This is a genomic window from Cedecea neteri, from assembly GCF_000758305.1.
GTDB lineage: Bacteria > Pseudomonadota > Gammaproteobacteria > Enterobacterales > Enterobacteriaceae > Cedecea > Cedecea neteri_C.
Map to the genome: position 1 here is coordinate 285,578 of NZ_CP009458.1, position 461,373 is coordinate 746,950.

Genomic DNA, 461,373 nt, shown 5'->3' on the forward strand with positions numbered 1-461,373 from the left:
CCAAGCTGTTCTTCATGCTCAGGACTAAGCCCGGCATTCAGCATCACCTGCACCCGCTCGCCGCTTTTTAACGCCGCGGGCTGTTCCACATCATCTTCCGCCAGGCGACTAAGTTCGTTCTCCTCGGTCACCAGGCGCTGGTATTCCTGCAGCAGAACCGGCTCAGGATCCACCAGCAACTCACCGCGATAGCCGTCCACGATCAGCATACGGCGATGCAGCGCCGATGGCTGAATATCGGCCCCCATGACGGTTGGGATACCCAGTGCGCGGACCATAATGGCAGCATGAGAGTTTGCCGCACCATCGCGTACGACAACGCCCGCCAGACGGTTTTGCGGCAGTTCGGCAAGCGTGGTGGCTGAAAGCTCGTCGGCCACCAGCACAAAGCGTTCAGGCCAGGTATTCGGGCTTTGAATCGTGTCGTCGAGGTGGAACAACAGACGTTGCCCCAGCGCCCTGAGGTCGCCCGCCCGCTCTTTCAGGTAGCTGTCTGAAAGGCTGGCAAATTGTTCAGCGAATTTCTCCACCACCGTTTTCACCGCCCACTCCGCCACAAGGCCTTTATCCACTTCGGCAAAAAGCTCGCGGCGAAGGCGTGCGTCGGTCAGCAGGTGAGAATATAAATCGAAGATTGCCGCAGTCTCTTTCTGAGCCCCGGCGGCAAAACGCTTGCTGTAGCGGCGGAACTCCCCGGAAGCCTCTTCGAGCGCGGCGGTCAAACGCTCGCGCTCAAGTGCAGTATCGAGAGTCGACGCCTCAAACACTTGCTCCATCAGCGGGACGGTAGTGTCCATCCAGCCTTCGGCAATGGCCACCCCAGGTGATGCAGGCAGCGCGCGAATACGCGTCTGACGATATTGCCCAAACAGAGCCGCTAGCTGAGACTGGGATAATATCCCGGCCATCTGCGTTGCCAGCGTAACGAGGAAAGACTCTTCGCTCTCATCGTACTGCCGGTGCTCTCTTTGCTGGACAACCAACACCCCCAGAAGCTGACGGCGCTGGATAATAGGCACCCCGAGGAAAGCGCGAAAACGCTCCTCTTTTACCGCGGGCACATATTTAAAGCTGGGGTGTTTTTGCGCATCGGCAAGGTTAATCGGCTCCGCGAGCCGCCCAACCAGGCCAACAATACCTTCGTCAAAGGCAAGCGTGACGGTTCGGCCGCGAGGTTTCTTTAATCCACGCGTCGCCATAAGGTAAAAACAGCGGCGCTCGTGATCGGCGAGATAAACCGAGCAAACCTCGGTATCCATCGCAAGGCAGATGTCAGTCACCAAAATGTCCAGCGCCTCATTGAGACGCGGGGCACTAGCGACTTTTTCGACTATTTCTCGCAGACGGGTGAGCATTTTTCGCGTGACTTAACCTCTTTTACGTCGCCATGCAGGCGAGTTATTGCGTGGTGGCGTAACTTCCTGCAGTGGCATCACCACGCTGGCAAACTCTTTCATCACGCGGCGATAGACATCGCGCTTGAATGAAACAACCTGACGGACCGGATACCAATAACTGACCCAGCGCCAGCCATCAAATTCCGGCGTGCTGCTGGTTTGCATGTTGATCTCACCGTCGCTGCTCAGCAACTGCAAAAGAAACCATTTTTGTTTTTGGCCGATACAAACCGGCTTTGTGTCCCAACGCACCAAACGTTTAGGTAATTTGTAACGCAACCAGTTTCGGGTCGAGGCAAGAATGCGAACATCTTTTCTTTGTAGGCCGACTTCTTCGAAAAGCTCCCGGTACATTGCCTGTTCAGCGGACTCGCCAGGATTAATGCCCCCCTGAGGAAATTGCCAGGAATGTTGACCAAAGCGTCGCGCCCACATCACCTGTCCCTGCCGATTACATATTACGATCCCAACGTTGGGGCGGTAGCCATCATCATCGATCACCGGACTACCTCAAAACAAACTTAGATTGCATCGATTGTTTCATACAAGTGTCAGGCGGTAAACCACTCTCTCGGCGGCGTTTGCATGGAATAACATTTGAATAACTCACAAAAGATAGCCGGGTTATAAACAGGGGACGGTCAAAACCGGCGGTTTTATTCACTTTTTCTGTGGATATAACTGTGAAGAACTACCGAATTACATCGGGACAACTCGGGACAAGTAAAATCAGGAGCAATCCTAACACACATTAAAGTCTTTATATTTCATAATTATAATACTATAAAAATGACACATGAATTTCATAATGTGATGATCGTCACATATGAAGATCGCCTACTGATGAAAGATCGAGCAATGTCGTTTTTATCCACAGATTGTGCCAACAAGTTAGTCACAAATCGGTGATAAATTGTATTTTAGCGCCCCGTCAAGGCTGTAAATGGAACCAGTAGTCATGCTTTTTCCCAGTTATCCCACTTTTCTGTGGATAACATGGTGTAAGATCCTGTTCATTGTCAGTGACCAGATTTGGAAAAGCCTTATTAATGTTGCTGCAACGAAACGGCTGCCTTTAAAAACTCATTATAAATCAGAATATTGTTAATCTTATCCTCAGACGACTAAACTAAGCTTTCGCTGTGCACAAAGTGCGTTCATTTTTTAACCAAAAAACATCAATAGGTTATGCAACCAATACGTCCGCTCATCACGCCCCCACGCAGTGAAGCCGAGCTGCTCCAGCAGGCGCAAAGCGTCGCAGGTTACACCCTCGGCGAACTGGCGGCTTGCGCCGGCATAAAGACGCCGAAAGACCTGAAGAGAGATAAAGGCTGGATTGGCGTGCTGCTGGAGCTGTGGCTGGGTGCCAGCGCGGGCAGTAAACCCGAACAAGACTTTGCCGCTCTCGGGATCGAACTAAAAACGATCCCGGTGGATAGCCTTGGCCGCCCGCTGGAAACCACATTCGTCTGCGTCGCGCCGTTAACCGGTAATAGCGGCGTCATTTGGGAAACCAGCCATGTACGGCATAAGCTCAAGCGCGTACTGTGGATCCCGGTTGAGGGAGAAAGGCAGATCCCGCTTGCCGAGCGGCACGTCGGTTCTCCATTGTTATGGAGTCCTTCAGAAGAAGAAGAGCAGCAGCTGCGCCTGGACTGGGAAGAACTGATGGATCTGATTGTGCTGGGCCAGGTCGAACGCATTACCGCCCGTCACGGCGAAGTGCTGCAGCTGCGGCCAAAAGCCGCCAACAGTCGGGCGTTAACAGAGGCCATTGGTGCTGACGGCTCACCTATTCTCACGCTACCTCGCGGCTTCTACTTAAAGAAGAACTTCACTGCAGCCCTGCTCACACGGCACTTTACGCTCTGATAACCGCCGTAGGGAATGGAATCCAGGTTTCTGTCAGCAAGTGCCGGAGAATGTTACATTTCCCTTAGCCTATTAAGAATTTGCTGCTTTCCTTCCCCTGTTCATCAGGTTATTACTAGACTTATTAACGAGATCCCTTCCTGACGAGGAACCTAACGATGACTAAATGGGCAGTAGCAATCTCCGCCATTGGTCTTGCCTTTGCCGTTTCAGGCTGCAGCAGTGACTACGTAATGGCCACCAAAGATGGACGAATGATTTTGACCGAAGGCAAGCCGAAGGTCGATGAAGATACCGGCCTGGTAAGCTACCGTGACCAGCAAGGTAATGAAATGCAGATCAACCGCAACGATGTCTCCCAGATTATTGAGCGCTAATCTCCCAGGGTCAGCCCCTCGGCTGGCCTGATGATTTTTCTTCTTTTCCCCTCTTCCGCTTTGCTCCGGCCTCTGCCATGTTTATAGACCTTTTGTCGGGTAACGATGCCTGACGAGTCAAAAGAACAACAGGAAGCCGGCTATGCACTATCACCGTATCCCCCACAGTTCACTTGAAGTCAGCACGCTGGGGCTGGGAACCATGACCTTTGGTGAACAAAACAGCGAGGCCGATGCCCACCAACAGCTCGATTACGCAGTCAGTCAGGGCGTGAATCTGATTGATGTCGCGGAAATGTACCCGGTACCGCCGCGCCCGGAAACTCAGGGCCTAACCGAGAGCTATGTCGGCAGTTGGCTTAAAGCTCGCGGTAATCGCGAAAAGTTGGTTGTGGCTTCCAAAGTCACTGGCCCAACCCGCAACAACGACGCGGGCATCCGCCCAAACCAGATCCTCGACCGGAAAAACATCCGCGAAGCGTTGGATGCCAGCCTCAAGCGCCTGCAAACCGATTACCTCGACCTCTACCAGGTTCACTGGCCGCAGCGCCAGACCAACATGTTTGGCAAACTTGGCTACACCTGGAGCGACACGACCTCGCTGCCGGTAACGCTGCTGGAAACCCTTGAAGCGCTGACAGAGTGCCAGCGTGCCGGGAAAATTCGCTATATCGGCGTCTCGAACGAAACGCCGTGGGGCGTAATGCGCTATCTGCAGCTTGCGGAAAAACACGATCTGCCGCGCATTGTGACCATTCAAAACCCCTACAGTCTGCTAAACCGCAGCTTTGAAGTGGGCCTGTCTGAAATCAGCCAGCACGAAGGCGTTGAGCTGCTGGCTTATTCCTGCCTCGCCTTCGGCGTACTGTCGGGTAAATACCTTAACGGGGCCAAACCAGCGGGCGCTCGCAACACGCTGTTTAGCCGCTTTACGCGCTACAGCGGCGAGCAGTCGCAAAAAGCCGTGGCGGCCTACGTGGAGATAGCTAAACGCCATAATCTCGACCCGGCGCAAATGGCGCTGGCCTTCGTTCGCCGCCAGCCGTTTGTGGCCAGCACGCTGCTCGGTGCCACGACGCTTGACCAGCTGAAAACCAACCTTGAAAGCCTGCATTTGACGCTAAGCGAAGAGGTGATTGAGGAGATTGAAGCGGTGCATCGCATCTATACTTACCCTGCACCGTAAAAAATTAAGGCCCTCCAAAAGAGGGCCTTTTTGTTATTTCTGTTTGATTTGCCACAGCCAGAGCGCGCTAATCGCCAGCGCGAACACCGCCCCAAATCCAATACCAATGCCAACGATGGACGCCCCGGTTTTCACCGCCAGTGAGAACAGGCCCAGCATCAAAAGCATGGCCGTGTTTTCACCCAGGTTTTGCACAGCAATGGCGTTACCGGCCCCGACCGTGTGCTTGCCGCGCTCCTGCAGCAGCGCGTTGAGCGGCACCACGAAGAAACCACCCAACAGGCCAATCAACACCAGCAAAGCGTAAGAAGGCAGCAGAGAATGCTGGAGAGCAAAAATCAGTACGCCAACGCCAATTAAAATCCCGGCAGGCATGCAGCGGGCGACGGTTTCCAGCGTCACCAGTTTCGCGGCTGCCCCGGCCCCTACCACAATCCCAACGGCAACCATCGCGTTAAGGTAAGTCGGCGTCGCGTTATCCGTGATCCCTAACGCCACCGGCACCCACAGCACCAGCAGGAAGCGCAGCGTCACGCCCGCTCCCCAGAACAGGCTTGTGCCTACCAGCGAGAAGCGCGTTTCTCCGCTGCGCCAAAGGCTGCGGCAGGCGGAAAAGAAGCTGTGCGTCATCGGCTTGAAACGCCATGACTGACCGGGGCGCGCGGCGGCAAGTTTAGGAATAAAGACGTTGGCAACCACCGCCCCACCGTATACCAGCGCACAGACAACCAGCGCCGCCGTCAGGTTCCAGTCTGCCAGCACGCCGCCGGCAACGGATCCCAGCAGGATCGCCGCAATGGTAGAGGACTCCATCAGGCCGTTGGCCTTCACCAACCGATCGCCCGTGGTCAGCTCGCCAAGAATGCCGTATTTAGCCGGTGAATAGGCCGCCGCGCCGATGCCCACCAGCGTATAGCCGACAAACGGATTTAGCCCCAGCGCGATAACCGCCGCACCAACAAGCTTCATACTGTTCGCCAGCATCATCACTCGCCCTTTGGCGAAGCTGTCGGCTACCTGCCCTACAAACGGCGCAAAGAGGATATATGCACCGACAAACACCATTTGCAGCACCGGCTGGCTCCAGTCCGGGTAGAACTGCTGCTTGAGCACCGCGAGCGTGGCGAACAGCAGCGCGTTATCACCAAAAGCCGATAAAAACTGCGCCGCGGTCACCGCCATCATGCCGCGAGACCACAAAGAACCGCTATTGCCAGCCTGTTCAGCCATGGGCTTTCTCCGCTTCATCAACCTGTGCTTTCAGGGTGACAAAATCTGGTTTTCCGCTGCCTAACACCGGCAGTTGCTTGAGGAAGCGAATATCGCGCGGCACCGCCAGCTCAGGCACACCGTGCTCACGCGCATAATGCAGAAGTTTTTCGCGGTTAAGCTCGCTGTCGGTGGTAAACATCACCAAGGCTTCGCCTTTGGCGGCGTCGTGCTTCACCACCGTGGCATGCAGCTTGTCAGGCGAAATGCCGATAGCCATCTGCTCAACCATCTCAAGCGACACCATCTCCCCGGCGATTTTGGCAAAACGCTTCGCACGCCCCTGGATCACGCAATAGCCCTGCTCGTCAAAGGTCACGATATCGCCGGTGTCGTACCAGCCGGGTTCCATTTCGCCGAGGCCGTTTTCAGCTTCAGGCTTCTCCAGCACGCCCGGATTTTCCACACGCAGATAGCCGTTCATGATGTTTGGCCCTTTCAGCTGCAGCCTTCCGCCCTGCTCAATACCTGGCACCGCCAGCAGGCGAGCATCCATTGCCGGGAGAATACGGCCCACTGTGCCCGGCTTAGCCGCCATCGGCACGTTGATAGACACCACCGGCGCGCACTCGGTCACGCCGTAGCCTTCCAGAATGCGCAGGCCAAATTTGTCCTGCCACAGCTGCTTAGTGCTTTCCTGCAGCTTTTCTGCCCCGGCAACCACATAGCGCAGGCGGAAGAAATCATACGGATTAGCAAAACGGGCATAGTTGCCGAGGAACGTCGAAGTACCAAACACCACCGTACAATTGCGGTCGTAAATGAGCTCCGGTACCACACGGTAATGCAGCGGACTTGGATAAAGGAACACTTCCGCCCCGGTCAGCAAAGGCGTGAACAGCCCCACCGTCAGACCAAAAGAGTGGAAGAGCGGCAGCGCGGACATAAACCGGTCATCGGCGGTGAAATCCGCGATAGTGCGAATCTGCTCTACGTTGGCCAGCAGGCTTTTATGGCTGTGCACCACGCCTTTTGGGTTGCCTTCCGAGCCGGAGGTAAACAGCACCATCGCCGCGTCTTCCGGCTGCTGCTTCACCTGGGCCAGGCGAGGCGCAAGCAGATGAGCAAAGATCCACACTTTATCCTGCAGAGTGATGGTCGATCTTAAATCTTCCAGATAAACCCACCGCACCTGCGTCAGCTGTTCCGGCAGGTGCCACAGCTTGCCCTTTTCCAGGAACTGTCGGGAGGTAAAGACCGTCTTGATTTGCGCCGCAGTAATCGCGCTGGTCAGCCCTTTTACGCCGGCCGTGTAGTTCATCATCGCCGGAATGCGGCCGCGTGAAGAAGCGCCAAAAATTACCGCCGCGCTGATCGCTGCGTTCGGCAGCATCAAACCAATGGTTTCACCCTGTTTGCTGTATTTATCGAGAATTCGGCCTACAAATAGCGTTTTTTTCAGCAGCGAGCTGTAGGTATCTGGCTTGAAGTTAATGTCTTCAATACAGTTTTTACGCGAACCGTAACGATCCTTCGCCGCCAGCAGCGCCTCAAAAAGTGTCTCACGCGGGCGCACGGCCATACGCGCTTCCATCATGATTTGGTGCAGCATCTCGCCGGCCATTTTACGACGATCCCGGGCCCGTGGGGCTTCCGGCATTGCAATGGAGGTTGGAGGTAAAAGATGCAGACTAATGCGTGGGAAAGCCCGGCGTTTTACCAGTCCTTTCAGGCGGCTAAAGAAAGTCAGCTCCGCGCCGTCGATGCGCAAAGGCACAACCGTGGCCTGTGCTTTAGCTGCCACAAACCCGGCGCCATCATAGATTTTCATCAACGACCCGGTCACGCTGATGCGCCCTTCCGGGAAAATCACCACCGGACGCCCCTGCTCCACCAGACGTACCAGATGCTTGATAGACATCGGCTTGGTCGGGTCCAGCGGGACAAAATCAATCAGCGGCTTAAGCCAGCGCATAAACCACTGCTGGCTAATTGAGGAGTAGACCGCGAATACCGGGCGCACCGGCAAGAAGAGTGCAACCAGGATCCCATCCAGAAACGAGACGTGGTTCGGCACAATCAGCACCCGCTGTCCTTGAAGCACCTGCGGATCGCCGGAAAGCGTTACCCGGAACAGAATGCGAAATAGCGCGCGGAAAAAAGCAAAAAGCATAGCGACTCTCTTTGTCGTCTGTCGGTCAGCATTAAGTGTAGAGTCGCAGAGTACACCAGTTGCGTTAAGTGCGGGAGGGGGCTCAAAAAATGGCAAAAAAAAACCTGCGCATCTGCGCAGGTTGGTGCAAAAGAATTGTACTCAGCAGAGTACCAGGAATTCTCACCAATCAATACCTCTGGGATCTGAATTGTCTCGTGCCGCCAGCGGCGAAACCAGCGGCAAAAAGCAAAGGAATGAGCCCAAGTGCAACCAGGTGTTTAAATTCTCGATTCTTGTTACAGGCGGCGGGATTCAGGCAAAAAAAAACCTGCGCATCCGCGCAGGTTGGTGTAATTCATAGGATCAGCAAATAATCGCTGACTTCACCTATCAATACCTCTGGGACCACAAATGTAGCAGCGGCGTCTTCTATTAAGCTACGCTGAAATCGCAACAGCCGACTGCAAAATGTAAGCAAAGATTTGAGCGGAAACGTTTAAAAATCCGCGACATGCACTAAAAAGAGGCAACTGAGTGAGGCAAGTGTAACCGTTACACGCTTTCGCCTTGATTTTGTTCTACTTTGCGATACACCCATCAGTTGTTGCCTTGCAGTCATCAGGGATTTCCGTAAAACTAAACGCAGTGTAAACGATTACCCCTAACAGGAAGGCTTTTCATGGCGACAATTAAGGATGTGGCTCGGCTGGCTGGTGTGTCTGTCGCCACAGTTTCGCGCGTCATCAACCACTCCCCAAAAGCCAGCGATGCCTCAAAGCAGGCGGTGAATAGCGCTATGGAAGCGCTGAACTATCATCCCAACGCTAATGCACGAGCGCTTGCCCAACAGGCCACTGAAACCATTGGTCTGATCGTGGGCGACGTTTCCGACCCCTTCTTTGGCGCAATGGTCAAAGCCGTGGAGCAGGTTGCCTACCGCACCGGCAACTTCTTACTTATCGGCAACGGCTACCACAGCGAACAAAAAGAGCGCCAGGCCATCGAACAGCTTATTCGCCACCGCAGCGCTGCGCTGGTCGTTCACGCCAAAAAGCTTCCTGACGACGAGCTGATTTCGCTGATGAAGCAAATCCCCGGCATGGTGCTCATCAACCGCATTGTGCCAGGGTTTGAGCAGCGCTGCGTTGCGCTGGATGACCGCTACGGCGCCTGGCTCGCTACGCGCCATTTGATCCAGCAGGGGCACACCCGTATCGGCTACATCTGTTCCAACCACCAGATATCGGACGCAGAAGACCGCCTCCAGGGTTACTACGACGCACTCCGCGAGCACAATATTCCCATCAACGAGCGCCTGGTCACCTTTGGTGAACCCGATGAAAGCGGCGGCGAGCAGGCTCTGACGGAGCTTCTGGGGCGCGGCAAAAACTTCACCGCAGTAGCCTGCTACAACGACTCAATGGCCGCCGGGGCGATGGGCGTGCTGAACGACAACGGCATTGATGTTCCCGGTGAGATTTCGCTGATTGGCTTTGATGACGTGTTAATTTCACGCTACGTGCGGCCAAAGCTGACCACGGTTCGCTATCCGATTGTGACTATGGCGACTCAGGCAGCAGAGCTCGCACTGGCGCTGGCCGAAAACCTGCCGCTGCCGGAAATCACCCATATGTTCAGCCCGACGCTGGTTCGCCGCCACTCGGTGGCTTCTCCAGGCGACAACAGTTAAAGCGTGAGTTGATAAAGATGTACGGGCTGGTCGGGGTAATCCAGCCCATCGCCAATGTAGCGCCAGCCAAACCGCTCATAATAGGCCTTACAGGCCGAATAGAGATACAAAGACTCAAAACCCAACCCACGGGCATATTCTACGACGTGCCGCTGCAAAAGCTCGCCCAGCCCCTTTCCTCGCTGGCTTTCATCAATATACAGCGCCGCCAGCCAGGGCCAGAGATCCTGCCGACTGATCAAATCGCAGCGCCACAGTCCCACGGTCCCCACCATCTTTTCTCCCTCCAGCGCAATAAACGTCAGGGGCATTTCGCCTTCCCGTTGGCTGGTGGCAACAATAGAGGCAAAAAAGTCTCGGCTTTCCTGACTGCCAAACGCCTGCCAAAGCCACTCCGTCACTTGTTCTGCATGCTGAGGGGCCTGGTACAACGGGACAATTTTCACAACGATATACTCCTAAAAAACCACACCAAATTCTGAAAGCGTGATCTGGTACGACAATTTGCACGGCGAAACGGCAAGGCCGCTTGTGAGCGAAACTCCTGTGATAAACTGCTGGAAAATCGCGACAGCGTCCAGATCGGGAAGGAAACAATGGTAACAATGTTAGATGTCTCGTTACGCGCAGGGGTTTCCAAAGCGACGGTATCTCGCGTGTTAAACGGCACCGGACAGGTTAAAGCAAGCACCCGCGAACAGGTGTTTAAGGCCATGGAAGAACTGGGCTATAAGCCTAATTTTCTGGCACGATCGCTGGCAAACCGCAGCAGCAACAGCATCGGGCTGGTTGTCTCCACCTTTGATGGTTTCTACTTCGGTCGTCTGCTGCAGCAGGCTTCACGCCGCACGGAATTCTACGGTAAACAGCTGATCGTCACCGACGGGCATGACACGCCGGAAAAAGAGCTGGACGCTGTCCAAATGCTGGCGGATCGGCACTGTGATGCCATTGTGCTGTACACGCGTTTTATGAGCGAGCGGGCGTTAATGTCGTTGATGGATGCCATTCAGGTACCGCTGGTCGTCATTAACCGGGACGTTCCCCAGGCCCGAGAACGTTGCGTCTTTTTCGAACAGCAGGATGCCGCCTTTCAGGCTACCGAATACCTGATCCAGCAAGGTCACCGGGAAATTGCCTGCATTACCGTGCCTATTACCACACCAACCGGCAAGGCGCGCCTGATGGGTTACCGGAAAGCACTGCAAAAACATGGCATTGCGTGGGATGAGAACCGGGTGAAATACGGAGATTCCAGTATGACTGAAGGGCACCATCTGTGCCAGGAGCTGCTGACCAGCGGCGTGACCTTCAGCGCGCTGTTTTCCTGCAACGATGATATGGCGCTGGGTGCCTCGAAAGCGCTGCACCAGGCCGGGATCCGTATTCCACAGGATATTTCGCTGTTCGGCTTTGACGACGCGCCGAGTGCCCAGTGGCTGGAGCCAGCGCTGTCATCCGTCTATTTGCCCATCGACAACATGATCATTACCGCCATCGATCAGGCCATTAAGCTGGCGAGCGGCGAACCGTTAGCTCCAATCCCGCCATTTGTGGGGACGCTGGTACTGAGGGATTCCGTTGCGCCCGGCCCCTTTTTCGAAGCCGGACGCAAAGTCTCAAAGTAGCTCGAGCGCCAGCAACTCCTGAATCGTCTGGCGGCGGCGAATCAGGCGCGCGCTGCCGTTATCAAACAGCACTTCCGGCAGCAGCGGGCGGCTATTGTAGTTAGATGACATCGAAGCCCCGTATGCGCCGGTATCGTGTAAGACCAGGTAATCACCCGGTTTTACCGGAGGCAGCAGGCGGGTTTCTACCTTGCCGCCTTCCTGCTGGGTAAATACATCCCCGGACTCACACAGCGGCCCCGCCACAACCGTTTCTTTCGGCTGCAGAGCGGACAAATCCCGCCCGTCGCCCGCCAGCGCAGAAATATGGTGATAGCTGCCGTACATAGACGGACGCATCAGATCGTTAAAACCGGCGTCGATCAGCACAAAGTGACGGGATCCCATATCTTTCACCGCACGCACCTGCGAAACCAGTACCCCTGCTTCCGCCACCAGGAAACGCCCCGGTTCGATCTCCAGCTTCACCGGATGCCCCAGATGAGCGGCAATTTTTTCACGCGCGGTATTCCACAGCCCGTAATAATGATCGGTATTGATCGTTTCCTCCCCTTCGCGGTAAGGAATAGACAGCCCGCCACCGGCCGAAATCGCCTCAAGATCCTGGCCGAAATCGATCACCTGCTGCACCATCGCGCCACAAACCTGCTCCAGATGGCCATAATCCACGCCGGAACCAATGTGCATATGAATACCGACCAGATGGATCCCGTAACGCTGCATAGCTTCCAGCGCTTTTGGCATATCGCTCAGCCAAATGCCGTGCTTGCTGTTCTCACCGCCGGTGTTGGTTTTCTGGCTATGCCCGTGCCCAAAGCCCGGGTTAATACGCAGCCAGACACGGTGCTCCGGCGAGACTTCGCCGAGCTGGTGCAGCATATCCACAGACCCGATGTTGACCGGAATTTTCTGCTCGGCCACCAGCGCCAGCGTGGCGTTATCAATTACGTCGGCGGTAAAGACGATATCATCCGGGTTTTCCAGCGGCTTGTAGCCTGCCGCCAGCGCGCGCTCGATTTCACCCTGCGACACAGAATCCACCTTCACGCCCTGCTCACGCATCAGTTTCAGGATGTGGATATTCGAGCACGCCTTTTGGGCAAAACGAATCACATCGAACTGGCGCAGCTGGGAAATTTGCTGGCGAATGATCTCCGCGTCATATACCCAAACCGGACAGCCAAATTCGGCGGGCAGGGTCAGCAAGTTTTGCGCGTTCAGCGCGGTGGTGGTGTCGTGCAGCGAGCGTGGCATGGTGAACTCCGGGTAAACGTCATTTTCTTTATTACGCCACAGAGAGTGAGGGATAAAAAATATCGTTTTCTAGCGAGTCTATTCAAATATGATATGGTTTAGAGAATACCCCTCACCCTAACCCTCTCCCCAGAGGGTTAGGGTGAGGGGACAGTAAATAGTCCCGAAGCAATTTCTGTTTCTTCCTCGCCCTTCCAGGGAGAGAGCCAGAATGAAAGAGATCACTCCCGGCCTCGAGCAAACTAGTTTTTCCCCCTCGCCCTTCCAGGAAGAGAGAGTGATCGCACCCGGCTTCAGGCAAACTAGTTTTTCCCCCTCGCCCTTCCAGGGAGAGGGCCGGGGTGAGGGTAAACAACTTCAGCGGAACAAAACCATGCCAGCCATCAACCTGCGCCACATCGAAATCTTCCACGCCGTGATGACTGCCGGCAACCTCACCGAAGCCGCAGGCCTGCTGCACACCTCCCAGCCTACGGTCAGCCGGGAACTGGCGCGCTTTGAAAAGCTCATCGGCCTGCAGCTGTTCGAGCGCAGCCGGGGCCGCCTTTACCCCACCGTTCAGGGGCTGCGGCTGTTTGAAGAGGTTCAACGCTCCTGGTACGGGCTGGATCGTATTATTAATGCCGCCGAAAGCCTGCGTGAGTTCCGCCAGGGCGAACTTTCCATCGCCTGCCTGCCGGTATTTTCCCAGTCCTTTTTACCGCGCCTGATGCAGCCGTTTCTGGCCCGCTACCCGGATCTCAGCCTGAATATCGTGCCGCAAGAATCCCCGCTGCTGGAAGAATGGCTGTCAGCCCAGCGCCATGACCTTGGCCTGACGGAAAACGTCACCACGCCCGCCGGAACGGAGCGCCAGACCTTACTCACGCTGAATGAGGTTTGCGTACTGCCCGCCGGGCACAAGCTCGCCGCAAAAGCAGAACTTACGCCGCAGGATTTTGCCGGGGAGAATTACATCAGCCTGTCGCGGACCGACAACTATCGCCAGCTGCTGGACTCGCTGTTTCAGGAACATGACGTCAAGCGAAGAATGGTGGTGGAAACCCACAGCGCGGCGTCCGTTTGCGCGATGGTTCAGGCGGGAGCTGGCGTGTCTATCGTCAACCCGCTAACCGCGCTGGATTACCACGAGCGAGGTGTTGTCGTACGTCGGTTCAGCGTGGCGGTGCCTTTTACCGTCAGCCTGATTCGCCCCCTGCACCGCCCGGCATCAGCGCTGGTCAGCGCGTTCAGCGACCACCTACAGCACAACATGCATCTGTATAGCGACCCGCTCAACGCGCTGCTCAACCGATAGCTTACTGTCCGGTCACCGGCTGCTGATGCCCCGTGCCGTTACTAAAGTTAATCAGGCAAAGTATCAGGCCAACCACTGCCAGCGCGGCAGCGGCGACCGGCACCGCCGTCAGGCCGAAGCCACGGTCAATGACCGTGCCGCCGACCCAGGCACCGAGCGCATTGCCCACGTTAAAGGCCGCAATATTCAGCGTGGACACCAGATTAGGCGCTTCCTTGCCGTGCAGCACCACGTTGATTTGCAGCGCCGGTACGGTAGCAAACGCCGCCATAGCCCACAGGAACAGCGTAATTTCCGCCAGCCATGCGGCGTGGCTGGTCCAGCTGAACAGTAACGAGAAGACGGCAATCAGGCTAAAGCTAAGGATCAGGCTGAACGAGACCCGCCAGTCCGCCAGCCGTCCGCCCAGAATATTCCCCACCGTCAGCCCTGCGCCAATCAGGAACAGCGTCCAGCTCACGCCCTCTGGCGTAATGCCCGTCACCTGCAACAGCATCGGCGCCACATAGCTGAACAGCGCGAACATCGCCGCAGAGAAGAACACCGTCATGCTGAGGGACAACCACAACTTGCCGTGCGCCAGCGCTTTGATTTCGCTTTTTAAGTCAGTGGCCTCTTCATCTTTTTGCGACGGCAGACTAACCACCAGCGCGAGAAAGGCAATCACCCCGATAACGGCCACGCCCCAGAAAGTGGCTCGCCAGCCGTAAAGCTGCCCGAACCAGGTGCCAATCGGCACGCCCAGCACGTTAGCCAGCGTCAAGCCGGTAAACATCAGCGCCACCGCCGAAGCTTTGCGCCCGGCAGGTACAAGGCTTGCCGCTACGACAGCACCAATCCCGAAGAACGCGCCATGGCACAGCGCCGTAATCACGCGCGCCAGCATCAGGAAGTTGTAGCTCAGCGCGAGAGCGCACAGCAGATTGCCAACAATGAAAATCACCATCAGCAAAATTAACGACAGCTTGCGCGGCAGTCGGGCGGTCAGCAGCGCCATGATGGGCGCGCCAATGGCAACCCCCAGCGCGTAGCCGCTGATAAGCCAGCCGGCGACGGGAATGGAGACATGGAGATCCCCTGCCACTTCGGGCAGCAGTCCCATAATCACGAACTCCGTCGTGCCGATGGCGAACGCACTCATCGCCAGCGCCAGTAAGGAAACAGGCATTGTATAACTCCCGGTTACGAACATGATGAAAGGCCATTACGAAATGCAACGGTCTGCAAAGTGAGGATTTCAGAGGAGCAGCTTTTTGGAATAATGTGCGCTACATAACAAATTTATAACACATTAGCGGCCGGGCATGACCCGGCTCGTCGTGGGGGAAAAACGGTGCTTTCAATTATTTAATTGATATAGAAGGATAAACTCTTACTCTTCACCGCACATAAAGCGAACTGCATCGGCGGCGTGGATCGCGGCGGTATCAAATACCGGCAGTGGGCAGTCCTGCTGGCTGAGCAGCAAGCCAATTTCGGTACAGCCGAAAATAACCCCTTCCGCCCCCTGCGCCTGCAGCGCCTGAATCACCTGCTGGTAATAGCGTTTCGACTCAGGGTTGATCACCCCGAGGCACAGCTCATCGAAGATTATCTGGTTGATACACTGGCGCTGAGAGTCATCAGGAATAATCGAGCGGATCCCGAACTGCGCCTGCAGGCGGCCACGATAGAAATCCTGCTCCATGGTGTAGCGCGTGCCCAGCAAGGCCACCTGGCTTACGCCGTGCGCCGCAATCACCCGCCCGGTAGCGTCAGCGATATGCAGAAACGGCAGCGAGCAGCGGGATTCAATATGCTCCGCGACTTTGTGCATGGTGTTCGTACACAGCACAATGCCTTCAGCCCCGGCCTTTTGCAGTCCCAGCGCTGCGTCGGCCAGCATCTCACCGGCCTTGTCCCACTCCCCCGCAGACTGGCAGGCCTCAATCTCGTGAAAATCGACGCTGTGCAGCACAATTTTGGCCGAATGCAGCCCGCCCAGACGTTGCTTGATCCCTTCGTTAATTAACCGGTAGTAAGGAATGGTGGATTCCCAGCTCATGCCGCCCAGCAGCCCAATCGTTTTCATTCTTATCCCCTGTTTGCTATTTCCCTCCGGTTATAACCCTTATTCCGGCAAGAAAAAAGCCTCAGAAGAGAGAGGCTGAAAACGATTGAGGGGGCTAAACAACACCCGAATTTTTCTTATGATCCGACACAATATTGCGCAATAACACGAAGCCGCTGCCGCCTATAAAGCCCACTAGCGTAGCCAAAACGACAATAAGAGTTTTACCTGGCCCCTCTTTCCTCAGCGGTAGAGAAGGAGCCATTTGGTAACGAAAAGGCTGGAAGTGTACGTCGCTAAATTCGACCTTCGCCAGCTTAGTCAAATAGTGCTCACGGTTTTGAACGCTGGCATTAAGCTCTGCCGCATCTTTAAGCGATGACTCGATTTTCAATTTTTCAGCCAGACCGTCAGCGCCCAGGGCAACCGAATAGTCAGGATCGTCCTTAACCGCCTGCCCATGACTGTATACCGGTTTTTTAATACCGGCAGCGTTGGCCACTTCCAAAGAGTAACCCAACCGCTGGATATTCACTTTATGCTGATTCGCAAGATTTATCTTATCCAGTTGCAGCCTGTCTTTCTCTACTGCATTTTTCAACTCAACGGCATAACGTAAATTTTGAAGCGTATCCTGATTGACACGCCGGGTAATAAAATCAATGTAGCCGCTAAGCACATTCCGGGATTCTTCAGCATTCGGTCCGGTGAAGCTTAACGTCCATGAAGAATACGATGTCGCATTTGCGAGCTTAGGATCTGCATTATTTACTGCTTTAAATTTAACAGCAGCCCCCTGAATGACGCGATGTAATTTAGCTTTATCATTCGCATTTTGTGTATCGACAAGCTGTTTGACATAATTAGAGTTAGCTAAATACTCTTCACGCAATGCCAGGGAATCAAAATCTTTCAGGAAATTTTGATAAATATGCTCAGCACCATTATTGACAGCAACGTCCAGTACGGTCAGTTGGACCGTTGCACGCTGAAGTTCAATCAGCTGTGACGCTTCTGGTGGAGTAATCACGGCCTGACTCGACCATTTCTGGGGCATCAGAAAGCTGCCGCATAAACCAGCCAGCACGGCAGACAAGGTGATAGACATAATCGTCTTTTTGGCCGCGTATAGCATCCCCAGTAGCTCGATAAGATCGATTTCCTGGTGTGACTCAGCCTCCAGAGGAAATAGACGGGGATCATCCCTGGTAGTACCTTTCAATCTAAGTTCAGACATGTAAACCAACTCATATATAAGTGCCAGACAAAAAGCTCTGGCTAGAAAACACAATTTTAAAAAAGGACAATTACAACAATTTAAGCACTTAAATTTAACATTGAATTTATCACCCTGAGTAAATCGATGTCACCGCAAATGAAAAAGGAGTAATTATAAATTTCCTCCGTGGAAACATCATTAATATCAATATATAAGGCGATATAATTCTGAAAGCGAATTGATTAAAAAACAAAAACCTCTGATTCGCCGAAAAATAAATAAACCAGAGGCGTAGCGTAGAGGTATTAGATATTTATTGAAACACACCGGGGGGGTGATAAGTCTTTTCCTACAAGCTACAAAGCAGCTGCTTACGACAATACCAGCTCTTCTTCCCCCCAGAACCGGGCAATTTCGGCCTGAACCCAGTCGCTAAAATAACCGACACGCGGCAGCTCCCGCTTGCCCTGGGGGACCTCCAGCCAGTAGCCGTTCCCGCTTTCAAGCTCCAGCTCCGCCAGCGGCACCAATAACCCGCCACGTAGCTCATTGCGAATCATCATCCTGTCTAGCACTGCGTAACCCGCCCCGGTCACGCAGGCGTTGATCACCTGATCCTCGGTGCTGAACTCAAGCCCGCCGGAAAGCAGGCTGTCGTTTTCTCCCGTCGCCTCCAGCCAGCGCGACCAGTTATCCAGCCGAATCTCGCCATTCAGAATATGCAGCTGCGGCTGTGAGGCCAGCGGTGGGAAAACCCCGTCGATCATCAGCAATGGGCTGGCAACCAGCAGCAGCTTTTCATGGCACAGCCACTGTCCCCGTCCTTCGCTTTCCTGGCGGGTGCCAAAACGGATAGCGCAGTCAAAATCACTGTATTTCTGCCGGGTTTCACTGATAAGGGCAATTTGTAGCTGCCCGTTACGCTGGCGAAGTGCCACCAGCCGCGGAGCCAGCCAGCGCGTGGCAAAAGTCGGGGCAACCTGGAGACGCAGGTGCTGCAGTGGGTTGCGTAGCTGAACGTGGCACACGCCCTCTTCAAGAATATCCAGCGACTGACGCACCACCGGCAGCAGCAGCATCGCGTCCTGGGTCAACTCCAGCCCGCTGTGGGTACGCACGAAGAGCAGTTTGCCCAGAAACGCTTCGAGCTGTTTGATTTGCCGACTGGCCGCGCTCTGGGTAATGCACAAGGCCTGCGCCGCTTTGCTAAAGCTAAGCGTCCGGCAAGTCTCTTCAAAGACCCTTAACATACTGAGTGACGGGAGTTTTCTCATTATTGTCATTATCCGCGGGCAAGCGCCAGTCATGTTAATAATATGTTTCTAACCTGCCCTGAAACACCATCCCCCACCGCACCTATTTCTGCAAAACAGGAGGAGGATCACATGCGTTTTTTGCCTGGGGGTATGACTAAAACGCACTCGCCTGCTGAGGCGCTTTGCTGCCACATTGTTAACGTACTTGAAACATAAAAAATACAAATACCCTACAAAACCACCTCACAGGAGGAGGCATCATGTCCCACCTGACACAACAGTACACCCGTATGGATGACGTGCCGTTAAACCGTTTCCATATCAAAATCGCCGGCCTGACCTTCGGCGCACACTTTACCGACGGCTACGTGCTCGGCGTCATCGGCTTCGCGCTGGCCCAGATCAAACCTCAAATGGGGTTAACCCCCTTCTGGGAAGGGATGCTCGGCAGCTCGGCGTTGATCGGCCTGTTTCTCGGCAGCCTGGTGTTGGGCTGGATCTCCGATTACGTTGGCCGCCAGAAGATCTTCTGCTTCAGCTTCGTGGTGATCACGCTCGCTTCGGCGCTGCAGTTTTTCGCCACAACGCCAGAACAGTTGTTCTTTTTGCGGGTAATGGTCGGCATCGGCCTCGGCGGCGACTTCTCCGTCGGCCACACCATGCTGGCGGAGTTTTCCCCCCGTAAACACCGCGGAGTGCTGCTCGGTTCATTCAGTGTGATCTGGACCTTTGGCTACGTGGCCGCAGGCTTTGCCGGACACTTCTTAACGGCGCTTGGCCCGGACGCCTGGCGCTGGCTGCTCTCTTCTTCCGCCCTACCCGCGCTGATTATCCTGCTGATGCGCATCGGCACGCCGGAATCCCCACGCTGGCTGATGGGCAAGGGGCGACGAGAACAAGCAATGGCGATTGTCCATAAACACTTCGGCCCTAACGTGCTGCTGGTGGATGAAGCCCCCGTCGCCTCAAAACAGCGCTTTATGTCTCTGTTCGGGCCGAAATACCGCCGCCGCACCGCCTTCAACAGTCTGTTTTTTGTCTGCCTGGTGATCCCGTATTTCGCCATCTACACCTTCCTGCCGTCGATTCTGCAGGTGATGGGCCTGAACAATAACTTCACCACCGACCTGCTGCTGAACGCCCTGCTGATCGTCGGCGCCCTCGTGGGGATCCTGTTGACCGTCGTTTGCTCACGTCGTGGCTTCCTGATCGGTTCATTTGTCTTCCTCGCCGCCTGCCTGGTGATGCTCAGCATCATTCCGGTCAGCCAGTCAGGCTGGCTAATTCTGTTCTTTGCCGCATTCACTTTGGTGATGTCAGCGGTCAGCAATCTGGTGGGCGTCTTCCCGGCAGAAAGCTTCCCAACGGAAGTGCGCTCGATGGGCGTCGGTTTTGCCACCTCAATGAGCCGCCTCGGCTCTGCCATCGGTACCGGTTTACTGCCGCTGGCCATTCTGAATTACGGCATGCAGGCCACCACCGCCATGCTGGCGCTGATCCTCATCATCGGTGCCGTTGTCTCTCTCGCCTGGGCGCCTGAAACCAAAGGGTTAACCCTGGTGGATGCCGCTCACGATCCGGCCCAGCGCCACGGCAATGCCGCCGCTGAACCGGCTAAATAACGCTCACGCTTAACAGGAGAAGTCTCGTGGAAATGTATATCGGAGAAGGGTTTGAAGGTAACGGCGTTAACGCCTCGCACATCAACATCATGATTGGCCCACGCAGCGGCGTGGTTGGCCAGGCGTTTTCCAGCAGCCTCGCTTCGCCAAGTCAGGGTCACTGCCCGTTTATGGTGGTGATCAAGCCTAACGTTCCGGCCAAACCGATGACGCTGTACGTCAACAAAGCGGAAATCAGCGGCGAGCTGCACGGCAACGCTACCTGGGGGGCTTCTCAGGCCGCCATTGCCAAAGCGGTCACCGAAGCGCTGCTGGACGGCACGCTGCCGCCGGAAGCGGAAGACAACTGGTGCATCGTCACCGCCAACTGGGTGAACCCCGGTTGCAACGATATCGATGAGGTGTACCACAACAACTACCGCGCCTGCCGTCAGGCCATCCGCGCGGCGATGGGCAAATTGCCGCAGCGCAGCCAGATTGCTGACGCCCTGCCGCAGCTCGGCAACCCTTTCTACACCCCTAAAGCCTGAGGAGGCGAAATGGAATACGTCAATCTGGGCCACAGCGGCCTGAAAGTCTCTCGCCTGTGCCTCGGCACCATGAACATGGGAAGCAAACAGTGGAAACCGTGGATTTTTGATGAGTCGCAAAGCGAGCCGCTGATCCGCCACGCGCTGGAGTCCGGCATTAACTTTATCGACCTCGCGGACTTCTACTCCAGCGGCGCGGGGGAGGAAGTGGTTGGCAACGTGTTAAAACGCATTGCCCGCCGCGATGACCTGGTCCTCACCACCAAAGTCGGCTACCCGATCGGCACCGGCTTTAACAACCAGGGCCATTCACGCAAGCACATCATGGAAAGCATCGACGGCAGCCTGAAGCGCCTCGGCACCGACTACGTCGATATCTACATGCTGCACTACTTCGATGTGAATACGCCTGTCGAAGAGACCTGGGCGGCGATGAACGATATCGTGCGCAGCGGCAAAGCGCGTTACGTCGGCGTTTCCACCATGTACACCTGGCAGTTGGCGAAAATCCTTTGGTGCTGCGAGCGCTACGGCTACGCGAAACCCATCAACATGCAGCTGCAGCTGAACTGCGCCTACCGCGAAGAAGAGCGGGAAATGATCCCCTTCTGCCGCGACCAGGGGTTAGGCGTGTCAGTCTTTAGCCCTCTCGCTCGCGGCCTGCTGAGCTGCGACTTTACCTCCGTGCGCAACCAGACCGACTTCTTCACCCAGGAGATGTATGCGGACATCACCTCCCGCAACGTCGCGCAATCCGTCAGCCATGTAGCTCAGCTGCGCGGCCTGCCTCCGGCGCAAATTGCTCAGGCGTGGGTCCTGAACCATCCGGGCGTGGACTGTATGCTGGTTGGCGCGGATTCCGTCCAGCAAATTGACAGCGCAGTTGCCGCGCTCGGTACACCGCTGGATGAAGATGAGCGTTATGAACTGGAGCGCAACTACACGCCGTGCGACGTCATCAACGACTACACCGCAGGCAAACGTATTGCGCGTGAGAGCCGCGCCGCTCGCGGCCTGTTTATCGACAACGTAACCACAAGGAATATCGCATGAGCAGCTTTGACGCACTGGTTCGTACCGGCTGGTACTGCAACGGTGAATGGCGGGACGCCGACGAGCGCTATGCCGTATTAAACCCGGCAACCGATGAAGTGGTGGCTCAGGTAGCCAACGCCGGAGCAAAAGAAACCGAGGCGGCGATTGCCGCAGCCCATTCCGCCCTACCCGCCTGGCGAGCATTAACCGCCAAAGCCCGTTCACAGATCCTCCAGCGCTGGTTCGCGCTAATCATGGAGCATCAGGCCGAACTGGCGGAACTGATGGTCACCGAACAGGGCAAAGTGCTGGCGGAAGCCAAAGGCGAAGTGGCCTACGCCGCCAGCTTTATCGAATGGTTTGCCGAGGAAGCCAAACGCGCCAACGGCAAAACCATTCCTTCCACAAAAGCGGGTAACCAAATCCTCACCTTCAAGGAGCCGGTTGGCGTGGTCGCGGCTATCACCCCATGGAACTTCCCGCTGGCGATGCTGACCCGCAAACTCGGCCCTGCGCTGGCGGCGGGCTGCACCGCCGTGATTAAACCGGCGAACGAAACGCCGCTTTCGGCCTTCGCGCTTATCGTGCTCGCCGAACAGGCAGGCGTCCCGGCGGGCGTGATTAACGCCGTCACCGGTGACACCGTGGCAATCGGCAGCACGCTGATGGCAAGCCCAACGGTACGTAAAATCTCCTTCACCGGCTCCACGCCAACCGGCAAGCTGCTGATGCGCCAGGCGGCGGATACCGTGAAAAAACTGTCGCTGGAGCTGGGCGGTAACGCGCCGTTTATCGTCTTTGACGATGCGGACATTGACGCCGCCGTGGAGGGCGCGATGGCCGCCAAATTCCGCAACAGCGGGCAGACCTGCGTGTGCGTTAACCGTTTCTACATCCAGGCCGGCGTGTATGAGCAGTTTGTGGAGAAGCTCGCCGCCGCCGCTCGTGCGCTGAAAGTTGCCCCTGGCCTGACGCCGGGTGCTCAGCAAGGGCCGCTGATTCACCAGAAAGCGGTTGAGAAAGTGGAAGCCCACGTGAAGGACGCCCTTGAGCACGGCGCACGCCTTCTGTGCGGCGGCGAACGTCACGCCCTCGGCGCATCGTTCTACCAGCCTACCGTGCTGGCCGACGCTACCGAAGCCATGCTGCTGGCCCGCGAGGAGACCTTCGGCCCGCTGGCAGCCTGCTTCCGCTTCAGCGGTGAACTGGAGGCGATTGAGCGCGCCAACGCCACACCGTTTGGCCTGGCCGCCTATCTCTACACCCGCGATCTGGCTCGCGCCTTCCGCGTCACCCAGCAGTTGGAAAGCGGCATGGTTGGCGTTAACGAAGGCATAATTTCCACGGAAGTCGCACCTTTCGGCGGCGTGAAGGAGTCCGGTCTCGGCCGCGAAGGCTCCGATTGCGGGCTGGAAGAGTACCTGGAGACCAAATATGTGAATCTGGGGGGATTACTGTAGCAGCGAATACGGTTTGTGTTGGCTCGCTTATGGTGCCGTTCACCGGGAAAGCCCCTCACCCCGGCCCTCTCCCCAGAGGGGAGAGGGGGAAAACAACAGAGTAGTATTCTATTTATCCCCTCTCCCTTTCAGGGAGAGGGTTAGGGTGAGGGTCATCCCTGTACCAATAGCATTACCCTGGCCGATATCCCCGCCCCACGAGCACCACACCCACGGCGCAAACCACCAGCGTCATCCCCAACTGCTGAACCCAGCCGGACACCATCAGGCCCATGCCGATCGGTAAATAGTAAGCAAAACCGAAAAGCGCCCCGGCCGTTCCCCGGCAATCGGCATAGGCACTAAGCGCAGTGCCGAGCACCACCGGAATCGCCATTGAGAACGCGATCATCACCAGAAACATTGGTGCCAAAAACCAGAGGTTGTGCATCAATCCCCAGACGCTAAGACTTCCCACCAGCCCGATGCCACTCGCTAAATTCAGCAACGCTTTGGCGTTTAAATTTCGTTTCATCAGCAGATGATTAAGCTGCGCTCCCGTCAAAGATCCCAGCGCCAGCACGCTCCCGGTCAGGCCAAAAGCCCTGGGGCCAAAACCTAAGGATTGAAACAGGAAAGGGGCCTGGCTGTAGTAGCTGAACAGACTGATATTGAACAGCGCCACCAGCCCGGTTGCCCGCCAGATCTGCCTGTCCCGCAGCAGACGCCACATCACCGCTATAACCCCTTGCCGGGCATGTTTTGGCGGCCTCGTTTCTTCAAGCTGCCACGTACTCCAGACAAGCAGAGCAATCGCCAAACCAGCCAGCAGGTAAAAGACGCCTTCAAAACCTGCGGCAGAAACGATCATCCCACCCAGCCAAAGTCCCAGCGCCGGGCTCACCGCCAGCGCGATGCCCATAAAGGAAAAGATCCGCGCCAGTTCGCTGCCGCTAAAACGATCTCGCAGCACCGTTTGAGTCACGACCGATCCTGTTGCTGCTCCAAAAGCTGCCAGCATCCGGGCCACCAACAGCAGCATAAAATGCGACGTCATCAGTGCAGCAACCGCACCTGCCGCATAGCAAAGCAGCCCCAGCAGCAGCGCCGGTTTACGGCCCAGGAGATCGCAGATCCTCCCCCAAAAAAGCACACCGGCGGCAAAGCCAAAAAAGTACAGCGAGAGCGTCCAGCCCGCGTCCACGGCAGTAACAGAAAAATGCCGGGCGATATCGGTCAGCGCCGGACTATAAAGCGTTTCCACCACTTGCGGAAACATCAGCAGCGCCGTTAAAAGCGCCATGCCACGAGGTATGTTCACCCTGCGTCCTCCTTAAAAAGAGGCGCTATTGTAGGCAAGCGGCAAATGCACCATTATAAACATCATGACATTTAATATCGGAAATCAGACATCATGAGTTGGCTAAGTGCGGATGCAGACTTTAACCCTGATGCGCTCAATAACAGCGTGATTGGCGTGCAGGCTGAACTTGGGGATCATGATTCCGGGCTGCATCGGCACCGGATGGGCCAGTTGCTGTTTACCCGCGAAGGCTGCGTGAAGCTCACGCTGGATGAAGGCCGGGTGCTCTCTTTGCTGCCACCGGGTAAAGTCGCCTGGCTCCCCGGCGGCGTTAGCCATCGGGCCGAAATGAAAAGTAGCGTGGCCTACCGCTCAATCTGGTTCGACACAAAACGCTATCCCACGCTGCCCGCCAATGCGCAGGTGCTGAACGTCACGCCGTTGCTCAATGAACTGCTGGAGAGGATTTCGGCCAGCCCCTGGGAAACTGACTGGGAACAAGGCACCTCGATGCACCTGGCCGCTCTGTGCGTGGCGGAACTGCATGCCGCAAGGGAAGAACCAATGACGCTGCGCTTCCCGCAGGATAAACGGCTGCGTCATCTGACGGGCGACACGCTGCCGCCGCAGCTCAACGAACTGGCCGCCGTGACCGGCGCAAGTGAACGCACGATTGGCCGTATTTTCCTCCGGGAAACCGGCCTCTCCTACCAGCCATGGCGGCAGCAGTGGCGCTTAATGAAGGCGGTGGAAATGCTGGCCAGCCACGCGCGGGTTACCGTTGTAGCCGGAGAACTCGGTTTTTCCAGCGACAGCGCCTTCATCTATTTTTACCGCAGTATGACCGGCCAGACCCCGGGCATGCTGACGGCGAAACAGGCTTAACGCCGACTGATGGCCAGCTTCGCGGCAAACAGCAGGAACACGCAGCCGGTAACGCGATCCATCCACTTTACGACCCCGGGCTTTCGCAGCACGCCGGAAGCGTAACGCGTGGCAAGGATCAGCGTCAGGGACCACAGTGTGCCGAGCACCGCATGAATAGAAACCAGCAGGAAAGTCCAGAGGATCGGGGAGTGGCCGGAGGGGATAAACTGCGGCAGGAAAGAGACGTAGAACACACCCATTTTCGGGTTAAGCACGTTGCCAAGCATGCCGCGTAAAAACCAGTTATTGGCGCGGGTTGATTCCGCTGAAGCGAGGCTGAAACTCTGGCGAGGGCGCAACAGCAGCTGAATACCCAGCCAGCATAAATACGCGGCACCGCACCACTTCAGCAAAGAGTAGGCAAATTCAGACACCGCCAGCAGAGCGCCAAGCCCGAAGGCAACCAGCGCCCCCCAGACAAAACAACCTACATCGATGCCCAGCGCGGCATGAAAAGCTTTTTTGCCCCCTTCGGCGGCGGCGGTTCTCAGGATAAGCGCGGTATCAAGACCGGGGGTAAGCGTGAGCAGCGTGGCGGCTAGCGTGAAAGCAAGAAGCGCATCGGTGACGGACATTTTTCTAACTCCGAAAACGATAAATCTACTGAAATTCCGCTCAGCCGACAATGCCCTGAAACCGTTATTTTTTGCCGTAAACGGTTCCCTTCATCGCCGCGATAACGCCCGTTGTTCCTCTGTCGATCAGGTCAAGAAAGACGGTGGCAGCAGCGGCGTTACTCAGCGTCTGGCTAAACGTCCGGTGAGCCTGAATCAGCGCCGCGCTCCACGTGGCCAGCACCAGGCCCGCCGCCAGCTGAGTGTGCGGGTCACTTTTTTCAAGACCGGCTCCGGCGGCCAGTTCATGCGCCAGCGCCTGGGTAAATTCATCCCGAATCTCCCGGGCTCTCGCTTTCAGCACCGGGCTGTTATCAATCGTCGAGACAAATCCCTGCCCCGCCACCGAGAAAGCCACCACCGGGCTATTGTGCGCAATCAGCTGGTGAGCAAATCGGCGCAGCGCTTCCAGCGGCCCCGTGTTTTTATCCCGCTGACTCAGCGCATCGCGCAGCATCACCAGCCCCTCTTCTTCGCGGTCGAAGAACATCTCTTCTTTGCGCGGGAAGTGATTGAACACCGTCATTCTCCCCACCCCTGCCGCCGTGGCGATTTCATCAATCGTCACCTGCTCAAAGCCCTTCTCCAGGAACAGCCGGGTGGCAACGTTAGAAATTTTCTGGCGGGTGGCGAGTCGGTTAAGGGTTCGGCGATCGACGGACATTGACAGGATCCTGCGGAATAGATAATTATGTACTGAGTATATATTGGTACTTAGTACAGGTAAACATGAACAAAGCGCTGGTTGTCATTTTCTCCACCATTTGCCTGGATGCCGTCGGCATCGGCCTGATCTTTCCGATTCTGCCGCGCCTGCTGGAAGAGGTGACGCACACCCCGGATATCGCCCACTGGATCGGCATCATGACCGCGCTGTATGCCCTGATGCAGTTTGTTTTCGCCCCGTTGCTGGGGGCGCTGAGCGACAATTATGGCCGCCGTCCCGTGCTGCTCGTTTCCCTTATCGGAGCCGCCGTGAACTACCTGATCATGGCCTTCGCGCCGCACCTGTGGATGCTGCTGCTGGGCCGCGCCATTGCCGGGTTGACCAGCGCTAACGTCTCGGTGGCGATGGCTTATATCACCGACGTCACTCCGGCGGATAAACGCGCCCGTCGCTTCGGGCTGTTTAACGCCATGTTTGGCGCCGGATTTATCATCGGCCCGGTGCTTGGCGGCCTGTTGGGGGATGCCTGGGTGCGGCTGCCGTTTATTGCCGCTGCCGTGCTCAACACCGTTAACCTGCTGATGGCGCTGCTTATGCTGCCGGAATCACGCGAGCCTGCCCGCCAGCGGTTCAGTTTTGCCGTACTCAATCCCCTGCAGCCTTTGCGCCGTATTTTTACCCTGAAAGGGCTTATCCCAATTGCGATGGTCTTTTTCATTCTGAGCGCAACCGGCGAAGTGTACGGTACCTGCTGGGCGCTTTGGGGGACAGATACTTTCGGTTGGAACGGGCTGTGGATTGGGCTTTCTCTCGGCGCTTATGGCATTTGCCAGACGCTCACGCAGGCGCTGCTTCCCGGCCCGATAACCCGCTGGCTGGGGGAGCGAGGCGCGGTTCTGTTTGGCATTGCGAGTTCGTGTCTTGCGCTGACAATGCTGGCCTTTGTACAAGCAGGCTGGCAGGTATTTCTGATTATGCCGCTGTTCGGGCTGGGCGGCGTTGGCACCCCGGCCCTGCAGGCGTTAGCGACTCGCCGGGTGGATGAAGCCAGCCAGGGACAGCTGCAGGGAATTCTGGCCTCGGCGGTCAGCCTCGCGTCTATCATTGCCCCGCTGGGTTTCTCAAGCTTCTATTTTGTGGTGCAGGACTCGTGGCCCGGCGCTATCTGGCTGTCGGTGATTGTGGTGTACGCCATTGCCGTGCCGCTGGTGTTATTCAGCACCCGCGGCAGACAAGCAGCGCAAGATCCAGCCTAGCTCCGGCGATCGGCACAGGCCACGATATCCGGCTTAGTCAGGATGGTTTTATCCACGCCAAAACGCGTGATATTCAGCATGGCGTTGCCGATATCGATAATCGATAAAAAGCGCTTCCCGGTGGTGGCGCTGATAAGACGCATGATTGGGGCAATCACGGTATATAACAGCCGGTAAGCCGGGGTTCGGGACTGCACTTCCGGCGTCGGCAAAATAAACGCCGGGCGGAAGATAGCGGCCTTACCCGGGAACAGCGCCAGCAGTGCGTTTTCCACTTCGCCACGCACGCGAGCCCACATCTGCGAGCTTTTCCCGCTGCTGTCTGCCCCCGCGCCAGAGACATAGACAAACTTCATCTGCGGGCTGCGGGCTTTGAGCTGTTCCGCCACCCGCAGCGTCATGTCATAAGTTATCTGCCGATACTTAGCTTCACTGACGCCGGATGAGCTGATCCCGGCGCAAAAGAAACAGGCATCTACATCGCTGAATAGCGGATCGGCCGCGTCAAACGCCAGCAAATCACCGTTCACCACGTAACGAATCCGGGGATCGTGCTCGCCCTCAGGCTGTTTTCTGACGGGTAAAATAATATCGGCCACGTCTTTTGCCGCCAGGTTCGCCAGCAGGACGCCCTGCCCGACCATGCCGCCGGAACCTACAATCACAATTTTCATGAGAATTTCCTGTGAGTTAAGCCGCAAGCGCATTCCACATCATGCGAAAACCTAGCTGCAGCAACTTCTCTTTGTCCGCCGGATGCCTGACGATTTGCTCGCTGGTGGCATCAGAAATATTTTGAATAATGGCGTAGATAAACGTTTTGCTGTCGGTGACAAACAGAGACTGTTTAATGGCCTCATCAAACATCTTATCCGCCTGATTCAGCGCCTCCGGCGTGCTGGAGAGCGTTTCCGGGGTCAGCAGATCCGACACTGTCAGCAGCCTGAGAACCTGCTTTCCTTCAGGATTCTTTAGCGCCCATTCCGTGTAGCCGCGCCAGATATGCAGGATCTGCGTGCGAAAGTCGGCCTCCTTTGGATAACCGGCCACCAGCAGATCGGACATATCCTGCTTCAGCTTTAAATAGACCTCGTTTAGTAACTGATCTTTCGTCGGGAAGTAGGTAAACAGCGTGCCTACCGCCACCTCCGCTCGTTTCGCAATGCTGGCCGTGGTGGCCGACAAGCCGCTTTCCGCAATAATTGCCACCGCGGCATCCAGAAGTGCCGCCTGTTTTTGCGGGCTTAGGGGTCTTGCCATTCCAGCGTCTCCGGGGTCAATAAAATATCCGGATAGTGTAATAGATTTAGCCACCGGGGTTGGAGCTTTGCTCCCGCGAGCGGCGGGAGCGCACATTACTCGGGAATAAACCCGGTTTTACCTTCGATCGCCACCGAGGCGGACAGCGCTTTTTGATCTTCCAGCGACTGAAGGTTCTTCTCATAGCTGCCCTTGAGGATCTGGAATGCATCCGCACCCAGCGCGGTTCTGAGCGGCGGCTCCGCCTGCTGGCTCAGGCTATAAATGACGTCGGCCATTTTCTGCGGATCACCGGCATTGCTCTCTTCGCCGTGCTCGGCAATCCAGCGGCGCAGCTGCCCCACGGTGCCGTTTTTGTAGGCTTCAGATTCTTCCGTCCAGCGCACATTCGCCTGGAAGTTAGTTTTAATCGAACCCGGCTCGATGATTTGCACTTTAATGCCGAACTCCGCCACTTCCTGCGCGGTGCTTTCCGCAAACCCTTCCAGGCCATACTTCGCTGCGTGGTAGAACGCCCCGCCCGGGAACGCGACGCGGCCACCCATGCTGGTGATGTAAATCAGGCGACCTTGTTTTTTGGCGCGGAAAGCGGGCAAGAATGCGCGAGTGATGTGCACCGGAGAAAGCAGATTCAGGGCCAGCTGATGCTCAATTTCCTGTTCGGTGAACTCTTCCATCGCGCCGATGATCGCCCCCCCGGCGTTATTGACGACGACATCGCTATCGCCGTGCTTTTTGGCGACAGCCGGCAGGCTGGCAAAGTCGGTCACATCCAGCTTTTCAACGATAAGCTGCGCGGCATACTGCTGCTGCAGTTCGGCCAAAGCGGCAGGGTTCCGCACCGCAGCCACAACGGTATTGCCCGCCTCCAGCACGCGACGGGTCAGCGCCAGGCCCAGGCCACCGGAAGCCCCGGTGATAAACCACTTTTCAGTTTTAGACGTCATCTTTGTATCCTCAGTTGATAAGCGCGGCGCGTGGCCTGACGGCTGTTGATGGTAAGTATTGCGGCCAACCATTAAATGACTGACCACTCACTCAATTATAAAACTGGCGATTTAATTTGCAATATGCGGGAATGAAATTTATTCCCTGGTCAGACGGGAATGAGAAGAAAAGACAGATTTATCAATTCGCTGGGGTCGGATTTTTTTGAGAAGAAGGGGCAATCTTTTGCCCCAAATCTAAAAGCACTATGCGCGGTGCAGCGTAAAGGCACGAATACTGTTAATCAGCATCCCGGATTGCTCCTTCAGGGAACCGCTGGCCGCGGAGGACTGCTCAACCAGAGAGGCGTTTTGCTGAGTGGTGGTATCAATCTGCCCCATCGCAGCATTAATTTGCGCGATGCCGTCGCTTTGCTCATGACTCGCGCGGGCAATTTCATCCACCAGTTGCTGCACACGGGCAACGTTTTCAACAATTTCCTGCATACCCTCATCCGCTTCCGTGACCAGCTTACGGCCATCGGTGATTTTGTTCACCGACGCGCTAATGATGTCACGAATCTCTTTCGCGGAGGCTGAACTTCTTTGCGCCAACGTTCTCACTTCCCCGGCCACCACGGCAAAACCGCGCCCCTGCTCTCCGGCTCTGGCAGCCTCAACAGCGGCGTTTAATGCCAGGATATTCGTCTGGAAAGCAATCCCTTCAATGGCCGTGATGATATCGGTCATCCTGCCTGCATCAGCATGGATTTCGCCCATGGCATCGGCCACCACGTGCATACGCTCGCTGTTGGCCTTAACCATTTCCCCGGACTCATTAAACAGCGTATTTACCCGGTGGGCATGACTGGCGGTGCTCTTGATCGTCGATGTTAACTGCTCTAGCGTGGCGGCAGTTTGCTCGACGCTCGCCGCCTGCTCCTCTGTACGTGAGGCGAGATCCTGGTTACCAGCATCAATTTCATCCGCAGCCAGGGCAATACTTTCCGCCCCGGTGCTGACGTTCCTCACCGTACTCCCAAGTGAAGTAATCATTCCCTTCAATGAGTGCATGAGCTGCCCCAGCTCGTCCCGGGAATGCACATGAACGTCTGCGGTGAGATCCCCCTGCGCCACCCTACCGGCAACGTTAACTGCCTGCTGCAGCGGATGCGTAATACTGCGCGTTATGTACCAGGCCGTTGCCGCCCCTAACGCCACACCAAGCGCCACTAGCAACAACATGAGCATCTCATTATTACGCGAGTTTTTCTGAATGCTGGCATGCGTGTTGTCGATAAGTTGTTTTTGGAAATCCAGCAGAGCCTGCAGCCCCTGGCGGTATTCTTCGCTTATCGGGATAAAACGTTCCGAGATATAGGTATCCATGCCCTCATGTTCACTTCGCTCAGACCGGGCCAACCCTTCGGAACGCACCTGCAAATACTTTTCCCGCACGGGGACAAGGTTAGCCAACAGATGCTTGCCGGTTTCCAGCGCAATTAAAGACGTGAGCTGGGACTGGACTCGGGTGGTTATCGCCGAATTCTGAGCAATGCTGGCGAGCAGTTTTTTACGCAGCATCGCATTTTCAGTTCCCATTGCCGCGATAGCATTCCCGCTGCTCTTGTCGACCTGCGCCAGCCATTCCTCGACCAGCCTTTCCTTCAGCAAATGCTGGTTAATCATCTCATCGACGGCATGAACATTGTTCCGACTGAACAGGCTGGCGCCGATCCCCATCAAAATCATCAAAAATAACAGCAGGAAAAAACCGCCGCTCAGCCTGACGCCTACACGCAAATTACTTAGTTTCATTCTCGTTCCTTAGAAAACCACATCCCAGAGTGCCCCCGACGCCTGGCGTGAGGGAATGGCGTGTTTTGTAACCACGTTGTTAATCGATATCGGAGGTCAGGCTTATTTCTGCAGGCAAAAACCAGGGGGGAACGGTCGATAAATCAGCATTTTGACCCGAAGCAATGCTTTAATGTGATCCGCGTCACAATGAAAATATCAGTGAAAAATAAAAGGCCCCGACGTATTCATGCGAAGGGGCCTTTTATTATTTGCTCTAAAGTTAAACATTAAAACGCCTGCCAGTGTTCCTCTTCTCTTTTTAACGCCCTGCGCGGAGCAAGCTGAGGCGACAATATTACGCTCGCCTCATCGCTTTCACCCAGGTGCAGGCTGCTGGTTCTTTTTTCCAGCTCGAACACTTGTTTATTCAGCACTTCTGAAGATCCGGCTAGCTCTTCCACCACCGCCACGTTCCCCTGGGTGACTTTCTCCAGCTCGGAGAGCGCCGTGGTAATTTGCTGAATACCTTTTTCCTGTTCATTGGTGGAGATAAAAATATGCCCCATCAGCGCGTCGATATTTTCTGAACCGGAAACAATATCCTTCATATTTCTTTCCGCTTCGGAGACCAGGCTCGCGCCCTGCAGGACATTTTGGTTGGTGATATCAATCAAAGACTTAATGTTCTTGGCCGACTCGGAGCTTTTGTGCGCCAGGTTCCTGACTTCACCGGCCACCACCGCAAAGCCTTTGCCGTGTTCCCCGGCACGAGCGGCTTCCACCGCGGCGTTCAGCGCCAGGATATTGGTCTGGAACGCAATGCTGTCGATGATGGTGATAATTTCCGTCATCTTATTGGCACAATCGGTTATCGAAGTCATGTTGCTGGTTAGCTTCTGCATCAGGTCGCTGCCGTGGTTGGCTGAACGATGCGCGCCGCTGGTGATGTCGCTCAGCTCGCGAGTGCTGTCGGCATTGTTTTTTGTCCCGGCGGAAATCTGTTCCATGCTCGATGCCGTCTGAATGAGCATCGCCGACTGCTGCTCGGTTTTCACCGACAGCGTGGCGCTTTGGTGCGCCAGGCTTTCCGAAAGCGCTTTGGCCGACTGGGACGACTTGCGAATATCCATTACCAGGGTAGTAATTTCGGCGGAAAGCGTATTTATGCCCGGGATCAATCGTCCGGCGCAATTATTACCAAACTCAGGAATATGGACCGATAAATTTCCGGAATTTATTTCATCAATACTGCGTTTAACGTTATTAATGGGCCGTACAAGATATATCGTCATATACGTCCACAGAGAGAATAGTAAGACAACCCAGGCAATATTAAGCATGGCTAAAATAAGCACACTGGCTGATAAAGTAAATGCTAAGAAATCTATAACTAAAAAGGATATTGCCAAAAAATAGACAATAACGCTTCGAACGCTGGCATTCTTAAGCATAGATAATCCTGTGCGAGACTTGGGCGGGTATATTATTTATTACCTGGATTTATGGAAAAGCCATCTTATAAAATAAATCAGCGTTTAATCCCGACATAAGCCAACTGAAAAGATTTTAAATCCGCACTTTTCGTTTAAGAACGACGCCTTTCTGAATATATCCGTGACGTTACGACAAAGTCACTTTATTCCATGCCTCAGCAAGTTACTTGCATTTTGAAAGTCACTATGCCAATTTGTCGCCAGACGCTAACCCGTAATCGGATCGATCCATGAAAAACGAACCTCTGTGCAGCGCTCCCTGCCCCATTGCCCGAAGCCTCGGCCGTATCGGCGACAGCTGGAGCATCATGATCCTGCGGGATGCCCTGGCCGGTTTTACCCGCTTCGATGAGTTTCAGAAGAGCAGCAACGTGGCGCCCAATATTCTTTCGCGCCGCCTGAAAGAGCTGGTTGATGACGGCTTACTGGAGAAGGTTTGCTACAGCAGCTCGCCGCCGCGCTACGAATATCACCTCACCCAAAGCGGGCGTGATTTCCGGATGGTGATTCTGGCGCTGGCGGAATGGGGCAACCGCCACTTCGCACCCGAAGGGCGGCAGATGCAGCTGGTCGAGCGCGAAACCCAGCGCCCGGTAGAGCCGATTCTCACCGATAAAGAAACCGGTGAGCCGATTGAGCCCGGAAAATACGCCATGGTGCCGGGCCCGGCAGCCTCACCGATGATGAAATATCGCCACGACTACCTGCAGCGAAAGCATGCCGGCGACGCCGGGCTTAAATTCCAGCCAGAACCGTACAGAGAACCCCTGTGATGAACGCCGCCCATAAGAAAAAATTGATTACGCTGACCGTGCTTGGTGCAGCCGTGCTGGCGGCCGCAGGCTATGGCGCATGGTGGTGGCACAGCGGGCGTTTTATTCAGTCTACCGACGACGCCTACATCGGCGGGGATATCAGCGCTATTTCAACCAAAGTCTCCGGCTACATTCAGCAAATTGCGGTGCAGGACAACACGGCGGTGAAAAAAGGCGATCTGCTGATCCGCATTGACGATCGTGATTACCAGGCTGCGCTGGCGAAAGCCCTCGGCGAAGTTGCCGCCCAGCAGGCTGCCCTCGCAGACATCGCCGCGACGCGCCAGCTACAGCAGGCGACGATTGAAGGTTCAACGGCTTCCTTAGCGGCAGCGGCGGCGGCAACGGACAAAACGGCCAACGACAACCGCCGCTATAACGCCCTGGAAGCCTCAAGCGCCATTTCAGCCCAGATACGCGACAACGCTTCGGCGGATTATCGCCGGGCGCGAGCGGAACAAAGCAAAGCCCTGGCCGACAAAGCCGTGGCCCAGCGCCAGCTCGCGGTGCTTGATGCCCGTGAAAAACAAACCCAGGCCGCGCTGGAACAGGCGCAGGCTAACCTGGCGATGGCGAAGCTGAATCTCAGCTATACCGAAATTCGCGCCCCGTTCGACGGTGTGATCGGCAACCGCCGCGCGTGGACGGGTTCCTTTGTGGCTAGCGGCACACAATTGCTCTCGCTGGTACCTTCTCAGGGGCTTTGGGTCGATGCCAACTTCAAGGAAAACCAGCTGGCACACATGCGGGCCGGTTTGCCGGTGACCGTGGTGGCCGACGTGCTGCCGAACCACACCTTTAAAGGCCACATTGCCAGCGTCTCTCCGGCGACCGGCTCCCGGTTCAGCATTCTTCCGGCGGAAAACGCCACGGGAAACTTCACCAAAATCGTTCAGCGGGTTCCGGTGCGGATCGCGCTGGAAGGTGACGGCGCAAAACTGGATGTACTTCGCCCTGGCCTGTCGGTCATCGTCACCGTCGATCAAAAGAGCACGCGATGAGCACCGCCCAGGCCGCACCGATGCCGCAGGGCATCTCTATGCCAATGGCAAAAAAGATCTTCGCCTTTGCCAGCATGTGCGTCGGGATGTTTATTGCGCTGATTGATATCCAAATCGTCTCCGCGTCGCTGCGGGATATCGGCGGCGGCCTTTCGGCGGGGGATGATGAAACCGTCTGGGTACAGACCAGCTACCTGATCGCCGAGATCATTATCATTCCGCTGTCCGGCTGGCTGGCGCGGGTGATGTCCACGCGCTGGCTGTTTGCCGCCTCGGCGGCAGGCTTCACCCTGATGAGCCTGCTTTGCGGCTGGGCGTGGAATATTCAAAGCATGATTGCCTTCCGTGCCCTGCAGGGGCTGGCGGGCGGCTCGATGATCCCGCTGGTGTTTACCACCGCCTTCGCTTTTTTCCAGGGCAAACAGCGCGTTATTGCCGCCGCGACCATCGGCGGCCTGGCCTCGCTGGCTCCGACGCTTGGCCCCACCGTCGGCGGCTGGATCACCGAGAACTTCAACTGGCACTGGCTGTTCTTTATCAACGTCATCCCAGGAATTTACATCGCCGTTGCCGTGCCGCTGCTGGTGAAGGTGGATAGCCCTGATTTCTCGCTGCTGCGCGGCGCGGACTATTTCAGTATTTTGCTGCTGGCAGCCTCGCTCGGCTGCCTGGAATATACGCTGGAAGAAGGCCCGCGCTGGGGCTGGTTTGACGACAACACCATCGCCACAACCGGCTGGATAGCGCTGATATGCGGCATCGCCTTTATTATTCGAACGCTGCGCCACGCCCAGCCGGTAATGGATCTCCGGGCGCTCAAGGACAGAACCTTTAGCCTCGGCTGCTATTTTTCGTTTATGGCCGGGGTGGGCATTTTCGCCACGATCTATTTAACGCCGCTGTATCTCGGCACCGTTCGCGGTTTTAGCGCGCTGGAAATCGGTCTGGCGGTGTTTTCCACCGGCCTGTTCCAGGTGATGTCGATTCCCTTTTATTCCTGGCTGGCAAACCGCGTGGATCTCCGCTGGCTGCTGATGGCCGGGCTGGTCGGCTTTGCTATTTCGATGTACAGCTTCGTGCCGATCACCCACGACTGGGGCGCGGACCAACTGCTGCTGCCGCAGGCGTTTCGTGGTCTTGCACAGCAGTTTGCCGTTGCGCCAACGGTGACGTTAACGCTGGGTAGCCTGCCGCCCGCGCGGCTTAAGCTTGCCTCCGGCCTGTTCAATTTAATGCGTAACCTCGGCGGCGCTATCGGTATTGCGCTGTGCGGCACGGTGTTGAATGACAGAACCAACCTGCACTACAGCCGCCTGGCCGACCATCTCAATACCGCTAATCTCGCGATGACGGATTTTGTCCAGCGCAGCGCCGCCAGCCTGACCGCGCAGGGGTTATCCCCGGATGCCGCCACCAGCGGGGCGTTAAAAAATTTGTCTGCCCTGGCGTTGCGTGAGGCACGAACTCAGGCGTTTTCGGATGCTTTTTACCTGATCATGATAGGTTTTTTGATTGCTGCGATGCTGGTTCCGTTAATGAAAAAGCCGCAGCCACACTGATATTTCAGGAGAATAATGATGGGCGTTTCAGCGAAAAGGATTGTAGTCACGGGCATGGGTATCGTCAGCCCGCTGGGCTGTGGCGTGCAGCATGTCTGGCAGTCGCTGCTGGCGGGAAAATCCGGCATCTCGGCACTGGACGAGAAAATCGTAGAGGATATTCCCTGCAAAGTGGCCGGCCAGGTGCCGTCCGTTGAACAGGATCCTGAGCACGGCTTTGATCCGCTGGCGACGATCCCCGCCAAAGAGCGTAAAAAGATGGATCGGTTCATTGAGTTTGCGCTGGTTGCCGCCCATGAAGCGCTGGCACAAGCTGACTGGTCTCCGGCTTCGCAGGAAGAGAAAGATCGTACCGCGACGGTGATTGCCACCGGGATCGGCGGCTTCGGCGAAATCGCCAACGCCGTGCACACCACGGACGAACGCGGGCCGCGCCGCCTGTCACCGTTTACTATTCCTTCTTTTCTCGCCAACCTCGCCGCCGGGCATGTGTCCATCGCACACGGATTTCGCGGGCCGATTGGTGCCCCGGTCACCGCCTGCGCCGCCGGAGCCCAGGCGATTGGCGATGCCGCCCGCCTGATCCGCAGCGGCGAGGCCGATATTGCCCTTTGCGGCGGTGCAGAAGCGGCCATTCACCGCGTCAGCCTGGCCGGATTTGCCGCCGCTCGCGCGCTGTCTACGGCCTCCAACGACACCCCTGAAGCCGCCTCACGGCCGTTCGACCGCGACCGGGACGGCTTTGTGATGGGCGAAGGCGCCGGGCTTATCGTGATCGAATCCCTGGAACACGCGCTGGCTCGTGGCGCAACGCCGCTGGCTGAGCTGGTCGGCTACGGTACCAGCGCCGATGCCTGGCATTTGACCGCCGGACCGGAAGACGGCAACGGCGCAAGGCGAGCAATGGAGGCGGCCTTTCGCCAGGCCGGTATTACAGCCACCGATATTGACCATATCAATGCGCACGCAACATCGACGCAGGTCGGCGACAAAGGAGAGCTGGCGGCAATTAAAGCGCTTTTCGGTACGCATCCGGTAGCGGTGACGTCGACAAAATCCGCCACTGGTCACCTGCTGGGCGCGGCGGGCGGCATCGAGGCTATCTTTACCATTCAGGCATTGCGTGACCAGGTTGTGCCGCCGACGCTGAATTTGCATCACCCCGATGAAGAGGCGGCCGGGCTGGATTTGGTGGCGCTTACTGCCCGGCCACAGGCGCTGCGTTATGCGCTGTCGAACGGGTTTGGTTTTGGCGGTGTAAATGCGAGCCTGCTGTTGAAACGCTGGGAATCAGGAGAATAACAGGACCCTCACCCCGGCCCTCTCCCTGGAAGGGAGAGGGGGAAAACCTAAGGGAAATCTATGCTCGATCCAGTCCCCCTCGCCCCTCCGGGGAGAGGGCGAAAACCGAAGGGAAATGTCTGCTCGATCCAGTCCCTCTCATCCCTCCGGGGAGAGAGGGAAAACTGACGGGAAATGTCTGCTCGATCCAGTCCCCTCGCCCCTCCGGGGAGAGGGCGAAAACCAAAAGTGCATTTATGCTCGATCCAGTCCCCTCGCCCCTTTGGGGAGAGGGTTAGGGTGAGGGGCTATCGCAACTCATCAGCCTCAAACGCCTGCTTCAGCCACGCCCTGACCTGCCCCACATCCTCTCTCCGTGCCTTTTCGTGGCTGGTCACAAAATAGTAGTTCGCCCCAGGCAGCGCGCCCGGCAGCGCAATATGCAACAAGCCCTGCTGCAGAGCCCGGCGAATCAGCAGCTCGCTTGCCAGCAGGATCCCCTGCCCGGCGATTGCCGCCTGAATCGCATGGGTTTCGTCGTCAAAATGAATACCGCCCTGCACATCCAAATCTTCAGGCCCAAAGACCGATTTCCAGTGCTGCCAGCTCGGTTCGGGGCTGGGCACATGCCGGTTATCAATATGAAAAAGCGTCATCCCCGGCAGATCCTTCACGCTCCTGAGCTTTAGCTGCGGGCTTGCCACCAGCACAAAGCTGTCGCTATGCAGCAGCGTGCTGTCGAGAGATTCGTCGGCCTGCATGCTGTAACGCACGGCGCAGTCCGCCATTTTGCCGTGGAGATCGGCCAGCGCTACGCCGCTGTGAAAGCGCAGCTCCAGCGAGGGATGCTGCTGATGTAAAGACGGTAAACGCGGCACCAGCCAGTTGGTCAGAAAATTCGAGGTAGTACTGAGCGTGAGCGTGCCGGGGTGAGAGATCGTGGCGATAGACTCAACGGCCTCGCGCAGCATGGTGAACATGTTCCCGGAGGCGCGGAACAAGATCTCCCCTGCGGCAGTCAGCGCTACGCCACGAGCAGAGCGGGTGAATAACCGCTGCTCCAGCGAATCTTCCAGCAGGCGTATTTGGTGGCTGATGGCGGTGGGCGTCACGCCAATTTCTTCCGCAGCCGCTTTAAAGCTAGAGTGGCGGGCCACGGCATCAAAGGCACGAATGGCCGTGAGTGGCGGGAGTCGGCGACTTTTCATGAATGAATTTAACTCATCCTTTGCTGAATAATATGATTTTGATTGCACCATAAATAAAGGCGTAGCCTGTTATTCAGGCTCATCAAATGATGAAAATGATTCATCACAGAGAAAATAGCAGGAAACGTCGATGACACAAACATATGCGATACCCACCGCCGGGCAATTTCGCGCTTTATTCGCCCCTGGTATTGCGCAGGCGCTGATCGCGCTGGACTACGCGATTGTCTACGTCGCGCTCCCCACGCTGGCGCAGGATCTGAATCTTTCCCTCGGCGAGATGCAGTGGGTCGTTTCCCTGTATGGCCTGACGTTTGCCGCCCTCTTGCTGGCGGGCGGTAGCCTTTGCGACCGGTTGGGAGCACGCCGGATGTTCAGCCTCGGCATGGCGCTGTTTTTGCTTTCATCGGTAGCTGGCGGACTGGCTCAGAGCGGCGCGCTGCTGCTTATCGCCCGCGGCGGGCAAGGGATGGCGGCGGCGTTGTTGCAGCCTGCGGTGCTGGCGCTGATGGCACAGCGGTTTCATGGCGAGGCGCACCGGCGGGCGCTGGCGATATGGAGCGCCATCGGCGCGCTGGGTCTGGTTGCAGGCGTGATGCTGGGCGGCGTCCTGGCCGCGCTGGACTGGCGAACCATTTTCTTTATTAACATTCCGCCGGGGTTGCTTGCACTGTGGCTGGTTCGCCGGGATTATCTCCCGCTCAGCACACAGGGCGAAAAACAGCGGACGGGCATCGGGTCACTGGTCGGCTGCTTCGCCGCCGGGACGCTGGTCTGGGCGCTGATGCGCTATGGCGAAACCGGGCAGCCTGACTATGTTGCCAACCGCTTCGCCGTTGCCATGGGGCTCCTGTTCCTTCTGCACGAACGCTACGCCTCTCAGCCTTTACTGACCCGCTCGCTTCGCGCTCTGCCGGGCCTGCAAACGGGCTGGCTCAGCAGCGCCTGCTATATGGCAAGCGTGGGGAGCCAGTTTTATGCCATGACCCTGCTCTGGCAGCAGACGCTGCAGCAGGATGCCGTTACCACCGGGCTGATGTTCACGCCGCTCGCGCTGTTGATTGTGGCCGGCAATACGCTGTTCACCCGCCTGACTGCCCGGTACGCCAGCGCCACAGTTTTGGCCGTCGGGTTTGCCTGTTCGGCGCTGGGGTTGTGGCTGCTGTCCGCTGGGTTAACATCGCCGCTTTCTGCGGTCTTTATCAGCGGTATCGCCTTAAGCGGGCTTGGCCACGGGCTCATCTTCCCGGCGATGTTCGCCGTGGGGCTGTCATCCACTCCGCTGGCCCAACAGGGGCGCGCCAGCGCGTTGATGGCCACCAGCCAGTATATGGCCGGGGCCATGATGCTGGCGGTGCTGTCTGTCGTACTTGGGCAGGCTCCCGATATAACGCAGTGGGCAACGGCCTTCCGGCTGCTGGGCGCTGCCGCTTTGGCAGGTATGCTGATTGCGGCATGCCAGAAAGCGAGTTAACCAAGGAGAACCTGCGCGGGGAAAGGAGAGAGATTCGGACCGGATGAATGCTACATTTATACTAACTGTTTAATTCTTCTCCCTTATCATCAAATTTTCCCGCGTTAAGGATCCCGTTATGACCGAGCAAGCTGAACAGGCTGACGCTAAAAACTATCTTGTGCGCCTGATTGCGGTCGTGCTTACCGGCATTCTTGCCGGTATCGCGGGGATGCTTCTCGCGCTGATTTTACACGCCATTCAGCACCTCGCATTTGGCTACAGTATTGACCAACTGGTTGGAAGCGAGACGTTCCTTGAGGGCGTGACGGACGCTTCGCATTTACGCCGGATAGCCGCGATTCTTGGCGGCGGGGCCGTCGCCGGGTTTGGCTGGTGGCTGCTCGCGCGCTACGGCAAGAAAAGAGTGTCTATCGCTTCAGCCGTGGCAAATCCTGCCGTGCCGATGCCAACAGGCACCACCACTATTCATGCTTTGCTACAAATCATTACCGTTGCGCTTGGCTCCCCGCTCGGGCGTGAAGTTGCCCCTCGGGAAATGGGCGCGCTGGCGGCGGGACTCCTTGCCCGGAAATTCAGCCTGCAACCGGATGAAACCCGTACGCTGATTGCCTGCGGCGCAGGTGCGGGCCTGGCGGCGGTGTATAACGTCCCCCTCGCCGGAGCACTGTTCACGCTGGAAGTGTTGCTGATCTCGTTTAGCTGGGAGAAAGCGCTGGCGGCGGTGATCACTTCGGCAGTAGCGGCCTGGGTAGCTACGCTAGGCCTGGGAGATGAATCGCAGTATCACTTCGCCTCTTTTGCGCTTCCCCACGCATTTATCGGCTGGGCCATTGTCGCCAGCCCGCTGCTGGGCTACGCCGCCTGGCTGTTCCGCAAGGCAACAACCCGCGTGAGAACGCAGGTCAAAACTAACTGGCAGATGCCGGTATTTTGTCTGCTGGCCTTTGCGCTGCTGGCCGCACTTAGCCTGTGGTTCCCGCAACTGCCGGGCAACGGCAAAGGCCCGATGCAGCTTGCCATCAGCAACGGTCTGAGCTTTAACTTCGCGGCGATTTTGCTGGCGCTGAAAATGCTGGTGATCCTCGCCGTCCTGCGCGGCGGCGCTGAGGGCGGATTGCTGACGCCGGGCTTAACGGTGGGGGCTTTGCTGAGCCTGCTGCTGGCGGTGGTCTGGCAGTTTGTCTTCCCAGGCGGGGACGTGGGCAGCTTTGCGCTGGTCGGTGGCGCGGCGTTTTTAGCCGCTTCGATGCAGATGCCGATCACCGCCGTGGCGTTGGTGATGGAGTTTACCCATATGGATCACAGCTATTTTGCCCCTGCGCTGCTGTGTGCCGCCGGGGCTTATACCACCTGCCGGATCCTGGATAAGAAGTCCCGGTACTAACCTCTTCAGTGGGAAGAGATAAATGCCGACCCTGCGAGCGGGGCCGGCATGGAGAAATGCTGCCGCATACGCGCAACCTCATTGAGCGGTGTGAGCCCAAAAAGGCGCTTAAATTCGCGGCTAAACTGCGAAACACTTTCGTAGCCCACGCGGGCACTGGCCGCCGAAGCGGTCAGATCGTTTCTCAGCATCAACAACCTCGCCTGATGCAACCTTGTGGATTTGAGATATTGCATGGGGGAAGTGTTGGTCACCGTTTTGAAGTGACTGTGGAAAGTGGGCACGCTCATGCCCGCTTCTTTTGCCAGAGCATTCACATCCAGATGCCCATCAAATTCGGCATGAAGCTTGCGCAGCGCTTTCGCCACTTTGCCAAACTGCCCCTGCATAGCCAGCGCACTGCGTAACGTGTGCCCCTGTGCGCCCGTCAGTACCCGGTAATAAATCTCCCGCATCATAGCCGGCCCTAACATCTCGGCATCCAGCGGCGTAGACATCACCTGCAGGAAACGCAGTACGGAAGCACTCATCGCTTCATCCATCGGGCTGGACATCATGCTTCGCGGCTCGACGGCCAGCTCAGCGCCTCGCCCATCCAGCGCCAGCATAACTTCAGCCGCCAGCGTGAAGTCTAACCTCATGTAGATAGCCAGCATGGGTTCTTCGGCGCTGGCCTCCGTTTCCATGGTAAACGGCACGGGGACGGAAACCATCAGGTAGTGCTGCGCATCATATAAATAGACATTCTCGCCTAAAAACCCTCGCTTACGCCCCTGTACCACAATCACAATACCGGGTTCATAAAGAACGGGGGTTCGCATCAGCGGACGATTAGAGCGTAAGAAACGCACCTCGTTTAGCACCGTAAGATTGTAGCCTTCATGCGGGGTTAGCCGATCCAGAAGCTCTACCATTTGTTTGCTGGCCTGCAGGCTGGCATTTGTCATAAGGGGTCATCTGGCAAAGGAAGATGTGGCCAGAGTCTGGCAGTGAAATTTCCCCTCGTCCATACGCCTCATAGGAATAGGCAAACATCAGAGAGGATCCTGGCTACGCATTCGGCCCTCCCGGCTCTACGCTTTACCTCCCACTTACGGAGGAAATGATAATGAGCCAATCGAAGTTATTTTTGATTACCGGGGTCAGCAGCGGCTTTGGCCGTTCACTGGCAGAAGAGGCGCTGAAAGCCGGGCACCGCGTGGTTGGCACCGTGCGCAATCAGCAGGCAAAGGAAGCTTTTGAGGCGCTGGCCCCCGGCAAATGTTTTGCCCGAATTCTGGACGTCACCGATTTTGATGCCGCTGCGCCGCTGGCGGCTTCTATAGAACAGGAGATTGGCACCATTGATGTGCTGGTCAACAACGCAGGCTACGGGCACGAAGGGGTGATGGAAGAATCCCCGATGAGCGAGCTAATTCAGCAGTTCAACGTCAACGTGTTTGGTGCCGTCGCGATGATAAAAGCCTGTTTGGCGGGATTCCGCACTCGTCGTGCGGGCCATATTATTAATATCACTTCGATGGGCGGCTTTATCACTCTGCCCGGCATCAGCTACTACTGCGGCAGTAAATTCGCCCTGCAGGGGATCTCCGAAACGCTGAGCAAAGAGCTCAAACCTTTTAATATCGCGGTGACCGCCGTGCAGCCCGGCTCCTTCAGAACAGACTGGGCCGGACGTTCCATGGTGCGAACCCCGCGCAGCATCAGCGATTATGACCAGAGTTTCGGCCCGATTCGCGACGCGCGCCAGAAGCGTAGCGGGCAGCAGCCGGGCGATCCGGTCAAAGCCGCCAAAGCAATATTGGCGCTTATCGGCAGCCCTAATCCGCCGGCAGCGCTATTGCTGGGCAGCGACGCGGTCACCTTCGTCAAAGAGAAGCTGGTGCAAATGGAGGCGGATATTAAAGCCTGGGAAACGGTAAGCCGCTCAACTGATGGGCAATAACGGCCCACGAAATAAAAAAGCCCGGTAACCCCTTAAAGGCTACCGGGCCGGGCGCTTAAAAACCGTTATTTGGCTTCGTTGGCGTCCGCGTTTCTGAGCATATTTCTGACCGGAATAATCAGCGCGGCCAGCACTACGGCGCAGATAACCAGGGCGATAGACACGTGGGAGAACAGCTCCGGCATTGAGCTAAGCTGATCTTTTTTGATGTGCCCGCCCATAATCCCTGCCGCCAGGTTACCCAGCGCGCTGGCGCAGAACCACAGCCCCATCACCTGGCCGCGCATTTTCTGCGGTGCCAGCAGCGTCATGGTCGCAAGGCCAATCGGGCTAAGGCACAGCTCGCCGAGGGTCAGCAGCAGAATGCTCCCTACCAGCCAGAACGGAGAAACGCCGCTCTGCGTCGCCAGCACCTGGTTTGCCGCCGCCATCATCACCGCAAAACCTGCCGCCGCAAACAGAATGCCGATAACGAATTTCGTCATGCTGCTCGGGTTCAAATTACGCTTAGCCAGCGATGGCCAGAACCAGCTAAATACCGGTGCCAGCAGGATAATAAACAGCGCGTTGATCGACTGGAACCAGATCGTCGGGATTTCAAAGCTGCCCATCTGGCGGTCGGTGTAATCGCGCGCAAAGATGTTGAAGGAGGTCGGTTTCTGTTCAAAGGCAGACCAGAAAAACGCCGCCGCAATCAGCAGGATCAGGCAGGCCAGCAGGCGAGAGCGTTCGCTGCTGGTTAAGCCCGCGAAGAAGAACATAAACAGGAAGTAGAGACCCACACAGGTAGAAATGATGTATGCGGAGCTTTTAGCAATTACCGTCGGGTTGAACGGAATTGTACCGTTGGAAATAAGCACCACCAGCCCGGCAAGCAGCGCCATCGCAAGCGTCACCCATTTACCGACGTTTTTACGCTCGGTCGTCGGGCGGTTCCAGGTGGAATCCAGGCCGACTTCTTTGTCATAGCGGCGCATTTGCGGAATGGCGTAGAAGCGGAAGATGAACAGCGCAACCAGCATCCCTAAGCCACCCAGGCCAAAGCCCATGTGCCAGCCATACTTTTCATGCAGCGGGCCGATAATCAGCGGGGCAATAAACGAGCCCATGTTGATGCCCATGTAAAACAGCGAGAAGCCCCCGTCGCGGCGGGTATCTTCTTTTTTATACAGCGTGCCGACCATAACGGTAATACAGGTTTTGAACAGCCCGGTACCCAGGACGATCAGCAGCAGGCCGACAAAGAAGAAGGTGTTGCCCACGAATGCCGACAAGGCAATCGAGAGGTGGCCGAGTGCGATAATCAGCGAGCCATACCAGACGGCGCGGCGCTGCCCGAGCCAGTTATCGGCCAGCCAGCCGCCGGGTAAAGAAGTGATATACACGCCGCCGGCGAAGATCCCGACAATGGCGGACGCCTGCTCAATCGGCAGCCCCATCCCGCCCTGAAGCAGCGCAGCGCTCATAAACAGAATGAGCAGCGGGCGAACCCCGTAGAAAGAAAAACGTTCCCACATTTCGGTGAGGAAGAGCGAACTTAACGGGTACGGATGCCCGAAAAAGGTTTTTGTTTTCGTCGCAGAGTGACTCATCTGTGAACTCCCATAGGTTATCTCTTTTGATGCGGTGTTGATAAAACGCCGGTCCCGGCGTTCAGTTGCTGATTTTTAATCATAGGCTGGTCGTTAGCCAGCGGCGGCTACTTTAGCGTAGATCGTTGAAAAATCACCAAGGCGAAGAGAAACTTTAGTGCTTAATAGAGGGTTTTTAGATTAAAAATCGACTTAACTCTCAATTTTCATGATAAAAATCTCATTAAATGCGCTTTTGTCTTGACAAGAAAATCTCTAACAATAAAAAATAAAAACCATTAAAAACAATTAATTAAATAAAAATAACATACTTTCACGAAACACCCATCATTAACCTACAATTCATCCGGGTTTGTCCTGTTACCTAAGCCAAAAAACACATTAACCGCCCACCGACGTATCACTGCGGAATAAAAAATCGGCACGGCTTTGGCGCGCATCCCGGAAACGTCACCTTACTGACACGCAGCGTTCATCTTCATCTTCTACCGTCAGGCGCAGAACGGTAAGAGGAGCGAATATGTTTAGTCTCGATAACGTACTTGACGACCTTTGGCCCCAGGCAAATCCTGCGCCCTGGCAAAAAAACCTGTTAAGACGCCTGCTGCACGAGGAAGAATTTCAGGCCTTTGCCGAAGATCACCCGCACCTGCGCGGGCTGGATATGATCGAACAAGTCCTGGAACACCTGCATATCCGCTGCAACATCTCTCCCCGCGAATTAGAAAATATCCCTGAACACGGCCCCGTGGTGATGATGTCCAACCACCCCACCGGCACCCTTGACGGGCTGGCGCTACTGTACGCCGTTTCCCGCGTTCGCCGTGATGTTAAAGTGGTGACTAACCGCCTGCTGAATCACCTCGAACCGCTGAGTTCGCTGTTTATTCCGGTCGACAATATCAATGGGCGTACGCCTAAATCGTCTCTTGTGCAGATGGAACAGCAGCTGCAAAACGGCGGCGTGCTGATTTTCTTCCCGGCGGGCGAGGTGTCTCGTCTCTCCCGCGAAGGGATTGCCGACGGGCACTGGCACACCGGCTTTATTAAACTTGCCGCGAAGTATCGGGTGCCGCTGCTACCGGCCTTTATCCACGCGCGTAACAGCGCGCTTTTTTATGCCAGCGCAATGGTCTCCCCTGTGCTGCCGATGGTACTGCTGATGCAGCAGATGTTCCGCCGTCGCAATTCCACCCTGCCGGTGACCCTGGGCCAGCGCATCCCGTGGGAAAGCTGGCATAGCCCGCAGCAGGTTCCGCGTGAACTGGCTAAGAAGTGCCGCCAGCACGTTCAACTGTTGGGCAAAGGGCTTTCGGGCAAATTCACAACGGAAAGCGCGATTGCCCGGGCGGAAGACAGGGCCACGCTGCGTAGGGAACTGGCAAAAGCGGAGTGCCTGGGCCGCACCGCCGACGATAAAGTGATTTACCTTTGGCAACGCAGCGACTCAAAAGAAGAGGCTCCACTGCTGCGCGAGCTGGGGCGGCTGCGTGAGATCGCCTTCCGTGCCGTCGGTGAAGGCAGCGGTAAACGCCGGGATCTCGATCGCTATGATGACGATTACCTGCATTTGATCCTCTGGGACGAGCAGGATCTGGAGATTGTCGGCGCGTACCGCTTCATGCCTACCGCGCAGCAAATTGAAAAACGTGGCGTGACCGGCCTGTACAGCTACAGCCTGTTCCACTATGACGAGAAAATGGACGATGTACTGCAGCACGGCATCGAACTGGGACGCAGCTTTATTCAACCCCGCTACTGGGGCCGCCGTGGCCTGGACTATTTATGGTCGGGGATTGGCGCTTATCTCGCCCGTTACCCGCAGTATCGCTACCTGTTCGGCCCGGTCTCTATTTCCGGAGGCCTGCCGCCGGACGCGCGCGATCTTCTCGTCGCCTTTTACCGGCTGTGGTTCCCGGCGAGCCATCCGCTGGCCTCGTCCCGCAGCCCTTATCCGGCAAGCCTCCCTGACGTGCTGGCGCAGTTCAAAGGTGAGGATTACGGCGAAGATCTCACGCGTTTAAAATCCCTGCTCAGTAATATGGGCTGCGGCATTCCGACCCTGTACAAGCAGTATTCGGAACTCTGCGAACCGGGTGGCGTACAGTTTATAGATTTCGGCAGCGACCCGGCCTTCAACAACTGCGTCGACGGGCTGGTGCTGGTCGATTTAACGTTCCTGAAAAAGAGCCGCTATGAGCGGTACGTCGGCATGCATTTGTCGGGGCAGGAATAACCCGTAACCAGGGCGGGAGAAACAGTCTCCCGCCATTACCCATACTTTTAGTGGTATAATCCTCGCTGTTTTCCTTCTTTCCACCGACAGACCATGACAACCACCCAATTTAAACGCCCGAAGCTTACGCTGCCGGACGGTGCAAACAAGCTGCTGCTGCATACCTGCTGCGCGCCCTGCTCTTCTGAAGTCATCGAAGCTTTGCTTGCCTCGGACATCGACTTTACGATTTTTTTCTACAACCCCAATATCCACCCGCAAAAGGAGTATCTCATCCGTAAGGAGGAAAATAAGCGGTTTGCTGAACAACACGGCGTGTCCTTTATTGATGCGGATTATGACGCCGACAACTGGTTTGCACGGGTGAAAGGCATGGAGTGGGAACCCGAGCGCGGCGCACGCTGTACGGTCTGTTTTGATATGCGCCTGGAGCGCACCGCGCTTTATGCCGCGGAGCATGGTTTCGGTGCAATTTGCAGTTCGCTGGGGATTTCACGCTGGAAGAATTTTCAGCAGGTGTGCGACTGCGGCCAGCGAGCGGCGGCGCGCCATCCGGGAATGGTTTACTGGACACACAACTGGCGCAAACAAGGTGGTTCCGCGCGCACGGTGGAAATTTGTAAACGCGAGCAGTTTTATCAGCAGGAGTATTGCGGCTGCGCTTATTCTTTGCGGGATGCTAACGCTTATCGAGCATCGCAGGGTAAAGCGTTAATTAAGCCGGGTAAATTTACACTTCGATGAAAGAAAAGGTTAACAGGCCTGATAAGCCTGTTAACCTGCATACAAAAGATCAACAGTAAGACTGATGCCTGTAGCTTTTCTTCACATCTGTAGCCTCTAGTTTTTTAGGTACCAATAGCTGAGGCCGGAGGAATAAGGAAAGCACAGTATCAATATGGTTATCCGTATTCGAAGAAAATACGTATGATTGCCCATCTGGCGTCAAATTTTTAACTGAATCAATAATTCTCAAAGCCATCCCCTCCCTGAAATCGGCGTTGGTAAATATTGTTTCAGAAGCCTTAGCGGCCATATTTTCATTACGAAGAAAATTAACATCCTTAGAATCAAAGTATCGATAAAGCCTGCGTTCATTGGTCTGTCTAAAATCAAATTTCAATGTATCATTGATTGCAACATGCGAGCGTTTGAAATATTTATAATTTTCCACGCTCGCTGCATTTACGTCATACCGCTGATGCCCAAATCGACTAACTTGCTTCCCTTCTGCATTACCCACTTTTAGTGAAAAGAATGAAAAATCATCTGTACCGACAAAATTAATATCAGTATCAGTTGTGTTCCCCTGTTCGAAAATCATTCTTCTGTCAAGAAGGTTTCGTCTGGATCTAAAAACAGCCTTGCCATCATTAATTAAGTCAACATCTGAGTAATGAATCAAATTAAAATTTAATTTTTTAAAGCTCTCAACAAAGTCATATGATTCCTTAGTTAACGGATAATTCTTCCCCCTAAGATTTTCAATATTCCTATCACTGAGTGCTGAAACTGATTTAAAACTTGTAATTTCACCTTTCCAATGAGTTCCTTTACTCATTTGTTGATAACTTTTATTCACTCGTCTTTCCGTTCTTTTTTCTCTGAACCACTGAATAAACCTGCGCGTGAACAGGCCGGAATCATCAGTGCTATTAACAGGATTATTCCTGCACATCCGGAACAGGTTCAACCCGTCCACCGTACCAGCCGGGTCTGCACTCAGCCAGCGGCCCGCCCATGGCTGGTAATACCGGTAGCCGTAGTAATACAGCCCCGTCGCATCCCGCTCTTTGCCCGAGTAGCGTGCCGTTTTGTAGTTTGCTTCCGTCTGGCTTCGCGCCGCCCATACCGCCGTGCCGCCGTACGGGTAGTACTCTTCCTGGCTGATAACGTTGCCGCTGCCGTCCAGCTCCAGCTGGCTGCCGCCCGTCAGGTTGTCGTAACTGTAGCGCAGTCCGTCATTGCCGATGTCCGCCGGTTTGCCTGCCGCCCAGTGCAGCACCCGCACCTGCGCCCGGCCCGCTTCACCTACCGTGATGACCTGCAGGCTCTCCGTTTCCGAGCTGCCGGTTTTTGTGGTCCGTAGCTCCAGCCCAGGCAGGTAGAGCGCCCGCTGCGTCTGCGTGCTGTTCCCCGTTTGCTGCGTGCTCACCTTCAGGATTCTCTGGCTGCCGCCGTCGTAGCGGTAGCTTTCGCTGTCGTTCACGCCACCGTCACGCGCTACCGGGCTGACTTTCAGCAGCTCGTTGCGCAGCGTCCAGGTAAGATTTTGCCCCGGCTGTAGCTGCTTTTGCTGCCCGCCCGGCGTGAACAGCCCGTCCACATCCGACGGATTTTTTGCCAGCGTGCTCAGCACGCCCCGGTTGCTGCGGTCGCTTATCGTGATATCCGTGGTGTAGCGGTGGTTGGTGGCCGCCGCGTTGTGGCGAATCTGCGTCAGGTTGCCGCCGTTATCGTAGGCGTAAGTGCGGGTGTAGCTGGTGAAGGCTGCACTGTCTGTGGGAAGAGGAACGGTGGCGGAAGGTAACTGACTGCTCTGCTGCCCGGCACTGGCCATTTCACGCCCGGTGGCGCTGACCAGCTGGTACAGGCTGTCGTAGCTGTACGTGTTCTCCGGCACCACTTTCTGATTCCGCCAGAAGCGAGTCTCTTCCGCGTCGTTGCGGATTGTCAGCACGTTACCCACCGGGTCGTACTCGTAGCGAATATCCTGCAGGACCTTCGCACCAGACACATGCCCGGCCGGACGTTCGGTTTTTATCCCCGTCAGGCGCTGTGTCTCAGGTTCATACGCGTAGGTCGTCACCACGCCGTTGCCGTGCTCTTCCCGCAGCTTCTGCCCGGCGGCAGACCAGGTCAGGGCTTTCACGATGGCCTGCTCTTTGCCGCCTTTCAGCGTCAGCCAGCTCCCGGACAGCAGGCCCGCCACGTCATACGTCACGCGCTGTACGTTGCCTTTTGCATCCGTGATGGTCAGGGGGGTTCCCGTCGAATCCGCCGTATTCTGCGTGGTCAGCGTCTCTGCCGCCAGCAGGTCGTTCCAGGCGGAGGCATCCTGGCCCTGCCAGTCGGCCACGACAGCCGGGTTGTCGGCGTCCTTCAGCAGGCGGCGGGTGACGGACAGCGGCGCGCCGGTCAGGGCTATCGCGTCAGTCTGCTCCAGCCCCGCCGGGTCGTAGTGGCTGATGCAGGCCCCGGCGAGGTTCCGGGCCTTTTCTGCCGCGCTGTTGCCCGCATAGACGAAGCGCTCAGTCACGCGGGCTGCGCCTCCGGCGGTACTTTCGGTCACGCTCAGCGGTCTGCCGGGGAGCGTCGCCGCTTCATACTGCCAGCGGCGGATCACAGCCTGACTTTTGTCTCCGGCAGCGTCGATATTATCGCCCCCCACCACTGGCCGCCCGGCGACGTCGTTCAGGGTCACGGTGGTGCCGTTGTCCACGCCCTGGGCGCGCAGCACGTTGCCGGCCAGATCAGTGATGTACGTGAAGTTTGCCAGCCCGGCCTTGTCGAGACGCGGATCGGCGCTGCGGGTCAGAAACCCGCCTGGATTATACCGCTGCCGGGTGATGCGTTCGTCGGTGGTGGTTGGGGTGTCAGGATGGCGGTGATATTCGATATTGCGGATGCTCAGGCCACGGTTGTCGAGAACCGTGACCGAAGGGGTTTTGCTAAACAGTGATTGATTCATTATATTCTCCGAAAAAACAGGTCCTGGATTGCCTTAAACCATGCAGGTTTTAGTCTTTCTGTCATTTTCAGCAAAACTGAACCTGCTTCTTCCAGGCTATATTTTATTAATTACTCATCCAGGTATGTGCGTTTCCAGCCGTAACTTTCATTCTTAACGGGAACGATGTTCTTTCAAAGGTCCTGACTTCATTTTCGATCTTATCTATTTTTGAATCATCGATCTCGCCATTATTAAGTTTTAATTTGTTATTATAATAACTTTTTAACTTACCTTTATTTGCATTGATGACTTTGGTAAACAAAATATTACCGCTACTTTCAAGCACCTCATTAGTTGTCACATCGGCCCCTTTCACCAGGCGATTATAGTACCCTCCAGGTTTCTTTGAATAACCTGCACTTGCCGTATCTAATACTTTGGCAAGGACTTTTGATCCTGGCTGCACGGCAAAATGTGATAATGAGTAACCATAACTTAGCTGACTCTCATCTGATGTGGGCATTCTGTAAAGTCCACTCAACCCAATGCCTTCACTGGAAAGGTGAATATCCCCAAAGGAACTCTCTACCGTATCATCATGGTCCAGATAAACACCGCCGCGCTCTTTGAGCCAATAATATCTTAAAATATCAGCACCGGCTGCGGCATATCCCGAACTAACAGCATCATGGTATTGCTTATAATTTTTACTATCCGTGAGTCTTTTTCCTTCCTCTGTTTCCATGATATCAAGTAGCTTAATATTCCCTAATGTACCCTGCTGTAATACTCCTGCCCAAGGTTCACCGTCCCAGAACGTACTATCAGTTAATATGGTTGTCGTGTAATCAGGGTTTTTATTAGCGTTTCTTTTTAGTCTTTCAATATCTGCATCTTTTAATGCATTAGGCCCAATCCATATATGCCAGATATTTTTAGGTACTGGCCTTGCAGGCGCGCACCCATCACTGTCTTTGAAGGTTACAGGGCTATTCCTGCACATTCTGAACAAATTCAGGCCATCAATCGTGCCTGCCGGGTCCGCGCTCAGCCAGCGGCCCGCCCATGGCTGGTAATACCGGTAGCCGTAGTAATACAGCCCCGTCGCATCCCGCTCTTTGCCCGAGTAGCGCACCGTTTTGTAGTTTGCTTCCGTCTGGCTTCGCGCCGCCCATACCGCCGTGCCGCCGTACGGGTAATACTCTTCCTGGCTGATAACGTTGCCGCTGCCGTCCAGCTCCAGCTGGCTGCCGCCGGTCAGGTTGTCGTAGCTGTAGCGCAGTCCGTCATTGCCGATGTCCGCCGGTTTGCCTGCCGCCCAGTGCAGCACGCGCACCTGCGCCCGGCCTGCGTCACCCACGGTAATCACCTGCAGGCTTTCCGTCTCCGAGCTGCCGGTTTTTGTGGTCCGTAGCTCCAGCCCAGGCAGGTAGAGCGCCCGCTGCGTCTGCGTGCTGTTCCCCGTTTGCTGCGTGCTCACCTTCAGCACGCGCTGGCTGCCACTGGCATAGCGGTAGCTTTCGCTGTCGCTCGCCTTACCCTCCCGCTGCACCGGGCTGACTTGCTGCAGTTCGTTGCGTGGCGTCCAGGTAAGATTTTGCCCCGGCTGTAGCTGTTTCTGTTGCCCGCCTGCCGTGAACAACGCTTCCACCTCCGACGAACTACTTGCCAGCGTTCTCAGCAGGCCCCGGTTGCTGCTGTTGCTTATCGTTATATCAGTGGTGTAGCCGCTGCCGGTCGCCGGGGTATGCCGTATTCGGGTCAGATTGCCGCTTTGATCATAGGTGTAGGTACGGGTGTAATTTGTCATTGCGGCGTTGTCGGTGGGCACCGGAATGGCCGGAGAAGGCAGGCTGCTGGTCTGCTGGCCTGCCCCGGCCATTTCACGCCCGGTAGCACTGACCAGCTGGTACAGGCTGTCGTAAACGTAGGTATTCTCCGGCACCACTTTCTGATTCCGCCAGAAGCGCGTCTCTTCCGCGTCGTTGCGGATTGTCAGCACGTTGCCCACCGGGTCGTACTCGTAGCGCAGGTCCTGCAGGACTTTCGCGCCCGAGGCGTGTCCCGCCGGACGTTCGGTTTTTATCCCCGCCAGGCGCTGTGTCTCAGGTTCATAGGCGTAGGTCGTCACCACGCCGTTGCCGTGCTCTTCCCGCAGCTTCTGCCCGGCGGCAGACCAGGTCAGGGCTTTCACGATGGCCTGCTCTTTGCCGCCTTTCAGCGTCAGCCAGCTCCCGGAGAGCAGGCCCGCCACGTCATACGCCACGCGCTGTACGTTACCTCTGGCATCCGTGGTGGTGAGAACGGTTCCGGTGGCATCACTGATGCTCAGCGTGGTCAGCGTCTCTGCGCCCAGCAGGTCGTTCCAGGCGGAGGCGTCGTTGCCCTGCCAGTCGGCCACCACAGCCGGGTTATCAGCGTCCTTCAGCAGGCGGCGGGTGACGGACAGCGGCGTGCCGGTCAGGGCTATCGCGTCAGTCTGCTCCAGCCCCGCCGGGTCGTAGTGGCTGACGCAGGCTCCGGCGAGGTTCCGGGCCTTTTCTGCCGCGCTGTTGCCCGCATAGACGAAGCGCTCAGTCACGCGGGCTGCGCCTCCGGTGGGACTGTCGGTCACGCTCAGCGGTCTGCCGGGCAGCGTCGCCGCCTCATAGACCCAGCGCCGGGTGATAGCCTCACTCATATCACTCGGGGCCCGGGCATTGGTGATGGACAGAACAGGACGTCCGGCGGCATCACTGAGGTTAAGGGTCAGCCCGGCGTCGAGGCTGGAAACGCGCAGGGCGTTTCCGGTCAGGTCGCTCAGGTACTCGAAGTTTGCCATTCTAGCGGCCTGGAAACGTGGGTCAGAGGCCCGGGTCAGGGATCCCCGGTGATTATATCGCTGGCAACTCAGGCGTTCGTCGGTGGTGGCTGGCGTGTCAGGATGGCGGTGATATTCGATATTGCGGATGCTCAGGCCCCGGTTGTCGAGAACCGTGACCGAAGGGGTGTGGCTGAACAGAGTGAAGCCCATTCCGCTCTCCTTTGTTATCAATCGTTATTTTCCCCTGTATCTCAGAAGTGAGATCCAGGGGGAAGGATGGCTAAATACTCGGATTATCAACGTGGCTACGAGGCGGTGTCGTTCTCGTCCTCAGCAACCGTAAACCACGGCGTAAACAGAGTTCGCCTGAAGTCTCCTTTGGCGGTTTTAACCTGATATTCCCGGCCTATTGCATCGAAGTAGTGAGTGTCGGCATACAGATCGTGTCGGGCACTGTCGTCGCTGATATAGAGCCAGCTGTTTAAGAAAAATGGCTGGTAGCGGCGAATTAACTGCCCTTTCCCGTCGTACTCGCCCCGCCCGGAAACCGCCCAACGGGTATTTGTGTTGGCAACAGCGGGTTTTCCATCGCTCCCGGTCACAAGACTGCCATCGCTCTTGCGTTGCCAGGCCTCACCGGGTTCGAATCGAATGGCGGTCTGCAGCTCACGGCCAAAACCATCGCTGAACGCGATCGTCTGCCGCCGCTGTTGCTGCTTATCGGTATCGTAGCGATCCGTGGTGATAGTCAACGTGTGAGGCGGCATCCTTGAGGATTTACCCTCCATCCAGCTGTTGTCGCAATAAACCAGACACTGCGCCACGGGAATTGCCGTCGTAATAGCCAGCGCCTCTTCTACCGTTGCCGGGATGGTGAAAGGCACCTTTTCTGCAGAAGGCTGTGTATATCCCCGCGCCACGCCGTTTTCAGTTCCCCAGAAACGCGAGCTAATCAGCCGTCCCCACGCGTCCAGGGTGACTAATTGATGGTTATCGTTAGGATCGGTGAGGTGATTGGGCGTCAGGAAACGATAGTCATAATCCGCATGGGTTTTGGCTCCTGCGGCATCCTGGATATCCGTCACCGCACAGTAATGAGTATCCCAGGTGATGGAGGTTTTTCCTGTCAGCCTGGTGTCCCGCTGCTTAAGAGGACGATAGAACTGGCTGGCAGAGCCATAATCCGTAAACCCTTTGAGGGCACACATCACCGTTGATTCAGAAGTTAACTGTAGAGGCGGTACAACGGTAACATATCCAGCCAGATTCAGCTGTAAGGCCAGCTCAGTTTTCGTCATGATGCCATCGAATACGGCCAGTTCAGTGTTACTCAATATGGCCTGTTCCGTGAGGTCAAGCAGCAGGGGCCAGCTCGGTTTGGTATTCTCACCTTTCCAGTAGAACTGCTGATGCCCAAGGTACTGAGCGCTGCCTGTGAGTAATCCCCCTGTTATCAGCGACTCCAGCGTGATGCCGCCTGAAGGGACTTTTTCTGCGCTGTGTTCCCATGAGTCATCACGCACAACCAGCGGGATACCCGGCAGGAAGTGAGCTTCATCCTGCGTCCAGTTATACCAGGTTTGGCGCTGGCGGGTTAAACGCAGGACCTGCTGTTGCTCGTCGTAGCTGCTGGCAAACAGCGTGTCCGGCAGAGTAGTCGGATAGGGAGAAGTGGCCGGTTTGGTCCTGCGGGGATAGGCCACGCTTACGCTGTCAACGGCGTTACCCCATTCATCGCTCGCCAGGGTAATTGTCTGGTGGCGCTGCGGATCGCTGGCGACGCGCTCATAGCTGTAGTCCCGGCTTTCCAGCGTGCTGGCCCAGGCCCCCCCTCCGACCATGTTGCTTAACTGGCGAACCTGAACGCGGTATTCACTCACGGCGTAAGGCACGGCCGCCGCCGCAGTACCATCTTCCCCGTACACTTCTGTTCGCAGCAGATGCCCTTTCATGGCACGGTACATTTCATCCTGGTTTTCATCGGTCAGCGCCACGTCCACATCTTTCAGCTGCTTAGCATCATATTGGCTAAAGCGAGGTATAAAATGCGGCCAGGCCTGAGAATCACCGGACCAAAATTCAGCGGGCAGTGACTCATCAACGGCACGCACGCCGGTGGAGAACCAGCTCACCTGCCGGGAAGGAACGGCAATATTATCTGAGCCCGTGGCCTGCGCCAGCGTGTCGGTATCTTTGACAGAAACGCGGGCAAAGCCTCTGAACTCGCGCTCTTTGCCATCCCATACGCCGCGCGCATAAGTCTGAACGGAAGAGAGTTTGTTTCCCGTTATCTCGTCGAGCACTTCCCGACGCCTGACAAGCTGCATTGCAAAAGGCAGGTGGCAGGCAAGCTCTTTCCCTACATCCCTGGCCTGCTGTTTTTCATCCAGCCAAAACTGCGCCGAACTGCGGTATTTGAGCGTTGTTTTTGTTCCCCGGTGGTTATCGATGCTTTGCAGCAAGAGCGGGGTGTTGCCCTCCAGCTCCAGATGCCAGTGGACGGGCGACATATGCGGCACGGTCAGAATAATACTCGGCGCACCCAGCCCCTGAGTATCAGCAATATGTAACTGGCAAGTACGATCAAAAGTGACCTTATCAGGTAAGGAAACGGTTTGAGGGAAAGTAAAGCGGTTGCCGGACTCATTGATATACAGCGACAGAGAAGTCCGGTGCGCATAAATAATATCCATCGCACCGGAACCGTCGGTATCCGCCAGCCACACTTGTTCAGGGTTGAATTCGGCATCCGGGACGCTGAACCCAGGCAGGGTTATCGGTGAACCGAATTTGCCATGCCCCAGATTAGGCCAGCAGCGAACGCCGGACGAGGTAATTTCGACCAAATGCTGCTGGCCCGAGCCTAATATATCGGCGAAAGCCACCAGGGCTCGTTCATTGTTCCCGGCCAGCGGCAGGCGAATGCCGTCCTTTTGAGCAACATTTTCCGCGGCCTGCCAGCCGGTTCGCTGGTTGGCATACAGCCGCACGCTGTTCGGCCCGATCATTGCGAGGTCAGGCAAGCCCGCACCCGAGAGATCCGCCAGTTGCGCCTGCGGGTGGAAATACTCGACAGGCAATGCCGAGACGGGGACAAAGGGTGACCACTGCCCGTCTGACGACAAGGAATGGAAGCCATTCACGCCCGCCGACGTGACCAGCCAGTCCAGCTTGCCGTCGCCATTGATGTCGATAAGCATGCCCGCATCCTGCAGGGAGGGCATTGCCGGTAAAGGTGTCAAGGCGTCATAGGTAATGGATTCGCCCGGCCCCCGCTGTGGCGCGCGATACCACCAGGCTCCCGGTGCATCCTGGTACAAAATCCCAGGGATGCCTTCGCCATAAAGATCAACGAATTGATAAGGCTGCAGTAAATTGTATTTTTGCAGAACATCCATTTTCTGCCAGCCGGACCAGCCGCCCTCTTCCGCAGGCTGGTAGGTGAACGATAACGGCGGCATGGTCTGCACTGCCCCCGCCTCGTCATAAGCCACGGCCTGAATGCTACTCAGGGTTGCCGCATCGGCATTCAACGCATAGGTGTATAGCTGCCGGGCAATCAATGCCGGTTTTTCATTGGCCACCGTGCGCCCCGCCAGCGCCTCAAGGCGATGGAACATCAGCACCTGGCGACATAAACGCCGGGTACGCACTTCAAAACCGTAGTCAAACCGGGAGAAGATATCAGACCGCAGCAACCAGCCATCGGGCTGCGACGCCGCGTAGGCCGGAGGCTGGTTCAGCGTCACGCCGCGCTCACCGTAGTCCAGCACCAGATGGAACAGCCATTGATTTTCAGCGGGCGGAGTTTTATCCAGCGCAAATAAACTGGCCTGTGGTTTGATGTTGCCGTAATTGATCTGGGCCAGATAGCGCTGAGCGCTGGACAGTGGATGCTGTGTTTTTTCGTCCGCATCGCACTGCGCATCATTTTCTGCCCGGTACTGATAAGCAATGTGCTCGCCGGTGGGCGTAACGCTCTCCTCCAGGCACCACTCTGCTATCTGGCTTTTATCCGTCGGGTTGGCGATCCGTGCAAGGTCGGTTTTCCCCCAAATGGAAACCTCACCGGTGGGGGAAAAGACCACCCAAAACGGCAGGTCGGTATTGCCGGTATCGGGCTGCCAGTATTCAAAGCGGCTGAAGTCCTGCACGATACGAGGCTGATAGCGGGTGACGCGCCAGCTTGCCGGCAACGTGACCCCCTGCAAACTCCGTGTGACGCGGATATCCTCTTTCCCTTGCGCATTAAGGGCGATACGTAATATCTCGCCGTCAGGGCTTAAAAAGGTGTCTTCTTTGGCGTAGCGGGGCACGCCGTGTGAAGTCCGAAGGCGAATAGACGATATCTGTGCCTGCCAGCCACGGCCAAACAGGCCCGCGCCGCTGAGGCTCGAATAGCTCAGCGCCAGCTGAGGGGCATATCCTCGGCCTGAGGTAACAGGGAAAGGAATGGTCAGCGTCGAGGCCCCCATTGGCCCGCCCATGGTTAACGTTTCGCCCATCCCCTGCATGCTACCGCCTCCTTTAGGCAGAGACGGAGGAAGAACGGTTAACGTTTTTTCGTTTTGCATGATAAATACCTCACAGGCCTCTGATGAGGCCTGGTTTAAGGTGATGGATTAAGCGCGAATGGTGTAACGAATATGCAGAATGATATCGTTCAGGCTTGCGAGCAGGTCTTTCTGGCCTTTTTTCGCATCCGGGAAACTCAGCGTCAGTGACCCGGCGTCATCCACTGGAATCCCCTCAAACGGCAGGTACCGCGTGTCGTTGAAGTCCAGTACAAACTGGCCGCTGTCGTTCATCCCGTGCGAGATAGCAATGGCGCTACAGCCGCGCGGCATCACCACGCTCCCGCCATAGTTCAGCACAGCCCGCACGTCCTCATAAGGCCCCACCAGCGCAGGCAACGTGACGCTGACCTGTTTGATCAACCGCTGTTTACCCAGACTTTGATTGTAATCCCCGGTGATATTGAGGCCCTTCAGCGAAATGGACGCCTCAAGCTCGCCGTTAGCATTGAGCTTCACTTCGTTGCCGTTCGAGCCGAACGGCTTCGTACCGGTACCAATCAACGAGGTGACCGCCGCCTTCAGGTCAAACTTGTTCGAAGACAGGCCAGTGTAGACCTGCGCCAGTGAAACAGTGCGGGTCACTTCCAGCGCGCGGACGTCGCGTTCAAACCACGCTTTTTCCATCTCGGCCAGATTAAGCTGCAGCGTCTCCCCGGCCATCAGGCCTGCAGAGTTACCGTTCCAGGCGCTGCCCCGGATAAAGGTTATCCCCTCGTCGTTCAGCTCACGGCGCAAAGCTTCCTGCGCCATCAGGCAGAAGGACTGGGTAATATCAAAGAACTGATAATAGATGGCGCTCAGTTTCCCTCGCATCCAGCTCTGCAGCACCCGGCTGGTGAACTTACGTTGCATAAATTCAAGCTGAGCCTGGGTATGCACCTGCTGTGTTTCAAGGTATTCGACCTGAAGTGAAGCCGCTTCCCGGCGAATATCCAGGGCAAGCAGTTGCGTGTCTATCTGGTCAACGCTGTTTTGCTCGTTGTCGCGCTGAATGCCCCATTCTTCGCGGCGACGGCGGTACATTTCGGAGCGGCCCACTTTATCTGCATTAATCTGCATCGCCGTGGATTGCAGGGCCATTACGTTAGACGCCGCATGGGCAACAGCCCCCCAGCGAGAGCCCCCACAGGCAAAGCCAAACACATTCGGTGCCATATCCACCGCGCCGCCCACAATGCTCATGGCCTGGCTGGCCACCGCAAGGCCACCAGCGGTGTTAGCCAGGTTCATGGCCTGCCGTTCACCAGCAGAGACGTCTGCATCGTAGAGCTGCGAGTATTTATTCAGCCGCATCTGAGCACCCTGTCGGGTAACCTTCAGCGCCTCAATATCGGCCTCAGTTTCTGCTAGCGCGCGCTCCTGGAGATGAACGCTCTGCGCCATCAGATCCATACCCTGCTGCAACAGCAGGGTATTAAACTCATCCGCATCGCTGCTTTCCGCCAGCCTCATCAACGCCGAGCCAAACTGCTCCAGCTGGCTGGTCAGATTACGCGCACGCTCTAACATCACCGGGAAGCGATACAGCGAGAGCGTACCGGTTGGCAGGGCTCGACCGTTTTCTGATGCCATGACCTGGCTTGCCTGCAGGGCTTTAGGGTCCGTTGGCTCAGCGTAAATAGACAGAGACAGCGGCTGCCCGTCAATACTGAGGTTGTGGCGCAGGTTATACAGGCGCAGGCGCAGAGTGGCCCAGCATTCCGTCAGCGCAGGGTTATATTCCGGCAGGAACAGGCCCGCCAGCGAATTCGCCGTACGTTCATTCGGTGACACCTCCTCGCCAGCGCGAATATGGTTGAGGAGTCTCTGGTGAGTTATCCGCCCGGTTTCACTGGCGGCATTTTTGAGCGATGGGTTATGCCATTCCTCTTTCCCTAAGTCTGTCGGCTCCTCGCCCATCACTTCCAGCGCGAAGACGTACCACATTTTGGCTTCATTGAGCGAGTCGCGGGTTAACGCCCGGTAGGCCATGTCCCCGCGGGTGATAATCAGCTCGATAAAGCGCATGAAAGTGGCGACTTTATAGTGGGTCGGGTCGTTCTGGGCGATGGCATCGGGGTCGATGGCGTCCAGCGGGTTGGCGTTCCAGGAGGTGGTTTCCTCCAGCGGCCGGCAGTTCCACGCCCACGGCGCGATTATCCCGTTGACGATGTAGCCCTGCGGGTTCCAGACGTAGTTCATCCACTTCCGCGCCAGCTCAAACTGCTTTTCCTGCAGCATGCGCTGGAAGCACATCATCGGCACGTAGTAGAACAGTTCCCAGTAGTAGAGGGCGCAGGCGCTGTTAAAGTCCAGCGGCGTCGTTTGCGTCTGCAGCACGCTAATGGCGGGGTCTCTGTTAGCGTTGTAGTTTGCCGATGGGGTGAAGCTGGTTAACGACAGATCTTCCGCCGAAATATTTTTGAAGGCCCCCACGTTCTGCCATATGTGGTTGTGGTTGTACTGCACCTTAAGGTCTAACCCTTTATTTCGGTCAGCAGGGAACTGTACCGGGTCGCCATAACTCGTTTGAGAGGTCGGCACAAACAGAGTGATCTGTTGAGACACGTCGGTTAACTGCCCGCTCCAGAAAAGGGAGTCCTGGTTGACGGTCCCTGCCTCGCAAAGGTAAAGATTGACCGTTCTGGATGAACCGTGTAGCGCGGCATTATAGGCAGGGAAATTCACGGTGATAAACCCCCCCTTACCGAGCTTAGGCTCCGGCAACTGCTGGGTTGCCATCGACAGAATGGCGCCGATACCGACGTTTGCCCGGGTGACCAGCGTAGGGGCAAGCAGGGTGTTAAGGCGAATGCGGTAGACGCCGTACTGCATATACTGCACGTCAGTGTCGGTTTCATACAGATGGAGAATGGTATTCGGGCTATAGTTGACGCGCGTTACCCTCAGGCTACCTTTTACACTCCCCATGGAAATTCCATTCCGGGTATAAGCCTGACAGGTGATATCAACCGAGGCCTGATTGCCCTTGAAGGTAAGCGTGCTACCGTCAACCAACAGCTCGTTGAACGAGTACCTCATCTCATCGAAGTTGCCTGCTGGCTTGTTGCTCACGTACTGCTGGGCGGTATAGGTTGATTTTACGTCGCCCACAGTGACCGCAACAGCGACCCTGGACAGGTCAAGTGTGGTGTCTATGGAGAGCCAGTCTGTAACTTTATTATATGATATTTGTCCTTTGGGATACGGCTCACCGTTTGCATTCATTATATACACTGCACCACTCAGAGCATTCCCAAGCCTTGCTGAATAAATCATGTTGAGTTCATGTGGAATGATTAGGCCATTAAAAAAAGCGTTCCTCCCCGCGTTATTCGCTATAAAAAATCCCTTTCCGGGGTCTGTTTTGGTCAGACTAAAGTATCGGTCAGTATACGAGCTATCTGTTGTGGACATGAACACCAGATATTCTTTGCTCTTGTTGTAAGCTGTATAAACTAAATTTTTGTTGGGAGAAGTAGACGTCCAAATTTCCAGAGTTTTGCAGGGAATAATAAACTCACTACCCCATTGGGATTTTCCATCCAGCCCTGGCAGCTTCATCGCATCGATCGTCCGACGCTGTAAGTCCGTCTCCTGGGTATAACGAACGGCAAAACTCAGCTCGGATAACGTAATATTTATGATATTAGATGAATACTTGAAGCCGATCCTGTTTATCTTCGTATCAGGGACATAGGCCACGTTATTATCGCCATATGATCCTGAAGAAAGCGTCAGCGAGGTGGGGATATCGTAGTCAATGGCAAAGCGATAGTTCGCCTTGCGGATAACCTTCAGATTAGTATTGATAGCGTCCAGCGTGGCGCCCAGTAATGAATATCGAGAAAGCTGGGTAGCTTCCATTTTGTTCAGGGTACCGTCAGCATATATCGACATCCCCCGGATAGAGTCCGTACTGCTAAAGTTATAATTGGCCTTAATCTTATAGACAAACACCATGAGGGTGTCTTCGCCATAATAGGCCGAGGCACACAGCCCCAGTGGCCCTGTTTTCAGGTCATTTCCAACCACGTCATTAACCTGAGTGGTAACGTCATAAACCCACGGCGCACTCCAGTTGCCGTCCTGGCGCAAAAATGCCAGCTTCAGCGTATAGCGCCAGGAGGCCGTGAATGTAGAGCTGCCGTTGCTTGCAACCTCATCCCGCTCCAGCCAGGTGATATACAGCCGGTCACGAAACACCACAGGGCGGATGGTGTCGTTCCAGACGTTCATCGGTGCATCAATTTTGACCCATTCGCTCCAGGCGTTGGCCGCCAGCTTGCCCTCGCTGAACCGGGACATATCCATACTGCGGAAATAGTATTCCGGGATCCCTTCGCTGGTGCGGCCGACAAACCAGGTTTTGCCGCTGTCGCTGTTGACGTTATCGTGATAGGCGCTGATGACTTTTAAATCCGCCACGCTTTCAAACCGCGCAAGGTAGGTTTTGAACGCATCCTCTACGGTGTCTTCACTCAGCTGGCTCTGGTTGATGTACTGCAGCATCTCATCCATCATCTTCGTCTGCCCCACGCGCATCAGCGGGTCAACGTAGTTTTCCGGGTAGTACACCAGGCGGGAAATCCCCCCCCACGTGGCGTAGCGGCTGTTAATCTCCCAGTCGGTAAAGAACTGCCGGGTAGAGACGTCCGGGCGCATGTTAGGTTCAATACGGTTCAGCGCCCGGTTGATGTGCAGCTGCACGCTGGCGATGGCCTCGGCAATGCGGGTGGTTTTGACCTCGGGTGAGACCTGGTTATCAATCAGGAAGTAGCTGTAGAGCTGCTCACGGTTTTGCACCGCCACGCCGTCAACTTCAACGTTACTGATAAACCATTGTGAAAGGATGTCACTCAGCCGCCCGGCGCCGTAGCCTGCCAGCAACTGGGCCTCTCTGGCCGTCAACGCCGCCTCCAGCTTGCGGGCCAGGGATGACCACTTCGCCCAGTCTGAAGCGTTTGCGCCGCTGGCCGAAAGCCGGATATCGGTCAGTTCTTTAATCACCACCGGCATAGTGTTCAGCGCCCCGGCAACGTTCACCCACTGCAGCATCGGGTAAATCGTCTGCCAGCCCCCGGCAATTTTGGCGCTGTTTTTTCCCGTCACGCAGAACAAAGCCTGGGTCAGCATCGCTTCCCCCAGCCCCATTGCAGAAGCCAGCTGCGCAACGTCAACGCTGCCCGTATTCAGCGTAGCCAGAATACTGCTACTTTCACGCCCGAGGCCGTTTATCCAGCTGTGGAAATGGTACAGAGACAGCAGCCGGTTAACGGCATCGCGGCCAGCAACCACGGAGGCAAACAGCCGCCGCCGTTTACCCGTATCTGCCGCCAGCGCGGCCACCTCTGCGGCACTCAGGCGCAGCGCATCAACCGTCAGGGCGTATTGCCCCAATACATGCAGGTAACCCGCCAGAATGTCTTCGCTTTTCCCGGCGCCAGGCTCCAGCTTTTCACTAACCAGTAAGGTGAGGAACGGTTTGAGCTTGAAATTCGCGTCGGTATCGCACCAAAGCAGCAGGGACACGGCCAGGTCCGGGGAAGAGAGATTCAGGGCACCGGCAATATACGGCGCGACAAGGCGACAGCGGGCTTGATCATCAGTAGCGGCCGTGAGGTCGGCTTCCGTGACCCGGCCCTGAAGGCTGCCGCGGAGGTTGATCATTTCCGGGGTCAGGGTTATCGGGTGGTCCGGAGTCGTCAGGTACCACAGCTGCTCTGCCGTGAGTTTGGCCTCCTCTGTCCAGGTGACCAGCGTGTCAATGTAGCGGACAAACTCCGGGCCTTCGGTAGAGAGGCTCCCGGAAGCCAGGAACAAAAGATACAGCTCGTTCACCGTCAGCGCGCTGACCCGGGCAACCAGCGCGAGGCGATATAGCGCGGTAATGTTTTGCAGGCTGAGGGCAAACTTATCGGTCGAATTTTTCAGTAAACCAGCCATCAGGGCAAGCTGATAAAGCTCTTCCTGAGTGACCCCCAGGCCGTTCAGCAGCGCATCGTGGGCGTGAGAAGTATCATCCACGGTAATGCTGGTTGTGTCAGAAACCTTAAACCATTCCCCGGCCAGCGGCGGCGTGTTAAACAGTTGGTCAAACTCGCTGACCTGGTTGTCCAGGCTGTATTGGGAGAGAGTCCCGCCGCTTAAAATCAACGAATCGGACGCGCTGGTGCCATAGCGCCTGCGGAAGAACAGAGTGTAGAACACCATATTCAGCACTTTATCGTTAATAAGCTGGTAGCCGTTAGCCGCCAGGACAATACTTTCCAGTTCATCAGGAGTAAGTCCGGTGGCAATACACAAGCGAATAGCTTTATTAAGCTTCAGCATGAAGGCATGCTGCTCAAGTGTTTGAATATCGAAGGTATATACTCTTGCAGTATAACCCGACGGATGATTTCTTCTAATCTGAATAGGGACAGATTTTATAAGCTCTCCTTCGGTCAGCGTTATCTCGCGAGAATAATGCTGGCCTGCCTGAGGAATAAAATTCTTATCCTCAAATAATATCTTGTTACCTATCCTGATTTGGAAAAGAGGAAAATTTGTGTACGTCTGTTTTGTACAAAAGCGTACGGCAAAGCGATTCCCTTCCACAGGTATCAGTTCAACATAGTAGAACTGATCGGCTTGATCGTTAGTACGCTTGATGGAATAGGTCTTGAGGGTTTGATTGGCACCCTGAATCGTGACGGTCAGCCTGTCGTTGGTATAAAGTTCGCCTGCATGTTCAGTGACTACACTGTATCCCCCGACAAACTCGCTAGCGTAATCAGCGGTGACATCATAATAATTGGCAATACTTTCAGCGTTGGAGAAGTTTTCAACAGGCTGCGAAAAGTTTTTTTCATATAAACTTTTGTAATTGCTCTCGGTTATTTCTTCCGTCAGGATGGCATACAGCTCCGGCGAGATATTGGCCAACAGCGCCAGCAGCGCGTTCTGGTCGGCTTTCGCTATCACGGCGGGGCTGTCGGACAGCTCTTTTAGCAGCGGGTCGAGGGTCAGAATCGACTGGCGCAACGACTCATAAGGGCGGTGATAAGGCAAAGAGCCCGCCTGCCGTGCCGAGGCGAAATACTGCAGTAACTCATCGCCGGTTTTTCCCGTCTCTTTTTCCACATGTGCCAGCAGAATCTCATTCGACAGCGTTAACGTGGAAATCTCGTCGTCCATATTGGCCTGATTCAGCACAAGCTCTGCCAGATCCGGGCGGCGGACCTGAAGGTTGAAGGCTGAATTTTCGACAAAGAGATCCTTCGCCTCCCGATACAGCTCGGTCAGGTAGCCTGCCGGAGAAAACATCGAGGCGACGGAGCCGGGCAACACAAAAGAGGACGAGCGTGAGCCGAACATCTCGTCATAGCTTTGGGATTCTATATTGCTGGCAATACCGGCGCGAATAGCGTCAGGAAGCTGAGGGTTCGCCCGGGTAAAAACGCGGGCTTCAAGCAGGGTGTTCGCTTTTTTTGCTTCCTGGGCTTCATCAAAGATGTGCTTTGCCTGGGAATGCGTTATTACATCGCTATATTTATCTTGAATTTCGCCGAAGGATAAATGCTGTAAGGAGGCTAATAATACTTCTTCATCGTTATTATTACCCTCATTTATTTTAGATAACAGCTCGCCGGTATTTAACATACTTTTCACCGCTCTTATTAAGGATTAACACTCCGGGCACAATGTCCGAAATGATTAATTTAGCGTAGCAGCAGCGTTCTTTTGAAATCAATGAAGCAAAGCGAATCGGCATGATGTAAATCAATTAATTTCGCAAACCTTTAAAATACATCAGAACAATCCCATTAGTTATCACGCATAAATTCACACCACAATAAATGGGCCTTTGTGATTATTTCCTCTCGCAATAAAACCATTAATTAACTAACAATTCATCCAGTCACCTTTCACATTGCAGCTGCTATTAACCCACTGTTTATTAAATAGTTAATATAATAAAATCAGCCAGATTCATTATATTAATCACTCGTTAATAAAGCTGGAGCACAAAAAAAAATAGACCAGGTTTCAGCCACTCACACCTACCTTATTTAGTAGGCATAATGATTGAAATTATCCGGTCGGAATGGTTATTTAAAAGTATTTATATTTCATTCTGTTCAAAACACTTAACAATACACAGAAACAAATCCAGTGCTGAACACACCACCATCGCATTTGTTTGTTAACAATATGATAAATTCATAGAAGCATCATAAAAATTAAAGTATGGGCGTTATTTTTTAAAGCGTTGTGAGTCAAGATCCAGCTTTGGGGGTAAATATGTAAAGGCAGGAAAGGCACGAGAAAATTCCGACACTCATGCTTCTGACGCAAAGCTTCCACGAAGCTAACGGCAAGAGCCACGCCGGGCATATCAGGCACGTACGGCAAGGGAGCAACCTTCAAGAGGCTTACAAATGATGTAAGGGTCAGGATTCAGAACAATGTGTGGAGAAGATGCCAGGAAAGGATTGGAGCGGGCGAAGGGAATCGAACCCTCGTATAGAGCTTGGGAAGCTCTCGTTCTACCATTGAACTACGCCCGCTTTAAGGTGCGTGAGGCATTATAGACTTTCAGCACTCGCTGGCAAGTGCCTTTATGTCCAGGTGATGGTTTTTCAAGCACTTTTTAGATTAACACGAAGGTTTGAGATAGCGCTGAGGGTCGATCGCGGTAGCTCGATAGCGAATCTGGAAGTGCAAACGCACCGAATCCGCCCCCGTGTTGCCCATCGTGGCAATCTTCTGCCCGGCCTTCACTTTCTCACCCGTATTCACCAGCATCGTGTCGTTATGGGCATAAGCGGTGATGTACTCTTCGCTGTGTTTGATCATCACCAGATTGCCATAGCCGCGCAGTTGGTTACCGACGTAAACTACCGTTCCCGCGCCGGAAGCATAGATTGGCTGCCCCCGAGAGCCCGAGACATCAATGCCTTTGTTGCCGCCGTCGCTGCTGGAGAACGGTTCAACGATGTTGCCCTTTGTCGGCCACAGCCAGCAACGAGCTCCCACCGGCGGCGGTGCTACTTTGGCAATAGACGTATTTTGTGAGCGAGAAGGCGCAGTGGTGTTTTTTGCCGTGGCGGTATTTTTCGGCCGGCTTGCAGAGCCTGAGCCTTTGATCCGAATACGCTGGCCCACCTGGATGGTGTAAGGCGCAGGTATCCCGTTCAGCCGGGCGAGATCGCCCACGCTGCTGCCGGTCATTCTGGAGATTTTAGAAAGTGTGTCACCGCGTTTAACGGTGTAAACCGCGCCGCTGAAGGTGCCTTCATTGCGGGTGCTTTTGGCTGATTTTGAGGAGGAGCAGGCCGTCAGCATCAGGCTCGTCATGATAATGAAAGCGGTGATGTGCCAGCGTTTAAAAATGCTTTCCTTGCGCAAACCAGGCCCCGGAAATGTTGATCAACTTGAGGGAAATCCCCCTCCTTGCGGAGAGGGATGAGGGTGTTACTTAGTCGGACGCAGAGCCGGGAACAGGATAACGTCGCGGATGGTGTGGCTGTTGGTGAACAGCATAACCATGCGGTCGATACCGATACCCAGACCCGCCGTTGGCGGCAGGCCGTGCTCCAGCGCGGTGACGTAGTCTTCGTCGAAGAACATGGCTTCGTCGTCGCCTGCCGCTTTCGCATCAACCTGGTCCTGGAAGCGCTGAGCCTGGTCTTCCGCATCGTTCAGTTCGGAGAAGCCGTTCCCGATTTCGCGGCCGCCAATGAAGAACTCGAAGCGGTCGGTGATTTCAGGGTTTTCGTCGTTGCGGCGCGCCAGCGGGGAGACTTCTGCCGGGTATTCAGTAATGAAGGTCGGCTGAATCAGGTGGCTTTCCGCAACCTCTTCGAAGATCTCGGTTACTACGCGACCCAGACCCCAGCTTTTCTCGATTTTGATACCGATGCTTTCCGCGATGGCTTTCGCAGAGTCGAAGTTATCAAGATCGGCCAGGTTGGTTTCTGGACGGTGTTTTTTGATCGCCTCACGCATGGTGAGCTTTTCAAACGGCTTGCCGAAGTCGAAGGTCTCTTCGCCATACTGCACTTCGGTGGTGCCCAGCACATCCTGAGCCAGAGTACGGAACAGGGATTCAGTCAGCTCAATCAGATCTTTGTAATCCGCGTATGCCATATAGAGTTCCATCATGGTGAACTCAGGGTTATGGCGCGGAGAGATGCCTTCGTTACGGAAATTACGGTTGATCTCAAAGACGCGGTCGAAACCACCTACCACCAGGCGCTTCAGGTACAGCTCTGGCGCGATACGCAGGTACATGTCGATGTCCAGCGCGTTGTGGTGCGTGATGAACGGACGAGCTGAAGCGCCGCCAGGGATCACCTGCATCATTGGGGTTTCAACTTCCATAAAGTCGCGGCCAACCATGAACTGGCGAATACCGGCCATGATTTTAGAACGCACTTTAAAGGTGTTGCGGGATTCGTCGTTAGCGATCAGATCCAGGTAACGCTGGCGGTAGCGGGTTTCCTGATCGGCCAGGCCGTGGAATTTGTCCGGCAGCGGGCGCAGCGCTTTGGTCAGCAGACGCAGTTCGGTACAGTGAATGGACAGCTCGCCGGTTTTCGTTTTGAACAGCTTGCCGCGCGCGCCCAGGATATCGCCCAGGTCCCACTTTTTGAATTGCTCGTTGTAGATACCTTCCGCCAGGTCATCACGGGAGACATACAGCTGAATACGGCCGCCAACGTCTTGTAAGGTCACGAAGGACGCTTTGCCCATGATACGACGGGTCATCATACGGCCAGCCACGCTCACCTCAACGCCCAGATCTTCCAGCTCTTCGTTCTCTTTCGCATCGAAGTCAGCGTGCAGTTGGTCTGAGGTGTGATCGCGGCGGAAATCGTTCGGGAATGGGATACCCTGCTCACGCAGAGCCACCAGCTTCTCACGGCGCGCTTTCAGTTCATTGTTAAGATCGGCTGCGTCAACGCCCTGTGCTTGTTGTTCAGACATGTTGGTTCCTCATAACCCTGCTTTCAAACTTGCTTCGATAAATTTGTCCAGATCGCCGTCCAGCACCGCCTGCGTGTTACGGGTTTCAACCCCGGTACGCAGATCTTTAATGCGGGAGTCGTCGAGGACGTAAGAACGAATCTGGCTGCCCCAGCCGATATCCGATTTGTTGTCTTCCAGCGCCTGCTTCTCAGCATTCTTTTTCTGCATTTCCAGCTCGTACAGCTTAGCCTTCATCTGCTTCATTGCCTGGTCTTTGTTCTTGTGCTGAGAACGGTCATTCTGGCACTGAGTTACGGTGCCGGTTGGAATGTGGGTAATACGTACCGCAGATTCTGTACGGTTAACGTGCTGGCCACCCGCGCCGGATGCACGATAAACGTCAATGCGCAGGTCCGCCGGGTTGATGTCGATATCAATGTTGTCGTCCACCTCCGGGTAAACAAACGCGGAGCTGAACGAGGTATGACGGCGGCCACCGGAGTCAAACGGACTCTTACGCACCAGACGGTGAACGCCGGTTTCGGTACGTAACCAGCCAAAGGCATAGTCGCCTTGAATACGAATGGTCACGGACTTAATGCCCGCCACGTCGCCTTCGGACTCTTCAATAATTTCGGTTTTGAAACCGCGAGCTTCTGCCCAGCGCAAGTACATGCGCTCCAGCATGCTCGCCCAGTCCTGCGCTTCTGTACCGCCTGAGCCTGCCTGGATGTCGATATAGCAATCGGCGCTGTCGTACTCACCAGAGAACATACGGCGGAATTCAAGCTGCGCCAGTTTGGCATCCAGCACGTCCAGCTCGGCAACGGCCTCGTTAAAGGTCTCTTCGTCGTCGGCTTCTACCGCCAGCTCAAGCAGGCCGGAAACATCTTCCAGGCCCTGGGCCATCTGATCTAACGTGTCGACAATGGCTTCCAGTGAGGAACGTTCTTTCCCCAGCGCCTGTGCACGTTCAGGTTCGTTCCAGACATCGGGCTGTTCCAGCTCGGCGTTTACTTCTTCGAGGCGCTCTTTCTTGGCATCGTAGTCAAAGATACCCCCTAAGAACGTCGCTGCGCTCTGTGAGGTCCTGGATGCGGCTTTTTACCGGATTAATTTCAAACATGCGTAATTTCTTATGTTGATTTCAGAAGACGAAATGCGGTCGTAAACCGGAAAGTTTACCGGATTTACGCCGCATTTTGTAGCATTCTCCCTGACATATAGCCAAGTAATTAACGCTGCAGCAGCGTTGAGAATGCGGGCTATATCGGCCAGAGATGATCAATCAAAAGCTGCACGCTTCGGTTGCCGCGAAACTCGTTCACGTCCAGCTTGTAGGCCAGCTCAACTTCGCGCACGCCGTTGTCCGGCCAGCGGGTGGTATCCACGTTAAAAGCGATACCGTCCAGCAGCGGGCCACCACCGACAGGCTCCACCATCACCTTCAGATGGCGCTCGCCCACCAGGCGTTGCTGGAGAATGCGAAACTTGCCGTCAAACAGTGGCTCAGGGAACATTTGCCCCCACGGCCCGGCGTCTCTGAGCATCTCCGCTACTTCCAGCGTCATCTCCTGGGCAGACAGCGGGCCATCGGACCAGATTTCCCCCTGCAACAATGCCGGATCCAGCCACTCGCCAACCAAATCGCCAAAGCGCTGACGGAACTCTTCAAAGCGAGCCTCTTCCAGCGACAAACCTGCGGCCATGGCGTGACCACCGAACTTCAGCATCATGCCGGGGTAAAGCGTGTCCAGACGTTCTAAGGCATCACGCATATGCAGCCCCTGAACCGAGCGGCCGGAACCTTTAAGCGTGCCGTCTCCAGCAGGCGCAAACGCGATGACCGGGCGGTGGAAACGCTCTTTGATGCGTGAGGCCAGAATGCCGACCACGCCCTGGTGCCATTCAGGGTGATACATCGCCAACCCATAAGGCAGTTGTTCGCTACTGCGCTCCAGCTGTTCGCAAAGGGTTAGCGCTTCGACCTGCATGCCTTGTTCAATTTCTTTCCGCGTTTGGTTCAGGGCGTCCAGCTCGTTAGCCAGCATGCGTGCTTCACCAATATTTTCGCTTAGCAGCAGCGCCACGCCAACCGACATATCATCCAGTCGGCCTGCAGCATTCAGACGCGGCCCCAGCGCAAAGCCCAGATCGCTGGCGGCGATCTTTTGCGGCTCACGATTGGCCACTTCAAGCAGCGCTCGAATACCGGGACGGCATTTACCCGCGCGAATACGGCTTAGCCCTTGCCAGGTCAGAATGCGGTTGTTGGCATCCAGCGGCACCACGTCTGCCACAGTGCCAAGCGCGACTAAATCGAGCAGTTCAGCCAGGTTCGGAATGGCCAACCCACGCTGTTCGAACCAGCCGTTATCACGCAAATGTGTCCGCAGCGCCAGCATCAAATAAAACGCGACGCCGACGCCGGCCAGGGATTTAGATGGAAATGCGCAGTCGGCGAGATTCGGGTTGATGATAGCTTCGGCAGCGGGAAGTGTTTCCCCAGGCAGGTGGTGATCGGTCACCAGCACGGGGATCCCCAGCGCATGAGCGCGCTCAACGCCCGCATGGGATGAGATACCATTGTCGACGGTCACTATCACCTGCGCGCCGCGGGCGTGCGCCTGATCGACCACTTCCGGGCTAAGCCCATAGCCATCTTCAAAGCGATTAGGCACCAGGTAGCCAATATTCTCAGCCCCCATGCTGCGCAGGGCCAGAACGCTTAGCGCGGTACTGGTTGCCCCATCGGCATCAAAATCGCCGACAACGATGATGCGCAAGCCTTCGCGAAAGGCGTTATAAAGCATGACGACGGCTCGATCGATGCCGCTGAGCTGCTGCCACGGCAGCATCCCTTTTACACCGCGCTCCAGCTCTTGTTCGCCACGCACGCCACGGCTGGCATACAGCCGCTGCAGTAAAGGAGGCAACGTAGCAGGAAGCGCCACCGAGCTGTCAACGACCCGGCGGCGGAGTTGCGTTTGCTGTTTCACCCGAAATTAACCACCCGCTTTCATTAACTGCTTGTGGGCATCCAGCATTTGCTTCATCTCTTTAGGCCCCTGATAACCGGGGATCATGCTGCCGTTGCTCAGGACGATCGCTGGCGTCCCCTGCACGCCAAACTGCACGCCCAGGTTGTAGTGGTTAGCCAGGTTAATGTCGCAGCTTGCCGGAGCCACATCTCCGCCCTTCATTGCTGCATCGAACGCTTTATTGCGATCTTTCGCGCACCAGATGGACTTCATGTCGCTCTCAGCCTGGCTTTGCAGCCCCTGGCGAGGGAATGCCAGATAACGCACGGTGATCCCCAGTGCGTTGTAGTCGCTCATCTCTTCGTGCAGCTTGTGGCAGTAGCCGCAGGTGATGTCGGTGAACACCGTAATCACATGCTGCTCCTTCGGAGCTTTGTAGATAATCATCTCTTTTTCCAGCGCGTTCAGCTTGCCGATGAGCAACTGGTTAGTCACGTTCACCGGCTGAGCGCCGCTTACATCATAAAGCGGCCCCTGGATAACATGTTTGCCGTCTTCGGTCACGTAGAGGACGCCGCTGTCGGTCAGCACGGTTTTCATCCCGGCAACCGGCGCAGCCTGAATCTCCGCGCCCTGCACGCCCAGCTTCGCCAACGATTGTTTAATGGCGGCGTCATCCGCGTGAGCAAAACCGGAAACAGAAGCGGCCAGCAGCGAAAGCAGCCAAAAACCTTTTTTCATGAGGATTCCTTTATCTCTTGTGGCACTCACGCTCGAGGGTGGTGCTGTTGATGCAGCTGACGTAAACGCGCCGTCGCTACATGTGTATAAATTTGTGTGGTGGACAAATCACTATGGCCCAGCAGCATCTGTACGACACGGAGATCCGCGCCATGGTTCAGCAAGTGCGTGGCAAAAGCATGGCGCAACACATGCGGCGACAGTTTTTCGCTGTCGATGCCCGCCAGCACGGCATAATGCTTAATACGGTGCCAAAAGGTTTGCCGCGTCATTTGCTGCGCGCGGTTGCTGGGGAAGAGCACATCCAGAGACTGCCCGTTTAACAACTCCGGGCGGGCATACTTCAGGTATTCTTCGATCCAGTAAACAGCCTCTTCTCCGAGTGGCACCAGGCGCTCTTTGTTACCTTTACCAATCACCCGCACGACGCCCTGCCGTAGGCTAATATCGCTCATTGTCAGCCCGACCAGCTCCGACACACGCAGCCCGGTTGCGTACAAGACTTCCAGCATGGCTTTATCGCGCAGCTCAATAGGCTGATCGACACACGGAGATTGCAACAGCCGTTCAACCTGAGCCTCGCTTAAATCCTTCGGCAAACGCTGGGGCAGCTTGGGGGACGAAAGCAACGCACTAGGGTCGTCTTCCCGCATTTTTTCGCGGTACAGGTACTGGAATAACCGCCGCATAGCGCTAAGCAACCGCGCTGAACTGGTGGCTTTATAACCGCCCTCAACGCGCTCGGCAAGCAGCGACTGGAGATCCGAAGCCTGAACCGTTAAAAAACTGAGTTGCTGACGCCGCAGCCACTCGGCCACCATAGTGAGATCGCGGCGATAAGAGTTGAGCGTATTTTCAGCCAGATTTCTCTCCAGCCACAGCGCATCCAGAAACTGTTCTATACGGATCTTATCCTGCTCCACGCTCCACTCCTGATTTGGCGAATTGTGTCCATTATGCATGATGGCGAACGGGATCTGGTACACTTGGCCATCTGCACGCGATTAAAATGAGTTGTTATTGCTATGAACATTGGTCTTTTTTACGGCTCCAGCACTTGCTACACCGAAATGGCCGCCGAAAAAATTCGCGACATCATTGGCCCGGAACTGGTGACGCTTCACAACCTGAAAGACGACGCCCCGGCCATGATGGAGCAGTATGACGTTCTGATCCTTGGCATTCCAACCTGGGATTTTGGTGAACTACAGGAAGACTGGGAAACCGTCTGGCCACAGTTGGATGAACTGAACCTGGAAGGCAAACTCGTGGCGCTTTACGGTATGGGCGACCAGCTAGGCTACGGTGAATGGTTCCTGGATGCGTTAGGCATGCTGCACGACAAACTGGCACCGCGCGGGGCACAGTTCATCGGCTACTGGCCAACAGAAGGCTACGAATTTACTAGCCCAAAACCAGTGATTGCTGACGGGCAGCTATTTGTTGGCCTGGCGCTTGATGAAACCAATCAGTACGACCTGAGCGACGAACGCATTGAAGCCTGGTGCGAGCAAATTCTGGGCGAAATGGCCGAGCGTTTCGCTTAAATCTGCCCGCTTCCGCTCGCCTGTTGCTGCATCAGCAGGCGGCGTAGATCTCGCCATTCACCGATGTCCATGCTGTCAGCAGCCAGCCACAGATGCTGACAGCGATGTTTTCCGGCACGACGCAGTCTTAGCATCACCCCACTGTCAATCATCCACGGATTTCCGACGATATCCCAGTCACGCCCCTGCCAACGCAGACGAAAGTCCGTCAGCAGTTTAATTTCGCCCTGGCGCGCGTGAATGCGGCGCTGGCTGCGCACGCTGTCGAAAACCACAAGGGAAAGCAGCAACATCCAGACGAGCGTATAGCTCATTGGCCACGGCATTAGCAGCACGAACAGCGCCACCAGGCCGTGGAGAAGCAATGACATCCATTGCGCGCGCCATGAAACCCGCAGATCAGATTGCCACAGGACCACGTTCTTTATTCCGTGTCTGAATCAGGGCAACCATACGCTGAAGCTCGGCATCTGCTGGTTTACCGTGATTCATCAACCAGTTAAACAGGTCTGGATCGTCAGATTCCAGCAGGCGAACAAACAGCTGCTTATCGCTGTCGCTGAGCGTTTCATATTCATGTTCGAAGAACGGCATAATCGAAATATCGAGCTCGCGCATTCCACGGCGGCATGCCCAGTGAATTCGGGCTTTATTATTGATATCCATGTGCACTTTCCTGCTTAGCCATCAAGTTGGGTACGGAGTTAGTGTAACGTGTTTTTGTCACCGGGATTACCTGAATGTTCCATTGTGCGCGCTTTCCCCACACAAACCCGTGTAACAGCACCGATTGCACAAGATTCCCCCGAGGCAACACGCAAACGCACGAATGGCGTTATCAAACTGCTTGCATTGCCCTCAGGCTCTTTTACCATTGAGAAATTAAACCGTTGGATAACCCGGGATCCTTGTTATGGCTTTTAATCCGTTTCCTCCTCGCCAGCCTAGTGCCGCCGCCCGTCTCCCGCTGACGTTAATGACGCTTGATGACTGGGCTCTCGTGACTGCCGTTGGTGCAGACTCTGAGAAATATCTTCAAGGTCAGGTGACTGCCGACGTCGCTAAACTTGGCGCGGGCCAGCATCTGCTCTGCGCCCATTGCGATGCCAAAGGGAAGATTTGGAGCAACCTGCGCCTGTTCCATCGTGGTGAAGGCTTTGCGTTTATTGAGCGCCGTAACCTGCGTGACGCTCAACTCACGGAACTGAAGAAATATTCCGTTTTCTCTAAAGTCACCTTTAATGCGGATGATGCCAGTGTCCTGTTAGGGCTAGCAGGGTTCCAGGCGCGTGCTGCGCTTGCAGCCGTTTTCGATACGCTGCCGGATGAAGAGACTCAGGTTGTTCAGCACGGCGCAACGACACTGTTGTGGCTGAACCTGCCGGCGGAACGCTTCCTGATTGTCACTGACGAAGAAACGGCTCAGACGTTAACCGAAAAACTCAGTGAAGAAGCCCAGCGTAATGATAGCCAGCAGTGGCTGGCGCTGGATATCGAAGGTGGATTGCCGGTCATTGATAGCGTAAACAGCGCGCAGTTCATTCCACAGGCAACGAACCTTCAGGCGCTGGGCGGTATCAGCTTTAAAAAAGGCTGCTACACTGGCCAGGAAATGGTTGCCCGAGCCAAGTTCCGCGGGGCAAATAAACGCGCACTCTGGCTGCTGGCCGGGAGCGCAAGCCGTGTGCCTGAAGCAGGCGAAGATCTTGAATTGCAGATGGGTGAAAACTGGCGTCGTACCGGCACCGTGCTGGCCGCTTCGCGATTAGAAGATGGCCGTCTTGTTGTACAAGCTGTGATGAACAACGATCTTGAGCCGGACAGTGTTTTACGTGTACGTGACGATGCAAACAGCAAGCTCGCACTTGAGCCACTTCCCTATTCTCTGGAAGAAAATTAATCGAACGCTGAGCCCCGAAACCGGGGCTCAATATTTTGATTCTGGCGAGCCAGGCGCGTTAACGAATATAGAGATAAATCGCGAGGAAATGGCAGACGCTGCCGCCCAGCACAAATCCATGCCAGATGGCATGATTGTACGGAATACGTTTGCAGACGTAGAAAATCACCCCGAGTGAATAAACGATACCGCCAATCGCCAGCAGCGTAACGCTGCCCGGTGCCAGTTTGACGACCATTTGGTAGATGACGACCAGCGACAGCCAGCCCATCAGCAGATAGGTCACCAGCGACAGCACCTTAAACCGGTGGGCAATGGTGAGCTTAAACAGGATCCCCGCCAGCGCCAGGCTCCAGATAACAATCATCAGCCCTTTTGACAGCGGCGAGTTGAGCCCCACCAGCAAAAAAGGGGTATACGTGCCGGCAATCAGCAGATAAATGGCGCAATGGTCGAACTTTTTAAGCCACCGCTTGGCCCGCTCGTGCGGAATGGCGTGGTAAAGCGTTGAGGCGAGAAACAGCAGGATCATGCTGCCGCCGTACAGGCTGTAACTGGTGATTGCCGTTGCGCTGGCATTGGCATCGACCGCCTGCACCAGCAACAGCACCAGGCCAACAATACCGAACACCAACCCAATGCCGTGGCTGATGCTGTTGGCTACTTCCTCAGCCAGAGAATATCCATGCGCGACAAGTGGTTTCCGAGCCATCTGGCTCCTCCCGAGATAAAGAAGAATAACGCAGCGATACTAGCCTAACTGAGAATGATTCCAGTGAACACATGTAAGCTAAAATAAATATGTGAACGCCTGTGACGACGCACTTCGTCAGTGTGGAGAATTTCTTTTACAATCAAACGACAACAAATAACGAAGGAAAACACGATGCAACAGGCATTTGGCGAAATGAGCGCGGTCATCCATTTTCTGATGGAGATTGATAAGCTAAAACTGGTTCAACGCCGCACCAAAATCATTGGCCATGAACGGCATGAAAACTCTGCCGAGCACAGCTGGCACTTCGCCGTGGCGGCAATGAGCCTGGCCCCCTGGGCCGAAAAAGAAGTCGATATACAGCGCGTGATCCAAATGGCACTGCTGCACGACATCGTGGAAATCGATGTGGGCGATGTACTGGTTTATGACATTGCGGCTCGAGAAGCCATCGCCGAAAAAGAAGCGGCAGCAGCACAACGTCTGTTTGGTTTATTACCCGCACCGCAGGGGCCACAATTTCTGGCTTTGTGGCAAGAATATGAGGCAGGTACCACACCCGACGCCCGCTTTGCCGGGGCGCTGGATCGTATTTTGCCTATTCTGCTTAACCTGCATAACGAAGGGCAGAGCTGGCGAGAGAATAATATTTCCCTGCAGCAGGTATTAACCCGCAATGCACAGGTGGGAGAAAGCTGGCCGGAATTATGGCAACATGTCGAGCGTCAATTATATCAGGCGCACGAGAAAGGCTGGCTACGGTAGTCTTAGCCACCAATAAGTGTCGTACTAGCAGGAAGAAAAAGTATGTTTACCCATGCGGCAATCGCCACCCTGAACGGCCTCGAAATGATGGTGTACAACTTTGTCATTAAAAACAAAGACAAAGTCATGTATATGACCATCCGTGAGCTGGCGGATGCCGCAGGTGTCTCTACCACTACCGTGCTGCGTTTTTGCCGCAAGCTCAACTGTGAGGGGTATTCCGAGTTTCGCGTCCGCTTTAAATTATATCTGGAGCAAACAGAAACTCAGCCCGCTAATTTCGGCAGCAGCGAAATCATCAGCTTTTTTAAAAGTACAAACAATGAAGAGTTCGATAATTTAATCGACCACGCTGTAGATATTATTTGCTCCTCCGAGCGTATTATTTTTGTTGGGGCTGGAACGTCTGGTGCTTTAGCTAAATATGGTGCGCGCTTTTTCTCTAACGTGGGTAAATTTAGCAATCATATTGATGACCCTTATTTCCCAGTCACCAATGATATGGCACGTAACGCGCTGGCAATTGTACTTTCCGTATCTGGCGAAACCGAAGAAATCCTGCGCTTTGCCAGCCAGTTCAGCCTGCACCACTGTAAAGTGATGTCCATCACCAGCCATGAAAACTCATCTCTGGCGAAATTAGCTGACTTTAATATTTCCTGGCATATTCCACCGGTGCGTATCGCTGGTGTGTATGACATCACTACACAAATCCCCGTTATTTATATTCTTGAAACCATTGGCCGCCGTCTGGCAAAAAGAATGCTATAAAAAAACACCTTGTTTTTTATTTGTGACAAATCACAAATCGCGATATTTGTTATATCGTGACAATCCGTTTTCATTTGTTAGACTCCAAAGCAGAAATAATACTTTCAGCGCGACGATGTGAACCTACGCACATTATTTTCTGCGCTAACAATGAGATGAAAGAATATGAAACAACTTAAGTTACCGAAGGACTTTTTATGGGGCGGCGCGGTTGCCGCTCACCAGGTGGAAGGCGGCTGGAACAAAGACGGTAAAGGCCCAAGCATTTGTGACGTACTGACGGGCGGAGCCCACGGCGTCCCGCGCGAGATAACCCTGCAGGTAGAACCCGGTAAATACTACCCGAACCACGAAGCGATTGATTTTCATGGCCGCTACAAAGAAGACATTAAGCTGTTCGCCGAGATGGGCTTCAAGTGCTTCCGCACCTCCATTGCCTGGACCCGCATCTTCCCTAACGGCGACGAGCAGCAGCCTAACGAAGCTGGCCTTAAGTTCTACGACGATATGTTCGATGAGCTGCTGAAATACAATATCGAGCCGGTCATCACCCTCTCCCACTTCGAAATGCCGCACCATCTGGTCACCGAATACGGCGGCTGGACCAACCGCAAAGTGGTCGATTTCTTTGTTCGTTTCGCCGAAGTCGTGTTCGAGCGTTACAAGAGCAAAGTGAAGTACTGGATGACCTTTAACGAAATCAATAACCAGCGTAACTGGCGCGCGCCGCTGTTCGGCTATTGCTGCTCCGGTGTGGTTTATACCGAGCACGACAACCCGGAAGAGGTGATGTACCAGGTACTGCACCACCAGTTTGTAGCCAGCGCAATGGCGGTGAAGATCGGCCACCGCATCAATCCGGAAATGAAAATTGGCTGCATGCTGGCGATGGTGCCGCTTTATGCCTTCTCCTGTAAGCCAGAAGATCAGATGTACGCTCAGGAGTCGATGCGTGAACGTTACGTGTTTACCGACGTTCAGCTGCGCGGCTATTACCCGTCTTATGTACTGAACGAATGGGAACGCCGCGAGTTCAACATCAAAATGGAAGCCGGTGACGAACAGATCCTGCGTGAAGGCGTCTGTGATTACCTCGGTTTCAGCTACTACATGACGAACGCCGTTCAGGCCGAAGGCGGCACCGGCGATGCGCTCTCAGGCTTCCAGGGCAGCGTGCCGAACCCGCACGTTAAAGCCTCCGACTGGGGCTGGCAGATTGACCCGGTTGGCCTGCGCTATGCGTTGTGTGAACTGTATGAACGTTACCAGAAACCGCTGTTCATCGTGGAAAACGGCTTTGGCGCCTACGACAAAGTAGAGGCTGACGGCGCCATCAACGATGACTACCGCATTGATTACCTGCGTGCTCACGTTGAAGAATTGAAAAAAGCCGTAACTTACGACGGCGTGGATCTGATGGGCTATACGCCGTGGGGCTGCATCGACTGTGTGTCTTTTACCACCGGCCAGTACAGCAAGCGCTACGGCTTTATCTACGTCAACAAGCACGACGACGGCACCGGCGATATGTCGCGCTCGCGCAAGAAAAGCTTCAACTGGTACAAAGAAGTGATTGCCAGCAACGGCGAGAATCTCTAAAGCAAAAGGCGCCTTCACGGCGCCTTTCTTATTTAAACGGGTAAGCCAAACCGGAAGCAGGCCCCGCGTTTTGGCTGGTCCACCAGCGAAATATCGCTGCCGTGCAGTTGCAGCATCTGGCGCACAATCATCAACCCAAGCCCGCCAACCCTGAGCCGGGATTGATTCACAATCGAAGGTCGCACAAATAGCCCTTCTTTTAGCTCCTGCGGAATGCCTGGCCCGCTGTCACTGACCTGCACCATGACTTTATCCAGCTCTTTCCACAGCCGGACTGAAATCACGCCTTTATCCGGCGTATGGCGAATCGCGTTGTCCAACAGATTGGTCAGCACACGCTCGATCATGCTGACGTCAGCTTCAATCAGCGGCAATCCAGGCTGGATGTCGGCTAAAAGTTCAAGTTGGCGAGTTTGCGCCGGTAGCTCAAATTTCTGGAACACATCCTGCAGTAGTTCGCTGATAGAGAAGCTCTCCTTGTGCGGCTTGACCACCCCGTATTCCAGTCTCGCCAGTTCGAACAGCGACTGCGCCAGCGCTCCAACCTTCTGACTCTGGGCCAGCGCAATATCCAGATAGCGCTTTTTCTCCGCCTCGCTCAGCGTAGCCGACATGACCGACAGGCTTTCCAGGTAACCATGCAGCGACGTTAGCGGCGTTCGCAGGTCATGGGAGATATTGGCAATAAATTCACGGCGCAGCTGATCTTGCTGGGTCAGGCTATGCCACTGTTCGGAGATTCTCCCGGCCATAGCAATAACCCCATGCCTCAGTTGAGCAAGCTCATCCCCGTCTCCACCTGAATTTTGCGGCAGAGCTGCCATGGCTTGCATTTCAGCCATTCCGCCTGATTCCAGCGCCTTCACATGCTGCGAAAGTTCGCGAAGCGGGCGTGTGATCCAGCGAAACGCCAGGCCGCCCACCACCAACCCCAGCACGCATATAAGGCTGAGCAGAAACAGGCTTAGCTTTAAAACGGCATCAAACTGAGCACTGTTGGCGAGCTGATTATAAGTTTCGCCCAGCAACACCACGTACAAATAGCCTTCCAGCTTGCCGTCCCGCATCATCGGCGCCACGCTAAACACCTTCTGCCCGTCCAGGCTGCGCGGGTCATCGCCATAAAGCGGGAATTTGCCGCCGTTCAGCGCGGCCCGTAGCGGAGCGAGATCGACCTGATGGCGCTTAATATGCCCATCCGGCGCGGCATCACCAATAATATTGCCTTGTTTATCCAGCAGATAAACTTCCACGCTGGGGTTAACGGCCATCAGATGATCAAACAGCGTGCGGACCGAGTCTTTGTTCAGCCCGTCCTGCCCGAGCAGCGGGTAGCTCTGGTTGATGTGCTGCGCCAGGTCACCGGAAAGTTGCTGAATAACGGCCTGGCTGTACTGCGTGCTGGTACGTACTTGCAGCCAGCCCAAAAAGGCACAGGCGGTCAGCAGCAGAACGGCAAAAACCAGCGTCAGGCGGCGGGAAAGCGTAAGAATTCGCATAGGGTTACTCACGTATCTGGGCGGTAAACTTGTAGCCTTTACCCCACACGGTGCGGATAAAATTCGGCTCCGCCGGGTTATCTTCAATCTTGATGCGCAACCGGTTGATGTGGGTGTTTACGGTGTGCTCATAGCCTTCGTGCTGGTAGCCCCAAACCTGGTTGAGCAGGTGCAGACGCGAAAACACTTTGTCCGGGTTGCGGGCAAAGAAGTAGAGCAAATCAAACTCTCGCGGGGTGAGCTCCACGGGCATCTGATTCAGCCGAACATCTCGGGCCAGCGGATCAATTGTCAGCGGGCCAAACGTCAGCGTGCCTGCGTCTATCTTGAGGTTTTGGCTCATGGCCTCCTGACGGCGGAACAGTGCCTTCACGCGGGCGACCAGTTCGAGCATCGAAAAAGGTTTTGCCAGGTAGTCGTCCGCGCCCAGCTCAAGCCCCAGCACGCGGTGCGTTTCGCTGGAGCGAGCGCTGATCATAATAATCGGCGTGTAGCGCGTCATGCTTCTGGCAAAGCGGCAAATCTCCAGGCCATCGACACCGGGCAGCATCAGATCGAGAATCAGCGCATCCCAGCCACCCTGCCTGAGCTTTTCCAGGCCGACATTGCCGTCGGCGGCATGCACAATCTCAAAGCCTTCTTCCCGCAAATGCAGTTGCAAAAGCTCGGCGATATTTTCGTCGTCTTCTACGATCAGTATTTTTTTTGCCTGATTCACTTTGTCTGTCCCCACACGCTGGCATAGCCAAAGTTTACACAACTCGCGTCGGTTAAGTTGTCACATTTAATTTAACTTTGCGTGAGGCAATGGGGAACAAATCTGGCCAATACTCGCTGCATCAAATCACGAGGAAGCCGGACGATGGAAAGCTCAACGCTGCATACCGCCCCAACGCTCATTCACCCGCTATGGCTGAGGCTCTGCCACTGGCTGAATGCGCTGGCGATCCTGATTATGGTCACCAGCGGCTGGCGCATTTATAACGCCTCTCCGCTGTTTCATTTCCAGTTTGCCAACGAATTGACGCTCGGTGGCTGGCTGGGCGGCGCGCTGCAGTGGCACTTTGCCGGGATGTGGCTGTTTGCGGTCAACGGCGTGATTTACCTGCTGTGCAATCTCTTCAGCGGCCGCTTTAAGCAGAAATACTGGCCCTTATCGCCTCGTGAGTTCTTCCAGGATGCCTTCGCGGCGCTGCGGGGGAAATTAGCCCACGCCGACCTGAGCCATTACAACATGGTGCAAAAGGCGGCCTATCTGTTTGTTATCGTCGACAGCCTGCTGCTGGTTATTTCCGGCCTCGTCGTGTGGAAATCCGTGCAGTTTGCTCTGCTACGAGAGTTGCTTGGCGGCTACGACACGGTGAGGTTTATCCACTTTTATGCCATGTCCGCACTGGTCGGCTTCGTGGTGATTCATCTGCTGATGGTGGCGCTGGTGCCCCGCACGCTGCTCGCCATGCTCCGTGGCCGCTAAGGAAGAAACATGAGCGATAAAAACGAAATCATTAAAGAAGCAACGCAGCTGATTAATAAGCAGCTCACGCAGGAAGGCCGCCGTCGTTTTTTAAAGCAGGGCTTAACGCTCGGCGGTATCGCGATGCTCACCGGCTGCGATATCAGCGATAACGCCACGGTTGAAAGTTCGCTCAGCAAGATTTCGAGTTTTAACGACCGCATCCAGGCCTGGCTGTTTAACGGCAGCCAGCTGGCACCGGTTTACCCGGAAAGCATGATCGACGCTAACTTCCCGTTTAACGCCTTTTACGGCGAGGACGAAGCGCCGGACATCAACGGCGACAGCTACCGCCTGGAGCTTGCCGGGCTGATTACCGACAAGCGCCCGTGGACGCTGGCACAACTTCACCAGATGGCGCAGGTCAGCCAGGTGACTCGCCATATCTGCGTCGAAGGCTGGAGCGCTATCGGCAAATGGGGCGGCGTCCCTTTTGCCCTGTTCCTGAAAGGGATTGGTGCCGACCTGCGAGCCAAATACGTCAGCTTTAAATGCGCGGATGACTACTACACCAGCATCGATATGGCCACCGCGCTGCATCCGCAAACGCTGATTGCTTTAACCTGGGATGGCAAAGTCCTGCCGCGTAAATATGGCTACCCGATGAAACTGCGTATCCCGACCAAACTCGGCTACAAGAACCCGAAGCATATTCAGGTCATTGAAGTCACCAATCGCTACCCCGGCGGCTACTGGGAAGACCAGGGCTATAACTGGTTCGGTGGTAGTTAATTCTCTGTCTCACAGATAAATCAAGGAAATACATCATGAAAAAGATCTACGCTGCCCTGCTGTGCTCCACCATGCTGTTCGGTATCGCCGGGGCTAACGCTGCGGATTCGATGAGCAAAGATTCCATGGCCAAAGACGGCATGGGCAAAATGACCCACACCTGTAAAGACGGCATGAACAAGGACGGCATGAAGAAAGATTGCATGTCCAAAGACGGTATGAAGAAAGACAGAATGAGCAAAGACCATATGGGCAAAGACAGCATGGCCAAAGACGGTATGGCGAAAGACAGCATGAGCAAGCAATAAGCCTTACGCTACGCCAGTCTCACCCTCTTCTGGCGTAGCGAACTTATTTCCCTCCGGCCGCATCACTCCCACTAAAGAAATTGCCACTGCTCCCAAAAACAAGAAAGGGCACCGAAGTGCCCTTGATTCAATCTGTAAAAACTATTCGTACTCGCTCATCGGCACGCAGGAGCAGAACAGATTGCGGTCGCCGTAAACGTCGTCAAGACGCTTCACGGTTGGCCAGTATTTATTGCCGTGACCAGCCGGGAAGACCGCCAGTTCGCGGGTGTACGGGTGCGCCCACTCGGAAACGATTTCGTCCTGAGTGTGCGGCGCGTTCACCAGCGGGTTGTCTTCCAGCGGCCATTCGCCTGCAACGACGCGGTCGATTTCGCTGCGAATGGAGAGCATCGCATTAATAAAGCGATCCAGTTCCACTTTGCTTTCGGATTCGGTTGGCTCAACCATCAGCGTGCCCGCTACCGGGAACGACATGGTTGGCGCATGGAAGCCGAAGTCGATCAGGCGCTTGGCGATATCCAGCTCGCTGATGCCGGTTTCTTCTTTCAGCGGACGAATATCCAGAATACATTCGTGAGCCACGCGGCCGTTCGTGCCGGTGTACAGCACCGGATACGCGGATTTCAGGCGGGTCGCGATGTAGTTGGCGTTCAGAATCGCTACGGAGCTGGCTTTCTTCAGGCCGTCCGCGCCCATCATGCGGATGTACATCCAGCTGATAGGCAGAATAGAGGCGCTGCCAAACGGGGCGGCGGAAACCGCGCCTTGCTGGGTCAGCATCTCTTCAATCTGAACCACGCTGTGGCCCGGTACAAACGGCGCCAGGTGCGCTTTAACGCCGATTGGGCCCATGCCCGGGCCGCCGCCGCCGTGCGGAATGCAGAAGGTTTTGTGCAGGTTGAGGTGCGACACGTCCGCGCCGATATAGCCCGGCGTGGTGATCCCGACCTGAGCGTTCATGTTGGCGCCGTCCAGGTAAACCTGGCCGCCAAACTGATGCACGATCTGACACACTTCGCGGATCGTTTCTTCGTACACGCCGTGGGTGGACGGGTAAGTCACCATGATGCAGGAGAGCGCTTCGCCAGCCTGTTCGGCTTTAACTCGCAGATCCTGCAGATCGATGTTGCCTTGTTTATCACAGGCCACGACGATCACTTCCATACCCGCCATTTGTGCCGAAGCCGGGTTGGTGCCGTGCGCAGAGCTTGGGATCAGGCAGATGTTGCGGCTACCTTCGTTGCGGCTTTCGTGGTAGCGGCGGATAGCCAGCAGGCCAGCGTATTCGCCCTGGGCGCCGGAGTTCGGCTGCATGCACAGCGCGTCGTAGCCGGTCAGTTTCACCAGCCAGTCGGACAGCTGGGCGATCATCTGGTGATAGCCTTCGGCCTGGTTTGCCGGGCAGAACGGATGCAGCTCAGCAAATTCCGGCCAGGTGATTGGGATCATTTCGGCCGCGGCGTTCAGCTTCATTGTGCAGGAGCCAAGCGGGATCATCGCCTGGTTGAGCGCCAGATCTTTACGCTCCAGAGAGTGCATGTAGCGCATCATCTCTGTTTCGCTGTGGTAGCGATTAAAGACCGGGTGGGTCATGATCTCGTCGTCGCGCAGCATCGGGGCCGGAATGGACTGGCTGTCGTTGGCAACGTCGCGATCCAGCTTGTCGATATCCAGACCGTGAGCATCGCCCAGCAGCACGTCGAACAGAGCAACAACATCTTCACGGGTGGTGGCTTCATCAAGGGTGATGCCTACCGCGTTCAGGATGTCGCTGCGCAGGTTAATTTCACGCGCTTCGGCGCGCGCCAGCACGGCGGCTTTGTCAGCCACTTCAACACAAAGGGTGTCGAACCAGTGTTTGTGGCGCAGAACCAGGCCTTTCTGCTGCAGGCCAGCGGCCAGAATGTCGGTCAGGCGGTGGATGCGGCCTGCAATACGTTTCAGGCCAGCCGGGCCGTGGAAGACCGCATACAGGCTGGCAATGTTCGCCAGCAGCACCTGGGAAGTACAGATGTTGGAGTTCGCTTTCTCGCGGCGGATGTGCTGTTCGCGAGTTTGCATCGCCATGCGCAGCGCGGTGCGGCCAGCGGCATCGCGGGAAACGCCGATAATACGGCCTGGCATGGAGCGTTTAAATTCATCGCGAGCGCCGAAGAACGCCGCGTGTGGGCCGCCGTAGCCCATTGGGACACCGAAGCGCTGGGCAGAGCCGAAGACTATATCTGCGCCCTGTTTGCCCGGCGCGGTCAGCATCACCAGCGTCATGAAATCTGCGGCTACGCTAACCACAACTTTGCGCTGCTTCAGCTCGGCAATCAGTGCCGTGTAATCATGCACTTCGCCGGTGGTGCCCACCTGCTGAAGCAGCACGCCAAATACATCCTGATGATCCAGCACTTTCGCTGCATCGTCGACAATGACGTCAAAGCCGAAGGTTTCCGCGCGGGTACGCACCACGTCCAGCGTTTGTGGGTGAACGTCAGAGGCCACAAAGAAACGGTTAGCGTTTTTCAGCTTGCTGACGCGTTTGGCCATCGCCATCGCTTCGGCTGCCGCGGTGGCTTCATCAAGCAGAGAAGCGGAAGCGATATCCATGCCGGTCAGGTCGAGCGTGACCTGCTGGAAATTCAGCAGCGCTTCAAGACGGCCCTGGGAAACTTCTGGCTGGTAAGGCGTGTAGGCGGTGTACCAGCCTGGGTTTTCCAGCATGTTACGCAGAATCACCGGCGGCGTTTGTACCGCGGTATAACCCATGCCAATGTAAGTTTTGAAGCGTTTATTGCGGCTGGCGATGGCTTTTAACTCGGCCAGCGCGGCAAACTCGGTCGCCGCGGAGCCAATCTGAGGCGGCTCAGCAAGCTGAATGTCCTGCGGAACGATGCTGGCGATCAGGTCAGGGAGCGTCTTCGCACCGACGGTCTCCAGCATTTCTTGCTGCTGCTGTGCGTCCGGGCCAATGTGACGATCGATAAACGCTTCGTGATTCTCTAACTGACTTAAAGACTGGGTCATGAGCGGTGATTCCTGAAATGGTTTCCCCTCCCCACCAGGGAGAGGGGTTTAAAAATTACTCGTCTTCTAACAGCGCTTCATAGGCAGAAGCATCCAGCAGCGCGGCAACCTGTGCTTCGTCGCTGGCTTTAATTTTGAAGATCCAGCCTTCGCCGTAAGGCTCGCTGTTGACCAGCTCCGGGCTGTCGCTTAGTGCATCGTTGACCGCAACGATTTCACCGCTGATTGGGGCGTAAATGTCAGAAGCCGCTTTCACGGATTCAGCAACGGCACAATCATCACCGGCAGAAACGGTGGCGCCCACTTCAGGCAGGTCAACAAATACCATGTCGCCCAGCAGTTCCTGCGCGTGTTCGGTGATGCCCACGGTGTAGCTACCGTCAGCTTCTTTACGCAGCCATTCGTGCTCTTTGCTGTATTTCAGTTCGTTCGGCACATTGCTCATTGTTTTCTCCTGATACCTGATTTCAAAATTTAAAGCGCAACCGGCTTACCGGCGCGAACAAAAATAGGTTTGGTGACTTTGACCGGCATTTCGCGGTTACGAATCTGCACAATCGCCGTTTCGCCGATGCCCGCCGGGACGCGAGCCAGCGCAATGCTGTAGCCGAGCGTTGGCGAGAAAGTGCCGCTGGTAATTGCCCCTTCGTGCGTATTGCCCTGCGCGTCGGTAAACCGTACCGGCAGCTCATTACGTAATACGCCTTTTTCGGTCATGATCAAGCCAACCAGCTCTTCGGTGCCGTTCGCGCGCTGTGCTTCCAGCGCTTCACGGCCGATAAACGCTCGATCTTCCGGCTGCCACGCGATGGTCCAGCCCATGTTCGCGGCTAGCGGAGAAACACCTTCGTCCATGTCCTGCCCGTAAAGGTTCATGCCCGCTTCCAGGCGCAGCGTGTCGCGAGCGCCCAGGCCGCAAGGCTTAACGCCCGCTTCAACCAGCTGTGCCCAGAATCCTGCAGCTTTGTCGTTCGGCATTGCAATTTCATAGCCCGCTTCGCCGGTGTAGCCGGTGGTGGCAATGAACAGATCGCCGGACTGCACGCCAAAGAATGGCTTCATGCCTTCAACGGCCTTACGCTGCGCTTCGCTAAACAGCGTGGCGGCTTTGGCCTTCGCATTCGGCCCCTGAACGGCAATCAGCGCCAGGTCGTCACGCACGGTGACGGACACGCCAAACGGTTCAGCGTGCTGGTTAATCCAGGCAAGGTCTTTTTCACGAGTGGCGGAGTTAACAACGAGGCGGAAATAGTCTTCGGTGAGGAAATAGATGATCAGGTCGTCAATCACGCCACCGGAAGCATTAAGCATGGCGGTGTAAAGGGCTTTGCCCGGCTGGGTGAGTTTGGCGACGTCGTTGGCGACTAAGTAACGCAGAAACTCGCGGGTACGGCTGCCGTGCAGGTCGACGATGGTCATGTGCGACACGTCGAACATACCGGCGTCGGTGCGTACGGCGTGATGCTCATCAATTTGCGATCCGTAGTGCAGCGGCATCATCCAGCCGTGGAAATCAACCATGCGGGCACCGCAGAGCGTGTGCTGTTCAAATAAGGGGGTCTGTTGAGTCATCTTTTCCTCTTTAACCATCTGGTTGCAAAGCGGATTTGGCTTTGCCAACCGTCAGACGAAACCCGGCATCGCCACCGTTCCCCGATAGCGACGCAAACGTTACCTTTGACCTGAACTTACCACCGAACGGGGGCGTAAACCATAAGCGAAAAACGGTCATTGCATTAGCTTATGACCAAAATGGGAGAGGAAGTGTGCAGAGTTATTCACTGTAAAAATGCGATTCACTCCACATTAACAGCAGGTATTTAGTGTCGAATTTAGCACTGGCTAACATTTACGACCATTTCAGAAACAAATTGACTACATCGCATAATTTGTAAGATTAGAAAATGTAATCCGAGATTTGTCCTGAGATTAGAATATTTCAAACGAGGGAGCAGATACCCTTCCCGATCATCGGGAAGGGAAATGTGACGGAGTTATCACTATGGATTCCATCGAGTGGGTTAGTCCTGCTAACCCTCTGTAGCTCGAAGTATGACGAGTATTTATTGCAGCCATGGAAGCTGAATCAGAGAGCGACTCTAATACTCTAAATAATTCCAGTTACAGGTAGGCAGCAAGGGAGCTTATCCCCAGGAGCTTACATAAAGTAAGTGAGTGCCGCTAACACCCCTGTAGCTCGAAGTATGACGAGTATTTATTGCAGCCATGGAAGCTGAATCAGAGAGCGACTCTAATACTCTAAATAATTCGAGTTACAGGTAGGCAGCAAGGGAGCTTATCCCCAGGAGCTTACATAAAGTAAGTGACTGGGGTAAGTGAGTGCCGCTAACACCCCTGTAGCTCGAAGTATGACGAGTATTTAGCGCAGCCAGGACGGCAGATCTTGCAACCCCATCGCCTGACGAACTAGCTGCGGTTTAACCCCCGGCAGCGTATCGGCAAGCTTCAGGCCAATGTCTCTGAAGAGTTTTTTTGCCGGGTTGCTGCCGGCAAACAGATCCCGGAAACCTTGCATACTGGCCAGCATCACCGCCGCGCTGTGCTTGCGGCTGCGCTCATAGCGACGCAGGTAGAGATGCTGCCCAAAATCTTTGCCTTCGCGATGCAGGCGGCGAATTTCCGCAATCAATTCAGCGGCATCCATAAAGCCGAGGTTGACGCCCTGCCCGGCCAGCGGGTGAATGGTATGGGCGGCGTCGCCCACCAGTGCCAGACGGTGGCCGGCAAAGCTGCGGGCGTAGCGGCCCGTCAGCGGGAAGGTGCGGCGCTCACTTTCAACAGAACACAACCCGAGACGCATGTTAAACGCGACGGAGAGCGCCTGGTTAAACGCTTCATCGTCGGCCTGCTGCATACGCACCGCATCTTCCGGCGGCAGCGACCAGACAATAGAGCAAAGATGCGGGTCAGAAAGCGGCAGAAACGCCAGAATGCCTTCCCCGTGGAACACCTGACGCGCGACGGCCTGATGCGGCTCGGCGGTGCGAATAGTCGCCACCAGCGCATGGTGGTTATAGTCCCAGAACGTCAGAGGGATATCGGCTTTGTCCCGCAGCCAGGAATTGGCACCATCTGCCCCCACCACCAGCCTTGCGGTTAGCATTGTGCCGTCCTTAAGGGTCAGGAACGCTTCGTTTTCACCCCAGGCGACCTGGTTGATGTCCACGGGTGCCATCAGGCTGATGTCGCTGCATTGCTCCGCCCGTTGCCAAAGCGCCTGGTGGATCACCGAGTTTTCGATGATGTGCCCCAGGTGGCTAAAACCGAAGCTCTTATCATCAAAAGCGATTTGCCCAAAGCTGTCCCGTTCCCAGACTTCCATCCCGTGATAGCTGCTGGCTCGCTCGCTGATTTTTGGCCACGCGCCCAGATGCGTCAGCAGCTTTTCACTCGCCGCATTGATCGCCGAAACACGCAGTTCTGGCGCAGCTTCAGGCCCCAGAGGCTGTGGAAGGTGGCTTTCAATGACCGCAACGCGCAGGCCGCTGCCCTGAAGCCCGCAGGCCACCGCCAGCCCCACCATGCCGCCGCCGACAATCGCCACATCTACGCTTTGCAAATTGACTCTCCTTTAACGCGCCACCCAACCCAGGGTGCGCTGAGCCAGCACATCTCGTGCCGGAGTAAAATGTTCCATCGCCATCAGGCCAAGGTTACGGCCCGCCACCAGCGGTGCCCAACGGTTAGCAAACAGCTGAACCAGCCCGTCAGTAACGCCGATGGTTGCCGCTTTGTCTGCGGCACGGCGCTGCTGATAAGCAGCCAGAACCGGGAAACTGCCGACATCCGTGCCTGCCGCGTGGGCCTCTGCCAGCCCTTCAGCCAGCGACATAACGTCGCGCAGGCCAAGGTTGAACCCCTGCCCGGCTATCGGATGCAGCGTTTGCGCGGCATTGCCCACCAGCGCCAGGCGATGAGATACGGTCTGCGAAGCCTGTTGTAACGCCAATGGATAATGATGGCGAATGCCTGCATGAGTAATTTGCCCCAGCCGCCAGCCAAAGGCACGCTGAAGCTGCTGGCAAAACTCTGCTTCGCTCCAGCTTTCAACTTCCTCACGAGCTTCCAGCGCATGGCACCAGACCAGCGAGCAGCGCCCGTCGGACATCGGCAGCATGGCAATCGGCCCGTGCTCGGTAAACCGCTCAAATGCCCGGCCATGATGGGGTTCTGAGGTGGTGACGTTGGCAATCACGGCGATTTGCTGGTAGCTCTGCGGCTGCCAGGTGATGCCGCACTGCGCCGCCAGCTTAGAACGTGTGCCATCCGCAGCAACCAGAATATTGCCCTGTAGTTCAACGCCGTTATCCAGCACAACCTGCACGCTATGCTCGTGCCGGGTAAACGACGCAACGCGCTGCGGGCAGTGCAGCGTTACGCCTGGCGCTTTGCGCAGCAGGCTAAAAAGACGCAGCCCGACATCGTGAAGCTCCACAACCTGCCCAAGCGCATCAATCTGGTAATCTTCAGCCTCAAGGGTAACGAAGCCAGCATGGCCTCTGTCGCTGACGTGCACGGTTTTAATTGCCGTGGCACAGTCGGCGAGCGCAGGCCATACGCCAATGCGGGCCAGCTGCTGCCGGGTGCCCTGGGCGAGTGCGATGGCTCGGGCATCAAACCCCGGATGAGCGGCTGAGTCCGGGGCAATCGCTTCGATGAGGTGCACCGGCAATTTCCCCTGGGTGAGGGTCGAGATGGCTAACGCCAGCGTTGCCCCCGCCATCCCGCCGCCAACAATGATGACACTCATAGCTGACGCGCCGCCGCCATCAACGCTTCGATATCGTCTGCGGATTTCACCACGCTGGCGGTCAGGTTCTCGTTGCCGTCTTTGGTGATCACAATGTCGTCTTCAATGCGGATGCCAATGCCACGGTATTGCGCGGGCACGTCCGCATCCGGCGCAATATAAAGCCCGGGTTCTACGGTGATGACCATCCCCGGCTCCAGTAAGCGCGACCTGTCCTGCCCGTAAGCCCCTACGTCATGCACATCCAGCCCCAGCCAGTGGCTTAGGCCATGCATGAAGAACGCGCGATGGGCGTTATTGGCTATCAGATGATCGACATCGCCTTTCAGAATACCGAGCTTCACCAGCCCTTTTACCATGATGCGTACTACTTCCGTCGTCACTTCCTGCATGGAGGTGCCCGGCCGGTAGAGTTTTAGCGAGGTTTCGAGCGATTCCAGCACGATGTCGTAAATTTCACGCTGCGCCGGGCTGAATTTACCGTTAACAGGGAAAGTACGCGTGATGTCTCCGGCGTAGCTTTGGTATTCACATCCGGCGTCTATCAGCACCAGGTCGCCGTCGCGCAGTTCACTTTCGTTTTCGGTGTAATGCAGAATGCAGCCGTTCTCACCGCCGCCCACAATGGTGGTGTACGAAGGATAACGCGCGCCGTGGCGGGTGAACTCGTGGTGAATTTCACCCTCAAGCTGATATTCAAACATTCCCGGGCGGCAGGCCTGCATGGCACGAGTATGCGCCAGCGCGGAGATCTCCCCGGCGCGGCGCATAACGGCAATCTCCTCTTCGGATTTGAAGAGACGCAGTTCGTGTACCGTTGGACGCCAGTCGGTCAACGTTGCTGGCGCAGCGAGGTTTTGACGCGATCCACGACGCAACTTATCCAGCGCGGCAAAAACGATGTTATCCGCATATTCGTACTCGCCCTGAGCGTGGTAAACCACATCCAGGCCGTTTAGCAGGAGATGTAATTGCTCGCCGATTTCGCTGAAGGCCAGCGCGCGATCCACCCCTAATTTCTGCGGGGCTGCGTCCTGGCCAAGCCTGCGGCCAAACCAGATTTCTGCGCTTTTGTCCCGCACGCGGTTGAAGAGCACGCTGTGATTGTGCGACTCATCGCTTTTAATGAGCACCAGCACGGCTTCCGGCTCATTAAAGCCGGTGAAGTACCAAAAATCGCTGCTCTGCCGATAAGGGTATTCGCTATCGGCATTGCGGATCGCTTCCGGGGCCGCGAAAATTAACGCAGCGCTGCCGGGTACCATTTTTGCCAGTAGCGCCTGGCGGCGGCGAAGAAATTCCTGCTGGGTCATCACATCTCCTGACTTTTTGATCGTTAGTGGAGCGTAGGTTTGCGTACCTCTGGCGCGGTCGGTGCCGCGTGAGTAAAGGTGTCGTGGCACAGCAGCGCGGCAACACGCACGTACTCAATAATCTCTTCGAGCGACATCTCCAGCTCTTCCTGGTCTTCGTCCTCGTCGTAACCCAACTGAGCAATATTACGCAGATCGTCAATGGCCTCGCCGGTTTCACCGGTGACTTTGTCGAGCTTGCTCTGCATAACGCCGAGGCCCAGCAGGAAGTGGTTTACCCAGCCCGAAAGCGCATCGGCGCGATCGAAAACGGAGACATCATCCCCGTCCGGCAGGTAAAGCTGGAACAGGAAGCCTTCGTCTTCCAGCGCGTCGCCAATAGCGCCGTGCATCTGGCGCAGCGGATCCGCGAGGTTCTGGCTAAAGGCCAGGCCTTCGTTAGTCAGGTCATGCAGCAGCGTTTGCCAGCTGGTATCTTTGTTACCGCCGCACAGCATGCCGCTGATCAAGCCGTGCATTTCTGCAGGCGTCAGACCCACACCCTGTTGGTTCAAAAGTTGGCCGACTAAGTCGTAGTCCGGCATTGCGTTCTGTATTGACATGCGCATTCGTCATCGTTGGCAGGAATAGTGTGTGTTATGCTACCACCAGGACCCCCGCAGATACCAGAAAAGGGCTTGTATCTTGATATCGGGATAGCTATAGTGGCGCCCCTTCCGCTACCGGGGCCGGTAGCGTAAAGGCAGGCGAGTAAACAGCAGGAAGGTGGCATGTCTGCACAACCAGTCGATATTCAAATTTTCGGTCGTTCATTGCGCGTGAATTGTCCGCCTGAACAACAGGATGCGCTGAATCAGGCTGCGGAAGAGCTGAATCAGCGGTTGCAAGATTTAAAAGTTCGCACTAGAGTCACAAATACCGAGCAGCTAGTCTTCATCGCAGCACTTAACATTTGCTACGAACTGGCTCAGGAAAAGTCGAAAACCCGTGACTACGCCGCCAATATGGAAGAGCGTATTCGGATGCTACAGCAGACCATCGAACAAGCATTGCTTGAGCAAGGTCGCATAGCTGACCGACAGGGTCCAAAGTTTGAATAACACTTCGCAGTTGACTGTGGTAGAGTAACTTCGAAGACAAAATTTCTCTGAGATGTTTGCAAGCGGGCCAGTCCCCTGAGCCGATATTTCATACCACAAGAGTGTGGCGCTCCGCGGTTGGTGAGCATGCTCGGTCCGTCCGAGAAGCCTTAAAACCATGACGACACACTCACCTTGAACCAAGGGTTCAAGGGTTACAGCCTGCGGCGGCATCTCGGAGATTCCCTCTTTACTACCCGGCCATCATGACGTATATCCCGTTAACCTCAACGCTTCGTCAGGACATTCGCCAAACGATACGGCAACGACGCCGGTCGCTCACTCCCGCTGAACAACAAACCTTCGCCCTACAGGCTGCTGAACGCATGCTGGCGTTTGAGCCGGTTATTCGTGCTCAGACCGTGGCGTTGTTTCTCTCGTTCGACGGGGAACTGAATACCACGCCGCTGATTGAAGCTTTATGGCTGGCGGGCAAAAACGTTTATCTCCCTGTGCTTCATCCTTTCAGCCCCGGTAACTTGCTGTTTTTACGCTACACGCCGCAAAGCAATCTGGTCACCAGTCGCCTGAAAATTCTTGAGCCTAAGCTGGATGTGCGCGACGTGCTGCCGCTAAATAAGCTGGATGTGCTGGTCACGCCGCTGGTTGCCTTCGATGAAACAGGCCAGCGTCTGGGGATGGGCGGTGGGTTTTACGACAGAACGCTGCAGAACTGGCAGCAGCACGGCTTTTACCCGGTTGGCCTGGCACATGATTGCCAGCAGGTGGAAACGTTGCCGGTAGAACAGTGGGATATTCCTTTGCCTGCCGTGGTGACGCCATCGCGCCTTTGGCAGTGGTGATGCCCCTTCCCCCTTAGAGGAAGAGGCCATTCGTCAGATCAGTACAGCAGACGGGCGCGAATGGTGCCCGGAATCGCTTTCATTGACTTCAGCGCCTTCTCAGCCACATCTTCCGACGCATCAATATCAATTACCACGTAACCCATGTGCGGCGTAGTCTGCAGGAACTGAGCGGCAATGTTGATACCCTGATCGGCAAAGATCTGGTTCAGCGCGGTCAGGATCCCTGGGCGGTTTTCATGAATATGCAGCAGACGGCTGGTTGTGCCCCCGTGCAGCGGCAGCGAAACTTCCGGGAAGTTAACCGCAGACAGCGTTGAGCCGTTATCGGAGTATTTCGCCAGCTTGCCCGCCACTTCCAGGCCGATGTTTTCCTGCGCTTCCTGAGTTGAACCGCCGATGTGCGGGGTCAGGATCACGTTGTCAAACTCGCACAGCGGGGAGTTGAACGGATCGCTGTTGGTAGCTGGCTCAGTCGGGAATACGTCAATCGCCGCACCAGACAGATGCTTGCTGGAAAGCGCACCACATAGAGCAGGAATATCTACCACCGTACCACGGGAGGCGTTGATCAGCAGTGAGCCCGGCTTCATCAGCGCCAGTTCGTTCGCGCCAATCATGTTTTTGGTAGAAGCGTTTTCCGGCACGTGCAGACTCACCACATCGCTCATGTTCAGCAGGTCGGAAAGATGCTGAACCTGAGTGGCATTGCCCAGCGGCAGCTTGTTTTCGATGTCGTAGAAGTAAACGTGCATCCCCAGAGATTCCGCCAGAATCCCCAGCTGTGTACCGATGTGGCCATAACCAATGATGCCCAGCTTTTTACCACGGGCCTCAAAAGAGCCTACCGCCAGCTTGTTCCACACGCCACGGTGCGCTTTGGCGTTAGCTTCAGGAATGCCGCGCAGCAGCAGCAGCAATTCACCAATCACCAGTTCAGCAACGGAACGGGTGTTAGAGAACGGGGCGTTGAACACAGGGATACCGCGCTTCGCCGCCGCATCCAGATCAACCTGGTTGGTGCCGATGCAGAAACAGCCCACGGCGACCAGTTTTTCAGCCGCGGCAAAGATCTCTTCGGTCAAATGGGTGCGGGAACGCAGGCCAATGAAGTGAGCATCACGGATCGACTCTTTGAGCGCTTCGGAATCCAGCGCGCCTTTATGGAATTCAATGTTGGTGTATCCCGCTGCACGGAGGCTGTCTACCGCCTTCTGGTGCACGCCTTCCACAAGCAGGAATTTAATTCTGTCTTTATCCAGTGATACTTTTGCCATTTCCCGACCCTATTTTCAGTGCTGTTGTGTTCGTTTTTAGGCGGTGATGCGCCACCGCCTATAAGTTACCCTTCTGTCAAAATATCAAAATCTACGTTTGGGGCAATATGAACGATTGCGTCGCCGTATCGTCAGGCGGGAATAAGGCGGCGGGAGTCAGAATAAAATGCTGAGCGGGAGAGTGAACCAGGCATGAATCACAGCACTGTTACCGAAATGTGATATATGTCACCAAATATGCGGTTAAAATAATTTGTCATTTTTTATACGGTTTTTTGGGGCGCAGAACGCGCCCCGGTCAGATCATTTCACGATGGTTTTTACGCCGTCAGCGGTGCCGATCAGCGCCACATCCGCGCCACGGTTCGCAAACAGGCCGACGGTAACAACGCCAGGCATACCGTTGATGATGTTTTCCAGCTTCATCGGCTCCATGATGCTCAAACCGTGCACATCCAGAATGATGTTACCGTTGTCCGTGACCACGCCCTGACGGTACTCCGGGCGACCGCCCAGTTTTACCAGTTCACGCGCAACGGCGCTGCGCGCCATAGGAATCACTTCCACTGGCAGCGGGAAGTTACCGAGAATATCAACCTGCTTGGAGGCATCCGCGATGCAAACAAACTTGTCGGCAACGGAAGCAATGATTTTCTCGCGGGTCAGCGCGGCACCACCGCCTTTTATCATCTGCATCTGGTGGTTGATCTCATCGGCACCATCAACGTAAACGCCTAATGAATCTACCTCGTTGAGATCGAAAACGGGGATCCCAAGGCTTTTCAGTTTCGCGGTGGAAGCGTCGGAGCTGGAAACAGCACCTTCAATCTGGTGTTTGATGGTGCCCAAAGCATCAATAAAATGCGCGGCGGTTGAGCCCGTCCCCACGCCCACAATGGTGCCCGGCTGCACGTACTGGAGTGCTGCCCATCCGACTGCTTTTTTCAGTTCATCCTGCGTCATAATTTTATGCCTGTGATGTGGAAACTGACGCGCATTATAAAGCATGCGTCGGAAAAATGTCCCCGGCTTTGCCGCAATGCCGACCCCATCACGTTCAAACACAATGTCAGCTTGCTGATTTGGTCTGAATCAGCGGCAAATTTATGTCATAGTGGCTGCACGACGAAATCAGGAGCAGATGAACAACAATGAAACGCCCGGACTACAGAACGCTGCAGGCGCTGGATGCGGTAATTCGTGAACGAGGATTTGAGCGTGCGGCGCAGAAGCTGTGCATTACTCAGTCGGCGGTGTCACAACGTATTAAGCAACTGGAAACGATGTTCGGCCAGCCATTGTTGGTGCGTACCGTGCCGCCCCGCCCTACCGAGCAGGGCCAAAAACTGCTGGCGCTTTTACGTCAGGTGGAACTGCTGGAGGAAGAGTGGTTGGGTGATGAGCAAACCGGCTCGACGCCGCTGCTGCTTTCGCTGGCCGTTAACGCCGACAGTCTGGCCACCTGGCTGCTGCCGGCCCTTGCACCGGTTCTGGCCGACTCTCCGATTCGCCTGAATCTTCAGGTTGAAGATGAAACCCGCACTCAGGAGCGCCTGCGTCGTGGGGAAGTGGTTGGCGCGGTGTCCATTCAGCCTCAGCCGCTGCCGAGCTGCCTTGTAGATCGCCTTGGCGCGCTGGACTACCTGTTTGTGGGTTCAAAAGATTTTGCCGAGCGTTATTTCCCGAATGGCGTCACGCGCTCTGCGCTGCTTAAAGCCCCCGCTGTTGCGTTCGACCATCTCGACGATATGCATCAGGCATTTTTACAGCAGAACTTTGACCTTTCTCCCGGCAGCGTACCGTGCCATATCGTCAACTCTTCAGAGGCCTTTGTGCAGCTGGCGCGTCAGGGCACAACATGCTGCATGATCCCGCACCTGCAAATTGAGCGCGAGTTAAATAGCGGGGAATTAATCGACCTGACGCCGGGCCTGCTGCAGCGTCGTATGCTTTACTGGCACCGCTTTGCGCCGGAAAGCCGCATGATGCGCAACGTGACGGATGCCTTGCTGGAGTACGGGCATAAGGTCTTGAGGCAGGACACGGAATAACGCTTTGATTAACCCTCGCCCGCTGCGGCGAGGGTTAAGGTGAAGATCACATCTTACTGAGCAGGGGCCGCCGGGGTTTGTGCGCCCTGCAGTTCAAATACCACGTCGACCTGATCGTCAAACTGAATAGTCTGCTGATCGTAGGTATCCTGAGCGGAAACCGGTGCAGCTGCATCCGCTTTCATCATGCGAACCATCGGTGCTGGCTGGTAGTTAGAAACGTGGTAACGCACGCTGTAAACCGGGCCCAGCTTGTTGTTAAAGCCTTCGGCCAGCAGCTTCGCCTGACGGGTTGCGTCGTTAATCGCCTCTTTACGTGCTTTGTCTTTGTACTCTTCCGGATGCGCAACGCCCAGCGACACGGAACGAATTTCGTTCAGGCCAGATTTCAGCGCGCCATCCAGCAACTCGTTCATTTTATCCAGCTGACGCAGGGTGACTTCCACCTGGCGTACCGCACGGTAGCCTTTCAACTGAGTTTTACCGTCTTTCAGGTAGTCATATTCTGGCTGTGTGCGCAGGTTAGCGGCATTGATATCCTTCTTCTCTACGCCATTTTTCTGCAGGAAAGTCAGGTATTGTGCCACGCGATCGTCGGCCTGTTTTTTGGCAGAAGCGGCGTCCTTAGCGGACACGTTGACTTCGATAGCGAGCGTGGCGATATCAGGTACGGCATCGACGCTGGCTGTCCCGGAGGTGACCACGTGCGGCCCGTTTGGCAACTCGCCTGCCTGTACAGAAACAGAACCTAATCCCATTAACGCGGCTAATGCTAAAATTTTAAACTTCACTGTAACTCCTCCGTGCTACGTTCCACTGTGATTACGCCGTTCAACAAACTCCCGGCGTCTGCCAGCAAGCTTAGCCTGTAATGGTAACTTGTCTATCAGATTATGGCGAATTAGCCCATGAGCGCCGCGATGTGCTGCACCCCATCCCGGGCGAGTTGAGCGGCAATAAACCACATCACAATCCCAACCACGCCGTTGATAATGCGCTGTGCTTTTGCGGTTCGCAGCCGAGGAGCCAGCCAGGCGGCAAGAATAGCCAGGCCGTAAAACCAGAGAATAGAGGCACTAATGGTTCCCAGTGCAAACCAGCGTTTTGCATCATCCGCAAGCTGTCCGCCCAGGCTGCCAAGTACCACAAAGGTGTCCAGATAGACGTGCGGGTTGAGCCAGGTCACCGCCAGCATGGTGACCACGATTTTCCAGCGCCCCTGCTTTAACACTTCAGCCGAAGCCAGCTCCAGGTTGCTGCTCAGCGCCGTGCGCAGCGCGCCCCAGCCATACCACAGCAGAAATGCTACGCCGCCCCAGGTGACCAGCGCCAGCAGCCACGGAGACTGCATCAGAATAGCGCTGCCGCCAAAAATCCCGCCACAAATCAGAATGATGTCGCTCAGCGCGCACAGGGAAGCAATCATCAGATGGTACTGCCGACGAATGCCCTGGTTCATCACGAAGGCATTTTGCGGCCCCAGCGGCAGAATTAACGCGGCTCCCAATGCAATACCCTGAAAATAATAAGATAACACGCGACACACCCTTTAAATGTTCATCATTGGGCGTGAGTGTAATGCGCAAAAATTATTAGAGGAAATTGATAGTTTTAATCGCTGATAAGAACAGCTAATTATTGCAGGGAAAAATAAGGCCAGCGAAAGCTGGCCTCGAGGGTTATGCGTTATCAGAGTCTTTAATCTGGCGAACGTGAACGTCCATCTGCGGATAAGGAATGCCGATGCCGTTGGCATCAAGGGCTTTCTTGATGCGTTCCAGCACGTCCCAGTAAACGTTTTGCAGGTCACCGCTTTTGCTCCATGCCCGCACCACAAAGTTGACGGATGAAGGGCCAAGCTCGTTCAGGCGCACGGTGATGTCGCGATCCTTCAGCACGCGCTCGTCGCTGGTGATGATGTCAGTCAGGATCTGCTTAACTTGATCGATGTCCGCATCGTAGGCCACGCCGATGATGAATTCGTTGCGGCGGGCAGGTTCGCGGGAAAAGTTAATGATATTGCCGGCAATAATTTTCCCGTTCGGTACAACCACGATTTTGCCATCCACGGTACGCAGCGTGGTGGAGAAGATTTGCACGTTCAGCACGGTGCCCGCGATGCCGCCGAGATCGACATATTCCCCGGTACGGAATGGGCGGAAGGTGACCAACAGTACGCCTGCGGCCAGGTTGGACAGAGAACCCTGCAGCGCCAGACCAACGGCCAGACCTGCGGCACCCAGCACGGCGATCACCGAAGCGGTCTGCACCCCGACGCGGCTCAGGGCCGCAATCAGCGTGAAGGCAATAATCCCATAGCGCACCAGCGCAGAAAGGAAATCAGCGACGGTGCTGTCGATGCTGCGAGCCAGCATCAGGCGATTAACGGCCCCAGAGACCAGACGGGCAACGATCATCCCGGCGATCAAAATGGCCACGGCGGCGACGATGTTTACCGCATAGCTCAGGAGAAGCTCCTGATTGCGCACCAGCCAGCCTCCCGCATTATGAATACTGTCTACTACGTTGAGATCTTCCATTTACTGTTCCTTGTCTGAAAAGTTTCTCCGCCCGGTAAGGCAGTTCAAACCGTAAAGGGTAAACAAAAACGCATGAATGTGCCAAGTACGTCACAAAATTGATCTCAAATTGAGTACTAATGCGGCAAAAGAAGGGGAAAACCCGGACGAATGTCCGGGGTTGAAGTGGGCTTACAGCGTTTGCGTGAAGGTTCGGGAAATAACATCCTGCTGCTGTTCGCGGGTCAGCGCGTTGAAACGCACCGCATAGCCTGAAACACGAATGGTCAGCGTCGGATAATTTTCAGGATGCGCGATAGCATCCATCAGCATTTCGCGGTTCAACACGTTAACGTTCAGATGCTGGCCACCTTCCGTTTTAACATCGTGATGGAAGTAGCCATCAAGCAATCCGACCAGATTCAGGCGGCGAACGGAATCATCTTTCCCCAGCGCCGCAGGCACGATGGAAAACGTATAAGAGATACCGTCTTTTGCATAGCTGAACGGCAGCTTAGCCACGGAGGTTAACGAGGCCACGGCGCCTTTGGTGTCTCGCCCATGCATCGGGTTCGCACCCGGCGCAAACGGCGTTCCTCCCCTGCGGCCATCCGGCGTGTTCCCCGTTTTTTGCCCGTAAACCACATTCGACGTAATGGTCAGAATAGACTGCGTCGGCACGGCATCACGATAAGTTGGCAGCGCCTGAATTTTCTTCATAAAACGCTCAACCAGATCGCAGGCGATGGCGTCCACGCGGTCGTCATTATTCCCATACTGCGGATAGTCTCCCTCAATCACGAAATCCACCGCCAGCCCGGTGTGGTCACGAACCGGCTTAACCACAGCGTGTTTGATGGCAGAAAGTGAATCCACCGCCACCGAAAGCCCGGCAATGCCGCAGGCCATAGTGCGGTAAACATCCCGGTCATGCAGCGCCATCAGCGAAGCTTCGTAGCTGTATTTATCGTGCATGTAGTGGATCAGGTTCAGGGCCGTCACGTACTGCACCGCCAGCCAATCCATAAAGCTGTCGAGGCTGGTCATCACCTTGTCGTAGTCCAGCACGTCGTCGAGCAACATTGGCGTTTTCGGCCCGACCTGGATCTTCAGCTTTTCATCCATGCCGCCGTTGATACAGTACAGCAGCGTTTTTGCCAGGTTGGCACGAGCGCCAAAGAACTGCATCTGCTTGCCAATCACCATCGGGCTAACGCAGCAGGCAATCGCGTAGTCGTCGCTGGCGAAATCGCTGCGCATCAGGTCATCGTTTTCATACTGCAACGACGAGGTTTCAATCGATACCCTGGCGGCATAAACCTTGAACGCCTTCGGCAGCGCCTCAGACCAAAGAATGGTCAAATTAGGCTCCGGCGCAGGCCCCATGGTGTAAAGCGTATTCAAATAGCGGAAGGTGCTTTTGGTCACCAGAGTACGGCCATCCTGCCCCATTCCGCCTAAAACTTCCGTTGCCCAAATAGGATCCCCGGAGAACAACGAATCAAACTCCGGCGTGCGCAGGAAGCGCACCATGCGGATTTTCATAATGAAGTGGTCAATCAGCTCCTGCGCCTGCTGCTCATTGAGCAGGCCAGAGCGAATATCGCGCTCGATATAAATATCAATAAAGGTTGCGGTGCGCCCTAGCGACATCGCCCCGCCGTTTTGCGACTTCACCGCCGCCAGATAGGCGAAATAAAGCCATTGAATCGCCTCCTGCGCGTTGCTCGCCGGCCTCGAGATATCGAAACCATATCCGGCGGCCATGTCCTGAATTTGCAGCAGCGCGTGGCGATGCTCCGCCAGCTCTTCACGCAGACGAATCGTCGCTTCAAGATCTTCCCCGCGCTCAAGCTTCTGCTGCAGGTCGGCAAACTGCAGCTCGCGCTCGCGAACCAGATAAGCGATGCCGTACAGCGCCACGCGGCGGTAATCGCCGATGATTCGGCCACGCCCGTAACCATCCGGCAGACCCGTCAATACGCCGGACTTGCGGCAGCGCAGAATATCCGGCGAATAAACGTCAAACACGCCCTGATTGTGCGTTTTCCGCAGCTCGGTAAACTGATACTCAAACTCAGGGTCCATTTTGCGGCCATAGGCTTCAAACGAACTTTTGATCATATTGATGCCGCCGAAAGGATGCAGCGCGCGCTTTAGCGGCTGGTCCGTCTGAAGGCCAACAATTTTCTCATGCTGCTGAATAATGTAACCAGGGGCATGGGCGGTAATGGACGTGGCCACGTTAGTGTCAAAATCGACCGGGGCATGAGTGGCATTTTCAACGCGAATACCCTCCATCACCTTTTCCCATAGCGCCGTCGTCCCTGATGTTGCCCCCACCAGAAACGCATCATCACCCTCATACGGCGTGTAGTTTTGCTGGATAAAATCCCGAACATTAATTTCATGCTGCCAGCACTCCCCGCGGAACGGCTGCCAGGCCTGAGCATAATCCTCATGGGAAATATCAATATCCATTTTCATGCATTCAATCCTCTGTACCGCAAATAAGATTAAGCGAATTCCGCAAGCTGCGATGCCTTGCCTAATTCCCGGGCATCAATAGCAATCATTTTTTCTTCGTTAGTCGGAATAACCGCGCACAGTACCGCTGAGTTTTTCGTTGAAATAACACGCTCGCCGTCAGAATTAGGCCGCATATTTTTTTCTTCATCCAGGTCGAAACCGAATACCCGCAAATGTTGAATAACCAGACGGCGAATTAGCGCTGAGTTTTCACCAATGCCGCCGGTAAAAATTAGCCCATCGAAACTTGGTAGCGAAGTTGCGTGCCCGCCGATGGTTTTGGCAATGCGGTGCACAAACGCGTTGATAGCCAACTCCGCACGGGTATCTCCCTGCTGCCAGGCTTTTTCCAGCGTCCTTAAGTCAGAAGATATTCCTGAAAGCCCCAGCAGTCCTGACTCGGTGTTTGCTACCTGCTCAAGATCGTCCAGCGATTGCCCGGTCTGCCTTGCCAGCCACACCATCGCGCCAAAGTCGACATCGCCGCAGCGTGTCCCCATGATTAGCCCTTCCAGCGGCGTCATCCCCATCGAGGTATCAACGCTTTGCCCGTCAACAACCGCGCACACTGAAGCTCCGTTACCCAGATGAGCAATCACCAGCCCCGATGAACGCCCTTTCAGTTCAGGTTGCTCGCTTGCCTGCATGGAAACATAGCGGTGAGAGGTCCCATGGAACCCATACCGCCTGACGCCATGCTCTTTGAAATAGCGGTAAGGCAGGCCGTAGAGATAGGCTTCCGGGCGCATCGTCTGATGAAAGCTGGTATCAAATACGGCAACCTGCGGCACACCGGGGAAGCGCTGCATGGCCGAAGCCACTCCACTGAGGTTGGCATAGTTGTGCAGCGGTGCGAGAGGCGAGACCGCGCGGATTTGCTCCACGACGTCGTCCGTGAGCAATACCGACTCGCCAAAAATAGCCCCGCCGTGCGCAATGCGGTGGCCTATATAGGCCACGCTTTCGGTCAGATTACGTTTTTCTAGCTCGAGGGCGATTGCCGCCAGCGCATCCTCATAATCAGAATGCGCCAACTTCAACGGCTCGCCGCTATTAACGATAAGCCTTGCGGCTTCGGTATTTATGCCTTCGCAAATACCCGTTAAAAGTGGCTCCAGGGTTAATTCATCCAGCACGGAAAATTTAACCGAAGATGAACCGCAATTTATGGTTAATATTACCGGATATTCATTCATATTAACGTTCACTCATCCTGAGCCAATGACGATTAATTAAATAATTTTGTATACGATATTGAGGATCGTCAGTAAGCCGATCACGGTAACAAAGATATTTTCGCTTCTGCCTTTGTATTTGCTCAACGCCGGCACTTTGCGAATTGCGTACATCGGCAGCAGGCAAAGCAGAGAGGCAATAATCGGGGCGCCCATCGCTTCAATCAGGTCAAGAATATTAGGGTTGGCGTAGGCCACAACCCAGGTTGACCCCATGATAAACACCATGCTGATCAGATTAAGTTTGCCCTCGGAAATCTTCGTTTTGTCACTCTTATAGCCAAACTTCAGCACCAGACCATTCAGCCCTTCCAGGGTACCGAGATAGTGGCCGAAGAAGGATTTGAAAATGGCGACCAGGGCAATAATCGACGCGCCATATTCCAGCACCGTGGCAAAAGTAGACTTAGAACCAGACAGTGAAGAGAAGTGGTTCGCAAGATAGGAGAGCACAGGAATGTTCTGCGCTTTTGCTTCAGCCATATTCTGTGGCGACAGCGTGAACAGGCAGCTAAAGGCGAAGAACATCACCACGCCAACCATCAACATGCTGGCACGGGAGATGATTTTTGAGCACTTGTCTTCGGTATAGGCTTTGCCGAAATCCGCTTCATACTCTTCGCGCTTCGACACCACAAACGAAGAGACAATCGGCGAGAAGTTAAAGGAGAACACCATGATAGATATCCCGAGCCACACGGTCACCAGGATGCCGTCATGGCCGGTGAGTGCGATTTCACTCAGGTTCACCTGATCGACAACCGCTGAATTCCAGTAGGGAATAAGCGACAGGGAAATAATGACCAGGCTGGCGATAAACGGGAACACGAGCCAGCTCATCACCTTCACCATCAAATCCTTGCCAAAGAAGATGACAAAGGCCATCAGCATCAGCAGGAACAGGGCCACCAGCCCACGATTCAACGGCATCAGCTGGAGCTGGTTTTCCCAGAAGGTCATGAAGGTATTAGTAATGGTAACGCCGTAAATCCACAGCAGCGGGCAAATCGCAAAGAAGTAAAGGAAGGTGATAACAACTCCACCCGTTTTACCAAAATGCTCCTCGACAACTTCGGTGATATTACCCGAAGGATTGCTGCCGGAAAGACACAGTCGCGCCAGCGCACGGTGGCAGAAAAAGGCGATGGGATAGGCTAAAACCAACATAATCAGGATAGGTATCAGGCCACCATAGCCCGCGCGAATCGGGAAAAACAGCACTCCCGCACCAATGGCGGTACCGAACAGACCTAAAGTCCAGGTGGTGTCGGACTTACGCCACAGGGAGGATTCTTTTTGACCAACAAGCGTTGTTTCTACATTACTCATAATGAAGATCCTTATTTAGACCAGGCAGGCTTCCGCTGCACCAGTAATCTCAGAGACGCGAGACAAATCAATATTTCCGCCAGAAATAATACTTACGGTCTTCCGACCCTTGATGTACTGGTCTAGCTTGCCGCTTAATAATGCGGCAGACGCAAGTGCCCCGGCGCCCTCAGTGACAATTTTGTTTCTCTGAATCAGCGCGACCATACTATTTCTGATCTCTTCTTCACTAACCAAAATAATATCGGTGACTAATTTCTTAACGATTTCGAAGGTTAGCTTCCCTGGGCGAGCGACGTCACAGCCGTCAGCCAGCGTGCTGCTTGCTCGATACGCGGTAATTTCGCCAGTACGGAAAGACGAAGCCATGCCGTGGACGTTTTCTGCCTGTACGCCAATAATATTAATCGTCGGATTAATGGATTTAATAGCCACCGCAATGCCGGCAATCAGACCGCCGCCGCCAATAGGCACAATCACGTTATCGACGTCGTAAAGATCCTCAAGAATTTCCAGGCCGATAGTTCCCTGCCCGGCAATGACTTTTTCATCGTCATAAGGCGGGATAAAAATGCGTCCTTCCGTCTCAACAATTTCGCTGACCTTAGCGATGGTTTCGTTAAAATTATCGCCGTGGATAATCACTTGAGCGGAATAGTCAGTCGTGGCGGCGACTTTTGATTTAGGTGCACCTTTAGGCATCACCACTTTACCGTTAATGCCGAGCAGCGCGCACGACAGCGAAACCCCCTGGGCGTGGTTACCCGCGGAGCATGCCACCACGCCCCGGGCTCTTTCTTCTTCACTCAGCGAGCTTAGTTTATTGAACGCGCCGCGCATTTTAAACGAACCGGTACGCTGCATGTTTTCAAATTTTAAATAGATGTCGCCCTTACAGCATTCGCTAAGATAATTAGAGCGAGGCATCCCGGTTTTATACACAAATCCAGATATTCTTTTTTTCGCTTCAAGAACATCATTAATAGTAACCGGAAGTTCATTGTCGATATGCATATTAACCTCTGCATGAAAAAACGATAAGCGATATTAGAGATGGCAAATATATTTAATTTGCCGCCCTGGTTTAATTAATCATAAAAATCGAGTTGGTAAGTTTTGCTAAGCTACCACCGTTAATTTATTAAATTCATATTTGTTACGCACTGAATGCACTTTGGCTAATTCGACGAGCGTCGCCGCCGATTTTTTTATTCGGCAATTTTTTGACCATACTGCGGCATAGCGCGCGACAGGTAATTCATCCGTTAAAGGAATCTGAATAAATTCCTGAGAACCAAAGGGCGCTATCATTTCGCGGGGAATAATCGTCAGAAAACCGGCGGTCAGCACCATGTTATAGATGGTGACGACGGAGTCGGTTTTAATGATTTTTTCGCTGGTGATGTGGTTCTTTTGCAGGATAGTCAGGAGTTCGCTGTAGTAGCCCATTTCGGTTTGAGGCAACACCCACTGCTCATGGCTTAATGAGCGAAGCGCCATCGCGCCTCCGCGCGTTCGTGTTCGGCTGGCAACCAGAATAAACTCTGATTCGAACAGCGGCTCAATGTGTAAATCCTGAAGCAGCATCTCATCGCTGAGGGTACCGATGGCAAAGTCCAGTCTGCCATCTCGTATTGCCGGTAAGAAAGAACAAAGCTGCGCCTCAAACATCGAGACTTCGGCATGAGGGTACAGTTCTTTGAAGGCTTTCATCATGCCCGGCAGGAAAGTAAAGCCGATAAGCGAGGGATAACCAAACGAAACATCTACCGCTTCACTACCGATCAGGCTGCTCATTTCGTTGCACATGTTGCGCATTTCGCGGGTAATCGACTCGGCGTAACCGAGCAGCACTTTTCCTGCAACGGTGAGCTGAACACCGGTATTTTTACGAATGATAAGCTCCAGTCCGAACAGGGCTTCCATGTCGCTGATGATTTTACTGACCGCAGGTTGAGTCAAACTCAGTTGCTTCGCCGCAGAGCCAAATGAACCACTTCTTACCACTTCCTGAAATACAATCAGGTGTTGTGTTTTAGGTAATGTCGTATTATCCATAAAGCGCCATGCCTAATAAGTTGCCGATGGCGGCGATCTTACGGATTCCCCGTGAAAGGTTATGTGCGGCGACTCACAACTGCTCAACCATGATTTGTTCAATAAGCGCACTAATCCAATAAAATACAATAATAACAATGAGTTGGTATTTTACGATCTGCTATTTATATGATTAAGGTCAACCTAAATATGCTGAATAAAATAAAGTTATGGTGATAATAAATTCATATAAATGTCAGTAAGCTGTTATCAGGAGTGAAGATTCATCAATATTGGCGTTAATTCATCCAGCGCGTTCAAAATATAACGTGATATTAAAAACACCTGCAAATATTACACTTTTATTTGAATATAAAAAAACCCGCCGAAGCGGGTTTTTAGCGAAGCGAGTATTCGCTCAAATTACAGAACGTCTACCGCGTTCAGCTCTTTGAATGCCTGCTCCAGGCGAACGATCATAGAAGTCTGTGCTGCGCGCAGCCAGACGCGTGGATCGTAGTATTTTTTGTTCGGCTGGTCAGCGCCTTTCGGGTTACCCAGCTGACCCTGCAGGTAAGCTTCGTTTTCTTTGTAGTAGTTCAGGATGCCGTCCCAGGTTGCCCACTGGGTATCGGTATCGATGTTCATTTTGATTACGCCGTAGCTTACGGAGTCTTTGATTTCCTGAGCAGAAGAACCGGAACCGCCGTGGAAGACGAAGTTCAGGCTGTTGTGCGGCAGGTTATGTTTCTTAGAAACATATTCCTGAGAATCGCGCAGGATGGTTGGGGTCAGAACCACGTTACCTGGTTTGTACACGCCGTGTACGTTACCGAAGGAAGCTGCGATGGTGAAACGTGGGCTGATTTTGCTCAGTTCGGTGTAAGCGTAATCAACGTCTTCTGGCTGGGTGTACAGAGCAGAAGCGTCCATGTGGCTGTTGTCCACGCCGTCTTCTTCACCGCCGGTGCAGCCCAGTTCGATTTCCAGGGTCATGCCCAGTTTGGACATGCGAGCCAGGTATTTGGAGCTGATTTCGATGTTTTCTTCCAGAGACTCTTCGGACAGGTCAATCATGTGGGAAGAGAACAGTGGTTTACCGGTAGCGGCGAAGTGTTTTTCACCCGCGTCCAGCAGGCCATCGATCCACGGCAGCAGTTTCTTAGCACAGTGGTCAGTGTGCAGGATAACCGGCACGCCATAGTGTTCAGCCATCTGGTGTACGTGGTGTGCGCCAGAGATTGCGCCCAGGATAGCAGCACCCTGTGGAACATCAGTTTTCACGCCTTTACCAGCGATGAACGCAGCACCGCCGTTAGAGAACTGAACGATAACCGGAGATTTTACTTTCGCAGCGGTTTCCAGAACGGCGTTAATGGAGTCGGTACCGACGCAGTTAACGGCTGGCAGAGCAAAGTTGTTCTCTTTTGCTACCTGGAAGATTTTCTGTACGTCGTCGCCAGTTACAACACCTGGTTTTACGAAATCAAAAATTTTAGACATGTTGATGTGTCCTGTAGGCCTTGGAAAAATCGAATCACCGTCCTGAATCTTGCCGGGCGGCAATAAATCAACGGGCAGGTTACCCTGCCCGTAGGAATTACTTCTTAGCGCGCTCTTCGAGCATCGCTACAGCTGGCAGTACTTTGCCTTCCACGAACTCGAGGAATGCGCCGCCGCCGGTAGAGATGTAGGAAATTTTGTCTGCGATACCGAACAGGTCGATAGCGGCCAGAGTGTCGCCGCCGCCTGCGATAGAGAAGGCTTCGCTGTCTGCGATAGCACGAGCAACGATTTCGGTCCCTTTACGGAAGTTAGGGAATTCGAATACGCCAACCGGGCCGTTCCACAGAATGGTTTTCGCGTTTTTCAGGATCACAGCCAGTTTCTCAGCGGAAACGTCGCCCATGTCCAGAATCTGCTCTTCGTCTTTGATGTCGTTTACAGACTTCAGGGTTGCGGTCGCAGTTTCGGAGAACTCGGTAGCAACACGCACGTCAGTTGGTACAGGGATATCGCAACGGGTCAGCAGATCTTTAGCGGTATCAACCAGGTCAGCTTCGTACAGGGATTTACCTACGTTGTGGCCCTGGGCTGCAACGAAGGTGTTCGCGATGCCGCCACCAACAATCAGCTGGTCAGCGATTTTAGACAGGGAGTCCAGTACGGTCAGTTTGGTAGAAACTTTAGAACCACCAACGATAGCCACCATTGGGCGAGCTGGCTCTTTCAGAGCTTTGCCCAGCGCTTCCAGTTCGTCAGCCAGCAGCGGGCCTGCACAAGCCACGTCAGCAAATTTAGCGATGCCGTAGGTAGAAGCCTGAGCACGGTGAGCAGTACCGAACGCATCCATCACGAACACGTCACACAGTGCAGCGTATTTTTTGGACAGCGCTTCGTCGTCTTTTTTCTCGCCTTTGTTGAAGCGAACGTTTTCCAGAACAACCAGCTCACCGGCAGCAACTTCTACACCATCAAGGTAATCTTTTACCAGACGAACCGGGTTAGACAGTTTGTCTTTCAGGTAGTTAACTACTGGCAGCAGAGAGAATTCTTCGTTGTACTCGCCTTCGGTCGGACGACCCAGGTGAGAAGTCACCATGACTTTAGCACCCTGTTTCAGCGCCAGTTCAATGGTCGGCAGAGAAGCACGAATACGCGCATCGCTGGTCACTTTCCCGTCTTTAACCGGCACGTTCAGATCGGCACGGATGAAGACGCGTTTGCCCGCCAGATCCAGATCGGTCATCTTAATTACAGACATGGTGAATCCTCTCGTTGATTCTTAAAGTTTTGCAGACGCAACGTGCGCCTTACCTGAAATCCATTGAGCCATAACCAACGTGGTGTCGAGCATCCTGTTGGCAAAGCCCCATTCGTTATCACACCAGACTAGAGTTTTAATCAGATGTTGCCCACTGACCCGCGTTTGCGTGCCGTCGACGATTGCACTGTGCGGATCGTGGTTAAAATCAGTAGAGACCAACGGTAATTCCGTATAGTCAACTATACCATGAAATGCTTCCTGTGCCGCTTTTTGCAGCAAGTGGTTGACTTCACATGCATTTACTGAATTTCTGACCGTCACGCTTAAATCAATGGCCGTTACGTTTATCGTGGGCACGCGTACCGCGATCGCCTCAAAACGGTCATTAAATTGTGGGAAAATACGCGTGATCCCGGCCGCAAGACGCGTATCCACCGGAATGATCGACTGACTCGCCGCGCGGGTGCGTCGCAAATCAGGGTGGTAAGCGTCAATCACCTGCTGATCGTGCATGGCCGAGTGGATGGTAGTGACCGTCCCGGACTCAATGCCAAACGCTTCATCCAGCAGTTTAATGATTGGAATAATACAGTTTGTAGTGCAGGAGGCATTGGAAACGATACGGTGGCTGTCTTCGACCAGCTCATGGTTCACGCCGTAGACGACGGTCGCATCGAGGTCGTTACCGCCGGGGTGCGAGAACAAGACTTTCTTCGCCCCTGCCGCGAGGTGAGCTTCACCGTCAGCGCGGGAGCCGAACACGCCGGTGCAGTCCAGCACGATATCAACGCCCAGTTCGGCCCATGGCAACGCCTCAATGGTCGGTTCGTGCAGTAGGCGGATGCTGTCATCGCCCACAAACAGGACATCACGCTCCTGACGAACATCCCAGGCAAAGCGGCCGTGGCTGGTATCGTACTTCAACAGATGCGCGATACCCGCAGCGTCTGCCAGTTCGTTGATTGCTACCACGGTAATTTCCGCACGGCGACCAGATTCGTACAAAGCACGTACCACGTTGCGCCCAATGCGACCGAAGCCATTAATAGCGATGCGTACGGTCATATCTCTCCTGCCAGAATCCCTGGGATTTAGTGGCTGACAGAGTAATCCAGCAACCGCCTGAGGGGAATCCTCGCACTCATGAAACTGCACTTGTTTGCTTAATTGTCGAACATTTATTCGACTGAAACGCTTCAGCTATGTTAAGCGAAAGCGGGAATAAAAGGAACGATACCCCAACATGCTCCGCTCAACTTCTGACGTACATCACAGTTTTGGTGGAATAACTGCAACTGAGCGCCGCAGTGGTGGAATAAAGAACAGGGTAGAAGTGGAATAATCGGCATAAAAAAGGGCCGCCGAAGCGACCCTGATAATTAGCGAGGCGGATTACAGAATCGCTTTAGCCTGTTTCACCACGTTTTCTACGGTGAAGCCAAACTCTTCGAACAGCAGTTCCGCTGGCGCAGACTCACCGAAGGTGGTCATGCCGACGATAGCGCCGTTCAGGCCAACGTATTTGTACCAGTAGTCTGCGATGCCAGCTTCGACAGCCACGCGAGCAGAAACGGCTTTCGGCAGCACGGATTCACGGTAAGCCGCATCCTGCTTGTCGAACGCGTCGGTAGACGGCATGGACACTACGCGCGCTTTCACGCCTTCGGCAGTCAGTTTGTCCCATGCGGCAACCGCCAGCTCAACTTCAGAGCCGGTAGCGATGAAGATAAGCTCTGGCTGACCGGCGCAATCCTTCAGCACGTAGCCACCGCGAGCGATGTCTTTCAGCTGCTGCTCGGTACGATCCTGCTGAGCCAGGTTCTGGCGGGAAAGGATCAGCGCGGTCGGGCCGTCGTGACGCTCAACGCCGTACTTCCACGCTACTGCAGACTCAACCTGGTCACATGGGCGCCAGGTGCTCATGTTCGGGGTTACGCGCAGGGAAGCAACCTGCTCAACCGGCTGGTGAGTTGGGCCATCTTCGCCCAGGCCGATGGAGTCGTGGGTGTATACCATCACCTGACGCTGTTTCATCAGCGCAGCCATACGCACCGCGTTGCGGGCATATTCTACGAACATCAGGAAGGTAGAGGTGTACGGCAGGAAGCCACCGTGCAGGGAGATACCGTTGGCGATAGCGGTCATACCGAATTCGCGCACGCCGTAGTGGATGTAGTTCCCGGCGGTATCTTCGTTGATCGCTTTAGAACCGGACCACAGGGTCAGGTTAGAAGGCGCCAGGTCAGCGGAGCCGCCCAGGAATTCCGGCAGCAGCGGGCCAAACGCTTCGATAGCGTTCTGGGATGCTTTACGGCTGGCGATCTTGGATGGGTTAGCCTGCAGCTTAGCGATGAATTCGTTCGCTTTCGCGTCGAAGTCAGAAGGCATTTCGCCTTTCACGCGGCGAGTAAACTCCGCGGCTTCCTGCGGGAAGGCTTTCGCGTAAGCAGCGAACTTCTCGTTCCATGCGGCTTCTTTAGCCTGACCAGCTTCTTTCGCATCCCACTGAGCGTAGATATCAGAAGGGATTTCGAACGGCGCGTGGTTCCAGCCCAGCGCTTCGCGGGTCAGTGCGATTTCTGCATCACCCAGCGGTGCGCCATGAGAATCGTGGGTACCGGCTTTGTTAGGGGAACCGAAACCGATGATGGTTTTGCACATCAGCAGGGATGGTTTGTCGGTTACCGCACGCGCTTCTTCTACTGCACGTTTGATAGCCGCTGCATCGTGGCCGTCTACGCCGCGCACTACGTGCCAGCCGTAGGCTTCAAAGCGTTTTGCGGTATCGTCGGTGAACCAGCCTTCAACGTGACCGTCGATGGAGATGCCGTTGTCGTCATAGAACGCAACCAGTTTACCCAGTTTCAGGGTACCAGCCAGAGAGCAAACCTCGTGAGAGATGCCTTCCATCATGCAGCCGTCACCCATGAATGCATAGGTGAAGTGGTCCACGATGTCGTGGCCAGGACGGTTAAACTGCGCCGCCAGCGTTTTCTCTGCGATAGCCATACCGACTGCGTTCGCAATACCCTGCCCCAGTGGGCCAGTCGTGGTTTCAACACCGGCGGTGTAGCCCACTTCCGGGTGGCCCGGAGTCTGAGAGTGCAGCTGACGGAAGTTTTTCAGCTGTTCAATCGGCAGATCATAACCGCTGAGGTGCAGCAGGCTGTAAATCAGCATAGAACCGTGGCCGTTGGACAGCACGAAGCGGTCGCGGTCAGCCCAGGACGGGTTCTGTGGGTTATGGTTCAGGAAATCACGCCACAGGACTTCGGCAATGTCGGCCATGCCCATAGGGGCACCCGGGTGACCGGATTTGGCTTTTTGTACTGCGTCCATGCTGAGCGCACGAATAGCATTGGCAAGCTCTTTACGAGAGGACATTTTGACTCCAGATCGGATGGTTGAAGGTCGCGCCTTGACTACGATGCGTTATGGGCTACGCCCGAAAATGTGACAACAATGTACACCAGGGGAATGGTCATGTACATGCGGCGTGCCGTTGACAGGGTAAGAAATCTCTGGATAACGCTCGCAAGTTGCGCAACCTGATGCGCAGGCCATTTATTCTTCTTTATACTGAGTCTGGAGCCGCCTCGCCTGCGGTAAATCCGATTCTGTTTTTACCTATTATAAAGAAAGGAAAATGGCCATGAAGATGCGCCCAATATTGTTGAGTCTGAGCGTCGCAGCCCTGCTGAGCGGCTGCCAGGGAATGGATTCCAACGGGCTATTGACCTCTGGAGCCGAAGCTTTTCAGGCCTACACTTTAAGCGACGCGCAGGTGAAAACCCTGAGCGATGACGCCTGTAAGCAACAGGACAGCAAAGCCACGATAGCCCCGGCAGACAGCCCTTACACTCAGCGGCTGAACAAAATTGCCTCCGCGCTGGGCGATAACATCAACGGCCTGCCGGTCAATTACAAAGTTTATGTGACCAAAGACGTCAACGCTTTCGCCATGGCGAACGGCTGTATCCGCGTTTACAGCGGCCTGATGGACATGATGGACGACAACGAAGTTGAAGCGGTGATTGGCCATGAAATGGGGCACGTCGCGCTGGGCCACGTGAAAAAAGGCATGCAGGTCGCGCTCGGGGCTAACGCCGCCCGCGTTGCAGCGGCATCCGCAGGCGGCGTGATTGGCAATCTGTCGCAGTCTCAGCTTGGGGATTTAGGCGAAAAGCTGGTGAACGCTCAGTTCTCCCAGCGCCAGGAATCCGAAGCGGACGACTACTCTTACGATCTGTTGCGCAAACGCGGCATCAACCCGACCGGCCTTGCCACCAGCTTCGAGAAACTGGCTAAGCTCGACGAAGGCCGTCAAAGCTCCATGCTGGACGACCACCCGGCGTCTGCAGCGCGTGCCCAGCACATCCGCGACCGCATGGCGGCGGACGGGATTAAGTAATTATCAAAAAATTTGCGCACCCCATGGTGCGCAAAACTTAGTCCACCAGCGACTTCACGATATCCATCAAGCGAACCACATCTTCCGGCCTGGTGTTGCCCGTCTGCGGGTCAATAATTGACGTGTAAACGTGCGGCATAACACGCAACATTCCGGCTTCCAGACAGGTTTGCAAAATAATGCCAAAGTTATCCAGATCAATACCGCCAGTCGGTTCAATCAGCGTCATACCGTTGCGCGCCGCCGCCTCTGCCAGGGCATAGAGTTCAGGCAACGATTTCTCACCTCCCATCGGGAAGAACTTCGCGGCATGCGCGCCGGCATCCAGCATCATGCGTACGGCAGCATCACTGGAAACGCGAGCTGGCGTGCCTTGACTGCTGCTAACGCCGGTAGAGATAAGCACCTCGCCTGCTATTCCGGTTGGGCTGACCAAAGCGTTAATGTGCGTTTTTTCCCCGCACGTTGCCGCCAGCGCACCCGCTGCAAACCCACACCCGGTGAAGGTCTGGTTGACGTGAGCAGGATGCACTTTAGAGGCAATCATCGCTGCTTTATAAAATTGCGCCGGGTCACCGGCCCCCAGTCCAACAGAAATTGACGGCACCTCGGCCATCCAGCGCTGAATCTCATTGATCCCATCCTCAACGGAATCAAACTGGGCGGAAAGCACGCCAATGACCGCATGGCCTTCGGCGGCCTCGTAGATTTCCCGGGCATTGGCGATATCTTTCGCCAGCACGTTAATCGCCACACGCTGACGATAAAAATTAATCTGCTGCATGGTCTGCAATCTCCTGTAGTCGCGCGACGATGAGCGCCATTTCCCCTTCAGCCACCGTTCTGGGATCAAGACTAAAAACCCCCTGATGCAGGTTATAGCGGCGGGCATAAATAGCGATATCGCCCTCGCGCAGCCGGGATTCAACCTCCCGCGCATCTAGCCCCAGTTCCTGGGCATTCACCCGGATACGTACACGCCAGATGGCGCGTCCAGCCTCGTCCTGTTCTATATCAGCGCTCAGCCCGCGAATGGCGGAAATAGCCTCAACCGTCGGCTGCAGCTGCTCCGCGGTGACAATGGCCTGCCCCTGGTGATAGTTCTCCAGGGCATACACCAGCCCGACCATATTCTCTTTGCCAATTTTCATCGCCCTGGCAATACCGTGATGCTGCGCCTTACAGGCGGTAATCCACTGTTTTTTGCCGGTGATAAAACCAGAGGTCGGCGCATTAAAAGCTTTTGCCCCACTGTAAATAACCATATCCGCGCCGCTTGCCACCCAGGCCTGTAAATCTTCCTCGGCAGCGGCATCAACAATCAGTGGCAGGTTGTGGCGCTGCGCCACCTGTACGAAATCCTCAATGCTCAGCATTCCTTTCTGCACGCAGTGATGTGACTTTACGTACAGCAGCGCAGCGCTGTTTTCAGTCACCGCACTCTCAAGCTGCCAGCAAGCGGCCAGATTACTGGAGCCAACCTCCACCACTCGCCCACCGCCCAGGCGAATCGCACTGGTGACTGGCGCGCCATAGTCGACGTTATGCCCACGCAGCATTATCACCTCATTGGCCATGCCCGAACTCTCTGGCATTAACGTCACACACGCCGGGTCACCACGGGTAATCGCTGCGGCCACGGCAATCGCAATTCCTGCCGAAGCACAGGATGTAGCGTAGCTGTCTTCCGCGCCGGTATAGCGGGAGATAAGTTCTCCCGTTCTGTCCACTAGCCGGTCAATCTCCACAAAAGCCGAGGCCGCCTTCGCCGTGGCTTGCATCACGTCGGGGGAAACGCTGGAAACCCCCAGAATCGTCATTTTCCCACAGGCGTTTATCACCTGTTTTAAACCCAGCTGTTGATAGATGTTCTGTGTCATGGCTTACAACACTCCCAACAGCGAACAGACCACGCTCAACGCCACAATCGACAGCAGAATAGTGGTATAACGCGGGCCTTTCTTCACCAGGTAGAAGTAGATCGCAAACACCGCGGCCAGCGGCAACAGGCCGGGAGCAATAGAATCCAGGATCTGCTGCACCACCACTTCAGACCCTTTCAGCGCGCTGATTTTGAGCGGTGTGGTTATCTTGACGTAGCTTGCCGAGAGCGCCCCCATCATGATCAGGCCCAGCACGTTAGCGCCGTAGATAAGCTCTTTGATACGCCCCCCTTGTAACAGGCCGATGATCGAGTCACGCCCCAGGGTGTAGCCTTTGTGGACCATGCCGTAGCTGATCGCCAGCGTAATTGCCGGGTAGAGGATCAGCGGAATAATGCCGCCCATTGCGCTGCCGTTGGCGGCAAACGGGATAAAGATAGCGATCAGCAGCGGCATCACTGCCGCCCAAATAATGGAGTCCCCCATCCCGGCCAGCGGCCCCATCAGACCGGTTTTAATCCCGGTGATCGACGCATCACTTATCGGCTCCCCGCGCGTTTTTTGTTCCTCCATGGCGATCGAGATCCCCTGGATAACCGCGCCAAAAGTCTGCTCTGAGTTGAAGAAGTTCAGATGGCGTTTTAACGCTTCCACCTGCTCTTCTTTTTGCGGATAGAGCTTTTTGATAATCGGCGTCATCGAGGCGCAAAAGATCAGGCTCTGCAGGCGCTCATACGAGCTGGACACTTCGGCGCCAAGCCAGTAGATAAACCACGCTTTGGTGATATCGGCTTTGGTCAGTGCGCCGCTTTCGCGCGCGCGTTCAACCAGCTCATGCTGCATTACATCAGTGCTCATCATGCTGCTCCTTCATTTTTTGCCAGGCCTTTAATCAGGAAGGCCACACAGGTGCCGAAGATTGCCATCGCCATAATGTCCACCTTGAGATACAGCACCGCGAAGAATCCGCCGATAAACCACGGCAGCAGGCTCTTTTTACCAATCACCATAATGGTGATGGCGAAGCCCAGCGCAGGCAGGATCCCGCCCATAATTTCAAAGGAGTGGGTTAACCAGTGCGGCATCAGCTTAAGGAAGCTTTCCACCACGTTCTGACCAAAGTAGTTAGCGGCAAACACCACCGGGAAGCGCAGCACCAGCCCGAGTAACGCCGGGTAAAGGAAAGCACAGCGCATAATGCCTGCCATATTGGCCGTTTCAGCGTGCTTGTCGGCCATGTGTACCCACGCGGCGTTGAGCGTGCGGCGTAGCTGATCGAGGAACACGCCAATCACGCCGAAGGGGATCGCCAACGCAATGGCCAGGTTTGGGTCCATGCCCGCTTTAACGGCAATCGGAATGGAAATACAGGCTGCCAGGGCAGGATCTGACGGAACGTTACCCCCGGGTGTCGACGTCACGCCAAGATAGACGAGCTGCATACCGGCGCCGATGATCATCGCCGTTTGCATATTACCGAGCAGCAAACCGACAAAGACGGCAATCACTACGGGCTGGAGCAACATGGCGGAGAAGGTGTAGCCAAGGCGTAAACGGGCAAACCAGTAATACAACCCCATCAGGCTTGCAAAGACTAATGTATCCATAATTATTTACCCTATTATCAAAGGATTAGAATTTTTTCAGGATATCGTCCAGCGACTGCGGCTTATCTTCCGGGATGGTCTGGAAAATGGCCTTAATCCCACGATTTTTCAGATCGTTAAGAATGCCGACGTCCTTCTCATCAAGCGTGATGTTCTGGAAAACCGCTTTACGATTTGGCCCACCACCCAGCCCGCCAACCTGAATATCCGTCACGTCAAAACCTTGCTCCACCGCGTCCTGAATCGCCGCCAGTGACGGGAACAGCACCAGCACGTTGCCCTCCCCCAGTTGGTTTTCTTTCCACGATGCGGCAAAACTTTGGTTGCTGTAGCAGTCCACTTTGATGCTTGGCGGCGCGGCCATCAGGTAGATATTTTTCATAAACGGATCCGCATCCAGCTCATCGCTGACCACCGCAATCCTGTTGGCCTGAGACTGGCCCACCCATTTCGTCACCACCTGTCCATGAATAAGGCGACTATCGATGCGACATAAAACGATCTTTGCCATGATATTTTTCCTTTATTTTGTTTGTTGTAACTGACGAACGTGGGCCACGACATCGAGACAGCTGCTGCGACCGGCCTCGACCACCTCGGCCACGCAGGCGGTGAGTAAACCGTGCTCGCGCCGGTCCAGAGCTTCCAGCAATAAAGAGGCGTTCAGGCCAGAAATCACCGCTATCGGATAATCAGCACTCAGGCGTGCCGCCACGTTAGAGGTTGTGCCGCCGACAAAATCGGTAAGGATTAGCGAGCCTTCAGGCAACGTTTTCACCACCGCTTCAACGCGTTGATAAAAATCACCCAGCGTGTCGACTGGCATCAGCGCGATTTCTGTCACGCCTTCAATTTCGCCCATCACCATGCGCAGGCTGTTGCAAAGCTGCTGCCCCCAACCGCCGTGCGTTAACAGCAGGATCTGGGGCAAGGATTCAGTGGTAGTCAAAGTGGCCTCCTGGCTCGATTACGTTTACGTACGTAGAGAGAGCAAAGGATGTGCCAGAGTTTGTGTCACGCGGGGAGTAAGAAAGGCCTGGCGGAGCGCAGTGCCCCGCCAGTTGTGGGATTAGCTATAAAGCAGTTCGTAAATATAAATATATTCTGCATCCGATAAGCGGATGCCGTAAGCCTCTTCTATTGGCTGGAACACAGATTTGATGACACTAAACGCGCGAACGTCCAGATCTGGCCTGTTTTCCAGCGCCATCTGTAACGGTTTACGGTTAATCACGATACGCTCGACCATGCAGCAGCAGTGGATCAGAAAGCGCAGTGTCACCTGGCGACTCGGTTTGAGCGAAAGCGCCGAGGTCAGATGGTTAAGTACACCCTCCATCTCTTTGAGAATGCGCTGTGGATTAAGCACTGAAATGTGGTTAATGATACTTTCCATGGTCAAAGCGCTGATAAAACGCATGGCACTACGTTCCATTTCCAGACGCCGTTCGCTGCTGGAGAGATCCGGCGTCAGCAAGCTTAACACCAGCTCCGGCCCCTGTTCGGAAAACAACTCCTCCAGCGAAATAAACGGAATATCCGGGAGGCCAGGCTGGAAAGTCCCGACGATCCCCGCTAGCCGCTCGCCAACGCCCAGTGCCTGCTGCACGCGCTCCAGACTGCGAACTTCGTTGTAATCGAGGATAACCATTCGCGTGTCCTGCGACATCAGCTCACCAAAGCTCTCCTCCAGCACTTTTTTGATTTTTTCCGCCGTCCCCATACCGGTAATGCAGGACACCACCAGCACTTTGCCCCCACTTTCCTGTTGCGGCGTACAGAGCTGACAGGGAATGTTTTTGCTTTGCATCAGCGCAGCCAGCTGCGGTAAATCACTGGTTTCATAGTTTAAATCCAGCCCTACCTCCAACAAACTGGTAAGCGTAATATTCGGCATCAGTAGAACATCTATCTGGAATAACTTGCTGATGGTGCTGCCAAAATGTACCAGCGAGCCAATGTCTACCATCAGGATCAGCCGCCGATAGCGCCGGGTCTGAATCATCAGGGTTAACGTTTCCAGGGTGTCATGTACCGACTGCTCAAAAGGCATATCAATGGCGCTGAACAGATCGCGCTCTAATACGCGATTGACGTATTGCGCCATACTGGTGGCGGTGGTCGCCCCGTGGGCAATCAAAATGACCCCGCAGTCGGGGCTGGCATCAATGCGCTGGCGATAATGCCGGCACTCTTTCAGGAACAGGCACAGCCAGACAACTTCCGTCGCCGGGCACTGAATGTGCAGCAGTTCGTTAATTTTCCGGCACAGCTGCGTGGCGTTTTCGTACTCGTCTTTGCAGCGGTCCAGGATCAGGCTTGAGGAATAAAGCTGTGGGATCAGGCCGCGCTGCACGTAGCCAATCAGCGCCAGAAAATGTTTACGCAGCGGGTTAACCAAATTTTCAGGCAGTGAAAATCCAAGCACCTGCTCCACGCAGCCGATAAGCAGCGTCACGCGTTCTTCCACCTGGCCGCCATATCGCGGAGGATGAACCACGCTGTCCCGGCTGTAGAGACCATATTCAAAAATCGAACTCAGCTTATTTTTCAGGATCGCCAGCGTTTCCGCCGGGGGGACATTGCTGTTGCGCAGGTTAACGTATTCGCGGGTCAGGAAGCTGTAAAAGAGATCGCTCTCTTCTATTTCACTCCCGGTGGCCAGGGAGCTTTTTAGCGCCGGCAGCGTACGCGCATCAACGTTTAAACGCTCTTTGCCATCAAACAGCGTATCAACCAGCAGCCGCTGTTCTGGCGTGGCATTAAACGGCATTTCTGCCAGCCGTTTATCCAGCTGCAGCGTGTCCTGATGCTCAGTCATGCCCGACGCCCATGCCTGAGCGCACAAGAACTGAATATCGCTTTTGAGCTGGCCGATATTGCCCTCCAGCGGCTTATTGAGCAGCCAGAGCAGCAGGGTTTTATCAAGGCTGACCGTGCGCTCTATTTTGCGGCTTTCACGCTGCAAGAACCCAATAATCAACTCAATTTGCTCTTCAACAGAACGCTGGCGAATACCCGGCAAATCAATACACACCTGAATACGCCGCTGGAAAGTACGCAGCAGCGCGGAATTGACCGGCTCGGTGGTGGCACAAATCAGGCGGACTGAAATAGGGCGAGCCACGGCGCTGGATCCCAGCGGCCGGTATTCCCCTTTGTCGAGAATAGAAAAGAGTTTCTCCTGCCCTTCATACGGCAAGCGATGTACTTCATCCAGCAGCAGGTAGCCGCCGTCTGCCTGCTCCACAAGGCCGGGTTTATTTTCATTCGCCCCGGTAAACGCCCCCTGGCGGTGGCCGAACAGGTGCGAAGAAAGTAGCTCCGGGTTATGGGCATATTCCGCGCAGTTAAAATAGACCAGCGGCGGTGTGCCGCCAGAAGCGTGCTCACAGGCAAAACGGTGCATTAACTCGGCGAAAAAGGTTTTACCGACGCCGGAAGGCCCGGTTAGCAGCACGTGTAATCCGTGGGGGTAAAGTACCGCGGCACGGCCTTTGTCTACCGCATCGCGCAGGCTGCGATCGTAGCCAATCAGACCGCTAAAAGGATCGTCCCCGCTGAGCTTTTCCTGGCATGGGAGCAGATCGGCCACCGATCGCACTTCACGCTCGGCGTCATCCAGCTTGCGTCCAAGAACGGCTTCCAGCGCATGACGGTGCAAAAAGAAAACCGGGCGACCCCGGCTTTTGATGGCCAGGCCATCGTTCCATAACTGGTTGAGATCTTTACTGACCGAGTTTCTAGCCAGCCCGAGGTTAAAGCCAATAGCTTCTGCCGTGAATGCCGTTTCCTTTGCTAAATCAGTAAGATCCACTCCCTGTGTCAGCCGTTCCAGCTCCCCCAAAATAATCTCAATCCGTCTCATCTCTTTACCGCTTAAAAAGTGAATGATCGTTCAGAACATACACTATTCTTTTATGCAAGAAAGAGACGCGCCGGGAAGAATCCGGCTTGTTGGATGAGAAATGCTGCTGCACAGGCCCTGCGCAGCAGCAATCAGCGCGTAGGGCTTATTCGCCTTTCTTGGCTGCCTGGATATACAGCATTTCCAGCGCCAGTGTCGCCGCAGCCAGGGCGGTGATTTCAGACTGGTCGTAGGCCGGAGCCACTTCCACCACGTCCATCCCCACGATGTTCAGATCTTTCAGGCCACGAACCAGCTTGATAGCACGGTCAGAGGTCAGGCCGCCAATCACCGGCGTACCAGTACCTGGTGCAAAAGCAGGATCCAGGCAGTCAATGTCGAAGGTCAGGTAAACCGGCATGTCACCGACGATCTGCTTAACCTGGGCAATGATATCGTCTACGCCGCGATCGTTAACCTGGCAGGCATCCAGCACGGTGAAGCCGTTATCTTTGTCGAACTCAGTACGAATACCGATCTGCACGGAGTGGTTCGGATCGATCAGGCCTTCGTTTGGCGCGGTGTAGAACATCGTGCCGTGGTCAAACTCGCAGCCGTTCGCGTAGGTGTCGGTATGGGCATCAAAGTGAACCAGCGCCATTTTACCGAAGTGCTTAGCGTGAGCACGCAGCAGCGGCAGAGTCACGAAGTGGTCACCGCCGAAGGAAAGCATACGCTTGCCGGCAGCCAGCAGACGCTCGGCGTGTGCCTGGAGATTTTCACTCATCTCACGGGCATCGCCGAAGGCATAAACCAGGTCGCCGCAGTCAACAACGTTCAGACGCTCGCGCATGTCGAAATTCCACGGGAAGCGGTTTCCTTCCCATGCCAGGTTGGTGGATACCTGACGAATCGCTGCCGGGCCGTGACGGCCACCGGCACGACCTGACGTTGCTGCATCGAACGGAACGCCGGTGATCACCCAGTCTGCATCGCTATCGTATGGCTGGAAGTTCAGCGGGAAACGTAAAAAACCAAAGGCATTAGATACCAGGGAGTTATCGTATTTGTGGCCTAAGGTGCTCATTGTCTGACCTCTCGGTTGGGGTTAAAAAACGCCTAAAAAAAATCCCCTCCGCGTCGTTAAACCCGACGAGGAAGGGATTGGATTGGGGGACTGCTATTTATTGAGCGGATTATCGCCGCTAATTCATACGGGTTCAAGAGAGTATAGGCTATTGCGCTCTCTTTGCCCTCTCCCCACGGAGGAGAGGGAAAGTAATGGCTTACTCGTCTTCCAGATACGTGTAACCGTACAGGCCCGCTTCGAACTCTTCGAGGAACTGCTGCTGCAGCGCATCGTCAAGGCCGGTGTTTTTCACCTGGTCGCGGAACTGGGTCAGCAGCTTGTTCGGGTCGAGCTGCACGTACTGCAGCATGTCCGCGACGGTATCGCCTTCATCAGACAGCTCAACTTCCACGGAGCCGTCAGGGAAGACGAAGACGTCCACCGCTTCGGTGTCGCCGAACAGGTTATGCATGTTGCCGAGAATTTCCTGGTACGCGCCCACCATGAAGAAGCCCAGCATCGGCGGGTTTTCCGGATCGTATTCCGGCATCGGCATCGTTGTGGCAATGCCGTCGCCATCAATATAGTGGTCAATCGCCCCGTCGGAGTCGCAGGTAATGTCCAGCAGCACTGCGCGGCGTTCAGGCGCGTGATTCAACCCTTCCAGCGGCAGCACCGGGAACAGCTGATCGATCCCCCATGCGTCCGGCATCGACTGGAACAGCGAGAAGTTGACGTACATTTTGTCCGCCATGCGCTCCTGCAGTTCGTCGATAATTGGACGGTGCGCGCGGTTGCTTGGATCAAGCTGCTTCTGAACGTCGTGGCACATGTTCAGGTAAAGCTGTTCTGCCCAGGCACGTTCCTGCAGGCTATACGCCCCGGAGGAGTAGCCGACGTGGATATCGTGCAGGTCCATCTGGCTGTCGTGCAGCCATTCACGCAGCGAGCGGCGAGTCCCCGGCTGATGCATCTCTTCCCAGGTTTCCCACATGCTTTGCAGCGCGCGAGGAGCGTCATCCTCAGGCGGAGTCGCTTCGGTATATTCGTTACGCTCAACGCCGATAATATTGGAAACCAGCACCGTGTGGTGCGCGGTCACGGCGCGGCCAGACTCGGTGATCACCGTCGGGTGCGGCAGGCCATTTTCTTCACAGGCATCGCCAATCGCCCAAATGATGTTGTTCGCGTATTCATTCAAGCCGTAGTTAACGGAGCAGTCGGACTGGGAACGCGTCCCTTCGTAGTCCACGCCCAGGCCACCGCCCACGTCGAAGCACTGGATGTTCACGCCCAGCTTATGCAGCTCAACGTAGAAGCGCGCGGACTCACGAACGCCTGTGGCGATATCGCGAATGTTCGCCATCTGCGACCCCAGGTGGAAGTGCAGAAGCTGAATGCTGTCCAGGCGGCCGCGTTCACGCAGAATTTCGACCAGTTGCAGAACCTGGTTTGCCGCCAGGCCGAACTTGGATTTCTCACCGCCGGAGGACTGCCATTTGCCAGAACCCTGAGAGGCCAGACGGGCGCGAACGCCCAGGCGAGGAATCACGTTCAGTCGTTCGGCTTCTTCCAGCACGATGCCGATCTCGGACATCTTCTCAATAACGAGGTAGACCTTATGGCCCATCTTCTCGCCGATCAGCGCCAGGCGGATGTATTCGCGGTCTTTATAGCCGTTACAGACGATAACAGACCGGGTCATGCCCGCGTGCGCCAGCACGGCCATCAGCTCGGCTTTAGAGCCTGCTTCCAGGCCCAGCGGTTCACCGGAATGAATCAGCGACTCAATCACGCGGCGGTGCTGGTTAACTTTGATCGGGTAAACCAGGAAATAGTCGCCGTTGTAGCCGTAGGATTCGCGCGCACGCTTAAAGGCGGCGTTAATAGAACGCAGGCGATGCTGCAGGATCTGCGGGAAGCAGAACAGCGCAGGCAGGCGCTGGCCCTGAGCTTCGCGCGCTTTCACCAGCTCGGCGAGATCCACGCGAGCTTCCGGAACGTCCGGATCCGGGCAAACGCTGATATGGCCCAGTTCGTTGACGTCGTAATAGTTATTACCCCACCAGGCAATATTGTATGTACGCAGCATCTTGCTGGCTTCCTCGGAGCTCATGGCAACCTCCTGAATGGAACGATGTACATCCTGCTCGCCCACTGACGAACCCGAAACAGAAGTGATTTTGTCAGTCATGGCGAACCTCAAATTTTGTCGATTGTGCAAAACAGTTGACTACTATCGCAGGGGCATCCTGCAATAACAACCCATTAACAGCGCGTATTGGCAGCAGAAGACGCTGACAGCAAGGCTGTGCGACCGGTTTCATTTTCATATCATTGTAAAACACGTATCCGAACCCTGTATGACAGGACGGCGAAACCACGAGAAAACTCTTGTAATACAAGAGCGCCCTTGTTCAGTTACCACGGCGGATTACAGACCGGCCCGGGGATCCTGAGAAGCGCCGAGATGGGTAAAACATCGGCAAGTTTGAAAACATGAGATGCAGGCTGCGAGGAGCATATGCGCGCCAGAACGGCGTGCTGGGTTATATGAATGACGGCGGTTCATTACTTGTATCACCTCCACGCATACGTTGAATATGTATGCGACAAGCCAAAGCTGCGAACACTGTACCTGACAGGCTCTAAATAATTGCTCAACCCGGCTGGAAGTGGGCAACACGAATCGTGTGCTTTTGATTAAGCCGCGCGCGCCGCTTTATACCGATATAAGGGGTAAAAAGCAAAACAAAATGTGTAAATTGCCAGCAGTGTCAGCTCCACTTTCCACTAAAGATTTATCACATGTTGCCGTTACCCTAAAAAATTCTGGCTATCTGCCGATTGTCTAATCTAAAATGGCCGTCCAGATGTTAATCCATCTATACTGATTAACTGTTAGACTGCCTGTTTTTCAATCTGTGGCAATAAGTTCCCGGGTTGGTCTATCTCGCCACCACTGTGGCGTAGAGCAGCAGCCTGAACTAAATAAATCCTCTTAGGGTGAAGAAAATATGGCTAAACACCTTTTTACGTCCGAGTCTGTATCTGAAGGGCATCCTGATAAAATCGCTGACCAAATCTCCGACGCCGTCCTTGACGCCATCCTCGAGCAGGATCCGAAAGCGCGCGTAGCCTGTGAGACTTACGTCAAAACCGGTATGGTTCTGGTTGGCGGCGAAATCACCACCAGCGCGTGGGTTGATATCGAAGAAATCACCCGCAAAACCGTGCGTGAAATCGGCTATGTGCATTCAGATATGGGCTTTGATGCCAACTCCTGCGCTGTTCTGAGCGCGATTGGTAAACAGTCCCCGGATATCAATCAGGGCGTTGACCGTACCGATCCGCTGGAACAGGGTGCGGGCGATCAGGGCCTGATGTTTGGCTACGCCACTAACGAAACCGACGTGCTGATGCCAGCGCCAATCACCTACGCACACCGTCTGGTGCAGCGTCAGGCTGAAGTGCGCAAAAACGGCACCCTGCCGTGGCTGCGTCCGGACGCGAAAAGCCAGATCACCTTCCAGTACGACGACGGTAAAATCGTTGGTATCGATGCGGTTGTGCTGTCCACTCAGCACTCTGAAGACATCGCGCTGAAAGACCTGCAGGAAGCGGTGATGGAAGAGATCATCAAACCTGTTCTGCCTGGCGAATGGCTGAATGCCTCCACCAAATACCACATCAACCCGACCGGCCGTTTCGTTATCGGTGGCCCAATGGGTGACTGCGGTCTGACCGGGCGTAAAATCATCGTTGATACCTACGGCGGCATGGCTCGCCACGGTGGCGGCGCATTCTCCGGTAAAGATCCGTCTAAAGTTGACCGTTCTGCTGCCTATGCCGCGCGTTATGTCGCGAAAAACATCGTGGCTGCAGGCCTGGCTGACCGCTGTGAAATTCAGGTTTCTTACGCTATCGGCGTGGCAGAACCTACTTCCATCATGGTGGAAACCTTCGGTACCGAGAAAATCTCTACCGAGCAGTTGACCCTGCTGGTGCGCGAGTTCTTCGACCTGCGTCCATACGGCCTGATTCAGATGCTGGATCTGCTGCACCCAATCTACAAAGAAACCGCCGCATACGGTCACTTTGGTCGCGAACATTTCCCATGGGAAAAAACCGACAAAGCCGCACTGCTGCGTGAAGCCGCTGGCCTGAAATAATCCGCCACCGCTTTGTGCTTTAAAGGCCAGCCTATGCTGGCCTTTTGCTTTTTGGTTCTGTGCCACCAGAACTCGCTCCAACCCGTTCCCCGCTATCGCCAGCAACATTTTGAAACCGATTACACTCATAAGAAATCGCCTTCATCGCTATTTTTCTTTGAATGCATGCTCGAGCACATCATTTGTTACATAACGCTTCATGCAGTACCGAAATTTAACCACGAAAGAGACTTTTCTCGTGGTTAACGCCCTGTTTTATCAGCACTCAGTTTCTTCTCAATTTATACCCATGGTGTAAACGATTACATCACTGTGATTATCATCACACACTTCCGCCGTTTACTGCCCTACCCTTAAAAACGTCAAATCCGAATAATTCACGTGGAGGGCGATATGCCTGACAATAAAAAAACCGGGCGCTCAAACAAAAGCATGACCTTTTTTGTCTGCTTCCTCGCCGCGCTCGCTGGCCTGCTGTTTGGCCTGGACATTGGCGTGATTGCCGGTGCGCTGCCGTTTATCGCCAAAGACTTCGCCATCACCTCCCATACCCAGGAATGGGTGGTGAGTTCAATGATGTTCGGGGCAGCCGTCGGAGCCATCGGTAGCGGCTGGCTCTCTTTCAAACTGGGGAGAAAATACAGCCTGATGATTGGTGCCGTGCTGTTTGTGCTCGGTTCCCTGTTCTCAGCCTTTGCGCCCAACGTTGAAGTGTTGATCGTTTCTCGTGTCCTGCTGGGTCTCGCCGTCGGCGTCGCGTCCTACACCGCCCCGCTCTACCTGTCAGAAATTGCACCGGAGAAAATCCGCGGCAGCATGATCTCCATGTACCAGCTGATGATCACCATCGGTATTCTGGGTGCCTATCTCTCCGATACCGCCTTCAGCTACACCGAATCCTGGCGCTGGATGCTGGGCGTGATCACCCTTCCCGCTCTGCTGCTGCTGGTTGGTGTGTTCTTCCTGCCGGACAGCCCGCGCTGGTTTGCTGCTAAGCGCCGCTTCAATGATGCTGAACGCGTCCTGCTGCGCCTGCGCGATACCAGTGCGGAAGCGAAACGTGAGCTGGAAGAAATCCGCGAAAGCCTGAAGGTGAAACAGAGCGGCTGGGCGCTGTTTAAGGACAACTCGAACTTCCGCCGGGCGGTCTTTCTTGGCGTGCTGCTGCAGGTGATGCAGCAGTTCACCGGCATGAACGTCATCATGTACTACGCGCCAAAAATCTTCGAAATTGCCGGATTCGCGAATACCACGCAGCAAATGTGGGGCACCGTGATCGTCGGTCTGATTAACGTACTGGCTACCTTCATTGCTATCGGCCTGGTCGACCGCTGGGGGCGCAAGCCAACCCTGGTGCTCGGCTTCCTGGTCATGGCCGTTGGCATGGGCGTGCTTGGCACCATGCTACACGTTGGCATTCATTCCCAGGGCGCGCAGTACTTCGCGGTTGCCATGTTGCTGATGTTTATCGTTGGCTTTGCCATGAGCGCTGGCCCGCTGATTTGGGTGCTGTGTTCCGAAATCCAGCCGCTCAAAGGGCGCGATTTCGGCATCACCTGCTCCACCGCCACCAACTGGATTGCCAATATGATCGTCGGTGCCACCTTCCTGACCATGCTGAACACGCTGGGCAACGCCAACACCTTCTGGGTTTATGCGGCGCTGAACCTGTTCTTCATCATCCTGACGCTGTGGCTTATTCCTGAGACTAAACATGTCTCGCTGGAACATATCGAACGTAACCTGATGAAAGGCCGTAAATTACGCGAAATCGGCGCACACAACTAAGTCCTGACGACCCCCTCCCAATAACGGGAGGGGCTTGCACCACGCTTCCCGCCCCATTATTCTCTGCCGTTATGAAAGCCCCCCGACTCCCCATCGCTCTCCAGCAAGCCGTTATGCGCTGCCTGCGTGAAAAACTTCAGCAGGCCAACGCGCATTTAGGCACCCATTATCCTGAACCCAAAATGGTCTATCAGCAGCGCGGTACCGCCGCCGGAACGGCCTGGCTGGAAAGCAACGAAATTCGCCTTAATCCCGTCTTATTGATGGAAAATCAGCAGGCTTTTGTCGATGAAGTCGTCCCCCATGAGCTGGCTCACCTGCTGGTCTGGAAGCATTTTGGCCACGTCGCCCCTCACGGCAAAGAATGGAAATGGATGATGGAAACCGTGCTCAACGTCCCGGCCCGCCGCACGCATAAATTTGAAGTCGATTCGGTACGCAAAAATACCTTCCCCTACCGCTGCCCTTGTCAGCAGCACCAGCTCACCGTTCGCCGTCACAACCGGGTGCTGCGCGGCGAAGCCGAATATCGCTGCACCCATTGCGGCCAGTTATTAAAACCCGACGTTACAACCTCATGTAATTAATCATTTATTTCTGGAATTTTTACGCACCCTCTGATTGAAACTGGATATTCGATCAGGTAGGGTGCGGGCACGTTTTAGTAAGGATTCTGGAAATGTCTCGCAAAATTTCTTGGGCTGTTGCATTCGTTGCAGCCTTCAGTTCGCTTCCCGCCTTCAGCAACGGTATCAATAGCTTTGCACAAGCCAAAACCGCAGGCGTCAAGATCAACGCCGATGCTCCGGGCGACTTCTACTGCGGCTGTAAAATCAGCTGGCAGGGTAAAAAAGGTATCCCGGACCTGGAGTCATGCGGCTATAAAGTGCGGAAGAACGAAAATCGCGCCACCCGCATTGAATGGGAGCACGTCATGCCTGCCTGGCAGTTCGGCCACCTGCTGCAGTGCTGGCAGGACGGCGGGCGTAAAAATTGCGCCAAAGATCCGGTCTACCGCAAAATAGAAAGCGATATGCACAACCTGCAGCCTGCCGTGGGCGAGGTTAACGCCGACAGAAATAACTTCATGTACAGCCAGTGGAACGGCGGCGAAGGCCAATACGGCCAGTGCGCAATGAAAATTGATTTTAAAGATAAAGTGGCCGAGCCACCGGAACGAGCAAGAGGCGCGATTGCACGCACTTATTTCTACATGCGCGACCAATACCAGCTGTCGCTTTCTCGCCAGCAGACACAGCTCTTCCAGGCATGGGATAAACGCTACCCGGTCAACAACTGGGAGTGTGAACGGGATGAACGCATTGCGAAAGTCCAGGGCAATCATAATCCATATGTGCTGCGGGCTTGCCAGGCGCGAAACAGCTAACCTACACTAGCGGCAATTCTTTTTTTGCTGTGACGAATATCGCCCTCGACCTACAGAACAAGGGGGCGAAATCCCCTCTCCCTCTTTGGGATAGAGTCAGGATAAGAGCCCATTCCTGCAGCGCAACTAACCGGAACTCACTTCATGCGTATACCCCGCATTCACCATCCTGAAAATCTTTCCGTTGGCCAGAACGTTGCCCTGAGCGAAGATGCGGCTAACCATGTTGGACGCGTGCTGCGTATGGGCGCAGGCCAGGCCATTCAGCTGTTCGACGGCAGTAATCAGGTATTCGACGCGGAAATCGTGCAGGCGGATAAAAAAAGCGTGCGCGTTAAAATCCTGGCGGGCAACGAGGATGACCGTGAGTCACCGCTCTGGCTGCATCTCGGCCAGGTCATGTCGCGCGGTGAAAAAATGGAATTCACTATTCAGAAGGCCGTGGAACTGGGTGTGAACGAGATCACCCCATTGTTTTCCGAGCGCTGCGGGGTAAAACTGGATGCGGAAAGGCTGAACAAGAAACTCCAGCAGTGGCAAAAGATTGCGATTGCCGCCTGCGAACAATGCGGCCGCAACCGGGTGCCAGACATTCGCCCGGCGATGGATCTGGCCGCCTGGTGCGCCGAGCAGGATGACGCCCTTAAGCTCAATCTGCATCCGAGAGCCAGCGCCAGCATCAACACGCTGCCGCAGCCGGTCGAGCGCGTCCGCCTGCTGATTGGCCCGGAAGGTGGCCTGTCTGCGGATGAGATTGCCATGACCGCTGAGCACCAATTTACTGATATTCTGTTGGGACCGCGCGTTCTGCGTACTGAGACCACCGCGCTCACCGCCATCACCGCATTACAGGTGCGCTTTGGCGACCTGGGCTAAAGGAGAACAACAATGATCAAGCTCGGCATCGTGATGGACCCCATCGCGCACATCAACATTAAAAAAGACTCCAGCTTTGCCATGCTGCTGGAAGCGCAGCGTCGTGGTTACGAACTGCACTACATGGAAATGGCTGACCTGTACCTGAACAACGGCGAAGCCCGCGCCCGCACACGTCTACTCAGTGTCGAGCAGAACTACGACAAGTGGTATGAGTTTGGTACCGAGCAGGATATCGCCCTGGCCGATCTGAACGTGGTCCTGATGCGCAAAGACCCGCCGTTCGACACTGAATTTATTTACGCGACCTATACTCTTGAGCGCGCAGAAGAGAAAGGCACTCTGATCGTTAACAAACCGCAGAGCCTGCGCGATTGTAACGAAAAGCTGTTTACCGCCTGGTTTGCCGACTTAACGCCGGAAACGCTGGTCACCCGTAACAAAGCGCAGCTGAAAGCCTTCTGGCAGCAGCACGGCGACATCATTATGAAGCCGCTGGACGGCATGGGTGGTGCGTCTATTTTCCGCGTGAAACAGGATGACCCAAACATCGGCGTTATCGCCGAAACACTGACCGAACTGGGTACCCGCTACTGCATGGCGCAGAACTACCTGCCAGCTATCAAAGATGGCGACAAACGCGTGTTGGTGGTAGACGGTGAACCTGTTCCTTACTGCCTGGCGCGTATTCCGCAGGGCGGCGAGACTCGCGGCAACCTGGCGGCTGGTGGCCGTGGCGAGCCACGTCCACTGACCGAAAGCGACTGGGAAATCGCCCGCCGCGTTGGGCCTACGCTGAAGGCAAAAGGGCTGATTTTTGTTGGTCTGGATATTATCGGCGATCGTCTGACCGAGATTAACGTCACCAGCCCAACCTGCATCCGCGAAATCGAAGCCGAATTCCCTGTGTCTATCACCGGTATGCTGTTCGACGCCATCGAAAAACGCCTCGCTCACTAAGCGCATCTGGCGGGTAGCTGTTACCCGCCTTTCCCCTTCGAAGGCACGATTCACGGCGGGTAGCCCGCCTTCCTTCATTAGTGGTAAGCTGGCCACACTTCGCGCAGCCAATGCCGCTTTTATCAACCGGGATCAGAACCTCTGACAATGAATTTACAGCATCACTTTCTTATTGCCATGCCGGCTCTCCAGGACCCTTTATTTAAGCGCTCCGTAGTCTATATCTGTGAATACAACGATGAAGGCGCGATGGGGATTATCATCAATAAACCGCTGGAAAACCTGCAGGTTGATGGCGTTCTCGAAAAGCTAAAAATAGAACCAGACCCGCGCGACACAACCATTCGCCTGGATAAGCCCGTTTTCATCGGCGGCCCGCTGGCGGAAGATCGAGGCTTTATTCTTCACTCGCCGCCGGACAACTTTGGCTCAAGTATTCGTATCTCCGACGACACGGTGATTACAACTTCTCGTGATGTGCTGGAAACGTTAGGCACGGCCAAACAGCCGAAAGAGGTGATTGTTGCCCTCGGCTACGCTTCCTGGGAAAAGGGGCAGCTTGAGCAGGAAATAATGGAAAACTCATGGCTGACAGCACCCGCCTCGCCTGAGATCCTGTTCCATACACCCATTTCAGAGCGCTGGCGTGAAGCTGCCCGTCTGATTGGTATTGATATCCACACCATGCCAAGCGAAGCGGGGCACGCCTGATGAGCAGCGGAACTTTAATGGCTTTTGACTTCGGCACCAAAAGCATCGGCGTCGCTATCGGCCAGCGCATTACCGGCACTGCGCGCCCGTTAACGGCGCTTAAGGCACAGGACGGCACGCCGGACTGGAACGCGGTAGAAAAAATCCTGAAAGAGTGGCAGCCGGAAGAAGTGGTTGTCGGCCTGCCGCTGAATATGGATGGGACCGAACAGCCCCTGACGGCGAGAGCCCGCAAGTTTGCTAACCGCCTGCATGGCCGTTTCGGTGTGAAAGTTTCTCTGCAGGACGAGCGGCTGAGTACCGTCGAAGCCCGAGCCGGATTATTCGAACATGGCGGTTTTCGTGCTCTGAACAAAGGCAGCATCGACTCCGCCTCTGCGGTGATTATTCTTGAAAGCTGGTTCGAGTACCACCCGTGAAGAGCTTAACTGCCGGGCGTGTCATTCCCTGCGTTCAGCAGTTCATGCCTTGCGGCAATCGCCAGAAAATGGCTGCGGTCCCGGTAGCCTGAAGAAGGCTGTTTAACACGGGAATCAATACGCCGCAGCAGCGCGTCCGGCAGCATGATGTTTAGCCGCTGCTGCTTTCCTTCCAGCGCGGATAGATCCACATCAACCAGCAGCCATTGCTGGCAGTAGCTGTAGTCCGGGTCTGCGGCATAAACAAAAGGCCCGGCATCACACAGCTGAGTAATGTCTTTGCCGCCCTCCACCATTAAATCCACAATCGACAGCACCGCGTCCTGCACCATCGGGGCGATATCCGCCTGACTGTCTGCGGCTGATACGCAGCCAAATTCATCATTGCATAACGCGGGGACGACCAGGCCAAACGCTTCGTTTTCAGTTGCGGGTAATTCCACACCAACGGAAAAAAACATCATCAACCTCCGGCAGCGACAGGCTAAATGCCTGCCATTTTACGAATGGATTTGACAGTACCGACGGGCAAATTCTTTTTAGGATGCGGAACAGGGAACGTTCTTCCGGTTGTGGGTGACCACCAGATCCAGTGGCTCCCCCCAGAACGCCTGACGGGTTCGCACCCCGTGGCCCTCAATGCCTTTATCAGCTCAGCAGAGGTCATCATGCTCTCCCTGAATGATGTTTAATATACACACCAATACACACAGAAGCAATAAAAGTGTTCATGATGTCGCCTCCCATGGTCTACCGGCGACTCTCTCGTTCTTAAAAATGCTGCCTTCATGCAGCCGTTGCGCCTCGCTCTGGGCAAAGCTTTGCATACCATGCTGCTGGCCGGTTTGCAGCACACCGGGAAGTTGATGCGTCTTCCCTTCACGAATCAAATTTGCCACAGCCGGGGTATTGACCAACAGTTCGTACAGCGCCACCCGGCCACCGTCAGTCGCAGGTACCAGCTTTTGTGCCAGCACGGCTTTCAGGCTCCCGGCCAGCTGAGTTTGAATCAGGCTTTTCTCCTGGGCAGGGAATACATCCACCAGCCGTTCTATCGCCTGAGCAGCACCGCGGGTATGTAATGTCGCCAGAACCAAATGCCCTGTTTCTGCCGCGGTCAGCGCCAGGCCAATCGTCTCGCTGTCCCTAAGCTCGCCCAGCAGGATGACGTCCGGATCTTCCCTTAAAGCGGCTTTTAGCGCGGAAGCATAGCTGTCACAATGCAGGCCTGGCTCCCGCTGTTGAATCAGACAGCGGCCAGAGGCGTGAATAATTTCGATGGGGTCTTCCAGCGTTAAGACATGGCCATCAAGATGTTGGTTGAGATGCTGGATCATCGCAGCAAGGGTTGTAGACTTTCCGCTCCCGGTGGCACCCGTCACCAGTATCAGCCCTTCGCTTTCTTGTAAAAGTGCCTTCAGTTGGGGCGGAGCGCCAAGCGTATGCAGATCCGGGCAAGAAGACGCCAGTAATCTAAGCGCCAGCGAATAACCTTCCAGGTGGCGAAAAGCGTTGCCACGAAGCCTAATGCCGTTCGCAAGCGTAAGTGAAAAATCGAGCTGTCCGCCGTGGCTAAGCTGCAGCTTTTGCTCCTCACTTAACCATCCGTTGAGCACTTCTTCGACTTCCGGCACCTGCTCCGGGCACGCTTCCAGTCTGCCACACTTTCGCCAGCGTGCCGCCTGGCGCGCGCACAGGTGTAGATCGGACACATTATGCTTTACACTAAGGGCCACAATTTCTTCGATATCCATATCACTTCCAACGATCATGAATGAGATAGCGCACAATCTGGCACAGGTACATGGGAAAATCTCAGCCGCTGCAGCACGTTGCGGCAGAAGCCCCGAAGAAGTGACTCTGCTTGCGGTCAGCAAAACTAAACCTGCGAGCGCCCTCGCAGAAGCGATTGCTGCCGGGCAACGCGCCTTTGGCGAAAACTATGTGCAGGAAGGCGTGGATAAGATTCACCACTTTGCTGAACAAGGTGTAACAGGGCTGGAATGGCACTTTATCGGGCCCCTGCAGTCGAACAAAAGCCGCCTTGTGGCGGAAAATTTTGACTGGTGCCATACCGTCGATCGGCTGAAGATTGCCAGCAGACTCAGCGAACAACGCCCGTCGACGTTGTCGCCGCTAAACGTGCTGATTCAAATTAATATCAGCGACGAAAACAGTAAGTCCGGCATCGCGTTGAGTGAGCTGGAGCAGTTAGCTGCCGAAGTGGCGGCCTTACCGGGACTGACACTGCGGGGCTTGATGGCCATCCCGGCACCAGAACCGGATTACGAGCGCCAGCTTGCCGTTTGCCGCAAGATGGCAGAGGCCTGCAATGCACTCAAAGACCGCTTTACCACGGTCGATACATTATCTCTCGGCATGACCGATGACATGGAAGCCGCGATTGCCGCAGGCAGCACCATGGTGCGCATTGGAACCGCTATTTTCGGCGCGCGGGATTACCCCGCTCGTTAATCACCATCATTTTTGAGGAAAACCATGCTAACGTTGACTTTCCTGGTCAAAACCCTGATTGAGCTTTACGTAATGGTGCTGCTTATCCGCATCTGGATGCAGTGGGCGCGCTGTGATTTCTACAACCCGTTCGCCCAGTTCATCGTTAAAGTTACCCAGCCGGTTGTCGGACCGCTTCGCCGCGTACTGCCGTCTCTGGGCCCAATTGACACCTCATCCCTGCTGGTGGCGTTTATCCTCACCACGCTGAAATTCCCTATTCTGCTGCTGATCCAGTCCGGCGGGCTGTCGCTCGATCCGTTAAACTTGCTCATCGGCGTACTGTCGCTGCTGAAATCAGCCGGCACCCTGGTGTTCTGGGTGATCATCGTGCGTTCCCTGATGAGCTGGATAAGCCAGGGCCGCAGCCCTATTGAATACGTGCTGATGCAAATGACCGAGCCAATGATGTCGCCGATTCGCCGCATCTTGCCTGCTATGGGCGGCATTGATTTCTCCGCCATGGTGGTCATTCTGATCCTTTATGCGCTGAACTACCTCGGTATGGACCTGTTCCCTGGCCTCTGGTACGCCATTTGAGTGCTGTGATTCAGCAGCCTGACGGGCTGGTTCTGCGGTTGTATATCCAGCCAAAGGCCAGCCGCGATAGCCTGATCGGTATGCATGGCGACGAGTTAAAAGTCGCCATCACCGCACCGCCGGTAGATGGGCAGGCTAACGCTCACCTGGTAAAATATCTGGCCAAACAGTTCCGGGTAGCGAAAGGTCAGGTCGTGATAGAGAAAGGCGAACTTGGTCGCCATAAACAAGTTAAAATTATCGGCCCGCAGCAGATCCCGACGGAAGTCGCGGCATTGATTGCCCCCCTCGAATAACACAGGACTGACTATGCAAAAAGTCGTATTAGCTACCGGTAACGCCGGTAAAGTGCGTGAACTCGCCGATCTGCTGGCGGATTTTGGCCTCGATGTGGTCGCGCAAACCGAGCTGAACGCGGAGTCTGTCGAAGAGACCGGCCTGACCTTTATTGAGAATGCGATTCTCAAGGCTCGCCATGCGGCTAAAGTGACCGGGCTTCCGGCGCTGGCTGACGACTCTGGCCTGGCGGTGGATGCTCTGGGCGGCGCGCCGGGCATCTATTCCGCACGCTACGCGGGTGAAGATGCCAGCGATCGGCAGAACCTCGACAAGCTTCTGGAAGCGCTGAAAGACGTACCCGACGATAAACGCCAGGCTCAGTTCCACTGCGTGCTGGTCTATATGCGTCACGCGGAAGACCCAACGCCGCTGGTGTTTCACGGCAGCTGGCCGGGCGTGATTACCCACGCGCCTGCCGGGCAAGGCGGCTTTGGCTACGACCCTATTTTCTATGTTCCGTCCGAGGGGAAAACCGCGGCGGAGCTAACCCGCGATGAAAAGAGCGCGATTTCCCACCGTGGGCAAGCGCTAAAACTGTTACTGGAAGCAATGCGTAATGGCTAATTTGCCACCTCTTAGTCTCTACATTCACATCCCATGGTGCGTACAGAAGTGCCCGTACTGTGACTTCAACTCCCACGCGCTTAAAGGCGACGTGCCGCACGACGAATACGTGAGTCATCTGCTGCGCGATCTTGACCGCGACGTAGCGCTTGCTCAGGGACGTGAGGTAAAGACTATTTTTATCGGGGGCGGTACCCCAAGCCTGCTCTCCAGCGAAGCAATGCAAACGCTGCTGGACGGCGTACGCTCACGCCTCAAGCTGGCAGACGACGCAGAAATCACCATGGAAGCCAACCCCGGCACGGTCGAAGCCGACCGCTTTGTTGGCTACCAGAAAGCAGGCGTGAACCGTATTTCTATCGGCGTACAGAGCTTTAGCGAACCCAAATTAAAGCGCCTGGGCCGTATTCATGATGCGGGTGAAGCCAAACGTGCCGCAAACCTGGCAAGCGGCCTGGGGCTGCGCAGCTTTAACCTTGACCTGATGCACGGCCTGCCGGACCAGTCGCTCGAAGAGGCGCTGGACGACCTGCGCCAGGCCATTGCCCTGAATCCCCCACATCTTTCCTGGTATCAACTGACTATCGAGCCGAACACGCTGTTTGGATCGCGTCCGCCGAAGCTACCGGACGACGACGCGCTGTGGGACATCTTCGAACAAGGCGATAAGCTGCTGACCGCCGCGGGCTACCAGCAATACGAAACCTCCGCCTACGCTAAGCCCGGTTATCAGTGCCAGCACAACCTTAACTACTGGCGCTTTGGCGACTATCTGGGGATTGGCTGCGGCGCGCACGGCAAAATCACCTTCCCGGACGGGCGCATTACGCGCACGGCGAAAACGCGCCATCCGCGCGGATACATGGAAGGAAAGTACCTCGACCGCCAGCATGACGTTGAACAAGCAGATAAACCGTTCGAATTCTTTATGAACCGCTTCCGCCTGCTGGAAGCCGCGCCGCGCAGTGAATTCACGCTTTATACTGGTTTAGATGAAGCGATAATTCGCCCGCAACTGGATGCAGCGCTGGCGAAAAACTATATGACTGAGACGGATGAGTACTGGCAGATAACCGAGCACGGGAAGCTGTTTTTAAACTCCCTGCTGGAGCTGTTTTTAGCCGACGACGCGTAAGTTTTTACCCTCACCCCGGCCCTCTCCCAAAGGGAGAGGGGGATACAGTCTGCAGAGAATTTTTTATTCCCTCTCCCCTGAGGGGAGAGGGTTAGGGTGAGGGGAAAATTACTTCAGCGAACCCACAAGCCCTTTACGCTGATTTTCCAGCGACACCACCCGGTTACACACCTCGTGGCCGAACTGTTCAAAATCAGCCTGCTGATTGTTCCACTCGTTCTGAACCGCCGTTTGCAGGCCGCCCAGGTTGCCCAGCACATTCTGCAGCGGGTTGCCGCCACCTTTCAGCACCGCCTGCGCGCCCATCTCATTAATGCTGTCCTGAAGAATGCCGCCCATCGCCTGGTTCACCAACTGCTGGCCATCAGCTCTCACCTGATCGACCGCTTTATAGTGGAACGTCAGCCCATCCTGGCGGCGTTCAATAATTCGGTTCATCTGCTCTTTTAGCTGGGCATCCAGTTTGGTCAGGCGATTGCGCATACTGCTGCTTTCCCCGACCTGTTTAGCAATAATGCCGTCCAGCGCGACGCGGCTTTTCTCTACTCGAGAGCGAGCCCCGTTATCAATCCACGGTAAATCCGTGCGCAGGGCTTTCTGGTAGTTCAGCGCCTGCTGGCGCTGCGCGGCGGTCAGCGTTTTCTGAACACCGTTGTATTTCACGCTGCCGTCAGGCGCGATGACCAGATTGCCGTTCTCACCCACCACCTGCACGGACTGCGGGTTAATGACCACGTCATCGCGTGGATTGGCGCTGCACTGGTAGTCCGCGTGTGCTGAAGCGGCGGTAACCAGCAGCGCGCCTAAAAGAACTTTACGGATCATATTTTCTCCTGAAAAATCAGCTCCTGAAAAAAAGGCCGGTTAATTAACCAGCCTGTTTTTTGCTAAAGCTTAGTCCCACCAGACGTCGAACAGATCGCTGATGCGAACATCTTCGAGCTTGCGGTCTTCTAACCATTTACGCACCAGCGCCTGATGCTCTTCGGTGCATTTACCAATCTCTTCCATGCACACCAGACCTTCCCAGACCAGGTAACCGCTGCCGTCAAACGCCAGCTTGTTCGGCGCAATCACTTCGGCGATCAGCTCGTCCACGGTTTTATCAATTTGCTCTTCGGAAGTGCCCTCCGGGAAGCGCCAGGCAATCGAGAACCCCAGCTCCTGGAACTCTTCGATGTGCATTTTCTTACGCAGACGACGGCTACGATTCTTTGCCATTATTTCACCCTCTCGAACATTAAGTCCCATACGCCGTGACCAAGACGATGGCCACGTTGTTCAAATTTGGTTACCGGACGTGAATCCGGACGCGGTACGTAGTCGTGACTCTCCGACTGGTTTTTATACCCTTCGATAGAGGACATCACTTCGAGCATATGTTCAGCATAAGGTTCCCAGTCGGTGGCCATATGGAACACGCCACCCAGCTTCAGCTTACGTTTTACCAGGTCAGCAAACGGTACCTGAACGATACGGCGTTTATTATGACGTGCTTTATGCCATGGATCAGGGAAAAACAGCTGAACCATGTTCAAAGAATTGTCAGGAATCATGTTTTCCAGCACTTCCACGGCGTCGTGGCACATCACGCGGAGGTTCTCTACGCCCGCCTCATGAGCGGTGCTCAGGCAAGCGCCCACGCCCGGCGAATGCACTTCAATACCGAGGTAGTTATGCTGCGGATTGGTTTCCGCCATGGTCACCAGCGAAGTGCCCATACCAAAACCGATTTCCAGCGTGACCGGCGCTTCGCGGCCAAAAATCTCGCTAAAGTCGGCAGGCTCGGCCTGGAACTCAACGCCCATCACCGGCCAGTAGTTATCCAGCGCGTGCTGCTGGCCTTTTGTCAGCCGCCCCTGGCGACGGACAAAGCTGCGGATTCGGCGCAGCACACGGCCTTCTTCATTAAATTCCGGTGAAATGACGTCATTCTTCATGGTTTTCTTAACGCTTCGCTTAGTGTTCGGGAAACGGGCATTATCCAAAGTTAAGGATGAGAAGCAAGTGGCAGAAAGTTCCGGTTTACAGCTTTACGCCGCTGTGCTGGAATCGGCTCCTTTATTACACCTTTGCCGGATATCCCGCGTTGACCATGCAAGCTCCTCAATTCGCCCAACAAGTCCTCGACTGGTACCACAAGTATGGGCGTAAAACCCTGCCGTGGCAGCAGGAGAAAACGCCTTATAAAGTATGGCTCTCTGAGGTGATGTTGCAACAAACCCAGGTCGCGACGGTCATCCCTTATTTTGAGCGCTTTATGGCACGTTTCCCCACCGTGACCGACCTGGCAAACGCCCCGCTGGATGAAGTGCTGCATCTGTGGACAGGGCTGGGCTATTACGCCCGCGCGCGCAATCTGCATAAAGCCGCTAAGCAGGTTGCCGATAAACACGGTGGCGTTTTCCCTCAAACCTATGACGAAGTGGCCGACCTGCCTGGCGTCGGACGCTCAACCGCAGGCGCGATTCTGTCTCTTTCGTTGGGTAAACACTTCCCGATTCTCGACGGCAACGTAAAGCGCGTGCTCGCCCGTTGCTATGCCGTTTCCGGCTGGCCGGGTAAAAAAGAGGTCGAAAATCGTCTCTGGGAAATCAGCGAGCGCGTAACCCCGGCACAGGGCGTTAGCCAGTTTAATCAGGCGATGATGGACCTCGGTGCCATGGTCTGCACCCGCTCAAAGCCCAAATGCGAACTTTGCCCGCTGAGCAATGGCTGCGTGGCTTATGCCAACCACAGCTGGGCAAACTATCCGGGCAAGAAGCCTAAAGTGACGCTGCCAGAGCGCACCGGCTATATGCTGATGATGCAACATGGCGATGAAGTGTTCCTGGCACAGCGCCCGGCAGTGGGGCTATGGGGAGGCTTATTCTGCTTCCCACAGTTCGCGGAAGAACAAGAATTACATCGCTGGCTGGAGCAGCGAGGTATTCCGGCGGATAATCTCACGCAGTTAACAGCTTTCCGCCACACTTTCAGCCATTTCCATTTGGACATTGTGCCGATGTGGCTTCCGGTGTCGTCCATGGACGGCTGCATGGATGAAGGCCCCGCTCTCTGGTATAACTTAGGCCAGCCACCATCTGTCGGGCTGGCGGCTCCCGTGGAGCGCCTGCTACAACAATTACGAGCCGAACCGGTTGCCTTAGCGCCCGTTCGCGCCGAAGAAGAGGAATAATCATGAGCAGAACGATTTTTTGTACTTACCTGCAGCGCGATGCTGAAGGCCAGGATTTCCAGCTGTACCCGGGCGAACTCGGTAAGAGGATCTACAACGAAATCTCCAAAGAGGCCTGGGCGCAGTGGCAGTCCAAGCAGACCATGCTGATCAATGAAAGAAAGATGAGCATGATGAACCCGGAACACCGTAAAGAGCTGGAAAACGAGATGGTCAATTTCCTGTTTGAAGGGAAAGAAGTCCATATCGAAGGCTTTACCCCGCCAGAAAAACAGTAATCGTCGGCACCTTTTTGCAAACACAACACGCATACACGGAATGATGAAAAAACTTCTCGCGCTGGCTCTCGTGGCCCCGTTGCTGATCTCCTGCTCCAGTAAAAAAGGCGATGACGCTTTTAACGAAGCCTACGTAAAGGACACCAACGGGTTTGATATTTTGATGGGGCAGTTTGCCAACAACATCGAAAATATCTGGGGTATGAAAGAGGTCCTGATCGCAGGCCCGAAGGATTACGTCAAATATACCGACCAATATCTGACGCGTAGCCACATCAACTTCGACGAAGGTACCATTACCGTTGAGACCATCGCGGGCACCGATCCTGCCGCGCACCTGCGCCAGGCCATCATTACCACCCTGCTGATGGGGGACGATCCTGGCTCGATCGATCTTTATTCTGACGCCAACGACGTCCAGATTTCCAAAGAGCCGTTCCTTTATGGGCAGGTGGTGGATAACACCGGCCAGCCTATTCGCTGGGAAGGCCGGGCGACAAAGTTTGCCGACTATCTGCTGCAAACGCGCCTGCAAAAGCGCAGTACCGGGCTGAAAATCGTCTATAGCGTGACCATCAATCTTGTGCCTAACCACCTCGACAAGCGTGCCCATAAATACATCGGCATGGTGCGTAAAGCGTCGAAGAAATACGGCGTGGACGAGTCGCTGATTCTGGCAATCATGCAGACGGAATCCAGCTTCAACCCGTATGCGGTAAGCCACGCAGACGCACTGGGCCTGATGCAGGTTGTTCAGCACAGCGCCGGGGTTGACGTGTTTAAGGCGCAGGGGAAATGGGGCAAACCAAGCCGCAGCTTCCTGTTTGACCCGGAAAGCAATATCGATACCGGCACGGCTTATCTGGCGATTTTGCAGAATAGTTATCTGGGGCAAATTGATAACCCAACGTCACGTCGCTATGCGGTGATTACGGCCTATAACGGCGGAGCGGGCAGCGTGCTGCGGGTGTTCTCTAACGATAAGATGCAGGCGTTTAGCCTGATTAACAGCATGGCGCCGGGCGATGTCTATCAAACGTTGACCACGCGCCATCCGTCCGCAGAGTCTCGTCGTTATCTGTACAAAGTGAATAACGCCCAGAAGAGTTATCGTCGGCGGTAATTAACCCTCTCCCTAAAAGGGAGAGGGGACTTTTGGGATTCTATTTCTTCAACCTGCTTTGCTCCCTCGCCCCCTTGGGGAGAGGGCTGGGGTGAGGGGCTATTCCCTCTTATTTCAACATGTAGCCATACAGCCGCTTAATGCCGTCCGAATCCGTCTCGCTGTAAACGCCCTGCAGCTCAGGCGAGAAGCCCGGCAGCATATTCACGCCCTCTTCCAGCGCCAGGAAGTAACGCAGCGCCGCTCCGCCCCAAACCTCACCCGGCACCACGCAAAGCACGCCCGGGGGATAAGGCAACGCACCTTCCGCCGCGATACGCCCTTCAGCTTCGCTCAGGCGCACCAGATCCACGTTGCCGCGAATAAACTCGATGTTGGCGTCCTGCGGGTTCATCACCACGGCAGGCAGGCTCTCCTTGCGGAACATCGCCTTCTGCAGCTCTTTAACCTCGAAGCTCACGTATAGATCGTGCATCTCCTGGCAAAGCTGGCGCAGCGTGTAGCCCTTGTAGCGCACCGGGTATTTCTGATAAATCGTGGGCAGCACATCCGCCAGCGGCGTGTCGTCCTCAATATGTTGTTCAAACTGCGCCAGCATGGCCACCAGCTGAGCCAGTTTCTCGTGGCTTTCCGCCGGGGTAAGCAGGAACAGGATCGAGTTAAGATCCGACTTCTCCGGCACAATGCCGTTTTCACGCAGATAGTTAGCAAGGATCGCCGCAGGCACGCCAAACTCGGTGTAGCGGCCAGTTTCTGGATCAATGCCCGGCGTGGTTAGCAGCAGCTTGCAGGGATCGACAAAATATTCGTCCTTCGCATAACCTTCAAAACCGTGCCAGCGCTCACCGGGTTCAAAGCTGAAGAAGCGGCGCTCCTGAGCGATCTTCTCCGTGGGGTGATCCTGCCACGGGCGCCCAGCCACTTCCGGCGGAATAAACGGTTTGATCATCTTACAGTTGGCGATAATCGCTTTGCGCGCTTCAATGCCCAGCGCCACACATTCTGCCCACAAGCGACGGCCGCTTTCGCCCTCGTGGATCTTGGCATTCACATCCAGCGCAGCAAACAGCGGGTAAAACGGGCTGGTTGAAGCATGGAGCATGAAAGCATTGTTCAACCGCTTGTGCGGGCAGAAGCGGGCCTGGCCGCGAAGATGGTTATCTTTCTTATGAATCTGCGAGGTCTGGGAGAACCCGGCCTGCTGCTTGTGAACCGACTGAGTAACAAAGATCCCCGGATCGTTCTCGTTCAGCTCCAGCAGCAGCGGCGAACAGTCCGCCATCATCGGAATAAACTGCTCGTAGCCCACCCACGCCGAATCAAAGAGGATGTAATCGCACAGATGACCGATGTTATCCACCACCTGGCGGGCGTTATAAATCGTGCCGTCATAGGTGCCAAGCTGGATAACAGCCAGGCGGAAAGGCCTGGCCTCCTGAGCACGTTCTGGTGCCACTTCCGCAATCAGCTCTCGCAGGTATTTCTCATCAAAGCAGTGCGCGTCAATGCCGCCGATAAAACCAAAGGGATTGCGCGAGGCTTCCAGATAAACTGGCGTCGCACCGGCCTGGATGAGTGCGCCGTGGTGGTTTGATTTATGGTTGTTTCGGTCAAATAGCACCAGGTCACCACGCGTCAGCAGCGCATTGGTCACCACTTTGTTCGCCGCAGAGGTGCCGTTAAGCACGAAATAGGTTTTATCGGCGTGGAAAACTTTCGCGGCAAACTTCTGCGCATGCTTGGCGGAGCCTTCGTGAATCAGCAGATCGCCCAACTTAACGTCCGCGTTGCACATATCAGCTCGAAACACGTTCTCGCCAAAGAAATCATAAAACTGCCGCCCGGCTGGGTGTTTCTTGAAGAATTTACCGTGCTGGTGACCCGGGCAGGCAAAAGTGCTGTTGTCCATCGCCACGTACTTGGTCAGCGTGTTGAAAAACGGCGGCAACAGTTCTTCTTCGTAGTCGCTGGCCGCGGTTTCAAGTTCCAGATAATCCTGCGCTTTCCCGCTAATCACGCCGGTTACCGCAGGCAAACCGTCAACGACGGCCTCACTGAAAATAAATACCGGTAAATTAAAACCCGTGCGTTTAAGCAGGGCCAGGATGCCGCTGCGGCTGTCCGCAACGGAGATGACAACTGCCGCCACATCGGTGAAGTCGGTCTCGTCGAGCGTGACCACTTCACGATGCGTTGAGAGTAATGCAGCCACGTCGTGGCTGGCGGCAATTTTCAGTGATTTCATAAGCACAAATCCCCGTCTGCAAGGATGAGTGAGTGCCAACCGGCACGGCAAAGGGAAAACTCCCCAACGAAGGCGTTCTGAAGGTCTTAGGTGTGAATCCACTTCGACCGCCAGACATCAGTAAAACCAGGCGACTCCTGATTTTACTGATGTCCTGCAGCGAGCAAGCATTGCCCTCACCGCATGGTGAGCAAGGGACTTCGGAAGGTAATAGCAGCACGGACGAGCGCCATCCCGAAAGATGCATGGGAATTGAGAGTGAACATCAAGGCACCCCGTAGTGGATAAGAAAACTGGCGCAATCATGGCACCTTCTGCCAGGGGGTTCAACATGAAGTCTGTAACAGCCCGCACATAAATCAGGCAAACGCACCGTGGTGTGCAACAAAGCCATTGACGCGGAATGGGGTTTACGGTTTAATGCGCCCCGTTGCCCGGATAGCTCAGTCGGTAGAGCAGGGGATTGAAAATCCCCGTGTCCTTGGTTCGATTCCGAGTCCGGGCACCACTATTTAGAAAAACCAGCCTTAGGGCTGGTTTTTTGCTTTCTGAAATAGTGAATGACTTTCAATCAGATCCGATTCAAATTCGTCAAATATTACATTTTGCAGCTTCACTCCCACAAGGCCTATACAGGAAATTCCGGCAGCGTACCCCATTCGGATTAATCATCATCTATCATCTTCATCAATAGCAGCATATCCTCCCCAACGCTTAATTAAAGCATTAAGATGCTTTACAGATTCCCTGCCCGGTTTAAAGTGCCCCGACTCATTGTTTGCGAAGATTTCAAAATTACCTCGAAAATTTGTCGCGGCGGATATTCTTCCTGCTGCAATGATCTCTTCAGAATCACTATATCCGAGAGCATTGAATATTGCGGCATGAGTAACATAGTCCTGACCAAAACGAAGAAACTCACCAAGTAAAAGAGTTCTCTGTTTGGTGATGATGAATTTCAGATTATACTCTGACAATCCATCCGTTCCTTTTATATTCAAGTATGTTTTTAGCTCCATCAAACTTTTTATTTCTGCAATTTTTGGCTTAAGCCTATTGATGGCTTTCACTTCCCTTTCCAATCTATTTGGCATAAGGTTTTTATAACGTGTCGAATCGTTATAAAATAAATCTAAAGGAGATGATATATCTTTCTTAGATATACCTTTTTGCCCAAAACAGCCATTCGGAAACTTCATTATTATAAACCTCCAAATTATACAAAGCAGTTCCACACCAACGGATATCAGAACTGCTGGTTTATTAAAAAAGCCAATAACTATAACCAACGAAAGGATGGTAAAAACAACCGCATTTGCATACTTAACAAAAATACTGTCATTAAATCTCAAACATCAGAATCAGGGTGCCCCCAAAGTTTAGGCACAAAAACATTTATGTTGCTCTGAGTGTACCGGGTATCTTTGAAATCTTTAATAGCATTGCCCTGAACAGCCTTTGTCTTACCTAACGTAAGACTTGAGTATAAAAACCCCAAAGCCCGGAGCCAATAAAATAACTTCCACGAATATCCCCCCAACTTGAACAAGATAAATATGAAATTTATTCCACATTTAAAAAAACATCTTCTGAATGTAAATAAACCAATCACTCTCGCCAATATCACAAGAAAAACTTAATAACACCAACTTCTTTTCGATAATTATTCAGCTCAACAAAAAATCATATGCAATAGAAATAATTATGTATATCCCTCTCACTTCACTCAACCAAAATCATCTTAATAAATATTAAATTTTTTTGTTAAAATCTTAATATACATTAATGTGTTAATGTAATAAATTCATTAGTTGTTTGTACTTACAATGCTTCTCACTAAGACATTCAATTAATAAATAACCCGCCACAAAAAATAGAGTTCACTTCAAAAAGGCGGGTTATTTTGATATCTACAACCCTATTTTATCGTCCACGCATCACTAAACTGTTCGCTACTGAACAACTCAGACAGGCCGCTGATCTGCTTTAAGCGCAGCACTTCGTCAGCGTCCATCCCCAATTCTGCTCCAATTTTCAAATCATCCCAGCCCAGACGGGAAAGATCGCGCACAATATCGGACATCGCCGTTATCTGATGTTTGCCGCGCGCCCTGTTATGACGCACCGTCGCGGCAATACATTCGGCTTCGCCACTGGATTCAAGGTTAACCACCGTGATCGGAAGAAAACCATTAATTCTCTTTTTTGCCACCGGTGATGTTTTTCCCACCAGATGCCGGTGGAACCCATCCACGACCTGAAACTTATCTTTTAGCGGTGTCACCACAATAGGCTGAGTGAAACCATCTGTCTCAATTGAAAGCTGTAACAAGCTTCGTTCAACGGGTGCCATGACATTAGGGTTATAATCATTGGCGACAATCTCTCCCTCACGAACCCAAAGGACACAATCAACAGGCTCTTTTTTAAAAGGGCTGTGCTGATGCATGACTTTTTTGACCTCATTGATTGCGGCCACTTTTGACTCATCAGACTCAACGGAAGAAAGATAATTATCCAGTTGTTTTAATAGTGCATTAAGCATCAGAGGATCCCCCACATTTGTCGTTTCTTTTTTATCCTTTCAAGGTACCGGCTGTAGTGCTGTGGTTTATTAGGGCTAAATGAAAGCGTCCGGCACCAAAAATCATTCTTCAATAGCGTTTTACATATCCGTCGCCATGAAGGTATATCCCTCGACCCTGAATCTTTATCCTGTTCATCAGGAATGTTTTCTGGAAACTCTCGCTCTTTGTACCATTTCAAATAAATGGCAATTTTATTCCTGTAGTGCTCAGCTGTTTTTTCCGGCATCGATGCAAGTAAAAACATGGCGTACTCTTGCCAGGTTAAATGGCTCGGTTTGGTGATGACTGTATTTCGGGCATAGAAGGAACCGCTTTGATGCGCATAAATAGCGCCGCTGTTGGCACCAGCCACGCGCATGCAGACCCGAGACCAGGTTTCAGGCTCGAGAACATGGTAAAGCCATAGTCCACGCCGCGCCTCCGGGCCAAAGGGTTCACACACCCTCATCGCTTTCATAGGGACACCGGCGCGGTACATGAGGTCATAAAGCGGGTTTCCGGCAGCTTTGTATTTACCGTTAAAAATCCAGATGTCCTGTACCTTCCAGTCGTACAAAGGATAAGCGACGCAGTAATTACCTTCCCTGCTGGCCGTAGTCCAGGGCTTATCATCGGCATAGCGGGTTTTGGTTTGTGAAGCCAGCGCTAAAAAACGGTTGAGGGATTCGTCGGCCCGGATGCCGGTTAACGTGGCCAGACCTTTATCTCCGGAAAGCCAGCGAGAGAACGCAGGCATAAAATCTTCAAAGGTCATGCCATAACGATAGAAAGGGAAAAATTCCGGATCGGTAATGGCGTCTTCGGGCGGCTGGCGAACCCATTCGACGCCTGTTTCCCAGCTAATCCATTCAGGATGACTCTGTGAAACACCGTTCACCGTGGTCAGCGGCAAAGCCACCCAGTAAAAACGCCGGACAATATCGCTATATTGCTGCTTGAGCCGCGAAACATGGTCAATGGTATGTTGAAACTGAACCTCCCAGTCCATAAACAGCACGTCAAACTGGCGCTTTCGACGGCGCGCGATTTCAGCTACAAGGTGAAAAAGCACGCTGGAATCCTTCCCTCCGGAAAAAGAGACACAAACCTGATCGAAGGTATCGAATATCCAGTCGATTCTCTTCTTAGATGCGTTGAGAACATTATCATCAAGAATAATTTTTTTATTTTTTCTCACAAAAACTCCCTTTTATTGTCGCCTCAACATTACTGCCGACGGCGAAATCCTGGTATTACACTAAATCCATCCCGGATGTCTCAACACGTCAACCTGGCAATATCCTTCATCAAGAAAACTACACTCCGCGGATAAAAACATTCATGTAAATTATCAATCGCATAATTTAAATAAATGCCATCAATACCCTAATGTAATTATGTTATATCCAGCCTTAACCCCAGACAAGAAAAATTTAAAATAATCAAAAAAACATCTGCAACCAATTGAATTCAATGACCTTTTAAAATAAAAAATAAAACAAAAGAAACATCAATAAAAAAAATCAAAAAAGCACACCACCCCAAATAGAGACTGGATTTCACTTCATTAAAATAGTGGTGAATTAATAAAATGGATAATCACGAAAAAAATAAGAAAAAGCGCTGACAATGACGAGAAATAATACATGAATCTCCGTGGTATAAACGGGCAACTTGCCCGGAACGAAACGACATCCGGGCAATCAATTCGTCCTTAGCCACGCTAAACCGCTATCTATCTTTCACCACAATCAGCGGCTCAATATCGCTCTCTTTTTTAATCACCAGCGAATCATCCCCACGCAGGCAAGTGCCGCCGTAGCTGCCACCCACGGTAAAAGTGCAGACCTGGATGTATTTACCATCCACCTTCGGCAGGCACCACAACTGCTGATAGATGTTCTTGCGGGCAACGAACTTACCGTCGGTTTTATCCAACAGCTCATCATGATGGCTGACCAAATCGATATTGCTGCCGCAGCGCCCGGCAATCGGCTTCACCGCATAGCCGGTTTTTGCCAACAGCTCGTTCACCTCAAAATCCGTATCCAGCAGATAACGGTGGTTCGGGAACAGCTGCCAGAGCACCGGCAGAATGGCTTTGTTGCCGGGGATAACCGTCCACAGCGGCTCAAACACCAGCACTTCCGGGCGAAGTAAAACGTCAATCAAGCGCACCTCTCCCTGAGGATGACCGGTACGAATTGGCACGGCGGCATACTCAGTCTCGCTGACCTCACGAATTTGCTCAATCGCCGTTTCCCACGCCCAGGTTTTCCAGACGCAGTTCACCGCCCGGCCGTCATTATCAATAAGCTGCCCGGCGCTGTCCCAGCTTAGCTCGCCCAGGCCGTGCAATATTTTGGTGTCAAACCCGGCCTGCATCAGTGAACGCTGCATGAACAGCGCGTGGTAATCCTCTTCGGCGTCATTGTCCTGCATGATGTGGACAAACGGGCGAGCGCTGCTGTGCTTCCAGGCTCCGGTAAGCTCTTCCAGTAATCCTTCGGCCGGATTATGTCCGGTACCCCGGTATCCCGTTTTAACCCACTCCTCAAGAATCAGCCCGCTCTCGGTATGGCAGGAGGCAGAATCGGCGTTGTATTCGTACACCTTCAGCCCGCGCTCATCCATACAAAAATCCATGCGACCACTGACCATCTGGTGGCGACGCCACTGCCAGGAAAGCCGCAGGCGAGGCCAGAGGATTTTGGGGATATCAAAAAGTGCCAGAAGATTGTCATCTTTCAGCACTTTATCCGTGGCATGCAGGTACATCAGATGCAGCTCGTTGGTGGCCTTGATCAGTTCCTGCTCGGCGCTTTCAGTAATGGTGAAATACTGGCAGGGATCTTTATTGATAACGTGGCCGTTAGCCTGGACATAGGCCCGCTGAAGCTCATCTTTTTCATTCAGCCATTTGCCGTCAAACTGGCGCTTATTCTTCAGGCGAGCCCCGCCAATTTTTAGCGTTTCACCGCCGATATCTGGCTGTGGCTCGCTGTCGGTCGTATCCTCAGTCTGAATCATCCAGCCAAGAATCGACGTGTCAGCAAACGTATCCTGCAGCGTGTAGCGACCTTCGCGCTCAACCAGGGTTAGCTCACGCGTCCACTGCTGCCCGGCGGGTAACGGTGCATGAATTACGTTCTGCTCGGCAATGCGCACTTTATTGTCAATAAGCTGAGTGATCACGGCGACATGGCCGGTTTCATGAAACTCGCCGCCCTTCTGCCAGATAAGCAGCGCGCCAGCCTCTGGCGCCCGTTTTGAGCCATTCGCAAAGGCCTGCAGCGGCAGAATATTGTCGTTCACCACCTGACGTAAAAAGCGCAGCGAGAAAATTTCCCACGCCATGTGTACGTCGGTAAAGACAAAGCCGTAGTTTAAGAAGAGGAAGCGGCGCGCAAACTCTACGCACTGCCATTTGTGGCCCATGTATTCGTTGCCGATATAGCTGCGAAACTCAGCATCTTCGGGGTAATTTTTCGGGTCGAGGCTGCCGTAATTAGAGGAGTAAATCGCTACGCCACCCGGCGCATAGCCCAGAAGTGTACCAAAGGGCGAATCGTTGTCTGGTGTTCCTGTATGCATGTGTCCAACCTAGATCAGGCAGGCGGCAAAGGTCACGCGGATTGTCGTCTGCACGTTAAAATTAACCTGACAGAGAAGCCGTTATCATACACCTCTGCCAATGGTTTTGTGCAGTTGCGCTTCGTTTAAACAGAGCATTTTCCAACAGGCTGTGCCCCAAAGAAAAAGGCTGCCTCATCGGGCAGCCTTTGTTAAAAAGTGACTCAGTCGGTTTATTTGTTCCCGTACTCGCTGCCGTTAACCCAGGCGTGATCTTTTTCCCAGGTAAACATCCACTTGCGCACCGGCCCCGCCATCACGTTCAGGTAATAGCTGTCGTACCCGGCCATCGTCGCCACCGGGTGGTAACCTTTCGGCACTTTCACCACGTCTTTGTCGTATACCGCCATGCACTCATCGAGCGCGCGGTCATCGGTATAAACGCGCTGCAGACAGAATCCCTGTGGTGGGTTGAGGCGGTGATAATAGGTCTCTTCCAGATAGGTTTCGTTGGGCGGATTATCGGTATCGTGCTTGTGGCTCGGGTACGAACTGGTGCAGCCCTCGTTGGTGTACACCTCCACCACCAGCAGACTGTCGGCTGGCTTATCCTCCGGCAGAATATTGTGGACATAGCGCTGGTTGTGGCCTTTGCCGCGCGCCTCGGCATCAATATCCTGTGGGGCAATCAGTCGCGTGGCATAAGTCCCTTTCCCCGGCGCGGAACAAACGGCCAGCTCGAGTGCGGTAAGCGCCTGAACCTTAACCTCCTCGCCGGACGTCACATACACAGCCCAGGGTTTACGGCGTTCAAATGGGCTCATGCGGTCGCCTATTTCAGGGAAGCGAGCAAGCGGCGTGTCCACCGTCGCGCGTCCTGCAACCAGCACCAGGCAGCGCTCTTCCTCCACCGCGGGCAGTTCCAGAACCTGCCCTTCCTGAAGCTGATAAACGGCAAACCCCACGTAGCCCCAGCCCGCGTTTTCCGGCGTGACGTGCTGCGTCTGCCCCTTCGCGTCTGGCTGCTGCCAACGGGAAAGTAATTCGGCCATGCTCCCTCCTTAAATCAGCCCGGCTTCGCGAGCAAAACGGTTCAGGTTAGCGTAGCCCATCCGCGCGTAGGTCATCGGGTGTGCCACCGCCGGATCCTGCTCGGCCTCAACCACCAGCCAGCCCTGATAGCCGTGTTTTTTTAGCAACGCCATGATCGGCGGATAGTTCACGCAGCCGTCGCCCGGCACGGTAAACACGCCGCTCAGCACCGCATCCAGGAAACTGGTTTTGCGGTTTTTCACGTCCGCCAGTACGCCAGCACGCACGTCTTTGCAATGCACATGGTTAATGCGCGAGATCCAACGCTCGGCTACCGCCAGCGGATCGGCCCCTGCAAAAGTCAGGTGCCCGGTGTCCAGCAGCAGCCCGACTTCCGGCCCGGTGTGAACCATCAAATTATTCACATCATCCGCACTCTCAATCACCGTCCCCATATGGTGATGATAGGCAATTTGCACGCCCTGCTGCTGGGTGTAACGGGCAAACGCGGTAAGCTTTTCGCCGTATTCCTGCCAGCGTTCGGCCGGGAATCTGGGCCGTAAATGCACTGGGGTTTGCTGCTCCCCGTGAATGCAGTGGGTGACTTCGGCAAACACCAGCACCTTCGCGCCCAGCTCACGCAGCAGCGTCAGGTGCGGCTGCACGGCCTCGATTTCCTGCTCAACGGAGCGTTCAAGCAAGCGGCCGGAATACCAGCCGGAGACCAGCTTCAAATCATGCTTATCGAGAATCGGCCCCAGCACGCCGGCCTCTCGCGGGAACTTATTCCCCAGCTCAAAACCTTCAAACCCTGCCTCTTTCCCTTCGCTCAGACAAGTGTCCAGCGGCGTGTCGGCGCCCAAAGAAGGCAGATCGTCATTGGTCCAGGTCAGCGGGTTAATGCCTAAATGCACGGTCATAATGCTCTCCTTATTGTTTATGCTGGCCGCGCTCGCGCCACAGGGCGATCAGCCGCAGGTAATTGTCACGGATGCGCGCCACCAGCTGCGCATCGTCGATATCGCGTTTTAACCAGGCCTGCGAGGCTTCGCCAAACAGCGTGCGCCCTACCGCAAAGCCTTTCACAATCGGGTAATCAGCAGCTGCGTTGAAGCCTTCACGCAGCACATCGACCGGTGCATCCAAGCCGAGGATCACCACGCCACGGCAGTGAGGATCCCGTTTTTCCACCAGCTCGCTCAGGGCCGCCCAGCCAGCGCTGCTCAGCGGCGGCAGCTTCCACCAGTCCGGGTAGATACCGAGGTTGTAAAAGCGGGAAACGGCTCTGAGATAAAGCTCGTCGCTGCGCGGCATATCCGCAGGCAGGATCACTTCCAGCAGCAGTTCGTGCCCCGACTGACAGCAGGCGCGATACACTTCCGCAACTTTCTGCTCCTGCTCCAGGCGCAGCGCGTGGGCATCTTCCGGGTGGAAAAAGACCAGGCACTTGACGATATGCTCCTGCGGCCAGCTAATCAGCTGCGAGCCGATGTTGCCGTGTTCCATTTCCAGCGGGCGTGATCCCGGCAGCTCAATCGGGCGGCCAATCCACCAGCCTTCACCGGTGATGGAATTCAGCGCGTCCTGGCCGAAGGTACCGTCGCACAGCAGCCCGGCCTTGCCCTCCAGCTCGGCACGCTGAGCGGCTTCGCGACTGGCCTGCAAAATCAACTGTTTCAACACCGGAATACGGCGTAAATCCGCGCCGCTTTTCAGCGCCATCTCTTCCAGTTGGCTGCGGTGATCGAACGCCATCACGCAGAGTTCCGGCCACTGCCGACGGCGGGTGGTGACGCGGTGCAGGTGGTTCAGGCGGGCGTCGAGATCCGGGCGAGGTACCTGATGCTCACGCGAAAGGTAATCGTCCAGCTCGATTTTGCTCGGCATCGCCGGGGCGCAGCCGTGGCGTGAAACCACCAGCGCGCCGCAGGCATTGGCATAGCGGCAGGCCTGCTCCCAGCCTTCGTCATTGAGATAACCGCGCAGCAACCCAGACATGAACGCATCCCCCGCGCCCAGTACATTGAGCACTTCCACGCGCACGCCGCTGACGTTGATCCCGCCGTCCAGCGAGTCAGGAATCAGTCCGAGGAACACGGAACAACCCTGCGCCCCACGCTTACAGACCAGCGTCGCTTCGGTGTTCTGCCGCACTTTTTTCAGCGCCGCCAGCGTGTCGGTTGATCCGCCGGCAATGTGAAATTCTTCTTCGGTGCCGACAATCACGTCAAAAAGATGCAGGACAGATTGCAGCTGGGTTGTGACCTGTTCGGCTTCAACAAAACGCGTCTCGCCGTCGCCAAGGGAAGTCAGCCCCCACAGCACCGGGCGGTAATCAATATCCAGCACGGTGCGCACATCATTCCGGCGGGCATAGCTCAGCGCGGTCAGCACCGCCTCACGGGTACGGGGGTTTGAGAGGTGCGTGCCGGTAATCGCCAGGCAGCGGGCGGAGGCAATGTACTCTTCGCTGAAATCGTCCGCCGTAATCGCCATATCCGCGCAGTTGTCACGGTAAAAAATCAGCGGGAAAGTGTCGCGATCTTTGATGCCCAGCAGCACCAGCGCCGTCAGCCGATCTTTGTCGGTGATTAAATGGCTGGTGTCGCAGCCAACCTGGCTAAGTTCTTCGCGCAGAAAGCGCCCCATGTGCTCGTCGCCAACGCGCGCCAGCATGGAAGATTTCAGCCCCTGGCGAGCGGTGCCGTAGGCTACATTGCCTGACGAGCCGCCAAGATAACGGGCGAAGCTGCTGGCATCTTCCAGCCGCGCGCCAATCTGCTGGCTGTAGAGATCTACCGCGACCCGCCCCATGCAAATCAGATCCAACTGCTTTTCTTTCATGCTTCGTCCTCAGACAATGTCAGATACGTTGACCCAGCGCCCCTGCTGGTGTGACAGGGCGATCGCGTCGAGAATGCGAGACACCTTCCAGCCTTCTTCAAAATCCGGCCACAGCGGGGCATCGGCGGCAATGCCGTCGATCAGATCGCGTACTTCCACCGTTTTTTGATCGTTAAAGCCAATGCCGTGTCCCGCGCCCATGCAGAACGAGCCGTAATCCGGGTGAGCCGGGCCAACCAGCAGCGTGCGGAACCCCTGGCGGCCTTCGGGATCGCTTTGCAGATAAAGTTTCAGCTCCGCCATGCGTTCCTGGGTAAAACTCAGCGCCCCTTTCGTGCCGGTGATCGTCCAGGTCAGCCCCATTTTTCTGCCGCTGGCGACGCGTGATGTTTCAATCACGCCCTGAGCACCACCTTCAAAGCGCACCATCGCGTGGGCCTGATCTTCATTTTCCACAGCGATCATCTCGCTGCTACCAGCCGAAGCCGGGCGCTGCGGCACCACGATTTTCAGGTCGCCGCAGACTTCGCGGATATCGCCCACCAGGTACTGAGCCATATTGACGATGTGCGCCGCCAGATCCCCCAGCGCACCAAGCCCGGCGGTTTCCTTGAAGCAGTGCCAGTGGATCGGCGAAAGCGGATCGGCCATGTAGTCTTCGTTGTGGGTGCCGTAGAAGTGGATCACTTCCCCGATCTCACCGCGCGCAATAATCTGCTTTGCCAGCTGCGCCGTTGGGTTCTTCATGTAGTTGAAGCCCACCAACGTTTTAACACCGGCCAGATCGGCAGCATCCACCATCAGGCGTGCGTCGCGGGCGTTCAGCGCCAGCGGCTTTTCCGAATAGACGTGCTTGCCGTGGCGAATCGCCTCCAGCGCCATCTCCTTATGCAGGTGGTTTGGGGAACAAATGTCCACCACGTCGATATTCGGGTCCGCCACCAGTTCGCGCCAGTCGCCGGTGGAGCGATTAAACCCAAACGCGGCGGCGCGCTTCGCCGCCAGCTCCGGCGTGACTTCCGCTACCATTTCACGCACCAGTTCGCCCTGCAGGTCAAAGACCGTCGGCGCCTGCGCGTAGGCGATGGCGTGGGCTTTGCCGATGTAGCCGGTACCGATTAAACCAATTCTGACTTTTTTCATGTGTTGTTCCTGAAGTCGTGACCAGCCTTTGTACCCTCACCCCAGCCCTCTCCCTGAGAGGGAGAGGGGGGAAAAGCGGCTTTCTTTTTGAAACGGGGTCATTCCCACTTTTACCCTCACCCCGGCCCTCTCCCTCAAAGGGAGAGGGGGAAAAACGGCTTTCTTTTTGAAACGGGGTCATTCCCACTTTTACCCTCACCCCGGCCCTCCCCTCAAAGGGAGAGGGGGAGATAGATGCTGCTCTTAAAATGTCCCCTCTCCCCTCTGGGGAGAGGGTTAGGGTGAGGGGCAATCCCTACAGCGCGCCGCGGCGATTCTTGGCGTAGGTATCAAACGCCACCGCCAGCACGATAATCAGCCCGGTAATGATCTGCTGGTAGTAAGCCGACACGTTCATCAGCACCAGGCCATTAATCAGGATCCCCATGATGATGGCGCCGATGATCGTGCCACTGATCCGCCCGTAGCCGCCCATCAGCGATGTCCCGCCGATCACCACCGAGGCGATCACGCGCAACTCAAAGGAGATCCCCGCCACCGCTTCGGCGCTGCCCAATCTGGCGCTGAGCACAAAGCCCGCCAGCCCGGCAAGACAGCCAATCACCACGTACACGCTAACCAGCACGCGCTTCACGTTAACCCCGGCGAGACGAGCCGCTTCCGGGTTGCCGCCGATGGCATACACAAAGCGCCCCCAGCGAGTTTTGTGCAGTGCCAGATAACCCAGAATCGAGACAATGGCGAAGATCCAGATAGGAATAGAGATGCCGAGCATTTCGCCGCGTCCCCACCAGCGGTAGCCCGCGTCAAACCCGGCGATGGGCGCACCGTCGTTGATCACCAGCGTCAGGCCGCGCCAGATGGTCATCCCGCCCAGCGTGACGATGAACGGCGGCAGACGCAGACGAGTGACGCCCAGGCCGTGCAGGAAGCCTATCAGCGTGCCGAGCGCCAGGCAGATCCCCAGCCCCAGCAGCCAGCTAAAACCGCCCCAGGCGTTCGGATCGACGGTGGTAAAGTTATCGCCCTTGATCACGTAGGCTGCGGTCATCGCACACACGGCCAGGATCGACCCCACCGACAGATCGATACCCGCCGTAAGAATGACAAAGGTCATGCCCACCGCGATGATCCCGTAGATTGAAACCTCGGTCAGGATGTTGAAAATATTGCGTTCGGACAGGAAGTTGCTGTTCTGTGACTGGAAGAAGATCAGCAACAAGAACATGAAGATCAGCACCCCGAAGCGCTCGAAGAAAGCGATCGGATCGAAGCGCGAGGCGCTTTTTGCCGGAGTCTGGGTTTTGGTAATCATCTGCGTCATGGGCTCCCCCGTTATGCGGCGCTTAAGGCGCTATGGTTGATGGCCATCAGAGTCATCAGCCGTTCTTCATTGGCTTCATCGCCGTGTAGTTCGCCGGTCACTCGCCCTTCGCTGAGGGTAATGATCCGATCCGACACCGCGAGAATCTCCGGCAGGTCGGAAGAAATCACGATCACCGCCACGCCTCGCTTAGCCATATCAAACAGCACCTGATGCACTTCCGATTTAGTCCCTACGTCAATGCCGCGAGTCGGCTCGTCGACGATCAGCACCCTTGGATTCAGCGCCATACAGCGCGCCAGGATCACTTTTTGCTGGTTCCCGCCGGAGAGCTTGCGTACCTCCTGCTCGGCATTAACCATTTTGATTTGCAGCGCCTGCCGGTAGGACTCAATCAGCGCATCTTCTTTGCGCGGGCTGACGAAATAGCGCCAGGTGAGCAGCGACGAAAGGCTGGAGAGCGAAAGGTTGTCGCGGATCGACAGGCCCAGCACCGCCCCTTCTTTTTTACGATCTTCCGGCACCAGCGCGATCCCCTGGTCCAGGGCATGCATCGGGTTTTGCGGTCGGTAAGGTTTGCCGTCCAGCTCGAAGCTGCCGGTGGTGAATTTGTCTGCGCCAAACAGACAGCGAGCAACCTCGGTACGCCCGGCGCCTACCAGCCCGGCGATGCCCAACACTTCTCCGGCGTGGACGTGAAAACTGATGTCTTTCAACGCAATGCCGTGTGGATCAAGCGGCGGTTTTTCACGGCTCAGCCCCTTCACCGCCAGGCGGATGGGCTTGTCTGCATGGTGCGTAAGGCTGGCATCGCGGCGGTTAAACACCACGTCGCGGCCGACCATCAGGCGGATAATTTGCTCCACGTTGGTGCCCGCCACGTCGCCGGAGCCGGTATAGCGGCCATCCTGGAACACGGTGAAACGGTCACAAAGCTGGAAGACTTCATGCAGGCGATGGGTCACATAAATAATGCTGACGCCGCGGCCTTTCAGCTCGCGCACCACGCGGTGCAGGCTCTCAACTTCACTGTCGCTCAGGGCTGCGGAAGGCTCATCCATAATGATCAGCCGGGCATTCAGCGTCAGCGCTCTGGCAATCTCCACCATTTGCTGCTGGGCAACGCTGAGTCGAGCCACGGCAGTTGTTGGCGCAACGTTGAGCTGCAAATAATCCAGAATGACCTGCGCTTCCTGGTTCACCGCTTTGCTGTCGACAATCAGGTTGCGGCGGCGCGGCTCGCGGCCAAGAAACATGTTTTCCGCCACCGTCATATTGGGCAGCAGGTTAAATTCCTGATAAATCGTGATAATGCCTTTGTTCTGGCGCGCTACCGGCGAGTCATCCGCCGAAAGCGTTTCACCGTTAAACCAGATCTCACCGCGCGTTTGCGGCTGCGCCCCGGCCAGCGCCTTCAGCAGCGTGGATTTTCCCGCGCCGTTTTCCCCCAGCAGGGCATGAATTTCGCCCTGCCCAACGCTGAGCTGCGCGCTGCTTAACGCCCAGACGCCGGAAAAACTCTTCGCCAGGTCGGTCACTTTCAGTAAAGGTTGCGACATCAGACTGCTCCTCTGTTGCGCCCGCCCACAGGCGGACGGGCACGTTCAGATTTATTTGCCGGCTTCGCCGATACGCTCTGCTTGATCGAGGTTATCTTTGGTGATCATCGTGGGCGCGTAATCTGCCCCGGTGATCGCCTTCTTCTCACGAATGTTGGCCACCAACTGGCTCATCGCCGTTTTCACCGCAAAACCAGGGCGCTGATCGGCAGTTGCCGCCATCCAGCCGTCACGCACGCGAGCCAGCGCTTCCGGTACTGCGTCAAAGCCGGTCACCAGCACTTCACCCGGCTTCATGCCCTGGCCCTGCAGCGCTTCAATCGCACCCAGCGCCATATCGTCGTTAGCGGAGAGGATCACCTGAGGCTTTTTCGGCAGTGATGGCAGGACGCTTTCAACGATGCGCATACCTTCAGAACGCATCCAGTTCCCGGTTTGATCGGCGACGATCTTATATTTGTCGCCCCCGGCTTTCAGGCCGTCGCGGATCCCTTTGGTACGTTCGATATTGGAGGAGGAGCCAGGCTGCCCGGTCAGCAGCACAATGTCCGCGCCGTCAGGGAATTTGGCTTTCACAAAATCAGCTACGGCCTGGCCACCTTTGTAGTTGTTGGCACCAAAGTGCGGTACCGGCTTGTCGCTGGCAACCGAGCGGTCGAGCGTTACCACCGGCAGTTTGGCATCCTGAATTTCCCCTACCGCACTCGACACGGCGTTAACGTCGTTTGGCGAAACGATAAACCCCTGAGCGCCACGCGTGATGGCGTTTTCCAGGTCTGCGACCTGCTTAGGCGAGCTGCCCTGGCTGTCGAGAACCTGTAGCTTGACGCCCATCTCTTTGGCGGCCTGCACGGCGGTGCGCTGCATATGCACTTCAAACGGCATCGCAAGGTTTGGGGTGCTAAAAACAATCTGTTCGTTTTCGGCCAGCGCCGGAGCCGTGGTCAGGGCGATGAGTGCGGCGAGGATCAGCTTTTTCATTGTTATCTCTCTTCTATGTGTAGGGGCTTCGGAGGTTACAAAGCAACTTCGCGCTGGCTACGCAGTGACTCCAGCGCCTTGTCGGCCAGGTACAGGGCGCGTTCACCGTCATCGCCGCTGCACTCGGGTTTGGCCTCGCCGCGCAGGACGGCAACAAAGTGCTGCCATTCGGCGGCATAGGCATCTTTGTAGCGCTGGAGGAAGAAGTGTTCTGGTAACGCGCTGGTGTTCCCGCCGTCGCCAAAGAATTGAACCTGGTTTTCCAGGATATTGCCGGCAGTCAGCAGGCCCTTAGCGCCATGCAGCTCCAGGCGCTGGTCGTAGCCATAGGCCGAGCGGCGGCTGTTGACGATGGTCGCCAGCGCTCCGGAGGCATATTTCAGGACGATAAAAGCGGTATCGATGTCACCCGCTTCGCCAATCGCCGGATCCACCAGGTTGCTGCCCTGGGCATACACGGCCACTGGCTCTTCACCCATGATGAAGCGAGCCATATCAAAGTCGTGGATGGTCATGTCGCGGAACATGCCGCCGGAGACACGCACATATTCAGCCGGCGGCGGCGATGGATCGCGGGAGATAATCACCAGCGATTCCGGCGTGCCGATGCGCCCCTGCAGCGCTTCGTTTTTCAGTTTGCGGAACTGCGGATCAAAGCGGCGGTTAAAGCCGATAAACAGCGGCACATTATGTGCTTTCACCACTTTCAGGCAATCGCGCACACGGGCCAGATCCAAATGCACCGGCTTTTCGCAGAAGATTGCTTTGCCATGCTTGGCGGCAAGCTCAATCAGGTCAGCGTGAGTGTCGGTCGCCGAGGCGATCAGCACCGCATGAACCTCCGGGTCGCTCATCGCCTGGGCAACGCTCTGCTGGCGCGCCTGGTATTTTTCGGCAATGCGCGCGGCGTTTTCTGCATTAGGATCGACAACGGACCAGAGGGTGGAATGGGGATGGGCGGCAATATTGGCGGCGTGGATTTGGCCGATACGGCCCGCGCCCAGTAAAGCAATGTTAAACATGGCGGCTCCCGAAAGTGGTGTTGCAGTAGGGTCATGAGCCGGGTCTTCCGGCTTTCACATGCAGCTGAATAACGACGCCTTAAATAAAACATTTATTTCATTTTAATGCAGAGTGAAAGTTTCATTTTTGCACAGAGGTTAACATTTTGATAATTTATCGGCTGTATTTTGTTAGCAAAATCACAACGCCGAATGAATTAAAACCTGCACAGAGAAGGGATTTGAGAGGGAGAGCGCACCCATGCTGCAGTGCAAGAGGAAAAGAAAGTAAAAATGAAATAAACATTCCGCCAGATAGCCCAGCGGAATGCTAAAAGGTCAGTACTGACGAGCGTTTTTGATCTTAGCCGCGGTTTGTTCAGCGGCATCGGCTACCGCGTTCGAGCGCGAAACCTGAGCATCTCCGGTGCGCCACCAGGCCTCATAGTCGTGAGTCATGGTTTTGGGCAACACTTTGATATCAAGCAGCGTTGGCCCCGGCTCCTGACGAGATGCCTCCAGCGCGGCAAGCAGCTCCGCCTCGCTATTGACCCGCCAGGCTTTGCAGCCGTAGCTTTCGGCATTTTGGGCAAAATCGACCTTCACCAGTGGGCCATCCAGCCTGCCGCTGTGCGGGTTTCGGTGGCGATTTTCGGTACCAAAACTCCCCATTCCGTGGCCCATCTGCAGGTTATTGATGCAGCCGAACCCGGCGTTATCGAACAGCAGAATGGTGATTTTGATCCCTTCCTGCACGGCAGTTTGCAGCTCAGAATGCAGCATCAGGTAAGAACCGTCCCCCACCATCGCGTATACCGGCTGCTGCGGCTTCGCGAGCTTTGCCCCCACCGCCGCGGCTATCTCGTAGCCCATACACGAATAGCCGTATTCCAGGTGATAGCTGTCCGGCGTTTTTACCTGCCACAGGCGCTGTAAATCCCCCGGCAGCGAACCCGCCGCGCCCACCACGATAGCGTCATCTTCAATATGCTGATTCACCAGGCCCAGCACCCGGGTTTGCGTTAATGAGGTGCCTAGCTCTCGGCTGTATTCCTGCAACGTTTCATCCAGATGACCCGCCACTTCCGGCGCTTCTCCCGCCTGCCATTGCCGCGTCCACAGCCGTTGGCACTCCTCGTGCCAGGCGGCTTTCGCGTTCGTGGTCTCGTTTTGCCAGGCCGCCTGATAGCCTGTCTGATGCAGGCCAACCGTCAGATGCTCAAGCCCAATCCGGGCATCGGCCACCAGCGGTGTGGCGTCCAGCTTCAGGGCGTCGAATTCGGCCACGTTCAGCAGCAGGTAGTCAGCCTCGGGTGAAAACAGTGATTTCGAGCCGGTGGTAAAATCTGTCAGCCGGGTCCCCACGCCGATGATTAAATCCGCCTGCGGGGCCAGCAGGTTAGCCGCCAGACCGCCCGTCACACCGAGGCCTCCCAGATTAAGTGAGTGCTCGCTTACAATCGCACCTTTCCCGGCCTGGGTTTCGGCAAACGGCAGCCCGAAACGCTCCACAAAATCCTGAAATGCCCGGTGCGCGCCGGAATAGCGAACCCCGCCGCCGCAAATAACCAGCGGACGACGCTTGCTGGCAATGAGCTTTAGCGCGGCCTGCAGCCGGTTTTCATCCGGCGGACGCCGCTCGATATGGTGCACCCGCCGGGCAAAGAAGCCTGGCGGGTAATCCCAGGCTTCACCCTGCACATCCTGCGGCAGGCAAATCGTTACCGCACCGGTATCAGCGGGGTTAGTAAGTACTCGCATGGCGCTAATCATGGCGCTCATCAGCTGTTCAGGGCGGTTGATTCTGTCCCAGTAGCGCGACACCGGCCGGAAGCAGTCGTTGGTGCTAATGCTCAGGTCATGAAACTGCTCGATTTGCTGGAGCACCGGGTCCGGCTGCCGGCTGGCGTAAATGTCGCCGGGCAAGAGCAACAGCGGAATGCGGTTGGCAGTAGCCGTTGCGGCGGCAGTCACCATATTGGCAGCTCCCGGCCCCACGGAGGAGGTCACGGCATAAATCTTCTGCCGCTTGTGCTGCTTAGCGAAGCCTGTGGCGATATGCGCCATGCCCTGTTCATTACAGCCCTGATGTACCTTCAGGTGTCCAGGGTCTTCCTCCAGCGCCTGCCCAAGGCCGAGCACGTTGCCGTGCCCGAAAATGGTCATTACGCCTTCTATGAACGGCTGCTCCTGCCCGTCAATTTCTACGTACTGCTGGTTTAAAAACCTGACCAGCGCCTGCGCCATGGTCATGCGTTGTGTGGTCATCTTTCCTCCCCTTAGCCCAGCGTCGGCATTGAGAATGCAGATCCTTGCTGATGGCTGGTTTCCGGCCAGCGAGCGGTGACGGTTTTCATCCGCGTGTAGAAACGCACGCCGTCGCTGCCGTGCACGTTCAGCGGCCCGAAGATAGAACGCTTCCAGCCGCCAAAGCTGTGGAAAGCCATCGGCACCGGGATAGGCACGTTTACCCCAACCATCCCCACCAGGACTTCTTCAGTAAAACGCCTGGCCGTGCCGCCGTCACGGGTAAAAATCGCCGTGCCGTTGCCGTATTCGTGTTTGTTGATCAGATCCAACGCGCTAGCGTAATCCGGCACACGCACCACGCTCAGTACCGGGCCGAAGATCTCTTCTTTATAAATGGTCATCTCAGGCGTGACATGATCAAACAGCGTTGGGCCAACAAAATAGCCGCCTTCGTGGCCTGCCAGCCTGAGGCCACGGCCGTCCACGCGCAGCGTCGCGCCCTGCTGCTCTCCGCTATCAATATAGCCCAGCACTTTGGCCCGGTGCGGCGCGGAAATGAGCGGCCCCATTTCGTTTTCCGGCTCCTGCCCAAGGCCCGGCCCCACGCGCAGTGTAGCAAGCTGTTTTTCCAGCCCAGCGCACAGCGCATCTGCAGTTTCATCCCCCACGGCGACCACTACCGAAAGCGCCATGCAGCGTTCCCCGGCGGCGCCAAAAGCCGCCCCCATAATGGCGTTGGTCGCCATATCCAGATCGGCATCCGGCATCAAAATGCAGTGGTTTTTCGCTCCGCCCAGCGCCTGGCAGCGCTTACCGTGGGCAGAAGCGGTCTGGTAAATGTATTCGGCAATCGGCGTCGAGCCGACAAAGCTGACGGCCTGAACTCTCGGGTCGGTCAGCAGTACGTCCACGGCTTCTTTATCGCCCTGCACTACGTTAAACACGCCGTCCGGCAGCCCGGCTTCCTTCAGCAACTGAGCCAGCCGCAGCGACAGCGACGGATCTTTTTCCGACGGCTTGAGCACGAAGGTATTCCCGGTTGCCAGCGCGATGGGGAACATCCACATTGGCACCATCGCCGGGAAGTTAAACGGCGTGATCCCCGCGCAAACGCCAAGCGGCTGCATCAGAGAATGGCTGTCCACGCCCGTTCCTACGTTGGCCGAATGCTCACCTTTTTGCAGATGCGGAATACCGCAGGCGAACTCTACTACTTCAAGGCCACGGGTCAGCTCGCCCACCGCGTCAGAATAAACCTTGCCGTGCTCTTCGCTGATGAGCTTCGCCAGGCCGTCCATGTGTTCCTCAAGCAGAGTTTTAAAGCGGAACATCACGCGGGCGCGCTTGAGCGGAGACTGGCGAGCCCAGCCTGGAAACGCCTGCTGGGCCGCGGCAATGGCCTGCTCCGTCTGCCTGGCCGTGCTCATGGCGACCTGGCGGATCTGCGCGCCGGTCGCCGGGTTAAAGATCGCCTGTACCCGCTGGCCTTCGCCCGCGACGCATTCACCGTGGATAAAATTCGCTACCGTCTCCATCTCTGGCCTCTTGCTGTTAGGGTTGTCTCCCGAACACTGTATATGAAACAAACATTCCATTTTAAGTTGAAATAAAATAAATGTTGATTATTGTGATCAACACTTCGTTTTTATGTTAACCAGCAGAATGAGGTGCAAAGACTGAGACTTCGGCGGCGTTTCAGCCCCCGCCAGTTTTGGTGCATCTGTTTCATTTTTGCCGGGACTACGCTTAAATACGTTTCAGCGAATACTTTTGAGGATGGCAAATTGACCACGGCGACAACCCTGAGCGAACTCCAGCAGCAGATCCGCGACCGCTATGACAGCCTGAGCAAAAGGCTGCAGCAGGTTTCCCGTTACGTGCTGGATAACACCAATAGCGTGGCATTTGATACCGTGGCCGCCATTGCCGAGCGGGCAGAGGTGCCGCCTTCTACGCTTATCCGCTTTGCCAATGCCTTTGATTTCAGCGGGTTCAACGAAATGAAACAACTGTTTCGCATGAATCTGGTGGAAGAGACGGCCAGCTATACCGATCGAGCCAGGCTGTTCCGCGAGCTGGGCAGAGAAGCCGTGCCGGAAACGCCGCTGGATATTTTGCAGGAGTTTGCCCGCTCAAATGCTCAGGCCCTGCAGCAGCTGGCCGCCCGTACCGAACCGGAAATGCTGCAGCGTGCAGTGGAATTGCTTGCCGAAGCAGACACGATCTACGTTGTCGGCCTGCGTCGCTCCTTTAGCGTGGCGGCCTATCTGACCTATGCCCTGAGCCACCTGGATTGCCGTGCCGTGTTGCTGGACGGGCTTGGTGGCATGCTGCGCGAGCAGGTCAACCGGGTGAAAGCGAAAGATATTGTGGTGTCGATAAGCTTCTCCCCGTATGCCGAAGAGACACTGATGGTCAGCGAAATTGCCGCCCAGGCGGGGGCTCGCCAGATAGTGATCACCGACAGCCAGATTAGCCCGTTCGCCACGTTTAGCGATCTCTGTTTTGTGGTGAAAGAGGCGCAGGTAGACGCTTTCCGTTCGCAGTCCGCCACGCTTTGCCTGGTGCAGTCGCTGATGGTGGCGCTCGCGTATTACCAGGGCACGCCGCACAGCGCGCTGTCGCCGGAGGCCTGATTTTCGGATTGCCGAATGTCTCCGCAGGGTTAAGATGGAAACAACGTTTCAAAAATAACTCTTACCCTAAGGAGACACCATGCCCTACGAAGCCAGCCCGTCGCGTTATCAATCCATGCAGTATCGCTTCTGCGGTCAGAGTGGCCTGCAGCTGCCCGCGCTTTCTCTCGGTTTGTGGCACAGTTTTGGCGGCGTAAGCCCGCTGGAGTCCCAGCGCGATCTGCTGCGCACCGCGTTCGATCTTGGCATTACGCATTTCGATCTGGCGAATAACTACGGGCCGCCTCCGGGCTCGGCGGAAGAAAACTTTGGTCGCCTGCTGAAGCAGGATTTTAGCGGCTATCGCGATGAGCTGATTATTGCCACCAAAGCGGGATATGACATGTGGCCAGGCCCTTATGGTTCCGGTGGCTCACGTAAGTACCTGCTGGCGAGTTTGGATCAGAGCCTGAAGCGTATGGGACTGGAGTACGTCGATATCTTCTATTCCCACCGCGTGGATGAGAGAACGCCGATGGAAGAAACGGCCAGTGCACTGGCACATGCGGTACAAAGCGGCAAAGCGCTTTATGTCGGGATCTCCTCTTACTCCTCCGAAAGAACACAGAAAATGGCCGATCTGCTGCGAGAATGGAAAATTCCGCTGCTTATCCACCAACCCTCCTACAACCTGTTAAACCGCTGGGTCGATAAAAGCGGCCTGCTGGACACGCTGCAGCGCAACGGCAGCGGCTGCATCGCCTTTACCCCGTTAGCCCAGGGCCTGCTGACCGGTAAATACCTGAACGGCATCCCGGAAGGTTCAAGGATGCAGGTGGAAGGCAATAAAATTCGCGGACTGAATGAAAAGATGCTGACCGAGGCTAATCTCAGCAGCCTGCGCTTGCTCAACGAGATGGCGCTGGAGCGCGGCCAGACGATGGCACAGATGGCGCTGAGCTGGCTGCTGAAAGATGAACGCGTCACCTCAGTGTTGATCGGTGCCAGCCGGGCAGAACAGCTAAAAGAGAATGTGAAAGCGCTGGAGAATCTCAACTTTACGGCAGAGGAGCTCGAGCGAATTGACCGCCACGTCGCCGATGGCGAGCTAAATCTGTGGCAGGCATCGTCCGACAAATAAAAGCAAAAGCCCCTGTTTAACAGGGGCTTAATATTTAATACTTGGCGCTGCGGGAGAGCTTGTCGAGATAACCCATCACAAACGCCGACAGCACAAACGTCAGGTGAATGATCACATACCACATCAGTTTGTTGTCCGGCACGTTTTTAGCGTCCATAAAAATACGCAGCAGATGGATGGACGAGATCGCTACTATCGATGCCGCAACTTTATTTTTCAGCGAACCGGAGTCCATTTTCCCCAGCCAGCTCAGTTTCTCTTTGCCTTCGTAAATATCCAGCGTCGAGACAAAGTTCTCATAGCCAGAAAACATCACCATCACCAACAGGCCGCCAACCAGCGCCATATCCACCAGCGAAAGCAGCGTCAGAATTAAATCAGCTTCCGCAATCGAGAAGATATTCGGGAGAACGTGAATGATCTCCTGGAAAAACTTCACCGTCAGCGCAAGCAGGGCCAGAGATAACCCGAAGTAAACCGGAGCCAGAAGCCAGCGCGAGGCGTACATCGCATTCTCAATAAAACGTTCCATAATGTCCTGTCTGGGAATATCAAAAGGGCGTCATTATAGCGAATTCCAGTGTTTAAGAGTGACCTGCATTGCAGGCCTTAAACACTTTTCAGGTCGATATCAGGGCGCTGGTACTGCGGCCACACCAGCGCCACCAGCTCCGGGTAAGCTTCCCGGCTAAACTCGTTAAAACACTGACGCAAGTTCAGTACTTCAATATCCGACAATGGCACCTGCTCACCTTCGGCACAGCGTTTTTTAATGTTGTCATAATATTTATATACCGCCGAATTTAAATCACTGCAGCGGCGCTGGGCGCTAAATAAAACCGGCTGAGACGTCAGCTCATCAATACGCATTTTTTTAATGGTGGCGTGAGTGAAGTCGATATACTCACTGTTAATACGCCAATAATAGCTGGGTGTAATTTTAGACATCAGCATGCCAAAATAATCTTCCCGCTCTTCGCTGGAGGTAATGGGTTGTATCTCACCCGCAGCGCGATTTTTTTTATTATTTGAGGTGCTAAATTCTTTGCGCATAACCAGCACGGCGCATAACAAAATCAAAATGGTGACAATAGAATAAAATATGCTGTGCATAAGAAACTCCTGTTTTTTTTATTTTTGAATTGAGGCATCATATCGCGAATCTCTGAACCTGAATATTGAACCGATATCAAAGGATCACATTCGATGCTGCCTGAACACTTCTTACCACGGCGCTATCCCGCTGTTGCACCGTCAACGCTCCCCGCAGAAGCTGAAAATAGTACCACGCCGGAAGTCGTTCAGGATAAGATTTTAACGCTGGAAAAAAACATCCTGAGCGGCAGTCATTATGCCGGGCAGGCCAAAAACCGCCTGCTTGAAGAAACCGATCGTCATATTAAAGAGAGGCTGCTGTGTGCCGTTCGGATAGAGGCGTTACACGCCCTGATTGGCGAACTGGTTGAAAAAGAACTTATTAGTGCAGCCGATTTGCAGATGCTTATCGAAGACAAAACCGCCTGGGTGAGTAGCAAGGAACAGGAAATTTGGGTTAATCAAATGACCCAAGAAAGACCCTGGCCATTATGCTATTCAATTGAGGAGTAGTGCTATGGCAGAACCTATAAAAAAACAGCCAGTGTTAATTAGCGCCGATGAAAATAAAGACCATGAATTTACGTTAAGTAAAAATATAGCGATTCTGGTTCGCCTTAAAAATGAAAATATCACCCGCAATACACAGGAAGTCACGGATATTACTTCGGCGCTTATCGACCTGAAGTGGATGAACCGCCGTGAAATCTTCCCGTGGCGTGCCAAAGAAGAGGTGTATGGGGCGGTACTGGAAGAGATCCTTAGCCATCATCCAAAACTTAAAGAGCAGATTATTAAGCGGCTGGAAGGGCATTATCAGCGCCTGAAAGAGCAGGAAGCGCAGACGCTGTCGATGACCCGTGGTCTGGCTGAGAAGACGTGGAAGAGTTCGACGCTGTGATTTAATCCCTGGCAGTGCAAATGCTCTTTGCTGTGCTGGGTGAATGTTCCGTTCACTCGTAGATCTGTTTCCCCTCACCCCGGCCCTCTCCCCAAAGGGGCGAGGGAGTAAACAGGTGCGGGAACGGCCCTCTCCCCAAAGGGGCGAGGGAAGAAACAGGTACAGGAACGGCCCTCTCCCCAAAGGGGCGAGGGAGTAAACAGGTACAGGGACGGCCCTCTCCCCAAGGGGGCGAGGGAGGAAACAGGTACAGGGACGGCCCTCTCCCCAAAGGTGCGAGGGAGGAAACAGGTACAGGGACGGCCCTCTCCCCAAGGGGGAGAGGGAGAAAGCAGGTGTGGGGAACATGGTTTATTCCCTCTCCCTCTGGGAGAGGGTTAGGGTGAGGGTCACTACCGCTTACTTCGCTTTCGTGACTTCCTGGCCGACCAGGCCAATCTTCAGATACCCTGCCTGGTGCAGCGTATCCATCACGTCCATCAGCGTTTCGTAGTCCACCGTTTTGTCCGCACGGAAGAAAATGGTGGTGTCTTTTTTCCCTTCGGTCGCGGCAATCAGCGCGTTGACCATCGACTCTTTGGTTATCGGGTCATTACCGATAAACATCGAATGATCGGCTTTTACCGACAGGTAAACCGGCTTCTCAGGGCGTGGCTGTGGTTCACTGCTGGAGGCCGGAAGGTTAACCTTCACGTCCACCGTTGCCAGCGGCGCCGCCACCATGAAGATGATCAGCAGCACCAACATAACGTCGATAAACGGCGTAACGTTGATTTCGTGCATTTCACCATTGTCATCGAGGTTTTCGTTCAGACGCATTGCCATGGGGCATTAACCTACTCGCAGTTGCTGGGTATTACGCACCGGACGCGGCTGAGCGGTACCATCCAGATCCAGATCGCGGCTTTGCAGCAGCAGAACCTGAGCGGCAACGTCGCTGAGGGTCGCTTTGTAGCTGCCGATCATACGCGCGAAGATGTTATAGATGACGACCGCCGGGATAGCAGCGACCAGGCCGATGGCCGTCGCCAGCAACGCCTCTGCGATGCCCGGGGCAACTACCGCCAGGTTAGTGGTCTGAGACTGGGCAATACCGATAAAGCTGTTCATGATGCCCCAAACGGTACCGAACAGGCCGACGAACGGCGAAATCGCACCAATGGTGGCAAGGAAACCGTTGCCGCGCCCCATGTGACGCCCAACGGCGGCCACGCGGCGCTCAAGGCGGAAACCGGTACGATCTTTAATGCCTTCGTTATCTTCCACGCCGGCTGAAAGTTCCAGTTCATTCTGGGCTTCGTTGATTAACAGCGTGCTCAGGCTTTTACTGTCAAACGCTTCGGCCGCGCTGCTCGCTTCATTGAGGGAGCGCACGTTAGCCAGCAGCTGCTGCTCTCGCTTGAGGCGACGTTTCTGGGTAATCAGCTCCACACTCTTACTGAAAAAGATGGCCCAGGTGACAACTGAGGCCAGAATCAGGCCAATCATCACGATCTTCACTACGATGTCAGCATGTTGATACATGCCCCAAACGGACAGATCCGTCTGCATCAGATTACTCGTCACGTCTTACGCTCCAGCGAGAAATAAATGTCAAAACTGAGACTAATATATCAAAAAACTATCGAATTGATAGTCGTTCTCATTAGTATTTACAGACTGCCGGAAATTATTGAAGCATTCCTTGCGCTTACGCAGGAAAAGCGCCCACCTGGTGAAATGATGGCTTTTTTCGCCAACCTGAAAAAACGCCATGATGCCCTTTGCGCATTTTGTGTTAATTTACGTCCAGACATCCAGATGGTTAGACGGGGAAGTGTAAATGGCGGAAAAACACATCGAAACGGCGCTGGTCAACGCCGGGCGCAGCAAGAAATTTACTCAGGGTTCGGTTAACAGCGTTATTCAGCGCGCCTCTTCCCTCGTCTTTGAAAGCGTTGAGGCCAAAAAGCAGGCCACTGCCAACCGCGCTAAGGGCGAGCTGTTCTATGGGCGCCGCGGCACGCTGACCCATTTCTCGTTGCAGGAAGCGATGTGTGAACTGGAAGGCGGCGCGGGCTGTGCCCTCTTCCCCTGCGGCGCCGCTGCGGTGGCCAATACGATTCTGGCCTTTGTCGAACAGGGCGACCACGTCCTGGTGACCGAAACCGCCTACGAGCCAACGCAGGACTTCTGTACCAAAATTCTCTCGAAGCTCGGGGTCAGCACCAGCTGGTTCGCACCGGAGATTGGTGCCAATATTGCCGACCTGATTCAGCCGAACACCAAAGTCGTTTTTCTGGAATCTCCCGGTTCCATTACAATGGAAATCCATGATATTCCAGCGATTGTCGCAGCGGTAAGGCGCGTTGCTCCTGAGGCTATCATCATGATCGACAACACCTGGGCGGCTGGCGTGCTGTTTAAAGCGCTGGAGTTCGGCATCGATATCTCCATTCAGGCGGGCACCAAATATTTAATTGGCCATTCGGATGCGATGGTTGGCACCGCGGTATCCAATGCCCGATGTTGGGATCAGTTGCGCGAGAATGCCTATCTGATGGGGCAAATGCTGGATGCAGACACCGCGTATATGACCAGCCGCGGCATTCGCACGCTGGGTGTGCGCCTGCGCCAGCATCATGAAAGCAGCCTGAAAGTAGCCGAATGGCTGGCACAGCATCCGCAGGTTGAGCGCGTGAATCATCCGGCGCTGCCGGGCAGTAAAGGGCACGAGTTATGGAAACGTGACTTTACGGGCAGCAGCGGGCTGTTCTCATTTGTGTTGAAAAAGCGGCTGAATGATGAAGAGTATGAACAGTACCTCAATCATTTCGAGTATTTCAGCATGGCCTATTCCTGGGGTGGCTATGAATCGCTTATTCTCGCTAATCAGCCTGAAGAGCTGGCGGAGATCCGCCCGGCTGGCGGCGTCGACTTTAGCGGCACCCTGGTTCGCCTTCACATTGGGCTGGAAAACGTGGACGATCTGATTGCCGATCTGGAAGCGGGTTTCCAGCGTATTGCCTAAAAATTCCGTTTATCGGTAACCGTGGAACAGTTTTTTGCCATCATCGGCGTTTTGTTGAGCCTGGGATCAAGGTGTCGCGAAGATTTTAGCAGTACAATGTGTAGAAATTAAGGTGAGCCTAAGTTGCGGGTGCAATACTCAGGGCGAACTCAATAAGCGGTTCCACAGGAATACCTATGGCTGTTATACAAAATATTGTCGAGGCGCTTTGGCATCACGATTTTGCCGCGCTGGCCGACCCCCATGTGATTGGCATTGTCTATTGCGTTATGTTTGCGACGCTGTTCCTGGAAAATGGGCTGCTTCCTGCTTCATTTTTGCCGGGCGATAGCCTGTTGCTGCTCGCGGGGGCGCTTATCGCCAAAGGCGTGATGGGCTTTGTGCCGACGCTGGTGATTTTAACCATCGCAGCCAGTCTGGGCTGCTGGCTTAGCTATTTACAAGGGCGCTGGCTCGGCAATACCCGCACGGTTAAAGGCTGGCTGAAACAGCTGCCAACCCAGTACCACCAGCGCGCCACGCAGATGTTTGACCGCCACGGTTTACTGGCGCTGCTTGCGGGCCGCTTCCTGGCCTTTGTTCGTACTCTGCTGCCTACCATGGCGGGGATTTCCGGCCTCAGCAACCGCCGTTTCCAGTTCTTTAACTGGCTAAGTGGCCTGTTGTGGGTCGGCGTTGTAATTAGCCTTGGCTACGCGCTCAGCATGATCCCCTTTGTTAAGCGCCATGAAGATCAGGTGATGACCTTCCTGATGATTTTGCCGGTTGCTCTGCTGATTATGGGCCTGGTCGGCACGGTGTTTGTGGTGCTGAAAAAAAAGGTTAGCGCCGCGTAACCACACTTAATAAAGAAAGAGCGGATAGGCCCGGCTTATTCGCTCTTCACTTTTGCCTCATCAAATAACCCGCATCCGCGCCATATCTTCCCCCGGCGTCACGCCAAAATAGCGCTTAAACTCCCGGCTAAACTGAGATGCGCTCTCGTAGCCGACGCGGATAGCCGCCGCGCTTGCCTTCATACCGTCATGCAGCATTAACATTCTTGCCTTATGCAGTCGGTAGGTTTTCAGGTATTGCAGCGGAGACGTACTGGTCACCGACTTAAAATTATGATGGAAAGCCGAAACGCTCATGTTGGCCTCGGCTGCCAGCTGGTCCACGGACAGGTTTTCGGTGTACTGATTTTCAATCCGCCGCAGCACGCGGCTGATCAGGCTAAAATGCGTCTGACGGCTTACCAGCGCCAGCAGCGCCCCGCCGCTTGGGCCAGTCAAAACGTGATAAAGGATCTCGCGGATAATCTGCTTGCCCAGGACTCGGGCATCAAGAGGACGATCCAATACGTCCAGCAACCGCTCCGCAGCGCAAAGTATTTCTTCCGACAGCTCGGCGGAGTTTATCCCGTCGATGCATGACTGCGGGTGGAAGAGATCGTCTTCGCCAATGTCCATCAGCAAATCCTGCAGTTGCTGAATATCGACGTTAATTCTCATCCCGGCGAGCGGCACGTCCGCGGTCGCAAAGGTTTCGCACTCAAACGGCAAAGGCACCGTCAGCAACAGATATTCATTGGCGTCATAGCGAAATACACGATCGTTCACATAACCTGTTTTATGGCCAGAAAAGAGAAAAATGATTCCTGGCTCGTACATAACCGGGGTGCGCGCCAGTGGTTTAGTGCCGTACACCAGTCGTACGCCATCGAAAAAATTCTCTTTTTTTTCCTTTAAAATTAGCTGATTGATTTTTTCAGTCAGTTGCTGGCAGATAGCCTGGCTGCTCATTTATTACGTCTCCACGGCGCGTTTTATCCGGCTTACAGTGTGCGATGAATTCTGCAATTTCTCCAGCCGTTTGGAGAAACAGGCAAGATAAAGGCAGAAATATGCATTGAGAGAGGCAAGGTGGCGGACCACAATAAGCGCCATCAGATTTAGCAATGTGACTCATCTAACGAACGGGAAACCCATCATGAATAACTTCAATCTTCATACCCCAACCCGCATCCTGTTTGGTAAAGGCTCCCTGGCAGAACTGCGTGACCAGATCCCTGCGGACGCTCGCGTACTGATTACCTACGGCGGCGGTAGCGTGATTAAAACTGGCGTACTGGGCCAGGTTAAAGATGCGCTGAAAGGCCTCGACGTGCTGGAGTTTGGCGGCATCGAACCTAACCCGTCTTACGAAACGCTGATGAAAGCCGTAGAGATTGCGCGTAAAGAAAACGTGACTTTCCTGCTGGCAGTCGGAGGTGGCTCCGTGCTCGACGGCACTAAATTCATCGCCGCAGCAGCGCACTATCCGCAGGATATCGATCCGTGGAACATTCTGCTGACGCGCGGTAACGACGTGAAAAGCGCGATCCCAATGGGTTCCGTGCTGACGTTGCCAGCAACCGGCTCCGAATCCAACAAAGGCGCGGTAGTTTCCCGCCGCTCTACTGGCGACAAACAAGCGTTCATGTCTGACTTCGTTCAGCCTGTCTTTGCGGTTCTGGATCCGGTTTACACCTACACCCTGCCACCTAAACAGGTTGCTAACGGCGTGGTGGATGCCTTTGTGCACACCATCGAGCAGTACCTGACTTACCCGGTCAACGCCAAAGTTCAGGATCGTTTCGCAGAAGGCATTCTGCTGACGCTGATCGAAGACGGCCCGAAAGCGCTGAAAGATCCGGAAAACTATGATGTGCGTGCGAACGTGATGTGGGCTGCAACAATGGCGCTGAATGGCCTGATCGGGGCAGGCGTGCCGCAGGACTGGGCGACCCATATGCTGGGCCACGAACTGACCGCAATGCACGGTCTGGATCACGCTCAAACGCTGGCGGTGGTTCTGCCTTCTCTGATGAATGAAAAGCGTAACGAGAAGCACGCCAAACTGCTGCAATATGCAGAACGCGTCTGGAACATCACCTCCGGCAGCGAAGAAGAGCGTATTGATGCGGCTATCGAAGCGACCCGCAATTTCTTCGAGAAAATGGGCACCGCGACTCGCCTGTCCGCCTACGGCCTGGACGGCAGCTCCATCCCTGCTCTGCTGGTGAAACTGGAAGAAAAAGGCATGACTAAGCTGGGCGAACATCAGGACATTACGCTGGACGTTAGCCGCCGCATTTACGAAGCCGCGCGCTAAGAGAATCCAGGTTAGCGCTTTGACTGCCTGAGTTTCGACTAGACTTAATACCAAACTTACACCGGGCTTGCCCGGTGTTTTTCGCACTATTAAGGAGGTACGCATGACTCATCCAACCTTAATCAAGCTCCAGGATGGCAACGTAATGCCGCAGCTTGGGCTCGGTGTCTGGCAGGCCAGCAACGACCAGGTCAGGACAGCCATTGAGAAAGCCCTGGAAGTGGGATACCGCTCCATTGATACCGCCGCCGCCTACAAAAACGAGGACGGCGTAGGCACCGCACTGAAAAGCGCAGGCATTGCGCGTGACGACCTGTTTATTACCACCAAGCTCTGGAACAGCGACCAGCAGCGGCCTCGCCAGGCGCTGGAAGACAGCCTTGAAAAACTGCAGCTTGATTATGTCGATCTCTATCTGCTGCACTGGCCGGTGCCGAGTAAAGATCACTATCTCGAAGCCTGGAAAGGGCTGATTGAGCTGCAAAAAGAGGGGCTGGTGAAGAGTATCGGGGTGTGTAACTTCAATCTTAATCATCTCCAGCGGCTGATCGACGAAACCGGCGTTAGCCCGGTGATCAACCAGATTGAGCTGCACCCTCTGCTGCAACAGCGCCAGCTTCACGCCTGGAACGCGACTCACAAAATCCAGACGGAGTCCTGGAGCCCGCTGGCCCAGGGCGGCGAAGGCGTGTTTGATCAGAAAATCATTCGTGATTTAGCGGACAAATACGGCAAAACACCGGCTCAGGTGGTGATTCGCTGGCACCTCGATAGCGGACTGGTGGTTATCCCTAAATCGGTCACACCGGCCCGTATTGCTGAAAACTTTGACGTGTTCGACTTCCGCCTGGACAAAGAAGAGCTGGCTGAAATTGCGAAGCTCGACAGCGGTAAACGCCTTGGGCCAGACCCGGACGTATTTGTCGGCTAAATCCGGCTTCTCTTTTCTCTCCCAAACCACCTTAGCCTTAACCAGCCGGGTGGTTTTTTATTTCCTGCACACTCCCTGCCCCAGCGCTTTCTACGTGTAACACATCCGTTTGATCGTCGCGTGAATTTTCACGGCGTTCATTATTTGTTCTTTTAGCCGTAATCAAAAAGTCACACAACACCACGATAAATAGGGCCAGCTTCGCTAACTCATTTGGAATGGTTATGAACAGATCCCTTGCCGTAGTTACCAACTCTGACCTGGAGTCGCTGCCGCAGTTTGCGCCCGCGCCGGGGCGTAAAGTCCTGAGCGTTAAGAGCCTGAGTAAGGCCTATAACGCACACCAGACCGTGCTGCACGACATTAACTTTGACCTGCATGCCGGTGAACTGGTGGGCGTGATTGGCCGCTCAGGCGCGGGGAAATCTACGCTGCTGCATATTCTGAACGGTACGCATTCTGCCACGTCGGGCGAGATCCTCAGCTTTCCGGAAGTCGGGATGCCGCACGATGTGTCTAAACTCAGCGGTCGCGCCCTGAACCAGTGGCGCACCGAATGCGGCATGATCTTCCAGGACTTCTGCCTGGTGCCAAGACTGGATGTGCTGACCAACGTCCTGCTGGGCCGCCTGAGCCAGACCTCCACGCTGAAATCCCTGTTTAAAGTATTCCCTGAGGCAGACCGCGCCCGTGCGATTTCGCTTCTGGAGTGGATGAACATGCTGCCCCACGCCCTGCAACGCGCCGAGAACCTTTCCGGCGGCCAGATGCAGCGCGTCGCCATTTGCCGAGCGCTGATGCAAAACCCAAGCATTTTGCTGGCCGATGAGCCGGTAGCTTCGCTCGACCCGAAAAATACCCAACGCATCATGAAAGTGCTGCGTGAAGTGTGTGAGCAAGGCATCAGCGTGATGGTGAACCTGCATTCCATCGAGCTGGTGAAAGAGTACTGCACCCGCGTTATCGGGGTTGCAAAAGGAAATATCGTGTTTGACGGTCATCCGTCGATGTTAACGGACGACGTGCTGCATCTCTTGTACGGCGATGAAATCAATCAAGTGCATTAATTCTCTCTCCAATTGATACAACACAGGCAATGATAATGAAAAAGCAACTGACTGGCGCATTACGTTTATCCGCAGTGATTACTGGCCTTGTGATTGCAGGCCACGCTATGGCTGCTGACCAGCCGCGCGAACTGAACCTCGGGATCCTCGGCGGGCAGAATGCGACCCAGCAAATTGGTGATAACCAGTGTGTGAAGCAGTTCATGGATAAAGAACTGAATGTCGACACGAAACTGCGTAACTCTTCTGACTACTCTGGCGTTATTCAGGGCCTGATCGGCGGTAAAGTCGACCTGGTGCTGAGCATGTCCCCTTCTTCCTACGCTTCGGTATACATGAACGACCCGAAAGCGGTGGATATCGTTGGCATCGCGGTTGACGATAAAGACCAGTCTCGCGGCTACCACTCTGTGGTGATCGTGAAAGCCGACAGCCCGTACAAAACCATCGAAGATCTGAAGGGCAAATCCTTCGGCTTCGCGGATCCGGACTCCACCTCTGGCTACCTGATCCCGAACCACGAGTTCAAACAGAAACTCGGCGGCACCGCGGACAACAAATACAACAACTTCTTCTCCAGCGTCACCTTCTCCGGCGGCCACGAGCAGGACATCCTGGGCGTGCTGAACGGCCAGTTTGCTGGCGCGGTGACCTGGGCTTCCATGGTTGGCGACTATAACGACGGCTACACCGCCGGGGCGTTTAACCGCCTGATCCGTATGGATCACCCGGACCTGATGAAGCAGATCCGCATCATCTGGACTTCGCCACTGATCCCGAACGGCCCGATCCTGGTCAGCAACAAGCTGCCGGCTGACTTCAAGGCCAAAGTGGTGGATGCGGTGAAAAAACTGGATAAAGAAGATCACGGCTGCTTCGTGAAGGCGATGGGCGGCACCCAGCACATCGGCCCGGCATCAGTGGCTGACTTCCAGCAGATCATCGACATGAAGCGTGAGCTGGTTAGCGCTCGCTAATTGACGCCCACCGCATAAAAATCGCACCCCGGCGACCTGCCAGGGTGCTTTTTTATCAGGACGGGGCAACCCGTCACCGGAAACAAACCGGATAATAAGTGATGATGTTGAATACGGAATTTGAGCGTTACTATCACCAGGTCAGAATGCGCCAGAAGCGCGACACGCTGATTTGGTCCCTGCTGCTGGTAGGCCTGTATCTTACCGCCGGTCATGTCGCTGAGTTCAGCCTGACCACCATCTGGCAATCGCTGCCAAACTTCCTCGACTACATGTTCGAAACCCTGCCGACGCTGCACCTTTCGGTTCTGCTGGCCGACGTCCACACCAAAGGCTCGCTGGCCTATTGGGGATACCGCCTGCCTATTCAGCTGCCGCTGATTTGGGAAACGCTGCAGTTGGCGCTGGCTTCAACGCTGATTTCGACCTGTATTGCTGCCGTGCTGGCATTTTTGGCCGCCGGTAATACATGGACGCCACCCGCCGTACGCTTCGGCGTTCGGGCATCGGTGGCGTTTCTGAGAACCATGCCGGAACTGGCATGGGCGGTAATGTTCGTGATGGCCTTTGGCATCGGCGCTATTCCGGGGTTTCTGGCGCTGGCCCTGCACACCATTGGCAGCCTGACCAAGCTGTTTTATGAAGCCATCGAAAGCGCGTCCGACAAACCTGTACGTGGCCTGGTGGCCTGCGGTGCTACGCCACTTCAGCGCGTACGCTTCGCCCTGTGGCCGCAGGTGAAGCCGATCTTCTTGTCCTACAGCTTTATGCGCTTCGAGATTAACTTCCGCTCCTCCACCATTCTCGGCCTCGTTGGCGCGGGCGGGATCGGCCAGGAGCTGATGACCAACATTAAACTCGACCGTTACGATCAGGTCAGCATCACGCTGCTGCTGATTATCGTGGTGGTTTCCATCCTCGATGTCCTATCCGGCAGGCTACGCCGCTGGGTTCTGGAGGGGAAAAAATGAGCATTTCACAGGCAACACCGGATCTCGCTAAAAGCCGCGAGCAGCACCGTGAACTTTACCGGATGCAGGGGCGCTATCTGCGCCACATCGGGCTACTGGCCGCCGCTATCCTCGGCTACTACGTCTGGTTTTTCTTCACTTTCGGCATCGACTCCGGGCAAATCCTGACCGGCATCGCTCAGCTCGGGCGCTACTTCCTGCGCATGTTTGTCTGGCATGACTTTGTTAACTGGCCGTTCGCCTATTACTTCTCGCAAATCGCCATTACGCTCGCCATTGTTTTTGCCGGGACGCTGACCGCCACAGTGCTGGCGCTGCTGCTGTCGTTCTTTGCCGCACGCAATATCATGCAGGGCCCGGTAGCACGCATAGTCGCGCTGCTGGTTCGCCGCCTGTTTGACCTGCTGCGTGGCGTGGATATGGCGATTTGGGGGCTAATATTTGTGCGTGCCGTGGGGCTTGGGCCTCTGGCAGGCGTACTGGCAATTATCATGCAGGATACCGGCTTACTGGGCAGGCTTTATGCCGAGGGGCACGAAGCGGTAGAGCGCTCTCCGAGCCGGGGATTAACCGCCGTGGGAGCTGCGGGTATTCAGAAGCACCGCTTCGGAATCTTCACCCAGTCGTTCCCGGCATTTCTCTCCCTCAGCCTGTATCAGATTGAGTCCAACACCCGTTCAGCGGCGGTGCTGGGCTTTGTCGGCGCGGGCGGTGTCGGCCTGGTTTACGCCGAGAACATGCGGCTGTGGAACTGGGACGTGGTGATGTTTATCACCCTGATTCTGGTCTGCGTGGTAATGGCGATGGATGCTATTTCGGCCTGGCTGCGCCGCCGTTATATCACCGGGAAGCCGGTGCCGCTGTATTCTCCGCAATAACATCTAAACGGGGCACGGTTTTCGCCATGCCCCGGTTTCGCTACAAAGACCAGTTCAGCGTTTGCCAGCCGTAACGTGCGCCCTGCGCGGCAAGTTTCTGGCAAGGATTTACCATCAGCACTTTATCGGCCTCAAGGCACAGCGGTAAGTCGTTGATAGAGTCGGTATAAAACGTCAGTTCGCCGCTGTATTCCGGGTTCACCGCCAGCCACTCCTTCAGACGGGTAATTTTGCCAGCCTGATAGCTCGGCACGCCGCTTATCACGCTGGTGTAGGCATTATTGCCGGTCACCAGGTCGATACCGATGGCGTGTTCAATGCCCAGCCGCGGCGCAATGGCCTTTACCAGCAGGCTGACCGACGCAGAGATGATCATCATCTGCTGACCCTGGGCGTGCAGTTGCTCAATCAGGCGCTTGGCTTCCGGGTAAACCAGCGGCAAAACATCGGTTTCTACACAGCGGGCCACCAGCGTATCGACGTCGGCAATTGTCATACCGGTCAGCGGGGCCAGCGTGACGCCAACGTATTCGTGAATGTTCATTTCGCCGCGCTGGTAGTCGAGCATCAGCTTGTGCTCTTTGGCCAGATAATCAGGATCTTTTATCAGCCCTTCGCGGGAAAGGAAGCGGCTCCAGAGGGTGCTGCAATCGGCGTCAATCAGGGTATGGTCGAGGTCAAAAACGTACAGCGGGTTAGACATGTTCATTTCTCATTTCAGCAAAGAGGCCGCCGGGCAGCTTAGCACCAGACCCGACGGACAGGGATTCCCACTTCTCTTTGTCGCAGAAAAAAATGACAGCGGCATGAAAGCACGCCGTTACTTCACATGCGGCTTCCTTTTTCCTGCTGCTGCCGGGCGGCGCTGGTGCGCAAGCGGGGTGTGCTTCGTCAGCGCCGGCCGGGCGTGACGAGCATTCCTGCGGGCTTCTCGCATCTCCTCCAGGGTTGGGGCAGGCACCAGGCATTCACGTCTGCCGCCAATCAGATGCTTTTTACCCATCGCCTCCAGCGCCTCGCGAATCAGCGCCCAGTTAGCCGGGTCGTGATAGCGCAACAGGGCTTTATGGAGGCGGCGTTGACGATCGCCGCGCGGCACGACGATATCCTCGCTTTTGTAGCTCACCTTGCTCAGCGGATTTTTACCCGTGTAATACATGGTGGTGGAGTTAGCCAGCGGCGATGGATAGAAGTTCTGAACCTGATCGAGGCGGAACCGGTGCTGCTTCAGCCACAGCGCGAGATTCACCATGTCCTCATCACGCGTCCCCGGGTGCGCGGAGATAAAGTATGGGATCAGATACTGCTCTTTGCCAGCCTGCTTCGAATAGGTATCGAATAGCTCTTTAAAGCGATGATAGCTGCCCATCCCCGGCTTCATCATCTTCGATAGCGGCCCTTCTTCGGTATGTTCTGGGGCAATTTTCAGGTAACCGCCTACGTGATGAGTAGCCAGCTCTTTGATATAGCGCGGGTCGGCTACCGCCAGATCGTAGCGTACGCCGGAAGCGATTAAGATCTTTTTCACCCCCTTAAGATCGCGGGCGCGGCGGTAGAGATCGATGGTCGGCTGATGGTTGGTGTCCATATGCTGGCAAATTTCCGGATAAACGCACGACAGGCGGCGGCAGGTTTGCTCCGCACGCGGCGACTTGCAGCGCAGCATATACATATTGGCGGTTGGGCCACCGAGATCGGACACCACGCCGGTAAAGCCCGGCACGCTGTCGCGCATGGCTTCGATTTCGCTGATGATGGAATCTTCGGATCGGCTCTGGATAATGCGACCTTCGTGCTCGGTGATGGAGCAGAAAGAGCAGCCTCCGAAGCAGCCACGCATAATGTTCACCGAGAAGCGGATCATCTCATAGGCCGGAATGCGAGCCTTGCCGTAGGAAGGATGAGGCACACGCTGGTAAGGAAGCGCGAACACGCTGTCCATCTCTTCGGTCGAAAGTGGAATAGCCGGTGGGTTGATCCAGATATAGCGATCGCCGTGCTTTTGCATCATCGCTCGGGCGCAGCCAGGGTTGGTTTCATGATGCAGGATCCGCGAAGCGTGGGCATACATCACCTTATCGGCCTTCACCTTCTCAAAGGACGGCAGCAGAACATAGGTCTTTTCCCAAGGCTTTGGTCGCGGCGGCTGCACGGTTACAGCTTTGGCTTCATCCGCTTTCGTATCCTTCGGTTTATTACCGTCGGCACAGGGGAGATCGTCCCCGTAAGGGTGCGGAATGGGGTCGATTTTTCCTGGCGTATCAAGGCGGGTGGAGTCGACGCCTGCCCAGCCGGGCATCGCTTCTTTGCGCATGATGGCGGTATTACGCACGTCGCAAATGTCAGCGATCCCTTCGCCGTTGGCCAGACGATGCGCCACTTCCACCAGCGGCCGTTCACCGTTGCCGAAGATCAGCATATCGGCTTTAGCATCCACCAAAATCGAGCGGCGCACGGTATCAGACCAGTAGTCATAGTGCGCGGTACGGCGCAGGCTCGCTTCGATGCCGCCCAGGATCACCGGCACATCACGCCACGCTTCTTTACAGCGCTGGGTGTAGACCAAAGAAGCGCGATCGGGACGCTTGCCTGCCACGTTATCCGGCGTGTAAGCATCGTCATGCCGCAGCTTACGATCTGCCGTGTAGCGGTTAATCATCGAATCCATGTTCCCGGCGGTCACGCCAAAGAACAGATTCGGCTTGCCGAGGCGCATAAAGTCTTGCTTAGAAGACCAGTCCGGTTGGGAAATAATCCCTACGCGGAAGCCCTGAGCCTCTAACATACGGCCACAAATGGCCATCCCGAAGCTGGGGTGATCCACATAGGCGTCGCCGGTGACCAGAATGATGTCGCAGCTGTCCCAGCCGAGTTCGTCCATCTCCGCGCGGGACATGGGTAAAAACGGTGCCGGACCAAAACAAGCAGCCCAATATTGAGGCCATGAAAAGAGTTCGCGATCCGGCTGGATCAGGCTTTTGACGCTCATAGGATTTCCGAAGAGGTGATGTAGAAATGAACAAAAGGGCGGCGATTATACGCCTATTAGGACTATTTTTTGAAGGGTTATTCTGGGTTTTCTGCCCCTCACCCCGCCCCTCTCCCAAAGGGGCGAGGGAGAAAAACTCAGAGCAAAGTACCATGCTGCCCCCTCTCCCTTCCTGGGAGAGGGTTAGGGAGAGGGTAAAACTACGGCGCGGGCTGAACCAATAACTGACCGATGGAACCGCGATCGGCAAGCTCCAGCGTCTGGCTGGAATAGAGGAACGGGAAATGCTCCCAGGACGGCTGCCCAAAGTAGACCAGCAGCTCAACCTGCCCGTCAATCCACACGGTATCCTTCCAGCCGCGATCTTCCCCGAACGGAGAAGCCCCGTTCACGTTGCGCACCAGGAAACTGACGCCCTCAATGTGGAAAGACTGCGGCGTATCGGCGCGTACCGTCCAGCGTTCCCAGGTGCCCTGCTGAGTCTGAATATCTATCCGCTTCATATCCCACAGCTGGCCGTTAATGCCCGGATCGTCACCGAGGGTGATTTCACGGCTGCGCGTTGGGTTACCGCCAATAATCTCTTCCGGCAGAAGGCGCATTGGCAGCGTGTCGGTCACCAGCGGCAGCAGGCCGGTAGGACGCAGCGTTAACACCAGCGTGGAAATCAAAATGCTCGACGGCTCAAAGAAACCACGAATGCGATCCATGATTCCCGCAGCTTCACCGGCGGTAATCGAGACCTCTTTGCCTTCGGTCATGTCGATAAGAATTTCTCGCCGCTCTCCCGGCGCCAGCGACAGCTGCTTGACCGAAACGGGTGCCGGCAGGAACCCCTGATCGCTGGAAATCACTGCGATGGAGCGACCATCACTCATTTGCAACTGATAGCGGCGCGAGTTTGAGGCGTTCAATAAACGCAGGCGCACCCAACCACGGGACACTTCCACATACGGACTTTGCACCCCGTTCACCAACAGCGTATCGCCAACAAAACCGCCGCTGCCCGGCTCCTGATACTCCGGCGCACCGAAGTTATCGAGCCGCTTGTCCTGGATGATGATCGGGAAGTCGTCCACGCCGTAATGGTTAGGGATTGGCAGAGATTTGCTGACTTCATCCTCAATTAACCACATCCCCGCGAGGCCGCTGTAAACCTGTCTTGCGGTGCGATTCGGCGTGTTGGCGTGATACCACAGCGTGGCGGCTCGCTGGCGAATAGGTAAAACGGGCGCCCAGTCTACGTTTGGCGACATCATACGTGCGGCCCCGCCAATCAGCGGACCCGGCACCTGCAGGCCAGCAATCGTCATCGCAACATTTTCCTGCAGACGGTTGCTGTAAATCATCTTCACGTCATCCCCGCTCCAGACGCGAATGGTTGGCCCCATATAGCGCCCGTTAAAACCCCAAACGGGTGCCTTCGCGCCGCCGGTAAATGACCAGTGAGCGCGCTGCAGCGTCAGGAATAAGGGCTGGCCGCGACGAGATTCAAGCAGAGGGGGGACAGGTAAAGGCTGCTGCTGCCCTGCCGCGTTTGCCCTCAGCGGCACCGAGCCGGCACAAAGCGCAACTCCGGATGCCTGAATAAACTGACGCCGACTGAGTGACATAATTGCTCCATGTAAAACTGAATAACGAAAGGCGATACAAACCGTACCGCCAAAGGCGGCATTTAACTCGCCTGATTCTTTTCAACTTTGCCGGCTGCTTCACGCGCGGCAACTTCTTGATTGAGTTCGTCGATTTTGGCCATCATCAGTTCACGACAGTCAGTGGCCAGCTTACGGACCTGATCTTTCCCATAAGCGCTGGTATCAATTGGCGGCAGCATTTCGACGATGACCAAACCGTTGTTCCAACGATTTAGCTTAATTTTATTACTGGTATTGGAAACGCACACCGGAATAATCGGCACGCCCGCAGCAATCGCGGCATGAAACGCCCCGGTTTTAAACGGCAGCAGGCCGCGGCCACGGCTGCGGGTCCCTTCCGGGAACATCCAGATAGAAACATTACGCTTGCGAATCTGATCTACAACCTGGGAGATAGTGCCATGGGCTTTTGCCCGGTTATCCCTGTCGATCAACAGGTTGCCCGTCAGCCAGTAAAGCTGGCCAAAAAATGGGATCCACACCAGGCTTTTTTTCCCAACCGTCACCGTCGGCGGCTGCACGATGCTCGAGGCCGTCACCATATCGTAGTTGTTCTGATGGTTACCGATGTAAATCGCGGTGGGGTGGTTTTCTGCCCCGGCAGGTAAGCGGGTTTCAACCTTGAGACCAAATACTGGCGCCAGACGTCCGAAAAGGTGCCCAAAAGTTGCCACATGGCGCGGATTGCGCGGGCTAAACAGACAATAAATTGAACCAAAGATGCATACCAGGATGCAGTAAATAACGACAATAATAAAACGTACAATCGCTAGCATAACTACCTCATGAGCCGAAGCCGTTGATAAGTATATCGGCTTTAGCGTAAAACACACCGGACGGCGGCAACGTTGCCACCGTACCCCGGATTATTCTTCGCTGTCTCCAGCTCCAGCCCGCACAGGGGAATCGACGTCTACACGGTCGATACGCTGCAGACCACGCATCAACGTCCCGCGACGGCCTCGCTCACCGGTAATTTTCTGCAACTCTTCAGGGCGAAGCTTAATTTTACGCTTCCCGACATGCAGCGTCAGCGTGCTTTGCGGCGGTAGGATAAACAGATGTGCCAGCTTATCTTCACCCTTCGCCGCTTCGGCTGCCGGGATAGAGATAATTTTGTTGCCCTTCCCTTTCGACAATTCCGGCAAATCACTCACCGGGAACATCAGCATGCGCCCGGCAGCGGTGATAGCCAGCAGCATGTCGTCTGCACTGTGAATTTCCAGCGGAGGGAGAACACGGGCGTTATCAGGAAGGGAAATCAACGTTTTACCTGCGCGGTTGCGTGATACAACGTCGTTAAAGGTACAGACGAAGCCATAGCCCGCATCAGACGCCATCAGCAGCTTCTGATCGTCTGCGGCCATCAGCACATAGTCCACCGTCGCACCTGGCGGTGGCGTCAGCTTACCGGTCAGAGGCTCACCCTGACCTCGCGCTGACGGCAGCGTGATCGGATCCAGCGCGTAGCTTCGCCCGGTGGAGTCAATGAACGCCACGGGTTGATTACTTTTGCCTTTGGCAGAGCCAAGGTAGCTGTCACCGGCTTTGTAGCTCAGGCCCGGCGCGTCAATATCGTGGCCTTTGGCGCTGCGCACCCAGCCCATTTGCGACAGCACAATAGTCACCGGTTCAGACGGCACCATGTCATGCTCGCTCATCGCCTTCGCTTCACCGCGCTCGTGCAGTGGAGAGCGACGGTCATCACCGTAGGTATCGGCATCCGACTGCAGTTCTTTCTTCAACAGCGTGTTCATTTTACGCTCGGAAGCGAGAATACCCTGCAGCTGATCGCGTTCTTTTTCCAACTCGTTCTGCTCGCCGCGGATCTTCATCTCTTCCAGTTTGGCGAGGTGGCGCAGCTTCAGCTCAAGGATCGCTTCGGCCTGCGTTTCGCTGATATCAAAGCGCGACATCAGCACCGGCTTCGGCTCATCCTCGGTACGAATGATATGGATCACTTCGTCGATATTGAGGAACGCCACCAGCAAGCCTTCGAGGATATGCAGGCGTTTAAGGACTTTTTCCAGACGGTAGTTCAGGCGGCGGCGCACCGTGTCACGACGGTAGACCAGCCATTCGCTGAGGATCTCCAGCAGGTTTTTCACCGCCGGACGGCCGTCCAGGCCAATCATATTCAGGTTAACGCGGTAGCTTTTTTCCAGATCGGTGGTCGCGAACAGATGGTTCATGACCTGCTCAACGTCTACACGATTAGAACGAGGCACAATCACCAGTCGGGTCGGGTTTTCATGATCCGACTCATCGCGCAGGTCTTCAACCATTGGCAGCTTTTTCGCCCGCATCTGGCTGGCAATCTGTTCCAGCACGCGAGCGCCCGATACCTGGTGTGGCAGCGCGGTAATCACCACGTCACCGTCTTCTTTGCGCCATACCGCACGCATGCGAACTGAACCGCGCCCGTTCTGGTAGATTTTGCGAATATCTTCACGCGGCGTAATGATTTCCGCTTCGGTCGGATAATCCGGACCGTGGACGATATCCAGCAGGCTGTCCAGCGTCGTTTTTGGCTGGTCAATCAACGTTATGGCGGCCTGGGCAACCTCACGCAAGTTATGTGGAGGAATGTCCGTTGCCATCCCTACCGCAATGCCGGTTGTGCCGTTAAGCAGAATGTTAGGTAAACGTGCAGGCAGCATTTTTGGCTCCTGCAGCGTTCCGTCAAAGTTCGGGATGTAATCTACCGTTCCCTGTCCAAGTTCGCTGAGCAGCAGCTCCGCGTACTTCGACAGGCGAGATTCGGTATAACGCATTGCAGCAAAGGACTTGGGATCATCCGGCGCGCCCCAGTTCCCCTGCCCGTCAACCAAGGGGTAGCGGTAAGAGAACGGCTGCGCCATCAGCACCATCGCTTCATAACAGGCGCTGTCGCCGTGCGGATGGTATTTACCCAGCACATCACCCACGGTACGGGCAGACTTTTTGAATTTTGCGCTGGCGTTTAGCCCCAGCTCAGACATCGCATATACGATTCGACGCTGAACCGGCTTGAGCCCGTCGCCAATAAACGGCAGGGCGCGGTCCATGATGACGTACATGGAATAGTTGAGATACGCATTTTCCGTGAATTCGTGCAGCGCAAGACGCTCAGCACCATCATGAGTCAAATCACTCATTGCTCATTCATCCTCAAACTGACGAACCGATTGTGGCCACAATCGGCGTAATTGCCGCCGATAGTACCTTATCTGGCCTGTTGAGTCATAGCGATGAATAGCTTTATACGAAGCGGCAGCCCAGAAGGGCAAACCGCATTTCAAGCGTTACTTCAGTTTGTTAATTTGCTTTACGTCGATTTCAATCGAATTCCAGTCTTTATCCACTTTACCCTGAATTTCCACTGTATCCTGTGGGGTGACCACTTGGCCGTTCCAACGCTTATGATCAATATCTACGTTGATGCTGTCGGTTGCATCGCGGAAAATGTAATCATCGCCACCAATGCGCTGTTCTATTTTGCCGGTCAGCGTCACCCAAGTGTCATCAGATAACGTTTTGGCCTGTTTTACCGTGGTTTTACTCCCCGTTGGGCCCACAAAGCCGCCCTGCTGTATAGGCTGAGTTTGTACCGAGGCATTAGGGTCAACAAACCCACCGGTCTGAGCAGCAAAGAGAGGGGCTGAAGTTAAAGCAATAATGGCAAACAAAGCTGCTGTCTTTTTCATAATCTAATTCTCCTTTCGTTTCTTAGCCCCCATTAAATCGCTTAAATCTTAGCGGGATCTTAATCCCGAGAGTGGAAACTATTTTTTATTGTGTATTTGCGGCCTTGACCGAAGGAGTAGGCTTTTCTGCTGTACACGTAAGGGATTCGGGTATTTACTGCACGCCATAACGGCAGCCACAAGGAGTGCGCCATGCGCCTGTTACTTATTGAGGATGACCCACTGATTGGTGACGGCATTAAAGCCGGATTAATCAAAATGGGGTTTGCGGTTGACTGGTTTAACGATGGGCTTCAGGGGCAAGCCGCACTTGGCCTCGCCCCCTACGATGCCGTAGTGCTGGATCTCAGCCTGCCCGGTATGGATGGTCTGGATATCCTCCGTGCCTGGCGAAAAGAAGGCCACAACGAACCGGTGCTGATTTTAACGGCCAGGGACTCGCTGGACGAGCGGATAGAAGGATTACAGCTGGGGGCGGACGACTACCTTTGTAAACCTTTCGCACTCACAGAAGTCGCGGTTCGGCTGCAAGTGCTCATCCGCCGGGCGCACGGCCACGCGCAGCCGGAACTAACCTACGGAAATGTTGTGCTTTCCCCGGCAAACTATACGGTATCTCTCAACGGCGAGCCCTTGCAGCTGAAGCCCAAGGAGTTCGCCTTACTCGAGTTGCTTATGCGAAACGCCGGGCGCGTGCTACCGCGCACGTTAATCGAGGAAAAAATCTATAACTGGGACGATGAAGTCTCACGTAACGCCCTTGAAGTTCATATTCACCATCTTCGCAAAAAACTGGGCAGCAGTTTTATTCGCACCGTACACGGCATCGGCTATACGTTGGGTGACACATGCTGAACACCCTGACCAAAAGCTTACGCACGCGTCTGACAGTAGGCTTTATCGTACTTACCTTTGCAGCCGCAGCCATTGCCAGTACCACCGCGTGGTATGAAGCCCGCAAATCGCTCAACAAGCTCTTTGATACGCAGCAACTGCTTTTTGCTAAGCGGCTAAGCGTGTTGGATTTCAACACTGCAAACAATACCGATTCACAGCTTCCTCGCAGTAAAAACATACTGAAAAAACATCGAGGTAAACTTGATGATGACACATTAGCCTTCGCCATTTTTACCGTAGACGGCAGGCTTGTGCTCAATGACGGCGACAGCGGTAAAGGGCTGACTTATTCATGGCATAGAGATGGATTTGCTGACGGACGACTCAAAGATGATGACGATCAATGGCGTCTGGTCTGGCTGACAACGCCTGATGGGCATTATCGCATCGTGGTCGGCCAGGAGTGGGATTACAGGAACGATATGGCCCTGGATGTGGTTTCCGCTCAGCTCATGCCCTGGCTAATCGTGTTGCCGCTGATGCTGGCCCTGCTGATTTGGTTAGTCAGTTCAGAACTGGCACCGCTGCGTAAGCTAACGCAAAAACTACAGCACCGTCCTCCGGCCGACAACAGCAGACTGGCGACGCAGGCGCTTCCGCTGGAAGTCAGGCCACTGGTGGAAGCATTAAATCAGCTTTTTGAGCGTACAGAGGCGTTTATGCAGCGTGAAAGGCGCTTCACGTCCGATGCTGCGCACGAACTCCGTACCCCGCTTGCCGCCATGAAGGTACAGGCAGAGGTGGCTCAACTAGCTGAGGATGATACTCAGGTCAGAGCTCAAGCACTAAACCAGCTTCACCACGGCATCGATCGCGCTTCTCGTCTTGTTGAACAGCTCCTTACGCTTTCCCGACTGGACTCCCTGGCTGAACTTAACGATGTGCAAGACGTGTCGCTGCAGACGCTGCTTCAGGAAAACGTGATGGAAGCCTGGCATGGGGCCCAGCGAGAACACATTGATATTCGCCTGCAGATGTTGGAGCAACCGGTGACTCGCCGTGGCCAGCCACTTTTACTCGGGTTGATGCTACGCAATATCCTCGATAACGCCATCCGCTACAGTCCCGCAGGCAGCATTGTGAACGTCGTGCTAAACGAACATAACCTTGAGATTATCGACAATGGACCAGGTGTGAACCCTGAATATCTTGCCTCTTTGGGCGAACGCTTCTTCCGCCCGCCTGGGCAGCTAAAAACAGGCAGCGGGCTGGGGTTGTCAATCGTAAGTCGAATTGCGGCGTTGCACGGTATGCAGGCAACTTTCGGCAATGCAGAAAGCGGCGGCTTTAGGGTTCACATCAGTTGGAACTGAGAGGTTTCAGTCTGATTATTGCTTGTACAGCAAAAGTCTTTGCACATTTTGGTCATTTTTAGACAGCAAGGCGCTCATTATAATGATTGGCAAACGTAATTATTTAAGGGCTAACGATGAGCAACATCCTGATTATTAACGGCGGTAAAAAATTCGGTCATTCTAACGGCCAGCTTAATGACACCATGACTGAAGTCGCGGAAAGCTATTTGCGCGACCTCGGGCATGATGTTCAGGTCACTCGCGCAGACAGCGAATATGACGTTAAAGCGGAAGTCGAGAAATTCCTTTGGGCAGACAGCATCATCTGGCAGATGCCGGGCTGGTGGATGGGCGCCCCGTGGACGGTCAAAAAGTACATTGACGATGTGTTCACCGAAGGTCACGGTTCGCTGTATGCCAGCGACGGTCGTACTCGTTCAGACGCTTCTAAAAAATATGGCTCTGGTGGCCTGATTCAGGGCAAAACCTACATGATATCCCTGACGTGGAACGCACCTTTAGAAGCTTTCACCGAAAAAGATCAGTTTTTCCATGGCGTTGGCGTGGATGGCGTTTATCTTCCGTTCCACAAAGCGAACCAATTCCTGGGTATGGAAGGACTGCCAACCTTTATCGCTAATGACGTCATCAAAGCACCTGACGTGCCACATTATGTAGCAGAATATCGCAAGCATCTGGCTGGTATTTTTGCTTAACTGTTGGCCGGATAACATAAGGAGTTAGTCATGCTGACAGTGATTGCAGAAATTCGCACGCGTCCTGGTTCACACCACCGCCAGGCGGTAATTGCAGCGTTTGAGAAAATTATTCCAACCGTGCTGAAGGAAGATGGCTGCCACGGCTACGCGCCGCTGGTCGATCATAACGCCCAGGTAGCGTTCCAGACTACCGCCCCGGATTCCATCTTCATGCTGGAAAAATGGGAAAGCGTCGCGCACCTGGAAGCGCATCTTCAGACCACACACATGAAAGAGCATAGCGCCCGCGTGAAAGACGACGTGCTGGAAGTGCATATCCGCATTCTCGAAGAAGCCGTGAAGTAACTGGGCATTAGAATGCAAAAAGGGATGGCCTGAGCCATCCCTTTTACGTTTTGGAGAAAAACGATTAGCCCTCAATATCGGCCATATCACCTTTCTCTTGCAGCCAGTTGCGGCGATCTTCCGAACGTTTCTTGGCTAACAGCATATCCATCGTCGCCAGCGTGCGCTGGTCATCTTCATCGCTGATGGTCAGTTGAACTAAACGGCGCGTATTCGGATCAAGCGTGGTCTCACGCAGCTGAAGCGGGTTCATCTCGCCCAACCCTTTAAACCGCTGCACGTTTGGCTTGCCTTTTTTGCGCTTAAGCTGTTCCAGTACGCCGGCTTTTTCTTCTTCATCCAACGCGTAATAAACCTCTTTACCCAGATCGATGCGGTAGAGCGGCGGCATCGCCACGTAAACGTGACCACCTTTTACCAGTGCCCGGAAGTGGCGCACAAAGAGCGCACACAGCAGCGTGGCAATGTGCAGGCCATCGGAGTCCGCATCCGCAAGGATACAGACCTTGCCATAGCGCAACTGGCTCAGATCTTCACTGTCCGGATCAATACCGATCGCCACAGAAATATCATGCACTTCCTGCGAGGCCAGCACTTCGTCAGAAGAAACTTCCCATGTATTCAGGATTTTCCCTTTCAACGGCATGATCGCCTGATATTCGCGATCGCGAGCCTGCTTCGCGGAGCCGCCCGCCGAGTCCCCTTCCACCAGGAAAAGTTCGGTCCGGCTTAAATCCTGCGCGGTACAGTCCGCCAGCTTACCCGGCAGCGCCGGCCCGCTGGTCAGCTTTTTACGCACAACCTTCTTCGCGGCGCGCATACGGCGCTGGGCGCTGGAAATGGCCAGCTCGGCCAGCTGTTCTGCCGCCTGCACGTTCTGGTTCAGCCACAGGCTGAAAGCATCCTTCACTACACCTGAAACAAAGGCAGCACACTGGCGCGAAGAGAGACGCTCTTTCGTCTGGCCAGCAAACTGAGGATCCTGCATTTTGACCGACAGCACATAGGCACACCGCTCCCAAATATCTTCCGCAGAGAGCTTCACGCCACGCGGCAGAATATTGCGGTATTCGCAGAACTCACGCATTGCGTCGAGCAGCCCCTGACGAAGGCCGTTTACATGAGTACCGCCCTGCATGGTTGGGATCAGGTTGACGTAGCTTTCCGTCAGCAGCTCGCCACCTTCCGGCAGCCAGAGCAGCGCCCAGTCAACGGCTTCGGTATCACCCGAAAAATTGCCGATAAACGGCGCTTCCGGCAGAGTAATCAGGCCATTAACGGCTTCGCACAGATAGTCGTTCAGGCCGTCCTGGTAGCACCAGCGCTGCTCGGTATTATTCACCTTATCGGTAAAGGTAATCTCTACCCCTGGGCATAATACAGCTTTTGCTTTCAGCAGATGGCTGAGCCGCGAAACCGAAAAACGAGGGCTGTCGAAGAAGCTTTCATCCGGCCAAAAATGCACGCTGGTCCCGGTATTACGCTTCCCGCAGGTGCCAATCACCTCCAGATCCTGCACCTTCTCGCCGTTTTCAAAAGCGATGCTGTATACCTGAGCGTCGCGGCGGACGGTCACTTCAACGCGTTTGGAAAGGGCGTTAACCACAGAGATCCCTACGCCGTGGAGGCCGCCGGAGAATTGGTAGTTTTTATTCGAGAACTTACCGCCCGCATGCAGACGGCAAAGGATCAGCTCAATGGCCGGGACCTTCTCTTCGGAATGGATATCAACAGGCATCCCGCGACCGTCATCAATGACTTCCAGCGACTGGTCGGCGTGCAGGATGACATCCACGCGCTTGGCGTGACCTGCCAGCGCCTCATCCACGCTGTTATCAATGACCTCCTGCCCTAAATGATTAGGACGAGTGGTGTCTGTGTACATCCCCGGGCGGCGGCGAACAGGCTCAAGCCCGGTGAGTACCTCTATATCATCGGCATTATAGGATTGCGTCATGGTTTATTCATTCAGATAGCGAAACAGGAAATCGGCCGTCAGGCCTCAGCGCAAGCCGAGGAAGTCGACAATCTGTGTGAAATAATCTTCGAAGCCCGTGAAGGCATGATTGCCACCGGGTTTCACCGTCTGGCGGCAGAGCGCGTAGTAGGCTACGGCCTGGCGGTAATCAAGCACCTCATCGCCCGTTTGTTGCAGCAGCCAAATCAAGTCTGGCGCGTCCAACGGGTCAATCTGCATGACTTTCAGATCGTAAATATGGCGTGACTCTAGCACATATTGCTGCCCGGTGTAGGGGTTCTCGTTTTTACCAAGATAGCCCACCAGCAGCTCAAAAGGACGAACAGCCGGGTTAACCACCACCGCAGGCAGAGTAAAGCATTGCGAAAGCCAGGTCGCGTAATAGCCGCCGAGGGAAGATCCCACGATACCAAGAGGCTCTCCTCCGCGCTCAAGCACAAGCGATTCCAGCAGTTCGGAGGCCTCTGCCGGGTACGGCGGTAACTGAGGCACAATCATCTCAATTTCAGGATGATGCTGAGCCAGCCATGCCTTAAAACGGGTCGCTTTTGCGGAGGCCGGAGAGCTATTAAACCCGTGCAGATACAGTAACGCAGGCATCAATAACCCTCAGAAGCCGTGTCAGGACTGAATTTACCGCTTTGCAAACGGCAAACTTCCGTCGTCAGGCTGCCGTCAGGGTAAAGATCGAGCCAGCGCCAACCCGGCTCAATGGTGTCGAGCGTGAAATTGGCACAGTGGGGTTTGAACTGGACGCATGTCGAAGGCGTGGCCAGCATTCTGCGGCCGTTCCAGTCGAGATCCAGTTCCTGATGAATGTGCCCACAAAGCAGCGTTTTCACCTGCGGCCACGGCTTAAGCACGGCATCCAGTGCGGCAGCATTGCGCAGGCTGTGCTGATCCAGCCAGCTACAGCCAGCAGGAAGAGGATGGTGATGAAGCAGAAGTAACGTGTGACGCTCTGGAGCCGCAGCTAGCTGACGCTCAAGCCACTCCAGCTGGAAATCGCTCAGTTCACCGTGAGGAACCCCAAAAACCTGGCTGTCCAGCAGCAAGATTTGCCAGTGGTCACCGATGTAAACGCGCTTGGCCGGGGAAATACCGGCCTCCTGTAGGGCGTTAAACATCGCAGGCTGAAAATCGTGGTTACCCGGTAGCCAAACGCAAGGCGCAGAAATGCGGGAGATCCCTTCAGCAAAGTGCTGATAAGCCTCCACGCTGTGATCCTGGGCCAAATCCCCGGTTGCCACCAGTAAGTCGCAGGCACGCTGTTCGGCGAGAATGGCGGTCAGCACCGCCTGATAGCTCTTCCAGGTATTAATCCCGAGCAGCGTTTCGTTCTTTCCCGCGAACAAGTGGGTATCGGTTATTTGCAATATCCTGATTCGGCCTCCATCGGCCACAGGAAGGGTTAACAGGCTTTCCAAATGGTGTCCTTAGGTTTCACGCACACTTACTACCCACCACACTTAAGCTGCTGATATCCAGGCGGCAGCTCGATTCATTCAGGGTATCAATATCATCCATTTATTCAGGGCGTTGTGCCGTTAGCCGTCCTGATCCCTAAAAAACTAGGTATACACGGGCACGACCATTGCTCCATGCGCTAAACAGTAGCGCAGCCAGTCAGCAAGAAACTGGTTAATTTGATGCTTTTCGTCGCGTTGATGCAACTTTTTATTCGGATAATCATATCGCGCTTTGAAGCGAAAGATCTGCTGGCTTGAACACACTTCCGCGACCATCGCATCGTGATACAGCCTGACCGACATTGACGGCAGGCTCCAGTAGCTCACCGCGGGCTGCGTTTGTTCAATTTCCACCAGCGTTGTATAACGCGTTGATTCTGAGATAGTTAAGCGATATCTGGCGCTATTAACCTGATAGGTTACCGTTTCACCCACTGCATCATTTTTTGGCAACAGGCGGCGCAGCTGCGCGAAGTTGGTTTCGCACAAACGCATCATTTCGGGGAAGTCAGGGGTATAGCGCTTCATAATCAGTGGTTCCACTCTTTTCTTAGTTGCTCATAATGCAGCTGCAGCCATTGCAAAGCGATGACCGATGCCGCGTTGTCGATGCTCCCCTCTTCGACACACTGGTAAGCCTGCTCCCGGCTGACCACATGAACACGAATATCTTCGTTTTCTTCCACCAGGCCATGAATACCTTTGGCCTGAGTGGCATCCACTTCGCCGACTAAAATAGACAGCCGTTCGCTGGTACCGCCAGGACTGGCTAAATAACTTAGAACCGGTTTGGTCCGGCCCACAGCAAGGCCTGCTTCTTCTACGGCTTCACGGCGCGCAACATCTTCTACGCTTTCACCTTCTTCAATCATGCCGGCGATCATTTCCAACAGCCATGGGGTTTCACTGGTGTCCCAGGCGGCAATACGAATCTGCTCTATTAGCACGACTTCATCGCGCACAGGGTCATAGGGTAGCAGCACCGCAGCGTGACCGCGCTCAAAAATTTCGCGCTTCACTTCGCCACTCATTTCGCCGTTGAATAAACGATGGCGAAAACGATAAAGATCGAGTGAAAAAAAGCCACGATAAAGCGTTTCCCGTGCAATAATTTCTACATCCTTTTTGGCGAAAGTAGCCGCAAGCTTTTCTGACTTATTCATAAATGATGTCCTGATGGCAAATGGGCGCTGGCCGGGCGATTTCAACCCTGCTTAACTGCCCTTTCAATTTTGATGTGGTAGATTGGTGAAAATTAAGGTAGATGGCACTTTACGCCAACCTGCCCGGCTGACGGAATCTGTAGAATCGGCGATCATCTTTGACTCCTGTCGGCGTTAAACAAAATAATTCTGCTTCACAACAAGGAATGCAAATGAAGAAACTGCTCCCCATTCTTATCGGTCTGAGCCTAACGGGTTTCAGCGCCATGAGCCAGGCAGAAAACCTGCTGCAGGTTTATCAACAGGCCCGCACCAGCAACCCGGACCTGCGTAAATCCGCTGCTGACCGTGACGCCGCATTCGAAAAAATTAATGAAGCTCGCAGCCCGTTATTGCCACAGCTGGGTCTGGGTGCAGATTACACCTACGGCAACGGTTTTCGCGACTCTAATGGCATTAACTCCAACACGACCAGTGCAACATTACAACTGACGCAAACCATTTTTGATATGTCGAAATGGCGCGCACTGAGCCTGCAGGAAAAAACCGCAGGGATTCAGGACGTCAGCTTCCAGACCGATCAACAGTCTCTGATTCTGAACACGGCCACAGCCTATTTTAACGTGCTGAGCGCCATTGACGCGCTTTCTTATACTGAAGCGCAGAAACAGGCCATCTACCGTCAGTTGGATCAAACCACTCAGCGCTTTAACGTAGGCCTGGTTGCTATCACTGACGTGCAGAACGCCCGCGCGCAGTACGACACCGTACTGGCGAACGAAGTTACCGCCCGTAATAATCTGGACAACGCGGTGGAATCACTGCGTCAGGTCACCGGGAACGACTACCTGAGCCTGGCGTCCCTGAATGTGGACGGTTTCAAAACCACCAAGCCAGATGCAGTCAACAACCTGCTCAAAGACGCTGAGAAACGCAACCTTAGCCTGCTTCAGGCTCGCCTGAGCCAGGATCTTGCACGCGAACAAATTCGTCTGGCTGAAGACGGCCACCTGCCGACCCTGAGCCTGAACGCGTCCAGCGGCGTCACTAACAGCAGCTACAATGGTTCTAAAACCGGGAGTAACTCGGCGTATGACAACAGCTACAAAGGGCAGAACCAGGTTGGCCTGAGCTTCTCCCTGCCGCTGTACCAGGGTGGCCAGGTTAACTCTCAGGTTAAACAGGCTCAGTACAACTTTGTGGGTGCCAGCGAGCAGTTGGAAAGCGCGCACCGCAGCGTCGTCCAGACCGTGCGTTCTTCCTTTAATAACGTGAACGCCTCTATCAGCACCATCAACGCTTACAAACAGGCCGTTGTGTCTGCGCAAAGCTCCCTGGATGCGATGGAAGCCGGTTACTCGGTCGGTACCCGTACTATCGTTGACGTGCTGGATGCGACCACTACGCTGTATAACGCCAAGCAGCAACTCTCCAGCGCGCGTTATAACTACCTGATTAACCAGCTGAATATCAAATCAGCGCTGGGTACGTTGAACGAGCAGGATCTGATTGCGCTGAACAACACGCTGGGCAAACCGGTTTCAACCTCTGCGGACAGCGTTGCGCCGGAAACCCCAGAGCAGGATGCCCGTGCAGATGGCTACAACACTACGCCAGCAGCCACATCCACTAAAGCGGCCCATGCCACTCCGGCAGCGGCCACCAGCGGGAAAAAAGCGAACCCATTCGCTAATTAATCGCCGGAATGCCAACGAAAGGGGCGTATTTTTACGCCCCTTTTTTTCTGCCTCGCGTTTGAACGTAAGGCAACGTAAAGATCTCCTGCCAACAGGCCTACATCGCTTCATTTTCAACCGCTCATCCCCTATCCTTAGCACCAAACCTACTGGGCTCAGGACTGATTAAATGAAACGGACAAAAAATATAAATCATTCATCGTTCCGCAAAAGCTGGAACGCACGCCATTTAACGCCGGTGGCGTTGGCTGTCACCGCCGTCTTTATGCTGGCCGGCTGTGAACAAAGCGACGAAACCGTCTCTATGTACCAAAACGCGGACGACTGCTCGCAGGCAAACCCGAGCAAAAGCGCGGAATGTACCACCGCCTATAATAACGCTCTGAAAGAAGCCGAGCGCACTGCACCGAAGTACGCTTCCCGTGAAGCCTGCGTTGCCGAGTTTGGCGAAGGCCAGTGCCAGCCAGCGCCTGCTCAGGCAAGCCTTGCCGGTGAAAGCCAGGCTCAGGCTCAACCGCAGCAAAGCGGCAGCTTCTGGATGCCGCTGATGGCGGGCTACATGATGGGCCGTCTGATGGGCGGCGGCGCGGGCTTTGCTCAGCAGCCGCTGTTTACCTCAAAAAACCCGGCCAGCCCGGCTTACGGCAAGTACGCCGATGCCAGCGGTAAAAGCTACGGCGCGGCCACCCCTGGCCGGACGACAACCGTCCCGAAAAGCGCGATGGCACCAAAACCTGCTACAACCTCAACGGTGACTCGCGGCGGTTTTGGTGAGTCAGTGGCCAAGCAATCCACCATGCAGCGCAGCAGCGCCACCTCCGGCAGCAGCCGTTCGATGGGCGGCTGATAAATCATGGAAAGAGTTTCTATCGTTGAGCGCCCGGACTGGCGCGAAAAAGCCACGGAATACGGCTTCAATTTCCACACCATGTACGGGGAGCCGTACTGGTGTGAAGACGCTTATTACAAACTCACTCTGGCTCAGGTTGAACGCCTGGAAGAGGTGACCGCCGAGCTGCATCAAATGTGCCTGCAGGTTGTGGAAAAAGTGGTGGCCAGCGATGAGCTGATGGCCCGTTTCCGCATTCCAAAACACACCTGGGAATTTGTTCGCCAGTCATGGCGTAGCCAGCAGCCCTCCCTTTATTCCCGCCTGGATCTGGCGTGGGACGGCGTCGGTGAACCCAAGCTGCTGGAAAACAATGCCGATACGCCAACGTCGCTGTACGAAGCGGCCTTCTTCCAGTGGATCTGGCTCGAAGATCAGGTGGCTGCGGGCAACCTGCCCGCAGGCGCAGACCAGTTCAACAGCCTGCAGGAAAAGCTGATTGAGCGTTTCGCCGAACTGAAGCAGCAGCATGGCTTCAATCTGCTGCACTTTGCCTGCTGCCAGGACACAGTCGAAGATCGCGGCACCGTGCAGTATCTGCAGGACTGCGCTGCCGAATCTGACGTCGCCAGCGAGTTCCTCTTTATCGAGGAAATTGGCCTCGGGGAGAAAGGTCAGTTTACCGATCTGCAGGATCAGGTTATCAGCAACCTGTTCAAGCTCTACCCGTGGGAATTCATGCTCCGTGAGATGTTCTCTACCAAGCTGGAAGATGCGGGCGTGCGCTGGTTAGAGCCAGCCTGGAAAAGCATTATCTCCAACAAAGCCCTGCTGCCGATGCTGTGGGAGATGTTCCCTGGCCACCCTAACCTGTTGCCAGCCTATTTCGCCGAAGATAACTTCCCGCCGATGGAAAAATACGTCGTGAAGCCGATCTTCTCTCGCGAAGGCGCCAACGTGAAGATCATCGAGAATGGCCAGGAGATCGCGCGCGTTGACGGGCCATATGGCGAAGAAGGCATGATCGTCCAGCAGTTCTATCAGCTACCAAAATTCGGCGACAGCTATACGCTGATTGGCAGCTGGTTGATTAACGATCAACCTGCCGGGATCGGGATTCGTGAGGATCGCGAGCTTATTACGCAGGATCTTTCCCGTTTCTATCCGCATATTTTTGTTGAATAAACGTTGAAAAAGGCGCCGAAAGGCGCCTTTTCTTTATCCCACCACAACCGACAGCATACTCAGCGATCCCATCTCTATACCGTCGACCGGGATCGTGATCGGCTCTTTGCCGTCCCACGCGCCCAGCACATAAAGCAGCGGCAGGAAATGCTCCGCCGTCGGGTTAGACAATGAGCCGCCTTCATGACTGAGATAGTTCACCAGTGGATGCTGTTCCGCAGGCCCCTGCCAGGTCAGGTTCGCTTTAACATAGTCGTTAAACGACTCGGCCCATGGGTAAGGCGTATTTTCACCGTGCCAGCGTGCCGTGCGCAGGTTATGCACCACGTTACCGCTCGCCACCAGCATAATGCCCTTGTCACGTAGCGTGGCCAGTTTACGGCCAATCTCCAGATGCCAGGCTGTTGGCTTCGTGCTGTCGATACTCAGCTGCACCATCGGGATATCCGCATTCGGGTACATCTTAATCAGCACGCCCCAAGAGCCATGGTCAAAGCCCCATGCCTCTTTATCTAACGCAACCGGCGTTGGCGCCAGCAGATCAACCAGCTGCTGAGCCAGCTCAGGTGAACCGGGTGCCGGGTAATGCGTGTCATACAGCGCCTGCGGAAAACCGCCAAAGTCGTGGATCGTTTTCGGCGCTTCCATCGCAGTCACGCCCGTTCCACGGGTGAACCAGTGGGCCGACACCACCACAATCGCTTTTGGCCGCGGCAGCGTTTCGCCAAGCTGGGCCCAGGTGCGGGTATAGCGGTTATCTTCCAGCACGTTCATCGGGCTACCGTGGCCAAGGAACAGCGCGGGCATACGTGGGCTTGTCATGATGGTGTCCTTAAATGGCTAAGATTTAATACACACAGATTACGCCCAATTTTTGTGGGAAGAACTCAGATAAGCATGATGATGATCATCAGAAATTTTGAACAGGTCAGAAAAGACGAAAACAGCCAGGCAGGAATGAAAAGCAAAAGCCCGATCGTGCTGACCGGGCTTTATTTTTTTAGCTAGCTTTACGCGCTTGCGCCTGGCGATATTCCACCAGATCTTCGATGGTCACAACCGCCATATTGTGTTTACGGGCGAACTCGATGCACTCCGGCGCGCGCGCCATGGTGCCGTCGTCGTTGGTCAGTTCACACAGCACACCCGCAGGTTTGAAACCAGCCAGAGAAACCAGGTCGATAGTGGCTTCAGTGTGGCCGCCACGAGTTAACACGCCGCCCGGCTGCGCACGCAGTGGGAAAACGTGACCAGGGCGGTGCAGGTCGCTCGGCTTAGCGCCATCGGCAATCGCCGCACGAACTGTGGTCAGGCGGTCGGCCGCAGAAACGCCGGTTGTCACGCCGTGCGCCGCTTCGATGGTCACGGTAAACCCGGTGCCAAACGCGCTGGTGTTATTTTCAACCATCATCGGCAGGTCGAGCTGTTTACGGCGTTCGTCGGTCAGGCACAGGCAGACAATGCCGCTCCCGTGGCGAATGGTCAGCGCCATTTGCTCAACGGTCATGGTTTCAGCCGGGAAGATCATATCGCCTTCGTTCTCACGATTTTCGTCGTCGAGAACCATGGCGCCACGGCCTTCGCGAAGCGCATCAAGAGCACGCTCAACGCGCTCAGTCGGGGTGCCAAATGCAGAAAGTAGCGTCTGATTCATGGTAATAAAAACCTCATTAATATTATGGTTACCAGAATCAGGGCAGTCTTAGGAGCTAAAAAAATAACGCGGGCAGGCCAGGGCCTGACGTGATCGTTACTCTCTCCCATCCGGACTTTAACCGTCGGCCCCGGAATTACACCGGATCTGCTGACCTTCAGGCAAAGCCTGAAGCGCTCGCGGGCTTTCAGCGTTCGCTGATTTACCGCCGGTGGGGAGTTTCGCCCCGCCCTGAGAATAAGCAGGTTCACTATAGCGCTAATCATTTTTGTGGGCAACGATTACACAGGCAACATTTCCAGTTTATCCCCTGGCAATCAGGCATTACAATTAGCCCTATTACTCGCCAGATAATGGAAGCCGCTATGATTGACCCGAAAAAAATTGAACAAATCGCCCGCCAGGTCCATGAGTCTATGCCGAAAGGGATTCGTGAGTTCGGGGATGATGTGGAGAAGAAAGTACGCCAGATCCTTCAGTCTCAGTTAACCCGTCTTGACCTTGTGAGCCGCGAAGAGTTTGACGTGCAAACTCAGGTGCTGCTGCGCACCCGCGAGAAACTGGCTCTGCTGGAGCAGCGTCTGACCGAACTGGAAAACCGCGAAGTCCCGAAAGACGCCGAGTAATCCCCATCCCCCTGGCGCTCCCGCAAAGGAAAGCGCCTGGGGGAAAGGCTCAGCGCAAAAATGCCTCGCTCAACCGGACCCAATATGTTGCGCCTACCGAAATACAAGCGTCGTTAAACTGATACAGCGGATGATGTACCGAGTAGTCGTCTTTCCCCGTCGCCGTTCCCAGCCAGATATAACAACCAGGCACCTCTTCCAGCATAAAAGAGAAATCCTCACTGCCCATCATACTCTTAACCTCCTGAGGGTCAGCGACTTTATCTGGGCCGAATGTATCCCGGGCAACCTGAAGCGCAAAGGCCGTTTGCGCTTCGTTATTTATCGTCACTGGATAGCCAAAATCCACTTCAATACTGGCCTTCACGCCAAAACTTTCCGCCTGAGCGTGGACGAGAGTCTCAACCCTTTGTTTGAGCGCCTCACGCACCTCTTTTTTAAAGGCACGCATGTTCAGTTTCAGCACGGCGCTATGAGGAATAATGTTGTGCGTTGTGCCGCTCTGCAGGCTGCCCACGGTAACCACAGCTGAATCCTGAGGATCGATATTGCGAGAGACGATAGTCTGCAGCGCCATCACAATAGATGCCCCAGCTATGGTAGGATCGATACAGTGCTCCGGCATCGAACCATGCCCGCCTTTGCCTTCCAGGGTGATCGTCAGACTGTCAGAAGATGCCATCAGCGCCCTTGGTTTTGTCACAAATTGACCGGCGGGGATCAGGGGGAAATTATGCAGGCCAAACACCGCATCACACGGAAATAACCTGAACAGGCCATCGTCGATCATGCGCTTAGCACCACCGATCTTTTCTTCAGAAGGCTGGAAGATCAGGTGTAATGTCCCATTAAAAGGCTTCTTCTCCGCCAGATAGCAGGCCGCCGAAAGCAAAATGGCACAGTGTCCGTCATGCCCACATGCATGCATTTTACCTTCGACCTGGCTTGCCCACGGCAGCCCTGTTTGCTCCTGCATCGGCAGCGCATCCATATCGGCGCGGATCCCCAATCTTTTACCGCCGCTACCCACTTTTAACGTCCCAACTACCCCGGTGCCTCCTAACCCGCGATGTACCTCGTAACCCCAGCCCATCAGCAGCTCAGCAATACGATCGCTGGTGCGAAACTCTTCAAAACCCAGTTCCGGGTGCTGGTGGAAATCACGCCGAATGGCGATCATCTCTTCTTCACGATCCAGAATCTCTTTAATCAACATAGATAGCTCCTTGTATTAAGCATCGGGTAGCGTTTTCCGTTCCCGCCAGGCAAACAGCGCCGCCAGCGAAACGAAAGAGCAAAAAATCAGATACCATGCCGGCGTCATCGGCTGCCCCGTCACTTTAAGTAACCAGGTCACGTTAAATTGTGCAAAGCCGCCAAACAGCGTTACGCCAACGGCATAAACGATACCGATCCCCGAGGCCCGAACCGTTTGCGGAAATGCTTCGAGCAGCAGCAAAAACAGCACCACAGTGCAAACATTAGCGAGCACCTGATCGACAGCAATTAACGCGATAGTGATAAACAGCGGCATGCCGTTAAGGATCGACGCGAAGATCGGCCAAATCAGCACTAGCGACACGGAAAAACAAATAGTCATGATCGGTTTACGTCGGGGCAGACGGTCCGCCAGCTTTCCGGCAAAAAAGGGGATCAGGAGTGTCATAAGCGCTGCCGTCAGGCTGATCCAGTAGGAGGTTGCCGCCGGCATATGCAGCGTGTTCACCATATAGGCAGGCATGTAATAAATAATAATGTAAAACGTTGTTGTGCCTTTCATTATCAGCAAAATGCCGAGCAACAGCGCACGGCGATGTTCCCGCCAGAGAGTTTTTGCCGAATTCTCCTTCTGGGGAGTTGATTCAGTATGATGGGTTTCCGGCAGGTGACGTCGGATGTACATGCCAATGGGCATGATCGCCAGGCCCAGAATAAAGGGTACGCGCCAGCCCCAATCGTACAAGGCTTCTTCACTGAGATAATGGCTCAATCCCGCGCCCATGGCCGCACCAAAAAGCGCCGCTCCCCCCTGGCTGGTCATCTGCCAGCTCACGCGTTGCCCGCGGCGGGATTTATCCCCGGCCTCCATCAGCCAGCTGGTCGCCGCGCCGATTTCTCCTCCGGCAGAAAATCCCTGGAGCAAACGCCCGGCTATCAGCACCATTGGCCCCACAATCCCGGCCTGGCTGTAAGTCGGCGCAAACGCCACCAGCATGACACCAAGTGCCATCAGCCCGAGGATCAGCGTCATTCCTGAACGGCGGCCATGTTTGTCTGCATAATTGCCCAACACCAGACTCCCCAAAGGGCGCATGACAAAACCGACGCCAAAAGTCGCGACCGCCAGCAGCAGAGAAACATAATCATTACTGGAGGGGAAAAAGAGGTGACCAATGATGACCGAAAAGAAGCTGTACACCGCGAAATCATAGATTTCTAATCCGTTTCCCAATGTCACAGCCACCAGCGACTTAGCGCTGGTTCGCTCTTCCACTGGGCGGCTCAGAGGCGGCACCGCGGCTATCAACCCACTGGCTGTGGAGGCAGAACTGGCAGATGATTTCATGCTCACTTCCTTCTAATTATTTTTTGCATGTTGTGTTGTTACTCCGGGGAGTGATTCGACTATCTGCATAAAAAAAGAACATCGCAAACATAAAAATTAGTTATGCCTTTGGTTATATTCTTCCTATCCTGAAAGCACATTTTTTGCACTATGGCGGTGACACAAGGCGGGGTAACAAATGAAAATCAAACTAAATCAGTTAGATGTATTGCTAGAGGTTGCCGCACAAGGCAGCATTGGTAAGGCAGCCCGGGCGCTGCATCTCACTCAACCCGCCATTTCCAAGACCATTCAGGAGATGGAAACTGAAATCGGCATGCCAATTTTGCAACGCTCATCACGGGGCGTGACGTTGAATGAGTACGGGCAAGTGCTGTTGCGCCATGCCAGAGATATTGATCGATCGTTACATCAGGCAAGAGATGAAATAGATAATCTGCTCGGGAAAGCTATGCGCCAGTTGCGCGTTGGATTTACCTCCGCCGCCTCTTACGGCCCCTTCTGTACCACAATGAGTCAGTATCAGACACGATACCCAGGCGTGAAGCTAACCGCGATGGAAGGCAGGCCGCACCAGATCCTGGATGCCCTGGCGAATCAGAGATTGGATATGGCGGTAATGACCAGCGCGAGCGGAACGCCCATCGGTACGTTTTATCACGAGACACTCTACGCACTGAGCAATACCATTATTGCCGGCGAACATCACCCCGTTACCCACACCACGACGCTGAAAAGTCTGATGCAATTTCCCTGGCTGGACTGGGATGAACCAGGGGAACACTCTATTCTGGGCCAGGTTTTTCGCCGCTATAACCTGCCGCTACCACCGACGATTGTTCACTGTTCTTCCCCGTGGATTATGGCGCGCATGATGGAGCAGGCACCCATTGTCAGCATGTGGACATCGGTCAGGCTGCGCTTCCCAGGTTATGAAAAAAACCTTCGTCCACTCACGCTCAAAGAAGTGTTGCCGGCAACCAGCGTGAATATCGTTTGCCCCAGCCTTGGACGACTTTCCACTGCGGGAACAACTTTTATGGAAATGCTGAGGATCAATTCGCGCGATTGGCTCCAGGACAGCGACGCACTGGAGATGGTGGCGAGAATATAAAAAAGGCGGATAAGCCTGAGCTATCCGCCTTGTTTCACTGAAAATCACCGAATCAGAAGGTTTCCCAATTGTCGTCAGACGCTGCGGCTACGGCTTTACGCGGTGCAGGCGTCGTCGCGACAACCTTTGGCGCAGCGGCCTGGGCTTTGGCCTGGCGCTCCTGAGCGATACGGAACACGGAAACGGACTGCGTCAACCGGCTAGCCTGCTCTTCCAGCGCAGCGGCTGCGGCGGCAGACTCCTCAACCAGGGCGGCGTTTTGCTGGGTCACACGATCCATTTCTGCCACCGCCAATCCAACCTGATCGATCCCGCGGCTTTGCTCGTCAGAAGCAGAGGCAATCTCGCCCATGATATCGGTCACGCGGGTCACCGCATTCACGATTTCCCCCATGGTTTCCCCGGCGCTTTCAACCAGCGTTGAGCCGGTATCCACCTTGCTGACCGAGTCCTCAATCAGGGTTTTGATCTCTTTCGCGGCCTGCGCGCTACGCTGCGCCAGGTTACGGACTTCTCCGGCTACCACGGCAAAACCACGGCCCTGCTCGCCCGCACGGGCAGCTTCAACGGCGGCGTTAAGAGCCAGGATATTGGTCTGGAAGGCGATTCCATCAATGACGCTAATAATGTCGGCAATTTTCTGCGAACTGCCGGCAATTTCACTCATGGTATGCACCACATTGTCCACGACTTTGCCGCCGCGCTGCGCGGTTTCAGACGCACTCAACGCCAGCTGGCTAGCCTGGCGGGCGTTCTCGGCATTCTGTTTCACCGTGGCAGTCAGCTGCTCCATGCTCGCAGCCGTTTCCTCAAGCGAAGCCGCCTGCTGTTCGGTACGAGAAGAGAGGTCGTTATTGCCGATGGAAATCTCGCTGGCGCCGCTATAAATAGCATTCGCGCCGTTGCGGACCTCGCCCACGGTAATCACCAGCTCGTTTTGCATATGCCGCAGGTTCTCGGCCAACTGGCCCATCTCGTTGGTGCCTTCCACGTCGATTTTGCGCACCAGATCGCCGCTGGCGATGTGGCGAATGCTTTCGATCAGGCGATTCAGCGGAGAGATAAGCGTGGTGCGGATCCCCTGCCAGACCACAAGGATCACTACCAGTACCACAATCAGGACGCCAATCAGGATCCAAATCGCCATGCTGTAGGAGCTATTGCTGCTGTCGACCGCTTCCTGATAAAGGTGATCGTTTTGCTGCAGATAGTTAACGTATTGCTTCTCAAAGCCGTCCTGATACCCCTGGGTTGGCTGATCGAAGAATTCATTAATTTTCCCCGCACCGAGCAGTTGAATCAGCTCCGCCAGCGCGCCGTGATAAATATCGTAGTTGCGCTTAATTTCTTGTGCGGCCGTGTCGCTTTGACGTGGGTCGCGCGGTAAAGCTTCATAAGCCGCCCACTCAACCTCAGCCTGTTTCAGCGAAGTGCTGGCGATCGCCATCAATTCTTCAACGGTTGCACCGCTGCCAATTTTATTGGCATCCATCATGTAACGAATACCGGCGCGGTTCAGAGTGTTACGGGTCTGCAGCAGCGCGACCCAACTGCCGTTCAGCGTTGACTGCTGCTGACGAATGGTTTGTAGAACGGTGAAATTTTCTTTGTCCTGCTTCAGCGCGTTGAAGAACAACCCACCGGAAGCTATCTGCAAAATGCCAAACAGCCCCAGGACGACCAGTAAGCTTGTAACGATTTTGATACGGTTTAACATTGCTTCTCATTCCCTGTAAGACAAGTCTTAATCATCGGCGTAACAGCAGAAAACTTTACCCAAAGCGTTTTTTTGCCGTTTTTTCTGCTACTCCCAGGAAATGGCCTGGCAATAATTCATCCTCCACGCCTGCGGGGTTAAGTCGTAACACATTCATAACCCGAGTTTTTTTCACTATCATTTTTTTAATAGTCAACCAGCCCGGAGGAAGGCATGCTCACCGTTGCTATCTGTGAAAGAAATAGCCATTTTGCCAATGGCATTAAAATTATTATCCAGCAGCTCTGTCATCAGTTTAGCGAGACTTATCATTTCCTACCGTTGGCGCACCAGGATGTCGCGGATCTGGTTTTTTTCGCACTCGATGACAACTGGTCAACGGCCAACTGCTACAAAATACCGCAGACGACGCGCCATCAGAGGGTGATCCTCATCTGCAAAAAGCAGGATCAGGAGAACCTGATGTTTCGCCCCTGCCTGTATATGCTGCCGTCTATTTACCGTGAGGATGAGGTCGAAGATGTCAGGCTCAAGCTGGCCCCCTGGATAGATCCCGAACGGCGTAAAAAAAACACGCTGCCGGTGCCTACATCTATTTGCCACTACTGCACAACGCGGCATTTCAACATGCAGGAGCGCGAGCTGTTGAAGCTAATGGCCTGTGGTTACTCGCTGATTGATGCGGCTTTTATTATGCATATCGATGAAAATGCAGCGCGAGATAAACGACTGTCGATTATGAAAAAACTTAATATCAAGAGCCAATATAAACTCATGAATTATATCAAGCTCAATTTGCCTTTCTTGCTGGATTGAATCCATTGATTAAGTACTTTCTTATTATGCCAGGGAATTACTCTTAATTATTAAAAAAACACTCCCTTCACACTTCAGGGTTGCGAATTTTCGCAACCTGGAATAAGCCATCCCTGCTATTCACCCTTTCGTAGCGCTGAGAGAATACGCTCAGAATAATCTCCAAATTTGCTGAAAGTGCACGACCTCTTTCTCTCAGGTCATTGATCGAACAGCAACTCCGTAATAATTGTCACAATTAGCGACAAAATAATGATAAATATTTCTAGCGATAACATTTTATTATCTGTTAACCAGCATATATCCGGCCTCCGCCTGGAGCCGATTGTTAATTTATTCAGCGGACACGTTATTCATTACGAAGTACTCAGTCAGCTAACGCCGTCGCGCGATCCTGACGCTTTTTTTGCAAATCTGCCGGCTTCCGACAGCGTGGCACTTTTTTGCCAGCAAACCGAACTGCTGAAGTCCCGACAAAAACCCGGCAGATACTGCCTTAACCTTCCTCTTATGGCGTTGATTGACGATCGGCTATTCACACACCTGCTTGATGTTTGCGAATCATGGATAACAATTGAGATACAGGATGCTCCACTTTTCGGTCTGTGCTCCACGCAGCATCAGCTTTGCCTGTGTGAGCGAATTAAGCTGTTACAGCAACAAAGGATATCGGTCTGGCTTGATGACCTTACCGACGGCTGTATTGAAAGCTTCCACCGCTACGCCATTGATGTCGGCGGAGTAAAAATTGATAAACACGCATTCTGGACGCTCAGCAAAAACCGCCGGGCACTTAGGCAATTGGTTGCACAGTGCGCAGATATATCACCTCAGGTTGTCATTGAAGGTATCGAAGACACGCAACATCTCGAACTTGCTCGCCAGTCAGGTGCCAATCTTGGGCAGGGCTATTTATGGCCGCATAAACGTTGGCTGCTCTCTGATACATTGTCATTGTGAGGAGGCTTATGTGCGCAGCCATGAGGCGAAATAAACACCGTCGTAGTCGGACTGATTATTTTCTAAACCCCGCCAACTACACAGCGCCACTTTTTTTTGATCGACTCGAATATCTTCAGCAGCAATTGATTGGGGGACAAAAACCAAAGAAGCCCGACGCCATCCTGATTTCTGCCGACAGCTTTCTCAGCCACGCAATCACCGGCAATCTTTTTCAACACCTTAACATTCCGGTTTCCTCTTCACTGGATGACGTCATCGCGCATCAAACACTCTCCTCTGTACCCCGTCTGATCATCGACCTCGACAGCCTGGAGACACCGACGTTTGAAATTCTGCAGACCATTCGCCAACAGATAATCGCCACGCCGCAGTCCCAAATCATCTTGCTTAGCGCGTTACGAAAACCTGAAGTTACGCGATTTATTCTGCTGGCCGTGGACTGCCAACTCGTAGAGCGTCGTCTGCCGCCGGACAAACTGAAACAGGCGCTAAGTTGTTACGACACCGATTTGACCACGCGGTACGACACCCCCGGTTTTTCCATTAGAGAATGGGCTATTTTACTGGCGCTAGGCCGCGGAGAGTCATTGAAATCTATCGCCCTTTTACTGGATAAACCCTATCATTACGTCGTTTACCGCTTCAACGTTTTGCTGGCCCGACTGGGCCTCGATAAACGCAGTAAAATGCTGCATCTGCTTCATGAAATTTCTGTTGCAAATAACGCACATTGGCGATCGGACTAACCTACTGAGTGATAAGATATTTTAAGAATTTACTTAATTTCTATGTTCAACTTGAGTTAAAAACCAACAAAATAATAACAATTACAACTATTCCTGGAAGCAATTCTTCCGCCCTGCCGCCATTCAGCACTTTTTGATCCAAAACAAATTAACAACAATCAGAACTAAATGTCATTTTTTCTGCAATAAAAAGTCTTTCAAACCAACCTAACTTAAAATTAAGGTGAGTTAATTCAATTTAGAAAAAGGCCAATTAACTACACAGCATTTCGTATTGACTCAGATGCCCCCCAGGAACATCAGACTTTTCCCACAAAAACTGCGCTGTATAATCACTCCATCACATATTTATATTTGCCAGGGCATTTATAACGTTTAAATGTGAAGTTATTTAGGCAGTCGTTCTCCGCTACGAATAACGAATTTAAAAAAGGGATAAGTTTTAAAGCAAACAAGGAGGTTCCCGCATAAAGACCGGCAACCGCCAACTCACTGTTTATCACTTTCGCTGCCATTGACGCTGTGTCAAAGCGATGTTTTTATCAAACAATCGAGGCAAAAAAAATGAAACCGGCATCCGTAATCATTATGGACGAACACCCTATTGTCAGAATGTCGATAGAAGTCCTGCTCCAGAGAAATAAAGATATTAATGTTGTTTTAAAAACAGATGATGGTCGGGAAGTTATCGACTATATGCGAGCGAATCCGGTCGATCTGGTGATTCTTGATATTGAACTCCCTAACACCGACGGTTTCACATTGCTTAAGAGAATCAAAGGAATACAGGAAAATACCAAGATCCTTTTCCTGTCATCAAAATCAGAGTCTTTTTACGCCGGACGCGCGATTCAGGCTGGTGCCAACGGTTTTGTGAGCAAACGTAAGGAACAGGAAGATATATTTAACGCGGTTGAAATGTTGCTGTCTGGCTACTCCTTTTTCCCTTCTGAGACGCTGCACTTTATCAGTAGCCATAAATCTCGTCGGGGAACAATGGACGATATGCCGTTATCCAATCGCGAAGTTACCGTCTTACGCTATTTGGCAAACGGGTTGTCGAATAAAGAGATTGCCGAACAGCTATTGCTTAGCAATAAAACCATTAGCGCACATAAAGCTAATATATTCTCTAAACTCGGACTCACTTCCATTGTCGAGCTGATTGACTATGCCAAGGTGCACGAACTGCTATAAGGGACCTTCACGCACTGGAAGCGGAAATACCGGGAACCTTCTCCCGGTTATTTTCTGGAATCATTAAAACGCATTTAGTTATAATTAATCAGAAACGTCGCATCCGCATTGGCCAGCCCGGCATCCGCATTGTCTGCCGTGGCAATGTAGTTGGCCCAAAACTTCAGCGTCACATCACCGTTCGCATCAACCTGCATCGTTTTACTGGCATTATTCAGCAACAATCGGGACTTATCCTCATTCAGTAGCTCAATGGCCACGTTCTTCGCCGTACTGGCCGCGTTGAGCGCCAGCAGACCTGTCCCGGTACTTTTTCCATTGAAGGTGATGGATGCCGTGCCGCTCGGCGGACAGCCCGTTAGTTTCAGGTTGAACGGCATTGCCTGCGTCGTGCTTCCGGCAGTGCGCAGCTGTTTGGTCGGCCACGAGCCCAGCTTCACGGTCTTGTTATCACTTCCCGTCTCTACAACGCAGGTGTAATCCACGATATTGCCACGCAGCTCAACGTTGATCTCACCCAGCGGAGTGGCCGCTTTCGCAGAGGGCATGAGCACTAGCAAGGCCAGCGCGCTCAGGAAAAATTTGTTCATCCTGCCCCCTTAATCGAAATCAACACGCAGATAGCCACGGGCCGTGAACGGCCCTTCCTTCGGCTTAACGCCCGTCACGCTGACCGGCCAGGCGCGAATTCCCACTCTTGCCGACGCGGCGTCATCCAGCTGGAAATTAATCTTGCTGCCAAGGTTGTTTGGCGTCAGGGGAGTCCCGCTGGCGTTTGCCACGATAAAGCCCAAATCGCTGTTATCGGAGATCATCATATTGCCGCTGCTTTTCTCTGCCTCAAGGCGCAGCGTGAGGTAAGCCTGGGCATCGATATTGGTGCATTTGATGCCGACCGTTTTACTTTGCGGGGTCACGCTTTGCGGGCGGTTACCGGCCCCGGCCTGGCTGAATAACGATGCCCCGATGCTGCCAAAATCAAACTCCACTACCTGCCCGGCGTTGATTTCGCATGTCTGCGGGACTTCAACTTTGCCGCTGTAGCTGATGGTGTAAACCGGCGTACTTAAAGGATCTGAGCCACGTGTCGTCACATAGACGCGGAACATGGTCTGTTTCGGGATAGGCACCATGTTAATAAACCGGCGCGTCACCTTCAGACGGAACACCAGCTTCGAATCCTGCACACCAAAAGGCTGCTGCTTAGAGACGTTGGGGTGGCTCCCCATTTGAATGTAATTGCGCGGCGGGTAGAACGTACCGGCATAGCTGTCGGTGATCTGCATCGCCCCGTTAAGATAATCATTAATCTTCAGGTACTGATAACTGCCCACAACTTCCTGAACGGGCAAATCCGTCACGTAGCTTCGCATCGTCGTGTTACCGCTCGTGCCGGCCGGGCAGGTGGCATTCACCCCGACCCACTGCGTTTTTTCCGCCAGGGTAATCACTTGCCCAACGTTGTTATTGCTGCTGTTAAATTTGTCCGACAGATCGTAGGAGACGTCGGTGACGGTGCCGCTTGAGTTGTAGCAAACCGTCGCAGCAGCAGGGCCTGCGCAGGCCAGCAGCAAGCCACCCGCAATAACATTGTTCAGTTTCATTTTCATCTTCCTGACTCTCTCCGCACGCTATGAACAGGTGGCGGTTGCCATGACGACAGCCTGCTTCAGGCTCTCTTCCGGCAGGGAATAGTTGGCGCGACACTGGGAACCCTTCCCGTCGCCCCATTGGATCAACAGCTTGCCCTTCAGCGGTAGACCGCTGAGGTAAATCTGCCCGTCGTCACCGGCCATGCTGGTCACGCCGCTTTGCTCTTCCCGCACCACGGAACCAAACGGCACCGGGCGGTCACCGCGTTTAACGGTGAGGATCGCCCGCACGCCAATTCGGGCGTCGAAGGTGGCACGAACCAGCGCGCCCTCCGTCGGCACTACGCTGCTAACGTTGTTTTCGATGTCGGTGTGGTTGTCCATTGTGTTGGTGTCCAGCGCTACGCGGTTGTAGCGGTAAACCGTGGCATACGGCATGACGGCATAGCCGCGCCAGTCTGTTTTCACCCCGGTCTGGTTTTCAATGCTGACTCCGGAAGCGCCTGGCGCTTTAATCAATACGTTGGTATCTCCCAGCGGCTGGCTGAAAGTCACCCCGTCCGCATGGCCGACCACGCCGCCGGAAGCCTGCCAGTTGAAGTCATGCTGATTGCGGTCATAGTTGTAGCCCAGGCCAAGCGTACCGTACGTTGCCTGCCAGTTGGCGGTGGCGCTGCCGGAATAGCCGTTATTGCTGGTATGCCCCTGGCTGACGCTGTAGTTCAGGTTACGGCCTTCCAACAGCGTGCCGCCGACCCCGGTTTGCCAGCTGTTTTTGCCGTCAGAGCTGCGGCTTGTGGCCATCGTGGCATAGGCACGATCCAACGCCGTATCGCGCGAATAACCGTGCCCAAGCAGCGTGCTAAACGGAATCGAAATATTGAAGGCGACAATCCGGTTGGTGTCTGCCAGGCCGAGCGACTTACTCCACGACCAGGAAAGCGAGTAGCTGATCCCGCGCCAACCGCTGGAGTACCCCAGCTGGTACCAGGTATTGTCCTGATCGGTTCCCCAGTAAGTTTGCTGGCTACCGGAAACGTAGACCGAGCCGTAATCGCCCAGCGACTGGGAGATGTTGACCTGAAATCGGCCCTTTTTGTTGTAGCGGAGGTTGTGATAGCTGGTCGCCACCAGCTCCTGGCGATTGCTGTCGTTGTTTTGCCACTCGTACTGGTAGCCTTCCATATTCCGGTAAGCCACATCATCCAGAGTGTAAAAACCGCGCGTGGAATAGCGATAGCCCAGCAGTTGGAAGTTGGTTCCGTAACCGCTCAGGGATTTGGCATACAGGAAGCGCAGCGACTGCCCCTGATGCTCACTGTCATCCGCCAGCTTGCTGCGTGCATGGGTAAGATCGAGCGAAATCGCCCCCCAGTCACCAAGGTTTTTACCGGCACCTAACGCGACGGCGGTATAGCGTTCTGCCAGCTGTGTCCCGCCATAGGCGGTGTAGCCATTCGGCAGACCGGCAATCAGCGTACCCTGAGTAAAGAACGGCTTATCCTGCTGATTATTCCCGCTGCGGAAATCCCCCATCACCACGTCATATTTAAACCGACCTTCACGCTGCAGCATCGGCACGGTGGAATAAGGCACGGTGTACTTCTGCACAGAACCATCTTTCTCTTCTACCGTAACTTCTAAGTCACCGCTTGAAGACGTCGGGTTAAGATCGCTGATGGCGAACGCGCCCGGAGAAACGTAGCTCTGATAAATCACGTAGCCATTCTGGCGGACAACAATTTTGGCGTTGGTACGCGCAATTCCGCGCACGGTTGGCGCGTAGCCCTGCAGGCTGTCCGGGTACATGCTGTCGGAAGAATAGAGGCGTGCCCCACGAAACCCGAGGCTGTCGAACACATCGCTGCCGGTGTTGCTGTCGCCCATGACCAGCTCGCCCTTGAGCGGAATAATCGTGCGCTGCAGCGTGGTGCTGATGTTCTGCCATTGATTCTGGTGGTGGCCATCGCCGCTGGTGTAGTTCCATGCGCCGTTATTGCGCAGACGCCACGGGCCCAGGTTCAGGCCGCTTTGCAGGTTCAGATAATAGCTGTCGTTGTAAGTGCCACGGTTGCCGGTGAAGGTGTAGTTCAGCAGCGCCGCGGGGATCCCTTCATCCCACTGATCGGGCGGAATGTAGCCACGGGCGCTGTTGATTAAAGAGGCCTGAGGCAGGCTAATATCAAGCCGCAGGCGCGAAAAGTCATAGCTCACTTCAGCGCCGGGTACCGCCGTCGTCACGGGAACGCACTCGCCGGATTTATATTTTGCCAGCTCAGGATACGCCAGCATATTCAGCCCAAGACGCTTGAGCCAGTCAACGTCGAGACAGGCCGTCAGCCCGCCGGACTTCACGGCTTCAGAAGCAGGGACTTTCGATTCTGTCGCGGTAAAATGCACGTCTTCGGTGGCAACAAATTCATCGTTGCGCCAGATGTCTACGCGATAAACGCCCGGCGGCTGACTGCTGCCTTTTTCGAAACGAGACAGATCCGCCACCGTCGCGGTATCGTCCGACAAAAATGCCGGGTTGAAATAGCTCTCGGCGGCAGCGAACGCGGGCCAGAGTGAGGCCACAATGGTCGCCGCCAGCGGCGCTAGCGTAAACACCTTACGCGAGACTGATCTCTTCATGATTTACCTGCTTCCCTTTGCCAGCCTGGCGTTACTGCATGACACCCGCTTGTGCTTTGGTCACCGCGCCGTAGTCGTTAACGGTCTGGAAGCTCACTGCCCCCTGAACGCCGGACGGCACAGCAACCTGCACGCTATTTTTTGGCGCCACCATGGTGTTAGGCAGTTTTTCACTCCCCATCTTCAGGTTGACCAGCGAAACGTAGTAAGGCGAAGGGTTGCTGATCTTCAGGTACTGGCCGCTGCGCGCGAAGCGAATCTCTTTCAGCGCATCTTCCGGCTGCATCTGCAGATTTTTAGGGCGCACGAACAGCTTGATGCGGGAAAGCACCGCCAGTTGAAGGACGTTTTTGCCCTCAACGCTGTTTTTATCCACGGAAGGGATGGCCTTCACGTTCATCCAGAAAATGGATTCGCGATCCGTCGGCAGCGCAGGTCCGGCGTAGATAATACGCAGCGTGTTTTCACTTTTTGGCTCGCTGACAAACAGCGGCGGCGTGACCACAAAACTTTTCTCTTTCTGCCCCAGATCGTTATCGATCCATGAGTTCACCAGGAAGCGTTCTTTCGGATCGCTGTTGGTGATAGCCAGCGAAGTTTGTTTCGCATCGGCCGGGTAAATTACGCGCGTGGCGCCCAGGGCAATACCGCCTGCTGCCTGCGCATTAAAAGCAACCATCATTAAAGAGAGCATCAGTGCCGAAACGGCTTTATATAATTTGTTCATCACGACAGGTACCATCAAAATAGCCAGAATGGAGAAGCAGAGGTTCAGGGATAAACCAGCGTGAACCAGACGTCAGAGCGAATATTTCCGGGCGACATATGCTTTGAAACCGCACGATAACGGGCAGTAAAATGAAAACTCATTTCCTGCGTGGTTATTTCCGAATAAGACGCCGGTTCGCTATTGGGAATAATCAACTGCTGCTGTGGGTCAAATAACGCCAGGCCAATGCCGCTGCTGGCATCATTGCCACTTACGCTGGACGTGGCCAGAAAGACCAGCGGATCTTCCGCCGGAGTAGACCCCTGAAACGCGATGCCCACATGGTCATAAACCTCCGGGCGACAGTCCGTCAGCCGAAGGGTAAAAGGGATGCTGGGCGGCGCGTAGCTGCCAACATCTTTAAATACGTTGCTCGGGTACTGGCCCATTTGCACCGTCATTTCCTGACTTTCAGGCGCGACGGCGCAGGCGCCGTTAACCAGCTCACCCTGCATATGCACTTCCCCACCGTGGATAACCACGATGCGCTTTGCCTGAACGGGATTCACCGCAGCCAGCATCGCCAGGAGCAGGATTTTCCTTATCATCATCGTCCTCTCTGGACTCGCGTCGGACAAGCCTCATCCGTGAGGCTGAATCATCCCTGTGCTCTCAGCCGTGGCTGATTATTCGTATTTCATAACGAAAGTTGCGTCCGCGTTCGCAGCACCGGCAGTGGCGGTCGCCGCAGTTGCTTTATAGCGAGCGGTGAACGGAATGGTGTTCTCACCGTCGTTCAGAGTCTGAGCGGTAGAGAAGGTAGAACCGTTCGGAGACAGGGTCTTAGAGGTACGATCCAGGATCTCGATACCTACGCCTTTCGCGGTGGTTGCGTTACCGCCAGAGTTTACCGCCAGCAGCGTTGGGTCGGTCGCATCAGTCTGGCCGGTGAATGCCACAGAAGCGGTGGCCGCAACGGTGCTATCGCAGTCGGTCAGAACGATGTTGAATGGGATCTGGGAAGAGGTATCGCCAACTTTGGTGAAAGCTGCGGTACGGTACTGGCCCAGTTTAACGATCTGGCCGTCGGACTGCGTGCTCACTGCGCAAGCGGCGTTAACCAGCTCGCCCTGGAAGTGTACGGTCCCGCCATTAACGGTAACAGGATCTGCTGCGTTAGCGGCACCGCTCACCAGAGCAACGGTGGCGATCAGAGAAGAGGCGATTTTGCTTAATTTCATGGGTATTCCTTCATATATAAAACGCACATCGGAGTTATGCATCCTTCATGACTCCGTTTGAATCATCATCGGTCTTAAATGACCGCATAACGCATTCCCCACATCCTGTGGGAATTCCTTAGAATGCTTAGTGGTTTCATTAGAATTAAAGACAAACGTTTCCCCAGCGCATTATTTAATGTGCCGAACGACGTTATCTTTAATAATTCAAGATGAAATTTTTATATATTCGTGATGGGTTACGAAGTGTGGCTAAATTAAGCCAAATTTGAATTAAGTAACAGATGCCAATTCTTTATGTTATATAAGCGCGGTCTTAATAAGACCTAAGAAATCACCAGGGAAACATTTCGGGAAAACGGGCAGAAAGGGATAAAAGGCTCGTTAATTTAGGGGGTTATATTGTTCTCTTAGCACCAGAATATTGTTCATTTTTTGTTAAATTTGTATGTTTTTTGTTTCATTCAAGAAAGAGGGTTTTGAACACCTAATGCGCAATACTGAGTGAAGTTGCCAAAAGGTTAAAGACGTTGCGCAAGCGATGATACACTGGAAGGCTTGCCCCGCACTTTGACCCAGGACTTCAGGATGAATGAAACAGCCCCCCATGCCATTCCGGCAAACTCAATAACCCGCCCCAACTGGTCGGCGGTCTTTGCCATCGCGTTTTGCGTGGCCTGTCTGATTACCGTTGAGTTTTTGCCGGTTAGCCTGCTGACGCCGATGGCGCAGGAACTGAATATCTCCGAAGGCCTTGCCGGGCAATCGGTCACGGTCACCGCCTTTGTGGCGATGTTTGCCAGCCTGTTTATCACCAACCTGATTGGGTCGACCGATCGCCGCCGCGTGGTGCTGCTTTTTGCTGTTTTGCTCACCGCCTCCTGCCTGCTGGTTTCGTTCGCGGGTAATTTTTCTCTGTTACTGCTTGGTCGAGCCTGCCTTGGGCTGGCGCTGGGCGGCTTCTGGGCCATGTCGGCCTCGCTGACCATGCGCCTTGTTCCCGCACGCACGGTGCCTAAGGCACTGTCCGTTATCTTCGGTGCCGTATCGATTGCCTTAGTGATTGCCGCCCCGCTGGGCAGCTTCCTTGGAGGGATCATCGGCTGGCGTAACGTCTTTAACGCCGCAGCCCTGATGGGTGTCGCCTGTATTATCTGGGTCTGGAAAGCGCTGCCTTCTCTGCCGGGCGAAGCCGCACACCAGAAGCAAAATATGTTTGGCCTGCTCAAACGTCCGGGCGTGCTGGCGGGTATGCTGGCTATTTTCATGGCGTTCGCCGGGCAATTCTCGTTCTTTACCTATATCCGCCCGGTGTATATGACCCTGTCAGGCTTTGACGTTGACGGCCTGACGCTGGTGCTGCTGAGCTTTGGTATCGCCAGCTTCGTCGGCACCTCACTTTCCGCCCCGATCCTGAAACGCTCGCTCAAGCTGGCCCTGGCCTGTGCGCCGCTGATCCTTGCCATCAGCGCCGCGGTACTGGTGCTTTGGGGAGCAAACAAAGCCGTGGCATCGGTAATTGCCATTGTCTGGGGGCTGGCCTTTGCCCTGGTGCCGGTCGGCTGGTCAACGTGGATCACCCGCTCTCTGGCGGATCAGGCGGAAAAAGCCGGGTCGATTCAGGTGGCCGTGATCCAGTTGGCCAACACCTGCGGGGCGGCAATAGGCGGTCTGGCGCTGGATAACCTCGGCCTGCTGGCCCCGCTTATCCTGTCCGGCAGCCTGATGCTGCTCACGGCGGTGCTGGTTGCGGTGAAAGTTCGGGCTTAAAAACAACTAAAAATAGCGCCTTGAATTAGGCGCTATTTTTTTATCAACCGCGCCAGAAAGGCTTATCCCCGAGGATTGTCGCGCGGTGCATAATACGGCGGGCCGGGAGGTAATCGGCGTTGGCGTAATGCTGCGTCACGCGGTTGTCCCAGATGGCAATATCATTTTGCTGCCAGCGCCAGCGCACCTGGAATTCAGGCTTGGTGATGTGGGCAAACAGGAAGCCCAGCAGCGTCTCGCTCTCTTTCTCCGTCAGATTAACAATGCGCGTGGTGAAGCCTTCATTGACGAACAGCGCCTGCTTGCCGCTGATCGGATGCGTGCGAATCACCGGATGGCGCAGCGGCGGGTTCTTCGCCACGGCTTCGCGCCAGCGCTGGTGTTCGACTTCGCTGTGGGCGTACTTGTACTCCTGGAACGATTTACGGAAATCGTGCTCCGCCTCCAGCCCGGACAACAGCTTTTTAAACGGTTCCGACAGCGCCTCATAAGCGGCAATCCCGCTGGTCCACAGCGTATCGCCACCGGTTTCCGGCAACTGCTTCGCCGCCAGAATCGCCCCGGCAGGCGGCGTCTCAATAAAGGTCACGTCGGTGTGCCAGTTGTCGTTATCCGGCGGATTATCGTTGTGGGTATCCAGCACGATAATTTCTTCCACACCTTCGGCATGTGGGTAAACCGGGTGAATATGCAGGTCACCGAAGCGCAGAGCCAGCGCGCGCTGTTGTGCGGGCGTGATTTCCTGTTCACGGAAGAACAGTACCTGGTGGCGGATCAGCGCGTGGTAAATCTGCTCGAACTGGTTGTCGCTCAGGCCGCGCGTTAAATCCACGCCGTCGACCTGCGCCCCGATATACGGCCCCAACGGCTTAATGTTCACTTTTTCACTCATTGCCCTTCTCCATGCCACGGGGTCAGGCGGCGCTGTAGCGCCCGCAGCCCCAGTTCTAAACAAAATGCGATGACGGCAATGACGCCGATCCCGGCCAGCACCACGTCGGTCGCGAGAAACTCACCGGCGGACTGCACCATAAAGCCCAGCCCGCGCGTGGCGGCGATAAGCTCTGCGGCCACCAACGTGGACCAGCCCACGCCCAGCCCAATGCGGAACCCGGTCAGAATTTCCGGCAGCGCGCCCGGCAAAATCACGTGCCAGATAACCTGCCAGCGAGATGCCCCGAGCGCCTGAGCGGCACGAATGCGTACCTGCTTCGCGCTGCGCACGCCCGCCATGGTGGACATGGCCACCGGCGCAAAAATCGCGAGATAAATCAGCAGGATTTTGGATGTTTCGCCGATGCCGAACCAAATCACCATCAGCGGCAAATAGGCCAGCGGCGGCACCGGGCGATAAAGCTCGATCAGCGGATCAAGAATGCCGCGCACGGTGGGACTCAACCCCATCGCAATGCCCACCGGAATACCAATCAGTACCGCAGCGGCGAGCGCGGTAAGAATGCGCCCCAGGCTCGCGGCCAGGTGCTGCCACAGCGTGGCGTCCATAAAGCCCTGCGGCCCGGCGATAGTGATAAGCTTCGCCAGCACCTGCCCCGGCGGCGGCAGAAACAGCGGGCTTATCCAGTGCTGCGCCGCTACCCACCACCACAGCAGCACCAACACCACCAGCGTGGTTGCGCTCAGGGTAAGCTGGCGCGAAAACGGCCAGCGCCACGCAAATTTGCGGCGCACGGGTTTGTCCTGAATAACGACGCTCATAAGAAGCCCTCCCGCTGATCGAACACGCGGCTCAGCACGTATTCACGTTTGGCGATAAATTCCGGGTCAGATTTGATGCTGCGGCACGGCTCCCCGGCGGCAAAGCGGCGGCCAAAATCAAGCGGGAGCCGCTCCAGGACGCGGCCAGGGCCAGGCGATAGCAAGACCAGCTCCGTCGCCAGAAATACCGCTTCTTCAATGTCGTGGGTGATCAGCAGCACCTGCCGACGGCTTTCGTGCCACAGCTTCAGCAGCAGGGTTTGCATCTGCTCGCGGGTAAAGGCATCCAGCGCGCCAAAGGGCTCGTCCAGCAGCAAAAGCTGGGGCTTCGTCGCCAGCGCCCGGGCAATGCCTACCCGTTGCCGCTGCCCGCCGGAAAGCTGCCAGATGGCGTTTTTTGCCTTATCTTCCAGCCCTACTTTGCGCAGCATGTCGAGCGCAATCTCTTCCCGCTCGGGCTTAGCCTGCCCGGTAAGCTGCAGCCCGAAGGCCACGTTATGCAGCACCGAGCGCCAGGGCAGCAGTCCTTCATTCTGAAAAACAACCCCGCGCTCGGCGCCGGGGCCTGCAACCGTTTTGCCCTGCAGCGTAATGCTGCCGGAATGATAGGGAACGAAACCGGCGATCAGGTTAAGCAGCGTGGTCTTACCGCAGCCGGAAGGGCCGAGCACCACCAGCAGTTCGCCCTCGTCCACCGTCAGATTAATGTCGTCGAGTACCGGCTTGCCGCCGTACTCCGCGCTGAGATGCGAAACCTGTAGCATCGCCGTGTCTCCTGTTTACTGCGCCAGCGGCTTCACGAAGCGGTCGGTCACAAACTGGCTATAATCGGTGGCGACCGCCGGCACTTTGCCCTGCTCTTTCAGGAAGTGCGCGGTGTCCACGATGGCTTTGTTCACTGGGCCGCTAAGCTGCTCAACCTGCTGCTTCGCCGTCAGGTAGGTATTGCCTTTCACCAGCCCCGGGACGTCGCTTTCCGGCACGCCGCTCAGGCGCGAAAGCTTGCTCAGGTTGTCCGGTTGTTTAAGCCAGCCGTCCGGGTTGGTGAGATAGCTTTGCTGAGCAGCAACGGCGCTGCGGGCAAAAGCGGTGACCACATCGGGGTGTTTTTCGGCAAAGTCTTTACGCACAACCCAGACATCGAGCGTTGGGGAGCCCCATTGGCCCACCTGCGCCGAATCCGTCAGCACGTTGCCGTCTTTTTCCAGCTCGTTCACTGCCGGAGCCCAAACGTAAGCGGCGTCGATGTCCCCGCGCTGCCAGGCGGCGATGATTGCCGGAGGCTGAAGGTTAAGGATTTGCACCTGATCCGGCTTGATGCCCCAATGTTTGAGGGAAGCCAGCAGGCTGTAATGGGTGGTGGAGATAAACGGCACGGCAATGCGTTTGCCGATCAAGTCCTGCGGCGATTTGATGCTTTTTTTGACCACCAGCGCTTCGGAGTTACCGAGCTGGGAGGCCAGCAGGAAGACTTCAATCGGCACATTCTGGCTGGCGGCAACGGCCAGCGGGCTGGAGCCGATATTGCCGATTTGCACATCGCCCGAGGCCAGCGCCCGCACCACGCTCGCGCCGCTGTCGAACTTACGCCATTCCACTTTCGCCCCGCTGTCTTTGGCAAAAGCATCATCGGCTTGCGCAACTTTGGCGGGTTCGGCGGAGGTTTGATACGCCACGGTGACGTCCACTGCGTGGGCCTGCGCTGCGATTAAGGCCAGTGCAACCAGCCAGAGTGAGTGTCGTTTTGCTGCCATGATCCTGCTCCTGTCTCGGGGGAGAGAGCAGTATTTCCAACGGCAACGATTCCATAAAAGAATAAAAAATTATCGCTAATGCCTTTCCGTCCTTAGAAAAAAAGTGGGCAAGGTTAGCTGCTGAGCGGGAATAACGCCGCCCGCAGATCGCGAGCGGGCAGAATTATATTAACTTAAGTCAAATCAACGTTCTTGCTGCCAAAGCACCAGGTCATGATGAACCCGGCGATATAGGCGATAACAATCCCGGCAACGTAAACCGCCATCCCGGCGAAGATCCCCTGATGAGAAGTCATCAACGGAATCGACACCAAACCTGACGGCCCAAACACCGTATTCAGCCCGACGGGCAGCCCCAGCCAGGCCACCAGCCCAATGAAGAACCCGCCGATCCCGCCGCCGATACAGGCGGTGATAAACGGCTTCAGGCGCGGCAGCGTCACACCGTAAATCAGCGGCTCGCCAATACCCAACAGGCCGGGAATAATCGCCCCTTTGATTTGAGTACGCAGGACCGAGCCTTTCGGCGAACGGGCAAACAGCGCCAGTGCCGCGCCCACCTGCCCCGCGCCGGCCATCGCCAGAATCGGGAACAGCGAGTTAAAGCCCTGGGCGTCCATCAGTGCGAAGTAGACCGGCACAAATCCCTGGTGAATACCAAACACCACGGCGATCAGGAACAGCCCGGCCAGAATCGCCGTGCCGAACGGGTTGCCGTTCAGGTGCATAAACAGCCACGACATGCCTTTGAACAGCTCGCCGCCGATGGGCATGATCGCCACAAAGGTGATCGCCCCGGTGATCAATAAAGTGATCGTCGAAGTGAGGATCATATCCAGATTATCCGGGATCATCCGCCGAACCTGACGTTCGATCCACGCCCCAAGCATACAGGCCAGCAGCACGCCAATAATGTTGCCACGCGGGTCGATAGCCAGCCCGAAGAAGGTATCCATCCCGGCGTAATAGCCCACTTTGCCTTCCGGCACGTAGCGCAGAATAAACAGCGAGGCGATGATCGCCCCGTTTACGCCGGTGCCGCCGAAAGCTTTCTGGGTGTTGAAGCCAATCAGAATACTCAGGAAGGTAAACAGCCCGATGCTGAACACCTTCATATAGGCGATAAGCTGGGTCAGCCAGGCCGCAGGCGTTGTGCCTTCAACGACCAGTGTTTGCTGCAGCAGCGTGGCAATCCCCAGCAGCAGCCCGGCGGCGATAAAGCCCGGGATCAGCGGCGTGAAGATAGTGGCAAACTTAGTGAGGAAGTTATGCACCGCGCTGTTCTGCTTCGCCTTCATCTGCTGTTTGTTCTGGCTGGCGAGAGCGGCCAAATCCGCGCTTTCGCCATGCTCCGGCTCGCTCAAGCCCTCCTGCTTAAGCATCGAATTCATCAGCTCGCTGGCGGTTTGTGCTTTGCCCGGACCGAGAATAATTTGCAGCTGGTCGTCGCCGTTGACCACGCCCATCACGCCGGGAATTTTCTTCAGGTCGTCGTGCTGAACGAGATCTCTGTTTTTGAGCGTCAGCCTGAGGCGCGTCATGCAGTTGCCGCAGACAAGGATATTGCCGCTGCCGCCCGTCAGGCGCAGGATGTCTTCTATCATCGAGCCGGTGATTTTCGCCATAGCTACCCGTTTAACCCCCGCAATGCTTCACGTATAAAGCCTTGTTTTTTCGCCAGCAGATCGCTTGCCTCTTCGGCTGACAGGCCGCTAAGCAGCATGAAGATCGCCGTTTTACAGTGGCGGCGGCAGGCGCTAAGCGCCGCCTCGGCCTGCTCCGGGCTGCATTCGGTCGCCGCCACCACAATATTGACCTGCCGCTGGATCAGCTTGGCATTGGTGGCTTCCACATCCACCATCAGGTTGCCGTAGACTTTGCCACTGCGAATCATCGACCCGGTGGTGATCATATTCAGGATAAGCTTTTGCGCTGTCCCGGCCTTCATGCGCGAAGAGCCGGTGACGATTTCCGGGCCGACGACCGGTTCAATGGCGATATCCGCCGCCAGACTCATTTCGCTGCCCGGATTACAGGAAATCGCGGCCACGGTGGCACCCACGCTTTTTGCATAGGCCATGGCGCCCAGAACGTAAGGCGTGCGCCCGCTGGCGGCAATCCCCACCAGCACGTCACGCGCGCTGAAATTCAGGTTACGCAGATCCTGCTCGCCCATTTCGCGGTTGTCTTCGGCGTTTTCCACCGCCTGCAGAATGGCCGGATGCCCACCGGCAATCAGCCCGACGACCTGCTCACGCGGCGTGCCGAAAGTTGGCGGGCACTCACTTGCATCCAGGATGCCCAGCCGACCGGACGTCCCCGCACCGCTGTAAATCAGCCTGCCGCCCTGGGCGAAAGCCGCCACCACTTTATCGACAACCTGAGCGACCTGCGGCAGCGTGGCCTCCACCGCCAGCGGTACCTGCTTGTCTTCGTTATTGATAACTTTAAGCATCTCTAAGGTTGGCAGCGTGTCGATTTCCGCGCTGGCCGGATTGCGGCCTTCGGTGACCAGTTTGGTTAAGTTAATTTTCATCGGGACATCCGTTATGTGTGTTCTGTTGTGCATAGTATGGAATATTTTATTCCATGTGCGTGAACACAATCACGAATATTTTATTCCATCGAACAGGGAATAGCAGAATAATTCAGGCGAGAAAGCCGCCCTTCCGAGCGGCAAAAGAGGGGATCAGGCGATGCGGGCGAAACCGGCTTCCAGGTCAGCAATCAGTTCTTCAACGTTTTCCAGGCCAACGTGCACGCGCACCAGCGTGCCGCTGAAGTCCACCTTGCCTGCCGGGCGAATCTGGTTCAGCTCTTCCGGCTGGTTGGCCAGGATCAGCGACTCAAACCCGCCCCAGGAATACGCCATATGGAACAGCGTGAAGTTGTCGAGATAGCCCGCAAGCTGCTCGTCTGTGAGGCGCTTTTTCAGCACGAAGGAGAACAGGCCGGAGCTGCCGGAAAAATCGCGTTCGAAAAACGCATGCCCCGGACATTCGGCCAGCGCAGGATGGTTAACCCGTTCCACCAGCGGATGAGCTGACAGCCAGCGGGCAATCGCGAGGCTGCTTTCTTCATGCTGCTTCAGCCTGACCCCCAGCGTGCGCAGGCCACGGGCAGCCATATACGCCGTATCGGCATCCAGCGTCTGGCCCATCAGGTACGAGTTTTCGCGCAGGCGATCCCAGCAGCGCTCGTTGGCAACCGCCGTTCCCAACATGCCGTCCGAATGGCCGATGGTGTATTTGGTCCCGGCCTGAATCGAGATATCTACACCATAATCCAGCGCGCGGAATAGCACCCCGGCGGCCCAGGTGTTGTCCAGCATGACAACAATTTCCGGGTTAACGGCGCGAATCGCCTTAATCATGCCGGGAACATCCTGAACCTCCATGGTAATTGAGCCCGGAGACTCAAGGAAAACGACGCGGGTATTGGGCTGGATAAGCTCAGCGATCCCGGCACCAATCAGCGGATCGTAATACGTCGTTGAGACATTGAATTTGTTCAGGATCTTATTGCAGAAATCCTGCGTGGGCTCGTAGGCCGCGCCGGTCATCAGGATATGATCCCCGCCGCTGACAAAAGCCAGGATCGCATTGGTAACCGCCGCCGCACCGCACGGATAAAGCGAGCACCCGGCACCACCCTCTAACTCCGTCATCGCCTTCTGGAAGGAAAAATGCGTCAGGGTGCCTCTGCGGCCATAGAACAGTTCGCCGTTTGCCCGGTTGGCAGTGGCAAATTTTTTGTCTTTTACGCTATCAAAAACCAGCGAGGAAGCGCGCTGAATCACCGTATTGACCGCGCCCTGGGTGTAGCGTTTTTCCCGCCCGGCGGTGACCAGTTGAGTTTCAAGATGATTTTTCTGTTTCATAAAATTCTCCTGTTATTGCCTGATTCATTCCATTCAAAGGGCTTAGCCAGCGATACTGTTTGCGGCCAGCGGGGCGCTTGCCTGCGGCTCATGGCGCTTCTTTCCGGCGAAGCGTTCAACGATTTGTGCCGCATTAAGATCGTGGATCACGTTGATAAGCGTGGCCGGTGCATCGGTAATAGTGCCAAGCACCACCAGCAGAGGGATGGCTTCCATTGGCAGCCCCAACGTCGTAACGATAAAGATTTCCCCGAGGAACGCACCGCCCGGCACGCCGCCAACGATAATGGCCGACAGCACGGCAATCAGCATCGCGAGGAAAAAGGTTTCGCTTGTAAACGGCAGGCCGAGAACGGAATAGATAAAGACGATTTTCAGCGCGGCAATCATCGCGACGCCGCCTTTATTGAGGTTCACCAGCAGCGGAATAGAGACATCGACAATTTCAGGGTTGATGCCCATAGCCTTGCCCGCACGCAGCGTGACCGGCAGAGTACCGAGCGAAGAGCAGGTGCCCAGCGCGGTGGCTGAAGGTTCAATGGCGTGCCGCCAGAACGCTTTCACCGCCGGAAGCCCGCCGCCAATCCACGAATAGAAAATGGAGCCAAGCACGTAATAGATAAGCGTTGCCGCCATAAATAACCCGATGGCCCTGGCAAAGGTCATCAGCAACGCGGCATCCTGGCTCGCCATGGTTGCGGCGAAATAACAGCCCAGCCCGACAGGTGCCACCTTCATGATAATAGAGACAATTTTCATGATAACGGTGTTGGCGTCCTGCAACAGAGCGGCGATGCGTTTGCCTGCATCCGCCGACTGGCCAATCGCCACACCGGCGATGATCGCGATGACGATCAGCGCCAGAATATTCGACTTGGAAAACAGGCCGACGAAGTCGCTGGTGGTCACCATACTGACAAAATCCATTTCCCCCGAGCCGCCTTTCACCGAATGGGAAAGATCGATGGTCACGCCCTGAGCCGGGTTGTACCAAAGCGCCAGCAGCACAATGCCTGCGGCGGGAATCAGCGCCATAGCGATGGAAACAATAAAAATAACCACCATGATGCGGCCTAACCTTTTAAGGTCAGTCATGCCGGCAATAGAAGACATCACGCTGACGCCAACCAGCGGCACAATAATCATAAACAACAGGTTGAGGAATATTTGCCCGACAGGTTGTAATTTAATGGCGTAAGTCGGGGCATAAATACCCAGCAGGCCGCCGATAATAAGAGCAAATAAAAGAACAAATGATGATTTGTAGGGTTCGAGGCGTGTCCACATAAAGGATACCTTCTCAATAAAAGTAATAATAACTGGGACGAAAATCACAATTACCAACTGCTGTAATTAAATCCCCGGGCTTTTGTGATGCAAATCACTAATAGTGTATAAAATTCATTTTCTGACTTCTTTATTTACTACAGAGCAATAGTTACACTTTTAAAATTGGATTGGTATGGGGAATTAATACCGTTTCCGCAAATCACTTGTGAATAAAAGGAAAAAATGAGCGCGCCAATTTCACTCAAGCATCTCGAGGTATTCGTCAAAATTATCGATTGCGGCGGGCTGTCTGAAGCGGCGGCGCAGCTCAGCGTGTCGCCTTCGGCGGTGAGCAAGAGTCTGGCGGCACTGGAGGATTTACTGGGCACAACGCTTATCAAAAGAACGACCCGCAGCATCACGCTGACCGATGCCGGGCAATATTTGTTTAACCGCGCTAATAAGTTAATTAAAGAATTCGACGATACGCTAAATACCACTTCAAGCTATTACAACAATCCACAGGGTGAATTGCGCATCACCTGTTCTATTGCGTTTGGCTACGCCAGGCTGGTCAACCTTGTTGATAAATACCGGGCGAACTTCCCCGATGTGAATCTTTATATTGATCTCAACGATAACTTTATTAATCTTAATGAATCCGACTTCGATATCGCCCTGCGAATATCCACCTCTCCACCGCAAAATTACGCCATGCGCAAACTGGCTCCCGTACGCTGGGCTTACTGCGCCACCGCAGATTATCTCAGCAAGAAAGGGATGCCGGGCAAACGCACGGATCTGGTCACACACGACTGCCTGGTTTACCCTGGATTAACGCCGCTGATAAAAACTACCGATGAGCACGAACGGCAGCACCTGCTAAAAATGCGCACGCCGATCCAGGCCAACAGCAGCCTGGTGCTGCTTAAATCCGTCCTGGAAAATCAGGGCGTTGCCTACCTGCCTACCTACCTGATTGGCGACCATATTCAAAAAGATGAGCTAACCCCGCTGCTGCTGGACGGCATCATCACTTACGAAACCCATGCGCTGTACGCCCTCTATTTCCCGAGCAAATACAGCAACCCGAAGGTCCGGTCGTTTATTGATTTCCTGGTTGAGCAACTTGCGCCGCAGCCTGCCTGGGATAGCTGGATCCCTTAACTATTCCCCTTTAGTTTTTATGTGTTATTATCCGCCAGTTTCCTCAACCGAAGTCACTCAGAGGCCTGATGCTGGAGAATGTAATCATCAGATAATCAGCTCCCCGCCCCCCAAAGGACGGACTGATTATCACTGCGCTTAACCCGGATGCGAACACACGCGTTGTGTTGGCACGTTTTGCACATGATGATGAAAAGGTTTTTCAGCATGAATTTATCCCGTCAGGAACAGCGTACCCTCCACGTTTTAGCGAAAGGGGGACGCATCGTTCACACCCGCGACTTGTCCGGCCGCGTCACCGCCGTTGAATGTTACTCCCGCGAAGGGTTGCTGCTTAGCGACTGCACGCTGGCCGTGTTCAAAAAGCTCAGAACCAAGAAGCTGATTAAATCCAGCAATGGGCAGCCATACCGGATCAACACCACCGGGCTGAACAACGTTCGCGCCCAGCCGGATAACCGATAATTGACGAGAGCCTGGATGAAACAGACGTTTTGAAGGGCAGAAACAGATAACGGGCCACCTGGCCCGTCGAGACTGATGACAAACCTCATGCGGATAAAATTCTGCAATCTGTCACCAGAAAAATAAACTGGAAAATCAATTCATTGATTTTCGGCTGCTCGCCACAAAGAAGGAAAAACCCCGCTTTTTCCTTCTTTGTCAGCAACTTTAACGGGCCACCTGGCCCGTTATTTCAGTGCTCGAGCTCGGCGGCCCGGGATTCTTCTTCGCAATACTGGTTAAAACGTTCGCAGAACCACGTTTTTTGCTCGCGGCTCATGTTGCCGGTCACGGCCTGGAGATTCACCTGCTGCCCCAAAGCCTGCATATGCGCGAAACTGCGCGCCAGAAAATCAAAATTCTTTACTGCCTGTAGGTCTCTGTTCATCAGCATATCCCTCTGTGAGTTAACTTTTGGGTAAGTCATATGCTTCTGTTTTCAGTATCGACCCGCTGGCGATTGTTTTTTGAACAATGAATGCGCTTTTTGGCAAAAGAATCGGGGGCGTCCGTTATCAACGCCCGGCGCCAGAGCGCTGACGTAACCCCTGCCACAGTAAAACAATCGCTGACACAGCCAGCCACGGCAGAAGCAGTTCGTTAAGCCTTTCCCAGCCAAGCCACTCAAGTAATGCCCCGGCGCTTAAAGAGCAGCTCAGGCCAACAATAAAGATAGTCATATCGTTAACCGCCTGCGCCACGCCCTTTTCCGCCGCAGAAAACGTGGTGGTTAGCAGGGCAGTCCCGCCGATATAAAGGAAGTTCCACCCCAGCCCCACGAAGATCAGCGCACTGGCAAACGAGGTGAAGCTAGTCCCCGTCAACGCCAGTAGAATATGGCAGCCGAATAGTGCCACGCCGGTCAGCATCACCCGGATACTGCCAAAGCGAGCAATCAGTTTGCCGGTAATGAAAGAAGGGAGAAACATCGCCAAAACATGCAGTTGAATAACGCTGGAGGTTTGCGCCAGCGAGTGGTGGTGGTGCGACATCGCCAGTGGCGTGGCCGTCATCGCCAGAATCATGATGCCGTAACCTGTTGCCGCGCTAAAAAGCGCCGTCAGATAAGCAGGCTGCCTGATAACGACTTTCCAGGGCCTCGCCGGGGCATGATTAGCAACGATTTCCCGGCTCTCAGGAGTGGAAAGGCGGGAAAGCAAAAACACCGCTACAACCGAGATCCCCGCCAGAATCATGAAGGATCCCAAATAGTGTGGAGTCATGAGATCGCTGCCGAACCGGGCAAGTAATGGCCCCGCCAGCGCCGCCACAATCCCACCGGTCATCACCAGTGAAATGGCCTTTGGCCGGAAGGCATCGTTCGCCACTTCGCTGGCGGCAAAACGATAGAACTGAGCAAAAGACTGATACATCCCCACCAGCAACGTCCCGGCACAAAGCAGCAGAAACGATCCAGACACAATCCCCAAACCGGCTATCACACCGCCAACGACTCCCGCAGCAGCTCCGGTCATAAACCCGGTTTTTCGCCCCACTCTGGCCATCCACAGCGAAGCGGGAAATGTCGTCAGCGCAGTGCCGAGGAACATGGCGGCAATAGGCGCCGTAGCAAGCCCAGGTGAAGGCGCAAGCCGACCACCTGCCAGGCCACCAATCGTCATCACCAGTACTGAGACGGTCTGAAAAATGGCCTGGGCGCCCACCAAAAGGAGCACCTGGCGGTACATGTTTTTATATGACATCGGATTTATCCCGTATAACATTGAGCTGGTCGCTGACGAAAAACCTTTCTCTGCAGGTGGGATTTTTCGTCATATTGCGCTATCATTTAAACATTCAATTGAATGATTGAATGTTGCTGTTAACGGGATGAAGAGTCAATGAGTCAGCCGGAAAAATTTTTGTATTCGCACCTCGGCGAGCTGGCGAGGTTGCTGGGCAATGGCGCGAGAATTGAAATTCTGGAGCATCTTGCCGGAGGAGAACTGTCCGTTGAAATGCTGTCCGGGCTGACGGGCATGTCCACGGCCAGCACCTCACAGCACCTGCAAAACCTTCGAAAAGGCAACTTTGTGGCCTCCCGGCGCGACGGCAAACACATCATCTATCGGCTGGCTGACGGCCCGGTCAGAAGCGTGATTGCCAGCCTTCGCTGTTTTGCCGAATACAACAACGAGGCAATTCGCAGCATTGCTGCCGACTACCAGAACGCCAGCGAGAGGCTGGAACCGGTGGGCCGCGAGGAGTTGTTAAGTCGCCTGGAAGCCGGTGCCGTGACGCTGCTGGACGTCAGGCCAGAGGACGAATTTGGCGATGGCCATCTTCCGGGGGCCCTGAATATTCCACTCACAGAGCTGGAAGCGCGCCTGGCTGAACTGCCCAAAGACAGAGAAATTGTCGCCTATTGCCGGGGTGCGCACTGCATTCTTTCCGTCGAAGCCGTCGAATATCTTCGTCGCAAAGGCTACAAGATCCGCCGCTTTGATGCCGGCTACCCGGAATGGGTGGCCGCAGGTCTGGAGACAGAAGCTTAGCGCTGCCGGATCGGCCTTGTGAGCTGAAGCGCCTCCAGCGTTAACTTTGCGGCGGTAAACCTGTCGCTGCGCACGCCAAGGACCTCCTTTTCCCAAAGTGGATTCAGCGGCACGTGATAGCCCGCGTTCTTGGCCTGCAGCACAAGCTCAGCCAGATCATCTTTGTTTTCAATGATGCACAAAGGCTCGAAGCGCCCTATTTTATGCGGCAGCGCGAATGTGGCCGGGTAGTTGCTCTCCGGATCGGTCACCGGATTAGCGCTGTCCATCGCGTGATGCACCACTTTCTCCCCATCCCCCACCAGCGCCTGGTTCAGTACGCCAATCATCCGGCGGGCGCGTTCGCTCGCGTTGCCGATTTCATCATCACTCTTGCGGTAGAAGCTTGCCGGGTTGTCATAGTCCCCGCGCAACGCCTGGTGCTCAGGCAGCGTGCGGTAATTTTCCAGCCGCTGGCGAAAGACCTGATGGGAGACATCCGGCACCTGCAAATTATCCTCAGGCCCTAGATCGCTGACGTGCGGGGCGATGACCAGCAGATCGTAATCTGCGGTGAAGGGAAGAGCTTCGGCGTGTGGGGCCAGCACTTGCAGGGGCTCACCGTGATGAGAAATTTGATACCGCGCTTCTCCGCTGCCCGGCAGACGCCGGGCCTCAAACGCATAATGCTCGCCGCCTGGACCGCTGGCCCGGAGATGGCTCACGCCCCCGGCGTTCTCCGGCGACAGCTTGTCGATAAGCCCTTGCTCAAACAAGTCATGCAGGCGGCTTTGGGAAACTTCCAGCGGCACGGCGGCCGCATGCCCTTCGGCAATACAGGCCTGCGTTTGCAGGTTAAACTTCGCGATTCGTTCTGACGAGGCGTTCTCCAGCTTGCTGAACCGCTGCTCCACGCAGATAAACCCCGCCTGCGGCCCCCACGAGGCGCTTTTCCCCTTAATGTGAAAACCTTTGGTGGGATGCCCGGCCTCAATCAGCGCCGTCGCCAGCTTGTCCACCGGGCGAACACCAATGATGCAGTTGTGTTCCGAGGCGACTTTTTGAAGCGGGATAAGATGCGCAGGCACGATGCCGGTTTTGTCTTTGATGTGCGAGACAAGCTGCGGGAGATCCGTGTCGGGCGTTTTACTCGCTACAGGCAGGTGAAGTTCTAAGGGGCTATACGCCGCAGGGGTGGATTCAACTTTCATTTTACGGCCAGGCTCCCGGCGATAAACAACAAGCCATTGAGGCTGCGGCCGGGAAAAGGCGACCGGGGCAGCATCACGCGAAAACATCACCCAGGTGAATGCTCACGGATTGCCCCGCCGCCCTGGTTCCGGTTAAGTCTTGTCTTTCACCGTTTCAGTTCCACCGTTATTTTTCACCGAGGCAATGCCTTTATCCCGGGACTGCTCCGTGGCGTACATCTGGCTGGTGCCAATCACCTGATGATTCCCGGCCTTGAGGTTGAAGTAGAACTTCCCGTTGCTGGCGACCTTCTTGTCGTAGCGCTCCTCCAGCGGGCTGTTGGTGCGCACGGAGGCGATGCCGTTATCCGCCGAGGCGCGGGTTTTATACAGCTCGCTGGTGAGCACCACTTCGCCATTGCCCGCCTTGAGCACGAATTTAAATTGCCCGTCGCTGCTTTTGCTTAATTCGAACCAACCAGACATGTTAACTCCTTGATTAAAATCATAAACAGTTAATAGATTGGATGAACATCAAAAACAGTATGTACGAAAAACAAACAGATCGCCCACTCCGCCAGCGCATCGGCGGGACAAATGTCCCGGCGACGATACGGATTTCAGATCCCGCTGGCAGTTTTCACGCTAATCTGTGGGCAACGCGGGACGGGCGTCCTGTCCTTATTTGACGGGAAATTTTATAGTGAACAGCATGAAAAACGAGAGCAGACCCGGCGACTGGCTGAATGTCATTGAACGAGTGACCGGCGACCCGGTGCTGTATGAGCTGCTGAAGTATTGCCCGCTGGATATTCTGCGCAGCTGGCAGCTAAAACATTACCCACGTAGCTCGCTGATTTTTCGCCAGGGAGAAATTTGCGATGAATTTCACCTGATCGTCAAAGGAGAAATCGACGTTTTCACCACCGCCGACGACGGGCGAAAATATTCCCAGGCGCGCTATAAAAAAGGCGACATTCTGGGAGAACTGGAAATCTTCGAGCGGCGGCAATACATCTGCTCGGTAGAAGCGGTTAGCGACGCGGCGCTTTTAGTGCTGACGCGGGAAGAGTTTATTCGCTGGCTGGGGTTAGACAATTACTTTAATCAAAAAATATTACAGGCCGTGAGCGATCAATATTATCAGCTCTCCAAAAAGGCCGGGGAAGACATTCTTTATTCGTTACATCAACGTATTTGCCTGGCGCTGTGGCAGAAATACCAGTCAATACCAGGCAGTATCCCGCTTAATAAGCAGCAATTAAGCGAGCAGTTTGCGGTAGCCCCGCGCAGTATTAACCGCATTTTATCCGAACTGCGGGAAGACAATATTATTGCGATTCACGGCGAGCAGATTCAGGTTCTCGACCCTCAGCGCCTGCGCCAATACGCCGAACATTAAATAACAGCAGCCAATTCTGAGCCATGCCAAATGGCTCGTTTAACGCCAGGTAACTATCATGACCCAACTTCAGCCCCATATCCGGCTCAGCCGGGAGATGACGCACGCCCGTTATGCGCTCCTGCCGGGCGATCCGAAACGCGTGGAACACGTCGCGCAGTTTCTGGACAACGTGGAAGACTTCGGTAGCAACCGGGAATATCGCGCCCTGCGCGGCTGGTTCCGCGGCGTGGAAGTGCTGGTGATGTCCACCGGCATGGGCGGGCCTTCGACCGCCATCGCCGTGGAAGAGCTGCGCCAGATTGGCGTCACCAATCTCATCCGCATCGGCAGCTGCGGGGCGATGCAAAACCACATTCGCCTCGGTGACCTGGTGATCGCCACCGCCGCCGTGCGGGACGAAGGCACCAGCCAGATGTACATCGACAAAGGCTACCCGGCCTGCGCGGACATCGGCCTGGTTCACCATTTGACTCAGCAGGCCAAACGCCTGGGCTACGCCAGCCACTGCGGCTACGTGCGCAGCCACGACAGCTTCTACACCGAACGCGAAGACGAGATTAACCAGTTCTGGTCCGGCAAGGGCATTCTTGCTGCGGATATGGAAACGGCGCCGCTGATGGTCGTCGGCGCATTACGTGGCCTGCGCATCGCCTCCGTGCTTAACGTGGTGGTCGAGCACAGCGGCAATCTGGAAGAAGGCATTAACAACTACCAGCAGCAGGAACACTCCTGCCTGCAGGGTGAATCCCGCGAGATTTTACTCGCCCTCGAAGCGCTCTACCTTGACAGCCAGGAGCAGTAATCATGGATTTCTTTAGCATTAAGAATGTGATGGTCACCATTCCGCTCGGCGAAGGCGGCTACGCGCTGTCGTGGATCGAGGCCATCGGCACCGTCTTCGGCCTGCTCTGCATCTGGTTCGCCAGCAAAGAGAAAATCATCAACTACCTGTTCGGCCTGATTAACGTCACGCTGTTTGCGGCGATCTTCTTCCAGATCCAGCTTTACGCCAGCCTGCTGCTGCAGGTGTTCTTCTTCGCCGCCAACCTGTACGGCTGGTACGCGTGGAGCCGCCAGAACGAGGCCAACGAGGCCGCGCTGAAAATCCGCTGGCTGCCGCGCGGCAAGGCGTTCACGCTGGCGGCGGTTTGCCTGGTCGCCATCGCACTGATGACCTTCTTCATCGACCCGGTCTTCGCCGTGCTGACCCACATTGCGGTAGGCATTATGCAAAGCCTCGGCGTGGCGGTTGAGATGCCGCATCTGCAGCCGGATGCCTTCCCGCTGTGGGATTCCGCGATGCTGATCCTGTCGATTGCCGCGATGGTGCTGATGACGCGTAAATACGTCGAGAACTGGCTGCTTTGGGTGGTTATCGACGTGATTAGCGTGGTGATTTATGCCATTCAGGGCGTGTATGCCATGTCGCTGGAGTACATCCTGCTGACCGCGATTGCGGTGATGGGATCTCTGGCGTGGATAAAGAGCGCCCGAATGATTGGCTCCCGGCCACTCGCTTAAATCGTTTTATTGACTTCAAGGGCCGCTTAGCGGCCTTTTTGCTATTCGGATATATCTTATTTATCAAGCCACATGAAAATTAAGGGTTTTTTAAATAATCTCAAGATTTTCAGCGACCACTTTCAACCCGCTCAGCGTATTCATCTACACTTTATTTCAGGCACAGCAGTGACATAATTTTTAACGATCGTTAGCAGGTCGTTTTCACTCTCTCTTTTTACCGTCTTTTCCGTTTCTATTTTCATTCAGGCCTCTCCCTTTAATTGTTCCCGACCACTGGATAACCTCATGAAAATATTGTTTTTAAAAATCTTCACGCTGAATTTCAACCCACAATTTTACCTATCAGAGCAATCAAACACGCCGCAAAACAGTTTGTTATAACCAGCTTACTGCCGCGCATAAGCCCGCAGCACAAAATTTTGCGACATCTGTTGCTTTGCAACTTCTAATAAAAGTACGGGGTTAAACGATGAATAAGTTAAAAACACTAAAACTGACGCTGTGTATTACCGCCCTCGCCTGCACCGGGCTGACGCAGGCCGCCACTGTCGCCATGAATACCGTGGACGCCAACGGTACCTCCACCCCGGCGGGCACCATTGAATACCACGCCACCCAGTACGGCGTGGTCTTTACGCCAAACCTGAAAGGCCTGCCGCCGGGGATTCACGGCTTCCACGTTCACACTAATCCGAACTGCGGCCCCGCCATGCAGGACGGCAAAATGGTGGCTGGCCTGGCGGCTGGCGGCCACTTAGATCCGGCCCACACCGGCAAGCATGAAGGCCCGTGGGGCAACGGCCACTTGGGCGACCTGCCTGCGCTGTACGTCGACAGCGACGGCACCGCGACCTACCCGGTGCTGGCTCCTCGCCTGCGCATGTCTGACCTAAAAGGCCACTCGCTGATGATCCACGCCGGTGGTGACAACCATTCTGACCACCCGGCAATGCTCGGCGGCGGCGGCGCGCGTATGGTTTGTGGAGTGACGTCATGAGCAAGCGCGTCTTAACAGTTGCGTGCTTCACGCTGATGATGAACGGGCTTCCGGCCCTGGCGAACGCGGCAGAGACTTCTATCGACGCGCCAAAAGGTGAGCACTTGCAAACCGAGCTTTATGCCCGAGGCGTGCAAATCTACCGCTGCGCGGCGGCGGGCGCCGAAGCGAAAACCGGGAGCTGGGTATTCCAGGCCCCGGAAGCTGACCTGTTCAGCGACAAAGGCCTGAAGCACCTCGTCGGCAAACACTTTGACGGCCCGCACTGGCAGGCCACGGACGGCAGCGTGGTGGCCGGTACGCTAAGCGCCACTCGCCCATCGAAAGATAAAGGCTCGATTCCGTGGCTGCTGCTGACCGGTACATCCGAAGCGCAGCCAGGCCTGTTCGCCAACGTGAGCAGCATCCAGCGCGTGGACACTCGTGGCGGCGTAACCGGCCCCACGGTTTGCGACCCGACGACGTTTGGCGCAACGCTGAAAGTGCCTTATACGGCGACTTATAAGTTTTATACGAAGTAGCGGCATGAAAGCCCTGGCTGAAAGGCCGGGGCTTTGTGCTGATGGAGTTGTTTTCAGGGGAACAGGCGTTTACTGATATTTGGTTTTTACCATATCGCCATTTTTATTTATGTAATACTCACCGTCATTAACATCAAAAGATACCTTTCCATACCTGTCCATCCATACCGTAAAGGCTTTGTCTTTTTCAATGCAATTTATCGGTGGTGCCATATCTTCAAAGCATAGCCTATCGTACTTATCCTCTTCTTTGTAACCGTCGCCAAAATACCAAAATATCACTTCAAAAAAACCATCATCCCTTGGTTTTGGGATCTGATATTTTTCTTTAAGTATATCTTTATTTTTAAGCCACCAGTCTATTTTACCTTTATCCGTATAAGGAAAATTTTTGACCAAAATTAAGCTATGATTCCCTTTCTCATGAACAGCAACAATATTAACAGGACGTAGAGATAGCCAGATCCAGACGAAAAACAATACGCCCCCTGTAAAAATAAGCGTAAGCATGACTTTTTTATTTTTTTTCATCACGTTTACCAATAATCTCAACTGTGGTCTCTATCTTTACCATAAAGGGATTTAACTAATATAGTTTATAACCATAAAGAAAAAACCACCATTAAATAATAATCATGATTCACTATTGTGATAACTTGCTTCTGAGGAAGCCGGTACAATTCATAGTTAACAAGTCAGCATAGAAATTATCGTTAGTATTTTTCTTTTATCATCTCACCATTTTTATTTATGTAATACTCGCCGTCATTAACACCAAAGGATATATTGCCATGATTATCTCCCCTCACCGTAAAGGCTCTATCTTTCTCAATACAGTTCAATGGTGGGGCCATATCTTCAAAGCATAGCCTATCGTACTTGCCTTCTTCTTTGTAACCGTCGCCAAAATACCAAAAAGCAATGGCATAACTACCTGAAAATGATGATTTTGGGATGTCATACTTTACTTTTAATATATCTTTGTTTTCTAACCACCAATTTATTTTACCTTTATCTGTAAATGGGTAATTATTTACCAGGACATCACTAAAACTATTTCTTTGATGGATCGCGATGACTTCAACAGGACGAATTGAAAACCAAAGAAAATATATAATTAACATTGATAAAACCAGAACCGTAAATGCTAGCACATACTTATTTCTTAATTTCATTTTTACCTCCCATAATCACAACAGTAGCTTCCATATTAGTCATAAAGGGCTTAAAAGCAAACTGTCTATAGCGCTGAAGAACAAACCAGATACCAAAAAAACGAAAATATTTAAATTTAAACTTTGAAATATCATCATCATCCAACCCAAAGTGATCCTGAACTTTATAGTGAACGACAGCATGATATCGCTCGTTATCAATCGATAGAGACTTAATTGTGATATGTGTTGCCCAGGTATCATGCACGGTAATACCCAAACCGTTAAAGCTATCCTGAAATCGATCAAATTTTGGCAATTTACCCCATATAATCTCATCCCTTAATGTATTCTTTTCGTTTGCAGGATAATATTTACTTTCCCAATTTATTTTTTTGCTCAGCGCCTTTTGTAAAATTAAATACGTACTATTCTCTGTCACATCATTAACAATATGTTCCTTCAACGCACTATCCAACAGTGGATGCCTGAACGGCTTGCCGTTACCTTTTTGCATATGCGTGATCATCAGCTCGATTAGCAGGTTGTACGGCCGGTGCAGCGCAAACGGTAGGGACAAGAGCCGGAGCTCATCAAAAAGAATATCTGCGCACTCACACGGGCTCAGTTTTTCACCCTCTCCCCGGGAGCCGTGGAACATCGACTGCGGCTGGCTGAATGGGCTGATTTTTATCATCTTGTAAGGATCCACCCTTGTAGAAACGTCCACCAAATGAAACCGTGCCTTCAGGTCGATATCAGACAGATCGCCACAGCGCATATCTTTAGCTGTGTAATCATCCATCTTTTTCTGGGTTTCAAATATCTTACAGGGAAATTGCAATGCCGACATAAATCACGTCCTTGTATATTGTTGTCTCTACCATCCCGGTAGCCAAGCATGATAAGCAGTCTTTAGCCGTTGTGTAAATGTTGTACATTATTAAGAGTCTGAATTCAGGTTTCTTAATTGAGATTTTATTCACATCAGGAATGTTGATTTATATCGCCACCAATGGCTCTAAGATAAATTGGGATCATAAAAGCCCATGAGTTATGCTCAATAAAATTCATTCTATTCAGCGGGGCAGACCACCATGAAAATACTAAAAAGCGGTATCCGCGACGTAATTGCCAGCGACGATATTACCGTTGTGGAGCCGGTCAACCTCTACGAATGCACGCTGCAGAGCGGCGTATTCGTCGGGCCTTTCGTCGAGATCCAGCGCCACTGCGTGATTGGCTCCGGCACCCGCATCCAGTCCCACTCATTCCTGTGCGAAAACGTCACCACCGGCAAAAACTGCTTTATCGGCCACGGCGTCACCTTCGCCAACGACCTGTTCCGCAGCGGCAGGCCAGACCCCAACCCGGAGAACTGGACTGCTATCACCCTCGGCGATAACGTCACCGTAGGCAGCGGCAGCACCATTCTGACGGAGCATATTTGCAGCGGCGCGGTGATTGGCGCAGGCAGCGTGGTGACTAAAGATATCTTAGTGGCCGGGGTTTATGTTGGCAGCCCAGCGAGACTGGTGCGGGAATTTTGATTACGTTGAACTAGCTTTAACTTGCACTAACAGCTTTGCTTTATCTTCATCAGAAAGCTTAATCCAGCTCAGTGTTAATTCCGCCAGACCATCATCAACCATATAGAAGTATGCCAGCGGCACTTCAAGAGCGTTAGCCAACTGTTGGGCAACGTCAATGCTGGCCTGGTGAACGCCCTTTTCATAGCGGTTTATACGAGTGCTTGCGACAAATTCATCGATTCCGGCAAGAATGCCCAGGCCCTTTTGCGAAAGACCTTTTGCTAAGCGAGCGGTTTTTAAACGCTGGCAGAAAACGGCTGAGTAATTGATTTGAGTATTCATGGCTACGATAGTCGTAGCTTTAAGACTCAACTACTACTACGAGTAACGTAGTTCATTACAAATCTGAGTCTGCACGCAGTCCTACAACCTAAGGCCAAAATAAACTCTTTTCATTTTTGAGATACGGATCGACCAAAGGCGAGGATCAACTCTGCAAGTTGATCGTCATCAGCATAAAAGTAGGCCAGCGGAACATTCAATACAGTAGCCAGGTGCTGGGCAGTTTGAACATCAACCTCATGAATCCCTCGCTCATACCGATTGATACGTGCACTTGCTGCAAACTCATCTATACCCGCCAACATACCCAGCTTTTTCTGCGACAGACTGCTGGCAAGGCGTGATGCCCTGAGCCTTTTGCAGAAAATTTCACGGTAGTTTGGAGTGGTTCGCATAACTACGATATTCGTAGTTTTTGTTTGGACACGATACTACGAATAACGTAGCATTCGTTTGTAGCACATCCACTTACAGGTAACAGTCAGGAGGGAATCATGACTAAAGGTTGGCATTCGGCGGACATCATCGCCGGTTTACGCAAGAAAGGAACATCGTTGGCGGCACTTTCACGAGAATCAGGTCTGGCCTCTTCAACGCTGGCAAATGCGTTAACGCGTCCGTGGCCAAAAGGTGAGTTTTTGATTGCTAAGGCGCTTGAAGTTCATCCGAGTGAGATATGGCCCGAGCGGTATGTTGGGGAAGATGGGGAGATTGTTGATCGGGAGAGATCTATGAGACGGAATCGGGAGTCGGTGCGTTCCTCCTCATAACCAGTTCGTAGTGAATTACTTTGGAGCAGGCCGCTTAATCCAAGAGTGCTGAAACACGCCAGAAGATAATCCTTGGTGCTAAAGTAGCTAAAGCTGTGGACTGTAAAGTAGAAGAGCTGGATAAATAATTAATATTAGGACTGATATTACAATCATCGAATATTAGTATTGAAGATAAAGCAAGATTAAAATTACGAGAAAAAAATTGAAGAGTTGATTTACTGGATGCTATAACTATTTATAGCATCTATATATTAAATGATGTTCAATTAACCAATTGCATCTTGAATACTTAATCATGTCACGCTGAATATTTTGTTACAATTTGAATGCTGTCTAATTATAGCGTTAGTAATAAAAAATCATGTTTTATTAGATTGTACTTAGTAGCCCATCAAGGATTAACTCGGCCATAATATTTCATTTAAAAATAACTTGAAATACCTATGTTACATAGGTAACATAGGTATGAATGCACTTAAGAGATATATATATGGCTATTGGAAGATCTGGAAGGATTGTTTTACAAGTAGACCCTGAGTTAAAAAAGAAGCTTTACTCTATCCTAGCTATGGAGTCTATAACCCTTAAAGACTGGTTTACTTTAAAAGCGAAAGAGCAAATTGAAAATAAGAATAAAGAGAATGCGAAATGAAATTTAAAGCAGATCAGACAGCTCAAAAACTACGTGGCGGTTATTATACACCACAAAACATCGCTGACTTTACAACAAAATGGGTCCTAAATAATAATCCTAAAAGTATTCTAGAACCTAGTTGCGGTGATGGTGTATTCTTTCAGTCTTTATACAATAATAAATTTGACAAAAACATTAAAGTACAAGGTTATGAACTTTTCGATATAGAAGCTAAAAAATCTATTGAGTTGTGCAAATCCTTAGGTTTTTCAGACGTTGATATCACAGAAGGTGATTTTCTGGAATGGGCAAGGATTGCAATTCAGAGAAAAAAAACTTCTTTTGATGCCATTATTGGCAACCCTCCCTTTATACGTTATCAATTCTTAGAAAAAAATTTCCAAGAAAATACTGAAGCAATTTTCAAATTGCTTGACTTGAAATTTACTAAACATACAAATGCATGGGTGCCTTTTATTTTGTCTGGCGTTTCGCTCCTCAACCCCGGAGGACGTCTTGGCATGGTAATTCCATCAGAAATTATAAATGTAATGCATGCACAATCCTTGAGGACATTCTTAGGTGAGCATTGCTCTAAAATTGTAATTATTGATCCAAAAGAAATATGGTTCACTGAAACCTTACAAGGAGCAGTCATTTTATTAGTTGAAAAGAAAATTAATATGGATTGTGCATCACAAGGTGTCGGAATTAAAGGGGTCAGTGGCTTCGATTTTTTACAAAAAAATCCAGAAGACATATTCAATGAGACAAATACAATCAGTAGTGATACCGTAAAAGGTAAGTGGACAAAAGCCGTACTTGATAAAAATGAAATTAATCTTCTTAATGAAATTATTAAACACCCAAACGTACACTCATTTGATTCTATAGCAAATGTTGAAGTGGGAATTGTCACAGGTGCCAATGAGTTTTTTCTTGTAAATAAAGATGTAGTTGATACATTTGAATTAAGTGAATTCACCCATCCAATGTTTGGAAGAAGTCAACATTGTCAAGGTGTTATATATGATGAGGCTCAACATTTATCTAATATAGAGAATAATCTTCCAGTTTATTTTTTATATTTGGATAAAGAATTTCATGAACTACCTAAAAAAACGCAAGAATACATTTTCAATGGCGAATTACAGGGTTTTCACAAGCGATATAAGTGCAGGATTCGGAAACCTTGGTATAAGGTTCCCTCTGTATTTAGCACAAAACTAGCTATGCTTAAACGCTCTCATGACGCTCCAAGGTTAATTTATAATCAATATCAAGCTTATACAACCGATACAGCCTATAGAATAAAACCTAAATCTAATATCAATGAGGAAAAATTATCCTATTGCTTCCTCAACCCTTTAACTGCGATATTTGCAGAGCTGGAGGGGCGTTCTTATGGTGGTGGGGTAATGGAACTTGTACCTTCTGAAATAAGGAAGCTGTTTATCCCTCTACCGGAAAAAATTGACTTCAATCTATCTGAGTTAAATAACTCTATGATGAACAGATCCATGGAGAAAAATATTGCAGAACAAGGGAAGAAAATATTTTCTCATATGGGATATGATGACGAGGTAGTTGAAAAATTAATCCAGATTTGGAATAAGTTAAAAAATAGAAGACAGAGAAATTAGGAATTCTAAAAAGTGGCCCTATCATTAAATTAAAATTGATAAGGCCTCATTTTTACTCAATAGAAATTTGATATCTATTAGGACCAATATGATAAAGAATCATTGTTTTTCTAAGCAACTCCTCTCTTGAAATATAATTTTTAGCCTCTCCCCAATGGATCTGAGTAACACTATTATTTTGTTTATATGTTTTACTATCGATCCTGCTGTCATGTGTCAGCTTTAATTTAAAATCACCATAACAAACCCCATTGACTATTATTTCAAAAATGGCCTCCGCTCTTTCTAAATGTTTTTTATTAGGATTGACATCTATAACCCATGTTAGATCACCAAATAAATCATTTCTGAAATAATGTCGCTGGTCAATATTGCTGAACAATCCTTTTTTGAAAAACATTGAGCCTGTTGGGTTTGTTTTTATAGCTGTCGGTATATTTAAATCCCTTCTGGTTAAAGGTTTACTTTTCCATATTTCACCCACATAATTTTCATTATGTGATATGTGTCGAGTAATGCTGGTTAATTTTTTTGTTGCAATAACCTTTGGGAATTCAGGGACAAATTTAGGTTTTTTACTTTTTGTTTTACTTAGTATTAATGCTGAATTTTTAATATCTTCATCTTCTAAAAAACCATCTTCATGTAAAATATTTAACTCTTCATTACTATTAATTCTTCTTACATTATTAGGATGTTTTTTTTTCAAAAAATCGAAACTTGACTTAATTTTATCTGTTAAAACATCATAATCTGATGATCCCTTTTGTAAAAAAACATGCGTACTAATTTCTATATTTTCATTAAGCCCAGAGTATGTTAGATTTGCACTACCAGTAATGATATGTATTCCTTCCTTCTGAAAAGCAAGATATATTTTAGGGTGGAATATTCTCGATACTGTTCCCATATTTATTAAATATGGAGAAATACCACATTTAATAATTTCCTCTACCGCTTGCTTTGAGGTTACACCATTAGCAATACCAACGAATAGTTCAACTTTATCTTTGAACTTGGAGAGCGTCTCTTTGAGCAGATGCACTCCATTTTTTCTTGCAAATGCCACGCTAATGATAATCTTATTATTCTTTTCATCTGATAACACATTCTTTATTGAATGAATATGTTCATCTCCTGAAACCAAACCCTGTAGTAGTATATTTTTTAAAATCATCTGCATTAATTCTATTTTAGAACACTTATCTTGTTCAACAGGGAAGAACTATAGAATTCTCCCTGAAAACTTTAAGCGTCAATGTATTGAAATTAAAAAATCGAAGTTTTCATCGATGGCCTTGTATAGTTCAAGGTCACAACCGACTAAATCACGACGCTGAATAAAATATTTGGCATCATCCCAGTGCAGTCCCGTTGTATAATTATTCTGACCGGCTTCCCATGAAGGTTTATGACTTAACTTAAGCTTAAACGTACCTACCGATGTACCTTTTATTTGTATATGAAAGGTTGCCTGAGCCATTTCCTTTCCATCAATTTTATACCATAGCAATCCAGAGAATAACTGATATCGGAAATATTCCGTTTGATCAATAACTTTACCATTGTGAGTATAGCCAGCCTGTGTAAGGCGTAACACGCCAGAAGCATGTCCTTGGACCAGTAGTTGCAGGTCCCCGTCTGGGAGGTTTGGTTTTCTCCAGCCTAAGATGAATGCCATTGTACGTATCTCCATGTAGTGTAGTCTACATATTTATATTAAAATCCCCTCAGTTGCACAAGGTTTATTACATTTTTATCATTATTTTTCTATAAATAACTTTCGTTATTATCTATTCGTGAACTATGTATATTCGCAACATTAATATACTAGCGTGCAAGATTAAAATATGTTTAGCACATCAAGCCTTCGTATCATTAAAAGGAGCCAAATATTTTCATCACAATAACAGGCATCAAAAAAAATGAATCATTGGCACTGATAAAAAGCAACATTTAAAAGAGGGCATTCTCAGCCGAATGCTGGTCACTAAAAAAATCAGGTCCAAAAATACGAGTTTCTTAATAAGAAAAATAAGGATTATCCCCGATCCCTTCATTTTACTTCTAAGCATTATTATGAATTTATATCCTTTAAAATTCTTAAGTGATTGGCATTACCTTCTCAGCCATATTTTTTATAACGAACTGTCAGTTTTTAAAATCGTATGGCCGTAATATCCCTTCCCGATTCGCATCCAGAAAATCAGCCCACCATTGCAGCATCAGTTTGCGCTCATCAAGATGCTCAGCTTTATGAATATATGCCGCACGCACTGAGTTCCGCTCCATATGGCTCATTTGCCGTTCCACTGCATCCCTCGACCACAATCCAGACTCAATCAATGAACTACAGGCCATTGTCCTGAAACCATGCCCACAAACCTCAACCTTCGTGTCATAACCCATAACACGCAGCGCCTTGTTCACCGTGTTTTCACTCATCGGTTTGCGATGGTCGTGATCGCCAATGAAAACAAAATCGCGATCGCCACTAAGTTTGTGTACCTGTTTAAGGATTGCTAACGCCTGACGAGATAATGGCACCAAATGAGGTGTACGCATTTTTGAGCCACGCTGGGAGTGCTTCACCCCTTCAATAGCTTCTCGCTCTGCTGGTATCGTCCACATAGATGTTTCAAAATCGATCTCTGACCAACGAGCAAAACGCAGTTCACTGGAACGAATGAAGACAAGGAGGGTTAGTTCAACGGCAAGACGAGTCAAAGGCCTACCGGTATAACTGTCAATGCGTTGAAGGAGTTCAGGAGTACGCCTCAACTCCAATGCTGGTCGATGCTGCCGGTTACTTGAAGCAACGGCACCAACCATCTCCTGCGCGGGATTGTAGTCGAGCAAACCGCTCTGTACTGCATAACGCATAATTGCCGTAGTACGTTGTTGTAGCCGTGAAGCTACCTCAAGACGTCCAGACATCTCTACGGCTTTGATTGGCACTAACAGATCTCTCGTTTTAAGTTCAGCAATGTTACGTTTGCCTATGGCAGGAAAGAGGTTGTCCTCCAGACTTTTCAGCACCCGCCGACTATGTTCTTCCGACCACTTTTTATTTGTGGCATGCCACTCAACGGCGAGCTGTTCAAAAGTGCGTGCTTCTTCCAGCTCAACTTTGTCATTTTTCTTTTTGTCTCCCGGATCAATGCTGTTTGCCAAAAGCTTACGCGCTTCATCACGACGAGCTCTGGCATCTGCAAGGGACACTTCAGGATATACACCCAAAGCCAGCATCTTTTGTTTCCCCCCAAAGCGGTACTGCAGACGCCAATACCTTGAACCATTTGGATGGACGAGAAGATGCATACCGTTGCCATCAGTAAGCTTGTATTGCTTATCCATTGGCTTGGCTGTTCTGACTTTGATATCTGTTAGAGCCATGCTTATCCCCTCCCTGTTGGTACAAGCATTATCGAACCGGAAATACCATCACCTGTACCAACATCTGTTGGTAGATGTACATTGAAGTCGGTTGACCTTGAGAGAGTTAATATAGCGGGAATGATGGGTAAATACTGGATTTTAGGCACAAAAAAAGACGTCCGTTGACGTCTATTGATATTCCGATGGTGCCGAAGGCCGGACTCGAACCGGCACGTATTTCTACGGTTGATTTTGAATCAACTGCGTCTACCGATTTCGCCACTTCGGCACTGAAGGGGTATGCGGAAACGTTGTGGATTATACCTGTCGCTGGCGGCCTTGCAAGCGGCGCTGTACGTAAGTGGCGTTAAGTGCTGAATTTTTCATCGTTCCCCTTTGCTCTGACCTGCCCGCCTGATAAGCCCTCCCTCACCTCACACATTCAGCAAATCTATCGTTCTACGGTTTACATCAGCTTTCATTTGTTATGTGATCCTGTTACGGGTTTTAGTACCCACCTCCCTTTGCACTAGCAAACCGTAACCAGGAAAACGTATGCGTTTTTACCAGGTCGATCCTGCGCTGGAAAACTACTGGCGGGGCGTGATCCTCTTTGGGAACAACTTCGCCACCTACAAGTTTGCGCTGGCCCATGCGCTGTACGATGTCGAGCGCAATAACACGCTGGTGATGCTGGAAGATTTAGCTGTGCCCTTCAGCAAACATATCTGTGAGCATCTGAAGCTGGCGCCAAAACAGACGCTCAATATGAGCAAACAGGGGCCATTTTTAACCGCAGCCGTGCAGTACAGCAACGGTGAAATTTCCCATGGACAGCTGATTCAGGCGACGGTAAAACACGGCTTTAAGGTGGTGCTGGATGCCTTCCATAACGTCAGCGGCAGCCAAATTGATAAGCAGTTTTTTATCAACGAGGTACGGAGCAGCCAGGGCATCCGCCTGACGGATGACTTTTATCGGCTGATGGAAGCCCCGCAGTTTCACAACCTGATTCATGAAACAGATGCCCGCTGGCGTCTGGTCGAGAAAGCCTGGGAGATGAACCTGCCTCCGCAACTGCTGGACGTGCATTTCGATCCGCAGCAGGAAACGTTATTTACCCAGCTAGCCAACAGCCGCATCACGCTAACCAACTGCCGTAACAGCCTGAATGGCTATCAGAAAGGCCATTGTTTTTACTGCCACGCCCCTGTCAGCCTCGAAACCGGTCACCCTCTGCTGGCGGATGTCGATCATTTCCTGCCGCTGGTTGCTCAGCATGGCATGCCTGGGACTAACCTCAACGGCGTCTGGAACCTGGTTCTTGCTTGCCAAAGCTGCAATCGGGGTGAGCAAGGCAAGTTTGCCAGAGTGCCACACATCGATCTGCTTTACCGGCTTCACGCCCGCAATGAATACTTCATTAACAGCCGCCTGCCGCTGCATGAGGCAATCATCAACCAGACGGGCAATAATGAGGCTAAACGCAGAGCATTTTTAAACGACAGGTGGAATGAGGCACATGCTTGCCGCCTGCAAACCTGGCAACCGATTATGCAGAAGGAACTGATTCTCTGATGAACTCCAGTTATTACCAGATTCATGCCCAAACTTTTTTCGACGGCACGGTGAACGTGGATATGTCCTCGCTACATGAGACGTTTACCAGTCGCCTGCCTGCCCATGCAAAAGTGCTGGATGCAGGGTGTGGTTCCGGGCGGGACGCTTTTGCCTTTACGCAGATGGGCTATCAGGTAGAGGCTTTCGATGCCTCTCCTGAGCTGGTTACGCTCGCACGCGAGCATACCTGCCTGCCGGTGGAACAGATGACTTTTGCTGAGGTAGATGCAAAGGACGTGTACGACGGTATCTGGTGCTGTGCCTCCTTGCTTCACGTCCCTTTTGTACAGTTGCCGGGCGTAATGCAGAAACTGGCGGCAGCTTTAAAGCGGAAGGGCGTCTGGTACTTCTCATTTAAGTATGGCGATAGCGAGCGTGAGAAGGATGGCCGCAGCTTTACCGATATCAATGAGGAAAGACTGGCTACTCTTTTACAGGATCTGTCCGATCTGGAGATCGCAGAACAATGGATCACTCAGGATGTTCGCCCCGATCGCGATGAGATGTGGCTGAACGTTATTCTTATTCGCCGCTAACCAACCCGAGGAGCCCCCATGTCCAACCCCAACCCCACATCCCCCATACGAGTCGCCATCATCGGGCCGGGGCAGATCGCCGAGAACGTGCACGCAGCTTACTATACTACTAATCCTTCTCTGGCTTTGGTGGCGGCCTGCGGGCGCGATCTGGCGCGGACTCGAGCGTTTGCAGATAAGTTAAACATTCCGGCGGTGTATGACGATGTCGGGCAGATGCTGCGTGAGGCGAAGCCGGAGATCGTCAGCGTTTGTTCGCCCAATATTCTGCACTATGAGCACGTGATACAGGCGCTGGAGGCGGGTTGCCATGTGCTTTGCGAGAAGCCTCCGGCGATGACGGTGGCGCAGGCCGACGAGATGCGGCGGGCGGCGGAAAAGGCCAATCGGGTGCTGGCCTATAATTTCCACCATCGCTTTGCGCTGGACAGCGCCCTGCTGCGCGAGCAGGTTCAGGCTGGGGCGCTGGGGGATGTCTATGTCACCACGGCCAAAGCGCTGCGCCGCAGCGGCGTGCCGTCGTGGGGGAATTTTATCAGTAAGGAGTCGCAGGGCGGCGGCCCGCTGATCGATCTAGGCATTCATATGCTCGACGCCGCGCTTTACGTGCTCGGCTTCCCAAAAGTAACGCGGGTGATGGCCCACAGCTTCCGCAGGCTGGGCAACACGAAAAACAGCGGCCAGTATGGCGAGTGGGATCCGGCGCTTTATACGGTGGAAGACGCGTTGTTCGGCGTCGTCGAGTTTGAAGGCGGCGGCATTCTACGTTTGGACACCTCTTTTATTCTCAACGTGGAAGAAACCTCGCAAATGAACGTCGAGTTCTGCGGCGAGCGAGCCGGTGCCACGCTGTTCCCGGTCCATATTTATCATGACCGCGACGGCAAGCTGGAAACGCTCCAGCACCGGGAGACCGCCGACGATCGCCGCCATTTCCGTGCCATGGAAAGCTTTGTGCGCCACGTTCAGGGCGAGGCAGCCATGGTGGCCGATGCAGAACAGGGTTATGTCGTGCAGCAGATCGTCGCCGCGCTCTACGCTTCGGCGGAACAGGGCGGCGGCTGGGTAACGCTTTAACACTACCAGGCACATTCCACCAGGTCGCTCCTCCATCCAATGTTCTACACTGGTTGCAGAGCCAATATGGAGGAAGAGCGATGTCTGTTATCAAAAGTTATGCCGCGCCAAAGGCCGGTGCGGAGCTGGCGCTTCAGGATTTCGACGCGGGCGATCTGCTGCCGGAAGATGTCGAGGTTAAAGTCGAGTACTGCGGCATCTGCCATTCGGATTTGTCGATGATCGACAACGAATGGGGTTTCTCGCAGTATCCGCTGGTCGCCGGGCATGAGGTGATTGGCCGCGTGCACGCGCTGGGATCGGCGGCACAAAACAAAGGGCTCAAAGTCGGCCAACGCGTGGGCATCGGCTGGACGGCGAGAAGCTGCGGCCACTGCGATGCGTGTATCAGCGGCAGCCAGATAAACTGCCAGGAAGGCAGCGTGCCGACCATCGTGAACCGTGGCGGCTTCGCCGATAAAATTCGCGTGGACTGGCAATGGGCGATCCCGCTGCCGGACTCCATTGACATAGAATCCGCCGGGCCGCTGCTGTGCGGCGGCATCACGGTGTTTAAACCGCTGCTGATGCACCACATAACCGCCACCAGCCGCGTGGGCGTGATCGGCATCGGCGGCCTTGGGCATATCGCCATCAAGCTGCTGCATGCTATGGGCTGCGAGGTGACGGCGTTCAGTTCTAACCCATCCAAAAAAGAAGAAGTGCTGGCGATGGGCGCGGATAAAGTGGTGAACAGCCGCGATCCGGCCGCGTTAACCGCGCTGGCAGGTCAGTTTGATCTGATCATCAATACCGTCAGCGTTGACCTCGAGTGGCAGCCCTATTTCGAAGCGCTGGCCTACAGCGGCACGTTCCACACCGTGGGCGCGGTGATGAAACCGTTCCAGATCCGCTCCGGCACGCTGATCGGCGGCGACCGCAGCCTTTCCGGGTCGGCAACCGGCTCTCCGCACGAGCTGCGTTCGTTGATGAAGCTGGTTAGCCGGGCGAAGGTTCAGCCGCAGATCGAGCTGTACCCGATGTCGAAAATCAACGAAGCCATCCAGCATGTGCGTGACGGCAAAGCCCGCTACCGCGTGGTATTAAAGGCGGATTTCTGATGTAAGAAAGGCTCCCGAGGGAGCCTTTTTAATTACTTCACCAGCCCGGCAAACACCGCAGCGACGGCAACAGCTCCGGGATCTTTCACCCCATCGAGGTTGTCGCTGTTCACATAGGACGAGCGCCCGGCGTTGGCTTTTTGCATCTTCGCCGTGTCATCCGCGCCCTTCTCTGCGGCCTTCGCGGCGGCGTTCAGGTCTTTATCCCTCAGCGCTTCCAGCGCCGGCTGCAGGGCGTCGATTAACGTTCTGTCGCCCAAATCCGCCCCGCCATAGCGCTTCATCTGTGCCAGGCCAAACAGCAGGGACTCCGCCAGCGGCTGCTTCTCACTGACTTTTTGCCCGGCGGCGGTGAAGAAGATCGACATCAGCACGCCGCTGGAGCCGCCCATCACCGTTGCCAGCCGCTCGCCCACCAACCCCAGCAGCGAGGCGGCGTCGTTCAGCGGCAGCTTGCCTTTGTCGTTCAGGTTGGCGATGTCGCGCGCACCTTCGGCAAAGGTTGAGCCGGTATCGCCGTCGCCCACTTTGGCGTCCAGCGCGTTGAGGTGGTTCTCCTGGGCGATCAGCGTTTGGGTCACGCTTGCGACCAGCGCTTTCACCTCATCGTTGGCAGACGGTTTTACCGCGTGGTCTTCACGGATAACCGCCTGCTTCTGCTCCGGCATCTTGTGGTATTTCACCATCGGCTGCCAGCCTGCGGTTTCCACCTCGGATTCCAGCGCCTGAATAAAGTCCGGGTTCAACTTGATGGCAGAGAGCGAGAAGCCTTTCATGTCCAGGGCGCTGACCAGCGGCGCGGGGCCAATCAGATACTTGATCTGTGAACCGAGATCCGAATGCATCAGCTCTTTGGTCAGCAGCGCCATCTCTAGCGAGGAAACGCCGCCGAGGTTGTTGATCAGCACCGCCAGGTCGCTCTCTTTGCCTGTCGCTTCACGCAGGTGCTTCACCAGCGTGGCAATCACTTCTTTGCTGTTTTGTGTGTCCACCGTGCTGGCACCCGGCTCGCCGTGAATACCCAGCCCAAGCTCGACGTGTCCGCCCTTAATGCGCCCTTCTTCTTCTTCGCTGCCCGGCAGGTTGCAGGTTTGCATCGCCACGCCCATGCTGGCAATGCTGTCGCAGGCTTTCTGCGCGATGTCCCGCACGTCGCAGAGAGATTTGCCCTGCTCTGCGGCATGGCCCGCAATTTTATGGACTAATGCCGTGCCGGCAATACCGCGCGGCTGTTTGTTGTCCGGCAGCGAGATGTCGTCGCCGACGATCACCATCTCGACCTTCAGGCCGTGCTTTTTGGCTTTCTCGGCGGCAAGACCAAAGTTCAGCCTGTCGCCGGTGTAGTTTTTGACGATCAGCAGGCAGCCGCGATCCCCGGTCACGCCGACGATCGCATTCAGCACCGCATCGACGCTCGGGGAGGCAAACAGGTCGCCACACACCGCCGCGGTCAGCATCCCTTTGCCGACAAAGCCCACGTGCGCAGGTTCATGGCCGGAACCGCCGCCGGAAATGATCGCCACTTTGCTTTTGTCCCAGTCGCTGCGGGTCACCACGCGGATGGCCGGGTCGATATCCAGCCGCACAAGGTTGCGGTAGCGGGAACTGACAATGACGCCTTCGATGGCATCGTTAACCAACTGCTTGCGATCGTTATAAAAGAATCTGGACATAGCTTTCCCAGGTTGTGTAAGAGATCTGCCAAGCATAGACCTTCGCCGGGCCGAGGGGGTAAACATGGGAAGATCCTGATGCTCAATTCGTGCGGAAGGCTATGCTTTAGACAAATGTTGCCACAGGGAAACGCTCATGACTGAACCACTGCTGATTGCCAGAACTAAAGAGACTGAACTGCATATTCTGCCCAACATGGCGAACCGCCACGGGTTAATCACCGGCGCAACCGGGACGGGCAAAACCGTGACGCTGCAGAAGCTGGCTGAGTCCTTCTCAGAGATTGGCGTGCCGGTGTTTATGGCCGACGTGAAGGGAGATTTAACCGGCGTGGCCGAAGAAGGTGCCGAGTCTGAGAAGCTGCTCGCCAGGCTTGCTAATATCGGCGTGACGGACTGGTCGCCACACGGCAACCCGGTAGTGCTGTGGGATATATTCGGCGAGAAAGGCCATCCGGTGCGCGCCACCGTCTGCGATCTCGGGCCTTTGCTGCTGGCGCGGCTGTTGAACCTGAACGACGTGCAAAGCGGCGTGCTGCAAATCATTTTCCGCATTTCAGACGACCAGGGCCTGCCGCTGCTGGACTTTAAAGACCTGCGCGCCCTGACTCAATACATCGGCGATAACGCCAAAGCTTTCCAGACGCAGTACGGCAATATCAGCAGCGCTTCCGTCGGCGCCATCCAGCGCGGGCTGCTTTCTCTTGAGCAGCAGGGCGCGGAGTATTTCTTCGGCGAGCCGATGCTAGACATCAAAGACTGGATGCGCACCGATTCAAACGGCAAAGGGATCATCAATATTCTGTCGGCGGAAAAGCTCTACCAGATGCCGAAGCTGTACGCCGCCAGCCTGCTGTGGATGCTGTCCGAGCTTTACGAACAGCTGCCGGAAGCGGGCGATCTCGACAAGCCGAAGCTGGTGTTTTTCTTTGACGAAGCGCACCTGCTGTTTAACGACGCCCCGCAGGTTCTGCTGGATAAAATCGAGCAGGTGATCCGCCTGATCCGCTCCAAAGGCGTCGGCGTGTACTTCGTGACGCAAAACCCTGCCGATGTGCCGGACATTGTGCTTGGCCAACTGGGTAACCGCGTCCAGCACGCCCTGCGCGCGTTTACGCCCAAAGACCAGAAGGCGGTGAAGGCAGCGGCGCAAACCATGCGAGCGAATCCGGCTTTTGATACCGAAAAGGCGATACAGGAGCTGGGCACCGGTGAGGCGCTAATCTCCTTCCTCGACGCCAAAGGCAGCCCGACGATGGTTGAGCGCGCGATGGTGATCGCCCCCTGTTCGCGCATGGGGCCGGTGACGGACGACGAGCGTAACGGCCTGCTGAATCACTCGCCGCTGTACGGCAAGTATGACGAAGTGATTGACCGGGAATCGGCCTACGAAATACTGCAAAAAGGCGTGCAGTCTGCGGGAGAGCAGCAGGATGCGCCGCCAGCCAAAGGCCAGAGCGTGGCGGTGGACGACGGTATTCTCGGCGGGTTGAAGGATATTCTGTTCGGCAGCACCGGGCCACGAGGCGGCAAGCGCGATGGCGTGGTGCAGACGATGGCGAAGAGCGCGGCGCGGCAGGTGACGAACCAGATTATTCGCGGCGTGCTGGGCAGTATTATGGGGGGGCGTAAGCGCTAGGTTCTGCGATTTCCCCCTCACCCTAACCCTCTCCCTCAAGGGAGAGGGGACATTTCTTTTTCTGCTTTACCGTTTGCGCCTATCCATGTGAGAGCGGGGATTTTTCTTTCCGCTCTGCCCCCTGGCACTTCTTCACTTTCCCCCTCTCTCTTCCAGGAAGAGGGGACATTTCTTTTTCTGCTTTACCGTCTGCGCCTATCCATGTGAGAGCGGGGATTTTTCTTTCCGCTCTGCCCCCTGGCACTTCTTCACTTTCCCCCTCTCCCTTCCAGAAAGAGGGGACATTTCTTTTTCTGCTTTACCGTCTGTGTCTATCCATGTGAGAGCGGGGATTTTTCTTTCCGCTCTGCCCCATGGCGCTTCTTCACTTTCCCCCTCTCCCTTCCAGGGAGAGGGCCGGGGTGAGGGTAATAATCCCTGCAATAACAGCCACATGACTCACCAGGTCTGTTTTGTGCTAGATTACGCCGGTTTTTGGAACTCAGTCAGAAGAAAAGATTAAATAATGCGCAAATTCTGGACAAAAGAAGAAACTTTGTGGAGTTTCGCCTTATATGGTACTGCCGTTGGCGCAGGAACCCTTTTTCTCCCCATTCAGCTCGGCTCCGCCGGGGCCATCGTTCTCCTTCTCACGGCCTTGATTGCCTACCCGCTGACCTACTGGCCGCACCGGGCATTGTGTCAGTTTATCCTGTCAGCAAAGACCTCTGGCAGCGGCGGTATCACCAGCGCCGTGACCCACTACTACGGCAAAACGATCGGCAACCTGATCACCGGGCTCTACTTCGTCGCATTCTTCGTGGTGATCCTGATTTATGCCGTCGCCATTACCAACTCGCTTATCGAACAGCTGGCCAAGCATGGGCCGATTACGACCACAATCAGAGTGCTGGTGAGCCTCGGCGTGGTTGCGGCACTGAACCTGATCTTCCTGATGGGGCGGCAGGTGACCATCAAAGTGATGGGGTTCCTGGTTTTCCCGCTGATTGCCTACTTCCTGTTTTTATCCCTCTATTTGACCAGCAGCTGGCAGACGTCTTTGCTGACCGAGGGCTTAGTCCTCGACCGCCACGCACTAGGTGAGATCTGGATGTCGATTCCGGTGATGGTTTTCGCCTTCAGCCACACGCCGATTATCTCTACTTTTGCCGTCGCACAACGCGAAAGCCACGGCGAAGGCGCGATGAATAACAGCAAGAAAATCATGCGGGTCGCTTACTTTGTGATTTGCTGTAGCGTGTTGTTCTTCGTGTTTAGCTGCTTCCTGTCGATTCCGGCTCAGGATATTACCGCCGCGAAGGCTCAGGGCCTGACGATTCTGTCCGCGCTGTCGATGGTGCCGGGCACGCCCGCCTGGCTGGGCATTTCAGGCTTTGTCGTCGCGATTGTGGCGATGTCTAAGTCCTTCCTCGGCACCTATTTCGGGGTGATTGAAGGGGCGACGGCGATAGTTAAGTCCTCGCTGGGTGCGGCGGGTATGAGCCGAAGCCGGGCTTTCTGCCGGGCGCTGTCTATTACCCTGATTTCACTGCTGACCTTCGTGGTGTGTTACATCAACCCAAATGCGCTGGCGATGATTTACGCCATCAGCGGGCCGCTTATCGCCCTGATCCTCTTTATTATGCCAACGCTGTCGACCTACCTGGTGCCCGCGCTTAAGCCGTGGCGTTCTCTGGCTAATCTGCTGACGCTAATTATCGGGATTTTGTGTGTGTCGGTGATGTTTATTCACTGAGTTCCCTCTTCGAGAGGGAAAGAGGCAAAAGGCAAGAAAAGCAGAAGAGTATCAGTCAGATCCCCTCTCCCTTATAGGGAGAGGGTTAGAGTGAGGGTTAACTTATCCCGCTCTTTTCGTCAGCATCCAGAGGCTGATCAGCAGGAAGGTCACGCTAGGCAGCAGCGCCCCCAGAATCGGCGGAATGTTGTACACCAGTGTGAGCGGGCCAAACACCTGGTCCAGCACGTAGAAGATAAAACCAAAGCTTATCCCCGTCACCACTCGCACGCCCATCGGCACGCTTCGCAGCGGGCCAAAGATGAACGACAGCGCCATCAGCATCATTACCGCCACCGAGACCGGGGCGAAAATCTTGCTCCACATATTTAGCTGGTAGCGCCGGGAATCCTGGCCGCTGGTTTTCAGGTACTTGATGTAACCATAAAGCCCACTGATCGACAGCGAGTCAGGATCAAGCGCAACCACACCAAGCTTGTCAGGCGTCAGGTTGGTTTTCCATTCCCCGCTCACGGTTTGCGACCCAGTGATCTGCTTTGGATCGGAGAGATTTGATTCGTCAACCTGCGACAGACGCCAGACTTTATGCTCGGCGTCATACTTCGCCGCCGCGGCATTGCGAACAGAAAGCAGGCGGCGCTCACCGTTGAAATGGTAAATCATGATGCCAGCAATTTCTGTTTCGCTGTTGACGTGATCGATATAGACGAAGTCATGGCCGTCTTTCGCCCAAATGGCGTTGGTGGTGGACAGCAATGAGCCGCCAAGCAGCATTTGCGCACGGTAGTTACGCGCCATTTGCTCCCCCTGAGGGGCAACCCACTCGCCGATTGCCATCGTCAATAGAACCAGCGGAATCGCGGTTTTCATCACCGAAGAGGCGATTTGCATCCGGGTGTAACCGGACGCCTGCATCACCACCAGCTCGCTGCGCTGAGCCAGCATCCCCAACCCCAGCAGCGCGCCTAATAACGCGGCCATCGGGAAGAAGATCTGAACATCTTTTGGCACGCTGAGCAGGGTGTACATCCCCGCGCCCAACGCGGAGTAAGAGCCCTGACCCGTTTTCTTCAACTGGTCAACGAACTTAATGATCCCCGACAGCGACACCAGCATAAACAGCGTCATCATGATGGTGTTTAAGATGGTTTTACCGATATAACGGTCAAGTACGCCAAACATTTAAGCCGCTCCTTTGTAGCTAAAGCGGGCACGCACTTTGCGCATAGGTACCGTATCCCACAGGTTCAGGACAACGGCCAGCGCCAGATACGCCAGGTTGACCGCCCACATCCAAATCATCGGATCCAGCTTTTCCTTTGCCCCGCTGGAGCGCAAAGAGCTTTGCAGCAGGAAGAAGACCAGATAGAGCAGCATCGCTGGAAGCATCGACAGCACGCGCCCCTGACGCGGGTTCACCACGCTCAGCGGCACCACCATCAGCGCCATAATCACCACCGACATGATGAGCGTCAGGCGCCAGTGCAGCTCGGCGCGCGCGGAGGGCTCAGGATTCTTCCACAGTTCGGTCATGCTCATCTGGCTGATATCGGAGGGATCGAGCATCACCGCCTGATGCCCCACCACGGCCTGATAATCTTTAAAATCTGTAATGCGGAAATCGCGCAGCGCCGAGGTGCCTTCAAAACGGGTACCAGTGTTCAACTTCACGATCTGCGTGCCGTCCGGGCGCTGGAAGATTTGGCCAGAGTCCGCGACCACAACGGAAGGGCGAGTACTGCCCTTCGGACGTACCTGAGCGAGGAAGACATCTTTAAACTCTTTCCCCTGTACGCTTTCGATAAACAACACCGCGCTGCCGTTAGTCGCGACCTGGAACTGCCCTTGCGCCAGGGCTGCCATGCCAGGGTTAGCTCTGGCTTCAGCCAGCACTTCGTCCTGATGACGAGCGGACCACGGGTTCAGCCACATCACGTTTACGGTGGCCACAATACCGGTGAAGAGTGCGAGAACCATCGCGGCTTTGACCAGTACTGCTTTACTCAGACCGCAGGCATGCATTACCGTGATTTCACTCTCGGTGTACAAGCGGCCGAGCGTCATCAGTAAGCCGAGGAAAAGGCTCAGGGGAAGGATTAGCTGCGCCATCTCTGGCACACCTAAACCCAGCAAAGATAACACCAGATTTGTCGGAATTTCGCCGTCGGCAGCAGCACCGAGGATCCTGACCAGCTTCTGAGCAAAGAAAATCAGCAGCAAGATGAAAAGGATCGCCAGCTGGCTCTTAAGCGTCTCCCGAACCAGATACTTTATGATAATCACATTAAATACACCTGTAGAAACGAGTCTTTTTGCAGGAAAATCGCTTGTTTCATCGCTTATACGTCATTTATTCTCTTTAATCGTCGAAAACATCGCTAAGATTACATAGCCCGGCGAACTCGCATTACGGGACGATGTTCAGACACAAGAGAAAACGTAAATCCATTCGTTAAGATTAACACGAAGTCATCGCAACAGCGGAGATGAGTTACTCAAGCTTGCAATTTTAGCCTGTAGCCCCCGCCGTTGTCTTTAAGATTCAGGAGCGTAGTGCATGGAGTTCAGTGTAAAAAGCGGTAGCCCCGAGAAACAGCGTAGTGCCTGCATCGTTGTGGGAGTCTTTGAACCGCGTCGCCTGTCCCCGATCGCAGAACAACTCGATAAAATCAGCGATGGCTACATCAGCGCGCTTCTGCGCCGTGGTGAGCTGGAAGGAAAACCAGGGCAAACCTTATTGCTTCACCACGTACCGAACGTGCTGTCTGAACGCATTCTGCTGATTGGCTGCGGCAAAGAGCGCGAGCTTGATGAGCGCCAGTACAAGCAGGTGATTCAGAAAACAATCAACACGCTCAACGACACCGGCTCAATGGAAGCGGTTTGCTTCCTGACCGAACTGCACGTCAAAGGCCGCAACACCTACTGGAAAGTGCGCCAGGCAGTTGAGACAGCTAAAGAGACGCTGTACAGCTTCGATCAGCTGAAAACCAACAAAACCGAACCACGCCGCCCGCTGCGTAAAATGGTGTTCAACGTGCCAACTCGTCGTGAGTTGACCAGCGGTGAGCGCGCCATTCAGCACGGCCTGGCTATCGCTTCCGGCATCAAAGCCGCGAAGGATCTCGGCAACATGCCGCCAAACATCTGTAACGCCGCCTACCTGGCCTCTCAGGCTCGTCAACTGGCGGACTCGTTCAGCAAAAACGTGGTCACCCGCGTGATTGGCGAACAGCAGATGAAAGAGCTGGGCATGCATTCCTACCTCGCGGTAGGTGAAGGCTCGCAGAACGAATCACTGATGTCGGTGATTGAATATAAAGGCAATGCCTCCCCGGATGCTCGTCCTATTGTGCTGGTTGGCAAAGGCTTAACCTTCGACTCCGGCGGTATCTCCATCAAGCCTGCCGAAGGCATGGATGAGATGAAGTACGACATGTGCGGCGCGGCTTCCGTGTACGGCGTGATGCGCATGGTTGCTGAGCTGAACCTGCCGGTGAACGTGATTGGCGTACTCGCTGGCTGTGAAAACATGCCTGGCGGGCGCGCTTACCGTCCGGGTGACGTGCTGACCACGATGTCAGGGCAGACCGTTGAAGTGCTCAATACCGATGCCGAAGGCCGTCTGGTCCTGTGTGACGTGCTGACCTACGTTGAGCGCTTCGAGCCAGAAGTGGTTATCGACGTCGCAACGCTGACCGGCGCCTGCGTGATCGCCCTTGGCCATCACATCACCGGCCTGATGTCGAATCACAATCCGCTGGCGCACGAGCTTATCAGCGCCTCTGAGCAAGCCGGTGACCGCGCATGGCGCCTGCCACTGGGTGACGAGTATCAGGAACAGCTGGAGTCCAACTTTGCCGATATGGCAAACATTGGCGGTCGTCCTGGCGGGGCTATCACTGCGGCGTGCTTCCTGTCGCGCTTTACCCGCAAGTACAACTGGGCTCACCTGGACATCGCCGGTACCGCATGGCGTTCCGGCAAGGCAAAAGGCGCAACTGGCCGCCCAGTCGCCCTGCTGTCTCAGTTCCTGTTGAACCGTTCCGGGTTTAACGGCGAAGAGTAAGCGTAAAGCTTTACCCTCACCCAGAACGGGCATAAAACGCCGTTTGCTTCCCTCGCCCTTCTGGGAGAGGGTTAGGGTGAGGGGCAACAACATTCAACTTAACAAGCTGGTCTCATGAAAAACGCAACGTTTTACCTGCTGGATAACGACACCCATGCCGAAGGGCTGAGTGCCGTGGAACAGCTGGTGTGCGAGCTGGCTGCGGATGGATTCCGTGCAGGCAAGCGGGTGCTGGTCGCCTGCGAAAACGAACAGCAGGCGATTCGCCTCGACGAAGCGCTCTGGCAGCGAGATGCTCAGGCATTCGTCCCGCACAATCTGGCTGGGGAAGGCCCGCGCTACGGCGCACCGGTTGAACTGGCATGGCCCCAGCGCCGCGGCAGCGCGCCTCGAGATTTGCTGATTAGCCTGCTGCCACAGTTCGCAGATTTTGCCACCGCTTTCCTGGAAGTGATAGACTTCGTACCTTACGAAGAATCCCAGAAACAACTGGCTCGTGAACGCTACAAAGCGTACCGCGTTGCCGGTTTCCACTTGACTACGGCGACCTATACCCCGCCGGGAACGACATAGCAGACAATGGAAAAGACATATAACCCGCAAGATATCGAACAGCCGCTTTACGAGCACTGGGAACAGCAGGGCTACTTCAAACCGAATGGCGACACCAGCCAGGAAAGCTTCTGCATCATGATCCCACCGCCGAACGTCACCGGCAGTTTGCATATGGGTCACGCCTTCCAGCAAACCATCATGGATACCATGATCCGTTACCAGCGCATGCAGGGCAAAAACACCCTGTGGCAGGCGGGCACCGACCACGCCGGTATCGCAACGCAGATGGTTGTAGAACGTAAAATCGCCGCCGAAGAAGGTAAAACCCGTCACGATTACGGCCGCGACGCGTTTATCGACAAAATCTGGCAGTGGAAGGCAGAATCCGGCGGTACCATTACCCGTCAGATGCGTCGTCTCGGTAACTCCGTAGACTGGGAGCGCGAGCGCTTCACCATGGACGAAGGCCTGTCCAACGCGGTGAAAGAAGTGTTCGTCCGTCTCTATAAAGAAGACCTGATTTACCGCGGCAAGCGCCTGGTCAACTGGGACCCGAAACTGCGTACCGCGATTTCCGATCTCGAAGTTGAAAACCGCGAGTCCAAAGGCTCCATGTGGCACCTGCGTTACCCGCTGGCCGATGGCGCTAAAACGGCAGACGGTAAAGATTACCTGATCGTCGCCACCACCCGCCCGGAAACCGTTCTCGGTGATACCGGCGTGGCCGTTAACCCGGAAGATCCACGTTATAAAGACCTGATTGGTAAATTCGTGGTACTGCCGCTGGTTAACCGCCGCATTCCTATCGTGGGCGACGAGCACGCGGACATGGAAAAAGGCACCGGCTGCGTGAAAATCACCCCGGCGCACGACTTTAACGACTACGAAGTTGGCCGCCGCCATCAGCTGCCAATGATCAACATTCTGACCTTCGACGGGGATATCCGTGAAGCCGCAGAAGTGTTCGATACCAACGGCGAAGAGTCCACCGTTTACGCCTCCGATATCCCGGCTGAATTCCAGAAACTGGAGCGCTTTGCGGCACGTAAAGCCGTGGTCGCGAAGTTCGACGAAATGGGCCTGCTGGATGAAATCAAACCTCACGACCTGACCGTGCCTTACGGCGACCGTGGCGGCGTGGTTATTGAGCCAATGCTGACCGACCAGTGGTACGTGCGTACCGCCCCGCTGGCAAAAGTGGCGGTAGAAGCCGTTGAGCAGGGCGACATCCAGTTCGTGCCTAAGCAGTATGAAAACATGTACTTCTCCTGGATGCGCGATATTCAGGACTGGTGTATTTCCCGTCAGCTGTGGTGGGGTCACCGTATCCCGGCCTGGTACGACGCGGAAGGCAACGTGTACGTTGGCCGCAACGAAGCGGAAGTTCGCGCCGAAAACAACCTGGGTGCCGACGTGGCGTTGAACCAGGACGAAGACGTGCTGGATACCTGGTTCTCCTCTGGCCTGTGGACCTTCTCTACCCTGGGCTGGCCGGAAAACACTGAAGCGCTGCGCACCTTCCACCCGACCAGCGTGATGGTCAGTGGCTTCGACATCATCTTCTTCTGGATTGCCCGCATGATCATGCTGACCATGCACTTCATCAAAGATGAAGATGGCAAGCCGCAGGTGCCGTTTAAGACCGTCTACATGACCGGCCTTATTCGCGATGACGAAGGCCAGAAGATGTCCAAATCCAAAGGCAACGTTATCGACCCGCTGGACATGGTGGACGGCATCTCTCTGGAAGATCTTCTGGAGAAACGTACCGGCAACATGATGCAGCCGCAGCTGGCGGAGAAAATCCGCAAGCGCACCGAGAAACAGTTCCCGAACGGCATCGAGCCGCACGGCACCGACGCCCTGCGCTTCACCCTGGCGGCGCTGGCCTCTACCGGCCGCGACATCAACTGGGACATGAAGCGCCTGGAAGGCTACCGTAACTTCTGTAACAAACTTTGGAACGCCAGCCGCTTCGTGCTGATGAACACCGAAGAGCAGGATTGCGGCTTCAACGGCGGCGAAATGGTGCTGTCTCTGGCCGATCGCTGGATCCTGGCCGAGTTTAACCGCACCGTGAAAGCGTACCGTGAAGCGCTGGACAGCTACCGCTTCGACATCGCCGCCAACATCCTGTACGAGTTCACCTGGAACCAGTTCTGTGACTGGTATCTGGAACTGACCAAGCCGGTTATGAACGGCGGTTCTGAAGCGGAACTGCGCGGCACCCGCAATACGCTGGTGAACGTGCTGGAAGGTCTGCTGCGCCTGGCGCACCCGATCATTCCATTCATCACCGAAACCATCTGGCAGCGCGTGAAAGTGCTGAAAGGGATTACCGCAGACACTATCATGCTGCAGTCATTCCCGGCCTACGATGCGTCTCAGGTTGATGAAGCAGCGTTCGCAGACACCGAATGGCTGAAGGACGTGATCACCGCGGTGCGTAACATTCGCGCCGAGATGAACATCGCCCCAAGCAAACGTCTGGATGTGTTGCTCCGCGGCTGCAGTGAAGAAGCGATTCGTCGCGTGAGCGAAAACCGCACCTTCCTGCAGAACCTGGCTCGCCTGGAAAGCATCACCATCCTGCCAGTCGATGACAAAGGTCCGGTTTCCGTGACCAAAATTATCGACGGCGCAGAGCTGCTGATCCCGATGGCCGGTCTGGTAGATAAAGCCGCGGAGATCGAGCGTCTGGCGAAAGAAGTGGCGAAGATCGAAATCGAAATCGGCAAGATCGAAGGCAAACTGTCCAACGAAGGCTTTGTCGCTCGCGCGCCGGCTGACGTTGTCGCCAAAGAACGTGAGCGTCTCGAAGGCTTTGCCGACGCCAAAGCGAAGCTGATTGAGCAGCAGGCCGTTATCGCCGCTCTGTAATCAGCCCCTGGCATAATTCGCCCCGCACTTCGGTGTGGGGCGTTTTTTATCCAGCTTGCGCCCTCCGTAATGAAGTGCTATTAACTGCTTTTATCCTTCCCTAAGCCTATGAGTCACATGATGAACACCACAGCCCCGGTCGATGTGAAGCTCCAGCTGCGCCGGATTGCTGCCGAAGATAATTCGGCTATCGCCCGGGTTATTCGCCAGGTGTCCGCCGAATACGGCCTGACCGCCGATAAAGGCTACACCGTTGCCGACCCGAATCTTGACGAGCTTTATCAGCTCTACAGCCAGCCAGGCCATGCGTACTGGGTGGTAGAAATCAACGGCGAAGTGGTGGGAGGCGGCGGCGTGGCGCCGTTATCGTGTAGCGAGCCAGATATTTGTGAGCTGCAGAAAATGTATTTCCTGCCGGTGGTTCGCGGCAAAGGGTTAGCCAAGAAACTGGCGCTGCAGGCGCTGGATCACGCCCGGGCTCAGGGCTTCAAGCGTTGTTACCTGGAAACTACCGCGTTTCTGAAAGAAGCCGTTGGCCTGTACGAACATTTAGGTTTTGAGCATATTCCTGCCCCACTCGGCTGCACCGGACACGTGGATTGCGAAGTCACCATGCTCAAAACGCTGTAATCTTCTGCGAAATGGCGGGCATCAGTTCAGCCAGTGCACGCCATCTTCAGGCTGGAAGTAGCCGTTGTAGCGCATCTGAAAAGCGGTGATCTCCGACTTCTCTGGCTCCATTTCTCGTAAAAACCCCAGCGCCAGGCGAACCTGAGCGTCGGTTATCGGCGTGGCAAGCCGCACCTTTTGCAGCCGCCGGTACCATTGCTGGAGATTTTGATCGCTGCCGTCGACAATCACCATCTGCCAAATCAGCAAAACCTGCGCCGCATTTTGCAAATGGGACTCATCCGGGCGGTGCAAATACTGTAAAAACGCGTCGCCCTGCGCTTTCCCCATCTGATCGATCATCGATTCTACCGGCACCACGTCGATCCCCAGGCGCTCACTCAGCCGGCGAATGGCCCGCCGTGAATCCGACGTTAACACCCGAAAGCCGACAATAAACACCACGCAAAGCGTGGCTAACATAATCCAAATCATGAAGTTAAACACCCGGCAGCTGAACGACAATTTGCTATCAATGAATGCCAGGCAGTATAGCGCAATCACTTTTCCTGGTAATGCCTCACGCTGGCGTTATTCGCGGGCATAAAAAAGCCCGGCGTTATGCCGGGCTGGAACAGTTCAAAATGCGCTTAAGCGATCTTCAATTGCTGAATTTTTTTCTCGCGGCGAATTTTTCGCTCTTCAAATACGGCGACGATGGCCATCAGCACGATACAGCCGATTGCGGCGGCGTCCAGGGCAGCAAAGGTGCCAGCCCAGCCGGTGAGGCCGAAAATTGGCGTCCCGTCAGCAATCATCCCCAGACCCAGCTTGGCGAAGCTGTCGCCGATCAGGTAAGCGAAGGTGCCTTTGATACCGTCCGCCGCGCCGATAGCTTTCTTAGGCACGAAGCCAACGGCCGCCACGCCAATCAGCAGTTGCGGGCCAAAGACCAGGAAGCCAAGAGCAAACAGCGAAGCCAGGTAAACGTACTGGTTGCTCGCATGCTGGTACACGCCCAGCGTAGCGATGATTAATGCCAGCGCCACGCAGGCCACCAAAGCGCGGCGGCCGTTGGCAAGATCGGACAGCCAGCCCCACAGCAGCGTGCCAACCAGCGCGCCCACTTCAAACAGGGTGAAGCCCTGAATTGCCACTTCTTTGGAGAGTTTCAGCTCCTGGAAAGCGTAGACGGTGGACCACTGGTCGATGCCGATACGCACCACGTACAGGAAGATGTTGGAGAAGCACAGCAGCCAGATCACTTTGTTTTTCAGCACGTACTCAACAAAGATCTGCCATTTGGTCATCGAATTGTCTTCGGCTTCTTTGTCTTCTTCGCTGACCTCTTCGCCAAACAGCTCTTCGGCGGTGCCGAGGCCGTAGGATTCAGGGGAATCGCTGCCGTAGCGCAGGGCAATAAAACCGACAATCAGGGCGATAACGGACGGGAAGATAAACATCCCGATAACGTGGCCGTTAAACAGGTAGTTAGCGCCAAACAGGGCCACACCGGCCGCGCCAGCACCGCCCAGGTTGTGGGAGATGTTCCACATGCCCAGATAGCTGCCGCGCTTGCGGCGTGGCGTCCATTTGGTGATGGTCGAGTAGCTGCACGACCCGCCGGTGCTCTGGAAGAAACCGCTCAGGGCGTAGAAGGCAATCATCAGGAACAGGCTAACCGAGCCTGCGCCCATGCTGGCGCTGAAGCCGAGCATACAGATGGCGGAAAGGATCAGCATAAACGGCAGGAACTGCTTAGTGTTTTTGCCGTCCGCGTAATAGGAAACCAGGGTCTTGCCCACGCCGTAGGTAATGGAGAAACCGAGGCCGATCATCCCCAGCTGCGTCATGCTCAACCCGTAGGTGGAAATCATGTCGTTCTGGGCGATGTTAAAGTTTTTGCGGATCAGGTACATCGTCAGGTAGCCAATAAACACCACCAGATACGACTGCATAAACGGTTTGAACCACATTTTTCGCCGCACTTCGAGCGGCAGATCCAGGGTGGGCTTACGCACCTGGTTTAGAAAGGCCAGCATGGATGACTCCTGATTTGAATACCTGCTTAATGGCAGGCATTGTAAAAATCAGCGAGTAAACTGGCCTGAGACAGCGTCCAGGCCGAACCGGGAAAATTTCCTAGTTTTGCCCTTTATGGCGCAAAAGGGTGAGGAGTATCACGCTTCGTTAGCCTCGCGCGGGGCCTGAGCGTTCAAGAACGGTAGCAGCAGCAAAGCTGATATCCCGGCGGCAATCGCGATCACGGCGAAAAAGCCGCTCCAGTGCCAGATGTCGATCACCCGCGCCAGCGGCCAGCCGGAAAGCGATGCGCCAAGGTAGGCAAACAGCCCGACAAATCCCGTCGCCGCGCCCGCAGCCTCTTTGTGCGAGCATTCTGCCGCCGCCATGCCAATCAGCATCTGCGGCCCAAACACGAAGAAACCGGTGGTAAAGAAACAGGCCGCCTGCATCACGTAGCTGGCAAAGGGCATCAGCCACAGCGAGCCCACGGAAAGCAAAATACCTGCCGCGAAGATCAGGTTCATCGGGCCACGGTTACCGTTGAACAGTTTGTCCGAGCCCCAGCCCGCTACCAGTGCGCCGATAAATCCGCCCAGCTCAAACATGGTCACCGCTGAGTTGGCGGTAACCAGCCCGACGCCGAGCGTTTCGGACATATAAAGATTGCCCCAGTCATTAATCGCCGCCCGCACCACATACACCAGCACGTAGCACAGCGAGAGCAGCCAGATGTAAGGGTTAACCAGCACGTACTTGTAGAGGATTTCTTTGCGCGTCAGCCCCGCGCCTTCCTGCTGCTGGGCGATCTCCAGGGCGTCATGCTGCCAGTCCCCCACCGCAGGCAAGCCCACGGTTTGCGGCCTGTCGCGCAGCCGCCAGCAGAGGAATAACCCGGCGATGATAGCCAGGCCTCCGGCAATCATCATCCCGACACGCCAGCCGTACTGCAGCGCCGCGGCCCCCATGATGATCGGGATTAGCGCCCCGCCTACGTTGTGCGCTGTGTTCCAGACGGCCCACCAGCCGCCGCGCTCGCTGCGGGAATACCACGCCGTCAGCAGCCGGGCACAAACCGGCGATCCCCAGCCCTGGAAAAAGGCGTTCAGCGCCCACAGCAGCGCAAACGCCCACAGCGAGGTCGAGAAGCCAAACAGGATATTCACAACGCCGGTGGCTATCAGCCCGATGCCCATAAAGTAGCGGGCATTGGAAAAGTCGCTGACAATCCCGGAGAAGAACTTCGACAGGCCATAAGTGATGTAAAACAGCGTCGCCAGCAGGCCGATATCGGTTCGCTCCATCACGCCGGTGGCGAGGATTTCCGGCGCGGCGGCGTTAAAGCTTTTGCGGGTGAAATAAAACAGCGCGTAGCCGAGCCAGATAGTGATCAGGATATGACGACGCCAGTAGCGGTAGCGGGCATCAATCTCACTTTTGTTGCTAAGCGGCGCGACGCTTGCCGGGACCTTTAAAAAACTGAACATGCTCGTCCCTCAAACATAACGTAATGGCAGACTAACGCTGACGCGTGTGCCGTGAGTGCAGGAAATAGCGAACGTCCCGCCCAACGCTGTCACGCGTTCGCGCATGCCGGTTAGCCCAAAACCCTGCTGCCCGGAACCCGGCGGCAAACCGCTGCCATCGTCTTCAATGACCAGCATCAGCCGCTCGTCCTGTTGCCAGCCCTGGAGCGTTACCGCGCTGGCACTGGCGTGCTTCACGATATTATTGAGCCCTTCCTGGCAAACGCGGAACAGCGTCACGCGCTGCCCCTCGCTAAGCAGAGGTTCATCGATTTGCCAGTTGATATGGCCGACGATACCGCGACTTTCCAGCTCCATCTCGCGCATCAGGGAACGAATCGCCTGTTCGAGCGATAAATCATCCAGCTGGCGCGGGCGTAAGCGCCCCAGCAGACGGCGAACCGAGTCATATACGCCCAGAGAAAGCTGTTCGATATGCGCCCCGCTGCGCTTAACGCCTTCACTTTCTGGCGCCAGCCGCTGCACAATCCCGGCCTGGGTGCGGATCGCCGTGATGGTCTGCCCAATGTCGTCATGCAGTTCGCGCGCCACTTCCCGCCGCACGCTTTCTTCGGTTTCCAGCAGGCGTTCGGCCAGGCGGCGATTTCGCGCCAGCTCCGTTTGCAAAGACTGGTTCAGTTCACGCAGGCGCTGAATCCCCGCCCCCAGCAGCAAGCCAGTCAGGCTTTGAGCCAGCAGCGACAGCAGAAGGTCTACCGGATGATCGTGCCAGGTCTGGCTGGCGATCAGCGCGATGGCGTTCATCAGGGTGGCAATCAGCGCCCCCTGCCAGCCGTAGTGCCAGGCCAGGGCGATAATCGGCAGCGCCAGGCAGAACGGCGTAAAACGGGAGAGTTCGGCAGGTAAACCCAGCTGCAGCCAGAGGCTGACGGCAAACAGCAGTAAATACCAAATCAGATGCCGCCCCCGCCAGTTGACCGGCTGTGAAACCAGCGCCGGGCCAAGAGGTTGCCAGACAGTGCTGGTCAGATAGTGCCAGAGCACCAGGCAGGTCGGCGCCAGGGTTAACCCGCCGGTCAGGGTCAGCAGCAGCGCATTCAGGGCATCGCTGCCCTGGTTCAGCCACGGCAGCGACTGAAGCAAAGCGGCCGCGATAAGCGCCGCTCCCTGCCGCAGCAGAGTCCGCCAGTCACGCTGATGCCGATAGCGGGAAATCAGCGCCACCGGCAGGACGGTGAACACGCCGCCCACCATTAACAGCGGCAGATGCTCCAGCGCCACTTCCTGCGCGAGCCAGAAAAGCATTAGCCACTCCGCCCCCAGCAGAACCGGCCAGTAGCCGCGCGGGCATTGCAGCATCAGCCCTAAGCGCAATCCAAAAGGAAACAGCAGTACCGCCAGCTCAGGCCGTTCCACCAGATGCAGGCTAATGCTCCACAGGCAAAACCAGCCGGCGGAAAAGATAAAGAAACTGGCGATAACGGCGATCAGCCGCGAGAAGAAAGGCCGCATTACCAGCCGTCAAACAGGCGTCGCGCCAGCGCCACATCGTTGCTGACGTCGAGCTTTTCCATCAGGTTGGCGCGGTGCACGTGCACCGTCTTTGGCGATAGCCCCAGTTCGGTAGCAATCTCTTTTACCGCCATGCCCTGCGCCAGTTTTTCCGCCACCTGCCGCTCGCGCTTCGTCAGCGGATCCTGCCGCCCGGCAGCCAGCTTCATGGCGATGTCCGGCGTCAGGTAGCAACCACCCGTTGCTACCGTACGCACGGCGGCAATCAGTTCGTCGGGGCTGCAGCGTTTGGATAAAAAGCCGCGCGCGCCAGCGTTCAGCGCCTGCTCCACCAGCGCCGGGCTGTCGTGCACCGACAGCATGATGATCGCCATCCCTTTCGGCAACTGGCTTAGCAGCTCCAGCCCGGAAATGTCCGGCATCGAGATATCGCAAATGCACACCTGCACGCCCTGCCCCGGCAGCCCCGCCAGCGCCTCGCGCCCGGAACCAAACTCGGCCACGACCTGAAAATCCGCCTCCAGCCCAAGAAGTTGGGCAAAACCAGAGCGGACGATAAGGTGGTCGTCGATAAGGGCAATAGCGGTCATGATGCTTTCCAGGAAGGTAAAAAAACGCGCTTACCTTAGCGGCAAGCGCGTGACTGTTCAAGTCTTAAGCGATTCTGATGCTCTGGCTGCGGATTATTCCTGCGCAACCGACAGGCGAATGATCCCGGCCGCGCGGGCCGGAGGCAGCTGTAGCACGTTGCGCCACAGTTCCTGAACCTGGTTGCAGACCAGCCCCTCTTTGCCGACCCCGTTATGCGGGTTCGACATTAGCTGGAGATCGCTCCCGTAGCGCCGGGTCAATTGCTGCACGATGGGCTGAATGTCTTTTCGAGCCTGCTCGCGTTCGGCATCGGTCACGCTGTGTTTGTCCTCGCCGTAGGCGGAGCGCATCATCGCCGCATCCACCTGCATACGGCGCATCGTCACATCCTTAGGCAGAATTTTCGTGGAGTTGATGCCGCCTTTCACGTCCGGAAACAGGAAGCGGAAACAGGCGTCATCGCTGGATTTTTGCACCATAGCCGTTTGCTGCATGTTCACCTGCATAAACGCCACGACGTTGTCATCCGTCGCGCTTTGCAGGCGCTTCGTCTCCACGGCGAGGATCTGCGGCTGGATGGTGTCGATCACTTCCTGCTCGGTTTTCCCCTGCTGGTGCATCTCTACCGCCTGCTGGCGAATGGACATCCACAGCGCGGGCTCCTGCTCTTTCAGCACCTGGTAAACCGGCATCTGGGCCATAGCATCATCCAGCCCCGCCAGTTCCTGCCCGGCCCGCTCGCGAGGGAGAAGGTATTTTACGTCAAAGATGTTCCACGCCATGATCGCAACCAGCGCAATGACCACCGCGCCCGCTTTACCGACCCAGCCCTTCTTGCGAAAAACCGCGACCACCGCGGCGATCGCAGCCCCGATATAGCCTGCAATAATGACGTGGGTCCAGTTCATGGTACATCCTTCTACTCTGCTGCGGGTACGCCGCTGTGGAAACGAAACTCGTCGTCATGACTTTGAATAAGCCCGGCCTCAAGCTTGCCAAAGAAACGAACGCGTTCACTGATATCGCCCCCGGCAATCTGCTCCGCCAGGGTTAAATAATCCTGATAATGACGCGCCTCAGAACGCAGCAGCGACAGGTAAAAACGCTGTAGTTCATCATCCAGGTGCGGCGCCAGCGCGGCAAATCGTTCACAGGATCGCGCTTCAATGTAGGCCCCGCAAATAAGCTTATCGACCAGCATCAGCGGTTCATGAGTGCGAGTTTCACTCAGTAAACCTTTAGCGTAGCGGCTGGCGGTAATTTTGGCGTACGGGATGTTACGGGCAATCATAATTTCCCGCACCTGCCAAAAATGGTGCAGCTCTTCTTTGATAAGCAACACCATGCTGTCGATAAGCTGCTGCCCCCAGCCGTTTGCCGTTTTCGGCATGATGCTTTTGCTCAGCCCTTTGTGGAGCGAGAGAAAGTCCGGTTCCTCGCCATCACGGAAGGTAAAGGCTTCATAAGGCTGCAGCCAGGCCAGCAGCGCCTGCGAACTGTCTTTATCGGCAACGTATTTGCGGATCAGCAGCATCGCGGTTTGCGCGGCTTTCAGCTCGCACACCATGTGGTCGGTTAACAGCAGCGGCAGATTTTCCGGGCGGCGGGCTTTATGAATCCATGCTTCGGGCGTTGGGCACTGCAGGAATTGGGTAATCGGGGAGAGGAGTTGCTGGTAGTCCATGGGGTATCCTGAAGCGCAGCGGCTGAACGCCGCTGCACCGCTGACTTTTAGTGACGAACGCCGTCGTCGTCTTCGTCCTGATATTCGTCGTCTTCGTCGCCTTCCTCACCCTCTTCGCCGTTCGGGTCTTCGAAGTAGGTGCCCCAGCCGTCGTATTCCACGCCGAATTTCTCTGCCAGATTCAGCAGTTGTTCAACCTGGGCGCCGATCAGTTCAGCATTCAGCGCGCATTCGCTCAGAATGTCGCAGCAAATAACGGTATCGCCTTCTTCTACTTCCAGCTCTTCCGGGTCGGTCACTTCATAACCCAGCTTGAACGCTTCAACGGCGGCTTTCTCCAGCGTTTCAAAATCATCCGCAGAAAGGTGGTGTTCAATGGTGTACAACGCGTCAGGATCGCTCCCGTCGTCCAGCAGTTCTTCAATGATTAAACGTGTTTCTTCGCGCTGTTCTTCCAGCTGTTCTGGATTTGCCATGGCCCTTTCCTCAAATGTGTCGGCAGATACTCTCATTTTCACACACGCCGGGGTTTGCCTCCACCTTTCACCGCAAAGTTTTAAAACATGGGGTTGCAATTGAATATTCATACATATAAATTGAATTTTAATTCAATTAAGGCTTGCGCCACGCGAGGAAAAAATGAGTCACTTCTATCAGAAAAACTTTCTTAAGCTGCTCGATTTTACCCCTGCCCAACTGAACGAATTGCTGGCTCTGTCCGCCAAGCTGAAAAGCGACAAGAAAAAAGGAACAGAAATTCAGCGCCTTACTGGTAAAAATATTGCGCTCATCTTCGAAAAAGATTCGACTCGTACTCGTTGCTCTTTCGAAGTTGCCGCTTACGACCAGGGTGCACGCGTCACTTATCTCGGCCCAAGCGGCAGCCAGATTGGGCATAAAGAATCAATTAAAGATACCGCACGCGTACTCGGGCGGATTTATGACGGCATCCAGTACCGTGGCTATGGCCAGGATATCGTCGAAACCCTGGCCAGCTATGCGGGCGTGCCGGTGTGGAACGGGCTGACCAACGAATACCACCCGACCCAACTTCTCGCGGATTTACTCACCATGCAAGAACACTTGCCGGGTAAAAGCCTGAATGAGATGACGCTGGTTTACGCCGGGGACGCACGCAACAACATGGGTAACTCCATGCTGGAAGCCGCAGCTCTGACTGGACTGGATTTGCGCCTGGTGGCACCTAAAGCCTGCTGGCCGGATGAAAAGCTGGTCGCCGAATGCAAAGCCATGGCCGAAAAGACGGGCGGGAAAATCACGTTAACCGAAGATGTTGCCGAGGGCGTTAAAGGGGCGGATTTCATCTATACCGACGTTTGGGTGTCGATGGGCGAGGCCAAAGAGAAGTGGGCCGAACGTATCGCCCTGCTGCGCCCTTATCAGGTCAACAGCGCCATGCTGGCGTTAACCGGTAACCCGCAGGTTAAATTCCTGCACTGCCTGCCGGCGTTTCACGACGATCAAACCACGCTGGGTAAGCAAATGGCGCAGGAGTTCGATCTGCACGGCGGCATGGAAGTCACCGACGAAGTTTTTGAATCCTCCCACAGCGTGGTGTTCGACCAGGCTGAGAACCGGATGCACACCATTAAAGCCGTGATGGTCGCCACGCTGGCAAACTAGTTTCTTCGCTCCCAGGGCTTCTCCTGGCCCCTCGTCGGTTATCCGTCCGAGGGGTTTTCTTTTCTCTCGCCTGGTTATTACTAAAAATGTTGCACATTTGATGCACCACCAGCATTTTTTATGCACTAAAAGGACATAACCTCATCTCCCTCTCTTTTTATGCCCCATACAACAGTCTGTTTTCATTGAAATAAAAAGAATAAATTCGCTGCGCTCACAGTTTGCATGCACGGCATTAGTAGCAAAATAAAAATAACTATTTCTCCCTGCGTTTCCCTTCACGGCATTAAACAGATTTCATAATGAATAATCATGCAAATAGAAAACGTAAAACAATTTAAATCAATGAGTTATGACATTCATCATTAGGAATAAACTCACATATTTTTAACACTCAAAAATAATTAAAAACGGTTCTTCGTATAATTATGCATTCGTCATGATCGGTGAAATTACCGTTCTCTGACACCCATCAATTAATAACAAAACAAATAAAAACCACCTTGAGCACGTGATAAATCTCACATTAAATGGTTGTGAAGAAATTAATATACGCCACGAAGACAACTTAACAGGTTATTAAAATCGCGACGCAATACTCATTGCGTCACAGGCACTTTTATTTCCTAATAAATGCAAAGGAATAGTCATGGACAAACATTATGTCGGTTCCGAAATAGGTCAATTACGCAGCGTGATGCTGCATCGGCCAAACCTCAGCCTGAAAAGACTTACTCCTTCAAACTGTCAGGAATTGTTATTTGACGATGTGCTTTCCGTTGAGCGTGCCGGTGAAGAGCACGACGTTTTTGCCAATACGCTGCGCGGCCAGGGCGTAGAAGTCCTGCTGCTCACCGACCTGCTGACCCAGACGCTGGATGTCAGCGATGCCAAGGCCTGGCTGCTGAATACTCAGATTTCAGACTATCGGCTCGGGCCCGCATTCGCCTCGGACGTTCGCGGCTGGCTGGCCGATATGCCGCATCGCGAACTCGCCCGTCGCCTTTCCGGCGGGCTGACCTATGGGGAAATTCCGACGCACATTAAAAATATGGTCGTGGATATTCACGCCACAACAGATTTTATTATGAAGCCGCTCCCTAATCATTTATTCACCCGTGATACGTCCTGCTGGATTTATAACGGCGTTTCTATTAACCCAATGGCAAAAGCGGCTCGCCAGCGCGAAACAAATAACTTAAGGGCCATTTATCGCTGGCACCCAGCATTCACTGACGGAAAATTCATTAAGTATTACGGCGACGAAAATATTAATTATGACCACGCCACGCTGGAAGGCGGTGACGTATTAGTGATTGGACGAGGCGCTGTATTAATTGGCATGTCCGAACGAACCACGCCTCAAGGCATAGAATTCCTCGCTGAATCATTATTCAGGCATCAACAGGCAACGCGCGTGATTGCCGTTGAACTGCCGAAGCACCGCTCCTGTATGCACCTCGATACCGTCATGACCCATCTCGATCTCGACACCTTCTCCGTTTACCCGGAAGTCGTCCGCAAGGACGTGCAGTGCTGGACGTTAACCCCTGACGGCCACGGCGGCATCAAGCGCCACCAGGAAACCAGCCTGGTGAACGCCATCGAAAAAGCGCTGGGTATCGATCAGGTCAAGCTCATCACCACCGGCGGCGATGCCTTTGAGGCCGAGCGCGAACAGTGGAACGACGCCAACAACGTGCTGACCGTTCGCCCCGGCGTGGTCATCGGCTACGAACGCAATATCTGGACCAACGAGAAATACGACAAAGCCGGGATCACCGTCCTGCCTATTCCGGGCGATGAACTGGGCCGCGGGCGCGGCGGCGCGCGCTGCATGAGCTGCCCGTTGGAACGCGACGGAATTTAAGGGAGGAAAGCATATGCAACAGAAACCCACTCTCGTAGTCGCGCTCGGCGGAAATGCCCTGCTGAAGCGCGGTGAGCCGCTGGAAGCCGACCTGCAGCGTAAAAACATTGAGCTGGCGGCAAAAACTATCGCCCAGCTCACCCACGCCTGGCGCGTGGTGCTGGTGCACGGCAACGGTCCGCAGGTCGGCCTGCTGGCCCTGCAAAACAGCGCCTACCAAAACGTAAGTCCTTATCCGCTCGATGTTCTCGGCGCTGAGAGCCAGGGAATGATCGGCTACATGCTGCAGCAGGCGCTGAAAAATAACCTGCCTGACCGCGAAGTCAGCGTGCTGCTGACTCAGGTTGAAGTGGACTCGCAGGATCCGGCGTTTAGCAATCCGACCAAGTACATCGGCCCGGTGTACAGCAAGGAGCAGGCGGATGCGCTGGTGCGTGACAAAGGCTGGTCGGTAAAAGCTGATGGCCAGTACTTCCGCCGCGTGGTGCCGTCCCCGCAGCCTAAACGCATCGTCGAAAGCGATGCCATTACGGCGCTTATCCAGCGTGACCATCTGGTCATTTGCAACGGCGGCGGCGGCGTGCCGGTGGTGGAAAAAGCCGACGGCTACCACGGGATTGAAGCCGTCATTGATAAGGATCTTTCCGCCGCATTACTGGCCCGCCAGATAGAGGCCGACGCCCTGCTGATCCTCACCGACGCCGACGCCGTTTATCTCAACTGGGGCACGCCGGCGCAGCGCCCGCTCACCAGCGTGACGCCGGCAGAGCTTGAAAGCATGAGCTTCGATGCAGGCTCGATGGGGCCAAAAGTGTCCGCCTGCAGTCGCTTCGTCGCCAGTTGCCACGGTATCGCCGGGATCGGTGCGCTGGAGGATGGCCCGGCAATTCTGACTGGGGAGAAAGGCACGTTAATTCGGGAGCCGTGAAAGCCCCCTCACCCTAACCCTCTCCCCAAGGGGGAGAGGGGATAAAAAATGTATCGCACTTACCCCTCACCCTAACCCTCTCCCCCAAGGGGATAGGGGACAAAAAGGCATCGCACTTCCCCCTCTCCCTTCCAGGGAGAGGGCCGGGGTGAGGGTAAAAAAATCTTCTCATTCAAAGGATAACAAAAATGACTATCAACCTAAAAAACCGCAATTTCCTGAAACTCCTCGACTTCAAACCGGCAGAAATTCAGTACCTCATCGACCTGGCCCGTGAACTGAAGGCCGCCAAACAGGCCGGAACGGAGAAAAAAACGCTATGCGGTAAAAACATCGCGCTGATCTTCGAGAAAACCTCCACCCGCACCCGCTGCGCCTTTGAAGTTGGCGCGTTTGACCAGGGCGCACTGGTGACGTATTTGGGGCCAAGCGGCTCGCAAATCGGCCATAAAGAATCCATGAAAGATACCGCCCGTGTGCTAGGGCGGATGTACGACGGGATTGAATACCGCGGCTATGGCCAGGAGATTGTCGAAGAACTGGGGGAATACGCTGGCGTGCCAGTGTGGAACGGGCTGACCAATGAATTTCACCCGACCCAGATCCTCGCCGACCTGATGACCATGCTGGAGCACGCCCCGGGTAAAAAACTGCAGGATCTCTCCTTCGCTTATCTCGGCGATGCCCGTAACAACATGGGCAATTCCCTTATGGTGGGCGCAGCCAAAATGGGCATGGATATTCGCCTTGTTGCGCCCAAAGCCTTCTGGCCTGAAGCGGCGCTGGTCGAGCAATGCCGAGCCATCGCCAAAGAAACCGGCGGCCGCATCATGCTGACGGACAGCGTTGCAGAAGGCGTTGCGGACGTGGATTTCCTCTACACCGACGTTTGGGTTTCGATGGGCGAGCCTAAAGAAGCCTGGGCCGAACGCGTAAGCATCATGACGCCTTACCAAATTAACCAGAACGTCCTAAACGCGACCGGCAACCCAAACGTCAAGTTCATGCATTGCCTGCCGGCCTTCCACAACGAACACACCAAAGTCGGCAAAGAGATCGAAGAAACCTACGGTCTGAAGGGGCTGGAAGTGACCGAGGAAGTCTTTGAGTCAAAACACTCCATCGTCTTCGACGAAGCCGAAAACCGCATGCACACCATTAAAGCCGTGATGGTCGCCACGCTCGGCGAGTAACACAGTCGGGCGGTGGGAACTCCTCGCTGCCCGTATTGCCCTTGTGCTGCTTCACGCAGCGGGAGAAAAGGAAATGGCCGATGTTACCCATGAAGGTGCCGCAGACACCTCCACAAGCAGTGAAAGAAAACTCGGACTCAGCGCGCTGGTGGCGCTGGTTATAGGCTCGATGATTGGCGGGGGCGTTTTCAGCCTGCCGCAAAACTTTGCTTCAGTAGCTTCACCCGGCGCATTGCTGATCGGCTGGGCTATCACCGGCGTCGGTATGCTTTGCCTGGCGTTTATTTATCAGAATCTCAGCGCGCGTTGCCCGGATCTTGACGGCGGCGTTTACAGCTATGCCCGGGCCGGGTTTGGCGACTTTATTGGCTTCCAGTCCGCCTGGGGCTACTGGTTCTCCGCCTGGCTCGGGAACGTCTCTTACGCGGTATTGCTGTTCAGCGCCATGAGCTTTTTCATTCCGGTTTTTGGCGACGGGAATAACCTGCCTTCCATTATCGGCGCCTCCGTTGTGCTGTGGCTGGTGCATGCTCTGGTACTTCGCGGAGTACGCGAAGCCGCCTACATCAACACCATCCTCACCGTGGTAAAGGTCATCATCCTGCTGGTCTTTATTGTCGCGGTGCTGATTGCCTTCCGGATTGGCGTGTTCACAGCAGATTTCTGGGGCCGCATGATGCTGGTCGAAGGCTCACGTCCAGAAATTTTCGACCAGGTTAAAAACACCATGCTGGTCACCACCTGGGTGTTTATCGGCATCGAAGGCGCGACCGTCGTTTCCGCCCGAGCCGCAAAACGTGAGGATATCGGTAAGGCGACGGTCATTGGTCTGCTGGGCGCGCTGGCGATTTATGTGCTGGTCAGCGTGCTGTCGATGGGGATCCTCGATCAGGCCACTCTGGCCGGGCTGAAGAATCCGTCAATGGCGGGCGTGCTGGAAAGCGTGGTCGGGCCGTGGGGAGCGAAGTTCGTTGCCGGAGGCGTGATTCTGTCCGTAGCCGGCGCGCTGCTGGCCTGGACGCTGTTTGCCGCTGAATTACCCCGTGTCGCGGCGATTGACGGCATTTTCCCTAAAATTTTCGCCAAAGAGAACGCCCGCCATTCACCCTCGTTTTCGCTGTGGATCACCAATGGCTTAATTCAGCTCTTCCTGATCCTCACCTTGTTCTACGCCGCTGGCTACCAGGCGCTGTTCTCCATCGCCACGGCAGCCATTTTACCTCCGTACCTGTTCAGCGCGGCCTACGGATTAAAGCTGGCCTGGACCGGGGAGCGTTATGGGCAAGGGGAATCACGAACCGGCGGCATCCTGCTTGGCCTGATTGCAACGGCTTACGGCTTCTGGCTTTGCTACGCCGCGGGCGATTCGATGTTGCTTAGCTCGCTGTTATTCACGCCGGGCATTCTGGTGTTCCTGTGGCAGAAAAAAACCCAGGGTCAGCCGCTGCTGAAAAGCTATGAACTGGCGATCGCCGTAGCCATTCTTGCTTTGGCCGCATGGACATTAAAACTGGTGATAACCGGAAATTTACAGATAGCCTGACGCCATTAACGCCACGATTGTGGCGTTAAACTCTTCACTTCAATCCATTGACGACATTTTTAAGGGATAAAATTAATAAAAATCATTTCTATCAATAAATTACGTTCATCAACCGTGCAATGAAAACGCACCGGTCATCACAGGAGTGTATAGAGACCATGAGGACATCCCGCCTCTCGTTCGAGAAAGAGCAGCGCCAGCTTGAACTGTGCCAACAGCTCATCAGCCACAAGAGTTATCACTCCCAGGAGCAACTACGCCATGACCTGAAACAGCACGGCTTCGAAGCCATCAGTCAGTCCACTGTCTCCCGCCTGCTCAAGCTACTGGGCGTCATAAAGTTGCGCAATGCCAAAGGGCAAAAAATTTATGCTCTTAGCCCTCAAACTTTACCTCAGCCCAACGCGGCGCGTTCGGTGGCTGAAATGGTGCTAAGCGTTGAGCACAACAGTGAATTTGTCATGGTGCACACGGTGTCAGGCTACGGCAAAGCGATAGCAAAAATTCTCGATCATCACGCCATCGCCGAGATTTTGGGCGTGGTCGCCGGCAGCAGCGTGGTCTGGATTGCGCCGCGTGAAGTGCAAAAAACGCCGCTGTTGCATCGCCGCATCATGCGTATGCTGGGCCAGGCGTAAATGCACCGCAACCGATTGCAGCGCCCCTGAAAAAGTGTGATTTTAGCGCTTGCAGAGAACACCCACGCGCGTATAATGCGCCACAATTTGCCGGGAGGAAGCATGGTTTACTGTGTTCAAAAAAATGTCGTAGCTCGACGTCTGAAAGCAGACGCGGCAGGGCGTTTTTCTTCCCGTTGCACCGTCGAATTTCTAAATTCCCAAATTGCTAAGGCCCCTCGTTGAGGGGCCTTTTTTTTGCCCGTCGGCCCGAGAACAGGAGAGAAGCATGACTAACCCGCTCTATAAAAAACACATCATTTCCATCAATGATCTCAGTCGTGAAGAACTTGAACTGGTGCTGGCGACCGCGGCAAAGCTAAAAGCGAACCCCCAGCCGGAGTTGCTGAAGCACAAAGTTATCGCCAGCTGCTTCTTTGAAGCGTCGACCCGAACTCGCCTCTCGTTTGAAACCTCCATTCACCGCCTGGGCGCTTCGGTCGTCGGATTCTCCGACAGCAGCAACACTTCGCTGGGCAAGAAAGGCGAGACGCTGGCGGATACCATCTCCGTCATCAGTACCTACGTGGACGCCATCGTGATGCGCCACCCGCAGGAAGGCGCGGCTCGCCTCGCCACCGAGTTTTCCGGTGAGATCCCGGTGCTGAACGCCGGTGACGGCGCTAACCAGCACCCGACCCAAACCCTGCTGGACCTGTTCACCATTCAGGAAACTCAGGGCCGCCTCGAGAACCTGAATATCGCTATGGTCGGTGACCTGAAATATGGCCGCACCGTGCATTCGCTGGCCCAGGCGCTAGCGAAGTTCAACGGCAACCGCTTCTACTTCATCGCGCCACCCGCGCTGGCGATGCCGCAGTACATTCTCGACATGCTGGATGAAAAAGGCATTGCCTGGAGCCGCCATGAGTCCATCGACGAAGTGGTAGGCGAGCTGGACATTCTGTACATGACCCGCGTGCAGAAAGAGCGTCTGGACCCGTCTGAATACGCCAACGTTAAAGCACAGTTTATCCTGCGCGCCGCCGACCTGACCGGCGCACGCGGCAACATGAAGGTGCTGCACCCGCTGCCGCGCGTGGATGAGATCACCACCGATGTAGACAGCACGCCGCATGCCTGGTATTTCCAGCAGGCCGGTAACGGTATTTTTGCTCGCCAGGCGCTGCTGGCGCTGGTGTTGAATCGCGAACTGGTTTAAGTGAGAGGACAAGAAGATGACGCACGATAATAAATTACAGGTTGAAGCCATCAAGCGCGGCACCGTTATTGACCACATTCCGGCTCAGGTTGGCTTTAAGCTCCTGACCCTGTTCCAGCTGACCGAAACCGACCAGCGCATTACTATCGGCCTGAATTTGCCATCCCGCGAGCTGGGCCGCAAAGATCTGATCAAAATTGAAAATACCTTCCTGACCGACGAGCAGGTGAACCAGTTGGCGCTGTACGCCCCGCACGCCACGGTGAACCGCATAGACGAGTACGAAGTCGTCGGCAAAAGCACCCCAAGCCTGCCGGATCGCATCGAGAAAGTGCTGCTGTGCCCGAACACCAACTGCATCAGCCACAACGAGCCGGTGGCTTCTTCGTTCGCCGTGAAACAGCGCGCCGACGATATCAGCCTGAAGTGCAAGTATTGCGAGAAAGAGTTCGCTCGCCACGTGGTTCTGGTAGATTAACGACCACTAATGACAAGCCACTCCCCGTCTCTATAATGGGCGGGAGTTTAAATCCAATACTAAGGAGAAAGTATGTCACGTACGCTTAGCACGGAAAATGCACCGGCCGCTATCGGTCCTTATGTTCAGGGTGTCGATCTCGGGAGCATGATCATCACTTCCGGGCAGATCCCGGTGAACCCAAAAACCGGTGAAGTGCCGGAAGATGTAGCCGCTCAGGCTCGTCAGTCCCTGGAAAACGTGAAGGCTATCGTTGAGTCCGCGGGCCTGAAAGTGGGCGACATCGTGAAAACCACCGTGTTTGTGAAAGATCTGAACGATTTCGCGACCGTGAACGCCACCTACGAAGCCTTCTTCAACGAACATAACGCGACCTTCCCGGCTCGCTCCTGCGTTGAAGTGGCTCGTCTGCCGAAAGACGTAAAAATCGAAATCGAAGCTATCGCCGTTCGCCGCTAGTTCGCCGCCGCGCTTTGCTTCTGGCCCCGCTTTCACGGGGCCATTTCTTTGCTTACTTCACCACAGCCCGCAGCAGTTTTTCCAGCGGATACACCGCCGCAATCACCACTTCATCACGAGTCTGCGCCGCAGCATCCAGCTGAGCCTGAATGGCTTTCAGCTCGTCATCGCTGAGCGAACCTTGCTTCGCTACCAAATCCGTCAGCCTTAAGCCAAGACCGGCGAGCTTGTCCACGTCCTCGGCAACCGGCTTGAGCGGTTTTAGCACGTAGTTGCCGTCGATCAGCGCCAGCACGTCCGGGGTGTTGTTCTGCCAGCGGGTGAAGATATGGCGCAGCGCTTCCGCACTGTTCCCGTCTTCCCTGTCGGCAATCAGTTTATCTACCCAACCGTTAATCGCCCTGACCTGCCCGCTTTCTGCCCCAAGCGCATCGGCAAAGCGGTTCAGCGGCTCAAAGTGGTTGTAATTCCCGGCCTGGAATTTCAGGTGCTGGCGCGTGTAGTACTGCGCCGGCTCGACGGCCTGGGCGAGGATTTGCAGCGGCATGATCTCCGGCGTACCGGCCAGGCGCGTGAGCTGCGTAACGGATTCGGTATGCTGACGCAGGCCAACGGACACCGTGGACCAGGCATCAATGGCCTGCATACGCTGGTACATATTGTCCACGTCGGTGACGTCTTTAGCCGACCAAAGCCGTTCGGCCACGGCAAAAGTCCGCGGCCAGAGTTTGATATCCAGCAGCGGGGAGATCACATTTTCCGCCCACAGCGCCGCTTCGCCGCCGAGGATATTGCTCATCTGCGCGTCGGTTGGCACCACAGGCTGTTTGCCGTCCGGGATGCCTTCGAGCTTCTGTCCGGTCGCCGGATAGCGCACGTTGCCCACCAGGAAGTAGCCGTTAAGCTTGTCGTTTTCCAGCGTCACCACCGGGCGCGTTTCCCCCATCCAGGTATCTACCGTAAATGTCACCTGGGTAGGGTTCAGCCATTTTACGTCGTGAACTGCGCGGCGGGATTTGCCCTTGAAGTCGATAAATCCGCGCCAGCCGCCGTCACTTTTCACCAGCGTAAAGCTGCCTTCTACCGCGCTGCCTTTCAGGCGAGGCATGCTGAAGAACCAGCTCTGTGCGCTGTCGGCCTCGCAGATGTGATCCACATTGTTTAGCCCAACCGGCAGGACCTCATTGCGGTAGTGGTAGGCGGTAGACTGCGGCTGGTCGAGGTAAAAGCCCGTGGACAGAATGCCTTTGTAGCCGTGGGCGGCGATTGCCCCCAGCGAATCCTGCCCCTGCCAGGACTGGATCAAAATGTTCTTCGGTAGATCCGGGTGATAAATCTCGTCCCAGCCCATCATCTGGCGCTTATGCTTCTCGAGGATCTTTTCCAGCCGCTGGTTGAAGTACGTTTGCAGCGCGTGGGAATCCGCCAGGTTGTGCTGCTTCATAAATTGCTGGATGGCGGCGTTTTCTTTCCACTGGGTGTCATCCACCTCATCGCCGCCGATATGCAGATAATTATCCGGGAAAATAGCGGTAACTTCGCCAATCAGCGTATCGACAAATTTGTAGGCCGCTTCGTTAGCCGGGTTCAGCAGCGGCTTCAGAACGCCCCAGTTGCGCTCCATCTGGTATGGGCCCGGCGCGCTCATCAGCTCCGGGTAAGCGACAGCCAGCGCTGAGCCGTGGCCTGGCAGGTCAATTTCCGGCACAACGCGAATGCCCAGCGAGGTGGCATAGCGTACCACCTGCTTCATTTGCGCCTGGGTGTAGAACTGCCCGTCGCTCGCCAGTTGCTGGAGCTTAGGATAATGGGTCGACGCAAAGCGCCAGCCCTGATCGTCCGTCAAGTGCCAGTGGAAGACATTCAGCTTGGCGGCTGCCATCCCGTCCAACTGGCGGAGAATGTCGTTCACCGGCATAAAGTGGCGAGCCGAATCAAGCAGCAGCCCGCGCCACGGGAACCGCGGCACATCTTTGATTTCGACATAAGGAATCGACGTATTTTGCGGACCATTTTGAATCAGCTGCAGCAAGGTCTCCATGCCGCGCATCGCGCCAAAGCGCGTGTTAGCGGTGAGCTTCACGCCGTCCGCCGTCACGCTTAAGGCATAGCTTTCGTCGCTGTCTGCTTTAGGTAGAGGATCAACGACCTGTTTAATTTGAATAGCAATCGTGGGTTTTGCAGGCTGTGCAGCCGCTGGCTGAAGCTGCCACCCGGTTTGCAGGCTGATACGCTGCCGCCAGCGATCAACGGCGCCGTCGAGCTTGTCGCCGCTAATGGCGATAGACACGGCGTTAGTCAGCGGCAGGCTGCCCTGCGTGGCCGGGAGTTCGACCTGCTGCGGCCAGGGCATTAACGGGAGATCCCCTGCGGGAGCGGCCTGCGCCTGGCAGGCAACGGCGATACCTGCAGCCAGCAGGCTAAAACGAAGCGATTTGAACATGGATAATCCTTTCACGTGACGGGCCAGAAAATAGCAAAAACAATCTGTTATCACGTGAAGGATTTTTCAGCAAGGCGGCGGCGAGATGTGGATCACATCTCGCCATTTTTTGGATTACTGCCAGCCGTAGCGGCGGCTATAGAAACCTTTTACTGCCTGAGTCAGCATCATGTAGCCTGCCAGGATGATCACCAGCAGCGGGAAGTAGCTCAGCGGCAGCGCCTGCAGGTGGAGATATTCCGCCAGCGGGGAGAACGGCAGCGCAATCCCGAGCGCCATCACCAGCAGCGTCATGACCATCAGCGGCCAGGCCGGACGGCTTTGCAGGAACGGAATGCGGCGGGTACGGATCATGTGCACAATCAGCGTCTGCGACAGCAGGCCTTCCACGAACCAGCCGGACTGGAACAGCGTTTGCGCTTCCGGGGAGTTGGCTTTGAAAATCCACCACATCACGCCGAAGGTCACGATATCGAAGATGGAGCTGAGCGGCCCGAAGAACACCATAAAGCGGCCCAGGTCGGCCGGGTTCCAGCGCTGTGGCTGCTTGATTTGCTCATCGTCGACGTTATCAAACGGGATCGCGACCTGCGAGATATCGTACATCAGGTTCTGAATCAGTAAGTGGATCGGCAGCATCGGCAGGAACGGCAGGAAGGCGCTGGCCACCAGCACGCTGAAGACGTTGCCGAAGTTGGAGCTGGCGGTCATTTTGATGTACTTGAGCATGTTGGCGAAGGTACGACGGCCTTCAATCACGCCCTCTTCCAGCACCATCAGGCTTTTTTCCAGCAGGATAATGTCGGCAGCCTCACGGGCGATATCCACCGCACCATCAACTGAAATACCGATATCCGCCGCACGTAACGCTGGAGCATCGTTGATGCCGTCGCCCATAAAGCCCACGACATGGCCTTCACCGCGCAGCAGGCGAACGATACGCTCTTTGTGCATCGGCGTCAGGCGGGCAAACAGCGTGGTTTGCAGCGCCACGCGCGCCAGTTCGTCATCGCTCATCTCTTCGATGTCGCTGCCGATAATCAGGTCGCCTACCTCCAGGCCGACTTCACGGCATACTTTCGCCGCGACCAGTTCGCTGTCGCCGGTCAGGATTTTCACCGCGATGCCGCTGGCTTTCAGCGCTTTTAACGCCGGAGCGGTGGTTTCTTTCGGCGGATCGAGGAAGGCAATGTAGCCTTCGAGGATCAGGTCTGACTCATCCACGCGGCTGTAGTCTGCGCTGCGAGCAGGCAGGAATTTGGTGGCAACGGCAACCACACGCAGGCCCTGGCTGTTTAGCGAGTCGGTTACGCTGCGAATGCGCGTCAGCATCCCTTCGCTGAGCGGCACAATTTCGTCCCCGTGGCGTACATGGGTACAGACGTTGAGGATCTCCTGCAGCGCGCCTTTGCAGATAAGCTGATGCACGTCGGCCTGCTCGGAGACCACAACCGACATGCGGCGGCGATCAAAATCAAAAGGAATTTCATCTATTTTGTGCCAGCGGGCAACCGCCGTACGAGCATGGTCAGCATCGACGCCTTCCAGTACCGCCACGTCGAGCAGGTTTTTCAGGCCGGTTTGGTAGTGGCTGTTCAGCCAGGCGGTATGCAGCACGCGATCGCTTTGCTCACCGAAGATATCGGTGTGGGTTTCCAGCACGATGCGGTCCTGTGTCAGGGTGCCGGTTTTATCGGTACACAGGATGTCCATCGCGCCAAAGTTCTGGATAGCATCCAGGTGTTTCACAATGACTTTTTGCTTCGACAGTTTGACCGCCCCGCGCGCCAGCGTGGAGGTCACGATCATGGGCAGCATTTCCGGCGTCAGGCCGACGGCAACGGAGAGCGAGAACAGCGCCGCTTCCCACCAGTCGCCCTTGGTGAAGCCGTTAATCAGCAGCACCACCGGCACCATCACCAGCATAAAGCGGATCAGCAGCCAGCTTACGCGGCTGATCCCGCGCTGGAAGGCGTTAGGTTCACTTTCCTGCTGGGTGACACGCCCGGCAAGCTGGCCGAACCAGGTGTTGCCGCCGGTGGCGATAATCATCGCCAGAGCGGTGCCGCTCACCACGTTGGTGCCCATAAAGCAGAGGTTGTCGCACTCCAGCGGGTTGTGCTGGTCGTGCTGACGGCTGACGGCGACTTTCTCAACCGGCAGCGATTCCCCGGTCAGCGATGCCTGGCCAACAAACAGGTCACGCGCCTGCATCACGCGCAGGTCGGCTGGGATCATGTCGCCCGCAGCAAGCTTAACAATGTCACCAGGTACCAGCTGGTCCAGCGGAACTTCGACGTAGGCATATTCGCCCTGGTCGTTGATCACGCGCAGCACGGTTGCGGTGTTGCTCACCATCGCCTTCAGCGCATCCGCCGCGCGGGTGGAGCGGGTTTCCTGGATGAAGTTCAGCAGCGTGGAAATCACCACCATCAGCGCGATGACGCTGGCGCCGAACAGATCATCTTCCGTGGCGTAGGAGAAAATCCCCAGCGCCGTCAGCAGCAGGTTGAACGGGTTGCGGTAACAAACCCAGAGATGCACAAACCACGGTGCGGGTTTCTGCGCCGGGATCTGGTTCAGGCCGTGGGTTTCGCGCGCCTTTTCGACTTCGCGAGCGTCCAGCCCTTCCGGATGGCTGCCAAATTCAACGTAGAGCTGCTCTTCGCTGGCGGCGGCATATTTCAGGCAGGCCTGGGTCAGCGTCGCCGGAATATCGGCGGCCTTCGCCACCACTTTCCCGTCAGGCATAGGATCGCGCTGCACCAGGCGGCGCGGCAGGTGGCGGCTCAGTTGGGACATCAGCTGGCGTGTGAGGTTTTTGAATTGCATAAACGTCCTTAGCACCGTCTTGAGCGGTACCTAAGTTTCCTGTAGGCGCAACAAAGCTGCACCAGGCAGGAGAGCATCAACAAGCAGGGACGTAAAAGAGAGTGGTCGTCACTGCCTTACAAAACCGGTAAGGCAGCGGGCGTTAACCTGTGGCTTACCGGAAAATTCCTGTTACTTCAGGGTGAGGACTGGGATCGGGTTCCATGTCATCTCCGGTAGCGTTGAAAGAAAAATAGCATTACGCCTTCTGGCATAATGAGAATGCCAGGTATACTACGCCCGTAAAACTAAACCGTCTGTAAACCAGATTTTGCCCATATCGGGAACGGGATAGAGCGTTAATATTTTAATCCTGGTAAGTATATTCTAAATAATCCGGATTACAGGTTGGTGGCAAACGAGTGACAATCACTGCATTCGTGTCCCAAAGGAAAAAGGGCTAGCCGCCATTGTCTAACCAGCCAATTTGCACCGTGACCGCCAGGGAAAAGAACAACCATGCAAAGTCGCCTTACCATCAAAGATATTGCCCGCCTGAGCGGCGTGGGGAAATCTACCGTTTCGCGCGTATTGAACAATGAAAGCGGCGTCAGCGCCCGCACGCGGGAACGGGTTGAAGCGGTAATGCAGCAGCATGAGTTCTCTCCCTCCCGCTCGGCGCGCGCGATGCGCGGGCAAAGCGACAAAGTCGTCGCCATTATCGTGACCCGCCTGGACTCCCTGTCGGAAAATCTGGCGGTGCAAACCATGCTGCCTTGCCTTTACGAGCAGGGCTACGACCCGATCATGATGGAAAGCCAGTTCTCACCAGAGATGGTTGAGGAGCATCTCGGCATGCTGCGCCGCCGCAATATCGACGGCGTGATTTTGTTCGGCTTCACGGGTATCAACGAGAAAGTGCTGCAGCCCTGGCGCTCCACGCTGGTGCTGATGGCGCGAGACGCCAACGGTTTCGCTTCGGTGTGTTATGACGATGAAGGCTCCATTCACATCCTGATGTCTACGCTTTATCAGCAGGGCCACCGGGATATCAGCTTCCTGGGCGTACCGCACGGCGACGTCACCACCGGTTACCGTCGTCACCAGGCGTATCTCGCGTTTTGTCGTGACCACGATATTGTTCCGAATGCCGCCCTGCCCGGCCTGGCTATGAAGCAAGGCTACGAGCATGTGGTTGAAGTCCTGACCCCAAAAACCACCGCCCTGCTGTGCGCCACCGACACCCTGGCGCTGGGCGCAAGCAAATATCTCCAGCAGCAAAACCGCAGCGATATTCAACTGGCGAGCGTGGGGAACACGCCGCTGATGAAATTCTTGCATCCTGAAATCATCACCGTTGACCCAGGCTACGCCGAAGCCGGTCGCGCCGCGGCTTTGCAGCTGATCGGGCAGATTTCTCAGGGCCAACAGCTGCGGCAGATCGTCATCCCTAGTCACCTGCAATAAAACCTCTCCTGAACGGGATTTTGTGATCTTCGCCCGGTTTCGGGAACGTTCCCATTTTCGCAATATAGAAACCTGGCTACCCTTACAACAGGTCATTACCTCCTACCCAGGGTGTTACTTATGAGCAAAGTAAAACAACAAGACATCGACAAACTGATCGAACTGGTTGGCGGACGCGAGAATATTGCGACCGTCAGCCACTGCATTACCCGACTGCGTTTTGTGCTGAACCATCCCGAAAATGCCCATCCTAAAGAGATCGAAAACCTCCCGATGGTGAAAGGCTGCTTTACCAATGCCGGTCAGTTCCAGGTGGTTATCGGTACCGACGTGGATGATTATTACAAAGCGCTGATCGCCACGACCGGACTGGACTCCGCCGACAAGGAACAGGCCAAGACGGCGGCCCGTCAAAACATGAAATGGCACGAGCAGCTGATCTCCCACTTCGCAGAGATCTTCTTCCCGCTGCTGCCGGCGCTGATCAGCGGGGGTTTGATCCTCGGTTTCCGTAACGTCATTGGCGACCTGCCGATGAGCAACGGGGAAACTCTTGCCCAAATGTACCCGGCGCTGAAAACCGTGTATGACTTCCTGTGGCTGATTGGTGAAGCAATCTTCTTCTATCTGCCGGTGGGCATTTGCTGGTCTGCGGTGAAGAAAATGGGCGGCACGCCAATCCTCGGCATCGTGCTGGGCGTTACGCTGGTGTCACCACAGCTGATGAACGCCTACGAGCTGGGCACCAAGATCCCGGAAGTGTGGAACTTCGGCTGGTTCACTATTGAGAAAGTCGGTTACCAGGCACAGGTTATTCCTGCGCTGCTGGCCGGTCTGGCGCTCGGCTTCATCGAAACTCGTATGAAACGTATCGTGCCGGATTATCTTTATCTGGTTATCGTGCCGGTTTGCTCGCTGATCCTGGCCGTCTTCCTGGCGCACACCGTGATCGGGCCATTTGGCCGTATGATCGGTGATGGCGTGGCGTTCGCAGTTCGCCACCTGATGACCGGCAGCTTCGCCCCTATCGGTGCCGCGCTGTTTGGCTTCCTGTATGCGCCGCTGGTAATTACCGGTGTTCACCAGACCACGCTCGCCATCGATATGCAGATGATCCAGAGCCTGGGCGGGACACCGGTTTGGCCACTGATTGCGCTGTCCAACATCGCACAGGCATCTGCGGTTGTCGGCATCATTATCTGTAGCCGCAAGCAGAACGAACGTGAAATCTCCGTCCCGGCGGCTATCTCTGCCTACCTCGGCGTGACCGAACCGGCCATGTACGGGATCAACCTGAAGTACCACTTCCCGATGCTGTGCGCGATGGTCGGTTCCGGCCTGGCTGGCCTGCTGTGCGGCCTGAACGGCGTGATGGCGAACGGGATTGGCGTCGGCGGTCTGCCGGGCATTCTGTCCATCCAGCCTAAGTTCTGGGGCGTCTACGCCATTGCGATTGTTATCGCGGTGATTGTGCCGATTATCCTGACCTCCATCGTCTACAAGCGTAAATTCCGCCAGGGCACGCTGCTGGTGGTGTAGTGAGATTGACCGGGGGCAGAAATGCCCCCTTTTCGTCAGAGCAAAGTGACTTTTTCTCGCTTTGTGGGTTATCAGCTGAAAATCAGCCCATTGATTTTCCTTGTTTATTTTTGATGGCACTGAAGGTTCTTTCTACTACCAGAAGCTTGTCATCAGTTTGTGGGGCAATTCCGCCCCTTCAGCTAGCAGGAACTCGCTATGAATATCACTCCTCCGTGGTGGCAAAACGGCGTCATCTACCAGATTTACCCGAAGAGTTTCCAGGACACGACCGGCAGCGGGACCGGCGATCTGAAGGGCGTGATTAAGCGTCTGGATTACCTTAAGACGCTGGGCGTTGATGCCATTTGGCTCACACCGTTTTATGTCTCGCCTCAGATAGATAACGGCTACGACGTCGCTAACTACTGCGCGATAGATCCAACCTACGGCACGCTGGAAGATTTTGATTTGCTGGTAGCCGAAGCCCACCAACGCGGTATTCGCCTGGTGCTGGATATGGTGTTTAACCACACTTCCACGGAGCACGACTGGTTCAAACAGGCGCAGGATAAACACAGTCCGTACCGCGAGTTCTATATCTGGCGCGACGGCAACCCGGACATTCTGCCGAACAACTGGCGCTCGAAGTTCGGCGGCAATGCCTGGCAGTGGCAGGCGGAAACGGGCCAATACTACCTGCACCTTTTCGCGCCTGAGCAGGCCGATCTCAACTGGGAAAACCCAACGGTTCGCGCCGAGCTGAAGAAGGTTTGCGAGTTCTGGGCCAACCGCGGCGTGGACGGCCTGCGTCTCGACGTGATTAACCTGGTATCAAAAGATCAGACGTTCCCGAATGACGTGAACGGCGGTGACGGGCGTCGTTTTTACACCGATGGTCCACGAGTTCATGAGTACCTGCAGGAATTCAGCCGCGATGCTTTTAAGCCGCTCGGCCTGATGACCGTCGGCGAGATGTCCTCCACTTCACTGGATAACTGCCAGAAATATGGCGCCCTCGATGGCAGCGAGCTGTCGATGACCTTTAACTTCCATCACCTGAAAGTGGATTATCCCGGCGGCGAGAAATGGACGCTGGCAAAACCTGACTACGTGGAGCTGAAGTCCATTTTCAACCACTGGCAGCAGGGGATGCACAACGTGGCGTGGAACGCGTTGTTCTGGTGTAACCACGACCAGCCGCGCATCGTGTCCCGCTTTGGCCACGAAGGCGAACTGCGAACCACCTCCGCGAAGATGCTGGCCATGGTGCTGCACGGCATGCAAGGCACGCCGTACATCTATCAGGGGGAAGAGATTGGGATGACTAATCCGCATTTCTCCAACATCGATCAGTACCGCGACGTGGAAAGCCTCAATATGTTTGCCGAGCTGCGAACCCTTGGGCGCGACAGCGACACGCTGATGGCTATTCTTGCCAGCAAGTCACGCGACAACAGCCGCACGCCGATGCAATGGGATGCCGGCAGCAACGCTGGCTTTAGCGAAGGCACGCCGTGGATTGGCCTGTGCGATAACTACCAGACAGTCAACGCCGCAGCGGCGCTGGAGGACAAAGAGTCGGTGTTCTATACCTACCAGCAATTGATCAAGCTGCGTAAGGCGGAGCCGGTGCTGACCTGGGGGAATTATCAGGATCTGCTGCCGGAGCACCCGCTGGTGTGGAGTTACAGCCGCCAACACGAGGGCCAGACGCTGGTGGTTGCCGCGAACCTTAGCGCGGAAGCGCAATGGCTGCAGCTGGAAGGGCATGAAGGCGAATGGGAAGTGTTGATGAGCAACTATGCTGATGCCGCACCGAAGCCTGCGGAGATGAGCCTGAGGCCGTTTGAGGCAGTGTACTGGGTTAAGCGTTAGTCTGGAAAAACGCCCCTCAATGTCGCTTCTGACCCTCACCCTCTCCCTGGAAGGGAGAGGGAATAGATTGCGAACTGTTTTGCCCTGTTGTTTGCCCCCTCGCCCCTTTGGGGAGAGGGCCGGGGTGAGGGGAAAAATTACCCCTTCAGCGCCTGAACCCGACTCAGCCAGCCGTTAACACCCTCATCGATCAGCGCTTCCGTAATCGTATTTGCCCCCTGAATAAGCGCAGGCGCCTGCCAAATCATGCCTGTTTTATTCGCCATCGCATGGAACGGCAGCAGCAGCTCTTCCACCGTATAGCGGTTAGCCCCTTCGGCACGATAGGCGTCCGTCGATCCGCCGGTTGAGGTCATCACCATCAGCTTTTTGCCGTGCAGCGCGGTGCCGTTAGTCCCGTAGGCAAAGCCGAAGGTCAGCACCTGATCCTGCCAGTCCTTGAGGATCGCCGGAGAGCTGTACCACCAGAACGGGAACATCAGCACAATCGCGTCATGTTCCACCAGCAGCGCTTGTTCACGTTCAACGTCAATCTGGTGATCCGGGTACGCACGCTTAAGCTCGTGCACGGTGACGCCTTCGATGCTTTTCAGGGCCGTAACGCCAGCTCGGTTAATACGGGATTCTTCAGGGGCGCGATGTGCTGCCAGGACTAATATTTTTTTCATCTTTCAGACCTCATTTTTTGGGATGAGGCTATCTTTTCAGATGACAGGGCTTACCTGTAGTCCATAACATGGCACATCTGTTTCAACCAAAGGTTACAAGCATGATGCTTTCCGCAGACGTTCATCGGCTCATTCCCGCTTTTCTGGCGGCGGCCGACTGCCAGAGTTTTTCCGAGGCCGCCCGTCAGTTGGGTATTACGCCTGCGGCGGTGAGCAAAAGCATACGCCAGCTTGAACAGCGGCTGGGCATCGTACTCTTTGTGCGCAATACGCATTTTGTGGTGCTGACCGAAGAAGGCACTGCGTTACGCGATGAGGTCGCGCCGCTGTGGCAGGCGCTGAACCAAGCTCTGGTTAACCCGGGGACGGAACCTTCGGGGCTGCTGCGCGTCAGCGTGATCCCCGGCTTTGGCCGTCACTGCCTGATGCCAATTCTGGCCGAATTCCAGCGGCGCTATCCGCTGATTCGCTTCGAGTTGTCCATGGAAGCCCGCAGCGTGAATTTAATTGCTGAACGCATAGACGTGGCCATCGGCCACCGCACGGTAAGAGATAACCGCGTGGTCGCTCGCGAACTGTATACTTCAAAAATGATTACGGCAGCGTCACCGGCCTATTTAGCCCAGCACGGAACGCCACAAACGCCGGAAGATCTCGCACAGCATCGCTGCCTTATTCACCGCAACTCCGGCACCGGGCGCCTTCAGCAGTGGATGAATAACGAAACGCTGTTTGACGAACCCTCAGCCTGGTTTATCACTACCTCACCGGATTCGCTGGTGGACGCGGCGCTGTCCGGCATGGGGATCGTTTATCTCGCCGACTGGTATCTCACCAAACCAATTGCCGAAGGAAAATTGCAGGCAATTTTGCAGGGTTCGGCCACCGAGGCGCAGCAACTCTGGGTAAAGTATGCAGGAGGTAAAGTCCCGCCAAAGACTCGGGTTTTTGTCGAGTATTTATCCGAAAAACTCATCAGATAATTCTTGGCATTTTTAGCAATGCCCACCGCTTCTGCTGCCCCCGATTTACTTTGTTCTACGTCAATAAAATCGCAAACATGTTTGATGCAAATCACTATATATAGAACTTAAAATGCACCCCGGCCCTACATGTTGTATTCATCAACTATTATAACAACAACTTCCACAGGATAAGTTTGGGGATTATCTGTGGATAAAAAGGGCCGATTTTCGGGAAGTTTTGACAGGACAAACGGCTACGTGCTCCCGGATGCGCCCCTACCTTTGTGGATAACCTAAAAATAAACGGAGAAATCATGACACCGCATGTGATGAAAAGAGACGGGTGCAAGGTACCTTTCACTTCAGAGCGCATCAGAGAAGCCATTCTGCGTGCAGCTAAAGCAGCGGGAGTCGATGACGCGGACTATTGCGCCACCGTCGCAGATATCGTCAGTCAGCAGATGGCCGGCCGCAGCCAGGTCGATATCGGCGAGATCCAGGTCGCCGTGGAAAACCAGCTTATGGCCGGAAACTACAAGCAGCTGGCGCGCGCCTATATTGAGTATCGCCATGACCGCGATATTGAGCGCGAGAAGCGTGGCCGCCTGAACCAGGAAATTCGCGGCCTGGTTGAGCAGACCAACTCCGCCCTGCTGAATGAAAACGCCAACAAGGACAGCAAGGTCATCCCTACCCAGCGCGACCTGCTGGCCGGGATTGTCGCCAAGCACTACGCCAAGCAGCACCTGCTGCCGCGCGATGTGGTACTCGCGCACGAACGTGGTGATATTCACTATCACGATCTCGACTATTCTCCGTTTTTCCCAATGTTTAACTGCATGCTTATCGATCTCAAAGGCATGCTGACCCATGGCTTTAAAATGGGTAACGCCGAGATCGAGCCGCCAAAATCCATTTCTACCGCAACGGCGGTTACGGCACAGATTATCGCCCAGGTTGCCAGCCATATTTACGGTGGAACAACCATTAACCGCATCGACGAAGTGCTGGCCCCGTTTGTGACCGAAAGCTTTAACAAGCACCGTAAAATTGCCGAAGAGTGGCAGATCCCCAATGCCGAGGAGTACGCACACTCCCGCACCGAGAAAGAGTGCTACGACGCCTTCCAATCCCTTGAATATGAAGTGAATACCCTGCATACCGCCAACGGGCAGACGCCGTTTGTCACCTTTGGTTTTGGCCTCGGTACCAGTTGGGAATCCCGCCTGATCCAAACCTCGATTCTGCGCAACCGCATCGCCGGCTTGGGTAAAAATCGCAAGACCGCGGTGTTCCCAAAACTGGTCTTTGCTATCAAGGACGGCCTGAACCATAAGTTCGGCGACGCTAACTACGACATTAAGCAGCTGGCACTGGAATGCGCGTCCAAACGCATGTACCCGGACATTCTTAACTACGATCAGGTAGTGAAAGTCACAGGTTCATTTAAAACCCCAATGGGTTGCCGCAGCTTCCTCGGCGTATACGAAGAAAACGGGGAGCAGATCCACGACGGACGTAACAACCTCGGCGTGATCAGCCTGAACCTGCCGCGCATTGCGCTGGAAGCCAAAGGCGATGAAACCACCTTCTGGAAACTGCTGGACGAGCGCTTACTGCTGGCGCGTAAAGCCCTGATGACCCGCATTGCCCGCCTGGAAGGTGTCAAAGCCCGCGTGGCCCCGATCCTCTATATGGAAGGTGCCTGCGGCGTGCGCCTGAAAGCCGACGACGACGTGTCTGAGATCTTTAAAAATGGCCGGGCGTCTATTTCCCTTGGCTACATCGGCATTCATGAAACGGTGAATGCCCTGTTCGGTAACCAGCATGTTTACGACAGCGAAGCCCTGCGCGAGAAAGCCGTTGCCATCGTTTCCCGCCTGCGCGAAGCCACAGACAGCTGGAAAGAAGAAACCGGCTACGGTTTTAGCCTGTACAGTACGCCAAGTGAGAATCTGTGTGACCGTTTCTGCCGCCTGGATACCGCCGAGTTTGGCGTTGTGCCTGGCGTGACGGATAAAGGCTACTACACCAACAGCTTCCACCTCGACGTCGAGAAAAAGGTGAATCCTTACGACAAAATCGACTTCGAAGCGCCTTACCCACCGCTGGCTAACGGCGGCTTCATTTGCTACGGCGAGTATCCGAACATTCAGCACAACCTGCGGGCGCTGGAAGACGTGTGGGATTACAGCTACAAGCATGTGCCTTACTACGGCACCAATACGCCAATCGATGAATGCTACGAGTGCGGCTACACCGGCGAGTTCGAATGCACCAGCAAGGGCTTCACTTGCCCGAAATGCGGTAACCACGATGCAGCGCGCGTGTCCGTTACCCGCCGGGTTTGCGGCTATCTCGGTAGCCCGGACGCACGCCCGTTTAACGCCGGCAAGCAGGAAGAAGTTAAGCGTCGCGTTAAGCATCTGGGGAATGGGCAGATCGGTTAAGCCATAAAGCGAATTCCCCTCACCCTAACCCTCTCCCCTAAGGGGAGAGGGAACTGTCTGTGTAAATACTTAGGCCGTGCGCTGGTTTTCTCCCTTTCCCCTTAGGGGAGAGGGGACTGTCTATATAAATACTTACGCCGCGCGCTGGTTTTCTCCCTCTCCCCTTAGGGGAGAGGGGACTGTCTATATAAATACTTACGCCGCGCGCTGGTTTTCTCCCTCTCCTGTGGGAGAGGGCCGGGGTGAGGGCAATCAGGTCAGGCTTATGAATTATCATCAATACTACCCCGTCGACATCGTCAATGGCCCCGGCACTCGCTGCACGCTGTTTGTCTCAGGCTGCGTGCACGAATGCCCCGGCTGCTACAACAAAAGCACCTGGCGCGTGAACTCGGGCATGCTGTTTACCGCAGAAATGGCTGACCGTATTATTGCCGACCTGAACGACACCCGCGTTAAGCGCCAGGGGATCTCGCTTTCGGGCGGCGATCCTCTGCATCCGCAGAACGTGCCGGAGATTCTGAAGCTGGTGAAGCGCGTGCGTGCCGAATGTCCGGGCAAGGACATCTGGGTGTGGACGGGGTATAAGCTTGATGAGCTGAGCGCCGCGCAGCAGGAAGTAGTGGCATTAATCAACGTCCTGGTGGACGGCAAGTTTGTTCAGGATTTAAAAGACCCGGCGCTGATCTGGCGCGGCAGCAGCAACCAGGTTGTGCATCACCTGCGTTAAAACAGGCTTCCCGCCAGCCAGCGGGAAGCTTTACTTCAGCACATCATGGCGATGCACGTTTCCCCATTCGCACATCATATCCAGCACTGGGATCAGCGACTTACCGCGATCTGAGAGGCTGTACTCCACCTTGGGGGGAATTTGCGGGTATTCGTCCCGGATAATCAACCCGTCATTTTCCAGCTCTTTCAGCGTCAGGCTCAGGGTTCTGAAAGAGATAGTCTCAATGCAGCGTTTGAGTTCGTTGAAGCGAATCACCGGCTTATGCTCCGCCAGCGCATAGAGAATGATCATTTTGTATTTTCCATTCACCAGCGACAGCGTGTAGGCAAAGCCCGTGTCGCCCATAAATGCACAGGAATCTGGCGCAGCCTTTTCGCTCATTACACTATCCTTTGGTATAGTACATATCAACAATGACAGTATTGTACTTTAATTTAAAGCCTCCTATGATGCAAACATCAAATAAATGCCGATGAACAGTCATCTCAAGAGGAATTAATCATGAAGACGTTAATTGTTGTTATTCACCCGAATATTAATGAGTCTAAAATTAATAAACGCTGGGTAGCCGAATTAGAAAAGCAGCCAGAGTCATATACCATCCATAATCTTTATCAGACTTATCCAGATGGCGTTATTGATGTGGAGCGCGAGCAAAAACTGATTGAACAACACGATAAAATTATTCTGCAATTTCCGCTGTACTGGTTTAACAGTCCTCCGTTGTTAAAGCAGTGGCTGGATGAAGTCTTTACCTATGGCTGGGCCTACGGCTCTACCAGCGGGCATAAGCTCAGAGGCCGTAAGTTCGCGCTGGCGGTGAGTGCCGGCATCAAAGAGGAGGACTTTTCACCTGATGGGCGTTATCAGCATTCGTTACAGGAAATACTTCTGCCGTTTGAAATGACCGCGAAATATGTCGAAGCGGATTACCAGCCTTTCTACACATTTTATGGTGCCGAATATGAAGTTTCCGAACAACAGCTGGAAAGCAGTGCTAAAGGATATATTGATTACCTGCAGTCCTTTTAATATTCAGCCTCTGACAATTATCGTCTCAATTTTTATTGAGCGGTATAGCTTTGCTATTAAGAAGCCACGTAACTACGTGGCTTTTATTTTATCAGTGACAGGGAAATGCTGTTAAATAAGCGCCAGGCTACCCACAATAATGCCGCTTAGCGCCACCAGCCCGCCGGTGAGCCACAAGGCTTTAGCCGGGAAAGCTTTGTGCAGCATGATCAGCGACGGCAGACTGACCGCCGGAAGCGTAATCAACAGCGCCAGCGCAGGCGCCGTGCCCATCCCTGCCAGCATCATGGTTTGCACGATAGGAATTTCTGCTGCAGTCGGGATCACGAACAGGCAGCCGACAACCGCCATGGCAATAACCCAGAACAGCGTGTCGCTTACGACGCCATCAGCGTGAGGGAACAGCCAGACGCGTGCGGCGCCAAGCACCAGCACGGCAAGGATATAGACAGGGATTGTGCTCCAGAAGAGCTGCCACAGCGCTTTTCCCCAGCGAATAAGGAAAGCACCGTCTTCTGTCGAACGGCTAACGGCAGGGACTGGTTCAATGATTTGCGGCTTATCTTTTACCCAGCGCTGTACCAGCAAAGCCACACCGAGAACCGTCGCCAGGCCCGCTACTAACCGTACCAAAGCAAACTGCCAGCCCAGCACAAACCCCATAAAGACCAGCGTCGCGGGGTTCAGTAACGGGTTCCCCATCCAAAAGGCCAGTGCTCCGCCCATGGAAACGGACTGGCGACGCATGCCCGCCGTCACCGGCGCCGCGCAGCAGGTGCACATCATGCCGGGGAGTGAAAACAACGTACCGAAGAACGTTCCACGCAGACGCTGTTGCCCCAGGGTACGCAGCAGCCAGTCGCGGGGAATAAGTACCTGTATTAACGATCCCAGGATGACGCCCAGCACCGCCGCTTTCCAGACAGCCAGAAAATAGACCATCGCATAATCCAGCGCGGCTTTAAACGGGTTCGCGTCCGCCTGGGCGAGGATGGATTTACCGATGCTGTGAGTGTCTGCGGCGGTAAAGGCTTTGCCGTAATACGGCTGCCATTTTACGTACCAAAGCCCGACGATCAGTACCAGGAAAAACAGCGCTGGCTTCCACCAGGGGAACGGACGGGCTTCGGGTGCGGATGAAGAAGAAAGTGGCATAGCCGTTTTCCTGAAATTGATTAGCAAGAGAAGTGTTTATCGCGCCATATTAAGCGCGGCGGGCGCGATGGGAAAGATTAAACCCCGGAAGATTGCACGGCCAATTCACGCAGTTGGCCTGAGTTGAGGATCGTCACGCCTTCCCGAGCGGGGTTGAACGCCTCGAAAAGCAGGGCTTTTGCCACATCCAGCGACTCAATAGCCTTGAGATTGCCGGGCAGCATTTTAAAAATCGGCAGCATGACGACTTCGTTTAAGCGTCGGGTTTGGCGATGGCCCAGCAGCATTGATGGGCGAGCAAGAATCAGACGAGGCCAGGCCTGCGCTATCAGCGCGTCCTCCATTTCACCCTTCACGCGGTTGTAGAAGAACGGCGAGCGGCTGTTCGCCCCCACCGCGCTGACCACCAGCATCTGTTTTGCCCCAAGCCGCTGGCCCGTAAGAGCGGTGTCAACGACAAGTGTGTAATCGACGAGGATAAAAGCTTCTTTGCTGCCCGCCTCACGAAGCGTTGTCCCCAGGCAGCAAAAGACCATATCAACCGGCTCCGTGACCTGCGCGAGGGCGTCTGAAAGCTGCGGATCGTGGGGATTAACAACCTTGTTCAGCGCTACCGGCAGCGGGCGGCGGGTCGGTGCCACGATAGAGCTTATGCGCGAGTCCTGACTAAGTAGTCGGAGTAAATGGCCCCCCACAAGCCCCGTGGCGCCGACGATCAGAACACGACTCATACTGCCTCCTGAGAATTAATTTATTCGTCACGTAGCCAGTGTAGCTTTTTCCCGAAGCCGAGCGTGTTGTCCGTCATTTTTAGCTCATCAAGCCGAATTTCCCACATCGGGGCTGACATGACTTTGGCTATCGGGAAACGTTTCAGGTAGCGGATTCGAAAATCAGCCGCCTCTTCTGCCGTCAGCAGCCGAATTTCTCCCCGGAATTGCACGCCACGGATCAGCGCCACGGTTTTGGGCTGACCGTTTATCGTCCCGGCGACCGGGGCTTGCTCGCCAATCAGCTCGCCGTGGCGGGATGAGGCATCGCTCAACAGATAGAAAGCGATGCGTTCCGGATCGAAAATGTAAAACGCGTTCGCGCACCAAAGCGAGTGCCCACTGCCCACGCAGTAGCTGAGAACATGCTGTTTTGTCAGCCAGCGGCTGATAGCATTGAGTGATTCCATCGTCATCCTGAACAGTGATACTCTGCGACAAATGTTAATTATGCGCCCGCCCTATGACTCCCTGGTATCTCTATTTAATTCGCTGCCCCGATAACCGCCTTTATACCGGCATCACCACCGACGTAGCTCGCCGCTTTGCTCAGCATCAGTCAGGGAAAGGTGCCAAGGCGCTGCGCGGCAGGGGGGTGCTGGATTTAGTATTTAGTCAGGTGGTGGGAAACCGGTCGCTGGCGCTGCGGGCCGAATACCGAATTAAACAGTTGAGCAAGGCCGAGAAAGAGCGGCTGGTGGCGGGCAAAGTAGCCCTTGAAGACCTGCTGATAAGCCTTCAAGGGGAAACTCGCTAAACGTTATTGAAGTGGTCAGAATACTCCACCAGGCCACTGACGCCGGTCAGGGCATCATCCGCCAGCGGATGAACCTGGAATGCCGTTTCGGTGCCGGGCCAGCGGCAGCGCAGACCGTAACGGGCCGCAGGCTGGAAGCCAAGGTGACCGTACATCTCCGGCGAGCCGAGCGTGACCACGGCGGCATAGCCAAACTCATTCAGAGAATCCAGCCCTTCGTATACCAGCTGTTTGGCAATACCCTGCCCGCGAACCGACTCATCTACCGCCAGCGGCGCAAGCCCCACCCACTGCAACTCTTCGCCTTCTACAGCAACCGGGCTGAAGGCTACATAGCCAATCACCTGCCCTTCATCATCGGTGGCGACAAGACCCAGCGTTAACAGCCCGTCTTCCCGAAGTGCTTTCACCAGCTCAGCTTCGCCATCGCCTTCAAAGGAACGGCGCAGCAGCGCGTCGATGCCGGGTGCATCAATGGGAATTTCTACACGAATTAACATGGCTCACCTATCGAATTACCTTCAGGGGCGGCGTTATGTTTCAAACCCGCCTCAACAAAATCAGCCAGCTGTAATAGCAGGATGCGTAGCGGTTTAGGCATGGCATCCAGCTCAATGGCATCCATTAGATTCTTCACATATAACCCAAGTTCCGTGTCGCCTTCAATGACCAGACGACGCTGGAAAAACAGGGTGTCAGGATCCTGCTTGCGAGCGGCTATCAGCAACAGATCGTTGGCCTCAGCGCTAAAGCTCACATCTGCAGGTGCATCGTCGCACACCAGCAGCTTATTGTCCTCAACGGAAGTAAACCACTTCAGGCCCAGATCGCGTACTTCAATACTTAGCCAGCGGCCTGCCAGAAAGTCCAGCTCGCCATCCTGCAGCGCCTGGCGGAACTGCCAGCCCAGCACTTGCTCCAGTACCTGACGCTTAACGGCAAAGGGGGTTAACTTGACTGGAACCCGCAGCAAAGAAGGACCAGCCTGAACCAGGCGAGAACGCAGTTTATCGAACACGGGTTTAACTCCTTTAAAAGATTTGTCGCTATTTTGCCATAACGACAATTCCCGATGGCGCGCCAAATCAACAATTCCGCAGGTTGCTGCGGGGCCGAATTGGCGGCGGCGACACTAAGCAATACGCCTTTCTCTGCCCCAAATCAAAAATTGTCGCCGACAGGTTAACTAAAATCCCGGTTCGTTAACAATTATGCTGCCCGTCCCTGTGCAGCGCGGGCATGTATTCATGCCTCCTATGATTCAGGATAAAATATGGAGTTGCTTTGCCCGGCCGGAAACCTTCCGGCGTTGAAAGCGGCCATCGATAACGGTGCAGATGCGGTGTACATCGGCCTGAAAGATGATACTAATGCGCGTCATTTTGCCGGTCTTAATTTCACCGAGAAAAAGCTGCAGGAAGCCGTCAGCTACGTGCATCTTCGCGGCCGCAAGCTGCATATTGCCATCAATACTTTCGCCCACCCGGACGGTTACTCACGCTGGCAGCGGGCAGTTGATATGGCAGCCCAGTTGGGTGCCGATGCGCTGATCCTGGCGGATTTAGCCATGCTGGAATATGCTGCTGAGCGCTATCCGCATATCGAGCGCCATGTATCGGTGCAGGCTTCGGCCACCAACGAAGAGGCAATTCGCTTCTATCATCGCCACTTCGATGTTGCCCGTGTGGTGCTGCCGCGCGTGCTCTCCATTCATCAGGTCAAACAGCTCGCTCGCGTCACGCCAGTGTCGCTGGAAGTCTTCGCTTTTGGCAGCCTGTGCATTATGGCGGAAGGGCGCTGCTATCTTTCGTCTTACCTTACCGGTGAGTCGCCAAATACCGTGGGTGCCTGCTCCCCAGCCCGCTTTGTGCGCTGGCAGCAAACGTCACAAGGGCTGGAATCCCGTCTCAACGATGTGCTGATTGACCGCTATCAAGACGGCGAAAATGCGGGCTATCCCACCCTCTGCAAAGGGCGTTACCTGGTTGACGACAGGCCTTACCACGCGCTGGAGGAACCCACCAGCCTTAACACGCTCGAGCTGCTGCCAGAGTTGCTGGCAGCCAATATTGCGTCAGTGAAAATCGAGGGCCGCCAGCGCAGCCCGGCTTATGTCACTCAGGTGGCAAAAGTCTGGCGGCAAGCTATCGATCGCTGCATGGCCGATCCTAAAAACTACCAGGCCCAGCCCGCCTGGATGGACACGCTGGGCTCTATGGCCGAAGGCACGCAAACCACGCTCGGTGCCTATCACCGCAAATGGCAGTAGGAAAAAGCATGAAATATTCATTAGGGCCGGTGCTTTACTATTGGCCGAAAGAGACGCTGGAAAAGTTTTATCAGGCCGCGGCGAAAAGCCGGGCCGATGTTATTTACCTCGGCGAAGCGGTGTGCAGCAAGCGCCGGGCAACCAAAGTCGGCGACTGGCTGGATATGGCCAAAATGCTCGCAGGCCAGGGCAAACAGGTGGTGCTTTCTACATTAGCACTGGTGCAGGCTCCGTCAGAATTGGGTGAACTGAAGCGCTATGTAGAAAACGGCGACTTTCTGATTGAAGCCAATGATATCGGCAGCGTGAATATGGCCGCCGAACGCAAACTTCCGTTCGTCGCCGGACATGCACTCAACTGCTATAACGCCGTGACACTGCGCCTGTTATTAAAACAGGGCATGATGCGCTGGTGTATGCCGGTCGAGCTTTCCCGCGACTGGTTAGCCAATATGCTCAACCAGTGTGATGAGCTCGGCATTCGTGACAAATTCGAAGTGGAGGTGCTGAGTTACGGCCATCTGCCGCTGGCTTATTCCGCCCGCTGCTTCACCGCACGCTCCGAAGACCGCGCCAAGGATGAATGCGAAACTTGCTGCATTAAGTACCCAAATGGCCGGGATATGCGCTCTCAGGAGCAACAGCAAGTCTTTGTGCTGAACGGCATTCAGACCATGAGCGGCTATGTCTATAACCTCGGCAATGAGCTGACGTCGATGAAAGGGCTGGTGGATATTGTTCGCCTGTCGCCAATGGGCTTAGGGACGCTGGACATTTTGAACGCCTTCCGTGCCAATGAAAACGGCAGCGCCCCGCTGCCGCTGGCTAACCGCAGCGACTGTAACGGCTACTGGCGACGCGTTGCCGGGCTGGAGCTTCGGGCCTGACAATAGCTCACTTTGTTAACAAATGTGGTCATCGTTTAATGCACTATTAAAAGTGCAGCTTTTCTGGCCGGCGCGGTATTCCTGCGCCAGGCTGGAAGAAGACCTTCAATCTGATGACTACGCTGTAACAAAAGTGAGCGGTTATGACTGACAAAAATGTTGCTTTCTCGGTGCTGGATTTAGCGCCGATCCCTCAAGGCTCCTCGGCGCAGGAGGCTTTTTCCCACTCTCTGGATCTCGCCCGACTGGCTGAAAAGCGCGGCTACCACCGCTACTGGCTGGCGGAGCACCACAATATGGTCGGCATTGCCAGCGCGGCAACGTCGGTGCTGATTGGCTATCTGGCCGCGAATACCACCACGCTGCATTTAGGTTCCGGCGGCGTGATGCTGCCGAACCATTCCCCGCTGGTGATTGCCGAGCAGTTCGGTACCCTGAATGCGCTCTATCCTGGGAGAATCGATCTCGGGCTTGGCCGTGCGCCGGGCAGCGATCAGCCGACGATGAGGGCGCTGCGACGCCATATGAGCGGCGACGTGGATAACTTCCCCCGGGACGTTGCAGAGCTGGTGGACTGGTTTGACGCCCGCGATCCGAATCCGCACGTACGCCCCGTGCCGGGTTACGGTGAAAAGGTGCCGGTCTGGCTGTTAGGCTCCAGCCTGTATGGCGCTCAACTGGCGGCACAGCTGGGCTTGCCGTTTGCTTTTGCTTCGCACTTTGCGCCTGACATGCTGTTCCGGGCGCTGCAGCTCTACCGTGAGAACTTCAAGCCGTCCGAGCGGCTGGCAAAACCTTACGCGATGGTGTGCATCAATATCGTGGCAGCAGACAGCACCCGCGATGCCGAATTCCTGTTTACTTCCATGCAGCAGGCATTTGTTCGCCTTCGTCGCGGTGAAACCGGCCAGCTTCCACCGCCGGTAGAGAATATGCATCAGCTCTGGTCTGCCTCTGAGCAATATGGGGTTCAGCAGGCCCTGAGCATGTCTCTGGTGGGGGATAAAGCAAAAGTGCGCCACGGCCTGGAGTCCGTTTTGCGCGAAACTGAAGCGGATGAAATTATGGTTAACGGCCAGATTTTCGATCATCAGGCGCGTTTGCATTCGTTCGATTTGGCGATGCAGGTGAAAGAAGAGCTTTTAGGTTAGTGATGTATTGGGCCCTCTCAGCTCGGAGGGCCCGTTAATCTTTACTTATAGACCGGCAGAACATCGAAGGTAGACAGAATGTGTACCAGCGCGTTGCCCACGCCAAAGACCAGAATCAGGGCAATCATCGGTTTACCGCCCCAGACGCGGAATTTCGGGCTGCCGAAGCGTTTACGTGATTTTCTCGCCAGCAGCGCGGGGACAATGGCCGCCCAGATCGTCGCCGCCAATCCAGCATAGCCAATCGCATACAGAAAACCGTTCGGCCACAGCAGGCCACCGACAATCGGCGGCACAAAGGTCAGCAGCGCCGTTTTCAAACGCCCCATAGCGGAATCATCAAACCCAAACAGATCCGCCAGGTAATCGAACAGCCCCAGAGTGACGCCGAGGAATGAACTCGCTACCGCAAAGTTCGAGAACACCACCAGTAACAGATCCAGGCTTCGGCTGTTGAGCACGCCGCTCAGTGCCTGCACCAGTACGTCAATGTTACCGCCCTTCTCCGCGATGCCAATAAACTCAGGGCGTGGAATATTCCCCATCGTTCCCAGCAGCCAGATGGTATACAGCCCCAGCGCCATCAGCGTGCCGTAAACCAGGCAGCGAATAATGGTGCGAGGATCTTTGCCGTAATACTTCATCAGGCTAGGCACATTGCCGTGATAGCCGAAAGAGGCCAGGCAGAACGGCAGCGTCATTAATAAATAGGGCGTGTAGGAGGCATGGCTCTCTGCGACGTTAAATAGCGTGGTTGGTGTGACGTGCCCAAGCAGGCTGCCGAAGGTCAGGAAGAAAGTAATGACTTTTGCGCCAAGCACAATGGCCGTCATGCGGCTAACCGCTTTGGTACTCAGCCAGACGATAAACGCCACAGCCAGCGCAAAGACCAGCCCCGCCAGACGAGCCGGCACGTCCAGCGACATCTCCGAAAACGTATGGTGCAGGATGGAGCCGCTGGCCGAAATATAGGCGTAGGTCAGGATATAAAGCACAAACGCAATCGACAAGCCGTTGATCGCGTTCCAGCCGCGCCCCAGAAGATCTTTTGTGATGGTGTCAAAGCTGGAGCCGATGCGGTAGTTCAGGTTCGCCTCCAGGATCATCAACCCGGAATGCAGCATACAGAACCAGGTGAAGACCAGCGCAGCCAGCGACCAGAAGAACCAGGCCCCGGACATCACCACCGGGAGCGAAAACATCCCTGCACCAATGATTGTTCCACCGATGATCATCACCCCGCCAATTAACGAAGGCTTTGTGCCGGGGGCGGTTAACGTTGTCATATCGAATCCCTGAAAAACTGAGCACGACGAAATTGTCTTATGCGGCTCATTGTACCAGTACATGAGTACAAAAGGGATAAAAAAAACCCCGATTGCAATAACCGGGGCTTTTATCACTGCCGTTTAAAAATAATACGGCAGATTATAGGTCAATTATGCATCACCGAAGCGACGACGAGCGGTTGCAGCTCCGTCTTCACGACGCGGGCCACGGCCACCGTCACGGCGTTCACCGCTGAAGCTACGGCCAGCACCTGCCCCAGCGCCTTCACGACGTGGACCACGACCGCCTTCACGACGCTCGCCGCCGAAGCCACGACCACCGTCACGACCGCCACGGCGTTCGCCGCTGCGCTCTGGACGAGGCTGTGCGTCACCCAACAGCTGCATATTCATCGGCTTGTTCAGAATACGAGTACGGGTAAAGTGCTGCAGTACTTCACCTGGCATGCCTTTCGGCAGCTCGATGGTGGAGTGAGTCCCGAACAGCTTGATGTTACCGATGTAACGGCTGCTGATGTCGCCTTCGTTAGCGATAGCGCCAACGATGTGACGAACTTCAACGCCATCATCACGGCCCACTTCGATGCGGTACAGTTCCATATCGCCAGCGTCACGACGCTCACGACGTGGACGATCTTCACCACCACGCTCTGGACGGTCGCCACGTGGGCCACGGTCATTACGGTCGCCGCGACGTTCGAAACGATCGTCACGCTCTTTGAATTCGCGACGTGGGCGCATCGGTGCATCTGGTGGCAGGATCAGAGGACGCTCACCCTGAGCCATTTTCAGCAGGGCTGCAGCCAGCGTTTCGATGTCCAGCTCTTCTTCAGCAGAAGGCTGAATTTTAGCCAGCAGGCCACGGTACAGGTCCAGATCGCTGCTTTCCAGCTGCTGCTGAACTTTAGCGGCGAATTTAGCCAGACGACGCTCACCCAGCAGATCTGCGTTTGGCAGCTCTACTTCTGGAATAGTCAGCTTCATGGTGCGTTCGATGTTGCGCAGCAGGCGGCGTTCACGGTTCTCAACGAACAGCAGCGCGCGGCCAGCACGACCAGCACGACCGGTACGGCCGATACGGTGAACGTAAGACTCGGAGTCCATCGGGATGTCGTAGTTAACAACCAGGCTGATACGCTCCACGTCCAGGCCACGGGCCGCAACGTCGGTGGCGATCAGGATGTCCAGACGACCATCTTTCAGGCGCTCCAGGGTCTGCTCACGCAGCGCCTGGTTCATGTCACCGTTCAGCGCGGCGCTGTTGTAACCGCTACGCTCCAGCGCTTCAGCCACTTCCAGGGTCGCGTTTTTGGTACGAACGAAGATGATCGCCGCATCAAAGTCTTCTGCTTCCAGGAAACGAACCAGTGCTTCGTTTTTACGCATGCCATAAACAGACCAGAAGCTCTGGCTGATGTCCGGGCGAGTAGTTACGCTGGACTGAATACGCACTTCCTGAGGATCTTTCATGAAGCGACGGGTAATGCGACGAATCGCTTCCGGCATGGTGGCAGAGAACAGCGCGGTCTGATGTTCGGCCGGGATCTGCGCCATGATGGTTTCAACGTCTTCGATGAAGCCCATACGCAGCATTTCATCCGCTTCATCCAGCACCAGACCTTTCAGGCCGGACAGGTTCAGGGTACCGCGTTTCAGGTGGTCAAGCAGACGCCCTGGGGTACCCACAACAATCTGTGGTCCCTGACGCAGGGCGCGCAGCTGTACGTCATAACGCTGGCCGCCGTAAAGGGCCACAACGTTCACGCCGTGCATATGTTTAGAGAAATCCGTCATGGCTTCAGCAACCTGAACCGCCAGTTCGCGGGTCGGGGCCAGCACCAGAATTTGTGGTGCTTTCAGCTCAGGATCGAGGTTGTTCAGCAGCGGCAGGGAAAACGCTGCAGTTTTACCGCTACCAGTCTGGGCCATACCCAGAACGTCACGGCCATTCAGCAGGTGTGGGATACACTCAGCCTGAATTGGTGATGGCTTTTCGTAGCCCAGATCGTTCAGGGCCTGAATGATAGAGGCATGCAGCCCCAGATCAGAAAAAGTAGTTTCGATGATATCAGTCATGTAGTACATGTGCCTCGTTGATGGCGGCCAGTCTACGTAACTCATCGTGAAATTGATCTGCAATTTTCATTGAAAAGTGTGAACCGGCTCAAATTTGATTGATTAACGAACAAAAACGCCCTCACCCGTGAAGGTGATGACTTTAGTTAAAAAGTTTATGGGACGATCGTTGTTCGTCAGCTATTGCTGGTCCGATTCTGCCAGGTCGTCATGCTCCTGGCCCAAGAGCGCTAATTCCAACAATGCATAACGATGCTCAACGTAGTTGTGTACGTTGTTAGCAACCGCTAACTTGAACAGTGCCTTGGCGCTGTCCTTATCCCCCAGACTTAGGTAGTACTTACCTAAATAGAAGTTGGTTTCACTGAGATGCTCAGCGAGCGAGGTGTTATCCGTTGCGTCCGCCTTGAGGCGTTCCATTAGCTCTTTTTCGCTAATGTTGCCCAGGTAGAACTCGACAATATTCCATCCCCATTGCTCTCTATCCGATTTCTCGAGACGCTGTTGTAGCGCCACTTTGGCCTGTTTTTCGTCTAAATTGCGTTCAGCAATATAGAGCCACAGGCTACGGAAAGGATCGTTGGGATCGTCTTGATAAAACGCCAGCAGATCATCTTGCGCTAAACGATAACGACCACCGTAATAGAGGGCGATACCGCGATTTAAGTGCGCGTAGTTGTAAGTTGGATCAAGCTCAAGTACAGAATCAAACGCTTCATAGGCAGCATCAAAATTGCCTGCCTGCGTTAAATAAATGCCTAAGTAATTGAATACTTCAGGCATATCGGGACGGATGGCCAGCGCTTGTGAAAAATCATTCCGCGCCAGAGCCCTCAGACCGAGGCTATCATACAACACTCCGCGCTCATATAAAAGCTGTGCGCGTTCGTCATCGGTTAAAGCCCGACTGGCAAGTATTTGTTCCATGCGTGCCAGAATCACTTCCTGCTGCAGCGTAGGCTGCAATGGCACCGCTAATACTTCGTTCTTACGCCAGGCAGAGTTGCTGCATCCGGCCAGCGTGATAGCTGTCGCAACGAAACACCAGCGCAAAAAAGGCTTCATTTCCTACTCCCGAAGACAACAAATGGATGAACGTCCTGTCCCCCGGCTGCAAACGAGACATCCTGTCCCGTAACAAACAGCTCTCCATGTCACCATGGAGAGCTTAATTGGCAAACCTTACTCAGCTTCTGGCGCGGCTGGTGCTGCACCTTCTGCCGGAGACTGCTCGGTTGCTTCTTTAATGCTTAAACGGACGCGGCCCTGACGGTCAACTTCCAGTACTTTCACCGGAACTTCCTGACCCATCTGCAGATAGTCAGTCACTTTCTCTACGCGCTTATCAGCGATTTGAGAGATGTGAACCAGACCTTCTTTACCGCCGCCGATAGCAACAAACGCACCGAAATCAACGATACGAGTGACTTTACCGTTATAGATACGGCCCACTTCGATTTCCGCGGTGATCTCTTCGATACGACGGATAGCGTGTTTCGCTTTGTCACCGTCGGTCGCTGCGATTTTAACGGTACCGTCATCTTCGATTTCGATGGTGGTGCCGGTTTCTTCGGTCAGCGCACGAATCACAGCCCCACCCTTACCGATCACGTCTTTGATCTTGTCTGGGTTGATTTTGATGGTGTGAATACGTGGTGCGAACTCAGAGATATCGCCACGAGGTGCGTCGATAGCCTGTTCCATCACGCCCAGAATGTGCAGACGCGCACCCTTAGCCTGGTTCAGAGCCACCTGCATGATTTCGCGGGTGATACCTTCGATTTTGATATCCATCTGCAGCGCAGAGATACCTTCACGGCTACCGGCTACTTTGAAGTCCATGTCGCCCAGGTGATCTTCGTCACCCAGAATGTCGGACAGAACTACGAAGTTGTCGCCTTCTTTCACCAGGCCCATTGCGATACCCGCAACGGCGGCTTTGATTGGCACACCTGCATCCATCAGTGCCAGAGAAGCACCACACACGGAGGCCATGGAAGAAGAACCGTTAGATTCGGTGATTTCAGAAACCACACGAACGGTGTACGGGAATTTATCAGCTTCTGGCATAACGGCCAGAACGCCACGCTTCGCCAGACGGCCGTGACCAATTTCACGACGCTTAGGCGAACCTACCATCCCGGTCTCACCTACGGAGTACGGAGGGAAGTTGTAGTGGAACAGGAAGCTGTCAGTGCGCTCGCCCATCAGCTCGTCCAGCGTCTGTGCGTCACGTGCGGTACCCAGCGTTGCGGTAACCAGCGCCTGAGTTTCACCACGGGTGAACAGTGCAGAACCGTGAGTACGCGGCAGAACGCCAGTACGAACGTCCAGGCCACGAATCATGTCTTTCTCACGGCCATCGATGCGCAGCTCGCCTGCCAGAATACGGCTACGAACAACGTTTTTCTCGATAGCGTGCAGAATGTCAGACAGCTCGCCAGCATCCAGAGATTCGTCTTCTGCGGTCAGCGTCGCGATAACGTCAGCTTTGATGACGTCAACCTGGGCATAACGCTCTTGCTTCTCAGTGATACGGTAAGCATCGCTTAGGCGGGATTCAGCCAGTGCGGCAACGCGCGCATTCAGCGCTACGTTCACAGCTTCTGGCTGCCAGTCCCAACGTGGTTTACCGGCTTCGGCAACCAGCGCGTTGATTTCTTTGATGACAATCTGCTGTTGATCGTGGCCGAAGACAACGGCACCCAGCATCTGGTCTTCGCTCAACAGTTCAGCTTCGGATTCAACCATCAGCACTGCGCTTTCGGTACCGGCAACAACCAGATCCAGCTTGCTGGTTTTCAGCTCTTCAGCGGTCGGGTTCAGCACGTACTGGTCATTGATGTAACCAACGCGAGCGGCACCGATTGGGCCGTTAAACGGAATACCGGACAGGCTCAGCGCTGCAGAAGCACCAATCATGGCAACGATATCAGGGTGAACCTGTGGGTTTACGGAAACAACGGTGGCGATAACCTGCACTTCGTTGACGAAACCTTCAGGGAACAGCGGGCGAACCGGGCGGTCAATCAGACGCGCGATCAGGGTTTCGCCTTCGCTTGGACGGCCTTCACGACGGAAGAAGCTACCTGGGATACGACCAGCAGCGTAGGTACGCTCCTGATAGTTAACGGTCAGCGGGAAGAAGTCCTGGCCTGGCTTGGCTTTTTTCTGGCCAACAACGGTAACGAATACCGCGGTGTCATCCATGCTTACCATTACAGCAGCGGTAGCCTGGCGAGCCATCATGCCGGTTTCAAGCGTGACCGTATGCTGGCCATACTGGAATTTACGAACGATCGGATTCAGCAAAATAAGATCCTTTAAAATGACGGGCAGCACGTGGCTTCACGCGCCGCCGTTGGTACCCGACCTTCATCGCATCCTCGCGACTAATGACAATCCTAACCCGTTCTGACGGGTAAAGCCTCTCATTAGCCGCGCGAACCTCTGCAATAAAGATCACACTCAGCAACAATACATTAGTTTCCATAGAATTGCTGCCGTCTGGTTGAAAAAAGGGGCCCTTACAGGCCCCTTTTTCTGAAACTCGCAAGAACTAGCGACGCAGACCCAGGCGCTCGATCAGGCCAGTGTAACGTGCTACATCTTTACGTTTCAGGTAGTCGAGCAGTTTACGACGCTGAGAAACCATACGCAGCAGACCACGACGGCTGTGGTGATCTTTTTTGTGCTCTGCAAAGTGACCCTGCAGGTGGTTAATCTGTGCAGTCAGCAGTGCAACCTGAACTTCGGTAGAACCGCTGTCGTTAGTACCACGACCAAACTCGGAAACGATTTTAGCTTTAGCTTCAACGCTTAGAGACATTTTCAACTCCAACATTATAGATAAATAAACAGGGTGCCGATCTCTAATTCAGCAACCCCAGTGCACGTCTGAACCAGTTGTTAAACAATGGGCCAGCCGTTAAGCCGCGCTATTTTACCTGTAGCGCCCTTTTACCGCAAGGTAGCGACAAAAGTCAGACGGGATATTCGACGACCAGGCGACGCGGAGCAACCCGGCCCTCACCATCGATTTCACCCATGCCGATAAACTTCTTCTCTTCGCCTTCAGTGACGCGCACCAGCCCTTCGGCCTGAACGCCAGCCACCCGAACTGGATTACCGTTTTTAAAGTAGACGGCTACTTCAGGCAGCAAATTCACCAGCGGGAAATCTGAGGCAGGGCTATCCATCGGCATCAGCAGCGGATCCAGCATCTCCGCAGGCTCGCGCTCCTGTCGATGCGCCTGTTCGACCAGCTCGTTGAGCTGATCCAGAGTGACCATGCGCTCAATCGGATATTTACTTACAGCCAGGCGACGCAGGAAAATAACATGCGCTCCGCAGCCAAGTTTTTCACCGAGATCGTCAACGATCGTACGAATGTACGTTCCCTTAGAGCAGTGAACTTCCAGCTCCAGCTCATCCCCTTCATGGCGAATAAACAGCAGCTCATACACCGTGATTGGGCGAGCTTCACGTTCAACTTCAATACCCGCGCGCGCATATTCGTACAGGGGCTTACCCTGATGCTTAAGCGCAGAGTACATCGATGGAACCTGCTCGGTATCCCCGCGAAAGCTCTCCAACGCAGCAGCAAGCTGCTCGGCGCTAAAGCTAATTGGGCGCTCCTGGACCACAATGCCGTCGGCATCAGATGTGTCCGTGCGCTGCCCAAGTTTGGCAATCACGCGATAACGTTTGTCGGAATCCAGCAGATACTGGGAGAACTTCGTCGCTTCACCAAGACAAATCGGCAGCATGCCGGTCGCCAGAGGATCCAACGCCCCGGTATGACCCGCGCGGTTTGCGTTATAAAGGCGTTTTACTTTTTGTAATGCGTCGTTGGACGAAAGGCCCTGAGGCTTATCGAGCAACAGTACACCATGAATATCACGACCACGACGACGAGGACGACTCATCAATCCTCCTTGCTGTCGTCCGTATTCACGCGACGCTCGTCATCATGACGGATGACATTGGAAACCAGGTTAGACATGCGCATCCCTTCAACCAGCGAGTTATCGTAGAAGAAGGTCAGTTCCGGCACGATACGCAGACGCATAGCCTTACCCACCAGGGTGCGGATATAGCCCGATGCATCCTGCAGAACTTTGATGCCTTCTTTGATGGCATCTTCGTCTTTGTCGTTCAGGAAGGTCACAAATACTTTGGCATATGCCAGGTCACGGGACACTTCGACCCCAGAAACGGTGGTCATCATGCCCAGACGCGGATCTTTAATTTCGCGCTGCAGGATAATGGCAATTTCTTTCTGCAATTCCTGAGAAACGCGCTGCGGGCGACCAAATTCTTTCGCCATAATAATTTCTCCAGACAAAACGGGGGGCACACGGCCCCCCTAAGATAATTGATGCGGTACGGCTATCAGGAGATGGTACGCTTGATCTCGATAATTTCGAAGACTTCGATCATATCGCCCACGCGCACGTCGTTGTAGTTCTTAACGCCGATACCACATTCCATGCCGTTACGGACTTCGCTTGCGTCATCTTTGAAGCGGCGCAGGGATTCCAGCTCGCCTTCATAGATAACCACGTTGTCGCGCAGTACGCGGATTGGGTTGTGACGTTTAACCACACCTTCGGTAACCATACAGCCAGCAATCGCGCCAAACTTCGGTGATTTGAAGACATCACGAACTTCAGCCAGGCCGATGATCTGCTGTTTCAGCTCTGGAGACAGCATACCGCTCATCGCCGCTTTCACTTCGTCAATCAGGTTATAGATGACGGAGTAGTAGCGCAGATCCAGGCTTTCAGCTTCAATCACGCGGCGTGCAGAAGCGTCGGCACGGACGTTGAAGCCAACCAGAATAGCGTTGGATGCTGCAGCCAGCGTTGCGTCAGTTTCGGTGATCCCACCCACGCCGGAGCCGATGATTTTAACTTTAACTTCATCGGTAGACAGTTTCAGCAGGGAGTCGCTGATCGCTTCCACAGAACCCTGAACGTCGGCTTTCAGCACGATATTCACTTCGGACACTTCGCCTTCGGTCATGTTGGCGAACATGTTTTCCAGTTTGGATTTCTGCTGACGAGCCAGTTTAACTTCACGGAATTTACCCTGACGATACAGAGCAACTTCACGGGCTTTCTTCTCGTCACGAACAACGGTCACTTCGTCACCCGCAGCAGGTACGCCGGACAGGCCGAGGATCTCAACAGGAATAGAAGGACCCGCTTCGGTCACTTCACGGCCCATTTCGTCACGCATCGCACGCACGCGGCCATATTCGAAGCCACACAGAACGATATCGCCTTTGTTCAGGGTACCTTCACGCACCAGAACGGTAGCAACCGGACCACGACCTTTATCCAGGAAGGATTCGATGACCACGCCGCTTGCCATACCTTTACGGACAGCTTTCAGTTCCAAAACTTCGGCCTGCAGCAGGATGGCATCCAGCAGGTCGTCGATGCCGGTACCGGCTTTCGCAGAAACGTGAATGAACTGGCTTTCGCCGCCCCACTCTTCCGGCATGATGCCGTACTGGGACAGTTCGTTTTTAACGCGATCCGGATCCGCTTCTGGCTTATCGATTTTGTTCACCGCGACGACTACCGGTACCTGCGCCGCTTTTGCGTGCTGGATAGCTTCGATAGTCTGTGGCATCACGCCATCGTCAGCGGCAACAACCAGAACAACGATATCCGTTGCCTGAGCACCACGAGCACGCATAGAGGTAAACGCTGCGTGACCTGGGGTATCCAGGAAGGTAACCATGCCGTTGTCGGTTTCTACGTGGTAAGCACCGATGTGCTGGGTAATACCCCCCGCTTCGCCGGAAGCAACTTTAGTAGAACGAATGTAGTCGAGCAGAGAGGTTTTACCGTGGTCAACGTGACCCATGATGGTCACAACCGGTGCACGGGTCTCTGCCGCAGCGCCGGTATCACGGTCGCTCATTACCGCTTCTTCCAGCTCGTTCTCACGACGCAGGATAACTTTGTGGCCCATCTCCTCAGCAACCAGCTGAGCAGTTTCCTGATCGATAACCTGGTTGATGGTCGCCATTGCGCCCAGCTTCATCATCGCTTTGATGACCTGGGAGCCTTTAACTGCCATTTTGTTAGCCAATTCAGCAACGCTGATGGTTTCACCAATCACAACGTCACGGTTAACGGCCTGCGCTGGCTTGGTGAAGCTCTGCTGCAGGCTGCTTGGCTTACGCTTACCTTTGCCACCGCGAACGGCTGCGCGAGCTTCTTCGCGATCAGCTTTAGACTCGCCGTGCTTACCGCCAGCTTTTTTCTGACGTGGTGCTTTCGCTGCAGTACGGCCACGACCACGGCCGCCTTCAACTTCACGATCGTTTTCGTCTTCCGCCTGGCGAGCGTGCTGGGAAGTAGTGACGTGATAGTCAGACTTATCGTCTTCTACCTTCTCCTGCTCTTCCCAAACGCCAGCGTTAGCTTCAGCCATTTTACGGGCTTCTTCCGCCACACGACGGGCGTCTTCTTCAAGTTTGCGACGGGCTTCTTCTTCAGCTTTGCGCTTCAGTTCAGCAGCTTCCGCTTCACGGCGAGCCTTCTCGGCGTGGGCGGCTTTCGTCATTTCATCAGTTTGTTGATTGCTCACTTTGTCTTTTTCCGCAGCTTCACGTTTCGCTTTATCAGCGGCTTCGCGCTTAGCTTGTTCTTCAGCTTCACGCTTAGCTTTTTCTTGTGCCGCACGTTTGGCAACTTCCTCTGCCTCACGCTGGGCTTGCTCTTCCGCTTCACGCTGCGCCTGTTCTTCCGCTGCAAGGCGCTCTGCCTCTTGCGGATCACGTTTCACAAAGGTGCGCTTCTTGCGGACTTCGATTTGTACCGATTTACTTTTCCCACCGGTACCTGGAATGTTTAAAGTACTGCGCGTTTTGCGCTGTAAAGTCAACTTGTCTGGACCTGAACCATGCTCATGATTCAGGTGTGCCAGGAGCGTTTGTTTCTCTTGCGCCGAAACGGAGTCGTCAGCAGACTTCGGGATCCCTGCATCAGCAAATTGCTGTACCAGGCGGTCCACGGAGGTCTGAATCTCTGCGGCCAGCGCTTTTACGGTTACATCTGTCATGCTGTTCCTTCCTGCTACAGTTTATTACGCTTCGCCGCCAAACCAGCAAATGTTACGCGCTGCCATGATCAATTCGCCGGCTTTCTCGTCCGTTAAGCCTTCGATATCAGACAGATCGTCAACACCTTGCTCGGCAAGGTCTTCCAGCGAGCTAACACCACGAGCAGCCAGTTTAAAGGCCAGCGGGCGATCCATACCGTCGAGGTTCAGCAAGTCCTCGGTAGGTTTTTTATCGCCAAGACTCTCTTCTTGCGCCAGAGCCAGTGTGGTGAGCGCGTTTTTAGCGCGATCGCGTAATGCTTCCACGGTGTCTTCATCAAGGCCGTCGATTTCCAGCAGCTCGTTCATTGGCACATAGGCCAGTTCTTCAAGCGTGGAGAAACCTTCTTCGACCAACACGGTGGCGAAATCCTCGTCAATGTCGAGGTATTTGGTAAAGGTATCAATAGCCGCATGCGCTTCAGCCTGATGTTTAGCCTGCAGGTCATCAACGGTCATGACGTTGAGTTCCCAGCCGCTCAGCTGTGATGCCAGGCGAACGTTCTGACCGTTACGGCCAATGGCCTGGGCCAGGTTGCCTGCCTCTACCGCGATATCCATCGTATGTTTGTCTTCATCGACAACAATGGATGCTACGTCAGCCGGTGCCATTGCGTTGATAACAAACTGTGCCGGGTTGTCGTCCCACAGTACGATATCAATACGCTCACCGCCTAACTCAGTAGAAACCGCCTGAACGCGCGCACCACGCATACCAACGCATGCACCGACCGGGTCGATACGCTTGTCGTTTGTTTTCACGGCGATTTTGGCACGAGAGCCAGGATCGCGTGCAGCGGCTTTAATTTCGATAACTTCTTCACCGATTTCCGGCACTTCAATGCGGAACAGTTCGATCAGCATTTCAGGTTTAGAGCGGCTAACGAACAGCTGCGCACCGCGAGCTTCAGGACGCACTGCGTACAGCACGCCGCGAATACGGTCACCCGGACGGAAGTTTTCGCGTGGCAGCATATCTTCACGCAGAATCACGGCTTCAGCGTTGCTGCCGAGATCCAGAGAGATGTTGTCACGGTTAACTTTTTTCACCACGCCAGTGATGATCTCACCTTCATGCTCGCGGAACTGATCGACTACCATCGCGCGTTCTGCTTCGCGAACTTTCTGCACGATAACCTGTTTAGCGGTCTGGGTAGTGATACGGTCAAAGGTTACGGATTCAATCTGATCTTCAACGTATTCACCCACGGTGAACGCTGGATCTTCAAACTGAGCCGCTTCAAGAGTGATTTCACGCGTAGGTTGAGTGACTTCTTCAACGATAACCCAACGACGGAAGGTATCGAAATCACCGCTTTTGCGGTCGATTTCAACGCGAACGTCAATCTCTTGCTCGTATTTTTTCTTGGTCGCCGTTGCCAGCGCACTTTCCAGCGCTTCGAAAATCTTCTCACGCGGCAGCGCTTTTTCGTTGGAAACTGCTTCAACAACAGCCAAAATTTCTTTGTTCATCCTGGGTTTTCACCTCAATCCAAACTATTAAAAGTGGGGTACCAGGTTCGCTTTCTGGATGTTGCTCAGCGCGAACACTTCGTCTTTTCCTTCGACCGTTACCGTGATCATCTCACCGTCTACGGCTTTAATAATACCCTGCCATTTGCGGCGGTTTTGCACAGCCATACGCAATACAATGCTCACTTCTTCGCCGGTAAAACGAACGTAGTGTTCTGCAGTGAACATTGGGCGATCGAGGCCAGGTGAGGACACTTCCAGGTTATAGGCCACGGTGATGGGATCTTCGACATCCAGTACGGCACTGACCTGGTGACTGACATCAGCACAATCATCAACATTGATGCCATCTTCACTATCAATATAGATGCGCAGCGTAGACGTGCGGCCCCGAACGAATTCGATGCCCACAAGTTCATAGCCCAGTGCTTCGACCGGTGCTGAAATCATCTCTGTTAATTTTTGCTCTAATGTGGACAAGCCCACCCCCAAGACATAAAAAAAGGGCATATAGCCCAGTTATTCTAAAGTCAGATAACAAAAAACCCCGATAAATCGGGGCTTTATATAACTGAACCCTGTATGCCGCAACTGCGGCCCGGACACCGTCCAGGAGAATTTTTTTCTAAATTCTTCGCGAAGGCACCGAAACTGGTGTTCACAGTATATTTGAAAAAGAACTCTCAGGGAAAGTGGTTGCGGGGGCCGGATTTGAACCGACGACCTTCGGGTTATGAGCCCGACGAGCTACCAGGCTGCTCCACCCCGCGTCCGAAAACGTGGCAAATACTACGCCAGAATTGCATTAAATGCAAGAATTGCTAGGATTTGGTACCGAGGACGGGACTTGAACCCGTAAGCCCAATCGGGCACTACCACCTCAAGGTAGCGTGTCTACCAATTCCACCACCTCGGCACTCTTTGAACACGGCAACCTTCATGTTACCGCATTGAAGCTGACAAACTTACTGTGGGATATCGCTGCTCGGCTTGGTAGGTGCCGCTGGCGCAGTCTGCTCAGTTTGTGCTGGCTGACTCAAATTTTCCCACTCACTTCCTTTACTGGTTTTATTGGTGCTGAGGTTGCCCAGAACCAGGCTCAGGATAAAGAACAACGTTGCGAGCACACCGGTCATGCGGGTCATGAAGTTACCAGAACCACTTGAACCGAATAACGTAGCGGAAGCGCCTGCTCCGAAGGAGGCTCCCATATCAGCGCCTTTACCTTGCTGCAGCATGATGAGACCTACAAGGCCTAACGCTACAATAAGGAAAACAACTAAAAGAGCTTCGTACATAATCAACCTGTTCCTTGCGGGATTACCGCACGCCAATTGCTTCAAACCAGTTAAGCGGATACGTTTGTCATTACCCACTGAAGCGGGTGAGAATACTAACCAAAGCCAGACAGGTGCGCAAGGGCAATTTATTCACAATGCACTGACTGCGGAAAAAAACAGCAAACGAGTCACTTTCCCTGAAGAAACAGGCGGCAACTGCCGCCTTTTCAATCAGTTTGCGATAACCAATGTATTAAACGGCTTTTACTGCATCTGCGATTTGATGAGCAAAAGCAGTCACCTGAGCTTCATCCTCACCCTCAACCATCACGCGAATGAGTGGCTCCGTCCCGGATTTACGCAGCAACACCCGACCACGGTTGCCCAATGCAGCTTCCACTTCAGCCGTGACGCGTTTGACCTCTTCGTTTTCAAGAGGATCGCCGCTGCCTGCGGTAAAGCGAACGTTAACCAGAATCTGCGGGAAGAGCTTCATCCCGCTACACAGATCGTGCAGGCTCATGTGGTTACGAACCATTGCGGTGAGCACTTGTAACCCTGCGATGATACCGTCGCCAGTCGTCGTTTGATCAAGAAGAATAACGTGCCCTGAGTTTTCAGCCCCAATCCGCCAGCCTTTCTCCTGCAGTTTTTCCAGCACATAGCGGTCGCCAACTTTCGCGCGAGCAAATGGAATGCCCAACTGCTTCAGCGCTACTTCAAGCCCCATATTGCTCATTAGCGTACCCACGGCACCGCCGCGTAGTTGCCCCTGACGCAATCCTTCCCGGGCAATAATATAAAGGATCTGATCGCCATCGACTTTATGCCCCAGGTTATCCACCATGATCACCCGGTCACCGTCACCGTCAAACGCAATGCCGAGATCGGCTTTTTCCGCCAGCACGCGTTCTTGCAGCATACGCACATCCGTCGCACCGCATTTTTCATTAATGTTCACCCCATCTGGCTCACAGCCGATGGCAATGACTTTTGCGCCTAGCTCACGCAATACATTAGGTGCGATGTGATAAGTCGCGCCGTTGGCGCAGTCTACGACGATTTTGAGGCCATTCAGGCTCAGTTCATTCGGGAACGTGCCTTTACAGAATTCAATATAGCGACCTGCTGCATCAACAATTCGGCTGGCTTTACCCAACTCTGCCGAATCCACACAGGTGATTTCTTTTTCCATCTCAGCTTCAATAGCTTCTTCGACTTCATCCGGCAGTTTAGTCCCGTCGATGGAGAAGAATTTGATGCCGTTGTCATAGAATGGATTGTGTGAAGCGGAGATAACAATGCCGGCTTCCGCGCGGAATGTACGGGTTAAGTAAGCAACCGCAGGCGTAGGCATTGGCCCGGTGAAAGACGCGGACAATCCGGCTGCTGCCAGACCCGCTTCCAGCGCAGACTCCAGCATGTAGCCGGAAATTCGCGTGTCCTTACCAATAATAATTTTACGCGAACCGTGACGCGCGAGGACTTTGCCCGCAGCCCAGCCCAGTTTCAGAACGAAATCAGGGGTTATAGGCGCATCGCCCACGCGACCACGAATACCATCGGTGCCAAAATATTTACGGTTACTCATAGTATTTGTTTTCCTTCACTGAAAGCGTAGCTTCGACCACGCGCATAGCTTCAACAGTCTCTTTTACGTCATGGACGCGAAGAATTTGAGCCCCCTGCATCGCAGCAATCACCGCACAGGCCAGGCTACCGCTCAGGCGTTGATCCGGGCCAACATTCAGCAGTTGCCCGACCATCGATTTACGGGACATTCCTACCAGCAGCGGCATACCATAGTGATGAAATTCAGAAAGGCGAGCCAATAACTGATAATTGTGGGTGAGATTCTTACCGAAACCAAAGCCCGGGTCGAGCAGCAATTTATCTTTTGAGATCCCTGCGGCCTCACAGCGAGCAATGTGCTCCACAAAGAAGCGATTCACATCGGCAAATACGTCATCGTACTGTGGCGCCTGTTGCATCGTTTTCGGTTCACCCTGCATATGCATCAGGCAAACGGGGAGCCCCGTTTCCGCAGCAGCAGCTAGCGCACCAGGTTCCGTTAAGGAACGAATATCGTTGATAAGATGTGCCCCCACTCGTGCAGATTCGCGAATAACTTCGGCTTTTGATGTATCCACCGAAACCCAGACCTCAAAACGTTGAGCGATCGCTTCGACCACCGGAATAACGCGCTCAAGTTCTTCTTCTGTGCTCACCTCTGCCGCACCAGGCCGGGTTGACTCTCCGCCAACATCAATGATTGTGGCTCCGGCATTGATCATCGCGTTTGCATGCTTGAGGGCTTCAACCAGAGAATTGTGCTGCCCGCCGTCGGAAAAAGAGTCCGGCGTGACGTTTAAAATCCCCATGACGTGAGGATGCGAGAGATCCAGCGTGGAGCCTTGCGCGGTGAGTTTCATTCTTCTTCCTTTGCGTTCGTCTTAGGCTGTACAAAAACAAAAACCCCGGGGCAAGCCCGGGGTTCATAGATTACTGCAAAAACATCAGTCGTGAGCGTCTTATTTGTCGCCCAGTTGCTCTGACATCGTGTTACCTGGATTTGGCGTGCGCGGTTCATCAACCGGGCGTGGCGCATTCGGGGTACCGTTGTTGTCAGAGTTATTGCTGTTTTTGCTCGCATCTTCCCAACCTGCTGGCGGACGCACTTCGCGGCGCGCCATCAGGTCGTCAATCTGCGGGGCATCGATGGTTTCATACTTCATCAATGCGTCTTTCATGGTGTGCAGAATATCCATGTTCTCATTCAGCAACTGGCGAGCACGAGCATAGTTGCGTTCAATCAGGGATTTAACTTCCTGATCGATGATACGCGCGGTCTCATCAGACATATGCTTCGCTTTTGCCACTGAACGGCCCAGGAATACTTCACCATCTTCTTCCGCATACAGCAGCGGACCAAGTTTGTCAGAGAAGCCCCACTGGGTCACCATGTTACGCGCCAGGTTAGTCGCCACTTTAATGTCGTTCGACGCACCGGTAGAAACATGTTCTGGCCCGTAGATAATCTCTTCAGCCAGACGACCGCCATACAGCGTGGAGATCTGACTTTCCAGTTTCTGACGGCTGGCGCTGATTGCGTCGCCTTCAGGCAGGAAGAAAGTCACACCCAGCGCACGGCCGCGAGGGATAATCGTCACTTTGTGTACCGGATCGTGTTCCGGTACCAGGCGACCGATAATCGCATGGCCAGCTTCGTGATAAGCGGTTGATTCTTTCTGCGCTTCCGTCATCACCATGGAGCGGCGTTCTGCCCCCATCATGATTTTGTCTTTCGCTTTCTCGAATTCAACCATCGAAACCACGCGCTTGTTACCGCGAGCAGCAAACAGCGCTGCTTCGTTTACCAGGTTAGCCAAATCGGCACCGGAGAAGCCAGGCGTACCACGAGCGATAATTGCAGCGTCGATGTCCGGAGCAAGCGGTACGCGGCGCATATGCACTTTCAGGATCTGCTCACGACCACGAACATCCGGCAGACCGACAACAACCTGACGGTCGAAACGGCCTGGACGCAGCAACGCAGGGTCAAGCACGTCAGGGCGGTTAGTTGCCGCAATAACGATGATCCCTTCATTGCCTTCAAAGCCATCCATCTCAACCAGCATCTGGTTCAAGGTTTGCTCACGTTCGTCGTGACCGCCACCCAGACCAGCACCACGCTGACGACCGACGGCATCGATTTCATCGATAAAGATAATGCAAGGTGCCGCTTTTTTGGCCTGTTCGAACATGTCACGCACACGGGATGCACCAACACCAACGAACATTTCAACAAAGTCAGAACCGGAAATTGTGAAGAACGGTACTTTCGCTTCACCAGCAATCGCTTTTGCCAGCAGCGTTTTACCCGTACCCGGAGGGCCGACCATCAGCACGCCTTTCGGGATTTTACCGCCCAGTTTCTGGAAGCGGCTTGGCTCACGGAGGTATTCAACCAGCTCACCCACCTCTTCTTTCGCTTCATCACAGCCAGCGACGTCAGCAAAGGTAGTTTTGATTTGGTCTTCCGTTAACATGCGCGCCTTGCTCTTACCGAACGACATGGCACCTTTGCCACCGCCGCCCTGCATTTGGCGCATAAAGAAGATCCAGACCCCAATCAGCAGCAGCATTGGGAACCAGGAAATGAAGATAGTTGCCAGCAGACTCTGCTCTTCAGGCGGCTCGCCCACAACTTTCACATTCTTGGTAATCAGATTATCAAGCAGCTTGGGATCATTAACGGGGATGTAAGTCGTGTATCGGTTACTATCTTTCTTGGTAACGTTGATTTCACGTCCGTTGATGCGCGCTTCGCGAACCTGGTCCTGATTAACTTCAGACAGGAAAGTGGAGTAATCCACCCTACGGCCATTTGACTCGCTGGGCCCAAAGCTCTGGAATACCGACATTAGCACAACGGCAATGACCAGCCAGAGTATTAGGTTTTTCGCCATGTCACTCAAGGGATTAACCTCATATTACAACTGTGTTAACAAACAGCGTCAGGGTACTATAGTTTGCGCCCGGTCGCTACAATGTACACTTCACGTGAGCGGGCACGAGAAGAGTCCGGCTTACGAACTTTAACCGTCGTAAACAGGGAGCGAATTTCTCGCAGGTATTCATCGAAACCTTCGCCCTGAAACACTTTCACTACAAAACTACCGCCCGGCGCCAGTACGTCCCGACACATTTCCAGTGCCAGTTCAACCAAGTACATAGCGCGGGGAATATCGACTGCCGGTGTCCCGCTCATGTTTGGCGCCATATCTGACATGACAACCTGCACTTTACTGTCACCAACACGTTCCAGCAGGGCCTTGACGACTAATTCATCACGAAAATCGCCCTGAAGGAAGTCCACACCAACGATAGGATCCATTGGTAAAAGATCGCAAGCGATGATTCGCCCCTGATTCCCGATTTGCGTCACGACATATTGTGACCACCCGCCGGGTGCAGCACCAAGATCAACAATAGTCATTCCTGGCTTAAAAAGTTTGTCACTTTGCTGTATTTCATCAAGTTTAAACCAGGCACGGGACCGCAACCCCTTTTTCTGTGCCTGTTGAACATATTTATCGCTAAAGTGTTCCTGCAGCCAGCGACTGGAGCTGGCAGAACGCTTCTTACCTGTCATCTCAATATCCAACTTTGTTCATCGTGAATAGCAGGCTAACTAACAATCAGCACAGCCGATTTGGCGATACACTGGAGATGGCGGTAGAATGAACCGTTTTCAATCCCAACGTAAGCAAAAAATACGATGAATCTGAGTACTAAACAAAAACAGCACCTAAAAGGTCTGGCCCATCCGCTCAAGCCGGTGGTTATGCTTGGCAATAATGGTTTGACCGAAGGGGTACTGGCCGAGATTGAACAAGCGCTTGAGCACCATGAATTAATCAAGGTGAAGATCGCAACGGAAGATCGCGAAAACAAAACCTTAATTGTGGATGCCATCGTGCGGGAAACCGGCGCCTGTAACGTACAGGTCATCGGTAAAACGCTGGTGCTCTATCGCCCTTCTAAAGAGCGTAAGATTTCTCTGCCGAAATAAGCAGAGGTGTGCAAAATGCCACGCTATGTTCGTTGATAAAAGGCCGCTATGCGGCCTTTTTCTTTTCTTTACAATACGCCAACCCTTTAGTGGGCGTAGTAAAAATTACAGATATTCTACCTTTAAGATTTCAAATTCGACATCGCCACCCGGCGTGCGAATTACGACAACATCGTCGCATTCTTTACCCACAAGACCGCGAGCAATAGGCGAATTTACAGAGATAAGATTCTTTTTAAAATCAGCCTCATCGTCGCCAACGATGCGATAAGTAAGCTCTTCGTCATTGTCCAGGTTCAGTACTGTTACGGTAGTACCAAAAATCACACGGCCATTATTTGGCATTCTTGTGACATCGATCACCTGAGCATTAGAAAGCTTAGCTTCGATATCCTGGATGCGGCCTTCACAAAAACCCTGCTGCTCACGCGCGGCATGATATTCAGCATTTTCTTTCAGATCGCCATGTTCACGAGCTTCGGCAATGGCAGCAATGATTTCAGGACGGCGAACGGATTTCAGGAAATCCAGTTCTTCGCGAAGTTGTTCAGCGCCACGTAAGGTCATCGGAATAGGTTGCATTTGTTATACCTCTTAAAATCAGTCCTCTGCAGCAGGGCAAAACACCGCGCTGGCTTAAGAGCATGGCCGGTAACGTGCGTCTCTCCGGCAACAAATAAAAGAAAACCGACCCGGGGTGATAACTCCAGGTCAGTAACAGTTTTCAAATTGACCGGTATTTTACCCTGGAGTTCCCTAAGGGTCATCGTTTACTTTGCACCATAATGCACCGTAGTATGGCGGTCACGTTTCCAGGCCGTTACCGCGAGATTATGCGATTTTTGAGATTTGTCATTGGGTTGACCGCTGCCGTAGCTATGAATGTTCAGGCTGCGAACGTTGAAGAGTACACCTCCCAGTTGCCTGACGGGGCGAACCTGGCACTGATGGTGCAAAAAGTCGGTGCCACGAGCCCGTTCATCGATTATCACAGCCAGCAAATGGCTCTGCCTGCCAGTACTCAGAAAGTGATTACGGCGCTAGCGGCCCTCCTTCAACTGGGCCCGGATTTTCGCTTTACCACAACGCTAGAAAGTCGTGCTCAAATCGATAATGGCGTACTTAACGGCGATCTTATCGCCCGCTTCGGCGGCGATCCTACGCTAAAGCGTCAGGATATTCGCAACATGGTTGCCGAATTAAAAAAAGCAGGCGTCCAACAGATTAAGGGCAACGTGCTGGTCGACACATCTATTTTTGCCAGCCACGATAAAGCCCCCGGCTGGCCGTGGAACGACATGACGCAGTGCTTCAGCGCACCGCCAGCCGCCGCCATAGTAGACCGAAACTGCTTCTCTATTTCCTTATACAGCGCCCCGAAAGCTGATGATTTAGCCTATATTCGCATTGCTTCTTACTATCCAGTGGTGATGTTTAGTCAGGTCAGAACGCTGGCCAAAGGCTCTCCCGACGCCCAATACTGTGAACTGGATGTTGTCCCAGGCGATCTCAACCGCTATACGCTTACAGGCTGCCTTACACAGCGTGCCGATCCGCTGCCATTAGCCTTCGCCATTCAGGATGGGGCCAGCTATGCAGGCGCAATCATCAAAGATGAATTGAAGCAGGCAGGGATCAGCTACAGCGGAACACTGCTGCGCCAGACGCAACCTAATGAGCCGGGAACGGTTATCGCCAGCAAGCAATCAGCACCGCTTCATGACCTGCTTAAAATCATGCTCAAGAAATCCGATAACATGATTGCCGATACCGTATTCAGGACCATTGGACATAACCGGTTGGGTGTTCCTGGCACCTGGCGGGCAGGTGCTGATGCTGTACGCCAGATATTGCGCCAAAAAGCAGGCGTAGATTTGGGGAACAGTATTGTCGTCGATGGCTCAGGCCTTTCGCGCCATAACCTGATTTCACCGGCCACAATGATGCAGGTGCTGCAATACATCGCACAGAACGATAATCAGCTAAACTTTATCTCCATGCTTCCACTCGCTGGTTATGATGGCTCCCTGCAGTATCGCGCAGGCCTGCATCAAGCGGGCGTCGACGGCAAAGTGTCGGCGAAAACAGGCTCGTTGCAAGGGGTTTATAATCTGGCTGGCTTCATTACAACGGCAAGCGGGCAACGTATGGCTTTCGTGCAGTATCTCTCCGGCTATGCCGTTGAACCTGCAGACCAGCGTAATCGCCGCATTCCGCTAGTGCGCTTCGAAAGCAGACTTTACAAGGATATTTACCAAAATAATTAGCTATGAAACTGCTTATTGTTGAAGACGATTTACTGCTACAGGAAGGTCTTTCACTGGCATTAGACGGTGAAGGCTATGCGTTGGACTGCGCCGCCACGGCAGCGGAGGCCGATGCTCTGCTGCAAAGCGGTGAATACAGCCTGATCATTCTCGACCTGGGCCTCCCTGACAAAGACGGTGCGACACTGCTAAGCCAGTGGCGTCGTCGCGGGATAAAAAATCCTGTGCTTATCCTGACCGCTCGTGATGCACTTGAAGACAGGGTAAACGGTCTGGACTCCGGTGCTGATGATTATCTGGTTAAACCTTTTGCGCTGGCAGAGCTTCAGGCGCGTGCAAGGGCATTGATCCGCCGCTATCAGGGCCACAGCGACAACCTGCTTCAGGAAGACGATTTAACTCTCAATTTGCAGACTCAGCAGGTGCTGCTCGCCAACCAGGCTGTAGAAATTACGCCCAAAGAATTCGCGCTTCTGACCCGCCTGATGATGCGCATCGGCCAGACGGTCCATCGCGAAACACTGCAGCAGGATATTTACAGCTGGCAGGACGATCCGAGCTCCAATACCCTTGAAGTGCACATTCATAATCTACGTCGAAAATTAGGCAAAGACAGAATCAAAACCGTGCGTGGCGTTGGCTACCGGCTGGAAACTCGTTCATGAGCAGCATGCGCCGGCGCCTGATGATCCTGCTGGCGCTGATTCTTCTTTTCTTCCAGCTGATTAGCGTTGTCTGGCTTTGGCATGAAAGTCGCGAACAGATTGGCTTTTTGGTGAGTGAAACGCTCTCCGCAAAAGCCCGAAACCAGCAGGTCGAGAAAGAGATTCGTGAAGCGATTGCCTCTCTGCTAGTCCCTTCTCTGGTTATGGTTGCCTTTACGCTGTTTTTCTCTTTCTGGGCAATTACCTGGATAACCCGTCCGCTAAACCAATTGCGTTCAAGCCTGGCTAACCGTTCAGCCGACAACCTCACTCCCCTACCCATGTTTTCCGACATGGACGAAATGGTGGCAGTGACCAATTCCCTCAACCAGTTGCTTGGCCGTCTGGACCATACCATTCAACAGGAGCGCTTATTCACTGCAGATGCGGCCCATGAACTGAGAACACCACTTGCAGGCCTCAGGTTACATCTGGAATTAATGGTAAAAAATGGGGTAACACAGGCCCCGATGCTGCTAACACGTATCGATCAGCTCATGCATACCATTGAACAGCTCCTGATGCTTTCCCGCGCCGGACAAGCTCTTGCCAGCGGGCATTACAATACTCTGACCTGGAGCAGCGACATCGTTGCGCCGCTGAAGATGGAAATGGAAGAATTGGCTGCGCCTCGCGGGCAAAAGCTCATCTGGCCTGCGGATTTATCTCTGACCGTGCAGGGTGATGCCGTGCTGCTGCGTTTAATGCTGCGTAACCTGCTGGAAAATGCCTCCCGCTATAGCCCAGAAAAAGGCGTGATTCATGTGATGCTGGCAGAGAAAGAGGGAGGAACTCTGTTGAGCGTTGCCGACAGCGGGCCGGGCATTAAAGCTGAGTATCTTCAACAGATAACGGAACCTTTCAGGCGTATGGACCAGCGTTACGGCGGTAGCGGGCTAGGCCTGAACATTGTGCTACGTATTGTGCAGCTCCATCATGGCCGCCTTGAACTGGATAACCGCGCTGAAGGCGGCTTGCAGGCTGACTGCTGGCTTCCAAACAGCATCCAATAAAAAAGGCCGGGAGCACCGGCCTTCTTCGTTGAGACTTACTTCTGGTAGATAATTTCGACGCCTTCGTCGTCTTCATCGTCCCAGTCGTCATCCCAGTCTTCTTCTGCTTCAGCTTCCATTTCGTCGAGCTGCTGGCGATGGTAATCATCCCACATAAACTCGACTTTCTCAGGCTGCTTAGCGACTTCAGCCGCCGTAATTGGGTTTTCGATGATAAACGTCATCACATCCCAGCAGAGGTCTTTCACGCCCATCTGGCTTGCCGCAGAGATAAGGTAGAATTTATCTTCCCAGCCGAGTGCTTCGGCAATCGCCTTCGCCTTCTCTTCAGCCTGCGCTTTGTCCATCAGGTCGATTTTGTTAAATACAAGCCAGCGAGGTTTAGATGCCAGGCTTTCGCTGTATTTTTCCAGCTCGCCAACGATGATACGGGCGTTTTCAACCGGATCGGAACCATCGATAGGCTCAATGTCAATGAGATGCAGCAGCACGCGACAGCGCTCAAGGTGCTTAAGGAAGCGAATACCGAGGCCAGCACCGTCGGCAGCACCTTCAATCAGTCCTGGAATATCCGCGACAACAAAGCTCTTCTCGTTATCCATACGGACAACGCCAAGGCTTGGCACCAACGTGGTAAACGGATAATCAGCCACTTTTGGCTTCGCAGCAGATACCGCACGGATAAAGGTGGACTTACCCGCATTTGGCATACCCAGCATACCCACATCAGCCAGCAGCATCAGTTCTAGCTGCAGGTCGCGTTTTTCACCTGGCGTCCCCATCGTTTTCTGGCGTGGAGTACGGTTAACCGAGGATTTAAAACGGGTATTACCCAGACCATGCCAGCCGCCTTTAGCAACCATCAGCTTCTGACCGTGCTGAGTCATATCGCCCATGGTTTCGCCGGTGCCCTGATCGATAACTCGGGTACCGACTGGCACCTTCACGGTGACGTCATGTCCACGCTTACCGGTACAGTCACGGCTTTGGCCGTTCTGGCCACGCTCGGCGCGGAAGGCTTTTTCAAAACGATAATCGATGAGTGTGTTCAGGTTCTCGTCAGCTTCAAGCCACACATCACCACCATCACCACCATCACCGCCATCCGGGCCGCCTCTCGGGATATATTTTTCACGGCGGAAGCTAACGCAGCCGTTACCACCATCACCTGCTACGACCAGGATCGTTGCTTCATCAACAAACTTCATCTTACTTCTCCGTAAATCATTCGCCCGAACGCTGCACTGGTGTGGCCGTTTCGGTTTTATGCCAGCGCCCCCAAAGGCGATGGCCAATCGCGGAATACATCGCACCAGCCACAACCACAAGTGCCCCGATATAACCCACGAGGTTAAGCATCGGTATGGCGAAATACTCGGGCCAGGCCTGAGACAGCAGGTCTGAGAACAACAACGTAAATAACGGGGTTAGCGTAATGATGGCGCTAACCTGGGAGGCCTGCCAGCGCGCCATCGCCTCAGCGAGCGCGCCATATCCTACCAGCGTATTCAGACCGCAAAAAACCAGACATGCCAGTTGCCAGCCACTAAGCTGGAAAATCACACCTGGTTTTGCCAGCGGCAAAAGTGCAATAGTACATAAAGTGTACAACAAAAAGAGAATCTGCTGTGAGGCTAACCGGCGTAATAACACCTTCTGCGCCACACCATAGCTGACCCAAACCGTTGCCGCCAGCACGCCGAAGATGACACCAAGGGTGTAATCCGTCAGGCGAGTAAAAATCTCTACAAGACTGGTGTTGAAGAACATCACCAGACCACACAAGAGCATAATGGCACCAATAATCTGTGTGCCACGCATTCTCTCTTTCAGCACTACTACGCTCGCCACCATCATTCCTACAGGGGAAAGCTGGCCAATAACCTGAGACGCAGTAGGACTCAAATACTGCAGGGAAGAACTAAAGAGCAGAAAGTTGCCAAACAATCCGCCTGTGGCGATCGCTAACAGCACTAGCCACCGGGGCTTGCGGAACATTCTGAGCGGCGGCAATTTTCCCCGAATCGCAAGGAAAATACCCAGACCAATACTGGCCATCAAAAATCGATAAAAGACCACAGTCGGCGGTGCCATGACCGGAAGCACCTGCTTCATCGCTATAGGTAAAGCACCCCAGCACATCGCCGTGGTTAACGCTAAAAGAATACCGATTCCCGCCTGCTGCCCCATGCCCATTCCCTGTTTTAATTTACCAGGCGTACAATGTAAAAAGCCCCGCAACACGTTGCGGGGCTTTCATCCGTTACCGGACCGAAAAACTTACTCAGCAACGATGCTGATGTATTTACGATTGTTCGGGCCTTTAACTTCGAATTTTACTTTACCGTCTGCTTTAGCAAACAGGGTGTGGTCACGACCACAACCTACATTGTTGCCAGCGTGGAATTTGGTGCCACGTTGACGAACGATGATGCTACCAGCCAGTACAGTTTCACCACCAAAGCGTTTTACACCCAGGCGTTTTGCTTCTGAATCGCGACCGTTACGAGTTGAGCCGCCAGCCTTTTTATGTGCCATTTAATCTACTCCTCAGGTCTTAGGCGCTGATGCCAGTGATTTTCACATCAGTGAACCACTGACGATGGCCCGCTTGCTTACGATAGTGCTTACGGCGACGGAACTTAACGATCTTAACTTTCTCGCCACGACCGTGAGCAACAACCTCAGCCTTAATAACGCCACCATCAACGAAAGGAACGCCGATTTTGACTTCTTCACCGTTTGCGATCATCAGAACTTCAGCGAACTCAACAGTTTCGCCAGTTGCGATGTCCAGCTTTTCCAGGCGAACGGTCTGACCTTCGCTTACTCGGTGTTGTTTACCACCACTTTGGAAAACCGCGTACATATAAAACTCCGCTTTCCGCGCTTGCCTTTCATTGGATTCAGGTAGCGCTATAAATATTCACAATAGGGCGCGAATATTACGCAAATCGTGAGGGTTTGACAAGCCCGATCGTCAATTACCGTAGAAAAAAAACGCAACAGCACACACACCGTTTATCTGCCTCGTTTTTTCAGTACAATCTGTACTACAGTATCGAACCTCAACCCTCTCGTTATGCCATATGGATGTGGAATAAACAGGACGAAAGCCAGACTTTTGCGATGAATTTAGAAAAAATTAATGAGTTAACCGCGCAAGATATGGCGGGTGTCAATGCGACAATCCTTGAGCAATTGAATTCCGATGTCCAACTGATCAACCAGTTGGGTTACTACATTGTCAGCGGGGGCGGTAAACGCATCCGTCCAATGATTGCCGTGCTCGCTGCACGGGCGCTTTCCTATGAAGGGCAGGCCCATGTCAGAATTGCAGCGCTGATCGAATTCATACATACCGCTACTCTGCTTCACGATGACGTCGTGGACGAATCAGATATGCGTCGGGGTAAAGCTACCGCCAATGCGGCTTTCGGCAACGCAGCAAGCGTCCTGGTCGGTGATTTCATCTATACACGAGCATTTCAGATGATGACCAGCCTCGGTTCTTTGAAGGTGCTGGAGGTGATGTCAGAGGCTGTGAATGTTATAGCCGAAGGCGAAGTGTTGCAGCTGATGAACTGTAATGATCCTGACATCACTGAAGAAAGCTACATGCGGGTCATCTACAGCAAAACGGCTCGCTTGTTTGAAGCCGCTGCTCAATGCTCCGGAATTCTGGCGGGTGCTACGGAAGTTCAGGAAAAAGCCCTGCAGGATTATGGGCGTTACCTGGGCACAGCCTTCCAGCTTATAGATGACCTGTTGGATTACAGCTCAGACGGACAAACGTTGGGTAAAAACGTAGGCGACGATTTGAACGAAGGCAAACCGACGCTGCCGCTGTTGCACGCGATGCGCAATGGCTCACCAGAGCAAGCGCAGATGATCCGTGAAGCGATCGAACAAGGAAATGGGCGTCACCTGCTAGAACCCGTATTAAAAGCCATGTCGGATTGCGGTTCCCTGGAATGGACTCGCCAGCGTGCCGAAGAGGAAGCGGATAAAGCGATCGATGCTCTCTCTGTCCTCCCTGATAGCCCACATCGAGAAGCTCTGATCTCTCTGGCCCACATGTCCGTACAGCGCGATCGTTAGCCTGGACTTTAGCGCGCCGAAAAGGCGCGCTAAAGTTTCCAATAAATCATTCCCCTCACCTTTCCCTTCTTTTCCTTTTCTAATCATTTTCATTAGCTTTCATCATATTTGCGGATGGAAACACAGAATTTATTATTCCTTGCACTTACTGGAATCATTTGGAAATTTTTATGTTATAAATTTCCAGTGTTATTGCTCAGTTCAGAGCAGGACTTGTAAGATTACAGGGAGAGATTATGGAAAATCAGTATGTGGACTGGCATCCGGCAGACATCATTGCCGGCCTGAGAAAAAAGAGAACGTCGCTTGCCGCCTTATCACGTCAGTCAGGTTTAAGCTCTTCAACGCTCGCAAACGCGTTATCGCGCCCATGGCCTAAAGGGGAGTTTATTATCGCTCGGGCTTTAGGCGTAGCCCCTCAGATCATCTGGCCCTCGCGTTACCACGATCCGGTAACCCATGAATTTATCGACAGAACCAGAAAGATTCGGCAGCAATAAAAAAGCCGGGGCATGCCCCGGCTTTTTGTCACGATAAAAAAGTCGCTTACTCGCTACCCTTCACGCGTTCAATCTTAGCGCCCAGCGCCTGAAGTTTATCTTCAATGCGCTCGTAGCCGCGATCGATATGATAAATACGATCCACTATCGTTGTTCCTTCAGCGATACAGCCCGCCAGAACAAGACTTGCAGAAGCACGAAGATCGGTAGCCATTACCTGAGCGCCGGAAAGCTTTTCAACCCCGTGGCAGATAACCGTATTGCTTTCGATCTCAGCATGCGCGCCCATACGGATTAATTCAGGCACATGCATGAAGCGGTTTTCGAAGATAGTTTCGGTAATCACGCCAGTCCCTTCCGCCACCAGGTTTAGCAGCGTGAATTGCGCCTGCATATCGGTAGGGAAGCCTGGGTGCGGAGCAGTACGCACCGTCACGCCTTTTGGACGCTGACCATGCATATCAAGGCTGATCCAGTCTTCACCCGTTTCAACCTCCGCGCCAGCTTCACGCAGCTTCGCCAACACGGCATCCAGAGTATCGGGCTGTGCGTTACGGCAAAGAATTTTACCGCCAGAGATTGCAGCGGCCACCAGGAAGGTCCCGGTTTCAATGCGGTCAGGCAGCACGCGATAAACGCCCCCGCCCAAACGAGCAACACCTTCGATCGTGATACGATCGGTGCCTGCGCCGCTGATCTTCGCACCCAGGGTGTTGAGGAAGTTCGCGGTATCAACGATCTCCGGTTCACGCGCGGCGTTTTCAATGATCGTTTTACCTTCCGCAAGCGTAGCTGCACTCATGATAGTCACGGTCGCGCCGACGCTCACCTTATCCATCACAATGTGGGCCCCTTTAAGGCGGCCATTCACCGACGCCTTAACGTAACCTTCTTCCAGCTTAATTTCCGCGCCAAGCTGCTCCAGGCCGGTGATGTGCAGATCTACCGGGCGAGCGCCGATGGCACAGCCACCAGGCAGAGAAACCTGCCCCTGGCCAAAGCGAGCAACCAGAGGCCCCAGCGCCCAAATAGATGCACGCATGGTTTTCACCAGGTCATAAGGCGCACAGAAGATATTCACACCGCTGGCGTCAATGTAGACGGAACCATTGCGCTCAACTTTGGTACCCAGCTGGCTCAGCAGCTTCATTGTGGTATCAATATCTTTCAGTTTTGGAACGTTCTGAATCTCTACCGGCTCTTCTGCCAGAAGGGCTGCGAAGAGGATCGGCAGCGCGGCGTTTTTAGCCCCTGAGATTGTGACTTCCCCACTCAGGCGGGTAGGCCCCTGCACACGAAATTTATCCATTGAAACTGTTCTCTTTTAAATTCAAAACGTTATCACCAGCCTGAGCCGATGATTCAAAAACCATTTAGTTTGCGGTCGCGCGCCCACTCTTCCGGCGTATAGGTCTTAATAGAAACAGCATGCATGCGGTTGTCAGCGATGAACTCCATCAGCGGGGCATACACCGTTTGCTGCTTTTTGACGCGACTTAACTCGGCGAATAACTCACCCACCGCTATCACCTGAAAGTGGCTGCCATCGCCAGAGACGTGGACTTCCTGGAGGGGCAGTGCGTTCATCAGCACTGTCTGAATTTCATGATTTTCCATGGGGTATCTATTCGTCGATTAATGAATGATGAGATAAGCCACACATCTTAGAGGAAAGTGGCGTCAGCTTAAATAAGCAAAAAGCCCCGGAACTTAACAGTTCGAGGGCTTTGAAAGTAACGTGCTGAAATCATTAGCCTGCCAGATGCGGCAACAATGCCTCTGGCAAATTGTAGAGTTGCGCCAGCGTGCGCAAATTATCAGTGGCGCCCCTAAGCTCGATCTTGTTTCCCTGGCGAGCCACGATGGCTGTCAGGTGAATAAGCAACGCCAGCCCGGCGGTATCAACGCGAGTTAAGCCACTTAGCTCAAAAAGATTGATACCCGCGACCACTTTCTCACGCTGCTGCCAAAGCGAATTAACGGTGCCGCCATCCAGCTCTCCGAAGAAATGCAGCGTTGTACCGTCCAGCTTCCAGCTTAGTTCTTCCGCCATTACTTTTTACTGTCCAGGGTAATTGGCTGTTTCGAAATCGACTGCAGCTGCGCAGTCAAACCATCAATGCCTTTGGTACGCAACAGATCGCTCCACTCATTTTGTTTGGTGGTGATCATGCTGATCCCTTCGGCGATCATATCGTAAGCCTGCCAGTTCCCAGTTTGGCTATTCTTACGCCACTGGAAGTCAAGGCGCACCGGCGGGCGACCGTTTGGATCGATAATCGTCACGCGGATCGCCACGATATCAGCATTACCCAGCGGTTGCTCGGGAGCAATTTGGTAAGTCTGACCATGGTACAGCGCCAGCGCCTGCCCATAAGCCTGCTTAAGGTACTCTTCAAAAGCCTTGAAGTAGGCATCTCGCTGCGCAGGTGTTGCATCTTTGTAGTAACGCCCTAATACCAGCGCACCCGCGTATTTTACCTGCACGTATGGCAGTAATTCCTGGCCAACGATCTCCCGCAGATAATTCGGGTTCTGTCGAATTTGAGGCTGCTCATTTTTCAGACGATCAAAGGTCTTCTGCGCCGCCTCGTTCATTAATTTGTAAGGGTTAGTCTGGTCTGCCGCCATCGCAAATGGGGCGATTACCAGCATGGCTACCATAATAAGACGCTTAAACATCACTCGTTCCTCTTAAATTAATTCGTAGTACCTGACTGCGGTGCGGCATCAGTATGGCCTGCAGAATGGGCTTCGGCATCGCCAGAATTCTTATTATCTCCGTTGCCGCTCTTATAAAGGAACTGGCCTATCAGATCCTCAAGCACCAAAGCAGACTTTGTGTCCTGAATGGTACTGCCATCTTTCAGCATAGATGACCCCAGCTCGGGATCATCAAAACCGAGGTTAAGAGCAATATATTGCTCGCCCAGCAGGCCAGAGGTACGAATCGCCAGAGAGCTTGTATCCGGAATCTGGTTGTAGCGCTGCTCAATGTCCAGCGTTACGCGAGGCAGATAGGTTTTCGGGTCCAGAGCAATACCATCAACACGACCAATAACAACACCACCGAGGCGAACCGGGGAACTCATTTTCAGGCCACCGATGTTGTCGAAAGTGGCGTATACCCGATACGTCGGCTCGCTGCGCAGTGAAGTAACATTCGCCACCTTCAGGCAGAGAAAAATAATGGCGACCAGCGCAACCAGCAGAAAAGCACCAACCCAAACTTCAAATTTCTTTGTTTGCATGAACTCAATTCCCAAACATCAGTGCTGTCAGCACAAAATCGAGGCCCAAAACGGCCAGAGAAGCGTGCACAACGGTGCGCGTGGTTGCCCGGCTAATCCCGGCAGAAGTCGGAATAGCATCGTACCCGTTGAATAACGCGATCCATGTTACGGTAATGGCGAAGACTACGCTTTTAATCACGCAGTTAACCAAATCCAGCCGCCATGAGACCGCATTTTGCATTGCTGACCAGAAGAAACCGGCATCAATACCTTTCCAGTTAACGCCCACAAGTGCGCCGCCCCAAACGCCCACGGCAACAAAGATAAGCGTCAGAAGCGGCAGCGAGATCACCCCAGCCCAAAATCGCGGTGACACGACGCGGCGCAGCGGATCGACCGCCATCATCTCCATGCTGGACAGTTGCTCTGTCGCGCGCATCAGGCCAATTTCAGCGGTTAATGCGGAACCCGCTCGCCCGGCAAACAGCAGCGCGGCAACAACCGGACCCAGCTCACGGAGCAGTGAAAGGGCTACCAGCATGCCGAGGCTCGATTCGGCGCTGTACGTCGTCAGCACCAGGTATCCCTGCAAACCAAGCACCATCCCGATGAACAGGCCGGAAACCATAATAATCAGCATCGACAACACGCCGACGTTATAAAGCTGACGAACCAGCAACGGCGCATGCTTGCGAAACTCCGGCTTCCCTACCAGCGCGTTGAATAACATCAGTCCGGCACGTCCAAACGAGGCGCAGGTTTTTATCCCGCGTCGCCCGATAGATGCCAGTGCATTTAGCAGCATGAGCAGTTTAGCTCCTCGTTCCAGGTAATAAATCTTGTCGATAATCCCCGGCGGGATAACGGAATGGCACCGGGCCGTCCGCGATCCCATCAAGGAACTGTCTAACGCGTGGATCGTGGTTTTCACATAACTCCGCGGGACTACCTTGCGCCACAATGTGCTGATCGGCAGCAATATAAGCGTAATCCGCGATGCTTAAGACTTCTGGTACATCGTGTGATACCACAATGCAGGTGACGCCAAGAGCGCTGTTAAGTTCTGAAATAAGCTTAACCAACACGCCCATGGTAATAGGATCCTGCCCGACGAAAGGTTCATCAAACATAATCAGGTCTGGCTCAAGTGCAATAGCGCGGGCAAGCGCGGCGCGGCGTGCCATCCCGCCAGATAATTCAGAAGGCATCAGATTCGCTGCCCCGCGAAGCCCGACAGCTTCCAGCTTCATCATCACCGTACTGTGTAATAAAGGTTCTGGTAACTGAAGATGTTCACGCAGCGGATAAGCCACGTTTTCAAACACGTTAAGATCGGTAAACAAGGCGCCGGATTGAAACAGCATGCTCATGCGTTTGCGTACGGTAAACAGCCGCGAGCGCGACATCGCCGGTACATTTTCGCCATCAAACAGAATTTCCCCTCTGTCCGGCTGGATCTGCCCACCGATAAGCTTCAAAAGCGTTGTCTTACCGATCCCCGATGGCCCCATGATCGCCGTCACTTTGCCGCGTGGTACGGTCAGCGAAATGTTCTCGAAGATCTGCCGCTCTCCGCGGGAGAAACTCATCCCACGGATCTCAACCAGATTCGCTTCTGTCTGACTCATCGCCCTTCCTTTTTTATGTTTGCCGGCAAGCATGGCCTCAAAGGGATGCTAAAACCCAACATTTTTACAGAATATTACCTGCGCAGGTTAGCTAAAGCTGGCATTTGTTTTACTTTTTCGCCGCATAAAGTCAGAATTACGACTTATCGCCAGGCTCAGGCTGCACTTCGTTTTGCCCGACCCTTCAGGCCCTCAGGATCGGCGATTATACCCTAATAAAGGATTTTTCATGCTGTTAGCTACGGCGCTATTAATTATTGGTTTACTTCTGGTGGTCTATGGCGCCGACCGTTTAGTTTTCGCCGCAGCAATCCTTTGCCGCAGTATTGGGATCCCACCGCTGATTATCGGCATGACGGTGGTCAGCATCGGCACCTCGCTTCCTGAAATCATCATCGCCAGTACTTCTGCGCTGCACGGCCAGTTGGATTTGGCCGTAGGAACAGCGATTGGTTCAAATATCACCAATATTATGCTGATTCTGGGGCTGGCCGCCCTGCTGCACCCATTTACCGTTAATTCCGATATTCTACGCCGTGAGTTGCCTCTAATGTTGGCGGTGAGTGCCGCCGCAGGTCTGTTTCTCTATGACGGGGAGCTGACGCAGGCAGAAGGTGTCATGCTGCTGACAATCGCGGTGTTATATCTACTCTTTATCATTAGAATAGGCCGCCTTGCGGAACGGCAAGGTGTCGATAGTCTGACGCGGGAACAACTGGCCGAACTCCCTCAAGAAGGCAGCCTTTCCGTCGCATTTTTATGGCTAGGCGTTGCGTTAGTTATCATGCCAATGGCAACGCGGATGGTCATCGATAATGCCTCGGTGCTTGCCCATTATTTTGGCGTAAGCGAACTGGTTATCGGTTTGACGATCATTGCGATTGGCACCAGCCTGCCAGAATTAGCGACCGCCATAGCCGGAGCGCGCAAGGGCGAAGATGACATTGCGATTGGTAATATCATCGGCTCGAACATTTTTAACGTGGTGTTTGTGCTTGGCATTCCTGCACTGCTGGCGCCGGGCCACCTGAACCCGTTGGCTTTTGCCCGGGATTATTGGCTGATGTTAGCGGTAAGTGCTGTTTTTGCGCTGCTCTGCTGGCGTAAACCTCGCCAAATCGGCAAGCTCGCGGGCGCTCTGTTAACATGTGGGTTCATCATATGGATCGTGGTGCTGTGGTTCGTTGCGCCACCTGTCGTCGGATAAAGTGGGAACGGGAATTATGTCTCATATAGATTTAGCACCGGGTTTTGACTTTCAACAAGCGGGCAAAGACGTGCTCAATATTGAACGTGAAGGCCTGGCTCAGCTCGACCAGTACATTAACGACGATTTCTCACGGGCCTGTGAGAAGATATTCTACTGTCCCGGCAAAGTTGTTGTCATGGGGATGGGGAAATCGGGTCATATTGGGAAAAAAATAGCGGCAACCTTTGCCAGCACCGGCACGCCAGCTTTTTTTGTGCACCCAGGGGAAGCCAGCCACGGTGATTTAGGCATGGTCACAGCACAGGATATAGTTCTGGCGATTTCTAATTCCGGTGAGTCGAACGAAATTCTGGCGCTCATCCCGGTCTTAAAGCGTCTTCAGGTTCCTCTGATTTGCATGACCGCCCGCCCGGAAAGTTCAATGGGACGCGCAGCGGATATCCATCTGTGCATCAAAGTGCCTCAGGAAGCTTGCCCTCTCGGCCTCGCGCCAACGTCCAGCACAACGGCGACGCTGGTTATGGGCGATGCGCTAGCCGTGGCGTTACTGAAAGCCCGTGGTTTTACCGCTGAAGATTTTGCGCTGTCTCATCCTGGGGGCGCTCTGGGTCGTAAGCTGTTACTCCGCGTAAACGATATCATGCACACTGGTGATGATATCCCTCACGTGAGCAAAGAGGCTTCTTTGCGCGATGCGCTGTTGGAGATTACCCGTAAAAATATGGGAATGACGGTCATCTGCAATGACCTGATGAAAATTGAAGGTATCTTTACCGATGGCGATTTGCGTCGCGTGTTCGATATGGGCGTCGATTTACATACCTTACGTATTGCGGATGTCATGACAACAGGCGGCATTCGCGTACGTCCAGGAACATTGGCTGTTGATGCATTAAACCTGATGCAGTCACGCCATATTACTTCGGTTCTGGTCGCAGATGGCGACCAGTTGCTGGGTGTGGTACATATGCATGACATGCTACGCGCAGGCGTAGTTTAAAAAAGGATTAGCCTTAATGAGTAACCGTGATGCGCTGCTCAATACCTGTTATGGACCGGTAAGCGCGCAGGTCATAGCGCGGGCGAAAGAGATTCGTCTGCTGATTCTGGACGTCGACGGCGTGATGTCTGACGGCCTTATTTACATGGGCAACAGCGGTGAAGAGCTTAAGGCCTTCAACGTGCGTGATGGCTATGGTATTCGCTGTGCCCTGACCTCAGGAATAGAAGTCGCTATTATTACTGGAAGGAAAGCAAAGCTGCTGGAAGATCGCTGCACAACGTTGGGCATTACCCATCTCTATCAAGGTCAATCAGATAAGCTTGTGGCGTTTCAGGATTTGCTGTCAAAGGTTGCGCTGTCTCCCGATCAGGTGGCCTATATTGGCGATGACTTGATCGACTGGCCGGTCATGGAACGAGTCGGTTTAAGCGTTGCCGTTGCTGATGCTCACCCATTATTGACGCCAAAAGCGGATTATGTGACCAGAATTAGCGGTGGGCGAGGTGCAGTGCGGGAAATCTGCGATCTTCTGTTGATGGCGCAAGGCAAGCTTGATGAGGCTAAAGGGCAATCCATATGAGCAAGACCAAACGTTGGATTATTTTCCTGCTCGCCATTGCGGCATTAGTGCTTATCGGCCTGAATCTGACGGAGAAGGACGAACCTAGCGTAACCGTTAACAACGACACGCCGACTTACCAAAGCGAATTCTCCACAACGGTCGTATACAACCCGCAGGGCGCGTTGAACTATAAGCTTATTGCTCAACACGTTGAATACTTTTCCGATACTGGCATTTCATGGTTCACTAAGCCGGTCATGACTCAGTACGATGAAAATAAAATCGCCACATGGGAAATTCACGCGGATCGCGCCAAACTTACCGATGATAAAATGCTTTATTTGTACGGCAACGTCATCGTCACAGCGCTAACGCCTGATTCTCAGTTACGGAAAATCACGACGGATAATGCGCAGGTGAATTTAATCACTCAGGATGTCGCTTCTGACGATCTTGTTACCCTGTACGGCACCACATTTAACTCCAGTGGCCTGAAAATGCGTGGCAATTTACGCAGCCAAACTGCACAGCTGATTGAAAAGGTTAAGACCTCTTATGAAATCCAAAATAAACAAACTCAGCCTTAAACTTGTTCTGCTTGGTTCGCTCTTTGCCGCACCTTTGTCTGCCTGGGCACTGACGGGTGATACCGACCAACCTATTCATATCGAATCCGACCAGCAGTCTCTCGATATGCAGGGCAACGTCGTCACCTTCACCGGCAATGTGGTTGTGACCCAGGGCACTATCAAAATCAACGCCGATAAAGTCGTTGTGACCCGCCCAGGCGGTGAACAAGGCAAAGAGGTGATTGATGGCTATGGTAACCCTGCTACTTTCTATCAAATGCAGGACAACGGTAAGCCGGTAAAAGGCCACGCCTCAACCATGCATTATGAATTGGCTAAAGACTTCGTTGTGCTGACCGGCAACGCTTACCTTGAACAGCTGGACAGCAACATCACCGGCGACAAAATCACCTACCTGGTGAAAGAGCAAAAAATGCAGGCGTTTAGCGAGAAAGGCAAACGCGTGACCACCGTACTGGTACCGTCTCAGTTGCAAAACAAAAACGGCCAGCAACCGGCACCGAAAAAGAGTAACTGATTCGTTATGGCAACTTTAATTGCGAAAAACCTGGCCAAAGCCTACAAAGGCCGCCGCGTAGTCGAAGACGTCAGCCTGACCGTTAAATCAGGTGAAATTGTGGGGTTACTCGGGCCGAACGGTGCCGGTAAAACCACGACGTTTTACATGGTGGTGGGGATCGTGCCACGCGATGCGGGCAACATCATTATTGATGAAGAAGACATCAGCTTGCTGCCACTACATGCTCGCGCGCGTCGCGGCATCGGTTATTTGCCGCAGGAAGCGTCCATTTTCCGTCGCCTGAGCGTATTTGATAACCTGATGGCGGTACTGCAGATTCGTGACGATCTTACGTCAGAGCAGCGTGACGATCGCGCTAACGAGCTGATGGAAGAGTTCCACATTTCGCACCTGCGCAACAACCTTGGGCAGTCGCTCTCCGGCGGTGAACGTCGCCGCGTTGAAATCGCCCGCGCGCTAGCGGCCAACCCGAAATTCATTTTGCTGGATGAACCCTTTGCCGGGGTTGACCCTATTTCCGTTATTGATATCAAACGCATCATCGAGCACCTGCGTGACAGCGGCCTCGGCGTGTTGATTACCGATCATAACGTCCGCGAGACGCTGGCCGTCTGCGAACGCGCTTACATCGTTAGTCAGGGGCATCTGATTGCCCACGGAACACCGGAAGAAATCCTTGAAGACGAGCAAGTTAAGCGAGTCTATCTGGGCGAAGAGTTCAGACTCTGATAGGGTGGGAAGTCTTACACGACTTATTTGAGGAAGTTTGCTCTGAACATGAAGCAAGGTTTGCAATTACGGCTTAGCCAACAACTTGCTATGACGCCCCAGCTGCAGCAGGCCATTCGTCTGCTACAGCTCTCAACGTTAGAGCTTCAGCAAGAACTCCAGCAGGCACTGGACAGTAATCCATTGCTTGAGCAAACCGACCTGCATGATGAGATCGATACTCAGGAAATGCCTGAGAGCGAAGCAATGGATACCCGTGAAGCCCTCGAGCAGAAAGAAATGCCCGATGAGCTGCCTCTGGATGCCAGCTGGGATGAGATTTACACCGCCGGTACCCCTTCAGGGACAGGAACGGACTATCTGGACGATGAGCTACCGATCTACCAGGGTGAAACGACCCAGTCACTCCAGGATTACCTGATGTGGCAGGTCGATCTGACACCATTTTCCGATACGGATGCCGCTATTGCGACTTCTATTGTCGATGCGGTGGATGAAACCGGGTATCTCACTGTTCCACTGGAAGACATTCTCGAGAGCCTGGGCCACGACGATGTCAGCCTTGACGAAGTAGAAGCCGTCCTCAAACGTATCCAACGTTTTGATCCCGTCGGCGTTGCCGCGCGGGATTTACGCGATTGCCTGCTGATTCAGCTTTCTCAATACGCCAAAGAGACCCCATGGCTAGCGGAAGCCCGGCTTATCGTTAGCGATCATTTAGATCTGCTGGCAAATCATGACTTCCGGACGTTGATGCGCGTCACGCGTATCAAAGAGGACGCGCTTAAAGAGGCCATGTGCCTGATTCAGTCTCTTGATCCCCGCCCTGGCCAGTCGATCCAAACGGGTGAACCTGAGTACGTTATCCCTGATGTACTGGTGCGCAAACACCTGGCGCGCTGGGTTGTAGAGCTTAACGCAGACAGCATCCCGCGTCTCAAAATCAACCAGCAATATGCAGCCATGAGCGGCAATACGCGCAATGACAGCGACTCGCAGTTCATCCGCAGTAACCTGCAGGAAGCGAAATGGTTGATCAAAAGCCTGGAAAGCCGCAATGATACGCTATTGCGCGTGAGCCGCTGCATTGTTGAACAGCAGCAGGCCTTCTTTGAGCACGGTGAAGAGCACATGAAGCCGATGGTGCTGGCCGATATTGCTCAGGCGGTGGACATGCATGAGTCGACAATCTCCAGGGTGACCACTCAGAAATATTTGCATAGCCCACGCGGCATCTTTGAATTGAAATATTTCTTCTCCAGCCACGTCAATACCGAAGGCGGCGGTGAAGCCTCCTCCACGGCAATTCGGGCGCTGGTGAAGAAGTTAATAGCTGCGGAAAACCCCGCCAAACCGCTGAGCGACAGTAAGTTAACCTCAATGCTGTCAGATCAAGGTATCATGGTGGCGCGCCGCACAGTTGCGAAGTACCGAGAGTCTTTATCCATTCCACCGTCAAACCAGCGTAAACAGCTGGTGTGACTTCACCGATAAGGAAGACACTATGCAGCTCAACATTACGGGACAAAACGTCGAGATCACTGAGGCACTACGTGAATTTCTGAACTCGAAATTTGCCAAACTGGAGCAGTACTTCGAAAGAATCAACCAGGTCTATATTGTATTAAAGGTGGAAAAAGTCACCCATACAGCGGATGCTACGCTGCATGTGAACGGTGGAGAACTGCATGCCAGTGCCGAAGGCCAGGACATGTATGCGGCGATTGACGGCCTGATTGATAAACTGGCCCGACAGTTAACGAAACACAAAGATAAACTAAAACAACACTGATAATCCGGGCATCCGATGTGCATATGGCCGGCCCGCTGCTTAAGTAGCGGGCCGTTTGCACAAAAGTGCTTAGGTGAACTTATGATGAACAACGATTCCGCTCTACAACTGAGCAATGTCCTTAACCAGGAATGTACTCGCAGTGGCGTCCACTGCCAGAGTAAAAAACGTGCGCTGGAAATCATCAGCGAACTGGCAGCCAAGCAGCTTGGTCTTCCACCACAGGTCGTTTTCGAAGCCGTACTGACCCGTGAACGTATGGGCAGTACCGGCATTGGCAACGGCATCGCTATTCCTCACGGTAAACTGGAGGAAGATACGCTCCGCGCCGTTGGCGTCTTTATTCAACTGGAAACGCCAATCGCTTTTGATGCCATCGACAATCAACCGGTTGACCTGTTATTTGCGCTGCTGGTACCGGCTGACCAGACAAAAACTCACCTGCACACGCTTTCCCTGGTGGCCAAGCGTCTGGCGGATAAAACTATTTGTCGCAGACTGCGCTCAGCCAGCAGTGACGAAGAGCTTTACCAGATAATTACTGAAACAGAAGTCGATCACGACGGCGAAAACGAATAATCGGCGCGTTTGATGTCTCAGACAGATAAATCGGGGGAATGATTACATGGTGCTGATGATTGTCAGCGGCCGCTCAGGTTCAGGGAAGTCTGTAGCCTTGCGCGCACTGGAAGATATGGGATTCTATTGCGTGGATAACCTGCCGGTTGTCCTGTTGCCAGAGCTGGCAAAAACGCTTGCCGATCGGCAAATCTCTGCTGCGGTCAGCATTGACGTGCGCAACATGCCGGAGTCGCCGGAGATCTTCGAGCACGCGATGGACAGCCTGCCAGACGCTTTTTCTCCGCAGTTACTGTTCCTTGATGCCGATCGTAATACGCTGATTCGCCGCTACAGCGACACACGCCGTCTGCATCCGCTTTCCAGCAAAAATCTCTCTTTGGAAAGTGCGATTGATGAAGAAAGCGATCTCCTCGAACCGCTAAAATCCCGAGCGGACCTGATTATCGACACCTCAGAAATGTCGGTGCATGAACTGGCAGAGATGCTGCGTACTCGCCTGCTGGGTAAACGTGAACGCGAACTCACCATGGTGTTCGAGTCTTTCGGCTTTAAGCATGGCATACCAATTGACGCCGATTATGTGTTCGACGTACGTTTTCTGCCGAACCCGCACTGGGATCCAAAACTTCGCCCAATGACCGGCCTCGACCGCCCGGTCGCCGCCTTCCTCGACAGGCACACAGAAGTACACAATTTTATCTACCAGACCCGCAGCTATCTTGAGTTATGGTTACCGATGCTGGAAACCAACAACCGTAGCTACCTGACCGTGGCGATTGGCTGTACCGGTGGTAAACACCGCTCGGTTTATATTGCAGAGCAACTGGCCGACTACTTCCGTTCACGCGGGAAGAACGTCCAGTCCCGTCACCGCACGCTGGAAAAACGTAAAACATGAGCGTAAAGCAGACCGTTGAAATCACCAACAAGCTGGGCATGCACGCGCGCCCGGCGATGAAACTGTTTGAGCTGGTACAAAGTTTTGATGCAGAAGTGATGCTGAGAAATGAAGCGGGGACCGAGGCCGAAGCCAGCAGCGTGATTGCCCTCCTTATGCTGGATTCAGCCAAAGGAGGCCATATCGAAATAGAAGTCACTGGCCCGGAAGAAGAGCAAGCCCTGGCTGCCGTGATTGCTCTGTTCAATGCCGGATTTGACGAAGACTAACCGCTGTGCGCGGATCTAACCGCGCCCTATTTTCCATACTGCGGCAACGTTTCGCGCCGTCACGTTAATATTCTCGCCCGCCCTTTCCAACGCCTCCGGCAGTGTCTGTACCCGGTTAAGCACCGAGAAAACGGCGTCGAGACCGTGCTGATGGACTACGCCGTAATCAGTCGTCATCCCACCCGCCAGCGCAATAACCGGTACCTGAAAACGCTTAGCTACCCTCGCCACGCCAATCGGCGTTTTGCCGTAAATGGTCTGACTGTCTATACGTCCTTCTCCGGTAATAACCAGGTCTGCTCCCTGAACGGCGTCGGCAAGCCGCAAAGCGTCCGTGACAATTTCCACTCCGGGCTGCAGGCGAGCATGAAGTAAACCAAACAAAGATGCCCCCATGCCTCCTGCTGCCCCGGCACCTGCTACGGTAATCACAGCCTTGCCGCTGCTGTGCTCCAACTGTTCGCCATAATGCCTGAGAGCAGTATCAAGCTGCGTAACCTGTTCGGGCGTAGCGCCTTTCTGCGGCCCAAAAACCGCCGACGCACCGCGTTCACCGCACAGTGGATTATCAACATCGCAGGCAACCAGAATGTCGCACTGCGCCAGGCGAGCATCCAGTTGGCTAACATCTATCTCTGAAAGCCCGGCCAGGGCAGCACCGCCGGCACAAAGCTCATTGCCTTGCTCATCACGAAGCCTGACGCCCAGCGCCTGCATCATACCGGCCCCGCCGTCATTGGTCGCACTGCCGCCGATACCAATAATGATTTTGCGAGCACCGCGATCCAGCGCCGCCAGAATAAGCTCCCCGGTGCCAAAAGTACCGGTCAGCAGCGGATTTCGTTTTTCGGGCAGCACCAAATGCAGCCCTGATGCGGCCGCCATTTCAATGATGGCGGTTTCACCGTCGCCCGTTATGCCAAAGAAAGCCTCAACAGGCAGCCCCAGCGGGCCGGTCACCGTTACAGGGATGATTTGCCCGTGCGTCGCGGCAACCATAGATTCAACGGTGCCTTCTCCTCCGTCGGCCATCGGCAGCTTGATATACTCTGCGTTCGGGTAAATCTCGCGAAAACCTTGCTCAATGGCCTCAGCGACCTGCATCGCGCTCAGGCTCTCTTTGAAAGAATCGGGGGCAATAACAATTTTCATGGCAACCTCATTAACCCGCTAAATTAAACACGCCAAACATCAGGGTTGAAACAAAAGCGATGGCCAAACCAACGGCGGTTTCATAGGGAAGCAGTTTTAAGCGTTCGTGAACCTGCATATTCACGCTCCCCCCAGTGGCATGGAAAAAGCTGCCGTGCGGCATATGGTCAAGCACCGTTGCCCCGGCATGGATCATTGCCGCCCCGGCGAGTGCAGAAATGCCCATATCGACAAGCGTTGAACTAAACACGGCAGAAGCCACCGCCGTCCCGGCCGTTGTTGATGCCGTAGCCATTGACATCAGCGCACCGGAAAAAGGAGCCAGAAGGTAGGACGGCATGCCGGAGGCAGTTAAACCGCTAATCAGTACATCCTTCAACCCGGAGTTGGCGATGATCCCGGCCAGCGTTCCGGTCCCCAGCAGCATAATCGCTACCGGAGACATACGCGCCAGCCCCGACACCATAAAATGATTTGTCTGCCGCCACTGCCCCATCACTATAGCCCCAATCAGGCCGCCTATCGGCAACGCAACCAGCGGATCAATCGCAATGCCGGCAATCGGGCGAAGTGCAAGCAGGCAGATAGCCACCAGCGGAGCCGCTATTGCCGCACCAAACGCGGGCAAGGCCTTCTCTTTTTCCCCGGCAATAAGCTCGTTACTGGAAACTTTGGAGCCCCGATGCTGCAACCGCTTCGCCAGGAAATAGGCCAGCACCAGACCAAACAGACCCGGCACGATGCCCGCCATCATTAAGTCGGTGAGGGGAACATGGAAAGCGTCGGCCGCCGAAATCGTATTAGGGTTGGGCGACATAACGTTGCCAGCCTTCCCGCCGCCAATCATTGCCAGCAGAATAGCCATTTTCGAAATATCGGCCCGGTGAGCAATCGCGAGTGCAATAGGTGAAACGGTAATCACGGCGACATCGATAAATACGCCGACGGCGGTCAGCAACATGGTCGCCACTGCCAGAGCAAATAGCGCCCTTTTCTCGCCAACCTTACGGACAATAGTTTCGGCAATTGTGTTGGCGGCCCCGGACTCAATCAGCACCCCCGCCAGTATGCCTGCCCCGAGGATGCGCAGTACCGCATTGGTAATCCCCTGCGCCCCGGTAATCATTAGCGAAAGCGTCTGCACTAAATCGGCGCCGCCGACTAATCCGCCAGCAAGAGCACCGGCAATCATGCCGTAGGCCGGGGGAACCTTGCGTAAAATAAGAACAATAGAAACAACCAGCGCCACCAGGGCGCCCAGAGCCGAAACCGTGGTCATAACTCACTCCTGTTTTGATTTTTTTAGGGAGATCGAAAGGTACGGCGGGACATTACCCTGAGCAGGCAGCGAATAGCTTGAGAGGAAACACCAGAAAATGGACGGCGTAAGAAACGCTTTTTTGTAGATTGCTACAAATCAGTCGCTAAGCTGCATACCAATAAACAGCTGAAGTACTGAATCTAACTTATTAATATTTAAAGCCGTTATTGACTCTATCTTGCTGAGCCGATAGCGCAGTGTATTGACGTGAATATGCAGCAATTTTGTCGTTTGAGACAGATCACAATTCTGTTCAAAATAGCAGCGCAACGTGCGGCGAAGCACACCTTTCGAATCAGCCTTACAGAGAGTTTGCCACGCTCGCCCCATTTCATCGGCCTGCCAGCTGCCGGAAAGTCCGTTGAGCAGCACAGGCAATAAAAGATCCTGATAGTACAAAATCGACCGGCCAACTTTTTGCCTTGCAGACATCTCATGTAGCGCTACGGCACTAAGCCAGGAACGCCGTAACCCATCGTCACCGTCGAAGAATCCTCCAACTGACAGGGTGACCTCAAAATGCGCCAGCAGCTGAGAATGAAGTTTCCGCAGCGTTTTTTTCAACAAAACCAGCGGCTCCTCAGCTCGTCCGCCGCCCAGGGGTAACAGCATGGCGATTTGTTCAAAGCCGACGGGCGTCACTAACGCCTGGCTGTCGTAACCGCCGAGTCGCTCGAGCAGCTCCCGCTGGCGCAAAACATCCCGAGAGGGAAAATCAATCATCAGCGCAATCCGTGGCAGCTCAAGATCTACGCCAAGACCGCTGGCCATAGGGCGCAGCTCCGCCAGACTTTGTTGCCCGGAAATAATTTGCGCTGTGAGTTGCTCCCGGTAGCGCTTTTCCCACTGATTTTGCTCAAGCATTTCCGCCTGTTCAAGGATCAACTCGGCCGCCATTTTGACCAGTTCAGCGTAAGCCTGCACTTTCTCTGGCTCGCCAGAAATCCCCACCACGCCAACAATTTTCTGGCGAAAGACGATAGGCAAATTAATGCCGGGTTTAACCCCTTTCAGCCGCCGGGCAGAAGCTTCATCAATAATCACGGTTCGGTTTTCTGTCAGGGCCAGGACAGCACCTTCATGACGCTGATGCAGACGACGCGGATCGCCAGAGGCAATAATCACGCCCTGTTCGCTCATCACATTCACCGAGTGATCGATAATGCTCATGGTGCGCTGGACAATTTGCCGGGCGGTATCTTCTTTAAGGCAGGAGGTCATCATAGCGTTTACCTTGTCGGGGAGGCGGTGCGAGTGCGCCATGTGCGGGTTATTTTAAATTATGTTGCTCAAGGAATGACTCCCCGCCCAGCTGGCGCATCTGCCGCAAAATCCACTGCTGGCGCTGGCGAATATAGCCTGAAGGCGCATTAGCCTTAAAACGAATCGGATTAGGCAGGACGGCGGCAAGCAGCGCGGCTTCGGCGGGCGTCAGCCGGCTGGCTGGCTTGTTGAAGTAGCGACGAGAGGCTTCCTCCACGCCAAAAACGCCTTCACCAAATTCGGCAATATTCAGATACACCGTCAGAATACGTCGCTTGCTCCACGCGGTTTCAAGCCCCACCGTGAGGCCGGCTTCCAACCCTTTACGGAGCCAGCTCCGCCCATCCCACAAAAACAAATTCTTTGCAGTTTGCTGGGAAATCGTCGACGCGCCTCGTACCCTTTTTTCGTTACGCTCGTTGTGAGACAGGGCCTTTTCTATGGCATCGGTATCAAAGCCCCAGTGCTCGGGAAACTTTTGGTCCTCAGAGGCGATCACCGCTAGCCCCATCCACGGCGAAATATCATCCATGGAAACCCAGTCAGAATGGGCAACGTAACCGAAGTTGCCGCTGAACCACGCGCTGAACTGCCGCTCCACCATCACTGCGGAAAACGGCACCGGGAGGAAGCGGAAAACCAGGATGCCCATGAACCAGACCGCCAAAACCGCCAGAACAACTTTCAGTAGCCAGCGTTTAACCCACTGCCACGGCGCGAAACGCCCTTTACTCATGCGCTAAGTTCCAGCACGCGGGCAACCAGCTTGTCGATCCCGGCAGCGGCCTCAGCGATATTTTGCGCGAGCATGTAAGCAGGAGTGGTGACGACCTTCTGTTCTTCGTCCACCACGATATCATCTACCGGACAAGGAACATGCTCAGCGCCCATTGCTTCAAGCACTTCAGCGGTATCGATATCCGTGCCAATGGTGAGACGCACAGGCATATCCAGAATCTTTGGCAACATCGCCGGGGCAATACACATAAAACCGAGCGGTTTGCCCTGCTCGTGACATTCCCTCGCCAGGCGGCGTAAATCTGCATCAACCTCACAATCAGCGCCCTGCGAAGCAAAGGTGCTTAGATTTTTAGCCGCGCCAAAACCACCCGGCACAATCAATGCGTCAAGGTTTTCAGACAAAGCTTCACGCAACGGCTGAATATTGCCGCGAGTGATACGGGCAGCTTCTACCAGCACGTCGCGAGTTTCTGCTGCAGCTTCGCCTGTTAAATGATCGATCACGTCAGACTGAGGTTTATCCGGCGCGAAGCAAACTGCTTCAGCACCAGCACGAGAAATGGCCAACAGCGTTAATACGGCCTCATGAATCTCACTACCGTCATAAACCCCACAGCCGCTTAGCACTACGCCTATTTTTTTCATCCGCCCGCTCCTTTTTGTTCCAGGTGAATCAGTATCAGCCACGTTAATTTGATCGCTATGCTTCACATATTTTACTGATTCACGTAACAAATATTTTAAGGTTTGCTATCTTATATGGCTGACAGCCCGCGAATTGCTGGTTGTGCCGTTCGATAATTCAACGCTAAAAAAGGCGCAACCCTGTTTTCCCTGGTGTTGGCGCAGTATTCGCGCACCCCGGCCTGGCCGGGGTCATTTTTTTCCAGCGTCCGCAACCCACGCTCTTAATACGCTAACGTCATGTTGCCACTCTTGTTTCAGCTCTTCGATCCATTCCCCGACATTATCAGACCACGCAGGTAAATCTGGGGACTGAATTTGCTGGGCAACCTGCTGTAAATGCCGCAAACCAACAGAACCTGCCGCACCTTTAATTTTATGCCCCTCTTCCACCACGCCCTTGTTATCCCGCGCGGTCATATTGGAATCGAGCACCTCTAAATAACCCGGCATCATTTTTTCAAACATCGCCAGGCCATCGGTAATCAGTTTCGGCCCCACCAGCTCGATATATTGTTCGAGCATCGGAATATCGAGTAACGCTTGCTGTTTTTCACTATCGACTTTTGTCACCACAGGCTCCTTCTCCGTTATCTGCTTATCCCAGAATTTTTGGATCATCGACATCAAGGCAGGCACGGCGAGCGGCTTACTCAGCACATCATCCATCCCGGCCTCAAGATACTCAGTTTTGTTTTTCAGCACGTTAGCCGTTAGCGCCACCAGCGGCGGCAGCTCGTCTTTGCTAAAGCGTTTATTCAGCTCGCGGGAGATATCCAGCCCGGTCATATCCGGCAACTGGATATCCAACAGCACCAGGTCGTATTCGCCCGGTATAAACATCTCCAGTGCGTCTTTCCCGGTCATTGCTACGTCAACGCTGTTGCCAAGCTTCTCGAGCACAGAACGCGCCACGATAACGTTAAGCTCAATATCCTCCACCAGCAGCACATGCAGGGCAGGCAGCGGCATATCGTCATCTTCCAGCGTGTCTTCCACTTCCTCGGCCACGCTCGGCGCCTGAACGGTCAGCGTGAACAGGGAACCTTCACCCGGCTTGCTGGTGACGGTAATATCCCCGCCCATACTTTTCGCCAGACGGCGAGAAACCGCCAGCCCAATCCCCGTTCCGGTCGCAGGCTTGCCGCCGTGGCTGTCTTTAACCTGATAGTACATAGCAAAGATTTTGTCCTGCTCATCCACCGGAATACCTATCCCGGAGTCCTGAACCTCAAAGCGCAGGCAGCTCTCTTCTTCATAGCGAACTCGTACCGTGACTAATCCCCCTTTTGGCGTGAACTTCACGGCATTGCTGATCAGGTTCCAGAGGATCTGACGCAGACGCGTTCCGTCTGTCACCACCTTGTGCGGCAGCGGTAACGTCGGGTCCATCACAAACGACAGCCCTTTCTGCTGAGCCTGCAGCCCAGAGAGGTTTTCCAAATCAGCAAGGAAGCTGGTGAAATCTACCGGCTGGTTATCGAGCTGCACTTTGCGGCGCTCGAGCTTGTCCATATCGATGATATCGTTGAAAATATTGCCCAACGTAATGGCAGAAACATGAATCGTTTTCAGATAGTTGGTCTGCTCGGCGGTGAGATCGGTATCCAGCAGAATACGGCTCAGGCCGACAATGCCATTCAGCGGCGTACGCAGCTCGTGGCTGATGGTGGAGATAAAGGTGGTCTTGTCCCGGCTCGCACGCTCCAGCGCGTCCTGATAGCGCTTACGCTCGGTAATATCGCGGCCAAAGCCCATCAGCCCGTGGCGTTTACCGACGCGGTCGTAATAAGGCACTTTACGAATTTCAAAGCAGGCTTTACGGCCATCCGGGTAGTCCAGCCATTGCTCATAGGTCAGAGACACGTTGTGGCGGAACACTTTTTCGTCTGTTTCCAGCACCTTCTCAGCGGCTTCGGCAGAGTACACATCCTGCGGCTTGAGGTGGATAAGCTGTTTCTCGCTCTTGCCGGTCAGCAACTCCATCGCCCGGTTGCAGCCTGAAAACTCCCGGTCTTCGTTGCGATAGAAGACCAGATCGGGCGAAGCATCAAGGAAAGAGCGCAGGAAAGAGGACTGCTGCTCGAGCCGGATTTGCGTCTCCTCACGCTCCTGCATTTCAACTTTAAGCTGCTCCAGCATGGTCTGGCGCTCGGCTTCCGCTTTTACACGGTCGGCGATTTCCTGGTTAAGCTGGGCGATATTGTCCTTAAGCTGCACGTTAAGAATGAGGTCGCGCTCACGCATCTCCTCCAGCTTTTCCACCAGCTTCGATAGCCGCTGCCTGGACTCCTCAAGCTGTTCAACTACAACCGACAGGAAGTAAACCGCCCAGGGCGTAATCAACAACCCAAAGAAGATAGAGCGGACAACGTCGATACTTTCAACCTGGCCGCTCAGCAGCATGGTGACGGCCATTTGCACCACCATCGCCAACACGACCAGCGCCGAAGCCAGCAGCAGGGAGAAGCGCACCAGCCCCAGCTTCACCATAAGATCAACGTAATACTGCGCCAATAACCGAATTTGCTTCATGGAACGATTCCTTCGCCTTGGATGCGCTAAATATACCGCAAAAAGGAACCGGGCTCAGGATTTACGAAAGAACTGAGAGATCCCACGGCGTGCCCAGCGCTGAACCCTGCGCCCCGTGCGCCAGCAAATACTTGTCGATATCCACCATCGCGGCCCAGCGGTTCTCACACCATAAAGGGGCAAGCAAGGTTGGACGCCGGGCATTAGCCGAAATGCGATGGAACACGACATCAAGCGGAGTATGGCGAATCATTTCTCCCGCGGTGACGACATACTCATCCAGCGCGATCCCCTCAAGGCGACCTGCTCGCCAGCTTTTGGCCATAATGCTTCCGTCAACGATATGCAGAGGGTGTAGCTTCAGGCCGTCTACACCGGTTTCAACCACTTGCTCCAGCGAGTTCATACATTGCGACTGGCCTTCACCCGGTAAACCGACAATCAGATGGCTGCAAACCTTTAACCCCCTCGCTCGGGCCCGGCGGGTAGTTTCCTGATAACAGGCAAAATCGTGCCCACGGTTGATGCGATGCAGCGTTTTGTCATTCGCCGTCTGTAACCCCAGCTCCAGCCACACTTCATAGCCCTGAGCGTGATAATCGCTTAGCAAATCCAGCACGCTGTCGGGCACGCAGTCAGGCCGGGTACCCACGCACAGCCCCACGATGCTGGTCTGGCTGACCGCCTGCTGGTACATCGATCGCAACACCTGCACTTCAGCCCAGGTGCTGGTATAGGCCTGGAAATAAGCCAGATAGCGCTGAGCACGATTCACACGGCTGGCCTGGTGTGCGAGCTGCTCGGCAATGGAATTGTGCTGCTGGGTTTCATCAGCGAAAGAGGCCACGTTGCAAAAAGTACAGCCGCCTCGCCCGATCGTACCGTCGCGATTGGGGCAACTGAAACCGCCATGCAGCGTGAGTTTATGGACTTTTTGCCCGTAGCGACGAGAGAGATCGCCGCCAAACATATTGACTAATTTCTGTAACTGCATAATCTGATGGGCCGTCCCGAAAAAGGGGACTAGCCTGCCATTTTCTTCTCGCACCGGCGATGACCTGGATCAATCGCTTCGGCGCAGCCTTATCTATTGCATATAAACTCAAAATAAGTGCAACTCTATTCACATAAGGCTTGATTACTTTTCCTTATGATGCGGCCCTTTATTTAAAGAATATGACGAACGGTGAAAAACAGTGTCATGCTGCACTTCACGGGGGTTAAGCAGCATATCATGCTGGCAATATCATTCATGCCAGCATGGTCTGGAGTTTCACGGCCTTTCGGATAGTGAGGACGATCACATAACACTCGGCGTTCGTCGTCGTTTCCCCACAGTCAAAAAAGAACAAAAAACCATTAAATTCATAATATTAAGTCACTCTTAGCACAGTTTTGTATAAATAAGAATGCCATTTGACCTGTGTGCTCTTTCCCGATAAGTTGGAAATCCGCTGGAAGCTTTCTGGATGGGTTCTGTGCCCATCATATTTATGCAGTAATTGAGATTCCCTCTAAAGCAAGTCCTCAACACTTGTGACACCGGATGCGTTGGACATTAAGAGGGCGACACGCGAGGCAAGCGTATGATGCGCAAACCCCGTCGCCATGCCCTTGCTGCGTCCACGCGCAAACGGTTGGGAGTAACGTAGAGCCTGGGGAGGTTCACTGATATGTTGTACGATAAATCCCTTGAGAAGGATAACTGTGGTTTCGGCCTGATCGCCCACATAGAAGGCGAACCTAGCCACAAGGTAGTGCGTACCGCTATTCACGCGCTAGCCCGTATGCAGCACCGTGGTGCCATCCTTGCCGACGGTAAAACCGGCGACGGTTGTGGTCTGCTGCTGCAAAAACCCGATCGTTTCTTCCGCATTGTTGCAGAAGAGCGCCAATGGCGTTTGGCCAAGAACTATGCCGTTGGCATGATTTTCTTGAACCAGGATGACGCGCTTGCCCGCGCCAGCCGCCGCATTGTTGAAGAAGAGCTGCAAAACGAAACTCTGTCTATTGTTGGCTGGCGTGAAGTACCGGTGAACAAAGACGTGCTCGGTGAAATCGCCCTCTCCTCTCTGCCACGTATTGAACAAATTTTCGTTAACGCCCCGGCGGGCTGGCGCCCTCGTGATATGGAACGCCGCCTGTTTATCGCCCGTCGCCGCATCGAAAAACGCATCCAGGAAGATAAAGACTTCTATATCTGCAGCCTGTCTAACCTGGTGAACATTTATAAAGGTCTGTGTATGCCGGCTGACCTGCCGCGCTTCTACCTGGACCTGGCGGACCTGCGCCTGGAATCGGCCATTTGCCTGTTCCACCAGCGTTTTTCCACCAACACCGTGCCACGCTGGCCGCTGGCTCAACCGTTCCGCTATCTGGCGCACAACGGTGAAATCAACACCATCACCGGTAACCGCCAGTGGGCGCGCGCCCGTACCTATAAATTCCAGACGCCGCTGATCCCCGATCTGCACGATGCCGCTCCGTTCGTGAACGAAACCGGCTCCGACTCCAGCTCCATGGATAACATGCTTGAGCTGCTGCTGGCGGGCGGGATGGATATCGTGCGCGCCATGCGTTTGCTGGTTCCGCCTGCATGGCAGAACAACCCGAACATGGATCCTGAGCTGCGTGCCTTCTTCGACTTTAACTCCATGCATATGGAGCCGTGGGACGGCCCGGCCGGTATAGTTATGTCGGACGGGCGTTTCGCCGCCTGTAACCTAGACCGTAACGGCCTGCGTCCGGCACGTTATGTGATCACCAAGGACAAGCTCATCACCTGCGCCTCTGAGGTCGGGATCTGGGACTACCAGCCGGATGAAGTGGTTGAGAAAGGCCGCGTTGGCCCGGGCGAGCTGATGGTTATCGACACCCGTGTTGGGCGCATTCTGCATTCCGCTGAAACCGATGCCGAGCTGAAAAGCCGCCATCCGTATAAAGAGTGGATGGAGAACAACGTTCGCCGCCTGGTGCCGTTTGAAGACCTGCCGGACGAAAAAGTGGGCGCACGGGAGCTCGACGACGACACGCTCGCCAGCTACCAGAAACAGTTTAACTACAGCAGCGAAGAGCTGGATTCAGTGATCCGTGTGCTGGGCGAAAATGGCCAGGAAGCCGTGGGTTCAATGGGCGATGACACCCCATTTGCCGTACTTTCCAGCCAACCACGCATTATTTACGACTACTTCCGCCAGCAGTTTGCGCAGGTGACCAACCCGCCAATCGATCCGCTGCGTGAAGCCCACGTCATGTCCCTGGCCACCAGCATTGGTCGCGAAATGAACGTCTTCTGTGAAGCAGAAGGCCAGGCACACCGCCTGAGCTTCAAATCGCCGATTCTGCTGTGGTCCGATTTCCAGCAGCTCACCACGCTGGAAGAGGAACACTATCGCGCCGATACGCTCGACATCACCTATGACGTGACCGAGAAGTCGCTGCACGAAACGGTGATGGCGTTGTGCGACGAAGCGGAACGCATGGTTCGCAACGGCACTGTCTTGCTGGTGCTGTCCGACCGTAATATTGCCAAAAATCGCCTGCCGGTTCCGGCTCCAATGGCCGTGGGCGCCATCCAGACTCGCCTCGTTGAGAAGAGCCTGCGCTGTGATGCCAACATCATTGTTGAAACCGCCAGCGCCCGCGATCCGCATCACTTCGCCGTGCTGCTGGGCTTCGGCGCGACCGCAATCTACCCGTACCTCGCCTATGAAACCCTGGCGAAGCTGGTCGACAACGGCGCTATCGACAAAAACTACCGCACCGTGATGCAGAACTACCGCAACGGCATCAACAAAGGGCTGTACAAGATCATGTCCAAAATGGGCATCTCGACTATCGCCTCTTACCGTTGCTCTAAGCTGTTCGAAGCGGTGGGTCTGCATAAAGAAGTGTCCGAGCTTTGCTTCCAGGGCGCGGTCAGCCGCATCGGTGGTGCAGGCTTTGGCGACTTCCAGCAGGATCTGTTGAACCTGTCCAAACGTGCCTGGCTGGTACGTAAGCCGTTGGATCAGGGCGGCCAGCTGAAATTCGTTCACGGCGGGGAATACCACGCCTATAACCCGGACGTGGTGCAAACGCTGCAAAAAGCGGTGCAGAGCGGCGAATACAGCGACTATCAGCAATACGCGAAGCTGGTTAACGAGCGTCCTGTCGCCACGCTGCGCGATATGCTTGCGCTGAATCCGCAGGACGAGTCCGTCAAAATTGAAGACGTTGAGCCAGCAACCGAGCTGTTCAAACGCTTTGATACCGCGGCTATGTCTATCGGCGCCCTGAGCCCGGAAGCACACGAATCCCTGGCTGAGGCGATGAACAGCATCGGCGGGAACTCTAACTCCGGCGAAGGCGGTGAAGATCCAGCGCGCTACGGCACCAATAAAGTGTCCCGCATCAAGCAGGTGGCTTCCGGCCGCTTTGGCGTGACACCTGCTTACCTGGTCAACGCCGACGTTATCCAGATTAAAGTTGCACAAGGCGCAAAACCGGGCGAAGGCGGTCAGCTGCCGGGCGATAAAGTGACACCTTACATCGCCAAGCTGCGCTATTCCGTGCCGGGCGTGACGCTGATTTCACCTCCGCCTCACCACGATATTTACTCTATCGAGGATTTGGCTCAGCTGATTTTCGACCTGAAGCAGGTTAACCCGAAGGCGATGATTTCCGTGAAGCTGGTTTCTGAACCGGGCGTCGGCACCATCGCGACGGGCGTAGCCAAAGCCTATGCTGACCTGATTACTATTGCCGGCTACGACGGCGGCACCGGCGCAAGCCCGCTATCGTCCGTGAAATACGCGGGCTGCCCGTGGGAACTTGGCCTGGTGGAAACTCAGCAGGCGCTGGTGGCTAACGGCCTGCGCCATAAGATTCGCCTGCAGGTGGACGGCGGCCTGAAAACCGGCCTCGATATCATCAAGGCAGCAATTCTTGGCGCCGAAAGCTTCGGCTTCGGTACCGGGCCAATGGTTGCTCTGGGCTGTAAATACCTGCGAATTTGCCACCTGAACAACTGCGCTACCGGCGTTGCAACTCAGGATGACAAACTGCGTAAAAACCATTACCACGGCCTGCCGTTCAAAGTGACCAACTACTTTGAATTCATCGCTCGCGAAACCCGCGAACTGATGGCGCTGCTGGGCGTGAAACGTCTGGTTGATTTGATTGGCCGTACCGACCTGCTGAAAGAGCTGGACGGGTTTACCGCCAAACAGCAGAAGCTGGATTTGTCTGCCCTGCTGAAAACGGCTGAGCCGATGCCGGGCAAAGCAGTGTACTGCACCGAGCATAACCCGCCGTTCGATAAGGGCGACCTTAACGCACAGCTGCTGAACCAGGCACAGGCGTATGTAGACGACAAGCAGAGCAAAACGTTCTGGTTTGATATCCGCAACACCGACCGTTCGATTGGGGCTTCGCTCTCCGGCTACATTGCCCAGCAGCACGGCGATCAAGGCCTGGCGTCTGATCCAATCAAGGCGCACTTTAACGGCACCGCAGGCCAGAGCTTCGGCGTCTGGAACGCAGGTGGCGTTGAGCTGCACCTGACCGGTGATGCCAACGACTATGTCGGCAAAGGCATGGCTGGCGGGCTGATTTCTCTGCGTCCACCGGTGGGCTCAGCCTTCCGCAGCCACGAAGCGACCATTATCGGCAACACCTGCCTGTATGGCGCGACTGGCGGGAAGATGTATGCCGCAGGCCGTGCCGGTGAACGTTTCGCGGTGCGTAACTCAGGTGCGATCACCGTGGTTGAAGGCATCGGCGATAACGGCTGTGAATACATGACCGGCGGTATCGTCTGTATTCTGGGCAAAACGGGGGTTAACTTCGGGGCTGGTATGACGGGCGGTTTCGCCTATGTACTGGACGAAGACGGTGAATTCCGCAAACGCGTGAACCCGGAACTGGTTGAATTACTGAATGTAGAAGAACTGGCGATTCATGAAGAGCACCTGCGCGGCATGATCACCGAACACGTTCAACTGACCGGCTCCCAGCGCGGCGAAGAGATCCTGGCCAACTGGCCGGCATTCGCCTCGAAATTCACCCTGGTTAAACCGAAGTCCAGTGATGTCAAAGCATTGTTGGGTCACCGCAGTCGTTCCGCAGCTGAGCTGCGGGTGCAGGCGCAGTAAGAGGTCACGATGAGTCAAAACGTTTATCAATTTATCGACTTGCAGCGCGTTGATCCGCCGAAGAAGCCGCTGAAGATCCGCAAAATTGAATTTGTGGAAATCTACGAGCCGTTCTCTGAGGGGCAGGCCAAGGCGCAGGCTGACCGCTGCCTCTCCTGCGGCAACCCGTACTGCGAGTGGAAGTGCCCGGTTCATAACTACATTCCAAACTGGCTGAAGCTGGCCAACGAGGGGCGCATTATTGAGGCAGCCGAGCTGTCTCACCAAACCAACAGCCTGCCGGAAGTCTGCGGCCGCGTCTGCCCGCAGGACCGTCTTTGCGAAGGCTCCTGCACGCTGAACGACGAGTTCGGGGCGGTGACCATCGGCAATATCGAGCGCTATATCAACGATAAAGCGATTGAGATGGGCTGGAAGCCGGACCTGACCGGCGTGAAGCAAACCGGTAAGCGCGTGGCTATCATCGGTGCAGGCCCTGCCGGGCTTGCCTGTGCGGACGTTCTGGCACGTAACGGCGTGAAGGCAGTGGTTTATGACCGACACCCTGAAATCGGCGGTCTGCTGACCTTCGGCATTCCAGCCTTTAAGCTGGAAAAAGAGGTAATGACCAAGCGTCGCGAAATCTTCAGCGGGATGGGGATTGAATTCAAACTCAATACCGAAGTAGGCCGCGACGTGCAAATGGACGAACTGCTGAGCGAATACGACTCCGTGTTCCTGGGCGTCGGCACCTATCAGTCCATGCGCGGTGGCCTCGAAAATGAAGACGCGCCAGGCGTGTATGACGCCCTGCCGTTCCTCATCGCCAATACCAAACAGATCATGGGCTTCAGCGAAACAGCCGAAGAACCGTATGTCAGCATGGAAGGCAAGCGAGTTGTCGTGCTGGGCGGCGGGGATACCGCTATGGACTGCGTGCGTACTTCAGTGCGCCAGGGTGCAACCCACGTGACCTGTGCCTACCGTCGTGACGAAGAAAACATGCCGGGCTCTAAGCGCGAAGTGAAAAACGCGCGTGAAGAAGGCGTAGAGTTCCAGTTCAATCTGCAGCCGCTGGGCGTGGAAATTAACGCTAATGGCCGGGTGTGCGGTGTGAAAGTGGCTCGTACCGAGCTGGGTGTGCCGGATGCTAATGGTCGTCGTCGCCCTGAGATCGTCGCCGGCTCCGAGCATGTACTGCCTGCCGATGCGGTGGTAATGGCCTTCGGTTTCCGCCCTCACAGCATGACGTGGCTGGAGCAGCACAGCGTTGAGCTGGACAGCCAGGGGCGCATTCTCGCGCCAGAAGCTAGCGAGAATGCTTTCCAGACCAGCAACCCGAAAATCTTCGCCGGTGGCGATGCGGTTCGCGGTTCCGATCTGGTGGTAACGGCTATTGCTGAAGGGCGCAAAGCTGCTGACGGGATCCTGAACTTCCTCGAAGTATAAGCGTTAAAATCTGGCGGCTTCGGCTGCCAGCTTTAGTCGCTATCGCACCATAAAAAAAGCCAGTCTTTCGACTGGCTTTTTGTTATTTCACCACGCGCAGTGCGGGGCGACCACCGCGAGGCGGCGGCGGATCGTCATTCGGGTTATTGTCATCATCGCCGTGATCCGGGCGATCGCCGTCAATAACCTGCATCACTGTTTCAGTCTCACCAATGACTGGCTGGTCATCGTTGTGGCTTTCAGCGTCTTCATCATAGCCCGCTTCCGGCTCAAACATAGTGCCCGCGCCATTTTCACGTGCATAAATAGCCAGCACGGCAGCCATAGGCACGTTAACCTGGCGAGGTACGCCGCCGAAACGCGCGTTAAAGCGCACTTCGTCGTTGGCCAGCTCCAGATTCCCTACGGCACGAGGTGCGATGTTCAGCACAATTTGCCCGTCACGCGCATACTCCATCGGAACCTGTACGCCCGGCAGCGTGATATCTACCACCAGATGCGGCGTGAGCTGGTTATCCAACAGCCACTCATAAAAGGCCCGCAGCAGATAAGGACGGCGCGGCGACAGCTGCGACATATCCATCAATTAGCCTCGGGTCTGCAGACGCATTTCGCGCTCAGGTTCGGTCAAAGAGGCCAGGAAGGAGTCACGCTCGAAGACGCGGGTCATGTACCCTTTCATCTCTTTGGAGCCAGCACCTGTCAGCTCAATGCCCATCTGCGGCAAGCGCCACAGCAGCGGAGCCAGATAGCAGTCGACCAGGCTGAACTCGTCGCTCAGGAAGAAAGGCTTCTGGGTAAAGACCGGGGCAATGCTCAGCAGCTCTTCACGCAGCTGCTTACGAGCGGCTTCCGCTTCCTGCGCTGAGCCATTCATCACCACATTCATCAGCGAATACCAATCTTTCTCAATACGGTGCATGTACAGACGGCTTTCACCACGCGCAACCGGATAAACCGGCATCAAAGGTGGGTGCGGGAAACGCTCATCAAGGTATTCCATGATGATGCGGGATTCCCACAGCGTCAGCTCGCGGTCAACCAGGGTCGGTACGCTGTGATTGGGGTTGAGGTCAATCAGATCCTGAGGCAGGTTATCCGTTTCCACATGCTCAATTTCAACGCTAACACCTTTCTCAGCCAGGACGATACGTACCTGGTGACTGTAGATGTCAGTAGGACCGGAAAACAGCGTCATCACCGAACGTTTGTTGGCAGCGACAGCCATGAAAACCTCCAAGTTTATCCAGAAAATTACTGCTAATAGCCGCAAGCGGCGACTAACCTGACCGTTTATTACCCAATGCTTCGCCAAAACATCGCTGACGCCCTTTAAGGGGCGAAAACAACCGGATGCCGACATTTGGGCAGAAAATTGGATGATAGTTTACCAGATTTTACTGGTTTTGTGGTGGTCGTATATTGAATTTGCCTGAAAGGCAAATCATTTCAAAATGTTAGACGCAATAATATAAATTACAGGCATAAAAAAACCCGGTACCAGGACCGGGCTTTTTGCCAACTGTCTTGCTGCCTGGAAAGGCAGAGAACAATTAACGTTTGGAGAACTGAGGACGACGACGTGCTTTACGCAGACCGACTTTCTTACGTTCAACCTGACGAGCATCACGGGTAACGAAGCCAGCTTTACGCAGCTCGGAACGCAGGGACTCATCGTACTCCATCAGAGCGCGGGTGATACCGTGACGGATCGCACCAGCCTGACCAGAGATACCACCACCTTTAACGGTGATGTACAGATCCAGTTTCTCAACCATGTCGACCAGTTCCAGCGGCTGACGAACTACCATGCGGGCAGTTTCACGACCGAAGTACTGTTCCAGAGAACGTTGGTTGATAACGATTTTGCCGTTGCCCGGTTTGATAAACACGCGAGCTGCGGAACTTTTGCGGCGACCAGTGCCGTAGTATTGATTTTCAGCCATTGCCTATAATCCCGATTAAATGTCCAGAACTTGCGGTTGCTGTGCCGCGTGGTTGTGCTCGGTGCCCGCGTAAACTTTCAGTTTACGGAACATTGCACGACCCAGCGGGCCCTTTGGCAGCATGCCTTTAACCGCGATTTCAATCACACGCTCAGGACGGCGGGCAATCATCTCTTCAAAGGTCGCTTGTTTGATACCACCGATGTGGCCGGTGTGGTGGTAGTACACTTTGTCAGTACGCTTGTTGCCGGTTACAGCAACTTTGTCAGCGTTCAGAACGATGATGTAATCACCAGTATCAACGTGCGGAGTGTATTCCGCTTTGTGCTTACCGCGCAGACGGCGAGCCAGTTCAGTAGCCAGACGACCTAAGGTCTTACCTTCAGCATCAACGACATACCAGTCGCGCTGTACAGTTTCTGGTTTAGCTGTAAAAGTTTTCATTAAAAGCTTACCCAATATATAGTTACACGTTGGTGAACACCCAAACGTTTAAAATCAGTCGAGGTTCACGCGACATTGTCCAGCAAACCTACCCCTTCGAATAGCCTATGCCGGCACGACAAAAGTTTTGGGAAAAAAACTTTGGTTGTAACGTGGGGTCGCAAGATTATAGAGAAGTCGACCTCAAAGATCGACCACAATTTGTCGTTGATATCACATATTCATCGTCACGGCAGATGAGGACGACGCAAATACTCTTCGCTTTGCATTTCCTGCAGCCTGGAAAGACAGCGCTGGAACTCAAACTTAAGCCTTTCCCCTTGATAAATATTGAATAGCTCGGCCTCAGCGGACACAACCAGCTTGACGTGGCGCTCATAGAATTCGTCCACCAGCGCGATAAAACGGCGTGCCTCACTTTCCATCAGCGTTGTCATCACCGTTACATTAAACAGCAGGACGGTGTGGAACTGGCGCGAAAGCGCGATGTAATCATGTTGGCTGCGGGCATCCACACATAGCGTACTGAAGTCGATAGCCAGCGTCTGGTTTGCGGCCCCCATCGTCACCATTGGCCGGTGGTTGATTTCCAGCACCGGCGCACCTTCGCGCTTTGCCCCGGCCAGAGCAACATAAAGCTTTTCCATTTGTACGGCGGTGTCTGCATTCAGCGGTGACAGCCAAAGGTGCGCCTGAGTCAGCGTTCTCAGGCGATAATCAATCCCGGCATCCACGTTCATCACGTCGCAATAGCGTTTGATTGCTTCGATGGCGGGTAAGAATCGCGCGCGCTGCAGCCCATTGCGGTACAAATCATCGGGCGGGATGTTCGACGTGGCCACCAGCGTAATGCCTCGCGCAAAAAGCGCTTTCATTAATGTGCCCAGCAGCATGGCATCGGTGATATCAGAGACAAAAAATTCGTCGAAGCACAGCACATCTGCTTCGGCCTTAAAGCCGTCAGCAATGATTTCTAAAGGATCGGTGTGGCCCTGCTGCTGCGCCAGCTCTTCGTGAACTCGAAGCATAAAACGGTGAAAGTGCAGCCTGAGTTTGCGCTCTCCCGGCAAACTCTGGAAAAACATATCCATCAGCCAGGTTTTACCTCGCCCCACGCCTCCCCACATATATAAACCCCGGGCGGGTTCCTGCCCGGCCTGAACCTCTTTTTTACCGAACAGCTTGCCGAACTTAGTCAGCAACCCACCGGCAGGCGCAGGCGTTGGTGCAACGGACAATGCTTGCCAGATCGCGTCCAGGCGCATAATCGCCTCGTGCTGTACGTCATCAGGTTGAAAACTGCCTTCTGCCAGGGCCTGCTGGTAGCGCGATGCAGGAGAGAGATTTTGCATGGTATTATTATCTTCCCTTTATAATCGGATAGCCGTTCACTGCCATTTTCGAACCGGTTGTCCAAAAAAAGGCCGTTCTACCCTAAGCGATGCAGCGTCAGGATTCCACTTCTCTTAGGTTAACGGTTATAGTGGCTACATTACCCTACGAAATCACAAGATAACGGGAGAAGTTCATGACTTGGGAATATGCGCTTATTGGGTTAGTGGTGGGCCTTATTATCGGCGCCGTAGCCATGCGTTTCGGCAACCGTAAGCTGCGCCAGCAGCAAGCTCTGCAGTATGAGCTGGAAAAAAACAAAGCGGAGCTTGAAGAGTACCGCGAAGAGTTAGTCAGCCACTTTGCCCGCAGCGCCGAGCTGCTGGACAACATGGCGCACGATTATCGCCAGCTGTATCAGCATATGGCAAAAAGCTCCAGCAGCCTGCTGCCAGAGATGACAGCGGAAGCCAATCCGTTCCGTAACCGCCTTGCCGAATCTGAAGCCGGGAACGATCAGGCGCCGGTTCAGATGCCGCGTGATTATTCAGACGGTGCTTCCGGCCTGCTTCGCGCCGGTGCAAAACGCGATTAATCCCTGTTTTAGCTTTTCCGGGGCACAGTTCAGGTGCCCCATCCTTTCCTGACCCAGCTATCATTTAATTGTCTTGTGCTTTCTTATTACGCCATTGTGAGTCGATTGATATTTCAATAACATCCATTGCGTGAGTGGGCATTCCTTTTTCCAGGTGACGAGAGCCAGCATCCAATGAAGAAACAAACACGGCTGTTGAGTGCATTAGCGTTAAGCGTCGGCCTGACGCTCGGCGTATCCCCTCTGGCAAGCGCGTCACTGCCTTCCCAGGTTCCAGGCCAGCCGGCTTTGCCAAGCCTTGCGCCGATGCTGGAAAAAGTCTTGCCGGCGGTCGTCAGCGTGCAGGTTGAAGGCACCGCCTCGGCTTCCAGCCAGAAAGTGCCGGAAGAGTTCAAAAAGTTCTACGGCGATGATGCCCCCTCCGACGCGCCGCAGCAGTTTGAAGGTTTAGGCTCCGGCGTCATCATCAACGCCGCGAAAGGCTATGTCCTGACCAACAATCATGTGATTAATCAGGCACAGAAAATCAGCGTGCAGCTGAATGACGGGCGTGAATTTGATGCCAAACTGATTGGCGGAGACGATCAAAGCGACATCGCACTGCTTCAGTTGCAAAACGCGACCGGGCTTACCGAAATCAAAGTGGCCGACTCTGACAAGCTTAAAGTAGGTGATTTTGCGGTTGCGGTGGGTAACCCCTTTGGCCTCGGTCAAACAGCGACCTCCGGCATCGTTTCCGCACTGGGCCGCAGCGGCCTGAACCTTGAAGGCCTGGAGAACTTTATTCAGACCGATGCTTCAATCAACCGCGGCAACTCCGGCGGCGCGCTGCTCAACCTGAACGGCGAGCTGATCGGCATCAACACAGCGATTCTTGCTCCCGCCGGCGGCAGCGTAGGGATTGGTTTTGCTATCCCGAGCAATATGGCCCAAACCCTCGCCAAACAGCTGATGGAATTTGGTGAAATCAAGCGTGGGCTATTGGGTATTAAAGGCATGGAGATGAACGCCGACATCGCCAAAGCGTTTAACCTTTCCACCCAGCGCGGCGCCTTTGTCAGTGAGGTCCTGCCTCAGTCAGGCTCGGCAAAAGCGGGCGTTAAAGCCGGGGATATCATCACCAGCCTGAACGGTAACCCGCTGAGCAGTTTCGCCGAGCTACGAGCGAAAATCGCCACAACCGAGCCAGGCACCGTGGTGAAACTGGGCTTGCTGCGCGACGGTAAACCACTGGAAGTCAGCGTGACGCTGGACAAGAGCACCGCCTCTTCCGCCAGCGCGGAAATGATCCTGCCAGCGCTGCAGGGTGCCACGCTAAGCGATGGGCAACTGAAGGACGGCGGCAAAGGTATTCGTCTGGATAACGTGGATAAAGGCACGCCTGCGGCTCAGGTCGGCCTGCACAAAGACGATATTATCGTCGGCATTAACCGCGAGCGAATTCATACCATCGCCGAAATGCGCAAAGTGCTGGAAACCAAGCCTGCGGTTATCGCGCTGCATGTTGTTCGCGGTGAACAGAGCCTCTATTTGCTGTTGCGTTAACGGAAGCAGAGAAACGGACATCGTCTGTACGATGTCCGTTCAACTCATGCTATTCTGCGGTCGATTTCTCACTCATTAACTCAAACTCATGTTTCTAAAGATCTTACGTTCGATTGTCATTGGGCTAATTGTTGCGGGGCTTCTGCTGCTCGCGATGCCGTCGTTGCGCAAAGCCGTTGGCCCACTTGCGCCTGCGCAATATGACAGCACAGACGAAACGCCGATGAGCTTTAATCCGGCGGTGCGCCGCGCTGCCCCGGCGGTAGTGAATGTGTACAACCGCAGCGTAGGCAATAACGGCCAAAACCAGCTTCAAATCAAGACGCTCGGCTCCGGCGTTATCATGGACGGACGTGGCTACATCATCACCAACAAGCACGTGATCAACGATGCCGAGCAGATCATCGTCGCGCTCCAGGACGGGCGGGTGTTTGAAGCCCTGCTTATTGGCTCCGATAGCCTGACCGACCTCGCAGTATTGAAAATCAACGCCACTAACCTGCCGATCATTCCTATTAACGGCAAGCGCCAGCCCCATATTGGCGACGTGGTCATGGCCATCGGTAACCCTTACAACCTGGGGCAGACGGTCACGCAGGGCATTATCAGCGCGACCGGGCGCATCGGCCTGAGCCCTTCGGGCCGACAGTCGTTCCTGCAAACTGACGCTTCGATTAACCGTGGCAACTCCGGCGGGGCGCTGGTGAACTCACTCGGGGAACTGATGGGCATCAACACCCTGTCGTTTGACAAGAGTAATGACGGCGAAACGCCGGAAGGGATTGGTTTTGCGATACCGACCCAGTTGGCGACCAAGATAATGGATAAGCTCATCCGCGATGGGCGGGTTATTCGTGGCTACATCGGCATTGGCGGCAGAGAAATCACTCCGCTACATGGCCCCTCCACCGGCATCGATCAGCTGCAAGGCATCATCGTTAATGCTGTATCCCCGGACGGCCCGGCCGCTCAGGCAGGTATTCAGGTTAACGACGTGATTATCTCGGTGAACCACAAACCAGCCATCTCGGCGCTGGAAACCATGGACCAGGTGGCAGAAATTCGCCCGGGCTCGGTGATTCCGGTCGAAGTCATGCGTGAAGATAAGAAACTCACGCTGCAGGTCACCGTGCAGGAATATCCCGCCGGAAGCTAAACGGCAGACATAAAAAAACCGGAACCTGAGTTCCGGTTTTTTTTTATCCAGGCGTCGATTACTTAACGAATTCTTCGCCCAACTGGATATCTTTCTTCAGGGTATCCAGCATGCCTTCCATCGCGTTTTTCTCGAACGCGCTGAGGGTGCCGATAGCTTTACGCTCAACGATACCGTTTTTACCCAGCAGCAGCGGCTGAGAGAAGAAACGGGCGTGCTCACCGTCACCTTCAACGTAGGCGCATTCCACAACGTTGCTTTCGCCTTTCAGAGCGCGAACCAGAGACAGACCAAAACGAGCTGCAGCCTGGCCCATAGACAGCGTTGCAGACCCGCCACCGGCTTTCGCTTCAACCACTTCAGTACCTGCATTCTGGATACGTTTGGTCAGGTCAGCGACTTCCTGCTCGGTGAAGCTCACGCCAGGGATCTGGGACAGAAGAGGCAGAATGGTCACGCCAGAGTGGCCGCCAATCACCGGAACTTCGATATCCGTTGGCTGCTTGCCTTTCAGCTCAGCAACAAAGGTGTTAGAACGGATGATATCCAGCGTGGTCACGCCGAACAGTTTGTTCTTATCGTAAACACCCGCTTTTTTCAGCACTTCTGCGGCAATCGCCACGGTGGTGTTCACCGGGTTGGTAATAATACCGATGCAGGCTTTAGGGGCGGTTTTCGCCACTTGCTCGATCAGGTTTTTCACGATGCCAGCGTTCACGTTGAACAGGTCGGAACGATCCATACCTGGTTTACGTGCTACACCTGCGGAGATCAGCACCACATCAGCACCCACCAGCGCAGGAGTAGCATCTTCGCCGGAGAAACCTTTGATTTTCACGTCAGTCGGGATATGACTCAGATCCACCGCAACCCCTGGGGTTACTGGCGCAATGTCATACAGAGAGAGTTCTGAGCCTGAAGGCAGTTGGGTCTTAAGTAGAAGGGCAAGCGCCTGGCCGATACCGCCAGCTGCGCCGAGGACTGCAACTTTCATCCTAAACTCCTTATTATGGTTAGCAAAATCGTGCCGTAACTCCATGCGGTGGCGACCATAATCCAGAGAGGAGATAATTACAATCTTCCCGCCGCCAGATTGCGATATAAAGCAATCACCGACCGCGTTGCTGCTGCATTTACTCGCCGGGAGGAACGACGCCATAGCGCCCGGTCACGACCTGATGTGGTTACATCAACGGCGGTTACATTACCCCTCCGCGCACACCAAAACAACATCATTTTGATAACATTTAATTTACTTTGAAGCTTATTTGCGAGTCGTGACACAGGCATGTTCGCCGATAACGAAATTTGATAAAATCGCCCGCTTTCATAACATTATTTCAGGCTGCTCTCCGCCGGATGATTCTCCCACTCTATTCAGGCCGCCGTAAAATCTGGCACCTGAAGGAAGATGAACAATTTGCATAAAAATTCATTTAAATGCATAATAATGTTATCTCTTTTACCCAGGATAGGTTATTTATGCGTAACTCCTCAAAACAAGAAGAATTAGTAAAGGCTTTCAAAGCATTACTTAAAGAAGAGAAATTCAGCTCACAGGGCGAGATAGTTCAGGCGTTACAAAACGACGGCTTCGAAAACATCAACCAATCCAAAGTCTCCCGCATGCTGACCAAATTTGGCGCGGTGAGAACACGCAATGCAAAGATGGAAATGGTCTACTGCCTGCCTGCCGAGCTGGGCGTCCCGACGACCTCCAGCCCGCTAAAAAACCTGGTTCTGGATATCGACTATAACGACGCCGTCGTAGTGATCCATACCAGCCCTGGGGCTGCACAGCTCATTGCTCGCCTGCTGGATTCACTGGGAAAAGCGGAAGGCATTCTGGGCACCATTGCCGGGGACGACACTATTTTCACCACACCGGCCAACAATTTCACGGTGAAAGAGCTGTACGAAGCCATTCTGGTGCTGTTCGAACAAGAGCTGTAATCACTCCCCCTCTTCTCAGCCCGCCGTCATGACGCGGCGGGCTTCTCATTCGGTAATCTTCCGTAAATAAACCTCAATCCAGCGTATGGAATTGCTTCAATACTATTCCTCAGGGCATTGTTCTGCGTATTACCGCACAAATGGTTAAATTCACCCATATCTATGATTTTACTTATATTTAACAAAAATGGCGTGATAAAAACGTCTTTTTAATAACTATCAGGAATAAAAAATCATTTCGTTAATTTAAAGTTGCATAGGCAACAATTAGCAGGGTATTAATTTTTTCCGTAACTAGTGTATACTTAATTTCGTGATGAGGGTCACAGAACGATGGCCCAACCAAAAGAATACGACGAGGAAAAAAACCATGAACATGAAAGCCACTTTAGTTACCGCCAGCCTGCTCTCCGCTCTGTCATTCGGCGTTTTCGCCGCTGACTCTATCAACGCTCAGCAAGCGCAGAATCGCCAGTCACTGGGTACCGTTTCCGTCGATGACATCGGCAGTTCTCCGATGGATATGCACGAAATGCTGAACCAGAAAGCTGAGCAAAACGGCGCTTCCGCTTACCGCGTGATCGAAGCCCGCACCGGTGGACACTGGCACGCAACGGCAGAACTGTACAAATAAGCGTTCTTAGCCATAAGCCAGTTGAATAGAGTTGAGTAGAAACGTTAAGCCTCGGCGGCCCCAAGTAGAAAAATCGCGATTAAGCCCTTCCGGCCGCCACGTTAAACCTTCAGGAGTAAAGACTATGAAAACCAAATTAACTATCGCCGCACTGAGCCTGCTGTCCGTTATCTCTTTAGGCGCTAACGCAGCCGCACACCAGATCAACAGCGAACAAGCTCAAGGCCTGCAATCCATGGGTTCCATTTCTGTAAGCCAGGTAGGCAGTGCGCCAATGGATATGCGTCAGGAATTGTCCCAGAAAGCCACAGAACAAGGTGCCTCTGCTTATCGTATTACCGAAGCCCGTAGCGGCGATAACTGGCACGCGACCGCAGAGCTGTACAAATAAACCCTCGTCGTACTTGTCCTACGACTTTGCCCCCGCTCGCCGGGGGCTTTTTTATGGCCGCTAATCATACGTTAGCCGTGAATGTTAAAACGGAGCTGGCCTTCCAGTTCTTCTTCTGCCTCGTCAAAGAGCAAAATGAGCGCCCCGAACCTGCGCCGCTTGCTTTCCGGCAGATGCGCAAACTCGATCTCCACGGGCAGCGGTAACATGGACGCCGTGACCACGTCCCACAGGCTATCCAGATCGTGAACCTGCTCCTTGCGTAGCGCGAGTTGCTCCGCAAACTGGCGATAGAAAGCCAGGTTGTCGTCGATGTGGTTAAAATCAAAAGTAAATTTTTTCATCGCTGCCGTCCTGACTCTTTTAAGCAAGCGCTGAGCTAAAGCCCGCCGATATGTAGCGTTTTCACTTCCAGGAACTCATCCAGCCCCAGCACGGAGCCTTCACGCCCTAACCCCGACTCTTTCACACCGCCGAAAGGCCCGAGTTCCGTGGAAACAGCGCATTCGTTAATTCCAACCATGCCGCTTTCCAGAGCCTGGGAGACGCGGAAAACGCGCTGTAAATTCTGGGTATAGAAATAGGCTGCCAGCCCAAATGGCGTATTGTTGGCTCTTTCGATGACCTCTTCTTCCGTTTCAAAGCGGAAGCAGGCCGCAAGAGGGCCAAACGTCTCTTCCCTGGCTAGTTTCATATCATCGTTAGCGTTGATGATAACGGTGGGTTGCCAGAAATTGCCGCCCAACACATGGGGCTTGCCGCCGACAAGCGCTTTCCCGCCTTTCGCCAGCGCATCATCAACATGCTCGCGCACTTTATCGACCGCAGATTGCTCAATCAGAGGCCCGACAATCACGCCCTCTTCCAGGCCGTTGCCCACCTTCAGCTTTTCGACCTCTGCAGCAAGCTTATTCACAAAACTGTCGTACACATTTTGCTGGATGAAAAAGCGGTTAACGCTGACGCAGACCTGGCCGGCATTGCGGAATTTGTTAGCAATGGCACCTTTTACTGCCGCATCGATATCCGCGTCATCAAACACGATATAAGGCGCATTGCCCCCCAGCTCCATCGACACTTTCTTCATTGTTTCCGCAGCGTTACGCATCAGCGTTTTACCCACCGCCGTCGAACCCGTGAAGGAGATTTTGCGCACCTGATGGCTGGCCATAATGGCATCGCTGATTTCCTGGGTTTTCCCGGCCACGGCGTTCAATACGCCGTCCGGCACGCCAGCCTGCTTCGCCAGCTCCAGCAAAGCGAAAGCGGAAAGCGGAGTGTTATTCGCGGGCTTTATCACCCCGGTACAGCCAGCGGCCAGTGCGGGCCCGAGTTTGCGGGTCAGCATCGCCATGGGGAAATTCCACGGCGTGATTGCCGCGACTACGCCGACGGGTTCACGCGTGGCCAGAATGCGAGAGCCGGGCTTAACCGGAGGAATGATCTCGCCGTTGGCGCGTTTGGCCTGTTCAGCGAACCACTGAATGAAACTCGCGGCGTAATCCACTTCACCCTCAGCCTCTTTGAGCGGCTTCCCCTGCTCAAGGGTCATTAAACGGGCGAGCCAGCTTTTGTTAGCCAGCATCAGTTCAAACCAACGGTAGAGAATTTCAGATCGCTGTTTAGCGGTTTTCGCCCGCCAGGCGGGGAAAGCTTTGCTGGCGGCCTCAATCGCGGCTTCGGTTTCTCGTTTACCCGCTCTTGCCACTTTAGCCACTCTTTCTCCCGTCGCAGGATTCAGCACATCAAAAGTGTCTTCAAGCGGATGCCACTTACCTGCGACCAGATAACCGGTTTTAAAGAGCTCACTTTGCTGGAGTGTCTGATTCGTCATAATTGCTCCTGTTCCTAAGTGTTCATCCCAGTAACCGCAGTTAAGTATAGATAGAAAAAAGCCGACGCAGGCGTCGGCTCTTCAAGCTAAGGTTGGGCTCAGGCGTTAATCAACGTGTGCCGGTAGCGGTGTAAAATGTCCGCCAGCCGCTTCACCGGCTCTGTTACCTGCCGCGGCGCTTCCCACAGGCGAAGCTTCTCCTGGTAGATTTCAAGCTCGCCTAAAAGCCTTTCGTAATAGCGCTCTCGCTTATCATCGCTGCTGGCAGAAATCACCTTATCCGCCGTTTTGCGCAATTGCCGGTGGAAGGCGGAGAGATCGTCATTCACCGGGATAGGTGCATCGCGCAGGCGCTGATGCGCGATGATAAGCGTCAGCGCAAGGCGATAACGATCTATGTCGCCTGGGAACATGTTGAGCAGTAAAAACAGCTGCTGGTACAGCGCCGGAAGGTGGTTCTCTTTACGCCGAGCGTTATTGGTCGTTAGCGCCGATACCGCAGCCGATACAAACTGGTTCAGCAGCGTGCGGCCCGTGCGCTCTTTCGAATTATCACGGATCAGCAGGATCACCATCATGGCCAGGAAACAGCCAACGATCTGCCCCAGCGCGCTGTCGAGGAAGCTGCTGAAATGGAAAGTCATCGGGTTATCCAGCACGATGATGTTTATCGTCCCGGCCAGCGCCCCCATAGAACCCAGCCGCCGCTTCTGTACCTCAATGCCCATAAAGAAGCCCAGCAGGGCAAGGCTGATACACAGCAACAGCATACTCTGCTGCGTGGACGGCAGCACCACAAGGAAGTAGAACGCGCCCAGCGGCAGCGCTACCAACATGCCATACAGGAAGTCGAGCGAAACCATGCGCGGGTTAGGCAGGCGCATCGCCAGCGCTGTCACCACCGCAATCATCACCATTGCTCCGCTACCGGATGTCCAGCCGGTCCACAGCCAGAACAGGCTTCCAAGCACGCAGGAAATCGTCGTGCGCCAGAAGTTAATCATCGCGTGGTGGCCTTCGGCGGATTCCACCTTAACCACCGCTTCGCCGTTCAATACCTCTTCTTCAACCGCGCTCACGCGGCTATTACTGATAAAACCGCGCTTCAACAACAGATAGCGGGTAGAGGCGGAAACCCAGGAGCCGATGGTTACCGGCGTGGCCTTTTCACCCATCACGGAAATCGCCCTGCGCAGCACTTTCATCCGTTTATAAACGTCGTCGGCGGTTTCCACTTCGGCGGCAAAAAGCTGGCGGAATTCTGGCGTGACGTACTCAGGCCGGGTGTTTTGAATCAGGAATGTTTCGCAGGCCTGAGTGATCAGCGTCAGCGAAAGTGTGTTGATCGCTTTCAGGCGGCGGTTGGCTTTCGCCCAGCGGGCGGATTCCATATTCAGGTTGGCGCGCATACCGTTCAGCGCGGTGACTTTACGTACCAGCCCGCTCCAGGCTTTATCCACCTCTTCTTTATCACCGTGGGCGATGCAAAGCTGCATCAGGCGGTATTGGTCCACCAGCAGGTTATCCAGTTCCCGGTCAATCTCCTGCTTGATGGAACGCGGAGAAAACAGCAGGTCGGCGACGATGGCACACACAATCCCGATAACGATTTCGCTACAGCGTTCAACGGCAAACTGCGGCGTAGTCAGCGGAGCCACCTGAATAGTGACCACGATAATCAGCGCGGTGTAGCCCGCAAGGCCCCAGGCGTAGGAGTTTTCGACGCGAACAAGTGACGAGATCCAGGTACAGAATCCGGCCCAGATACAACACACCAGCAGCATCACAACCGGGGCACGGATCAGCGTGATAATGATTACCAGCGCGGCCGCACAGCCGATAAACGTCCCGATAATACGCAGCATTCCGCGATAGCGTATGGCCCCGGAATAAGGCTCCCCACCAGCGGCAAAGGCAGGCCCGGCGGCCACAATCGCGGCGGTCAGCACCGCCCAGCGCGGCGTTTCCAGCTCAAAGTGAAAACCGACAAACACCGCCAGCACAATGGCGAAAGCGAGCTTTATCGCAAAGCGAACATGCAGCCTGGAAATGTTATACATAGCGGCCTGCTTAACCGAACTCGCGCAGACGATGCATCAGCTTGATAAACGCCGAGTCATTTTCCGCTTTACGGTCTTTTTCACCGGTGACCACAACGGTCGCGGTAGTCCCGGCGGGATACAAATTGCCCATCTGTTCATCAAGGTGAATTCTGACCGGCACGCGCTGAGCAAGACGCACCCACTCAAGGTTGGAGTCGACCGTTGCCATACCTTTTGAATCGCTGGTGCTGCTGGCGTTTGTCACCCCGGCAGAGATGCTGTCGACGCTGCCGCGCAGCACGCGGTTGCTGCCGAGCGGCGTGATCTGTACGCGATAGCCTGGGCGAATGCCCTCGAGTTTAGTCTCTTCCATGTAGGCCAGAATGTAGAACGAATTCTGTTTTACCAACGCTACGGAGGTCGCACCGCGGTTAATAAATTCCCCGGTATGCACGTTAAGGTTGGTTACCCAGCCGTCCGCTGGGGCACGAATGACCGTGCGCTGCAGGTCGAGTTTGGCCAGATCGCGCGTCGCCTGGGCTTTATCTAACTGATGAAGTACGGTTTGCAGCGAGTTGTTGGACTGATCAATCTCTTCGCGCGACATGGCCTGAATGCCAAGGGAGTTACGCCGCCCGGCTTCACGACGCTTTTCAGAGGACAGCGCCTGGTAATAAGCCACGTCTGCTTCGGCCTGTTCGAGCGCTTTCTGGTAGCGCGGCTGGTCGATGGTGAACAGGACCTGGTCTTTCTTCACCAGCTGGTTGTCCTGAACGTTCACGCTGGTGATAAGCCCCGACACATCCGGCGCAATGGCAACAACGTCGGCGGTGAAACGCGCGTCTCGTGTCCACGGGGATTCGGTGTAAAACACCCACGCACGAAAGATAGCGATGAAGGCCAGCAGCACCAGCAAAAGCGTGATAGCGGTACGGGTTATGTTTCTTGTTAGTATTTTCACATCAACCTCAAACGAACAAACGCGAAATCAGATAAAAAAGGCAGCAATAGAGCGCTGTATTGAATAATGCAGGGTGCCAGACAAAATCATAGATGCCGGTTGGGGTCAGCAACCGACGCGCCAGCCAGAACGCGGCGAGCGACAGAATTAATTCGAAGAATATCGGCGGAAACGAAAGACCGAATATTACGATAACCGGAAATAGACTCATTTTGACCTTGATAAGATAATGCAGGCGATACATAACTCGACGGTAAACCGCGACGGAGAGGCCAGAAATGGCGGGCGAGCGTGCGGTATGAGTTATGTTAATAATAATATATTAACGTAACTGTTACCCTGTTATCTATAATGTGTGATCTAAATCACTTTTCACTCAGAGTGAACAATGGAACGACTGAAACGTATGTCGGTGTTTGCCAAAGTCGTTGAACTTGGCTCCTACACCGCTGCCGCAAGGCAGCTACAAATGAGCGTCTCTTCCATCAGCCAGATCGTGTCCAAACTGGAAGATGAGCTTCAGGTTAAGCTGCTCAACCGCAGCACCCGCAGCATTGGCCTGACCGAAGCCGGCAAAATTTATTATCAGGGCTGCCGAAAAATGCTGCACGAAGCGCAGGAAGTCCACGAGCAGCTTTACGCCTTTAACAACACGCCTATCGGCACGCTGCGCATCGGCAGCTCTTCAACTATGGCACAGAATGTTCTCGCCGACATGACCGCCGAAATGCTGCGTGAACATCCCGGCCTGACCGTCAACCTGGTCACCGGCATACCGGCACCGGACCTGATTGCCGATGGGCTTGATTTGGTCATTCGCGTCGGCGCTTTGCAGGATTCGAGCCTGTTTTCCCGCAGGCTGGGGTCAATGCCAATGGTGGTTTGTGCCGCCAAAAGCTATCTGCAAATTCACGGCTCGCCGGAAAAACCGGCTGATTTGGCTAACCATTCGTGGCTGGAATACAGCATCAGGCCGGATAACGAATTTGAGCTGATTGCGCCCGAAGGGATTTCGACCCGCCTGCTGCCGCAAGGGCGTTTTGTGACCAACGATCCGATGACGCTCAGCCGCTGGCTGAAAGCCGGGGCGGGTATTGGCTATGCGCCGCTGATGTGGGTGATCGACGAGATCAATAGCGGGCAACTGGAGATCCTGTTCCCGCGCTATCAGTCCGATCCCCGTCCGGTGTACGCGCTGTACACCGAAAAAGACAAACTGCCGCTGAAGGTGCAGGTCTGCATTAACTATCTGACGAACTATTTTGTGAAGGTAGCGGAGCTTTATCAGGGCGTGCAGGGCAGGAACGGGAAGGCAAAACAAACGGGCCGGAACTAGTCCGGCCTCATCATCGTCACTCAGGCAGTACCGCCCACGGTCAGGTTATCGACCTTCAGGGTTGGCTGGCCGACGCCAACCGGCAGGCTTTGGCCTTCTTTACCGCAGACGCCAACGCCGTTATCCAGCGCCAGATCATTCCCGACCATCGAAATTTGCTGCATGGTTTCGATGCCGGACCCAATCAGCGTGGCGCCTTTCACCGCCTTGGTCACCTTCCCTTTTTCAATCAGGTAAGCTTCTGAGGTGGAGAACACAAACTTGCCGGAGGTAATGTCTACCTGACCGCCGCCGAAGTTTGGCGCGAAAATACCGTAATCCACGGACTCGATAATCTCCTGCGGCGTGGATTTCCCGGCCAGCATGTAGGTGTTGGTCATACGCGGCATCGGCAGATGCGCGTAGGATTCGCGGCGACCGTTGCCGGTAGGCGCCACGCCCATCAGACGAGCATTGAGCTTGTCCTGCATATAGCCTTTAAGAATACCGTTTTCGATCAGCACGTTGTACTGACCCGGCACACCTTCGTCATCAATAGAGACGGAACCACGGCGGTTAGCCATCGTGCCATCATCCACCACGGTACAGAGTTCGGAGGCCACCAGTTGGCCCATCTGGCCGCTAAAGACCGAAGTACCGCGACGGTTAAAGTCGCCTTCCAGACCGTGACCGACAGCTTCGTGCAGCAGCACGCCTGGCCAGCCTGCGCCTAATACTACAGGCAGCATGCCTGCAGGGGCCGCAACGGCGGACAAATTCACCATCGCCATGCGCACGGCTTCTTTCGCCCAGGCATCCGCCCGCACTTCGCCGTTCACGCTTTCCAGGAAATACTCGTAGCCAAAACGACCGCCGCCGCCGCTTGCACCGCGCTCGCGCTTACCGTCTTCCTCAACCTGAACGCTAACCGACAGGCGCACCAGAGGACGAACATCTGCTGCCAGCGTCCCGTCCGTGGCCGCAACCAGGATTAATTCATACACGCCGGTCAGGCTGGCGCTAACTTCCTGCACGCGGGCATCCGCGGCGCGGGCAACACTGTCCACACGTCTCAGGATGTCGAGCTTCTCTTCACGCGTCATACTTGTCAGCGGATCGGCGCTGGTATAAAGCGCGCTGTGCGGAACGTTACCCAGCGTACGTGCGCGCCCGTCGCCCTGCTCACGAACGATGCTGCGAGCCGCATGAGCGCTTTGCTCCAGCGCCTGCAAAGTAATTTGATCGGCATAGGCAAACCCGGTTTTCTCACCGCTAACCGCACGAACGCCAACGCCCTGATCGATATTCCATGAACCGTCTTTAATAATGCGGTCTTCCAGCACCCAGGATTCATGATAGCTGGACTGGAAATAGAGATCGCCGTAGTCAAGACGGCGCTCGGACAACTGCCCGAGGATGGAAAACAGATCTTGATGGGTTAAGCCATTCGCAGACAGCAACTGCTCACTTACCAGGTTAAGACTCATCGTTTCGCTACTCTTATTGCTTATCGCCCGTTTGGCGAGGAATGGTTTATTTATGGAGCTTGCGGCAATTAACCGCTAACGTCAAATCAGTGAGCTTCGCTGGTGCGTGGCTGCCGCAGCACTTCATCAATTTTTGGTTTATCTACCGGGCCGGTAATGCTGTAGCGCAGCACCGAGATTTTACTCCACAGTGGGCCAAGCACTTTACTGGCGGCAAACACCGCGGCACCGATTATCGGGTTAACCGCAAAAGCAGTAGCCACGCCCACCGTCGCGGAGATTTCAGGGGCAACAACCGCCTCCATATTTAGCTCGCGGCGGACTAAGTCCACCGAGCCTTTCATCGCGATATCCGCTTCCAGTCCATCAACCAGCGTGTCGTCGGTATGCAATACGCCGTCTTTTATCCAGGCGGTGCTGCGAATTGAGTCGTAGTAGAAACCGCTGCCAAAGGTATCGCTAAAATCGAAACGGAGTTTACGGAGCAGCGCGTCAAAGCTGACCAGACGCAGAAGCTGGCCCGCATGGCCCGTGCTGACGTCGGTAATTTGCCCTTTCCCCAGCCTGGTATGCAGAATGCCATTCAGAGAAGCTTCATCCGGCTTCCAGGGCACCGCTCGCCAGTGCAGGTCATAATCAACGTCGAAAGAAGAACCCTGCAGCGGCGTTTTCACCCCAAAGAAGTTCGCGGCCGCATCGAGCTTCTCGCCCTTCAGCTTGCCTTTAAGGGAAGTACGTTCGCTACCAGGCTTATTCACCCATTCACCGTCGGCGGTAAGGCGAGCAAAGCCGGTATCAATCAGCCCATTGGCCAGTTGCAGCGTGTCGCCATTGATTGTCACATCCCCATCGATACGGCCATATTTCTGCCCCCACAGCCAGCACTCCGCGCAGCGCAACTGCACATTTGGCCAGCCACGGAAGCTAAGCGTATCGCTGTTTTCCGGGACCTGCAGCGTCTCCGTTCCGTTTGCACCACTCGGGAGAACGCTCCAGTTCGGGTTGAAATAAAGATACTTAACGTTGGCCTGCCAGGGCGCGTTGTTCTTCATGCTAAGCGAGGCATTAATTTCACGCCCCTGGGCCTCAACCTGCGTGCCATTCAGCACCGGGCGAGAAACCAGGCTCAGGTTATGCCATTGCTGGCCCGCCAGCGTTAATGCCGGTGTCCGCAGTGTTACTGCTGACGGGAAGACGGCAGATCCCCCCACGCTATCCGCTGCACCTTCGCTGAAAAGCGCCAGCCATTGGGCGCCGTCCATTGCAGGGAGATCGAGCTCCACGCCTGGTTGCTCTGGCAGAGGTGGGACGGTTTTGCTGTCAGTCGCCCAAATAGCCCGGTCGAGGGTAAGTTTCTTATTCAGCAGCCAGCGGCTGGAGAAGTGATTGAGCGCGCCCGCATTTCCGGTAAGATCGAAGCTCTTTAAATCGCCCTTAACGGCAATATTCAGCGGCAGCGCTGCCCCGGATTTTTTGTCCACCGGCGCAGGTAAGTGACTGCTCACATTCTTCAGATCGCCTGCCAGATCGACCTTGTAGCTGGCGCTGCCGTGATAAGGCAGTGTGATACCCACGTCGCCTTTCCACGCGATGTTCCCGCTGACCGCATCGTTGACCTGCTTCGGTAGCACACCGGTTTTATTGGGCTGCCAGTCGCCGCTCAGGTTGACGCCAATCTGATAGTCTTTATCGCCAGTTTTGGTGTTGAAGTTCAGGCTCACCGGCTGATTAAACCAGTTCGCGCTCATCGCTTCACTTTGCAAATCACCGTTGGTAAAACTGAATTTACCGCTCAGGTTATGCAGCGTGCTGTTCAGCGGTTTGATCAGCAGCGCGTTGTTGTTCAGCCGCACATCGCCTTTGGCCGTCGTCATTTCGCCGGTCAGCGGAATATCCAGATGTAAGCGGGCATTCACATCGCCGCCAATCTGGAGTTCATCCAGCGCGGCGGCCAGGGAATCATCCAGCGGCGTATCTTTGAAATAAGGCCCTACCGCATTGCCCGGGCCATTGATGTCGGCATCTATCAGCAGCTTTTCTTTGGCATAATCGGGAATGTTCGCCGTCAGATTACTGGCCGTCACACCGCCCAGCTTGACCGACTTGCTGTTCATCCACAGCCCGTTATTGATGAAATCGAGCGTGATATCGAGATTTTCCAGCGCAGGCCAGTCCGGCTGGAAAGCAAATTTAGCGTTACGAAGCGGGACGTAAACTTCAAACTGACCTTCGTTGTGCTCGTAGGGGAAAAGATGCGGGTTGCCGCCGTACACCAGCGTGGCATTATCGGCCTGGCCACCCTGAATCGCCGAGCTGAGATAATCCGTCAGCTCTTTGCCCATCAGGTTTTCCGGGAAGTAGCGCCAGGCGTCAGCGCCGTTATCGGTGCTAATGCCTGCCAAAATGCCCAGCCACGGATCGCCGCTGGCAGGCTGGAAGTAACGGAAATCACCCCGCGCCCAAACGGAACGGGCCTTAACATCAATGTTCTTGCCGTCTAACTGGAAACCGTCTGCGTTTTTCTGCCAGGCAAGCGTCGCTACGCCTTTCTCAATCTCAAGCGGCGCACGGAAGACGGTTTCATAGGGCATTTTTGCGTCGGTCATTTCGGCATTAAGCTGCCCGTTTGCGACGCTGCCGGTCACCGATCCGGAGAAATGTTCCGCACCCGGCAACAGTTTCCACTGTTTCCAGCTCACGTCTTTCCACCGGGCCTGCATACGAGTCAGGTCGGTTTGTTGGAGCGGAATGTCCAACGCCAGTACGTCAATGTGGCCCTGAGGCTGCAGAGAAGTCCAGATATCCCCCAGTTGAGGCGATATTTTGGCAGCAATAGGCAACAGGCCATTAAACCGATCCAGTTCCATATTGCTGGCGCGCACGCGCAGTTCATCGCTGCGCTGACTTTGTTTTCCACTAACATCCTGCGGCGCTATCCAGGCCACGGAGAGCGAGCCTTTCGGCCAGGTTTGGTTATCCAGCGTGATATTGGTGGAAGGGATAGAGAGTTGCCAGTTGGATTTCTCCCGGCTGACCTGCGCCATCAGATTATCGACCGAAAGCGAGTGCGTCACGCTATCGGTACCCGGCCAGCTTGCCCCGCCTTTTTTTAGCCAGATGCTGCCGCCGCTGATATCGCCTTCCTTCACGTCCATCCAGGCTTCAAGGCTAAAACGGGCGCTTTTCAGGTCGACATTGTCTTCCATCCAGCGTCCCAGCCAGGGCTTCACGTCAACGTCATCTGCCTGCAGCCAGACCTTGCCGTTATTCAGAATGCCGTTCTCATCCCGCAGATCCATACGGACGTTGGCCACGCCGTGCTGGCCGTTAAAGCTGGACAGGCTGACCTGGCCTTCCGCACGGTGGCGGTTTTTACCGTTGAGCCAGGTAAGCTGAGGAATAGAAAGTTCGGCCCGCTGGCCGGAGAGCGTCAGGAAGCTAAGGGAACTGTCGCGAAGATCGAAGTGATCGAACTGGCGGAGGAATAGATCGCTGATTCTATCCGCTTCCAGCGTACTATCGCCGCCATTCTGGCTGAGCGGTGTGTTGGTACGCATTTGCAGCTGATAAAAGGTCAAATCGCGAAACTGCCAGCGCGCGTGAAGCAGGCTTTGCCAGACATCCAGCGCCAGCGTAACGCGTTTAATACTCAGCGTGCCGCCGTCTTTGAGGCCGGCCTTAACGTCGCGAACATCAAGCGTGGGGCCAAAATTCTCCCAGCTTGCCTGTAAATTACTGGCTTCCACCGGCACGCCGGTGGCGGCTTCAATCTTATCCAGCAGCGCAGGCCGCCAGGCATCCAGGTGCGGCAAAACGAGCCGCAGGCCACTCACCAGTAGCGCGACGATAACAACCAACGTTACGCCTGTGAGCAGCAGAATGCCGGGCAGTCGCCTCACCTTTCTCTCCTTGTCAGCCTTACGGGCAAAATGCGCATCCGCGCATTTGAGGTTGCTGACAAAGAGGGAAAAAGCGTGGTTTTTCCCTCTTTGTGGTTATCAGCCGAAAATCAATGAATTGATTTTCCTGTTTTTTTTGACTAATCATCTGGTATTTCTTCTATCACCAGAGGTTTGTCAGCCGTCTGCAATGCGCATCCGCGCATTTACATCATCACGACGTCGAACTGCTCCTGATTGTAGAGCGGTTCAATCTGAACCTTGACCTGCTTACCCACAAAGATTTCTACTTCAGCCAGCGCGTGAGACTCTTCGCTTTTCAACGCTTCGCCCACCGCAGGAGAAGCATAGACCAGGAAACGGTCGGAATCGTAGGCATGATGCACACGAACGATTTCACGCATAATTTCGTAGCAGACCGTTTCTACCGTCTTTACAGTGCCGCGGCCGTGGCAGGTCGGGCATTCGTTGCACAGCACATGCTCTACGCTTTCACGCGTGCGCTTACGGGTCATCTCGACCAGGCCGAGCTGGGAGAAGCCGTTAATGCTTGTTTTCACGCGATCTTTACTCAGCGCCTGCTCGAGAGAATGCAGCACGCGGCGGCGGTGATCTTCATTACTCATATCGATAAAGTCGATGATGATAATGCCGCCCAGATTACGTAACCGAAGCTGGCGCGCGATAGCCTGAGTCGCTTCGATATTTGTATTAAAAATTGTGTCGTCGAGGTTGCGGTGCCCCACGAATGCGCCGGTATTAATATCTACCGTGGTCATCGCTTCGGTCTGGTCGATAACCAGATAGCCACCGGACTTCAGCTCCACCTTACGCTCCAGCGCGCGCTGAATTTCATTCTCGACGTCGTAGAGATCGAAAATTGGCTGTCGGCCGCTGTAATGCTCAATTTTGCTGGTCATCTCCGGCATGTACTCGGCGGTAAACTCCAGCAGCATTTCGTAAGTCAGGCGGGAATCAACACGAATTCTGTCCAGCGCCGCGTCGGCAAAATCACGCAATACGCGCTGGGCCAGCGCCAGTTCACCGTACATCTGGTAGCGGGTTTGATTACGTTTTTTACGCTCGCTGACCTTGGTCCATACGCGCTTCAGGTAAGCCGCATCAGAGGCTAAATCTTCTTCACACACGCCTTCCGCGGCGGTACGAATAATAAAGCCCCCATGTTCATCGCAATACTCATTCACGATGCGCTTCAGGCGGTCGCGCTCGGCTTCACTTTCAATACGTTGAGAAACACCAACGTGCGAAGCACCAGGCATGAAGACGAGGTAACGGGAAGGAAGCGTGATGTCGGTGGTCAGGCGCGCGCCTTTGGTGCCCAGCGGATCTTTGACCACCTGCACCATTAAATCCTGCCCCTGGCGGACCAGCTCGGCGATGTCGCGCACGCTAAAGTTCTTTTGCTCCTCACCGGCAACGCACTCGGTGTGCGGCATAATGTCAGAAGCATGAAGGAATGCCGCCTTGTCCAGGCCAATATCTACAAACGCCGCCTGCATTCCAGGCAACACCCGGCTAACGCGACCTTTGTAGATATTCCCTACTATTCCGCGGCGCGCTTCGCGCTCAATATGAATTTCTTGCAGTATGCCACCGTCAATATAGGCCACCCGCGTCTCTGATGGGGTAACGTTGACTAATAGTTCAGCCGTCATCTTTTCCTCGTCCGTCACGCAGCGCGTGAAAATTGCTCAGCAACTCACCAGTTTCCACCAGCGGTAATCCCACCACTGCATGATAACTGCCATTAATCCTTTTAACGAAACAGCCACCAAGCCCCTGAATGCCGTAAGCTCCGGCTTTGTCCATAGGTTCACCGCTGGCAATATAGTCGGCAATATCCTGTTCGGATAAGCGGCGGAAGGTCACGTCGGTCACCACCAACGCTTCCAGCACCTGACTGGCGTCGGCGACAGCAACGGCAGTCATCACCTGATGCTGATTGCCGGAGAGCAAACGCAGCATCTGTGCGGCATGCTCAGTATCCCGTGGTTTTTCCAACACTTCGCCGTTAAAGATAACGATTGTATCCGCACCCAGTACAGGCAAATCTTCGGCAGCCATCGCCACCCCGGCCTGCGCTTTTTCGCGCGCCAGACGGCGAACATACTGCTCCGCGCTTTCGTGCGGCTGCCGCTGTTCTTCAATGCCAGGCACGAGACGTTCAAAAGAAACGCCCAGCAGGGTCAGAAGTTCCTGACGGCGAGGCGAACCGGATGCCAGATACAACGTAGTCATGTTTACCTTTTACTGCACAGCGAATTGCTGGCGAACTTTGCGCATTAACAGGAAAATCCAGGGCCACAGGATACCGTTAACTACACTACTCCAGAACACTTCCGGTCTGAAAGAGACGTTGATCACTAAAAATTCTGACCAGAAAACAATGATGTCTGTGACCAGCGAGAGCAGCATGACAACCAGCGCCTGCTGCCAAAGGGCGAGGTTACGGAAAAGCTGGTATTTCAGCGCCACGAGGTAAGCCACAATACTTAATGATAGAGCGCGTACGCCAAGCGTGGAGCCGCTAATCAAATCAAGTATGGCGCCTACGATTAAACCCGTCCCGACATTCACGCGGTGCGGCAGGGCTAAAATCCAGTAAAGCAGAATCAACAATACCCAATCTGGCCGGTAAAACTTGAGGTCATCCGGCCAGGGCATCACCTGCAGCAGCAGGGCAATCAAAAATGAAAGCCAGATAACCCAACGGCCCTGGCTACGATAACTTCCCACTACTGTGCTCCCGTAGCAGGCTGTGTGATACCGGTTGCTGGCGCAGGGACCGGCGCAGGAGGGCCCATTGAACCTGGCGGCGGCAGAACCTGAGGCATCATCTGCATCAGGCGTTCATTGGCCACGCGGTGGACTTCCTCAGGCGGCATTGGTGACGAACCGTTTTTATCCGCACCCCAAAGCAACAACAGGTAGCGCAAGCGCTGCAGACCGGCGGTAGGACGAGCCTGAATCACGGTATAGGCGCGCTGAGTATCCAGCTTAACGGATGACACAACGCCAACCGGGTAGCCTTCAGGGAAGCGGCCGCCAAGACCAGAAGTTACCAGCACATCGCCGACACGAATGTCGGTATTGGCCGGAAGATGCTCCAGCTGTAGATCGTCCGTGCAGCCGTTGCCGGCTGCGATCACGCGGATATCGTTACGCAATACCTGAATCGGCAGCGCGTGGGTGGCATCGCAAATCAGCAGCACTCGGCTGGTCAGCTTCGCGACTGCGACAACCTGGCCGACAACGCCTTTATCACTGATGACCGGCTGGCCTTCGTACACGCCGTTCACGCTGCCCTTGTCGATCACCACCTGATCGCTGTACGGATCGTTAACGGTGGAGATGACCTGGGTCACCATTTTTTGCTCATCCTGACGCAGCGGGGAACCGAGCAGCTCGCGCAGACGCGCGTTTTCCTGCCGGTATTGACCCAGCATCAACAATTCACTGTTTTTCAGGATTAACTCCTGACGCAGAACCCGATTTTCAAGTTCAAGCTGGTCGCGCGAGGCCAGCGTTTGAGACACGCTGTCGAGTAATTCACGGGGACCATTAGAGACAAAATAGAAAGGACTGACGGCTGTATCCATGTATGTTCGGATCTGGCTGAACATACCGAGGCGGCTGTCGGCGATAATGACACCAAGCGCCACCAGCACCGCCAGGATAAGGCGAATCTGTAGCGACGGGCCACGGCTAAAAATTGGCTTCATAGGCTATGCGTATTCCCAAACCAGCAAGCAGGGGCAGCGAAAGCTCCCCCTGGCCTGTGGCTGTTACTCTTCGCTAAACAAGTCGCCGCCGTGCATGTCGATCATTTCCAGTGCCTTGCCGCCGCCGCGGGCAACACAGGTCAGTGGATCTTCTGCAACTACTACCGGGATACCCGTCTCTTCCATCAGCAGGCGATCGAGGTTACGCAGCAATGCGCCACCACCGGTCAGAACCATACCACGCTCGGAGATATCGGATGCCAGCTCTGGCGGGCACTGTTCCAGCGCAACCATCACCGCGCTAACAATACCGGTCAGCGGCTCCTGCAGTGCTTCGAGGATTTCGTTAGAGTTCAGGGTGAAGCCGCGTGGCACACCTTCAGCCAGGTTACGGCCGCGAACTTCGATCTCACGCACTTCATCGCCCGGGTAGGCAGAACCGATTTCGTGTTTGATACGTTCCGCGGTCGCTTCACCAATCAGTGAACCGTAGTTACGGCGCACATAGTTAATGATAGCTTCATCAAAGCGGTCACCGCCGATACGAACGGAAGAGGAGTAAACCACGCCGTTCAGGGAGATAACGGCCACTTCGGTAGTACCACCACCGATATCCACAACCATGGAGCCGGTAGCTTCAGAAACCGGCAGGCCTGCGCCAATTGCCGCAGCCATAGGTTCTTCAATCAGGAACACTTCACGAGCGCCTGCACCCTGTGCGGACTCACGAATTGCACGACGTTCAACCTGGGTAGCACCCACTGGCACACAAACCAGCACGCGCGGGCTTGGGCGCATGAAGCTGTTGCTGTGAACCTGTTTGATAAAGTGCTGCAGCATTTTCTCGGTCACGAAGAAGTCAGCGATAACGCCGTCTTTCATCGGACGAATAGCCGCGATGTTGCCCGGGGTACGGCCCAGCATCTGTTTAGCATCATGGCCTACGGCCGCAACGCTTTTTGGCGAGCCGGCGCGGTCCTGGCGAATGGCCACAACGGAGGGCTCATTCAGTACGATGCCTTGTCCTTTCACATAAATCAGGGTATTCGCAGTACCCAGGTCAATGGACAGGTCATTGGAAAACATGCCACGAAATTTTTTCAACATACTAAGGGATAATCCTGAAAGCTGGGGCGGATACAAAATCCGCTTACTTTACCAACCACACGCTACAGCGACAAGGCGCAAAAATGTTCTGCAACGGTGAAAAATAGTGCAGTTCACTACGGCTGTAACACTTTTGAAACGTCTTTCTACATGGCGTTCAGAAATGCGGCAAACGCGGTAGAATAAACGAACAGCTAACAGCAGCAAACCGGTTCATAACGGCTGCGACAATCTGGCCGGCAGGCTGACTAGCCCCCTTGAGATGCAGCGCGCGTTATTCTACGTGAAATAATGGCAAACGGCAGGTTAAACCGAGTATCTTTGTGAATATTTTTTCACATTACTGTCAAGCGGCTGAGATGCGGCGATAAAATCGCCCTGCGCCCCCTCAACCCCGTTATCAATCAGCGTCTGCCACTCGCCGCGGGTCCTCACTCCTGTGGCAAAAACATGGATTCGCGTCCCATTACAGGCTTCAACCAGGCTCTTCACAAAAAGCTGGTTTTCAGTACGCTTGCCGATGTTTCTGACCAGACCCGGATGCAGCTTAATTAACTCCACATCCAGCTCTTTTATATAAGTTGTGCTGACGACCGTTAATCCTGCCTGGATAATCACAACCCTTGCCCCTAACGCAGTGATTAACCTTACAACATGTTGTAATCGGCTGATGTGTTGACAGACATCTGCCTCAGCAAGTTCAAAAATAATCCGTGCTCGCTTCGATTTTTCGCACTGCATCAGTGAATCACGCAGCCAACGCTGGAAAGGCACGCGGATCAGCGAGTCGACGGTGATTTGAATAGCAAGGGTTTCTTCCGGCCAGAAGTTTAGCAGCGGCAGCAGCCGGGACACGATCTGCCGGTCATATTGTTCGGATAAACCAAACTGCCTGACCATCGGCATGTATTCAGCCGACAAGACTTCTTGCTCGCCGTCGAAGATACGGCACATGATTTCACGGTGGTGAACCACTCCATGCTTATCAACCGCGGGTTTCTGATAAAAACGCGGGCCGCCCTGCTTAAGTACCTGCTCAAGCAAAGTGCGCCATTTCACGTTGCCCCGGCCCTGTTCCGGGAGCTTGTCGTCGTAGACGGACCAGCTGTTGGCCCCCTGGAAAGCGGCATTGCGGGTCGCGATTTCCGCGTGCTCCATGACCTGCTCTTTTGTTTGCCCGCTGCGCCATGCGCAAATGCCGATATGCAGCATATCGCTGCGATCAACCATGCGGGTTGACGGAAGCGCATCCACGGCATTCAGCAGTTGGCTGGCGATACCGTCCGCTTCTTTCAGCGTTCGGTGCGGCAGCAATACCGCAAAATCACTGCGGAAATAACGGGCCAATAAGGCACCAGGATAGCGCATCACAAAGGTCGAGAGCAGGTTAACCAAAGTGAATAAGTATTCTTCAACCGGGCCATTGCCCCAGGTCTCTTTTAATAGCTCGAAATCAGGCAGGCGAATCATCATCACCACGCCGTGAGCGCCGACCTGCTCCTGGCCTTCCAGCAGCGTGGCCAGTTGGTTATCAAAGAACAAACGGTTATTAAGGCCGGTTTTAATGTCCTGGGCGGCAAATGCCCTGATCAGGGTATCCACTCGGCTTCGCTGCTCGCTAGCGCTTTGCAGATCGGAAAGTAGGGTATCCATGGCGCTGCTCACCAGCGGCGGCCATTCATGCACCGAACCACGCACTTCCGCCCCTCGCTCCCCGCTAATGATTTTTCCAGCTCTGATTTCGAGCAGCTCTTGCCCGGAAAGCTGACGCCTCAGCCAGCGCCCGGCCAGGAAGAGCACCACCAGCATAAAAGCGACCGCCGCAGTTAATGGCGTCGTGGTAAACATGGCGTGATAGTAGACGGCGATCGGGTCGAGATAAGTCAGCCGCAGCGTCATGCCAGGGTGCTTCATCAACGCGACGTTAATGGTGCGGTAGGTATATTGCGTCCCCACCGGGCGATAGCCTTCGGGTAAAACGTGCTGGAAGAGATAGGTTTTATCCGCCATCAGGCGAATTTCGGTGATGTCCACCGGTATCATCAGCTCGCTAAAGTGATCCACAAGATCCTGGGGCGAGCGTGAGACAAGCTGATTATCAATGATCGTGACAACAGCCATAATGCGCTGCTGAGTTTTGTCGTGAACAGAGTTATAGAAACTTAGCAGGCACCCAAAGAGCGTAACGAAAATCGCAAGCCCGGTTAAGAGGGTAATAAAGGCTGAAAGTTTCGTCGTTAATCGCATCCCTGTGCTAACTCCGGTTAGTGAAAATTAACCACACTCATCATGGGCCCCAAACGAGGAAGCATTAAATAGCAAAGGTCGACCCCAGGCAAACGAAACCCCTCGGGAATTTCTGAGCATTTATTGCGTCAGGTCGGCTCTTCACATCAGTATCGGAGTATAGTCTGCTAAGATTTTTTTCCCATTGCTACCGACCGAGGAACGCCCATGCAGGCATTAATCCTGGAACAGTCCGAAGGCCAAACCCTGGCCACGGTAAAAACACTCGACCACGACGCGCTGCCAGAAGGCAACGTCACCGTGGAGATTGATTACTCCAGCCTGAATTACAAAGACGCCCTGGCCATCACCGGCAAAGGCAAAATTATCCGTAATTTTCCGATGGTGCCGGGCATCGACTTTGCGGGCAAAGTGCTCACCAGTGAAGACGATCGATTTCAGCCAGGCCAGGCGGTGCTGCTCACCGGCTGGGGCGTCGGAGAAAGCCATTGGGGCGGCCTGGCCGAAGCCGCGAGGGTGAAAGGTGACTGGCTGGTTGCCATGCCCGAAGGTTTAGACGCACGCAAGGCGATGATTATCGGCACGGCCGGCTTTACCGCGATGCTCTGCGTGATGGCGCTTGAAGATGCAGGCGTGACGCCAGATAGCGGGGAAATCGTGGTGACCGGCGCAAGCGGCGGCGTGGGCAGCACGGCCATTTCGCTGCTGCACAAACTGGGCTATAAAGTGGCCGCCGTATCCGGTCGCGAAAGTACGCATGATTACCTTCGCAGCCTCGGTGCTGACCGCATTCTTGGCCGCGATGAGTTCGCCGAAACCCGCCCGCTGGAAAAACAGCTCTGGGCCGGTGCCATTGATACCGTAGGCGATAAAGTGCTGGCGAAAGTTCTGGCGCAAATGAACTATGGCGGCTGCGTGGCGGCCTGTGGCTTAGCCGGTGGCTTCGCGCTGCCAACCACCGTGATGCCATTTATTCTGCGCAACGTCCGTCTGCAGGGTGTGGATTCAGTGATGACGCCACCGGAGCGTCGCGCCGCCGCCTGGGCACGTCTGGTAAAAGACTTACCGGACGATTTCTACCAGCAAGCGACCACCGAAATCGGTCTGGCAGAAGCGCCAAAGTACGCCAGCGACATCATTAATAATGCCGCTCAGGGCAGAACCCTGGTAAAAGTGCGTTAAACCTTGCCCGAGGAGCGACATCCTGCCGCTCCTCAAATTTCAATTTTTCGTGACATATTCGCCGGAACGCTTTCTCTCGGTCATGCTTAGGCTATCGCTACGAGGAGAACGTCATGAAAAAGGTCACCCGGCTCACCGAAGCCGACGTTACGCCAGAATCCGTGTTTATGATGAAACGCCGCCAGGTACTGAAGGCTCTGGGCATCAGCGCGGCTGCGCTGTCACTCCCTCAGACCGCCAACGCCGATATTCTTTCCTGGTTCAAAGGTAACGATCGCCCACCGGCTCCTGCTGGCAAACCGCTGACGTTCACTAAGCCAGAAGAGTACCAGGCCAAACTGGCTCTGACCCCGGAAGACAGAGTCACGGGCTACAACAACTTCTATGAGTTTGGTCTGGATAAAGCCGATCCTGCCGCTAACGCCGGTGGGCTAAAAACCGACCCCTGGCAGATTAAAATCAGCGGCGAAGTGGCTAAACCCATGACGCTCGATCACGATGACCTGTATAAGCGTTTCCCGCTGGAAGAGCGCATTTATCGCATGCGCTGCGTCGAGGCATGGTCGATGGCCGTACCGTGGATTGGCTTCCCGCTCAATAAGCTGCTCGCCCTGGTTGAACCCACCAGCAATGCAAAATACGTTGCCTTTGAAACACTTTATGACCCGGAGCAGATGCCGGGCCAGAAGGACCGATTCATCGGTGGTGGCCTTCAATATCCTTATGTCGAAGGATTGCGGCTGGATGAAGCGATGCATCCACTCACACTGTTAACCGTGGGCGTTTATGGTAAAGCTTTGCCGCCGCAAAACGGCGCGCCGATTCGCCTCACGGTGCCGTGGAAATATGGCTTTAAAGGCATTAAATCTATCGTCAGCATCAAGCTGGTGCGCGAACTGCCGCCTACGACATGGAACCTTGCCGCGCCTAATGAATATGGTTTCTACGCCAACGTAAACCCGCACGTTGATCACCCTCGCTGGTCGCAGGCTTCAGAGCGCTTTATTGGCTCGGGCGGCGTACTGGACGTTAAGCGCCAGCCTACTTTGCTGTTTAATGGCTACGCAGACCAGGTTGCCTCGCTGTATCGCGGCCTGAATTTGAAGGAGAACTTCTGAGTGCGCCTGACGGTAAAACAGATTACCTGGCTGAAAGTGGGGCTTCATCTGGCCGCTTTTCTGCCCTTCGTCTGGCTGTTTTATGCGGCAAGCCAGGGACTTTTCAGCGCCGATCCGGCAAAAGACATTCAGCATTTTACCGGCAGAATGGCGCTCAAACTGCTGCTGGCGACGTTACTTGTCACGCCTCTCGCGCGTTACGCTAAACAACCGCTCTTGATTCGCACCCGCCGCCTGCTGGGGGTATGGTGCTTCGTCTGGGCAACGCTGCACCTCACCAGCTATTCCCTGCTGGAACTTGGGATCAGCAATCTTGGCCTGCTTGGCCAGGAGTTAGTGAGTCGCCCTTATCTGACGCTGGGCATCATTTGCTGGATTATCCTGCTGGCATTGGCCGTAACGTCTACCCAGCGAGCACAGCGTTTTTTGGGGGCTCGCTGGCAGAAACTGCATAACTTCGTCTATCTGGTCGCGATCCTCGCGCCAATTCATTTCCTCTGGTCGGTTAAGATTTTGTCCCCTCAACCCTTGCTTTATGCTCTGGGCGCTATCATTCTTCTTGCACTTCGCTACAAGAAGTTTCGCCAGTGGTGGCGCTAACCGCAAAGCGTGTGCTTCTCCGCAGAATAAACATCAATCGGTATCTACAACTGGATATCGGTTGATCATCTTCCCTGATAAGACCAGTATTTAGCTGCCAAATGCTACGAAATCGTTATAATGTGCGACTTCGGTTTTTTCGGACGACCATTTTCGGCTCGAAAAGGTGACAACCGGAAAACTTAGGTATATTTTGTAAATTGCCTACTAATCGCAGGAGATGGCAGCACGATGTCGGGTGAATTTCACATTTTGCTTTTGAATGGCCCTAATCTGAACATGCTGGGCACCCGGGAGCCGGATAAGTACGGCCACCAGACGTTAGCAGAAATTGTTAACACGCTTGAGGCAGAAGCAACAAGCCTTGGCGTGACGCTCAGCCACCTGCAATCTAACGCCGAATATGCGTTGATTGACCGAATTCATCAGGCCAAAGACACTGTCGACTTTATCCTGATTAATCCGGCCGCGTTCACGCATACCAGCGTCGCGCTGCGCGATGCGTTACTGGCGGTGGATATCCCGTTTATCGAGATTCACCTCAGCAATGTGCACGCGCGTGAACCGTTCCGCCATCATTCCTATCTATCAGATAAGGCCGTCGGCGTGATCTGCGGATTAGGCGCTGACGGCTATTCATATGCTTTACAGACGGCGGTAAAACGCCTGTCAAAATCCATCTAAACAAAGAGTACGGAACCCACTCATGGATATTCGTAAGATTAAAAAACTGATCGAGCTGGTTGAAGAATCAGGCATCGCTGAACTGGAAATTTCTGAAGGCGAAGAGTCTGTACGCATCAGCCGCTCCCCGGCAAACGCTGGTTTCCCAATGATGCAACAGGCTTACGCTGCACCAATGTACCAGCCGCAGCCACAGCCGGGTCTGGCTCAGGCCGTTGCACCAGCCGCAACCCCAGCAATGGAAGCCCCTGCAGCTGCTGAAGTCAGTGGTCACATCGTACGTTCCCCAATGGTCGGTACCTTCTACCGTACCCCTAGCCCGGACGCCAAAGCGTTTGTGGAAGTGGGCCAGAAAGTTAACGTTGGCGACACTCTGTGCATCGTTGAAGCAATGAAAATGATGAACCAGATCGAATCAGATAAAGCCGGTGTGGTAAAAGCAATTCTGATTGAGAATGGTCAGCCGGTAGAATTTGACGAGCCGCTGGTCGTCATCGAGTAACGAGGCGAACATGCTGGATAAAATTGTCATCGCCAACCGCGGCGAGATTGCACTGCGTATTCTTCGTGCCTGTAAAGAACTGGGCATCAAGACTGTCGCCGTGCACTCAAGCGCGGACCGCGATCTGAAACACGTATTACTGGCGGATGAAACGGTCTGTATCGGCCCGGCTCCGTCCGTAAAAAGCTACCTGAACATCCCGGCAATCATCTCTGCGGCGGAAATTACCGGCGCGGTCGCGATTCACCCGGGTTACGGCTTCCTGTCTGAAAACGCCAACTTTGCCGAGCAGGTTGAGCGCTCCGGCTTTATCTTCATCGGCCCGAAAGCTGAAACTATCCGCCTGATGGGCGACAAAGTTTCCGCGATCACCGCGATGAAAAAAGCGGGCGTACCGACGGTACCAGGCTCTGACGGCCCACTGGACGGCGACATGGATAAAAACCGTGCCCATGCAAAACGCATCGGCTACCCGGTAATTATCAAAGCCTCCGGCGGCGGCGGCGGTCGCGGTATGCGCGTAGTGCGCAGCGACGCGGAACTCGAGCAATCCATCAACATGACGCGTGCGGAAGCCAAAGCGGCTTTCAACAACGACATGGTTTACATGGAGAAATACCTCGAGAACCCACGCCATATCGAGATTCAGGTTCTGGCCGACGGCCAGGGGCACGCTATCTATCTGGCTGAACGTGACTGCTCCATGCAGCGCCGCCACCAGAAAGTCGTTGAAGAAGCACCAGCCCCGGGCATCACGCCTGAGCTGCGTAAATTCATCGGCGACCGCTGCGCCAAAGCCTGTATCGACATTAACTATCGCGGCGCAGGTACTTTTGAGTTCCTGTTCGAAAACGGCGAGTTCTATTTCATCGAGATGAACACCCGTATTCAGGTAGAACACCCGGTTACCGAAATGATCACCGGTGTTGACCTGATCAAAGAGCAGCTGCGTATCGCAGCCGGTCAGCCGCTGTCCATCAAACAGGAAGACGTTCACGTTACCGGCCACGCGGTGGAATGCCGTATCAACGCCGAAGACCCGAACACCTTCCTGCCAAGCCCGGGCAAAATCACGCGCTTCCACGCGCCTGGTGGTTTTGGCGTGCGTTGGGAATCGCATATCTACGCCGGTTACACTGTACCGCCGTACTACGATTCAATGATTGGGAAGCTCATCTGCTACGGCGAAACGCGTGAAGTGGCTATTGCCCGCATGAAAAACGCCCTGGCAGAACTGATCATCGATGGCATCAAAACCAACATCGATCTGCAGACCAAAATCATGAACGACGAAAACTTCCAGCACGGTGGAACAAACATCCACTACCTGGAGAAGAAACTCGGTCTTCAGCACTAAGTTTCCGTTGAACATGTCGACAAAAGGCCGGATTTCCGGCCTTTTTCTTTTTTTATCCTCCAACAGGATGGATGCGTTACAATCCCCGCTTTCTGCGAACTCAAGGGACAAAAATGGACAACCGTTTTGTTCAGGCCCATAAAGAAGCGCGCTGGGCGCTCTGGCTGACCTTGCTCTATCTTGTCGCATGGTTAGTGGCTGCTTACTTACCTGACAATACGCAGGGGATCACCGGCTTGCCGCACTGGTTCGAGATGGCCTGTCTGCTGGTACCGCTGCTGTTTATCCTGCTTTGCTGGCTGATGGTGAAATACTTATTCCGCGACATTCCTCTGGGGGATGATCATGCAAAATGAAGTGATTGCCGTGCTGGTTATCTACCTGATCGCGGTCTTTGGCCTTTCCGTTTACGCCATGCGCCAACGCACCTCCGGCACCTTTCTGAGTGAATATTTCCTCGGCAGCCGTTCGATGGGCGGCTTCGTGCTGGCCATGACGCTGACCACCACCTACATCAGCGCCAGTTCGTTTATAGGCGGCCCGGGCGCCGCCTATAAGTTCGGCCTGGGCTGGGTGTTGTTGGCCATGATTCAGATCCCGACGATCTGGCTTTCGCTGGGGATCCTTGGGAAAAAATTTGCTATCCTGGCGCGCCGCTATAACGCCATCACGTTGAATGACATGCTCCAGGCTCGCTACCAGAATCGGGCCGTCGTCTGGATTGCCAGTATCAGCCTGCTGGTTGCGTTTGTCGGTGCGATTGCCGTCCAGTTCATCGGTGGCGCTCGGCTGCTGGAAACCGCCGCAGGTATAAAGTATGAAACTGGCCTGCTGATTTTCGGGATCACTATCGCGCTCTATACTTCTTTCGGCGGCTTCCGCGCCAGCGTACTCAACGACACCATGCAGGGCATGGTGATGCTGATAGGCACCATCGTGCTGCTGGTCGGCGTAGTTCATGCCGCAGGCGGGCTGGGCAACGCGGTACAAACGTTAGAACATATCGACCCGAAACTGGTCAGCCCTCAGGGTGCGGGCGATATTCTGACACCAACGTTTATGGCCTCCTTCTGGGTACTGGTCTGTTTTGGTGTGATCGGCCTGCCCCACACGGCGGTACGCTGCATCTCTTATAAAGACAGTAAAGCCGTCCACCGAGGCATTATCATCGGCACCATTGTGGTCGCGATTCTGATGTTAGGCATGCACCTTGCTGGCGCGCTAGGTAGAGCAGTTCTCCCGGGCCTGACGGTGCCGGATCTGGTGATCCCTACGCTGATGATGAAGGTTCTGCCACCGTGGGCCGCTGGGTTATTCCTGGCCGCGCCAATGGCCGCCATTATGTCCAACGTTAACGCACACTTGCTGCAGGCCTCCGCGACAATCGTGAAAGACCTGTGGCTTAGCGCAAGTCCGGCTAAAATTCATCAGGAGCGCCGCCTGAAGCGCATTTCGACCACCACTACGCTGGTGTTGGGCATTCTGATGATGCTGGCCGCCTGGCGACCGCCAGAGATGATTATCTGGCTAAATCTGCTGGCCTTCGGAGGCCTGGAGGCCGTTTTCCTGTGGCCACTGGTGCTGGGCCTCTATTGGGAGAAAGCGAACGCGGCAGGCGCGCTGAGCGGCATGATTGTCGGCGGCGTGCTGTACGCGGCGCTCGCCAGTTTCGGCCTGCAGCTCCTGGGCTTCCACCCGATTGTGCCTTCGCTCCTGTTCAGCTTGCTGGCGTTCCTGATCGGTAACCGTTTTGGTCGTGCCGTCCCGGAGCCCCTTCTTGTTTCCACTACTGATAAATAAAGAGTTTCGCCATGCCATGGATCCAACTGAAAATTAACACCACCGGCGGCAACGCTGAAAGCTTAGGCGATGCGCTGATTGAAAGCGGGGCGGTTTCCGTCACCTTCCAGGACACCCACGACACACCGGTCTTTGAACCGCTGCCGGGTGAAACTCGCCTTTGGGGCGATACCGACGTTATCGGCCTGTATGACGCGGAAACAGACATGGTAGAAGTGGTCGCTATCCTTGAGAACTGCCCTTTGTTAGGCCAGGGCTTCCACTACAAAGTGGAACAGCTGGAAGACAAAGACTGGGAGCGCGAATGGATGGATAACTTCCACCCAATGCGCTTCGGCAACCGCCTGTGGATCTGCCCAAGCTGGCGCGATGTGCCGGATGAAACTGCCGTGAACGTGATGCTCGACCCGGGCTTGGCATTTGGCACCGGTACCCACCCAACCACCTCGCTGTGCCTCGAATGGCTCGACGGCCTGGATCTGGCAGACAAAACCGTGATCGACTTCGGCTGCGGCTCCGGGATCCTGGCAATTGCGGCCCTCAAACTGGGAGCCGCAAAAGCTATCGGCATCGATATCGATCCGCAGGCGATTCAGGCGAGCCGCGATAACGCCGAACGTAACGGTGTTTCCGACCGACTCGAGCTTTACCTGCCGAAAGACCAGCCAGAAGTCATGAGCGCCGATGTGGTGGTCGCTAACATCCTGGCTGGCCCTCTGCGTGAGCTAGCGCCGCTAATCAGCGTGCTGCCGGTTGAGGGCGGTTTCCTTGGCCTTTCCGGCGTTCTGGCAAGCCAGGCCGAAGGCGTTTGCGAAGCTTATGCCGATAAATTCACGCTTGATCCGGTTGCGGAAAAAGAAGAGTGGTGCCGTATCACCGGCCGCAAGCACGGCTGATGAAAATAACGGCATACGGACGTCGAGTCGTGTGCCGTTTCTAGCCAGTTTTAGTGAGTAAGCCGCATGTAAAAATGAGAGCTTGTTCGCATAAAAAACCCAAAACTGGCCACAAAAACAGCGGTTTATCTGGTAAAAATAGCCTGTTGGACAGCATATTTCTGCTAACTTTCAGGAAAATTTAAAACAGCATGAAATAAACGAAAAATCCTAACTCGCTGATTAATTGAATGAATTACGTATTCTGGCCGCGTTTGTTGCCGCTTCATTGATCTGTGACAGAGGATTGTTCAAAGTTTGGCCTTTCATCTCGTGCGAAAAATGCGTAATATACGCCGCCTTGCAGGCACAGTATGGTCATTTCTTAACTCATGCGCATCGGACACCACCAGCTCAGAAATCGCCTGATCGCAGCACCTATGGCTGGCATCACTGACAGACCATTCAGGACGCTGTGCTACGAGATGGGAGCCGGGTTAACCGTTTCCGAGATGATGTCCTCTAACCCGGAAGTTTGGGCGAGCGACAAATCCCGTTTACGCATGGTTCATGTGGATGAACCGGGTATTCGCACCGTGCAAATTGCCGGCAGCGTACCGGAAGAGATGGCAGAAGCCGCGCGAATTAACGTGGCTAATGGCGCCCAGATTATTGATATCAATATGGGTTGTCCGGCAAAAAAGGTGAATCGTAAGCTCGCAGGTTCAGCCCTTCTGCAGTACCCGAGTCTGGTAAAGGACATCGTGACGACGGTAGTGAAAGCAGTGGATGTTCCTGTGACGTTGAAAATTCGTACCGGCTGGGAGCCCGCGCACCGTAACTGTGTAGAGATTGCCCAACTGGCTGAAGACTGTGGGATTCAGGCTCTGACAATTCATGGACGCACACGCGCCTGTTTATTCCAGGGCGATGCTGAATACGACAGCATTCGGGCAGTTAAGCAGAAAGTTTCCATTCCGATTATCGCGAATGGTGACATTACTGACCCGCTTAAAGCCAGAGCTGTACTTGACTATACGGGGGCTGATGCCCTGATGATAGGCCGTGCGGCTCAGGGAAGACCCTGGATCTTTCGGGAAATCCAGCATTATCTGGACACTGGAGAGCTGCTGCCCCCCTTGCCTCTGGCAGAGGTAAAGCGCTTACTTTGCTCGCACGTTCGGGAACTGCATAGCTTTTATGGCCATGTAAAAGGTTACCGAATTGCGCGTAAACACGTCTCCTGGTATCTCCAGGAGCACGCTCCAAATGACCAGTTTCGGCGCACATTCAACGCCATTGAGGATGCCAGCGAACAGCTGGAGGCGTTGGAGGCATACTTCGAAAATTTTGCGTAAACAGAAATAAAGAGCTGACAGAACTATGTTCGAACAACGCGTAAATTCTGACGTACTGACCGTTTCTACCGTTAACTCTCAGGATCAGGTAACCCAAAAACCCCTGCGTGATTCCGTGAAACAGGCACTGAAGAACTATTTTGCTCAACTGAACGGTCAGGATGTGAATGACCTGTATGAGCTGGTACTGGCTGAAGTAGAGCAGCCATTGTTGGACATGGTGATGCAATACACCCGTGGCAACCAAACCCGCGCTGCCCTGATGATGGGCATCAACCGCGGTACGCTGCGTAAGAAACTGAAAAAATACGGCATGAACTGATACTAATCAGTTAGTGTTGTGAAAAGGCGCGACTCGGCATGGGAAAGCGCCTTTTCTCTTTTCTGCCCCCGAATCTGACGTTTTTCCTCATCATTCATCGCTGCATCGCCCTTTCCTTCACTTTGTTTACACTTCACACGCTTTGCAATTATTCCCCGATCCTGTGGTCTGAGTCGCAGTGGTAAAATAGCCACATTCACACCGGTGCAGCATCCGTGAAAGCTTCGTACCTTTATGGGCACCTACGAGAGCAATCCCTGTTCCGGCGTTTGGTAAAACCGAGGTTCAAAATGACTAAATTCATCGCCGTCGCATTGCTCACTACTTTTCTGGCTGGCTGCGCGACCGATTCTCCTTGCGTACCGGTCTACGACGACCAGGGGCGCCTGGTGCACACCAATACCTGTATGAAAGGCACCACCCAGGATAACTGGGAGACCGCTGGCGCGATTGCCGCCGGTACAGCTGCCGTGGCAGGCGTAGCCCTGGGTATCGTGGCACTCACCAAATAAGTCCCCCTCTACTAAAGCGCGAGGCTCTCGCGCTTTTTTGTTTCTTCCTCCTGCAACACCTGAATCATTTTGCTCTGAAATGCGCCGTTTGTTGCAGGCCTGCACTATTTCGGCGCATTTTTTTTGCCCATATCTTCACTGCTGTCTGCCTTCTTCTTCATAAGACGCCCCCGCAAAAACCTGGCATCCCCTTTGCTTTAAAGACTATGACTCGGGCATTTGCCACGAATACGGATCTGGCTCCTCCCTGGGCCACTTCGCCAATAACGATAATTTTGCCACTCAGGATGCATTTATGAAGAAGATGATGATCGCCACTCTGGTTGCTACCGGCACGCTGTTTGCGATGGTTAATCAGGCTCACGCAGGCACTACACTGGACGCCGTCAAAAAGAAGGGCTTCGTGCAATGTGGGATCAGCGATGGTCTGCCGGGCTTTTCTTACGCTGACGGCAGCGGCAAGTTTACCGGTATCGACGTGGATGTTTGCCGTGGTGTTGCAGCGGCTGTCTTCGGCGATGCTTCCAAAGTCAAATACACTCCGCTGACCGCAAAAGAGCGCTTCACGGCGCTGCAGTCCGGCGAGGTAGATATCCTTTCCCGTAACACCACCTGGACTTCCTCCCGCGATGCGGGCATGGGGATGGTGTTCACCGGCGTGACTTATTACGACGGCATCGGCTTCCTTACCCACAATAAAGCGGGCCTGAAAAGCGCTAAAGAGCTCGACGGTGCCACAGTTTGTATTCAGGCAGGGACCGACACCGAGCTGAACGTCGCCGACTACTTCAAAGCCAACAAGATGAAGTACACGCCGGTCACCTTTGACCGCTCAGATGAATCAGCCAAAGCGCTGGAGTCTGGACGCTGCGATACCCTGGCCTCAGATCAGTCTCAGCTCTACGCCCTGCGCATCAAGCTTAGCAACCCGGCCGAGTGGCTCGTGCTGCCAGAAGTCATCTCTAAAGAACCCCTGGGGCCTGTTGTACGCCGTGGGGACGATGACTGGTTCTCCATAGTGCGCTGGACGCTGTTCGCCATGCTGAATGCTGAAGAGATGGGCATTAACTCTAAAAACGTCGACCAGATGGCTGCCAACCCAACCACGCCGGATATGGCGCACCTGTTAGGGAAAGAAGGTGATTTCGGCAAAGACTTGAAGCTGGATAACAAGTGGGCCTACAACATCGTTAAGCAGGTCGGCAACTACGCTGAGATTTTCGAGAGCAACGTCGGCGCCCAAAGCCCGCTGAAAATCAAACGCGGCCAGAATAACCTGTGGAACAACGGCGGGATCCAGTACGCCCCACCAGTTCGCTAAGCGAAAGACCAGAACAGGGCACTGCCCATTGCGGTGCCCCAGATTTATGTTCCTGTTACTGAGGTTTGCTTATGCGTCATCACCGCCCAGCCGTGAAGGCCGACTTATCTTTTTCTAATCCCTCGGTTCGCGCCTGGCTGTATCAAATCGTCGCCATCGCCTTTGTTATTGGTGTGGCGGTTTATTTGATTCACAACACCATTACCAACCTGGACAGCCGCGGTATTACCTCCGGTTTTGCCTTTCTCGATCGCGCCGCCGGGTTTGGCATCGTCCAGCATCTGATTGATTACGATCAGGGAGATACCTACGGCAAAGTCTTTGTTGTTGGGCTGCTAAATACCCTGCTGGTGTCTGTCTTGTGCATTGTATTCGCTACGTTTATCGGCTTCTTTGTCGGCCTGGCACGACTCTCTGATAACTGGCTGGTGCGTAAACTCTCTACCTTTTATATAGAGACGTTTCGCAACATCCCCCCACTGCTGCAAATTTTCTTCTGGTACTTTGCCGTCCTCCGTAATCTGCCGGGCCCACGCCAGGCTTTGGATGCCTTCGGCCTGATGTATTTGAGTAATCGTGGCCTGTCTCTTCCGGCTCCGATTATGGGGGAAGGCCTGCTGGCATTTGCGGTTGCCATTCTGTGTGCGCTGGTCGTCTCTGCGGGCCTGTATCGCTATAACAAAATGCACCAAATGAGAACCGGGCAGATTCGTCGTACCTGGCCCGCGACGATCGTCTTGATCGTTGCACTCCCGCTGCTGGCGCATTTGATCTTCGGGGCAGCCCTTCATTGGGATATCCCGGCTCTGCACGGTTTCAACTTCAGCGGCGGGATTGTACTTATTCCTGAGCTGGCGGCTTTAACGCTGGCGTTGTCTGTTTACACCTCGGTGTTCATCGCGGAAATCATTCGTTCAGGTATTCAGTCCGTCCCCTTTGGCCAGCACGAGGCGGCTTTGTCCCTGGGTCTGCCTAAGCAGGTCACGCTGCGCCAGGTGATTGTGCCCCAGGCGCTGAGAGTCATCATTCCGCCTTTGACCAGCCAGTACCTGAACATCGTCAAAAACTCTTCCCTGGCAGCGGCCATAGGTTATCCGGATATGGTGTCTTTGTTTGCCGGCAGCGTGCTGAATCAGACGGGCCAGGCAATAGAAACCATCGCTATCACGATGTCCGTTTATTTGCTTATCAGCCTGGTTATTTCGCTGCTGATGAACGTCTATAACCGCCGCATTGCCCTGGTCGAGCGTTAAGGAATGTCGATGACTAAAGTTTTAACGGCGCACAGCGCCCGCCCGGCAGGTAGCCACCCGGAGCGAATCTGGCGCTGGATGCGTAAAAATCTCTTCTCCAGCTGGCTGAATACCCTGCTCACACTGTTTTGTCTTGGGCTGATATGGACACTTATCCCTCCGCTTCTCGACTGGGCTGTTTTTCAGGCGAACTGGGTAGGTGAGACAAGAGCCGACTGTACTCGGGGAGGGGCATGTTGGGTCTTTATCCACGACCGCTTCGGGCAGTTTATGTATGGACTTTACCCTCACGAATTGCGCTGGCGAATCAACCTTGCACTGATCATTGGGCTACTTTCCGTAGCCGCAATGTTCTGGAAGTCGCTTCCTCACCGTGGTCGCTATATCGCCGTCTGGGCCGTGACCTATCCGATTCTTGTTTGGGTGTTGATGTACGGTGGTTTCCTGGGACTGGAACGTGTGGAGACTCGTCTCTGGGGCGGATTAACGCTCACGCTGATCATTGCTTCTGTCGGCATCGCAGGCGCCCTACCGCTGGGTATTGTGTTGGCACTGGGCAGGCGCTCACGCATGCCGGTAGTGCGAATCCTCTCGATAATGTTTATCGAATTTTGGCGTGGCGTACCGCTTATCACGGTGCTGTTCATGTCTTCCGTGATGCTGCCGCTGTTTCTGCCGGAGGGCACCACCATCGATAAACTGATTCGGGCATTAGTTGGGGTGATTTTGTTCCAGTCAGCCTATGTGGCTGAGGTGGTTCGTGGCGGGCTGCAGGCTCTGCCCAAAGGGCAATATGAGGCCGCAGAGTCATTGGCGCTTGGCTACTGGAAAACGCAAGGGTTGGTGATTTTACCTCAGGCCCTGAAGTTGGTGATCCCAGGCCTGGTGAACACGATTATTGCGCTGTTTAAAGATACCAGTCTGGTGATCATCATCGGCCTGTTCGATCTGTTCAGTAGCGTTCAGCAAGCCACTGTCGATCCGGCCTGGCTGGGGATGTCGACAGAAGGCTATGTCTTTGCCGCTATCGTCTATTGGATTTTCTGTTTCAGTATGTCGCGCTACAGCCAGCACCTGGAAAAGCGCTTCCACACCGGCCGTACGCCGCACTAAGGATTATCATGAGTAAAATGACATTGCAGGCTGCCGATACGATGATCACGTTGGAAAATGTGAACAAATGGTACGGACAATTCCATGTTTTAAAAGATATTAATCTTAATGTGAAGCAAGGCGAGCGTATCGTACTGTGTGGGCCATCAGGCTCCGGGAAATCAACAACTATTCGCTGTATTAACCATCTTGAAGAGCATCAGCAGGGGCGTATTGTCGTTGACGGCACAGAGTTGAATGACGATCTCCGCAATATAGAAAAAGTACGTACCGAAGTCGGCATGGTCTTCCAGCACTTTAACCTGTTCCCACATTTAACGGTCCTGCAGAACTGCACCCTGGCTCCGATTTGGGTGCGTAAGATGCCCAAGAAAGAAGCCGAAACACTGGCGATGCATTATCTCGAACGAGTGCGAATCGCTGAACATGCGCATAAATTTCCGGGGCAAATATCCGGTGGCCAGCAGCAGCGTGTGGCCATTGCCCGCTCGCTATGCATGAAGCCTAAAATCATGCTCTTCGATGAACCAACGTCTGCGCTTGACCCAGAAATGGTGAAGGAAGTGCTGGATACCATGATTGGCCTGGCTGAATCCGGGATGACAATGCTGTGCGTGACTCACGAAATGGGGTTTGCGCGTACTGTTGCCGACAGGGTTATCTTTATGGATCGCGGAGAGATCGTAGAACAGGCACCGCCTGAGGAGTTTTTTGCCCATCCGAAATCGGAAAGAACGCGAGCTTTCTTGTCTCAGGTTATCCATTAAACGACAAAGGCCGCTCCAGCGGCCTTTTCATGCTGTTTTGCACATCTCAGAAAGCAAAAAACCCCGGCCTTTCGGTCGGGGTTATTGCTAATTTGATGCCTGACAGTTCCCTACTCTCGCATGGGGAGACCCCACACTACCATCGGCGCTACGGCGTTTCACTTCTGAGTTCGGCATGGGGTCAGGTGGGACCACCGCGCTACAGCCGTCAGGCAAATTCTTTTCTACGTGCCGAACTTTAACCTAAAAAGTGGTGCTGATACCCAGAGTCGAACTGGGGACCTCACCCTTACCAAGGGTGCGCTCTACCAACTGAGCCATATCAGCACGCTTAATTTGATGCCTGGCAGTTCCCTACTCTCGCATGGGGAGACCCCACACTACCATCGGCGCTACGGCGTTTCACTTCTGAGTTCGGCATGGGGTCAGGTGGGACCACCGCGCTACGGCCGCCAGGCAAATTCTGTTTATTGACCGTTATATTTTTATATAACCATCAACTAAATCCTGAACTAAGCTGAAAATTTACTTCTCTCTAAAACACCTTCGGTGTTGTAAGGTTAAGCCTCACGGATCATTAGTACTGGTTAGCTCAACGTATCGCTACGCTTACACACCCAGCCTATCAACGTCGTAGTCTTCAACGTTCCTTCAGGACTCTCAAGGAGTCAGGGAGAACTCATCTCGGGGCAAGTTTCGCGCTTAGATGCTTTCAGCGCTTATCTCTTCCGCATTTAGCTACCGGGCAATGCCATTGGCATGACAACCCGAACACCAGTGATGCGTCCACTCCGGTCCTCTCGTACTAGGAGCAGCCCCCCTCAATTCTCCAGCGCCCACGGCAGATAGGGACCGAACTGTCTCACGACGTTCTAAACCCAGCTCGCGTACCACTTTAAATGGCGAACAGCCATACCCTTGGGACCTACTTCAGCCCCAGGATGTGATGAGCCGACATCGAGGTGCCAAACACCGCCGTCGATATGAACTCTTGGGCGGTATCAGCCTGTTATCCCCGGAGTACCTTTTATCCGTTGAGCGATGGCCCTTCCATTCAGAACCACCGGATCACTAAGACCTGCTTTCGCACCTGCTCGAGCCGTCACTCTCGCAGTCAAGCTAGCTTATGCCTTTGCACTAACCTCACGATGTCCGACCGTGATTAGCTAACCTTCGTGCTCCTCCGTTACGCTTTAGGAGGAGACCGCCCCAGTCAAACTACCCACCAGACACTGTCCGCAACCCGGATCACGGGTCTACGTTAGAACATCAAACATTAAAGGGTGGTATTTCAAGGTTGGCTCCACGCAGACTGGCGTCCACGCTTCAAAGCCTCCCACCTATCCTACACATCAAGGCTCAATGTTCAGTGTCAAGCTATAGTAAAGGTTCACGGGGTCTTTCCGTCTTGCCGCGGGTACACTGCATCTTCACAGCGATTTCAATTTCACTGAGTCTCGGGTGGAGACAGCCTGGCCATCATTACGCCATTCGTGCAGGTCGGAACTTACCCGACAAGGAATTTCGCTACCTTAGGACCGTTATAGTTACGGCCGCCGTTTACCGGGGCTTCGATCAAGAGCTTCTCCTTGCGGATAACCCCATCAATTAACCTTCCGGCACCGGGCAGGCGTCACACCGTATACGTCCACTTTCGTGTTTGCACAGTGCTGTGTTTTTAATAAACAGTTGCAGCCAGCTGGTATCTTCGACTGCCTTCAGCTCCACCCGCGAGGGGTTTCACCTAACGACAGCGTGCCTTCTCCCGAAGTTACGGCACCATTTTGCCTAGTTCCTTCACCCGAGTTCTCTCAAGCGCCTTGGTATTCTCTACCTGACCACCTGTGTCGGTTTGGGGTACGATTCAATGTTACCTGATGCTTAGAGGCTTTTCCTGGAAGCAGGGCATTTGTTACTTCAGCACCGTAGTGCCTCGTCATCACACCTCAGCGTTAATAAGAGTCCGGATTTACCTAAACTCTCCGCCTACATGCTTAAACCGGGACAACCGTCGCCCGGCTAACATAGCCTTCTCCGTCCCCCCTTCGCAGTAACACCGAGTACAGGAATATTAACCTGTTTCCCATCGACTACGCCTTTCGGCCTCGCCTTAGGGGTCGACTCACCCTGCCCCGATTAACGTTGGACAGGAACCCTTGGTCTTCCGGCGAGCGGGCTTTTCACCCGCTTTATCGTTACTTATGTCAGCATTCGCACTTCTGATACCTCCAGCAAACCTCACAGTTCACCTTCAACGGCTTACAGAACGCTCCCCTACCCAACAACACATAGTGTCGCTGCCGCAGCTTCGGTGCATGGTTTAGCCCCGTTACATCTTCCGCGCAGGCCGACTCGACCAGTGAGCTATTACGCTTTCTTTAAATGATGGCTGCTTCTAAGCCAACATCCTGGCTGTCTGTGCCTTCCCACATCGTTTCCCACTTAACCATGACTTTGGGACCTTAGCTGGCGGTCTGGGTTGTTTCCCTCTTCACGACGGACGTTAGCACCCGCCGTGTGTCTCCCGTGATAACATTCTTCGGTATTCGTAGTTTGCATCGGGTTGGTAAGCCGGGATGGCCCCCTAGCCGAAACAGTGCTCTACCCCCGAAGATGAGTTCACGAGGCGCTACCTAAATAGCTTTCGGGGAGAACCAGCTATCTCCCGGTTTGATTGGCCTTTCACCCCCAGCCACAAGTCATCCGCTAATTTTTCAACATTAGTCGGTTCGGTCCTCCAGTTAGTGTTACCCAACCTTCAACCTGCCCATGGCTAGATCACCGGGTTTCGGGTCTATACCCTGCAACTTAACGCCCAGTTAAGACTCGGTTTCCCTGCGGCTCCCCTATACGGTTAACCTTGCTACAGAATATAAGTCGCTGACCCATTATACAAAAGGTACGCAGTCACCCCATAAAGAGGCTCCCACTGCTTGTACGTACACGGTTTCAGGTTCTTTTTCACTCCCCTCGCCGGGGTTCTTTTCGCCTTTCCCTCACGGTACTGGTTCACTATCGGTCAGTCAGGAGTATTTAGCCTTGGAGGATGGTCCCCCCATATTCAGACAGGATACCACGTGTCCCGCCCTACTCTTCGAACTCACAGCCTGTGCATTTTAGTGTACGGGAGTATCACCCTGTACCCTGCGACTTTCCAGACGCTTCCACTAACACACAAACTGATTCAGGTTCTGGGCTGCTCCCCGTTCGCTCGCCGCTACTGGGGGAATCTCGGTTGATTTCTTTTCCTCGGGGTACTTAGATGTTTCAGTTCCCCCGGTTCGCTTCATTACGCTATGTATTCACGTAATGATAGTGTGTCGAAACACACTGGGTTTCCCCATTCGGAAATCGCCGGCTATAACGGTTCATATCACCTTACCGACGCTTATCGCAGATTAGCACGTCCTTCATCGCCTCTGACTGCCAGGGCATCCACCGTGTACGCTTAGTCGCTTAACCTCACAACCCGAAGATGTTTCGCTTCAGATTATGAAAATTTGAGAGACTCGAACATGTCTTAACCTCATTCTTTATTACGGAAGAATGAGACGACATGTCGTTTCAATTTTCAGCTTGTTCCGGATTGTTAAAGAGCAAATACTTCGCAGCACACCGTCACTGGTACACTCTGAAGTAGATTTTTGTGCATGAAATGATGGTGGAGCTAAGCGGGATCGAACCGCTGACCTCCTGCGTGCAAGGCAGGCGCTCTCCCAGCTGAGCTATAGCCCCATCGATTTCGTAAAACCTTTGATTACCATGAATTTTCATCTGGTCAAGGCGCAACTTAGCGACGCATACTGAGGTATGCGAGTCTGAGGTGCAACGCAGAACAGGGGAAAATTTGGTAGGCCTGAGTGGACTTGAACCACCGACCTCACCCTTATCAGGGGTGCGCTCTAACCACCTGAGCTACAAGCCTATAAGGTTTTACTGCTCGTTTTCTATCAGACAATCTGTGTGAGCACTACGCGGGTTGTATCTATTAGGTAAGGAGGTGATCCAACCGCAGGTTCCCCTACGGTTACCTTGTTACGACTTCACCCCAGTCATGAATCACAAAGTGGTAAGCGCCCTCCCGAAGGTTAAGCTACCTACTTCTTTTGCAACCCACTCCCATGGTGTGACGGGCGGTGTGTACAAGGCCCGGGAACGTATTCACCGTAGCATTCTGATCTACGATTACTAGCGATTCCGACTTCATGGAGTCGAGTTGCAGACTCCAATCCGGACTACGACGCACTTTATGAGGTCCGCTTGCTCTCGCGAGGTCGCTTCTCTTTGTATGCGCCATTGTAGCACGTGTGTAGCCCTACTCGTAAGGGCCATGATGACTTGACGTCATCCCCACCTTCCTCCAGTTTATCACTGGCAGTCTCCTTTGAGTTCCCGGCCGAACCGCTGGCAACAAAGGATAAGGGTTGCGCTCGTTGCGGGACTTAACCCAACATTTCACAACACGAGCTGACGACAGCCATGCAGCACCTGTCTCAGAGTTCCCGAAGGCACCAATCCATCTCTGGAAAGTTCTCTGGATGTCAAGAGTAGGTAAGGTTCTTCGCGTTGCATCGAATTAAACCACATGCTCCACCGCTTGTGCGGGCCCCCGTCAATTCATTTGAGTTTTAACCTTGCGGCCGTACTCCCCAGGCGGTCGACTTAACGCGTTAGCTCCGGAAGCCACGCCTCAAGGGCACAACCTCCAAGTCGACATCGTTTACGGCGTGGACTACCAGGGTATCTAATCCTGTTTGCTCCCCACGCTTTCGCACCTGAGCGTCAGTCTTTGTCCAGGGGGCCGCCTTCGCCACCGGTATTCCTCCAGATCTCTACGCATTTCACCGCTACACCTGGAATTCTACCCCCCTCTACAAGACTCAAGCTTGCCAGTTTCGAATGCAGTTCCCAGGTTGAGCCCGGGGATTTCACATCCGACTTAACAAACCGCCTGCGTGCGCTTTACGCCCAGTAATTCCGATTAACGCTTGCACCCTCCGTATTACCGCGGCTGCTGGCACGGAGTTAGCCGGTGCTTCTTCTGCGAGTAACGTCAATCGCTAAGGTTATTAACCTTAACGCCTTCCTCCTCGCTGAAAGTACTTTACAACCCGAAGGCCTTCTTCATACACGCGGCATGGCTGCATCAGGCTTGCGCCCATTGTGCAATATTCCCCACTGCTGCCTCCCGTAGGAGTCTGGACCGTGTCTCAGTTCCAGTGTGGCTGGTCATCCTCTCAGACCAGCTAGGGATCGTCGCCTAGGTGAGCCATTACCTCACCTACTAGCTAATCCCATCTGGGTTCATCTGATGGCAAGAGGCCCGAAGGTCCCCCTCTTTGGTCTTGCGACGTTATGCGGTATTAGCTACCGTTTCCAGTAGTTATCCCCCTCCATCAGGCAGATCCCCAGACATTACTCACCCGTCCGCCGCTCGTCACCCAGGAGCAAGCTCCCCGTGCTACCGCTCGACTTGCATGTGTTAGGCCTGCCGCCAGCGTTCAATCTGAGCCATGATCAAACTCTTCAATTTAAAAGTGTTTGATGCTCAAAGAATTAAAACTGTTTATAAAATCAGTAGTCACTCTTCAAGACTTGATATTTGTTTGCATCCGGAGATGCTGAGATATCAATCCTGCGAGTGCCCACACAGATTGTCTGATAAATTGTTAAAGAGCAGTGAGTTAGGCGCTTTCGCTTGCTAACTCGAGGTGGCGTATATTACGCTTTCCTCTTTCAGAGTCAACCCTGATTTTCAGGATTTTTTCTCTTTATCGAACCGGCCAATTTGTGAAGTGATTCACTGTGCCGTCTCGATGGAGGCGCATTATAGGGATCCCACTTTTTAGCACAAGTACTTTTTCGATCTTTTTTTCTGAATGTTTAGTTTTCACTCTTTTCGCTGAGATCCTGTTCGATCTGCCCTCTTTACCGCCCTTTACTCCCTTGCCATTGCTCAAGAAAGCGGCCACAGTCTATTTCTATAATGAATTTCCCTGAGGTGTTTATGTCTGCGGTACTGCGTGCTTTTCAAAAAACTTTCCCTCAACTCGATGAGCGAGTCATGGTTGATCCCACCAGCGTGGTCATTGGTGATGTAAAACTGGCGGATGATGTCAGTATCTGGCCGTTAGTTGCTATTCGCGGGGACGTAAACACCGTGACAATTGGAGCACGCACCAACATTCAGGATGGCAGCGTGCTTCATGTTACCCATAAGTCCTCTTACAAACCCGAAGGGAACCCGCTGATCGTTGGCGAAGATGTGACGGTAGGCCATAAGGTAATGCTGCACGGCTGCACGATCGGCAATCGCGTCTTAGTCGGAATGGGGTCGATCCTATTAGATGGAGTAGTAGTAGAAGATGATGTGATGATTGGTGCTGGTAGCCTGGTCCCCCAGAACAAGCACCTGGAAAGCGGCTTTCTCTATTTAGGCAGCCCGGTGAAACAGATTCGCCGCCTGACTGAAGCGGAGCTGGCCGGATTAACCTACTCCGCTAACAATTATGTGCGCTGGAAAGATGAGTATCTGGCTCAGGATAGCCAGTACCACCCTTGATCGCCTTCCTGCTCACTTTCGATCAGGTCTTCGGCTTCTTCTTCAAGATCCCAACGATGTTCCCGAAACAAAGAAAGCCATTCTTCGGCGCCATTGCCGCCGAAGCGGCTGGCAATAGCCCGTGAGCTTATCGCACACTCAACCCGGAATCCCTGCACCAGCGCAGGAAAACGGATAGCCTGCTGCGCTTCATCCCAGACTTCACGATCCGGAAAATGAATGGCCTGGTTCACGTCCTCATTTCTCTTTTCAACGCCTCAATGACTGGCGCAACATCTGGCATCACGCCATGCCAAAGCATAAAAGCGTGTGCAGCCTGCCCCACCAGCATGCCAAGACCATCAGCGTAATGCACTACGCCGTAGCTTGTAGCCCAGCTCAAGAATGGCGTCAGCCCTTTCTGGTAAAACATGTCGTAACAGCTTACGCGGTGAGAAAGGAGAGAAACCGGCAGCGCAGGGATCTCACCGCCAATTCCGCTGGACGTGGCGTTGATCAGTAAATCGAATTCATGCCCTTCGAGCTGATCCATTGCCACGGCGTTAACACTTCCCGTATGGCTGAATAAATCAGCCAGTTCTGCTGCTTTGGCAAACGTACGGTTGGTTATCGTGACCGCACAATCTAATGATAACAAGGGCAGCAGTACACCACGCGCTGCGCCGCCGGCCCCCACCAGCAGAATACGATCGCCGGGTTTGATCAGCTTCAAACGTTCCAGATCGCTCAACAAGCCAATACCATCAGTATTGTCTCCAAGCAAACGTCCATCTTCCAGGCGCTTGAACGTATTGACCGCACCTGCAAGCGCCGCCCGCTCAGTTAGCTCGTCTGCTCGAGTAAAAGCTTGTTCTTTAAAAGGTACGGTGACGTTGGCCCCCCTTCCTCCTTTATTGAAGAAGGCTTCAAGTGTTTCAGCAAAAGTGTCTAACGGAGCAAGTACGCGTCCATAAGGATGTTCAATTCCCAATTGTTCTGCGAAAAGGCGATGAATAAGAGGGGATTTGCTGTGCTGAATAGGGTTACCAAAGACGGTGAAAGTTTCCATAATTACCCCTGACGGAAGAGTTCGCCGGTTAAGGCATCACGGATTTCTGAAGGATTCAGTCGCCCGCCGGTATCCCCCATCAGTACCGGGAAACTTTGGCCAAACTGCTGTTGGACTTCCTGCGAAGTGCGGCACGGAGGCAAGCCTGTGAGGTTCGCACTCGTAGACACCAGAGGTTTACCATAGGCAAGACATAGCTCTTTCACTAGCGGATGATTGGTCACACGCACCGCCAGAGAATCAAAACGCCCGGTCAGCCATTTTGGGGTGGAAGGCAAGGCCGGGAAAACAAACGTCACCGGGCCAGGCCAGCTTGCAAACACCACCGAAAGCTGTGCTTCATTAAGCGCAGCGGCATCTATATAAGGTTTCAACTGCTCAAAATTGGCGGCGATAAGGATAAGGCCCTTATCTACCGGACGCTGTTTCAGCTCAAGCAGGCGAGTAACTGCGAGTTCACTATCGGGATCGCAACCAACGCCAAAGACGGCTTCGGTTGGGTAGGCGATGACTTGTTCTTCTTTCAGGGCCGCTACGATCTGCACGAGCTGGCCTTCAGGCAGGTTATTATTCACTGGCTTGTTCCGCCGTTACCGGCTTTCCACATTGTTTATTGGCGCAGAAGCGTTTCACGCCCTGAGCCGTTTTCTTTTCAATAAGCAGCGGATACTGACATTCAGAACAGATACCCGCTACCGGCTTAAAATTAATGACAAACTGACAGTCCGGATAGCTATTACAGGACCAGAACGTTTTCCCGTAGCGAGAACGACGCTGAACCAGTTGCCCTTTTTGGCATTGGGGGCACGCTATTGCCGTCTCATCGGGTTTATCAATGATTTCCGTGTGTTCGCATTCAGGGTAATTGCTGCAGCCGATAAACATGCCAAACCGCCCTTGACGCAGCACGAGCGTTGACTGACAAACCGGGCATTGCTGACCATCAAGCACTTTAACAATATGCCCATCGGCCTGGCTCTTTAGCGGGCGAACATAATCGCATTCCGGGTAATGGGAACAGCCCAAAAACGGGCCATGTTTACCGGAACGTATTGTTAACTCTGCCCCGCATTGGGGGCAGGGTTCATTTTTTGGCACCGAGAACAGTGCTGACTTGGCCATAACATCTCATGCTGCAACTCAATTTAGTGCAGCATACCTTCATTTGCCTCGAAGAGTAATTCTTCCATTTGCTGGTAGGCGTTTTCACACCCCGGAATGTTGAACAGCACCATCAGCACAACCCACTTCAGATCTTCCAGTTCGAATTCTGCTGTGTCCAGCGCCAGCACGCGCTCAATCACCATTTCTCGGGTTTCGAGATTTAACACCTGAATCTGTTCAAGGAACAGTAAAAAGCCCCGACAGTCTGCATCAAGCCGCTGGCTCTCTTCTGCGGTAAAAATACGCATAGAGAGAGGGTCGGCAGCAAGCTGCATCGGTTCGGTCAAACCATCCTGATAGTCGGCCAGCTTCTCAAGCCACACTAATGCGTTAAAAATGTCCTCACGATCAAAACCAGCGTCGGTGAGATCGCTCGTCAGCTTATCCTGATCAACGCGCATTTCTGCTTCGCTGTGGATGTAGGTTTCAAATAAGTACATTAGTACGTCGAACATGGCATGCCCTCCTCAATCGGACATAGCCGCCGGGTACAGCTGCGATCCATCCTGCTAACTCCAGTTCGAGTAACTGAGCTACCGTCTCTGGCACAGGTTGGCCGGCACGTTCAGCGACGACGTCAACAGGTGTAACCTCATCTCCTACGTTAGCCAACAGATGGGGAAATGGCAATGCGGCGTCCTGTTGATTTGGCGAATATATTGACACATTGTGCGAAGCGGGAAGCCAGTGGAGTTCAGAGGCGAGATAATCGAGGATATCCTGTGGGCTTCGCACCAAATTTGCTCCCTGTTGGATAAGCCAGTGCGGGCCATCGCTCCCCGGACTGCCTACCGTACCGGGCAGAGCAAATACCTCTCTCCCCTGTTCAACAGCATAGCGGGCAGTCACCAGCGAGCCACTTCGCTCACCGGCCTCTACGACAAAAACGGCTCTACTCAACCCACTGATAACACGGTTGCGCCAAGGAAAGTTCGAGGGCCAGGGCGTACAGGAAAGAGGAAACTCAGAAACCACGGCGCCTTCTTGCTCAATAATTTGCCGGGCTAGCATCAAATGACGTTTAGGGTGAACGCTGCCTAATCCATTACCCAGCACAGCAATGGTTTTACCCTTGACTCTCAGTGCCGCACGATGCGCCACGCCATCAATGCCCAATGCCAACCCGCTGGTTATCACCAGCCCAGACTGTGCAAGCGCTTCACAGAACTGCCGGCAAAAGCGCTCGCCGTAATCTGACAGGTTGCGACTACCGACAACTGCAATCTGGTTCTGGCTGAGTAGTGAAGGTTCACCTGCAACAAACAGGGCGGCAGGATAATCATTTATGGCTCTGAGCTGCTCGGGGTAGAGAACGTCTTCTGCCGTCAGCAGATGGTGATTTGGCTTATCGAGCCAGAGAAGACTAGCTTCAAGCTGGCGCGCATCAAATGCAGTAAATAATGCACATTCTCGGGCATTTAATCCCGCTGCGAGCAGACTCTCCCTTTCTACCACTGGGCATCGTTCCAGGAAGTGGGCTATTTTTAGGAACTTATCCCCACTCAGCCCCTTAACAGCCATAAGACGTAGCCAAATCTCAGTTATCTGCACTCAATCCCCCTGCCACAGGCCATCAAAGCAATCCTTGCGATTGGTCACTGATGCTGTCAATCAGCCGGGGAAATGTCTAGAATAGAGGGAATAATCCTTTCTACTACTGAACACAGCTCTGGAAATTTATGGCAGTTTTGCAAGTATTACATATTCCCGACGAGCGCCTTCGCAAAGTCGCTAAACCGGTTGAAGAAGTGAATGCGGACATTCAGCGTATCGTTGATGATATGTTCGATACTATGTACGCCGAAGAAGGCATTGGCCTGGCGGCTACGCAGGTAGATATTCACCAACGTATCATCGTGATTGATGTATCCGAGAACCGTGACGAACAGCTGGTGCTGATTAACCCGGAACTGCTGGAAAAAAGCGGTGAGACCGGTATTGAAGAAGGTTGTCTGTCCATCCCTGAACAGCGTGCGCTGGTGCCTCGTGCAGAAAAAGTGAAAATTCGCGCGCTGGATCGTGACGGTAAAGCCTTTGAACTGGAAGCAGATGGTCTGCTGGCGATTTGTATCCAGCACGAAATGGATCATCTGGTCGGTAAACTGTTTATCGATTATCTGTCGCCGCTGAAACAGCAACGTATTCGCCAGAAAGTTGAAAAACTCGACCGTTTGAAAGCGAAAGCTTAAGGACAACAAACAACGTGTCAGATTCTCTGCGTATTATTTTTGCCGGAACCCCAGACTTCGCAGCGCGTCACCTTGACGCGCTGTTGTCTTCTCAGCACCAAGTCGTTGGTGTATTTACCCAACCAGATCGTCCGGCAGGCCGCGGTAAAAAACTCATGCCAGGCCCGGTAAAAGTGCTGGCGGAAGAGAAAGGCATTCCTGTCTTTCAGCCGGCTACGCTGCGTAAAGCGGAAAATCAGCAGCTGGTTGCCGACCTCAACGCCGATGTTATGGTGGTGGTTGCATATGGTCTGATTTTGCCTCAGCCGGTGCTTGATATGCCTCGCCTGGGTTGCGTAAATGTTCATGGTTCACTGCTGCCACGCTGGCGTGGTGCCGCACCGATCCAGCGTTCGTTGTGGGCCGGGGATGCAGACACGGGTGTCACCATCATGCAAATGGACGTCGGTCTCGATACCGGCGACATGCTGTATAAACTCTCTTGCCCGATTGAGGCCGAAGACACCAGCGGTAGCCTCTACGACAAGCTCGCAGGGCTAGGCCCTAAAGGCCTTCTGGACACACTGGAACAGCTAGCCAACGGCACCGCTATGCCGGAGGTTCAGGACGAAGCGCTGGTGACCTATGCTGAGAAACTCAGCAAAGAAGAAGCCCGCATCAACTGGAACCTTTCTGCCGTTCAACTGGAACGCTGTATCCGTGCTTTTAATCCATGGCCAATGAGCTGGCTGGAAATCGACGGGCAGCCGCTAAAAGTGTGGCGCGCGTCGGTGATCAACACCCAGACAAATTCAGCACCGGGCACCATTCTGGCCACCAGTAAACAAGGCATCCAGGTTGCGACCGCCGAGGGCATTCTGAATCTTGAAGAACTGCAGCCTGCAGGTAAAAAAGCCATGAAAGCGCAGGACCTGCTGAACTCACGCCGTGAATGGTTTGAACCTGGTACAGTCCTCTCCTGATAAAACCGCATTTATACGCCCAGGGTTACCTGGGCATTTTTGTTTATAGCGCTGGAAAAACCAGAGCACGATAATGAAAAAAACATTGAATCTTCGCAGCCTGGCTGCCCAAACAATTGAACAAGTTGTCGAGCAAGGACAATCATTAAGTAATGTACTGCCTGGGGTACAGCAGAAAGTGTCCGATAAAGACAAAGCCCTGCTGCAGGAGCTGTGCTTCGGCGTGCTGCGTACCCTCCCGCAGCTGGACTGGCTGGTTGGCAAACTAATGTCACGCCCGATGACCGGAAAGCAGCGCACAATCCATTACTTAATTATGGTCGGCATCTATCAGCTTCTGTATACCCGCATTCCTGCGCATGCTGCGCTGGCTGAAACCGTTGAGGGCGCCATCGCCATCAAACGCCAGGCTTTTAAAGGCTTAATCAATGGCGTATTACGTCAGTTCCAGCGTCAGCAGGAAAGCCTGATGGCAGAAGCTGCTAAGCATGAAAGCCGTTTTCTGCACCCGACCTGGCTGCTGCAACGTTTGAAAAAAGCATACCCGGACCGCTGGGAATCCATTGTCGATGCCAATAATCAGCGACCACCTATGTGGCTGCGCGTAAATCGCCAGCACCATACGCGTGAAGCATGGATGGCTTTGCTGGCTGAGGCTGGTCTGGAAGGCCATATACATTCCAAATACCAGGATGCTGTTCGCCTTGATTCACCCGCCCCCGTTCAGGCATTGCCTGGTTTTGAGCAAGGCTGGGTGACCGTGCAGGATGCTTCTGCTCAGGGCAGCGTCGATCTTTTAGATCCCCAAAACGGTGATACCATTCTGGATCTCTGTGCCGCACCGGGCGGCAAGACGACGCATATTCTGGAAGCTGCACCAAATGCAAAAGTTATGGCCGTCGACGTCGATGCTCAGCGCCTGAAACGCGTGCATGAAAATCTTGAGCGCTTGGGTATGCAGGCAGAAGTAAAGCAGGGAGATGGCCGTTTCCCTTCGCAATGGTGCGGGGATACTAAGTTTGACCGTATTTTACTTGATGCACCCTGCTCGGCAACCGGCGTCATTCGCCGTCATCCCGATATCAAATGGCTGCGCCGCGACAGGGATATCGCTGAGCTTGTTGCTCTGCAGAAAGAGATTCTGGATGCTATCTGGCCTCACCTTAAAACCGGCGGTACGCTTGTCTATGCCACTTGTTCTATTCTCCCCGACGAGAATAAAGATCAAGTTAGTGCGTTTCTGGCGCGCCATACCGATGCCAAACTGGTGGAAACCGGTGATGAGAGAACACCGGGCATTCAAAATCTCCCTGCGGCGGACGATGGCGACGGCTTCTATTACGCTAAGCTAATTAAGAGCTGACTCCCTACAAGGTGAGTCATAAGTTTCATCACTCGTGAAGCGATAAACGATGAAAATAATCATTCTGGGTGCGGGCCAGGTCGGCGGCACTCTGGCGGAAAATCTGGTAGGTGAAAACAACGATATTACTGTCGTCGACACTAACCAGGCTCGTCTGCGCAGCCTGCAGGATAAGTTCGACCTACGCGTTGTTCAGGGCCACGGTTCTCACCCCCGCGTACTTCGTGAAGCTGGTGCCGATGACGCCGACATGCTGGTTGCAGTCACCAGTTCTGACGAAACGAACATGATCGCGTGTCAGGTCGCCTATTCGCTGTTCAATACACCGAACAGAATCGCCCGCATTCGAGCACCCGACTATGTTCGCGATGCAGAAAAGCTGTTCAATGCGGAAGCCGTTCCCATCGATCACCTGATTGCTCCTGAGCAGCTGGTTATCGACAATATTTACCGCCTGATTGAGTATCCAGGGGCACTCCAGGTCGTGAATTTTGCCGAAGGGAAAGTCAGCCTGGCAGTAGTCAAAGCCTACTATGGCGGCCCACTGGTGGGTAATGCACTTTCCACCATGCGCGAACATATGCCGCACATCGATACGCGTGTCGCGGCCATTTTCCGTCACGACCGCCCTATTCGCCCACAGGGTTCAACCATTGTTGAAGCCGGCGATGAGGTCTTCTTTATCGCCGCTTCGCAAAATATCCGTGCGGTAATGAGCGAGCTTCAGCGCCTTGAAAAACCCTACAAGCGCATAATGCTGGTAGGTGGCGGTAACATAGGCGCAGGTTTAGCACACCGTCTCGAGAAAGATTACAGCGTAAAATTGATCGAGCGCGATCAGCAACGAGCTTCTGAACTTGCTGAAATGCTGCAAAACACCATCGTATTTTATGGCGATGCTTCAGATCAGGAATTGTTGGCAGAGGAACACATCGATCAGGTTGATCTCTTTATTGCAGTCACCAATGATGATGAAGCCAACATTATGTCGGCTATGCTGGCTAAGCGCATGGGGGCTAAAAAAGTGATGGTGCTTATTCAGCGTAATGCCTATGTTGATTTAGTACAGGGGAGCGTGATTGATATTGCGATTTCACCTCAGCAGGCAACCATTTCTGCTCTTCTCGGGCACGTGCGCAAAGCAGATATTGTTGGCGTTTCATCTCTTCGCCGTGGCGTTGCAGAAGCTATTGAGGCCGTAGCTCATGGAGATGAAAGTACTTCTCGTGTAGTGGGGCGAGTCATCGATGAGATTAAACTGCCGCCTGGCACGATCATTGGTGCGGTTGTACGGGGCAATGACGTCATGATTGCCAACGACAACCTTCGTATAGAACAGGGCGACCACGTTATTATGTTCTTAACGGATAAGAAATTTGTCAGCGATGTTGAACGCCTGTTCCAGCCAAGCCCATTCTTCCTCTAAACTCAACAGGGCAGAAATATTTTCTGCCCTGTTTCTTCATACAAAAACCATTTTAAAATTATGGAATTAATAAAAGATTCTTATTTCCTATAGCAATGGAAATTAAGACAACCTTTGTTAGAATTATTACTGTCAGCCGGCACAAGGAGAGATAAATGAGTATTTTAAAAGAGTTTCGCGAATTCGCGATGCGTGGGAACGTTGTTGATTTGGCAGTGGGTGTGATTATTGGTGCAGCATTCGGGAAGATTGTTTCCTCTCTGGTAGCGGATATTATTATGCCGCCACTGGGTTTGCTGATTGGTGGCGTTGATTTTAAACAGTTTGCTTTAACATTACGCGATGCCCAGGGCGATGTCCCTGCGGTAGTTATGCACTACGGCGTATTTATTCAGAATATTTTTGACTTCGTGATTGTCGCGTTTGCCATCTTCATGGCCATAAAAGTGATCAATAAACTGAATCGTAAGAAAGCGGAAGAACCAGCTGCACCTCCGGCACCGTCTAAAGAGGAAGTTCTGCTGAGCGAAATCCGTGACCTGCTGAAAGAACAGAACCAACGGAATTAATACGGGTTATTAAAAGCAGAAGGCCAGTGGTAAAAAAGCGAATTGCTTGTTTGCCACTGGCCTCCCAGTTACCTCTCTTACCGTGTTTCTCATTTCTCTGATAACTGCCTTTCCCTTTCTTATTCTTCTCAATTCTTTGCCGAAACAGTGGGTCGTGTAATAGCGCTTCAATGGCGTTATCTTTAATTTGCCCTTTTTGATGGCGGTATTTAGTGCTCATAGTCACTCCAGATGGGTTAAACGATCGCCGCGAGTCTATGCCTCAGTCTGTAAAAGATCAAGCGGCTATTTTTTACTGCTTGCTCCCTGCTCCAGCGCTTCAAGAATAGAACAGTAAACGCTGCTGTGTGCACTGCCACAACAAGCATCGTTAAGACGCTGCAGCGAGCGCCGCATATTCTGCAATTCTTTGATTTTAGACTCAACCTCACTCAACCGACTCTGCACAATCCCTTTCGATTCCTGGCAAGTATGATGCTCAGGATCGATACGGATCGATAACAGTTCCCGGATGGCCTCTAGTGTGAAACCAAGTTGCTTAGCGTAGCGGATAAATTTAAGACGCTGAAGGTCACTATCACTGTACAGGCGAAAACCGCCTTCAGTGCGCACTTCGTGATCCATCATGTTCTGCTTTTCGTAATAACGAATAGTGTCAGGCGTCACATCCGCCAGTTTTGCCAGTTCACCTATACGAAACATCACCTTTCCTCATCGATATGCTGCATCAATTTTACGGCATACTCACCGCGTAAGAAGTCGGTGTTTATGCCCGCTTGTCGGAGCTTGAGGTCAAGAAGCGCAAGCTTTTTGCTAATCGCCTGGTACTCCTCACTCTGAATATGCACCGTTTTCAGCAGATCAACCAGCTCAATAGCATCCTTCCGCTGCTGCATCTCTGCCGGCAAATAACCTGCATTTTTTAGCAGACGGTATCCGGCACGAAGCTCTGGAGGAACATGGCTATCATCGTCGAGCAATATTGGTTCACCGCTGCCGACCAGCCCCTCGAATTCACCGTTTCTCTGCGCATCAAGAATATGTCGTTCTGCCCATTGATCAAGCAACCACATAGCGACCTCAAATTTATCAGGAGTAATACAAGAATACGGGGAAAAGAGAGAAGGGGATATTCTGGATATAAAAAAACCGGGCAAGCCCGGTTTTTCTACGTTACTACAGATTACTCTGCAGCAGCTTCTGTTTGAGACTCGGCGCGATCAACCAGCTCGATGTAAGCCATCGGAGCATTGTCACCAGCACGGAAGCCACACTTCAGAATACGAGTGTAACCACCTGCACGGCTCGCGAAACGCGGACCCAGTTCATTAAACAGTTTTGCCACGATCTCGTTATCACGAGTGCGGGCGAATGCCAGACGACGATTAGCAACGCTGTCAGTCTTGGCAAGAGTAATCAGCGGCTCAACTACGCGACGCAGCTCTTTCGCTTTAGGCAGGGTCGTCTTGATGATCTCATGACGAACCAGTGAACCTGCCATGTTGCGGAACATAGCCTGGCGATGGCTGCTGTTGCGGTTCAGTTGACGACCACTCTTACGATGGCGCATGACCTTATCCTTCTCAGTAAAACCTTAACCTGTGATCCGGTTACTCGTCAGCAATGCTTGCTGGTGGCCAGTTTTCCAGGCGCATGCCCAGAGACAAACCACGAGAAGCCAGCACGTCTTTAATCTCAGTAAGAGATTTTTTACCCAGGTTAGGCGTTTTGAGTAGCTCAACCTCGGTACGCTGTACCAGATCACCGATATAGTGGATAGCTTCTGCCTTGAGGCAGTTAGCAGAGCGGACAGTCAATTCCAGATCGTCAACAGGGCGCAGCAAGATCGGATCGAATTCTGGTTTCTCTTCTTTAACTTCCGGCTGACGTACATCACGTAGGTCAACGAAAGCTTCAAGTTGTTCTGCCAGAATGGTCGCCGCACGACGAATCGCCTCTTCAGGATCGATTGTGCCGTTGGTTTCCATTTCGATGACCAGCTTGTCCAGGTCGGTACGCTGTTCTACACGCGCAGCTTCAACATTGTAGGCAATACGCTCTACAGGGCTGTAGCAGGCGTCGACCAGCAGACGGCCGATTGGGCGCTCATCTTCTTCCGAATGAATTCGGGTAGAAGCCGGCACATAACCGCGACCGCGCTGAACTTTGATACGCATGCTAATAGCGGCGTTCTCATCGGTCAGGTGGCAGATCACATGCTGCGGCTTGACGATTTCGACATCACCATCATGGGTGATATCGGCTGCGGTCACAGGGCCAATGCCAGATTTATTCAGGGTAAGAATAACTTCATCTTTACCTTGAACTCTTACCGCCAGCCCTTTCAGGTTGAGCAGGATTTCCAGGATATCTTCCTGAACGCCTTCTTTGGTGCTGTACTCGTGCAGTACACCATCAATCTCAACCTCAGTCACCGCGCAACCCGGCATCGATGAAAGCAGAATACGGCGCAGTGCGTTACCAAGAGTATGGCCAAAGCCACGCTCTAACGGCTCAAGGGTCACCTTGGCGTGCGTCGAACTCACTTGCTCGATATCTACCAGGCGTGGTTTTAGAAACTCTGTCACAGAACCCTGCATTGTGTCCTCTCTTTGGTACTAAGCTTTACTTGGAGTAAAGCTCGACGATCAGGTGTTCGTTAATGTCCGCAGACAGATCGGTACGCTCAGGCTTACGCTTGAACACACCTTCCATCTTGGCAGCATCAACTTCCAGCCAGGTTGGCTTTTCACGCTGCTCAGCCAGCTCCAGAGCGGCCTTAACGCGAGATTGCTTTTTGGCTTTCTCACGGATGCTGACTACGTCATTCGGAGTTACCTGATAAGAAGCGATGTTAACAACGCGACCATTTACCATGATAGCTTTGTGGCTAACCAGCTGACGTGCTTCTGCACGAGTAGCGCCGAAGCCCATACGGTAAACAACGTTGTCCAGACGGCCTTCCAGCAGAGCCAACAGGTTTTCACCGGTGTTGCCTTTCAGACGAGCTGCTTCTTTATAATAGTTACGGAACTGACGCTCCAGCACACCGTAGATACGGCGAACTTTCTGCTTTTCACGCAACTGCACACCATAGTCAGACAGACGCGGTTTACGCGCACCGTGCTGGCCAGGAGCTTGTTCAATTTTACACTTGGTATCGATCGCGCGAACGCCAGACTTAAGGAATAAGTCGGTGCCCTCACGACGGCTCAGCTTGAGCTTAGGACCCAAATATCTTGCCATTTTCTTTCTCCAACAATCCTAGAAAACGGACGCGTTATACGCGACGTTTTTTCGGCGGACGACAACCGTTATGAGGGATTGGAGTCACATCAGTAATATTAGTGATGCGGAAACCAGCGGCGTTCAGAGCACGAATAGTTGATTCGCGACCTGGGCCAGGACCCTTAACCATAACTTCCAGGTTCTTGATACCGTATTCTTTCACGGCTTCTGCGCAACGCTCTGCTGCAACCTGAGCTGCAAACGGAGTGGATTTGCGAGAACCACGGAAACCGGAACCACCGGCAGTTGCCCAACCCAACGCATTACCCTGACGATCGGTAATAGTAACGATGGTGTTGTTGAAAGAAGCATGGACATGAGCCACGCCGTCAGAGACTGTTTTTCTTACACGTTTACGTGCACGAATTGGTGCCTTTGCCATTATTCAATCACCCCGATTATTTCTTGATCGGTTTGCGCGGACCCTTACGGGTACGTGCGTTGGTCTTAGTACGCTGACCGCGCACTGGCAGACCACGACGATGACGCAAACCGCGATAGCAACCAAGGTCCATCAGACGCTTGATGCTCATGCTCACTTCACGGCGCAGATCACCTTCAACGACAAATTTGGCAACTTCGTCACGCAGCGTGTCGATTTGTTCTTCAGACAGCTCACTGATCTTAACATCTTCAGCGATACCCGCCGCAGCGCAAATGGCCTTGGAGCGAGTCTTGCCGACACCGTAGATCGAGGTTAACGCGATCACAGCGTGTTTTTGATCAGGAATGTTAATGCCTGCTATACGGGCCACTATGCACTCCTACTATTTAGATTATGCGTCCCATGCCGAAAAGCCCGTTTTCAGGATACTCAAATGGAAACGCATAGACATACAAAAGATTGGCTGGCTAATCTAGCCAGCTCAACCCAACTTTGCAAGAAAAATATGCGAGATAATCAGCCTTGACGCTGTTTATGCTTCGGCTCTACGCTGCAAATCACGCGAATAACACCGTCACGCTTAACGATTTTGCAGTTACGACATAATTTCTTGACGGAAGCACGAACTTTCATTTTTACTCTCCGTAACTTCTCAAGCGACGATTAACGGCCGTAGCCTTTCAGGTTCGCTTTCTTCAATGCAGACTCGTACTGACTTGACATCATCAGAGTTTGCACTTGAGCCATAAAGTCCATGATAACGACAACAACGATCAGCAGTGAGGTCCCACCGAAGTAGAACGGCACTTTCATTGCATCGCGCATGAACTCCGGGATTAGGCAGATAAAGGTAATGTACAACGCACCAACCAAAGTCAGGCGGGTCATTACTTTATCGATATACTTCGCCGTTTGTTCTCCCGGACGAATTCCTGGTACAAATGCACCGGACTTCTTCAGGTTATCCGCTGTTTCACGCGGGTTGAAGACCAACGCCGTGTAGAAGAAACAGAAGAAGATGATTGCAGACGCATAGAGTAACACATAAAGCGGTTGCCCAGGCTGCAAATACAGCGAAATTGTTGTCAGCCAGTTCCAACCGGTACCGCCCCCGAACCATGACGCGATGGTCGCCGGGAACAGAATAATACTGGAGGCGAAGATCGCAGGGATAACCCCGGCCATGTTCACTTTCAGCGGTAAATGTGTGCTCTGCGCAGCATAGACACGACGACCCTGTTGACGTTTAGCGTAGTTGACCACAATGCGGCGCTGGCCACGCTCAACAAAAACAACGAAGAAGGTCACTGCAAATACTAATACTGCAACCAACAGCAACAGGAGGAAGTGCAGGTCGCCTTGCCTTGCTTGCTCGATGGTATGGCCAATGGCCGGCGGAAGACCCGCAACGATACCCGCGAAGATTATGATTGAGATACCGTTACCGATACCACGCTCAGTAATCTGTTCACCCAGCCACATCAGGAACATTGTCCCAGTGACAAGGCTAACAACAGCGGTGAAATAGAATGCAAAGCCTGGGTTTAACACCAGACCTTGCATACCAGGCATATTCGGTAAACCGGTAGCAATACCGATTGACTGGAATATTGCCAGCACCAGAGTGCCGTAACGGGTGTACTGGCTGATCTTACGACGACCAGACTCCCCTTCTTTCTTTAGCTCTGCCAACGCGGGATGAACCACGGTAAGCAGTTGAATGATGATCGATGCCGAAATGTACGGCATGATACCCAGTGCAAAGATAGAAGCACGGCTGAGAGCACCACCAGAGAACATGTTAAACATTTCAATGATAGTGCCTCGCTGTTGCTCAAGCAGTTTGGCAAGTACAGCGGCATCAATACCAGGGATCGGAATAAAAGAGCCAATACGAAACACAATCAGCGCACCGATAACAAACATCAGTCTGCGTTTCAGCTCGCCGAGGCCGCCTTTAGCACTTTGAAAATCTAATCCCGGTTGCTTTGCCATCTGCTACTTATTCCTCGATTTTACCGCCAGCAGCTTCGATAGCAGCACGAGCGCCTTTGGTCACACGCAGGCCGCTAACAGTTACCGGACGAGTTACCTCACCAGACAGGATCACTTTCGCGAACTCGATCTGAATACCGATAATGTTTGCTGCTTTCAGCGTGTTCAGGTCAACTACGTCGCCTTCAACTTTCGCCAGATCGGACAGACGAACTTCTGCCGTGATCATTGCTTTGCGAGAGGTGAAACCGAATTTCGGCAGACGACGGTACAACGGCATCTGACCACCTTCGAAACCACGACGTACGCCACCACCAGAACGAGAGTTCTGACCTTTGTGACCACGACCGCCGGTTTTACCGAGGCCAGAACCGATACCACGACCCAGACGCTTAGAAGCGTGCTTAGACCCTTCGGCCGGAGACAGAGTATTTAAACGCATCTCTTACTCCTCAACTTTAACCATGTAGGAAACCGCGTTGACCATACCACGTACAGCAGGAGTATCCTCGCGCTCTACGGTGTGGCCAATACGACGCAGACCCAGGCCAAGCAGCGTTGCCTTGTGTTTCGGCAGACGACCGATTGCACTGCGGGTTTGAGTGATTTTAATAGTCTTTGCCATGGTCAATTACCCCAGAATTTCTTCAACGGATTTACCACGCTTGGCAGCGACCATTTCTGGAGAATTCATATTCGCCAGGCCATCGATAGTTGCACGAACCACGTTAATCGGGTTAGTAGAACCATACGCTTTAGCCAGGACGTTATGAACACCAGCGACTTCCAGGACGGCGCGCATTGCACCACCGGCGATGATACCGGTACCTTCGGAAGCCGGCTGCATGAACACACGGGAACCTGTGTGCACACCTTTAACAGGGTGCTGCAGGGTGCCGCTGTTCAGCGCGACGTTAATCATGTTGCGACGGGCTTTTTCCATCGCTTTCTGGATCGCTGCTGGAACTTCACGCGCTTTACCGTAACCAAAACCAATACGACCGTTACCATCGCCTACCACTGTCAGAGCAGTGAAGGAGAAAATACGACCGCCTTTAACGGTTTTAGATACGCGATTTACCGCGATCAGCTTTTCCTGCAGTTCGCCAGCTTGTTTTTCGATGTGAGACATCTTACACCTCTACCTTAGAACTGAAGGCCAGCTTCACGGGCAGCATCTGCCAGTGCCTGGACACGACCATGATATTGGAAACCAGCACGGTCAAAAGCAACTACGGTGATGCCTTTTTCCAGCGCGCGCTCAGCAACAGCTTTACCTACAGCTGCAGCGGCGTCTTTATTTCCAGTGTACTTCAGTTGCTCAGTGATAGCTTTTTCTACAGTAGATGCAGCTACCAGAACTTCAGAACCGTTTGGTGCAATTACCTGTGCGTAAATATGACGCGGGGTACGATGTACCACCAGGCGAGTTGCACCCAGCTCTTTGAGCTTGTGACGTGCGCGGGTCGCACGACGGATACGAGCAGATTTCTTATCCATAGTGTTACCTTACTTCTTCTTAGCCTCTTTGGTACGCACGACTTCGTCGGCGTAACGAACACCCTTGCCTTTATAAGGCTCAGGACGACGGTAGGCGCGCAGATCTGCTGCAACCTGACCGATCACCTGCTTATCAGCGCCTTTCAGCACGATTTCAGTTTGAGTCGGACATTCAGCAGTAATACCTGCCGGCAGCTTATGCTCAACAGGGTGAGAGAAGCCCAGGGCTAAATTCACCACGTCGCCTTTAACGGCTGCACGATAACCTACACCAACCAGCTGCAGCTTCTTAGTGAAGCCTTCGGTAACACCGACAACCATTGCGTTCAACAGCGCACGAGTGGTACCCGCTTGGGCCCACGCGTTAGCAAAGCCTTCGCGCGGAGCGAAAGTCAGAGCATTTTCAGCGTGTTTAACTTCAACAGCATCGTTGATAGTACGAGTCAGCTCGCCGTTTTTACCTTTGATCGAAATAACCTGACCGTTGAGTTTTACCTCTACGCCTGCAGGAACAACGACCGGTGCTTTAGCAACACGAGACATTTTATTCCTCCAATTACGCTACGTAGCAGATAATTTCGCCACCAAGACCAGCCTGGCGCGCTGCACGATCAGTCATAACACCTTTAGAGGTAGAAACGACAGCAATACCCATGCCGGCCATAACTTTAGGCAGCTCATCTTTTTTCTTATAGATGCGCAGACCTGGGCGGCTGACTCGCTGAATGCTCTCTACCACAGCCTTGCCCTGGAAATACTTAAGAGTCAGTTCCAGTTCAGGCTTGATGTCGCCTTCAATTTTAAATTCTTCAATATAACCTTCTTCCTTCAGCACGTTGGCGATTGCCACTTTCAGCTTGGAGGAAGGCATGGTGACCGCAACTTTGTTCGCGGCCTGACCGTTACGGATACGGGTCAGCATATCCGCGATCGGATCTTGCATGCTCATCTGTCTCTACTCCCGTGATTCAATTGGTGACAATTACCAGCTAGCCTTTTTCAAGCCAGGTACTTCACCGCGCATGGCGGCTTCACGAAGCTTGATACGGCTCAACCCGAACTTGCCCACATAACCATGTGGACGACCAGTCTGGCGGCAGCGTTTACGCTGACGGGACGGGCTGGAATCACGCGGCAGAGTTTGCAGCTTGAGAACAGCGTTCCAACGGTCTTCGTCGGTCGCGTTCACATCAGAAATGATAGCTTTCAGTTCTGCGCGTTTAGCGAAGAATTTTTCAGCCAAAGCAACGCGCTTTACTTCGCGTGCTTTCATTGATTGCTTAGCCATGAAGTAACCCTACCTTACTTGCGGAACGGGAAGTCAAAGGCAGCCAGCAGAGCACGGCCTTCATCATCAGATTTCGCAGTAGTGGTAATGGTAATATCCAAACCACGGACGCGATCGACTTTGTCGTAATCGATTTCTGGGAAGATGATCTGCTCACGGACACCCATGCTGTAGTTACCACGACCGTCAAAAGACTTAGCGGACAGGCCACGGAAGTCACGGATACGAGGTACAGCAATAGTGATCAGACGCTCAAGGAACTCCCACATGCGTTCGCCACGCAGAGTTACTTTACAGCCGATCGGATAGCCCTGACGGATTTTGAAGCCTGCAACTGATTTGCGTGCTTTGGTGATCAACGGCTTTTGACCGGAGATTGCTGTCAGGTCAGCTGCTGCGTTATCCAGCAGTTTCTTGTCAGCGATCGCTTCACCAACACCCATGTTCAGGGTGATCTTCTCGACCCGAGGGACTTGCATGACAGAATTGTAGTTAAACTCAGTCATGAGTTTCTTAACTACTTCGTCTTTGTAGTAATCATGCAGTTTCGCCATCGTACTACTCCAAATTACTTGATAGTTTCGCTGTTAGACTTGAAGAAACGGACTTTTTTGCCGTCTTCGAATCTAAAGCCTACACGGTCAGCCTTGCCGGTTGCCGCATTGAAGATAGCAACGTTAGAAACCTGAATTGCAGCTTCTTTTTCAACGATGCCGCCTGGTTGGTTCAGGGCCGGAACCGGCTTCTGATGTTTCTTAACCAGGTTGATACCTTCAACAATGACCTTGCCGGTAGACAGGACATTTTTTACTTTACCGCGCTTACCTTTATCTTTACCGGTTAACACGATAACTTCGTCATCACGACGGATTTTCGCTGCCATGATTCGCTCCTTAGAGTACTTCTGGTGCCAGAGAGATAATTTTCATGAACTTCTCATTACGCAGTTCACGAGTTACCGGCCCAAAAATACGCGTGCCGATTGGCTGCTCGCTGTTATTGTTTAAAATAACGCATGCATTGCCATCGAAGCGAATGACAGAACCGTCCGGGCGACGAACACCCTTCTTGGTGCGCACCACTACCGCTTTCAGCACATCGCCTTTCTTCACCTTACCGCGAGGAATTGCTTCCTTGATGGTAATTTTGATGATGTCGCCGACGCCTGCGTAGCGACGGTGCGAGCCACCCAGAACCTTGATACACATTACGCGACGCGCGCCGGAGTTGTCGGCCACGGTCAGCATAGTCTGTTCTTGGATCATTTCAGTGCTCCGCTAATGTCAACTACTACTTCGGGACCTGAAATTCAGGTCGTTAAAAAGCCCCATAAACGAGGGCGCGGCATTATAACACCGGTTCCAAGATATGGGTAGAAAAAATAAACGGCTCATCGCTGAGCCGTTTATTCGTTTGAGAATGCGTACTGTATTACAGAACCGCTTTCTCTACAACGCGAACCAGCGTCCAGGACTTAGTCTTGGACAGCGGACGGCATTCGCGGATTTCAACCACGTCACCGATACCGCATTCGTTGTTCTCGTCATGTACGTGCAGTTTGGTCGTACGCTTGATGAATTTCCCGTAGATCGGGTGCTTCACAACACGTTCGATGGCAACAACAATGGATTTCTCCATTTTGTCGCTGACAACGCGACCTTGCAGAGTACGGATTTTATCGGTCATTACGCACCCGCCTTCTGAGTCAGTAAAGTCTTAACACGTGCAACATTACGACGAACCTGCTTCAGCAGGTGAGTCTGTTGCAGCTGGCCACTTGCAGCCTGCATGCGCAGATTGAACTGCTCACGCAGCAGGTTCAGCAGCTCGGTGTTCAGCTCTTCGACGCTCTTTTCACGCAGCTCTTTTGCTTTCATTACATCACCGTCTTAGTTACAAAGGTGGTTTTGATAGGCAGTTTTGCTGCTGCCAGCTTGAAGGCTTCACGGGCCAGCTCTTCAGATACGCCGTCCATTTCATACAGGACTTTGCCTGGCTGGATCAAGGCAACCCAATACTCCACGTTACCTTTACCTTTACCCATACGCACTTCAAGCGGCTTTTCGGTGATCGGTTTGTCCGGGAATACACGGATCCAGATCTTACCCTGACGCTTAACTGCACGGGTCATTGCACGACGTGCTGCTTCGATCTGACGGGCAGTCAGACGACCACGGCCAACAGCTTTCAGACCGAAAGTGCCGAAGCTAACATCCGTACCCTGCGCGAGACCACGGTTGCGGCCTTTGTGCACTTTACGGAATTTTGTACGCTTTGGTTGTAACATCAGCGACTCTCCTTACTTACGGCCTTTACGCTGCTGCTTTTTAGGTTGAGCAGCCGGTTCCGGTTGTTCAACAGCAGCCATACCACCCAGGATCTCACCTTTGAAGATCCATACCTTAACGCCGATTACACCATAAGTGGTGTGCGCTTCAGAGGTGTTGTAGTCGATGTCAGCACGCAGAGTGTGCAACGGCACGCGACCTTCACGGTACCATTCGGTACGTGCGATCTCGGCGCCGCCCAGACGGCCGCTAACTTCAACTTTGATACCTTTAGCGCCCAGACGCATTGCGTTCTGTACAGCACGCTTCATAGCACGACGGAACATAACACGACGTTCCAGCTGAGAAGTGATGCTGTCAGCAACCAGTTTTGCGTCCAGTTCAGGTTTACGAACTTCGGCGATATTGATCTGTGCAGGAACGCCAGCGATATCCGCTACGACCTTACGCAGTTTTTCTACGTCTTCACCTTTCTTACCGATAACGATACCTGGGCGAGCGGTGTGAATGGTCACACGGATGCTCTTAGCAGGACGCTCGATAACGATACGAGATACAGACGCCTTAGCCAGTTCCTTAGTCAGGTACTGACGTACTTTAAAATCGCTGTCCAGGTTGTCAGCGAATTCTTTGGTGTTCGCAAACCAGGTTGAGTTCCATGGTTTTACAATACCCAGGCGAATACCATTAGGATGTACTTTCTGACCCATTGCTAGTCTCCAGAGTCTCAGCGATCGGACACAACCACAGTAATGTGGCTGGTGCGCTTCAGGATGCGATCTGCACGACCTTTTGCACGAGGCATAATGCGCTTCATGCTAGGGCCTTCGTCTACGAAGATTTTCGCGACTTTCAGATCGTCAATGTCAGCGCCATCGTTGTGTTCAGCGTTAGCAATGGCAGATTCCAGTACTTTCTTAACCAATACAGCCGCTTTCTTATTGGTGTAGGTCAGAATATCCAGAGCCTGCGACACTTTCTTACCGCGAATCAGGTCAGCAACAAGGCGAACCTTCTGAGCAGAAGAACGAGCATGGCGATGTTGAGCTAAAGTTTCCATCTCTTCCTCCTACCTTATTTCTTCTTCGCTTTTTTATCAGCAGCGTGGCCGCGATAAGTACGAGTCGGTGCGAATTCACCCAGTTTGTGACCGACCATTTCGTCGGAAACAAAGACTGGAACGTGCTGACGACCATTATGGACAGCGATGGTCAAACCGATCATGTTAGGAAAGATCGTTGAACGACGGGACCAAGTGCGCAGGGGCTTCTTGTCACCGCTTTCCACCGCTTTCTCTACCTTCTTCAGCAAGTGCAGGTCAATAAAAGGACCTTTCTTGAGAGAACGTGGCATGGCTTATCCTCTAAAATTATTTGCTACGGCGACGTACGATAAATTTATCAGTACGCTTGTTGCTGCGGGTCTTCTTACCTTTGGTCTGAACGCCCCACGGGGATACCGGGTGCTTACCAAAGTTACGACCTTCACCACCACCATGTGGGTGATCGACTGGGTTCATCGCGGTACCGCGAACGGTAGGACGAACACCACGCCAGCGAGCAGCACCTGCTTTACCCAGAACGCGCAGCATATGCTCAGCGTTGCCAACTTCGCCCAGGGTAGCGCGGCAGTCAGCTTCGACTTTACGCATTTCACCGGAGCGCAGGCGCAGGGTAACGTAAGCACCATCACGAGCAACGATCTGCACGTAGGTACCAGCGGAACGAGCCAGCTGACCGCCTTTACCTGGTTTCATTTCTACGTTATGAACAGTAGAACCAACCGGGATATTGCGCATCGGCAGGGTGTTACCCGCTTTGATTGCAGCATCAACGCCAGACTGAATCTGGTCGCCAGCTTTCAGGCCTTTAGGGGCCAGGATGTAACGGCGTTCGCCATCTTTGTACAGAACCAGCGCGATGTTCGCGGAACGGTTCGGATCGTACTCAAGACGTTCAACAACTGCCGGGATACCATCTTTGTTGCGTTTAAAATCAACAATACGGTATGCCTGCTTGTGACCACCACCGATATGACGGGTAGTGATACGACCATTGTTGTTACGGCCACCGGATTTGCTGTTTTTTTCCAGCAACGGAGCAAAAGGCTTGCCCTTGTGCAGCTCAGGGTTAACCACTTTAACTACGTGGCGACGACCCGGAGATGTCGGTTTACATTTAACAACTGCCATTGTCTTTCTCCTCCGACTTACTCAGCGCCGCCGACGAAGTCCAGATTCTGGCCTTCCTTCAGGGTGACGTAAGCTTTTTTCCAGTCGCTACGACGACCAACACGCTGTCCGTGACGTTTAGTTTTCCCTTTAACTACCAGGGTGTTAACGTCTTTAACTTCAACTTCGAACAGCTTCTGTACAGCAGCAACGATCTCTGCTTTGGTCGCGTCAGTCGCAACTTTGAGTACGATGGTGTTGGTTTTTTCCATCGCGGTAGACGCTTTTTCAGATACGTGCGGCGCGCGCAGTACTTTCAGCAGACGTTCTTCACGGATCATGCCAGCATCTCCTCAACTTGCTTAACTGCTTCCGCAGTCATAACGACTTTGTCGAAGGCGATCAGGCTAACTGGGTCGATTGCAGCTACATCGCGCACGTCAACCTTATGCAGGTTGCGAGCGGCCAGGAACAGATTCTCATCCAGTTCACCGGTCACGATCAGCACATCTTCCAGAGCCATATCTTTCAGTTTCTGAGCAAGCAGCTTGGTTTTCGGTGCTTCAACAGAGAACTGCTCAACAACGATCAGACGATCCTGACGTACCAGTTCGGACAGGATGCTTTTCAGCGCGCCGCGGTACATCTTTTTGTTAACTTTTTGACTGTGGTCCTGCGGGCGAGCAGCGAAGGTTACGCCACCGGAACGCCAGATCGGGCTCTTGATAGAACCAGAACGCGCACGGCCGGTACCTTTCTGGCGCCACGGCTTTTTGCCGGAACCAGTTACTTCAGCACGGGTCTTCTGAGCACGAGTACCCTGACGGGCGCCTGCTGCATAAGCAACAACAACCTGGTGTACCAGCGCTTCGTTGAAGTCACGACCGAAGGTAGTTTCGGAAACAGTCAGCGCGCTTTGCGCGTCTTTCAATACTAATTCCATTGCTATCCCCTTACGCCTTCACAGCTGGTTTAACGATCAGGTCGCTACCGGTTGCACCCGGAACCGCACCTTTCACCAGCAGCAGGTTGCGCTCAGCGTCAACACGTACTACGTCCAGGCTCTGAACAGTGACACGTTCGTTACCCAGCTGGCCTGCCATTTTCTTGCCTTTGAACACTTTGCCCGGAGTCTGGTTCTGACCGATAGAACCCGGAACGCGGTGAGACAAGGAGTTACCGTGGGTAGCGTCCTGGGTACGGAAGTTCCAGCGCTTAACGGTACCTGCGAAACCTTTACCTTTAGAGGTACCGGTTACGTCAACTTTTTTAACGTCAGCAAACAGTTCAACGCTAATGTCCTGACCTACGGTGAACTCTTCGCCTTCAGCAAGACGGAATTCCCACAGACCACGGCCAGCTTCAACGCCAGCTTTAGCGAAGTGACCAGCTTCCGGCTTGGTTACACGGTTAGCTTTTTTAGCACCAGTGGTCACCTGAACAGCACGGTAGCCGTCGTTAGCCAGGTCTTTAACCTGAGTAACACGGTTTGCTTCTACTTCAATTACGGTTACTGGGATAGAAACGCCGTCTTCAGTGAAGATACGGGTCATACCCACTTTTTTACCGACTAAACCAATCATTGTTTCAACCTCTCAATCGTCAATGACCTGATTAACCCAGGCTGATCTGCACGTCTACACCGGCAGCCAGATCCAGACGCATCAGAGCATCAACGGTTTTCTCAGTTGGCTCAACGATGTCAACCAGACGCTTGTGAGTGCGGATCTCGTACTGATCACGCGCGTCTTTGTTGACGTGCGGAGAGATCAGAACGGTAAAGCGCTCTTTGCGGGTCGGCAGCGGGATCGGACCACGGACTTGCGCACCAGTGCGCTTAGCAGTCTCGACGATTTCCGCGGTTGATTGATCGATCAGACGATGATCAAACGCTTTAAGGCGGATACGGATTCTTTGGTTCTGCATGAGACCAGAGCTCCAATTATTTTATAGACGAAAAAAATTACTACTCGCACCCATTACGATTGATGGGGGAGTGTAATCGTTCATACATAGTCCCCCAATTGGGGACATTGTTTGATAGCAACTGAATGACTTCTACTGACTGCTATCAGGGTTCATATTGAACCAGCGGCCTATTAAGACAGCCCGCGCATTATACGGGTTTCAGCCCAGCTTGCAAGTCATATGGGTTGAAATTTCACCGACACCCTTCATTTAGTTAGTTTCGATCTAAGTTAACCCTACATCTGCGAGGCATCGCGCAGTATCACACGCCAAATTCAGCGGTTGATAGGTTCGGCCTACGCAACGGCGTAGCATCCAGGGGGTTCATCCTCCGCGGGACAAAAAGATGATACTTACCGACATGCAGACCGCCTGGCTACTCCCCATCGCTGTTTTGCTCTATTTTTTCCTGGCACTAGCGCTAAGCTTAAGTGATTTCAAAACCATGCATCTACCAGACAGACTTACCCTCCCCTTACTGTGGTTGGGACTGTTGTTTCATAGTCTGGTTAACCCCCTCCATGTTCATCATGCCGTATTAGGCGCGGTTGCCGGCTACCTTTTCCTGTGGGTTATTTTTCATCTCTTCCGTTTTGCTACCGGTAAAGAAGGATTGGGTTATGGTGATTTCAAACTACTGGCAGCAATTGGAGCCTGGAGCTACTGGCAGTACTTACCGATTATCGTCGCTTTGGCGTCTTCTCTGGGCATAGTTTACGCAGGAATACTTTATCTGCTCAGGCGCCGAGAAATCATTGAAATGCCTTTTGGCCCCTGGCTTGCACTCTCGGGCTGGACGAATTTTTGCTGGCAGGTGTTTGGATGAGGTATCAAAGAAGACAGAGGGGAGCCCCTCTGTCCTGATCATGCGGGATTACTCTTCCCGTATCTGAGCCTGCAGATAGTTCTGGATGCCCAGCTTCTGAATTAAATCCAGTTCAGTTTCGAGCCAGTCGATATGGCCTTCTTCATCGGCAAGAATTTCGATCATCAGATCACGACTGACATAATCATGAACTTTATCGGCATAGGCGATAGCTTCACGCAAGTCTTTAGCACCATCGAGTTCCAGCTTCAGGTCCGAGCGAAGCATCTCTTCGACATCTTCACCAATACCCAGCTTGCCGAGGTCCTGCAGATTTGGAATGCCTTCGAGGAAGAGAATACGCTCGATATACTTATCAGCGTGCTTCATTTCATCGATTGACTCGTGATACTCGACGTCGTTGAGACGTTTTAATCCCCAGTTTTTGAACATGCGGGCATGCAGAAAATACTGGTTAATCGCGACAAGCTCGTTTCCCAATAATTTATTGAGATAATTTATTATCTTAACATCACCTTTCATTTTGACATCCTCCGCTTCCACTTATTGAAGCGTAGATGTCACGGAGTGTAAGTCAAAAAAATGAGCGTGTTTTAGGCAATCTCTTTAAATTCCGGGATCTGCATTAGCTCGTCTTGCATGATTTCTCGTGCCTGGCGAACGCACTTACCGCACTGATTCCCCACGGGGATAAATTTTCTAAGTTGCTGAAAAGACTGCGGATGATGTTGTCGCACCGCCTGCCGAATTGTCTTATCACTTACACCGTTACACAAGCAAACGTACATGATCACTCCCGCTCAAAAACTGCGCAAATTGTAAATGAGAATGATTGGCTTTACAAGGGTTCCGGCGCGGCAGAATGTAGAGAATGGTAATCAAATGCAAAAACTGGCACTAACGGCAGTAAGAGAGGACTTTCACATGCAAACAGCAAATTTCAGGCATAAAAAAGGGCATCCTAAGATGCCCTTTTCACTATTGCATTAAAGTATCAGAGGATTAGCTCAGAACTTTAGCAACAACACCAGCACCAACGGTACGGCCACCTTCACGGATTGCGAAACGCAGACCGTCGTCCATCGCGATTGGGTGGATCAGGGTAACAACCATTTTGATGTTGTCGCCTGGCATTACCATCTCTACGCCTTCTGGCAGTTCGATGGTACCGGTCACGTCAGTTGTACGGAAGTAGAACTGTGGACGGTAGCCTTTGAAGAACGGAGTATGACGGCCGCCTTCGTCTTTGGACAGGATGTACACTTCAGATTCGAACTTGGTGTGTGGCTTGATAGAGCCTGGCTTAGCCAGTACCTGACCACGTTCGATTTCTTCACGTTTGATACCACGCAGCAGAACACCTACGTTCTCACCAGCACGGCCTTCGTCCAGCAGTTTGCGGAACATTTCAACGCCGGTACAGGTAGATTTCGCAGTATCTTTGATACCAACGATTTCAACTTCTTCACCAACTTTAACGATACCGCGCTCTACACGACCGGTAACAACGGTACCACGACCGGAGATGGAGAATACGTCTTCGATTGGCAGCAGGAACGGCAGGTCGATTGCACGTACTGGTTCTGGGATGTAAGAATCCAGGAAGCCAGCCAGTTCAACGATTTTAGCTTCCCACTCAGCTTCGCCTTCCAGCGCTTTCAGAGCAGAACCACGGATGATTGGAGTGTCATCGCCTGGGAAGTCGTACTGAGACAGAAGTTCACGAACTTCCATTTCAACCAGCTCCAGCAGCTCTTCGTCATCAACCATGTCGCATTTGTTCAGGAACACGATGATGTAAGGAACGCCAACCTGACGACCCAGCAGGATGTGCTCACGGGTCTGAGGCATAGGGCCGTCAGTCGCAGCAACAACCAGGATAGCGCCGTCCATCTGAGCAGCACCGGTGATCATGTTTTTCACGTAGTCGGCGTGCCCTGGGCAGTCAACGTGCGCGTAGTGACGAGTCGGGGTGTCGTACTCAACGTGGGAAGTGTTGATGGTGATACCACGAGCTTTTTCTTCTGGTGCGTTATCGATCTGGTCGAATGCACGAGCAGAACCACCGTAGGTTTTAGCCAGAACGGTAGTGATTGCAGCGGTCAGAGTGGTTTTACCGTGGTCAACGTGGCCGATAGTACCAACGTTAACGTGCGGTTTTGTACGTTCAAATTTTTCTTTAGACACGGCTATATTCCTTACTATTGTGCTCTCACCTTATGGAGAGAGCACGGGATCATTGTGTTAAAAGCGTTGGCTTATTTGCCACGAGCTTCGATTACGGCCTGAGCAACGTTGTTAGGTGCGTCATCATACTTCAGGAATTCCATGGAGTAAGATGCACGACCTTTGGTCAGAGAACGCAGCTGAGTTGCGTACCCGAACATTTCAGACAACGGAACTTCAGCATGAATCTGTACGCCAGTAGCGTTAGATTCCTGGCCTTTCAGCTGACCACGACGACGGCTAAGGTCACCGATAACGTCACCGGTGTTCTCTTCCGGAGTTTCAACTTCAACCTTCATGATAGGCTCAAGCAGAACTGGTTTAGCTTTCTTAAAGCCATCTTTGAAGGCAATAGAAGCGGCCAGTTTAAACGCCAGCTCGGAGGAGTCAACGTCATGGTAAGAACCGAAGTGCAGACGCACGCCGAGATCAACAACCGGGTAACCCGCCAGTGGACCAGATTTCAGCTGCTCCTGGATGCCTTTATCAACGGCAGGAACGTATTCGCCAGGAATTACGCCGCCTTTGATGTCGTTGATGAACTCGTAACCTTTAGGGTTAGAGCCCGGCTCCAGTGGGTACATGTCGATAACAACATGACCGTACTGACCACGACCACCAGACTGCTTGGCGTGTTTACCTTCGATATCGGTAACTTTAGCGCGAATCGCTTCGCGGTAAGCAACCTGAGGTTTACCGACGTTCGCTTCAACGTTGAATTCACGCTTCATACGGTCAACGATGATGTCGAGGTGCAGCTCACCCATACCGGCGATGATGGTCTGGTTAGATTCTTCATCAGTCCATACGCGGAATGATGGGTCTTCTTTAGCCAGACGGCCCAGAGCCAGACCCATTTTTTCCTGGTCAGCTTTGGTTTTTGGTTCAACGGCGATGGAGATTACCGGCTCTGGGAATTCCATACGCTCCAGAATGATAGGCGAATCTGGATCACACAGGGTGTCACCAGTAGTTACGTCTTTCAGACCGATAGCAGCCGCGATGTCGCCTGCGCGAACTTCTTTGATCTCTTCACGTTTGTTAGCGTGCATCTGAACGATACGGCCAAAGCGCTCACGAGCAGCTTTAACGGAGTTCAGCACGGTATCACCGGAGTTAACAACGCCGGAGTAAACGCGGAAGAAGGTCAGGTTACCAACGAACGGGTCAGTTGCGATTTTGAATGCCAGAGCAGCAAACGGCTCGTCGTCAGTTGCGTGACGCTCAGCCGGAGTGTCTTTACCGTCATCCAGAATACCGTTGATTGCCGGTACGTCGGTTGGTGCTGGCAGGTAATCGATTACCGCATCCAGCATCGCCTGAACACCTTTGTTCTTAAATGCAGAACCACAGGTAACCAGGATGATTTCGTTGTTCAGAACGCGCTGACGCAGAGCTTTCTTGATTTCTTCCTCGGTCAGCTCTTCGCCGCCCAGGTATTTTTCCATCAGCTCTTCAGAGGCTTCTGCAGCGGACTCGATCAGGTTCTGGTGCCATTCGTCAGCCAGGTCCTGCATGTCAGCTGGGATATCTTCGTATTCGAAGGTAACGCCCTGATCTGCATCGTTCCAGTTGATGGCTTTCATTTTCACCAGGTCGATAACGCCGGTGAAACCTTCTTCAGCACCAATCGCCAGCTGAAGCGGAACAGGGTTCGCGCCCAGACGGGATTTGATCTGGCCTACAACTTTCAGGAAGTTTGCACCCATACGGTCCATTTTGTTAACGAACGCGATGCGTGGAACTTTGTATTTGTTAGCCTGACGCCATACGGTTTCAGACTGTGGCTGAACACCACCAACTGCGCAGTAAACCATTACTGCACCGTCAAGAACACGCATGGAACGTTCTACTTCGATGGTGAAGTCAACGTGCCCTGGGGTGTCGATGATGTTTACGCGGTGCGGTTCATACTGCTTAGCCATACCAGACCAGAATGCAGTAGTTGCAGCGGAGGTAATGGTGATACCACGCTCCTGCTCCTGTTCCATCCAGTCCATGGTTGCAGCGCCGTCATGAACTTCACCGATTTTGTGGTTTACACCGGTGTAGAACAGAATACGTTCGGTAGTCGTGGTTTTACCGGCGTCGATGTGTGCACTGATACCGATGTTACGGTAGCGTGCAATGGGTGTTGTACGAGCCATTTGATTCCTCTATATCCTGGGACGTTCAAGTTAAGTAACCCAAAGCGGGCAGCTTCATGAAGCGCCCGCTTGGGTAACACTACGAAGGATTTATTACCAACGATAGTGAGCGAACGCCTTGTTGGCTTCAGCCATACGGTGAACGTCTTCACGTTTCTTCACTGCAGTGCCTTTGTTTTCTGCAGCATCAGACAGTTCATTCGCCAGGCGAAGAGCCATGGATTTATCACCGCGTTTACGAGCAGCTTCAACGATCCAACGCATTGCCAGAGCATTACGACGAACCGGACGAACTTCAACTGGAACCTGATAAGTAGAACCACCTACACGGCGGGACTTAACTTCGACGGTCGGACGGACGTTGTCCAGAGCGACTTCGAAAGCTTCCAGCTCGTTTTTACCAGAACGCTGAGCCAGGGTTTCCAGCGCGGTATAAACGATAGATTCTGCAGTAGATTTTTTACCATCTACCATCAGGATATTTACAAATTTAGCCAGCAGCTCTGATCCGAACTTAGGATCCGGCAGAATTTTACGCTGACCAATCACGCGACGACGTGGCATAGGAATACTCCGTTGTTAATTCAGGATTGTCCAAAACTCAAAGAGTTTATTTTGACATTAATTTAAAACGTTTGGCCTTACTTAACGGAGAACCATTAAGCCTTAGGACGCTTCACGCCATACTTGGAGCGAGATTGCTTACGGTCTTTAACGCCGGAGCAGTCAAGCGCACCACGAACGGTGTGGTAGCGAACACCTGGCAGGTCTTTAACACGACCACCACGGATCAGGATCACGGAGTGTTCCTGCAGGTTGTGACCTTCACCGCCGATGTAGGAGGTGACTTCAAAACCGTTAGTCAAACGCACACGGCAAACTTTACGCAGTGCGGAGTTTGGTTTTTTAGGAGTGGTGGTATATACACGGGTACATACACCACGTTTTTGCGGGCAAGCTTCCAGCGCAGGCACGTTGCTTTTTGCAACTTTGCGTACGCGTGGTTTGCGAACCAGCTGGTTAACTGTTGCCATTAAATAGCTCCTGGTTTTAGCTTTTGCTTCGTAAACACGTAATAAAACGGCCTCATATAATATGAGGACGCAGAATTTTAGGGCTGAGCCGAAAAGGTGTCAAGAAATATACAGCGATCCACCGTCACCAGGCGAACTGCTGGCTATGTTTTATCGTTAATCTGACGAAATCAGTATAGCCGACACGCTCAACTTTGGACGAAATTTGAGCAACAAGACCTCTAGCCTCAACATCTTCTTGCAGAGCGTGAACAGTAATGGGGGCAGAAAGCAGTAATTCAAGCGCCCGGCTGTCATTCAGCGCGGCAATCACGCCATCTTCAATCAGCAGTAAATCGTCGCCTGGCTGGGTATAACGCAGAATCTCGGTGATATCGCACTGAAAGGGCGAGTGACGTAAGGTATGCAACATGAGCGCCTCAGAAAGTGAGTACAACGTCGTACTGGTTTAATTTTTCCCTCAGCACATCAGGTGCCAACACTTCAGCATCAATAACCCAGGATGCCTGATCCGAAAGCCCTCTTTCCCTTAATGACGCTGCGCAAAGGAAGCACTGTTCGATATCATACAGCGGCAAAATGCGGAAGGTGGCGATGTAATCCCTGCCCAGTACTTTGGCAGGCTGTTGCCCCGGCAGCAGTTGTAAAACACCATCGCCAACAAAGAACACGCCGATATCTTCTGACAGGGCCGATGTCGCCAATAAGGCGTCCAGCCCTTCCCGGCCAGCAGTGCTGCCGTGCGGCGCAGATCGAAAAACAAAAGCAACGCGCTTCATTAGAACTGCACCATTCTTTCACAGGTAAGCGCGGCTTCTGCCAGCGCTCCCAGGCCACTAAGCGTAAAGCCAGGCTGGAGATTACTCACGTTGAGCCCCAAAGATTTGGCCTGTTCTTCATCAGTGACGCCGCGACGTAATGCCGCTGCCACGCAGATATGCAGTGCCACATCGTGCTGCGCGTTCAGGCTCTGCCACTCGCGGACAAGGTCAACCTCATCGCTTGCCGGGGCGGTCAGCTGATTGGCGTTATAAATCCCCTCACGGTAGAAAAAAACGCTCTCAAGCGTGTGTCCTTCCGCCAGCAACGCCCTGGCAAACAGCAATGCGCTGCTCGCCTGCTGCGTCCCATAAGCCGGGCCAGTGACCATCAAGGCAAAGCGCATTACTTATCCTGACCGAGGAAGTCGCCGTTTTTGAACTGGCGAATGTAGAGATAAACGGTATGTTTGGAAATGTTCAGCCGATCGGCAACCTGGTTGATGGCATCTTTGATGTCGAAGATGCCTTTCTCATAGAGGTTGAGCACTATCTGGCGGTTCTTGGCGTTGTTTGAGACGTTGCGATCGGCATTCACTTCTTCAATCGTGAATTCCAGCGTTTGCATCACAAGATCCTCTACGGAGGACGCAAAGTTCACCGAAGATGGGACTTCCTGATCCTGCGTTTCTGGTGGAATGAAGGTCGACATGATCTGGGAGAACGGCACGTCGAGATTCATGTTAATGCAAAGCAAACCAATCACCCGCTGGTCACGGTTGCGGATCGCAATCGTCACCGACTTCATCAGTACGCCGCTTTTTGCGCGAGTGAAGTAGCATTTAGAGACGCTGCTGTCGGCACCGGTCATATCGTGCAGCATGCGCAAAGCCAAATCGGTAATTGGCGAGCCTATTTTTCGCCCGGTATGTTCACCATTAGCGATACGAATGGCTGAACATTTCAGGTCCTGCAGGGAGTGCAGAACGATTTCGCAATGGGAGCCAATCAGCATCGCTAACCCGTCCACGACCGCTTCATAGGATTTTAATATTTCGAAGTCGGTTTGTTCAAAAGGACGCTGGTCCAGCAAATCAAGTTCACTGGTTTCGTTGGTTAAAAGCGAATTGGACATGAAAAAATACCACCCTCTCAGATTGATGACAAACGTCCGGACAACGGGGTTCTCGGGCGTTTGGGGTAAATCAGCAGACTTCGTCCATTATTTTTATTGCTGCAAATTGAGCGTGTTATGGATAAAAGACGTTGCCAGCAATTTACTCTAAAGAGAGCCTGTCGCGCTTTGATGGTGTCAGGGCAGACTCATACTCGATTGAAACGCTGCCCGCTAAGGTAATACAACGTAAGACGTGCTTTCCAGTCTTTATTCTCCTCATTACACGTGGGGGGAATAAACACCGGCGGCAAAAACAAAACCGCCGCCCGGTGGGCGGCGGCTCAAACAACCTGCTAATTACTTGCTTTTAGCAGCGTCAGCAGCTTTAGCATCTGCAGCAGCGGCTGGCTTAGCGTCAGCTTTTGGCGCTTGTTTAATGTCCAGCAGCTCAACTTCAAATACCAGCGTAGAGTTGGCAGGGATCCCCGGCACGCCGGTTTTGCCGTAAGCCAGTTCTGGTGGAATTACCAGCTTGATCTTGCCGCCTTTCTTGATGTTTTTCAGGCCTTCGGTCCAGCCAGGGATAACACCATCAAGGCGGAAGGACAGTGGCTCACCTCGGGTATAAGAGTTATCAAACTCTTTACCGTCGATCAGCGTACCTTTGTAGTTAACCACAACGGTATCGGTATCCTTCGGCGCATCACCAGTACCGTCTTTCTCAACTTTATACATCAGGCCGGTAGAAGAGGTTTTAACGCCTTTCTCTTTCGCGAAAGCATCACGGAAGGCTTTGCCTTTGTCCGCGTTCTCTTTAGCGTCTTTCTCCATTTTCTCCTGAGCGGAGGCTTTTACGCGAGTCTCAAACGCCTGCAGAGTTTGTTCAATTTCCTGGTCAGACAGTTTGCTCTTATCCGCAAATGCATCCTGTACGCCCGCGATCAGCTGAGCTTTGTCCAGGGTGATCCCCAGTTTCTCTTGCTCTTTCAGGGAGTTTTCCATGTAACGCCCGAGCGATGCGCCCAGTGCATAGGCAGCTTTCTGATCGTCGTTCTTAAAGGCCGCTTTGCTGTCAGCCTGAGCCGCAGGTGCATCTTTCGCAGCAGCAGGCGCCGCAAAAGCAGGGGCATTAAGGGCAACGGCCATTGTGGTCGCCAGAAGCGTTACTTTAAATAATGATTTCATCCATTTCTCCAAGGGCCGGGGCCTCTCACCCCAGGGTTTCAAATAAACTAAGTGACGTACTATAACGTCGTGAAAGAAATCTACACAATCTCTCAGCGAGTTATCGAGTCAAATTGAGATTCTTTTTGTTTAAAGAAGTTTCCTTCAACGTGCTTCTGCGCTGTAAAGCTTGGTCATTTTCAGTAAAATCACCGCATATTGTCCATCGCGCAGGCAAAAGAGGAACCGCCATGCACACTAAATCCACCGAACAACGGCTGGAAGATCTCGAGAGTCGTCTCGCATTTCAGGAGATTACGATTGAAGAGCTGAACCAGACCGTGACGGCGCACGAGCTTGAGATGGTCAAACTTCGCGAGCATTTCCGCCTGCTGGTTGAAAAGCTGAAGGCAAGTCAGCCGTCGATGATCGCTTCAGAGTCCGAAGAGACGCCACCGCCGCATTACTGAATAACAGATGTAAAAAAGGCCGCTAATGCGGCCTTTTCTCTTTCACAGCGATCAGTGGCAACCACAGCCGCCGTTACCGCAACCACCTTTACCATGCTCGTGGCCATGGTCGTGATCGTGGCCGTGACCACCGCAGCAACCATCGTGATCGTGGTCGTGATGATGGTCGTGCTCACCGTGAACGTGACCATGGGCCAGCTCTTCAGCAGTCGCTTCGCGGATAGCAACAACTTCCACGTTGAATTTCAGGTTCTGGCCAGCCAGCATGTGGTTACCGTCAACCACAACGTGCTCGTCTTCCACTTCGGTAATTTCGACCGGCACTGGACCCTGATCGGTTTCCGCCATAAAGCGCATACCAACCTGCAGCTCGTCAACGCCCATGAAGACGTCTTTCGGTACGCGCTGCACCAGATTTTCGTCGTACTGACCGTAAGCGTCGTTCGCGCCCACTTCAACGTCAAACTTGTCGCCAACTTCGTGACCATCCAGCGCCGTTTCCAGGCCAGAGATCAGGGAGCCGTGACCGTGCAGGTAGTCCAGCGGCGCGCTCACCGGAGACTCATCGACCAACACACCGTCTTCTGTACGTACCTGATAGGCCAGGCTGACCACCAGGTCTTTTGCTACTTTCATGATATCTCCTGAACGAGCGTAGGGAAAAAACTGGCGCCGATTGTAGCGGAAATCTGCGCCGCTGTACCCTCTAGCTTAAAAAAAGCTGCTGCATCTCGCTAGTCGGGATGGAAAATCCCTATCACTTGCTCCTGCTCACGAACGTGCTCGCGAACCTGCTTATCGGCTTCACGCATCTGATGGCCGCACTTAACGCACTCAACGATATCAACATTGTTCTCACGCCATAGCGCGAGGGAATCCTTAGCCTGACACTTAGGGCAAACCGCCCCGGCAATAAAACGCTTACGCACTGACATTGGCTTCACCTTTATTCAAATTCGTCCCAGCCGTCCAGCTGCCGACGCTCTTGCTGCATTTCACGCTCAAAAATATCTTCCAGTTCACGCCGTGCTTCCCGCACCCTGGAAATCTGCGCGCTGTCCGTGTGAATTGGCATCAATTCACGCAGCATACGCATATCCAGCCGACGGAAATGCAATTGAGCTCGATGCGCCTGGTGCGGATGCATACCCAGCGTGAGCAAGGCCTTACGCCCAAGCTCAAGGGCGCTTGAGAATGTTTCACGCGAGAACAGCTTAACGCCGGCCTGCAGCAATTCATGTGCTTCCACGCGGCCGCGAGCGCGCGCCAGTATCGCCAGATGTGGAAAGTGTTGTTGACAGAGGTGGACAATCCGCATTGTATCTTCCGGCTCATTGCAGGTGATAACAATGGATTTGGCCTCTTCCGCTCCCGCCGAACGCAGCAGTTCCACTTCCGTCGCATCGCCGTAATACACTTTATAGCCGTATTTTCTCATCAGGCTCACGGCGCTAATATCCCGTTCAAGAACGGTGATACGCATCTTATTCGCCATCAGCAGGCGGCCAATCACCTGACCAAAACGCCCAAACCCGACGATGATGACCTGCGGATGGTCATCCTCAACGTAAGGCGTCTCCTCAGTTTCCTCGCCGGGATTAAAGCGCCGGGCAAGAATCGCATCAACGCCTTTCATCAGCAGCGGCGTGGTCATCATCGACAGCGTCACCGTCACCAGCAGCAGCGGCATTTGATCGCCCTGGAACAGCTTCTGCGAAGCCGCCGCGGAAAACAGCACGAAGGCAAACTCGCCGCCCTGGCTTAGCACGCCGGCAAACTGCAGCCGCTCAGAGCTGCGCAAACCATAAACCCGCGACAGGCCGTACAAAATGGTGGCTTTCACCGCCACCAACGCAACCACGCTCACGGCAATCCACAGCAAATGGGTGAACAAAACACCCAGGTTCAGCGCCATGCCGACAGAGATAAAGAACAACCCCAGCAGCAGGCCTTTGAACGGATCGATGGCAATCTCAAGCTCGTGGCGATATTCGCTTTCTGCCAACAGCACGCCAGCCAGAAACGTCCCCAACGCCATTGAAAACCCAAGCGCCTCCATAAACAGCGCCGAGCCAAGCACCAGCAAAAGAGAAGCGGCGGTAAAGACTTCACGCACCCCAGAACCGGCAATAAAGCGGAAAACAGGGCGAAGCAGATAGCGCCCGCCCAACAACATGCCGATAAACGCCAGCGCCTTCAGGCCGACTTTAATCCAGTCTGTATGATCGTCGCCGTTTCCGGCCAGCAGTGGCACCAGCGCCAATGCAGGGATCACCGCCAGATCCTGGAACAAGAGTACCGAAAAGCCTAACTGCCCGGACTCACTGCGGTTCATGCTTTTATCGCGCATCAGCTGCAGCGCCATCGCCGTGGAGGACATCGCAAGGCCGATACCGCCCACTACCGCAGCCTGCCAGGAGAAATTCGTCAGCATCAGCAGGCCCGCGAGCACCACCGCGCTGAGAATGACCTGCGCCGCCCCAACGCCAAAGATAGAGCGCCTCAGTTGCCATAGCTTCGACGGATTCAGCTCCAGCCCGATGATAAACATCAGGAACACCACGCCCAGCTCAGAGAAGTGAAGGATCTCATCAACATCGCTGATAAACCCTAAACCCCAGGGGCCAATGGCGATACCTGCCAGCAAATAGCCCAATACAGCGCCGATGCCTAAACGTGCGGCTACGGGCACGGCAACCACCGCAGCGAAGAGAAACAGTACCCCCGCCAGCAGTAAATCAGACCCTTCCATCAACGCCCTCCCATCTGCAGCGGATTCGCCAGCCACTCACCATAGGCTTTCGCATGGCTTTGCAGCTCCGGCTTAGACTGGCGGCGCGCCCAATAAACGATAATCGGCATCAGCCAGTGCATCTTGCACATCGCGGCGGTGAGTTCAAACGGTCGCAAAATTTCGGTTAAAGGAAAGCGGTTATAGCCGTCATAGCGATAGGCCCCTTCCGGCTCACCGGTGGTGATCACGCTGCGCCAGTACTTTCCCGCCAGCGCGTTGCCTCCGATGCCGCTGGCAAAGTCCCGACTTAAGACGCGATCCATCCACTCTTTCAGCAACGCAGGGCAGCTGTAGGTATAGAGAGGGTGTTGAAAAACAATGACATCGTGCTCCAGCAGCAATGACTGTTCGTGATAAATATCGATAAAGAAATCGGGATAGTGCGCGTAGAGATCGTGCACGGTCACATTTTCAAGCTGCAGAGCCGGCTGAAGCAAAACCCGGTTAGCCACCGAGTCCTGGGATTCCGGATGGGCATACAGCAGCAAAACTTTCGGCGGCTGCGACATCATTACCCTCCAGGGCGTCGTCATAGTCATTATTTTGGGCTACCATGCAGCCCGACCTGTTGCCCAGGCGACATGTTAACGAATTACAATGACAATTTAACATACTCTGAACATACGGCGCTTTATGATTGTTTTCTCCTCGTTACAAATTCGTCGCGGCACCCGCGTTCTGCTGGATAACGCCACCGCCACCATCAACCCCGGGCAAAAAGTCGGCCTGGTGGGTAAAAACGGCTGTGGAAAATCCACGCTGCTGGCGTTGCTGAAAAACGAGATAAGCGCCGACGGCGGAAGCGCAAGCTTCCCCGGCAACTGGCAGCTTGCCTGGGTGAATCAGGAAACGCCCGCCCTTGCGATGCCGGCGATAGAGTATGTCATCGACGGTGACCGCGAATTCCGCAAGCTGGAAGCCGAGCTAAACGCCGCCAACGAACGCAACGACGGTCACGCCATTGCGCTGGTTCACGGCAAGCTGGACGCGGTAGATGCGTGGACCATTCGCTCCCGTGCCTCCAGCCTGCTGCACGGTCTGGGCTTCAGCAATGAACAACTGGAACGCCCGGTAAGCGATTTCTCGGGCGGCTGGCGCATGCGTCTTAACCTTGCCCAGGCGCTAATTTGCCGTTCCGACCTGCTGCTGCTCGATGAACCGACTAACCACCTCGATCTGGACGCGGTCATCTGGCTGGAACGCTGGCTGAAAAGCTACCAGGGTACCCTGATTCTTATCTCTCACGACCGGGACTTCCTCGACCCGGTGGTCGATAAAATCATCCACATCGAACAGGAAAATATGTTCGAGTACACCGGCAACTATTCATCGTTTGAGATCCAGCGCGCGACCCGGCTGTCTCAACAACAATCAATGTACGAAAGCCAGCAGCAAAAAGTGGCCCACCTGCAAAGCTTTATCGATCGCTTCAAAGCTAAAGCGTCCAAAGCCAAGCAGGCGCAGAGCCGCGTGAAAATGCTGGAGCGCATGGAGCTGATTGCCCCGGCCCACGTCGATAACCCGTTCCACTTCAGCTTCCGTGCGCCAGAAAACCTGCCCAACCCGCTGCTGCGGATGGAAAAGGTCAGCGCGGGCTACGGCGAGCGGGTGATCCTCAACTCCATCAAGCTGAACCTTGTTCCTGGCTCACGCATTGGCCTGTTGGGCCGAAACGGCGCGGGTAAATCCACGTTAATCAAACTACTGGCCGGTGAGTTACAGCCGCTGCAGGGTGATATTGGCCTGGCCAAAGGCATCAAGCTCGGCTACTTCGCCCAGCATCAGTTGGAATACTTGCGCGCCGATGAATCGCCACTTCAGCACCTGGCTCGCATTGCCCCACGTGAATTGGAACAGCAACTGCGCGACTATCTGGGCGGCTTTGGTTTCCAGGGCGATAAAGTCACGGAGCAGACGGCACGTTTCTCCGGCGGTGAAAAAGCCAGGCTGGTACTGGCGCTGATTGTCTGGCAGCGCCCTAACCTGCTGCTGCTCGATGAACCGACGAACCACCTTGATCTCGACATGCGCCAGGCGCTGACCGAAGCGCTAATCGATTTTGAAGGCGCGCTGGTTGTGGTTTCGCACGACCGTCACCTGCTACGCTCCACCACGGACGATTTGTACCTGGTGCATGACGGCAAAGTGGAAGCTTTCGATGGTGACCTTGAGGATTACCAGCAGTGGCTGAGCGACCTGCAAAAACAGGAAAATCAGCCCGCTGAATCCGCGAAGGATAATGCCAACAGCGCCCAGGCCCGCAAGGACCAAAAGCGCCGTGAGGCCGAACTTCGCACGCAAACCCAGCCGCTGCGCAAGCAAATCACCCAGCTCGAAAAGCAGATGGAAAAGCTGAACGCCCAGCTTGCAGAGGTAGAAGAAAAGCTGGCAGACAGCGCTATCTACGACCAGAGCCGTAAAGCCGAGATGAACGAATGCCTGCAAACGCAGGTAAAAGTGAAGTCGGCGCTGGAAGAGTGCGAAATGGAATGGCTGGACGCTCAGGAACAGCTTGAACAGATGCTTCAGGCCGACTAAACCCCAGGTTTTCCCTCTCCTCGCGGGGAGAGGGTTTACCCTCAGCGCCAGATAAGCAGCACGCAGGCGGCGGTTAACACGCCCATGCTGACGTTGAAAATAGCCCAGGAACGACGGCTGCGCAGGAACAGGCCAATCAGGCTACCAAAGGCTATCCAGATAACTCCGGCCACAATGTTGACCAGCGCAATCCCTAAGCTAATCATCGCCACGGAATGCAGGTAGGCTGCGCCTGCCAGGCTGAAACTGGCTACCGCGCCCAGCGCCATCAGCCAGGCTTTAGGGTTAATCACCTGCAGCAGGCCGCCCTGCCAGAAAGGTACCGGAGACGGCGGCGCCGCATCCGTCTCTAATCGCTCGTATTTCGCGGTGCCAATTTTCCAGGCCAGCCACAAAAGGTAAACGCTCCCGGCAATCTTCAGGATAAGGTGCAGAGCAGGGTAAAGCAGGATTAAGCTACCCACGCCAAAGGCAACAAGCACTAAAATGCACTGCATTCCGAGCATGATGCCAATCATCAGTGGCAGGCTGCGGAAGAAACCGTAATTCGCCCCGGATGCGGTAAGTAGCGTATTATTAGGGCCAGGTGTGATGGCGGCGACCCAGAGAAAGCCCAGCAACGAAAGAAAAAGCGTTAAGTCCATGAATTGGGTGCTCCACACCCGAAGAATAATTAGCGAACTAAACGAAACTAACAGTGTGATATGGCCAGTACAAGTCCTTTAGAATTGAATATTCATCATGATGAAGGTGACGATTTCCGCCCGATGCGCGGACTCAGTAACCCGCATCTGCAAACCATGATCCCACGTTTGATTCGTCGTCGAATCAATTTCAAACCCCACTGGCAGCGGCTGGATATGCCGGACGGGGATTTTGTCGATCTTGCGTGGAGCGAAGATCCGCAAACCGCCCTGCACAAACCGCGTTTGGTGGTGTTTCACGGGCTGGAAGGCAGCCTCCACAGCCCCTACGCCCATGGCATGATAGAAGCGGCGAAAAAACGCGGCTGGCTGGGCGTGGTGATGCATTTTCGCGGCTGCAGTGGCGTGCCAAATCGCAAAGAACGCATTTACCACTCCGGCGAAACGGAAGACGGCACTTACTTCCTCGAATGGTTGAATCAGCGTTACGGTGAAGTCCCCACCGCTGCCGTTGGTTTTTCGCTGGGCGGGAATATGCTCGCCTGCCTGATGGCAAAACAGGGCGCAGCCTGCACGCTGAAAGCCGGCGTGATTGTTTCCGCCCCGCTGATGCTTGAGCAGTGTTGCTACCACATGGAGCAGGGCTTCTCGCGCGTCTATCAGCATTATCTGCTGAACCTGCTGAAGAAAAATGCCGCCCGTAAGCTGAAGAGCTACCCTGGCTCGCTGCCTATCGACCTGCGCAAGCTGAAAAGCCTGCGCCGCATTCGCGAGTTCGATGATTTAATTACCTCGAAGATCCATGGCTTTGCCGACGCGCTGGACTACTATCGCCAGTGCAGCGCCATGCCGCTCTTGCCTGAAATTGCCGCTCCGACGCTGATTATCCATGCCAAGGACGACCCGTTCATGGATCACCACGTCATCCCGGATCGTGAAACGCTGCCGCCCAATATCCAGTATCAACTCACTACTTACGGCGGCCACGTTGGCTTTGTTGGCGGCACTCTGCTACGCCCACAAATGTGGCTTGAGCAGCGTATTCCCGACTGGCTAACCCGCTTCCTGGACCATTGAAATGATCATCCCCTGGCAAGATCTCGACCCCGAAACGCTCGACAATTTGATTGAATCTTTTGTATTACGAGAAGGCACAGATTATGGTGAGCAGGAGCGCTCGCTGACGCAAAAAGTCGCCGACGTGAAGCGCCAGTTACAAAGCGGCGAGGCCGTGCTGGTTTGGTCTGAACTCCATGAAACGGTGAACATTATGCCGCGCGGGCAGTTTCGCGGCTGACCGCTAACTGGCAGGGTGATCTATACTGGCTGAAAAGTATAACAAGCAGATACAGCTCTCTTTTCCGATCCCTCACGGAGTTTTCACCCTATGTCAGCCAAACACCCGGTTATTGCGGTCACAGGTTCCAGCGGCGCCGGAACGACAACCACCAGCCTCGCTTTTCGCAAAATTTTCCAGCAGCTCAACCTGCGCGCCGCCGAAGTTGAAGGCGACAGTTTCCACCGCTATACCCGCCCGGAAATGGATATGGCTATCCGCAAGGCGCGGGATGCCGGCCGTCATATCAGCTATTTTGGGCCAGAAGCCAACGACTTCGGGCTATTGGAACAAACCTTTATCGAGTACGGCCAGACCGGCAAAGGGCAATCGCGCAAATACCTGCATACCTACGATGAAGCCGTGCCGTGGAATCAGGTACCAGGGACTTTTACCCCGTGGCAGCCGCTCCCCGAGCCCACTGACGTCCTGTTTTATGAAGGCTTGCACGGCGGCGTAGTCACCCCTCAGCATAACGTCGCCGACTGCGTCGATTTGCTGGTAGGCGTAGTGCCCATCGTTAACCTGGAATGGATCCAGAAACTGGTGCGCGACACCAGCGAGCGTGGGCATTCGCGGGAAGCGGTGATGGATTCCGTTGTGCGCTCCATGGATGATTACATCAACTTCATTACTCCACAATTCTCACGTACCCATATCAACTTCCAGCGCGTTCCGACGGTGGATACTTCTAACCCGTTTGCTGCCCGGGCCATTCCGTCGCTGGACGAAAGCTTCGTGGTCATTCACTTCCGCGGGCTGGACGACATCGACTTCCCTTATCTGCTGGCGATGTTGCAGGGGTCGTTTATCTCCCACATTAATACATTGGTGGTGCCGGGAGGGAAAATGGGGCTGGCGATGGAGCTGATCATGGCCCCGTTGGTGCAGAGGCTGGCGGAAGGCAGGAAAATTGCCTGATGGCGTCAGGGCGGTTTGTACACCGCCCTTTTCTACTTATGCTTCAATAATTTCGTAGCTGTGGCTAATCTCTGCGGCTTTCTCCAGCATCAACGTCACCGAGCAATATTTCTCTGCAGTCAGCTCAACGGCGCGGGCAACCGCACTTTCTTTCAGCTCTTTACCAGTCACAACAAAATGCAGATGGATGTGGGTAAACAGGCGTGGCGCTTCTTCACGACGTTCGGAAGTCAGTTTCACCTCACAATCCGTCACCTCATGACGGCCTTTTTGCAGAATCGACACCACGTCAATTGAGCTACAACCGCCCGCGGCCATCAGCAGCATTTCCATCGGACTTGGCGCTTTATCCCCGGAGTTGCCGTCCATCAGAATTTGGTGGCCAGAAGCGGATTCACCGAGGAAAGTCATGCCTTCCACCCATTTAACTCTTGCCTGCATTTTACCTACTCCCGTTGAGAAAATATTCTTTCAGATTACGCGTCTACGTGAAAACTGGCAACGTAAGGCGATCCAGGTCATGCTGAAACGAGACAATACAAGACACTTACCAAAAGCTATGCTAAAACAATCCGGATGCTGCTGCGATACAGAGACGTTTATGCCGTAAGCAGAGGAAACGACTAATTACAGGCCGCAGGGTTAACCTGCCCGCCAGCTCCCAGGGCTTGGGAAAATTTCACGATTGCAACGCCAGACAAGAGGTTTCACGTCTTGTCTTTGGTAGCCAGTTTATAACAGAGGATAACCGCGCATGGTGCTTGGCAAACCGCAAACAGACCCGACTCTCGAATGGTTCTTGTCTCATTGCCACATTCATAAGTATCCGTCGAAGAGCACGCTGATTCACCAGGGTGAAAAGGCGGAGACGCTGTACTACATCGTCAAAGGCTCCGTAGCTGTTCTGATTAAAGATGAAGAAGGCAAGGAGATGATCCTTTCTTATCTGAATCAGGGTGATTTCATTGGTGAATTAGGTTTATTCGAAGAAGGTCAGGAGCGTAGCGCCTGGGTTCGTGCCAAGACCGCCTGTGAAGTAGCTGAAATTTCCTATAAAAAATTCCGTCAGCTGATTCAGGTCAACCCGGACATCCTGATGCGCCTTTCTTCCCAGATGGCACGCCGCCTGCAGGTCACCTCTGAGAAAGTCGGCAACCTCGCGTTCCTCGACGTGACCGGCCGTATCGCTCAGACGTTGCTTAACCTGGCTAAACAGCCGGATGCCATGACCCACCCGGACGGGATGCAAATCAAAATCACCCGCCAGGAAATCGGTCAGATCGTGGGCTGCTCCCGCGAAACCGTTGGCCGTATTCTGAAAATGCTGGAAGATCAGAACCTCATTTCCGCCCACGGTAAAACGATTGTCGTTTACGGCACCCGTTAATTAGCCCTTATAAAGGCGTGTCGCTTCGGTAACACGCCTTTTTTGTCTCTACAATTCAGGCTATGTGGAAGAGATTAATTTACCACCCGGAAGTTAACTACGCGCTGAGGCAAACGCTGGTGCTGTGTCTTCCCGTGGCTATCGGCCTGATGCTTGGCAGCCTGCAAAACGGCCTGCTCTTCTCGTTAGTTCCCGCCTGCTGCAACATTGCCGGGCTGGACACACCGCACAAACGCTTCTTCAAACGTTTGATTATCGGCGGCAGCCTGTTCGCCCTCAGCAGCCTTATCCTGCAGCTTCTGCTGCTTTATACTCACATCCCGCTGCCGGCGATATTGATCGTCATGGCTCTGCTGCTCGGCGTCACGGCGGAAATCAGCTCACTTCACGCACGCCTGCTGCCCGCGTCACTGATCGCCGCTATTTTTACGCTCAGCATGGCCGGGAATATGCCGATCTGGAAACCCATGGTGCTCTATATCTTCGGCACCATCTGGTACGGCGCCTTCAACTGGTTTTGGTTCCGTCTATGGCGTGAACAGCCGCTCAGAGAGTCACTCAGCCTGTTGTATCGCCAGCTTGCAGATTACTGCGAAGCAAAATACAGCCTGCTGACCCAGCACACCGATCCGGAAAAGGCGCTGCCGCCGCTGCTTGCCCGCCAGCAAAAAGCCGTCGACCTGATAACCACCTGTTATCAGCAGTTGCATATGCTGTCCGCCAACCAGCAAAACGGCTACAAGCGCCTGTTACGTGCTTTCCAGGTCGCACTGGATTTGCAGGAGCACATTTCGGTTAGCCTGCATCAGCCGGAAGAGGTTCAGAAGCTGGTCGAGCAAAGCCATGCGGAAGCCGTGATCCGCTGGAATGCCCAAACCATCGCCGCGCGCCTGCGCGTGCTGGCAGACGATATTCTTTATCACCGCTACCCAACGCGTTTTACCATGGACAAGCAAATCGACGCGCTGGAAAAAATCGCCCGCCAGAACCCGGACAATCCTGTGGGGCAGTTCTGCCATTACCACTTTAGCCGCATTGCCCGGGTGCTGAAAACCCAGCGGCCGCTGTACGTGAGGGATTTAATGGAGGACAGGGAACGCCGTTTACCGTTTTTCCCGGCCCTGAAAAGCTATCTCTCGTTCAAATCCTCCGCTTTGCGCAGCTCCGCACGTTTAGGCGTGATGCTGACCATTGCCAGCCTGCTGGGCTCCTTCTTACACTTGCCAAAGCCGTATTGGATCCTGATGACGGTGATGTTCGTGACGCAAAATGGCTATGGTGCAACGCGGGTGCGCATCGTTCACAGGGCGGCAGGCACCATGGCAGGGCTGTGTATAGCGGGTATCACCCTGCACTTCCACGTCCCGGACAGCTACACCCTGCTGGCGATGTTAATGATTACGCTGGTGAGCTACCTGTTTATCCGCAAAAGCTACGGCTGGGCCACCATCGGTTTCACCGTCACGGCGGTATATACCCTGCAGCTCATCACTCTCAGCGCCGAGAGTTACATCATTCCCCGGCTCATAGACACCCTGCTCGGCTGCCTGATTGCCTTTGGCGGCATGATCTGGCTCTGGCCACAGTGGCAAACCGGCCTGCTGCGCCAGAACGCCCACGACGCGTTGGAGGCGGATCAGGACGCTATTCGGCTGATATTAAGCAACGATCCGGAACCCACCCCGCTGGCCTGGCAGCGTATGCGGGTCAACCAGGCGCACAACGCGCTGTTCAACTCGCTCAATCAGGCGATGCAGGAGCCAGGATTTAACTCTCACTACCTGGCAGACATGAAACTCTGGGTGACGCACAGCCAGTTCATCGTCGAGCATATCAACGCCATGACCACGCTGGCGCGCGAGCACAACATGCTGACGCCGGACCTGGCGCAAAAGTATCTGCAGTCTTGTGAAATTGGGTTACAGCGCTGCCAGCAAAGGCTGGAGTATGACGGGCCTGGGGGGTCGAACGACGCCAATATTCTGGAACCGGATACGCTGCCCACGGGGCCGTTAAGCACCATGGAGCAGCATTTACAGCGGATTATTGGCCATCTGAACACCATGCATACCATCTCATCGGTAGCCTGGCGTCAGCGGCCTCATCATGGGATCTGGCTGAGCCGCCGCCTGCGGCGCTCGGGTTAGTTTTACCCCGCCACCACGTGGGCAACGGCTTTGGCGAAGCGCTGCATCCCTTCCAGGATATCCGCGTCCTCGACAATAAGCGAAGGCGCGAAGCGCATAACATCCGGCCCGGCGTTCAACACCATCACACCTTCTGTCGCGCCCGCATAGAGAAACTCGCGGGCGCGCCCTTTGTACTTCTCGTTAAGCTCTGCGCCAATCAACAGTCCCATGCCGCGAATGTCGCTGAATAGATCAAACTGTGCGTTTATCTTTTGCAGTTGCTCGACGAAAAGCTGACGTTTGGCTGCTACGCCTTTAAGGACTTCTGGCGTGTTGATGATATCGAAAGCCGCCCCGGCCACCGCACACGCCAGCGGGTTACCGCCGTAGGTCGAGCCGTGACTGCCGACGTGGAACGCGGAGGCAATTTCATTGGTGGTCAGCATTGCGCTCACCGGGAAACCACCGCCCAGGGCTTTGGCGCTGGTCAAAATATCCGGTGTGACGCCGTAGTTGATATAAGCGAAGAGTTCGCCCGTGCGGCCCATACCGGACTGCACTTCATCAAAGACCAGCAGTGCCTGGTGCTCATCACACAAATCACGCAGCCCCTGCAGAAATTCCGGCGTCGCGGCGGTCACACCGCCCTCGCCCTGAATCGGCTCCACCACCACCGCGCAGGTATGATCGTCCATTACCGCTTTCACTGCAGCAAGGTCGTTATACGGCACATGAATAATATCGGCAGGCTTCGGGCCGAAGCCGTCGGAGTATTTAGCCTGTCCCCCCACGGAAACGGTGAACAGCGAACGTCCGTGAAACGCATTGTAGAAGGCGATGATTTTGCTTTTGTACGGGCTGTGGCGGGTCGAAGCATAATAGCGGGCCAGCTTAAAGGCCGTTTCGTTGGCTTCCGTACCGGAGTTCATGAACACAACGCGCTCGGCAAAAGTGGCATCAATCAGCTTACGGGCAAGCTTCAGGGCAGGCTCATTAGTAAAAACGTTGCTGGTGTGCCACAGAGTTTCGCCCTGGGTTTTCAGCGCCCCCACCAGCGCGGGGTGGCAATGCCCCAGCGCGGTCACGGCGATGCCTCCGGCAAAGTCTACGTATTCCTTCCCGGCGGAATCCCACACGCGGCTACCTTTTCCTTTCACTGGAATAAATTCTGCTGGTGCATAAATCGGCAGAATCACTTCATCGAAGGTTGCCCGCGTAACCGCTGATTGTTCAGTTCCCATTTATTCCCCACTCGTTTTTATGCGTTAGACATGAATGAAAATATAATCACGAAATATGCATAAAAAACCAAATGCAGGCAAGCGACAATTCACCTCTGGAGGAAATTCGCCAGCAGCGCATGCCCCTGTTCACTGAGAATACTTTCCGGGTGGAACTGCACGCCTTCCAGATCCAGCGAACGGTGACGGATACCCATGATTTCCTGTTTATCCGTCCTGGCCGTGACCTCAAAACAGTCAGGCAGAGTATCGGGATCAATGAGCAGCGAATGATAGCGCGTCACCGTCAGCGGATTATTCAGCCCACGGAACACGCCGCTACCGTTGTGGCTAATGGCGGACGTCTTACCATGCATCACCTGCTCTGCCCGCACAATACTCGCGCCAAACGCCTGTGCGATAGCCTGATGTCCGAGGCAAACACCCAGAATAGGGAGTTGTCCAGCGAAGTGATTAATGGCGGCAAGGGAGATACCTGCCTCAGTCGGGGTGCAAGGGCCAGGAGAGATCACCAGCTTGCCCGGAGCCAGACGCTCAATATCGTCCAGCCCAATTTCGTCGTTACGCTTCACCAACACCTCCTCACCCAGCTCGCAAAAATACTGGTAGAGGTTCCAGGTGAAGGAATCATAGTTGTCGATAAGCAGTAACATGGCGGCTCCAGGGCAAAAAAGAACGCGCTATTCTAGACGCTTTCTGACGCCTGGCTCACCACTTATTGAAATTCGCTGCTTCGGGGAAGGGACAGAGCGGGCGAAAAACGCCCGCGCGGGGATACTTACGGCAGAACCTTCGCAGAAAGGATCACGATAGGTTTCGTCGGCACATTCTGGTACGGGCCAACGTCATGGCTTGGCGCCTGGGAAATTTTATCGGCAACGTCCAGGCCTTTGACCACTTTACCAAATACGGCATAGCCAAAGTCGCGCTGGCCGTGATCCAGGAAGGCGTTATCAGCCACGTTAATAAAGAACTGGCTGGTTGCGCTGTCTTTGTCTGCGGTGCGCGCCATAGAAATGGTGCCACGAGTGTTACGCAGGCCATTGTCCGCTTCGTTCTTAATCGGCGCGTTAGGCTGCTTCTGATTCATATCTTCGGTGAAGCCACCGCCCTGAATCATAAAGCCCGGGATCACGCGGTGGAAGGTGGTGTTGTTATAAAAACCGCTATTGACGTAATCCACGAAGTTTTTGACCGAAACCGGCGCTTTTTGGCTATTTAACTCAAGCTCAATATTGCCAGCCGAGGTGGTCAACAGGACGTGCGGATCGCCTTTTGCAGCCAGCGCCGCAGGTGAAAGCGCAGAGAGGGCGAATACAGCTGCAACAGCCGCCAGTGTCGATTTGAGCATGAACAATTCCTTACGAAGGCAGTGAGTGAAGCAAGTGGCTTGATTGTAAAGAGGCACCGCAGCCGACGCCAGCCATTTACGGTTTTTTACTTACACGCAAATCAACAAGTTGCCGCGCCAACACGCTGAAATAGATTGAAATATGTGATGCACTTCATGATTCACTCAGTTTATTTCAGCAATAAATTCATAATTCATTTAAATAGATCACGCAAATGACTAAAATCTGCCCGTCCGCCGCGCTGTCAATGCGCTTTACATTTCCTTGCACAGGCTCGTTATGACTAACAGCAACCGAACCAAGCTCTTATGGATTAGCTTCTTCTCCTACGCCCTGACCGGGGCGTTGGTGATCGTCACCGGGATGGTGATGGGAAACATCGCAGAGTACTTTAATCTGCCG

Annotated in this window: 441 protein-coding genes, 8 tRNA genes, 4 rRNA genes, 1 other RNA gene, 2 pseudogenes and 1 riboswitch (2 of these 457 only partly in view); of the genes and pseudogenes, 178 read left to right on the plus strand and 278 right to left on the minus strand. The window is 54.1% G+C overall.

What is annotated here, in order from left to right; translation table 11 throughout:
* Positions 1-1,355, minus strand: the 5' portion of a protein-coding gene (gene ptsP / locus LH23_RS01345) for a phosphoenolpyruvate--protein phosphotransferase (RefSeq protein ID WP_039287351.1). 892 nt of this gene lie to the left of the window's left edge; the window shows 1,355 of its 2,247 coding nt (coding positions 1-1,355); it begins with the start codon at positions 1,353-1,355; the stop codon falls past the left edge of the window.
* Between the two features lie 12 nt (positions 1,356-1,367).
* Positions 1,368-1,898, minus strand: a complete 531-nt coding sequence (gene rppH, locus LH23_RS01350; protein WP_008458467.1) for an RNA pyrophosphohydrolase — start codon at positions 1,896-1,898, stop codon at positions 1,368-1,370.
* Between the two features lie 687 nt (positions 1,899-2,585).
* On the opposite strand from rppH, the gene mutH reads away from it, so the two are divergent.
* From mutH to LH23_RS01365, 3 genes are all read left to right on the plus strand, one after another.
* Positions 2,586-3,272: a DNA mismatch repair endonuclease MutH gene (gene mutH, locus LH23_RS01355; RefSeq protein ID WP_039287355.1), complete on the plus strand. Its 687-nt coding sequence runs from the start codon at positions 2,586-2,588 to the stop codon at positions 3,270-3,272.
* A 158-nt stretch (positions 3,273-3,430) separates the two neighbouring features.
* Positions 3,431-3,649: a YgdI/YgdR family lipoprotein gene (locus LH23_RS01360; RefSeq protein ID WP_008458470.1), complete on the plus strand. Its 219-nt coding sequence runs from the start codon at positions 3,431-3,433 to the stop codon at positions 3,647-3,649.
* A 142-nt stretch (positions 3,650-3,791) separates the two neighbouring features.
* Complete coding sequence (locus tag LH23_RS01365) at positions 3,792-4,835, plus strand: NADP(H)-dependent aldo-keto reductase (RefSeq protein WP_039287358.1); 1,044 nt, start codon at positions 3,792-3,794, stop codon at positions 4,833-4,835.
* 33 nt (positions 4,836-4,868) lie between these two features.
* Here the strand turns inward: LH23_RS01365 and lplT are convergent, their stop codons facing one another.
* Positions 4,869-6,065 (minus strand): lysophospholipid transporter LplT, encoded by a 1,197-nt coding sequence (lplT, locus tag LH23_RS01370; RefSeq protein WP_039287361.1) that lies wholly within the window; start codon positions 6,063-6,065, stop codon positions 4,869-4,871.
* A complete protein-coding gene (gene aas / locus LH23_RS01375) occupies positions 6,058-8,217 on the minus strand; it encodes a bifunctional acyl-ACP--phospholipid O-acyltransferase/long-chain-fatty-acid--ACP ligase (RefSeq protein WP_039287364.1) in 2,160 nt (719 codons plus the stop codon). Before aas ends, lplT begins: the two co-directional genes overlap by 8 nt.
* A gap of 661 nt (positions 8,218-8,878) precedes the next feature.
* On the opposite strand from aas, the gene galR reads away from it, so the two are divergent.
* Positions 8,879-9,889 carry an HTH-type transcriptional regulator GalR gene (galR, locus tag LH23_RS01380; RefSeq protein WP_039287369.1) on the plus strand — a complete coding sequence of 337 codons (1,011 nt, stop codon included), beginning with the start codon at positions 8,879-8,881 and terminating at the stop codon, positions 9,887-9,889.
* On the opposite strand, the gene LH23_RS01385 is transcribed toward galR, so the two are convergent.
* The gene (locus LH23_RS01385) at positions 9,886-10,335 is read right to left on the minus strand and encodes a GNAT family N-acetyltransferase (RefSeq protein ID WP_039287372.1); all 450 of its coding nucleotides are present in this window, start codon (positions 10,333-10,335) and stop codon (positions 9,886-9,888) included. The two genes, galR and LH23_RS01385, sit on opposite strands and share 4 nt — an antisense overlap.
* Before the next feature lie 150 nt (positions 10,336-10,485).
* On the opposite strand from LH23_RS01385, the gene LH23_RS01390 reads away from it, so the two are divergent.
* Entirely contained in the window at positions 10,486-11,517 is a 1,032-nt protein-coding gene (locus LH23_RS01390; protein WP_071842682.1) for a LacI family DNA-binding transcriptional regulator, read from the plus strand.
* On the opposite strand, the gene lysA is transcribed toward LH23_RS01390, so the two are convergent.
* A complete protein-coding gene (lysA, locus tag LH23_RS01395) occupies positions 11,509-12,771 on the minus strand; it encodes a diaminopimelate decarboxylase (protein ID WP_039287378.1) in 1,263 nt (420 codons plus the stop codon). The genes LH23_RS01390 and lysA overlap by 9 nt on opposite strands.
* A gap of 373 nt (positions 12,772-13,144) precedes the next feature.
* Here lysA and LH23_RS01400 point away from each other — a divergent pair, with 373 nt between their 5' ends.
* Entirely contained in the window at positions 13,145-14,068 is a 924-nt protein-coding gene (locus LH23_RS01400) for a LysR family transcriptional regulator (protein WP_039287383.1), read from the plus strand.
* 1 nt (position 14,069) lies between these two features.
* Here the strand turns inward: LH23_RS01400 and LH23_RS01405 are convergent, their stop codons facing one another.
* The 4 genes from LH23_RS01405 to LH23_RS01420 all read right to left on the minus strand — a co-directional run bounded on the left by LH23_RS01405 (position 14,070) and on the right by LH23_RS01420 (position 18,611).
* A complete protein-coding gene (locus tag LH23_RS01405) occupies positions 14,070-15,236 on the minus strand; it encodes an MFS transporter (RefSeq protein WP_039287386.1) in 1,167 nt (388 codons plus the stop codon).
* Between the two features lie 204 nt (positions 15,237-15,440).
* Positions 15,441-16,139 carry an aspartate/glutamate racemase gene (locus tag LH23_RS01410; RefSeq protein ID WP_039287389.1) on the minus strand — a complete coding sequence of 233 codons (699 nt, stop codon included), beginning with the start codon at positions 16,137-16,139 and terminating at the stop codon, positions 15,441-15,443.
* Positions 16,140-16,233: 94 nt separating this feature from the next.
* Positions 16,234-17,355, minus strand: a complete 1,122-nt coding sequence (gene wzz(fepE) / locus LH23_RS01415; protein WP_039287392.1) for an LPS O-antigen length regulator Wzz(fepE) — start codon at positions 17,353-17,355, stop codon at positions 16,234-16,236.
* A 353-nt stretch (positions 17,356-17,708) separates the two neighbouring features.
* Complete coding sequence (locus tag LH23_RS01420; protein ID WP_039287395.1) at positions 17,709-18,611, minus strand: LysR substrate-binding domain-containing protein; 903 nt, start codon at positions 18,609-18,611, stop codon at positions 17,709-17,711.
* Positions 18,612-18,853: 242 nt separating this feature from the next.
* Between LH23_RS01420 and LH23_RS01425 the strand changes: the two genes are divergently transcribed.
* The 4 genes from LH23_RS01425 to LH23_RS01440 are packed head-to-tail and all read left to right on the plus strand — an operon-like array spanning position 18,854 to position 23,240.
* Complete coding sequence (locus LH23_RS01425; RefSeq protein WP_039287397.1) at positions 18,854-20,215, plus strand: MFS transporter; 1,362 nt, start codon at positions 18,854-18,856, stop codon at positions 20,213-20,215.
* A gap of 26 nt (positions 20,216-20,241) precedes the next feature.
* Entirely contained in the window at positions 20,242-20,745 is a 504-nt protein-coding gene (gene fae / locus LH23_RS01430; RefSeq protein WP_008458495.1) for a formaldehyde-activating enzyme, read from the plus strand.
* A gap of 9 nt (positions 20,746-20,754) precedes the next feature.
* Complete coding sequence (locus LH23_RS01435; RefSeq protein ID WP_039287402.1) at positions 20,755-21,798, plus strand: aldo/keto reductase; 1,044 nt, start codon at positions 20,755-20,757, stop codon at positions 21,796-21,798.
* Complete coding sequence (locus LH23_RS01440) at positions 21,795-23,240, plus strand: NAD-dependent succinate-semialdehyde dehydrogenase (RefSeq protein WP_039287405.1); 1,446 nt, start codon at positions 21,795-21,797, stop codon at positions 23,238-23,240. Before LH23_RS01435 ends, LH23_RS01440 begins: the two co-directional genes overlap by 4 nt.
* 172 nt (positions 23,241-23,412) lie before the next feature.
* On the opposite strand, the gene LH23_RS01445 is transcribed toward LH23_RS01440, so the two are convergent.
* Complete coding sequence (locus LH23_RS01445) at positions 23,413-24,522, minus strand: multidrug effflux MFS transporter (RefSeq protein WP_039287409.1); 1,110 nt, start codon at positions 24,520-24,522, stop codon at positions 23,413-23,415.
* A gap of 111 nt (positions 24,523-24,633) precedes the next feature.
* Here LH23_RS01445 and LH23_RS01450 point away from each other — a divergent pair, with 111 nt between their 5' ends.
* Positions 24,634-25,407 (plus strand): AraC family transcriptional regulator, encoded by a 774-nt coding sequence (locus tag LH23_RS01450; RefSeq protein WP_039287412.1) that lies wholly within the window; start codon positions 24,634-24,636, stop codon positions 25,405-25,407.
* On the opposite strand, the gene LH23_RS01455 is transcribed toward LH23_RS01450, so the two are convergent.
* Both LH23_RS01455 and LH23_RS01460 read right to left on the minus strand, forming a co-directional pair.
* The gene (locus LH23_RS01455) at positions 25,404-26,024 is read right to left on the minus strand and encodes a LysE family translocator (RefSeq protein WP_039287415.1); all 621 of its coding nucleotides are present in this window, start codon (positions 26,022-26,024) and stop codon (positions 25,404-25,406) included. The genes LH23_RS01450 and LH23_RS01455 overlap by 4 nt on opposite strands.
* Positions 26,025-26,088: 64 nt before the next feature.
* Positions 26,089-26,727 (minus strand): TetR/AcrR family transcriptional regulator, encoded by a 639-nt coding sequence (locus LH23_RS01460; RefSeq protein ID WP_039287418.1) that lies wholly within the window; start codon positions 26,725-26,727, stop codon positions 26,089-26,091.
* A gap of 65 nt (positions 26,728-26,792) precedes the next feature.
* Here LH23_RS01460 and LH23_RS01465 point away from each other — a divergent pair, with 65 nt between their 5' ends.
* Positions 26,793-27,986 (plus strand): TCR/Tet family MFS transporter, encoded by a 1,194-nt coding sequence (locus LH23_RS01465; protein WP_039287421.1) that lies wholly within the window; start codon positions 26,793-26,795, stop codon positions 27,984-27,986.
* Here LH23_RS01465 and LH23_RS01470 read toward each other — a convergent pair.
* The 5 genes from LH23_RS01470 to LH23_RS01490 all read right to left on the minus strand — a co-directional run bounded on the left by LH23_RS01470 (position 27,983) and on the right by LH23_RS01490 (position 33,423).
* Positions 27,983-28,660, minus strand: a complete 678-nt coding sequence (locus tag LH23_RS01470) for an NAD-dependent epimerase/dehydratase family protein (protein ID WP_039287424.1) — start codon at positions 28,658-28,660, stop codon at positions 27,983-27,985. The two genes, LH23_RS01465 and LH23_RS01470, sit on opposite strands and share 4 nt — an antisense overlap.
* 16 nt (positions 28,661-28,676) lie before the next feature.
* Positions 28,677-29,246 carry a TetR/AcrR family transcriptional regulator gene (locus LH23_RS01475; protein ID WP_039287428.1) on the minus strand — a complete coding sequence of 190 codons (570 nt, stop codon included), beginning with the start codon at positions 29,244-29,246 and terminating at the stop codon, positions 28,677-28,679.
* Between the two features lie 95 nt (positions 29,247-29,341).
* On the minus strand, positions 29,342-30,193 hold the full coding sequence (locus tag LH23_RS01480; RefSeq protein WP_039287431.1) for an SDR family NAD(P)-dependent oxidoreductase: 852 nt from the start codon (positions 30,191-30,193) through the stop codon (positions 29,342-29,344).
* A gap of 246 nt (positions 30,194-30,439) precedes the next feature.
* Positions 30,440-31,990: a methyl-accepting chemotaxis protein gene (locus LH23_RS01485; RefSeq protein WP_039287434.1), complete on the minus strand. Its 1,551-nt coding sequence runs from the start codon at positions 31,988-31,990 to the stop codon at positions 30,440-30,442.
* Positions 31,991-32,259: 269 nt separating this feature from the next.
* Entirely contained in the window at positions 32,260-33,423 is a 1,164-nt protein-coding gene (locus LH23_RS01490; protein ID WP_052050106.1) for a methyl-accepting chemotaxis protein, read from the minus strand.
* A gap of 272 nt (positions 33,424-33,695) precedes the next feature.
* Here LH23_RS01490 and LH23_RS01495 point away from each other — a divergent pair, with 272 nt between their 5' ends.
* The 4 genes from LH23_RS01495 to fabF are packed head-to-tail and all read left to right on the plus strand — an operon-like array spanning position 33,696 to position 38,142.
* Entirely contained in the window at positions 33,696-34,238 is a 543-nt protein-coding gene (locus LH23_RS01495) for a winged helix-turn-helix transcriptional regulator (RefSeq protein ID WP_039287437.1), read from the plus strand.
* Positions 34,238-35,281: an HlyD family secretion protein gene (locus tag LH23_RS01500; protein WP_039287441.1), complete on the plus strand. Its 1,044-nt coding sequence runs from the start codon at positions 34,238-34,240 to the stop codon at positions 35,279-35,281. Before LH23_RS01495 ends, LH23_RS01500 begins: the two co-directional genes overlap by 1 nt.
* A complete protein-coding gene (locus tag LH23_RS01505) occupies positions 35,278-36,840 on the plus strand; it encodes a DHA2 family efflux MFS transporter permease subunit (RefSeq protein WP_039287444.1) in 1,563 nt (520 codons plus the stop codon). Before LH23_RS01500 ends, LH23_RS01505 begins: the two co-directional genes overlap by 4 nt.
* An 18-nt stretch (positions 36,841-36,858) precedes the next feature.
* Positions 36,859-38,142 carry a beta-ketoacyl-ACP synthase II gene (gene fabF / locus LH23_RS01510; protein ID WP_039287446.1) on the plus strand — a complete coding sequence of 428 codons (1,284 nt, stop codon included), beginning with the start codon at positions 36,859-36,861 and terminating at the stop codon, positions 38,140-38,142.
* Between the two features lie 287 nt (positions 38,143-38,429).
* Here the strand turns inward: fabF and LH23_RS01515 are convergent, their stop codons facing one another.
* The gene (locus LH23_RS01515; protein ID WP_039287451.1) at positions 38,430-39,329 is read right to left on the minus strand and encodes a LysR substrate-binding domain-containing protein; all 900 of its coding nucleotides are present in this window, start codon (positions 39,327-39,329) and stop codon (positions 38,430-38,432) included.
* Positions 39,330-39,459: 130 nt separating this feature from the next.
* Here LH23_RS01515 and LH23_RS01520 point away from each other — a divergent pair, with 130 nt between their 5' ends.
* Both LH23_RS01520 and LH23_RS01525 read left to right on the plus strand, forming a co-directional pair.
* Positions 39,460-40,803: an MFS transporter gene (locus LH23_RS01520; protein ID WP_039287454.1), complete on the plus strand. Its 1,344-nt coding sequence runs from the start codon at positions 39,460-39,462 to the stop codon at positions 40,801-40,803.
* 118 nt (positions 40,804-40,921) lie between these two features.
* Positions 40,922-42,190, plus strand: coding sequence for a chloride channel protein (locus LH23_RS01525; protein ID WP_039287457.1), 1,269 nt, complete (start codon positions 40,922-40,924; stop codon positions 42,188-42,190).
* A 5-nt stretch (positions 42,191-42,195) separates the two neighbouring features.
* Here the strand turns inward: LH23_RS01525 and LH23_RS01530 are convergent, their stop codons facing one another.
* Entirely contained in the window at positions 42,196-43,137 is a 942-nt protein-coding gene (locus LH23_RS01530; RefSeq protein WP_039287459.1) for an AraC family transcriptional regulator, read from the minus strand.
* Between the two features lie 161 nt (positions 43,138-43,298).
* Between LH23_RS01530 and LH23_RS01535 the strand changes: the two genes are divergently transcribed.
* A complete protein-coding gene (locus LH23_RS01535) occupies positions 43,299-44,135 on the plus strand; it encodes an oxidoreductase (protein ID WP_039287462.1) in 837 nt (278 codons plus the stop codon).
* Between the two features lie 65 nt (positions 44,136-44,200).
* On the opposite strand, the gene LH23_RS01540 is transcribed toward LH23_RS01535, so the two are convergent.
* On the minus strand, positions 44,201-45,727 hold the full coding sequence (locus LH23_RS01540) for a peptide MFS transporter (protein WP_039287465.1): 1,527 nt from the start codon (positions 45,725-45,727) through the stop codon (positions 44,201-44,203).
* Between the two features lie 520 nt (positions 45,728-46,247).
* Here LH23_RS01540 and LH23_RS01545 point away from each other — a divergent pair.
* Together LH23_RS01545 and LH23_RS01550 are read left to right on the plus strand one after the other, a co-directional pair.
* Complete coding sequence (locus LH23_RS01545; RefSeq protein WP_039287468.1) at positions 46,248-47,963, plus strand: lysophospholipid acyltransferase family protein; 1,716 nt, start codon at positions 46,248-46,250, stop codon at positions 47,961-47,963.
* Positions 47,964-48,056: 93 nt separating this feature from the next.
* Positions 48,057-48,707: an epoxyqueuosine reductase QueH gene (locus LH23_RS01550; protein ID WP_039287471.1), complete on the plus strand. Its 651-nt coding sequence runs from the start codon at positions 48,057-48,059 to the stop codon at positions 48,705-48,707.
* Positions 48,708-48,756: 49 nt separating this feature from the next.
* On the opposite strand, the gene LH23_RS01555 is transcribed toward LH23_RS01550, so the two are convergent.
* The 11 genes from LH23_RS01555 to xerD all read right to left on the minus strand — a co-directional run bounded on the left by LH23_RS01555 (position 48,757) and on the right by xerD (position 74,596).
* Positions 48,757-51,654, minus strand: a complete 2,898-nt coding sequence (locus LH23_RS01555; protein WP_039287475.1) for an RHS repeat domain-containing protein — start codon at positions 51,652-51,654, stop codon at positions 48,757-48,759.
* A gap of 106 nt (positions 51,655-51,760) precedes the next feature.
* Positions 51,761-54,649: an RHS repeat-associated core domain-containing protein gene (locus LH23_RS01560; protein WP_081946037.1), complete on the minus strand. Its 2,889-nt coding sequence runs from the start codon at positions 54,647-54,649 to the stop codon at positions 51,761-51,763.
* 95 nt (positions 54,650-54,744) lie between these two features.
* On the minus strand, positions 54,745-59,013 hold the full coding sequence (locus LH23_RS23055; RefSeq protein WP_052050108.1) for a SpvB/TcaC N-terminal domain-containing protein: 4,269 nt from the start codon (positions 59,011-59,013) through the stop codon (positions 54,745-54,747).
* Positions 59,014-59,061: 48 nt separating this feature from the next.
* Positions 59,062-66,639 carry a neuraminidase-like domain-containing protein gene (locus LH23_RS01565; protein WP_039287478.1) on the minus strand — a complete coding sequence of 2,526 codons (7,578 nt, stop codon included), beginning with the start codon at positions 66,637-66,639 and terminating at the stop codon, positions 59,062-59,064.
* An 834-nt stretch (positions 66,640-67,473) separates the two neighbouring features.
* Positions 67,474-67,547, minus strand: a tRNA-Gly gene (locus tag LH23_RS01570).
* 88 nt (positions 67,548-67,635) lie between these two features.
* Positions 67,636-68,388, minus strand: a complete 753-nt coding sequence (actS, locus tag LH23_RS01575; RefSeq protein ID WP_269320211.1) for an amidase activator ActS — start codon at positions 68,386-68,388, stop codon at positions 67,636-67,638.
* Between the two features lie 66 nt (positions 68,389-68,454).
* Positions 68,455-69,969, minus strand: coding sequence for a lysine--tRNA ligase (gene lysS / locus LH23_RS01580; protein WP_039287480.1), 1,515 nt, complete (start codon positions 69,967-69,969; stop codon positions 68,455-68,457).
* Between the two features lie 9 nt (positions 69,970-69,978).
* Positions 69,979-71,077, minus strand: a protein-coding gene (gene prfB, locus LH23_RS01585; protein ID WP_156108007.1) for a peptide chain release factor 2 whose coding sequence is annotated in 2 segments (ribosomal slippage) — positions 69,979-71,001 and positions 71,003-71,077 — 1,098 coding nt in all. Because the reading frame shifts where the segments join, the coding sequence is not laid out codon by codon here.
* A gap of 139 nt (positions 71,078-71,216) precedes the next feature.
* Entirely contained in the window at positions 71,217-72,950 is a 1,734-nt protein-coding gene (gene recJ, locus LH23_RS01590) for a single-stranded-DNA-specific exonuclease RecJ (RefSeq protein WP_039287484.1), read from the minus strand.
* Between the two features lie 6 nt (positions 72,951-72,956).
* Positions 72,957-73,673, minus strand: a complete 717-nt coding sequence (dsbC, locus tag LH23_RS01595) for a bifunctional protein-disulfide isomerase/oxidoreductase DsbC (RefSeq protein ID WP_039287493.1) — start codon at positions 73,671-73,673, stop codon at positions 72,957-72,959.
* 26 nt (positions 73,674-73,699) lie between these two features.
* Positions 73,700-74,596 (minus strand): site-specific tyrosine recombinase XerD, encoded by an 897-nt coding sequence (gene xerD, locus LH23_RS01600; protein ID WP_039287495.1) that lies wholly within the window; start codon positions 74,594-74,596, stop codon positions 73,700-73,702.
* A gap of 102 nt (positions 74,597-74,698) precedes the next feature.
* On the opposite strand from xerD, the gene fldB reads away from it, so the two are divergent.
* Complete coding sequence (gene fldB, locus LH23_RS01605) at positions 74,699-75,220, plus strand: flavodoxin FldB (protein ID WP_039287497.1); 522 nt, start codon at positions 74,699-74,701, stop codon at positions 75,218-75,220.
* On the opposite strand, the gene LH23_RS01610 is transcribed toward fldB, so the two are convergent.
* Positions 75,217-75,639, minus strand: a complete 423-nt coding sequence (locus tag LH23_RS01610; protein WP_039287499.1) for a protein YgfX — start codon at positions 75,637-75,639, stop codon at positions 75,217-75,219. The two genes, fldB and LH23_RS01610, sit on opposite strands and share 4 nt — an antisense overlap.
* Positions 75,620-75,886: an FAD assembly factor SdhE gene (sdhE, locus tag LH23_RS01615; RefSeq protein WP_008461626.1), complete on the minus strand. Its 267-nt coding sequence runs from the start codon at positions 75,884-75,886 to the stop codon at positions 75,620-75,622. The genes LH23_RS01610 and sdhE overlap by 20 nt, the downstream gene beginning before the upstream one ends.
* A gap of 247 nt (positions 75,887-76,133) precedes the next feature.
* Here sdhE and ygfZ point away from each other — a divergent pair, with 247 nt between their 5' ends.
* Positions 76,134-77,120, plus strand: coding sequence for a tRNA-modifying protein YgfZ (gene ygfZ, locus LH23_RS01620; protein ID WP_039287510.1), 987 nt, complete (start codon positions 76,134-76,136; stop codon positions 77,118-77,120).
* Positions 77,121-77,178: 58 nt separating this feature from the next.
* On the opposite strand, the gene trhA is transcribed toward ygfZ, so the two are convergent.
* Complete coding sequence (gene trhA / locus LH23_RS01625) at positions 77,179-77,832, minus strand: PAQR family membrane homeostasis protein TrhA (RefSeq protein WP_008461624.1); 654 nt, start codon at positions 77,830-77,832, stop codon at positions 77,179-77,181.
* A gap of 174 nt (positions 77,833-78,006) precedes the next feature.
* On the opposite strand from trhA, the gene LH23_RS01630 reads away from it, so the two are divergent.
* The 3 genes from LH23_RS01630 (at position 78,007) to LH23_RS01640 (ending at position 80,970) form a co-directional block, all read left to right on the plus strand.
* Complete coding sequence (locus LH23_RS01630; protein ID WP_039287514.1) at positions 78,007-78,600, plus strand: HD domain-containing protein; 594 nt, start codon at positions 78,007-78,009, stop codon at positions 78,598-78,600.
* A 42-nt stretch (positions 78,601-78,642) separates the two neighbouring features.
* Positions 78,643-79,371, plus strand: coding sequence for a MurR/RpiR family transcriptional regulator (locus tag LH23_RS01635; RefSeq protein WP_039287523.1), 729 nt, complete (start codon positions 78,643-78,645; stop codon positions 79,369-79,371).
* Positions 79,372-79,536: 165 nt separating this feature from the next.
* A complete protein-coding gene (locus LH23_RS01640; RefSeq protein WP_039287524.1) occupies positions 79,537-80,970 on the plus strand; it encodes a 6-phospho-beta-glucosidase in 1,434 nt (477 codons plus the stop codon).
* Between the two features lie 32 nt (positions 80,971-81,002).
* On the opposite strand, the gene LH23_RS01645 is transcribed toward LH23_RS01640, so the two are convergent.
* Both LH23_RS01645 and LH23_RS01650 read right to left on the minus strand, forming a co-directional pair.
* Complete coding sequence (locus LH23_RS01645; protein ID WP_039287525.1) at positions 81,003-82,469, minus strand: sensor histidine kinase; 1,467 nt, start codon at positions 82,467-82,469, stop codon at positions 81,003-81,005.
* 4 nt (positions 82,470-82,473) lie between these two features.
* Positions 82,474-83,187 carry a response regulator transcription factor gene (locus tag LH23_RS01650; protein ID WP_039287526.1) on the minus strand — a complete coding sequence of 238 codons (714 nt, stop codon included), beginning with the start codon at positions 83,185-83,187 and terminating at the stop codon, positions 82,474-82,476.
* Positions 83,188-83,331: 144 nt separating this feature from the next.
* On the opposite strand from LH23_RS01650, the gene LH23_RS01655 reads away from it, so the two are divergent.
* The 3 genes from LH23_RS01655 to LH23_RS01665 are packed head-to-tail and all read left to right on the plus strand — an operon-like array spanning position 83,332 to position 85,022.
* Complete coding sequence (locus LH23_RS01655) at positions 83,332-83,943, plus strand: cytochrome b/b6 domain-containing protein (RefSeq protein WP_039287528.1); 612 nt, start codon at positions 83,332-83,334, stop codon at positions 83,941-83,943.
* 9 nt (positions 83,944-83,952) lie between these two features.
* Positions 83,953-84,714: a molybdopterin-dependent oxidoreductase gene (locus LH23_RS01660; protein ID WP_039287531.1), complete on the plus strand. Its 762-nt coding sequence runs from the start codon at positions 83,953-83,955 to the stop codon at positions 84,712-84,714.
* 35 nt (positions 84,715-84,749) lie between these two features.
* Complete coding sequence (locus tag LH23_RS01665; RefSeq protein WP_039287533.1) at positions 84,750-85,022, plus strand: pentapeptide MXKDX repeat protein; 273 nt, start codon at positions 84,750-84,752, stop codon at positions 85,020-85,022.
* A gap of 141 nt (positions 85,023-85,163) precedes the next feature.
* Here the strand turns inward: LH23_RS01665 and gcvP are convergent, their stop codons facing one another.
* The 7 genes from gcvP to LH23_RS01700 all read right to left on the minus strand — a co-directional run bounded on the left by gcvP (position 85,164) and on the right by LH23_RS01700 (position 94,723).
* Complete coding sequence (gcvP, locus tag LH23_RS01670) at positions 85,164-88,037, minus strand: aminomethyl-transferring glycine dehydrogenase (RefSeq protein ID WP_039287536.1); 2,874 nt, start codon at positions 88,035-88,037, stop codon at positions 85,164-85,166.
* 55 nt (positions 88,038-88,092) lie between these two features.
* Positions 88,093-88,482, minus strand: a complete 390-nt coding sequence (gene gcvH / locus LH23_RS01675) for a glycine cleavage system protein GcvH (protein ID WP_008461608.1) — start codon at positions 88,480-88,482, stop codon at positions 88,093-88,095.
* Positions 88,483-88,511: 29 nt separating this feature from the next.
* Positions 88,512-89,609 carry a glycine cleavage system aminomethyltransferase GcvT gene (gene gcvT / locus LH23_RS01680; RefSeq protein ID WP_039287537.1) on the minus strand — a complete coding sequence of 366 codons (1,098 nt, stop codon included), beginning with the start codon at positions 89,607-89,609 and terminating at the stop codon, positions 88,512-88,514.
* A gap of 808 nt (positions 89,610-90,417) precedes the next feature.
* Positions 90,418-91,617: an FAD-dependent 2-octaprenylphenol hydroxylase gene (gene ubiI / locus LH23_RS01685; RefSeq protein ID WP_039287538.1), complete on the minus strand. Its 1,200-nt coding sequence runs from the start codon at positions 91,615-91,617 to the stop codon at positions 90,418-90,420.
* Between the two features lie 12 nt (positions 91,618-91,629).
* Positions 91,630-92,808: a 2-octaprenyl-6-methoxyphenyl hydroxylase gene (ubiH, locus tag LH23_RS01690; protein WP_039287539.1), complete on the minus strand. Its 1,179-nt coding sequence runs from the start codon at positions 92,806-92,808 to the stop codon at positions 91,630-91,632.
* The gene (pepP, locus tag LH23_RS01695; protein ID WP_039287541.1) at positions 92,805-94,121 is read right to left on the minus strand and encodes a Xaa-Pro aminopeptidase; all 1,317 of its coding nucleotides are present in this window, start codon (positions 94,119-94,121) and stop codon (positions 92,805-92,807) included. The genes ubiH and pepP overlap by 4 nt, the downstream gene beginning before the upstream one ends.
* A gap of 23 nt (positions 94,122-94,144) precedes the next feature.
* Complete coding sequence (locus tag LH23_RS01700) at positions 94,145-94,723, minus strand: YecA family protein (protein WP_008461600.1); 579 nt, start codon at positions 94,721-94,723, stop codon at positions 94,145-94,147.
* A 168-nt stretch (positions 94,724-94,891) separates the two neighbouring features.
* Between LH23_RS01700 and zapA the strand changes: the two genes are divergently transcribed.
* From zapA to LH23_RS01710, 3 genes are all read left to right on the plus strand, one after another.
* Positions 94,892-95,221 carry a cell division protein ZapA gene (gene zapA / locus LH23_RS01705; RefSeq protein WP_008461599.1) on the plus strand — a complete coding sequence of 110 codons (330 nt, stop codon included), beginning with the start codon at positions 94,892-94,894 and terminating at the stop codon, positions 95,219-95,221.
* A gap of 41 nt (positions 95,222-95,262) precedes the next feature.
* Positions 95,263-95,446, plus strand: a non-coding RNA gene (gene ssrS, locus LH23_RS23210) — 6S RNA.
* 20 nt (positions 95,447-95,466) lie between these two features.
* Positions 95,467-96,063: a 5-formyltetrahydrofolate cyclo-ligase gene (locus LH23_RS01710; RefSeq protein ID WP_052050110.1), complete on the plus strand. Its 597-nt coding sequence runs from the start codon at positions 95,467-95,469 to the stop codon at positions 96,061-96,063.
* A 38-nt stretch (positions 96,064-96,101) separates the two neighbouring features.
* Here LH23_RS01710 and serA read toward each other — a convergent pair whose 3' ends face one another.
* Together serA and rpiA are read right to left on the minus strand one after the other, a co-directional pair.
* Positions 96,102-97,340 (minus strand): phosphoglycerate dehydrogenase, encoded by a 1,239-nt coding sequence (serA, locus tag LH23_RS01715; RefSeq protein WP_039287545.1) that lies wholly within the window; start codon positions 97,338-97,340, stop codon positions 96,102-96,104.
* A gap of 303 nt (positions 97,341-97,643) precedes the next feature.
* On the minus strand, positions 97,644-98,303 hold the full coding sequence (gene rpiA, locus LH23_RS01720) for a ribose-5-phosphate isomerase RpiA (RefSeq protein ID WP_008461594.1): 660 nt from the start codon (positions 98,301-98,303) through the stop codon (positions 97,644-97,646).
* Between the two features lie 188 nt (positions 98,304-98,491).
* On the opposite strand from rpiA, the gene argP reads away from it, so the two are divergent.
* Positions 98,492-99,391, plus strand: a complete 900-nt coding sequence (gene argP / locus LH23_RS01725) for a DNA-binding transcriptional regulator ArgP (protein WP_008461592.1) — start codon at positions 98,492-98,494, stop codon at positions 99,389-99,391.
* A 53-nt stretch (positions 99,392-99,444) separates the two neighbouring features.
* Here the strand turns inward: argP and LH23_RS01730 are convergent, their stop codons facing one another.
* The 12 genes from LH23_RS01730 to tkt form a co-directional block, all read right to left on the minus strand.
* Positions 99,445-100,182 (minus strand): oxidative stress defense protein, encoded by a 738-nt coding sequence (locus tag LH23_RS01730; RefSeq protein WP_039287549.1) that lies wholly within the window; start codon positions 100,180-100,182, stop codon positions 99,445-99,447.
* 110 nt (positions 100,183-100,292) lie between these two features.
* Positions 100,293-100,928, minus strand: a complete 636-nt coding sequence (gene argO / locus LH23_RS01735; RefSeq protein WP_039287558.1) for an arginine exporter ArgO — start codon at positions 100,926-100,928, stop codon at positions 100,293-100,295.
* A gap of 142 nt (positions 100,929-101,070) precedes the next feature.
* Complete coding sequence (locus LH23_RS01740) at positions 101,071-101,931, minus strand: small-conductance mechanosensitive channel MscS (RefSeq protein WP_039287559.1); 861 nt, start codon at positions 101,929-101,931, stop codon at positions 101,071-101,073.
* Positions 101,932-102,102: 171 nt separating this feature from the next.
* Positions 102,103-104,397: a formate C-acetyltransferase gene (gene pflB / locus LH23_RS01745; protein ID WP_039287562.1), complete on the minus strand. Its 2,295-nt coding sequence runs from the start codon at positions 104,395-104,397 to the stop codon at positions 102,103-102,105.
* 29 nt (positions 104,398-104,426) lie between these two features.
* On the minus strand, positions 104,427-105,635 hold the full coding sequence (gene tdcD / locus LH23_RS01750) for a propionate kinase (RefSeq protein ID WP_039287565.1): 1,209 nt from the start codon (positions 105,633-105,635) through the stop codon (positions 104,427-104,429).
* Positions 105,636-105,671: 36 nt separating this feature from the next.
* Positions 105,672-107,003, minus strand: coding sequence for a threonine/serine transporter TdcC (gene tdcC / locus LH23_RS01755; protein WP_039287569.1), 1,332 nt, complete (start codon positions 107,001-107,003; stop codon positions 105,672-105,674).
* Positions 107,004-107,018: 15 nt separating this feature from the next.
* A complete protein-coding gene (tdcB, locus tag LH23_RS01760; protein ID WP_039287573.1) occupies positions 107,019-108,017 on the minus strand; it encodes a bifunctional threonine ammonia-lyase/L-serine ammonia-lyase TdcB in 999 nt (332 codons plus the stop codon).
* Between the two features lie 105 nt (positions 108,018-108,122).
* On the minus strand, positions 108,123-109,061 hold the full coding sequence (gene tdcA / locus LH23_RS01765) for a transcriptional regulator TdcA (protein ID WP_039287576.1): 939 nt from the start codon (positions 109,059-109,061) through the stop codon (positions 108,123-108,125).
* 402 nt (positions 109,062-109,463) lie between these two features.
* A complete protein-coding gene (gene fbaA / locus LH23_RS01770) occupies positions 109,464-110,543 on the minus strand; it encodes a class II fructose-bisphosphate aldolase (protein WP_008461574.1) in 1,080 nt (359 codons plus the stop codon).
* A 97-nt stretch (positions 110,544-110,640) separates the two neighbouring features.
* A complete protein-coding gene (gene pgk, locus LH23_RS01775) occupies positions 110,641-111,804 on the minus strand; it encodes a phosphoglycerate kinase (RefSeq protein WP_039287581.1) in 1,164 nt (387 codons plus the stop codon).
* A gap of 21 nt (positions 111,805-111,825) precedes the next feature.
* Positions 111,826-112,872 carry an erythrose-4-phosphate dehydrogenase gene (gene epd, locus LH23_RS01780; protein ID WP_039287584.1) on the minus strand — a complete coding sequence of 349 codons (1,047 nt, stop codon included), beginning with the start codon at positions 112,870-112,872 and terminating at the stop codon, positions 111,826-111,828.
* A 327-nt stretch (positions 112,873-113,199) separates the two neighbouring features.
* Complete coding sequence (gene tkt, locus LH23_RS01785) at positions 113,200-115,191, minus strand: transketolase (RefSeq protein WP_039287587.1); 1,992 nt, start codon at positions 115,189-115,191, stop codon at positions 113,200-113,202.
* Between the two features lie 268 nt (positions 115,192-115,459).
* Here tkt and LH23_RS01790 point away from each other — a divergent pair, with 268 nt between their 5' ends.
* The gene (locus LH23_RS01790; protein ID WP_008461569.1) at positions 115,460-116,218 is read left to right on the plus strand and encodes a M48 family metallopeptidase; all 759 of its coding nucleotides are present in this window, start codon (positions 115,460-115,462) and stop codon (positions 116,216-116,218) included.
* Between the two features lie 37 nt (positions 116,219-116,255).
* Here LH23_RS01790 and dagF read toward each other — a convergent pair whose 3' ends face one another.
* From dagF to LH23_RS24420, 11 genes are all read right to left on the minus strand, one after another.
* A complete protein-coding gene (dagF, locus tag LH23_RS01795) occupies positions 116,256-117,002 on the minus strand; it encodes a 2-dehydro-3-deoxy-phosphogluconate aldolase (RefSeq protein ID WP_039287591.1) in 747 nt (248 codons plus the stop codon).
* Complete coding sequence (gene dgaE, locus LH23_RS01800; RefSeq protein WP_039287595.1) at positions 116,989-118,098, minus strand: D-glucosaminate-6-phosphate ammonia lyase; 1,110 nt, start codon at positions 118,096-118,098, stop codon at positions 116,989-116,991. The genes dagF and dgaE overlap by 14 nt, the downstream gene beginning before the upstream one ends.
* Before the next feature lie 3 nt (positions 118,099-118,101).
* Entirely contained in the window at positions 118,102-118,962 is an 861-nt protein-coding gene (locus LH23_RS01805) for a PTS system mannose/fructose/sorbose family transporter subunit IID (RefSeq protein WP_172744592.1), read from the minus strand.
* Positions 118,959-119,708, minus strand: coding sequence for a PTS mannose/fructose/sorbose/N-acetylgalactosamine transporter subunit IIC (locus tag LH23_RS01810; RefSeq protein ID WP_039287601.1), 750 nt, complete (start codon positions 119,706-119,708; stop codon positions 118,959-118,961). The genes LH23_RS01805 and LH23_RS01810 overlap by 4 nt, the downstream gene beginning before the upstream one ends.
* Positions 119,709-119,733: 25 nt before the next feature.
* Positions 119,734-120,219: a PTS system mannose/fructose/N-acetylgalactosamine-transporter subunit IIB gene (locus LH23_RS01815; protein WP_039287603.1), complete on the minus strand. Its 486-nt coding sequence runs from the start codon at positions 120,217-120,219 to the stop codon at positions 119,734-119,736.
* A 12-nt stretch (positions 120,220-120,231) separates the two neighbouring features.
* On the minus strand, positions 120,232-120,657 hold the full coding sequence (locus LH23_RS01820; protein WP_039287606.1) for a PTS sugar transporter subunit IIA: 426 nt from the start codon (positions 120,655-120,657) through the stop codon (positions 120,232-120,234).
* Between the two features lie 120 nt (positions 120,658-120,777).
* A complete protein-coding gene (gene dagR / locus LH23_RS01825; RefSeq protein WP_039287609.1) occupies positions 120,778-123,576 on the minus strand; it encodes a transcriptional regulator DagR in 2,799 nt (932 codons plus the stop codon).
* Between the two features lie 145 nt (positions 123,577-123,721).
* The gene (speB, locus tag LH23_RS01830; RefSeq protein ID WP_038479002.1) at positions 123,722-124,642 is read right to left on the minus strand and encodes an agmatinase; all 921 of its coding nucleotides are present in this window, start codon (positions 124,640-124,642) and stop codon (positions 123,722-123,724) included.
* 199 nt (positions 124,643-124,841) lie between these two features.
* Positions 124,842-126,818 (minus strand): biosynthetic arginine decarboxylase, encoded by a 1,977-nt coding sequence (speA, locus tag LH23_RS01835; RefSeq protein WP_071842684.1) that lies wholly within the window; start codon positions 126,816-126,818, stop codon positions 124,842-124,844.
* Complete coding sequence (yqgB, locus tag LH23_RS23890) at positions 126,811-126,957, minus strand: acid stress response protein YqgB (protein ID WP_156108080.1); 147 nt, start codon at positions 126,955-126,957, stop codon at positions 126,811-126,813. Before yqgB ends, speA begins: the two co-directional genes overlap by 8 nt.
* A gap of 101 nt (positions 126,958-127,058) precedes the next feature.
* Complete coding sequence (locus LH23_RS24420) at positions 127,059-127,196, minus strand: hypothetical protein (RefSeq protein ID WP_419656403.1); 138 nt, start codon at positions 127,194-127,196, stop codon at positions 127,059-127,061.
* Positions 127,197-127,641: 445 nt separating this feature from the next.
* On the opposite strand from LH23_RS24420, the gene metK reads away from it, so the two are divergent.
* From metK to ruvX, 8 genes are all read left to right on the plus strand, one after another.
* Complete coding sequence (gene metK / locus LH23_RS01840) at positions 127,642-128,796, plus strand: methionine adenosyltransferase (RefSeq protein WP_008461565.1); 1,155 nt, start codon at positions 127,642-127,644, stop codon at positions 128,794-128,796.
* A 393-nt stretch (positions 128,797-129,189) separates the two neighbouring features.
* Complete coding sequence (locus LH23_RS01845; protein WP_039287616.1) at positions 129,190-130,584, plus strand: sugar porter family MFS transporter; 1,395 nt, start codon at positions 129,190-129,192, stop codon at positions 130,582-130,584.
* 71 nt (positions 130,585-130,655) lie between these two features.
* Positions 130,656-131,171, plus strand: coding sequence for a SprT family zinc-dependent metalloprotease (locus LH23_RS01850; RefSeq protein WP_039287620.1), 516 nt, complete (start codon positions 130,656-130,658; stop codon positions 131,169-131,171).
* 92 nt (positions 131,172-131,263) lie between these two features.
* Positions 131,264-131,971, plus strand: coding sequence for a deoxyribonuclease I (gene endA, locus LH23_RS01855; protein ID WP_039287623.1), 708 nt, complete (start codon positions 131,264-131,266; stop codon positions 131,969-131,971).
* Positions 131,972-132,115: 144 nt separating this feature from the next.
* Positions 132,116-132,847 carry a 16S rRNA (uracil(1498)-N(3))-methyltransferase gene (gene rsmE, locus LH23_RS01860; protein ID WP_039287626.1) on the plus strand — a complete coding sequence of 244 codons (732 nt, stop codon included), beginning with the start codon at positions 132,116-132,118 and terminating at the stop codon, positions 132,845-132,847.
* Between the two features lie 12 nt (positions 132,848-132,859).
* A complete protein-coding gene (gene gshB / locus LH23_RS01865; RefSeq protein ID WP_039287629.1) occupies positions 132,860-133,807 on the plus strand; it encodes a glutathione synthase in 948 nt (315 codons plus the stop codon).
* A gap of 147 nt (positions 133,808-133,954) precedes the next feature.
* Positions 133,955-134,518 (plus strand): YqgE/AlgH family protein, encoded by a 564-nt coding sequence (locus LH23_RS01870; RefSeq protein WP_039287632.1) that lies wholly within the window; start codon positions 133,955-133,957, stop codon positions 134,516-134,518.
* Positions 134,518-134,937 carry a Holliday junction resolvase RuvX gene (ruvX, locus tag LH23_RS01875; protein WP_008461550.1) on the plus strand — a complete coding sequence of 140 codons (420 nt, stop codon included), beginning with the start codon at positions 134,518-134,520 and terminating at the stop codon, positions 134,935-134,937. Before LH23_RS01870 ends, ruvX begins: the two co-directional genes overlap by 1 nt.
* A gap of 5 nt (positions 134,938-134,942) precedes the next feature.
* Here ruvX and LH23_RS01880 read toward each other — a convergent pair whose 3' ends face one another.
* The 3 genes from LH23_RS01880 to LH23_RS01890 all read right to left on the minus strand — a co-directional run bounded on the left by LH23_RS01880 (position 134,943) and on the right by LH23_RS01890 (position 136,691).
* Positions 134,943-135,398, minus strand: coding sequence for a type II toxin-antitoxin system HicB family antitoxin (locus LH23_RS01880; protein ID WP_039287636.1), 456 nt, complete (start codon positions 135,396-135,398; stop codon positions 134,943-134,945).
* A gap of 23 nt (positions 135,399-135,421) precedes the next feature.
* Positions 135,422-135,604 carry a type II toxin-antitoxin system HicA family toxin gene (locus LH23_RS23215; RefSeq protein ID WP_071842763.1) on the minus strand — a complete coding sequence of 61 codons (183 nt, stop codon included), beginning with the start codon at positions 135,602-135,604 and terminating at the stop codon, positions 135,422-135,424.
* Positions 135,605-135,665: 61 nt separating this feature from the next.
* The gene (locus LH23_RS01890) at positions 135,666-136,691 is read right to left on the minus strand and encodes a type IV pilus twitching motility protein PilT (protein WP_039296291.1); all 1,026 of its coding nucleotides are present in this window, start codon (positions 136,689-136,691) and stop codon (positions 135,666-135,668) included.
* Between the two features lie 16 nt (positions 136,692-136,707).
* Between LH23_RS01890 and LH23_RS01895 the strand changes: the two genes are divergently transcribed.
* Genes LH23_RS01895 through hemW form a run of 5 tightly spaced genes read left to right on the plus strand, consistent with a single transcriptional unit; the run spans position 136,708 to position 140,029 of the window.
* A complete protein-coding gene (locus tag LH23_RS01895; RefSeq protein WP_039287642.1) occupies positions 136,708-137,412 on the plus strand; it encodes a YggS family pyridoxal phosphate-dependent enzyme in 705 nt (234 codons plus the stop codon).
* Between the two features lie 24 nt (positions 137,413-137,436).
* Positions 137,437-137,991 carry a YggT family protein gene (locus tag LH23_RS01900; protein WP_039287645.1) on the plus strand — a complete coding sequence of 185 codons (555 nt, stop codon included), beginning with the start codon at positions 137,437-137,439 and terminating at the stop codon, positions 137,989-137,991.
* Positions 137,988-138,287 (plus strand): DUF167 family protein YggU, encoded by a 300-nt coding sequence (yggU, locus tag LH23_RS01905; RefSeq protein WP_039287648.1) that lies wholly within the window; start codon positions 137,988-137,990, stop codon positions 138,285-138,287. Before LH23_RS01900 ends, yggU begins: the two co-directional genes overlap by 4 nt.
* Positions 138,288-138,300: 13 nt before the next feature.
* Positions 138,301-138,894 carry an XTP/dITP diphosphatase gene (locus tag LH23_RS01910; RefSeq protein WP_039287652.1) on the plus strand — a complete coding sequence of 198 codons (594 nt, stop codon included), beginning with the start codon at positions 138,301-138,303 and terminating at the stop codon, positions 138,892-138,894.
* Entirely contained in the window at positions 138,887-140,029 is a 1,143-nt protein-coding gene (hemW, locus tag LH23_RS01915) for a radical SAM family heme chaperone HemW (RefSeq protein WP_039287655.1), read from the plus strand. Before LH23_RS01910 ends, hemW begins: the two co-directional genes overlap by 8 nt.
* Before the next feature lie 108 nt (positions 140,030-140,137).
* Here the strand turns inward: hemW and LH23_RS01920 are convergent, their stop codons facing one another.
* From LH23_RS01920 to trmB, 3 genes are all read right to left on the minus strand, one after another.
* Complete coding sequence (locus LH23_RS01920; protein ID WP_039287658.1) at positions 140,138-140,854, minus strand: DUF2884 domain-containing protein; 717 nt, start codon at positions 140,852-140,854, stop codon at positions 140,138-140,140.
* A 69-nt stretch (positions 140,855-140,923) separates the two neighbouring features.
* Positions 140,924-141,250, minus strand: coding sequence for a YggL family protein (locus LH23_RS01925; protein WP_008461534.1), 327 nt, complete (start codon positions 141,248-141,250; stop codon positions 140,924-140,926).
* Positions 141,250-141,969, minus strand: a complete 720-nt coding sequence (trmB, locus tag LH23_RS01930) for a tRNA (guanosine(46)-N7)-methyltransferase TrmB (protein ID WP_039287659.1) — start codon at positions 141,967-141,969, stop codon at positions 141,250-141,252. The genes LH23_RS01925 and trmB overlap by 1 nt, the downstream gene beginning before the upstream one ends.
* Before the next feature lie 155 nt (positions 141,970-142,124).
* Between trmB and mutY the strand changes: the two genes are divergently transcribed.
* From mutY to mltC, 3 genes are read left to right on the plus strand one after another with little or no spacing between them, the layout of a single operon-like run.
* Positions 142,125-143,207, plus strand: a complete 1,083-nt coding sequence (mutY, locus tag LH23_RS01935) for an A/G-specific adenine glycosylase (RefSeq protein ID WP_039296292.1) — start codon at positions 142,125-142,127, stop codon at positions 143,205-143,207.
* Between the two features lie 2 nt (positions 143,208-143,209).
* Entirely contained in the window at positions 143,210-143,485 is a 276-nt protein-coding gene (locus LH23_RS01940) for an oxidative damage protection protein (protein WP_008461529.1), read from the plus strand.
* Between the two features lie 43 nt (positions 143,486-143,528).
* The gene (gene mltC, locus LH23_RS01945) at positions 143,529-144,608 is read left to right on the plus strand and encodes a membrane-bound lytic murein transglycosylase MltC (protein ID WP_008461527.1); all 1,080 of its coding nucleotides are present in this window, start codon (positions 143,529-143,531) and stop codon (positions 144,606-144,608) included.
* A gap of 109 nt (positions 144,609-144,717) precedes the next feature.
* Here the strand turns inward: mltC and LH23_RS01950 are convergent, their stop codons facing one another.
* On the minus strand, positions 144,718-146,853 hold the full coding sequence (locus tag LH23_RS01950; RefSeq protein ID WP_039287677.1) for an ornithine decarboxylase: 2,136 nt from the start codon (positions 146,851-146,853) through the stop codon (positions 144,718-144,720).
* Between the two features lie 432 nt (positions 146,854-147,285).
* Here LH23_RS01950 and LH23_RS01955 point away from each other — a divergent pair.
* Positions 147,286-147,361, plus strand: a tRNA-Phe gene (locus LH23_RS01955).
* 163 nt (positions 147,362-147,524) lie between these two features.
* Here the strand turns inward: LH23_RS01955 and LH23_RS01960 are convergent.
* From LH23_RS01960 to LH23_RS02025, 14 genes are all read right to left on the minus strand, one after another.
* Complete coding sequence (locus LH23_RS01960; RefSeq protein ID WP_039287679.1) at positions 147,525-148,052, minus strand: hypothetical protein; 528 nt, start codon at positions 148,050-148,052, stop codon at positions 147,525-147,527.
* Between the two features lie 719 nt (positions 148,053-148,771).
* On the minus strand, positions 148,772-149,398 hold the full coding sequence (locus LH23_RS01965; RefSeq protein ID WP_039287683.1) for an IbrB-like domain-containing protein: 627 nt from the start codon (positions 149,396-149,398) through the stop codon (positions 148,772-148,774).
* Positions 149,398-150,618, minus strand: a complete 1,221-nt coding sequence (locus LH23_RS01970) for a phosphoadenosine phosphosulfate reductase (protein WP_039287684.1) — start codon at positions 150,616-150,618, stop codon at positions 149,398-149,400. The genes LH23_RS01965 and LH23_RS01970 overlap by 1 nt, the downstream gene beginning before the upstream one ends.
* A 533-nt stretch (positions 150,619-151,151) precedes the next feature.
* Complete coding sequence (gss, locus tag LH23_RS01975; protein WP_039287685.1) at positions 151,152-153,014, minus strand: bifunctional glutathionylspermidine amidase/synthase; 1,863 nt, start codon at positions 153,012-153,014, stop codon at positions 151,152-151,154.
* A 212-nt stretch (positions 153,015-153,226) separates the two neighbouring features.
* Positions 153,227-154,045, minus strand: coding sequence for a 5-deoxy-glucuronate isomerase (gene iolB, locus LH23_RS01980; RefSeq protein ID WP_039287689.1), 819 nt, complete (start codon positions 154,043-154,045; stop codon positions 153,227-153,229).
* Positions 154,046-154,054: 9 nt separating this feature from the next.
* Complete coding sequence (iolE, locus tag LH23_RS01985) at positions 154,055-154,945, minus strand: myo-inosose-2 dehydratase (protein WP_039287691.1); 891 nt, start codon at positions 154,943-154,945, stop codon at positions 154,055-154,057.
* A gap of 10 nt (positions 154,946-154,955) precedes the next feature.
* Entirely contained in the window at positions 154,956-156,869 is a 1,914-nt protein-coding gene (locus LH23_RS01990; RefSeq protein WP_039287692.1) for a bifunctional 5-dehydro-2-deoxygluconokinase/5-dehydro-2-deoxyphosphogluconate aldolase, read from the minus strand.
* Between the two features lie 9 nt (positions 156,870-156,878).
* Positions 156,879-158,012: a Gfo/Idh/MocA family protein gene (locus LH23_RS01995; RefSeq protein ID WP_039287693.1), complete on the minus strand. Its 1,134-nt coding sequence runs from the start codon at positions 158,010-158,012 to the stop codon at positions 156,879-156,881.
* A 295-nt stretch (positions 158,013-158,307) separates the two neighbouring features.
* Complete coding sequence (locus LH23_RS02000) at positions 158,308-159,336, minus strand: ABC transporter permease (protein WP_039287696.1); 1,029 nt, start codon at positions 159,334-159,336, stop codon at positions 158,308-158,310.
* A gap of 11 nt (positions 159,337-159,347) precedes the next feature.
* Positions 159,348-160,895, minus strand: a complete 1,548-nt coding sequence (locus LH23_RS02005; RefSeq protein WP_008457024.1) for a sugar ABC transporter ATP-binding protein — start codon at positions 160,893-160,895, stop codon at positions 159,348-159,350.
* A gap of 51 nt (positions 160,896-160,946) precedes the next feature.
* Positions 160,947-161,876 (minus strand): sugar ABC transporter substrate-binding protein, encoded by a 930-nt coding sequence (locus LH23_RS02010; RefSeq protein WP_039287700.1) that lies wholly within the window; start codon positions 161,874-161,876, stop codon positions 160,947-160,949.
* A gap of 35 nt (positions 161,877-161,911) precedes the next feature.
* The gene (iolG, locus tag LH23_RS02015) at positions 161,912-162,898 is read right to left on the minus strand and encodes an inositol 2-dehydrogenase (RefSeq protein WP_039287703.1); all 987 of its coding nucleotides are present in this window, start codon (positions 162,896-162,898) and stop codon (positions 161,912-161,914) included.
* A 318-nt stretch (positions 162,899-163,216) separates the two neighbouring features.
* Positions 163,217-165,145 carry a 3D-(3,5/4)-trihydroxycyclohexane-1,2-dione acylhydrolase (decyclizing) gene (iolD, locus tag LH23_RS02020; RefSeq protein WP_039287706.1) on the minus strand — a complete coding sequence of 643 codons (1,929 nt, stop codon included), beginning with the start codon at positions 165,143-165,145 and terminating at the stop codon, positions 163,217-163,219.
* Between the two features lie 11 nt (positions 165,146-165,156).
* Positions 165,157-166,662, minus strand: coding sequence for a CoA-acylating methylmalonate-semialdehyde dehydrogenase (locus tag LH23_RS02025; RefSeq protein ID WP_039287709.1), 1,506 nt, complete (start codon positions 166,660-166,662; stop codon positions 165,157-165,159).
* 249 nt (positions 166,663-166,911) lie between these two features.
* Here LH23_RS02025 and LH23_RS02030 point away from each other — a divergent pair, with 249 nt between their 5' ends.
* Positions 166,912-167,763, plus strand: a complete 852-nt coding sequence (locus LH23_RS02030; protein ID WP_039287713.1) for a MurR/RpiR family transcriptional regulator — start codon at positions 166,912-166,914, stop codon at positions 167,761-167,763.
* Positions 167,764-167,842: 79 nt separating this feature from the next.
* Positions 167,843-168,883 carry an L-glyceraldehyde 3-phosphate reductase gene (gene mgrA, locus LH23_RS02035; protein WP_039287716.1) on the plus strand — a complete coding sequence of 347 codons (1,041 nt, stop codon included), beginning with the start codon at positions 167,843-167,845 and terminating at the stop codon, positions 168,881-168,883.
* 34 nt (positions 168,884-168,917) lie between these two features.
* On the opposite strand, the gene LH23_RS02040 is transcribed toward mgrA, so the two are convergent.
* The gene (locus tag LH23_RS02040) at positions 168,918-169,415 is read right to left on the minus strand and encodes a TIGR00645 family protein (protein ID WP_039287718.1); all 498 of its coding nucleotides are present in this window, start codon (positions 169,413-169,415) and stop codon (positions 168,918-168,920) included.
* A gap of 77 nt (positions 169,416-169,492) precedes the next feature.
* A complete protein-coding gene (locus tag LH23_RS02045; protein WP_039287721.1) occupies positions 169,493-169,996 on the minus strand; it encodes an ESA_00282 family adhesion-associated protein in 504 nt (167 codons plus the stop codon).
* 93 nt (positions 169,997-170,089) lie between these two features.
* On the opposite strand from LH23_RS02045, the gene LH23_RS02050 reads away from it, so the two are divergent.
* Positions 170,090-170,491, plus strand: a complete 402-nt coding sequence (locus LH23_RS02050) for a hypothetical protein (RefSeq protein ID WP_039287726.1) — start codon at positions 170,090-170,092, stop codon at positions 170,489-170,491.
* Positions 170,492-170,495: 4 nt separating this feature from the next.
* Positions 170,496-170,879 (plus strand): hypothetical protein, encoded by a 384-nt coding sequence (locus LH23_RS02055; protein WP_052050113.1) that lies wholly within the window; start codon positions 170,496-170,498, stop codon positions 170,877-170,879.
* Between the two features lie 399 nt (positions 170,880-171,278).
* On the opposite strand, the gene exbD is transcribed toward LH23_RS02055, so the two are convergent.
* Both exbD and exbB read right to left on the minus strand, forming a co-directional pair.
* On the minus strand, positions 171,279-171,704 hold the full coding sequence (gene exbD, locus LH23_RS02060; protein ID WP_039287730.1) for a TonB system transport protein ExbD: 426 nt from the start codon (positions 171,702-171,704) through the stop codon (positions 171,279-171,281).
* Between the two features lie 6 nt (positions 171,705-171,710).
* Positions 171,711-172,445 (minus strand): tol-pal system-associated acyl-CoA thioesterase, encoded by a 735-nt coding sequence (exbB, locus tag LH23_RS02065; RefSeq protein ID WP_039287732.1) that lies wholly within the window; start codon positions 172,443-172,445, stop codon positions 171,711-171,713.
* 24 nt (positions 172,446-172,469) lie between these two features.
* Between exbB and LH23_RS23895 the strand changes: the two genes are divergently transcribed.
* From LH23_RS23895 to yghB, 3 genes are all read left to right on the plus strand, one after another.
* Positions 172,470-172,775 (plus strand): hypothetical protein, encoded by a 306-nt coding sequence (locus LH23_RS23895; RefSeq protein WP_156108008.1) that lies wholly within the window; start codon positions 172,470-172,472, stop codon positions 172,773-172,775.
* Positions 172,702-173,889: a cystathionine beta-lyase gene (gene metC / locus LH23_RS02070; RefSeq protein ID WP_039287735.1), complete on the plus strand. Its 1,188-nt coding sequence runs from the start codon at positions 172,702-172,704 to the stop codon at positions 173,887-173,889. Before LH23_RS23895 ends, metC (LH23_RS02070) begins: the two co-directional genes overlap by 74 nt.
* A 176-nt stretch (positions 173,890-174,065) precedes the next feature.
* Complete coding sequence (yghB, locus tag LH23_RS02075) at positions 174,066-174,725, plus strand: DedA family general envelope maintenance protein YghB (RefSeq protein ID WP_039287742.1); 660 nt, start codon at positions 174,066-174,068, stop codon at positions 174,723-174,725.
* A gap of 60 nt (positions 174,726-174,785) precedes the next feature.
* On the opposite strand, the gene LH23_RS02080 is transcribed toward yghB, so the two are convergent.
* Positions 174,786-175,673 (minus strand): AraC family transcriptional regulator, encoded by an 888-nt coding sequence (locus LH23_RS02080; protein ID WP_039287746.1) that lies wholly within the window; start codon positions 175,671-175,673, stop codon positions 174,786-174,788.
* 187 nt (positions 175,674-175,860) lie between these two features.
* On the opposite strand from LH23_RS02080, the gene yqhD reads away from it, so the two are divergent.
* The 6 genes from yqhD (at position 175,861) to phnE (LH23_RS02110) (ending at position 181,848) form a co-directional block, all read left to right on the plus strand.
* Positions 175,861-177,024, plus strand: coding sequence for an alcohol dehydrogenase (gene yqhD, locus LH23_RS02085; RefSeq protein ID WP_039287753.1), 1,164 nt, complete (start codon positions 175,861-175,863; stop codon positions 177,022-177,024).
* A 103-nt stretch (positions 177,025-177,127) separates the two neighbouring features.
* On the plus strand, positions 177,128-177,955 hold the full coding sequence (gene dkgA / locus LH23_RS02090; protein WP_039287756.1) for a 2,5-didehydrogluconate reductase DkgA: 828 nt from the start codon (positions 177,128-177,130) through the stop codon (positions 177,953-177,955).
* A gap of 224 nt (positions 177,956-178,179) precedes the next feature.
* On the plus strand, positions 178,180-179,022 hold the full coding sequence (gene phnC, locus LH23_RS02095) for a phosphonate ABC transporter ATP-binding protein (protein ID WP_039287781.1): 843 nt from the start codon (positions 178,180-178,182) through the stop codon (positions 179,020-179,022).
* 35 nt (positions 179,023-179,057) lie between these two features.
* The gene (gene phnD, locus LH23_RS02100) at positions 179,058-179,999 is read left to right on the plus strand and encodes a phosphonate ABC transporter substrate-binding protein (RefSeq protein WP_008460942.1); all 942 of its coding nucleotides are present in this window, start codon (positions 179,058-179,060) and stop codon (positions 179,997-179,999) included.
* A gap of 101 nt (positions 180,000-180,100) precedes the next feature.
* Entirely contained in the window at positions 180,101-180,970 is an 870-nt protein-coding gene (gene phnE, locus LH23_RS02105) for a phosphonate ABC transporter, permease protein PhnE (RefSeq protein WP_039287783.1), read from the plus strand.
* Complete coding sequence (gene phnE / locus LH23_RS02110) at positions 180,967-181,848, plus strand: phosphonate ABC transporter, permease protein PhnE (RefSeq protein WP_039287792.1); 882 nt, start codon at positions 180,967-180,969, stop codon at positions 181,846-181,848. Before phnE (LH23_RS02105) ends, phnE (LH23_RS02110) begins: the two co-directional genes overlap by 4 nt.
* 40 nt (positions 181,849-181,888) lie before the next feature.
* Here the strand turns inward: phnE (LH23_RS02110) and LH23_RS02115 are convergent, their stop codons facing one another.
* The 6 genes and pseudogenes from LH23_RS02115 to LH23_RS02140 form a co-directional block, all read right to left on the minus strand.
* Positions 181,889-182,551: an HAD family hydrolase gene (locus LH23_RS02115; RefSeq protein ID WP_039296295.1), complete on the minus strand. Its 663-nt coding sequence runs from the start codon at positions 182,549-182,551 to the stop codon at positions 181,889-181,891.
* Between the two features lie 135 nt (positions 182,552-182,686).
* Positions 182,687-184,890: pseudogene (locus tag LH23_RS02120) on the minus strand (YgiQ family radical SAM protein); the annotation flags it as partial.
* A gap of 147 nt (positions 184,891-185,037) precedes the next feature.
* Entirely contained in the window at positions 185,038-186,450 is a 1,413-nt protein-coding gene (ftsP, locus tag LH23_RS02125; RefSeq protein WP_039287801.1) for a cell division protein FtsP, read from the minus strand.
* Between the two features lie 62 nt (positions 186,451-186,512).
* Positions 186,513-187,268, minus strand: coding sequence for a 1-acylglycerol-3-phosphate O-acyltransferase (locus LH23_RS02130; protein WP_039287803.1), 756 nt, complete (start codon positions 187,266-187,268; stop codon positions 186,513-186,515).
* 90 nt (positions 187,269-187,358) lie between these two features.
* On the minus strand, positions 187,359-189,629 hold the full coding sequence (gene parC / locus LH23_RS02135; RefSeq protein ID WP_039287806.1) for a DNA topoisomerase IV subunit A: 2,271 nt from the start codon (positions 189,627-189,629) through the stop codon (positions 187,359-187,361).
* Positions 189,630-189,776: 147 nt separating this feature from the next.
* The gene (locus tag LH23_RS02140) at positions 189,777-190,178 is read right to left on the minus strand and encodes a YgiW/YdeI family stress tolerance OB fold protein (protein WP_039287810.1); all 402 of its coding nucleotides are present in this window, start codon (positions 190,176-190,178) and stop codon (positions 189,777-189,779) included.
* Between the two features lie 192 nt (positions 190,179-190,370).
* Here LH23_RS02140 and qseB point away from each other — a divergent pair, with 192 nt between their 5' ends.
* From qseB to LH23_RS02160, 4 genes are all read left to right on the plus strand, one after another.
* On the plus strand, positions 190,371-191,033 hold the full coding sequence (qseB, locus tag LH23_RS02145; RefSeq protein WP_039287812.1) for a quorum sensing response regulator transcription factor QseB: 663 nt from the start codon (positions 190,371-190,373) through the stop codon (positions 191,031-191,033).
* Positions 191,027-192,388, plus strand: a complete 1,362-nt coding sequence (gene qseC, locus LH23_RS02150; RefSeq protein WP_039287815.1) for a quorum sensing histidine kinase QseC — start codon at positions 191,027-191,029, stop codon at positions 192,386-192,388. Before qseB ends, qseC begins: the two co-directional genes overlap by 7 nt.
* 116 nt (positions 192,389-192,504) lie before the next feature.
* A complete protein-coding gene (locus LH23_RS02155; protein ID WP_039287817.1) occupies positions 192,505-193,086 on the plus strand; it encodes an NAD(P)H-dependent oxidoreductase in 582 nt (193 codons plus the stop codon).
* A 30-nt stretch (positions 193,087-193,116) separates the two neighbouring features.
* Positions 193,117-193,434 (plus strand): putative quinol monooxygenase, encoded by a 318-nt coding sequence (locus tag LH23_RS02160; RefSeq protein ID WP_039287822.1) that lies wholly within the window; start codon positions 193,117-193,119, stop codon positions 193,432-193,434.
* Positions 193,435-193,498: 64 nt separating this feature from the next.
* Here LH23_RS02160 and parE read toward each other — a convergent pair whose 3' ends face one another.
* The 5 genes from parE to nudF all read right to left on the minus strand — a co-directional run bounded on the left by parE (position 193,499) and on the right by nudF (position 198,044).
* Entirely contained in the window at positions 193,499-195,391 is a 1,893-nt protein-coding gene (parE, locus tag LH23_RS02165; protein WP_008460924.1) for a DNA topoisomerase IV subunit B, read from the minus strand.
* Positions 195,392-195,436: 45 nt separating this feature from the next.
* The gene (gene yqiA / locus LH23_RS02170) at positions 195,437-196,012 is read right to left on the minus strand and encodes an esterase YqiA (protein WP_039287825.1); all 576 of its coding nucleotides are present in this window, start codon (positions 196,010-196,012) and stop codon (positions 195,437-195,439) included.
* Entirely contained in the window at positions 196,012-196,839 is an 828-nt protein-coding gene (gene cpdA / locus LH23_RS02175; RefSeq protein ID WP_039287827.1) for a 3',5'-cyclic-AMP phosphodiesterase, read from the minus strand. The genes yqiA and cpdA overlap by 1 nt, the downstream gene beginning before the upstream one ends.
* Positions 196,840-196,983: 144 nt before the next feature.
* Positions 196,984-197,409, minus strand: coding sequence for a DUF1249 family protein (locus tag LH23_RS02180; protein ID WP_039287829.1), 426 nt, complete (start codon positions 197,407-197,409; stop codon positions 196,984-196,986).
* Positions 197,410-197,411: 2 nt separating this feature from the next.
* A complete protein-coding gene (nudF, locus tag LH23_RS02185) occupies positions 197,412-198,044 on the minus strand; it encodes an ADP-ribose diphosphatase (RefSeq protein ID WP_039287831.1) in 633 nt (210 codons plus the stop codon).
* Between the two features lie 212 nt (positions 198,045-198,256).
* Here nudF and tolC point away from each other — a divergent pair, with 212 nt between their 5' ends.
* The 3 genes from tolC (at position 198,257) to LH23_RS02200 (ending at position 201,755) form a co-directional block, all read left to right on the plus strand.
* Positions 198,257-199,741: an outer membrane channel protein TolC gene (gene tolC / locus LH23_RS02190; protein WP_039287833.1), complete on the plus strand. Its 1,485-nt coding sequence runs from the start codon at positions 198,257-198,259 to the stop codon at positions 199,739-199,741.
* A 169-nt stretch (positions 199,742-199,910) separates the two neighbouring features.
* Positions 199,911-200,588 (plus strand): DUF1190 family protein, encoded by a 678-nt coding sequence (locus LH23_RS02195; protein ID WP_008460913.1) that lies wholly within the window; start codon positions 199,911-199,913, stop codon positions 200,586-200,588.
* Positions 200,589-200,594: 6 nt separating this feature from the next.
* On the plus strand, positions 200,595-201,755 hold the full coding sequence (locus LH23_RS02200) for a glutathionylspermidine synthase family protein (protein WP_039287836.1): 1,161 nt from the start codon (positions 200,595-200,597) through the stop codon (positions 201,753-201,755).
* 33 nt (positions 201,756-201,788) lie between these two features.
* Here LH23_RS02200 and ygiD read toward each other — a convergent pair whose 3' ends face one another.
* Both ygiD and ribB read right to left on the minus strand, forming a co-directional pair.
* Positions 201,789-202,577, minus strand: a complete 789-nt coding sequence (ygiD, locus tag LH23_RS02205; protein WP_039287838.1) for a 4,5-DOPA dioxygenase extradiol — start codon at positions 202,575-202,577, stop codon at positions 201,789-201,791.
* Between the two features lie 178 nt (positions 202,578-202,755).
* The gene (gene ribB, locus LH23_RS02210) at positions 202,756-203,409 is read right to left on the minus strand and encodes a 3,4-dihydroxy-2-butanone-4-phosphate synthase (RefSeq protein WP_008460907.1); all 654 of its coding nucleotides are present in this window, start codon (positions 203,407-203,409) and stop codon (positions 202,756-202,758) included.
* Positions 203,410-203,503: 94 nt separating this feature from the next.
* A riboswitch (FMN riboswitch) is annotated at positions 203,504-203,652 on the minus strand.
* Between the two features lie 122 nt (positions 203,653-203,774).
* Between ribB and ubiK the strand changes: the two genes are divergently transcribed.
* A complete protein-coding gene (gene ubiK, locus LH23_RS02220; RefSeq protein WP_039296297.1) occupies positions 203,775-204,035 on the plus strand; it encodes a ubiquinone biosynthesis accessory factor UbiK in 261 nt (86 codons plus the stop codon).
* A 49-nt stretch (positions 204,036-204,084) separates the two neighbouring features.
* On the opposite strand, the gene LH23_RS02225 is transcribed toward ubiK, so the two are convergent.
* Both LH23_RS02225 and LH23_RS02230 read right to left on the minus strand, forming a co-directional pair.
* The gene (locus LH23_RS02225; RefSeq protein ID WP_039287841.1) at positions 204,085-205,251 is read right to left on the minus strand and encodes a M20 aminoacylase family protein; all 1,167 of its coding nucleotides are present in this window, start codon (positions 205,249-205,251) and stop codon (positions 204,085-204,087) included.
* 15 nt (positions 205,252-205,266) lie between these two features.
* Complete coding sequence (locus LH23_RS02230; RefSeq protein WP_039287844.1) at positions 205,267-206,601, minus strand: MFS transporter; 1,335 nt, start codon at positions 206,599-206,601, stop codon at positions 205,267-205,269.
* Between the two features lie 178 nt (positions 206,602-206,779).
* On the opposite strand from LH23_RS02230, the gene LH23_RS02235 reads away from it, so the two are divergent.
* The gene (locus tag LH23_RS02235; RefSeq protein ID WP_039287851.1) at positions 206,780-207,715 is read left to right on the plus strand and encodes a LysR family transcriptional regulator; all 936 of its coding nucleotides are present in this window, start codon (positions 206,780-206,782) and stop codon (positions 207,713-207,715) included.
* A 52-nt stretch (positions 207,716-207,767) separates the two neighbouring features.
* Here LH23_RS02235 and tsr read toward each other — a convergent pair whose 3' ends face one another.
* Positions 207,768-209,432, minus strand: coding sequence for a methyl-accepting chemotaxis protein (tsr, locus tag LH23_RS02240; protein ID WP_039287855.1), 1,665 nt, complete (start codon positions 209,430-209,432; stop codon positions 207,768-207,770).
* 213 nt (positions 209,433-209,645) lie between these two features.
* On the opposite strand from tsr, the gene fimW reads away from it, so the two are divergent.
* The 4 genes from fimW (at position 209,646) to fimZ (ending at position 213,154) form a co-directional block, all read left to right on the plus strand.
* Positions 209,646-210,248, plus strand: a complete 603-nt coding sequence (fimW, locus tag LH23_RS02245) for a fimbria biosynthesis transcriptional regulator FimW (RefSeq protein WP_039287857.1) — start codon at positions 209,646-209,648, stop codon at positions 210,246-210,248.
* A gap of 252 nt (positions 210,249-210,500) precedes the next feature.
* Entirely contained in the window at positions 210,501-211,208 is a 708-nt protein-coding gene (locus LH23_RS02250) for an EAL domain-containing protein (protein ID WP_039287859.1), read from the plus strand.
* Between the two features lie 8 nt (positions 211,209-211,216).
* Entirely contained in the window at positions 211,217-211,957 is a 741-nt protein-coding gene (locus LH23_RS02255; protein ID WP_039287862.1) for a hypothetical protein, read from the plus strand.
* Positions 211,958-212,521: 564 nt separating this feature from the next.
* Positions 212,522-213,154 (plus strand): fimbria biosynthesis transcriptional regulator FimZ, encoded by a 633-nt coding sequence (gene fimZ, locus LH23_RS02260; protein WP_039287865.1) that lies wholly within the window; start codon positions 212,522-212,524, stop codon positions 213,152-213,154.
* 74 nt (positions 213,155-213,228) lie between these two features.
* Here the strand turns inward: fimZ and sfmF are convergent, their stop codons facing one another.
* The 6 genes from sfmF to fimA form a co-directional block, all read right to left on the minus strand.
* Complete coding sequence (gene sfmF, locus LH23_RS02265; protein WP_039287868.1) at positions 213,229-213,744, minus strand: fimbria assembly protein; 516 nt, start codon at positions 213,742-213,744, stop codon at positions 213,229-213,231.
* Between the two features lie 9 nt (positions 213,745-213,753).
* Positions 213,754-214,758, minus strand: coding sequence for a type 1 fimbria D-mannose specific adhesin FimH (gene fimH, locus LH23_RS02270; RefSeq protein ID WP_039287871.1), 1,005 nt, complete (start codon positions 214,756-214,758; stop codon positions 213,754-213,756).
* Positions 214,759-214,785: 27 nt separating this feature from the next.
* Positions 214,786-217,380, minus strand: a complete 2,595-nt coding sequence (locus LH23_RS02275; protein ID WP_039287873.1) for a fimbrial biogenesis usher protein — start codon at positions 217,378-217,380, stop codon at positions 214,786-214,788.
* 31 nt (positions 217,381-217,411) lie between these two features.
* Positions 217,412-218,107, minus strand: a complete 696-nt coding sequence (gene fimC / locus LH23_RS02280; protein ID WP_039296301.1) for a type 1 fimbria chaperone FimC — start codon at positions 218,105-218,107, stop codon at positions 217,412-217,414.
* 44 nt (positions 218,108-218,151) lie between these two features.
* The gene (gene fimI / locus LH23_RS02285; protein ID WP_039296303.1) at positions 218,152-218,697 is read right to left on the minus strand and encodes a type 1 fimbrial protein subunit FimI; all 546 of its coding nucleotides are present in this window, start codon (positions 218,695-218,697) and stop codon (positions 218,152-218,154) included.
* Positions 218,698-218,775: 78 nt separating this feature from the next.
* A complete protein-coding gene (gene fimA, locus LH23_RS02290) occupies positions 218,776-219,330 on the minus strand; it encodes a type 1 fimbrial major subunit FimA (RefSeq protein WP_039287876.1) in 555 nt (184 codons plus the stop codon).
* A gap of 588 nt (positions 219,331-219,918) precedes the next feature.
* Here fimA and nepI point away from each other — a divergent pair.
* Positions 219,919-221,100: a purine ribonucleoside efflux pump NepI gene (gene nepI / locus LH23_RS02295; protein WP_039287878.1), complete on the plus strand. Its 1,182-nt coding sequence runs from the start codon at positions 219,919-219,921 to the stop codon at positions 221,098-221,100.
* 43 nt (positions 221,101-221,143) lie between these two features.
* Here nepI and tauD read toward each other — a convergent pair whose 3' ends face one another.
* The 8 genes from tauD to LH23_RS02335 form a co-directional block, all read right to left on the minus strand.
* On the minus strand, positions 221,144-221,992 hold the full coding sequence (gene tauD, locus LH23_RS02300) for a taurine dioxygenase (protein WP_039287881.1): 849 nt from the start codon (positions 221,990-221,992) through the stop codon (positions 221,144-221,146).
* Entirely contained in the window at positions 221,989-222,816 is an 828-nt protein-coding gene (tauC, locus tag LH23_RS02305) for a taurine ABC transporter permease TauC (protein ID WP_039287882.1), read from the minus strand. The genes tauD and tauC overlap by 4 nt, the downstream gene beginning before the upstream one ends.
* The gene (gene tauB / locus LH23_RS02310) at positions 222,813-223,580 is read right to left on the minus strand and encodes a taurine ABC transporter ATP-binding subunit (protein WP_039287885.1); all 768 of its coding nucleotides are present in this window, start codon (positions 223,578-223,580) and stop codon (positions 222,813-222,815) included. The genes tauC and tauB overlap by 4 nt, the downstream gene beginning before the upstream one ends.
* Before the next feature lie 15 nt (positions 223,581-223,595).
* Entirely contained in the window at positions 223,596-224,570 is a 975-nt protein-coding gene (gene tauA, locus LH23_RS02315) for a taurine ABC transporter substrate-binding protein (protein WP_039287887.1), read from the minus strand.
* A 173-nt stretch (positions 224,571-224,743) separates the two neighbouring features.
* Complete coding sequence (gene murP / locus LH23_RS02320; RefSeq protein WP_039287890.1) at positions 224,744-226,195, minus strand: PTS N-acetylmuramic acid transporter subunit IIBC; 1,452 nt, start codon at positions 226,193-226,195, stop codon at positions 224,744-224,746.
* Positions 226,196-226,197: 2 nt separating this feature from the next.
* Positions 226,198-227,106, minus strand: a complete 909-nt coding sequence (gene murQ, locus LH23_RS02325; protein WP_039287892.1) for an N-acetylmuramic acid 6-phosphate etherase — start codon at positions 227,104-227,106, stop codon at positions 226,198-226,200.
* 153 nt (positions 227,107-227,259) lie between these two features.
* On the minus strand, positions 227,260-228,450 hold the full coding sequence (metC, locus tag LH23_RS02330; protein ID WP_039287895.1) for a cystathionine beta-lyase: 1,191 nt from the start codon (positions 228,448-228,450) through the stop codon (positions 227,260-227,262).
* Between the two features lie 42 nt (positions 228,451-228,492).
* Positions 228,493-229,737, minus strand: coding sequence for a dicarboxylate/amino acid:cation symporter (locus tag LH23_RS02335; protein WP_039287900.1), 1,245 nt, complete (start codon positions 229,735-229,737; stop codon positions 228,493-228,495).
* Between the two features lie 225 nt (positions 229,738-229,962).
* Here LH23_RS02335 and LH23_RS02340 point away from each other — a divergent pair, with 225 nt between their 5' ends.
* Both LH23_RS02340 and LH23_RS02345 read left to right on the plus strand, forming a co-directional pair.
* The gene (locus LH23_RS02340; protein ID WP_039287902.1) at positions 229,963-230,886 is read left to right on the plus strand and encodes a LysR family transcriptional regulator; all 924 of its coding nucleotides are present in this window, start codon (positions 229,963-229,965) and stop codon (positions 230,884-230,886) included.
* Positions 230,887-231,093: 207 nt separating this feature from the next.
* The gene (locus tag LH23_RS02345) at positions 231,094-231,351 is read left to right on the plus strand and encodes a YjhX family toxin (protein WP_039296305.1); all 258 of its coding nucleotides are present in this window, start codon (positions 231,094-231,096) and stop codon (positions 231,349-231,351) included.
* 232 nt (positions 231,352-231,583) lie between these two features.
* On the opposite strand, the gene LH23_RS02350 is transcribed toward LH23_RS02345, so the two are convergent.
* Together LH23_RS02350 and LH23_RS02355 are read right to left on the minus strand one after the other, a co-directional pair.
* A complete protein-coding gene (locus LH23_RS02350; RefSeq protein ID WP_197062503.1) occupies positions 231,584-231,784 on the minus strand; it encodes a glycogen synthesis protein GlgS in 201 nt (66 codons plus the stop codon).
* 121 nt (positions 231,785-231,905) lie between these two features.
* Positions 231,906-233,093 (minus strand): MFS transporter, encoded by a 1,188-nt coding sequence (locus LH23_RS02355; protein ID WP_039287906.1) that lies wholly within the window; start codon positions 233,091-233,093, stop codon positions 231,906-231,908.
* A 138-nt stretch (positions 233,094-233,231) separates the two neighbouring features.
* Here LH23_RS02355 and LH23_RS02360 point away from each other — a divergent pair, with 138 nt between their 5' ends.
* Positions 233,232-233,885 carry an ArsR/SmtB family transcription factor gene (locus LH23_RS02360; RefSeq protein ID WP_039287908.1) on the plus strand — a complete coding sequence of 218 codons (654 nt, stop codon included), beginning with the start codon at positions 233,232-233,234 and terminating at the stop codon, positions 233,883-233,885.
* Here the strand turns inward: LH23_RS02360 and LH23_RS02365 are convergent.
* Complete coding sequence (locus LH23_RS02365) at positions 233,882-235,075, minus strand: anthrax toxin-like adenylyl cyclase domain-containing protein (RefSeq protein ID WP_081946152.1); 1,194 nt, start codon at positions 235,073-235,075, stop codon at positions 233,882-233,884. The two genes, LH23_RS02360 and LH23_RS02365, sit on opposite strands and share 4 nt — an antisense overlap.
* Before the next feature lie 132 nt (positions 235,076-235,207).
* Entirely contained in the window at positions 235,208-235,540 is a 333-nt protein-coding gene (locus LH23_RS02370) for a YegP family protein (RefSeq protein ID WP_008460852.1), read from the minus strand.
* Positions 235,541-235,757: 217 nt separating this feature from the next.
* Here LH23_RS02370 and LH23_RS02375 point away from each other — a divergent pair, with 217 nt between their 5' ends.
* The 5 genes from LH23_RS02375 to LH23_RS02395 all read left to right on the plus strand — a co-directional run bounded on the left by LH23_RS02375 (position 235,758) and on the right by LH23_RS02395 (position 239,501).
* On the plus strand, positions 235,758-236,456 hold the full coding sequence (locus LH23_RS02375) for a Crp/Fnr family transcriptional regulator (RefSeq protein WP_419672729.1): 699 nt from the start codon (positions 235,758-235,760) through the stop codon (positions 236,454-236,456).
* A 58-nt stretch (positions 236,457-236,514) separates the two neighbouring features.
* Positions 236,515-237,261 carry a nucleoside phosphorylase gene (locus LH23_RS02380; RefSeq protein ID WP_039287910.1) on the plus strand — a complete coding sequence of 249 codons (747 nt, stop codon included), beginning with the start codon at positions 236,515-236,517 and terminating at the stop codon, positions 237,259-237,261.
* A 2-nt stretch (positions 237,262-237,263) separates the two neighbouring features.
* Complete coding sequence (gene pnuC, locus LH23_RS02385; protein WP_039287912.1) at positions 237,264-237,980, plus strand: nicotinamide riboside transporter PnuC; 717 nt, start codon at positions 237,264-237,266, stop codon at positions 237,978-237,980.
* A 472-nt stretch (positions 237,981-238,452) separates the two neighbouring features.
* A complete protein-coding gene (sodC, locus tag LH23_RS02390) occupies positions 238,453-238,980 on the plus strand; it encodes a superoxide dismutase family protein (protein ID WP_052050115.1) in 528 nt (175 codons plus the stop codon).
* Positions 238,977-239,501: a DUF3455 domain-containing protein gene (locus tag LH23_RS02395; RefSeq protein ID WP_039287914.1), complete on the plus strand. Its 525-nt coding sequence runs from the start codon at positions 238,977-238,979 to the stop codon at positions 239,499-239,501. Before sodC ends, LH23_RS02395 begins: the two co-directional genes overlap by 4 nt.
* A 69-nt stretch (positions 239,502-239,570) precedes the next feature.
* On the opposite strand, the gene LH23_RS02400 is transcribed toward LH23_RS02395, so the two are convergent.
* From LH23_RS02400 to LH23_RS02410, 3 genes are all read right to left on the minus strand, one after another.
* Positions 239,571-240,032: a DUF943 family protein gene (locus tag LH23_RS02400; RefSeq protein WP_039287916.1), complete on the minus strand. Its 462-nt coding sequence runs from the start codon at positions 240,030-240,032 to the stop codon at positions 239,571-239,573.
* 182 nt (positions 240,033-240,214) lie between these two features.
* On the minus strand, positions 240,215-240,676 hold the full coding sequence (locus LH23_RS02405; RefSeq protein ID WP_039287918.1) for a DUF943 family protein: 462 nt from the start codon (positions 240,674-240,676) through the stop codon (positions 240,215-240,217).
* Positions 240,660-241,508, minus strand: coding sequence for a YPO3983 family protein (locus tag LH23_RS02410; protein ID WP_039287920.1), 849 nt, complete (start codon positions 241,506-241,508; stop codon positions 240,660-240,662). Before LH23_RS02410 ends, LH23_RS02405 begins: the two co-directional genes overlap by 17 nt.
* 244 nt (positions 241,509-241,752) lie before the next feature.
* On the opposite strand from LH23_RS02410, the gene LH23_RS02415 reads away from it, so the two are divergent.
* Positions 241,753-242,205 carry an acyltransferase gene (locus LH23_RS02415; RefSeq protein ID WP_039287922.1) on the plus strand — a complete coding sequence of 151 codons (453 nt, stop codon included), beginning with the start codon at positions 241,753-241,755 and terminating at the stop codon, positions 242,203-242,205.
* On the opposite strand, the gene LH23_RS02420 is transcribed toward LH23_RS02415, so the two are convergent.
* Together LH23_RS02420 and LH23_RS02425 are read right to left on the minus strand one after the other, a co-directional pair.
* Positions 242,206-242,529, minus strand: coding sequence for a helix-turn-helix domain-containing protein (locus LH23_RS02420; RefSeq protein ID WP_039287923.1), 324 nt, complete (start codon positions 242,527-242,529; stop codon positions 242,206-242,208).
* Between the two features lie 110 nt (positions 242,530-242,639).
* Positions 242,640-242,924 carry a helix-turn-helix domain-containing protein gene (locus LH23_RS02425; protein ID WP_039287925.1) on the minus strand — a complete coding sequence of 95 codons (285 nt, stop codon included), beginning with the start codon at positions 242,922-242,924 and terminating at the stop codon, positions 242,640-242,642.
* 99 nt (positions 242,925-243,023) lie between these two features.
* Here LH23_RS02425 and LH23_RS02430 point away from each other — a divergent pair, with 99 nt between their 5' ends.
* From LH23_RS02430 to LH23_RS02435, 4 genes and pseudogenes are all read left to right on the plus strand, one after another.
* A complete protein-coding gene (locus tag LH23_RS02430) occupies positions 243,024-243,299 on the plus strand; it encodes a helix-turn-helix domain-containing protein (RefSeq protein WP_039287927.1) in 276 nt (91 codons plus the stop codon).
* 38 nt (positions 243,300-243,337) lie between these two features.
* Positions 243,338-243,508 (plus strand): annotated as a pseudogene (locus tag LH23_RS24240) (conjugal transfer protein TraD); the annotation flags it as partial.
* Positions 243,509-243,792: 284 nt separating this feature from the next.
* Positions 243,793-243,954: a hypothetical protein gene (locus LH23_RS24155; RefSeq protein ID WP_000974283.1), complete on the plus strand. Its 162-nt coding sequence runs from the start codon at positions 243,793-243,795 to the stop codon at positions 243,952-243,954.
* Positions 243,951-245,579: a class I SAM-dependent methyltransferase gene (locus LH23_RS02435; protein ID WP_039287929.1), complete on the plus strand. Its 1,629-nt coding sequence runs from the start codon at positions 243,951-243,953 to the stop codon at positions 245,577-245,579. The genes LH23_RS24155 and LH23_RS02435 overlap by 4 nt, the downstream gene beginning before the upstream one ends.
* A gap of 52 nt (positions 245,580-245,631) precedes the next feature.
* Here the strand turns inward: LH23_RS02435 and LH23_RS24245 are convergent, their stop codons facing one another.
* From LH23_RS24245 to LH23_RS02460, 4 genes are all read right to left on the minus strand, one after another.
* Positions 245,632-246,756, minus strand: coding sequence for a phospholipase D family protein (locus LH23_RS24245; protein WP_231560167.1), 1,125 nt, complete (start codon positions 246,754-246,756; stop codon positions 245,632-245,634).
* Between the two features lie 78 nt (positions 246,757-246,834).
* On the minus strand, positions 246,835-247,260 hold the full coding sequence (locus tag LH23_RS02450; RefSeq protein ID WP_231560168.1) for a hypothetical protein: 426 nt from the start codon (positions 247,258-247,260) through the stop codon (positions 246,835-246,837).
* Positions 247,261-247,730: 470 nt separating this feature from the next.
* Positions 247,731-248,975, minus strand: coding sequence for a tyrosine-type recombinase/integrase (locus LH23_RS02455; protein WP_039287931.1), 1,245 nt, complete (start codon positions 248,973-248,975; stop codon positions 247,731-247,733).
* 186 nt (positions 248,976-249,161) lie between these two features.
* Positions 249,162-249,246 (minus strand) — tRNA-Leu (locus LH23_RS02460).
* Positions 249,247-249,512: 266 nt separating this feature from the next.
* On the opposite strand from LH23_RS02460, the gene LH23_RS02465 reads away from it, so the two are divergent.
* The 4 genes from LH23_RS02465 to ahr all read left to right on the plus strand — a co-directional run bounded on the left by LH23_RS02465 (position 249,513) and on the right by ahr (position 253,290).
* Positions 249,513-250,535: an HNH endonuclease gene (locus LH23_RS02465; RefSeq protein ID WP_039287935.1), complete on the plus strand. Its 1,023-nt coding sequence runs from the start codon at positions 249,513-249,515 to the stop codon at positions 250,533-250,535.
* Entirely contained in the window at positions 250,535-251,113 is a 579-nt protein-coding gene (locus LH23_RS02470) for a class I SAM-dependent methyltransferase (RefSeq protein WP_039287939.1), read from the plus strand. The genes LH23_RS02465 and LH23_RS02470 overlap by 1 nt, the downstream gene beginning before the upstream one ends.
* A gap of 18 nt (positions 251,114-251,131) precedes the next feature.
* On the plus strand, positions 251,132-252,190 hold the full coding sequence (locus tag LH23_RS02475) for a Gfo/Idh/MocA family protein (RefSeq protein WP_039287942.1): 1,059 nt from the start codon (positions 251,132-251,134) through the stop codon (positions 252,188-252,190).
* An 80-nt stretch (positions 252,191-252,270) separates the two neighbouring features.
* A complete protein-coding gene (gene ahr, locus LH23_RS02480; RefSeq protein WP_039287945.1) occupies positions 252,271-253,290 on the plus strand; it encodes an NADPH-dependent aldehyde reductase Ahr in 1,020 nt (339 codons plus the stop codon).
* A 32-nt stretch (positions 253,291-253,322) separates the two neighbouring features.
* On the opposite strand, the gene LH23_RS02485 is transcribed toward ahr, so the two are convergent.
* Positions 253,323-254,963 (minus strand): dihydroxyacetone kinase subunit DhaK, encoded by a 1,641-nt coding sequence (locus LH23_RS02485; protein ID WP_039287948.1) that lies wholly within the window; start codon positions 254,961-254,963, stop codon positions 253,323-253,325.
* A 136-nt stretch (positions 254,964-255,099) separates the two neighbouring features.
* Between LH23_RS02485 and LH23_RS02490 the strand changes: the two genes are divergently transcribed.
* Positions 255,100-256,602 carry a helicase HerA-like C-terminal domain-containing protein gene (locus LH23_RS02490; RefSeq protein ID WP_039287950.1) on the plus strand — a complete coding sequence of 501 codons (1,503 nt, stop codon included), beginning with the start codon at positions 255,100-255,102 and terminating at the stop codon, positions 256,600-256,602.
* 505 nt (positions 256,603-257,107) lie between these two features.
* Positions 257,108-258,337 (plus strand): amino acid permease, encoded by a 1,230-nt coding sequence (locus LH23_RS02495; RefSeq protein WP_039287953.1) that lies wholly within the window; start codon positions 257,108-257,110, stop codon positions 258,335-258,337.
* 102 nt (positions 258,338-258,439) lie between these two features.
* Here LH23_RS02495 and lptG read toward each other — a convergent pair whose 3' ends face one another.
* Both lptG and lptF read right to left on the minus strand, forming a co-directional pair.
* Positions 258,440-259,519, minus strand: coding sequence for an LPS export ABC transporter permease LptG (gene lptG / locus LH23_RS02500; protein WP_039287956.1), 1,080 nt, complete (start codon positions 259,517-259,519; stop codon positions 258,440-258,442).
* The gene (gene lptF / locus LH23_RS02505) at positions 259,520-260,620 is read right to left on the minus strand and encodes an LPS export ABC transporter permease LptF (protein ID WP_039287959.1); all 1,101 of its coding nucleotides are present in this window, start codon (positions 260,618-260,620) and stop codon (positions 259,520-259,522) included.
* A 274-nt stretch (positions 260,621-260,894) separates the two neighbouring features.
* On the opposite strand from lptF, the gene pepA reads away from it, so the two are divergent.
* From pepA to LH23_RS02525, 4 genes are all read left to right on the plus strand, one after another.
* Complete coding sequence (gene pepA / locus LH23_RS02510) at positions 260,895-262,406, plus strand: leucyl aminopeptidase (RefSeq protein WP_008460793.1); 1,512 nt, start codon at positions 260,895-260,897, stop codon at positions 262,404-262,406.
* Positions 262,407-262,520: 114 nt separating this feature from the next.
* Positions 262,521-262,979, plus strand: coding sequence for a DNA polymerase III subunit chi (locus LH23_RS02515; protein WP_039287963.1), 459 nt, complete (start codon positions 262,521-262,523; stop codon positions 262,977-262,979).
* A gap of 6 nt (positions 262,980-262,985) precedes the next feature.
* Positions 262,986-265,841: a valine--tRNA ligase gene (locus tag LH23_RS02520; RefSeq protein ID WP_039287966.1), complete on the plus strand. Its 2,856-nt coding sequence runs from the start codon at positions 262,986-262,988 to the stop codon at positions 265,839-265,841.
* Positions 265,842-265,949: 108 nt separating this feature from the next.
* The gene (locus LH23_RS02525; RefSeq protein WP_156107002.1) at positions 265,950-266,471 is read left to right on the plus strand and encodes a GNAT family N-acetyltransferase; all 522 of its coding nucleotides are present in this window, start codon (positions 265,950-265,952) and stop codon (positions 266,469-266,471) included.
* A 21-nt stretch (positions 266,472-266,492) separates the two neighbouring features.
* Here LH23_RS02525 and LH23_RS02530 read toward each other — a convergent pair whose 3' ends face one another.
* The 8 genes from LH23_RS02530 to rraB all read right to left on the minus strand — a co-directional run bounded on the left by LH23_RS02530 (position 266,493) and on the right by rraB (position 274,222).
* Complete coding sequence (locus tag LH23_RS02530; RefSeq protein ID WP_039296328.1) at positions 266,493-266,945, minus strand: DUF1198 domain-containing protein; 453 nt, start codon at positions 266,943-266,945, stop codon at positions 266,493-266,495.
* A 155-nt stretch (positions 266,946-267,100) separates the two neighbouring features.
* Positions 267,101-268,492 (minus strand): hexose-6-phosphate:phosphate antiporter, encoded by a 1,392-nt coding sequence (uhpT, locus tag LH23_RS02535; RefSeq protein ID WP_039287968.1) that lies wholly within the window; start codon positions 268,490-268,492, stop codon positions 267,101-267,103.
* 138 nt (positions 268,493-268,630) lie between these two features.
* Entirely contained in the window at positions 268,631-269,959 is a 1,329-nt protein-coding gene (locus LH23_RS02540) for an MFS transporter (RefSeq protein ID WP_039287971.1), read from the minus strand.
* 9 nt (positions 269,960-269,968) lie between these two features.
* Positions 269,969-271,471, minus strand: coding sequence for a signal transduction histidine-protein kinase/phosphatase UhpB (gene uhpB, locus LH23_RS02545; protein WP_039287974.1), 1,503 nt, complete (start codon positions 271,469-271,471; stop codon positions 269,969-269,971).
* Entirely contained in the window at positions 271,471-272,061 is a 591-nt protein-coding gene (uhpA, locus tag LH23_RS02550; RefSeq protein ID WP_039287977.1) for a transcriptional regulator UhpA, read from the minus strand. Before uhpA ends, uhpB begins: the two co-directional genes overlap by 1 nt.
* 93 nt (positions 272,062-272,154) lie before the next feature.
* On the minus strand, positions 272,155-272,970 hold the full coding sequence (locus LH23_RS02555) for a hypothetical protein (protein WP_039287980.1): 816 nt from the start codon (positions 272,968-272,970) through the stop codon (positions 272,155-272,157).
* 11 nt (positions 272,971-272,981) lie between these two features.
* Positions 272,982-273,746, minus strand: coding sequence for a tRNA isopentenyl-2-thiomethyl-A-37 hydroxylase MiaE (miaE, locus tag LH23_RS02560; RefSeq protein ID WP_039287983.1), 765 nt, complete (start codon positions 273,744-273,746; stop codon positions 272,982-272,984).
* Between the two features lie 47 nt (positions 273,747-273,793).
* Positions 273,794-274,222, minus strand: coding sequence for a ribonuclease E inhibitor RraB (gene rraB, locus LH23_RS02565; protein ID WP_039287986.1), 429 nt, complete (start codon positions 274,220-274,222; stop codon positions 273,794-273,796).
* Between the two features lie 163 nt (positions 274,223-274,385).
* Here rraB and argF (LH23_RS02570) point away from each other — a divergent pair, with 163 nt between their 5' ends.
* The 9 genes from argF (LH23_RS02570) (at position 274,386) to ridA (ending at position 283,700) form a co-directional block, all read left to right on the plus strand.
* Positions 274,386-275,390, plus strand: coding sequence for an ornithine carbamoyltransferase (gene argF / locus LH23_RS02570; RefSeq protein ID WP_039287990.1), 1,005 nt, complete (start codon positions 274,386-274,388; stop codon positions 275,388-275,390).
* Positions 275,391-276,039: 649 nt separating this feature from the next.
* Positions 276,040-277,260, plus strand: a complete 1,221-nt coding sequence (gene arcA / locus LH23_RS02575; protein ID WP_039287993.1) for an arginine deiminase — start codon at positions 276,040-276,042, stop codon at positions 277,258-277,260.
* A 13-nt stretch (positions 277,261-277,273) separates the two neighbouring features.
* Positions 277,274-278,188, plus strand: a complete 915-nt coding sequence (locus LH23_RS02580; protein ID WP_039287996.1) for a carbamate kinase — start codon at positions 277,274-277,276, stop codon at positions 278,186-278,188.
* 188 nt (positions 278,189-278,376) lie between these two features.
* Positions 278,377-279,381, plus strand: coding sequence for an ornithine carbamoyltransferase (gene argF / locus LH23_RS02585; RefSeq protein ID WP_039287999.1), 1,005 nt, complete (start codon positions 278,377-278,379; stop codon positions 279,379-279,381).
* A gap of 73 nt (positions 279,382-279,454) precedes the next feature.
* The gene (gene arcD, locus LH23_RS02590; protein ID WP_039288001.1) at positions 279,455-280,924 is read left to right on the plus strand and encodes an arginine-ornithine antiporter; all 1,470 of its coding nucleotides are present in this window, start codon (positions 279,455-279,457) and stop codon (positions 280,922-280,924) included.
* Between the two features lie 158 nt (positions 280,925-281,082).
* Positions 281,083-281,562 carry an arginine repressor gene (locus tag LH23_RS02595; protein WP_039288004.1) on the plus strand — a complete coding sequence of 160 codons (480 nt, stop codon included), beginning with the start codon at positions 281,083-281,085 and terminating at the stop codon, positions 281,560-281,562.
* 268 nt (positions 281,563-281,830) lie between these two features.
* The gene (gene pyrB / locus LH23_RS02600) at positions 281,831-282,763 is read left to right on the plus strand and encodes an aspartate carbamoyltransferase (protein ID WP_039288007.1); all 933 of its coding nucleotides are present in this window, start codon (positions 281,831-281,833) and stop codon (positions 282,761-282,763) included.
* Between the two features lie 16 nt (positions 282,764-282,779).
* Positions 282,780-283,241 (plus strand): aspartate carbamoyltransferase regulatory subunit, encoded by a 462-nt coding sequence (gene pyrI / locus LH23_RS02605; protein ID WP_008454720.1) that lies wholly within the window; start codon positions 282,780-282,782, stop codon positions 283,239-283,241.
* Between the two features lie 72 nt (positions 283,242-283,313).
* Complete coding sequence (gene ridA / locus LH23_RS02610; protein WP_008454721.1) at positions 283,314-283,700, plus strand: 2-iminobutanoate/2-iminopropanoate deaminase; 387 nt, start codon at positions 283,314-283,316, stop codon at positions 283,698-283,700.
* Between the two features lie 52 nt (positions 283,701-283,752).
* On the opposite strand, the gene LH23_RS02615 is transcribed toward ridA, so the two are convergent.
* Together LH23_RS02615 and mgtA are read right to left on the minus strand one after the other, a co-directional pair.
* The gene (locus tag LH23_RS02615) at positions 283,753-286,143 is read right to left on the minus strand and encodes a beta-N-acetylhexosaminidase (RefSeq protein WP_039288014.1); all 2,391 of its coding nucleotides are present in this window, start codon (positions 286,141-286,143) and stop codon (positions 283,753-283,755) included.
* A 114-nt stretch (positions 286,144-286,257) separates the two neighbouring features.
* Positions 286,258-288,975, minus strand: coding sequence for a magnesium-translocating P-type ATPase (mgtA, locus tag LH23_RS02620; RefSeq protein WP_039288017.1), 2,718 nt, complete (start codon positions 288,973-288,975; stop codon positions 286,258-286,260).
* A gap of 498 nt (positions 288,976-289,473) precedes the next feature.
* On the opposite strand from mgtA, the gene treR reads away from it, so the two are divergent.
* From treR to treC, 3 genes are all read left to right on the plus strand, one after another.
* Positions 289,474-290,421 (plus strand): trehalose operon repressor TreR, encoded by a 948-nt coding sequence (treR, locus tag LH23_RS02625; RefSeq protein WP_039288020.1) that lies wholly within the window; start codon positions 289,474-289,476, stop codon positions 290,419-290,421.
* A 120-nt stretch (positions 290,422-290,541) separates the two neighbouring features.
* Positions 290,542-291,960: a PTS trehalose transporter subunit IIBC gene (gene treB, locus LH23_RS02630; protein WP_008454726.1), complete on the plus strand. Its 1,419-nt coding sequence runs from the start codon at positions 290,542-290,544 to the stop codon at positions 291,958-291,960.
* Between the two features lie 198 nt (positions 291,961-292,158).
* On the plus strand, positions 292,159-293,817 hold the full coding sequence (gene treC, locus LH23_RS02635; RefSeq protein ID WP_039288023.1) for an alpha,alpha-phosphotrehalase: 1,659 nt from the start codon (positions 292,159-292,161) through the stop codon (positions 293,815-293,817).
* A gap of 137 nt (positions 293,818-293,954) precedes the next feature.
* Here treC and LH23_RS02640 read toward each other — a convergent pair whose 3' ends face one another.
* Complete coding sequence (locus tag LH23_RS02640; RefSeq protein ID WP_039288026.1) at positions 293,955-294,485, minus strand: NAD(P)H-dependent oxidoreductase; 531 nt, start codon at positions 294,483-294,485, stop codon at positions 293,955-293,957.
* A gap of 101 nt (positions 294,486-294,586) precedes the next feature.
* On the opposite strand from LH23_RS02640, the gene LH23_RS02645 reads away from it, so the two are divergent.
* The 3 genes from LH23_RS02645 (at position 294,587) to nrdG (ending at position 298,630) form a co-directional block, all read left to right on the plus strand.
* The gene (locus tag LH23_RS02645) at positions 294,587-295,468 is read left to right on the plus strand and encodes a LysR family transcriptional regulator (protein ID WP_039288028.1); all 882 of its coding nucleotides are present in this window, start codon (positions 294,587-294,589) and stop codon (positions 295,466-295,468) included.
* 296 nt (positions 295,469-295,764) lie between these two features.
* Positions 295,765-297,900, plus strand: coding sequence for an anaerobic ribonucleoside-triphosphate reductase (gene nrdD / locus LH23_RS02650; RefSeq protein ID WP_039288031.1), 2,136 nt, complete (start codon positions 295,765-295,767; stop codon positions 297,898-297,900).
* 265 nt (positions 297,901-298,165) lie between these two features.
* A complete protein-coding gene (gene nrdG, locus LH23_RS02655) occupies positions 298,166-298,630 on the plus strand; it encodes an anaerobic ribonucleoside-triphosphate reductase-activating protein (RefSeq protein ID WP_039288034.1) in 465 nt (154 codons plus the stop codon).
* Between the two features lie 30 nt (positions 298,631-298,660).
* On the opposite strand, the gene LH23_RS02660 is transcribed toward nrdG, so the two are convergent.
* Positions 298,661-299,014 (minus strand): winged helix-turn-helix transcriptional regulator, encoded by a 354-nt coding sequence (locus tag LH23_RS02660; RefSeq protein ID WP_039288036.1) that lies wholly within the window; start codon positions 299,012-299,014, stop codon positions 298,661-298,663.
* A 120-nt stretch (positions 299,015-299,134) separates the two neighbouring features.
* On the opposite strand from LH23_RS02660, the gene LH23_RS02665 reads away from it, so the two are divergent.
* Entirely contained in the window at positions 299,135-299,665 is a 531-nt protein-coding gene (locus LH23_RS02665; RefSeq protein ID WP_081946046.1) for an NAD(P)H-dependent oxidoreductase, read from the plus strand.
* A 111-nt stretch (positions 299,666-299,776) separates the two neighbouring features.
* Here the strand turns inward: LH23_RS02665 and LH23_RS02670 are convergent, their stop codons facing one another.
* The 3 genes from LH23_RS02670 to LH23_RS02680 form a co-directional block, all read right to left on the minus strand.
* Positions 299,777-300,820: a permease gene (locus tag LH23_RS02670; protein WP_039288042.1), complete on the minus strand. Its 1,044-nt coding sequence runs from the start codon at positions 300,818-300,820 to the stop codon at positions 299,777-299,779.
* A 77-nt stretch (positions 300,821-300,897) separates the two neighbouring features.
* A complete protein-coding gene (locus LH23_RS02675; RefSeq protein WP_039288045.1) occupies positions 300,898-301,551 on the minus strand; it encodes an NAD(P)H-binding protein in 654 nt (217 codons plus the stop codon).
* A gap of 20 nt (positions 301,552-301,571) precedes the next feature.
* A complete protein-coding gene (locus LH23_RS02680; RefSeq protein WP_039288048.1) occupies positions 301,572-302,000 on the minus strand; it encodes a YhbP family protein in 429 nt (142 codons plus the stop codon).
* A gap of 53 nt (positions 302,001-302,053) precedes the next feature.
* Here LH23_RS02680 and LH23_RS02685 point away from each other — a divergent pair, with 53 nt between their 5' ends.
* Positions 302,054-302,347 (plus strand): GIY-YIG nuclease family protein, encoded by a 294-nt coding sequence (locus LH23_RS02685; protein ID WP_039288050.1) that lies wholly within the window; start codon positions 302,054-302,056, stop codon positions 302,345-302,347.
* On the opposite strand, the gene LH23_RS02690 is transcribed toward LH23_RS02685, so the two are convergent.
* Both LH23_RS02690 and ubiT read right to left on the minus strand, forming a co-directional pair.
* Positions 302,344-302,847: a GNAT family N-acetyltransferase gene (locus LH23_RS02690; protein ID WP_039288053.1), complete on the minus strand. Its 504-nt coding sequence runs from the start codon at positions 302,845-302,847 to the stop codon at positions 302,344-302,346. The genes LH23_RS02685 and LH23_RS02690 overlap by 4 nt on opposite strands.
* Positions 302,841-303,365, minus strand: a complete 525-nt coding sequence (ubiT, locus tag LH23_RS02695; protein WP_039288056.1) for a ubiquinone anaerobic biosynthesis accessory factor UbiT — start codon at positions 303,363-303,365, stop codon at positions 302,841-302,843. Before ubiT ends, LH23_RS02690 begins: the two co-directional genes overlap by 7 nt.
* A gap of 255 nt (positions 303,366-303,620) precedes the next feature.
* Here ubiT and ubiU point away from each other — a divergent pair, with 255 nt between their 5' ends.
* From ubiU to LH23_RS02710, 3 genes are all read left to right on the plus strand, one after another.
* A complete protein-coding gene (gene ubiU / locus LH23_RS02700; protein WP_039288057.1) occupies positions 303,621-304,616 on the plus strand; it encodes a ubiquinone anaerobic biosynthesis protein UbiU in 996 nt (331 codons plus the stop codon).
* A gap of 8 nt (positions 304,617-304,624) precedes the next feature.
* Positions 304,625-305,503 carry a U32 family peptidase gene (locus LH23_RS02705; protein ID WP_172744681.1) on the plus strand — a complete coding sequence of 293 codons (879 nt, stop codon included), beginning with the start codon at positions 304,625-304,627 and terminating at the stop codon, positions 305,501-305,503.
* Positions 305,504-305,646: 143 nt separating this feature from the next.
* Positions 305,647-306,654 (plus strand): luciferase-like monooxygenase, encoded by a 1,008-nt coding sequence (locus LH23_RS02710; RefSeq protein WP_008454765.1) that lies wholly within the window; start codon positions 305,647-305,649, stop codon positions 306,652-306,654.
* A gap of 41 nt (positions 306,655-306,695) precedes the next feature.
* Here the strand turns inward: LH23_RS02710 and mtr are convergent, their stop codons facing one another.
* The 18 genes from mtr to rlmE form a co-directional block, all read right to left on the minus strand.
* Positions 306,696-307,940 (minus strand): tryptophan permease, encoded by a 1,245-nt coding sequence (mtr, locus tag LH23_RS02715; RefSeq protein WP_039288063.1) that lies wholly within the window; start codon positions 307,938-307,940, stop codon positions 306,696-306,698.
* Positions 307,941-308,093: 153 nt separating this feature from the next.
* A complete protein-coding gene (locus LH23_RS02720; protein ID WP_039288066.1) occupies positions 308,094-310,019 on the minus strand; it encodes a DEAD/DEAH family ATP-dependent RNA helicase in 1,926 nt (641 codons plus the stop codon).
* A complete protein-coding gene (yrbN, locus tag LH23_RS23900) occupies positions 310,012-310,089 on the minus strand; it encodes a protein YrbN (protein ID WP_099458804.1) in 78 nt (25 codons plus the stop codon). Before yrbN ends, LH23_RS02720 begins: the two co-directional genes overlap by 8 nt.
* A 110-nt stretch (positions 310,090-310,199) precedes the next feature.
* On the minus strand, positions 310,200-311,084 hold the full coding sequence (nlpI, locus tag LH23_RS02725) for a lipoprotein NlpI (protein WP_039288069.1): 885 nt from the start codon (positions 311,082-311,084) through the stop codon (positions 310,200-310,202).
* Positions 311,085-311,201: 117 nt separating this feature from the next.
* Positions 311,202-313,331 (minus strand): polyribonucleotide nucleotidyltransferase, encoded by a 2,130-nt coding sequence (gene pnp, locus LH23_RS02730; RefSeq protein ID WP_039288072.1) that lies wholly within the window; start codon positions 313,329-313,331, stop codon positions 311,202-311,204.
* A gap of 247 nt (positions 313,332-313,578) precedes the next feature.
* A complete protein-coding gene (gene rpsO / locus LH23_RS02735) occupies positions 313,579-313,848 on the minus strand; it encodes a 30S ribosomal protein S15 (RefSeq protein WP_008454776.1) in 270 nt (89 codons plus the stop codon).
* A 154-nt stretch (positions 313,849-314,002) separates the two neighbouring features.
* Positions 314,003-314,947, minus strand: coding sequence for a tRNA pseudouridine(55) synthase TruB (gene truB, locus LH23_RS02740; RefSeq protein ID WP_039288075.1), 945 nt, complete (start codon positions 314,945-314,947; stop codon positions 314,003-314,005).
* Positions 314,947-315,348: a 30S ribosome-binding factor RbfA gene (gene rbfA / locus LH23_RS02745; RefSeq protein WP_008454782.1), complete on the minus strand. Its 402-nt coding sequence runs from the start codon at positions 315,346-315,348 to the stop codon at positions 314,947-314,949. The genes truB and rbfA overlap by 1 nt, the downstream gene beginning before the upstream one ends.
* Before the next feature lie 65 nt (positions 315,349-315,413).
* The gene (gene infB / locus LH23_RS02750; protein ID WP_039288078.1) at positions 315,414-318,101 is read right to left on the minus strand and encodes a translation initiation factor IF-2; all 2,688 of its coding nucleotides are present in this window, start codon (positions 318,099-318,101) and stop codon (positions 315,414-315,416) included.
* Between the two features lie 24 nt (positions 318,102-318,125).
* Positions 318,126-319,613, minus strand: a complete 1,488-nt coding sequence (gene nusA / locus LH23_RS02755) for a transcription termination factor NusA (protein ID WP_039288081.1) — start codon at positions 319,611-319,613, stop codon at positions 318,126-318,128.
* 27 nt (positions 319,614-319,640) lie between these two features.
* Positions 319,641-320,093, minus strand: coding sequence for a ribosome maturation factor RimP (gene rimP, locus LH23_RS02760; protein WP_008454786.1), 453 nt, complete (start codon positions 320,091-320,093; stop codon positions 319,641-319,643).
* Between the two features lie 213 nt (positions 320,094-320,306).
* Positions 320,307-320,383, minus strand: a tRNA-Met gene (locus tag LH23_RS02765).
* A 59-nt stretch (positions 320,384-320,442) separates the two neighbouring features.
* Positions 320,443-320,529, minus strand: a tRNA-Leu gene (locus LH23_RS02770).
* A gap of 49 nt (positions 320,530-320,578) precedes the next feature.
* The gene (gene secG, locus LH23_RS02775; protein ID WP_038478508.1) at positions 320,579-320,911 is read right to left on the minus strand and encodes a preprotein translocase subunit SecG; all 333 of its coding nucleotides are present in this window, start codon (positions 320,909-320,911) and stop codon (positions 320,579-320,581) included.
* Between the two features lie 235 nt (positions 320,912-321,146).
* The gene (gene glmM, locus LH23_RS02780) at positions 321,147-322,484 is read right to left on the minus strand and encodes a phosphoglucosamine mutase (RefSeq protein ID WP_039288089.1); all 1,338 of its coding nucleotides are present in this window, start codon (positions 322,482-322,484) and stop codon (positions 321,147-321,149) included.
* Positions 322,477-323,325, minus strand: a complete 849-nt coding sequence (gene folP / locus LH23_RS02785; RefSeq protein ID WP_039288092.1) for a dihydropteroate synthase — start codon at positions 323,323-323,325, stop codon at positions 322,477-322,479. Before folP ends, glmM begins: the two co-directional genes overlap by 8 nt.
* Before the next feature lie 99 nt (positions 323,326-323,424).
* Positions 323,425-325,362: an ATP-dependent zinc metalloprotease FtsH gene (ftsH, locus tag LH23_RS02790; protein ID WP_039288095.1), complete on the minus strand. Its 1,938-nt coding sequence runs from the start codon at positions 325,360-325,362 to the stop codon at positions 323,425-323,427.
* A gap of 56 nt (positions 325,363-325,418) precedes the next feature.
* Positions 325,419-326,048: a 23S rRNA (uridine(2552)-2'-O)-methyltransferase RlmE gene (rlmE, locus tag LH23_RS02795; protein WP_008454794.1), complete on the minus strand. Its 630-nt coding sequence runs from the start codon at positions 326,046-326,048 to the stop codon at positions 325,419-325,421.
* Between the two features lie 126 nt (positions 326,049-326,174).
* On the opposite strand from rlmE, the gene yhbY reads away from it, so the two are divergent.
* Positions 326,175-326,468: a ribosome assembly RNA-binding protein YhbY gene (gene yhbY, locus LH23_RS02800; RefSeq protein WP_039288098.1), complete on the plus strand. Its 294-nt coding sequence runs from the start codon at positions 326,175-326,177 to the stop codon at positions 326,466-326,468.
* A 105-nt stretch (positions 326,469-326,573) separates the two neighbouring features.
* On the opposite strand, the gene greA is transcribed toward yhbY, so the two are convergent.
* A complete protein-coding gene (gene greA, locus LH23_RS02805) occupies positions 326,574-327,050 on the minus strand; it encodes a transcription elongation factor GreA (RefSeq protein WP_039288100.1) in 477 nt (158 codons plus the stop codon).
* 251 nt (positions 327,051-327,301) lie between these two features.
* Between greA and dacB the strand changes: the two genes are divergently transcribed.
* From dacB to pmrB, 3 genes are read left to right on the plus strand one after another with little or no spacing between them, the layout of a single operon-like run.
* Positions 327,302-328,735 (plus strand): serine-type D-Ala-D-Ala carboxypeptidase, encoded by a 1,434-nt coding sequence (gene dacB, locus LH23_RS02810; RefSeq protein ID WP_039296331.1) that lies wholly within the window; start codon positions 327,302-327,304, stop codon positions 328,733-328,735.
* A 2-nt stretch (positions 328,736-328,737) separates the two neighbouring features.
* The gene (gene pmrA / locus LH23_RS02815; protein WP_039288102.1) at positions 328,738-329,400 is read left to right on the plus strand and encodes a two-component system response regulator PmrA; all 663 of its coding nucleotides are present in this window, start codon (positions 328,738-328,740) and stop codon (positions 329,398-329,400) included.
* Positions 329,397-330,452, plus strand: a complete 1,056-nt coding sequence (pmrB, locus tag LH23_RS02820; RefSeq protein WP_039288105.1) for a two-component system sensor histidine kinase PmrB — start codon at positions 329,397-329,399, stop codon at positions 330,450-330,452. The genes pmrA and pmrB overlap by 4 nt, the downstream gene beginning before the upstream one ends.
* 35 nt (positions 330,453-330,487) lie before the next feature.
* On the opposite strand, the gene cgtA is transcribed toward pmrB, so the two are convergent.
* From cgtA to rplU, 4 genes are all read right to left on the minus strand, one after another.
* The gene (cgtA, locus tag LH23_RS02825) at positions 330,488-331,660 is read right to left on the minus strand and encodes an Obg family GTPase CgtA (protein WP_039288108.1); all 1,173 of its coding nucleotides are present in this window, start codon (positions 331,658-331,660) and stop codon (positions 330,488-330,490) included.
* Positions 331,661-331,676: 16 nt separating this feature from the next.
* Entirely contained in the window at positions 331,677-332,642 is a 966-nt protein-coding gene (locus LH23_RS02830) for a DMT family transporter (protein ID WP_039288111.1), read from the minus strand.
* A 90-nt stretch (positions 332,643-332,732) separates the two neighbouring features.
* On the minus strand, positions 332,733-332,990 hold the full coding sequence (gene rpmA, locus LH23_RS02835) for a 50S ribosomal protein L27 (protein ID WP_007673187.1): 258 nt from the start codon (positions 332,988-332,990) through the stop codon (positions 332,733-332,735).
* A gap of 19 nt (positions 332,991-333,009) precedes the next feature.
* A complete protein-coding gene (rplU, locus tag LH23_RS02840; protein WP_008454812.1) occupies positions 333,010-333,321 on the minus strand; it encodes a 50S ribosomal protein L21 in 312 nt (103 codons plus the stop codon).
* A gap of 260 nt (positions 333,322-333,581) precedes the next feature.
* Between rplU and ispB the strand changes: the two genes are divergently transcribed.
* Both ispB and sfsB read left to right on the plus strand, forming a co-directional pair.
* Positions 333,582-334,553, plus strand: coding sequence for an octaprenyl diphosphate synthase (ispB, locus tag LH23_RS02845; RefSeq protein WP_039296334.1), 972 nt, complete (start codon positions 333,582-333,584; stop codon positions 334,551-334,553).
* A 236-nt stretch (positions 334,554-334,789) separates the two neighbouring features.
* Positions 334,790-335,053, plus strand: a complete 264-nt coding sequence (sfsB, locus tag LH23_RS02850; protein ID WP_039288118.1) for a DNA-binding transcriptional regulator SfsB — start codon at positions 334,790-334,792, stop codon at positions 335,051-335,053.
* A 46-nt stretch (positions 335,054-335,099) separates the two neighbouring features.
* On the opposite strand, the gene murA is transcribed toward sfsB, so the two are convergent.
* The 7 genes from murA to mlaF all read right to left on the minus strand — a co-directional run bounded on the left by murA (position 335,100) and on the right by mlaF (position 339,914).
* Positions 335,100-336,362 carry a UDP-N-acetylglucosamine 1-carboxyvinyltransferase gene (gene murA, locus LH23_RS02855; RefSeq protein WP_039288121.1) on the minus strand — a complete coding sequence of 421 codons (1,263 nt, stop codon included), beginning with the start codon at positions 336,360-336,362 and terminating at the stop codon, positions 335,100-335,102.
* A gap of 53 nt (positions 336,363-336,415) precedes the next feature.
* On the minus strand, positions 336,416-336,670 hold the full coding sequence (gene ibaG, locus LH23_RS02860; RefSeq protein WP_008454819.1) for a BolA family iron metabolism protein IbaG: 255 nt from the start codon (positions 336,668-336,670) through the stop codon (positions 336,416-336,418).
* Between the two features lie 133 nt (positions 336,671-336,803).
* On the minus strand, positions 336,804-337,106 hold the full coding sequence (gene mlaB, locus LH23_RS02865; RefSeq protein WP_039288125.1) for a lipid asymmetry maintenance protein MlaB: 303 nt from the start codon (positions 337,104-337,106) through the stop codon (positions 336,804-336,806).
* Positions 337,106-337,735 (minus strand): phospholipid-binding protein MlaC, encoded by a 630-nt coding sequence (mlaC, locus tag LH23_RS02870; RefSeq protein WP_039288128.1) that lies wholly within the window; start codon positions 337,733-337,735, stop codon positions 337,106-337,108. Before mlaC ends, mlaB begins: the two co-directional genes overlap by 1 nt.
* Positions 337,736-337,752: 17 nt before the next feature.
* Positions 337,753-338,304, minus strand: coding sequence for an outer membrane lipid asymmetry maintenance protein MlaD (mlaD, locus tag LH23_RS02875; protein ID WP_008454822.1), 552 nt, complete (start codon positions 338,302-338,304; stop codon positions 337,753-337,755).
* Positions 338,305-338,308: 4 nt separating this feature from the next.
* Positions 338,309-339,091 carry a lipid asymmetry maintenance ABC transporter permease subunit MlaE gene (gene mlaE, locus LH23_RS02880; protein ID WP_039288131.1) on the minus strand — a complete coding sequence of 261 codons (783 nt, stop codon included), beginning with the start codon at positions 339,089-339,091 and terminating at the stop codon, positions 338,309-338,311.
* Between the two features lie 7 nt (positions 339,092-339,098).
* Positions 339,099-339,914, minus strand: a complete 816-nt coding sequence (mlaF, locus tag LH23_RS02885; RefSeq protein WP_039288134.1) for a phospholipid ABC transporter ATP-binding protein MlaF — start codon at positions 339,912-339,914, stop codon at positions 339,099-339,101.
* A gap of 229 nt (positions 339,915-340,143) precedes the next feature.
* On the opposite strand from mlaF, the gene LH23_RS02890 reads away from it, so the two are divergent.
* From LH23_RS02890 to npr, 11 genes are all read left to right on the plus strand, one after another.
* A complete protein-coding gene (locus tag LH23_RS02890) occupies positions 340,144-341,121 on the plus strand; it encodes a calcium/sodium antiporter (RefSeq protein WP_039288137.1) in 978 nt (325 codons plus the stop codon).
* A gap of 16 nt (positions 341,122-341,137) precedes the next feature.
* A complete protein-coding gene (kdsD, locus tag LH23_RS02895) occupies positions 341,138-342,124 on the plus strand; it encodes an arabinose-5-phosphate isomerase KdsD (protein ID WP_039288140.1) in 987 nt (328 codons plus the stop codon).
* Positions 342,125-342,140: 16 nt separating this feature from the next.
* A complete protein-coding gene (kdsC, locus tag LH23_RS02900) occupies positions 342,141-342,707 on the plus strand; it encodes a 3-deoxy-manno-octulosonate-8-phosphatase KdsC (protein WP_039288143.1) in 567 nt (188 codons plus the stop codon).
* Positions 342,704-343,276: an LPS export ABC transporter periplasmic protein LptC gene (gene lptC / locus LH23_RS02905; RefSeq protein ID WP_039288147.1), complete on the plus strand. Its 573-nt coding sequence runs from the start codon at positions 342,704-342,706 to the stop codon at positions 343,274-343,276. The genes kdsC and lptC overlap by 4 nt, the downstream gene beginning before the upstream one ends.
* Positions 343,245-343,796, plus strand: a complete 552-nt coding sequence (gene lptA / locus LH23_RS02910; RefSeq protein WP_039288150.1) for a lipopolysaccharide ABC transporter substrate-binding protein LptA — start codon at positions 343,245-343,247, stop codon at positions 343,794-343,796. The genes lptC and lptA overlap by 32 nt, the downstream gene beginning before the upstream one ends.
* 6 nt (positions 343,797-343,802) lie before the next feature.
* Complete coding sequence (lptB, locus tag LH23_RS02915) at positions 343,803-344,528, plus strand: LPS export ABC transporter ATP-binding protein (RefSeq protein ID WP_008454830.1); 726 nt, start codon at positions 343,803-343,805, stop codon at positions 344,526-344,528.
* Positions 344,529-344,576: 48 nt separating this feature from the next.
* Entirely contained in the window at positions 344,577-346,010 is a 1,434-nt protein-coding gene (gene rpoN / locus LH23_RS02920) for an RNA polymerase factor sigma-54 (protein WP_039288153.1), read from the plus strand.
* A gap of 22 nt (positions 346,011-346,032) precedes the next feature.
* A complete protein-coding gene (gene hpf, locus LH23_RS02925) occupies positions 346,033-346,320 on the plus strand; it encodes a ribosome hibernation promoting factor (protein ID WP_008454833.1) in 288 nt (95 codons plus the stop codon).
* 81 nt (positions 346,321-346,401) lie between these two features.
* Positions 346,402-346,899, plus strand: a complete 498-nt coding sequence (gene ptsN / locus LH23_RS02930) for a PTS IIA-like nitrogen regulatory protein PtsN (RefSeq protein ID WP_039288156.1) — start codon at positions 346,402-346,404, stop codon at positions 346,897-346,899.
* Between the two features lie 46 nt (positions 346,900-346,945).
* Positions 346,946-347,800: an RNase adapter RapZ gene (gene rapZ / locus LH23_RS02935; RefSeq protein ID WP_008454836.1), complete on the plus strand. Its 855-nt coding sequence runs from the start codon at positions 346,946-346,948 to the stop codon at positions 347,798-347,800.
* Positions 347,797-348,069 (plus strand): PTS phosphocarrier protein NPr, encoded by a 273-nt coding sequence (gene npr / locus LH23_RS02940; protein ID WP_008454837.1) that lies wholly within the window; start codon positions 347,797-347,799, stop codon positions 348,067-348,069. The genes rapZ and npr overlap by 4 nt, the downstream gene beginning before the upstream one ends.
* A 15-nt stretch (positions 348,070-348,084) precedes the next feature.
* Here npr and LH23_RS02945 read toward each other — a convergent pair whose 3' ends face one another.
* The 7 genes from LH23_RS02945 to LH23_RS02975 form a co-directional block, all read right to left on the minus strand.
* A complete protein-coding gene (locus LH23_RS02945) occupies positions 348,085-349,221 on the minus strand; it encodes a glycerate kinase (protein WP_039288159.1) in 1,137 nt (378 codons plus the stop codon).
* A gap of 10 nt (positions 349,222-349,231) precedes the next feature.
* Positions 349,232-350,500 carry a GntP family permease gene (locus LH23_RS02950; protein WP_039288161.1) on the minus strand — a complete coding sequence of 423 codons (1,269 nt, stop codon included), beginning with the start codon at positions 350,498-350,500 and terminating at the stop codon, positions 349,232-349,234.
* Between the two features lie 138 nt (positions 350,501-350,638).
* The gene (locus LH23_RS02955) at positions 350,639-351,766 is read right to left on the minus strand and encodes a sugar diacid recognition domain-containing protein (protein ID WP_039288165.1); all 1,128 of its coding nucleotides are present in this window, start codon (positions 351,764-351,766) and stop codon (positions 350,639-350,641) included.
* Between the two features lie 46 nt (positions 351,767-351,812).
* Positions 351,813-352,541 carry a monofunctional biosynthetic peptidoglycan transglycosylase gene (mtgA, locus tag LH23_RS02960; RefSeq protein ID WP_039288168.1) on the minus strand — a complete coding sequence of 243 codons (729 nt, stop codon included), beginning with the start codon at positions 352,539-352,541 and terminating at the stop codon, positions 351,813-351,815.
* Positions 352,538-353,191 (minus strand): isoprenoid biosynthesis glyoxalase ElbB, encoded by a 654-nt coding sequence (elbB, locus tag LH23_RS02965; protein ID WP_039288171.1) that lies wholly within the window; start codon positions 353,189-353,191, stop codon positions 352,538-352,540. Before elbB ends, mtgA begins: the two co-directional genes overlap by 4 nt.
* Positions 353,192-353,422: 231 nt before the next feature.
* Positions 353,423-355,765 (minus strand): aerobic respiration two-component sensor histidine kinase ArcB, encoded by a 2,343-nt coding sequence (gene arcB / locus LH23_RS02970; RefSeq protein WP_039288173.1) that lies wholly within the window; start codon positions 355,763-355,765, stop codon positions 353,423-353,425.
* 61 nt (positions 355,766-355,826) lie between these two features.
* On the minus strand, positions 355,827-356,759 hold the full coding sequence (locus LH23_RS02975; RefSeq protein ID WP_039288176.1) for a TIGR01212 family radical SAM protein: 933 nt from the start codon (positions 356,757-356,759) through the stop codon (positions 355,827-355,829).
* A 679-nt stretch (positions 356,760-357,438) separates the two neighbouring features.
* Between LH23_RS02975 and gltB the strand changes: the two genes are divergently transcribed.
* Both gltB and LH23_RS02985 read left to right on the plus strand, forming a co-directional pair.
* Complete coding sequence (gltB, locus tag LH23_RS02980; RefSeq protein WP_156108010.1) at positions 357,439-361,899, plus strand: glutamate synthase large subunit; 4,461 nt, start codon at positions 357,439-357,441, stop codon at positions 361,897-361,899.
* 9 nt (positions 361,900-361,908) lie between these two features.
* The gene (locus LH23_RS02985) at positions 361,909-363,327 is read left to right on the plus strand and encodes a glutamate synthase small subunit (RefSeq protein WP_039288178.1); all 1,419 of its coding nucleotides are present in this window, start codon (positions 361,909-361,911) and stop codon (positions 363,325-363,327) included.
* An 82-nt stretch (positions 363,328-363,409) separates the two neighbouring features.
* Here the strand turns inward: LH23_RS02985 and sspB are convergent, their stop codons facing one another.
* The 5 genes from sspB to zapE form a co-directional block, all read right to left on the minus strand.
* A complete protein-coding gene (gene sspB, locus LH23_RS02990; protein ID WP_039288181.1) occupies positions 363,410-363,910 on the minus strand; it encodes a ClpXP protease specificity-enhancing factor in 501 nt (166 codons plus the stop codon).
* Between the two features lie 3 nt (positions 363,911-363,913).
* Positions 363,914-364,555 carry a stringent starvation protein SspA gene (gene sspA / locus LH23_RS02995; RefSeq protein ID WP_008454872.1) on the minus strand — a complete coding sequence of 214 codons (642 nt, stop codon included), beginning with the start codon at positions 364,553-364,555 and terminating at the stop codon, positions 363,914-363,916.
* A 325-nt stretch (positions 364,556-364,880) separates the two neighbouring features.
* Positions 364,881-365,273, minus strand: coding sequence for a 30S ribosomal protein S9 (gene rpsI / locus LH23_RS03000; RefSeq protein ID WP_000829818.1), 393 nt, complete (start codon positions 365,271-365,273; stop codon positions 364,881-364,883).
* Between the two features lie 15 nt (positions 365,274-365,288).
* The gene (gene rplM, locus LH23_RS03005; RefSeq protein ID WP_008454874.1) at positions 365,289-365,717 is read right to left on the minus strand and encodes a 50S ribosomal protein L13; all 429 of its coding nucleotides are present in this window, start codon (positions 365,715-365,717) and stop codon (positions 365,289-365,291) included.
* A 227-nt stretch (positions 365,718-365,944) separates the two neighbouring features.
* Positions 365,945-367,069: a cell division protein ZapE gene (gene zapE / locus LH23_RS03010; RefSeq protein ID WP_039288184.1), complete on the minus strand. Its 1,125-nt coding sequence runs from the start codon at positions 367,067-367,069 to the stop codon at positions 365,945-365,947.
* 176 nt (positions 367,070-367,245) lie between these two features.
* Here zapE and zapG point away from each other — a divergent pair, with 176 nt between their 5' ends.
* From zapG to degS, 3 genes are all read left to right on the plus strand, one after another.
* The gene (gene zapG, locus LH23_RS03015) at positions 367,246-367,644 is read left to right on the plus strand and encodes a Z-ring associated protein ZapG (RefSeq protein ID WP_008454880.1); all 399 of its coding nucleotides are present in this window, start codon (positions 367,246-367,248) and stop codon (positions 367,642-367,644) included.
* A 174-nt stretch (positions 367,645-367,818) separates the two neighbouring features.
* Complete coding sequence (degQ, locus tag LH23_RS03020) at positions 367,819-369,189, plus strand: serine endoprotease DegQ (RefSeq protein WP_039288186.1); 1,371 nt, start codon at positions 367,819-367,821, stop codon at positions 369,187-369,189.
* 88 nt (positions 369,190-369,277) lie between these two features.
* A complete protein-coding gene (degS, locus tag LH23_RS03025) occupies positions 369,278-370,345 on the plus strand; it encodes an outer membrane-stress sensor serine endopeptidase DegS (protein WP_039288188.1) in 1,068 nt (355 codons plus the stop codon).
* 58 nt (positions 370,346-370,403) lie between these two features.
* On the opposite strand, the gene mdh is transcribed toward degS, so the two are convergent.
* Positions 370,404-371,339 (minus strand): malate dehydrogenase, encoded by a 936-nt coding sequence (gene mdh / locus LH23_RS03030; RefSeq protein WP_008454883.1) that lies wholly within the window; start codon positions 371,337-371,339, stop codon positions 370,404-370,406.
* A gap of 488 nt (positions 371,340-371,827) precedes the next feature.
* Here mdh and argR point away from each other — a divergent pair, with 488 nt between their 5' ends.
* The 3 genes from argR to yhcN (LH23_RS03045) all read left to right on the plus strand — a co-directional run bounded on the left by argR (position 371,828) and on the right by yhcN (LH23_RS03045) (position 373,323).
* Entirely contained in the window at positions 371,828-372,298 is a 471-nt protein-coding gene (argR, locus tag LH23_RS03035) for a transcriptional regulator ArgR (RefSeq protein ID WP_008454885.1), read from the plus strand.
* A 370-nt stretch (positions 372,299-372,668) separates the two neighbouring features.
* A complete protein-coding gene (gene yhcN / locus LH23_RS03040; RefSeq protein WP_039288190.1) occupies positions 372,669-372,932 on the plus strand; it encodes a peroxide/acid stress response protein YhcN in 264 nt (87 codons plus the stop codon).
* A 124-nt stretch (positions 372,933-373,056) separates the two neighbouring features.
* A complete protein-coding gene (yhcN, locus tag LH23_RS03045) occupies positions 373,057-373,323 on the plus strand; it encodes a peroxide/acid stress response protein YhcN (RefSeq protein WP_039288192.1) in 267 nt (88 codons plus the stop codon).
* A gap of 71 nt (positions 373,324-373,394) precedes the next feature.
* On the opposite strand, the gene LH23_RS03050 is transcribed toward yhcN (LH23_RS03045), so the two are convergent.
* From LH23_RS03050 to aaeX, 5 genes are all read right to left on the minus strand, one after another.
* Complete coding sequence (locus LH23_RS03050; protein ID WP_039288194.1) at positions 373,395-373,667, minus strand: barstar family protein; 273 nt, start codon at positions 373,665-373,667, stop codon at positions 373,395-373,397.
* A 35-nt stretch (positions 373,668-373,702) separates the two neighbouring features.
* Positions 373,703-375,157: an NAD-dependent succinate-semialdehyde dehydrogenase gene (locus LH23_RS03055; RefSeq protein WP_039288196.1), complete on the minus strand. Its 1,455-nt coding sequence runs from the start codon at positions 375,155-375,157 to the stop codon at positions 373,703-373,705.
* Positions 375,158-375,255: 98 nt separating this feature from the next.
* Positions 375,256-377,217 carry a p-hydroxybenzoic acid efflux pump subunit AaeB gene (gene aaeB, locus LH23_RS03060; RefSeq protein WP_039288202.1) on the minus strand — a complete coding sequence of 654 codons (1,962 nt, stop codon included), beginning with the start codon at positions 377,215-377,217 and terminating at the stop codon, positions 375,256-375,258.
* A 10-nt stretch (positions 377,218-377,227) separates the two neighbouring features.
* Complete coding sequence (aaeA, locus tag LH23_RS03065; protein ID WP_039288204.1) at positions 377,228-378,160, minus strand: p-hydroxybenzoic acid efflux pump subunit AaeA; 933 nt, start codon at positions 378,158-378,160, stop codon at positions 377,228-377,230.
* A 7-nt stretch (positions 378,161-378,167) separates the two neighbouring features.
* Positions 378,168-378,371, minus strand: a complete 204-nt coding sequence (gene aaeX / locus LH23_RS03070) for a p-hydroxybenzoic acid efflux pump operon protein AaeX (protein WP_008454892.1) — start codon at positions 378,369-378,371, stop codon at positions 378,168-378,170.
* Positions 378,372-378,548: 177 nt separating this feature from the next.
* On the opposite strand from aaeX, the gene aaeR reads away from it, so the two are divergent.
* Positions 378,549-379,496 (plus strand): HTH-type transcriptional activator AaeR, encoded by a 948-nt coding sequence (gene aaeR, locus LH23_RS03075; protein WP_039288206.1) that lies wholly within the window; start codon positions 378,549-378,551, stop codon positions 379,494-379,496.
* 20 nt (positions 379,497-379,516) lie between these two features.
* On the opposite strand, the gene tldD is transcribed toward aaeR, so the two are convergent.
* The 8 genes from tldD to csrD all read right to left on the minus strand — a co-directional run bounded on the left by tldD (position 379,517) and on the right by csrD (position 391,958).
* Positions 379,517-380,962: a metalloprotease TldD gene (gene tldD / locus LH23_RS03080; RefSeq protein ID WP_039288207.1), complete on the minus strand. Its 1,446-nt coding sequence runs from the start codon at positions 380,960-380,962 to the stop codon at positions 379,517-379,519.
* Positions 380,963-381,048: 86 nt separating this feature from the next.
* Positions 381,049-384,861, minus strand: coding sequence for an AsmA2 domain-containing protein YhdP (gene yhdP / locus LH23_RS03085; protein ID WP_039288209.1), 3,813 nt, complete (start codon positions 384,859-384,861; stop codon positions 381,049-381,051).
* 206 nt (positions 384,862-385,067) lie between these two features.
* A complete protein-coding gene (gene rng / locus LH23_RS03090; protein ID WP_039288211.1) occupies positions 385,068-386,537 on the minus strand; it encodes a ribonuclease G in 1,470 nt (489 codons plus the stop codon).
* Positions 386,527-387,120 (minus strand): Maf family protein, encoded by a 594-nt coding sequence (locus tag LH23_RS03095; protein WP_039288213.1) that lies wholly within the window; start codon positions 387,118-387,120, stop codon positions 386,527-386,529. The genes rng and LH23_RS03095 overlap by 11 nt, the downstream gene beginning before the upstream one ends.
* A 9-nt stretch (positions 387,121-387,129) precedes the next feature.
* Positions 387,130-387,618, minus strand: coding sequence for a rod shape-determining protein MreD (gene mreD / locus LH23_RS03100; protein ID WP_039288215.1), 489 nt, complete (start codon positions 387,616-387,618; stop codon positions 387,130-387,132).
* A complete protein-coding gene (mreC, locus tag LH23_RS03105) occupies positions 387,618-388,604 on the minus strand; it encodes a rod shape-determining protein MreC (RefSeq protein WP_008454901.1) in 987 nt (328 codons plus the stop codon). Before mreC ends, mreD begins: the two co-directional genes overlap by 1 nt.
* A gap of 63 nt (positions 388,605-388,667) precedes the next feature.
* The gene (gene mreB, locus LH23_RS03110) at positions 388,668-389,711 is read right to left on the minus strand and encodes a rod shape-determining protein MreB (RefSeq protein WP_000913396.1); all 1,044 of its coding nucleotides are present in this window, start codon (positions 389,709-389,711) and stop codon (positions 388,668-388,670) included.
* Positions 389,712-390,017: 306 nt separating this feature from the next.
* Positions 390,018-391,958, minus strand: a complete 1,941-nt coding sequence (gene csrD, locus LH23_RS03115) for an RNase E specificity factor CsrD (protein ID WP_039288219.1) — start codon at positions 391,956-391,958, stop codon at positions 390,018-390,020.
* A 207-nt stretch (positions 391,959-392,165) separates the two neighbouring features.
* On the opposite strand from csrD, the gene LH23_RS03120 reads away from it, so the two are divergent.
* The 16 genes from LH23_RS03120 to LH23_RS03195 all read left to right on the plus strand — a co-directional run bounded on the left by LH23_RS03120 (position 392,166) and on the right by LH23_RS03195 (position 406,722).
* Positions 392,166-393,140, plus strand: a complete 975-nt coding sequence (locus tag LH23_RS03120) for an MDR family oxidoreductase (RefSeq protein WP_039288221.1) — start codon at positions 392,166-392,168, stop codon at positions 393,138-393,140.
* Positions 393,141-393,253: 113 nt separating this feature from the next.
* A complete protein-coding gene (gene msrP / locus LH23_RS03125; RefSeq protein WP_039288223.1) occupies positions 393,254-394,258 on the plus strand; it encodes a protein-methionine-sulfoxide reductase catalytic subunit MsrP in 1,005 nt (334 codons plus the stop codon).
* Complete coding sequence (gene msrQ / locus LH23_RS03130) at positions 394,259-394,858, plus strand: protein-methionine-sulfoxide reductase heme-binding subunit MsrQ (protein WP_008454910.1); 600 nt, start codon at positions 394,259-394,261, stop codon at positions 394,856-394,858.
* A gap of 231 nt (positions 394,859-395,089) precedes the next feature.
* Complete coding sequence (gene aroQ / locus LH23_RS03135) at positions 395,090-395,542, plus strand: type II 3-dehydroquinate dehydratase (RefSeq protein ID WP_039288225.1); 453 nt, start codon at positions 395,090-395,092, stop codon at positions 395,540-395,542.
* 22 nt (positions 395,543-395,564) lie between these two features.
* Positions 395,565-396,044 (plus strand): acetyl-CoA carboxylase biotin carboxyl carrier protein, encoded by a 480-nt coding sequence (gene accB, locus LH23_RS03140; protein WP_008454913.1) that lies wholly within the window; start codon positions 395,565-395,567, stop codon positions 396,042-396,044.
* A 10-nt stretch (positions 396,045-396,054) separates the two neighbouring features.
* Positions 396,055-397,401, plus strand: coding sequence for an acetyl-CoA carboxylase biotin carboxylase subunit (gene accC / locus LH23_RS03145; RefSeq protein ID WP_008454915.1), 1,347 nt, complete (start codon positions 396,055-396,057; stop codon positions 397,399-397,401).
* A 113-nt stretch (positions 397,402-397,514) separates the two neighbouring features.
* On the plus strand, positions 397,515-397,757 hold the full coding sequence (locus LH23_RS03150) for a YhdT family protein (RefSeq protein WP_039288228.1): 243 nt from the start codon (positions 397,515-397,517) through the stop codon (positions 397,755-397,757).
* Positions 397,747-399,201, plus strand: a complete 1,455-nt coding sequence (gene panF / locus LH23_RS03155) for a sodium/pantothenate symporter (RefSeq protein WP_039288231.1) — start codon at positions 397,747-397,749, stop codon at positions 399,199-399,201. Before LH23_RS03150 ends, panF begins: the two co-directional genes overlap by 11 nt.
* A gap of 11 nt (positions 399,202-399,212) precedes the next feature.
* On the plus strand, positions 399,213-400,097 hold the full coding sequence (gene prmA, locus LH23_RS03160; RefSeq protein WP_039288234.1) for a 50S ribosomal protein L11 methyltransferase: 885 nt from the start codon (positions 399,213-399,215) through the stop codon (positions 400,095-400,097).
* 371 nt (positions 400,098-400,468) lie between these two features.
* Positions 400,469-401,434, plus strand: a complete 966-nt coding sequence (gene dusB, locus LH23_RS03165; RefSeq protein WP_039288237.1) for a tRNA dihydrouridine synthase DusB — start codon at positions 400,469-400,471, stop codon at positions 401,432-401,434.
* Positions 401,435-401,459: 25 nt separating this feature from the next.
* Positions 401,460-401,756: a DNA-binding transcriptional regulator Fis gene (fis, locus tag LH23_RS03170; RefSeq protein ID WP_000462905.1), complete on the plus strand. Its 297-nt coding sequence runs from the start codon at positions 401,460-401,462 to the stop codon at positions 401,754-401,756.
* A gap of 290 nt (positions 401,757-402,046) precedes the next feature.
* Positions 402,047-402,268, plus strand: coding sequence for a hypothetical protein (locus tag LH23_RS03175; protein WP_039288243.1), 222 nt, complete (start codon positions 402,047-402,049; stop codon positions 402,266-402,268).
* A gap of 295 nt (positions 402,269-402,563) precedes the next feature.
* Entirely contained in the window at positions 402,564-403,589 is a 1,026-nt protein-coding gene (locus LH23_RS03180) for an amino acid ABC transporter substrate-binding protein (protein ID WP_039288246.1), read from the plus strand.
* A 71-nt stretch (positions 403,590-403,660) separates the two neighbouring features.
* A complete protein-coding gene (locus LH23_RS03185; RefSeq protein ID WP_039288249.1) occupies positions 403,661-404,842 on the plus strand; it encodes an amino acid ABC transporter permease in 1,182 nt (393 codons plus the stop codon).
* Positions 404,843-404,851: 9 nt separating this feature from the next.
* Positions 404,852-405,955 carry an amino acid ABC transporter permease gene (locus LH23_RS03190; RefSeq protein WP_039288252.1) on the plus strand — a complete coding sequence of 368 codons (1,104 nt, stop codon included), beginning with the start codon at positions 404,852-404,854 and terminating at the stop codon, positions 405,953-405,955.
* A gap of 8 nt (positions 405,956-405,963) precedes the next feature.
* A complete protein-coding gene (locus tag LH23_RS03195; RefSeq protein ID WP_039288256.1) occupies positions 405,964-406,722 on the plus strand; it encodes an amino acid ABC transporter ATP-binding protein in 759 nt (252 codons plus the stop codon).
* Positions 406,723-406,819: 97 nt separating this feature from the next.
* Here the strand turns inward: LH23_RS03195 and rrf (LH23_RS03200) are convergent.
* From rrf (LH23_RS03200) to LH23_RS03230, 7 genes are all read right to left on the minus strand, one after another.
* A 5S ribosomal RNA gene (gene rrf, locus LH23_RS03200) occupies positions 406,820-406,935 on the minus strand.
* Between the two features lie 38 nt (positions 406,936-406,973).
* Positions 406,974-407,049: transfer RNA gene (locus tag LH23_RS03205), tRNA-Thr, on the minus strand.
* Between the two features lie 14 nt (positions 407,050-407,063).
* A 5S ribosomal RNA gene (gene rrf, locus LH23_RS03210) occupies positions 407,064-407,179 on the minus strand.
* A gap of 99 nt (positions 407,180-407,278) precedes the next feature.
* A 23S ribosomal RNA gene (locus tag LH23_RS03215) occupies positions 407,279-410,184 on the minus strand.
* A gap of 197 nt (positions 410,185-410,381) precedes the next feature.
* Positions 410,382-410,457, minus strand: a tRNA-Ala gene (locus LH23_RS03220).
* 113 nt (positions 410,458-410,570) lie between these two features.
* Positions 410,571-410,647 (minus strand) — tRNA-Ile (locus LH23_RS03225).
* A gap of 68 nt (positions 410,648-410,715) precedes the next feature.
* A 16S ribosomal RNA gene (locus LH23_RS03230) occupies positions 410,716-412,255 on the minus strand.
* The 16S, 23S and 5S rRNA genes sit together here with 3 tRNA genes alongside, the layout of an rRNA operon.
* A gap of 474 nt (positions 412,256-412,729) precedes the next feature.
* On the opposite strand from LH23_RS03230, the gene LH23_RS03235 reads away from it, so the two are divergent.
* Complete coding sequence (locus LH23_RS03235; RefSeq protein WP_008457228.1) at positions 412,730-413,284, plus strand: gamma carbonic anhydrase family protein; 555 nt, start codon at positions 412,730-412,732, stop codon at positions 413,282-413,284.
* Here LH23_RS03235 and LH23_RS03240 read toward each other — a convergent pair.
* The 6 genes from LH23_RS03240 to dprA are packed head-to-tail and all read right to left on the minus strand — an operon-like array spanning position 413,260 to position 417,017.
* Entirely contained in the window at positions 413,260-413,517 is a 258-nt protein-coding gene (locus tag LH23_RS03240) for a DUF1488 domain-containing protein (protein WP_039288259.1), read from the minus strand. The two genes, LH23_RS03235 and LH23_RS03240, sit on opposite strands and share 25 nt — an antisense overlap.
* Positions 413,514-414,332: a shikimate dehydrogenase gene (aroE, locus tag LH23_RS03245; protein WP_039288261.1), complete on the minus strand. Its 819-nt coding sequence runs from the start codon at positions 414,330-414,332 to the stop codon at positions 413,514-413,516. The genes LH23_RS03240 and aroE overlap by 4 nt, the downstream gene beginning before the upstream one ends.
* Before the next feature lie 2 nt (positions 414,333-414,334).
* Positions 414,335-414,907 carry an L-threonylcarbamoyladenylate synthase type 1 TsaC gene (gene tsaC / locus LH23_RS03250; protein WP_039288264.1) on the minus strand — a complete coding sequence of 191 codons (573 nt, stop codon included), beginning with the start codon at positions 414,905-414,907 and terminating at the stop codon, positions 414,335-414,337.
* Positions 414,900-415,454 carry a type I DNA topoisomerase gene (locus LH23_RS03255; RefSeq protein ID WP_039288267.1) on the minus strand — a complete coding sequence of 185 codons (555 nt, stop codon included), beginning with the start codon at positions 415,452-415,454 and terminating at the stop codon, positions 414,900-414,902. The genes tsaC and LH23_RS03255 overlap by 8 nt, the downstream gene beginning before the upstream one ends.
* A gap of 23 nt (positions 415,455-415,477) precedes the next feature.
* Positions 415,478-415,951, minus strand: a complete 474-nt coding sequence (gene smg / locus LH23_RS03260; protein ID WP_008457217.1) for a DUF494 family protein Smg — start codon at positions 415,949-415,951, stop codon at positions 415,478-415,480.
* Positions 415,923-417,017, minus strand: coding sequence for a DNA-protecting protein DprA (gene dprA / locus LH23_RS03265; RefSeq protein ID WP_039296340.1), 1,095 nt, complete (start codon positions 417,015-417,017; stop codon positions 415,923-415,925). Before dprA ends, smg begins: the two co-directional genes overlap by 29 nt.
* 158 nt (positions 417,018-417,175) lie before the next feature.
* On the opposite strand from dprA, the gene def reads away from it, so the two are divergent.
* The 5 genes from def (at position 417,176) to mscL (ending at position 422,005) form a co-directional block, all read left to right on the plus strand.
* The gene (def, locus tag LH23_RS03270) at positions 417,176-417,685 is read left to right on the plus strand and encodes a peptide deformylase (RefSeq protein ID WP_039288271.1); all 510 of its coding nucleotides are present in this window, start codon (positions 417,176-417,178) and stop codon (positions 417,683-417,685) included.
* Positions 417,686-417,699: 14 nt separating this feature from the next.
* Positions 417,700-418,647 carry a methionyl-tRNA formyltransferase gene (gene fmt, locus LH23_RS03275; RefSeq protein ID WP_039288274.1) on the plus strand — a complete coding sequence of 316 codons (948 nt, stop codon included), beginning with the start codon at positions 417,700-417,702 and terminating at the stop codon, positions 418,645-418,647.
* A gap of 73 nt (positions 418,648-418,720) precedes the next feature.
* The gene (gene rsmB, locus LH23_RS03280) at positions 418,721-420,010 is read left to right on the plus strand and encodes a 16S rRNA (cytosine(967)-C(5))-methyltransferase RsmB (RefSeq protein ID WP_039288277.1); all 1,290 of its coding nucleotides are present in this window, start codon (positions 418,721-418,723) and stop codon (positions 420,008-420,010) included.
* A gap of 49 nt (positions 420,011-420,059) precedes the next feature.
* Positions 420,060-421,436, plus strand: a complete 1,377-nt coding sequence (trkA, locus tag LH23_RS03285) for a Trk system potassium transporter TrkA (RefSeq protein ID WP_008457209.1) — start codon at positions 420,060-420,062, stop codon at positions 421,434-421,436.
* A 155-nt stretch (positions 421,437-421,591) separates the two neighbouring features.
* On the plus strand, positions 421,592-422,005 hold the full coding sequence (gene mscL, locus LH23_RS03290; RefSeq protein WP_008457207.1) for a large-conductance mechanosensitive channel protein MscL: 414 nt from the start codon (positions 421,592-421,594) through the stop codon (positions 422,003-422,005).
* On the opposite strand, the gene LH23_RS23265 is transcribed toward mscL, so the two are convergent.
* The 31 genes from LH23_RS23265 to rpsJ form a co-directional block, all read right to left on the minus strand.
* Positions 421,941-422,225, minus strand: a complete 285-nt coding sequence (locus LH23_RS23265) for an alternative ribosome-rescue factor A (RefSeq protein WP_071842690.1) — start codon at positions 422,223-422,225, stop codon at positions 421,941-421,943. The two genes, mscL and LH23_RS23265, sit on opposite strands and share 65 nt — an antisense overlap.
* Before the next feature lie 65 nt (positions 422,226-422,290).
* A complete protein-coding gene (gene zntR / locus LH23_RS03295; protein WP_008457203.1) occupies positions 422,291-422,707 on the minus strand; it encodes a Zn(2+)-responsive transcriptional regulator in 417 nt (138 codons plus the stop codon).
* On the minus strand, positions 422,707-423,078 hold the full coding sequence (locus tag LH23_RS03300; protein ID WP_039288281.1) for a DUF1992 domain-containing protein: 372 nt from the start codon (positions 423,076-423,078) through the stop codon (positions 422,707-422,709). The genes zntR and LH23_RS03300 overlap by 1 nt, the downstream gene beginning before the upstream one ends.
* 110 nt (positions 423,079-423,188) lie before the next feature.
* Complete coding sequence (gene rplQ / locus LH23_RS03305; RefSeq protein WP_008457198.1) at positions 423,189-423,575, minus strand: 50S ribosomal protein L17; 387 nt, start codon at positions 423,573-423,575, stop codon at positions 423,189-423,191.
* A gap of 40 nt (positions 423,576-423,615) precedes the next feature.
* Positions 423,616-424,605, minus strand: coding sequence for a DNA-directed RNA polymerase subunit alpha (locus LH23_RS03310; RefSeq protein ID WP_008457196.1), 990 nt, complete (start codon positions 424,603-424,605; stop codon positions 423,616-423,618).
* Positions 424,606-424,630: 25 nt separating this feature from the next.
* Entirely contained in the window at positions 424,631-425,251 is a 621-nt protein-coding gene (rpsD, locus tag LH23_RS03315) for a 30S ribosomal protein S4 (RefSeq protein ID WP_008457194.1), read from the minus strand.
* Positions 425,252-425,285: 34 nt separating this feature from the next.
* The gene (gene rpsK / locus LH23_RS03320) at positions 425,286-425,675 is read right to left on the minus strand and encodes a 30S ribosomal protein S11 (protein ID WP_008457192.1); all 390 of its coding nucleotides are present in this window, start codon (positions 425,673-425,675) and stop codon (positions 425,286-425,288) included.
* Positions 425,676-425,691: 16 nt separating this feature from the next.
* A complete protein-coding gene (rpsM, locus tag LH23_RS03325) occupies positions 425,692-426,048 on the minus strand; it encodes a 30S ribosomal protein S13 (RefSeq protein ID WP_008457189.1) in 357 nt (118 codons plus the stop codon).
* A 146-nt stretch (positions 426,049-426,194) separates the two neighbouring features.
* Positions 426,195-426,311: a 50S ribosomal protein L36 gene (gene rpmJ, locus LH23_RS03330; RefSeq protein ID WP_008457187.1), complete on the minus strand. Its 117-nt coding sequence runs from the start codon at positions 426,309-426,311 to the stop codon at positions 426,195-426,197.
* 30 nt (positions 426,312-426,341) lie between these two features.
* Complete coding sequence (gene secY, locus LH23_RS03335) at positions 426,342-427,673, minus strand: preprotein translocase subunit SecY (RefSeq protein WP_008457186.1); 1,332 nt, start codon at positions 427,671-427,673, stop codon at positions 426,342-426,344.
* Between the two features lie 7 nt (positions 427,674-427,680).
* Positions 427,681-428,115 (minus strand): 50S ribosomal protein L15, encoded by a 435-nt coding sequence (gene rplO / locus LH23_RS03340; RefSeq protein WP_008457184.1) that lies wholly within the window; start codon positions 428,113-428,115, stop codon positions 427,681-427,683.
* Between the two features lie 3 nt (positions 428,116-428,118).
* Entirely contained in the window at positions 428,119-428,298 is a 180-nt protein-coding gene (gene rpmD, locus LH23_RS03345; RefSeq protein WP_004846568.1) for a 50S ribosomal protein L30, read from the minus strand.
* A 6-nt stretch (positions 428,299-428,304) separates the two neighbouring features.
* Complete coding sequence (gene rpsE / locus LH23_RS03350; protein WP_038478233.1) at positions 428,305-428,805, minus strand: 30S ribosomal protein S5; 501 nt, start codon at positions 428,803-428,805, stop codon at positions 428,305-428,307.
* A gap of 14 nt (positions 428,806-428,819) precedes the next feature.
* Complete coding sequence (rplR, locus tag LH23_RS03355) at positions 428,820-429,173, minus strand: 50S ribosomal protein L18 (protein ID WP_008457177.1); 354 nt, start codon at positions 429,171-429,173, stop codon at positions 428,820-428,822.
* A gap of 9 nt (positions 429,174-429,182) precedes the next feature.
* Positions 429,183-429,716, minus strand: a complete 534-nt coding sequence (gene rplF, locus LH23_RS03360) for a 50S ribosomal protein L6 (protein WP_039288290.1) — start codon at positions 429,714-429,716, stop codon at positions 429,183-429,185.
* Between the two features lie 13 nt (positions 429,717-429,729).
* The gene (gene rpsH / locus LH23_RS03365) at positions 429,730-430,122 is read right to left on the minus strand and encodes a 30S ribosomal protein S8 (RefSeq protein ID WP_008457173.1); all 393 of its coding nucleotides are present in this window, start codon (positions 430,120-430,122) and stop codon (positions 429,730-429,732) included.
* A 33-nt stretch (positions 430,123-430,155) separates the two neighbouring features.
* Complete coding sequence (rpsN, locus tag LH23_RS03370; protein ID WP_008457171.1) at positions 430,156-430,461, minus strand: 30S ribosomal protein S14; 306 nt, start codon at positions 430,459-430,461, stop codon at positions 430,156-430,158.
* A gap of 14 nt (positions 430,462-430,475) precedes the next feature.
* Positions 430,476-431,015 (minus strand): 50S ribosomal protein L5, encoded by a 540-nt coding sequence (rplE, locus tag LH23_RS03375; protein WP_008457169.1) that lies wholly within the window; start codon positions 431,013-431,015, stop codon positions 430,476-430,478.
* Between the two features lie 14 nt (positions 431,016-431,029).
* The gene (rplX, locus tag LH23_RS03380; RefSeq protein WP_039288293.1) at positions 431,030-431,344 is read right to left on the minus strand and encodes a 50S ribosomal protein L24; all 315 of its coding nucleotides are present in this window, start codon (positions 431,342-431,344) and stop codon (positions 431,030-431,032) included.
* A 10-nt stretch (positions 431,345-431,354) separates the two neighbouring features.
* Positions 431,355-431,726 (minus strand): 50S ribosomal protein L14, encoded by a 372-nt coding sequence (rplN, locus tag LH23_RS03385; protein WP_008457164.1) that lies wholly within the window; start codon positions 431,724-431,726, stop codon positions 431,355-431,357.
* Between the two features lie 166 nt (positions 431,727-431,892).
* On the minus strand, positions 431,893-432,147 hold the full coding sequence (gene rpsQ, locus LH23_RS03390) for a 30S ribosomal protein S17 (protein WP_008457160.1): 255 nt from the start codon (positions 432,145-432,147) through the stop codon (positions 431,893-431,895).
* Positions 432,147-432,338, minus strand: a complete 192-nt coding sequence (rpmC, locus tag LH23_RS03395; protein ID WP_039288296.1) for a 50S ribosomal protein L29 — start codon at positions 432,336-432,338, stop codon at positions 432,147-432,149. Before rpmC ends, rpsQ begins: the two co-directional genes overlap by 1 nt.
* Entirely contained in the window at positions 432,338-432,748 is a 411-nt protein-coding gene (gene rplP / locus LH23_RS03400) for a 50S ribosomal protein L16 (RefSeq protein ID WP_015962145.1), read from the minus strand. Before rplP ends, rpmC begins: the two co-directional genes overlap by 1 nt.
* Positions 432,749-432,760: 12 nt before the next feature.
* Positions 432,761-433,459, minus strand: coding sequence for a 30S ribosomal protein S3 (gene rpsC / locus LH23_RS03405; protein WP_006817277.1), 699 nt, complete (start codon positions 433,457-433,459; stop codon positions 432,761-432,763).
* A gap of 17 nt (positions 433,460-433,476) precedes the next feature.
* Positions 433,477-433,809 carry a 50S ribosomal protein L22 gene (rplV, locus tag LH23_RS03410; protein WP_002919773.1) on the minus strand — a complete coding sequence of 111 codons (333 nt, stop codon included), beginning with the start codon at positions 433,807-433,809 and terminating at the stop codon, positions 433,477-433,479.
* A gap of 14 nt (positions 433,810-433,823) precedes the next feature.
* Positions 433,824-434,102 carry a 30S ribosomal protein S19 gene (gene rpsS / locus LH23_RS03415; RefSeq protein WP_001138115.1) on the minus strand — a complete coding sequence of 93 codons (279 nt, stop codon included), beginning with the start codon at positions 434,100-434,102 and terminating at the stop codon, positions 433,824-433,826.
* Between the two features lie 16 nt (positions 434,103-434,118).
* Positions 434,119-434,940, minus strand: coding sequence for a 50S ribosomal protein L2 (rplB, locus tag LH23_RS03420; protein ID WP_008457150.1), 822 nt, complete (start codon positions 434,938-434,940; stop codon positions 434,119-434,121).
* A 17-nt stretch (positions 434,941-434,957) separates the two neighbouring features.
* Complete coding sequence (gene rplW / locus LH23_RS03425; RefSeq protein WP_008457148.1) at positions 434,958-435,260, minus strand: 50S ribosomal protein L23; 303 nt, start codon at positions 435,258-435,260, stop codon at positions 434,958-434,960.
* A complete protein-coding gene (rplD, locus tag LH23_RS03430) occupies positions 435,257-435,862 on the minus strand; it encodes a 50S ribosomal protein L4 (RefSeq protein WP_008457145.1) in 606 nt (201 codons plus the stop codon). The genes rplW and rplD overlap by 4 nt, the downstream gene beginning before the upstream one ends.
* Before the next feature lie 10 nt (positions 435,863-435,872).
* Positions 435,873-436,502, minus strand: coding sequence for a 50S ribosomal protein L3 (gene rplC / locus LH23_RS03435; RefSeq protein WP_006178923.1), 630 nt, complete (start codon positions 436,500-436,502; stop codon positions 435,873-435,875).
* Between the two features lie 31 nt (positions 436,503-436,533).
* Positions 436,534-436,845 (minus strand): 30S ribosomal protein S10, encoded by a 312-nt coding sequence (gene rpsJ / locus LH23_RS03440; protein ID WP_001181005.1) that lies wholly within the window; start codon positions 436,843-436,845, stop codon positions 436,534-436,536.
* Positions 436,846-437,233: 388 nt separating this feature from the next.
* On the opposite strand from rpsJ, the gene LH23_RS03445 reads away from it, so the two are divergent.
* Complete coding sequence (locus LH23_RS03445) at positions 437,234-437,713, plus strand: prepilin peptidase (protein ID WP_052050117.1); 480 nt, start codon at positions 437,234-437,236, stop codon at positions 437,711-437,713.
* 48 nt (positions 437,714-437,761) lie between these two features.
* Here the strand turns inward: LH23_RS03445 and bfr are convergent, their stop codons facing one another.
* From bfr to fkpA, 11 genes are all read right to left on the minus strand, one after another.
* Positions 437,762-438,235, minus strand: coding sequence for a bacterioferritin (gene bfr, locus LH23_RS03450; RefSeq protein WP_039288312.1), 474 nt, complete (start codon positions 438,233-438,235; stop codon positions 437,762-437,764).
* Positions 438,236-438,306: 71 nt separating this feature from the next.
* Positions 438,307-438,501, minus strand: coding sequence for a bacterioferritin-associated ferredoxin (gene bfd / locus LH23_RS03455; RefSeq protein ID WP_008457135.1), 195 nt, complete (start codon positions 438,499-438,501; stop codon positions 438,307-438,309).
* Between the two features lie 214 nt (positions 438,502-438,715).
* The gene (tuf, locus tag LH23_RS03460; RefSeq protein ID WP_038478205.1) at positions 438,716-439,900 is read right to left on the minus strand and encodes an elongation factor Tu; all 1,185 of its coding nucleotides are present in this window, start codon (positions 439,898-439,900) and stop codon (positions 438,716-438,718) included.
* Positions 439,901-439,971: 71 nt separating this feature from the next.
* Positions 439,972-442,086: an elongation factor G gene (gene fusA / locus LH23_RS03465; RefSeq protein ID WP_039288316.1), complete on the minus strand. Its 2,115-nt coding sequence runs from the start codon at positions 442,084-442,086 to the stop codon at positions 439,972-439,974.
* Positions 442,087-442,179: 93 nt separating this feature from the next.
* A complete protein-coding gene (gene rpsG, locus LH23_RS03470) occupies positions 442,180-442,650 on the minus strand; it encodes a 30S ribosomal protein S7 (RefSeq protein WP_008457106.1) in 471 nt (156 codons plus the stop codon).
* Positions 442,651-442,745: 95 nt separating this feature from the next.
* Positions 442,746-443,120, minus strand: a complete 375-nt coding sequence (gene rpsL, locus LH23_RS03475; protein WP_008457105.1) for a 30S ribosomal protein S12 — start codon at positions 443,118-443,120, stop codon at positions 442,746-442,748.
* 124 nt (positions 443,121-443,244) lie between these two features.
* The gene (gene tusB, locus LH23_RS03480) at positions 443,245-443,532 is read right to left on the minus strand and encodes a sulfurtransferase complex subunit TusB (protein ID WP_039288319.1); all 288 of its coding nucleotides are present in this window, start codon (positions 443,530-443,532) and stop codon (positions 443,245-443,247) included.
* Between the two features lie 7 nt (positions 443,533-443,539).
* A complete protein-coding gene (tusC, locus tag LH23_RS03485) occupies positions 443,540-443,899 on the minus strand; it encodes a sulfurtransferase complex subunit TusC (RefSeq protein WP_039288322.1) in 360 nt (119 codons plus the stop codon).
* A complete protein-coding gene (gene tusD / locus LH23_RS03490) occupies positions 443,899-444,285 on the minus strand; it encodes a sulfurtransferase complex subunit TusD (protein WP_039288325.1) in 387 nt (128 codons plus the stop codon). Before tusD ends, tusC begins: the two co-directional genes overlap by 1 nt.
* On the minus strand, positions 444,285-445,013 hold the full coding sequence (locus tag LH23_RS03495) for a helix-turn-helix transcriptional regulator (protein ID WP_008457101.1): 729 nt from the start codon (positions 445,011-445,013) through the stop codon (positions 444,285-444,287). The genes tusD and LH23_RS03495 overlap by 1 nt, the downstream gene beginning before the upstream one ends.
* Positions 445,014-445,352: 339 nt before the next feature.
* Positions 445,353-446,180, minus strand: a complete 828-nt coding sequence (fkpA, locus tag LH23_RS03500; protein WP_008457100.1) for an FKBP-type peptidyl-prolyl cis-trans isomerase — start codon at positions 446,178-446,180, stop codon at positions 445,353-445,355.
* Between the two features lie 230 nt (positions 446,181-446,410).
* Here fkpA and LH23_RS03505 point away from each other — a divergent pair, with 230 nt between their 5' ends.
* On the plus strand, positions 446,411-446,629 hold the full coding sequence (locus tag LH23_RS03505) for a protein SlyX (RefSeq protein ID WP_008457099.1): 219 nt from the start codon (positions 446,411-446,413) through the stop codon (positions 446,627-446,629).
* Positions 446,630-446,680: 51 nt separating this feature from the next.
* Here LH23_RS03505 and slyD read toward each other — a convergent pair whose 3' ends face one another.
* The 4 genes from slyD to kefG all read right to left on the minus strand — a co-directional run bounded on the left by slyD (position 446,681) and on the right by kefG (position 449,932).
* The gene (slyD, locus tag LH23_RS03510; protein ID WP_039288330.1) at positions 446,681-447,265 is read right to left on the minus strand and encodes a peptidylprolyl isomerase; all 585 of its coding nucleotides are present in this window, start codon (positions 447,263-447,265) and stop codon (positions 446,681-446,683) included.
* Between the two features lie 98 nt (positions 447,266-447,363).
* The gene (locus LH23_RS03515; protein WP_016538480.1) at positions 447,364-447,564 is read right to left on the minus strand and encodes a YheV family putative zinc ribbon protein; all 201 of its coding nucleotides are present in this window, start codon (positions 447,562-447,564) and stop codon (positions 447,364-447,366) included.
* A gap of 11 nt (positions 447,565-447,575) precedes the next feature.
* Positions 447,576-449,381 (minus strand): glutathione-regulated potassium-efflux system protein KefB, encoded by a 1,806-nt coding sequence (kefB, locus tag LH23_RS03520; RefSeq protein ID WP_039288336.1) that lies wholly within the window; start codon positions 449,379-449,381, stop codon positions 447,576-447,578.
* Positions 449,381-449,932 carry a glutathione-regulated potassium-efflux system ancillary protein KefG gene (kefG, locus tag LH23_RS03525; RefSeq protein WP_176227838.1) on the minus strand — a complete coding sequence of 184 codons (552 nt, stop codon included), beginning with the start codon at positions 449,930-449,932 and terminating at the stop codon, positions 449,381-449,383. Before kefG ends, kefB begins: the two co-directional genes overlap by 1 nt.
* Before the next feature lie 124 nt (positions 449,933-450,056).
* Here kefG and LH23_RS03530 point away from each other — a divergent pair, with 124 nt between their 5' ends.
* A complete protein-coding gene (locus tag LH23_RS03530) occupies positions 450,057-451,961 on the plus strand; it encodes an ABC transporter ATP-binding protein (protein ID WP_039288342.1) in 1,905 nt (634 codons plus the stop codon).
* Positions 451,962-452,002: 41 nt separating this feature from the next.
* On the opposite strand, the gene LH23_RS03535 is transcribed toward LH23_RS03530, so the two are convergent.
* Entirely contained in the window at positions 452,003-452,605 is a 603-nt protein-coding gene (locus LH23_RS03535) for a LysE family translocator (protein ID WP_039288345.1), read from the minus strand.
* Between the two features lie 60 nt (positions 452,606-452,665).
* Between LH23_RS03535 and LH23_RS03540 the strand changes: the two genes are divergently transcribed.
* From LH23_RS03540 to LH23_RS03550, 3 genes are all read left to right on the plus strand, one after another.
* Positions 452,666-453,682 carry a hydrolase gene (locus tag LH23_RS03540; RefSeq protein WP_052050119.1) on the plus strand — a complete coding sequence of 339 codons (1,017 nt, stop codon included), beginning with the start codon at positions 452,666-452,668 and terminating at the stop codon, positions 453,680-453,682.
* Position 453,683: 1 nt separating this feature from the next.
* Complete coding sequence (locus tag LH23_RS03545; protein WP_008457083.1) at positions 453,684-453,902, plus strand: YheU family protein; 219 nt, start codon at positions 453,684-453,686, stop codon at positions 453,900-453,902.
* A 90-nt stretch (positions 453,903-453,992) separates the two neighbouring features.
* Positions 453,993-454,862, plus strand: a complete 870-nt coding sequence (locus LH23_RS03550) for a phosphoribulokinase (RefSeq protein ID WP_039288349.1) — start codon at positions 453,993-453,995, stop codon at positions 454,860-454,862.
* Between the two features lie 36 nt (positions 454,863-454,898).
* Here the strand turns inward: LH23_RS03550 and LH23_RS03555 are convergent, their stop codons facing one another.
* Positions 454,899-455,303 carry an OsmC family protein gene (locus tag LH23_RS03555; protein WP_039288352.1) on the minus strand — a complete coding sequence of 135 codons (405 nt, stop codon included), beginning with the start codon at positions 455,301-455,303 and terminating at the stop codon, positions 454,899-454,901.
* A gap of 313 nt (positions 455,304-455,616) precedes the next feature.
* On the opposite strand from LH23_RS03555, the gene crp reads away from it, so the two are divergent.
* Entirely contained in the window at positions 455,617-456,249 is a 633-nt protein-coding gene (gene crp, locus LH23_RS03560) for a cAMP-activated global transcriptional regulator CRP (RefSeq protein WP_000242758.1), read from the plus strand.
* A 62-nt stretch (positions 456,250-456,311) separates the two neighbouring features.
* On the plus strand, positions 456,312-458,396 hold the full coding sequence (locus LH23_RS03565; RefSeq protein ID WP_039288357.1) for a YccS/YhfK family putative transporter: 2,085 nt from the start codon (positions 456,312-456,314) through the stop codon (positions 458,394-458,396).
* A 2-nt stretch (positions 458,397-458,398) separates the two neighbouring features.
* Here LH23_RS03565 and argD read toward each other — a convergent pair whose 3' ends face one another.
* The 3 genes from argD to ppiA all read right to left on the minus strand — a co-directional run bounded on the left by argD (position 458,399) and on the right by ppiA (position 460,970).
* On the minus strand, positions 458,399-459,619 hold the full coding sequence (gene argD / locus LH23_RS03570) for a bifunctional acetylornithine/succinyldiaminopimelate transaminase (RefSeq protein WP_039288360.1): 1,221 nt from the start codon (positions 459,617-459,619) through the stop codon (positions 458,399-458,401).
* Positions 459,620-459,708: 89 nt separating this feature from the next.
* A complete protein-coding gene (pabA, locus tag LH23_RS03575) occupies positions 459,709-460,272 on the minus strand; it encodes an aminodeoxychorismate synthase component 2 (protein ID WP_039288363.1) in 564 nt (187 codons plus the stop codon).
* Between the two features lie 125 nt (positions 460,273-460,397).
* Positions 460,398-460,970 (minus strand): peptidylprolyl isomerase A, encoded by a 573-nt coding sequence (gene ppiA, locus LH23_RS03580; RefSeq protein WP_039288366.1) that lies wholly within the window; start codon positions 460,968-460,970, stop codon positions 460,398-460,400.
* Positions 460,971-461,250: 280 nt separating this feature from the next.
* Here ppiA and tsgA point away from each other — a divergent pair, with 280 nt between their 5' ends.
* Positions 461,251-461,373, plus strand: partial view of an MFS transporter TsgA gene (gene tsgA, locus LH23_RS03585; RefSeq protein WP_039288369.1) — the beginning only. 1,062 nt of this gene lie beyond the right edge of the window; only the first 123 of its 1,185 coding nucleotides appear in the window; the start codon lies at positions 461,251-461,253; the stop codon falls past the right edge of the window.

Bases quoted from the DNA above. Each gene is read 5' to 3' on its own strand.
- LH23_RS01805 (WP_172744592.1), bottom strand. From the start codon at position 118,962: ATGATGAGCACTGATGTAATGCAGCATGAGCTGGTTGAACGCGCGCGC.
- ibaG (WP_008454819.1), bottom strand. From the start codon at position 336,670: ATGGAAAATCATGAAATTCAGACAGTGCTGATGAACGCACTGCCCCTC.
- bfd (WP_008457135.1), bottom strand. From the start codon at position 438,501: ATGTACGTTTGCTTGTGTAACGGTGTAAGTGATAAGACAATTCGGCAG.
- rplB (WP_008457150.1), bottom strand. From the start codon at position 434,940: ATGGCAGTTGTTAAATGTAAACCGACATCTCCGGGTCGTCGCCACGTA.
- LH23_RS01475 (WP_039287428.1), bottom strand. From the start codon at position 29,246: ATGGCAAGACCCCTAAGCCCGCAAAAACAGGCGGCACTTCTGGATGCC.
- tusC (WP_039288322.1), bottom strand. From the start codon at position 443,899: ATGAAGCGCGTTGCTTTTGTTTTTCGATCTGCGCCGCACGGCAGCACT.
- LH23_RS03310 (WP_008457196.1), bottom strand. From the start codon at position 424,605: ATGCAGGGTTCTGTGACAGAGTTTCTAAAACCACGCCTGGTAGATATC.
- LH23_RS02235 (WP_039287851.1), top strand. From the start codon at position 206,780: ATGAAAATCAAACTAAATCAGTTAGATGTATTGCTAGAGGTTGCCGCA.
- trhA (WP_008461624.1), bottom strand. From the start codon at position 77,832: ATGGCTCGGAAACCACTTGTCGCGCATGGATATTCTCTGGCTGAGGAA.
- aaeB (WP_039288202.1), bottom strand. From the start codon at position 377,217: ATGTATAACATTTCCAGGCTGCATGTTCGCTTTGCGATAAAGCTCGCT.
- glmM (WP_039288089.1), bottom strand. From the start codon at position 322,484: ATGAGTAACCGTAAATATTTTGGCACCGATGGTATTCGTGGTCGCGTG.
- LH23_RS02360 (WP_039287908.1), top strand. From the start codon at position 233,232: ATGAGTCAGCCGGAAAAATTTTTGTATTCGCACCTCGGCGAGCTGGCG.
- LH23_RS02525 (WP_156107002.1), top strand. From the start codon at position 265,950: ATGAGTCACATGATGAACACCACAGCCCCGGTCGATGTGAAGCTCCAG.
- ridA (WP_008454721.1), top strand. From the start codon at position 283,314: ATGTCACGTACGCTTAGCACGGAAAATGCACCGGCCGCTATCGGTCCT.
- LH23_RS03190 (WP_039288252.1), top strand. From the start codon at position 404,852: ATGACTAAAGTTTTAACGGCGCACAGCGCCCGCCCGGCAGGTAGCCAC.
- dusB (WP_039288237.1), top strand. From the start codon at position 400,469: ATGCGCATCGGACACCACCAGCTCAGAAATCGCCTGATCGCAGCACCT.
- mlaE (WP_039288131.1), bottom strand. From the start codon at position 339,091: ATGCTGCTAAATGCACTGGCATCTATCGGGCGACGCGGGATAAAAACC.
- LH23_RS02275 (WP_039287873.1), bottom strand. From the start codon at position 217,380: ATGAAGAGATCAGTCTCGCGTAAGGTGTTTACGCTAGCGCCGCTGGCG.
- LH23_RS02045 (WP_039287721.1), bottom strand. From the start codon at position 169,996: ATGCACAGCATATTTTATTCTATTGTCACCATTTTGATTTTGTTATGC.
- LH23_RS01635 (WP_039287523.1), top strand. From the start codon at position 78,643: ATGTTTACCCATGCGGCAATCGCCACCCTGAACGGCCTCGAAATGATG.
- LH23_RS02080 (WP_039287746.1), bottom strand. From the start codon at position 175,673: ATGAGCAGCCAGGCTATCTGCCAGCAACTGACTGAAAAAATCAATCAG.
- dgaE (WP_039287595.1), bottom strand. From the start codon at position 118,098: ATGACACAGAACATCTATCAACAGCTGGGTTTAAAACAGGTGATAAAC.
- yrbN (WP_099458804.1), bottom strand. From the start codon at position 310,089: ATGAAAATTGCAGATCAATTTCACGATGAGTTACGTAGACTGGCCGCC.
- gcvT (WP_039287537.1), bottom strand. From the start codon at position 89,609: ATGACTCAACAGACCCCCTTATTTGAACAGCACACGCTCTGCGGTGCC.
- fusA (WP_039288316.1), bottom strand. From the start codon at position 442,086: ATGGCTCGTACAACACCCATTGCACGCTACCGTAACATCGGTATCAGT.
- tdcD (WP_039287565.1), bottom strand. From the start codon at position 105,635: ATGAATGAATATCCGGTAATATTAACCATAAATTGCGGTTCATCTTCG.
- lysA (WP_039287378.1), bottom strand. From the start codon at position 12,771: ATGCCACGCTCGCTGCACGACACCACCACCGCGCTGAACGCGCAAAAC.
- nrdG (WP_039288034.1), top strand. From the start codon at position 298,166: ATGAATTATCATCAATACTACCCCGTCGACATCGTCAATGGCCCCGGC.
- pepA (WP_008460793.1), top strand. From the start codon at position 260,895: ATGGAGTTCAGTGTAAAAAGCGGTAGCCCCGAGAAACAGCGTAGTGCC.
- ftsH (WP_039288095.1), bottom strand. From the start codon at position 325,362: ATGGCGAAAAACCTAATACTCTGGCTGGTCATTGCCGTTGTGCTAATG.
- LH23_RS02345 (WP_039296305.1), top strand. From the start codon at position 231,094: ATGAATTTATCCCGTCAGGAACAGCGTACCCTCCACGTTTTAGCGAAA.
- LH23_RS01645 (WP_039287525.1), bottom strand. From the start codon at position 82,469: ATGCGAATTCTTACGCTTTCCCGCCGCCTGACGCTGGTTTTTGCCGTT.
- argP (WP_008461592.1), top strand. From the start codon at position 98,492: ATGAAACGCCCGGACTACAGAACGCTGCAGGCGCTGGATGCGGTAATT.
- lptB (WP_008454830.1), top strand. From the start codon at position 343,803: ATGGCAACTTTAATTGCGAAAAACCTGGCCAAAGCCTACAAAGGCCGC.
- nepI (WP_039287878.1), top strand. From the start codon at position 219,919: ATGAATGAAACAGCCCCCCATGCCATTCCGGCAAACTCAATAACCCGC.
- LH23_RS01450 (WP_039287412.1), top strand. From the start codon at position 24,634: ATGAGTTGGCTAAGTGCGGATGCAGACTTTAACCCTGATGCGCTCAAT.
- dagF (WP_039287591.1), bottom strand. From the start codon at position 117,002: ATGCAGCAGATTAATTTTTATCGTCAGCGTGTGGCGATTAACGTGCTG.
- LH23_RS01485 (WP_039287434.1), bottom strand. From the start codon at position 31,990: ATGAAACTAAGTAATTTGCGTGTAGGCGTCAGGCTGAGCGGCGGTTTT.
- nusA (WP_039288081.1), bottom strand. From the start codon at position 319,613: ATGAACAAAGAAATTTTGGCTGTTGTTGAAGCAGTTTCCAACGAAAAA.
- ruvX (WP_008461550.1), top strand. From the start codon at position 134,518: ATGAGCAGCGGAACTTTAATGGCTTTTGACTTCGGCACCAAAAGCATC.
- sspB (WP_039288181.1), bottom strand. From the start codon at position 363,910: ATGGATATGTCGCAGCTGTCGCCGCGCCGTCCTTATCTGCTGCGGGCC.
- msrP (WP_039288223.1), top strand. From the start codon at position 393,254: ATGAAAAAGGTCACCCGGCTCACCGAAGCCGACGTTACGCCAGAATCC.
- LH23_RS02420 (WP_039287923.1), bottom strand. From the start codon at position 242,529: ATGAATACTCAAATCAATTACTCAGCCGTTTTCTGCCAGCGTTTAAAA.
- tusB (WP_039288319.1), bottom strand. From the start codon at position 443,532: ATGTTGCATACCTTACGTCACTCGCCCTTTCAGTGCGATATCACCGAG.
- LH23_RS03195 (WP_039288256.1), top strand. From the start codon at position 405,964: ATGAGTAAAATGACATTGCAGGCTGCCGATACGATGATCACGTTGGAA.
- aroE (WP_039288261.1), bottom strand. From the start codon at position 414,332: ATGGAAACTTTCACCGTCTTTGGTAACCCTATTCAGCACAGCAAATCC.
- tdcA (WP_039287576.1), bottom strand. From the start codon at position 109,061: ATGGATAATACGACATTACCTAAAACACAACACCTGATTGTATTTCAG.
- LH23_RS01560 (WP_081946037.1), bottom strand. From the start codon at position 54,649: ATGGGCTTCACTCTGTTCAGCCACACCCCTTCGGTCACGGTTCTCGAC.
- LH23_RS02705 (WP_172744681.1), top strand. From the start codon at position 304,625: ATGAAATATTCATTAGGGCCGGTGCTTTACTATTGGCCGAAAGAGACG.
- zapE (WP_039288184.1), bottom strand. From the start codon at position 367,069: ATGCAAAATCTCTCTCCTGCATCGCGCTACCAGCAGGCCCTGGCAGAA.
- tauB (WP_039287885.1), bottom strand. From the start codon at position 223,580: ATGCTACAGGTTTCGCATCTCAGCGCGGAGTACGGCGGCAAGCCGGTA.
- aas (WP_039287364.1), bottom strand. From the start codon at position 8,217: ATGCTTTTTGCTTTTTTCCGCGCGCTATTTCGCATTCTGTTCCGGGTA.
- ispB (WP_039296334.1), top strand. From the start codon at position 333,582: ATGAATTTAGAAAAAATTAATGAGTTAACCGCGCAAGATATGGCGGGT.
- LH23_RS01990 (WP_039287692.1), bottom strand. From the start codon at position 156,869: ATGAAAGAAAAGCAGTTGGATCTGATTTGCATGGGGCGGGTCGCGGTA.
- LH23_RS01530 (WP_039287459.1), bottom strand. From the start codon at position 43,137: ATGACAAATGCCAGCCTGCAGGCCAGCAAACAAATGGTAGAGCTTCTG.
- yhcN (WP_039288192.1), top strand. From the start codon at position 373,057: ATGAAAACCAAATTAACTATCGCCGCACTGAGCCTGCTGTCCGTTATC.
- LH23_RS03300 (WP_039288281.1), bottom strand. From the start codon at position 423,078: ATGTGGTTGCTTGATCAATGGGCAGAACGACATATTCTTGATGCGCAG.
- smg (WP_008457217.1), bottom strand. From the start codon at position 415,951: ATGTTCGACGTACTAATGTACTTATTTGAAACCTACATCCACAGCGAA.
- LH23_RS02410 (WP_039287920.1), bottom strand. From the start codon at position 241,508: ATGTCGGCATTGCAATTTCCCTGTAAGATATTTGAAACCCAGAAAAAG.
- speB (WP_038479002.1), bottom strand. From the start codon at position 124,642: ATGAGCACCTTAGGCCACAAATACGATAACTCCCTGGTATCTAATGCC.
- yqhD (WP_039287753.1), top strand. From the start codon at position 175,861: ATGAATAACTTCAATCTTCATACCCCAACCCGCATCCTGTTTGGTAAA.
- pmrB (WP_039288105.1), top strand. From the start codon at position 329,397: ATGAGCAGCATGCGCCGGCGCCTGATGATCCTGCTGGCGCTGATTCTT.
- prmA (WP_039288234.1), top strand. From the start codon at position 399,213: ATGCCATGGATCCAACTGAAAATTAACACCACCGGCGGCAACGCTGAA.
- tldD (WP_039288207.1), bottom strand. From the start codon at position 380,962: ATGAGTCTTAACCTGGTAAGTGAGCAGTTGCTGTCTGCGAATGGCTTA.
- infB (WP_039288078.1), bottom strand. From the start codon at position 318,101: ATGACAGATGTAACCGTAAAAGCGCTGGCCGCAGAGATTCAGACCTCC.
- fimZ (WP_039287865.1), top strand. From the start codon at position 212,522: ATGAAACCGGCATCCGTAATCATTATGGACGAACACCCTATTGTCAGA.
- mgtA (WP_039288017.1), bottom strand. From the start codon at position 288,975: ATGCAATTCAAAAACCTCACACGCCAGCTGATGTCCCAACTGAGCCGC.
- LH23_RS02660 (WP_039288036.1), bottom strand. From the start codon at position 299,014: ATGAGCGAAAAGGCTGCGCCAGATTCCTGTGCATTTATGGGCGACACG.
- mlaD (WP_008454822.1), bottom strand. From the start codon at position 338,304: ATGCAAACAAAGAAATTTGAAGTTTGGGTTGGTGCTTTTCTGCTGGTT.
- LH23_RS02355 (WP_039287906.1), bottom strand. From the start codon at position 233,093: ATGTCATATAAAAACATGTACCGCCAGGTGCTCCTTTTGGTGGGCGCC.
- yqgB (WP_156108080.1), bottom strand. From the start codon at position 126,957: ATGAAAATGAAACCGGTCGCACAGCCTTGCTGTCAGCGTCTTCTGCTG.
- gss (WP_039287685.1), bottom strand. From the start codon at position 153,014: ATGCATACAGGAACACCAGACAACGATTCGCCCTTTGGTACACTTCTG.
- LH23_RS01540 (WP_039287465.1), bottom strand. From the start codon at position 45,727: ATGAGTCACTCTGCGACGAAAACAAAAACCTTTTTCGGGCATCCGTAC.
- LH23_RS01895 (WP_039287642.1), top strand. From the start codon at position 136,708: ATGAATGAGATAGCGCACAATCTGGCACAGGTACATGGGAAAATCTCA.
- LH23_RS01890 (WP_039296291.1), bottom strand. From the start codon at position 136,691: ATGGATATCGAAGAAATTGTGGCCCTTAGTGTAAAGCATAATGTGTCC.
- arcA (WP_039287993.1), top strand. From the start codon at position 276,040: ATGGACAAACATTATGTCGGTTCCGAAATAGGTCAATTACGCAGCGTG.
- exbD (WP_039287730.1), bottom strand. From the start codon at position 171,704: ATGGCAATGCGTCTGAACGAAAACCTCGATGACAATGGTGAAATGCAC.
- LH23_RS03095 (WP_039288213.1), bottom strand. From the start codon at position 387,120: ATGACTACGTTGTATCTGGCATCCGGTTCGCCTCGCCGTCAGGAACTT.
- LH23_RS03255 (WP_039288267.1), bottom strand. From the start codon at position 415,454: ATGGCCAAGTCAGCACTGTTCTCGGTGCCAAAAAATGAACCCTGCCCC.
- ftsP (WP_039287801.1), bottom strand. From the start codon at position 186,450: ATGTCACTCAGTCGGCGTCAGTTTATTCAGGCATCCGGAGTTGCGCTT.
- LH23_RS01640 (WP_039287524.1), top strand. From the start codon at position 79,537: ATGAAACAACTTAAGTTACCGAAGGACTTTTTATGGGGCGGCGCGGTT.
- epd (WP_039287584.1), bottom strand. From the start codon at position 112,872: ATGACCGTACGCATCGCTATTAATGGCTTCGGTCGCATTGGGCGCAAC.
- LH23_RS01390 (WP_071842682.1), top strand. From the start codon at position 10,486: ATGGTAACAATGTTAGATGTCTCGTTACGCGCAGGGGTTTCCAAAGCG.
- LH23_RS01515 (WP_039287451.1), bottom strand. From the start codon at position 39,329: ATGAAAAGTCGCCGACTCCCGCCACTCACGGCCATTCGTGCCTTTGAT.
- ubiU (WP_039288057.1), top strand. From the start codon at position 303,621: ATGGAGTTGCTTTGCCCGGCCGGAAACCTTCCGGCGTTGAAAGCGGCC.
- LH23_RS02250 (WP_039287859.1), top strand. From the start codon at position 210,501: ATGATAAATATTTCTAGCGATAACATTTTATTATCTGTTAACCAGCAT.
- npr (WP_008454837.1), top strand. From the start codon at position 347,797: ATGAGCGTAAAGCAGACCGTTGAAATCACCAACAAGCTGGGCATGCAC.
- LH23_RS01790 (WP_008461569.1), top strand. From the start codon at position 115,460: ATGAAGATGCGCCCAATATTGTTGAGTCTGAGCGTCGCAGCCCTGCTG.
- LH23_RS02350 (WP_197062503.1), bottom strand. From the start codon at position 231,784: ATGCTGATGAACAGAGACCTACAGGCAGTAAAGAATTTTGATTTTCTG.
- rplN (WP_008457164.1), bottom strand. From the start codon at position 431,726: ATGATCCAAGAACAGACTATGCTGACCGTGGCCGACAACTCCGGCGCG.
- mreB (WP_000913396.1), bottom strand. From the start codon at position 389,711: ATGTTGAAAAAATTTCGTGGCATGTTTTCCAATGACCTGTCCATTGAC.
- sspA (WP_008454872.1), bottom strand. From the start codon at position 364,555: ATGGCTGTCGCTGCCAACAAACGTTCGGTGATGACGCTGTTTTCCGGT.
- LH23_RS03180 (WP_039288246.1), top strand. From the start codon at position 402,564: ATGAAGAAGATGATGATCGCCACTCTGGTTGCTACCGGCACGCTGTTT.
- metC (WP_039287735.1), top strand. From the start codon at position 172,702: ATGGCGGAAAAACACATCGAAACGGCGCTGGTCAACGCCGGGCGCAGC.
- LH23_RS01630 (WP_039287514.1), top strand. From the start codon at position 78,007: ATGCAACAGGCATTTGGCGAAATGAGCGCGGTCATCCATTTTCTGATG.
- LH23_RS02680 (WP_039288048.1), bottom strand. From the start codon at position 302,000: ATGGAATCACTCAATGCTATCAGCCGCTGGCTGACAAAACAGCATGTT.
- LH23_RS02985 (WP_039288178.1), top strand. From the start codon at position 361,909: ATGAGTCAAAACGTTTATCAATTTATCGACTTGCAGCGCGTTGATCCG.
- LH23_RS01660 (WP_039287531.1), top strand. From the start codon at position 83,953: ATGAGCGATAAAAACGAAATCATTAAAGAAGCAACGCAGCTGATTAAT.
- pyrB (WP_039288007.1), top strand. From the start codon at position 281,831: ATGACTAACCCGCTCTATAAAAAACACATCATTTCCATCAATGATCTC.
- LH23_RS02690 (WP_039288053.1), bottom strand. From the start codon at position 302,847: ATGTTAATTCGTGTAGAAATTCCCATTGATGCACCCGGCATCGACGCG.
- LH23_RS02540 (WP_039287971.1), bottom strand. From the start codon at position 269,959: ATGTTCAGTTTTTTAAAGGTCCCGGCAAGCGTCGCGCCGCTTAGCAAC.
- LH23_RS02950 (WP_039288161.1), bottom strand. From the start codon at position 350,500: ATGACCACGGTTTCGGCTCTGGGCGCCCTGGTGGCGCTGGTTGTTTCT.
- rplQ (WP_008457198.1), bottom strand. From the start codon at position 423,575: ATGCGCCATCGTAAGAGTGGTCGTCAACTGAACCGCAACAGCAGCCAT.
- truB (WP_039288075.1), bottom strand. From the start codon at position 314,947: ATGAGTCGTCCTCGTCGTCGTGGTCGTGATATTCATGGTGTACTGTTG.
- mscL (WP_008457207.1), top strand. From the start codon at position 421,592: ATGAGTATTTTAAAAGAGTTTCGCGAATTCGCGATGCGTGGGAACGTT.
- sdhE (WP_008461626.1), bottom strand. From the start codon at position 75,886: ATGGATATCAATAATAAAGCCCGAATTCACTGGGCATGCCGCCGTGGA.
- treB (WP_008454726.1), top strand. From the start codon at position 290,542: ATGAGCAAAGTAAAACAACAAGACATCGACAAACTGATCGAACTGGTT.
- tdcB (WP_039287573.1), bottom strand. From the start codon at position 108,017: ATGCATATCGACAATGAACTTCCGGTTACTATTAATGATGTTCTTGAA.
- rpsL (WP_008457105.1), bottom strand. From the start codon at position 443,120: ATGGCAACAGTTAACCAGCTGGTTCGCAAACCACGCGTACGCAAAGTT.
- LH23_RS02830 (WP_039288111.1), bottom strand. From the start codon at position 332,642: ATGGGGCAGCAGGCGGGAATCGGTATTCTTTTAGCGTTAACCACGGCG.
- fimH (WP_039287871.1), bottom strand. From the start codon at position 214,758: ATGAAACTGAACAATGTTATTGCGGGTGGCTTGCTGCTGGCCTGCGCA.
- LH23_RS02720 (WP_039288066.1), bottom strand. From the start codon at position 310,019: ATGACTGATATCATCGAAACTACTTTTTCTGATCTGGGGCTGCATGCC.
- rraB (WP_039287986.1), bottom strand. From the start codon at position 274,222: ATGGCAAATCCAGAACAGCTGGAAGAACAGCGCGAAGAAACACGTTTA.
- rpsJ (WP_001181005.1), bottom strand. From the start codon at position 436,845: ATGCAGAACCAAAGAATCCGTATCCGCCTTAAAGCGTTTGATCATCGT.
- lplT (WP_039287361.1), bottom strand. From the start codon at position 6,065: ATGGCTGAACAGGCTGGCAATAGCGGTTCTTTGTGGTCTCGCGGCATG.
- def (WP_039288271.1), top strand. From the start codon at position 417,176: ATGGCAGTTTTGCAAGTATTACATATTCCCGACGAGCGCCTTCGCAAA.
- LH23_RS01535 (WP_039287462.1), top strand. From the start codon at position 43,299: ATGAGCCAATCGAAGTTATTTTTGATTACCGGGGTCAGCAGCGGCTTT.
- fimI (WP_039296303.1), bottom strand. From the start codon at position 218,697: ATGATAAGGAAAATCCTGCTCCTGGCGATGCTGGCTGCGGTGAATCCC.
- LH23_RS01435 (WP_039287402.1), top strand. From the start codon at position 20,755: ATGGAATACGTCAATCTGGGCCACAGCGGCCTGAAAGTCTCTCGCCTG.
- iolG (WP_039287703.1), bottom strand. From the start codon at position 162,898: ATGTTTAACATTGCTTTACTGGGCGCGGGCCGTATCGGCCAAATCCAC.
- LH23_RS03175 (WP_039288243.1), top strand. From the start codon at position 402,047: ATGACTAAATTCATCGCCGTCGCATTGCTCACTACTTTTCTGGCTGGC.
- rpsE (WP_038478233.1), bottom strand. From the start codon at position 428,805: ATGTCTCACATCGAAAAACAAGCTGGCGAACTGCAGGAAAAGCTGATC.
- LH23_RS02455 (WP_039287931.1), bottom strand. From the start codon at position 248,975: ATGGCTCTAACAGATATCAAAGTCAGAACAGCCAAGCCAATGGATAAG.
- yqiA (WP_039287825.1), bottom strand. From the start codon at position 196,012: ATGCCTGCGTTACTGTATCTGCACGGGTTTAATAGCTCTCCGGCCTCC.
- rpsC (WP_006817277.1), bottom strand. From the start codon at position 433,459: ATGGGTCAGAAAGTACATCCTAATGGTATTCGCCTGGGTATTGTAAAA.
- aaeR (WP_039288206.1), top strand. From the start codon at position 378,549: ATGGAACGACTGAAACGTATGTCGGTGTTTGCCAAAGTCGTTGAACTT.
- rpoN (WP_039288153.1), top strand. From the start codon at position 344,577: ATGAAGCAAGGTTTGCAATTACGGCTTAGCCAACAACTTGCTATGACG.
- mlaC (WP_039288128.1), bottom strand. From the start codon at position 337,735: ATGTTTAAGCGTCTTATTATGGTAGCCATGCTGGTAATCGCCCCATTT.
- csrD (WP_039288219.1), bottom strand. From the start codon at position 391,958: ATGCGATTAACGACGAAACTTTCAGCCTTTATTACCCTCTTAACCGGG.
- secY (WP_008457186.1), bottom strand. From the start codon at position 427,673: ATGGCAAAGCAACCGGGATTAGATTTTCAAAGTGCTAAAGGCGGCCTC.
- dprA (WP_039296340.1), bottom strand. From the start codon at position 417,017: ATGGCTGTTAAGGGGCTGAGTGGGGATAAGTTCCTAAAAATAGCCCAC.
- LH23_RS02040 (WP_039287718.1), bottom strand. From the start codon at position 169,415: ATGGAACGTTTTATTGAGAATGCGATGTACGCCTCGCGCTGGCTTCTG.
- sfsB (WP_039288118.1), top strand. From the start codon at position 334,790: ATGGAAAATCAGTATGTGGACTGGCATCCGGCAGACATCATTGCCGGC.
- LH23_RS02710 (WP_008454765.1), top strand. From the start codon at position 305,647: ATGACTGACAAAAATGTTGCTTTCTCGGTGCTGGATTTAGCGCCGATC.
- LH23_RS02340 (WP_039287902.1), top strand. From the start codon at position 229,963: ATGAGCGCGCCAATTTCACTCAAGCATCTCGAGGTATTCGTCAAAATT.
- kdsD (WP_039288140.1), top strand. From the start codon at position 341,138: ATGTCTCATATAGATTTAGCACCGGGTTTTGACTTTCAACAAGCGGGC.
- rplP (WP_015962145.1), bottom strand. From the start codon at position 432,748: ATGTTACAACCAAAGCGTACAAAATTCCGTAAAGTGCACAAAGGCCGC.
- murA (WP_039288121.1), bottom strand. From the start codon at position 336,362: ATGGATAAATTTCGTGTGCAGGGGCCTACCCGCCTGAGTGGGGAAGTC.
- argF (WP_039287999.1), top strand. From the start codon at position 278,377: ATGACTATCAACCTAAAAAACCGCAATTTCCTGAAACTCCTCGACTTC.
- LH23_RS01505 (WP_039287444.1), top strand. From the start codon at position 35,278: ATGAGCACCGCCCAGGCCGCACCGATGCCGCAGGGCATCTCTATGCCA.
- LH23_RS01920 (WP_039287658.1), bottom strand. From the start codon at position 140,854: ATGATCCGTAAAGTTCTTTTAGGCGCGCTGCTGGTTACCGCCGCTTCA.
- LH23_RS02475 (WP_039287942.1), top strand. From the start codon at position 251,132: ATGTCCAACCCCAACCCCACATCCCCCATACGAGTCGCCATCATCGGG.
- tsr (WP_039287855.1), bottom strand. From the start codon at position 209,432: ATGTTAAACCGTATCAAAATCGTTACAAGCTTACTGGTCGTCCTGGGG.
- mutH (WP_039287355.1), top strand. From the start codon at position 2,586: ATGCAACCAATACGTCCGCTCATCACGCCCCCACGCAGTGAAGCCGAG.
- LH23_RS01965 (WP_039287683.1), bottom strand. From the start codon at position 149,398: ATGCTTAATGCACTATTAAAACAACTGGATAATTATCTTTCTTCCGTT.
- LH23_RS02645 (WP_039288028.1), top strand. From the start codon at position 294,587: ATGATGCTTTCCGCAGACGTTCATCGGCTCATTCCCGCTTTTCTGGCG.
- rpsH (WP_008457173.1), bottom strand. From the start codon at position 430,122: ATGAGCATGCAAGATCCGATCGCGGATATGCTGACCCGTATCCGTAAC.
- LH23_RS02685 (WP_039288050.1), top strand. From the start codon at position 302,054: ATGACTCCCTGGTATCTCTATTTAATTCGCTGCCCCGATAACCGCCTT.
- fabF (WP_039287446.1), top strand. From the start codon at position 36,859: ATGGGCGTTTCAGCGAAAAGGATTGTAGTCACGGGCATGGGTATCGTC.
- mlaB (WP_039288125.1), bottom strand. From the start codon at position 337,106: ATGGCGGAAGAACTAAGCTGGAAGCTGGACGGTACAACGCTGCATTTC.
- LH23_RS02615 (WP_039288014.1), bottom strand. From the start codon at position 286,143: ATGTTCAAATCGCTTCGTTTTAGCCTGCTGGCTGCAGGTATCGCCGTT.
- LH23_RS01455 (WP_039287415.1), bottom strand. From the start codon at position 26,024: ATGTCCGTCACCGATGCGCTTCTTGCTTTCACGCTAGCCGCCACGCTG.
- LH23_RS02050 (WP_039287726.1), top strand. From the start codon at position 170,090: ATGCTGCCTGAACACTTCTTACCACGGCGCTATCCCGCTGTTGCACCG.
- lptG (WP_039287956.1), bottom strand. From the start codon at position 259,519: ATGTTTGGCGTACTTGACCGTTATATCGGTAAAACCATCTTAAACACC.
- iolD (WP_039287706.1), bottom strand. From the start codon at position 165,145: ATGACCACACAACGCATGACCATGGCGCAGGCGCTGGTCAGGTTTTTA.
- LH23_RS01900 (WP_039287645.1), top strand. From the start codon at position 137,437: ATGCTAACGTTGACTTTCCTGGTCAAAACCCTGATTGAGCTTTACGTA.
- LH23_RS02010 (WP_039287700.1), bottom strand. From the start codon at position 161,876: ATGAAAAAGCTGATCCTCGCCGCACTCATCGCCCTGACCACGGCTCCG.
- pmrA (WP_039288102.1), top strand. From the start codon at position 328,738: ATGAAACTGCTTATTGTTGAAGACGATTTACTGCTACAGGAAGGTCTT.
- LH23_RS03530 (WP_039288342.1), top strand. From the start codon at position 450,057: ATGATTGTTTTCTCCTCGTTACAAATTCGTCGCGGCACCCGCGTTCTG.
- speA (WP_071842684.1), bottom strand. From the start codon at position 126,818: ATGACTGACAAAATCACTTCTGTTTCGGGTTCGTCAGTGGGCGAGCAG.
- LH23_RS02890 (WP_039288137.1), top strand. From the start codon at position 340,144: ATGCTGTTAGCTACGGCGCTATTAATTATTGGTTTACTTCTGGTGGTC.
- gcvP (WP_039287536.1), bottom strand. From the start codon at position 88,037: ATGACCCAGTCTTTAAGTCAGTTAGAGAATCACGAAGCGTTTATCGAT.
- phnE (WP_039287792.1), top strand. From the start codon at position 180,967: ATGAGCATTTCACAGGCAACACCGGATCTCGCTAAAAGCCGCGAGCAG.
- mgrA (WP_039287716.1), top strand. From the start codon at position 167,843: ATGCCCTACGAAGCCAGCCCGTCGCGTTATCAATCCATGCAGTATCGC.
- zntR (WP_008457203.1), bottom strand. From the start codon at position 422,707: ATGTTTCGTATAGGTGAACTGGCAAAACTGGCGGATGTGACGCCTGAC.
- rplE (WP_008457169.1), bottom strand. From the start codon at position 431,015: ATGGCGAAACTGCATGATTACTACAAAGACGAAGTAGTTAAGAAACTC.
- iolB (WP_039287689.1), bottom strand. From the start codon at position 154,045: ATGGCCGAATTACTTTCCCGTTGGCAGCAGCCAGACGCGAAGGGGCAG.
- LH23_RS01995 (WP_039287693.1), bottom strand. From the start codon at position 158,012: ATGAAAAAAGTCAGAATTGGTTTAATCGGTACCGGCTACATCGGCAAA.
- metK (WP_008461565.1), top strand. From the start codon at position 127,642: ATGGCTAAACACCTTTTTACGTCCGAGTCTGTATCTGAAGGGCATCCT.
- LH23_RS02485 (WP_039287948.1), bottom strand. From the start codon at position 254,963: ATGTCCAGATTCTTTTATAACGATCGCAAGCAGTTGGTTAACGATGCC.
- rpsQ (WP_008457160.1), bottom strand. From the start codon at position 432,147: ATGACCGATAAAATCCGTACTCTGCAAGGTCGCGTTGTCAGCGACAAA.
- LH23_RS02425 (WP_039287925.1), bottom strand. From the start codon at position 242,924: ATGCGAACCACTCCAAACTACCGTGAAATTTTCTGCAAAAGGCTCAGG.
- rpmJ (WP_008457187.1), bottom strand. From the start codon at position 426,311: ATGAAAGTTCGTGCTTCCGTCAAGAAATTATGTCGTAACTGCAAAATC.
- LH23_RS01520 (WP_039287454.1), top strand. From the start codon at position 39,460: ATGACACAAACATATGCGATACCCACCGCCGGGCAATTTCGCGCTTTA.
- uhpT (WP_039287968.1), bottom strand. From the start codon at position 268,492: ATGCTGGCCTTTCTAAACCAGGTGCGTAAGCCCACCCTGGATCTGCCG.
- metC (WP_039287895.1), bottom strand. From the start codon at position 228,450: ATGAAACAGAAAAATCATCTTGAAACTCAACTGGTCACCGCCGGGCGG.
- ygiD (WP_039287838.1), bottom strand. From the start codon at position 202,577: ATGACAAGCCCACGTATGCCCGCGCTGTTCCTTGGCCACGGTAGCCCG.
- mutY (WP_039296292.1), top strand. From the start codon at position 142,125: ATGCAAGCTCCTCAATTCGCCCAACAAGTCCTCGACTGGTACCACAAG.
- sfmF (WP_039287868.1), bottom strand. From the start codon at position 213,744: ATGAACAAATTTTTCCTGAGCGCGCTGGCCTTGCTAGTGCTCATGCCC.
- rpsI (WP_000829818.1), bottom strand. From the start codon at position 365,273: ATGGCTGAAAATCAATACTACGGCACTGGTCGCCGCAAAAGTTCCGCA.
- fkpA (WP_008457100.1), bottom strand. From the start codon at position 446,180: ATGAAATCATTATTTAAAGTAACGCTTCTGGCGACCACAATGGCCGTT.
- sodC (WP_052050115.1), top strand. From the start codon at position 238,453: ATGAATAAGTTAAAAACACTAAAACTGACGCTGTGTATTACCGCCCTC.
- miaE (WP_039287983.1), bottom strand. From the start codon at position 273,746: ATGGACTACCAGCAACTCCTCTCCCCGATTACCCAATTCCTGCAGTGC.
- LH23_RS02470 (WP_039287939.1), top strand. From the start codon at position 250,535: ATGAACTCCAGTTATTACCAGATTCATGCCCAAACTTTTTTCGACGGC.
- fis (WP_000462905.1), top strand. From the start codon at position 401,460: ATGTTCGAACAACGCGTAAATTCTGACGTACTGACCGTTTCTACCGTT.
- LH23_RS01815 (WP_039287603.1), bottom strand. From the start codon at position 120,219: ATGGCAAAGATCGTTTTATGTCGCATCGATAGTCGCCTTATTCATGGA.
- elbB (WP_039288171.1), bottom strand. From the start codon at position 353,191: ATGAAAAAAATAGGCGTAGTGCTAAGCGGCTGTGGGGTTTATGACGGT.
- LH23_RS02230 (WP_039287844.1), bottom strand. From the start codon at position 206,601: ATGAAATCATCTGCCAGTTCTGCCTCCACAGCCAGTGGGTTGATAGCC.
- LH23_RS01870 (WP_039287632.1), top strand. From the start codon at position 133,955: ATGAATTTACAGCATCACTTTCTTATTGCCATGCCGGCTCTCCAGGAC.
- LH23_RS01445 (WP_039287409.1), bottom strand. From the start codon at position 24,522: ATGGCGCTTTTAACGGCGCTGCTGATGTTTCCGCAAGTGGTGGAAACG.
- LH23_RS03445 (WP_052050117.1), top strand. From the start codon at position 437,234: ATGATACTTACCGACATGCAGACCGCCTGGCTACTCCCCATCGCTGTT.
- rpsG (WP_008457106.1), bottom strand. From the start codon at position 442,650: ATGCCACGTCGTCGCGTGATTGGTCAGCGTAAAATTCTGCCGGATCCT.
- tauD (WP_039287881.1), bottom strand. From the start codon at position 221,992: ATGAGTGAAAAAGTGAACATTAAGCCGTTGGGGCCGTATATCGGGGCG.
- lysS (WP_039287480.1), bottom strand. From the start codon at position 69,969: ATGTCTGAACAACAAGCACAGGGCGTTGACGCAGCCGATCTTAACAAT.
- dkgA (WP_039287756.1), top strand. From the start codon at position 177,128: ATGACTCATCCAACCTTAATCAAGCTCCAGGATGGCAACGTAATGCCG.
- arcD (WP_039288001.1), top strand. From the start codon at position 279,455: ATGGCCGATGTTACCCATGAAGGTGCCGCAGACACCTCCACAAGCAGT.
- LH23_RS01420 (WP_039287395.1), bottom strand. From the start codon at position 18,611: ATGAGAAAACTCCCGTCACTCAGTATGTTAAGGGTCTTTGAAGAGACT.
- LH23_RS23055 (WP_052050108.1), bottom strand. From the start codon at position 59,013: ATGCAAAACGAAAAAACGTTAACCGTTCTTCCTCCGTCTCTGCCTAAA.
- LH23_RS02405 (WP_039287918.1), bottom strand. From the start codon at position 240,676: ATGAAATTAAGAAATAAGTATGTGCTAGCATTTACGGTTCTGGTTTTA.
- iolE (WP_039287691.1), bottom strand. From the start codon at position 154,945: ATGACCGTGCATTTAGGCATTAACCCGCTGACCTGGACCAATGACGAT.
- LH23_RS02465 (WP_039287935.1), top strand. From the start codon at position 249,513: ATGCGTTTTTACCAGGTCGATCCTGCGCTGGAAAACTACTGGCGGGGC.
- arcB (WP_039288173.1), bottom strand. From the start codon at position 355,765: ATGAAGCAAATTCGGTTATTGGCGCAGTATTACGTTGATCTTATGGTG.
- LH23_RS02115 (WP_039296295.1), bottom strand. From the start codon at position 182,551: ATGTCTAACCCGCTGTACGTTTTTGACCTCGACCATACCCTGATTGAC.
- parC (WP_039287806.1), bottom strand. From the start codon at position 189,629: ATGAGTGATTTGACTCATGATGGTGCTGAGCGTCTTGCGCTGCACGAA.
- LH23_RS02675 (WP_039288045.1), bottom strand. From the start codon at position 301,551: ATGAGTCGTGTTCTGATCGTCGGCGCCACGGGGCTTGTGGGGGGCCAT.
- LH23_RS01460 (WP_039287418.1), bottom strand. From the start codon at position 26,727: ATGTCCGTCGATCGCCGAACCCTTAACCGACTCGCCACCCGCCAGAAA.
- degS (WP_039288188.1), top strand. From the start codon at position 369,278: ATGTTTCTAAAGATCTTACGTTCGATTGTCATTGGGCTAATTGTTGCG.
- LH23_RS02395 (WP_039287914.1), top strand. From the start codon at position 238,977: ATGAGCAAGCGCGTCTTAACAGTTGCGTGCTTCACGCTGATGATGAAC.
- LH23_RS01470 (WP_039287424.1), bottom strand. From the start codon at position 28,660: ATGAAAATTGTGATTGTAGGTTCCGGCGGCATGGTCGGGCAGGGCGTC.
- LH23_RS03235 (WP_008457228.1), top strand. From the start codon at position 412,730: ATGTCTGCGGTACTGCGTGCTTTTCAAAAAACTTTCCCTCAACTCGAT.
- LH23_RS02955 (WP_039288165.1), bottom strand. From the start codon at position 351,766: ATGATGACCTCCTGCCTTAAAGAAGATACCGCCCGGCAAATTGTCCAG.
- LH23_RS01495 (WP_039287437.1), top strand. From the start codon at position 33,696: ATGAAAAACGAACCTCTGTGCAGCGCTCCCTGCCCCATTGCCCGAAGC.
- ppiA (WP_039288366.1), bottom strand. From the start codon at position 460,970: ATGCTCAAATCGACACTGGCGGCTGTTGCAGCTGTATTCGCCCTCTCT.
- fimC (WP_039296301.1), bottom strand. From the start codon at position 218,107: ATGAACAAATTATATAAAGCCGTTTCGGCACTGATGCTCTCTTTAATG.
- LH23_RS03055 (WP_039288196.1), bottom strand. From the start codon at position 375,157: ATGACGAATCAGACACTCCAGCAAAGTGAGCTCTTTAAAACCGGTTAT.
- LH23_RS01360 (WP_008458470.1), top strand. From the start codon at position 3,431: ATGACTAAATGGGCAGTAGCAATCTCCGCCATTGGTCTTGCCTTTGCC.
- zapG (WP_008454880.1), top strand. From the start codon at position 367,246: ATGACTTGGGAATATGCGCTTATTGGGTTAGTGGTGGGCCTTATTATC.
- LH23_RS02180 (WP_039287829.1), bottom strand. From the start codon at position 197,409: ATGAAGCGCTATACCCCTGACTTCCCCGAAATGATGCGTTTGTGCGAA.
- LH23_RS03545 (WP_008457083.1), top strand. From the start codon at position 453,684: ATGATCATCCCCTGGCAAGATCTCGACCCCGAAACGCTCGACAATTTG.
- LH23_RS02595 (WP_039288004.1), top strand. From the start codon at position 281,083: ATGAGGACATCCCGCCTCTCGTTCGAGAAAGAGCAGCGCCAGCTTGAA.
- LH23_RS01465 (WP_039287421.1), top strand. From the start codon at position 26,793: ATGAACAAAGCGCTGGTTGTCATTTTCTCCACCATTTGCCTGGATGCC.
- trkA (WP_008457209.1), top strand. From the start codon at position 420,060: ATGAAAATAATCATTCTGGGTGCGGGCCAGGTCGGCGGCACTCTGGCG.
- LH23_RS01410 (WP_039287389.1), bottom strand. From the start codon at position 16,139: ATGAAAACGATTGGGCTGCTGGGCGGCATGAGCTGGGAATCCACCATT.
- ygfZ (WP_039287510.1), top strand. From the start codon at position 76,134: ATGGCTTTTAATCCGTTTCCTCCTCGCCAGCCTAGTGCCGCCGCCCGT.
- LH23_RS03550 (WP_039288349.1), top strand. From the start codon at position 453,993: ATGTCAGCCAAACACCCGGTTATTGCGGTCACAGGTTCCAGCGGCGCC.
- trmB (WP_039287659.1), bottom strand. From the start codon at position 141,969: ATGAAGAATGACGTCATTTCACCGGAATTTAATGAAGAAGGCCGTGTG.
- LH23_RS02160 (WP_039287822.1), top strand. From the start codon at position 193,117: ATGCTGACAGTGATTGCAGAAATTCGCACGCGTCCTGGTTCACACCAC.
- LH23_RS02945 (WP_039288159.1), bottom strand. From the start codon at position 349,221: ATGAAAATTGTTATTGCCCCCGATTCTTTCAAAGAGAGCCTGAGCGCG.
- zapA (WP_008461599.1), top strand. From the start codon at position 94,892: ATGTCTGCACAACCAGTCGATATTCAAATTTTCGGTCGTTCATTGCGC.
- accB (WP_008454913.1), top strand. From the start codon at position 395,565: ATGGATATTCGTAAGATTAAAAAACTGATCGAGCTGGTTGAAGAATCA.
- hemW (WP_039287655.1), top strand. From the start codon at position 138,887: ATGGCTAATTTGCCACCTCTTAGTCTCTACATTCACATCCCATGGTGC.
- fimA (WP_039287876.1), bottom strand. From the start codon at position 219,330: ATGAAATTAAGCAAAATCGCCTCTTCTCTGATCGCCACCGTTGCTCTG.
- phnC (WP_039287781.1), top strand. From the start codon at position 178,180: ATGAACAGATCCCTTGCCGTAGTTACCAACTCTGACCTGGAGTCGCTG.
- tauA (WP_039287887.1), bottom strand. From the start codon at position 224,570: ATGGCAGCAAAACGACACTCACTCTGGCTGGTTGCACTGGCCTTAATC.
- LH23_RS01565 (WP_039287478.1), bottom strand. From the start codon at position 66,639: ATGTTAAATACCGGCGAGCTGTTATCTAAAATAAATGAGGGTAATAAT.
- LH23_RS01400 (WP_039287383.1), top strand. From the start codon at position 13,145: ATGCCAGCCATCAACCTGCGCCACATCGAAATCTTCCACGCCGTGATG.
- rplD (WP_008457145.1), bottom strand. From the start codon at position 435,862: ATGGAATTAGTATTGAAAGACGCGCAAAGCGCGCTGACTGTTTCCGAA.
- tkt (WP_039287587.1), bottom strand. From the start codon at position 115,191: ATGTCCTCTCGTAAAGAGCTTGCCAATGCTATTCGTGCGCTCAGCATG.
- tolC (WP_039287833.1), top strand. From the start codon at position 198,257: ATGAAGAAACTGCTCCCCATTCTTATCGGTCTGAGCCTAACGGGTTTC.
- fimW (WP_039287857.1), top strand. From the start codon at position 209,646: ATGCTCACCGTTGCTATCTGTGAAAGAAATAGCCATTTTGCCAATGGC.
- treR (WP_039288020.1), top strand. From the start codon at position 289,474: ATGCAAAGTCGCCTTACCATCAAAGATATTGCCCGCCTGAGCGGCGTG.
- aaeX (WP_008454892.1), bottom strand. From the start codon at position 378,371: ATGAGTCTATTTCCGGTTATCGTAATATTCGGTCTTTCGTTTCCGCCG.
- treC (WP_039288023.1), top strand. From the start codon at position 292,159: ATGAATATCACTCCTCCGTGGTGGCAAAACGGCGTCATCTACCAGATT.
- cgtA (WP_039288108.1), bottom strand. From the start codon at position 331,660: ATGAAGTTTGTTGATGAAGCAACGATCCTGGTCGTAGCAGGTGATGGT.
- LH23_RS02580 (WP_039287996.1), top strand. From the start codon at position 277,274: ATGCAACAGAAACCCACTCTCGTAGTCGCGCTCGGCGGAAATGCCCTG.
- pflB (WP_039287562.1), bottom strand. From the start codon at position 104,397: ATGAAAATGGATATTGATATTTCCCATGAGGATTATGCTCAGGCCTGG.
- LH23_RS02520 (WP_039287966.1), top strand. From the start codon at position 262,986: ATGGAAAAGACATATAACCCGCAAGATATCGAACAGCCGCTTTACGAG.
- LH23_RS02435 (WP_039287929.1), top strand. From the start codon at position 243,951: ATGAAATTTAAAGCAGATCAGACAGCTCAAAAACTACGTGGCGGTTAT.
- qseC (WP_039287815.1), top strand. From the start codon at position 191,027: ATGCTGAACACCCTGACCAAAAGCTTACGCACGCGTCTGACAGTAGGC.
- rplR (WP_008457177.1), bottom strand. From the start codon at position 429,173: ATGGATAAGAAATCTGCTCGTATCCGTCGTGCGACCCGCGCACGTCAC.
- rpiA (WP_008461594.1), bottom strand. From the start codon at position 98,303: ATGACGCAGGATGAACTGAAAAAAGCAGTCGGATGGGCAGCACTCCAG.
- ubiK (WP_039296297.1), top strand. From the start codon at position 203,775: ATGATTGACCCGAAAAAAATTGAACAAATCGCCCGCCAGGTCCATGAG.
- pepP (WP_039287541.1), bottom strand. From the start codon at position 94,121: ATGACCCAGCAGGAATTTCTTCGCCGCCGCCAGGCGCTACTGGCAAAA.
- tauC (WP_039287882.1), bottom strand. From the start codon at position 222,816: ATGAGCGTCGTTATTCAGGACAAACCCGTGCGCCGCAAATTTGCGTGG.
- rpmC (WP_039288296.1), bottom strand. From the start codon at position 432,338: ATGAAAGCAAAAGAGCTGCGTGAAAAGAGCGTCGAAGAGCTGAACACC.
- LH23_RS23265 (WP_071842690.1), bottom strand. From the start codon at position 422,225: ATGAGCACTAAATACCGCCATCAAAAAGGGCAAATTAAAGATAACGCC.
- LH23_RS02155 (WP_039287817.1), top strand. From the start codon at position 192,505: ATGAGCAACATCCTGATTATTAACGGCGGTAAAAAATTCGGTCATTCT.
- hpf (WP_008454833.1), top strand. From the start codon at position 346,033: ATGCAGCTCAACATTACGGGACAAAACGTCGAGATCACTGAGGCACTA.
- tdcC (WP_039287569.1), bottom strand. From the start codon at position 107,003: ATGAGTAATGTAGAAACAACGCTTGTTGGTCAAAAAGAATCCTCCCTG.
- LH23_RS02140 (WP_039287810.1), bottom strand. From the start codon at position 190,178: ATGAAAAAGACAGCAGCTTTGTTTGCCATTATTGCTTTAACTTCAGCC.
- rplW (WP_008457148.1), bottom strand. From the start codon at position 435,260: ATGATCCGTGAAGAACGTCTGCTGAAAGTACTGCGCGCGCCGCACGTA.
- gshB (WP_039287629.1), top strand. From the start codon at position 132,860: ATGATCAAGCTCGGCATCGTGATGGACCCCATCGCGCACATCAACATT.
- tusD (WP_039288325.1), bottom strand. From the start codon at position 444,285: ATGCGCTTTGCCTTGATGGTCACTGGCCCGGCTTATGGGACGCAGCAG.
- LH23_RS02975 (WP_039288176.1), bottom strand. From the start codon at position 356,759: ATGCAGTTACAGAAATTAGTCAATATGTTTGGCGGCGATCTCTCTCGT.
- rlmE (WP_008454794.1), bottom strand. From the start codon at position 326,048: ATGACAGGTAAGAAGCGTTCTGCCAGCTCCAGTCGCTGGCTGCAGGAA.
- uhpA (WP_039287977.1), bottom strand. From the start codon at position 272,061: ATGACCGCTATTGCCCTTATCGACGACCACCTTATCGTCCGCTCTGGT.
- LH23_RS01405 (WP_039287386.1), bottom strand. From the start codon at position 15,236: ATGCCTGTTTCCTTACTGGCGCTGGCGATGAGTGCGTTCGCCATCGGC.
- LH23_RS02000 (WP_039287696.1), bottom strand. From the start codon at position 159,336: ATGACGCAGATGATTACCAAAACCCAGACTCCGGCAAAAAGCGCCTCG.
- mlaF (WP_039288134.1), bottom strand. From the start codon at position 339,914: ATGAGTCAGACAGAAGCGAATCTGGTTGAGATCCGTGGGATGAGTTTC.
- LH23_RS23215 (WP_071842763.1), bottom strand. From the start codon at position 135,604: ATGACCTCTGCTGAGCTGATAAAGGCATTGAGGGCCACGGGGTGCGAA.
- rpsN (WP_008457171.1), bottom strand. From the start codon at position 430,461: ATGGCTAAGCAATCAATGAAAGCACGCGAAGTAAAGCGCGTTGCTTTG.
- LH23_RS03515 (WP_016538480.1), bottom strand. From the start codon at position 447,564: ATGTCAGTGCGTAAGCGTTTTATTGCCGGGGCGGTTTGCCCTAAGTGT.
- kefB (WP_039288336.1), bottom strand. From the start codon at position 449,381: ATGGAAGGGTCTGATTTACTGCTGGCGGGGGTACTGTTTCTCTTCGCT.
- LH23_RS02640 (WP_039288026.1), bottom strand. From the start codon at position 294,485: ATGAAAAAAATATTAGTCCTGGCAGCACATCGCGCCCCTGAAGAATCC.
- LH23_RS02380 (WP_039287910.1), top strand. From the start codon at position 236,515: ATGACCCAACTTCAGCCCCATATCCGGCTCAGCCGGGAGATGACGCAC.
- LH23_RS02055 (WP_052050113.1), top strand. From the start codon at position 170,496: ATGGCAGAACCTATAAAAAAACAGCCAGTGTTAATTAGCGCCGATGAA.
- LH23_RS03120 (WP_039288221.1), top strand. From the start codon at position 392,166: ATGCAGGCATTAATCCTGGAACAGTCCGAAGGCCAAACCCTGGCCACG.
- LH23_RS01425 (WP_039287397.1), top strand. From the start codon at position 18,854: ATGTCCCACCTGACACAACAGTACACCCGTATGGATGACGTGCCGTTA.
- LH23_RS02515 (WP_039287963.1), top strand. From the start codon at position 262,521: ATGAAAAACGCAACGTTTTACCTGCTGGATAACGACACCCATGCCGAA.
- ahr (WP_039287945.1), top strand. From the start codon at position 252,271: ATGTCTGTTATCAAAAGTTATGCCGCGCCAAAGGCCGGTGCGGAGCTG.
- rsmE (WP_039287626.1), top strand. From the start codon at position 132,116: ATGCGTATACCCCGCATTCACCATCCTGAAAATCTTTCCGTTGGCCAG.
- fbaA (WP_008461574.1), bottom strand. From the start codon at position 110,543: ATGTCTAAAATTTTTGATTTCGTAAAACCAGGTGTTGTAACTGGCGAC.
- LH23_RS01710 (WP_052050110.1), top strand. From the start codon at position 95,467: ATGACGTATATCCCGTTAACCTCAACGCTTCGTCAGGACATTCGCCAA.
- rplV (WP_002919773.1), bottom strand. From the start codon at position 433,809: ATGGAAACTTTAGCTCAACATCGCCATGCTCGTTCTTCTGCTCAGAAG.
- LH23_RS01740 (WP_039287559.1), bottom strand. From the start codon at position 101,931: ATGGAAGATCTCAACGTAGTAGACAGTATTCATAATGCGGGAGGCTGG.
- argF (WP_039287990.1), top strand. From the start codon at position 274,386: ATGAGTCACTTCTATCAGAAAAACTTTCTTAAGCTGCTCGATTTTACC.
- murP (WP_039287890.1), bottom strand. From the start codon at position 226,195: ATGGCGAAAATCACCGGCTCGATGATAGAAGACATCCTGCGCCTGACG.
- rpmD (WP_004846568.1), bottom strand. From the start codon at position 428,298: ATGGCAAAGACTATTAAAATCACTCAAACCCGCAGTGCAATCGGTCGT.
- rpsK (WP_008457192.1), bottom strand. From the start codon at position 425,675: ATGGCAAAGGCACCAATTCGTGCACGTAAACGTGTAAGAAAAACAGTC.
- LH23_RS01810 (WP_039287601.1), bottom strand. From the start codon at position 119,708: ATGGATACATTAGTCTTTGCAAGCCTGATGGGGTTGTATTACTGGTTT.
- LH23_RS01910 (WP_039287652.1), top strand. From the start codon at position 138,301: ATGCAAAAAGTCGTATTAGCTACCGGTAACGCCGGTAAAGTGCGTGAA.
- mtr (WP_039288063.1), bottom strand. From the start codon at position 307,940: ATGACAACGTTAACCGCCCCCGGCACAAAGCCTTCGTTAATTGGCGGG.
- LH23_RS03050 (WP_039288194.1), bottom strand. From the start codon at position 373,667: ATGAAAAAATTTACTTTTGATTTTAACCACATCGACGACAACCTGGCT.
- LH23_RS02365 (WP_081946152.1), bottom strand. From the start codon at position 235,075: ATGAAAGTTGAATCCACCCCTGCGGCGTATAGCCCCTTAGAACTTCAC.
- LH23_RS03505 (WP_008457099.1), top strand. From the start codon at position 446,411: ATGCACACTAAATCCACCGAACAACGGCTGGAAGATCTCGAGAGTCGT.
- LH23_RS01550 (WP_039287471.1), top strand. From the start codon at position 48,057: ATGACAACCACCCAATTTAAACGCCCGAAGCTTACGCTGCCGGACGGT.
- LH23_RS01700 (WP_008461600.1), bottom strand. From the start codon at position 94,723: ATGTCAATACAGAACGCAATGCCGGACTACGACTTAGTCGGCCAACTT.
- kdsC (WP_039288143.1), top strand. From the start codon at position 342,141: ATGAGTAACCGTGATGCGCTGCTCAATACCTGTTATGGACCGGTAAGC.
- rpsS (WP_001138115.1), bottom strand. From the start codon at position 434,102: ATGCCACGTTCTCTCAAGAAAGGTCCTTTTATTGACCTGCACTTGCTG.
- bfr (WP_039288312.1), bottom strand. From the start codon at position 438,235: ATGAAAGGTGATGTTAAGATAATAAATTATCTCAATAAATTATTGGGA.
- LH23_RS03540 (WP_052050119.1), top strand. From the start codon at position 452,666: ATGGCCAGTACAAGTCCTTTAGAATTGAATATTCATCATGATGAAGGT.
- LH23_RS02335 (WP_039287900.1), bottom strand. From the start codon at position 229,737: ATGTGGACACGCCTCGAACCCTACAAATCATCATTTGTTCTTTTATTT.
- LH23_RS02430 (WP_039287927.1), top strand. From the start codon at position 243,024: ATGACTAAAGGTTGGCATTCGGCGGACATCATCGCCGGTTTACGCAAG.
- LH23_RS02555 (WP_039287980.1), bottom strand. From the start codon at position 272,970: ATGAACTGGACCCACGTCATTATTGCAGGCTATATCGGGGCTGCGATC.
- LH23_RS03535 (WP_039288345.1), bottom strand. From the start codon at position 452,605: ATGGACTTAACGCTTTTTCTTTCGTTGCTGGGCTTTCTCTGGGTCGCC.
- LH23_RS02665 (WP_081946046.1), top strand. From the start codon at position 299,135: ATGAAGACGTTAATTGTTGTTATTCACCCGAATATTAATGAGTCTAAA.
- LH23_RS02225 (WP_039287841.1), bottom strand. From the start codon at position 205,251: ATGTTGATTAAAGAGATTCTGGATCGTGAAGAAGAGATGATCGCCATT.
- LH23_RS02195 (WP_008460913.1), top strand. From the start codon at position 199,911: ATGAAACGGACAAAAAATATAAATCATTCATCGTTCCGCAAAAGCTGG.
- LH23_RS02370 (WP_008460852.1), bottom strand. From the start codon at position 235,540: ATGTCTGGTTGGTTCGAATTAAGCAAAAGCAGCGACGGGCAATTTAAA.
- galR (WP_039287369.1), top strand. From the start codon at position 8,879: ATGGCGACAATTAAGGATGTGGCTCGGCTGGCTGGTGTGTCTGTCGCC.
- LH23_RS01480 (WP_039287431.1), bottom strand. From the start codon at position 30,193: ATGACGTCTAAAACTGAAAAGTGGTTTATCACCGGGGCTTCCGGTGGC.
- rplC (WP_006178923.1), bottom strand. From the start codon at position 436,502: ATGATTGGTTTAGTCGGTAAAAAAGTGGGTATGACCCGTATCTTCACT.
- qseB (WP_039287812.1), top strand. From the start codon at position 190,371: ATGCGCCTGTTACTTATTGAGGATGACCCACTGATTGGTGACGGCATT.
- LH23_RS02450 (WP_231560168.1), bottom strand. From the start codon at position 247,260: ATGGCATTCATCTTAGGCTGGAGAAAACCAAACCTCCCAGACGGGGAC.
- LH23_RS02670 (WP_039288042.1), bottom strand. From the start codon at position 300,820: ATGCCACTTTCTTCTTCATCCGCACCCGAAGCCCGTCCGTTCCCCTGG.
- LH23_RS02025 (WP_039287709.1), bottom strand. From the start codon at position 166,662: ATGGAGACGGTAGCGAATTTTATCCACGGTGAATGCGTCGCGGGCGAA.
- ribB (WP_008460907.1), bottom strand. From the start codon at position 203,409: ATGAATCAGACGCTACTTTCTGCATTTGGCACCCCGACTGAGCGCGTT.
- rapZ (WP_008454836.1), top strand. From the start codon at position 346,946: ATGGTGCTGATGATTGTCAGCGGCCGCTCAGGTTCAGGGAAGTCTGTA.
- yhcN (WP_039288190.1), top strand. From the start codon at position 372,669: ATGAACATGAAAGCCACTTTAGTTACCGCCAGCCTGCTCTCCGCTCTG.
- LH23_RS01365 (WP_039287358.1), top strand. From the start codon at position 3,792: ATGCACTATCACCGTATCCCCCACAGTTCACTTGAAGTCAGCACGCTG.
- nlpI (WP_039288069.1), bottom strand. From the start codon at position 311,084: ATGAAGCCTTTTTTGCGCTGGTGTTTCGTTGCGACAGCTATCACGCTG.
- LH23_RS01545 (WP_039287468.1), top strand. From the start codon at position 46,248: ATGTTTAGTCTCGATAACGTACTTGACGACCTTTGGCCCCAGGCAAAT.
- LH23_RS01655 (WP_039287528.1), top strand. From the start codon at position 83,332: ATGGAAAGCTCAACGCTGCATACCGCCCCAACGCTCATTCACCCGCTA.
- LH23_RS03565 (WP_039288357.1), top strand. From the start codon at position 456,312: ATGTGGAAGAGATTAATTTACCACCCGGAAGTTAACTACGCGCTGAGG.
- phnE (WP_039287783.1), top strand. From the start codon at position 180,101: ATGATGTTGAATACGGAATTTGAGCGTTACTATCACCAGGTCAGAATG.
- LH23_RS01950 (WP_039287677.1), bottom strand. From the start codon at position 146,853: ATGAAATCACTGAAAATTGCCGCCAGCCACGACGTGGCTGCATTACTC.
- dacB (WP_039296331.1), top strand. From the start codon at position 327,302: ATGCGATTTTTGAGATTTGTCATTGGGTTGACCGCTGCCGTAGCTATG.
- phnD (WP_008460942.1), top strand. From the start codon at position 179,058: ATGAAAAAGCAACTGACTGGCGCATTACGTTTATCCGCAGTGATTACT.
- rpsD (WP_008457194.1), bottom strand. From the start codon at position 425,251: ATGGCAAGATATTTGGGTCCTAAGCTCAAGCTGAGCCGTCGTGAGGGC.
- rplU (WP_008454812.1), bottom strand. From the start codon at position 333,321: ATGTACGCGGTTTTCCAAAGTGGTGGTAAACAACACCGAGTAAGCGAA.
- LH23_RS01880 (WP_039287636.1), bottom strand. From the start codon at position 135,398: ATGTTTTTTTCCGTTGGTGTGGAATTACCCGCAACTGAAAACGAAGCG.
- parE (WP_008460924.1), bottom strand. From the start codon at position 195,391: ATGACGCAATCCTATAATGCCGATGATATAGAGGTACTCACCGGGCTT.
- rplM (WP_008454874.1), bottom strand. From the start codon at position 365,717: ATGAAAACTTTTACAGCTAAACCAGAAACTGTACAGCGCGACTGGTAT.
- LH23_RS02400 (WP_039287916.1), bottom strand. From the start codon at position 240,032: ATGAAAAAAAATAAAAAAGTCATGCTTACGCTTATTTTTACAGGGGGC.
- mreC (WP_008454901.1), bottom strand. From the start codon at position 388,604: ATGAAGCCAATTTTTAGCCGTGGCCCGTCGCTACAGATTCGCCTTATC.
- rplF (WP_039288290.1), bottom strand. From the start codon at position 429,716: ATGTCTCGTGTTGCTAAAGCACCGGTCGTTGTTCCTGCAGGCGTAGAG.
- secG (WP_038478508.1), bottom strand. From the start codon at position 320,911: ATGTACGAAGCTCTTTTAGTTGTTTTCCTTATTGTAGCGTTAGGCCTT.
- greA (WP_039288100.1), bottom strand. From the start codon at position 327,050: ATGCAACCTATTCCGATGACCTTACGTGGCGCTGAACAACTTCGCGAA.
- pgk (WP_039287581.1), bottom strand. From the start codon at position 111,804: ATGTCTGTAATTAAGATGACCGATCTGGATCTGGCGGGCAAACGCGTC.
- LH23_RS01440 (WP_039287405.1), top strand. From the start codon at position 21,795: ATGAGCAGCTTTGACGCACTGGTTCGTACCGGCTGGTACTGCAACGGT.
- LH23_RS02200 (WP_039287836.1), top strand. From the start codon at position 200,595: ATGGAAAGAGTTTCTATCGTTGAGCGCCCGGACTGGCGCGAAAAAGCC.
- pabA (WP_039288363.1), bottom strand. From the start codon at position 460,272: ATGTTACTGCTTATCGACAACTATGATTCCTTCACCTGGAACCTCTAC.
- nudF (WP_039287831.1), bottom strand. From the start codon at position 198,044: ATGAATAAGTCAGAAAAGCTTGCGGCTACTTTCGCCAAAAAGGATGTA.
- slyD (WP_039288330.1), bottom strand. From the start codon at position 447,265: ATGAAAGTAGCAAAAGACCTGGTGGTCAGCCTGGCCTATCAGGTACGT.
- LH23_RS24155 (WP_000974283.1), top strand. From the start codon at position 243,793: ATGGCTATTGGAAGATCTGGAAGGATTGTTTTACAAGTAGACCCTGAG.
- degQ (WP_039288186.1), top strand. From the start codon at position 367,819: ATGAAGAAACAAACACGGCTGTTGAGTGCATTAGCGTTAAGCGTCGGC.
- argR (WP_008454885.1), top strand. From the start codon at position 371,828: ATGCGTAACTCCTCAAAACAAGAAGAATTAGTAAAGGCTTTCAAAGCA.
- panF (WP_039288231.1), top strand. From the start codon at position 397,747: ATGCAAAATGAAGTGATTGCCGTGCTGGTTATCTACCTGATCGCGGTC.
- LH23_RS01525 (WP_039287457.1), top strand. From the start codon at position 40,922: ATGACCGAGCAAGCTGAACAGGCTGACGCTAAAAACTATCTTGTGCGC.
- ptsN (WP_039288156.1), top strand. From the start codon at position 346,402: ATGATGAACAACGATTCCGCTCTACAACTGAGCAATGTCCTTAACCAG.
- rplX (WP_039288293.1), bottom strand. From the start codon at position 431,344: ATGGCAGCGAAAATCCGTCGTGATGACGAAGTTATCGTGTTAACCGGT.
- dsbC (WP_039287493.1), bottom strand. From the start codon at position 73,673: ATGAAAAAAGGTTTTTGGCTGCTTTCGCTGCTGGCCGCTTCTGTTTCC.
- LH23_RS01960 (WP_039287679.1), bottom strand. From the start codon at position 148,052: ATGAAGTTTCCGAATGGCTGTTTTGGGCAAAAAGGTATATCTAAGAAA.
- pyrI (WP_008454720.1), top strand. From the start codon at position 282,780: ATGACGCACGATAATAAATTACAGGTTGAAGCCATCAAGCGCGGCACC.
- LH23_RS23895 (WP_156108008.1), top strand. From the start codon at position 172,470: ATGTCAAAACTGAGACTAATATATCAAAAAACTATCGAATTGATAGTC.
- LH23_RS02130 (WP_039287803.1), bottom strand. From the start codon at position 187,268: ATGCTAGCGATTGTACGTTTTATTATTGTCGTTATTTACTGCATCCTG.
- rbfA (WP_008454782.1), bottom strand. From the start codon at position 315,348: ATGGCGAAAGAATTTGGTCGCCCGCAGCGCGTTTCTCAGGAATTGCAG.
- folP (WP_039288092.1), bottom strand. From the start codon at position 323,325: ATGAAACTCACCGCGCAAGGCTCCACGCTGGATCTCTCGCATCCTCAC.
- crp (WP_000242758.1), top strand. From the start codon at position 455,617: ATGGTGCTTGGCAAACCGCAAACAGACCCGACTCTCGAATGGTTCTTG.
- LH23_RS01940 (WP_008461529.1), top strand. From the start codon at position 143,210: ATGAGCAGAACGATTTTTTGTACTTACCTGCAGCGCGATGCTGAAGGC.
- LH23_RS03495 (WP_008457101.1), bottom strand. From the start codon at position 445,013: ATGTCCAATTCGCTTTTAACCAACGAAACCAGTGAACTTGATTTGCTG.
- lptC (WP_039288147.1), top strand. From the start codon at position 342,704: ATGAGCAAGACCAAACGTTGGATTATTTTCCTGCTCGCCATTGCGGCA.
- argD (WP_039288360.1), bottom strand. From the start codon at position 459,619: ATGGGAACTGAACAATCAGCGGTTACGCGGGCAACCTTCGATGAAGTG.
- pnuC (WP_039287912.1), top strand. From the start codon at position 237,264: ATGGATTTCTTTAGCATTAAGAATGTGATGGTCACCATTCCGCTCGGC.
- fldB (WP_039287497.1), top strand. From the start codon at position 74,699: ATGAACATTGGTCTTTTTTACGGCTCCAGCACTTGCTACACCGAAATG.
- mltC (WP_008461527.1), top strand. From the start codon at position 143,529: ATGAAAAAACTTCTCGCGCTGGCTCTCGTGGCCCCGTTGCTGATCTCC.
- LH23_RS01850 (WP_039287620.1), top strand. From the start codon at position 130,656: ATGAAAGCCCCCCGACTCCCCATCGCTCTCCAGCAAGCCGTTATGCGC.
- rplO (WP_008457184.1), bottom strand. From the start codon at position 428,115: ATGCGTTTAAATACTCTGTCTCCGGCCGAAGGGTCTAAGCACGCTTCT.
- LH23_RS01500 (WP_039287441.1), top strand. From the start codon at position 34,238: ATGAACGCCGCCCATAAGAAAAAATTGATTACGCTGACCGTGCTTGGT.
- rsmB (WP_039288277.1), top strand. From the start codon at position 418,721: ATGAAAAAAACATTGAATCTTCGCAGCCTGGCTGCCCAAACAATTGAA.
- gltB (WP_156108010.1), top strand. From the start codon at position 357,439: ATGTTGTACGATAAATCCCTTGAGAAGGATAACTGTGGTTTCGGCCTG.
- lptA (WP_039288150.1), top strand. From the start codon at position 343,245: ATGAAATCCAAAATAAACAAACTCAGCCTTAAACTTGTTCTGCTTGGT.
- LH23_RS01555 (WP_039287475.1), bottom strand. From the start codon at position 51,654: ATGAATCAATCACTGTTTAGCAAAACCCCTTCGGTCACGGTTCTCGAC.
- nrdD (WP_039288031.1), top strand. From the start codon at position 295,765: ATGACACCGCATGTGATGAAAAGAGACGGGTGCAAGGTACCTTTCACT.
- LH23_RS03185 (WP_039288249.1), top strand. From the start codon at position 403,661: ATGCGTCATCACCGCCCAGCCGTGAAGGCCGACTTATCTTTTTCTAAT.
- yghB (WP_039287742.1), top strand. From the start codon at position 174,066: ATGGCTGTTATACAAAATATTGTCGAGGCGCTTTGGCATCACGATTTT.
- rpsO (WP_008454776.1), bottom strand. From the start codon at position 313,848: ATGTCTCTAAGCGTTGAAGCTAAAGCTAAAATCGTTTCCGAGTTTGGT.
- rng (WP_039288211.1), bottom strand. From the start codon at position 386,537: ATGACGGCTGAACTATTAGTCAACGTTACCCCATCAGAGACGCGGGTG.
- murQ (WP_039287892.1), bottom strand. From the start codon at position 227,106: ATGAAAATTAACTTAACCAAACTGGTCACCGAAGGCCGCAATCCGGCC.
- LH23_RS02490 (WP_039287950.1), top strand. From the start codon at position 255,100: ATGACTGAACCACTGCTGATTGCCAGAACTAAAGAGACTGAACTGCAT.
- accC (WP_008454915.1), top strand. From the start codon at position 396,055: ATGCTGGATAAAATTGTCATCGCCAACCGCGGCGAGATTGCACTGCGT.
- gcvH (WP_008461608.1), bottom strand. From the start codon at position 88,482: ATGAGCAATGTGCCGAACGAACTGAAATACAGCAAAGAGCACGAATGG.
- rpmA (WP_007673187.1), bottom strand. From the start codon at position 332,990: ATGGCACATAAAAAGGCTGGCGGCTCAACTCGTAACGGTCGCGATTCA.
- LH23_RS02255 (WP_039287862.1), top strand. From the start codon at position 211,217: ATGTGCGCAGCCATGAGGCGAAATAAACACCGTCGTAGTCGGACTGAT.
- LH23_RS02530 (WP_039296328.1), bottom strand. From the start codon at position 266,945: ATGATTTGGATTATGTTAGCCACGCTTTGCGTGGTGTTTATTGTCGGC.
- mtgA (WP_039288168.1), bottom strand. From the start codon at position 352,541: ATGAGTAAAGGGCGTTTCGCGCCGTGGCAGTGGGTTAAACGCTGGCTA.
- LH23_RS02005 (WP_008457024.1), bottom strand. From the start codon at position 160,895: ATGTCGCAACCTTTACTGAAAGTGACCGACCTGGCGAAGAGTTTTTCC.
- LH23_RS24245 (WP_231560167.1), bottom strand. From the start codon at position 246,756: ATGATTTTAAAAAATATACTACTACAGGGTTTGGTTTCAGGAGATGAA.
- serA (WP_039287545.1), bottom strand. From the start codon at position 97,340: ATGGCAAAAGTATCACTGGATAAAGACAGAATTAAATTCCTGCTTGTG.
- LH23_RS02415 (WP_039287922.1), top strand. From the start codon at position 241,753: ATGAAAATACTAAAAAGCGGTATCCGCGACGTAATTGCCAGCGACGAT.
- endA (WP_039287623.1), top strand. From the start codon at position 131,264: ATGTCTCGCAAAATTTCTTGGGCTGTTGCATTCGTTGCAGCCTTCAGT.
- dagR (WP_039287609.1), bottom strand. From the start codon at position 123,576: ATGAGACGGATTGAGATTATTTTGGGGGAGCTGGAACGGCTGACACAG.
- LH23_RS01845 (WP_039287616.1), top strand. From the start codon at position 129,190: ATGCCTGACAATAAAAAAACCGGGCGCTCAAACAAAAGCATGACCTTT.
- LH23_RS01490 (WP_052050106.1), bottom strand. From the start codon at position 33,423: ATGCTTAAGAATGCCAGCGTTCGAAGCGTTATTGTCTATTTTTTGGCA.
- ubiH (WP_039287539.1), bottom strand. From the start codon at position 92,808: ATGAGTGTCATCATTGTTGGCGGCGGGATGGCGGGGGCAACGCTGGCG.
- LH23_RS02495 (WP_039287953.1), top strand. From the start codon at position 257,108: ATGCGCAAATTCTGGACAAAAGAAGAAACTTTGTGGAGTTTCGCCTTA.
- LH23_RS01925 (WP_008461534.1), bottom strand. From the start codon at position 141,250: ATGGCAAAGAATCGTAGCCGTCGTCTGCGTAAGAAAATGCACATCGAA.
- mdh (WP_008454883.1), bottom strand. From the start codon at position 371,339: ATGAAAGTTGCAGTCCTCGGCGCAGCTGGCGGTATCGGCCAGGCGCTT.
- LH23_RS24420 (WP_419656403.1), bottom strand. From the start codon at position 127,196: ATGAACCGCCGTCATTCATATAACCCAGCACGCCGTTCTGGCGCGCAT.
- aroQ (WP_039288225.1), top strand. From the start codon at position 395,090: ATGTCGGGTGAATTTCACATTTTGCTTTTGAATGGCCCTAATCTGAAC.
- LH23_RS03555 (WP_039288352.1), bottom strand. From the start codon at position 455,303: ATGCAGGCAAGAGTTAAATGGGTGGAAGGCATGACTTTCCTCGGTGAA.
- kefG (WP_176227838.1), bottom strand. From the start codon at position 449,932: ATGTCGCAGCCGCCGAAAGTTTTGCTGCTGTATGCCCATCCGGAATCC.
- yhbY (WP_039288098.1), top strand. From the start codon at position 326,175: ATGAATCTGAGTACTAAACAAAAACAGCACCTAAAAGGTCTGGCCCAT.
- LH23_RS01665 (WP_039287533.1), top strand. From the start codon at position 84,750: ATGAAAAAGATCTACGCTGCCCTGCTGTGCTCCACCATGCTGTTCGGT.
- uhpB (WP_039287974.1), bottom strand. From the start codon at position 271,471: ATGCGGCCTTTCTTCTCGCGGCTGATCGCCGTTATCGCCAGTTTCTTT.
- LH23_RS03150 (WP_039288228.1), top strand. From the start codon at position 397,515: ATGGACAACCGTTTTGTTCAGGCCCATAAAGAAGCGCGCTGGGCGCTC.